The 456,792-nt window shown below is 63.2% G+C and carries 421 protein-coding genes, 2 tRNA genes, 5 pseudogenes and 2 riboswitches (2 of these 430 only partly in view); of the genes and pseudogenes, 235 read left to right on the forward strand and 193 right to left on the reverse strand.

Annotated elements, in window-relative coordinates:
- The 8 genes from FJV80_RS00525 to pcaQ form a co-directional block, all read right to left on the reverse strand.
- Positions 1–948 carry the 5' portion of an aldehyde dehydrogenase gene (locus FJV80_RS00525; protein ID WP_142875275.1) on the reverse strand. 498 nt of this gene lie to the left of the window's left edge, so 948 of the gene's 1,446 nt are visible here — the first part of the coding sequence; its start codon is at positions 946–948; its stop codon lies off the left edge, out of view.
- A 34-nt stretch (positions 949–982) separates the two neighbouring features.
- On the reverse strand, positions 983–1,768 hold the full coding sequence (locus tag FJV80_RS00530; protein ID WP_142875511.1) for a coniferyl-alcohol dehydrogenase: 786 nt from the start codon (positions 1,766–1,768) through the stop codon (positions 983–985).
- Positions 1,769–1,770: 2 nt separating this feature from the next.
- On the reverse strand, positions 1,771–2,838 hold the full coding sequence (locus FJV80_RS00535) for a branched-chain amino acid ABC transporter permease (RefSeq protein WP_142875276.1): 1,068 nt from the start codon (positions 2,836–2,838) through the stop codon (positions 1,771–1,773).
- Positions 2,835–3,731: a branched-chain amino acid ABC transporter permease gene (locus FJV80_RS00540; protein WP_095771232.1), complete on the reverse strand. Its 897-nt coding sequence runs from the start codon at positions 3,729–3,731 to the stop codon at positions 2,835–2,837. Before FJV80_RS00540 ends, FJV80_RS00535 begins: the two co-directional genes overlap by 4 nt.
- On the reverse strand, positions 3,728–4,456 hold the full coding sequence (locus tag FJV80_RS00545; RefSeq protein ID WP_142875277.1) for an ABC transporter ATP-binding protein: 729 nt from the start codon (positions 4,454–4,456) through the stop codon (positions 3,728–3,730). The genes FJV80_RS00540 and FJV80_RS00545 overlap by 4 nt, the downstream gene beginning before the upstream one ends.
- Positions 4,453–5,196 carry an ABC transporter ATP-binding protein gene (locus FJV80_RS00550; RefSeq protein ID WP_095786754.1) on the reverse strand — a complete coding sequence of 248 codons (744 nt, stop codon included), beginning with the start codon at positions 5,194–5,196 and terminating at the stop codon, positions 4,453–4,455. Before FJV80_RS00550 ends, FJV80_RS00545 begins: the two co-directional genes overlap by 4 nt.
- A gap of 15 nt (positions 5,197–5,211) precedes the next feature.
- Entirely contained in the window at positions 5,212–6,528 is a 1,317-nt protein-coding gene (locus FJV80_RS00555) for an ABC transporter substrate-binding protein (RefSeq protein WP_095786753.1), read from the reverse strand.
- 140 nt (positions 6,529–6,668) lie between these two features.
- Entirely contained in the window at positions 6,669–7,586 is a 918-nt protein-coding gene (gene pcaQ / locus FJV80_RS00560) for a pca operon transcription factor PcaQ (protein ID WP_095786752.1), read from the reverse strand.
- 69 nt (positions 7,587–7,655) lie between these two features.
- Between pcaQ and pcaD the strand changes: the two genes are divergently transcribed.
- The 6 genes from pcaD to pobA are packed head-to-tail and all read left to right on the forward strand — an operon-like array spanning position 7,656 to position 12,492.
- Entirely contained in the window at positions 7,656–8,489 is an 834-nt protein-coding gene (gene pcaD, locus FJV80_RS00565; protein WP_185975108.1) for a 3-oxoadipate enol-lactonase, read from the forward strand.
- A complete protein-coding gene (pcaC, locus tag FJV80_RS00570) occupies positions 8,482–8,889 on the forward strand; it encodes a 4-carboxymuconolactone decarboxylase (RefSeq protein ID WP_095771228.1) in 408 nt (135 codons plus the stop codon). Before pcaD ends, pcaC begins: the two co-directional genes overlap by 8 nt.
- Positions 8,879–9,634: a protocatechuate 3,4-dioxygenase subunit beta gene (pcaH, locus tag FJV80_RS00575; protein WP_142875279.1), complete on the forward strand. Its 756-nt coding sequence runs from the start codon at positions 8,879–8,881 to the stop codon at positions 9,632–9,634. Before pcaC ends, pcaH begins: the two co-directional genes overlap by 11 nt.
- Positions 9,634–10,248 (forward strand): protocatechuate 3,4-dioxygenase subunit alpha, encoded by a 615-nt coding sequence (gene pcaG, locus FJV80_RS00580; protein WP_142875280.1) that lies wholly within the window; start codon positions 9,634–9,636, stop codon positions 10,246–10,248. Before pcaH ends, pcaG begins: the two co-directional genes overlap by 1 nt.
- A gap of 19 nt (positions 10,249–10,267) precedes the next feature.
- Positions 10,268–11,320: a 3-carboxy-cis,cis-muconate cycloisomerase gene (locus FJV80_RS00585; RefSeq protein WP_142875281.1), complete on the forward strand. Its 1,053-nt coding sequence runs from the start codon at positions 10,268–10,270 to the stop codon at positions 11,318–11,320.
- Positions 11,320–12,492: a 4-hydroxybenzoate 3-monooxygenase gene (gene pobA / locus FJV80_RS00590; protein WP_142875282.1), complete on the forward strand. Its 1,173-nt coding sequence runs from the start codon at positions 11,320–11,322 to the stop codon at positions 12,490–12,492. Before FJV80_RS00585 ends, pobA begins: the two co-directional genes overlap by 1 nt.
- Before the next feature lie 59 nt (positions 12,493–12,551).
- Here pobA and FJV80_RS00595 read toward each other — a convergent pair whose 3' ends face one another.
- Genes FJV80_RS00595 through FJV80_RS00605 form a run of 3 tightly spaced genes read right to left on the reverse strand, consistent with a single transcriptional unit; the run spans position 12,552 to position 15,594 of the window.
- Positions 12,552–13,415 carry a carbohydrate ABC transporter permease gene (locus FJV80_RS00595; protein ID WP_095771223.1) on the reverse strand — a complete coding sequence of 288 codons (864 nt, stop codon included), beginning with the start codon at positions 13,413–13,415 and terminating at the stop codon, positions 12,552–12,554.
- Positions 13,412–14,302: a sugar ABC transporter permease gene (locus FJV80_RS00600; RefSeq protein ID WP_142875283.1), complete on the reverse strand. Its 891-nt coding sequence runs from the start codon at positions 14,300–14,302 to the stop codon at positions 13,412–13,414. Before FJV80_RS00600 ends, FJV80_RS00595 begins: the two co-directional genes overlap by 4 nt.
- Entirely contained in the window at positions 14,302–15,594 is a 1,293-nt protein-coding gene (locus FJV80_RS00605; protein ID WP_095771221.1) for an extracellular solute-binding protein, read from the reverse strand. Before FJV80_RS00605 ends, FJV80_RS00600 begins: the two co-directional genes overlap by 1 nt.
- Positions 15,595–15,910: 316 nt before the next feature.
- Here FJV80_RS00605 and FJV80_RS00610 point away from each other — a divergent pair, with 316 nt between their 5' ends.
- From FJV80_RS00610 to FJV80_RS00640, 7 genes are read left to right on the forward strand one after another with little or no spacing between them, the layout of a single operon-like run.
- On the forward strand, positions 15,911–17,182 hold the full coding sequence (locus FJV80_RS00610) for an extracellular solute-binding protein (protein WP_142875284.1): 1,272 nt from the start codon (positions 15,911–15,913) through the stop codon (positions 17,180–17,182).
- A gap of 52 nt (positions 17,183–17,234) precedes the next feature.
- Positions 17,235–18,167, forward strand: coding sequence for a sugar ABC transporter permease (locus FJV80_RS00615; protein ID WP_095771219.1), 933 nt, complete (start codon positions 17,235–17,237; stop codon positions 18,165–18,167).
- The gene (locus tag FJV80_RS00620) at positions 18,164–19,018 is read left to right on the forward strand and encodes a carbohydrate ABC transporter permease (protein WP_142875285.1); all 855 of its coding nucleotides are present in this window, start codon (positions 18,164–18,166) and stop codon (positions 19,016–19,018) included. Before FJV80_RS00615 ends, FJV80_RS00620 begins: the two co-directional genes overlap by 4 nt.
- Positions 19,015–19,755, forward strand: coding sequence for a PIG-L family deacetylase (locus tag FJV80_RS00625; protein WP_142875286.1), 741 nt, complete (start codon positions 19,015–19,017; stop codon positions 19,753–19,755). The genes FJV80_RS00620 and FJV80_RS00625 overlap by 4 nt, the downstream gene beginning before the upstream one ends.
- Positions 19,752–20,627 carry an ROK family protein gene (locus FJV80_RS00630; protein WP_142875287.1) on the forward strand — a complete coding sequence of 292 codons (876 nt, stop codon included), beginning with the start codon at positions 19,752–19,754 and terminating at the stop codon, positions 20,625–20,627. Before FJV80_RS00625 ends, FJV80_RS00630 begins: the two co-directional genes overlap by 4 nt.
- Complete coding sequence (locus FJV80_RS00635) at positions 20,624–21,394, forward strand: GntR family transcriptional regulator (RefSeq protein ID WP_032920989.1); 771 nt, start codon at positions 20,624–20,626, stop codon at positions 21,392–21,394. The genes FJV80_RS00630 and FJV80_RS00635 overlap by 4 nt, the downstream gene beginning before the upstream one ends.
- A 36-nt stretch (positions 21,395–21,430) precedes the next feature.
- Positions 21,431–22,222 carry an SIS domain-containing protein gene (locus tag FJV80_RS00640; RefSeq protein WP_095771214.1) on the forward strand — a complete coding sequence of 264 codons (792 nt, stop codon included), beginning with the start codon at positions 21,431–21,433 and terminating at the stop codon, positions 22,220–22,222.
- 104 nt (positions 22,223–22,326) lie between these two features.
- Here FJV80_RS00640 and FJV80_RS00645 read toward each other — a convergent pair whose 3' ends face one another.
- Together FJV80_RS00645 and FJV80_RS00650 are read right to left on the reverse strand one after the other, a co-directional pair.
- A complete protein-coding gene (locus FJV80_RS00645) occupies positions 22,327–23,610 on the reverse strand; it encodes a D-tagatose-bisphosphate aldolase, class II, non-catalytic subunit (protein WP_142875288.1) in 1,284 nt (427 codons plus the stop codon).
- Positions 23,607–24,560 (reverse strand): sugar kinase, encoded by a 954-nt coding sequence (locus FJV80_RS00650; RefSeq protein ID WP_142875289.1) that lies wholly within the window; start codon positions 24,558–24,560, stop codon positions 23,607–23,609. Before FJV80_RS00650 ends, FJV80_RS00645 begins: the two co-directional genes overlap by 4 nt.
- Positions 24,561–24,819: 259 nt before the next feature.
- Here FJV80_RS00650 and FJV80_RS00655 point away from each other — a divergent pair, with 259 nt between their 5' ends.
- Positions 24,820–25,854, forward strand: a complete 1,035-nt coding sequence (locus FJV80_RS00655; RefSeq protein ID WP_095771211.1) for a LacI family DNA-binding transcriptional regulator — start codon at positions 24,820–24,822, stop codon at positions 25,852–25,854.
- Here FJV80_RS00655 and FJV80_RS00660 read toward each other — a convergent pair.
- The 3 genes from FJV80_RS00660 to FJV80_RS00670 form a co-directional block, all read right to left on the reverse strand.
- Positions 25,842–26,792 carry an alpha/beta hydrolase gene (locus tag FJV80_RS00660; RefSeq protein ID WP_142875290.1) on the reverse strand — a complete coding sequence of 317 codons (951 nt, stop codon included), beginning with the start codon at positions 26,790–26,792 and terminating at the stop codon, positions 25,842–25,844. The two genes, FJV80_RS00655 and FJV80_RS00660, sit on opposite strands and share 13 nt — an antisense overlap.
- Before the next feature lie 112 nt (positions 26,793–26,904).
- Positions 26,905–28,053 (reverse strand): Gfo/Idh/MocA family oxidoreductase, encoded by a 1,149-nt coding sequence (locus FJV80_RS00665; RefSeq protein WP_142875291.1) that lies wholly within the window; start codon positions 28,051–28,053, stop codon positions 26,905–26,907.
- Between the two features lie 268 nt (positions 28,054–28,321).
- A complete protein-coding gene (locus tag FJV80_RS00670; RefSeq protein WP_142875512.1) occupies positions 28,322–29,083 on the reverse strand; it encodes a DeoR/GlpR family DNA-binding transcription regulator in 762 nt (253 codons plus the stop codon).
- A 162-nt stretch (positions 29,084–29,245) separates the two neighbouring features.
- Here FJV80_RS00670 and FJV80_RS00675 point away from each other — a divergent pair, with 162 nt between their 5' ends.
- From FJV80_RS00675 to FJV80_RS00730, 12 genes are all read left to right on the forward strand, one after another.
- Entirely contained in the window at positions 29,246–30,049 is an 804-nt protein-coding gene (locus tag FJV80_RS00675) for a class I fructose-bisphosphate aldolase (protein ID WP_142875513.1), read from the forward strand.
- Positions 30,050–30,052: 3 nt separating this feature from the next.
- Positions 30,053–31,003, forward strand: a complete 951-nt coding sequence (locus tag FJV80_RS00680) for a PfkB family carbohydrate kinase (RefSeq protein ID WP_142875292.1) — start codon at positions 30,053–30,055, stop codon at positions 31,001–31,003.
- Between the two features lie 90 nt (positions 31,004–31,093).
- A complete protein-coding gene (locus FJV80_RS00685) occupies positions 31,094–32,239 on the forward strand; it encodes an ABC transporter ATP-binding protein (RefSeq protein WP_095791201.1) in 1,146 nt (381 codons plus the stop codon).
- Between the two features lie 110 nt (positions 32,240–32,349).
- The gene (locus tag FJV80_RS00690) at positions 32,350–33,600 is read left to right on the forward strand and encodes a sugar ABC transporter substrate-binding protein (RefSeq protein ID WP_142875293.1); all 1,251 of its coding nucleotides are present in this window, start codon (positions 32,350–32,352) and stop codon (positions 33,598–33,600) included.
- 133 nt (positions 33,601–33,733) lie between these two features.
- Complete coding sequence (locus FJV80_RS00695; protein ID WP_142875294.1) at positions 33,734–34,630, forward strand: sugar ABC transporter permease; 897 nt, start codon at positions 33,734–33,736, stop codon at positions 34,628–34,630.
- A gap of 4 nt (positions 34,631–34,634) precedes the next feature.
- A complete protein-coding gene (locus FJV80_RS00700; protein WP_095771204.1) occupies positions 34,635–35,477 on the forward strand; it encodes a carbohydrate ABC transporter permease in 843 nt (280 codons plus the stop codon).
- Positions 35,478–35,540: 63 nt separating this feature from the next.
- Positions 35,541–36,362 (forward strand): sugar phosphate isomerase/epimerase, encoded by an 822-nt coding sequence (locus tag FJV80_RS00705; protein ID WP_095771203.1) that lies wholly within the window; start codon positions 35,541–35,543, stop codon positions 36,360–36,362.
- A gap of 11 nt (positions 36,363–36,373) precedes the next feature.
- The gene (locus FJV80_RS00710; RefSeq protein WP_142875295.1) at positions 36,374–37,450 is read left to right on the forward strand and encodes a Gfo/Idh/MocA family oxidoreductase; all 1,077 of its coding nucleotides are present in this window, start codon (positions 36,374–36,376) and stop codon (positions 37,448–37,450) included.
- Positions 37,450–38,268: a sugar phosphate isomerase/epimerase gene (locus FJV80_RS00715; protein WP_095786731.1), complete on the forward strand. Its 819-nt coding sequence runs from the start codon at positions 37,450–37,452 to the stop codon at positions 38,266–38,268. The genes FJV80_RS00710 and FJV80_RS00715 overlap by 1 nt, the downstream gene beginning before the upstream one ends.
- The gene (locus tag FJV80_RS00720) at positions 38,268–39,101 is read left to right on the forward strand and encodes an alpha/beta hydrolase (protein ID WP_142875296.1); all 834 of its coding nucleotides are present in this window, start codon (positions 38,268–38,270) and stop codon (positions 39,099–39,101) included. The genes FJV80_RS00715 and FJV80_RS00720 overlap by 1 nt, the downstream gene beginning before the upstream one ends.
- Positions 39,098–39,820: a ribulose-phosphate 3-epimerase gene (locus FJV80_RS00725; RefSeq protein WP_142875297.1), complete on the forward strand. Its 723-nt coding sequence runs from the start codon at positions 39,098–39,100 to the stop codon at positions 39,818–39,820. The genes FJV80_RS00720 and FJV80_RS00725 overlap by 4 nt, the downstream gene beginning before the upstream one ends.
- The gene (locus FJV80_RS00730; RefSeq protein WP_142875298.1) at positions 39,817–40,836 is read left to right on the forward strand and encodes an ROK family protein; all 1,020 of its coding nucleotides are present in this window, start codon (positions 39,817–39,819) and stop codon (positions 40,834–40,836) included. Before FJV80_RS00725 ends, FJV80_RS00730 begins: the two co-directional genes overlap by 4 nt.
- Before the next feature lie 182 nt (positions 40,837–41,018).
- Here FJV80_RS00730 and FJV80_RS00735 read toward each other — a convergent pair whose 3' ends face one another.
- Positions 41,019–42,347 carry a dicarboxylate/amino acid:cation symporter gene (locus FJV80_RS00735; protein WP_142875299.1) on the reverse strand — a complete coding sequence of 443 codons (1,329 nt, stop codon included), beginning with the start codon at positions 42,345–42,347 and terminating at the stop codon, positions 41,019–41,021.
- Between the two features lie 321 nt (positions 42,348–42,668).
- On the opposite strand from FJV80_RS00735, the gene FJV80_RS00740 reads away from it, so the two are divergent.
- The 3 genes from FJV80_RS00740 (at position 42,669) to FJV80_RS00750 (ending at position 46,362) form a co-directional block, all read left to right on the forward strand.
- The gene (locus tag FJV80_RS00740) at positions 42,669–44,489 is read left to right on the forward strand and encodes a sensor histidine kinase (protein ID WP_142875300.1); all 1,821 of its coding nucleotides are present in this window, start codon (positions 42,669–42,671) and stop codon (positions 44,487–44,489) included.
- Positions 44,486–45,871 (forward strand): sigma-54 dependent transcriptional regulator, encoded by a 1,386-nt coding sequence (locus FJV80_RS00745; RefSeq protein ID WP_142875301.1) that lies wholly within the window; start codon positions 44,486–44,488, stop codon positions 45,869–45,871. The genes FJV80_RS00740 and FJV80_RS00745 overlap by 4 nt, the downstream gene beginning before the upstream one ends.
- Before the next feature lie 68 nt (positions 45,872–45,939).
- The gene (locus FJV80_RS00750) at positions 45,940–46,362 is read left to right on the forward strand and encodes a GNAT family N-acetyltransferase (RefSeq protein WP_142875302.1); all 423 of its coding nucleotides are present in this window, start codon (positions 45,940–45,942) and stop codon (positions 46,360–46,362) included.
- Here FJV80_RS00750 and FJV80_RS00755 read toward each other — a convergent pair.
- From FJV80_RS00755 to murA, 9 genes are all read right to left on the reverse strand, one after another.
- Positions 46,359–47,474 (reverse strand): anhydro-N-acetylmuramic acid kinase, encoded by a 1,116-nt coding sequence (locus tag FJV80_RS00755; protein ID WP_142875303.1) that lies wholly within the window; start codon positions 47,472–47,474, stop codon positions 46,359–46,361. The genes FJV80_RS00750 and FJV80_RS00755 overlap by 4 nt on opposite strands.
- Positions 47,474–48,475, reverse strand: coding sequence for a serine hydrolase (locus tag FJV80_RS00760; protein WP_142875304.1), 1,002 nt, complete (start codon positions 48,473–48,475; stop codon positions 47,474–47,476). Before FJV80_RS00760 ends, FJV80_RS00755 begins: the two co-directional genes overlap by 1 nt.
- A gap of 223 nt (positions 48,476–48,698) precedes the next feature.
- Positions 48,699–50,447: an ABC transporter ATP-binding protein gene (locus FJV80_RS00770; RefSeq protein ID WP_142875306.1), complete on the reverse strand. Its 1,749-nt coding sequence runs from the start codon at positions 50,445–50,447 to the stop codon at positions 48,699–48,701.
- Complete coding sequence (locus tag FJV80_RS00775) at positions 50,444–51,283, reverse strand: ABC transporter permease (protein WP_142875307.1); 840 nt, start codon at positions 51,281–51,283, stop codon at positions 50,444–50,446. The genes FJV80_RS00770 and FJV80_RS00775 overlap by 4 nt, the downstream gene beginning before the upstream one ends.
- Complete coding sequence (locus FJV80_RS00780; protein ID WP_142875308.1) at positions 51,283–52,242, reverse strand: ABC transporter permease; 960 nt, start codon at positions 52,240–52,242, stop codon at positions 51,283–51,285. Before FJV80_RS00780 ends, FJV80_RS00775 begins: the two co-directional genes overlap by 1 nt.
- 34 nt (positions 52,243–52,276) lie before the next feature.
- Entirely contained in the window at positions 52,277–53,794 is a 1,518-nt protein-coding gene (locus tag FJV80_RS00785) for an ABC transporter substrate-binding protein (RefSeq protein WP_095786720.1), read from the reverse strand.
- A gap of 124 nt (positions 53,795–53,918) precedes the next feature.
- Entirely contained in the window at positions 53,919–54,842 is a 924-nt protein-coding gene (gene murQ, locus FJV80_RS00790) for an N-acetylmuramic acid 6-phosphate etherase (RefSeq protein WP_142875309.1), read from the reverse strand.
- A 162-nt stretch (positions 54,843–55,004) separates the two neighbouring features.
- Positions 55,005–55,889 carry an N-acetylglucosamine kinase gene (locus FJV80_RS00795; RefSeq protein ID WP_142875310.1) on the reverse strand — a complete coding sequence of 295 codons (885 nt, stop codon included), beginning with the start codon at positions 55,887–55,889 and terminating at the stop codon, positions 55,005–55,007.
- Entirely contained in the window at positions 55,886–57,142 is a 1,257-nt protein-coding gene (gene murA / locus FJV80_RS00800) for a UDP-N-acetylglucosamine 1-carboxyvinyltransferase (RefSeq protein ID WP_095786717.1), read from the reverse strand. Before murA ends, FJV80_RS00795 begins: the two co-directional genes overlap by 4 nt.
- A 164-nt stretch (positions 57,143–57,306) precedes the next feature.
- Here murA and FJV80_RS00805 point away from each other — a divergent pair, with 164 nt between their 5' ends.
- The 5 genes from FJV80_RS00805 to FJV80_RS00820 all read left to right on the forward strand — a co-directional run bounded on the left by FJV80_RS00805 (position 57,307) and on the right by FJV80_RS00820 (position 61,521).
- A complete protein-coding gene (locus tag FJV80_RS00805; RefSeq protein WP_095786716.1) occupies positions 57,307–58,167 on the forward strand; it encodes a MurR/RpiR family transcriptional regulator in 861 nt (286 codons plus the stop codon).
- A 353-nt stretch (positions 58,168–58,520) separates the two neighbouring features.
- Complete coding sequence (locus tag FJV80_RS00810) at positions 58,521–59,129, forward strand: transporter substrate-binding domain-containing protein (RefSeq protein ID WP_246688871.1); 609 nt, start codon at positions 58,521–58,523, stop codon at positions 59,127–59,129.
- Positions 59,113–59,349: a hypothetical protein gene (locus tag FJV80_RS34875; RefSeq protein WP_246688872.1), complete on the forward strand. Its 237-nt coding sequence runs from the start codon at positions 59,113–59,115 to the stop codon at positions 59,347–59,349. Before FJV80_RS00810 ends, FJV80_RS34875 begins: the two co-directional genes overlap by 17 nt.
- Before the next feature lie 64 nt (positions 59,350–59,413).
- Complete coding sequence (locus FJV80_RS00815; RefSeq protein WP_246688873.1) at positions 59,414–60,712, forward strand: cation:dicarboxylase symporter family transporter; 1,299 nt, start codon at positions 59,414–59,416, stop codon at positions 60,710–60,712.
- On the forward strand, positions 60,709–61,521 hold the full coding sequence (locus FJV80_RS00820; RefSeq protein WP_142875312.1) for an amino acid racemase: 813 nt from the start codon (positions 60,709–60,711) through the stop codon (positions 61,519–61,521). The genes FJV80_RS00815 and FJV80_RS00820 overlap by 4 nt, the downstream gene beginning before the upstream one ends.
- Before the next feature lie 11 nt (positions 61,522–61,532).
- Here FJV80_RS00820 and FJV80_RS00825 read toward each other — a convergent pair whose 3' ends face one another.
- The 3 genes from FJV80_RS00825 to FJV80_RS00835 all read right to left on the reverse strand — a co-directional run bounded on the left by FJV80_RS00825 (position 61,533) and on the right by FJV80_RS00835 (position 64,099).
- On the reverse strand, positions 61,533–61,697 hold the full coding sequence (locus FJV80_RS00825; RefSeq protein WP_179295777.1) for a helix-turn-helix transcriptional regulator: 165 nt from the start codon (positions 61,695–61,697) through the stop codon (positions 61,533–61,535).
- 58 nt (positions 61,698–61,755) lie between these two features.
- Positions 61,756–63,111, reverse strand: a complete 1,356-nt coding sequence (locus FJV80_RS00830) for a glutamine synthetase family protein (protein ID WP_095771183.1) — start codon at positions 63,109–63,111, stop codon at positions 61,756–61,758.
- A gap of 289 nt (positions 63,112–63,400) precedes the next feature.
- The gene (locus FJV80_RS00835; protein ID WP_142875313.1) at positions 63,401–64,099 is read right to left on the reverse strand and encodes a GntR family transcriptional regulator; all 699 of its coding nucleotides are present in this window, start codon (positions 64,097–64,099) and stop codon (positions 63,401–63,403) included.
- A 554-nt stretch (positions 64,100–64,653) separates the two neighbouring features.
- Between FJV80_RS00835 and ftsZ the strand changes: the two genes are divergently transcribed.
- From ftsZ to FJV80_RS00870, 7 genes are all read left to right on the forward strand, one after another.
- Positions 64,654–65,685 carry a cell division protein FtsZ gene (ftsZ, locus tag FJV80_RS00840; protein ID WP_095771181.1) on the forward strand — a complete coding sequence of 344 codons (1,032 nt, stop codon included), beginning with the start codon at positions 64,654–64,656 and terminating at the stop codon, positions 65,683–65,685.
- Positions 65,686–65,860: 175 nt separating this feature from the next.
- Positions 65,861–66,904, forward strand: coding sequence for a substrate-binding domain-containing protein (locus tag FJV80_RS00845; protein WP_095786712.1), 1,044 nt, complete (start codon positions 65,861–65,863; stop codon positions 66,902–66,904).
- A 36-nt stretch (positions 66,905–66,940) separates the two neighbouring features.
- The gene (locus tag FJV80_RS00850) at positions 66,941–68,212 is read left to right on the forward strand and encodes an ABC transporter substrate-binding protein (protein ID WP_142875314.1); all 1,272 of its coding nucleotides are present in this window, start codon (positions 66,941–66,943) and stop codon (positions 68,210–68,212) included.
- Positions 68,213–68,379: 167 nt separating this feature from the next.
- Positions 68,380–69,225, forward strand: a complete 846-nt coding sequence (locus FJV80_RS00855) for a sugar ABC transporter permease (RefSeq protein WP_142875315.1) — start codon at positions 68,380–68,382, stop codon at positions 69,223–69,225.
- A gap of 13 nt (positions 69,226–69,238) precedes the next feature.
- Positions 69,239–70,084 (forward strand): carbohydrate ABC transporter permease, encoded by an 846-nt coding sequence (locus FJV80_RS00860; protein ID WP_142875316.1) that lies wholly within the window; start codon positions 69,239–69,241, stop codon positions 70,082–70,084.
- Positions 70,085–70,105: 21 nt separating this feature from the next.
- Positions 70,106–71,146, forward strand: a complete 1,041-nt coding sequence (locus FJV80_RS00865; protein WP_142875317.1) for an ABC transporter ATP-binding protein — start codon at positions 70,106–70,108, stop codon at positions 71,144–71,146.
- A 22-nt stretch (positions 71,147–71,168) separates the two neighbouring features.
- The gene (locus tag FJV80_RS00870) at positions 71,169–72,446 is read left to right on the forward strand and encodes a trehalase family glycosidase (protein ID WP_095786898.1); all 1,278 of its coding nucleotides are present in this window, start codon (positions 71,169–71,171) and stop codon (positions 72,444–72,446) included.
- Positions 72,447–72,463: 17 nt separating this feature from the next.
- Here the strand turns inward: FJV80_RS00870 and FJV80_RS00875 are convergent.
- Together FJV80_RS00875 and FJV80_RS00880 are read right to left on the reverse strand one after the other, a co-directional pair.
- Positions 72,464–73,189, reverse strand: a pseudogene (locus FJV80_RS00875) (MgtC/SapB family protein).
- A gap of 106 nt (positions 73,190–73,295) precedes the next feature.
- Positions 73,296–73,454, reverse strand: a complete 159-nt coding sequence (locus tag FJV80_RS00880) for a peptide ABC transporter permease (RefSeq protein WP_142875318.1) — start codon at positions 73,452–73,454, stop codon at positions 73,296–73,298.
- Positions 73,455–73,642: 188 nt separating this feature from the next.
- Between FJV80_RS00880 and FJV80_RS00885 the strand changes: the two genes are divergently transcribed.
- From FJV80_RS00885 to FJV80_RS00935, 11 genes are all read left to right on the forward strand, one after another.
- A complete protein-coding gene (locus FJV80_RS00885; protein ID WP_095198847.1) occupies positions 73,643–74,617 on the forward strand; it encodes a sugar-binding transcriptional regulator in 975 nt (324 codons plus the stop codon).
- A 46-nt stretch (positions 74,618–74,663) separates the two neighbouring features.
- Positions 74,664–76,109, forward strand: coding sequence for an extracellular solute-binding protein (locus FJV80_RS00890; RefSeq protein ID WP_095771173.1), 1,446 nt, complete (start codon positions 74,664–74,666; stop codon positions 76,107–76,109).
- Positions 76,110–76,267: 158 nt separating this feature from the next.
- Complete coding sequence (locus FJV80_RS00895; RefSeq protein ID WP_095771172.1) at positions 76,268–77,191, forward strand: sugar ABC transporter permease; 924 nt, start codon at positions 76,268–76,270, stop codon at positions 77,189–77,191.
- 9 nt (positions 77,192–77,200) lie between these two features.
- A complete protein-coding gene (locus FJV80_RS00900; protein WP_095771171.1) occupies positions 77,201–78,058 on the forward strand; it encodes a carbohydrate ABC transporter permease in 858 nt (285 codons plus the stop codon).
- A 2-nt stretch (positions 78,059–78,060) separates the two neighbouring features.
- Positions 78,061–79,179, forward strand: a complete 1,119-nt coding sequence (locus tag FJV80_RS00905; RefSeq protein WP_095771170.1) for an ABC transporter ATP-binding protein — start codon at positions 78,061–78,063, stop codon at positions 79,177–79,179.
- Positions 79,176–80,300: an ABC transporter ATP-binding protein gene (locus FJV80_RS00910; protein WP_142875319.1), complete on the forward strand. Its 1,125-nt coding sequence runs from the start codon at positions 79,176–79,178 to the stop codon at positions 80,298–80,300. Before FJV80_RS00905 ends, FJV80_RS00910 begins: the two co-directional genes overlap by 4 nt.
- Complete coding sequence (locus FJV80_RS00915) at positions 80,300–81,853, forward strand: FGGY-family carbohydrate kinase (protein ID WP_142875320.1); 1,554 nt, start codon at positions 80,300–80,302, stop codon at positions 81,851–81,853. The genes FJV80_RS00910 and FJV80_RS00915 overlap by 1 nt, the downstream gene beginning before the upstream one ends.
- Positions 81,854–81,863: 10 nt before the next feature.
- The gene (locus tag FJV80_RS00920) at positions 81,864–82,904 is read left to right on the forward strand and encodes a 2-hydroxyacid dehydrogenase (RefSeq protein ID WP_095786706.1); all 1,041 of its coding nucleotides are present in this window, start codon (positions 81,864–81,866) and stop codon (positions 82,902–82,904) included.
- A gap of 45 nt (positions 82,905–82,949) precedes the next feature.
- Positions 82,950–84,467, forward strand: coding sequence for a glycerol-3-phosphate dehydrogenase (locus FJV80_RS00925; RefSeq protein ID WP_142875321.1), 1,518 nt, complete (start codon positions 82,950–82,952; stop codon positions 84,465–84,467).
- Positions 84,467–85,525: a class II aldolase gene (locus FJV80_RS00930; protein WP_179300969.1), complete on the forward strand. Its 1,059-nt coding sequence runs from the start codon at positions 84,467–84,469 to the stop codon at positions 85,523–85,525. Before FJV80_RS00925 ends, FJV80_RS00930 begins: the two co-directional genes overlap by 1 nt.
- Positions 85,526–85,574: 49 nt before the next feature.
- Positions 85,575–86,516, forward strand: a complete 942-nt coding sequence (locus tag FJV80_RS00935) for a TIM barrel protein (protein WP_095771164.1) — start codon at positions 85,575–85,577, stop codon at positions 86,514–86,516.
- 61 nt (positions 86,517–86,577) lie between these two features.
- On the opposite strand, the gene fba is transcribed toward FJV80_RS00935, so the two are convergent.
- Positions 86,578–87,642, reverse strand: coding sequence for a class II fructose-bisphosphate aldolase (fba, locus tag FJV80_RS00940; RefSeq protein WP_095771163.1), 1,065 nt, complete (start codon positions 87,640–87,642; stop codon positions 86,578–86,580).
- A gap of 275 nt (positions 87,643–87,917) precedes the next feature.
- On the opposite strand from fba, the gene FJV80_RS00945 reads away from it, so the two are divergent.
- Genes FJV80_RS00945 through FJV80_RS00955 form a run of 3 tightly spaced genes read left to right on the forward strand, consistent with a single transcriptional unit; the run spans position 87,918 to position 89,962 of the window.
- Positions 87,918–88,688 carry a DeoR/GlpR family DNA-binding transcription regulator gene (locus FJV80_RS00945; RefSeq protein ID WP_095791235.1) on the forward strand — a complete coding sequence of 257 codons (771 nt, stop codon included), beginning with the start codon at positions 87,918–87,920 and terminating at the stop codon, positions 88,686–88,688.
- Between the two features lie 47 nt (positions 88,689–88,735).
- The gene (locus FJV80_RS00950; RefSeq protein ID WP_142875322.1) at positions 88,736–89,494 is read left to right on the forward strand and encodes a triose-phosphate isomerase; all 759 of its coding nucleotides are present in this window, start codon (positions 88,736–88,738) and stop codon (positions 89,492–89,494) included.
- Positions 89,495–89,521: 27 nt separating this feature from the next.
- Positions 89,522–89,962 carry an RpiB/LacA/LacB family sugar-phosphate isomerase gene (locus FJV80_RS00955; protein WP_095791237.1) on the forward strand — a complete coding sequence of 147 codons (441 nt, stop codon included), beginning with the start codon at positions 89,522–89,524 and terminating at the stop codon, positions 89,960–89,962.
- Here the strand turns inward: FJV80_RS00955 and dhaL are convergent.
- From dhaL to FJV80_RS00975, 4 genes are all read right to left on the reverse strand, one after another.
- On the reverse strand, positions 89,959–90,594 hold the full coding sequence (gene dhaL, locus FJV80_RS00960) for a dihydroxyacetone kinase subunit DhaL (protein WP_142875323.1): 636 nt from the start codon (positions 90,592–90,594) through the stop codon (positions 89,959–89,961). The genes FJV80_RS00955 and dhaL overlap by 4 nt on opposite strands.
- Before the next feature lie 15 nt (positions 90,595–90,609).
- Positions 90,610–91,623 carry a dihydroxyacetone kinase subunit DhaK gene (locus tag FJV80_RS00965; protein ID WP_185973309.1) on the reverse strand — a complete coding sequence of 338 codons (1,014 nt, stop codon included), beginning with the start codon at positions 91,621–91,623 and terminating at the stop codon, positions 90,610–90,612.
- 69 nt (positions 91,624–91,692) lie between these two features.
- Positions 91,693–92,166, reverse strand: a complete 474-nt coding sequence (locus FJV80_RS00970) for a 6,7-dimethyl-8-ribityllumazine synthase (protein ID WP_142875325.1) — start codon at positions 92,164–92,166, stop codon at positions 91,693–91,695.
- Between the two features lie 77 nt (positions 92,167–92,243).
- Positions 92,244–92,388: riboswitch (FMN riboswitch) on the reverse strand.
- A 100-nt stretch (positions 92,389–92,488) separates the two neighbouring features.
- A complete protein-coding gene (locus tag FJV80_RS00975) occupies positions 92,489–93,664 on the reverse strand; it encodes an MFS transporter (RefSeq protein ID WP_142875326.1) in 1,176 nt (391 codons plus the stop codon).
- A 48-nt stretch (positions 93,665–93,712) separates the two neighbouring features.
- Between FJV80_RS00975 and FJV80_RS00980 the strand changes: the two genes are divergently transcribed.
- Entirely contained in the window at positions 93,713–94,252 is a 540-nt protein-coding gene (locus FJV80_RS00980) for an Lrp/AsnC family transcriptional regulator (protein WP_142875327.1), read from the forward strand.
- A gap of 11 nt (positions 94,253–94,263) precedes the next feature.
- On the opposite strand, the gene mtnA is transcribed toward FJV80_RS00980, so the two are convergent.
- Positions 94,264–95,358, reverse strand: a complete 1,095-nt coding sequence (mtnA, locus tag FJV80_RS00985) for an S-methyl-5-thioribose-1-phosphate isomerase (RefSeq protein ID WP_142875328.1) — start codon at positions 95,356–95,358, stop codon at positions 94,264–94,266.
- On the reverse strand, positions 95,355–96,626 hold the full coding sequence (mtnK, locus tag FJV80_RS00990) for an S-methyl-5-thioribose kinase (protein WP_142875329.1): 1,272 nt from the start codon (positions 96,624–96,626) through the stop codon (positions 95,355–95,357). The genes mtnA and mtnK overlap by 4 nt, the downstream gene beginning before the upstream one ends.
- A 137-nt stretch (positions 96,627–96,763) precedes the next feature.
- Between mtnK and FJV80_RS00995 the strand changes: the two genes are divergently transcribed.
- From FJV80_RS00995 to FJV80_RS01005, 3 genes are all read left to right on the forward strand, one after another.
- Positions 96,764–98,275 (forward strand): sugar ABC transporter ATP-binding protein, encoded by a 1,512-nt coding sequence (locus FJV80_RS00995; protein ID WP_142875330.1) that lies wholly within the window; start codon positions 96,764–96,766, stop codon positions 98,273–98,275.
- A gap of 81 nt (positions 98,276–98,356) precedes the next feature.
- Positions 98,357–99,352, forward strand: a complete 996-nt coding sequence (locus tag FJV80_RS01000) for an ABC transporter permease (RefSeq protein ID WP_095791243.1) — start codon at positions 98,357–98,359, stop codon at positions 99,350–99,352.
- A gap of 45 nt (positions 99,353–99,397) precedes the next feature.
- Positions 99,398–100,450 (forward strand): substrate-binding domain-containing protein, encoded by a 1,053-nt coding sequence (locus FJV80_RS01005; RefSeq protein WP_095786894.1) that lies wholly within the window; start codon positions 99,398–99,400, stop codon positions 100,448–100,450.
- Between the two features lie 66 nt (positions 100,451–100,516).
- Here the strand turns inward: FJV80_RS01005 and FJV80_RS01010 are convergent, their stop codons facing one another.
- Entirely contained in the window at positions 100,517–102,571 is a 2,055-nt protein-coding gene (locus FJV80_RS01010; RefSeq protein ID WP_142875331.1) for a bifunctional aldolase/short-chain dehydrogenase, read from the reverse strand.
- A gap of 87 nt (positions 102,572–102,658) precedes the next feature.
- A complete protein-coding gene (locus tag FJV80_RS01015) occupies positions 102,659–103,624 on the reverse strand; it encodes a sugar-binding transcriptional regulator (protein WP_095771152.1) in 966 nt (321 codons plus the stop codon).
- A 201-nt stretch (positions 103,625–103,825) separates the two neighbouring features.
- Between FJV80_RS01015 and FJV80_RS01020 the strand changes: the two genes are divergently transcribed.
- The 5 genes from FJV80_RS01020 to FJV80_RS01040 all read left to right on the forward strand — a co-directional run bounded on the left by FJV80_RS01020 (position 103,826) and on the right by FJV80_RS01040 (position 112,369).
- Positions 103,826–105,466: an acyl-CoA synthetase gene (locus FJV80_RS01020; RefSeq protein WP_142875332.1), complete on the forward strand. Its 1,641-nt coding sequence runs from the start codon at positions 103,826–103,828 to the stop codon at positions 105,464–105,466.
- Between the two features lie 184 nt (positions 105,467–105,650).
- Complete coding sequence (locus tag FJV80_RS01025) at positions 105,651–106,256, forward strand: TetR family transcriptional regulator (RefSeq protein ID WP_095771150.1); 606 nt, start codon at positions 105,651–105,653, stop codon at positions 106,254–106,256.
- Between the two features lie 48 nt (positions 106,257–106,304).
- Complete coding sequence (locus tag FJV80_RS01030) at positions 106,305–107,447, forward strand: efflux RND transporter periplasmic adaptor subunit (protein WP_095786692.1); 1,143 nt, start codon at positions 106,305–106,307, stop codon at positions 107,445–107,447.
- A 242-nt stretch (positions 107,448–107,689) separates the two neighbouring features.
- Positions 107,690–110,830, forward strand: coding sequence for an efflux RND transporter permease subunit (locus tag FJV80_RS01035; protein WP_142875333.1), 3,141 nt, complete (start codon positions 107,690–107,692; stop codon positions 110,828–110,830).
- A 189-nt stretch (positions 110,831–111,019) separates the two neighbouring features.
- A complete protein-coding gene (locus FJV80_RS01040; RefSeq protein ID WP_095786690.1) occupies positions 111,020–112,369 on the forward strand; it encodes an LLM class flavin-dependent oxidoreductase in 1,350 nt (449 codons plus the stop codon).
- Between the two features lie 52 nt (positions 112,370–112,421).
- Here FJV80_RS01040 and FJV80_RS01045 read toward each other — a convergent pair whose 3' ends face one another.
- The 16 genes from FJV80_RS01045 to FJV80_RS01120 all read right to left on the reverse strand — a co-directional run bounded on the left by FJV80_RS01045 (position 112,422) and on the right by FJV80_RS01120 (position 129,942).
- Positions 112,422–114,131, reverse strand: coding sequence for an APC family permease (locus FJV80_RS01045; RefSeq protein WP_095771146.1), 1,710 nt, complete (start codon positions 114,129–114,131; stop codon positions 112,422–112,424).
- Positions 114,132–114,387: 256 nt separating this feature from the next.
- Complete coding sequence (locus FJV80_RS01050) at positions 114,388–116,757, reverse strand: aminomethyltransferase family protein (RefSeq protein WP_142875334.1); 2,370 nt, start codon at positions 116,755–116,757, stop codon at positions 114,388–114,390.
- A gap of 265 nt (positions 116,758–117,022) precedes the next feature.
- The gene (locus FJV80_RS01055) at positions 117,023–117,649 is read right to left on the reverse strand and encodes a sarcosine oxidase subunit gamma family protein (RefSeq protein WP_142875335.1); all 627 of its coding nucleotides are present in this window, start codon (positions 117,647–117,649) and stop codon (positions 117,023–117,025) included.
- Positions 117,642–120,623, reverse strand: coding sequence for a sarcosine oxidase subunit alpha (locus tag FJV80_RS01060; RefSeq protein WP_142875336.1), 2,982 nt, complete (start codon positions 120,621–120,623; stop codon positions 117,642–117,644). Before FJV80_RS01060 ends, FJV80_RS01055 begins: the two co-directional genes overlap by 8 nt.
- Positions 120,623–120,898 (reverse strand): sarcosine oxidase subunit delta, encoded by a 276-nt coding sequence (locus FJV80_RS01065; protein WP_140887637.1) that lies wholly within the window; start codon positions 120,896–120,898, stop codon positions 120,623–120,625. Before FJV80_RS01065 ends, FJV80_RS01060 begins: the two co-directional genes overlap by 1 nt.
- Positions 120,899–120,914: 16 nt before the next feature.
- Positions 120,915–122,168, reverse strand: coding sequence for a sarcosine oxidase subunit beta family protein (locus FJV80_RS01070; protein WP_142875337.1), 1,254 nt, complete (start codon positions 122,166–122,168; stop codon positions 120,915–120,917).
- 36 nt (positions 122,169–122,204) lie between these two features.
- Positions 122,205–123,512: a type III glutamate--ammonia ligase gene (gene glnT, locus FJV80_RS01075; protein ID WP_095791252.1), complete on the reverse strand. Its 1,308-nt coding sequence runs from the start codon at positions 123,510–123,512 to the stop codon at positions 122,205–122,207.
- A 33-nt stretch (positions 123,513–123,545) separates the two neighbouring features.
- Positions 123,546–124,874, reverse strand: coding sequence for an FMN-binding glutamate synthase family protein (locus FJV80_RS01080; RefSeq protein WP_142875338.1), 1,329 nt, complete (start codon positions 124,872–124,874; stop codon positions 123,546–123,548).
- A gap of 6 nt (positions 124,875–124,880) precedes the next feature.
- Entirely contained in the window at positions 124,881–125,612 is a 732-nt protein-coding gene (locus tag FJV80_RS01085; RefSeq protein ID WP_142875339.1) for a GXGXG domain-containing protein, read from the reverse strand.
- A 4-nt stretch (positions 125,613–125,616) separates the two neighbouring features.
- Positions 125,617–126,513 carry a glutamine amidotransferase family protein gene (locus FJV80_RS01090; protein ID WP_142875340.1) on the reverse strand — a complete coding sequence of 299 codons (897 nt, stop codon included), beginning with the start codon at positions 126,511–126,513 and terminating at the stop codon, positions 125,617–125,619.
- Between the two features lie 85 nt (positions 126,514–126,598).
- Positions 126,599–126,928, reverse strand: a complete 330-nt coding sequence (locus tag FJV80_RS01095; protein ID WP_142875341.1) for a hypothetical protein — start codon at positions 126,926–126,928, stop codon at positions 126,599–126,601.
- On the reverse strand, positions 126,925–127,614 hold the full coding sequence (locus tag FJV80_RS01100; protein WP_185975109.1) for a hypothetical protein: 690 nt from the start codon (positions 127,612–127,614) through the stop codon (positions 126,925–126,927). The genes FJV80_RS01095 and FJV80_RS01100 overlap by 4 nt, the downstream gene beginning before the upstream one ends.
- A 45-nt stretch (positions 127,615–127,659) precedes the next feature.
- Positions 127,660–129,057: an amino acid permease gene (locus tag FJV80_RS01105; RefSeq protein WP_095771136.1), complete on the reverse strand. Its 1,398-nt coding sequence runs from the start codon at positions 129,055–129,057 to the stop codon at positions 127,660–127,662.
- 13 nt (positions 129,058–129,070) lie between these two features.
- Positions 129,071–129,232, reverse strand: coding sequence for a hypothetical protein (locus tag FJV80_RS01110; protein WP_019856863.1), 162 nt, complete (start codon positions 129,230–129,232; stop codon positions 129,071–129,073).
- A gap of 32 nt (positions 129,233–129,264) precedes the next feature.
- Positions 129,265–129,642 carry a hypothetical protein gene (locus FJV80_RS01115; protein WP_095771135.1) on the reverse strand — a complete coding sequence of 126 codons (378 nt, stop codon included), beginning with the start codon at positions 129,640–129,642 and terminating at the stop codon, positions 129,265–129,267.
- 12 nt (positions 129,643–129,654) lie between these two features.
- On the reverse strand, positions 129,655–129,942 hold the full coding sequence (locus FJV80_RS01120) for a hypothetical protein (RefSeq protein WP_095771134.1): 288 nt from the start codon (positions 129,940–129,942) through the stop codon (positions 129,655–129,657).
- 286 nt (positions 129,943–130,228) lie between these two features.
- Between FJV80_RS01120 and FJV80_RS01125 the strand changes: the two genes are divergently transcribed.
- The 4 genes from FJV80_RS01125 to FJV80_RS01140 are packed head-to-tail and all read left to right on the forward strand — an operon-like array spanning position 130,229 to position 134,012.
- Positions 130,229–131,362 (forward strand): aminomethyltransferase family protein, encoded by a 1,134-nt coding sequence (locus tag FJV80_RS01125; protein WP_142875342.1) that lies wholly within the window; start codon positions 130,229–130,231, stop codon positions 131,360–131,362.
- A 41-nt stretch (positions 131,363–131,403) separates the two neighbouring features.
- Positions 131,404–132,000 carry a dimethylamine monooxygenase subunit DmmA family protein gene (locus FJV80_RS01130; protein ID WP_142875343.1) on the forward strand — a complete coding sequence of 199 codons (597 nt, stop codon included), beginning with the start codon at positions 131,404–131,406 and terminating at the stop codon, positions 131,998–132,000.
- Positions 131,997–132,962, forward strand: coding sequence for a PDR/VanB family oxidoreductase (locus FJV80_RS01135; RefSeq protein WP_142875344.1), 966 nt, complete (start codon positions 131,997–131,999; stop codon positions 132,960–132,962). The genes FJV80_RS01130 and FJV80_RS01135 overlap by 4 nt, the downstream gene beginning before the upstream one ends.
- A 9-nt stretch (positions 132,963–132,971) precedes the next feature.
- Positions 132,972–134,012 carry a DUF3445 domain-containing protein gene (locus FJV80_RS01140; RefSeq protein ID WP_095791258.1) on the forward strand — a complete coding sequence of 347 codons (1,041 nt, stop codon included), beginning with the start codon at positions 132,972–132,974 and terminating at the stop codon, positions 134,010–134,012.
- Here FJV80_RS01140 and FJV80_RS01145 read toward each other — a convergent pair.
- Positions 134,009–134,722: an XRE family transcriptional regulator gene (locus FJV80_RS01145; protein ID WP_064983208.1), complete on the reverse strand. Its 714-nt coding sequence runs from the start codon at positions 134,720–134,722 to the stop codon at positions 134,009–134,011. The genes FJV80_RS01140 and FJV80_RS01145 overlap by 4 nt on opposite strands.
- A gap of 260 nt (positions 134,723–134,982) precedes the next feature.
- Between FJV80_RS01145 and FJV80_RS01150 the strand changes: the two genes are divergently transcribed.
- A complete protein-coding gene (locus FJV80_RS01150) occupies positions 134,983–136,341 on the forward strand; it encodes an NAD(P)/FAD-dependent oxidoreductase (RefSeq protein WP_095771128.1) in 1,359 nt (452 codons plus the stop codon).
- Positions 136,342–136,359: 18 nt separating this feature from the next.
- Here the strand turns inward: FJV80_RS01150 and FJV80_RS01155 are convergent, their stop codons facing one another.
- The 6 genes from FJV80_RS01155 to FJV80_RS01180 all read right to left on the reverse strand — a co-directional run bounded on the left by FJV80_RS01155 (position 136,360) and on the right by FJV80_RS01180 (position 144,433).
- Complete coding sequence (locus FJV80_RS01155; protein ID WP_142875345.1) at positions 136,360–138,339, reverse strand: ABC transporter permease subunit; 1,980 nt, start codon at positions 138,337–138,339, stop codon at positions 136,360–136,362.
- The gene (locus FJV80_RS01160; protein ID WP_095791442.1) at positions 138,336–139,409 is read right to left on the reverse strand and encodes a glycine betaine/L-proline ABC transporter ATP-binding protein; all 1,074 of its coding nucleotides are present in this window, start codon (positions 139,407–139,409) and stop codon (positions 138,336–138,338) included. The genes FJV80_RS01155 and FJV80_RS01160 overlap by 4 nt, the downstream gene beginning before the upstream one ends.
- A 77-nt stretch (positions 139,410–139,486) precedes the next feature.
- On the reverse strand, positions 139,487–140,461 hold the full coding sequence (locus FJV80_RS01165) for an ABC transporter substrate-binding protein (protein WP_095791260.1): 975 nt from the start codon (positions 140,459–140,461) through the stop codon (positions 139,487–139,489).
- A gap of 420 nt (positions 140,462–140,881) precedes the next feature.
- Positions 140,882–141,646, reverse strand: a complete 765-nt coding sequence (locus FJV80_RS01170; protein WP_095791261.1) for an SDR family oxidoreductase — start codon at positions 141,644–141,646, stop codon at positions 140,882–140,884.
- Positions 141,647–141,733: 87 nt separating this feature from the next.
- On the reverse strand, positions 141,734–142,531 hold the full coding sequence (locus FJV80_RS01175) for a DUF427 domain-containing protein (RefSeq protein WP_246688874.1): 798 nt from the start codon (positions 142,529–142,531) through the stop codon (positions 141,734–141,736).
- 246 nt (positions 142,532–142,777) lie between these two features.
- On the reverse strand, positions 142,778–144,433 hold the full coding sequence (locus tag FJV80_RS01180; RefSeq protein ID WP_142875347.1) for an ABC transporter substrate-binding protein: 1,656 nt from the start codon (positions 144,431–144,433) through the stop codon (positions 142,778–142,780).
- A 116-nt stretch (positions 144,434–144,549) separates the two neighbouring features.
- Between FJV80_RS01180 and FJV80_RS01185 the strand changes: the two genes are divergently transcribed.
- On the forward strand, positions 144,550–145,452 hold the full coding sequence (locus FJV80_RS01185) for a LysR family transcriptional regulator (RefSeq protein WP_142875348.1): 903 nt from the start codon (positions 144,550–144,552) through the stop codon (positions 145,450–145,452).
- Positions 145,453–145,470: 18 nt separating this feature from the next.
- Here FJV80_RS01185 and FJV80_RS01190 read toward each other — a convergent pair whose 3' ends face one another.
- The 9 genes from FJV80_RS01190 to FJV80_RS01230 form a co-directional block, all read right to left on the reverse strand.
- Positions 145,471–147,513, reverse strand: coding sequence for an ABC transporter ATP-binding protein (locus FJV80_RS01190; protein WP_142875349.1), 2,043 nt, complete (start codon positions 147,511–147,513; stop codon positions 145,471–145,473).
- Entirely contained in the window at positions 147,506–148,384 is an 879-nt protein-coding gene (locus FJV80_RS01195) for an ABC transporter permease (RefSeq protein WP_142875350.1), read from the reverse strand. The genes FJV80_RS01190 and FJV80_RS01195 overlap by 8 nt, the downstream gene beginning before the upstream one ends.
- Positions 148,381–149,334 (reverse strand): ABC transporter permease, encoded by a 954-nt coding sequence (locus FJV80_RS01200; RefSeq protein WP_095771121.1) that lies wholly within the window; start codon positions 149,332–149,334, stop codon positions 148,381–148,383. Before FJV80_RS01200 ends, FJV80_RS01195 begins: the two co-directional genes overlap by 4 nt.
- Before the next feature lie 73 nt (positions 149,335–149,407).
- A complete protein-coding gene (locus FJV80_RS01205; RefSeq protein ID WP_142875351.1) occupies positions 149,408–151,072 on the reverse strand; it encodes an ABC transporter substrate-binding protein in 1,665 nt (554 codons plus the stop codon).
- A gap of 263 nt (positions 151,073–151,335) precedes the next feature.
- Positions 151,336–152,520, reverse strand: a complete 1,185-nt coding sequence (locus FJV80_RS01210; protein ID WP_142875352.1) for a mandelate racemase/muconate lactonizing enzyme family protein — start codon at positions 152,518–152,520, stop codon at positions 151,336–151,338.
- 1 nt (position 152,521) lies between these two features.
- The gene (locus FJV80_RS01215) at positions 152,522–153,625 is read right to left on the reverse strand and encodes a mandelate racemase/muconate lactonizing enzyme family protein (protein WP_142875353.1); all 1,104 of its coding nucleotides are present in this window, start codon (positions 153,623–153,625) and stop codon (positions 152,522–152,524) included.
- A 36-nt stretch (positions 153,626–153,661) separates the two neighbouring features.
- Entirely contained in the window at positions 153,662–154,354 is a 693-nt protein-coding gene (locus tag FJV80_RS01220) for a GntR family transcriptional regulator (protein ID WP_095771117.1), read from the reverse strand.
- Between the two features lie 193 nt (positions 154,355–154,547).
- Positions 154,548–155,702 carry an efflux RND transporter periplasmic adaptor subunit gene (locus FJV80_RS01225; protein WP_142875354.1) on the reverse strand — a complete coding sequence of 385 codons (1,155 nt, stop codon included), beginning with the start codon at positions 155,700–155,702 and terminating at the stop codon, positions 154,548–154,550.
- 15 nt (positions 155,703–155,717) lie between these two features.
- Entirely contained in the window at positions 155,718–158,903 is a 3,186-nt protein-coding gene (locus FJV80_RS01230) for a multidrug efflux RND transporter permease subunit (protein ID WP_179295771.1), read from the reverse strand.
- 480 nt (positions 158,904–159,383) lie between these two features.
- On the opposite strand from FJV80_RS01230, the gene FJV80_RS01240 reads away from it, so the two are divergent.
- Entirely contained in the window at positions 159,384–159,974 is a 591-nt protein-coding gene (locus tag FJV80_RS01240; RefSeq protein ID WP_095771432.1) for a TetR/AcrR family transcriptional regulator, read from the forward strand.
- 336 nt (positions 159,975–160,310) lie between these two features.
- On the opposite strand, the gene FJV80_RS01250 is transcribed toward FJV80_RS01240, so the two are convergent.
- The 12 genes from FJV80_RS01250 to FJV80_RS01305 all read right to left on the reverse strand — a co-directional run bounded on the left by FJV80_RS01250 (position 160,311) and on the right by FJV80_RS01305 (position 172,371).
- The gene (locus FJV80_RS01250; protein ID WP_095786670.1) at positions 160,311–161,333 is read right to left on the reverse strand and encodes a LacI family DNA-binding transcriptional regulator; all 1,023 of its coding nucleotides are present in this window, start codon (positions 161,331–161,333) and stop codon (positions 160,311–160,313) included.
- 136 nt (positions 161,334–161,469) lie between these two features.
- Complete coding sequence (locus FJV80_RS01255) at positions 161,470–162,261, reverse strand: ATP-binding cassette domain-containing protein (protein ID WP_142875355.1); 792 nt, start codon at positions 162,259–162,261, stop codon at positions 161,470–161,472.
- A gap of 3 nt (positions 162,262–162,264) precedes the next feature.
- Entirely contained in the window at positions 162,265–163,251 is a 987-nt protein-coding gene (locus FJV80_RS01260) for an ABC transporter permease (RefSeq protein WP_142875356.1), read from the reverse strand.
- Positions 163,252–163,370: 119 nt separating this feature from the next.
- Complete coding sequence (locus FJV80_RS01265; RefSeq protein ID WP_142875357.1) at positions 163,371–164,306, reverse strand: substrate-binding domain-containing protein; 936 nt, start codon at positions 164,304–164,306, stop codon at positions 163,371–163,373.
- Between the two features lie 375 nt (positions 164,307–164,681).
- Positions 164,682–165,839 carry a fumarylacetoacetate hydrolase family protein gene (locus FJV80_RS01270; RefSeq protein ID WP_095771110.1) on the reverse strand — a complete coding sequence of 386 codons (1,158 nt, stop codon included), beginning with the start codon at positions 165,837–165,839 and terminating at the stop codon, positions 164,682–164,684.
- Positions 165,840–165,999: 160 nt separating this feature from the next.
- Positions 166,000–166,869, reverse strand: a complete 870-nt coding sequence (locus tag FJV80_RS01275) for an aldose 1-epimerase (protein ID WP_245437944.1) — start codon at positions 166,867–166,869, stop codon at positions 166,000–166,002.
- Between the two features lie 16 nt (positions 166,870–166,885).
- Positions 166,886–167,641: an SDR family oxidoreductase gene (locus FJV80_RS01280; RefSeq protein WP_142875358.1), complete on the reverse strand. Its 756-nt coding sequence runs from the start codon at positions 167,639–167,641 to the stop codon at positions 166,886–166,888.
- Between the two features lie 15 nt (positions 167,642–167,656).
- The gene (locus tag FJV80_RS01285; RefSeq protein WP_095771107.1) at positions 167,657–168,388 is read right to left on the reverse strand and encodes an ATP-binding cassette domain-containing protein; all 732 of its coding nucleotides are present in this window, start codon (positions 168,386–168,388) and stop codon (positions 167,657–167,659) included.
- Positions 168,389–168,391: 3 nt separating this feature from the next.
- Complete coding sequence (locus FJV80_RS01290; RefSeq protein WP_095771106.1) at positions 168,392–169,369, reverse strand: ABC transporter permease; 978 nt, start codon at positions 169,367–169,369, stop codon at positions 168,392–168,394.
- 78 nt (positions 169,370–169,447) lie between these two features.
- On the reverse strand, positions 169,448–170,425 hold the full coding sequence (locus tag FJV80_RS01295) for a sugar ABC transporter substrate-binding protein (RefSeq protein WP_095786664.1): 978 nt from the start codon (positions 170,423–170,425) through the stop codon (positions 169,448–169,450).
- 24 nt (positions 170,426–170,449) lie between these two features.
- Positions 170,450–171,652, reverse strand: coding sequence for a mandelate racemase/muconate lactonizing enzyme family protein (locus FJV80_RS01300; RefSeq protein ID WP_095771104.1), 1,203 nt, complete (start codon positions 171,650–171,652; stop codon positions 170,450–170,452).
- Positions 171,649–172,371, reverse strand: a complete 723-nt coding sequence (locus FJV80_RS01305; RefSeq protein WP_095786662.1) for a FadR/GntR family transcriptional regulator — start codon at positions 172,369–172,371, stop codon at positions 171,649–171,651. Before FJV80_RS01305 ends, FJV80_RS01300 begins: the two co-directional genes overlap by 4 nt.
- Positions 172,372–172,474: 103 nt before the next feature.
- Between FJV80_RS01305 and FJV80_RS01310 the strand changes: the two genes are divergently transcribed.
- From FJV80_RS01310 to FJV80_RS01335, 6 genes are all read left to right on the forward strand, one after another.
- Entirely contained in the window at positions 172,475–173,380 is a 906-nt protein-coding gene (locus tag FJV80_RS01310) for an SMP-30/gluconolactonase/LRE family protein (RefSeq protein WP_095771102.1), read from the forward strand.
- Positions 173,381–173,578: 198 nt separating this feature from the next.
- Positions 173,579–174,463: an ABC transporter permease gene (locus tag FJV80_RS01315; protein ID WP_095786660.1), complete on the forward strand. Its 885-nt coding sequence runs from the start codon at positions 173,579–173,581 to the stop codon at positions 174,461–174,463.
- Entirely contained in the window at positions 174,460–175,281 is an 822-nt protein-coding gene (locus FJV80_RS01320) for an ABC transporter permease (protein ID WP_142875359.1), read from the forward strand. The genes FJV80_RS01315 and FJV80_RS01320 overlap by 4 nt, the downstream gene beginning before the upstream one ends.
- 25 nt (positions 175,282–175,306) lie before the next feature.
- The gene (locus FJV80_RS01325) at positions 175,307–176,377 is read left to right on the forward strand and encodes an ABC transporter substrate-binding protein (RefSeq protein ID WP_142875360.1); all 1,071 of its coding nucleotides are present in this window, start codon (positions 175,307–175,309) and stop codon (positions 176,375–176,377) included.
- A 175-nt stretch (positions 176,378–176,552) separates the two neighbouring features.
- Positions 176,553–177,161 (forward strand): cupin domain-containing protein, encoded by a 609-nt coding sequence (locus FJV80_RS01330; protein WP_095771098.1) that lies wholly within the window; start codon positions 176,553–176,555, stop codon positions 177,159–177,161.
- Positions 177,151–178,236 (forward strand): ABC transporter ATP-binding protein, encoded by a 1,086-nt coding sequence (locus tag FJV80_RS01335; RefSeq protein WP_142875361.1) that lies wholly within the window; start codon positions 177,151–177,153, stop codon positions 178,234–178,236. The genes FJV80_RS01330 and FJV80_RS01335 overlap by 11 nt, the downstream gene beginning before the upstream one ends.
- A 166-nt stretch (positions 178,237–178,402) precedes the next feature.
- Here FJV80_RS01335 and FJV80_RS35545 read toward each other — a convergent pair whose 3' ends face one another.
- Together FJV80_RS35545 and FJV80_RS01345 are read right to left on the reverse strand one after the other, a co-directional pair.
- Entirely contained in the window at positions 178,403–178,534 is a 132-nt protein-coding gene (locus tag FJV80_RS35545) for a hypothetical protein (RefSeq protein WP_280951469.1), read from the reverse strand.
- Positions 178,535–178,696: 162 nt separating this feature from the next.
- Positions 178,697–179,401, reverse strand: coding sequence for an SOS response-associated peptidase (locus tag FJV80_RS01345; protein ID WP_142875363.1), 705 nt, complete (start codon positions 179,399–179,401; stop codon positions 178,697–178,699).
- A 187-nt stretch (positions 179,402–179,588) separates the two neighbouring features.
- Here FJV80_RS01345 and FJV80_RS01350 point away from each other — a divergent pair, with 187 nt between their 5' ends.
- Both FJV80_RS01350 and FJV80_RS01360 read left to right on the forward strand, forming a co-directional pair.
- A complete protein-coding gene (locus tag FJV80_RS01350) occupies positions 179,589–179,942 on the forward strand; it encodes a SnoaL-like domain-containing protein (RefSeq protein ID WP_142875364.1) in 354 nt (117 codons plus the stop codon).
- A gap of 275 nt (positions 179,943–180,217) precedes the next feature.
- Positions 180,218–180,565 carry an ArsC family reductase gene (locus tag FJV80_RS01360; protein WP_142875365.1) on the forward strand — a complete coding sequence of 116 codons (348 nt, stop codon included), beginning with the start codon at positions 180,218–180,220 and terminating at the stop codon, positions 180,563–180,565.
- 103 nt (positions 180,566–180,668) lie between these two features.
- Here FJV80_RS01360 and FJV80_RS01365 read toward each other — a convergent pair whose 3' ends face one another.
- From FJV80_RS01365 to FJV80_RS01375, 3 genes are all read right to left on the reverse strand, one after another.
- Entirely contained in the window at positions 180,669–181,025 is a 357-nt protein-coding gene (locus tag FJV80_RS01365) for a DUF488 domain-containing protein (RefSeq protein ID WP_142875366.1), read from the reverse strand.
- 23 nt (positions 181,026–181,048) lie between these two features.
- Entirely contained in the window at positions 181,049–182,305 is a 1,257-nt protein-coding gene (locus tag FJV80_RS01370) for an aminopeptidase (protein ID WP_095771092.1), read from the reverse strand.
- Positions 182,306–182,492: 187 nt separating this feature from the next.
- Entirely contained in the window at positions 182,493–183,407 is a 915-nt protein-coding gene (locus FJV80_RS01375; protein WP_142875367.1) for a LysR substrate-binding domain-containing protein, read from the reverse strand.
- 96 nt (positions 183,408–183,503) lie between these two features.
- On the opposite strand from FJV80_RS01375, the gene FJV80_RS01380 reads away from it, so the two are divergent.
- The 3 genes from FJV80_RS01380 (at position 183,504) to sbmA (ending at position 186,379) form a co-directional block, all read left to right on the forward strand.
- Positions 183,504–183,728 carry a hypothetical protein gene (locus FJV80_RS01380; RefSeq protein WP_095771090.1) on the forward strand — a complete coding sequence of 75 codons (225 nt, stop codon included), beginning with the start codon at positions 183,504–183,506 and terminating at the stop codon, positions 183,726–183,728.
- A 115-nt stretch (positions 183,729–183,843) separates the two neighbouring features.
- Positions 183,844–185,004 carry a YbfB/YjiJ family MFS transporter gene (locus tag FJV80_RS01385; RefSeq protein WP_095771089.1) on the forward strand — a complete coding sequence of 387 codons (1,161 nt, stop codon included), beginning with the start codon at positions 183,844–183,846 and terminating at the stop codon, positions 185,002–185,004.
- Between the two features lie 115 nt (positions 185,005–185,119).
- On the forward strand, positions 185,120–186,379 hold the full coding sequence (gene sbmA / locus FJV80_RS01390; RefSeq protein WP_095771088.1) for a peptide antibiotic transporter SbmA: 1,260 nt from the start codon (positions 185,120–185,122) through the stop codon (positions 186,377–186,379).
- 34 nt (positions 186,380–186,413) lie between these two features.
- On the opposite strand, the gene FJV80_RS01395 is transcribed toward sbmA, so the two are convergent.
- On the reverse strand, positions 186,414–187,421 hold the full coding sequence (locus tag FJV80_RS01395) for a polysaccharide deacetylase (RefSeq protein ID WP_142875368.1): 1,008 nt from the start codon (positions 187,419–187,421) through the stop codon (positions 186,414–186,416).
- Between the two features lie 236 nt (positions 187,422–187,657).
- Here FJV80_RS01395 and FJV80_RS01400 point away from each other — a divergent pair, with 236 nt between their 5' ends.
- Both FJV80_RS01400 and der read left to right on the forward strand, forming a co-directional pair.
- Positions 187,658–188,323, forward strand: coding sequence for a tetratricopeptide repeat protein (locus FJV80_RS01400; RefSeq protein WP_095791280.1), 666 nt, complete (start codon positions 187,658–187,660; stop codon positions 188,321–188,323).
- Between the two features lie 63 nt (positions 188,324–188,386).
- Positions 188,387–189,826, forward strand: a complete 1,440-nt coding sequence (der, locus tag FJV80_RS01405; protein ID WP_142875369.1) for a ribosome biogenesis GTPase Der — start codon at positions 188,387–188,389, stop codon at positions 189,824–189,826.
- Positions 189,827–189,844: 18 nt separating this feature from the next.
- Here der and FJV80_RS01410 read toward each other — a convergent pair whose 3' ends face one another.
- Positions 189,845–190,762 carry a LysR substrate-binding domain-containing protein gene (locus FJV80_RS01410; protein ID WP_095771084.1) on the reverse strand — a complete coding sequence of 306 codons (918 nt, stop codon included), beginning with the start codon at positions 190,760–190,762 and terminating at the stop codon, positions 189,845–189,847.
- 119 nt (positions 190,763–190,881) lie between these two features.
- Here FJV80_RS01410 and FJV80_RS01415 point away from each other — a divergent pair, with 119 nt between their 5' ends.
- From FJV80_RS01415 to FJV80_RS01445, 7 genes are all read left to right on the forward strand, one after another.
- Complete coding sequence (locus FJV80_RS01415) at positions 190,882–192,174, forward strand: MFS transporter (RefSeq protein ID WP_142875370.1); 1,293 nt, start codon at positions 190,882–190,884, stop codon at positions 192,172–192,174.
- Positions 192,175–192,319: 145 nt separating this feature from the next.
- Positions 192,320–193,504: a cell wall hydrolase gene (locus FJV80_RS01420; RefSeq protein WP_142875371.1), complete on the forward strand. Its 1,185-nt coding sequence runs from the start codon at positions 192,320–192,322 to the stop codon at positions 193,502–193,504.
- Between the two features lie 256 nt (positions 193,505–193,760).
- Positions 193,761–194,168: an AtpZ/AtpI family protein gene (locus tag FJV80_RS01425; protein ID WP_010914825.1), complete on the forward strand. Its 408-nt coding sequence runs from the start codon at positions 193,761–193,763 to the stop codon at positions 194,166–194,168.
- 84 nt (positions 194,169–194,252) lie between these two features.
- Positions 194,253–195,011, forward strand: a complete 759-nt coding sequence (locus FJV80_RS01430; protein ID WP_019856924.1) for a F0F1 ATP synthase subunit A — start codon at positions 194,253–194,255, stop codon at positions 195,009–195,011.
- A gap of 76 nt (positions 195,012–195,087) precedes the next feature.
- Entirely contained in the window at positions 195,088–195,312 is a 225-nt protein-coding gene (locus tag FJV80_RS01435; protein ID WP_013896722.1) for a F0F1 ATP synthase subunit C, read from the forward strand.
- A gap of 67 nt (positions 195,313–195,379) precedes the next feature.
- Positions 195,380–195,979 (forward strand): F0F1 ATP synthase subunit B, encoded by a 600-nt coding sequence (locus FJV80_RS01440; protein ID WP_095791285.1) that lies wholly within the window; start codon positions 195,380–195,382, stop codon positions 195,977–195,979.
- A 10-nt stretch (positions 195,980–195,989) separates the two neighbouring features.
- Positions 195,990–196,481, forward strand: coding sequence for a F0F1 ATP synthase subunit B (locus tag FJV80_RS01445; protein WP_019856926.1), 492 nt, complete (start codon positions 195,990–195,992; stop codon positions 196,479–196,481).
- Positions 196,482–196,773: 292 nt separating this feature from the next.
- Here the strand turns inward: FJV80_RS01445 and FJV80_RS01450 are convergent, their stop codons facing one another.
- Together FJV80_RS01450 and FJV80_RS01455 are read right to left on the reverse strand one after the other, a co-directional pair.
- Positions 196,774–197,469 (reverse strand): ribonuclease HII, encoded by a 696-nt coding sequence (locus tag FJV80_RS01450; protein ID WP_142875372.1) that lies wholly within the window; start codon positions 197,467–197,469, stop codon positions 196,774–196,776.
- Between the two features lie 153 nt (positions 197,470–197,622).
- On the reverse strand, positions 197,623–198,777 hold the full coding sequence (locus FJV80_RS01455; protein WP_142875515.1) for a PA0069 family radical SAM protein: 1,155 nt from the start codon (positions 198,775–198,777) through the stop codon (positions 197,623–197,625).
- 150 nt (positions 198,778–198,927) lie between these two features.
- On the opposite strand from FJV80_RS01455, the gene FJV80_RS01460 reads away from it, so the two are divergent.
- Positions 198,928–199,455: a glycosyltransferase gene (locus tag FJV80_RS01460; RefSeq protein WP_095771078.1), complete on the forward strand. Its 528-nt coding sequence runs from the start codon at positions 198,928–198,930 to the stop codon at positions 199,453–199,455.
- Positions 199,456–199,599: 144 nt separating this feature from the next.
- Positions 199,600–200,574 (forward strand): hypothetical protein, encoded by a 975-nt coding sequence (locus FJV80_RS01465; RefSeq protein WP_142875373.1) that lies wholly within the window; start codon positions 199,600–199,602, stop codon positions 200,572–200,574.
- Here the strand turns inward: FJV80_RS01465 and FJV80_RS01470 are convergent.
- From FJV80_RS01470 to FJV80_RS01500, 7 genes are all read right to left on the reverse strand, one after another.
- A complete protein-coding gene (locus FJV80_RS01470; RefSeq protein ID WP_095771076.1) occupies positions 200,564–200,998 on the reverse strand; it encodes an aldehyde-activating protein in 435 nt (144 codons plus the stop codon). The genes FJV80_RS01465 and FJV80_RS01470 overlap by 11 nt on opposite strands.
- A gap of 137 nt (positions 200,999–201,135) precedes the next feature.
- Positions 201,136–201,690 (reverse strand): molybdenum cofactor biosynthesis protein B, encoded by a 555-nt coding sequence (gene moaB / locus FJV80_RS01475; RefSeq protein WP_142875374.1) that lies wholly within the window; start codon positions 201,688–201,690, stop codon positions 201,136–201,138.
- Position 201,691: 1 nt separating this feature from the next.
- Entirely contained in the window at positions 201,692–202,579 is an 888-nt protein-coding gene (locus tag FJV80_RS01480; protein WP_095771074.1) for a 4-(cytidine 5'-diphospho)-2-C-methyl-D-erythritol kinase, read from the reverse strand.
- Positions 202,580–202,605: 26 nt separating this feature from the next.
- Positions 202,606–202,791: a membrane protein gene (locus FJV80_RS01485; RefSeq protein WP_019856933.1), complete on the reverse strand. Its 186-nt coding sequence runs from the start codon at positions 202,789–202,791 to the stop codon at positions 202,606–202,608.
- A gap of 139 nt (positions 202,792–202,930) precedes the next feature.
- Positions 202,931–203,791 (reverse strand): S49 family peptidase, encoded by an 861-nt coding sequence (locus FJV80_RS01490; protein ID WP_142875375.1) that lies wholly within the window; start codon positions 203,789–203,791, stop codon positions 202,931–202,933.
- A 79-nt stretch (positions 203,792–203,870) separates the two neighbouring features.
- The gene (locus FJV80_RS01495) at positions 203,871–204,686 is read right to left on the reverse strand and encodes a tRNA1(Val) (adenine(37)-N6)-methyltransferase (RefSeq protein WP_142875376.1); all 816 of its coding nucleotides are present in this window, start codon (positions 204,684–204,686) and stop codon (positions 203,871–203,873) included.
- Entirely contained in the window at positions 204,686–204,910 is a 225-nt protein-coding gene (locus FJV80_RS01500) for a DUF2007 domain-containing protein (RefSeq protein ID WP_027041409.1), read from the reverse strand. The genes FJV80_RS01495 and FJV80_RS01500 overlap by 1 nt, the downstream gene beginning before the upstream one ends.
- A 204-nt stretch (positions 204,911–205,114) precedes the next feature.
- Between FJV80_RS01500 and FJV80_RS01505 the strand changes: the two genes are divergently transcribed.
- The 5 genes from FJV80_RS01505 (at position 205,115) to FJV80_RS01525 (ending at position 210,083) form a co-directional block, all read left to right on the forward strand.
- Complete coding sequence (locus tag FJV80_RS01505; protein ID WP_142875377.1) at positions 205,115–206,131, forward strand: polyprenyl synthetase family protein; 1,017 nt, start codon at positions 205,115–205,117, stop codon at positions 206,129–206,131.
- Positions 206,132–206,240: 109 nt separating this feature from the next.
- Entirely contained in the window at positions 206,241–206,909 is a 669-nt protein-coding gene (locus FJV80_RS01510) for a GntR family transcriptional regulator (protein WP_095771071.1), read from the forward strand.
- A gap of 187 nt (positions 206,910–207,096) precedes the next feature.
- A complete protein-coding gene (locus FJV80_RS01515) occupies positions 207,097–207,690 on the forward strand; it encodes a biotin transporter BioY (RefSeq protein WP_095771070.1) in 594 nt (197 codons plus the stop codon).
- Positions 207,687–208,124 (forward strand): DUF1284 domain-containing protein, encoded by a 438-nt coding sequence (locus FJV80_RS01520; protein WP_142875378.1) that lies wholly within the window; start codon positions 207,687–207,689, stop codon positions 208,122–208,124. The genes FJV80_RS01515 and FJV80_RS01520 overlap by 4 nt, the downstream gene beginning before the upstream one ends.
- Positions 208,125–208,307: 183 nt before the next feature.
- Complete coding sequence (locus tag FJV80_RS01525; protein ID WP_095791291.1) at positions 208,308–210,083, forward strand: tetratricopeptide repeat protein; 1,776 nt, start codon at positions 208,308–208,310, stop codon at positions 210,081–210,083.
- Positions 210,084–210,152: 69 nt separating this feature from the next.
- On the opposite strand, the gene FJV80_RS01530 is transcribed toward FJV80_RS01525, so the two are convergent.
- Positions 210,153–210,614, reverse strand: a complete 462-nt coding sequence (locus tag FJV80_RS01530; protein WP_142875379.1) for a GNAT family N-acetyltransferase — start codon at positions 210,612–210,614, stop codon at positions 210,153–210,155.
- A gap of 266 nt (positions 210,615–210,880) precedes the next feature.
- Here FJV80_RS01530 and FJV80_RS01535 point away from each other — a divergent pair, with 266 nt between their 5' ends.
- Positions 210,881–211,825 (forward strand): glycine--tRNA ligase subunit alpha, encoded by a 945-nt coding sequence (locus tag FJV80_RS01535; protein WP_038645360.1) that lies wholly within the window; start codon positions 210,881–210,883, stop codon positions 211,823–211,825.
- Between the two features lie 61 nt (positions 211,826–211,886).
- On the opposite strand, the gene FJV80_RS34385 is transcribed toward FJV80_RS01535, so the two are convergent.
- Positions 211,887–212,063 carry a hypothetical protein gene (locus FJV80_RS34385; RefSeq protein WP_179295769.1) on the reverse strand — a complete coding sequence of 59 codons (177 nt, stop codon included), beginning with the start codon at positions 212,061–212,063 and terminating at the stop codon, positions 211,887–211,889.
- A 195-nt stretch (positions 212,064–212,258) separates the two neighbouring features.
- Here FJV80_RS34385 and glyS point away from each other — a divergent pair, with 195 nt between their 5' ends.
- Together glyS and FJV80_RS01545 are read left to right on the forward strand one after the other, a co-directional pair.
- Positions 212,259–214,655: a glycine--tRNA ligase subunit beta gene (gene glyS, locus FJV80_RS01540; RefSeq protein ID WP_142875380.1), complete on the forward strand. Its 2,397-nt coding sequence runs from the start codon at positions 212,259–212,261 to the stop codon at positions 214,653–214,655.
- Between the two features lie 110 nt (positions 214,656–214,765).
- Positions 214,766–215,059, forward strand: a complete 294-nt coding sequence (locus tag FJV80_RS01545; protein ID WP_142875381.1) for an ATPase — start codon at positions 214,766–214,768, stop codon at positions 215,057–215,059.
- A 72-nt stretch (positions 215,060–215,131) separates the two neighbouring features.
- On the opposite strand, the gene FJV80_RS01550 is transcribed toward FJV80_RS01545, so the two are convergent.
- Positions 215,132–215,521, reverse strand: coding sequence for a hypothetical protein (locus tag FJV80_RS01550; RefSeq protein WP_142875382.1), 390 nt, complete (start codon positions 215,519–215,521; stop codon positions 215,132–215,134).
- A 185-nt stretch (positions 215,522–215,706) separates the two neighbouring features.
- Entirely contained in the window at positions 215,707–216,147 is a 441-nt protein-coding gene (locus tag FJV80_RS01555; protein WP_246688875.1) for a hypothetical protein, read from the reverse strand.
- Positions 216,148–216,309: 162 nt separating this feature from the next.
- Here FJV80_RS01555 and FJV80_RS01560 point away from each other — a divergent pair, with 162 nt between their 5' ends.
- From FJV80_RS01560 to FJV80_RS01570, 3 genes are all read left to right on the forward strand, one after another.
- Complete coding sequence (locus FJV80_RS01560; protein WP_185975110.1) at positions 216,310–217,284, forward strand: L-threonylcarbamoyladenylate synthase; 975 nt, start codon at positions 216,310–216,312, stop codon at positions 217,282–217,284.
- Positions 217,285–217,293: 9 nt separating this feature from the next.
- Positions 217,294–218,724, forward strand: a complete 1,431-nt coding sequence (locus FJV80_RS01565) for an FAD-binding oxidoreductase (protein ID WP_142875384.1) — start codon at positions 217,294–217,296, stop codon at positions 218,722–218,724.
- A 184-nt stretch (positions 218,725–218,908) separates the two neighbouring features.
- Positions 218,909–219,475, forward strand: a complete 567-nt coding sequence (locus tag FJV80_RS01570) for a DUF6101 family protein (protein ID WP_095771060.1) — start codon at positions 218,909–218,911, stop codon at positions 219,473–219,475.
- On the opposite strand, the gene ubiA is transcribed toward FJV80_RS01570, so the two are convergent.
- Positions 219,472–220,455, reverse strand: coding sequence for a 4-hydroxybenzoate octaprenyltransferase (gene ubiA / locus FJV80_RS01575; RefSeq protein ID WP_185975119.1), 984 nt, complete (start codon positions 220,453–220,455; stop codon positions 219,472–219,474). The genes FJV80_RS01570 and ubiA overlap by 4 nt on opposite strands.
- A gap of 68 nt (positions 220,456–220,523) precedes the next feature.
- On the reverse strand, positions 220,524–221,435 hold the full coding sequence (locus FJV80_RS01580) for a LysR family transcriptional regulator (protein WP_142875386.1): 912 nt from the start codon (positions 221,433–221,435) through the stop codon (positions 220,524–220,526).
- Positions 221,436–221,525: 90 nt separating this feature from the next.
- Between FJV80_RS01580 and FJV80_RS01585 the strand changes: the two genes are divergently transcribed.
- Both FJV80_RS01585 and purD read left to right on the forward strand, forming a co-directional pair.
- On the forward strand, positions 221,526–222,347 hold the full coding sequence (locus FJV80_RS01585) for a phytanoyl-CoA dioxygenase family protein (RefSeq protein WP_142875387.1): 822 nt from the start codon (positions 221,526–221,528) through the stop codon (positions 222,345–222,347).
- A 153-nt stretch (positions 222,348–222,500) separates the two neighbouring features.
- Positions 222,501–223,778: a phosphoribosylamine--glycine ligase gene (gene purD, locus FJV80_RS01590; RefSeq protein ID WP_095771056.1), complete on the forward strand. Its 1,278-nt coding sequence runs from the start codon at positions 222,501–222,503 to the stop codon at positions 223,776–223,778.
- 17 nt (positions 223,779–223,795) lie between these two features.
- Here purD and FJV80_RS01595 read toward each other — a convergent pair whose 3' ends face one another.
- The gene (locus FJV80_RS01595; RefSeq protein ID WP_142875517.1) at positions 223,796–224,908 is read right to left on the reverse strand and encodes a glycoside hydrolase family 25 protein; all 1,113 of its coding nucleotides are present in this window, start codon (positions 224,906–224,908) and stop codon (positions 223,796–223,798) included.
- A 131-nt stretch (positions 224,909–225,039) separates the two neighbouring features.
- A complete protein-coding gene (locus FJV80_RS01600) occupies positions 225,040–225,276 on the reverse strand; it encodes a hypothetical protein (RefSeq protein WP_064983566.1) in 237 nt (78 codons plus the stop codon).
- Between the two features lie 213 nt (positions 225,277–225,489).
- Here FJV80_RS01600 and FJV80_RS01605 point away from each other — a divergent pair, with 213 nt between their 5' ends.
- Both FJV80_RS01605 and FJV80_RS01610 read left to right on the forward strand, forming a co-directional pair.
- Positions 225,490–227,259 carry an acyl-CoA dehydrogenase gene (locus FJV80_RS01605; RefSeq protein ID WP_142875388.1) on the forward strand — a complete coding sequence of 590 codons (1,770 nt, stop codon included), beginning with the start codon at positions 225,490–225,492 and terminating at the stop codon, positions 227,257–227,259.
- 32 nt (positions 227,260–227,291) lie between these two features.
- Positions 227,292–228,044 carry a crotonase/enoyl-CoA hydratase family protein gene (locus FJV80_RS01610; RefSeq protein ID WP_142875389.1) on the forward strand — a complete coding sequence of 251 codons (753 nt, stop codon included), beginning with the start codon at positions 227,292–227,294 and terminating at the stop codon, positions 228,042–228,044.
- A 12-nt stretch (positions 228,045–228,056) separates the two neighbouring features.
- On the opposite strand, the gene pdxH is transcribed toward FJV80_RS01610, so the two are convergent.
- Positions 228,057–228,674, reverse strand: coding sequence for a pyridoxamine 5'-phosphate oxidase (gene pdxH, locus FJV80_RS01615; protein ID WP_095771052.1), 618 nt, complete (start codon positions 228,672–228,674; stop codon positions 228,057–228,059).
- Between the two features lie 40 nt (positions 228,675–228,714).
- Here pdxH and FJV80_RS01620 point away from each other — a divergent pair, with 40 nt between their 5' ends.
- From FJV80_RS01620 to FJV80_RS01635, 4 genes are all read left to right on the forward strand, one after another.
- Complete coding sequence (locus FJV80_RS01620) at positions 228,715–229,176, forward strand: RT0821/Lpp0805 family surface protein (protein WP_142875390.1); 462 nt, start codon at positions 228,715–228,717, stop codon at positions 229,174–229,176.
- 99 nt (positions 229,177–229,275) lie between these two features.
- A complete protein-coding gene (locus FJV80_RS01625; protein ID WP_095771050.1) occupies positions 229,276–230,205 on the forward strand; it encodes a DnaJ C-terminal domain-containing protein in 930 nt (309 codons plus the stop codon).
- A gap of 105 nt (positions 230,206–230,310) precedes the next feature.
- Positions 230,311–231,129, forward strand: coding sequence for an enoyl-ACP reductase FabI (gene fabI, locus FJV80_RS01630; RefSeq protein WP_095771049.1), 819 nt, complete (start codon positions 230,311–230,313; stop codon positions 231,127–231,129).
- 51 nt (positions 231,130–231,180) lie between these two features.
- Entirely contained in the window at positions 231,181–231,768 is a 588-nt protein-coding gene (locus FJV80_RS01635) for a histidine phosphatase family protein (protein ID WP_095771048.1), read from the forward strand.
- A gap of 10 nt (positions 231,769–231,778) precedes the next feature.
- Here the strand turns inward: FJV80_RS01635 and FJV80_RS01640 are convergent, their stop codons facing one another.
- Positions 231,779–232,039, reverse strand: coding sequence for a DUF1344 domain-containing protein (locus tag FJV80_RS01640; protein ID WP_095771047.1), 261 nt, complete (start codon positions 232,037–232,039; stop codon positions 231,779–231,781).
- Between the two features lie 184 nt (positions 232,040–232,223).
- Here FJV80_RS01640 and aroC point away from each other — a divergent pair, with 184 nt between their 5' ends.
- A complete protein-coding gene (gene aroC, locus FJV80_RS01645; protein WP_095771046.1) occupies positions 232,224–233,339 on the forward strand; it encodes a chorismate synthase in 1,116 nt (371 codons plus the stop codon).
- A 77-nt stretch (positions 233,340–233,416) separates the two neighbouring features.
- Positions 233,417–234,517 (forward strand): 3,4-dihydroxy-2-butanone-4-phosphate synthase, encoded by a 1,101-nt coding sequence (gene ribB, locus FJV80_RS01650; protein ID WP_142875391.1) that lies wholly within the window; start codon positions 233,417–233,419, stop codon positions 234,515–234,517.
- 58 nt (positions 234,518–234,575) lie between these two features.
- Here ribB and FJV80_RS01655 read toward each other — a convergent pair whose 3' ends face one another.
- Positions 234,576–235,799, reverse strand: a complete 1,224-nt coding sequence (locus FJV80_RS01655; protein ID WP_142875392.1) for an MFS transporter — start codon at positions 235,797–235,799, stop codon at positions 234,576–234,578.
- A gap of 119 nt (positions 235,800–235,918) precedes the next feature.
- On the opposite strand from FJV80_RS01655, the gene FJV80_RS01660 reads away from it, so the two are divergent.
- Together FJV80_RS01660 and FJV80_RS01665 are read left to right on the forward strand one after the other, a co-directional pair.
- The gene (locus tag FJV80_RS01660; protein ID WP_095771044.1) at positions 235,919–236,527 is read left to right on the forward strand and encodes a TetR/AcrR family transcriptional regulator; all 609 of its coding nucleotides are present in this window, start codon (positions 235,919–235,921) and stop codon (positions 236,525–236,527) included.
- Positions 236,528–236,619: 92 nt separating this feature from the next.
- Entirely contained in the window at positions 236,620–237,603 is a 984-nt protein-coding gene (locus FJV80_RS01665) for a hypothetical protein (protein ID WP_245318034.1), read from the forward strand.
- 173 nt (positions 237,604–237,776) lie between these two features.
- Here the strand turns inward: FJV80_RS01665 and bluB are convergent.
- Positions 237,777–238,355, reverse strand: a pseudogene (gene bluB / locus FJV80_RS34880) (5,6-dimethylbenzimidazole synthase); the annotation flags it as partial.
- 100 nt (positions 238,356–238,455) lie between these two features.
- Positions 238,456–238,636: riboswitch (cobalamin riboswitch) on the reverse strand.
- A gap of 120 nt (positions 238,637–238,756) precedes the next feature.
- Between bluB and FJV80_RS01675 the strand changes: the two are divergent.
- The 6 genes from FJV80_RS01675 to FJV80_RS01700 all read left to right on the forward strand — a co-directional run bounded on the left by FJV80_RS01675 (position 238,757) and on the right by FJV80_RS01700 (position 243,723).
- Entirely contained in the window at positions 238,757–239,683 is a 927-nt protein-coding gene (locus FJV80_RS01675) for a histone deacetylase family protein (protein ID WP_095786619.1), read from the forward strand.
- Positions 239,684–239,686: 3 nt separating this feature from the next.
- A complete protein-coding gene (locus FJV80_RS01680) occupies positions 239,687–239,938 on the forward strand; it encodes an exodeoxyribonuclease VII small subunit (protein ID WP_027046614.1) in 252 nt (83 codons plus the stop codon).
- A gap of 99 nt (positions 239,939–240,037) precedes the next feature.
- Positions 240,038–240,304, forward strand: coding sequence for a DUF2277 domain-containing protein (locus FJV80_RS01685; protein ID WP_010914875.1), 267 nt, complete (start codon positions 240,038–240,040; stop codon positions 240,302–240,304).
- A gap of 39 nt (positions 240,305–240,343) precedes the next feature.
- A complete protein-coding gene (locus FJV80_RS01690; RefSeq protein ID WP_095786618.1) occupies positions 240,344–241,264 on the forward strand; it encodes a pirin family protein in 921 nt (306 codons plus the stop codon).
- A 101-nt stretch (positions 241,265–241,365) separates the two neighbouring features.
- The gene (dxs, locus tag FJV80_RS01695) at positions 241,366–243,279 is read left to right on the forward strand and encodes a 1-deoxy-D-xylulose-5-phosphate synthase (protein ID WP_095771041.1); all 1,914 of its coding nucleotides are present in this window, start codon (positions 241,366–241,368) and stop codon (positions 243,277–243,279) included.
- A 150-nt stretch (positions 243,280–243,429) separates the two neighbouring features.
- The gene (locus FJV80_RS01700) at positions 243,430–243,723 is read left to right on the forward strand and encodes a hypothetical protein (RefSeq protein WP_095771040.1); all 294 of its coding nucleotides are present in this window, start codon (positions 243,430–243,432) and stop codon (positions 243,721–243,723) included.
- On the opposite strand, the gene FJV80_RS01705 is transcribed toward FJV80_RS01700, so the two are convergent.
- Positions 243,720–244,121, reverse strand: a complete 402-nt coding sequence (locus FJV80_RS01705) for a GFA family protein (protein WP_095771039.1) — start codon at positions 244,119–244,121, stop codon at positions 243,720–243,722. The genes FJV80_RS01700 and FJV80_RS01705 overlap by 4 nt on opposite strands.
- 168 nt (positions 244,122–244,289) lie before the next feature.
- Here FJV80_RS01705 and FJV80_RS01710 point away from each other — a divergent pair, with 168 nt between their 5' ends.
- From FJV80_RS01710 to FJV80_RS01720, 3 genes are all read left to right on the forward strand, one after another.
- Positions 244,290–245,054: a TlyA family RNA methyltransferase gene (locus FJV80_RS01710; RefSeq protein ID WP_142875394.1), complete on the forward strand. Its 765-nt coding sequence runs from the start codon at positions 244,290–244,292 to the stop codon at positions 245,052–245,054.
- Positions 245,051–246,289 carry a class I SAM-dependent RNA methyltransferase gene (locus FJV80_RS01715; protein ID WP_142875395.1) on the forward strand — a complete coding sequence of 413 codons (1,239 nt, stop codon included), beginning with the start codon at positions 245,051–245,053 and terminating at the stop codon, positions 246,287–246,289. Before FJV80_RS01710 ends, FJV80_RS01715 begins: the two co-directional genes overlap by 4 nt.
- A gap of 142 nt (positions 246,290–246,431) precedes the next feature.
- Positions 246,432–249,002 carry a caspase domain-containing protein gene (locus FJV80_RS01720; RefSeq protein WP_142875396.1) on the forward strand — a complete coding sequence of 857 codons (2,571 nt, stop codon included), beginning with the start codon at positions 246,432–246,434 and terminating at the stop codon, positions 249,000–249,002.
- A gap of 253 nt (positions 249,003–249,255) precedes the next feature.
- On the opposite strand, the gene FJV80_RS01725 is transcribed toward FJV80_RS01720, so the two are convergent.
- The 5 genes from FJV80_RS01725 to FJV80_RS01745 form a co-directional block, all read right to left on the reverse strand.
- Positions 249,256–250,017: a transglutaminase-like cysteine peptidase gene (locus tag FJV80_RS01725; protein WP_246688887.1), complete on the reverse strand. Its 762-nt coding sequence runs from the start codon at positions 250,015–250,017 to the stop codon at positions 249,256–249,258.
- Positions 250,018–250,099: 82 nt separating this feature from the next.
- Entirely contained in the window at positions 250,100–250,489 is a 390-nt protein-coding gene (locus FJV80_RS01730; RefSeq protein WP_142875397.1) for a type II toxin-antitoxin system VapC family toxin, read from the reverse strand.
- On the reverse strand, positions 250,476–250,751 hold the full coding sequence (locus FJV80_RS01735) for an AbrB/MazE/SpoVT family DNA-binding domain-containing protein (RefSeq protein ID WP_142875398.1): 276 nt from the start codon (positions 250,749–250,751) through the stop codon (positions 250,476–250,478). The genes FJV80_RS01730 and FJV80_RS01735 overlap by 14 nt, the downstream gene beginning before the upstream one ends.
- Positions 250,752–250,825: 74 nt before the next feature.
- Positions 250,826–252,238, reverse strand: a complete 1,413-nt coding sequence (gene tldD, locus FJV80_RS01740) for a metalloprotease TldD (RefSeq protein ID WP_142875399.1) — start codon at positions 252,236–252,238, stop codon at positions 250,826–250,828.
- Between the two features lie 159 nt (positions 252,239–252,397).
- Positions 252,398–252,958 carry an invasion associated locus B family protein gene (locus FJV80_RS01745; RefSeq protein ID WP_095786609.1) on the reverse strand — a complete coding sequence of 187 codons (561 nt, stop codon included), beginning with the start codon at positions 252,956–252,958 and terminating at the stop codon, positions 252,398–252,400.
- Positions 252,959–253,334: 376 nt separating this feature from the next.
- On the opposite strand from FJV80_RS01745, the gene coxB reads away from it, so the two are divergent.
- The 13 genes and pseudogenes from coxB to FJV80_RS01810 all read left to right on the forward strand — a co-directional run bounded on the left by coxB (position 253,335) and on the right by FJV80_RS01810 (position 263,215).
- Positions 253,335–254,219 (forward strand): cytochrome c oxidase subunit II, encoded by an 885-nt coding sequence (gene coxB, locus FJV80_RS01750; RefSeq protein WP_095786887.1) that lies wholly within the window; start codon positions 253,335–253,337, stop codon positions 254,217–254,219.
- Positions 254,220–254,257: 38 nt separating this feature from the next.
- Positions 254,258–255,910: a cytochrome c oxidase subunit I gene (gene ctaD / locus FJV80_RS01755; RefSeq protein ID WP_142875400.1), complete on the forward strand. Its 1,653-nt coding sequence runs from the start codon at positions 254,258–254,260 to the stop codon at positions 255,908–255,910.
- Positions 255,911–255,985: 75 nt separating this feature from the next.
- A complete protein-coding gene (locus FJV80_RS01760; protein ID WP_142875401.1) occupies positions 255,986–256,930 on the forward strand; it encodes a heme o synthase in 945 nt (314 codons plus the stop codon).
- On the forward strand, positions 256,927–257,091 hold the full coding sequence (locus tag FJV80_RS01765; protein ID WP_179296350.1) for a hypothetical protein: 165 nt from the start codon (positions 256,927–256,929) through the stop codon (positions 257,089–257,091). The genes FJV80_RS01760 and FJV80_RS01765 overlap by 4 nt, the downstream gene beginning before the upstream one ends.
- Positions 257,091–257,723, forward strand: coding sequence for a cytochrome c oxidase assembly protein (locus tag FJV80_RS01770; protein ID WP_095771028.1), 633 nt, complete (start codon positions 257,091–257,093; stop codon positions 257,721–257,723). Before FJV80_RS01765 ends, FJV80_RS01770 begins: the two co-directional genes overlap by 1 nt.
- Position 257,724: 1 nt before the next feature.
- Positions 257,725–258,606 (forward strand): cytochrome c oxidase subunit 3, encoded by an 882-nt coding sequence (locus FJV80_RS01775; protein ID WP_095771027.1) that lies wholly within the window; start codon positions 257,725–257,727, stop codon positions 258,604–258,606.
- A 77-nt stretch (positions 258,607–258,683) separates the two neighbouring features.
- A pseudogene (locus FJV80_RS01780) lies at positions 258,684–258,821 on the forward strand (L,D-transpeptidase family protein); the annotation flags it as partial.
- A 2-nt stretch (positions 258,822–258,823) separates the two neighbouring features.
- Positions 258,824–259,210 carry a DUF983 domain-containing protein gene (locus FJV80_RS01785; protein ID WP_095771026.1) on the forward strand — a complete coding sequence of 129 codons (387 nt, stop codon included), beginning with the start codon at positions 258,824–258,826 and terminating at the stop codon, positions 259,208–259,210.
- Positions 259,207–259,962 carry an SURF1 family protein gene (locus FJV80_RS01790; RefSeq protein WP_185975112.1) on the forward strand — a complete coding sequence of 252 codons (756 nt, stop codon included), beginning with the start codon at positions 259,207–259,209 and terminating at the stop codon, positions 259,960–259,962. The genes FJV80_RS01785 and FJV80_RS01790 overlap by 4 nt, the downstream gene beginning before the upstream one ends.
- A 105-nt stretch (positions 259,963–260,067) precedes the next feature.
- On the forward strand, positions 260,068–261,078 hold the full coding sequence (gene ispH, locus FJV80_RS01795; RefSeq protein ID WP_095786605.1) for a 4-hydroxy-3-methylbut-2-enyl diphosphate reductase: 1,011 nt from the start codon (positions 260,068–260,070) through the stop codon (positions 261,076–261,078).
- Between the two features lie 5 nt (positions 261,079–261,083).
- Positions 261,084–262,046, forward strand: coding sequence for a homoserine kinase (locus tag FJV80_RS01800; RefSeq protein ID WP_142875402.1), 963 nt, complete (start codon positions 261,084–261,086; stop codon positions 262,044–262,046).
- 10 nt (positions 262,047–262,056) lie between these two features.
- The gene (gene rnhA, locus FJV80_RS01805; protein ID WP_095786884.1) at positions 262,057–262,590 is read left to right on the forward strand and encodes a ribonuclease HI; all 534 of its coding nucleotides are present in this window, start codon (positions 262,057–262,059) and stop codon (positions 262,588–262,590) included.
- Positions 262,591–262,630: 40 nt separating this feature from the next.
- Entirely contained in the window at positions 262,631–263,215 is a 585-nt protein-coding gene (locus tag FJV80_RS01810; RefSeq protein WP_095771023.1) for a histidine phosphatase family protein, read from the forward strand.
- Between the two features lie 4 nt (positions 263,216–263,219).
- On the opposite strand, the gene FJV80_RS01815 is transcribed toward FJV80_RS01810, so the two are convergent.
- The 3 genes from FJV80_RS01815 to FJV80_RS01825 form a co-directional block, all read right to left on the reverse strand.
- Entirely contained in the window at positions 263,220–263,696 is a 477-nt protein-coding gene (locus tag FJV80_RS01815) for a DUF2938 domain-containing protein (RefSeq protein ID WP_142875403.1), read from the reverse strand.
- Between the two features lie 93 nt (positions 263,697–263,789).
- Entirely contained in the window at positions 263,790–264,272 is a 483-nt protein-coding gene (locus tag FJV80_RS01820; protein ID WP_142875404.1) for a peroxiredoxin, read from the reverse strand.
- A gap of 83 nt (positions 264,273–264,355) precedes the next feature.
- Positions 264,356–265,162: a protein-disulfide reductase DsbD domain-containing protein gene (locus FJV80_RS01825; protein ID WP_095771021.1), complete on the reverse strand. Its 807-nt coding sequence runs from the start codon at positions 265,160–265,162 to the stop codon at positions 264,356–264,358.
- A gap of 169 nt (positions 265,163–265,331) precedes the next feature.
- Here FJV80_RS01825 and FJV80_RS01830 point away from each other — a divergent pair, with 169 nt between their 5' ends.
- Positions 265,332–265,940: a YqgE/AlgH family protein gene (locus tag FJV80_RS01830; protein ID WP_027046619.1), complete on the forward strand. Its 609-nt coding sequence runs from the start codon at positions 265,332–265,334 to the stop codon at positions 265,938–265,940.
- A 113-nt stretch (positions 265,941–266,053) separates the two neighbouring features.
- Here the strand turns inward: FJV80_RS01830 and FJV80_RS01835 are convergent, their stop codons facing one another.
- The 4 genes from FJV80_RS01835 to thrC are packed head-to-tail and all read right to left on the reverse strand — an operon-like array spanning position 266,054 to position 272,261.
- Positions 266,054–268,942: an EAL domain-containing protein gene (locus FJV80_RS01835; RefSeq protein WP_095771018.1), complete on the reverse strand. Its 2,889-nt coding sequence runs from the start codon at positions 268,940–268,942 to the stop codon at positions 266,054–266,056.
- Between the two features lie 3 nt (positions 268,943–268,945).
- A complete protein-coding gene (locus FJV80_RS01840; RefSeq protein WP_095771017.1) occupies positions 268,946–269,542 on the reverse strand; it encodes a GNAT family protein in 597 nt (198 codons plus the stop codon).
- Between the two features lie 14 nt (positions 269,543–269,556).
- Entirely contained in the window at positions 269,557–270,849 is a 1,293-nt protein-coding gene (locus tag FJV80_RS01845) for a pitrilysin family protein (protein ID WP_095771016.1), read from the reverse strand.
- A gap of 14 nt (positions 270,850–270,863) precedes the next feature.
- Positions 270,864–272,261, reverse strand: coding sequence for a threonine synthase (gene thrC, locus FJV80_RS01850; protein ID WP_142875405.1), 1,398 nt, complete (start codon positions 272,259–272,261; stop codon positions 270,864–270,866).
- Between the two features lie 129 nt (positions 272,262–272,390).
- Here thrC and FJV80_RS01855 point away from each other — a divergent pair, with 129 nt between their 5' ends.
- Positions 272,391–273,119, forward strand: coding sequence for a hypothetical protein (locus FJV80_RS01855; protein ID WP_095771014.1), 729 nt, complete (start codon positions 272,391–272,393; stop codon positions 273,117–273,119).
- 40 nt (positions 273,120–273,159) lie between these two features.
- On the opposite strand, the gene FJV80_RS01860 is transcribed toward FJV80_RS01855, so the two are convergent.
- Positions 273,160–273,849, reverse strand: a complete 690-nt coding sequence (locus tag FJV80_RS01860) for an HAD family phosphatase (RefSeq protein WP_142875406.1) — start codon at positions 273,847–273,849, stop codon at positions 273,160–273,162.
- Positions 273,850–274,025: 176 nt separating this feature from the next.
- Between FJV80_RS01860 and FJV80_RS01865 the strand changes: the two genes are divergently transcribed.
- Positions 274,026–275,159 (forward strand): site-specific DNA-methyltransferase, encoded by a 1,134-nt coding sequence (locus FJV80_RS01865; RefSeq protein ID WP_095771013.1) that lies wholly within the window; start codon positions 274,026–274,028, stop codon positions 275,157–275,159.
- A gap of 40 nt (positions 275,160–275,199) precedes the next feature.
- Here FJV80_RS01865 and FJV80_RS01870 read toward each other — a convergent pair whose 3' ends face one another.
- Entirely contained in the window at positions 275,200–275,838 is a 639-nt protein-coding gene (locus FJV80_RS01870; protein ID WP_142875407.1) for an HAD family phosphatase, read from the reverse strand.
- 10 nt (positions 275,839–275,848) lie between these two features.
- Entirely contained in the window at positions 275,849–276,967 is a 1,119-nt protein-coding gene (mutY, locus tag FJV80_RS01875) for an A/G-specific adenine glycosylase (protein ID WP_185975113.1), read from the reverse strand.
- A 55-nt stretch (positions 276,968–277,022) separates the two neighbouring features.
- Here mutY and FJV80_RS01880 point away from each other — a divergent pair, with 55 nt between their 5' ends.
- The 3 genes from FJV80_RS01880 to smc all read left to right on the forward strand — a co-directional run bounded on the left by FJV80_RS01880 (position 277,023) and on the right by smc (position 282,006).
- Complete coding sequence (locus tag FJV80_RS01880; RefSeq protein ID WP_142875409.1) at positions 277,023–277,532, forward strand: DUF721 domain-containing protein; 510 nt, start codon at positions 277,023–277,025, stop codon at positions 277,530–277,532.
- 154 nt (positions 277,533–277,686) lie between these two features.
- Positions 277,687–278,430, forward strand: coding sequence for a DsbA family protein (locus FJV80_RS01885; protein WP_095786596.1), 744 nt, complete (start codon positions 277,687–277,689; stop codon positions 278,428–278,430).
- 117 nt (positions 278,431–278,547) lie between these two features.
- Positions 278,548–282,006, forward strand: a complete 3,459-nt coding sequence (gene smc, locus FJV80_RS01890; RefSeq protein ID WP_142875410.1) for a chromosome segregation protein SMC — start codon at positions 278,548–278,550, stop codon at positions 282,004–282,006.
- Between the two features lie 109 nt (positions 282,007–282,115).
- Here smc and FJV80_RS01895 read toward each other — a convergent pair whose 3' ends face one another.
- The 3 genes from FJV80_RS01895 to FJV80_RS01905 form a co-directional block, all read right to left on the reverse strand.
- Entirely contained in the window at positions 282,116–284,206 is a 2,091-nt protein-coding gene (locus FJV80_RS01895) for an O-antigen ligase family protein (protein WP_142875411.1), read from the reverse strand.
- 143 nt (positions 284,207–284,349) lie between these two features.
- A tRNA-Gln gene (locus tag FJV80_RS01900) sits at positions 284,350–284,424 on the reverse strand.
- Between the two features lie 127 nt (positions 284,425–284,551).
- Positions 284,552–284,896, reverse strand: a complete 345-nt coding sequence (locus FJV80_RS01905; protein ID WP_032929385.1) for a VOC family protein — start codon at positions 284,894–284,896, stop codon at positions 284,552–284,554.
- A 225-nt stretch (positions 284,897–285,121) separates the two neighbouring features.
- Here FJV80_RS01905 and ppdK point away from each other — a divergent pair, with 225 nt between their 5' ends.
- Positions 285,122–287,800, forward strand: a complete 2,679-nt coding sequence (ppdK, locus tag FJV80_RS01910; RefSeq protein WP_142875412.1) for a pyruvate, phosphate dikinase — start codon at positions 285,122–285,124, stop codon at positions 287,798–287,800.
- 207 nt (positions 287,801–288,007) lie between these two features.
- Positions 288,008–288,748: a polysaccharide deacetylase family protein gene (locus FJV80_RS01915; protein WP_142875413.1), complete on the forward strand. Its 741-nt coding sequence runs from the start codon at positions 288,008–288,010 to the stop codon at positions 288,746–288,748.
- A gap of 31 nt (positions 288,749–288,779) precedes the next feature.
- Here FJV80_RS01915 and FJV80_RS01920 read toward each other — a convergent pair whose 3' ends face one another.
- Together FJV80_RS01920 and FJV80_RS01925 are read right to left on the reverse strand one after the other, a co-directional pair.
- On the reverse strand, positions 288,780–289,169 hold the full coding sequence (locus tag FJV80_RS01920) for a DUF427 domain-containing protein (RefSeq protein WP_095770961.1): 390 nt from the start codon (positions 289,167–289,169) through the stop codon (positions 288,780–288,782).
- A gap of 132 nt (positions 289,170–289,301) precedes the next feature.
- Positions 289,302–289,658 (reverse strand): hypothetical protein, encoded by a 357-nt coding sequence (locus FJV80_RS01925; protein WP_095770960.1) that lies wholly within the window; start codon positions 289,656–289,658, stop codon positions 289,302–289,304.
- Between the two features lie 321 nt (positions 289,659–289,979).
- Here FJV80_RS01925 and FJV80_RS01930 point away from each other — a divergent pair, with 321 nt between their 5' ends.
- Entirely contained in the window at positions 289,980–291,608 is a 1,629-nt protein-coding gene (locus FJV80_RS01930) for a fatty-acid--CoA ligase (protein ID WP_142875414.1), read from the forward strand.
- An 80-nt stretch (positions 291,609–291,688) separates the two neighbouring features.
- Positions 291,689–292,474, forward strand: a complete 786-nt coding sequence (locus tag FJV80_RS01935) for a DUF1499 domain-containing protein (protein WP_095786592.1) — start codon at positions 291,689–291,691, stop codon at positions 292,472–292,474.
- Positions 292,475–292,544: 70 nt separating this feature from the next.
- On the opposite strand, the gene FJV80_RS01940 is transcribed toward FJV80_RS01935, so the two are convergent.
- Entirely contained in the window at positions 292,545–293,501 is a 957-nt protein-coding gene (locus FJV80_RS01940) for a LacI family DNA-binding transcriptional regulator (protein WP_246688876.1), read from the reverse strand.
- A gap of 239 nt (positions 293,502–293,740) precedes the next feature.
- Between FJV80_RS01940 and FJV80_RS01945 the strand changes: the two genes are divergently transcribed.
- The 4 genes from FJV80_RS01945 to FJV80_RS01955 are packed head-to-tail and all read left to right on the forward strand — an operon-like array spanning position 293,741 to position 296,576.
- On the forward strand, positions 293,741–294,781 hold the full coding sequence (locus FJV80_RS01945) for an ABC transporter substrate-binding protein (protein ID WP_142875416.1): 1,041 nt from the start codon (positions 293,741–293,743) through the stop codon (positions 294,779–294,781).
- A 37-nt stretch (positions 294,782–294,818) separates the two neighbouring features.
- The gene (locus FJV80_RS34885; RefSeq protein ID WP_246688877.1) at positions 294,819–295,328 is read left to right on the forward strand and encodes an ABC transporter ATP-binding protein; all 510 of its coding nucleotides are present in this window, start codon (positions 294,819–294,821) and stop codon (positions 295,326–295,328) included.
- Positions 295,279–295,692, forward strand: a complete 414-nt coding sequence (locus tag FJV80_RS34890; RefSeq protein ID WP_246688878.1) for a TOBE domain-containing protein — start codon at positions 295,279–295,281, stop codon at positions 295,690–295,692. Before FJV80_RS34885 ends, FJV80_RS34890 begins: the two co-directional genes overlap by 50 nt.
- Positions 295,689–296,576 carry an ABC transporter permease gene (locus tag FJV80_RS01955; protein ID WP_142875417.1) on the forward strand — a complete coding sequence of 296 codons (888 nt, stop codon included), beginning with the start codon at positions 295,689–295,691 and terminating at the stop codon, positions 296,574–296,576. The genes FJV80_RS34890 and FJV80_RS01955 overlap by 4 nt, the downstream gene beginning before the upstream one ends.
- A gap of 3 nt (positions 296,577–296,579) precedes the next feature.
- Here FJV80_RS01955 and FJV80_RS34895 read toward each other — a convergent pair whose 3' ends face one another.
- Positions 296,580–296,882, reverse strand: coding sequence for a hypothetical protein (locus FJV80_RS34895; protein WP_246688879.1), 303 nt, complete (start codon positions 296,880–296,882; stop codon positions 296,580–296,582).
- Between FJV80_RS34895 and FJV80_RS34900 the strand changes: the two genes are divergently transcribed.
- Both FJV80_RS34900 and FJV80_RS01965 read left to right on the forward strand, forming a co-directional pair.
- Complete coding sequence (locus FJV80_RS34900; RefSeq protein ID WP_246688880.1) at positions 296,875–297,360, forward strand: ABC transporter permease subunit; 486 nt, start codon at positions 296,875–296,877, stop codon at positions 297,358–297,360. The genes FJV80_RS34895 and FJV80_RS34900 overlap by 8 nt on opposite strands.
- Before the next feature lie 74 nt (positions 297,361–297,434).
- A complete protein-coding gene (locus tag FJV80_RS01965; protein WP_246688888.1) occupies positions 297,435–298,295 on the forward strand; it encodes a 5'-methylthioadenosine phosphorylase in 861 nt (286 codons plus the stop codon).
- Positions 298,296–298,331: 36 nt separating this feature from the next.
- On the opposite strand, the gene FJV80_RS01970 is transcribed toward FJV80_RS01965, so the two are convergent.
- Entirely contained in the window at positions 298,332–299,240 is a 909-nt protein-coding gene (locus FJV80_RS01970; protein ID WP_142875420.1) for an MBL fold metallo-hydrolase, read from the reverse strand.
- A 114-nt stretch (positions 299,241–299,354) separates the two neighbouring features.
- Here FJV80_RS01970 and FJV80_RS01975 point away from each other — a divergent pair, with 114 nt between their 5' ends.
- The 20 genes from FJV80_RS01975 (at position 299,355) to FJV80_RS02065 (ending at position 322,266) form a co-directional block, all read left to right on the forward strand.
- Positions 299,355–299,945 carry a biotin transporter BioY gene (locus tag FJV80_RS01975; RefSeq protein ID WP_095786585.1) on the forward strand — a complete coding sequence of 197 codons (591 nt, stop codon included), beginning with the start codon at positions 299,355–299,357 and terminating at the stop codon, positions 299,943–299,945.
- Between the two features lie 64 nt (positions 299,946–300,009).
- Entirely contained in the window at positions 300,010–301,029 is a 1,020-nt protein-coding gene (locus FJV80_RS01980; protein WP_095786584.1) for an NAD-dependent epimerase, read from the forward strand.
- A 133-nt stretch (positions 301,030–301,162) separates the two neighbouring features.
- Entirely contained in the window at positions 301,163–302,044 is an 882-nt protein-coding gene (gene rfbA / locus FJV80_RS01985) for a glucose-1-phosphate thymidylyltransferase RfbA (protein WP_095770852.1), read from the forward strand.
- 3 nt (positions 302,045–302,047) lie between these two features.
- On the forward strand, positions 302,048–302,599 hold the full coding sequence (gene rfbC / locus FJV80_RS01990; RefSeq protein ID WP_142875421.1) for a dTDP-4-dehydrorhamnose 3,5-epimerase: 552 nt from the start codon (positions 302,048–302,050) through the stop codon (positions 302,597–302,599).
- Between the two features lie 20 nt (positions 302,600–302,619).
- Entirely contained in the window at positions 302,620–303,690 is a 1,071-nt protein-coding gene (gene rfbB, locus FJV80_RS01995) for a dTDP-glucose 4,6-dehydratase (protein ID WP_095770953.1), read from the forward strand.
- The gene (gene rfbD / locus FJV80_RS02000; RefSeq protein WP_142875422.1) at positions 303,687–304,571 is read left to right on the forward strand and encodes a dTDP-4-dehydrorhamnose reductase; all 885 of its coding nucleotides are present in this window, start codon (positions 303,687–303,689) and stop codon (positions 304,569–304,571) included. Before rfbB ends, rfbD begins: the two co-directional genes overlap by 4 nt.
- A gap of 131 nt (positions 304,572–304,702) precedes the next feature.
- On the forward strand, positions 304,703–305,803 hold the full coding sequence (locus tag FJV80_RS02005; RefSeq protein WP_245318020.1) for a class I SAM-dependent methyltransferase: 1,101 nt from the start codon (positions 304,703–304,705) through the stop codon (positions 305,801–305,803).
- A 239-nt stretch (positions 305,804–306,042) separates the two neighbouring features.
- On the forward strand, positions 306,043–307,047 hold the full coding sequence (locus FJV80_RS02010; protein ID WP_348628937.1) for a glycosyltransferase family 2 protein: 1,005 nt from the start codon (positions 306,043–306,045) through the stop codon (positions 307,045–307,047).
- 12 nt (positions 307,048–307,059) lie between these two features.
- A complete protein-coding gene (locus FJV80_RS34390) occupies positions 307,060–307,236 on the forward strand; it encodes a hypothetical protein (protein WP_179295762.1) in 177 nt (58 codons plus the stop codon).
- Positions 307,237–307,238: 2 nt separating this feature from the next.
- Positions 307,239–308,363: a glycosyltransferase gene (locus FJV80_RS02015; protein WP_095791333.1), complete on the forward strand. Its 1,125-nt coding sequence runs from the start codon at positions 307,239–307,241 to the stop codon at positions 308,361–308,363.
- A gap of 3 nt (positions 308,364–308,366) precedes the next feature.
- Complete coding sequence (locus FJV80_RS02020; RefSeq protein WP_095770847.1) at positions 308,367–309,161, forward strand: class I SAM-dependent methyltransferase; 795 nt, start codon at positions 308,367–308,369, stop codon at positions 309,159–309,161.
- 37 nt (positions 309,162–309,198) lie between these two features.
- A complete protein-coding gene (locus FJV80_RS02025) occupies positions 309,199–310,089 on the forward strand; it encodes a lysylphosphatidylglycerol synthase domain-containing protein (protein ID WP_142875423.1) in 891 nt (296 codons plus the stop codon).
- 28 nt (positions 310,090–310,117) lie between these two features.
- Positions 310,118–312,631, forward strand: a complete 2,514-nt coding sequence (locus FJV80_RS02030) for a hypothetical protein (protein ID WP_142875424.1) — start codon at positions 310,118–310,120, stop codon at positions 312,629–312,631.
- A 69-nt stretch (positions 312,632–312,700) separates the two neighbouring features.
- Complete coding sequence (locus FJV80_RS02035) at positions 312,701–312,886, forward strand: hypothetical protein (RefSeq protein WP_142875425.1); 186 nt, start codon at positions 312,701–312,703, stop codon at positions 312,884–312,886.
- A gap of 14 nt (positions 312,887–312,900) precedes the next feature.
- Positions 312,901–313,944: an NAD-dependent epimerase/dehydratase family protein gene (locus FJV80_RS02040; protein ID WP_281408724.1), complete on the forward strand. Its 1,044-nt coding sequence runs from the start codon at positions 312,901–312,903 to the stop codon at positions 313,942–313,944.
- Positions 313,945–313,996: 52 nt separating this feature from the next.
- Positions 313,997–315,934: a rhamnan synthesis F family protein gene (locus FJV80_RS02045; protein ID WP_095791337.1), complete on the forward strand. Its 1,938-nt coding sequence runs from the start codon at positions 313,997–313,999 to the stop codon at positions 315,932–315,934.
- Between the two features lie 46 nt (positions 315,935–315,980).
- Positions 315,981–317,909 (forward strand): rhamnan synthesis F family protein, encoded by a 1,929-nt coding sequence (locus tag FJV80_RS02050; RefSeq protein WP_142875427.1) that lies wholly within the window; start codon positions 315,981–315,983, stop codon positions 317,907–317,909.
- Positions 317,910–318,030: 121 nt separating this feature from the next.
- Positions 318,031–318,789, forward strand: a complete 759-nt coding sequence (locus FJV80_RS02055; RefSeq protein ID WP_095786576.1) for a methyltransferase domain-containing protein — start codon at positions 318,031–318,033, stop codon at positions 318,787–318,789.
- Positions 318,790–318,973: 184 nt separating this feature from the next.
- A complete protein-coding gene (locus tag FJV80_RS02060; protein WP_142875428.1) occupies positions 318,974–320,113 on the forward strand; it encodes an acyltransferase in 1,140 nt (379 codons plus the stop codon).
- A 326-nt stretch (positions 320,114–320,439) separates the two neighbouring features.
- Complete coding sequence (locus FJV80_RS02065) at positions 320,440–322,266, forward strand: rhamnan synthesis F family protein (RefSeq protein WP_142875429.1); 1,827 nt, start codon at positions 320,440–320,442, stop codon at positions 322,264–322,266.
- Positions 322,267–322,364: 98 nt separating this feature from the next.
- Here FJV80_RS02065 and FJV80_RS02070 read toward each other — a convergent pair whose 3' ends face one another.
- The 3 genes from FJV80_RS02070 to FJV80_RS02080 form a co-directional block, all read right to left on the reverse strand.
- Complete coding sequence (locus FJV80_RS02070; RefSeq protein ID WP_246688881.1) at positions 322,365–323,543, reverse strand: sulfotransferase family protein; 1,179 nt, start codon at positions 323,541–323,543, stop codon at positions 322,365–322,367.
- 386 nt (positions 323,544–323,929) lie between these two features.
- Entirely contained in the window at positions 323,930–324,631 is a 702-nt protein-coding gene (locus FJV80_RS02075) for an ATP-binding cassette domain-containing protein (protein WP_095770837.1), read from the reverse strand.
- A 5-nt stretch (positions 324,632–324,636) separates the two neighbouring features.
- Positions 324,637–325,428: an ABC transporter permease gene (locus FJV80_RS02080; protein ID WP_095770836.1), complete on the reverse strand. Its 792-nt coding sequence runs from the start codon at positions 325,426–325,428 to the stop codon at positions 324,637–324,639.
- A gap of 497 nt (positions 325,429–325,925) precedes the next feature.
- Here FJV80_RS02080 and FJV80_RS02085 point away from each other — a divergent pair, with 497 nt between their 5' ends.
- The gene (locus FJV80_RS02085; protein ID WP_142875430.1) at positions 325,926–326,858 is read left to right on the forward strand and encodes a glycosyltransferase family 2 protein; all 933 of its coding nucleotides are present in this window, start codon (positions 325,926–325,928) and stop codon (positions 326,856–326,858) included.
- Between the two features lie 186 nt (positions 326,859–327,044).
- Here FJV80_RS02085 and FJV80_RS02090 read toward each other — a convergent pair whose 3' ends face one another.
- Entirely contained in the window at positions 327,045–328,496 is a 1,452-nt protein-coding gene (locus tag FJV80_RS02090; protein ID WP_142875431.1) for a phosphomannomutase, read from the reverse strand.
- 397 nt (positions 328,497–328,893) lie between these two features.
- Here FJV80_RS02090 and FJV80_RS02095 point away from each other — a divergent pair, with 397 nt between their 5' ends.
- Together FJV80_RS02095 and FJV80_RS02100 are read left to right on the forward strand one after the other, a co-directional pair.
- Complete coding sequence (locus tag FJV80_RS02095) at positions 328,894–330,882, forward strand: nucleoside-diphosphate sugar epimerase/dehydratase (RefSeq protein WP_142875432.1); 1,989 nt, start codon at positions 328,894–328,896, stop codon at positions 330,880–330,882.
- 154 nt (positions 330,883–331,036) lie between these two features.
- Positions 331,037–331,582, forward strand: a complete 546-nt coding sequence (locus FJV80_RS02100; RefSeq protein ID WP_185975114.1) for a sugar transferase — start codon at positions 331,037–331,039, stop codon at positions 331,580–331,582.
- On the opposite strand, the gene FJV80_RS02105 is transcribed toward FJV80_RS02100, so the two are convergent.
- The gene (locus tag FJV80_RS02105) at positions 331,570–332,523 is read right to left on the reverse strand and encodes an SDR family oxidoreductase (RefSeq protein ID WP_142875433.1); all 954 of its coding nucleotides are present in this window, start codon (positions 332,521–332,523) and stop codon (positions 331,570–331,572) included. The two genes, FJV80_RS02100 and FJV80_RS02105, sit on opposite strands and share 13 nt — an antisense overlap.
- The gene (locus FJV80_RS02110; protein WP_246688882.1) at positions 332,520–333,893 is read right to left on the reverse strand and encodes an O-antigen ligase; all 1,374 of its coding nucleotides are present in this window, start codon (positions 333,891–333,893) and stop codon (positions 332,520–332,522) included. Before FJV80_RS02110 ends, FJV80_RS02105 begins: the two co-directional genes overlap by 4 nt.
- A 491-nt stretch (positions 333,894–334,384) precedes the next feature.
- On the opposite strand from FJV80_RS02110, the gene cysD reads away from it, so the two are divergent.
- The 3 genes from cysD to cysQ are packed head-to-tail and all read left to right on the forward strand — an operon-like array spanning position 334,385 to position 338,032.
- Complete coding sequence (cysD, locus tag FJV80_RS02115; RefSeq protein ID WP_095786568.1) at positions 334,385–335,290, forward strand: sulfate adenylyltransferase subunit CysD; 906 nt, start codon at positions 334,385–334,387, stop codon at positions 335,288–335,290.
- Positions 335,291–335,292: 2 nt separating this feature from the next.
- The gene (gene cysN / locus FJV80_RS02120; protein ID WP_185975115.1) at positions 335,293–337,230 is read left to right on the forward strand and encodes a sulfate adenylyltransferase subunit CysN; all 1,938 of its coding nucleotides are present in this window, start codon (positions 335,293–335,295) and stop codon (positions 337,228–337,230) included.
- Between the two features lie 10 nt (positions 337,231–337,240).
- Entirely contained in the window at positions 337,241–338,032 is a 792-nt protein-coding gene (gene cysQ / locus FJV80_RS02125) for a 3'(2'),5'-bisphosphate nucleotidase CysQ (protein WP_185973323.1), read from the forward strand.
- Between the two features lie 13 nt (positions 338,033–338,045).
- Here cysQ and FJV80_RS02130 read toward each other — a convergent pair whose 3' ends face one another.
- From FJV80_RS02130 to FJV80_RS02145, 4 genes are all read right to left on the reverse strand, one after another.
- Positions 338,046–339,188, reverse strand: coding sequence for a DegT/DnrJ/EryC1/StrS aminotransferase family protein (locus FJV80_RS02130; protein WP_142875435.1), 1,143 nt, complete (start codon positions 339,186–339,188; stop codon positions 338,046–338,048).
- 263 nt (positions 339,189–339,451) lie between these two features.
- A complete protein-coding gene (locus FJV80_RS02135; RefSeq protein ID WP_095786565.1) occupies positions 339,452–340,375 on the reverse strand; it encodes a carbohydrate kinase in 924 nt (307 codons plus the stop codon).
- Positions 340,372–340,818 carry an RbsD/FucU family protein gene (locus FJV80_RS02140; protein ID WP_095770827.1) on the reverse strand — a complete coding sequence of 149 codons (447 nt, stop codon included), beginning with the start codon at positions 340,816–340,818 and terminating at the stop codon, positions 340,372–340,374. Before FJV80_RS02140 ends, FJV80_RS02135 begins: the two co-directional genes overlap by 4 nt.
- Positions 340,819–342,045 (reverse strand): ROK family transcriptional regulator, encoded by a 1,227-nt coding sequence (locus FJV80_RS02145; RefSeq protein ID WP_142875436.1) that lies wholly within the window; start codon positions 342,043–342,045, stop codon positions 340,819–340,821.
- 227 nt (positions 342,046–342,272) lie between these two features.
- Here FJV80_RS02145 and FJV80_RS02150 point away from each other — a divergent pair, with 227 nt between their 5' ends.
- The 10 genes from FJV80_RS02150 to FJV80_RS02195 all read left to right on the forward strand — a co-directional run bounded on the left by FJV80_RS02150 (position 342,273) and on the right by FJV80_RS02195 (position 358,584).
- Positions 342,273–343,289, forward strand: coding sequence for a sugar ABC transporter substrate-binding protein (locus tag FJV80_RS02150; RefSeq protein WP_179295792.1), 1,017 nt, complete (start codon positions 342,273–342,275; stop codon positions 343,287–343,289).
- A 161-nt stretch (positions 343,290–343,450) separates the two neighbouring features.
- Positions 343,451–344,512, forward strand: a complete 1,062-nt coding sequence (locus tag FJV80_RS02155; RefSeq protein WP_095770825.1) for an ABC transporter permease — start codon at positions 343,451–343,453, stop codon at positions 344,510–344,512.
- Positions 344,488–345,291: an ATP-binding cassette domain-containing protein gene (locus FJV80_RS02160; RefSeq protein ID WP_245318013.1), complete on the forward strand. Its 804-nt coding sequence runs from the start codon at positions 344,488–344,490 to the stop codon at positions 345,289–345,291. Before FJV80_RS02155 ends, FJV80_RS02160 begins: the two co-directional genes overlap by 25 nt.
- Positions 345,292–345,422: 131 nt before the next feature.
- Positions 345,423–347,891 (forward strand): glycogen/starch/alpha-glucan phosphorylase, encoded by a 2,469-nt coding sequence (locus tag FJV80_RS02165; RefSeq protein ID WP_142875437.1) that lies wholly within the window; start codon positions 345,423–345,425, stop codon positions 347,889–347,891.
- A gap of 106 nt (positions 347,892–347,997) precedes the next feature.
- Positions 347,998–350,232, forward strand: coding sequence for a 1,4-alpha-glucan branching protein GlgB (gene glgB, locus FJV80_RS02170; RefSeq protein WP_142875438.1), 2,235 nt, complete (start codon positions 347,998–348,000; stop codon positions 350,230–350,232).
- 19 nt (positions 350,233–350,251) lie between these two features.
- A complete protein-coding gene (gene glgC / locus FJV80_RS02175) occupies positions 350,252–351,517 on the forward strand; it encodes a glucose-1-phosphate adenylyltransferase (RefSeq protein ID WP_142875439.1) in 1,266 nt (421 codons plus the stop codon).
- A gap of 83 nt (positions 351,518–351,600) precedes the next feature.
- A complete protein-coding gene (glgA, locus tag FJV80_RS02180; RefSeq protein WP_142875440.1) occupies positions 351,601–353,046 on the forward strand; it encodes a glycogen synthase GlgA in 1,446 nt (481 codons plus the stop codon).
- A gap of 3 nt (positions 353,047–353,049) precedes the next feature.
- Positions 353,050–354,678, forward strand: a complete 1,629-nt coding sequence (locus FJV80_RS02185; RefSeq protein WP_142875441.1) for an alpha-D-glucose phosphate-specific phosphoglucomutase — start codon at positions 353,050–353,052, stop codon at positions 354,676–354,678.
- Positions 354,679–354,877: 199 nt separating this feature from the next.
- Positions 354,878–356,938 carry a glycogen debranching protein GlgX gene (gene glgX, locus FJV80_RS02190; protein WP_142875442.1) on the forward strand — a complete coding sequence of 687 codons (2,061 nt, stop codon included), beginning with the start codon at positions 354,878–354,880 and terminating at the stop codon, positions 356,936–356,938.
- Positions 356,938–358,584, forward strand: coding sequence for an alpha-glucosidase family protein (locus FJV80_RS02195; protein WP_142875443.1), 1,647 nt, complete (start codon positions 356,938–356,940; stop codon positions 358,582–358,584). The genes glgX and FJV80_RS02195 overlap by 1 nt, the downstream gene beginning before the upstream one ends.
- Before the next feature lie 51 nt (positions 358,585–358,635).
- Here FJV80_RS02195 and FJV80_RS02200 read toward each other — a convergent pair whose 3' ends face one another.
- Positions 358,636–360,405, reverse strand: a complete 1,770-nt coding sequence (locus tag FJV80_RS02200; RefSeq protein ID WP_142875444.1) for a TadG family pilus assembly protein — start codon at positions 360,403–360,405, stop codon at positions 358,636–358,638.
- Entirely contained in the window at positions 360,406–360,852 is a 447-nt protein-coding gene (locus tag FJV80_RS02205) for a TadE/TadG family type IV pilus assembly protein (RefSeq protein WP_142875445.1), read from the reverse strand.
- 283 nt (positions 360,853–361,135) lie between these two features.
- Between FJV80_RS02205 and FJV80_RS02210 the strand changes: the two genes are divergently transcribed.
- From FJV80_RS02210 to FJV80_RS02225, 4 genes are all read left to right on the forward strand, one after another.
- Positions 361,136–362,728, forward strand: coding sequence for a peptide ABC transporter substrate-binding protein (locus FJV80_RS02210; protein WP_095770815.1), 1,593 nt, complete (start codon positions 361,136–361,138; stop codon positions 362,726–362,728).
- Positions 362,729–362,890: 162 nt separating this feature from the next.
- On the forward strand, positions 362,891–363,814 hold the full coding sequence (locus FJV80_RS02215) for an ABC transporter permease subunit (protein WP_095770814.1): 924 nt from the start codon (positions 362,891–362,893) through the stop codon (positions 363,812–363,814).
- Positions 363,807–364,928, forward strand: coding sequence for an ABC transporter permease subunit (locus FJV80_RS02220; RefSeq protein WP_095770813.1), 1,122 nt, complete (start codon positions 363,807–363,809; stop codon positions 364,926–364,928). The genes FJV80_RS02215 and FJV80_RS02220 overlap by 8 nt, the downstream gene beginning before the upstream one ends.
- A 17-nt stretch (positions 364,929–364,945) precedes the next feature.
- Entirely contained in the window at positions 364,946–366,565 is a 1,620-nt protein-coding gene (locus tag FJV80_RS02225; protein ID WP_095770949.1) for an ABC transporter ATP-binding protein, read from the forward strand.
- A gap of 42 nt (positions 366,566–366,607) precedes the next feature.
- On the opposite strand, the gene FJV80_RS02230 is transcribed toward FJV80_RS02225, so the two are convergent.
- The 8 genes and pseudogenes from FJV80_RS02230 to FJV80_RS02260 all read right to left on the reverse strand — a co-directional run.
- Positions 366,608–366,952: a hypothetical protein gene (locus FJV80_RS02230; protein WP_095770812.1), complete on the reverse strand. Its 345-nt coding sequence runs from the start codon at positions 366,950–366,952 to the stop codon at positions 366,608–366,610.
- Positions 366,953–367,275: 323 nt separating this feature from the next.
- Positions 367,276–367,713, reverse strand: coding sequence for a hypothetical protein (locus FJV80_RS34395; RefSeq protein WP_179296332.1), 438 nt, complete (start codon positions 367,711–367,713; stop codon positions 367,276–367,278).
- Between the two features lie 4 nt (positions 367,714–367,717).
- Entirely contained in the window at positions 367,718–367,933 is a 216-nt protein-coding gene (locus FJV80_RS02240; protein ID WP_095770948.1) for a hypothetical protein, read from the reverse strand.
- Between the two features lie 586 nt (positions 367,934–368,519).
- Positions 368,520–368,801, reverse strand: a complete 282-nt coding sequence (locus FJV80_RS02245; protein ID WP_095786553.1) for a hypothetical protein — start codon at positions 368,799–368,801, stop codon at positions 368,520–368,522.
- 121 nt (positions 368,802–368,922) lie between these two features.
- Entirely contained in the window at positions 368,923–369,315 is a 393-nt protein-coding gene (locus FJV80_RS02250; RefSeq protein WP_142875446.1) for a hypothetical protein, read from the reverse strand.
- A gap of 66 nt (positions 369,316–369,381) precedes the next feature.
- The gene (locus FJV80_RS34400) at positions 369,382–369,519 is read right to left on the reverse strand and encodes a hypothetical protein (protein WP_179300978.1); all 138 of its coding nucleotides are present in this window, start codon (positions 369,517–369,519) and stop codon (positions 369,382–369,384) included.
- An 82-nt stretch (positions 369,520–369,601) separates the two neighbouring features.
- A tRNA-Pro gene (locus FJV80_RS02255) sits at positions 369,602–369,678 on the reverse strand.
- A 72-nt stretch (positions 369,679–369,750) separates the two neighbouring features.
- Positions 369,751–369,930: pseudogene (locus FJV80_RS02260) on the reverse strand (NmrA/HSCARG family protein); the annotation flags it as partial.
- Between the two features lie 68 nt (positions 369,931–369,998).
- On the opposite strand from FJV80_RS02260, the gene FJV80_RS02265 reads away from it, so the two are divergent.
- Positions 369,999–370,622, forward strand: a complete 624-nt coding sequence (locus FJV80_RS02265) for a LysR family transcriptional regulator (RefSeq protein WP_142875447.1) — start codon at positions 369,999–370,001, stop codon at positions 370,620–370,622.
- Between the two features lie 42 nt (positions 370,623–370,664).
- Positions 370,665–372,905 (forward strand): mannose-1-phosphate guanylyltransferase/mannose-6-phosphate isomerase, encoded by a 2,241-nt coding sequence (locus FJV80_RS02270; protein WP_142875448.1) that lies wholly within the window; start codon positions 370,665–370,667, stop codon positions 372,903–372,905.
- A 7-nt stretch (positions 372,906–372,912) separates the two neighbouring features.
- On the opposite strand, the gene betB is transcribed toward FJV80_RS02270, so the two are convergent.
- The 5 genes from betB to betI all read right to left on the reverse strand — a co-directional run bounded on the left by betB (position 372,913) and on the right by betI (position 379,218).
- Positions 372,913–374,376 carry a betaine-aldehyde dehydrogenase gene (betB, locus tag FJV80_RS02275; RefSeq protein ID WP_142875449.1) on the reverse strand — a complete coding sequence of 488 codons (1,464 nt, stop codon included), beginning with the start codon at positions 374,374–374,376 and terminating at the stop codon, positions 372,913–372,915.
- 79 nt (positions 374,377–374,455) lie between these two features.
- Entirely contained in the window at positions 374,456–376,108 is a 1,653-nt protein-coding gene (gene betA / locus FJV80_RS02280; RefSeq protein ID WP_142875450.1) for a choline dehydrogenase, read from the reverse strand.
- The gene (locus FJV80_RS02285) at positions 376,101–377,105 is read right to left on the reverse strand and encodes a threonine/serine dehydratase (RefSeq protein WP_185973319.1); all 1,005 of its coding nucleotides are present in this window, start codon (positions 377,103–377,105) and stop codon (positions 376,101–376,103) included. The genes betA and FJV80_RS02285 overlap by 8 nt, the downstream gene beginning before the upstream one ends.
- Positions 377,102–378,631, reverse strand: a complete 1,530-nt coding sequence (gene betC, locus FJV80_RS02290; RefSeq protein ID WP_142875452.1) for a choline-sulfatase — start codon at positions 378,629–378,631, stop codon at positions 377,102–377,104. The genes FJV80_RS02285 and betC overlap by 4 nt, the downstream gene beginning before the upstream one ends.
- Complete coding sequence (gene betI / locus FJV80_RS02295) at positions 378,628–379,218, reverse strand: transcriptional regulator BetI (protein ID WP_095770802.1); 591 nt, start codon at positions 379,216–379,218, stop codon at positions 378,628–378,630. The genes betC and betI overlap by 4 nt, the downstream gene beginning before the upstream one ends.
- A gap of 263 nt (positions 379,219–379,481) precedes the next feature.
- Here betI and FJV80_RS02300 point away from each other — a divergent pair, with 263 nt between their 5' ends.
- A complete protein-coding gene (locus FJV80_RS02300; protein ID WP_095770947.1) occupies positions 379,482–380,648 on the forward strand; it encodes an acetyl-CoA acetyltransferase in 1,167 nt (388 codons plus the stop codon).
- A gap of 125 nt (positions 380,649–380,773) precedes the next feature.
- Positions 380,774–381,778, forward strand: a complete 1,005-nt coding sequence (locus tag FJV80_RS02305; protein ID WP_142875453.1) for an asparaginase — start codon at positions 380,774–380,776, stop codon at positions 381,776–381,778.
- Here FJV80_RS02305 and FJV80_RS02310 read toward each other — a convergent pair.
- Positions 381,771–383,147 (reverse strand): TIGR03808 family TAT-translocated repetitive protein, encoded by a 1,377-nt coding sequence (locus FJV80_RS02310; protein WP_095770800.1) that lies wholly within the window; start codon positions 383,145–383,147, stop codon positions 381,771–381,773. The two genes, FJV80_RS02305 and FJV80_RS02310, sit on opposite strands and share 8 nt — an antisense overlap.
- Before the next feature lie 108 nt (positions 383,148–383,255).
- Between FJV80_RS02310 and greA the strand changes: the two genes are divergently transcribed.
- The gene (gene greA, locus FJV80_RS02315) at positions 383,256–383,729 is read left to right on the forward strand and encodes a transcription elongation factor GreA (RefSeq protein WP_064982947.1); all 474 of its coding nucleotides are present in this window, start codon (positions 383,256–383,258) and stop codon (positions 383,727–383,729) included.
- 11 nt (positions 383,730–383,740) lie between these two features.
- On the opposite strand, the gene scpA is transcribed toward greA, so the two are convergent.
- Together scpA and FJV80_RS02325 are read right to left on the reverse strand one after the other, a co-directional pair.
- A complete protein-coding gene (gene scpA, locus FJV80_RS02320; RefSeq protein WP_142875454.1) occupies positions 383,741–385,864 on the reverse strand; it encodes a methylmalonyl-CoA mutase in 2,124 nt (707 codons plus the stop codon).
- The gene (locus FJV80_RS02325; RefSeq protein WP_095770798.1) at positions 385,861–387,303 is read right to left on the reverse strand and encodes a methylmalonyl-CoA mutase; all 1,443 of its coding nucleotides are present in this window, start codon (positions 387,301–387,303) and stop codon (positions 385,861–385,863) included. Before FJV80_RS02325 ends, scpA begins: the two co-directional genes overlap by 4 nt.
- 307 nt (positions 387,304–387,610) lie before the next feature.
- On the opposite strand from FJV80_RS02325, the gene FJV80_RS02330 reads away from it, so the two are divergent.
- Positions 387,611–389,158 carry a helicase HerA-like C-terminal domain-containing protein gene (locus FJV80_RS02330; RefSeq protein WP_142875455.1) on the forward strand — a complete coding sequence of 516 codons (1,548 nt, stop codon included), beginning with the start codon at positions 387,611–387,613 and terminating at the stop codon, positions 389,156–389,158.
- Between the two features lie 62 nt (positions 389,159–389,220).
- On the opposite strand, the gene FJV80_RS02335 is transcribed toward FJV80_RS02330, so the two are convergent.
- Entirely contained in the window at positions 389,221–390,051 is an 831-nt protein-coding gene (locus FJV80_RS02335) for a L,D-transpeptidase (RefSeq protein ID WP_095770796.1), read from the reverse strand.
- A 174-nt stretch (positions 390,052–390,225) separates the two neighbouring features.
- Positions 390,226–390,885 (reverse strand): haloacid dehalogenase type II, encoded by a 660-nt coding sequence (locus FJV80_RS02340; protein WP_142875456.1) that lies wholly within the window; start codon positions 390,883–390,885, stop codon positions 390,226–390,228.
- 154 nt (positions 390,886–391,039) lie between these two features.
- Here FJV80_RS02340 and FJV80_RS02345 point away from each other — a divergent pair, with 154 nt between their 5' ends.
- From FJV80_RS02345 to FJV80_RS02360, 4 genes are all read left to right on the forward strand, one after another.
- Complete coding sequence (locus FJV80_RS02345; protein WP_095770794.1) at positions 391,040–391,918, forward strand: branched-chain amino acid aminotransferase; 879 nt, start codon at positions 391,040–391,042, stop codon at positions 391,916–391,918.
- Between the two features lie 177 nt (positions 391,919–392,095).
- Entirely contained in the window at positions 392,096–392,695 is a 600-nt protein-coding gene (locus tag FJV80_RS02350; RefSeq protein ID WP_095770793.1) for a superoxide dismutase, read from the forward strand.
- A 161-nt stretch (positions 392,696–392,856) separates the two neighbouring features.
- Positions 392,857–393,294 carry a cytochrome c gene (locus FJV80_RS02355; RefSeq protein WP_095770792.1) on the forward strand — a complete coding sequence of 146 codons (438 nt, stop codon included), beginning with the start codon at positions 392,857–392,859 and terminating at the stop codon, positions 393,292–393,294.
- Positions 393,295–393,303: 9 nt separating this feature from the next.
- Positions 393,304–394,251 (forward strand): cytochrome c, encoded by a 948-nt coding sequence (locus tag FJV80_RS02360; RefSeq protein ID WP_142875522.1) that lies wholly within the window; start codon positions 393,304–393,306, stop codon positions 394,249–394,251.
- Between the two features lie 7 nt (positions 394,252–394,258).
- On the opposite strand, the gene FJV80_RS02365 is transcribed toward FJV80_RS02360, so the two are convergent.
- From FJV80_RS02365 to FJV80_RS02375, 3 genes are all read right to left on the reverse strand, one after another.
- Positions 394,259–394,648 carry an SET domain-containing protein-lysine N-methyltransferase gene (locus tag FJV80_RS02365; RefSeq protein ID WP_095791373.1) on the reverse strand — a complete coding sequence of 130 codons (390 nt, stop codon included), beginning with the start codon at positions 394,646–394,648 and terminating at the stop codon, positions 394,259–394,261.
- A gap of 152 nt (positions 394,649–394,800) precedes the next feature.
- Entirely contained in the window at positions 394,801–395,427 is a 627-nt protein-coding gene (locus tag FJV80_RS02370) for a LysE family translocator (protein WP_142875457.1), read from the reverse strand.
- Positions 395,424–397,547, reverse strand: a complete 2,124-nt coding sequence (locus tag FJV80_RS02375; protein WP_095770789.1) for a S9 family peptidase — start codon at positions 397,545–397,547, stop codon at positions 395,424–395,426. The genes FJV80_RS02370 and FJV80_RS02375 overlap by 4 nt, the downstream gene beginning before the upstream one ends.
- 116 nt (positions 397,548–397,663) lie before the next feature.
- On the opposite strand from FJV80_RS02375, the pseudogene FJV80_RS02380 reads away from it, so the two are divergent.
- Together FJV80_RS02380 and FJV80_RS02385 are read left to right on the forward strand one after the other, a co-directional pair.
- Positions 397,664–398,030: pseudogene (locus FJV80_RS02380) on the forward strand (SH3 domain-containing protein).
- 447 nt (positions 398,031–398,477) lie between these two features.
- Positions 398,478–398,903, forward strand: coding sequence for a MucR family transcriptional regulator (locus FJV80_RS02385; RefSeq protein WP_019857114.1), 426 nt, complete (start codon positions 398,478–398,480; stop codon positions 398,901–398,903).
- 82 nt (positions 398,904–398,985) lie between these two features.
- Here FJV80_RS02385 and FJV80_RS02390 read toward each other — a convergent pair whose 3' ends face one another.
- Complete coding sequence (locus tag FJV80_RS02390) at positions 398,986–399,414, reverse strand: SufE family protein (protein WP_095770788.1); 429 nt, start codon at positions 399,412–399,414, stop codon at positions 398,986–398,988.
- 100 nt (positions 399,415–399,514) lie between these two features.
- Positions 399,515–399,865 carry a DUF5330 domain-containing protein gene (locus FJV80_RS02395; RefSeq protein WP_095791376.1) on the reverse strand — a complete coding sequence of 117 codons (351 nt, stop codon included), beginning with the start codon at positions 399,863–399,865 and terminating at the stop codon, positions 399,515–399,517.
- A gap of 533 nt (positions 399,866–400,398) precedes the next feature.
- Between FJV80_RS02395 and FJV80_RS02400 the strand changes: the two genes are divergently transcribed.
- From FJV80_RS02400 to FJV80_RS02410, 3 genes are all read left to right on the forward strand, one after another.
- Positions 400,399–402,147, forward strand: a complete 1,749-nt coding sequence (locus tag FJV80_RS02400; protein ID WP_142875458.1) for a HAMP domain-containing sensor histidine kinase — start codon at positions 400,399–400,401, stop codon at positions 402,145–402,147.
- Positions 402,122–402,934 (forward strand): peptidoglycan-binding protein, encoded by an 813-nt coding sequence (locus tag FJV80_RS02405; protein ID WP_142875459.1) that lies wholly within the window; start codon positions 402,122–402,124, stop codon positions 402,932–402,934. The genes FJV80_RS02400 and FJV80_RS02405 overlap by 26 nt, the downstream gene beginning before the upstream one ends.
- 83 nt (positions 402,935–403,017) lie before the next feature.
- Positions 403,018–403,365: a DUF1491 family protein gene (locus FJV80_RS02410; RefSeq protein WP_095770784.1), complete on the forward strand. Its 348-nt coding sequence runs from the start codon at positions 403,018–403,020 to the stop codon at positions 403,363–403,365.
- Here the strand turns inward: FJV80_RS02410 and FJV80_RS02415 are convergent.
- Positions 403,343–404,377, reverse strand: a complete 1,035-nt coding sequence (locus tag FJV80_RS02415) for a hypothetical protein (RefSeq protein ID WP_142875460.1) — start codon at positions 404,375–404,377, stop codon at positions 403,343–403,345. The two genes, FJV80_RS02410 and FJV80_RS02415, sit on opposite strands and share 23 nt — an antisense overlap.
- A gap of 210 nt (positions 404,378–404,587) precedes the next feature.
- Here FJV80_RS02415 and FJV80_RS02420 point away from each other — a divergent pair, with 210 nt between their 5' ends.
- The gene (locus FJV80_RS02420) at positions 404,588–404,773 is read left to right on the forward strand and encodes a hypothetical protein (RefSeq protein ID WP_095770782.1); all 186 of its coding nucleotides are present in this window, start codon (positions 404,588–404,590) and stop codon (positions 404,771–404,773) included.
- 131 nt (positions 404,774–404,904) lie between these two features.
- Here FJV80_RS02420 and FJV80_RS02425 read toward each other — a convergent pair whose 3' ends face one another.
- The 14 genes from FJV80_RS02425 to FJV80_RS02490 all read right to left on the reverse strand — a co-directional run bounded on the left by FJV80_RS02425 (position 404,905) and on the right by FJV80_RS02490 (position 419,758).
- A complete protein-coding gene (locus tag FJV80_RS02425; RefSeq protein WP_095786531.1) occupies positions 404,905–405,474 on the reverse strand; it encodes a DUF1254 domain-containing protein in 570 nt (189 codons plus the stop codon).
- The gene (locus FJV80_RS02430) at positions 405,467–406,051 is read right to left on the reverse strand and encodes a DUF1214 domain-containing protein (protein ID WP_095770780.1); all 585 of its coding nucleotides are present in this window, start codon (positions 406,049–406,051) and stop codon (positions 405,467–405,469) included. The genes FJV80_RS02425 and FJV80_RS02430 overlap by 8 nt, the downstream gene beginning before the upstream one ends.
- Before the next feature lie 111 nt (positions 406,052–406,162).
- Positions 406,163–408,313 (reverse strand): penicillin-binding protein 1A, encoded by a 2,151-nt coding sequence (locus FJV80_RS02435; RefSeq protein ID WP_095770779.1) that lies wholly within the window; start codon positions 408,311–408,313, stop codon positions 406,163–406,165.
- 230 nt (positions 408,314–408,543) lie between these two features.
- A complete protein-coding gene (locus tag FJV80_RS02440; protein ID WP_142875461.1) occupies positions 408,544–409,788 on the reverse strand; it encodes a Zn-dependent hydrolase in 1,245 nt (414 codons plus the stop codon).
- A complete protein-coding gene (locus FJV80_RS02445; RefSeq protein ID WP_095770777.1) occupies positions 409,785–410,633 on the reverse strand; it encodes a BtpA/SgcQ family protein in 849 nt (282 codons plus the stop codon). The genes FJV80_RS02440 and FJV80_RS02445 overlap by 4 nt, the downstream gene beginning before the upstream one ends.
- On the reverse strand, positions 410,630–411,541 hold the full coding sequence (locus FJV80_RS02450; RefSeq protein WP_095770776.1) for a ribokinase: 912 nt from the start codon (positions 411,539–411,541) through the stop codon (positions 410,630–410,632). Before FJV80_RS02450 ends, FJV80_RS02445 begins: the two co-directional genes overlap by 4 nt.
- Before the next feature lie 3 nt (positions 411,542–411,544).
- Complete coding sequence (locus FJV80_RS02455; RefSeq protein ID WP_095770775.1) at positions 411,545–412,315, reverse strand: glutamine amidotransferase; 771 nt, start codon at positions 412,313–412,315, stop codon at positions 411,545–411,547.
- Between the two features lie 33 nt (positions 412,316–412,348).
- Positions 412,349–413,437: a phosphotriesterase gene (locus FJV80_RS02460; RefSeq protein WP_142875462.1), complete on the reverse strand. Its 1,089-nt coding sequence runs from the start codon at positions 413,435–413,437 to the stop codon at positions 412,349–412,351.
- A 1-nt stretch (position 413,438) separates the two neighbouring features.
- Positions 413,439–414,452, reverse strand: coding sequence for an ABC transporter permease (locus FJV80_RS02465; RefSeq protein WP_095786524.1), 1,014 nt, complete (start codon positions 414,450–414,452; stop codon positions 413,439–413,441).
- On the reverse strand, positions 414,449–415,246 hold the full coding sequence (locus FJV80_RS02470) for an ATP-binding cassette domain-containing protein (protein WP_095786876.1): 798 nt from the start codon (positions 415,244–415,246) through the stop codon (positions 414,449–414,451). Before FJV80_RS02470 ends, FJV80_RS02465 begins: the two co-directional genes overlap by 4 nt.
- 94 nt (positions 415,247–415,340) lie before the next feature.
- Complete coding sequence (locus tag FJV80_RS02475) at positions 415,341–416,282, reverse strand: substrate-binding domain-containing protein (protein WP_095770772.1); 942 nt, start codon at positions 416,280–416,282, stop codon at positions 415,341–415,343.
- A gap of 140 nt (positions 416,283–416,422) precedes the next feature.
- Complete coding sequence (locus FJV80_RS02480) at positions 416,423–417,040, reverse strand: cupin domain-containing protein (RefSeq protein ID WP_095786523.1); 618 nt, start codon at positions 417,038–417,040, stop codon at positions 416,423–416,425.
- Positions 417,041–417,198: 158 nt separating this feature from the next.
- A complete protein-coding gene (locus FJV80_RS02485) occupies positions 417,199–418,131 on the reverse strand; it encodes a dimethylarginine dimethylaminohydrolase family protein (protein ID WP_095791384.1) in 933 nt (310 codons plus the stop codon).
- A complete protein-coding gene (locus FJV80_RS02490; protein WP_246688883.1) occupies positions 418,118–419,758 on the reverse strand; it encodes an amidohydrolase in 1,641 nt (546 codons plus the stop codon). Before FJV80_RS02490 ends, FJV80_RS02485 begins: the two co-directional genes overlap by 14 nt.
- A 75-nt stretch (positions 419,759–419,833) precedes the next feature.
- On the opposite strand from FJV80_RS02490, the gene FJV80_RS02495 reads away from it, so the two are divergent.
- From FJV80_RS02495 to FJV80_RS02590, 20 genes are all read left to right on the forward strand, one after another.
- Positions 419,834–420,721, forward strand: a complete 888-nt coding sequence (locus FJV80_RS02495; RefSeq protein WP_095770769.1) for a LysR substrate-binding domain-containing protein — start codon at positions 419,834–419,836, stop codon at positions 420,719–420,721.
- Between the two features lie 150 nt (positions 420,722–420,871).
- Complete coding sequence (locus FJV80_RS02500) at positions 420,872–421,966, forward strand: ABC transporter ATP-binding protein (protein ID WP_142875463.1); 1,095 nt, start codon at positions 420,872–420,874, stop codon at positions 421,964–421,966.
- 70 nt (positions 421,967–422,036) lie between these two features.
- Positions 422,037–423,149, forward strand: coding sequence for an ABC transporter substrate-binding protein (locus tag FJV80_RS02505; protein ID WP_095770767.1), 1,113 nt, complete (start codon positions 422,037–422,039; stop codon positions 423,147–423,149).
- 19 nt (positions 423,150–423,168) lie between these two features.
- On the forward strand, positions 423,169–424,002 hold the full coding sequence (locus FJV80_RS02510) for an ABC transporter permease (protein ID WP_095786520.1): 834 nt from the start codon (positions 423,169–423,171) through the stop codon (positions 424,000–424,002).
- Positions 424,002–424,808, forward strand: a complete 807-nt coding sequence (locus FJV80_RS02515) for an ABC transporter permease (RefSeq protein ID WP_095770765.1) — start codon at positions 424,002–424,004, stop codon at positions 424,806–424,808. The genes FJV80_RS02510 and FJV80_RS02515 overlap by 1 nt, the downstream gene beginning before the upstream one ends.
- Before the next feature lie 99 nt (positions 424,809–424,907).
- Complete coding sequence (locus FJV80_RS02520; RefSeq protein ID WP_142875464.1) at positions 424,908–425,630, forward strand: SDR family NAD(P)-dependent oxidoreductase; 723 nt, start codon at positions 424,908–424,910, stop codon at positions 425,628–425,630.
- 169 nt (positions 425,631–425,799) lie between these two features.
- Complete coding sequence (locus FJV80_RS02525) at positions 425,800–426,207, forward strand: DUF3168 domain-containing protein (protein ID WP_142875465.1); 408 nt, start codon at positions 425,800–425,802, stop codon at positions 426,205–426,207.
- 173 nt (positions 426,208–426,380) lie between these two features.
- Positions 426,381–426,680 (forward strand): hypothetical protein, encoded by a 300-nt coding sequence (locus FJV80_RS02530; protein WP_095770762.1) that lies wholly within the window; start codon positions 426,381–426,383, stop codon positions 426,678–426,680.
- A 70-nt stretch (positions 426,681–426,750) separates the two neighbouring features.
- Positions 426,751–427,416: a response regulator transcription factor gene (locus FJV80_RS02535; protein ID WP_019857144.1), complete on the forward strand. Its 666-nt coding sequence runs from the start codon at positions 426,751–426,753 to the stop codon at positions 427,414–427,416.
- 40 nt (positions 427,417–427,456) lie between these two features.
- On the forward strand, positions 427,457–428,827 hold the full coding sequence (locus tag FJV80_RS02540; protein WP_179296344.1) for an ATP-binding protein: 1,371 nt from the start codon (positions 427,457–427,459) through the stop codon (positions 428,825–428,827).
- Between the two features lie 208 nt (positions 428,828–429,035).
- Positions 429,036–429,473 carry a hypothetical protein gene (locus FJV80_RS02545; protein WP_095786875.1) on the forward strand — a complete coding sequence of 146 codons (438 nt, stop codon included), beginning with the start codon at positions 429,036–429,038 and terminating at the stop codon, positions 429,471–429,473.
- Between the two features lie 186 nt (positions 429,474–429,659).
- Positions 429,660–430,799 (forward strand): c-type cytochrome biogenesis protein CcmI, encoded by a 1,140-nt coding sequence (ccmI, locus tag FJV80_RS02550; RefSeq protein ID WP_095770760.1) that lies wholly within the window; start codon positions 429,660–429,662, stop codon positions 430,797–430,799.
- A gap of 7 nt (positions 430,800–430,806) precedes the next feature.
- Positions 430,807–431,250: a cytochrome c maturation protein CcmE gene (ccmE, locus tag FJV80_RS02555; protein ID WP_010915048.1), complete on the forward strand. Its 444-nt coding sequence runs from the start codon at positions 430,807–430,809 to the stop codon at positions 431,248–431,250.
- Positions 431,251–431,255: 5 nt separating this feature from the next.
- Positions 431,256–433,247 carry a heme lyase CcmF/NrfE family subunit gene (locus FJV80_RS02560; protein WP_095770759.1) on the forward strand — a complete coding sequence of 664 codons (1,992 nt, stop codon included), beginning with the start codon at positions 431,256–431,258 and terminating at the stop codon, positions 433,245–433,247.
- On the forward strand, positions 433,244–433,711 hold the full coding sequence (locus tag FJV80_RS02565) for a cytochrome c-type biogenesis protein (RefSeq protein ID WP_095770758.1): 468 nt from the start codon (positions 433,244–433,246) through the stop codon (positions 433,709–433,711). Before FJV80_RS02560 ends, FJV80_RS02565 begins: the two co-directional genes overlap by 4 nt.
- 133 nt (positions 433,712–433,844) lie before the next feature.
- Entirely contained in the window at positions 433,845–435,395 is a 1,551-nt protein-coding gene (locus tag FJV80_RS02570) for a Do family serine endopeptidase (protein ID WP_142875466.1), read from the forward strand.
- A 355-nt stretch (positions 435,396–435,750) separates the two neighbouring features.
- On the forward strand, positions 435,751–436,425 hold the full coding sequence (locus FJV80_RS02575; protein ID WP_027046649.1) for a response regulator transcription factor: 675 nt from the start codon (positions 435,751–435,753) through the stop codon (positions 436,423–436,425).
- A gap of 109 nt (positions 436,426–436,534) precedes the next feature.
- Entirely contained in the window at positions 436,535–438,016 is a 1,482-nt protein-coding gene (locus tag FJV80_RS02580; RefSeq protein ID WP_095770755.1) for a HAMP domain-containing sensor histidine kinase, read from the forward strand.
- On the forward strand, positions 438,016–440,976 hold the full coding sequence (locus tag FJV80_RS02585) for a bifunctional [glutamine synthetase] adenylyltransferase/[glutamine synthetase]-adenylyl-L-tyrosine phosphorylase (RefSeq protein WP_095770754.1): 2,961 nt from the start codon (positions 438,016–438,018) through the stop codon (positions 440,974–440,976). The genes FJV80_RS02580 and FJV80_RS02585 overlap by 1 nt, the downstream gene beginning before the upstream one ends.
- Before the next feature lie 139 nt (positions 440,977–441,115).
- Positions 441,116–441,586, forward strand: coding sequence for a hypothetical protein (locus FJV80_RS02590; protein WP_095770944.1), 471 nt, complete (start codon positions 441,116–441,118; stop codon positions 441,584–441,586).
- Positions 441,587–441,631: 45 nt separating this feature from the next.
- Here FJV80_RS02590 and FJV80_RS02595 read toward each other — a convergent pair whose 3' ends face one another.
- On the reverse strand, positions 441,632–443,953 hold the full coding sequence (locus tag FJV80_RS02595) for a PAS domain-containing sensor histidine kinase (protein ID WP_142875467.1): 2,322 nt from the start codon (positions 443,951–443,953) through the stop codon (positions 441,632–441,634).
- Positions 443,954–444,150: 197 nt separating this feature from the next.
- Positions 444,151–446,793: an aminopeptidase N gene (gene pepN / locus FJV80_RS02600; protein ID WP_142875468.1), complete on the reverse strand. Its 2,643-nt coding sequence runs from the start codon at positions 446,791–446,793 to the stop codon at positions 444,151–444,153.
- A 151-nt stretch (positions 446,794–446,944) separates the two neighbouring features.
- Here pepN and FJV80_RS02605 point away from each other — a divergent pair, with 151 nt between their 5' ends.
- A complete protein-coding gene (locus FJV80_RS02605; RefSeq protein ID WP_142875469.1) occupies positions 446,945–449,251 on the forward strand; it encodes a xanthine dehydrogenase family protein molybdopterin-binding subunit in 2,307 nt (768 codons plus the stop codon).
- Positions 449,248–450,207 (forward strand): DMT family transporter, encoded by a 960-nt coding sequence (locus tag FJV80_RS02610; RefSeq protein ID WP_095786873.1) that lies wholly within the window; start codon positions 449,248–449,250, stop codon positions 450,205–450,207. Before FJV80_RS02605 ends, FJV80_RS02610 begins: the two co-directional genes overlap by 4 nt.
- On the opposite strand, the gene FJV80_RS02615 is transcribed toward FJV80_RS02610, so the two are convergent.
- The 3 genes from FJV80_RS02615 to FJV80_RS02625 are packed head-to-tail and all read right to left on the reverse strand — an operon-like array spanning position 450,208 to position 452,650.
- The gene (locus tag FJV80_RS02615) at positions 450,208–451,020 is read right to left on the reverse strand and encodes a helix-turn-helix transcriptional regulator (protein WP_095791395.1); all 813 of its coding nucleotides are present in this window, start codon (positions 451,018–451,020) and stop codon (positions 450,208–450,210) included. It lies immediately after the preceding gene.
- Positions 451,021–451,078: 58 nt separating this feature from the next.
- Complete coding sequence (locus tag FJV80_RS02620; RefSeq protein WP_179295756.1) at positions 451,079–451,954, reverse strand: uracil-DNA glycosylase; 876 nt, start codon at positions 451,952–451,954, stop codon at positions 451,079–451,081.
- A gap of 51 nt (positions 451,955–452,005) precedes the next feature.
- The gene (locus tag FJV80_RS02625) at positions 452,006–452,650 is read right to left on the reverse strand and encodes a hypothetical protein (RefSeq protein WP_095770750.1); all 645 of its coding nucleotides are present in this window, start codon (positions 452,648–452,650) and stop codon (positions 452,006–452,008) included.
- On the opposite strand from FJV80_RS02625, the gene FJV80_RS34405 reads away from it, so the two are divergent.
- From FJV80_RS34405 to FJV80_RS02635, 3 genes are all read left to right on the forward strand, one after another.
- Positions 452,643–452,807, forward strand: coding sequence for a hypothetical protein (locus FJV80_RS34405; RefSeq protein ID WP_185975116.1), 165 nt, complete (start codon positions 452,643–452,645; stop codon positions 452,805–452,807). The two genes, FJV80_RS02625 and FJV80_RS34405, sit on opposite strands and share 8 nt — an antisense overlap.
- A gap of 63 nt (positions 452,808–452,870) precedes the next feature.
- On the forward strand, positions 452,871–454,550 hold the full coding sequence (locus tag FJV80_RS02630) for an electron transfer flavoprotein-ubiquinone oxidoreductase (protein ID WP_142875470.1): 1,680 nt from the start codon (positions 452,871–452,873) through the stop codon (positions 454,548–454,550).
- A gap of 137 nt (positions 454,551–454,687) precedes the next feature.
- The gene (locus tag FJV80_RS02635; protein ID WP_095786506.1) at positions 454,688–455,284 is read left to right on the forward strand and encodes a DUF922 domain-containing protein; all 597 of its coding nucleotides are present in this window, start codon (positions 454,688–454,690) and stop codon (positions 455,282–455,284) included.
- A 141-nt stretch (positions 455,285–455,425) separates the two neighbouring features.
- On the opposite strand, the gene FJV80_RS02640 is transcribed toward FJV80_RS02635, so the two are convergent.
- Both FJV80_RS02640 and FJV80_RS02645 read right to left on the reverse strand, forming a co-directional pair.
- A complete protein-coding gene (locus tag FJV80_RS02640) occupies positions 455,426–456,502 on the reverse strand; it encodes an endonuclease/exonuclease/phosphatase family protein (RefSeq protein WP_246688884.1) in 1,077 nt (358 codons plus the stop codon).
- 66 nt (positions 456,503–456,568) lie between these two features.
- A protein-coding gene (locus FJV80_RS02645; RefSeq protein ID WP_245318004.1) for an AMP nucleosidase crosses the window boundary here: on the reverse strand, positions 456,569–456,792 show its 3' portion. 1,240 nt of this gene lie beyond the right edge of the window; 224 of the gene's 1,464 nt are visible here — the last part of the coding sequence; its start codon lies beyond the right edge, outside the window; it ends in the stop codon at positions 456,569–456,571.

The following is a 456,792-nucleotide window of genomic DNA, read 5'->3' on the forward strand; positions in this document are numbered from 1 at the left end:
CGGATCGCCGGCCGGCAGGCTCGACGCGCGGGCGGCCAGCTTGGAAACGAATTCGTCGGCGATGCTCTCATCGACGATCAGCCGCTCGGTCGACATGCAGATCTGGCCCTGATGCATGAAGGCGCCGAAGGTTGCCGCATTGACCGCTGCGTCGATGTCGGCGTCGTCAAGAACCAGCAGCGGCGCCTTGCCGCCGAGTTCGAGCAGCGCCGGCTTCAGATGCCGCCCGGCAAGCTCGGCGATGATGCGCCCGACCTTGGTCGAGCCGGTGAAGTTGACGCGCTTGACCGAGGGATGCGCGACCAGCGCCTCGACGATCGCAGCGGCATCCTTGGGGTCGTTGGTGACGATATTGATGACGCCCTTGGGCAGGCCGGCCTCGACCAGCACCTGACCGATCAACCGGTGTGTGCCGGGGCACATTTCGGAGGCCTTCAGCACCACCGTGTTGCCGCAGGCGATCGGCATGGCGATGGCGCGGGTACCGAGGATGACCGGCGCATTCCACGGCGCGATGCCGAGGCACACGCCGGCGGGTTGGCGGATCGCCATGGCGATCGTGTCCGGCTTGTCGGAAGGGATGATCTCGCCCGAAATCTGCGTCGTCATCGCCGCCGCCTCGCGCAGCATGTTGGCCGCCAGCATCACGTTGAAACCGGCCCAGGGGCCGGTAGCGCCGGTCTCTTCCATCATCAATTTGGTGAATTCGCCGACCTTGGAGGCCATGACGTCGGCCGCCTTGGACAGCAAGGCGCGGCGCTCGCCCGGCCCGGTCTTCGACCACGTCGTAAAGGCAGCGGCCGCGGCTTCCACGGCAGCATTGGCGTCGGCAACGCTGGCAGCGGCAGCGCGCGTTGCCAGTTTGCCGGTGAACGGGTCCATGCGCTCGTAGGCGGCCGCGCCGGACGCATCCCTTTTGTCGCCGTCGATCAGAAGTCCGATATCCATGATTGTCTCCCTCGCTCCGTCTGGAGCTTCGCGGTTAGAAGCCGAGCACTTCGGCGTTGATCGATGCTTCGAGGCCGCCGTCGACCGGCACGTTGGCGCCGTTGACCCAGCGCGCGCCGTCCGAGCATAGGAACAGCACGACAGGCGCTATATCGCCCGATGTGCCGGCCCGTCCGACCCTTGCAATGTCGCTGTCGACGCGGGCATCGCCAAGCACGGTGCGGAACTGTTTCAGGATCGGCGTCTCGACCGGTCCCGGGCTCACCGCATTGACGCGGATGCCACGGCGTTTGAACAGATCCTGGTGCGCCGCGCGAAAGGTCCACAGCAGGAGCAGTTCCTTCGAGACGGGATAGCCTTCCTCGTTCCTGACCGCATGATCGGCGACCACCTTGGCGACATCCGGGAAACCCTCGATGCCGACCATCGAGGCCGCTCGGTTGAGATTGGCGCGCCAGCCGCAGCCGGCGATCGAGGCGACATTGACGATGGCGCCGCCTTCGCGAAGTCTGGGCGCGAGCCCTTCCGAAAGCGCCCGCAGCCCGAAGAAGTTGACGGCCAGCGTCGACACCGCGCCGGTGTTGCCGGAGAGGCCGGCGACATTGCAGAGCGCATCGATGCGCTGTGGCAGGCGCGCGACCAACTCGTCGACGCCGGCCTTCGACGAGATATCGGCCTTGACGAAACTGCCCACCGCTGCCGCCGGCTCGCGTACATCGACGCCGATCACGTCCGCGCCAAGCTGGCCGGCGAGTTCCGCCGTGCGAGCGCCGATGCCCGAGGCGACGCCGGTGATGAGGATCGTCTTGCCGAAAAGCATGGTCATGCCTTCTCCTGATCAAGTGTGGTTCGCTCCGGCGAGGGGGCGCTGCCGTCATCGGCCGGAGCATTTTCCGGAAGCCTGACGCGGTAGCCGACCGGGAGCAGGCGCAAGCCGAAGCGCGCCTCGATCGTCCCCCACAGGCCGCGCGGCAAGAACAGCGAGAACAGCACGGCGGTGGCGCCGAGGCCGACGAGGTACCAGACCCCGGTGCCGCCGAACCAGGTCTCGATGAGGAAGAACACCAGCGCGCCAAGGATGGCTCCCTCGAACGTTCCGATGCCGCCGACCAGCACCATGAAGATCATGTAGGCGGTCCATTGGACGTTGAAGTAGGTTTTCGGCTGGAAGGTGATGGAGGTCGCCAGCCACAGCGCACCGGCAACGCCGATGCCGAAGGCGGCAAGCACGAACAAAAGCCGCTTGGTGCCGGTGACGCGCACGCCGACCGAGGCGGCGGCATCCTCATTGTCGCGGATGGCGCGGATGGCGGCACCCGTGCTGCCGCGCAGCAGGCCGAACAGGATGCCGAGCAGGGCGGTCATCGAGGCCAGCGCCAGCCAGTAGATCGCCACCCGCCTGGTGCCGGCATCGTAGACGTTGAGCGAGATCAGCGACGTACCGGTTTCGCCTTGCACCAGCCGGTCGAGATTGACCAGGAGATGCGTCAGCGCCGCGATCACCCACATGCCGATGGCGAACTCGCCGTTCCTCAGCCGCAGCATGAACAACGACAGCGGCCAGGAGACAACGCCGACAACGATCGCCGATACGAAAAGCGAGGCGAAAGGGTTGAGGCCGGCATCGGCCAGCCGGATGGCGAAATAGGCGCCGAGCCCGAAGAACACCTGCTGGCCGACGGAAACCAGGCCGCCGAATCCGGCCAGTGCGTTCCACATCGCCGCCAGGATCACATAGATGAACAATGCCGTCATGCGGTCGACCGCGCCCGCCGAGAGGAACTGCGGCGCGATGGCGAGCAGCGCGATGATGACAGCGACCGCAATCGCCGCGATCCGCGACGTCGTCGTGCCGCGCTCGATGATCGGCGAGGACGAAACGGCGCTCATGACGCGCTCCGCGAAGGCAGGCGCAGCAGGCCGCGCAGGCCAAGGCCCGACGTGGACAGCCGCACGAACAGCACGACGAGGAACACGGCATGGCCGCCGATCAGAAAGCCTTGCGGATGCACTTGCGCGCCGACTGTCTGCGCAAGCGCCAGCACGATGCCGCCGACCAGCGTTCCCCACAGCGAACCGGCGCCGCCGATCACAGCGGCTTCGAAAGCGAACAGCAGTTGCGGCGCGCCGGCATAGGGATCGAAGGTGGCGCGCATGCCCAGAAAGGCGCCGGCAAGGCCGACCGTGACCATGGCGATGGAAGCGGCGATGGCATTGGCGCGACGCGCATCGACGCCGACCAGGCCTGCCGTATCGGGGTCTTCCGAGGTGGCGCGGATCGAGCGGCCAAGCCGGGTGCGGGTGAGGAACAGCTGCAGCCCGCCCAGCAGGATCACGGCGGTGGCGAACATGATCACGGCGAGCTTGCCGACATAGATGTTGCCTGGCCATTCCCAGGAATCATAGGACAGGCTGCCGATATAGGGCGCCAGCGAACGCGTGTCGGCGCCGAACTGCTCGAACAGCATGTTGTCGATGACGATCGCCAGCCCAAACGTGGTCAGGATCGGCAGCAGCGCACCGCCACGCGCGCTGCGTTCGAGCAGGAAACGCTGCAGCGCCCAGCCGATCGCCGCCATCAGCGGCAGCACGATCAGCAGGCCGACAAAGGGCGGGATATGGAACCGCGAGGCGAGCCACCACAGCGCAAAGGCCGCGAACACGGCAAGGCTGCCATGGGCGAGGTTGATGATGCGCATCACCGAGAACATGAAGGACAGGCCACAGGCGATCAGCGCGTAGTAGCCGCCGAGCAGGATGCCCTGGATGATCTGGTTGCTCATGCCGGAACGCTCCCGGGACTTTTCCGGTGCAGGCCGAAATAGGCTTTCGTCACCTCGTCGCGCGACACCGCCTTGCTCGGCCCTTTGAGCGCCACGCGCCCTTCGAGCATGCAGATCACCCTGTCGGAGACCGACAGCGCGCGGCTGAGGTCCTGCTCGACCAGGATGATCGTCGTGCCGGAAGCCATCAGCCCCTGAAGGGCCGCGTAGACACGGTCGACGATCAGCGGCGACAGGCCGAGCGAAACCTCGTCGAGCAAAAGCACTTCCGGGTTGCTCATCAGCGCCCGGCCGATCGCCGTCGCCTGCTGCTCGCCGCCTGAGAGATGGCCCGTCTTGGCATGGCGGCGCGGCTTCAGATTGGGAAACATGTCGAGCACCCTGTCGACGCTCCACTCGCCCGGCCGGCTGGCGGTTCTGCCGAGCAGAAGGTTCTCCTCGACCGTCATCTGCACGAAGAGTTTTCGCCCTTCCGGCACCAGCGCGATGCCCATGCCGACGCGCTTGTGCGACGGCACGTTGGTAAGATCGGCGCCGTCCAGCAGCACGCGGCCGGCCGCCGGCTGGTGCGCGCCGGCAATTGCCCTGAGCAGCGTCGTCTTGCCGGCGCCGTTGGCACCGACCAGCGCCAGCGTCTCGCCGCGTTCGATGCGGAAGCTGACGCCGCGCACCGCCTGCAGCAGGCCGTGGCGGACAACGAGATCCTCAACCGACAGCAGGCTCATTTCGGGCCTCCGCCGAGATAGGCGCGCACGACCTCCGGATCGGCCATGACGGCTTGCGGCTCGCCGTCGGCGATGATTTTTCCCGCATCCATGCAGATCAGCCGTTCGGCCACTTGCAGCAGGATGTGGACGATGTGCTCGATCCAGACGATGCCGATCTTGCGGCGGCGCAATTCCTTGATCGTGCCGACGAGCTCACCGGCTTCGCCGTCGGTCAGGCCGCCCCCGATCTCGTCGAGCAGCAGCAGCGTGGGCCTTGCCGCCAGCGCGCGCGCCAGTTCCAGCCGCTTGCGGTCGAGCAGTCCGAGCGTCTCGGCGCGGCGGTTGGCAATATCAAGCATGCCGCACAGCTTCAGCGAGCCGAGCGCCTCCTCATAGGCCTCGTCCCGCCCGAGCCCGGCGCCGTGCGAGGCCGCGACGAAGACATTCTCGAAAGTGGTCATGCCGCTGAATGGTTTGGGCACCTGATGCGTGCGCACCAGCCCGAGCCGGCAACGTTGCGTCGCCGGCAAGGACGTCACGTCATCGCCTTTGAACCTGACCGTGCCCGCACTCGGCGGAAAGGCGCCGGAAAGCACGCTGAGCAGCGTCGTCTTGCCGGCGCCGTTCGGCCCGACAATGCCGACCGCCTCGTCGGCCGCCATGGCGAAATCGACCGCATCCAGCACCACAAGCGCACCGAAGCGCTTGTGGATGCCGGCGGCAACGAGAACAGCCTGTTGTTGCGGATGGGTCACCACCTCGTCTGCGGTCCATCAGCCGTTGTAAGGCTGGAGCTTGGCTTCGACAGGCACCTTCGGATCGGTGGCGTTTTCGGTCACCACATAGTCGAGCGGGAATTTGCTGCCTTCCTTGGCGGCCACCCACTGCGTGCCGATGATCGGGCCGGGCGAGACATTGGCGACAGGGCCGCTGGTGAAATCGACCTTGCCGATCATAGTCTCGGTCTTCAGCGTGCTCAGCGCCTTGGCCACCGCCGCCTTGTCCTTGGCGTCGGTGCTGGCCTTCAGCGCTTCGAAGCCGGCGTCCAGCAGCGACATCGAGGCGCCGAGCTGCTGCGTCCACTGCTTGCCGCTCGCTGCCTCGTAGCCGTCGGCGAGCTCGGTGCCCGAAACGCCGGTCAGCGGCGACTTGTAGGGGAAAGCCTTGTGCCAATAGGCGGCGCTCGAAATCTTCATGCCGAGGTCGCCGAGCGCCTCGATGTCGGACGGGAACAGGCCGGTCTTGGCGACCTGGGCGATCTTGATCTGCTTGATCAGCCCCTGCTGTGCCGCCTGGCGCCAGAAGGCGGCGAAGTCAGGCGGGATCGGGAAGGAGTTGAAGATCTCGACGCCTTCCTGCTTGAACAGCGCGATCTGCGAGGAATAGTCGGTGGTGCCGGTCTCGTAGGCGCCGGGATCGACGATCGTAAAACCTTGCTTGGCCAGGAGCGGCGCCAGATTGGCGCGGATGGCGTTGCCGTCGGCGTCGTTGGGATACATGACGCCGACCTTCTTGTTGGTCTCGATCAGGTTCCATTGCGAAATATAGGTCTTGAAGAACTCGCCGACGCCGAAGCCGAAATGATAGGTCCATTTGAACGGCGAGGGTGCGCCGGGTTTCGCGCCACGGCCGAAATACCAGGCCTCCCACGGCATGACGGTCGACAGGCAGGGCACCCCCGCGGCCTCGCAGGCATCGGCCACCGGGTTGATCACCTCGGGCGTCGACACCGCCAGCATCAGGTCGATGGCCTGGTTGTTGATCAGGTCCTTGGCGAGCTGGCCGGCGCGGGAGGGATCGGACTGCGTGTCCTGGTCGAGGATTTCAACGCTGTACTTCTTGCCGCCGATCTCAAGGCCGCCGGCGAGCGCCTTGCGGGCAAGGTCGAGCACATAGCCGTCGGTCTGGCCGAAGCCGGCCAGCGGCCCGGTGCGCGGGCTGACGAAGCCGACCTTGAGCGTTTCGCCCGCCTGGGCGAAAGCGCTCTTGCCGCCGAGCGCGAGCGCGGCGCCGCCGGCGATCGAGGTGGCGATGAACTGGCGTCGCGAAATGTCGCTAATGCTGGATTTGCTGCCGATAGAATGGGTCATACGTTCCTCCCTCTGTGGCTCCTCCATCGGCACAGTGCACCAGCGTTTTGGTTCGGTAAAATGATATTTTGCGGTGTTTCATTAACCTCTGGGTTAGGAGATTTCCGGCAAAGACGGAGCGGTCCAAATGATCCGACGCCTCACTTGCCCGGCCTTGCCGCCTCGCGAATGGTCTGCAGCAGGATGGTGAAGGCCGGCGATGGCGCCGTATCGGTGCGCATCGTCAGGCCGACCGGTCCCTTGGTTTCCTCGGTGTCGACCGGCAGGGCGACGAAGGCGCCGCTGGCGATCTCGTTCGCAACCACGCCGGCCGAAATGATCCACACCGCATTGCTCTGCCGCATGAAGGAGCGGCCAAACGAATCCGAGACGGTTTCGATCTCGGTCGCCGGCGCGGTCATGCCGTTGGTGATGAACAGGCGATCGACGAAGGGGCGGATGACGGATTCCCGGGTCGGCATCAGCACCGGGAATTCATCGAGCCTGGCGAAGATATCCGCTCCCGGTTCGAGCAGCGGATGTCCGGCCCGCACCACGAACAGCACCTGTTCGGAATAGAGATGCTCGAAGAAGAAGCCGGTCATGTTTTCGGGCGCTGCCAGCCGACCGACGACAAGATCGAGCGCGCCGGTGCGCAATTGCTCAAGAAGCACCGCGTTTTCGCCGGTGACGATCTTGATCGCCGCGCCGGTATTTTCCCCAAGGAACAGGCTCATGGCCTTGGGCATGACCTTCGCCGACACGGTCGGCAGCGCGCCGATGCGGATCGGATGCCGGTTGATGGCGTCGTCCTGGCGAACCGAATCGACGCCGCGTTTCAACGCCGTGATCGCCGAACCGGCATGGCTGAGGAAGATCTCGCCAAGCCTTGTGACCCGGATACCGCGCCCGTCACGCTCGACAACGGCGACACCGAGCGCCTCTTCCAGCTCACGCAACGTCTTGGTCACCGCCGGCGCGCTGACATGCAGGAAATCGGCGGCGCGGGCAACGCTGCCCTGCCGCGCGACCTCCAGGAAGGCCTGCAGATGACGAAAGCGGATGCGGCTCTCGGCCATGGATTTGATAACCCCCGAGTTAATGAAATGGCGCAAAATATCATTTTACCGAACCAAATGCCTTGTGCAATGTGGAGGTGGAGGATCGAAATCGTGTCATTCGTCACCATTGGCGGCATCACGCTGCATCATCGCCACCTCAAGGCCCCCGGCAATGCGCGCGCGCTCATATTCATCAATTCGCTCGGCACCGACTTTCGCATCTGGGACGATATTGTCTCGGCGCTCGATGGGGAAATGTCCTTGCTGGTCTATGACAAGCGCGGCCACGGGCTGTCCGACATTGGCGAGATCAAGTCGATCGACGATCATGTCGACGATCTCTCGGCGCTCATCGATCATTTCGGCTTGAAGAAGGTCGTGCTGTGCGGCCTTTCGGTCGGCGGCATGATCGCGCAAGGGCTCTACGCCAGGCGCCCAGGCATCGTCGAGGCCATGATCCTGTGCGACACGGCCCACAAGATCGGCACCAACGAGAGCTGGAACACCCGGATCGCGGTCGTCGAACGCAAGGGCATCCAGGCCATTGCCGATGGCGTGCTCAAACTGTGGTTCACTCCCGCCTTCCACACCGCGCGGGTGGCCGAACTGGACGGCTATTGGAACATGATGACCCGGCAGGCTGTCGCCGGTTACGTCGGGACTTGCGCAGCCATCCGCGCCGCCGATTTTACCGATGCAGCACGCCGCATCGCGGTACCGACGCTCTGCGTCGTCGGTGACCAGGACGGCTCGACGCCGCCCTCTCTCGTCCGCTCGCTGGCCGCTCTGATCCCCGGTTCGCGTTTCGAGATCATCCGCGACGCTGGACATATTCCCTGCGTGGAACAGCCTGAAGCGCTCACCGCGCTGATCCGCGATTTTGTCGCATCGCTTGCCCCTGGAGCAGAAAACCATGGATGAAGTCCCCGGCAACGCAGCCAGATATCGCACTGGCCTCGCGGTGCGCCGCGCGGTGCTCGGCGATCGGCATGTCGATCGGGCCGAGGTCGCTGCCACCGATTTCGATCAACCCTTCCAGGAACTGATCACCGAGGCGGCCTGGGGCACTGTGTGGGCCCGTCCGGGCCTCAGCAAGCGCGAGCGCTCGATCGTCACGCTGGCGCTGCTGGCGGCACTCGGCCATGATGAGGAGGTCGCCCTGCATGTGCGCGCCACCGCCAACACCGGTGCGACGCGCGACGATATCTGCGAGGCGTTCCTGCATGTCGCCATCTATGCCGGTGTGCCGGCCGCCAACCGTGCCTTCAGAATAGCCAAGGACGTGTTTTCGGAAATGGACGGAGCCGACAATGCCCGCTGAGTCCGGCTCGAACCGGAAGCCCGAAACCGGCACCTTCTTCCAGCGCGAAAGGACATGGCATCCTCCGGCGCTGACGCCGGGCTATAAGAGTTCGGTGCTGCGCTCGCCGCAAAAGGCGCTTTTGTCCTTCGACAACACGCTGTCGGAAATAGCCGGACCGGCCTTCGGCCACGCCATGCTGGGCGAGCTCGACAACGACCTGATCCATAATTTCGCCAGGCCGGGCGAGAGCGCCATCGGCGAACGCATCATCGTCCATGGGCGTGTGCTCGATGAGCGAGGCGTTGGCGTTCCCGGCGTGCTCATCGAATTCTGGCAGGCCAATGCCGGCGGCCGCTACCGCCACAAGAAGGACGGCTATCTGGCGCCGCTCGACCCGAATTTCGGTGGCTGCGGCCGCACCATTACAGGCGAGGATGGTGGCTATGCCTTCCGCACCGTCAAGCCCGGGCCCTATCCCTGGCCGAATGGTCCCAATGACTGGCGCCCGGCGCACATCCATTTCTCGGTTTTCGGCCACGGCTTCGCGCAGCGGCTGATCACGCAGATGTATTTCCAGGGTGACCCGCTGATCTGGAAGTGCCCGATCGTGCGCGGCATCGCCGACAAGGCGGCCATCGAGGCGCTCACGGCGATCCTCGACACGCAGGCGACCATTCCGATGGATGCGCTCGCCTACAAGTTCGACATCGTGCTGCGCGGCCGCCGCTCGTCGTTGTTCGAAAACCGGCTGGAGGGCAATTGATGGCCCAGTCGCTCGACCGGCTCAGGGAAAGCCCTTCGCAGACCGCGGGACCGTACGTCCATATCGGTCTGACGCCGAACTTCTGCGGCATCAGTGGCGTCTATGCGGCCGATCTTGGCTCGACCATGGTCAACGACAAGACCAAGGGCGAGCGCATCGGTCTCAAAATCCGGGTGCTCGACGGCACCGGCACGCCGCTCAAGGACGCCCTGATCGAGATCTGGCAGGCGGATGCGGACGGGCTCTACAATTCCCCGACCGAGATGCGCGGCGCGGCCGATCCGAACTTCTTCGGCTGGGGCCGCTGCCCGACCGACATGGAAACCGGCGTCTGCGCATTCGAGACGATCAAGCCCGGCCGCGTGCCGTTCCGGGATGGAAGGCTGATGGCGCCGCACCTCACACTGTGGATCGTCGCGCGCGGCATCAATCTCGGCCTGCACACACGGCTCTATTTCTCCGACGAGGAAAAGGCCAATGGCGAGGATCCGATCCTGGCGCGCATCGAGCACCGCGTCCGCGTGCCGACTTTGATCGCCGAGCGCCAGGGCGATGCTTACGTCTTCGATGTCCATCTCCAGGGGGAGAAGGAAACGGTCTTCTTCGACAGTTGAGGGTCAGGAGAAGCAAGACATGACCGTATCGCCCTTCGACCATCCGCTGCTCTCGGCTCTCCTCGGTGATGAGGAAGCATCGCGGCATTTTTCCGTCGAGGCGGAAATCGAGGCGGCGCTGGCGTTCGAGCGTGCGCTGGCGGAAGCGGAAGCCCGAAACGGGATCATCGGCAGGGATGCCGCGGCAGCGATTGTGACGGCGCTTGGCACGTTCCGGCCGGACACCGCCTTGCTCAGGGCGGGTGTCGCCAAGGACGGCGTCATGGTGCCGGAACTGGTGCGCCAGATCAGGGTGGCGGTCGGTGAACCGCATGGCGACAAGGTGCATTTCGGTGCGACCAGCCAGGACGTCATCGACACGAGCCTGGTGCTTCGGCTGAAAGCGATCGTCGAGCATATCGGCCTGCTGCTGACCGAAACCGTTTTGCGCCTCACCTCGCTTGAGCAGCGCTTTGGCGGCAGGGCACTGGCCGGCATGACCCGCATGCAGCCGGCGATCCCGGTCAAAGTGGCGGATCGCATCATGGCGTGGCGGGCGCCGCTGCAAAGGCATCAGGAGAGGCTATCGGAACAGTCCACTCGCCTGCTCGTGGTACAATTCGGCGGCGCCGCCGGCACGCTGGAAAAGCTCGGCGACAAGGGGCCGGCGGTGCGCGCCGCGCTTGCCGCAAAACTCGGCCTTGCCGATGCAGCGCAATGGCAGAGCCAGCGCGACGCGCTCGCCGACTTCGCCGGCTTGCTGTCGCTGCTGACCGGCAGCCTTGGGAAGTTCGGCCAGGACATCGCGCTGATGGCGCAGGGCGGAATCGACATCACGCTCTCCGGCGGCGGCGGCTCGTCGGCCATGCCGCACAAGCAGAACCCGGTGAAGGCCGAGGCGCTGGTGGCGCTGGCCCGCTTCAACGCCATGCAGCTTTCCGGCATGCATCAGGCACTGGTGCATGAACAGGAGCGCTCGGGCGCGGCCTGGATGCTGGAATGGCTGTTGCTGCCACAGATGGTCGTCGCCAGCGCCGCGTCGTTGCGGCTCGCCGCCGAACTGGTCGGACAGATCGAAAGCCTTGGTCACTGATGCGCACGCAGGTCGCCATTATCGGCTCGGGACCCTCCGGCCTGCTGCTTGGCCAGCTTCTGGCCGGCATCGGCGTCGAGACGGTCATTCTGGAACGATCGAGCCGCGAGCATGTGCTTGGCCGCGTGCGGGCAGGGGTGCTCGAACAGGGCACGGTGGAACTGCTGGAAGAGGCTGGTGTTGCCGCAAGGCTGCATGCCGAAGGCCTGCCGCATTCCGGCATTTCGCTGGCTTTCGACGGGCGCCTGCACCGCATCGATCTCGCCGCACTCACCGGCGGCAAGCATGTCACCGTCTATGGCCAGACCGAAGTGACGCATGATTTGATGGACAAGCGCGAGGCGGCCGGGCTGACCACGGTCTACGAGGCGGCCAACGTTGCGCTGTATGGTTTCGATGGCGCCGCACCGTTCGTCACCTATGACAAGGACAGCGTCTCTCATCGCATCGATTGCGATTTCATCGCCGGCTGCGATGGCTATCACGGCGTCAGCCGCAAATCGGCGCCGGAGCGCGCGCTGAAAACCTTCGAGCGGCAGTATCCGTTCGGTTGGCTCGGCGTGCTCGCCGAAGTGCCGCCGGCCGATCACGAACTGGTCTACGCCAATCACGAGCGGGGTTTTGCGCTGTGCTCGATGCGTTCGACGCATCGCAGCCGCTACTACGTGCAGTGCCCGCAAGATGACCGGGTTGAGGCCTGGTCCGACGACCGTTTCTGGGACGAGCTGCGCCGCCGCTTGCCGGAACGGACGGCGGCAAGCGTCACCACCGGGCCATCCTTCGAAAAGTCGATCGCGCCGCTGCGCTCCTTCGTTGCCGAGCCGATGCGCTTTGGCCGCCTTTTCCTGGCAGGCGATGCCGCCCACATCGTGCCGCCGACCGGTGCCAAGGGTCTCAACCTCGCCGCCAGCGATGTACGCTATCTCTTCGCCGGCCTGCGCGAGTTCTACGTTGGAAAGTCCGAAGCTGGCATTGAGGCCTATTCGCAAAAGGCGCTGGCGCGGGTGTGGAAGGCTGTGCGCTTTTCCTGGTGGATGACGACCATGCTGCACCGCTTCCCCGATACAGGCGATTTCGGTCAGCGCATCCAGGAAGCCGAACTCGACTATCTCGTGCACTCACAGGCCGCGTCGACCGCGCTCGCCGAGAACTACGTCGGCTTGCCTTGGTGAAGCTCTTTCTTTGACGCAATCCGGACGGAAAACCGCTCCACGCTTTTCCTGGATTTGCTTTATCCCTTGATCGCCGAGCCGACGATGGAATCGACGAAGAAGCGCTGCAGCAGGACGAACAGTATGAGCGGCGGCAGCACGGCCAGTGTCGCGCCGGCCATCACCAGGCCGGTATTCACCGCGCCTCGATTGTAGCTCAAGAGCCGGCTCAGGCTGATGACGATCGGGTAGGCGTCGGCATTGCCCTGCAGCACGGTCAGCGGCCAGAGATAGCTGTTCCAATGGTAGACGAAGGCGAACAGGGCGAGTGCGGCGATCGCCGGCGCGACGCTGGGCGCCACGATCTTGAACAGGATCAGCAACTCCGAAGCGCCGTCCATGCGCGCGGCGTCGATGAGGTCGTCCGGCACGCCGGCGATGAACTGGCGCATCAGGAAGATGCCGAAGGCATTGGCGAGATTGGGCACGATGATGCCGGCCAGGCTGGCATTGAGCCCGATCGAGCCGACGAGGCGATAGAGCGGGATCAGCGTCACGATCGGCGGCAGGAACATGGTGGCGATCAGCAGCGAAAACAGCAGCGATTTGGCGGGGAAGTGGTATTTGGCGAAGGCATAGCCGGCCATCATGCTGGTGCTCAGGATGCCGGCGGTGGTGATCGTGGCGATGACCAGGGAGTTCCACATCGAGCGGCCGACATTGACCACGCCGGAAACTTTTTCATAGGCGTCGAGGCTCGGTGTGTGCGGTATCCACACCGGCGGCACCTGCATGCTCTCGGCCGGGGTTTTCAGGCTCGACAGCACCATCCACACCAGCGGGAAGGCCGAGGCGACGGCGACCAGCAGCATCAGCGTCGCCAGCAGCGCCTTGCGGCCGGACGGGCGCTTGCGTGACAGCCGGCTCGACGATCCCCCGCTCATTCCTGATCCTTCCGGTTGGCGAGGGCAAACAGCGCGCAGACAACGACGATCAGCGACAGCATCAGCATGACCGCCATCGCCGAACCCAGACCGCCTTGCGCGCGTTCGATGCCGACGCGGCGGATGTGGTAGGTGAGCACATTGGTCGAGCCGACCGGCCCACCCTGCGTGATCAGCGCCACCGGCTCGAACACCTGCACGGCGTTGATGATGGCGATGACGGCACTGAACAAAAGCGTGCGCCGCATCAGCGGCAGTGTGATGAAGCGGAACTGCTCGAAGCGATTGGCGCCGTCGAGCTTGGCCGCCTCGTAGAGGCTGCCCGGGATCTGTGTGAGGCCAGCGATCGCCAGCACGGTGAAATAGCCCACCTGCTGCCAGACATTGAGCAAGACGATCGAGACCAGCGCCGAGCGCGGCGACGACAGAAAGGGCTGCGGGCCGATGCCGATGAGGCCGAGCATCTGGTTGAGCGGCCCCTCGCTCGGCGAATAGAGCTTCGACCAGACCAGCGCCACCGCGATCATCGGCACCATGTAGGTGTAAAACAGCACCGTCCTTAGCGCCGTGCCGCCGGCGACGTCATGCTGGTAAACCATCAGGCCGAAGGCCACCGACAGCGGCAGGATGAGGATGACGGAGAGCGCGGTGTAGATGGCGGTGTTGGTGAGCGCGCCCTTGAAGTCACGCCCGACCGAGGAGGCCCCAAAGATCTCGCGGAAATTGTCGAGGCCGATGAAGCTGGCGCTGGAAAACGGCGTCTGCGTCGACCAGTCCTGAAAGGACAGCCAGACGGTGAGCAGCATCGGCAACAGGATGAAGATGCCGATCAGCGTCACGGCGGGCGCAAGCATGATGCCCGCCGAGGCACGGTACCTCTGGATCATTATTTGGCGGCGCGCTCCAGGATCGAGGTGGCGTCAGCCTGTGCCGTCGCCTGCGCATCCTTGGCCGAGACCTGGCCATACTGCAACGCCTCGAGCGTCTGCTGCAGGGATTCCGAGAATTCCTGTCCGCCCGGCACCACCGGGAACGGCTTGGCATCGGTCAGCACGCTGACATAGCCGGAGAGGAATTCCGAGCCGAGCTTGTCCTTGTGCGCCTCGATGTCGGACAGGCGCGAGGGCAGGATGCCCATCGACATCAGGATGTCGGACATCGCCGAGGCGCCGTTCTTGCCGGATTTCGGATTGTTCAGCCAGGCCAGGAATTCCCACGCCGCCTTTTGCTCGGCCGCGCCGGCATTGGCGTTGACCACGGTCATCCAGGAATAGGAGATCGAATGCGGCTTGTCGCCGCTCGGGCCGACCGGGATCGGCGCGGTGGCGATGTCCGCGAATTTATCGCCCATGCCGGTCTTCAGCGCGCTCTCCCACCAATTGGCCATGATGATCATGCCGGTCTTGCCGGAGACGAAATTGTCGAGGAACGGACCCGTGGTGTTGGCATCCGCCGTCGCCATCGCCGGCACGCTGGCGCTCGACTTGATCAGGTCCTCATAGAGCTGGAAGGTCTGTGCCGCCTGCGGGCTGTCCAGCGCCGGCTTGCCGTCCTTGACCAGCTCGCCGCCGTTGGAAACGAGCAGCGAAGCGAAGGGATGGACGACGCCGGCCGCCCAGCTGTTGATCATACCGAAACCTTGCTGGCCGGCCTCCTTGTTGGTCAGCTTCTTCGCCGCATCCTTGAACTCGTCCCAGGTTTTGGGTGGTGCCGCGATACCCGCCTGCTTAAACAGCGCCTTGTTGTAGTTCAGCGCATAGACGTCGATCTCGTTGGGAATGCCATAGAGCTTGCCGCCGACAGAGGCAGCGCTGGTGACGCCCGCCGGCCACGCGCCCTTGACCTCGCTGGCCACCGCGTCGGGCGCGGGCGCAACCAGCTTGTCGCGGGCGAGTTCCGGCAGCCACAGATCGTAGATGCCGCCGATCGTCGGCCCGTCCGAGCCGCCGCCTTGCGAGCGCAGCGTGGTCAGGAGATCACCGAAGGGCACGGCGCGCACGGTGACGCTGACGTCCGGATTGGCCTTGGCATAATCCTTGGCCGCAGCCTCCAGCAGCGCAACCGTCTCCGGCGACCAGTGCGTCAAATAGGAGATGTTGACCGATTGCGCCCATGCCGTGGCAGGCAGGATGGCCAGGCCCGCGGCCAGCGCCAGTTTCGAAGTCCAGGCAAACGACATTCCTCATCCTCCTATCGATCACCATGACGTTATGACAACTTTAGGCGGTGGCGCAAGAGCCTGTCGGCGAAAAAGCTTTGTATTGACCGGTTTCAGATTCTTCCGCCTTGTCGGTTACGATAGTTTTGTCGTTTGAAAACAAAATGTTGATGGCATCTGGTTGCCCGTTTTTCCTCGCTGGAGCCATCCAGGAGGTGTGCCAGACCTCTTGCGAACGCTGCTATGTCGTTATAATGACTTTGCTGGAGCCAATGACTCTTTCGCGGCGTCGCAGCGCCTCGGGACGCCAAGGACAGAAAACAATGGGAGACTGGCAATGAGCATGCTTTCACTTCACCGGCGCGCCGCCCTTGGCCTGATCGGCGGCCTTGCCGCTGCTTGCGCCGGCGTCCTCATCACCTTGCCGGCGAGGGCCGACAGCACGGTGACACTGTGGAGCTGGCGCACGGAGGACGAGGCCGCGATGCGCCGCATCTTCGACGCCTTCGAGGCCAAGAACCCCGGCATCAAGGTCGACATCCAGTTCACGCCGGACGCCGATTACCAGAACCGGCTGAGCACCGCCCTGCGCGGCGGCCGCGGGCCCGACATCGCCCAGCTCAAGGCCTACGGTGAATTGCAGCCCTTCGTCGACGCCGGCTATCTCGACGCGCTCGACGACAGCGTGCCCGAATTGAAGAACATGGCGGACGCCGCGCTGGGCGGCGCGCGCGGCCGCACCGACGGCAAGCTCTATGGCGTGCCCTATTCGGTGCCGATGATGGGCGTCTTCTATAACCAGGATATCTTCGCCGCCCAGGGCATCGAAATCCCCAAGACCTACAAGGATTTCGTCGCCGCCTGCGAGAAGCTTAAGGCCGCAGGCATCACGCCGATCGCCACCGGCGGCGCCAACGGCTCGGCTTGGGAGCTTGAGATCGGCGTCGGCGTCATCGGCCCGACCGTCTACGGCCCGGGCTTCTACGACGAGATGATGACCGGCAAGGCGACCTTCGAGGATCCGCGCTATGTCGCGGCGCTGAAGCGCTTCGCCGAGCTGAAGCCTTATTTTCCTGATGGCTTCGCCGGCATCGACTACACCACCGCCACGCAACAGTTCATTGGCGGCAAGGCGGCGATGTTCCTCGGCGGCTCGTTCGAGAACGGCAGCTTCAAGGCGCAGAACCCGAAGCTGAAATTCTCGATCTTCCCGTTCCCGGCCGACGATGCCGGGGCAAAGCTCTACACCTCAGCCTTCTCCGACGGCTCCTATGGTCTGGTTTCGGAGAGTCAAAACAAGGAGGCCGCGACCAAAGTGCTGGGCTTCATGGCTTCGGCCGAATTCGCGCAGATGTTCGCCGACGAGCTCGGCTGGCCGCCGGCCCGCACCGATGTCACGGTGAAGGATCCGGTGCTGGCCGAGATGATGGCGATGTCGAAGCACTCCACGCCCTATCTGACGCTGGTCGGCTTTCGCTGGCAGTCGCCGACGGCCTCTTCGGTGCTGCAGTCGGAGATCATCGACATGGTCGAGGGCAACATCGCGCCGGAGAAACTGGCGGCCGACATGCAGGCCGCCGTCGCCACCTGGTTCAAGCCGAAACAGTAAGGAGCCGGCCCGTCGCATCGCGGCCGGCCTCTCGTCCGGACACAAACAGCGCATGACCACCCTTCGCCGCACAAGCAGCCTGAAGCGCACGCAGCAGCGCATGGCCGTGCTGTTCATCCTGCCGGCGCTGGCGGTCTATGCCCTGTTCGTCCTCTATCCCCTGGCGATGTCGCTATGGGGTAGCTTCTTTGTCTGGAAGGGGCTGCGCATGGTGGAATTCGCCGGCCTGTCGAATTTCTCGCGGCTGTTTGTTTTCCCCAGCGGCGCGCGTCTCTACGGCGCGCTCTGGCACAACACCGCCTGGTTCTTCGGCATCATGGCCTTCCAGAACGGCATCGGGCTTTTGTTTGCCTGGCTGCTGTTCCTGCGCGACAAAGGGACCGCCTTCTTTCAGTCGGTCTTTTTCTTCCCGGCGGTGCTGAGCCCGGTCATCGTCGGCGCGCTCTGGCGGCTGCTTTTGGCGCCGGGCGGCGTCGTCGAATGGGCGCTGAACGGGCTCGGCCTGCACCAGGGCAGTCTCACCGTGCTCGGCAACAGCCATACGGCGCTTGGCATGCTGATCGCCGTCGACGCCTGGAACTGGATGGGCCTGCCGGTGCTGATCTACACGGCGGGTCTGCGGCAGATTTCCGGCCAGATTTTCGAGGCGGCGAAGCTCGACGGCGCCGGCAATGCGCGCATGCTGTTCTCGATCGCGCTGCCGCTGTTGATGCCGGCGCTCGGCACGCTGACGACGCTGTCCTTCATCAACACCTTCAACCAGTTCGACATCGTCTATGTCATGCAGGGTGTGCAGGGCAATCCGAGCTATTCGACCGACACGCTGGTGACCTACTTCTACCGGCTCGCCTTCGGCGCGGAGGGGGCTGTCGGCATCACCGATATCGGGCTCGCTTTGGCGCTGGGCACCATGCTGTTCCTCATCCTCAGCCTCGGCACGTTGATGATGCTCCGCTTCTTCGACCGCCGCACGGTGCAGCTATGAACGCGCTGGCGATTTCAGGCAGGCCGGTGCTCTCGCGGCAGCTGGCGCGGCTGCCGGGCTGGACGGTGCTCGCCGTGTGGACGGCGGCCGTGCTGTTGCCGCTCTACATTCTCGTCGTCTCCTGCTTCAAGACCACGGCCGAGATCTACGGCAACCGGCTTGGCCTGCCGCGGAGCTGGGCTCTCGACAATTTCGTCAACGCCTGGACGCGCGCCGATCTGGGCCATAATTTCATCAACAGCCTGATCGTCACCGGCGCTGCGGTGGTGCTCACCATCGTCGTCTCGGCCATGGCCGCCTATCCGCTGAGCCGCTACCGGCTCGGCTGGAACGCCGTCATGCTCGGCCTGTTCCTGTCCGGCATCATGCTGCCGATCCGGCTGGCCTCGGTCGAGCTGTTCACGCTCATGCGCAATCTCGGCCTCCTGGATTCGCTGACCGGATTGATCCTGGTCTATTCGGCGATCCGCATTCCCTTCGCCGTCTTCATCTTCGCCAATTTCATGCGCGTCTTACCCTCCGAACTCGACGAGGCGGCGCGCATGGATGGTGCGGGCGAAGTCCGCATCCTGTTCCAGATCATCCTGCCGATGGTGAAGCCGGCGGTGTCGATCGTCGCCATCTTCACGGCAATCGCCGTGTGGAACGATTTCTTCTTCCCGCTGATCTTCATCTTCGACGATCGCTACAAGACCGTGCCGCTGGCGATCAGCGTCTTCGTCGGCCAGTTTCGCACCGATTGGGGCCTGGTGTTCGCCTCGCTGGCGATCTCCATGGCGCCCATCCTGATCATGTATTGTCTGCTCGCCCGCCAGATTCGCGAAGGCGTCGGCGCCGGGGGGATGAAATGATCGAGGACAGGATCTACGCCGCACACTCCATCCTGGTGATCGGCGCGCATGCCTTCGATGCCGAGGTGATCGCCGGGCCGTTGGCGGCGGCCGCCGTCAAGCGCGGGGCTGCGGTAACCTTCCTGCATCTGAGCATGGGCGAACAGGGGCACCCCTGCCTTATCCCCGAGCATTATTGCGTGCAGAAGGAAGAAGAAGCGGGCAGGGCGGCCGCGCGTCTTGGCGTCACCTCGCGTAGCCTTGGCCTGCGCGATGCCTTCCTGCCTTCCAACGACGAGACGGCGCTAGGAGTGTGCGACGTCATTCGCGAGCTGAGGCCCGAAATCGTCATCACCCATTGGCACGGCAGCTGGCACAAGGACCATCGCGCGGCCGCGCATCTGACGCAGACCGGCATCTTCTTCGCGGCTCTGCCGACCATTGCCAGCGATCATGCGGCGCACACGCCGCAATTGCTCCTGTTCGGCGAGAACTGGGAGGACGATGACGGTTTCCGCCCCGAGCATCTCGTCGATGTCAGCGACGGCTTCGAGGCCTGGAACGAGGCGGTCAAGGAATACGAGCTGGCGCGCGGCCTGAGCAGCTTCCCCTATGTCGACTACTACAGCGCGCTCTACCGGCTGCGTGGCTGCCTGCGCGGCACGCGCTATGCCCAGGCTTTCGCGACGGCGTCGCATTCCTGGAATGCCGGCAGCGGCCTGTTCTCGCCACCGTTCGGCAAAGGGTCGAGCCGATGACGCGGGTTCTGGCCATCGATCTCGGCGGCACCAATCTGCGGGCCGCGATCTCGACCGGCGACATCGCCGCACTGAAGGTGCTGAGCCGTGAGCCGGCACCGGCAAGCCTCGATGCTTTTGTCGCTCGCATTAACGCGCTGCGCGCGGAAGCCGGCCCGGTCGAGGCGCTTGGCATCGCCGTGCCGGGGCTGGTCGAGGGCTCGGCCTGCCGCTGGATTCCGAACCTGCGGTTCCTCGACGGCGTCGATCTCCAGACCCTCTTTCCAGACCTGCGCATCGCGCTTGGCAATGACGCGCAGATCGCGTTGCTGGCGGAAGCCGTCGAAGGCAGCGCGAACGGCATGTCGGACGCGATCCTGCTGGCCATCGGCACCGGCATCGGTTCGGCAGTGCTGGCCAATGGCCGCATCGTTGCCGGCGCGCACGGCGGCGCCTGCTCGTTCGGCTGGGCCTGCGCCGACATCAAGGACGATGGCGCGGAACGCAGCGGCTGGCTGGAGCGTGTCGCTTCCGGCCGGGCGCTCGATGCGCTTGCCGGCCGGATCGGGCTCGCCGACGGCCGCCAGCTGATCGCCGCTGCCCGCGCCGGCGAACTCGCCGCGCAGACCTTGCTTGAAGTGCCGGCACGCCAGCTCGGCACAGCGCTTGCCGGTGCGGTGGCGCTGCTCGATCCGCAGGCGGTGCTGATCTCAGGCGGATTGGCCGAGGCGCTGGACGTGATGCGGCCGCCGCTGCTGACGGCGCTGCGCCGTCAGTTGCCCTCGCATCTGCGCGGCATCGAGATCCAGCCCGGCCAGTTCGGCCCGGGGGCGGGACTGGTCGGCGCGGCGCTGGCCGGCCGTGTGGGGGAAGGGTGGAGGCAGGTGCGATGAGCGAAGCGAGCTTTCAGCAGCCGGACCGCAGAAGGCCGGAGCCGCTCTGGTATCAGGTCGAGGAAGCGATCCGCGCCATCGTCAAGAGCGGCGAATGGGCAACGGGCGACCAGATCCCGGCCGAGGACAGGCTGTGCGCGCTGTTCGGCGTCAGCCGCATTACCTTGCGCCATGCCTTGCGCAATCTCGAGGAGGCTGGGCTGCTGCGGCGCGAACATGGCCGCGGCACCTTCGTGCGCTCGACCACGCTGGTCGCCGGCACGCGAGAACTGACCAGCTTCACCCAGGAGATGGGCAATATGGGCGTGGTCGCCGGCTCGCGCCTGCTCGATTGCAGCCTGACCACGGCCAATGCCGCCGCCGCTGGCGCGCTGGAGATCGAGGAGGGCGATCCGGTGGTGCGCATCCGGCGCCTGCGGCTCGGCAATAATGAGCCGATCGGCATCCAGACGGCGCAGCTGTCGGCCGTGCGCGTGCCGGGCTTCCTCGACGCCGGCCTGCTTCAGGGCTCGCTCTACGAGGCGCTGGAGCGCCATTACGGCATCGTGCCGGTGGCCGCGCGGGAAAATTACCGCGTTGGCGCAGTTGGCGCGGCGGATGCCGAGCTGCTCGATCTTCCGGCCGGCAGCCCCGCCTTCGTCGTCGAGCGCATCACCACCGACGAGCGCGGCCCGTTCGAATTCACCGTCTCGATCATGCGGGGCGACCGCTATGAAATCCGCTCGACGCTGCGCGCCGGCCGTGTCCCGTCAACCCCCAGAAGCTGATCCTTTCCAAGCCTAGATATCAACAGGAGTACCCAAGTGTCCGATCTCTACATCCACCGTCTCACCGCCCTTATCGACCAGGCGGCAAAAGCCAATGAAGAGGCCTTCGGCCAGGCCGCCAGCCGCTTTGCCGACTCGCTTGAAGGCGGCGGGCTGGTCCATCTCTACGGTTCGGGCCATTCGGTGCTGCCGGTTCAGGAAGTGTTCCCGCGCTACGGCAGCTATGTCGGCTTCAACCCGCTGACCGACCCGCGTGTCATGTGGCACAACGTGCTCGGCGCCGGCGGTGTGCGCGAGCTGCTGTGGCTGGAGCGGACGGAGAAATACGCCGAGAAATTCCTCGACCACCAACCACTCAACAAGGGCGATTCGATCATCATCTTCGGCCACAGCGGCCGCAATTCCTCCGGCATCGACACCGCGCTCTATGCCAAGAAACGCGGCATCTTCGTCGTCGCGGTGACCAGCAAGAACAATCTCGACAAGCCGGCGACGCACTCCTCCGGCAAGCGGCTGGCCGATGCGGCGGACCTCGTCATCGACACGTGTTCGCCGATCGAGGACGCCATCGTGCCGGTCGAAGGCTGGAGCCGCCCTGTGTCGGGCTCGTCGACGGTGCTCGCCATGATCCTGGCGCACGAACTCATCGCGCGCACCGCCGAGCAACTCGCCAAGCGCGGCATCGAACTGCCGGTCTTCGCCTCGCCGACGATATCAGGCGTGACGCTGCACGACACCGACGTCATCTACGGCGTCTACCGCGAACGCATGCTGGAAGCGCAGAAGAAGCACCTGCCGACCTTCCAGGCGACAATGCGCGGCGAGTGATATCCCGAGATCGGGGAGGCGGTGCCTCCCCGACGCGCACCGCGATCTGGAACCCTGTAGCATGACTGGGCGCTGGTCGTGCCAACGAAGCCGTAACCGTCGGATCAGCCGGTTGCGCTGCCGTAGATGTCGAGAACCTCTGTCACGCTGGCGATCAGCAACGCCTCGGCTTTTGGCGCGACCGACCCGTTCGCCACCATGCTGTTCAGGCGGCCGAGATGCTGGCTGATGAGGGGCGGGGGGATGTCGCGGTCGCCGATCGCCTGCATCAGCGCGTCGGTGGCCTGCCGGGCTGCCGGGGCGGGCCAATAGTAGCGGATGCGGTCGCTGTAGGAGAAATGGCGTTCGATGCGCTGTTCGGCCTCCGAGCCGTGATAGTAGTTCTTCCAATTGCCCGGCGCCGCCAGCATGACGCGTTCCATCGCTGCCGGCAGTCCTTCGCGCGCCGGGTCGGGAGCCAGAATGTCGGCGATATGGCTCAGGCCATAAAAGGCTTCGCGCAGCGCGAAGGTCAGCCACGGCCCGACCTTGAGGATGGCGAAGCCGTCGTCGACCAGCGCGGTCAGTGCCGAGACCGGCTGGTAGTCGGTCGAATGCGCCTCGAAGACGAATTGCGGCAGATCCCGCAACGTGCCGGCCAATGCACGGGCGCGTTCCGGTTTATAGCTGATCACCTCGGCATTGCCGAATTCGACACCCGGCTGCACGACGACGCCGAGCGCCCGCGAGAAGGCCTGGTCGAGGCCTCGCTGGCTGAAGGCATCGCGGTGGATACGCACCGTCTCTCGTGCCGCCTCGGGCGTCGTCACCGCCAGATGGTCCATCGCCTCCAGCGCGCCGCCTGGCACCGGCACCTCCGTGCCGATGACATAGACAGGCTTGGGGCCGCCCGCTCCTTCGGCCGCGGCCTCCGCCACCTCGGCCAGTTCGGCGGCGCGCGCGGCGATCGTCGCAACGGGCGGTGCGACACCTTCGCCGGCGCAGCCCATGCTGGCGTCGAGATGGATCTTGGTGAAACCAGCCTCGGCATAGGCGTCGACCATGCGCGAAGCCTTGGCCATGGCCTCGGGCGCCGGCAGATGCTTCCACGGATTGGGGCCGAGATGATCGCCGCCGAGCACCAGCCTGTCGAGGGAAAAGCCGATCCTGCCGGCGATCGCCTCCACGAAGCGGCGGAAATCCGCCGGTGTCATGCCGGTGTAGCCGCCTTCGTGGTTCACCTGGTTGCAGGTGGCCTCGATCAGCACGTCGGCGCCGCGCGCCTTGCCGTGGCGCAGCGCCGCTTCGATGACCAGCGGATGGGCCGAGCAGACCGAGGCGATGCCGCAGCGTTCGCCGGCCGCACGGCGCGCCGCGATGGCAGCCAGCCTGTCCGTCGCCTGGCTCATGCCGGTGTTCCGGTCTTGGCGGTCGGGAGGAAGGCCTCGACGGCGGCAAGCGAGGCGATGCCCTCCATCGGTCCCTTCTTGGTCACCGCCAGCGCGCCGCAGCCATTGGCGACGCGCAGTGCCTTTTCGGGCGCCTCTCCGCGCAGCCAGAAGGAAACGAAGGCCGCGGCAAAGCAGTCGCCGGCGCCGGTCGGGTCGATTTCGTCGACGACGAAGCCGGGTGACGCGGTGCGTCCGGTCTTGTCGTAGTGAACGGCGCCTTGCGCGCCTTTCTTGATGACCACGGCGGAGATACCGCGGTCCAGCATTTCGCGCACCGCGCTCTCCTCGTCGGTCGCCCTGGCGAAGATGAACAGTTCCGGCCCGCTCGGCAGGAAGACATCGGTCTTCGACAGCACGAAATGCAAGGCGTCGCGCATGCCCGGCAAATCCAGCATCTCCTTGCGGATGTTGGGGTCGAAGGACACCGTGCCGCCGCGCGCCTTGACCGTCTCGATCCCGCTGCGCGCCACCTCGATCACTTCTGGCGAGAACAGCGACGTGCCCATGACGTGAAAATGGTCGGCGCCGGCCAGCAGCGCGCGCGCCTCGGCGTCGATCTCGATCAGGCCGGCGGCACTGTGCTTGATGTTGTAGACGAAGTGCCGGCTGCCGTCGGTTTCATAGGTGACGAAGGCGGAGCCCGTGGCGGCACCCCGATGGACCTTGATGGCCGAGATGTCGGCCCCGTCGGCGCGCAGGCGCTCGATGTTCAAATGACCGAAATCGTCGTCGCCAACGGCCGCGATCAGGCCAGCCGGCTGGCCGAGCCGAGCCGCCTGGTCGATGAAGATCGCCGGCGCGCCAGATGGAAACGGGCCGACGAGCGGGCCGGGGGCAAGGAAACTCTGACCGATCCGCTCGGCCATGATCTCGACCAGGATCTCGCCGGCGCAAACCAGTTTCTTCATGTCCTCACCATTGCCGGATGGTTGGCGGCCGGTTGCCGAGCGCCTTTCGTCATGTCCGTGCGGTTCAAAACCTAAGTTGCAGCTTTAGGAGCGTCAATAAAGAATTTGACGCGCGCAACTCTTTTGGGTTGTACTGGAAACGCAAAAATTTGACTGAACAAATTCGGTCAAGCAATGCTGCCACACGGCAACGGCCGCAAGACTGATTCTGGCCCGACCGGGAAGGTTGGCGGGCGCGGGCAAGGGGGTGGAAAAATCGATGGCGGAGAAGACCCACCGCACGATGGATGATTTCGCCAGGGCGTCAGGCGTGTCGCGGCCGACCCTGTCGAAGTATTTCGACGATCCGGCCAGCGTTAAGCCGGCGACGCGGGCGCGCATCGAGGCGGCGCTGCGATCCTCGGACTATCAGCCGAACGTTTTCGCGCGCAATCTCAACCGCAAGCGCACCCGCAATGTCGGCATCGTCGTGCCAGCGCTCACCGATCCGTTCTATGCCGAAATGGTCAGCCGCATCGAGTTGCGCTGCCGCGACGAAGGTTTCTGGCCGATCGTCATCTCCTCGCACGGTTCGCCGAAGCTCGAGGCTGAATCGGTCAGCACGCTGATGTCGCTGAAGGTCGCCGGCGCCATCGTCGCTCCGCTGGGGTTGGTCTCCGAACCCGGCGTCTTCGAGCGCATGAGCAAGGACATTCCGATCGTCTATTTCGACACCTATATCGAGGGCGACACGCCTTTCGTCGGCAACGACAACCACCAGAGCACCTCGACCATCGTCGACTATCTCTGCCGGTCCGGCGAACCGCCGGCCTATGTCGACATTCCGCACGTCAACCACAATTCCGGCGAGCGCCTGCAGAGCTATATCGACACGATGCGGTCCGCCGGACTGGAACCCGTCGTGCTTAAGGCGGCGGGCGATTACAGCTGGGATTTTGAGCGCATCGGCCATGAATGGATGGACAGGACGCTCGAGACAGGCGGCCTGCCGGCGCGCACGCTGCTGTGCGCCAATGACCGCCTCGCTTTCGGCGTCATGGCGGCGGCCTTCTCGCGCGGGCTGAAGATTGGCCGCCGGGCCGATTGCGATTTCCGTGTCGCCGCCCATGACGATCATCCGCTGAGCCGTTACACCTGTCCGGCGCTGACCACCATGGCGCAGGATTTCGCCGCCATGGCCGGCCGCAGCGTCGAGATCCTGCTGGCCTTGCTGGATGAGGCCGATTCACCCGGCCAGGGTCCGGCACGCAACGTCAAGCTCGGTGCGACGCTGGTGATGCGTCAGTCTGCCTGAACACGCGTCTGCAATTGCAGCCAGGCGGCCGCCTCGCTCACCGCCTGCCGCGCCGCCAGTATATGGCGGCCCATCGAGACGAAGCCGTGGATCTGACCCGGCCAGGGCCGCAGGATCAGAGGCACGCCTTCGATCCGCAGACGCTCGGCATAGGCCGTGCCTTCGTCGGCAAGAATGTCGTGGCCGGCGATCACGACGAATGCAGGTGCCGCGCCGGCAAGGCTTGATGCCAGCAGCGGCGAGACGCGCCAGTCCGTGATGTCGTCCGGCCTCCGCACATAGTGGTCGCGGAACCAGGCCATGGTGGCGGCGGTGAGCCCGAAGCCGTCGCCGAAACGCCGATAGCTGTCCGCCGTCTGGCGGGCGTCGGTGTTGGGATAGATCAGGACCTGCGCGGCAAGCGGCGGCGCCAGCCCGTCGCGGGCAAGCAACGCCAGAACGGCGGCAAGGTTGCCGCCGGCGCTGTCACCGGCAACGGCGATACGGGCCGGGTCGACGCCGAGCGCGCCGGCATTCTGCGCCATGAAGCGGAGCGCTGCCGTGCAATCCTCGAGCCCGGCGGGAAATTTATGCTCCGGCGCCAGTCGGTAATCGGGGTAGACCACGACGGCGTTGCCCAGATTGGCCAGCCATCGGCAAATCTCGTCATGCGAGGAGAGGTTGCCTATGACCCAGCCGCCGCCATGCAGATAGAGCACGGCGCGCGCCCCGGTGCGCGGCGCGCCGATGCCGCGATGGATGCGGATCGTGACCGGGCCGTTCGGCCCATCGATCTCTTGCCGCAAGGTCGCCGCCACTGGCTCGTGTTCGCCCTGCTGTGTCGGGAACGAAGCGTTATAGGCGGCCCGAGCCGCCGCCACGCTACCGTCTTCGAAAGGCTCGCCGCCGGCCGCACGGCCCATTTCAAGGACGTGCAAAGCATCAGGGTCAAGCGTCATCGCCATCTCCATCGAAAGCAATTCCAGGAAAGTGTACGGCGGTTTTTCCTTGGGAATTGCGTGAATACAAGAGATAGGGCGGTTCGCCGTTTCCGCGAAAAGGCGAACCGTTCTAGGCGAGGAGGCTGCTTGCCTCCTCCTCGGTCAACAGCGCCGGCTGGACGACATCGCCGGTGATGGCGACGGAACTTTTCGTTTCGCCGGAGTGCAGAACGGCCTCCATGATCTCCAGCACATGCAGCGCCAGATTGCCGGACGCACGGGGTGCGGCGCCTGTCTTCAGCGAACGCACCAGATCGGCGACGCCGAGCATGCGGTAATTGGCACGATCAGGCGCCGCATAGGGCCAGTTGCGGGCGCCGTAGAACTCGTTTTCGCTGGCGAAATCCTTCCACTGCGCGCCACGTTCGGACAGCGAGACGGTGCCGCCGAACGTGTCGGGATCGGGCAGGCGCAGCGAGCCTTCCGTGCCGTGCAATTCGATCGGATGGTTGGAATGCTTGAAGACGTCCCATGAGGCGCCGAAGGTAACGGTGGCGCCCGAGCGGAATTCGAGCAGGGACATCACGTTGGTCGGCGTCCCGACCTCGAATGTCGTGTTCTTGAACGGCCCTTCGGCCGTGATCAGGCGTTCCTGCTGGCCGCGTGTCGCCATCGCCATGACGCGCCCGACCGGGCCGAGTAGATTGACCAGCATGGTCAGGTAATAGGGACCCATGTCGAACACCGGGCCGCCGCCCGGCTGATAGTAGAATTGCGGGTTGGGGTGCCAGTGCTCCATGCCACGCCCCATCATGAAGGCAGTGCCGGTGACCGGACGACCGATGGCGCCCTCGTCCATCAGGCGGCGCGCGCGGCGTCCGGCGGCACCGAGGAAGGTATCGGGGGCGGAGCCCAGCAGCACGCCGCGCTTGGCCGCCTCCGCCACCAGCCGGCGCCCGTCGCTGGCCGACGTGGCCAGCGGCTTTTCGGTGAAGACGTGTTTTCCCGCCGAAAGGGCTGAAAACGAAATGTCGAAATGCGCGGCGGGAATGGTCAGGTTCAGGACCAGATCGATCTCGGGGTCGGCCAGCAGCGCATCGACACCGAGTGCCCGGATGCCATATTCCTTGGCCCGCAACGCCGCCATGTCGGCGGAGATATCGGCGCAGGCGCTCAGTTCGATTCCACCGAAAATGGCGGCATTGCGCAGGTAGGTCATCGAGATGTTGCCGCATCCGATGACGCCAATTCCCAGCTTCGCCTTTGATCTTGCCTGCATTTCTGGTCGGTCCTCTCACTAGGCTCATGCTCTCCCGGATCCGCTGCACCGGCAACGGATCGTGGTGGAAGAGCGCTATACAACATTTTAAATATTGACGCGCGTAAAATTTTTATAGATCATGCGAAAATGCTGGCGCAACGTCGGGAGGCTGCCAGCCCGAGGAGGAGAAAATGACAGACCGGAAAAAACGGCCGGGCGCCGATGCGGATTCCGTGGGCCATGAGCGCATTGGATATTTCCGTCGCGGCCAGGGACCGCGACGCGGTCAGGAATAGATCACCTTGGCCCCGGTCCTATCAAGCTGGCTGCGTATCGGGCCGGACAGGCCATCGTCGGTGATCACAACATCGACGCTCGACAGCGAAAATGCCTTGGAGGTCCCGCTGACACCCCATTTGCTTGAATCCGCAAGGAGGACAACGCGCCGGGCCATGCGCACGAGGTTTCGCTTCGTCCGCGCCATGTCTTCGTTCACGTCGACCACATCCAGTGACGAGTCAATCGCATGCGCTCCAACAAAGACCTGATGCGCCACCAAGCCGCCGAGAGCCGTGTCGGCATCGGTGATCAGCGTGCTCACCGTGTCTGGATAGACCCGGCCACCGATCATGTGAACGTCGAGCCCGGGCCGATGCATCAGATGCTGCACGATATTCATCGCCGTGGCCGCGACCACGACATTGCTGAGTGGCGGTAACAGCATGGCAACCTGCATCAGTGTCGAGCCGCCGTCGAAGATGACCGATTGGTTGTCCTCGAACAGTTCCACCGCTGCCCGGGCGATGCGTTTCTTTGCATCGAGGTTCGTTTGCATCCGCCGGGCGAACGCGGCCGTGGTCGAATCTGTGGTCCGGGTCACCGCTCCTCCACGGGTCTTGGTCAGCAGTCCCTTGCGGTCCAGTATCTCGAGGTCGGAGCGCACCGTGACTTCCGACACGCCAAAACCGTCTGACAGGTCCTTGATGCGAACCTGTCCGCTGCGTTGGACTTCACCCAGGATCGATTGGCGTCTCTGCTCTGACAACATTGCCTTGTCCTTGCCTCCATGCGCCATGCGATCGCCCTGGCCTCGGTTCACTCTACCAAAAATACGCGAATTCGAAAGATTTCGAAAGATTGCATTTGTCATTTCTTTCGCAAACACTGGGTCCGGGATTTTGAAATCAATCGATTGGAGAGTTTTGGACTCATGAGCCTCGGAACCAAGGTGCGCCTCGCGCGCCTCTTCTCACATTCATCGGGGAATCTTTTTGGCGGCGCGGTCGACCACTTTGTCGGCTATGGCGACGTGCGCAAAGGCGGCCTTGCCGATCTGCCGGGCGCGCTTGCACGCGTCATGTTGGGCAAACCCGACTACGTCAGCATCCAGCCCGGCACCGCGCGCCATCTGTGGCCGCAATATGCGGGCAAGGCTTCGCTGGTGATCCAGGCCGGCTGCTTCACCCCAGACGATCGCATCAGTGAACTGATTGCAACGCCCGAGGATGCGGTGCGCGCTGGCGCCGATGCGTTGGCCGTGGCCATTCCGGTGCGCGGCGCGACCGAGGGCAAATACATTCGCTGGCTGACCGATTCGGTGAATGCGGCGGCCCGCTATGGTATGCCGGTGGTGGCGCATATTTATCCTCGCGATTTCACCGACGGGGCAAAGATCGTCTTCACCCCCGACGAGATCGCCTATGCGGCGCGCATCGGCTACGAGTCCGGCGTCGACGTGATCAAGATCGGCTACACGGGCGATTTCGAGTCGTTCCAAGAGACCGTGCGAACCTGCCCGGTGCCGGTTGTGATCGCGGGTGGGCCGAAGACCGATACGCTGCTCGGCGCGCTTCAGCAGACGGCGGACGCCATCCGTGCCGGCGCGCGCGGGGCCGTGGTGGGCCGCAATCTCTGGGGGCATGGCGATCCTCAGAAGGCAGCGCTTGCCTTTCGGGGCGTCATCCATGACGGCCTTTCGGCGCAAGACGCCTTGGCGAGAGCGGGGGCGGCCTGAGCGATGCCCACCGTTCCCTCAATCCTCGGCTTCGGTGCTATTGCGATCGACGACATCGTCTATGTCGATCAGCCGTTGTCGGCGGGCAAGGGGAAGGTTCTGCAAAGTGCCCGAACTTTCGGGGGCAATGTCGCGACGGCCCTTGCCACCGTCGCGCGGCTCGGCGGAGCCGCCGGGTTCGTCGGATGGCTGGGCAGTGCCGCGGACGACGCGGTGCTGTGCGATCTCGTTGCGAGCGGCGTTGAAACGGCATTCGCGCCGCGCCACCCGGATGCGCGCCCGGTGCGCTCGCGGATCACCGTCGGCTCGGATGGGGAGCGGTTCATCGCGTATGACGATGAAGCGATGCTGGGCACCGCGCTGGACTTTCCGGATGAAGTCCTCAGCCGCGCGACCGTCCTGATCGTCGATGGTTATGCGATCCGGTCGCTGGATGTCGTGGCCCGGGCTCGCGATCTCGGCCTTGCGATCCTCGGCGATATCGAATGGAGCAGCGGCCCAGCCACGGATCGGCTGATTGCGCTCTGCGACCATCTCATTCTTCCGCTCGGCTTTGCGCGGACTGCCACGGGATGCCGATCGCCTGCCGAGATGCTCGATGCATTATGGTTGCCGTCGCGGGCCGCCGTTGTTCTGACCGATGGCGGCAGGGGCGTGTACTATCGCGGGCGTGAAGAGACACGGCTCTGGCACCTGCCGCCGCACCGGGTTGCCGTCGTCGACTCGACCGGCGCCGGTGACTGCTTTCACGGCGCCTATGCCCATGCATTGACGCGCGGGGCCGACACCGCAGGCCGGGTGGCATTCGCTGCCGCGGCGGCGGCCCTTTCGATAACGGGGCGTGGCGGGCGCGAGGCGCTTCCGACGAATGACCGGGTCACGGAACTCCTGGCATCGGCGAACGCGCCGTCGGCAGTCGAACTGAAATATGCGGAACTCGATACCGGAACATAGCCTGAAACGATCCGAGGAAACATTTTCACAGGTGGAAATAAGCCAAGGAGAATAACAAAATCATCGGCTTAGACTTGTGGAGGGAGGAAGATGGCAGAAGTCATTCTTGAGAATATTTGCAAAACCTACGGGAACAATTTTCGCGCAATCGACCAATTGAACCTGTCGGTCGAGGACGGCGAGTTCCTGATTCTCGTCGGGCCGTCCGGCTGCGGCAAATCCACCGCGTTGCGAATGATCGCGGGATTGGAGGACATCACCAGCGGCAGCCTTCGGATCGGCGGTACCGACGTCGTCGACATGCCGCCCAAGGACCGCGACATCGCGATGGTCTTCCAGAGCTACGCGCTCTACCCGCATATGACCGTGTTCGAAAACATCGCCTTTTCGATGCGGCTGGCAGGCAAGCCCAAGGCCGAACGCAAGAAGCGCGTGGACGAGATCGCCAAGACCCTCCAGCTGACGTCTTTGCTGGACAGCAAACCCGCCAACCTTTCCGGCGGACAGCGTCAAAGGGTTGCCATGGGCCGCGCCATGGTTCGCGAGCCGGCCGCCTTTCTGATGGACGAGCCCCTTTCCAATCTGGACGCGAAACTGCGCGTGCAAATGCGCGCCGAAATCACCAGCCTGCAAAAGCAGCTCGGCGTCACGACCATATACGTGACCCACGACCAGACCGAAGCGATGACGATGGGGGACAGGGTCGCGGTGTTGAAGGGTGGCGTGCTGCAGCAGGTCGACACGCCCAAGAGGCTCTATGAATCACCGGTGAACGCCTTCGTTGCCGGCTTCATCGGCTCTCCTTCGATGAGCCTTTTCGAAGCGACCCTGACGGGCGACGAGCTTATGGCCGGCGCCTTCACCATCCGGCTGCAGGATGCGGCCTTCGTGCGCAGGCCGGGTTTGAGATCATATGCGGGGCGCAAGGTCGTGTTCGGGATTCGACCGGAGCATCTCTATGACAGCAGCCTCGAATCCGGCCGCAAATATCAGACGATACCGGCAAAGGTGACCTCGATCGAAGAACTCGGATCCGAACACATCGTCCATCTCAACATCGACGCGGTCCGGGTGGACTCCGGCGACCCTGACGCGGTGCAGGATTTCGGCCTGGCGTCGAATGCGGTGGCGAAATTCGAACCGGTCAGCACAGTCCGTTCCGGCTCGGAAATCAGGTTGGCCCTGGATGACGCCAAGCTGCATTTCTTCGATCCCGAGACGCATCTGGCGATCTGAATATCCGCGACGAGACCCGCGAGCGAGGGTGAGGCGCCCGCATAAGAAGACTTCTGAATAACCAGACGATCGGCCGCATTGTGCGGTCGATCCTAAAGAAGGAGGAGAAAATGATGTTTCGTATAAAACCCGCGATGCTGAAAATAGCCGCGGCCGCATGGTTGCTTGGCGCAACCGGCGCCATGGCGGCGGACACGACGCTGGAATTCACCCAATGGTGGGAGCCCGAATTGCCGGCTGGCTCGCTCAGGGCAATCATGGATGACTTCGAGGCAGCAAACCCCGGAATCAAGGTGACGCTGGTCAGCGGCCCCTACGCGACCACGCGAGACCAGATCTCGGTTGGTGCTGCAACTGGAACGCTCAGCGACGTCGTCGGTCTCGACGGTGCCTGGGTGAACAATCTGAATGCGCAGAACGCACTCGCCGACATGAACCCGATGATGGATGCGAGCGGTTTCGACAAGAGCCAGGTCGCGGACATCATCAAGGTGGACGGCAAGGCGGTGATGTTTCCCGTGGCTTCCTTCGTCTATCCGGTCTTCGTGAATTTGGACCTCGCCGCCCAGGCGGGCGTGACCAAGCTGCCGTCGACCCGTGCCGAGTTTCTCGAAGCCGCCAAGAAGATGACGCACGCCGACAAGAACCAGTATGGCTGGGTGCTGCCCCTGTCGCTGCAAACGCCATCCGGCGTCCAGAACGACATGATGTCATGGGTTTGGGCTTCGGGTCAGTCGATGATGGCGAACGGCAAGCCAGCCCTTGAGGGCAAACCGGTGGTGGATATGCTCACCTTCGTCAAATCACTCAACGACGCCGGCACCATCTCGCCCGGCATCGCCACCAAGACCGAGCAGGAAAAGGTCGAGGAATTCGTCAACGACCGCGTCGGAATGATGATCGACTCGCTCGCGCATGTGAACCTCATCCGCAAGCGCAATCCCAAGCTGAACTTCGACCTCATCCCGGTCCCGGTCGTGGAAAACTATACCGGCAAGCGCGGCCTTCCCTATGCCTCCTGGGGCATCGGCATCTCTGCTGTTTCGAAACATCAGGAAGAGGCCTGGAAACTCGTCCAATATCTGATGAGTGAAAAGGTGAACGCCAAGCTCGTGTCGCTTGCAAACGCCTTCCCAGGCAACGTCAACGCCAAGCCCGATTTCGTGACCTCGGACAAGGCTTTCGGCAAGGCTTTTGAAATCTTCAAGACCGGCTATCTCGCCAATGAGTTCACGGGTCTGCCGGTCGCTGAAGACCTGATGACCCAGTTCGACGTGCAAGCCCAGAAGATGCTCGCCGGCGAGCAGTCTCCGGAACAAGCCGCTGCCGCCGCTCAGAAGGGCTGGACGGCGAAATTCTGATCGGCCCGTTCCCGTCTGCTGTCTCTACCGGGTGGCCTGACTTCGGGCCACCCGGCAATAACGGATCGGCAATTTTAGATGGACCTATTTCCGAAGCTTACCTTCTCTTGAAGGCGTATCCCAAGGTTGGCACATGACCCGGCAAAAGCGCTCCCACCACAAGCTGAAACGAGCGGTCGCACCCTACCTCTATCTGTCGCCCTCGCTGCTCATAATCGGGCTTCTGATGCTGCTGCCGATGGTGACGGTGATTACCTATTCGTTCCAGAACAGCGCGGTGCTGCGTCGCGACCCATCCTTTGCCGGACTGAAACACTACCAGGCGATCTTCGACGACCCCGTGTTCTGGGCGTCGCTGTGGCACACGCTCTACTTCACATGCATGAGTGTCATTTTCCACATGACCATCGGCATGGTCTTCGCGCTGATGCTGAACAACGACCGCATCAATCCGACACTGCGCAATATTCTGCGCGTGCTTTACATACTGCCCTGGCTGTTCACCGCGGTGATTATCGCCGTGATCTGGCGCCTCCTGCTTGAGCCGAACGGTGTCGTGAACAGCATTCTCATGCAAATCGGCATCATCGGTTCCAAGGTCGAGTGGTTTTCCTCGCCTGAGACCGCGCTGCACGCCGTCACCTTCGCCAATATCTGGGCGGGCTATCCGCTCTTCATGGTCAGCCTGCTCGCGGGTTTGCAGGGCATTCCCAAGGATTTCTACGAGGCCGCCGATATCGACGGGGCGAAAGCCTACCAGAAGCTGATCTTCATCACCATTCCGCAGCTGATGCCGATCATCATCAGCATCTCGCTGCTCGACTTCATCTGGACCATGCAGGTCTTCCCGTTGATCTGGATAACGACGGGCGGCGGCCCGATCTACTCGACCGAGGTCCTCAGCACCTACACGTACAAGCTGGCGTTTTCGAGCTACAACCTGTCGCAGGCTTCGGCGAGCGCTGTGGTCATCTTGTTGATCTCTCTCGGCCTGACGCTGTTCTATATTCGCTATCAAAAGGCTCGGTAGTCCCATGAGGAAAAGGCATACGCCGAAAGACAGGCTGATCACCGCCGCGCTCCATGTAGCGCTTGCAGCGGGGCTCTTTTTCGCGGCATTCCCGATCTACTGGATGCTGAACAGTTCGTTCAAATCGAACACCGAAATCTTTGCCCTGCCACCGACCATTCTGCCAAAGGCATTCACGCTGGAAGCCTATGCAGCCATCCTCGGCGACCCGGTAAAGCTGCGCTTCTTCTTCAACAGCTATTTCGTGGCGGGAGCGGTGACCGTTCTGACGGTGGTGATCGCCTTGCTGGCGGCCTACGGCTTCAGCCGCTTCAACTTCCGCGGCAAGGGCAGCCTGAACACGCTCATCATCAGCACGCAGACCATTCCGCCGATCACACTTTTGATCCCCTTCTTCGGGCTTGTCGTCTCATACGGTATTTTCGATACCTACGTCGCACTGATCCTGACTTACCTGGTGTTTACACTGCCATACGCGATCCTGCTGATGACGGGATATCTGAACACCTTGCCCCGCGATCTAGATGAAGCCGTGGCTGTCGATGGCGGCACCAGTTGGACAGCGCTTTGGCGGGTGATCGTCCCGATTTCACTGCCTGGTATCGTGGCGACGTCGGTCTACACCTTCCTGTTGTGCTGGAACGAATTTCTGTTTGCGCTGACGCTGACGAAGTCAACGTCCATGCGCACCGTCCCGATCGGCATCCAGCTGTTGATGGGCCAGCACGCCTTCGAATGGAACCAGATGATGGCGATGAGCGTGCTCGGCTCGCTACCGCTCTTGCTGATCTACCTCGTTGCCCAGAGGTACTTCCTCGCCGGCATGACCGCGGGCTCGGTCAAATAGGATGTCCTTCCCACGGCGACGCAGCATGGCATCAAGTAATGAGCAGTATCAAGGATTGAAAGGATGAACGTGAAAGACCTCAAAGTCGGCTGCCAGACCTTTACATGGGAAATGCTCGGCGACCGTTTTGTCGGTGGCCCCGACGATCTCCTGAAGGCGATTGCCGACGGCGGTTACTCCGGCATCGAGATCACCGACACCATGATCGGCCGCTACGCCGACCGGCCGTCGGAGTTCGCCGCCGCGCTGAAATCCTCCGGCCTGACGCTCGTTTCCTTCGCCTTCGGCTCGAGGAGCGGTTTCACGCTCAAGGAGGAGATCGGCGCCGACCTCGAGGCGGCGCAGCGCTGGATCGACTTCGCTTCCACCTTTCCCGGCGCGCTGGTGTCGATGGGGTCGGCAACCGTGGTGTCCGACGGGCCGCGCGGCGACAAGTTCGCCATCGCGGCGGAGGTCTACAACAAGGCTGGCGAGCTTGGCCGCAAGGCCGGTGTCCAGGTGGCGGTGCATCCGAGTTCGCACCACAACACGCTGCTGTTCGACCGCGCCGACTACGACAGGATCTTTGCCTTGCTGGACCGCGATCTGGTCGGCTGGGTGCCGGATACCGGTCATATCTTGCGCGGCCACAAGGACATGGCCGATACGCTGCGCACCTATCGCGATCGCATCCGCTACATCCATTTGAAGGACGTCGACGCCAACGGCACTTGGGCGATGCTGGGCAAGGGGGTCTGCGACACGCCGGCGGTTATCGAGATCGCCGGCGCCGCCCCGCGTTTCAACGGCTGGCTGGTGCTCGAAGAGGAATCCGAAACGGCCGCCGCCGATCCCGCCGGCGCGGTCAAGACCAACCGCCAGACGATGCGCAGCTACGGCGCCTGAAGAACGAGACGATGATCAAGAAACAAGACAGACGCCTCAGGGTCGGTGTGCTCGGCTGCGGCCCGATCGCGCAGTTCGCGCATCTGGAATCCTGCGTGAAAGCCGGCAATGCCGATCTCTACGCCATCTGCGACGCGGCCCCCGATCTGCTCGCCCGCATGGGGGCTACCTACGAGCCGCAAAAAATGTATGCCGACTATGACGCCATGCTCGCCGATCCTGAGCTGGAGGCGGTGATCGTCGCCACCTCTGACGCCTATCACGTGCCGATGTCGATCAAGGCGCTCGACGCCGGAAAGCATGTGCTGTGTGAAAAGCCGATCGGCACTTCGGTCGAGGAGGGCGAGGCGCTGGCGGCGGCGGTGAAGCGTTCGGGCAAGGTGCTGCAGGTCGGGCACATGAAGCGCTTCGATCCGGCGCTGGAGGCCGCACGCGACTTCGTCCGTGACGAGATGGGCGAGGTGCTGGCGCTGAAGGCCTGGTATTGCGATTCCACCCATCGCTACACCAACACCGATGCCGTGCAGCCGCTGCCGGTCACCAGCAAGCTGGCCAGGAAACCTTCGGGCAATCCGAAGGCGGACCTGCGGCAATATTTCATGCTGGCGCATGGCTCGCATCTCGTCGACACGGCCCGCTTCCTGTGCGGCGAGATCACCGCCGTGCGCGCCCGCCTCAATGAACGCTTCGGCGCCTATTGCTGGTTCGTCGAAACCGAATTCGCCGGCGGCGCGCTCGGTCATCTCGATCTCACCGTCGCCGTGCGCATGGATTGGCACGAAGGGTTCCAGCTCTATGGCGAGAACGGTTCCGTCATCGCCAAAACCTTTAACCCCTGGTACTTCCGCGCCAGCGAGGTCGATATCTTTCATGAGAAGGATGCGACCTCGCGCAAGCCGCTTGGCGCCGACGGCCACTTCTTCCGCCGCCAGTTGGAAGGTCTTGCCGACACGGTGCTGACAGGAACGCCGATGCGCGGCGCCAATGTAGAGGACGGCATCGCCTCGATCCGCGCCATGGTGGCGATTGCCCGTTCTGTCGAGACAGGCGAGCGGGTCGAACTCGCCTCGGTTTCGGGTGCGGTCTGATGCGCCTCGGCATCTTCGCCAAGACTTTCCCGGGAACAGATCCCGCCGCCGTGCTGGCTGCGGTGAAGCAGACCGGATATGAGACGACGCAGTTCAATCTTGCTTGCGCCGGCCTGCCGTCTATGCCGGATGCCGTCCCGGCGGATGCCAGCGCTTCCATCCGCGCTGCAGTGCAATCATCAGGCGTTTCGCTTGCAGCCCTCTCGGGCACCTACAACATGGCGCATCCCGACAGGGCGGTGCGCGATGATGGTCTTCGCCGCCTTGGCGTCGTCATCAAGACGGCTGCATCCCTCGGCATCCCGCTGGTCACCCTTTGCACCGGATCGCGCAATATCGCCGATCAATGGGCCTATCATCCCGAAAATGCCACGCCTTCCGCCTGGTTCGACATGGCTGCCGAGATGGGCAAGGCGCTGGCGCTGGCGGAGGATGCCGGCGTCGACCTCGGCATCGAGCCCGAGCAGGCCAACATCGTCACCTCGGCCAGCGACGCGACACGTCTGATCGCCGACATGCGCTCGAAGCGACTGAAGATCGTGCTCGATCCGGCCAATCTGTTCGAGTACGCCACGCCGGACGAGGCGCGTGCCATCGTCGCTGCCGCGATCGATGAGGCTGCCGGCCACATCGCCATGGCGCATGCCAAGGACCGGCATGGTGACGGCCGCTTCGCCACGGCAGGGCAAGGCATCGTCGATTTTCCGGATTTCGTCGCGCGGCTGAAGGCTGTGGGTTTCGACGGCGCGCTCGTCACGCACGGACTGCCCGCCGATGAGGCACCCGATGTCGCCGCCTTCCTGCGAGGGCTGCTCTGATGGGCGACGCGGCGACGATCATGCTACGCGACGATGCCGCGCTTCGTGTCTTCGACACGGGGCAGGGCGGGCTATCCGTCGTCTTTCAGCATGGTCTCGGCGGTGATGCCAACCAGGTGGCGCAGAACTTTCCTGACCAACCATCATGCCGCCGGCTGACCGTGGAATGCCGCGCGCAGGGCGGCTCCAGCGCCGGCAGCAAGCGTCCGTTCTCGATCGCCATGTTCGCCGACGATGTGCTGGCCGCCGCCGACGCCGCCGGCCTCGACCGTTTCGTTGCCGGCGGCATTTCAATGGGCGCGGCCATTGCCTTGCGGCTTGCCGCCCGCCATCCGGAACGCGTGCTTGGCTTGGTGCTGGTGCGTCCTGCCTGGGCCTTCGACGTGGCGCCGCAAAATATGCGTCCCTACACGGAAGTGGCGGAACTCATTCGCCGGCTTCCGCTGGCGGAGGCCCGCGGCGCCTTCGAGTCCTCCGCGACATCGGCCCACTTTCGCGCGGAAGCACCGGACAATCTCGCCTCGCTGCTCGGCTTCTTCGCGCGCGAAAACGCAACCGTCTTTGCCGAAGTGATGCAGGCGATCGCCAATGACGGGCCTGGCGTGACGCAGGCGGCGGCCGCTCGCCTGGCAATTCCCTCGCTGGTCATCGGCAGCGGCATCGATCTCGTCCATCCCCTGGCGACCGCCCGCGAGCTTGCTGAGACCATCCCCAATGCCGCCTTCGTCGAGGTGACGCCGAAAGCGGCCGACAAGGATCGCCATTTCGCCGAAATCCGCGCGGCTATCGGCGGCTTTCTCGACAGACATTTCAACAATCAGGACCAATCATGACTTCAAAGCCCCTATCAAGCCCGGCGGCAATAGCCGCGTTGCCGCGCGATCGCTTGATCGCCGAATTCTCGCTCTGGTCGGCCAATCTCGCCAATTTCGAGAGCGACCTCAGGCGCATCGAACCCCATGTCGATCTGCATCACATCGATGTGGCCGACGGCCATTTCGCGCCGTCCTTCCTGTTCTTCCCCGATCTCGTCGCCCGCATCGCCGGACTGACGGCCAAACCCATCCATGTCCATTTGATGGTCGATGCCGCAATCGTCGAGGCGCAGACGCGCCAGTTCATCGAGGCCGGCGCCGACATGATCAGCGTCCATGCCGAGAACGGCGAGGCAGGATTGCGCGCCGTGCGGCTGGCGCGCGAACTCGGCGCCGAAGCGGGCGTCGTGTTGCGGCTTGAGACGCCGGTCGAGGCAGTGAAGCCTTTCGTCTCCGAGGTCGCCTTCGTCACGCTGCTCGGCACCGCGATCGGCGTGAAGGGTCAGAGCCTGTCGGACAAGGCATGCGAAAGGCTGGGCGCTGCCCGTGCCATCTTGCGAGGAGCCGGCCGTGAGGCAGAAGTGGTGCTTGCCGCTGACGGCGGCATCCGCCACGAGACCGTGCCCTTGCTGCGTGCCGCCGGTGCGGAGACCGTGGTTCTCGGTTCGCTCGCCTTCGGCGACAAGGATCTCGCCGGCCGCATCGGCTGGCTGCATGGGCTGAAGGTTGCGGCATGACCACTGAAGCCGCGCTCGCGATCGATCTTGGCGGCACCGAGCTTCGTGCCGCGCTGGTCGACCGTGACGGCAAGATCCTGGCCTTCGCCGCCGTGCCGACGCAGGCACAGGCCGGACCCGACGTGGTGATCAGCCAGATCGAGGCGCTGGCCGCGACCGTACATGCCGAGGCGCCGGGCCTCGCCATTGTCGGCGTCGGCGTCGGTGCGCCGGGGCCGCTCGACCCGCTGGCCGGCATCGCCGTCGGACCGCCGACGCTGGCCGGCTGGCAGGATGTGCCGCTGGCAGACATCCTCGAGCGTAGGCTCGGCCTGCCGGTGCGGCTGGAAAACGATGCCAACGCGGCAGCACTTGGCGAATGGCGCTTCGGTGCCGGCCATGGCGCCCGCTCGCTGGTCTTCGTCACGGTTTCCACCGGCATTGGCGGCGGTGTCGTTGCCGACGGGCGCATCTTGCATGGCCGCCGTGGGCTGGCCGCGGAGATCGGTCATATGACCATCACCAACGAGGGCGAGCGCTGCGTGTGCGGCGTCGTCGGCTGCTTCGAGGCCATCGCCTCGGGCACGGCACTTGGCCGCCGCGCCAACGCCGCGACATCGGCCTTTGACGGCTCGACGCTGCGCCGCCTCTCGGCCAATGCCGAGGTCACCGGCCGCCACGTGGTCGAGGCGGCGCGGCTGCAGGACGGCCTCGCTCTGGCCCTGCTCGAGGAAGAAGCACGCTGGCTGGGCGTCGGCTTCACCAATTTGCTGCACCTCTATTCGCCCGACGTGCTGGTCGTCGGCGGCGGCATCGCCAATGGGCTAGACCTGATGCATCCGGTCATCGAGGCGACCATCCGGCAGCGCGCCATGCGCGCTTACCGTGATGTGCCGGTCGTCCAGGCCCAGCTCGGCCGCCACGCCGGGCTGGTCGGCGCCGCCAGCCTTGTCCTGTTCGACGATGGCAGCCTGGCAGCCCGCATGCCCGTCGGTCCAAGCACGTTTCCCGAAGCGAGGAGGGACTTCAACGGCTGAGCTCATGCTCGACGGCGCGTGCATCAATCAGGTCGACCCGTCCCACTGCCATCTCTTCGCTGCCGATGCAGAGCGCTGGCGCCGCTCGGCAAGACCCGTTCCGCGTGACATCGTCGCCCACATGAAAATGGCCGGAGGCATCGCTGCCTCCGGCCATTCGTATCGCTAAACGACCGCGCGAATTACTCGGCGGGAACGATATCCGCCGGCAGGCTGTCGTCGGCCGTGCCGGCCAAAGCCCTGGCGAGCTTGGCCTCGTCGAGCTCGCCTTCCCAGCGCGCGACGACCAGTGTGGCGACGGCATTGCCGATGAAGTTGGTCAGCGCCCGGCATTCCGACATGAAGCGGTCGACGCCGAGGATCAGCGCCATGCCGGCGACCGGCACCGAAGGCACCACCGAAAGCGTCGCGGCAAGGGTGATGAAGCCGGCGCCGGTGATGCCGGCGGCACCTTTCGAGGACAGCATCGCCACCAGCAGCAGCAGGATCTGGTCGCCCATCGACAGATGGATGTTCGTCGCCTGCGCGATGAACAGTGCGGCCAGCGTCATGTAGATGTTGGTGCCGTCGAGGTTGAAGGAATAGCCGGTCGGGATGACCAGGCCGACCACCGAGCGCTTGGCGCCGGCCTTCTCCATCTTCTCCATCAGCGAGGGCAGGGCCGCTTCCGACGAGGAGGTGCCCAGCACCAGCAGCAGCTCTTCCTTGATGTAGCGCAGCAGCGACAGGATGGAAAAGCCGTTGTAGCGGCAGACCGCGCCCAAGACGAAGAACACGAACAGCAGAGACGTCGCGTAGAAGGTGCCGACCAGCATGGCGAGGTTGATGACCGAACCGATGCCATATTTGCCGATGGTGAAGGCCATGGCGCCGAACGCGCCGATGGGGGCGGCCTTCATCAGCACGCTGACCAGCTTGAACATCGGCGCCATCAGCGCCTGCAGGAAGTTGAGCACCGGCGCGCCCTTGTCGCCGACCAGCGCCAGCGCGATGCCGAACAGCACCGAGAAGAACAGCACCTGCAAGATGTCGCCGTCGGCGAAGGCGCCGACGATCGTGCCGGGGATGATGTTCATCAGGAAGCCGGTGACCGACTGGTCATGCGCCTTGGCGGCGTAGGTGTTGACGGTCGAGGCATCGAGCGTCGCCGGGTCGATGTTGAAGCCGGCGCCCGGCTGCACGACATTGGCGACGACGAGGCCGATGATAAGCGCCAGCGTCGAGAAGGTGAGGAAGTAGAGCATCGCCTTGCCGGCAACGCGGCCGACCTTCTGCAGGTCGCTCATGCCGGCGATGCCGGTCGCCACCGTCAGGAAGATGACCGGGGCGATGATCATCTTGACCAGCTTGATGAAGGCGTCGCCGAGCGGCTTCATGCTCTCGCCGATCGACGGATAGAAGTGACCGAGCAGGATGCCGACGGTGATCGCGACGAGCACCTGCACGTAGAGTTGGGCATAGAAAGGCTTGCGCTGCGCGGCAGCCGCGCCTGATTGGTCTGCGATGTGCATCGAACTCTCCCTGGCCGGATGGACGGAACCCGCCCTGCGTGACTTCTCCCATCGCGGCGATCCGGTCGCCCGCCGCTGGCAAGGAGTTTGCAAGCGATGTGCCAGATCGGGGGAAGCCGTGAATCCCGGGATTTCTGCGGTTGTCCGGTGCTTTGCGGCAAATGCCTGTGCGGATTTCCGCACAGGCACCGTTTGCCTGGGCGGAATTACGCATTACACTGGCCGCCAAGCCGCGAAGAAACGGGGCCGCGAAAAAAAGGGAGAGGGCAGACGCCGCAAGCAGGCACCGATAGCGGGTTCGCAGGGTTTCCGGGCCGTGAATTGCTGCGCGAGGCGGTGGCCCGGCTGCGCGATGGCCGCTGGCTTGTTATCGTCGTCGCCCTCGCGATCCTGGCGGGCGCGATCGCCGTTGCCGGACGCATTGCCACCGGCCAGGCGACCAATGGCCTGCGTGATGGCGCGCTCGCCGCCCTGCCGCTGGCGGCGGGAACGCTGACAGGCGAAATCGAGAAACAACGCCTGGTGCCGCTGGTGCTGGCTCGCGACGATGCGGTGCGTGGGGCGCTGCGCCGGGCCGGAAAGATGCAGGAAGCGGCCCTCAACGAAAAGCTCAAGGCGATCGCCGGCGATGCCTCCGCGTCCGCCATCTATGTCATCGACACGGCGGGCATCGCCATATCGGCCAGCAATGCCGGCGAGCCGACGAGCTTCGTCGGCATCGACTATAATTTTCGCCACTATTTCAACGAGGCGATGTCAAAGGGGTCGGCCAGCCAATATGGCCTCGGCACGATCAGCGGCCGGCCGGGCCTCTACCTTGCCAGCCGCGTCGACGACAATGGCAAGCCGCTGGGCGTCGCGGTGCTGAAGGTCGAACTCGACGGCGTCGAAGCCAATTGGCGCTCCAGCGGGTTTCTCGTTTTCGTCACCGACGAACGCGGCGTCGTGCTGGCCACCAGCCAGCCTGAGTGGCGGTTTCACGCGCTGGCGCCGCTCTCCGCCGAAGACGCCGCAGCTGCCCACGAGCAACTGCAACTGGACGATGCCGCCTTCGAACCCCTGCCGATACGGCGCGGTGCCGGCGACGGCCTTGCCACCATCGACGGCCCCGGCAAGCCACGTCAATTTGTCGAGGTGGTGCAGGACCTGCCCGGCGCGGTTCCCGGCTGGCGCCTTTGGGTGCTGACGCCGGCGGATGCCGCTCTCTCGTCGGCGGCCAACACGGCGCGGCTGACGACGCTGCTCGGGTTGCTGCTGACCGGCCTGCTTGCCTACGTATTCACAAGGCGCCGCCGCACACGCCGGCTGCGGCAGGAGGCGCTGGCGCGCATGAATGCCGAGCTGGAAAGCCGGGTCAGCACACGGACCGCCGAGCTGACACTCTCCAACACCGCGCTCGCCGGCGAGATCGCCGAGCGCGAAAATGCCGAGGCCAAGGTTCGCCGGCTGCGCGACGATCTCGCCCAGGCCAACCGGCTCTCCATCCTCGGCCAGATCGCCGCCGGCGTGGCGCATGAGATCAACCAGCCGGTCGCCGCCATCCGCACCTATGCCGAGAATGCCGGACGTTTTCTCGACAACGGCAAGACCCAACCGGCGAGCGGTAATCTGACCTCGATCGTCTCGATGACCGAGCGCATCGGCGCCATCACCAGCACCTTGCGCACCTTTGCCCGCCGGCCCGGTGTCGCCGCTTCGCCGTTGCTGGTGCGCGAGGCGATCGACGGCGCGCTGTCGCTGCTTTCCGGTCGCATCCGCGATTCCGGCGTCACCATCGTCAAGCCGCGCGGTACCGCCTCGCCGGTGGTGATGGCAAGCCGCATCCGGCTGGAACAGATCCTCGTCAACCTGTTGCAGAACGCGCTGGACGCCATGAAGGACCAGCCCGATCCCCGCATCGAGATTGACCTCGCCGAGCGCGACGATCGCGTGCTGATTTCGGTGCGCGACAATGGTCCCGGCCTCGGGCCGGAAGCAGCCGGCAATCTGTTCATGCCGTTCCAGACCACCAAGGAGAAGGGGCTCGGCCTCGGGCTGGTGATCTCGCAGGAGATCGCCCAGGAATTGGGCGGCACGCTGCGGCTCGACCCCGACAGCGCCAACGGCGCGTCCTTCACCATCGATTTGAGGCGAATTGAATGAATGAGGGATCAGGGCTGGTGGCGCTCGTCGAGGACGATGCCGATCTGCTGCACGCCACCACGCAATTGCTCGAACTCGCCGGTTTCACTGTGGTCGCGCGCGAGGCCGCCGAGCCCGCACTTGCCGTCGTCGACAGGGACTTTGACGGGGTGGTTGTCAGCGACATCCGCATGCCGGGCATGAATGGGCTGCAGCTGTTCGACCGCATCAAGGCGATCGACCCTGACATACCGGTGATCCTGGTCACCGGGCATGGCGATGTCGATCTTGCGGTGGCCGCCCTCAAGGACGGTGTCTACGACTTCATCCCAAAGCCCTATGCCGGCGATCGCCTGGTCGAGGCGCTGAGACGGGCATCGGAGAAGCGGCGGCTGGTGATGGAGAACCGGCGGCTGCGCGAAGCCGCGGCGCTCGCTGCCGACGGCCTGCCGCTGATCGGCGAGGCGCCGGCCATCCGGCGCCTGCGCGAGACCTTGCGGCAGATCGCCGACATGGATGTCGACGTGCTGGTGGAGGGCGAGACCGGAACCGGCAAGGAAGTGGTGGCCGACCTCTTGCACCGGTGGGGCCGGCGGCGTTCCAAACCCTTCGTGGCGCTGAATTGCGGCGCCTTGCCGGAGACCGTCATCGAAAGCGAACTGTTCGGCCACGTGGCCGGCGCCTTCACCGGCGCGCAGCGGCGGCGGATCGGCCGCGTCGAGCATTCCAGCGGCGGTACGCTGTTCCTCGACGAGATCGAATCCATGCCGCCGGCCCTGCAGGTCAAGCTGCTGCGGGTGCTGGAGACGCGCAGCCTCACGCCGCTCGGCTCGAACGAGGTCCGGCGCCTCGATCTGAGGGTCGTCGCGGCAACCAAGGTCGATCTCGGCCGGCCCGACCAGCGCGGCGATTTTCGCGAGGATCTCTATTTCCGCCTCAACGTGGTGACGCTGCGCATCCCGCCGCTGCGCGAGCGGCGCGGCGACATCCCGATGCTGTTCGGTCATTTCCTCGGCAAGGCGGCTGAACGGTTCGGCCGGCCGGTCGCCAAGGTCAATGCCGCGGTCAGCGATCATCTCCAGTCGCATGCCTGGCCGGGCAATGTGCGCGAGCTCGCCCATTTTGCCGATCGCGTAGCACTTGGCCTCGGCCCGGACGACGAGGTGAAGGGGGTTTCCCCGAAATCGACGGAACCTGCCGCCTCGCTGCCCGAGCGCGTGGGCCACTACGAAGCGCAACTCATCCGTGACGCACTGCGCGACCACGGCGGCGACGTGCGTGGCGCGATCGACGCGCTCGGCGTGCCACGCAAGACTTTTTACGACAAGCTCAAGCGCTACGGCATTGCCGCATCCGAATTCCGCAATGGCGGCGACCCGCCCCCCGTTCGAGAGCAGACATAGAAATTGCGCGAGAGCCTCGTGCTCCGCAACCCTTCATCCCATCCAGCCGAGCTTTGCGGAAAGAGCCCATGAACACGACACTCGAAACAACGGCAAACCCCTTGCCGGAAGACCTTGCCTTTCTCGCCGAACGGCTGACGGCATTCAATGACGGCGATGTCGGCGCGTCCGAAAGAGAGGCGCTCGCCGTGTTCGTGCGCGACGAGGATGGCGCGGTCGTCGCCGGCATTTCGGGCTATACCGCCTGGGGCTGGCTCTACGTGCAATGGCTGTGGGTCGATGAAAGGCTGCGCGGCCAGCACATGGCAGGCCGGATGCTGGACGCGGCCGAACAGGAAGCCGTGGCGCGCGGCTGCAACAACGCCTGGATCGACACCTTCAATCCAAACGCCGCCAAGGTCTACCAGCGCCAGGGCTATCAGCCCTTCGGCAGGTTGGCCGATTTCCCGGTCGGTCGCAGCCGCATCTTCCTGCAGAAGAAACTGGTTTAACCGGCAAGCTTTCCGCCGCGCATCGGCTGCGGCGCGCCGGTGGTGCTTGGAAAACTGATCGGCAGGCCGCGCAGCACGCGTACCGCCAGGAAGGCAAAACATTCTGCCTCCACCGCGTCGCCGCTCCAGCCGAGGCTTTCCGCCTGCACCACCTCGACGCCGGCGCGGCTGGCGAGCATTGCCATCATCGTCGGATTGTGGCGCCCGCCGCCGCTGACCACCAATTTTCTGGGCCGGCTCGGCAACAGGTCGAGTGCCTTGCCGACGGCGCCGGCCGTGAAGGCGGTGAGCAGGGCCGCGCCATCCTCGGCATTGAGGCCGTCGGCCATGGCTGCACCGAAATCGAAACGGTCCAGCGATTTGGGATAGGGCTTGGTCAGATAGGGATGCTGCAACAGCTTGGCGAGCCGGGCCTCGTCGACCTTGCCCGCGCGGCCGAGCGCGCCGTCGCGGTCCATGTCGCCGAGCCCCTTCGATTTGATGAAATCGTTGAGCGGCGCATTGGCCGGTCCGGTGTCGAAGGCGACGACATTGTCGGCGCCGTCCCACCAGGTGATGTTGGCGACCCCGCCGAGATTGAGCACGGCCACCTCGCCACTGGCGCCGGCGCTGCGCATCAGAGCAGTGTGATAGGCGGCGGCCAGTGGCGCGCCTTGCCCGCCGGCGCGCATGTCGGCCGAGCGGAAATCGTAGGCGACCTTGGTGCCCAACAGGGAATGCATCAGCTCGCCGTCACCCAATTGCCGCGTCTGGCCGAGCCGCCCGACCTGCGGTGCGCGATGCAGCACCGTCTGGCCGTGAAAGCCGACGACGCCGATATCGGCCATCGTCATGCCGTAGCCCTCGACCAATTCGTTGACCGCCGCCGACTGGGCACGCGTCAGCGCTTCCTCGGCCTTGCGGAAGATCGCCGGTTCCGGCCCGACAAAATTCCAGGCCCGCGCCGCCGTCAGCGTCTCTTCCAGCAGCGAGCGGATCGATGGGGGATAAGGCATCAGCCGGTAGGTGCCGAAATCATCGATGCGCTCGCCATCGGTCTTGATCAGCGCGACGTCGATATTGCCGTCAAGCACGGTGCCGGTCATCAGGCCGACGGCCCAGATTGGTCCCATCATTGAACTCCATTCATCAGATCGCCGACCGCTTGCCGAAGCTGAACGATTCCGCTGTCGAAATGACGTGTCGGATGGATCCGGTTGGTGAGCAAGGTCCAGGCCTTGCCCTTGTCGAAATCGATCCACAAGCCGGTGCCGGCAAAGCCGGTGTGGCCGATCGTTCCCGGGCTGCACAAGGCCCCGCCGGACCAGCCGTCATAGGTGCGCTCCCAGCCATGGGTGCGGGTGGCGGACAAGGGCGTGCGCATCAGCGCGGTCGAATTCTTGGAAGCACCGGACAGCAGCCCTTGCGCGAAATCAAGCACCGAAGCCGCCGTGCCGAACAGCCCGGCATGACCGGCGCCTTGCAGCGCCGAGCAATTGTCGTCGTGGACCTCGCCGGACAGCACACGATGGCGCCAGGTGCAGTCCTCGGTCGCCGCGGCGGCATCCGGCTCCGTGGACCAGGCAAATCCGGTGCCGGGATCCATGTCGCGGATGGTCTTGCCCGACAGCCGCTCCAGCGCAAAGCCGAGCAGGATGAAATTGATGTCGGAATAGACGGGGTCACGGGCTCGCCATTCGCGCTGCAGGATGAAGGCGCGCAGCAATTCGGGATCGCGCCCGTAAGTGTAGATCGGTTCGACAGCCGGGAAGGGGGTCTGGTGGCCGAGGCACTGGCGAAACGTCACCTTCCGCTCCCAGGCGTTCGCGTCATACTGGCGAAGGTCGGGCAGCACCGAGGTCAGCGGCGCATCGAGATCGATGACGCCGGTTTCCGCCAGCGCCAGGATGCGCGGCGTGGTGAAGATGACCTTGGTCAGCGATGCCAGGTCGAACCAGGTTTCGACGGTCATTGGACGCTGCTTGGGCACGAGTTGTGCCGAGCCGATTGCCCTGACGATGCGATGGCCATTGCTGTCGACAATGCCGAGCACGCCGCCGGGAATGCGCTTGGCGGACACCGCTGTTGCAAGTGGTTGGAAAGCGCGATCGAAGAGCTGGGCGAGGGCGCTCAACGCCACCCTCCTCTTGAATGGCCGAGATCCTTCGCGCCCCCCTCTGTCCTGCCGGACATCTCCCCCACGAGGGGGGAGATCAGCAGCGTTGATGTTCCGCCAACCTTCCAACGTTGGAGATTGGCGAAAGCCGCGACGACATCCGATCTCCCCCCATGTGGGGGAGATGCCCGGCTGGACAGAGGGGGGCGCTGTCCCGCCAACCTGAGATATTCCTGGGCCATCACGCCTCGACCCTCGCCATATGATCCCTGCCGAACTGCTCCCACTTCGCCGGCGCCGGCTCGAACCCTTGCGGGCGCACCAGCGAGGGCACCTGGCGTGTGTCGATCTCGAAATGCTCGCGCCGCCGCTCGATGGTCGGAACGGCGGCGATCAGTTTCTTCGTATAGGAATGCTTCGGTTTCGACAGCACCGAGGCCGCGTCGCCGATCTCGACGATCTGCCCGGCATAGATGACGGCGATGCGGTGCGCGATCCGCTCGACGACGGCCATGTCGTGCGAGATGAAGAGATAGGCCAGACCGAACTCGCGCTGCAATTCGACCAGCAACTCCAGCACCTTGGCCTGCACCGAGACGTCCAGTGCCGACACCGCCTCATCGAGAACGACCACCGACGGGTTGAGCATCAGCGCGCGGGCAATGCACAGCCTCTGCCGCTGGCCGCCCGAGAATTCATGCGGATAGCGCTGCAGGCTATTTCGGGGCAAGCCGACGCGTTCCAGCAGGCTCGCCATTCTGGCGCGTGTCTCGGTGTCCACACGACCACCGTTGGCGATCACCGGTTCGGCCAGGATGCTCTCGATGGCCAGCCTCGGATTGAGCGAGGCGTAGGGGTTCTGAAACACCATCTGCACGGGCTTGGCGCGGCGCTCCGCGGAAGCCGCTCGAGCGCCGACCGAGAAGCTGCCGCGCGTCGAGCGCACCAGTCCGAGCACCGCCTTCGCGGTTGTCGATTTGCCGGAGCCGCTCTCGCCGACGATGGCCAGCGTCTCGCCCGGCATCAGGTCGAAGTCGACGCCGTCGACGGCATGCACGGCGCCGGTGGCGCGGCTGATGAAATTGCTCTTGAGGGGGAACCGCACCACCAGTCCGTCGACCTTCAAGGCCGGCTCCGTGTTTTCACCCTTGTCGCGCTGGCCGTCCGCGCGCGTCGCGCTTCCATTGGCGAAATGCGGCACGTCCTGCAGCAGATGCTGGGTGTAGGGGTGCCGCGGCCTGTCGAGGATCTGGTTCAGCTCGCCTTGCTCCACGGCCTGCCCGTTCTGCATCACCATCACCTTGTCGGCGATGCCGGCAACCAGGCCGATATCGTGGGTGATGAAGATGACGGACATGCCTGTTTCGCGCTTCAACTCGGCCAGCAGCGCCATGATCTGCGCCTGCACGGTGACGTCGAGCGCGGTGGTCGGCTCGTCGGCGATCAGCAGGCGTGGGTTGCAGGCGAGCGCAATGGCGATCATCACCCTTTGCAGCATGCCGCCCGACAGCTGGTTTGGCGTGTATTTCAGCCGCCGCGCGGCATCGGGAATACGCACGCGGTCGAGCGCATCCTTGGCCGCCGCCGTGGCTTGCCGGCCGGTAAGGCCGCGATGCAGCCGGAACGATTCCTCGATCTGTGTGCCGATGGTCAGCACCGGATTGAGCGAGGTCATTGGCTCCTGGAAGATCATGCCGATCTCGGCACCGCGAATGCCGGTCAGATGCGGTTCGGTGGCAGCTATCAGGTCGAAGAGGCTGCCGTCGGCCCGCTTCAACATCATCGCGCCGCCGGTAATGCGGCCGCCGCCAAAATCGATCAGCCGGTTGATCGACAGCGCGGTGACGGATTTGCCCGAGCCGCTTTCGCCGACAATGGCCAGTGTTTCGCCATCGGCGAGGTCGAAGCTGACGCCGCGCACCACCTCGTTGGTGTGCGGATCGCGGCCGAAGCCGACGCGCAGATCGCGGACCGACAGCAGCGGCGTCATGCCGGCGCCCCCCGCATCCTGGGGTCAAGGATATCGCGCAAGGCATCACCCAGCAGGTTGAAACCGAGGATGCTGATCATTATGGTCAGTCCCGGAAAGATCATCAGCCAGGGCGCGGTCTCCATCAGATTGCGGCTGTCGCTCAGCATCAGGCCGAGCGAGGCGGCGGGCGGCTGTGTGCCCAGCCCAAGGAAGCTCAACCCGGCTTCCGTCAGCAGCGCCCAGGCCAGCGCCAGCGTCACCTGCACGGTCAGCGGCGCCACCAGATTGAGCAGCAGGTGCCGCGTGACGATGTAGCTGGGACTGCTGCCGAAAGTGCGCGCGGCGTCGACGAATTCACGTGCCTTGAGCGACAGGGCAGGGCCGCGCACCACGCGCGTGAAGATCGGCGTGTAGACGATGCCGATGGCAACGACGCTGGTCCATGTGCCTGGCCCGGCGACGGTGACGATGAGCAGTGCCAGAAGGATGGCGGGGAAGGCCAGCAGCACATCCATGATGCGCATCACTACGCCATCCCAGCGGCGTCCGAGCCAGGCTGCGGCCAGCCCGAGCACGGTGCCGGCAAGGGTCGCGAAGGCCACCGAGAAGAAGGCGACGGTGAAGGATTGGCCGGTGCCGGCCATCAATCGGCTGGCGACGTCGCGGCCGAAAAGGTCGGTGCCCATCCAGTAGGCGCCGTTCGGTGCGTGCAGCCGGTCGACGCGGAACTGCGTGATCGGATTGTGCGGCGTCAGCCCGAGCAGGCCGAGGACGGCTATCATGAGATAGATGCCGACGATGACGCCGCCGATGCGGCCGCTGCCATGGCCGAAGATGGCGCGCAGGATGCGCATCATTGCTCTCCCAGCCGGATGCGCGGATCGAGCGCGACATAGGCGAGGTCGACCAGGAGATTGACGATCATGAAGTTGAAGGCGATGAACAGCACGGCTCCCTGCACCAGCGCGTAGTCGCGCTGCAGGATGGCGTCCAGCACCATGCGACCGAGGCCGGGCAAGGCATAAATCTGCTCGACGATGACGGCGCCGCCCAGGAGATAGCCGAATTCGATGCCGCTCAGCGTCACCACCGGGATCAGCGCATTGGGGAGCGCATGCCGCCAGATGACGCTGCGGGCCGACGCCCCCTTGCTGCGCGCGGTGCGTACATAGTCGTCGCTCAAAACGTCGAGCATGGCCGAACGCGATATGCGCGTGACCGACGCGGCGAAGGCAAAGCCGAGCGTGATGGCGGGCAGGATCAGCTGGCTGAGATTGCGCAAGGGATCCTGCCAGAGCGGCGCGAATTCGCCCATCGCCGGCAGCACGCCGAAGCCGGCCGACAGCGTGTAGATGATCAAGAGACCGAGCACGAAGCTCGGCGTCGACTGGCCGATCATGGCGACGACGCGGACCCCGAGATCGGACGGTTTGTCGCTATGCGTGGCGGCATAGATGCCGGCCGGCATGCCGACGGCAAGCGCGATGACCATCGACAGCAGAGCCAATTCCAGCGTCAGCGGGAAGCGTTCGAGGATGACATCGAGCACCGGCCTGCCATAGGTGACCGAAATGCCGAAATTGCCGTGCAGGATGCCGCCGATCCAGCGCCAGTACTGGACGAACCAGGGCTGGTCGATGCCGAAATAGGCGGCGAGCGAATCCCGCTGTGCCGGCGTCAGCAGCCCCGCCTCCGTCCCCAGCATCGCCGTGATCGAATCGCCCGGCACCATCCGGATCGCCACGAAGACAAGGATGGACACTCCAAGCAGGACGAGAGGAAACGTCGCCAGTCGTCGCATCAGATAGTTCACGCGAAGGATACCTCTCGTCCTATGCCTGCTGCGGCTACTTCTGGATGGTAACCTTGCTCAGGCTGAACAGCGTGCCTGTCGGCGTCGGCACGAAGCCGGCGATGTTCTTCTGCTGGGCCGTGTAGCTGTAGGAGGTGTAGAGCCAGATCCACGGCGACATCTCGGCGAGGTGCTTCTCGAATGCGGCGAAGATCGCCTTGCGTTTGGCCGGTTCGGTCTCGGCGCGGCCCTGCTGCATCTGGCTGTCCAGCGTGTCGTCGATGTAGTTGGCCACCTTCTGCAGATTGCCTGCCTTGGTCCAGTAGCGGTTGTACATCGTGTACGGGTCGGCGCGGCCGCCATTGAGCGCGATCGCCATGTCGAAATCGCCCTTCAGCCAGGCGTCGACATAGACGTTGAGCTCCATCATCTTGATGTCGAGCTTGACGCCGATTTCAGCCAGCTGCGACTGGATGACCTGGGCTTCCGCGGCCGCCGTCGGCGGCTCGCCGGTGGCGCCGATCACGGTCGCCGAAAAGCCGTCGGCAAAGCCGGCCTCGGCCATCAGCTTCTTGGCCTTTTCGACATCGCGCTTGTAGCAGAACAGCTGGCTCGGATCGGTCGCCAGCGCTGGGATGGTCAGCGGTCCGGTGACCTTGCCTTCGCCCAGCGAAGCCGTGTCCAGCACCTCCTGCCGGTCGATGGCGCAGGAGATCGCCTGGCGCACCTTGAGCTCGGTCATCGGCTTGCGCGACGGGTTGAGCTGCAGCACGTGATAGGCAAGCACCGGCACGCGGTTCAGCTGCAGGCTGGCCTCCTTCGGCACCAGTGTCGCGACCAGCGGATCGTTGAGCAGGGCGAAATCGATCTGCTTGGTGCGCATGGCGGCCAGGATCGCCGCTTCGTCCGGCAGCACGCTGATCTCGATGCCGTCGACGCCGGTCGCGCCGCCGGCCCAGTCCTTGTTGGCGCTGAGCACCTCCTTGGCGTTGGGGTCCCATTTGTCGAGCTTGAACGGGCCGGAACCAAGCGCCTTGGTGCCGATCGACCCGGCCTTGATTTCACTGGCTGGGACGATCGCCGCGTTGACATCGCTCATCGCCGTCAGGATCGGCACGTCGGGTTGCGATAAATGGAAGACGACGGTGGCCGCATCAGGCGTGTCGATGCCGGCGATCGACAGGAAATTGGCGCGCGCGGCCGCGCCGGTCTTCTCGTCGAGGATGCGCTCGAACGAGGCCTTGACGTCGGCGGAGGTGACGGCCGTGCCGTCCTGGAATTTCGCCTTGGGATCGAGCTTGAAGGTCAGCTCCTTGCCGTCCTTGGAGAATTCCCAGGAAGTGGCGATTGCCGGGATGATCTGCAGGCTGGCATCGACGCGCACCAGCGGCTCATAGATCAGTTCCAGGAGCCGCAGCGACGAAAAGGCCGTCTGTTTATGCGGGTCAAGTCCCGTGGCGTCCTGCGACCACGCCATGTGCAGCGTCGCGGCCTGTGTCGAAACCACAGCCACGCCGAGCATCGCGGCAACCGTGATGGCCGACAGGAGTGTTCTTGTGAGATGCCTTGCCATTTTCGTCTCCCATTATGATTTGAACTTGAGGCCTTGCAGTTTCTACGGACCGCTTCCAAGACACACATGCTTTGGAGTATCGGCCCAGTCTATGCGGCTTCGCGCCGTCTTGTCTAAAGCGGCTTCATGCCGTCCTGTCGCTGATCGCCTTTCGCAGGAAACCTCCGGCCTTGCCGAGCGCCGCGCGCGCCGCCTCGACATCGAAGCCTGTGATCGCCACCAGGATCGCCAGCTTCACATCATTGCCGGTCTGGGCGAGCACCTGTTTGGCACGCTGCGCCGTGCAGCCGCTGGTCTGCATGACGATCCTGATGGCTCTCGCGACCAGCTTTTTGTTGGACGGGTTGAGGTCGACCATCAGATTCTCATAGCTCTTGCCGATGCGGATCATCGAGGCCGTGGTCAGCATGTTGAGCACCAGCTTCTGCGCCGTTCCCGACTTCAGCCGGGTCGATCCGGTGAGAACCTCAGGCCCGACGACCGGCGAGATGGCGATGTCGGCGATGCCGGCAATGGTCGATGCCGGATTGCAGGACAGGGCAACCGTGGTCGCGCCGACCTGCTTCGCATAGTTCAATCCGCCGATGACGTAAGGCGTGCGCCCGCTGACGGCGATGCCCACCACGACATCGTCCGGTGTGAGCCCGATCTCCTGCAGGGCCTGCGCGCCCATTTTCGGGTCATCCTCGGCACCTTCCGTCGACCGCACCAAAGCGTCCGGGCCGCCGGCGATCAGGCCGATCACCATGTCCTCGGGCACGCCGAAGGTGGGCGGGCATTCCGACGCATCGAGGACGCCGAGCCGGCCGCTGGTGCCGGCGCCGACATAGATAAGCCGCGCGCCTTTCTGGAAGGCAAGCACGATCCGGTCGACCGCGGCGGCGATTTCCGGCAGCACCTTTTCGACAGCCACAGGCACAATCCTGTCCTCGTCATTGATCTTGCGCAGCACATCGATGGTCGGCAGCAGGTCGATATCCATCGTCCGCGGATTGCGGCCTTCGGAAACCAGCAGGTCCAGCTCAGACATCAACCCTTGCTCGGTCATTCCAGTGCTTTCAAAAAATTCTGCTGCCGGCGTCCGACATGGCTCAACGGGCCCCAGGCACACGGACCTTGGGTCCGTCATCACAGGTTTTTCTTTGTTAACTTTTTAGAATTGGATATTCGTATCGTCAACAGGAAATTGGAATATTATATTCCTATGTCGCTAAGCCTGCCCTACGCAGAATGATCTCTTGGCAAGGATGATCGCACCGGACACGGCGTCGCCGTCGGCGGGCTTCAGGCGGCGCCTTACATCGGGCGAAAGCCAGGGTTCGAGCGGGCTGGCGAGGCCGCCCAGCAGGGTCACACGCGGCGCGCCTTTTTCGAACAGCACCCGCACCAGCGTGTCGATCTGCTCGGCGGCACTTTGCACGATGCGTCGTCCGGCCGGATCGCCCTGGTCGGCATGGCGCATCACCATCGGCGCCCGCGCGGCGTAATCCGTGGCGCTGGCGCCGTCCATCCAGGCGACCGCTTCCATGGGATCGCCCTCGAAGCGCTGCATCACTTCCGCCAGCAGCGCCGTCCGCTCGTGCCGCCCGTCATGGGCGCGCAACGCCATTTGCACGGCTTTCAGGCCGAGATCGGCGCCGCTGCCTTCGTCGGAGATCGGAAAGCCGTAGCCGCCGACGCGCAGGTCGCGCCCTTCGACGAAGCCGAGGCCGATCGAGCCGGTCCCGGCAATTACGATGGCGCCATCCCTGCCGGAATGGGCGCCCAGGCAGGCGCCGACACCGTCGCTGACGTAATCGATGCTCGCAAAGGGGTGCGCGATCGCCCGCAGCACTTCCAACGCGCCCTTCCGGCCGATACCGGCAAGCCCGATGCCGGCGCGGATCCGGGAGGTCTCGCTCGGCCCAAAGCCAGCCTCCTCGATCGCCGCACCAAAGGCTTTGGCTATGGAGGCCCAGGCCGCGTCGATGCCGAGCCGCGTCGTCGCCGGGCCGGACAGGCCCTGTCCAAGCACGTAGCCTTCCGCATCTTCGATACGAGCCCTGCAGCCGGTGCCGCCACCATCGACGCCGAGAAAATAGTCAGCGCCGCTCATGTGCTCAGCCGCTCGATGTCGGCACCGCAAAGCCGCAGCTTGCGGTCCAACTGCTCATAGCCGCGGTCGAGATGATAGACGCGGTTGATGATCGTCTCGCCTTCGCTGACCAGCGCTGCCAGAACCAGCGACACCGAGGCGCGCAGGTCGGTGGCCATCACCTGCGCGCCATGCAGTTTCTCGCCGCCGCGCACCAAAGCCATGGTGCCTTGCAGCTTGATGTTGGCGCCGAGGCGCATCAGTTCGGGCACATGCATGAAACGGTTCTCGAAGATGGTTTCACGCAGCAGCGACGCACCCTCGGCGCAACACATCAGCGCCATGAACTGTGCCTGCAGGTCGGTCGGAAACCCCGGATAGGGTTCCGTCGTGAGATCGGCGGCCTTGAGCGGCCGGTCGCGCGACACGATGAGCCCGCGATCGCCGGGCCAGACGCTGACGCCGGTGGTTTCCAGCAATTGCACCACCGAGGCCATATGCTCGAGCCGGGCATGGGTGAGCTCGAGCTGGCCGCCGGTGATTGCCGCGGCGATGGCATAGGTCCCGGCCTCGATCCGGTCCGGGATAATGTCGTGTCGGGCCGCGTGCCAGCCTGTCTCGCCGGCGATCAGGATGCGGTGCGTGCCGGCGCCCTCGATGCGCGCTCCCATGGCGTTGAGGCAAGCGGCGAGATCGGCCACTTCCGGCTCGCGCGCCGCGTTGAGGATCTCGGTTTCGCCCCTGGCCGTGGTCGCCGCCATCATGGCGGTTTCCGTTGCCCCGACGGACGGCGAGCTGAGCACGATGCGCGTCCCGGTCAGCCCGCTCGGCGCCGAAGCGACGATCAAGCCATTCTCGATGGCGATCTTGGCGCCGAGCGCGGCGAGGGCGGCGACATGCATGTCGACCGGCCGCGCGCCGATCGCGCAGCCGCCCGGCAGCGAAACACGGGCATGGCCGAAACGGGCCAGCAGCGGCGCCAGAACCAGCACCGTCGCGCGCATTTTTCGTACCGTGTCGTAGGATGTCTCCTTGGAAACGGCGGCACTTGTGTCGATCATCGCGGCATGCGCCGATCGCGTCACTTCGGCGCCGTGAAGCCGCACCACGCCCAGCATGTTCTCGACGTCGGTCACATCAGGCAAATTGGTCAGCTCGAGCGGGTAGGGGCTGAGCAGGGCGGCCGCGATCTGTGGCAAGGCAGCGTTCTTGGCGCCGGAAATGGTGACCGCGCCTTCCAGTCTTGGTCCGCCGACGATCCGCAATCTGTCCATGGCTGAACCCTTTCGTGGCGAAAGCCCGGTCAGAGGCGGGTCTCTCCGGGAGAGCCATTCGATTCTCGAACCTGGCAGGTTCGAGATTTAATTCTGCGTTCTTGGCTGTCAATCGAAATTGGAATATTTTATTCCTCCGAGCATCGAAGCGCTCCTGAGGGTCCATGTCCGTTCTCAAGAAGATCAATGCGAAGCTCGACGGCATGGCGCCCGGCGACCGCGAGATCGGCCAGTACATCGTCGACAATCCCGACCAGATGCTGCGCCTGTCGACGGCAGCGCTGGCAGCCGAGATCGGCCGTAGTCAGTCGAGTGTCGTCAAGTTCAGCCAGAAGCTCGGCTATGCCAGCTACCAGGAGCTCAAGCTCGCCGTCAGCGAGGCCAAGGCACAGGACTGGCAGGTGCCGGCCGGCGTCATCCACGGCTCGATCGAGGTTGGAGACACCTATCCGGTCATCCTCAAGAAACTGATCGGCAGCAAGCTTCTATCGATGCAGCAGACCGTCGCCGCCAACAGCGAGCGCATCATCTCCCGGACGCTGGAGCTGCTCGATGGCGCGCGCCGCATCCATCTGGTCGGCGTAGGCGCCTCCTCGTTGGTGGCGCGCGATTTCTCCTACAAGCTGATGAAGCTCGGCCGCAACGTGCTGCACGACAGCGACAGCCACATCCAGATGGCCAATGCCGCGACGCTCGGGCCTGGCGACGTGTTGTTCGCGCTGTCCTATTCCGGCGCCAGCATCGAAACCTTGCGCATCGCCGAGCTCGCCGCCAAGCGCGGCACGACAGTGATCGCCGTCACCGGCCTGCACGACAATCCGCTGAGCCGGGTCGCCGACATCCGCCTCTACACCATCGCCGACGAGGAGCGCGCGCGCTCTTCCTCAATCACCGCACGCGACGCGCAGCTGACGCTGACCGATCTGTTGTTCATCCTTTTTCTGCAGAAGCAGCCGGACGCCAACGACTATGTCCACAACAGCGAGGCGGCGGTCTCGGTGCTGAAGGCCGAGCGGTCCTCGTAGGCGTAGGCCGCCTGGTCGGCGGATGGGTTATCGCTGGCGGGGTCAGCAAAGCGCTACCAGGTCGTGTGCACCCTCAGCTTGAACGAACGGCCTTCGGCCAGGCGCGCCCGGTGCCGATCCAACCACCGGCTTGAGCCGGCAGGTCGGCCCGCGATTGCCCTCAAACGTGCAGCAACGCGCCCATTTCCGCGATCTTATCTATCAGGAAATACTTATATTTTGAGATGCTGTGCCGCTTCGCTCACTATCCAGAAAGAGCGCAATGTAAAATATACGCTTACTTAACCTCCGCGTGCATACTGCGGAGTGGGCAGACCTGCTTGCTTGCTCTCCCGCACGAATTGAGAATGCGCATGTCGGTTACGCGTCGTACGCTGCTTATGGCCGGAAGCGGTGGGTTGCTGATCTCGCAGGCTCAGGCGGCCAGCACTCAGGCGCAGGACGCCCCAAAGCCCGTCGCAGGCGGCGATGTGTTGCGTATCGCAATGCCGGCTTTTGCTTCCAATCCGTTCTTCCCGGCCGATGGGCTGGGCGACAATGGCATAGACATGGAACTGGCGCACGGCATCGCTGCGCAGCTTGGCGTGGAGCCGGTGTTCGACCGCTCCGCCGCAACATTCGACGGCATGGTGAACCTGGTGAGTTCCGGCCAAGCGGATCTGGCGATCGGCAAGCTCAGCCGGACCCTTCAGCGCGGTCGGTCGATCGTCTATTCCCGGCCCTACGCCATGCTGCGCCAAGGGCTGATCGCCAACCGGCTCAACCTGGCGCGTATTGCGCAAGGCAAGCCGCCCGAGCAGATCATCCGCGAATTCACGGGCGATCTCGGCGTGATCGAGGGCTCTTCATTCGCCACCTATGCGCCGACAACCTTCCCGCACGCGCAGATCCGCCGCTTCGCCAGCTGGGATTTGATCATCGATGCGATCCGCAACGGGACGCGACATGGCCTACCGCGATGATTTCGAGATCAAGAAGCTGATGGTCGACGATCCGTCGATGACGGTCGTCGCGCGCTCGATCACGCTGACCGACAAGGTCGACACCATCGCCGTCGGCGTGCGGCCGGACAATCCGCACCTCGCGGCCTTTGTCGACCTCTATCTCGATCTCGCCCGGGGGCAGCAGGTCCTCAACACGGACGAGATCATCGCCCGCTATCGCCAGGGGAGCAAAGCCTGACATGGCCATCTCCGACGTAGCCGGTCCCGTGCCTTTCGATTGGCGCCTCGCGGCAAGGCGCATCTTGCGCTCGCCGGTGACGACGCTCGCGATGATCGGGGCAGGGATCCTGTGCGGTCTCTACTATCCGGCCTTTGCCCATGCGATCAGCCCTGTCGCGCAGCTCTACCTGAATTTCCTCAAGATGGTCGTCCTGCCTTACCTGGTCTCGTCGGTCATCTTCTCCATCACGGCGATGGTCCAGGACCCCAAATCGGTGCGTTACCTCGGCAAGGTGGGTATGGCCGTTCTGGTCGTGTCGTTCCTGGGCGTACTGGTGAGCGGCAGCTTGTCGCTGATCCTCCAGCCGGGCCAGATCGAGAACCCCCAGTCGCGGATCGAGCTTGGCGAGTTCATCAATTCGCAGGGCAGCGTCTCCACCGATCTCGCCTTCCCGTTCCAGCCGCCATCCAATGAAGGCGCCGACAGCGGGCATTCGATCCTGCTCGACCTGGTGCCGAACAATGTCTTCAACGCGCTGGCCTCGGGCCAGACCATCCAGGTCTTGCTGTTCTGCCTGCTTTTCGGGCTCGCCATGGGCAAGATCCCCCAACCTTCATCCATGAGCCTGACTCAGGCGCTCAACGCGGTCTACCGGGCCTGTACGGTCCTCACCAACTGGTTCATCTGGGGATTGCCATTCGCAACCTTCATCCTGATCGCGGACCAGACTGCGACGACCGGGACCAAGCCGCTCATGCTGATGGGCGGTTACCTGCTGGTGATGGGGCTTTCCTGCCTCATATTCGTCGCCGGCGCCTTTGCCATTATCGCCATCCGGTCGCGGCGCAGCTACTGGACGACGATCAAGACCTGCCAGCCCCTGCTCATGGTGGCCATCACCACGCGCTCCACCGTCGCTTCGTTGCCGTGGGTCATCAACCTGTTGAGCGAGCGCCTGCGGTTCAACCTGGTGGTCGTCGAACTGCTGGTGCCGCTGCAGGCGGCATTGCTGCGCACCGGCCCGGCGCTGCTCTACACCTCGGGCACCCTGTTCATCGCCCAGCTCTACGGCCATCCGCTCGGCGTGTCTAACCTCGTGCTCGTCGGCATCGCTTCCGCGCTTCTCGCGCTCACGACCGGCGGCATGGGCAGCCTGCTCATCCTGTCCCAGATGTCCATCGTGTGCGGCTACCTGAAGCTCCCCTTTGAAGCGGCGTTTGCCCTGTTCGTCGCGGTGGATGCGGCCGTGGACACGTTCATGACGCTGGCCAGCGTTTGCACGGTCGCGGCGAGCACGGCAATGATCGCGCCCAGCCACAGGGAGGCGACGCAGCCTGTCGAAACCGTCTCGGAACAGCTCGAAGCCGAGCCGGTCCGATGATCGACGACAGCATCCGTCCCCAACTCGGCATTATCGGCGGCCTCGGGCCGCTTGCATCGGCCGACTTCTACTTCAAGCTGACCCGAATGACCCAGGCATTCCGGGACAACGACCATGTGCCTGCCGTCATCCTCAGTGTGCCACAGCTGCCCGACAGGACCGAGGCGATCCTTGGCAACCATGACGGACCGCTGGCGCCTCTGAAAGCCGCGGTCTCGACGCTCAATGTGCTCGGTGTTACCTGTATTGCCATGCCTTGCAACACCGCCCATCATTGGTACGACCAACTGGCGGCGAATTCGCAAGCGCAGATCATCCATATCGGCGACGCAGCCGTGTCCGAAACGCGTCGTGGCCTGGACCGGGGCCGGGTTGCGATTCTCGCCACCCAGGGCACGCTGGTCTCCGGCTTCTATCAGGACAAGATGTCGGCGGCGGGATTTGGGCTCTGCCTTCCCGCGAACACCGAGTTCCAGGAGCGCGTGGACAACGCGATCAGTCTCGTCAAGGCCGGTTCGACGATGGAGGCGGCGATCGAGACCGAGCGCGCGCTTGATATCGCGCAAACGGCCGGCGCCGATGCCGCCCTTCTTGGCTGCACCGAACTGTCGGTGGTGGCCGCCAGCCTCAACGATGTCAGTGGATTGGTCGTCATCGACAGCAATGCGGCCCTGGCGCGAGCCTGTCTGACACGATTGGGTTTCGGTGCGCAAGACGCTCGGGGCCTGCAGGCCCTACCGCAGCTGCCGGGACATGACCGATCGCTGCACGCCAGTTCTGTCATACTGGCTAGATGCTCGGTTCCATGAAGGTGGAAATGTCACGGGCTGCCGGCGCTCTTCATCCAGGCGCCGGGCGTCACTCCGACCACGGACTTGAACACGCGCGTCAGATGCGCCTGGCCGAAGAAGCCGGTCGCTTCCGCGGCAAGCGCGGCGGCGTCATGTGCCATCATCGCCTTCGGCCTGCCGATCCGCGTCTGCATCTGCCAGCAATGCGGCTGCTGGAAAGTCGTCCGCGCCGATGCTTATGGTCAGTTGAGCCTAAACGCTTTCGAGATAGGTCTCGATCTCGAAATCGCTGACGTTGAGAGCAAACGTATTCAACTCCTGGCGTTTGCAGGCGACGAAGGAGTCGCGCAGGATCGCCGGGAAGATCTCCGCCACATGCGTACCGCTTTCGAAGGTGGCGATCGCCGAGGCCCAGTCCGGCGGCAGCTTGGCTGGTGCCGCGCCTTGTCCGTCGCTCCCGGTCGGCTCGCCCGGCGACATCTGCCTTTCGATGCCGATCAGGGCCGCGCCCAATATGGCGGCAAGCACCAGATAGGGATTGGCGTCCGCCCCCGACACGCGATGCTCGATGCGGCGCGCTCCGGTCGGGCCGCCGGGAATGCGGATCGCGACCATGCGGTTCTCGTAACCCCAGGCGACCGCGGTCGGCGCATAGGAACGCGGGCGGAGCCTGCGGTAGGAATTGAAGTGCGGTGCGAACACCAGCGTGCTCTCGGCCATCGCCGCCAACAGCCCGCCGACCGCGTGGCGCATGGTTTCCGAGCCCTGGTCGGTGCCGTCGTCGAACACATTGCGCCCTTCGGCGTCGACCAGGCTGAAATGGACGTGAAAGCCGTTGCCGGCGCGGTCGCCATAGGGTTTGGCCATGAAGCAGGCGGCAAAGCCGTGCTTGCGGGCAATGCCCTTCACCGTGCGCTTGAACAGCACGGCGTCGTCGGCCGCCCGCAGCGCGTCGGCGACATGGTTCAGATTGATCTCGAACTGGCCGACGCCATTTTCGGCAATCGCCGTGTCGACGGGAATGCCTTGCGCCCGGCAGGCTTCGTAGACGTCGTGGATGAAGGCTTCGAAATCGTCGATCTCGTCGATCGACAGCGCCGCGTCGGAATCGAGGCGCCGCCCGGTGACCGGCGAGACAGGGCCGACCGGCCGCTGCGATTGCGGATCAACCAGATAGAATTCAAGTTCCGTTGCCGCGACCGGGGTCAGGCCGAGCGCCCTGTAGCGGTCGAGGATACGGGCCAGCGCCCGCCGCGGATCGCCGAGATACGGCGCGCCGCTTTCATCGGCGAGCCAGAGCGGGACAAGCGCGGTCGGATGCGCCGTCCAGTCCACCGGCAGGATGCCGCGTCCCGTCCATTGGCAGAGTCCATCGGCATCGCCGGTGGAGAAGACCAGCGTGTTGCCTTCGATATCCTCGCCCCAGATGTCGAGCCCGATCAGCGAATAGGGCATGCGCAGCTTGCCTTCCAGCGCCTTGCGGGCCTGCTCCACCGGTATGCGTTTTCCCCGCATGACGCCGTTGAGGTCGCACACCGCCGCCCTCAGGCTCTGTATGTCGCTTCTGCTTTCAAGCCAGCTCAGAACGTCCGCAATTGCATCGCTCAATTTTAAAACCTCTGGTTTTCGAAGGTGCCCAAGCCCTGCCGGCTGCGCTATCCCTGGTAAAAAATGCTTGTGAGTTTTCGGAAAGCCTATCCAGCCACTGCGGGATATTTTTCCTTATTTTTTCAAGTCACTAGCTGGGATATCGGGAGGCATTTCAAAACCAATTGCGCGATCTGCGATCGCAACATAAGGGCTAGAAGGCGGAAAGCCAAGGGGCATTCGGCATGCCTGCTTCGCCGCCGGGCTGGCACGATCGGCCTTTGGGGCGAGCGACTATCGTCGTCCAATCCTAGCCTCTGGCGCCCGGAAATCTGGCCTGGCGCAGGATGTGCGCCGCGCCTTCGTCGATGTCGCGAGCGATGGCCGCGCGAGCACGCGCCGCGTCCTGCGCCTCGATCGCGGCGACGACTTCCTCGTGATAGTCGATGTCGAGGATGGAGGCGAGATCGTCCTCGAACCCCATGGCGAGGTTCCTGAGGAAGGGGCCGACCTGCATCCACACGGTCTCGATCAGGAAGATCATCTGCTCGTTACCACAATGGCGATAGATCGAGAATTTGAAGGCGTAATTCTTCCTGAGATAGTCGTCGATATCGCCCTCGCGCGCAGCCAGGGTCAATTCGGTGCTGTGGCGTCGGATCGTCCGCAGATTGTTGCCGTTGATGCGCTTTGTCGCGAGTTCGGTCGCCGAGCCTTCCAGAATCGTGCGCACGGCGGTCAATTGCGAAAACCGTTCGGCCGAAATGACCGGCACTTCGACTCTGCCGTTCGGCATTGGGCTTAGCGCGCGCAGCGCCTGCAGCCGCATGAAGGCGCTGCGCACTGGCATGTCGCTGGTGCCGAGTTCCTTGGCGAGCTTGCGCGACGTCAGCTTCTGGCCGGGCGTGAACTGGCCCGACATCAGTGCCCGCACAAGCTCCAGATAGACCTTCTCATGCAGAGGTACGCTGTCGATGGCGCTCAGCCCGAATCGTGTTCTGTCGGCCATTGGCGGGCGCTACTTCGTTCGTTCTGAAATCTGGCCTGACGACGGCAGCCGCAGGTGATCCTGATTGGGCCGAGCACGGCGGACGCCGAAGTCAGCGATATATCGGTGCATGATAGACGCCTCAATCGTTACGCGGCAAGCCGTTGGCAATGCGGCCAAGGGCAGGTCGCGCGACACGATGCCGGCGCAGGCGGGAGATTGTCCTGCAGCCGGTTTCGCGCAGCTCGGACAACGCAGCCGGCTTTGTCTGTGATTGGCATGCATGATCAGCGTCGGCGCCATGTATCGCGTTCGCCTCGGCGCAACGTTCGCTGGGCACCGTAATTGCTGGCCTTTCGGCCTGGTTTGCAGGCACGCGGCATCCGCGTGGCGGTTTGCAATATCGCGCTCACAAATCTTGACCTTGCGCGCACTTGCACGTCCGGCCGCTCTCTGGCTTTTTGGGGCACCCATCCGAACGGACTGATTCGCGTCATGCCGCTCGATTGCAGTGTCTTGCAGACAGTCTGCTCGTGGGTCGTGAAGCGCGCGCAATTGGCGAAGGAGAAGCAGGCATGGCCGAGTTCAAGAAGCCGGAAATCTCCGAGATGAGGCCCAAGATCACCGTTATCGGCGTCGGCGGCGGCGGCGGCAATGCCATCAACAACATGATCGTGGAGCAGCTTCAGGGAACCGAATTCATCGCCGCCAACACAGATGCCCAGGCGCTGACCATGTCGAAGGCGACGCGGCTGATCCAGCTTGGCGCGCATGTCACCGAAGGTCTGGGCGCCGGCTCGCTGCCCGAGATCGGTCGCGCCGCGGCCGAGGAATCGCTCGACGAGATCATGGATCATCTGGCCGGCACGCATATGTGCTTCGTCACTGCCGGCATGGGTGGCGGCACCGGCACCGGCGCTGCCCCGATCATCGCGCAAGCGGCGCGCAAGGCCGGCATACTGACGGTGGGCGTCGTCACCAAGCCCTTCACTTTCGAGGGCCGGCGCCGCATGCAGATGGCCGAGGAGGGCATCGAGCGGCTGCGCGAAGCCGCCGACACCGTGATCGTCATCCCGAACCAGAACCTGTTCCGCATCGCCGATGCCAAGACCACCTTCGCCGATGCGTTCGTCATTGCCGACCGGGTGCTTTATTCCGGCGTCAGCTGCATCACCGATCTCATCGTCAAGGAAGGCCTGATCAATCTCGACTTCGCCGACGTCAAATCGGTCATGCGGGGCATGGGCCGCGCCATGATGGGAACCGGCGAGGCATCAGGCGAAAGCCGGGCGATGAAGGCGGCGGAAGCCGCGATCGCCAACCCACTGCTCGACGAAGTGTCGATGAAGGGCGCCAAGGGCGTGCTGGTCTCGATATCGGGCGGCCGCGACATGACCCTGTTCGAGGTCGACGAGGCCGCCACCCGCATCCGCGAAGAGGTCTACGAGGATGCCGATATCATCGTCGGCGCCATCTTCGACAAGAGCATGGAAGGCCGTTTCAGGGTTTCCGTGGTAGCAACCGGTCTCGATAGGGCGATCGGCGACGCCGATGCCGGCATCGCGCATGACCATTCCATGCCATCCGCCGCGCGGATCTTGCAGTAGACTTTTCTCTTCGAATTGACGGGGCCTCGGAGAGGCGGCCTGCGGAATGACGCAGGCGCGCCGCATTTGCTTGCGTTCCCTTGGACAAAGCGGCGACTTCCGATTGAAATTTAAAACGTTTGCATTTTTGCAAAAGGCAATTACAAACGTTTCAAACTCGCCTGAGGGAGGATCGATGACCACCCGCGTCATCACGCTGAAGGAGCTTGCGGCAAGCCTCGACCTGTCGATCACGACGGTTTCGCGGGCGCTTGCCGGCCATGAGCAGATCGCGCTGAAGACGCGTGAGCGCGTCGCGCAGGCGGCGCGCCAGGCCGGCTATGTGCCCAACACCGCGGCGCGTACGCTCGTCTCGGGTCGCAGCGGTTTCGTCGGCCTCGTCCTGCCGATACGCGGCCCCAATCTTGTCGATTCCTTCCTGGGCGAATTCGTCACCGGGCTCGGCGAAGGGCTGGTCTCGCATGGCGCCGACCTCATTTTGGCCACGGCCGCACTTGGCCATTCCGAACTGTCGGTGCTGCGCCACGTCGTCGAATCGGGGCGCGCCGATGGCGTCGTCGTCACCCGCATTGCCGAGACCGACGAGCGCCTTGCCTATCTGCGCGAGCGTGGCTTCCCGTTCGTCGCTCACGGCCGGCTGCTCGACAGCGACTTTGGCTACAACTGGCTCGACACGGATGGCGCGCACGCCTTCGGCGAAGCCTTTGACATGCTCTATGATCTCGGCCACCGCCATTTCGGCCTGGTGACGATCTCGGAAGCGATGACCTTTCGCCATCTCAGGCAAGATGGCCTTGCCGCGGCCATCGCCCGGCGGGGCGACCCCTCGGTGCGGCTCGACGTGGTCACGGCGCCGCGCTTCGACCAAGAGGCGCGCATCGAGGCCGTCAACCGGATGCTGCGAGGCCCCGACAGGCCGACGGCCATTGTCGCTTTGTTCGACGAACTGGCGCTGACCGTGATGGAGGAGGCCGCCCGTGCGGGGCTCGGTGTGCCGCGCGACCTGTCCGTTATCGGCTTCGACAACATCGCCGCCTCCGCCTATGCGCCGCCGGGCCTCACCACATTCGACGCCTCGATCCGCCACTGCGCGCGCGAGATCGCCGACATGCTGCTCACTGTCATTGCCGAGAAACCCGGCAAGCCGCTGACGCGGCTGATCCGGCCGACACTGGTAGCGCGGGCAAGCCATGGGCCGGCGCCACGGACAAGAAGCTGACGCCGCAATGCCGGCGCATATCCAGGGAGGAAGACCATGATGAGAGCATTGAAGACACTGGCTTGTGCCGCGCTGGCGCTGTCGATCGCCGTCGGTGGCGCCCAGGCTCAGCAGGTGCTGTTCTGGTCGACACAGGCGCGCCCGGTCGAGGAGACGCAGAAGATGCGCGACGAGGTGCTGAAAGGCTTCGAAGGCGGGGTCGACTATCAGGTTGCCGAGGACGGTCCCTGGCTCACCCGCCTGCAGGCGGAATTGCAGGCCGGCTCCGGCACGATCGGCCTGCTTGGCGGCCTGCACGGCGATTTCTCCACCGTCGGCGCCAATCTTGTCGACCTGTCGGCTGTCGATGTCGGCGGGGTCAAGGTCAACGAGGCCTACAAGAAGCTCGGCATGCTCGGCACCGGCGAGCAGAAATACCTGCCCTGGATGCAGGCCACCTACCTGATGGCGGCCAACAAGCAGGCGCTGCAATATCTGCCGGCGGGCACCGATCTCAACACCATCACCTATGACCAGCTGATCGAATGGTCGAAGAACATCGCCAAGAAGACCGGCTCGCCGAAATTCGGTTTTCCGGCTGGCCCCAAGGGACTGAAGCATCGCTTCTTCGAAGGCTTTCTCTATCCGTCCTACACCGGTTCGATGGTCACGAAATTCCGTTCGGCCGAGGCCGAGACGGCGTGGAACAAGTTCAAGGAATTGTGGCAGTACACCAACCCGAACTCGACCAACTATGCCTTCATGCAGGAGCCGCTGCTTTCGGGCGAAGTCTGGGTGGCGTTCGACCATGTCGCGCGGCTCGCCGATGCCTTCAACAAGAAGCCGGATCAGTTTGTCGCTTTTCCCGCGCCGGCCGGGCCCGCCGGTCGCGGCTTCATGCCTGTCGTGGCCGGCATTGCCATTCCGAAGACCTCGCCGGACCAGGAGAAGGCCAAGGCGCTGGCCGCCTATATGCTGAAGCCGGAAACACAGATCGCGACGCTCAAAGCGACCAATTTCTTCCCCGTCGTCGACGTCAAGCTGCCCGACGACATGCCGGCCTCGGTCAAGGCGTTCGGCCCTGCCATCGCCACCATGACCGGTGCTCCCGATGCAGTGCCGGCGCTGTTGCCGATGGGGCTCGGCGACCTCGGCGGCAAGTTCAACCAGGTCTACACCGACTCCTTCGAGCGCATCGTGCTCGGCGGTGAGGACGTGCACGGCGTGCTCGAACAGCAGGCGGCCGCCCTGAAGGCGATCATTGACCAGGCGAAGGCGCCATGCTGGGCGCCCGACAAGCCATCCCAGGGCGCTTGCCCGGTGGAATAGGCGGACCATGATCCCGAACCGAAGGACCGCGTCAGCGAAAAGTGGAAGCCGGTTTTCGCAAAAGATCATGGTCAAACGATAAGACATCCTCCCGAGGGGGCGTCCGGGGTTTGTTGCACTCCGGGCGCCCAGGCCGCGGCACGGCGGCATCGCAAAGGACAAACACCATGCACGGCAAGGCTCTGCCCTATCTGCTGCTGATGCCGGCGACGCTGTTCCTGTGCATCTTCTTCCTCTATCCATTCGCGCTCGTCGCCTTCGAGGCGGTGACCCGCGACGGCGCCTTCACCCTCGACAATTTCCGCACCATGGCGGGCAGCTGGAAATTCCCCGCCACGGTGCGCAACACCTTGCTGCTTGCCGCGATCGTCGTGCCGATCCAACTGACCATGGCGTTGCTGATGGCCAGCGTCGTGTCGCGGCTGGAGACCGGGCGCAGCGCAGCCCTTTACGTCTTCGCCATTCCGCTCGGCATTTCCGACCTCGCCGCCGGCCTGATCTGGCTCGCCATCTTCGACCAGTCCGGCTTCCTCAACACGCTGCTTTCCAGCCTGGGGGTCGTCGACAGGCCGGTCATGTTCCTCGGCTACCAGAGCAAGCTGACCATCTTCATCGCCGTGGCGCTGGCGGAGATCTGGCGGGCCACGGCAATCATGATGGTCATCCTCGTCGCCGGCATGGGCCTGATCCCCAAGGAATATTACGAGGCGGCCGAGGTGTTCGGGGCAAGCCCGTGGCAGCGCTTTGTGCGCATCACGCTGCCGTTGCTGCGCCCCAGCCTGCAGACGGCGATCATCCTGCGCGTCATCCTCGCCTTCGAGGTCTTCGCCGTGGTCGCGGCACTCGGCGGTACCAATCTGCCGGTGCTGATGGGCGAAACCTACAACTGGCAGTTCACGCTGCAGGACCGCAATGTCGCCGCCGCCTCGGCGCTGCTCATCCTCGCCATCTCGATCGGCTTCACGCTGTTTTTCCTCAGGGTGCTGCGTGTGCCCAAGGAGGCACGGATATGAAGGAGGCCCGGATATGAGCGCCGTTGCGGAGACGCCGGTCGCAGCCGTCGCCGACGCACGCAAGGCCGGCGACTGGCTGCTGATCGCCACCGCCATCCTGCTTGGCGTCTGGGTGCTGTTGCCGATCTATCTGCTGATCGTCAACGCGCTGTCGTCGCCCGATCAGGTGACGGCTTTCCCAAAGCGCTTCTTCCCGTCCTTCGATCTCGGCAGCCTCTCGTTCTTCATCAATTTCGCCGGCGTTGCCAGGGCGCTGTGGAATTCGGTGCTTGTCGCCACGCTGACGATGATCCTGGCCATCGGTTTCGGCGCGCCGGCCGGTTACGCGCTGTCGCGCTTCGATTTTCCGGGGAAGGGCAGCTTCCGCTTCCTGGTGCTGATGACCAGGGCCTTCCCGCTGCCGCTTCTGGCGCTGCCGCTGGCGGTGATGTTCATCCGCACCGGCCTCGACGACACCGCCATCGGGCTGGCGCTGGTGCACACCACACTGGCGCTGCCGTTCGCCGTGCTGATCACCTTCTCGCTGTTTTCGGGCATTCCCGTTGATCTGGAGGAAGCAGCCTGGACGCTCGGCTGCACGCGCTGGCAGGCCTTCCGCAAGGTGATCCTGCCGCTGGCGCTGCCGGGCATAGCCGCATCGGCGGTATTTGCCTTCACCATCTCCTGGAACGAGGTGTTCGCGGCTGCCGTGCTCACCATCGAAAACCGTACGCTGACCGCCTTCCTGCTGCAGAGCCTTGGCGAGTCGCCGCTCTATCTCAAATTCGCCGGCGGGGCGGCGCTGGTCGTGCCGGCGCTGATCTTCATCTTCGCCGTCCGCAAATACCTTTTCGCCATGTGGGGGATCGCCAACCGATGATGCGTTACACGGAGACGGCCCATGGCTGAAATCGCGATCAAGGGCGTGGCCAAGCGCTTCGGCGGCTTCACCGCGCTGCATCAGGTCGACCTCACAATATCTGACCAGGAATTCATGGTGCTGCTCGGCGCGTCGGGCTGCGGCAAAACCACGTTGCTCAGGATTGTCGCCGGGCTGGAACGCCCAAGCCAGGGCGAGGTGTGGATCGGCGGCCGCCGCGTCGACCATCTGCCGCCACGTGAGCGCGGCATCGCCATGGTGTTCCAGAACTATGCCGTCTTTCCGCATCTGACCGTGTTCGAGAACATCGCCTTCGGCCTGCGCATGAAGAAATTACCGCAGCGGGAGGTCGAGCGCCGCGTCAACCGCACCGCCGAACTCATGCACATCGAGCAATTGCTGAAGCGCTATTCCGGCCAATTGTCCGGCGGCCAGCGCCAGCGTGTCGCGGTCGCCCGCGCGCTCGCCATGGAGCCCGACGTCATCCTGATGGACGAGCCGCTGTCGAACCTCGACGCGCTGCTGCGGCTGGAAATGCGCGCCGAACTCAAGGGCGTGCTGGCGGCATCGAAGACCACCACCATCTATGTCACCCACGACCAGGTCGAGGCGATGAGCCTCGCCGACCGCATCGCCGTCATGCATCAGGGCCGCATCGTCCAGGCGGCCTCGCCGGTCGAGGTCTACCGCAATCCGGCCGCGCGTTTCGTCGGCTCCTTCATCGGCAATCCGCCGATGAATTTTATCCCGGCGACCAAGGCCGCGAACGGCAGCTGGACCGTTGCCGGGCTGACGCTGCCAGGTCCCAGCTCGGACAGGCCGAAGCTCGAATTCGCCATCCGTCCCGAGGATGTCGACGCGGGCGGCGAGGGTTTGCACGCCACGGTGCGCGTCATCGAGCCGCTCGGGCCGCACACGCTGGTCACCTGCGATGTCGAGGGCGGCCTGTTCCGCGCCATCCTGGACTCCAACGCCAGCGTTCAGGTCGGCGACGATCTGCGCCTGGCGCCCAAACCCGACCGCATCCGCTGGTTCGATCCCGAAACCACCAATGCCCTTTGACACCGAAAGCCCTGAAACGCCCATGACTTCTTCTGCCAATGCCGACATCATCGCCCGCGCCGTCGAGGTGCTCAGGGAGAACGACCATGGCGCCTACACCATCCCGACAAAGGATCTCTACCCGTTCCAGTGGAATTGGGATTCCTGCCTGACCGCGCTCGGCCTTGCCCATTACGACGAGGCGCGGGCCTGGACCGAGATGGAGACCTTGTTCGCGCATCAGTGGCCGGACGGCATGGTGCCGCACATCGTCTTTCACGTCTGGAACGACGGCTATTTTCCCGGCCCCGAAGTCTGGCGGACTGGCCGTCCGACAGCGACATCCGGCATCACCCAGCCGGCGGTCGCCGGCTTTGCCGCGCGCCGGCTGTTCGACCGGGCGAACGACAAGAAACTGGCGGCGGAGCGGGCTCGCGCATTGCTGCCGAAGATCGATGCCTGGCACCGCTGGTTCTATGAGAACCGCGACCCCAAGGGGGAGGGGCTGGTCGCCATCATCCATCCCTGGGAGTCCGGCCGCGACAATTCCATTGACTGGGACGATGCCTTCGAGCGCGTGCCGACCGACGGCGTCGAGCCCTATACGCGCCGCGACACCTTGCATGCCGACCCGGCGCATCGGCCAACGCGCGAGCAGTATGACCGCTACATCTGGCTGGTGCAGCATTTTCGCGGGCTTGGCTGGAACAATGCCAGGCTGCATGACGCCTCGCCCTTCCAGGTCGTCGATCCCGGCTTCAACGCCATCCTGATCCGTGCCGCGACCGATCTTGCCGATCTCGCCGAGGCACTCGGCGAGACCGAAATTGCCGCCGCCAACCGTGCCCGCGCGCAAAAGGGCCTGGCGGCCATGGAACGGCTGTGGAGCGAGGCGCGTGGCCAATACCTCTGCCTCGACCGCGTCACCGGCGATTTGATCGACAGCGCGTCGGTGGGCGGCCTCCTGCCGGCCTTCGCGGCCATCCCCAAGCCTCGTGCCGCCGCAATCGCCGCAACCGTCGAACGGCTTGCCGGCAAGGCACGCTATGTCGTGCCGTCGCATGATCCAGGCGATCCGCGCTTCGACGCCAAGCGCTATTGGCGCGGTCCGGTCTGGCTGGTGGTCAACTACATGATATCAGATGGGCTTACCGCCGCCGGCCACGGCCAAGTGGCGCGGCGCATCACTCAGTCCAGCCTCGATCTCATCCGGGAAAGCGGCTTTGCCGAATACTACGATCCGCTGACCGGCGAGCCGCTCGGCGGCGGCCGTTTCACATGGACGGCGGCGATGGTGATCGAGTTCCTGCGTGGTGCGTAAGTGCGCTGGCCGCCTCTTCAGGACGCTTTCTCGCCGATCAGCTCAAACCGTTCGATCTCGCATTGCCGGGCGACCAGCGCCAGGATTTCCGTCGACGGTTCGATCGCGTCGGGCTGCTTCCATTCGAGATTGAACGAGTAGATGAAGCGGTCGCGGTCGGCGTCGTGCTCCATCATCGAAAGGCGCGCGTCATAGCCAAGCGGGCGCACCATCTCCTGAAGGTCGGGCGGGGATTCCTTCGCCCAGGAGACAGACAGGACCGCATGGTGGTCGCGCGGGATCCGGAGGTCGACCCATTTCAGCGCCTGAAGCGTCACCAGGGTCAGCAGCGTCGTGATTGCGGCAAGGCCGAACTGGCCGCCGCCAAACGCAAGCCCGATCATCGTCATGATCCACATCGTGGCGGCGGTGGTGACGCCGGTCACGAGATCGCCGCGCCGGAGGATGGCGCCGCCGCCGATGAAGCCGACGCCGGTCAGCACGCCAAGCGGAAAACGCAACACATCCATGCGAGCGAAGGAGTCCGCTCCCTTGCCCATCGTATCGAGCAGCTAGTTGGCCTGGATCATGGCAACCGCGGCGGCAAGCCCGACCAGGATGGTCGTCCGAAGCCCTGCGGTGTGGCCGCGCGCTTCCCTGTTCAGACCGATCAGGAAACCTGCCGCCAGCACAAGCAGGAGGCGTGCGACGAGATCGGGCCAGGTCGGATGAAGCGGCATATCGCAGCAAAGCGGTTCGAACATCGTTCCGTGCTCCGCCCCCCATTCCCGGGATTTTCAACACCGCCCGGCACCGATGGTTCCTCGCGGCGCTATGCTTCACGCCCTCGGGGCGAGCCTGGCGTGTCGGTCACCGGACGGCGAAACCCAGCACCAGTGCCAGGACAACGATACCGACCAGGCCGGCGATGAAGATGATTCGCTGCGCGCGGGTGCGCAGGATGATTTCGCCCTGCCTTGCGTCCTGTCCGGAAAAAACCGGTCCCTGCCTGCCGCGATCCTTGCCCATGACGTGCTCCTTCCGGCCGGCGCTGCGACCCTGAACCTCAACTGAAGAACCGTTTTGCCCCCTCGAGGTTCCAGCCGAACGCGCGGCCCATCGACCACGCCGCCGCGCGATTTGAACGGCGGCGCTTGACTCCGGCGAAGCCTTGTGAAAAATTTTGCAGCAACTGATAAAAATATCATAGGGTGGAAATGGTAGGGTTCGGCAACGGCCTCCTGCGCGACGACGAAACCAGCATGGCGACGCGTGCCGCGTGGCTTCACTATGCCGGCGGCCTGACCCAGTCCGAGGTCGCCAAGCGGCTGGGGCTGACCAGCCTCAAGGCCCATCGCCTCATCACCAAGGCCAACCAGGAAGGGCTGGTGAAGGTCTATATCGACGGCGAAGTGTCGGAATGCGTCGAGCTCGAGGACGAACTGTCCCGCCGCTACGGCCTCGATTATTGCGAGGTGGTTCCGGACTTCGATTCCGAGGATCTGCCGCTCAAGGCGCTCGGCATTGCCGGCGCGCAGTTCCTCAAGCGCGAGATCGAGCGCGGCGAGGAAGCGCTGATCGGCGTCGGCCATGGCCGCACGCTTGCCGCCTGCGTGGAATATCTGCCGCGCACCTCGACCGACAAGATCCGCTTCGTCTCGCTGCTGGGCGGCCTTACGCGCAAATTCTCGGCCAACCCGCATGACGTCATCCACCGCCTGGCCGAACGCACGGGCGCCGAAGCCTATGTCATGCCGGTGCCGATGTTCGCCAACACGGCCGAGGACCGCACCGTCCTGCTCGGGCAGAAGGGCATCAGCGAGGTCTTCGATCTCGCGCGCTCCGCCGACCTGTTGTTCGCCGGCATCGGCACCGCCGAACGCGAGGCGTCGCTGGTTGCCACCGGCATGATCGAAAAGGGCGAGATGGAGGAGATCCGCCGCAATGGCGGCGTCGGCGAATTGCTCGGCCATTTCTTCGATGAGGCCGGCAAGGCGGTGGCGACGACCGTTTCCGACCGGGCGCTGGCCTTGACGCGCGAGGACATTGCCAGCCGCCGGATCGTCGCTGTCGCCGGCGGCAAGATCAAGGTTCGCGCCATCAAGTCGGTGCTCGAAGGCCGCTATCTCAAGGGCTTGATAACAGACGAGCGGACGGCGCGATCGCTCGTGGAAGAGACGCCGGTCGGGTAGCCGGCATCAGTTTCAGTTGAAACTACCCTGTGGAGGAGAAGACGAAATGCATGAGAAAGAGAAAGACCTCATTGATGCCTTCCTGCGCGGACAAGTCGACCGTCGCGGGCTGATCAAGGGCCTCGGTGCCATGGGCCTTGCCGCCGGCACCGCCGGCACGCTGCTCAATCTTGGGCAGACCCGCGCGCTTGCCGCCGACTTCGACTGGCAGGCGCATAAGGGCAAGACCATCAAGCTCCTGCTCAACAAGCATCCCTATGCCGATGCGATGATCGCCGATCTCGAAAACTTCAAGAAGCTGACCGGCATGAACGTTGTCTATGACGTGTTCCCGGAAGACGTCTATTTCGACAAGGTCACGGCAGCTCTTTCGGCAAGCTCGCCCGAATACGATGCCTTCATGACCGGCGCCTACATGACCTGGACCTATGGCCCTGCCGGCTGGATCACCGACCTCAATGAATGGATCAAGGATCCGGCCAAGACCAACCCGAACTATGCCTGGGACGACTTCCTGCCCGGCGTCAAGAACTCCTGTGCCTGGAATGGCAAGCCGGGCGGCGCGCTGGGTTCGGATGATGCAAAGCAGTGGTGCATTCCGTGGGGCTTCGAACAGAACAACATCACCTACAACAAGGCGATGTTCGACAAGGCCGGCGTCACCATTCCCGGCAACATGGACGAGATGGTTGCCGCGGCGGCCAAGCTCACCAAGGATGTCGGTGGCGGCGTCTATGGCATCGGCGTGCGTGGCTCGCGTTCCTGGGCGACGATCCATCCGGGCTTCCTGTCGGCCTACGCCAATTTTGACCAGAAGGACCTCAACGTTTCGGCGGACGGCAAATTGTCGGCCGCTATGAACACCACCCAGTCCAAGGCTTTCCACAAGCAGTGGGTTCAGATGATCCAGGAGAGCGGCCCCAAGGACTGGTCGACCTACACCTGGTATCAGGTCGGCACCGATCTCGGTGCCGGCGCCTCGGCGATGATCTTCGACGCCGATATCCTCGGTTACTTCATGAACGGCGGCGACAACAAGATGGCCGGCAAGCTCGCCTTCGCAAGCTTCAAGGCCAACCCGGCAGCCAAGGCGGCGACACCCAACATCTGGATCTGGTCGCTGGCGATGTCCAATTTCTCGAAGGACAAGGACGCCACCTGGTATTTCATGCAATGGGCCTCCGGGCCGGAGCATGGGCTTTTCGGCGCGACCAAGATGGACTTCGTCAATCCGGTCCGCCAGTCGGTCTGGAAGGACGAGATGTTCCGCGAAAAGCTGAACAAGAGCTATCCCGGTTATGTCGAGATGTTCGACGCCTCGGCGCCGGGCGCCTCGATCAAGTTCACCGCCCAGCCGCTGTTCTTCGATCTCACCACCGAATGGGCGGCGACGCTGCAGAAGATGGTGGCCAAGGAAGTGCCGGTCGACGAGGGCCTCGACAAGCTCGCCGAAAGCATCAACGGCCAGCTCAAGGAAGCCGGGCTCGGCTAAGTCGCAACGAGGGCCGGCCTGCCTGGCCGGCCGGCCCTCATCACGCCTTTTCACGTTTGCGATGCGGTGCCGGAAGGTGGCCGCCATTCGCCCCACCGGTCGCCTTGCTCCCTTGGGCGGCCGGCAGGGCGAAGCGACAGCAACAACGGAGCAACTCGATGACTGCGGTGGTATCGCAAAGGCCCAAGCCATCCGGCTTCAGGATCAGCAAGCGGGTGCTGCCCTATGTGCTCAGCCTGCCGGCGTTGCTCGTCTGCATCGGCATCCTGATCCCGTTCCTCACCTCGGTCGTCTATTCCTTCCAGCGCTATCGGCTGAGCCAGCCTTGGGCGCGGCAGTTCAACTGGGGCGACAACTACATCTCCTTCTTCACCGACCCGAAATTCTGGAACACGCTCAAGGTGTCGCTGCTCTATGCCGGCACCACAGTCGTGCTGGAACTGCTTCTCGGCCTCGCCATCGCCTTGCTGCTGCAGAAGCGCTCGACGCTGAACAACTTCATCTCGATCATGCTGTTGATGCCGCTGATGACGGCGCCCGCACTTGCCGCGCTGATGTGGAAGCTGATGACCAATCCCGGCTTCGGCGTGCTCAGCTATGTCGCTAGCCTCATCGGCCTGCAGGATTTCCGCTGGGCGTCGTCGCCGTCGACGGCGCTGTTCACGGTGGTGCTGGTCGATATCTGGGTCTACACGCCCTTCATCATGATCCTGCTGCTCGCGGGCCTGCGCAGCCTGCCGACGCAGCCCTTCGAAGCGGCCGCGCTCGATGGCGTGCCGCGAAGCTTCGTCTTCTTCCGCATCACACTGCCGATGCTGACGCCCTACATCCTGACGGCGACTTTGTTCCGGCTGCTCGATTCCATCCAGCAGTTCGATATCATCTATGCGATGACACAAGGCGGGCCGGGCGACACGCTGACCGTCTTCCAGGTCGAGGCCTATCTCAACTTCTTCCAGTCGACCAATGTCGGCCGCTCTGCGGCGCTGATGATCATCCTGTGGGCGATCACCTATTTCCTCTCCAACATCTTCATCAAGAACTGGCTCAGGCTGCGCGAACGCGCCCGTGGCCAGGCATAGGAGGCCGGGATGGAACACACCTCGCTTCTCGAGCGCATCCTGCGCGGCATAGCCCTGACGCTGGTCGTGATCTTCTTCATGTTCCCGATCGTCTGGATCTTCATGATGTCGTTCCAGACCAACGAGACGATCCTGCGCATCCCGCCGCAGCTGATCTTCGAGCCGACGCTCGCCAACTACACCGCGCTGGTCACCGGCAAGCTGATGACCGCCGCCGGCACGCTCGACATCGCCTTCATGCGCAACCTCTGGAATTCGGTGTTCCTGTCGGTGACCTCGGTCGCGGTCTCGCTGCTTCTCGGCGTGCCGGCGGCCTATGCCTTCGCGCGCCACAAATTCCGAGGCTCGGAGGACATCGCCTTCACACTGCTGTCGTTCAAATTCGCGCCGGCGCTGCTGGTGCTGCTGCCGCTCACCCTCTATTTCCAGAAGCTCGGGCTCGCCAACACCTATGTCGGCCTGATCTGGGTCTACCAGCTGATCTGCCTGCCGCTAATCCTGTGGATCGTGCGCGGCTATTTCGAGGATATTCCGGCCGACATCGAATATGCCTACCGCATCGGCGGCCATTCCTGGTTCGCCACCTTCCGCAAGATCGCGCTGCCGCTCGCCGGTCCCGGCATCGCCGCCGCCGGCCTGCTCGCCTTCATCTTCGCCTGGAACAATTTCGTCTTCGCGCTGGTGCTGGCCTCGGCCGACAAGCAGCCGGTGACGGTCGGCGCGCTTGCCTTCATCACCTCCTCCGGCATCCAGTACGGCCAGATCTCGGCGGCCATCGTGCTCTCGATCACACCGACGCTGGCGCTCGCCCTCTATGCGCAGCGCTATCTCGTCGAAGGCCTCTCGCTTGGCGCGGTGAAAGGATAGACATGGCCAGCCTCGAACTCAAAAACATCGTCAAGCGCTACAAGAGCCAGACCGTCCTCGACAATCTGTCGCTGACGGTTGCCGACGGCGAGACCCTTGTCCTGTTCGGCCCGTCCGGCGCCGGCAAGACGGTGCTGCTGCGCCTGGTCGCCGGCGTCATCGATCCGGATGAGGGCAAGATCTTCATCGGCGGCGACGACATGACCGATGTCGACGCGGAATTCCGTGGCGTCGGCATGGCGTTCCAGAATTTCGCGCTGTTTCCGCATATGAGTGCGTTCGACAACATCGCAACGCCTCTGGAGGCCAAGCGGTCCTCGCCAGGCGCCATAAAGGCCGGCGTCGAAAGCGTCGCCAAGCTGTTGAAGATCGCCCATGTGCTCTCGCACAAGCCGCGCGCGCTCTCCAATGGCCAGAAGCAGCGCACGGCACTTGCCCGCGCTTTGGTCGGTTCGCCGCCGCTGCTGTTGCTCGACGACCCCTTGCGCAATGTCGACGCCAAGCTGCGTTTCGAGATGCGGCTCGAACTGCCGCGCCTGCTTGCCGATCGCGGCGCCACCGTCGTCTACGTCACCCAGGATTACAAGGAAGCCATGGCACTCGGCGATCGCATTGCCGTCATGTCACAGGGCGTCATCCGGCAGCTCGGCACGCCCGAGCAGATCTATCGCGAACCGGCCAATATCGAGATCGCGCGGCTGTTCGGCGACCCCACCATCAATCTGCTCGACGTGAAGCCCGCGCGGGATACCAGGGGGATCTATGTCGGCCTGTCCAACGTCCAGGTCCATCTGGCCGGCGCTTACGACGCGGCGGTCGGCCGCGATTGCGTCATCGGTTTGCGGCCGGAAGCGCTGAGCTTCGTCGAGGAGGGTATCCCGGGCGCCATCCCGGTGACGGTCGAGGCCGAGACGCCGCTCAACGAAAAGATCGTCACGCTTGTGCGCACCGTGCGCGGCCGCGAGATCCTGGTCTCGCGCCCGGCCGGAACGCCGGGCCGCAGCGAGGGCAAGGTCCATATCGCCGTCGACGGCAAGAGCGCCTTGCTGTTCGATCACGCCAGCGGCGACCGCCTCGGTTCGAAGAACGTCGTCACCTTGCGCAATGGAGAAGCCGCATGAGCCAGAGCGCGCTCACCATTTCAGGTGTCGACAAATTTTACGGCCCGATCGATCGCGGCGTGCATGCGGTCAAGAACCTGACGATGGAAATCGGCAAGGGCGAGATCGTCGCCCTGCTTGGCTCGTCCGGCTGCGGCAAGACGTCGACGCTGCGCATGATTGCCGGTTTCGAGGAGGTGTCGCGCGGCGCCATCTCGGTCGGTGGCCGTCGGGTGCACACCTTGCCGCCGGTCAAGCGCAATGTGGCGATGGCCTTCGAAGGCTATTCGCTCTATCCACCGCTGACCGTGCGCGAGAATATGGCCTTTGCGCTCAAGGCTGCCCGGCTGCCGAAAAGCGAGGTCGACGCCAAGGTCGCCAGCATCGCCAAATTGCTCGAGATCGAGGACATATTGGAGCGCTATCCGAGTTCGATTTCCGGCGGCCAGCAGCAACGCGCCAGCCTTGGACGGGCACTGATCCGCGAGGCCGACCTGCATCTGCTGGACGAGCCGATGGGACAGCTCGAACCGCAGCTTCGCGCCGTGCTGCGCGGCCGTATCAAGCACTTCATCAAGGAGCGCGGCCTGACCGCGATCCTGGTCACTCACGATCAGACCGAAGCCAATGCGCTTGCCGACCGCATCGCGGTGATGGAAGGCGGCGTGCTGCAGCAGTTCGACACGCCGGACCAGATCAAGGAACGCCCGGCGAACCTGTTCACCGGCACCTTCGTCGGCGAGCCGCCGATGAACGTCTTCGAGGCCTATGTCGCAACCGCCGCCGGCCGCATCAATCTCAAGCTGCCCGACGGCCTGTCGCTCGACTACGACAAGGACGCCTTCAGCGCTGCGGTTCGCGATCAATTGCTCAGTCGCGAGCGGGTGGTTATCGGCATCAGGCCTTACGCGGTCCGACGCTCGAAGGAGGGTGTTCCCGCCAGGGTCTCGGCCAACCAATGGCTCGGCGACCAGACCCACATCGCCGCCGACTTCGCCGGCGGTTCGCTGGTCCTGGTCGAACACGACCGCACCCGCCTCGATCTGGGTGCGCCGATCAATGTCACCATCGATCCGAAAAACCTGCATGTCTTCGACCAGGCGAGCGGCAAGGCGATCTCGCACGGCATGGAGCTTGCCTGATGCGCGACATCCTGATCGGCATCGACGCCGGCACCTCCGTCATCAAATCCATCGCCTTCGACACGTCGGGCCGGCAGATTGCCGCCGCCGCGTTGCCCAACCACTATGAAACGCTGCCGGGCGGCGGCGCCGAACAGGATCTGGCGCGCACATGGGGCGATGCCGCCACGACCTTGCGACAGCTCGCCGACAAAGTGCCCAATCTGGCCAACCGGACGGTGGCGATAGCAGTCACTGGACAGGGCGACGGCACCTGGCTGATCGACGACAAGGGCGAGCCGGTCGCCAAAGGCTGGCTCTGGCTCGACGCGCGCGCCGCGGCCATCGTCGAGGAAATCCGCGCGCGGCCCGAGGACCGGCTTCGCTTCGAGAAGACCGGCAGCGGGCTCGCCGCCTGCCAGCAGGGTTCGCAATTCGTCTTCATGAAGCGCGCCATGCCCGAAATGCTTGGTAAGGCGGCAACGGCATTCCATTGCAAGGACTGGCTCTATTTCAAGCTGACCGGTGAACGCGCCACCGATCCGTCCGAGGGCACCTTCACTTTCGGCGATTTCCACACCCGCGACTACAGCGACGATGTGCTCGACGTGCTCGGCGTCACCGATCTGAGACATCTGCTGCCGCCGATCGTCGATGGCACCAGGCACAGCACCGCTCTGTCGCAGGCAGCAGCCGATGCCACCGGCATGGTGGCTGGCACGCCGGTCGTGCTCGGCTATGTCGACGTCGTCTGCACCGCGCTCGGCGCCGGCCTGCTCGACCGCGAGCGCAAGCCCGGCTGCTCGATCATCGGTTCCACCGGCATGCATATGCGGCTGGCCGCAACCCCTGACGACGTGCAACTGAACGAAGCGGCGACCGGTTATACGATGGCGATGCCGGCGCCCGGCGTGTTCGCGCAGATGCAATCCAACATGGCGGCGACGCTCAACATTGATTGGGTGCTTGGGCTTGCATCCGGTATTCTCGCCTCGCAAGGCATTTCGCGCAGCAATGGCGAGATGATCGCGCTGGTCGATGCCTGGATCGCGGCCGCGCAGCCGGCCTCGCTGCTCTATCAGCCCTATGTGTCGGAAGCCGGTGAGCGGGGGCCATTCGTCGATGCCAATGCCAGGGCCGGCTTCGTCGGCATTTCCTCGCGGCACGGCTATGCCGACCTTGTCCGCGCCGTCTTCGAGGGCTTGGCGTTCGCGGCACGCGACTGCTACGCGGCCATGGGGCCGCTGCCGCGCGAAGTCCGCCTCACCGGCGGCGCCGCCAGAAGCCCGGCGCTGCGCAAGATCCTGGGGGCGGCGGTGGGGGCCGATATCCGCACCAGCGCGCGCGAGGAGGCGGGCGCCGCGGGCGCGGCGATGATCGCCGCGGTCTGCGTGGGTCTCTACCCGTCCATGGACGCGTGCGTCGGCGAATGGGTGACGCCGCTGCTGGGCGAGGCCGAGCCGAGCGACCGGAACCTTGCCGCGATCTACGACAAGATGACCCCGTCCTACATGTTGGCGCATCAGGCGTTGCGGCCTGTCTGGCGCGCGATGGCTTCAGTGCAGGCAAATTGAGAAGTCGAGTATGCGTAAGAAAATAGCGATCATTGGCGACAACTTCATGCTTCCGCAGGTGTTTCGCGCCGAAATCGAGAAGGTCGCGCGTGGCGACCTGGATATCAGGACATTGCAGACGGCCTGGCCCGATGAACCGATGGAATTCGGCGATCCGGCGCTCGGCCTCGACAAGGTCAAGGAGTATTTCGGCCATCCCGACGAGGTCGTTGATTTCATCGGCGATGCCGAGATCCTCGTCACCCAGCTGGCGCCCCTGTCGGAGGCCATGATGCGGCGCTTGCCGACGCTTAGACTGGTCGCGGTCTCGCGCGGCGGACCGATCAACATCGACATGGCGGCGGCCAAGGCGCAAGGCATCACCGTGGTCAATGTGCCCGGCCGCAACGCGAGTGCCGTGGCCGAGTTCACCCTTGGCGCCATCCTGGCCGAGACACGGCTGATCCGGGTCGGCCACGAGGCCTTGCGCAAGGGCGAATGGCGCGGCGACCTATACCGCGCCGACCGCACCGGCCGCGAGCTCAGTGAGATGACCGTCGGCGTCATCGGCTACGGCAACATCGGCACCAAGGTCGTTCGGCTGCTGCGCGCCTTCGGCTGCCGCGTCCTGGTTTGCGACCCCTATGTGCAGTTGAGCGCCGACGACCGCAATGCCGGTGTCGAACTCGTCGCTCTGGACAATCTGCTCGTCCGCTCCGACGTGGTCACGCTGCATCCCCGGGTGACCGAGGAGACGCGCGGCCTCATCGGCAAGGACACCATCGCGCTGATGAAACCGGGCGTGATTCTCATCAACACCGCGCGCGGGCCGCTGGTCGACTATGACGCGCTCTACGAGGCGCTGGTTTCAGGGCAGATCGCCAGCGCCATGCTGGAGACGTTCGCCGTCGAGCCGGTGCCGTCGGACTGGCCCTTGCTGCTGCTTCCCAACGTGACGCTGACGCCGCACATCGCCGGCGCTTCGGTGCGCACCGTCACCTATGCCGCCGAACAGGCCGCCGAAGAGGTGCGCCGCTACCTCGCCGGCCTGCCTCCGGTCAATCCGTGCTGAGGCAGTGGCCATGACGCATGAAACCGGCATCGAGGCTACGGCGACATGAACGGCGGCCTTGAAATCGTCGACCTCTTCGTTGTCGGCGGCGGCGTCAATGGCGCCGGCATCGCCCGCGACGCAGCGGGCCGCGGCCTTTCCGTCATCCTGTGCGAAAAGGACGATCTCGCCGAAGGCACCAGTTCGCGCTCGGGCAAGCTCGTCCATGGCGGCCTGCGCTATCTCGAATATTACGAGTTCCGCCTAGTGCGGGAGGCGCTGATCGAGCGTGAGGTGCTGCTGGAATCGGCGCCGCACATCATCTGGCCGATGCGCTTCGTGCTGCCGCACAGCCCCGACGACAGGCCGGCCTGGCTGGTGCGGCTCGGCCTGTTCCTCTACGACCATCTCGGCGGCCGCAAGCGGCTGCCGGCGACTCGAACGCTCAACCTGCGCACCGCGCCCGAGGGCGCGCCGATCAAGGATGCCTTCCGGCGCGGCTTCGAATATTCTGACTGCTGGGTCGACGATGCCCGCCTCGTCGTCATCAATGCGCTCGACGCCGCGGAGCGGGGCGCCAGGGTTTTCACGCGCACCGCCTGCACCGCCGTCCGCCGCGAGAACGGCCTGTGGGTTGTCGAGATGCAGGAGGGCAGGACGGGTATCAGGACGGTGGTTCGGGCGCGCGCGCTGATCAATGCCGCCGGCCCCTGGGTCAACGACATCGTCAACCGCGTTGCCGGCCAGAACTCCAGGCGCAACGTACGCCTGGTCAAGGGCAGCCACATCGTCGTGCCGAAATTCTGGGAGGGGCGGCAAGCCTATCTCATCCAGAACAGCGACAAGCGCGTGATCTTCATCAACCCCTATCAGAACGATCTCGCTCTGATCGGCACCACCGACATTCCCTATGAGGGCCGGCCCGAGGACGTGGCGGCGGATGAGAGCGAGATCGATTACCTGATCAAGGTGGTCAACCGCTATTTCAAGCGCGGCCTTGGGCGCGGCGATGTCGTCTATTCGTTCTCCGGCGTCAGGCCGCTCTATGACGACAATGCCGACAACCCAAGTGCCGTGACCCGCGACTATATTTTCGAGCTCGACGCGCCGGACGCACAGGCGCCGCTGCTCTCCGTCTTCGGCGGCAAGATCACCACCTTCCGCAAACTGGCCGAGCATGCGCTGGACAGGATCGCGCCGTTCTTTCCCAAAATGGGCAAGCCCTGGACCGCGAAGGCGCATCTGCCCGGCGGCGATATCGCCAATGCCGATTTCGAACAGTTCCTCGGCGATCTCGGAGGCGAATATCCCTGGATGCCGGCATCTCTGCTGAAGCATTACGGCCGGCTCTACGGCACCAGGACACGGGCTTTGGTTGGCGCGGCGCGTTCGCTCGATGAGCTCGGGCGCTGCTTCGGCAAGGATTTCTTCGAGCGCGAGGCCGCCTATCTCTTCGACCGGGAATGGGCCGTGACGTCAGCCGATATTCTCGAGCGTCGCACCAAGCACGGCCTGCATCTGTCCGCCGAGGAAAGGGTGGCCTTCGAGCATTGGTGCGCGAACCGGTTGGCGAGGGCAGGCTGATGGTCCATTCCGTCGATACTGGCACCACGGAATTCCGCATGCTGCGCTCCTTGTCGGCCAGCATCGGCGCCGACCCGTTGCTGGTTCAGGGTGCCGGCGGCAACACCTCCATCAAGCAGGCCGGTGTGCTGTGGATAAAGGCGTCGGGCACGTGGCTGAAGAACGCGCGCGACGACGAGATCATGGTGCCGGTCGCGCTGGCGCCGTTGCTCGATGCCGTGGCGCATCGCAGCCCGGCGGCGGAGACCGCGGGGCAGTTCACGCTGGCGGACCTCAACCCTCGTCAGCTGCGGCCCTCCATCGAGACGACGGTGCATGCGCTGCTGCCGCAGAAGATCGTGGTCCACGTCCATTGCGTCGAGACGATCTCGATCGCCGTGCAGGCCAATGCCGAAGCCTTGCTGGAGGGGCGCCTGCGCGGCCTCGACTGGGCCTTCGTGCCCTATCGCCGACCCGGCCTGCCGCTGGCGCAGGCGATCGCCGAGCGGCTGAAGCCCGCGGCCAACGTGCTCGTGCTTGGCAATCACGGCCTGGTGGTCGCTGCCGATACGGTCACCGAGGCAGCCTTGCTGCTGCAACGGGTGACCGGGCTGCTCGCACGGCAGCCGCGCCCGGCTCCGCCCCCCGATCTCGATGCGCTGCTGAGGCTCGCCGCAGGCAGCGACTACCGGCTGCCGGCCTCGACCGCCGCGCATGCCGTTGCGACCGACCTCGCCAGTTGCCGCATCGCCGCCTCCGGCAGCCTCTACCCGGATCATGTGATCTTCCTTGGCGTCGGCTCGGTGATCGCCGGCCCTGGCGAGGACGCGGCGGCGGTCGTTGCCCGCACTGGAGCCGCGCCGACGTCCATCCTCTTTCCCGGCAAGGGTGTGCTCATGCGCCGGGATGCCAATGCCGGCGCCGAAGCGATGGCGCGTTGCCTGGCCGACGTCGTCGCGCGCGTCGATGGCGCTGCGCGCGTCAACTATCTCAGTCCGAAGGAGAACGCCGAACTGCTGAACTGGGACGCCGAGAAATACCGCCAGCAACTCAACCGCGAAGGGGTGACGCTGCAATGACGGCATTCCGCTCCAATGTCTTGCTTTGCGTCGGGGAGGGATAGCGACCTTGGCCTTCACGCTCTCCCTCAACACCAATCCGCTGGTCAATCGCTTCGCCGATCCGGACGACCTGATCGACACCATCGCCTATGACATCGGCATAAGGGACGTGCAGCTCACGCATGAATTCATCAATCCCGGCTGGCCCGCCGCGACGATCGTCAAATTCGTCCGCCTGTTTCGCGGCGCACTCGCCCGCACCGGCGTGCGTGTCACGTCCGGCATGACCGGTCCTTACGGCAGGCTCAATCATTTCGGTCACCCCGACGCCGATGTGCGCCGCTACTATGTTGACTGGTTCAAGACCTTTGCCGACCTCTCGGCCGAGCTTGGCGCCGGTGGCATGGGCACGCAATTCGCCATCTTCACCCATCGCGACTTTGACGACCCCCAGCGCCGCGTGCGGTTGTTCGACATCGCGCTGGACTGCTGGCGCGAGGTCGCCGAGCACGCCCGTGCGGCCGGCCTGACCTATCTGTTCTGGGAACCGATGTCGGTTGGCCGCGAGTTCGGCCACACCATCGAGAATTGCCGGCTGCTGCAGCGTACGATCGACGCCGCAGGTATGGCGATCCCGCTGGAGATGATGGTCGACATCGACCATGGCGACGTCACCTCGAGCAATCCGGCTGACATCGATCCGTACGCCTGGGCCGAAGCCTTTCCCACGAAATCGCCGATCATCCACATCAAACAGTCGTCGATGAACAAGGGCGGCCATTGGCCGTTCACATCAGCCTACAACAGGGACGGCCGCATCACGCCTGAAAAACTGCTGCAGACGGTGCGGCGCGGCGGCGGCACCGACAACGAGATCTGCCTCGAACTGTCGTTTCGTGAGCGCGAGCCGGTCGACCATCAGGTGGTCGCCATGATCCGCGAGTCCGTCGACTACTGGGCGCCGTTCATCGAGACAGGCAGGTCCGATCTTCTGCCAAAGGCCGGTTAGAAAACGGGCAGGGGCCGATGGGGCTCCTGCCCGTTGAATTCAGCAGATAATCGCCCGGAACTCAGCCGAATTTGGGGTCGAGGCTGCCCGACTTGTAGCGCTTGGCCATTTCCGAGACCGGCAGCGGCTTGATCTTCGGTGCGTTGCCGGCGGTGCCGAACTGCTCGAAGCGCTCCTTGCAGAGCTTGCGCATCGCGGCCATTGCCGGCGTCAGATATTTGCGCGGATCGAACTCGCTGGGGTTTTCCGTCAGCACCTTGCGGATCGCTCCGGTCAGCGCCATGCGGTTGTCGGTGTCGATGTTGATCTTGCGCACGCCATGCTTGATGCCGCGCTGGATTTCCTCCACCGGCACGCCCCAGGTCGGCTTCATCTGGCCGCCATATTTGTTGATGATCTCCTGCAGGTCCTCCGGTACCGAAGACGAACCGTGCATGACCAGATGCATGTTCGGCAGGCGGCGATGGATCTCCTCGATGACGTTCATCGCCAGCACCGCGCCGTCCGGCTTGCGCGAGAATTTGTAGGCGCCGTGGCTGGTGCCCATGGCAACCGCCAGCGCGTCGACATGGGTGTCGCGCACGAACTGTTCGGCCTGCACCGGATCGGTGAGCAATTGGTCGTGGCTGATCGCGCCTTCGACGCCGTGGCCGTCTTCCTGCTCGCCGCCGCCGCTCTCCAGCGATCCCAGCACGCCGATCTCGCCTTCGACAGACACGCCACCCCAGTGCGCCATGTCGACGACGCGCTTGGTGATGCCGGAATTATAGGCGTAGTCGGCCGGCGACTTGCCGTCTTCCTTGAGCGAACCGTCCATCATCACCGAGGTGAAGCCGTACTGGATCGCGGTGACGCAGGTGGCTTCGTTGTTGCCGTGGTCGAGATGCATGCAGACCGGGATGTCGGGATGGATCTCGACCAGCGCGTCGATCAGCTTGGCCAGCACCACGTCATTGGCATAGGCACGCGCACCGCGGCTTGCCTGCAGGATGACAGGCGATTTGGTCTCTTCCGCCGCCTCCATGATGGCGAGGCCCTGTTCCATGTTGTTCATGTTGAAGGCCGGCACGCCATAGCCGTATTCGGCGGCGTGATCGAGCAATTGTCTCAGTGTGATGCGAGCCAACGAATAGTCTCCCGTATCTGGTTTCAAACCTGGTGGTTGCGGACTGTCCGCGCATCGTCCAGCCCACCGATGCTTCTGGCCGGATTTCCGCGCAACCGCAACCGTCACCGGCCGTCCCGGCAGCAATTCTTGTTACAGCGCCGCGATCGGGGCAAGCGGAATATCCCAAGAATCCATCTCATTATCACAGAAAACTTGATACTTTTGCGACGATAGCTGTTATATCTCTGAACTCCGATCAAGCAGCCGCGCTTCGGCGTTGGCGGTCAGCGGCAATGAAGAGCGACATCAGACGGCAAGGCATTATGGAGTTTCTGATGGACGCCGGTCAGGCCGGCGTCGACGATCTCGCCTTGCGCTTTGGCGTCTCGAAGATGACCGTGCATCGCGACCTCGACGAGCTCGAGGAAAGCGGTTTCCTGCGCAAGGTGCGCGGCGGCGCTTCGATCCAGCCGAGCAGCCTGTTCGAAAGCGACTTCCGCTACCGGCAGAAGCAGGCGACCGAGGAAAAGCAGCGTCTGGCGGTGGCTGCCGTGGCCATGATCGAACCTGGCCAGACGGTGATCATCGATGACGGCTCGACGGCAGGAGGCATTGCGCGCCATCTCACCGATCTGCGGCCGCTGACGGTGATCTCCAACAATCTGGCCGTCATCCAGGAACTGGCCGGCGCCGGGGGGATCAACCTGATCGCGCTCGGCGGCCAATACAGCAAGAAGTTCCACGGCTTCTTCGGCCTGCTGGCCGAGGCTTCGCTCAAATCGCTGCGCGCCGACGTCGCCTTCCTGTCGTCTTCGGCCATCCATGGCGCTTCCGCCTTCCACCAGGATCAGGAGGTGGTGCAGGCCAAGCGGCTGATGATGGCGGCGGCGACCCGCAAATATCTGCTGGTCGACCACGGCAAGTTCGGCCGCACGGCGCTGCATTTCCTGACTGATCTCAGCGCATTCGACGCGGTCTTCACCGGCCGCGCGCCGGAGCCGGGCGTGCGCGCGGTGCTGGATGCCGGCGGCGTCTCGCTGACGGTCATCGACAAGGGATCATGATCCCGGCATCGGGAGATCGTGATCAGCAAAATTAAGGAGCAGTACGCGTGGTCTACTGGGTCGGTACAAGCTGGAAGATGAACAAGACGCTCGCCGAGGCGCTGGATTTCGCGCAGCGCCTGGCCGGCTTCATTCCCGGTTTCGATGACCGCATCCAGCCCTTCGTCATACCGCCCTTCACGGCGGTGCGCGAGGTCAAGCAGGCGCTGTCGTCGACGCATATCAAGGTCGGTGCCCAGAATATGCATTGGGCCGACGCCGGCGCCTGGACCGGCGAGATCTCGCCGCTGATGCTGAGGGATTGCGGGCTCGATCTGGTCGAACTCGGCCATAGCGAACGGCGCGAGCATTTTGGCGAGACCGATCGCACGGTTGGCCTGAAAACGGCGGCGGCTGTGAAGCACGGGTTGATCCCGTTGATCTGTGTCGGCGAGACGCTGGCCGAGCGCGAAAGCGGGCAGGCCGATGCCGTGCTGGGCGCCCAGGTCGAGGGCGCGCTGCAATTCCTTGAAGGCGAGGCGAAGGGCGCGAAAATCCTCTTCGCCTACGAGCCGGTCTGGGCGATCGGCGACAAGGGCATTCCGGCCAGCGCGGACTATGCCGACAAGCAGCAGGCATTGATCAAGACAGTGGCCGGCGCCGTGCTGCCGTCGGTGCCGCCGGTGCTTTATGGCGGCAGCGTCAATCCAGGCAATGCCGCCGAGCTGGTCGGCCAGCCCAATATAGACGGCCTCTTCATCGGCCGCTCCGCCTGGCAGGCGGACGGTTACATCGACATTCTCGGCCGCGCCTCGGCGGCGATCTGAAACCATCCGAACCGCAAAGGGAAAACCATGAAAATAGCCATTGGAGCCGACAGCGCCGGCAAACCGCTGCTCGACGTCATCGCCGCCCACCTTGCCACCAAATCCGGCCTGACGGTCAGCGATCTCAGCCAGGCCGGCTACTATGCCGACCTGTCGCAAAAACTCGCCCAGACCATCGTCGACGGCGAGAACGATCGCGGCATCCTGTTCTGCGGCACCGGCATCGGCGTCTCCATCTCGGCCAACAAGGTGCCGGGCATCCGCGCCGCGCTCACCCACGACACCTATTCGGCCGAGCGCGCGGCGAAATCCAACAACGCGCAGATCATCACCATGGGCGCCCGCGTCATCGGCCCCGAACTGGCCAAGGCGATCGTCGATACGTGGCTCGCCTCCGAGTTCGACGAACAAGGTCCCTCGGCCGGCAATGTCCAGGCGATCGACAGGCTCGATGCGGCGAAGCGCTAGCTCAAGCTCTTGCGCATCGCGCCGATCACGGTGACGGCCGACGCCGCGCCGGGGTCGATATGCCCGAGCGATCGCTCGCCGAGCCGCGAGGAGCGGCCCTTGGCGGCAATCATGTCCTTGGTTGCTTCCGCCCCACGCGCGGCGGCGGCAAGGGCCGCCTCGAGACACTGAGCCAAGGTCTTGCCGGCTACACTGGCCGCGGCGGCCGCTTCGGCCGCCGGTTGCCAGGCATCGACCATCGTCTTTTCGCCCGGTTCGGCCTTGCCGCGATCCTTGATGCCTTGTGCCATGGCCTGGAACAGGGCGGTGAAGTCCGCGTCCGCCAGCGTCGCCTTGCCCTTGACGGCAGCACCGGCGCGCATGAAGGCCGTCGCATAGAGCGGGCCAGAGGACGCGCCGACGGCGTTGAGGAACGATTTCGCCGCCGTGTTGAGCAACGCCGTCGGCTCGGTCGCCGCGAGGTCGAGCGAGGCCAGCGCATCGCGCACGGCATTGAAGCCGAGCGCCATGGCAATGCCGTGATCGGCGTCGCCAATGACGCCGTCGAGCTGGCAGAGCCGGTCCTTGTCGGCCTCGATCGCCACCGCGATCGTATCGAACATTCTTTTCAGGTCAGCGGTGTCGATGGTCACGGGAACGCTCTTTCGTCAGCCGGCACGGAACATGGCGCAGTCGCAGGGGTGGTCGAGCATGGTCTGCAAATCCTCGTCGAGATGAAAAAGCGTCACCGAGGCGCCGGCCATTTCCAGTGACGTGCAGTAATTGCCGACCCAGGTCGCGTGGATGGAAACGCCGATGTCGTCGAGCCGCTGCTTGACCCGCCGGTTCATGACGTAGAGCTCCATCAGCGGCGTCGAGCCGAGCGAATTGACCAGCACCGCGACCTTGTCGCCGCGCTTCGGCGCCATCTCGGCGAAAATCTTGTCCAGCATCTCGTCGGTGATCGCGTCGGCGGTCCCGAGCTTGCCGCGGGCGATGCCGGGTTCGCCATGGATGCCCATGCCGATCTCCATTTCGTCCGCGCCGATCTCGAAATTCGGCCGCCTTGTCTGCGGCAGCGAGCAGGGCGACAGCGCCACGCCCATGGTGAAGGTGTGGTCGTTGGCCTTGCGGGCGACGCGCTCCACCTCGTCCAGGGAGAACATCCGGTCGCAGGCCGCACCGGCGGCCTTGAAGATGAAGAAATTGCCGGCGACGCCGCGGCGCTTCTGCCGCTGGTCGCGCGGCGCCGAGGCGACGTCATCGGTGGTCAGCACTGTACGCACCTCGATGTCGTCCATCGCTGCCATCTCGGCCGCCATGTCGAAATTCATCACGTCGCCGGCATAGTTGCCATACATGAACAAGACGCCGGCGCCGCCGCTGACCGCCTTGGCGCATTCGAGGATCGGATCGGGCGGCGGCGAGGCAAAGACATTGCCGATGGCCGCCGCATCCGCCAGTCCCTTGCCGACAAAGCCGAGAAAGGTCGGCTCATGGCCGGAACCGCCGCCGATCACCAGCCCGACCTTGCCGGGGCGTGGCCCGTCGCGGGCGATGATCGAGCGCGGGCTGCCGTCCGCGCTCCTGAGGTGGCGAGGATGCGCGGCGAGGATCCCTTCGAGCATTTCGTCGACGGCGCGGTTGCCGTCATTGATGATCTTCTTGGTCTGCACCGGCATCCTCCCCGAACTCGGTATTTCGCAAATACTACCGGGTGTTATCGCGATTTCCACCCGGCCGGGAAGATTTCATGCCGCGATCTTTTCCCGCGCGGCGAGAATTTCCACGCAGGCCCTGGCCGCTTCCTTGCCCTTGACGGTGAAGTGCTCGAAGAAGAAGCGATGGTGGTCGGCGCTGTCGTGATAATTGTGCGGCGTCAGCACCGCCGAAAGCACCGGAACGCCGGCTGACAGCTGCACGTTCATCATGCCGTCGATAACGGCGCTGGCGACGAACTCATGCCTGTAGATGCCGCCATTGACGACGAAAGCCGTGCCGAGGATCGCGCCATAGCGGCCGGTCTCAGCCAAGGTCTTGGCGTGCAGCGGGATTTCGTAGGCGCCGGGCACATCGAAGACATCGACGGCGAACCGGTCGCCTCCGATGCCGGCCAGTTCCGCTACGAAGGCGTTGACGCACTGATCGACGATATCCGCATGCCAGCGCGCGCGGATGACGGCGATGCGAACAGTTTCATAGTCTTTGTGGGAATGCTGATTCATGGGTCCATCCTTCCGTTTCGAACCAGAATCAGGACGCACGATACGCAATCCGGCCCGCCGGAGCGGTCCGTTTTCCGTTTCGTTCTCTTTCATCCGGACTGTAACCGTCGGCTCCGGAATCACACCGGATCTGCTGACCTTTCCGATTTCGGAAAGCGCTCGCGGGCTTTGGCCGAAACCATTACCGCCGGTGGGGATTTTCACCCCGCCCTGAGAACATTAACGCCTCTGTATGGAAGGGCAGGGGTGCCGCTGTCAACCAGGCGACAGGCCGGTGGCCAATCACGTTCTGTCGACTGGCGCAATTCTGTGAAGAGCCGCTCTATCGCGTGCGCCACGCCGCAGCCGCTGCTGCAACCAGCATCAGCAGCGCCGCAACCATCGCGCAGACGGCAAAGCCGAAGCCGGAATAGATCGGCCCGAAGCCGGTGGTGCCGATAAAGACCGCGAGATAGGTCACGGCGCTGTTCAGGCCCATGATCGTACCGCGCTGTGAGGGATCGAGCGCCGCCAGCCGCATCACCAGAACATTCAATCCGAAATGATTGGCAAGCCCCCAGATAGCCACCATGGCGAGCGTCAGGCCGAAACTGTTGCTCGTCGCGGCAATGGCGACATAGACGGCCGCGACAAGAAGATAGGCGAACGGCATGACGCGGCGGGCGCCCAGGCGATCGATCGCGCCATCGAGGAGAGCAGCCGTGCCGAAGCCAATGCCGTAAGCGAGCGCGGCCCAGCCATTGGCGCTCACCGGCTTGCCCAGTCCGCTGTGCAGGTGGTCGCCGAGATAGCCATAGACACCGTAGAAGGCGGTCATGAAGGCTGCGCAGGCGATGAGAAGCGGCACAATGCCGGGAATGCCGAGCGCCGCCAGCGGCGTTGGTGCCGGGCCGCTCTTCCTGATGTCGCTCAGCGACGTCATGCTGAGGCTGGTCAGCGCCAGCACTGCCAGCACCGCGACGGCGGCGAACACGGCGCGCCAATGCACGAGATCAGCAAGCACGGCCGAGAGCGAAACGCCGGCCACCATGCTGAGCGTCCATCCGGTCAGCACCACGCCGATGGTGCCGCTTTCGCGGCCGGGCGGCGCGATCGCCGCCGAACTCGCATAGATCGCCGGCATGGCGACGCCGGCGGCGATGCCGGCGATGAATTGCGCCGCGACAAGCATGATCAGTACCGGTGCGGCCGCGCTGGCGACGAGAGCAATGGCCAGCAACAGCAATGCCCCTTGCAGCATCCGGCGGGCGCCGAGCCGGTCGATGTAACGGGCGAGGAACAGGGCGCTCGCCGAGGTGCCGAGGCCAAAGGCGGCCGCCGCGATCATCACGGTCGGGACGCTGCTCGAGAAGGACGATGCCACGGCCGGGGCTATGGGCCCCAGGACCAGCGAATTCGAGCCGATCACGGCGATGCATCCGGTCAACAGATAGGCGAGGGCCGGGATCGCCGGCCTGGCGTCTGCTGCTAGGGCGGTGGCTTGATTGCTGTTCGACATATCGTCATAATGGCCGTATTAAATTCCGTGGCAATCAGGATTATCGACATGGATGAAGAAACAGATGGCATTCTGCAGAACAGGCCGGCGCCCCGCGATGTCGATGCAATTGACCGAAAAATATTAAGCGTTCTCGTTGACGACGCGACGGTCAGCTACGCCGAACTCGGCGATCAGGTCGGGCTTTCACCGCCAGCAGCGCATGAGCGGGTCAAGCGTCTTCGGCGCAGCGGCGCCATTCGCGGCACGGCAGCGATCATCGACCCCAAGGCGGTGAAGAAGCCGCTGCTCGCCTTCGTGCATATCGACACCAGGGGCTGGGGCAAGACCCCGGAGCTGATGGCGGTTTCGCAATATCCGGAAGTCGAGGAGATCCATACCGTCGCAGGCGATACCTGCATGCTGCTGAAGGTCCGCACGGAAGACACGAGGGCGCTGGAAGGGCTGCTTGCTCGCCTCTACGAAACGCCCGGCGTTACCTCGACGCGCAGCTATGTGGTGCTGTCGACCTATCTCGAGCGGCCGGTGCAGCCCGGCATCACCGACAAGTGGCCGACACCGGGGCACATGAGCAAGCCGCTGTACTAGCCGGCGTCGGGCTATGCTCGTTCGGGGAACATCGCCTTCAGGCCGTCGCGCGAGGCCTTGGCGATGCCGCGTTCGGTGATCAGCCCGGTCACCAGTCGCGCAGGGGTCACGTCGAAGGCCGGGTTCGCGGCCGGCGTCGCGTCGGGCGAGATGCGCACCTGGGCGATCTCGCCGCTGTCGGTCTTACCCCAGACAAGCGAGACCTCGTCGGCTGAGCGCTGCTCGATCGGGATCTCCTCGAGCCCGTCATGCACCGTCCAGTCGATGGTCGGCGAGGGCAGCGCGACATAGAACGGTACGTCATTGTCGGCGGCGGCGAGCGCCTTCAGATAGGTGCCGATCTTGTTGCAGACATCGCCATCGGCGGTTGTGCGGTCGGTGCCGACGATGACCATGTCGATCGCGCCGCGCTGCATCAGATGGCCGCCGGCATTGTCGACGATCAGCGTGTGCGGCACGCCGTGGCCGGCCATCTCCCAGGCGGTAAGCTGGGCGCCCTGGTTGCGCGGCCGCGTTTCGTCGACATAGACATGGACCGAGATGCCGGCTTCGGTTGCCAGATAGATCGGCGCGGTGGCGGTGCCGTAGTCGACGGTCGCCAGCCAGCCGGCATTGCAATGGGTCAGGATATTGACCGTCTCGCCCGGCTGCTTGCGCGCCGCGATCGCCTGGATGACGGCAAGTCCGTTCTCGCCAATGGCGCGGTTCAGTCCGACATCCTCGTCGGCGATCTCGGCGGCGCGACGATAGGCGGCTGCGGCGCGTTGTTCCGTTGGCAGCGGCTTGAGGAAGCGCCGCATCTCGTCCAGCGCCCAGCGCAAATTGATCGCCGTCGGGCGCGTCTCGTGCAGCGTCTCCCACACGGCATCGAGCGCTGCGTCGGACGGATCATCCGCCATCTGCATGGCGACGCCGTAGGCCGCGGTGACGCCGATCAGCGGCGCGCCGCGCACCCACATGTCGCGGATGGCGGTGGCGATGCCGGCAACCGTGCCGATCGTTTCGATGCGGAAATCATGCGGCAGCCAGCGCTGGTCGATGATCTCGACCGAACGCCCGTCATCGCTCAGCCAGATGGTGCGGTAGTGGCGGTCGCCGACGTTCAAATGCTGCTCTCCTGTTCAATCAGCGCGGCCAGGGTGTTGACCTCGTCGATGCTGTGTATCTGGCGCCGGTTGACGGCGATGTGACGGCCGAATTTTAGCGCCTTTGCCTCACAACTGGCGCGAAGCTCTTCATCGGCAATGGTCTCGAAATCGGCATTGTGGGCGAGGCCGAGGATACGCCTGTGCACCTCGATGCCGGCAAAGCCGAGCAGGTCGGTCCAGATCTGGTGCAGCACATGGTCGAGCGCCTGTTCCGCACCCAGCCTGTCGCCCTGATCCTCGAACAGGCTTTTTTGATAGAGCATGCCGCTGCGCTCGGTGCGCCACAGATGCGAGAATTCGGCGCGGAACACCGCCCATGTCTCTGCGGTAACCCCGAGCAGATAGGCGCGCATGGCATCGCGCTTGCCCTTCTCCTCATGTCCACGCTGCGAGAAGAAGGACATCCAGAAATTGGCGAGCAGCATGCCGACATCGAAGGCCATCGGTCCGTAGAAGGCGAACTCCGGATCGATCATCCGGGTCTCCGTGTCGGTGACCATGATCGAGCCGGAATGCAGATCGCCATGCAGCAATGTCTCGGCATTGGCGGCGAAAATGTGCTTTAGCCGCTGCGCCTCGACCTTGAGGTCGCGATCGGCGCGCAGTTCGGCAACGACTCCGTCGAGCTGCGGCGTATGCCGATTCATCTTGGCGTCGAAATAGGGATCGGAGAACACCAGGTTCTCGGTGATGTCGCAGAGCTCGACATTGTCGGCGAACAGCGCCAGATCGGCCTTGCGATCCTTGGCCACCATCGACAGGTCGGAACCGCGAAACAGCGTGCGGGCCATGAACAGGCCGATATCCCTGGCAATGTTGGGAAGCTGGCGCCCGTCGATCAGGGCACGCCTGAGAATGACGTGTGGCGGCGCCAGATACTCCATGATGATCAGCGCCTGGCCTTCATCGAAATGATAGATCGCCGGCACCGAGCCCGGCGCGCGCGCCTCTTGCCTTGTCAGCGCGTGATACTCGAAGAAGGAACGTTTCAGCGGCAGCGGCCAGCTGTCGCCGACCAGGCGGACATAGGGCAGGGCCTGCTTGACCACGGCCGCGCCGCCGGCGCCCTCGACGATGAAGACGAGGTTGAGATTGCCGTCGCCGACCTCGCGTACCTTCCAGTGTATCGTGTCCCTGCCGATCTTGGCGCACAGCGCCGCGTTCGTGCCGAGGCGCGTTGCAAGCGTCTCCACCGACAGTGCTTCGAACGGCAATTTCCCGGTCATTCGTGTCCCTCCCGCCTGTGCGCTCCGATCATAAGGGAGCCTTGACGGCGGGGCCAAGCTAGGAAGCGACCTGGCAATTGTCAATCGTGTTGACAATTGCCGATGTAGCCCATAGCGTCATGGTCAGGGAGGAACGCATGGTCGGCAATGCCGTGTTCCGTGTAGAGGGACTGAGGAAATCCTTTGGCCGCAACGAGGTGCTTGGCGGCATCTCGCTCGAGCTGCGTTCCGGCGAGGTCACTGTGCTGATGGGCGCCAATGGCGCCGGCAAATCCACCCTCGTCAAGATCATCAGCGGCGTCTACGAGTGCGGCGGCGGTACGATGACCCTCGCGGACCAGGATTTTGCGCCGAACACGCCGGCGGAGGCGATCCGCGCCGGCGTCGTCACCGTGCACCAGAACATCAATGACGGTGTGGTCGCCGACCTCGACGTCGCCACAAACCTCACACTCGACAGGTTGAGCGGCAGGGGCGTGCCGACGCTGTTCAATCCGACCCGCGTGCGCCGCGAGGCCAAGGCCGTCGCCGACCGCATGGGGTTGGCCATCGATCTCAAGGCCCGCGTCAACGACCTTTCGCTGGCCGATCGCCAGATGGTGGCGATCGCGCGCGCCTTGGCGCATCAGCCGAAAGTGCTGATCCTCGACGAGCCGACGTCCTCGCTCTCCAGCGCCGAGGCCGACCGGCTGTTCGCGCTGGTCGACAGGCTGCGCGAGCAAGGCGTGGCGATCCTCTATATCTCGCACCGCATGTCCGACATCAGGCGGCTTGCCGATCGCATCGTCTCGATGCGTGACGGCATTATTTCGGGTGTCTTTGACACCAAGCCGCTCGACTATGAAGGCGCGGTCAATGCCATGCTCGGCCGCAAGATCCATCTCGACCAGATCGTTGCCAGGAGTTCCGCCAAACCGGTCCTGACGGTCGAAGGCCTGCGCTTCGGGCATGGGGCCAGGCCGATTTCGCTGACGCTTGGCGATGGCGAGGTCGTTGCCATCACCGGCCTCGTCGGCGTCGGCAAGACCGCGCTTGCCGAGACGCTGTTCGGCGTGCGCAAGCCGCTGGCCGGCACGATGACGATGAACGGCAAGCCCTATGCGCCGCGATCGGCGGGTGACGCGATCGCGGCCGGCGTGTTCCTCGTCGCCAAGGATCGCGCGACCAGCGGCATCGTCGGCGGCTTCAACATCGAGCGCAATGTCAGCCTGCCGTTCCTCAAGCGCATGTCGAATCTTGGTGTGCTCAAGCGCCGCCTCGAACGCGCCACCGCGCGCCGGCAGATCGAGGAACTCAGCATCGTCTGCCGTTCCGAGAAGGACGAGATGTCGGCATTGTCCGGCGGTAACCAGCAGAAGGTCATGGTCGCCCGCTGGATGGCGCAGAATGCAGCGCTGTTCATCCTCGACGAGCCCTTTCAGGGCGTCGACATCTCGGCCAGGCGCGACATCGCCGCCAAACTGAGGGCAAGCGCCAATGGCCGCGCGACGCTGTTGTTCGTCACCGAACTCGACGAGGCGCTGGAGACGGCCGACCGCATCCTGGTGATGTCGGAACACACGATCGTCGGTGAACACCGCAACGCCGAGGTCGATCTCGATCGCCTGCTGGCCGAGGTCGCCGGCGGGCCGCTGCATAGCGCCGCCTAAGCCGCGCGGCGGGTAGAATTGGAATGGAGAGACTATGGGTCCGAGTTGGATAAGAATGGCTGCGTCGCGCGGGTGGGCTGAATGACGCTGCGCGACTACGCCATCCGCTATGGGTTCATCGTCCTCTTGTTCGGGCTGGTCGCCTATTTCGCGATCGCCGCCGACGGGTTCGTCTCGCCGCAAAGTGCCGTCTTCATCTTCCAGTCGGTGGCCATCACCGGCGTGCTGGCGCTCGGCGTCACCGCCACGCTGGTCGTCGGCGGCTTCGACCTGTCGATCGGCTCGGTCGCCACATCGGCTATGATGGCGGCTGCCTATGTCATGGTGGTGCTCGAGCAGAACGCCGTCGTGGCGGTCGTCGTCTGCCTGCTGATCGGCGCCATTGTCGGCCTGATCAATGGCTGGCTGATCGTCTATATGCGCGTGCCCGATCTCTTGGCGACGCTCGGCATGATGTTCCTGCTGGTCGGCCTACAGCGCATCCCGACCGAAGGCCGCTCGATCGCCACCGGCATGACCATGCCAGACGGTTCGGTAGCCAATGGCAAGTTCGGCGACGCCTTCCTGGCGCTCGGCCGCCACCGCTTCGATTTCTTTATCCCGAACCTCATTCCGGTGTCGGTGGTGGTGCTGCTGGTTCTGGCCGTGCTGATCTGGTTCTTCCTCGAATACACCCGCTTCGGCCGCATGATGTATGCGGTCGGCTCCAATGAGCGCGCGGCCGAACTCGCTGGTGCGCCTGTCAAGGCATACAAGATCTGGGCCTACGTTATTTCAGGAGTTTTTGCCTCGATCGGCGGCATTTTGCTCGCCGCACGGCTTGGACGCGGCGACATCGCCTCGGGTAATAATCTGCTGCTCGATGCGGTTGCCGCGGCGCTGATCGGCTACGCGGTGCTCGGTGCCGCCAAGCCGAACGCCTTCGGCACCGCTGTTGGTGCGCTGTTCGTCGGCATCTTGCTGCAAGGCCTGACGATGATGAACGCGCCTTACTACACGCAGGATTTCGTCAAGGGCGTGGTTCTGGTCGTCGCCCTTGTCTTCACCTTTGCCCTCTCGGGCAGGGGCAGGGGGTAGTCTCGACCGGACAGGATTGGGTTCAACAAGAGTGGAGGAAAACAAGTGAACATCACGAGAAGACTTCTGGGGAAGGTGGCGCTCGGGCTGGCCGGCGCAACCATGCTGATGCAGGTCCCGGCTTTTGCCGCGGACAAGCCGGCCCCGTTCGACAAGCCCGGCGTCAAGATCGCGCTGGTGCGCTATCTCTCGACCGGTGACTTTTTCCAGGCCTATCTCTCGGGCGTCGAGGCGCAGTCCAAGGCGCTTGGCATCGACCTGCGCGTGCTCGACAGCCGCCAGGATGCCGCCCTTCAGTCCGACATGGTCGACCAGGCCATCGCGCTCGGCGTGCAGGGCATCATCATCCAGCACGGCCTGACGGAATCGATGAAGGATGCGGCCCAGCGCGCGGTCGACGCCGGCATCAAGGTCGTGGCCTTCGACGTCAATGTCGAAAACCCGAAGATCCCGCAGATCGAGCAGTCGGACAAAGACCTTGCCCGCCTCGCGCTCGAACAGGCGGTGAAGGACAATGGCGAGAGCTGGAATGCCGGCTATGTCTACGTCGCCGGTATCGCGCCGCTCGACCGCCGCAACGAGACCTGGGTCGACGTCAAGAAGAAATATGCGGGCGTCAAGGAAGTCGCGATGTTCGGCACGCTCGACAACCCGATCGCCAACTCGGTCGCCAACCAGGCGCGTTCGGTGCTGTCGGCTCATCCCGACATCAAGGTGATGTTCGCCCCCTATGACGAGTTCGCCAAGGGCGTGAAGATCGCCGTCGACGAAGCCGGCCTGAACAAGGGCATCAAGATCTATTCGGCCGATATCTCGACATCGGACATATCGGCGATGCGCGAGCCCGACAGCGCCTGGGCGGCGACCGCCGCCACCAACCCGGCCGTCGTCGGCCAAGTCTCGGTGCGCGCTCTGGCGCAGCTGCTCGCCGGTGAAGACCCTGGCCACAACGTCATCGTGCCGCCGACGCTGATCACCCAGAAAGAGCTGATCGACAAGGACATCAAGAACATGGAAGACCTGTCGGCCAAGCTGCCGCAGTTCGCCCATGCAGATGTCGCTATGCCGGCCTGGATGCCGAACCCGAACGCGAAGTAGGGGTCGTCGTAGCACATATGAAAAGGGCGGCCTGCGAGCCGCCCTTTTTGTTATCTGCCGGAAACCCTACCGCAGCGCCGCCGCGATGTTGCCCCCATCCACCGTCGTCACGTCGGCGGTGGTGCGTTCGGCCAGCGCGTGATGCAGGAAGGCCTGCGCCACATCCTGCGCCGTCACTTCCTGGCCAAGCAGATTGCCGGACATGTATTCCTTTTCCGATACGCCGCGCGCGCCGGAGCGGCTGGCGATCATGGCGTCGGTCAAAAGGCCGGAGCGGATGCGGTCGGCGTTGACGGCGTTCGAGCGGATGCCATGGGCGCCGTAGTCGAGCGCATATTGCCTGGACAGGAACAAAGTCGCCGCCTTCGGCACGCCATAGGCGCCGAATTTCGGACCGGGATTGACCGCCTGCTTGGAGGTGTTGAACAACAGCACACCGCCGGTGCCCTGTTCCAGCATGATGCGCACGGCGTTCTGCGCCACCGACTGGTGGGCGAAGAAATTGAGCTCGAAGCTCTTGCGCAGCAGCGCATCGTCGAGCTCGCCGATCCGGCCTTCCCAGGCCGCGCCCGCGTTGGAGACAAGGATGTCGACGCCGCCGAACACGGCCACAGCTTTGTCGAAGGCGGCGCGCACCTGGGCCGGGTCGGTGATGTCGGCGGCGACGCCGATCGAATTGTTGCCGGCTTTCTTGGCGGCATCGGCGGCCTTCTCGGCATCGAGATCGACGACGACGGCATGGGCGCCATTATCGGCGAACAGCTTTGCCGTCGCGGCGCCGATCGCGCCGGCGCCGCCGGTGATCAGCACCACCTGGCCGGTCAGCGGCTTCGGCTTGTTGGAGGCAAGCTTGGCCTGTTCGAGCGACCAGTATTCGAGCGGGAACAAATCGGCCTTGGACAGCGGATGGAAACGGCCGACGGCTTCGGCGCCGCGCACCGCCTCGATCCACATCTCGCCGACATCGGAGGCGATCCTGGCATCCTTCAGCGTGCGGCCGTGGCCGAACATGCCGAGCCCCGGCACCAGCGTCAGCCGCGGCATCGGGTCGAGCATGGTGCGCTTGACGTCGTCGAGTGCGTCATTGGTCTCGAAATAGGCCCGGTACTCCTTGGCGAAGGCGTCGACATGGCTCTTGATGACGGCCTTGTAGTCGCCGACCTTGTCGGCATCGGGCGCCGGCACCGCCATCGGCCCGGTCTTGATGCGGATCGACAGATCCGGTGTCGACACGCCGCGTCCGGCATAGTCGGCGATGGCGGCCGAATTGATGAAATCGACGATCCCGTCGGAGGTGCGGAAGTCAGAGATCATGCGGTCGAAGCGGCCTTCGCCGCGCGCCACCGCAACGGCGCCGCGCAGCATCGGCGCGATGGACGCCGGCGTCGCGAGCCTTGCCGGCAACGCCGCCTTGGCAGCCTTCGGCTTGGCGTTCCTGGCGACGTACTCCTCGGCGACGTTCACATAGTGGATCATCCGGTCATAGGCCTGTTTGGCATCGTTACCAAAGGTGAAGATGCCGTGCTTGTCGAGGATCAGTCCTTCCACCGTCGGGTCGGCATCGAAGACGTCGGCCGCCGCCTTGGCAAGGTCGAAGCCCGGCATGATGTAGGGCACGTAGCCCATCTTCTCGCCGAAGACCGTCTTTACCAGCGGCTTCGAGTCTTCCTGGTCGACGATGGCCAGGATAGCGGTCGAATGGGTGTGGTCGACGAATTTATGCGGCAGGAAGGCATGCAGCAGCGTCTCGACCGAGGGATTGGGCGAGGACGGATCGATGAGGTTTGCCCGCTGCAGCGCCACCATGTCCTCGTCCGCGAGCTTGTCCAGCGCGCGCGCCTTGAGCAGGGCGCCCATCTTGACCGCCGGCAGTCCCTGCGGCTCGATGACGGCCATGTCCCAGCCGCTGCCCTTGACGCACAGCACATCCCATTCATCGCCGACGAGGTCGGTCGCCTTGATCTTGCAGGACGTGTTGCCGCCGCCATGCAGGACCAGCTGCGGCACGCCGCCCAGCAGCCGCGTCGTGTAGACGCGCAGCGCGAGGTCGCGGCCGACGCCCTTCTTGGCATAGTCGGCGACGAGTTTCTCGGCCGTGTCGTCGTTCCACAAATTCTTCATGTTCGCTTCGTCCAGTTGCTGACTTGGGTGGTGAAACAGGAATGCCGCGACGCCTTGATGACAATGCGCCGGCGAAGGGTGCCTTTTTCAGGATGCTTTATGTGGTGTCGCTCCGGCATGATCGAGCAGCCGTTGCGCCATATGCGCGCCGACCACGAGATGCGTGCAAAGCCCGCCCGCAAGCGCCGCGAGCAATGGCTCGAACTTGCTGTCCTCCTGCACCACCATCAAGCGTTTTTCGATGGCGCGCAGCGAGCCGAGTTCAGCCGAAATGACCCGGCGGTTGTAGCTGCAGTCGAGTGCCTCGCCCCTGGCGTCGATGATCTGTCCGGCAATCACCCCGGCGGCGCCGATGCCGCGCAGCGCGGCCATTTCGTCCGGGTTGAGCGCGCCGCATTTGACGACATGGCTGTCTGCATCGACGGTGCCGACGGAGAAAAGCGCGAGATTGCAATCGCTGATGCCGGCCAGCTGTTCGCGGATCACCGGCTCGGCGCGCAACGCACGCGCCAGCTCTTCCGTCGACAGCACCAGCGGCGCATAGAAATTTAGCCCCTTGGCGTTGAGCCGGCGCGCGATTTCCATGGTGCACTGGTCGGGCCGATAGGAGTAGGGCGCGCCGAGATTGCCGCAGAGCTGCACCACCGTGACATCCTGCAGGTCGGCATAGGACATGATGTCGGCGATCGTATAGACGGTGCGGCCCCAGGCGACGCCGATGCGGTCGCCCTTCTTGACCAGTTCGAGAAAGACGCTCGCCGCCAGCACGGCGATATCAGTCGACGGGTCCGGGATATAGCCGTTCTCCGGCGCGATCCAGACCGCGTCGAGCTTCAAGGCATCCTCGAGCCTGCGCGCCATCACGTCATCGGTGAACAGCTGCGTCGAGGTCGAGATGTTGACGATGCCGGTCTCGCGCGCCTTGCGCAGATACATGGCCACCGAAGCACGCGAAATGTTAAGCTGGCTCGCAACCTGGTCCTGCCGCAGGCCATGCGCGTAGTAGAGCCAGGCGGCTTTGTGAATGAGTTGTTCTGCCGGTCGGATCGCCATGCCGTCTCCTCGGCTGACATTAGTCACGGCTCTCGACAAAAGTCAAATTGGCATGCGTGAGTGCGATCGCCTCTAAACAAAACGCATCCGGGATGGTCGTTCTACAAAGTCCGGACAGCATAGCATTTTCGACCATTCAGGGGGATGGCCTGACGAGAGCCCTAAGGTTAGAAAGCTCGAAAAGGACTTGGGGAGGACGGGATGGGCAATTCCTACGAACAGGATCTGGACAGGAACGCGGCCAACCACCAGCCTCTGACGCCGCTCACCTATCTGGAGCGCGCGGCAAAGACCTATCCCGACCACATCGCCATCATCCACGGCCGCCAGCGCATCAGCTACCGCGATTTCTGGCACCGCTCGCTGAAGCTCGCATCGGCGCTGCAAAAGCGCGGCATCGGCAAGGGCGACACGGTCACCGTGATGCTGTCCAACACGCCGCCGATGCTGGAGGCGCATTTCGGCGTGCCGATGACCAAGGCGGTGCTGCATTCGCTCAACACCCGCCTCGACGCCGCGGTCATCGCCTTCCAGCTCGACCATGCCGAGACCAAGGTGCTCATCGTCGACCGCGAATTCTCCGGCGTCGTCCGGCAGGCGCTCGATCTGGCCAAGGTCAAGCCGCTGGTCATCGACTATGACGATCCCGACTACGCCGCCGACGCCCCCTATCCGAAGGGCGAACGGATTGGCGGGCTCGACTATGAGGATTTTGTCACCGGCGGCGACGAGGATTTCGCCTGGTCGATGCCCGACGATGAATGGGACGCCATCTCGCTCAACTACACCTCGGGCACGACGGGCAATCCGAAGGGCGTCGTCTATCACCATCGCGGTGCCGCCCTGATGGCCTACACCAACACCATCCATGCCGGCATGGCCAAGCACGCCGTCTATCTCTGGACGCTGCCGATGTTCCACTGCAATGGCTGGTGCTTTCCGTGGACTCTGGCCGTCCAGGCCGGCACCCATGTCTGCCTGCGCTGGGTGCGGCCGAAGCCGATCTACGACGCCATCGCCGATCACGGCGTCACCCATCTCTGCGGCGCGCCGGTCGTCATGTCGGTGCTGATCAACGCCCGGGATGAGGACAAGCGCACGTTCGCGCAGACGGTGACCTTCAACACCGCGGCCGCGCCGCCGCCGGAAGCCGTGCTGTCGGGGATGGCCGATGCCGGCTTTGCCGTCACCCATCTCTATGGCCTGACCGAGACCTATGGCCCGGCCGTGGTCAACGAATGGCACGGCGAATGGGACGATCTCGCAAAGGGCGAGCGCAGCGCCAAGAAGGCAAGGCAGGGCGTGCGCTACGCCGCGCTCGAAGGCCTGACCGTCATGGACCCCGAAACGATGCAGGCGACGCCGGCCGACGGCGAGACCATCGGCGAGGTCATGTTCCGTGGCAACATCGTCATGAAGGGCTATCTCAAGAACCGCAAGGCCAGCGACGAGGCCTTCGCCGGCGGCTGGTTCCATTCCGGCGATCTCGGCGTCATGCATCCCGACGGCTACATCCAGCTCAAGGACCGCTCCAAGGACATCATCATCTCGGGCGGCGAGAACATTTCCTCGATCGAGGTCGAGGATGCGCTCTACAAACACCCGTCCGTCGCCTCCTGCGGCGTTGTGGCGCGCCATGACGACAAATGGGGCGAGGTGCCGGTCGCCTATGTCGAGCTGAAGCCCGGCAAGACGGCGAGCGAGGCCGAGATCATTGAGCACTGCCGTGCGCTGCTTGCCCGCTTCAAAGTGCCGAAAGCCGTGATTTTCGCCGAGATTCCAAAGACCTCGACCGGCAAGATCCAGAAATTCCGGCTCCGGGAAATGGCCAAACTCGCCTGAAAAGCGACTGCCTCTCAAAAAATATTTCGAGTTGCCCGCATCCTTGGGCCGCTTGGTGACGTCTGTTGGATGTCACCATCTGTCACGATCTTGAACGCGTACGTCGATTTCGCGTTGACATCCCACCTCCTTCAATTTACGACTGACGAAAATTGAAATTCGTCACTTGTCAAACGAAAGAACCATGTCCGAAGCCGCCAACATCATGGTCGATACCGCCAGACAGGAGAATGTGACCCGCATTCTCGACTGCGCCGAGCGCCTGTTCCGGCACTATGGCTACGGCAAGACCAATGTAGCCGACATTGCCCGCGAGCTTGGCATGTCGCCGGCCAACATCTACCGTTTCTTTGCCTCCAAGGTCGAAATCCACCAGGCGGTGTGCGGCCGGATGCTCGGCGCCAGCTACAAGATGGCTTACGAGATCATGCACCTGCCGATCGGCGCCGAGGAGCGGCTGCGGCGCTACATTCACGCCCAGTACAAGATGACGCTGGAGACCATGCTCGATGCGCAGAAGGTCCATGAGATGGTCATCGTCGCGCTTGAGCGCGATTGGGGCGTCATCGACAAGCACGTCGACAGCATCCACGATCTCTTCGCGGAAGTGATCCGCGAGGGTATCGAGGCCGGCGAGTTCGCCAAGCAGGACCCGGTGACCGCGTCACGCTGCTTCGGCGCCGCTACAATCATCCTTTGCCACCCGCAGATGGTGGCGCAGTGCCTTGCCAAGACCAACCGGGCAATGCCCGACGAACTTATCGACTACGCCATCAGAGCCTTGAAATAGCCGCCGGTCGCCGGTGTCGGCAGTCCGCCTCCAGTCGGGAGTATTACTATGTCCTTGTCCCATTCCATCATCCGCGGGTTGCCGGTCGCGGGCCTTGTCGTCGCGGCGCTCGCGCTTGCCGGCTGCAGCCAGGAGAAGGCCGAGGTCAAGGAAATCATCCGCCCGGTCAAGGTCGTCGAGATCGCCCAGGCGCATGACTCCCGCACGCTCTCCTATTCGGGGTCGGTGCGGGCCCGCACCGAAAGCGCCCTGGCTTTCCGCGTCAACGGCAAGATCACCGAACGTCTGGTCGACATCGGCCAGCATGTGGTGCCGGGCGATGTGCTCGCCCGCATCGATCCCACCGACTACGATCTGTCGGTCAAGAGCGCGCAGGCAGCGCTCGATGCCGCCGAACGGCAGGTCGAGACGACAGAGCTTGCGCGCAAGCGCGCCGAGCAGCTTTTCGCCAAAAACTTCGCGCCGAAATCGCAGCTCGAACAGGCGACGCTGACCCATGACCAGGCGGTCGCCACGCGCGACTCCGCCCGTTCCTCGCTCGACCAGGCCAAGAACCAGGTCGGCTATACCGACCTCAAGGCCGACAGGGACGGCATCGTCACGGCTGTCAACGCCGATGTCGGCCAGGTGGTCGGCTCCGGCACGCCTGTGGTCACTGTCGCGGTCGACGGCGAAAAGGAAGTTCTGATCGCGGTGCCGGAAATGGAGATCGCCGAGTTCAAGCCCGGCAAGTCGGTCAAGGCCGGGTTCTGGTCCGACAGCGCGCTGGCGCTGGACGGCAAGGTCCGCGAGGTTGCCGGCAGCGCAGATCCACAGTCGCGCACTTTCGCCGTCCGTGTCAGCCTGCCCAATGATCCACGTGTGCTTCTCGGCATGACCGCCAATATCGAGGCCTCGGCCGCCAACGAAAAGCAGCTGGTTTCGATCCCCTTGAGCGCGTTGGCGGAGAAAGACAGCCAGTCGATCGTCTGGACCGTCGATCGTGACGCCGACACCGTTCATGCCCGTCCGGTGAAGGTTGCCAAGTTCGCCGCCGATGGCGTGCGTGTGGCCGAAGGATTGAAACCCGGCGATGTCGTGGTCGCCGCCGGCACCCAGTTCATGACCGAGAATCTGAAGGTCAAGCTCGCCGGCGGCGTGGCGCAGCAATCCGCGTCCGCCGAGGGCGACGACGCCAGCCGGCTGCGCTGAGGACAGATAGGTCGGCCGCGCGTTGCCGCGGCCGCAGGTTTCCGGGCGGCGTGCGCCCGAAGGTTGAGACGTCACGGCCGATGTACCCCCGCATCGACCTAGCGTCCCACCGCGATGAGTGTCTCTCCGCTCGGAAAGCCTCGCCGCCCGGAAGCCAGATTGAACACGGATGATTTCGTTTCGCGCGCCCTGCTTCTTCGAAGCGCCAGGCGCCGGCAAACAAGCAAAGTGGACCTGCAACGATGACGACCTCCACTGAAGAAAAGCGGCCCTTCAACCTGTCGCGCTGGGCCATCGGTCATCCCTCCATCGCGCGCTTCCTGTTCGGGCTGATCATCATCGCCGGTGCGCTCGGCCTGATGCGCATGGGCCAGAAGGAAGACCCCGATTTCACCTTCCGGGTGATGGTCGTCCAGGCGATCTGGCCGGGTTCCTCTATCCAGGAGATGGAGGACCAGGTCGTCAACAAGATCGAGCGCAAGCTGCAGGAAACGCCGCATCTCGACTTCGTGCGCTCCTTCACGCGCGCCGGCAGCGCCATCATCACCGTGCAGATCAAGGGCGACACCAACGCCGCCGAGGTGACGGACGCCTTCTATCAGGTGCGCAAGAAGGTCGGCGACATTTCCGGCGACCTGCCGCAAGGCCTGCTCGGCCCCTATTTCAACGACGAGTTCGGCGACACCTTCATCACCCTGCATTCGATCAGCGGTGACGGCTTCTCCTATCCAGAGTTGAAGAAGTTCGCCATCCAGGCGCGCGACATGCTGTTGACCACGCCAGGCGTCGAGAAGGCCGTCATCATCGGCGACCAGCCGGAAAAGCTCTATATCGATGTCTCGTCCAAGGCGCTGGCCGAGCGCGGCCTGACGCTGACCGACCTGCAGAACGCCATCAAGGGCCAGAACAATGTCGATCCGGCCGGTGCCGTCGACACCGGCGTCAATTCGGTGCGCATCTCCGTCGAAGGCGACGTCACCAAGGCCGCCGACATCAGGGAATTGCGCCTGCGTGCCGGTGGGCAGGTAACCCGTCTCGGCGACATCGCCACCGTGACCTCCGGGATCGAGGATCCCTTCCAGCGCAAATACCGCTTCAACGGTCATGACAGCGTGCAGCTTGGTGTCGTCATGGCGAAGGGTTTCAAGGTCACCGATGTCGGCAAGGACGTCGAGGCGACCTACAAGCGCTTTGAAGAAGCGCTGCCTTATGGCGTGTCGGTCGACCAGATTTCCGACCAGCCGGGCGTCGTCACCGATGCAGTGGCCGAATTCATGCATGCGCTCGGCGAGGCGCTGCTGATCGTGCTTGTCGTCTCGTTCCTGTCGATCGGCTGGCGTTCAGGGCTGGTCATCGCCATCGCCATCCCGCTGGTTCTGGCCGCTACCTTCGCCATCATGTACGAGCTCGGCATCGACCTGCAGCGCATTTCGCTGGGCGCCCTGATCATCGCGCTCGGCCTGCTCGTCGACGACGCCATGATCGTCGTCGAGATGATGGAGCGCAAGCTTGAGGAGGGGCTGGTCAAGATCGAGGCGGCTAGCTTCGCCTATACATCGACCGCTTTCCCGATGCTGACCGGCACGCTCATCACCACCGCCGGCTTCATCCCGGTCGGCTTCGCCGCTTCCACGGCTGGCGAATATGTGCGCACGCTGTTTTATGTCGTCGGCATCGCGCTGATCGTCTCGTGGTTCGTCGCGGTCTATTTCACGCCGTGGCTCGGCAACATGATCCTCAAGCAGCGCAAGCATGCCGGCAGCCATCACGATGTCTTCGACACGCGCTTCTACCGCCGGCTGCGCTCGACCGTCGGCTGGGCCGTGCGCCACCGCATCATCGTTCTCGTCATGACGCTGGTGACTTTCGGCACCAGCCTGTGGGCGTTCCAGTTCATCCCGCAGAACTTCTTCCCGCAATCGTCGCGGCCGGAAATCCTCGTCGACCTCTGGCTGCCGGAAGGCACCAGCATCAAGGAGGTCGAGACGCAGGCCAAGGCGCTGGAAGCCAAGATGATGGACGACAAGGACAAGCGCTTCATCGCCACCTATATCGGCGAGGGCGCGCCGCGCTTCTTCCTGCCGCTCGACCAGCAGCTGCGCAACCCGAACTTCGCCCAGATGCTTGTCATGGCCAATGACGAGCCTGCGCGCGAGCGGCTGATCGTCAAGCTGCGCACGGTTCTGGCCGAGGATTTCCCCTCGATCCGCGCCAAGGTCGATCGCCTGTTCCTCGGACCGCCGACCGGCTGGCCGGTGCAGATGCGCGTCATGGGTCCCGATCGCCAGGAGGTGCGCCGCATCGCCGACCAGGTGAAGGCGAAATTCCGCGAGGATCCGCTGCTGGGCGCGGTGCATGACGATTGGCTCGAGCCGGTGCCGGCAATGAAGCTGGTCATCGACCAGGATCGTGCCCGGGCGCTCGGCGTTACCTCGCAGCGCATCCGCCAGATGCTGCAGGCGACCATGGCCGGTGCGCCGCTCGACGACTTCCGCGACGGCGAGGAGACGGTCTCCATCGTTGCCCGCGAGCCGGATGCCAGCCGCAGCCTGCTGTCCTCGGTCGATTCGGTCTACATCCCGACCGATTTCGGCGGTTTCGTGCCGCTGTCGCAGGTGGCCAAGGTGGTGCCGGTGCTGGAGCAAGGCATCGAGTGGCGCCGCGACCGCCTGCCGACGATCAGCGTGCGTGCAACGCTTCCCGATGGCGTGCAGTCCAACGACGTCGTCACCAAGATGTACAAGGACATGCAGGGCCTGCGCGACGGCCTGGCGCCCGGCTACAAGATCGAGATCCAGGGCGGTGCCGAGGATTCGGCCGAAAGCCAGGCGTCGATCGCCGCCAAGGCGCCGGTCATGCTGGCCATCATCGTCGTGCTCCTGATGATCCAGCTGCAGAACTTCGGCAAGGCGATGCTGGTGCTGGCCACCGGTCCGCTCGGCATCATCGGGGCTGCCGCCGCGCTTTTGATCAGCGGCGCGCCGTTCGGCTTCGTCGCCATTCTCGGCGTCATCGCGCTGCTCGGCATCATCATGCGCAACTCGATCATCCTGGTCGACCAGATCGACCAGGACATCGCCAGAGGCATGGAACGTTCGGAGGCCATCATCGGCTCGGCCGTGCGTCGTTTCCGGCCGATCGTGCTGACGGCGATGACGGCGGTGCTGGCGCTCATCCCGATCTCGCGCGCCGTGTTCTGGGGGCCGCTCGCCTACGCCATGATGGGCGGCATCGTGGTTGCCACCGTGCTGACCATCCTGGTGCTGCCGGCTGGCTACGCCCTGTTCTTTGGCCGCGAGCCGAAGAAGGTGGTGAACAATGAGCAGGCGCCCGAGCCAGAGTTGGCGACCGAGCGGCCGCAACTGGCCCTGGCCGCGGAATAAGGAGGTTTCATCGCATCATCCGCCGTCAGCTATGCCGGATGATGCGGTGTGACGGCTGGTCCGTCGCACCGATGAAAATGCTCCCCGCTGCCGATTTTGCAAAACAGAATTCCTTCCCAGGGCCGCAATGCGGTTCCATGTTGAGCGACACCGGAGCGGCAACGCTCGTCCTCATCAGGATGTCTTCCCATGGCAGAAAAACGGCAATTGCGGCTTGGCGCCTTCATGCGCCCGGTCAGCTTGCACACCGGCGCCTGGCGCTACCCCGGCGCCTATCCTGACGCCAATTTCAACTTCGCGCATCTGAAGCGCTTCGCCCAGACGCTGGAGGCGGCGAAGTTCGACGCCTTCTTCATGGCCGACCATCTGGCCGTGCTCAACATGCCGATCGAGGCGCTGCGCCGCAGCCACACCGTGACCTCGTTCGAGCCGTTCACGCTGCTGTCGGCGCTGGCCGCCGTCACCGATCACATCGGGCTGGTCGCCACTGCGTCGACGACCTTCGACGCGCCCTATCACATTGCTAGGCGCTTCGCGTCGCTCGACCATATCAGCGGCGGACGCGCCGGCTGGAACATCGTCACCACGTCCAACCCCGATGCGGCGCTCAACTTCGGGCTGGACGAACATGTCGAGCATGACGAGCGCTATCACCGGGCGCGGGAATTCTACGATGTCGTGACCGGCCTGTGGGACAGTTTTGCCGACGACGCCTTCATCCGCGACGCCGAAAGCGGGCTCTATTTCGATCCCGCCAAATTGCACGTGCTGGACCATAAGAGCGAACACCTCTCCGTGCGTGGCCCGCTCAACATTGCGCGGCCGGTGCAGGGCTGGCCGGTCATCGTCCAGGCCGGCGCCTCGGAAGCCGGGCGGCAACTGGCCGCCGAGACGGCCGAGGTGATTTTCGCCGCCCATGGCGATCTTGCCGCCGGGCAGCGCTTTTTTGCCGACGTCAAGGGCAGGGCACAGAAGTTCGGCCGCTCCCGCGACGACATCAAGATCCTGCCTGGCGCATTCGTCATCGTCGGCGACAGCGTCGAGGATGCGCGGGCCAAGCGGGCGAAGCTCGACAGCCTGGTCTATTACGAGAGCGGCATTGCCTCACTGTCGATCGCGCTTGGGCATGACGCGTCGGCCTTTGATCCCGATGCAACGCTGCCGGACATACCCGAGACCAATGCCTCGAAGAGCAGCCGCGAGCGCGTCATCGAGCTTGCCCGGAACGAAAACCTGACCATTCGCCAGCTTGCCCAGCGGCTGGGCGGTTATTCCGGGCTCGCCTTCGTCGGCACGCCGCAAACCATTGCCGACGAGATGGAGGAATGGCTGGTCACCGAGGGATCGGACGGCTTCAACATCATGTTTCCCTATCTGCCCGCCGGGCTCGACGATTTCGTCGAGAAGGTGGTGCCCGAGCTGCAGCGGCGCGGCATCTTCAGGCGGCAGTATGAGGGCTCCACGCTGCGCGAGAATCTCGGCCTGAAGCGGCCGCCCAACCGGTTCTTCGAGAAGACGACGATCCGCAAGGCCGGTTGACGAAAAGCATCGGGCGCGCCGAAGCGCCCCCGATGCTTCATAAGTCGGCCTGTCAGATGACGAATACCCAGTTTGCGATCAGCATCACCGCCACACCGGCGATCAGCGTCAGATAGGGCAGCATGCCCGCTTTCTTAACCGCGAGGTCAGCTCCCGTCATGCCGAGATCGGCCAGCATGTGGTCGGGGAATTTGCCCTTGTCCTGGATGTAGTGGCGGTAGCAGAACACTGGGATAATCAGTGCCGCGGTGATCAGCCCGGCCCACAGCGCCATCGGGTTCCATACCTTGGCGCCGGCGCCCATGAAGATCGCGTTGACATAGGCGAAGATCGCCCCGATCCCGAGAAGCCAGGTCGGCGCTTTCCACGGCCGCGCGATATGGCCGTTGTCGATGCGATGGATCCAGCCGGCATTGAGGTTGAGGAAGTTGAAGATGATGTAGCCGCAATTCGACACGGCGAGGATGAAGAAGAAGCTCGTCGCGTCGGCCGAGGCGATGGCCAGCACGATCAGGTTGAAGCAGAGGTCGGTCCACATCGCGCGCGTCGGCGCGCCATGTTCGTTGACGTGGCTGAGATAGCGCGGCAACCAGCCGTCGACCGAGCCCTGGTAGAGTGTGCGCGAGGAGCCGGCCATCGCCGTCATGATGCACAGCACCAGCGCCAGGATCATCAGCATCACCAGCAGGCTGTGGATAATCTTGCCGCCGCCGACCATGCCGGCCAGCGCATCCGCCACACCCGAGCCGTCGACGATCGGTGTCGCCAGCATGCCGTTCAAGCCCAGCACACCCTGGAAGGTGAAGGGCACCAGGATGAACAGAAGCATGCAGAGCAGGCCGGAATAGAAGATGGCCTTGAACGTGTCGGTGCCGGGGTTCTTGAACTCGGAGGTGTAGCAGACGGCGGTTTCAAAACCGTAGGTCGACCAGGCGGCGATGAACATGCCACCGAGCACCAGCGTCCAGCCGGCGATGTTCCAGGCGCCCGGGTCCGGCGCATAGGCGGCCGCCAGCGGCACCAGCGGCGAGAAATTGGCCCAGTTGATCTGTCCGGTGAAGATCGGCACGACGCCGACGATCAGCATCGGGATGATGACCAGCAGGCCAATATATTTCTGCACATTGGCCGTGCCGAGGATGCCGCGATGCTGGATCGAGAAGATGATCAGCATCAGCACCGCGCCGATGAAGAAGGTGGCGTTGAGCGTGAAGGAGACCGGACCCAGCGTGTGGCTGTACAGCGTCCAGTTGCGGATCGCCGGTGTCGCGGCCGCGGTCACCGCCGTGATGGCGTCCGCGGGCGCTGTTCCGGCATGCGCCGCTATATAGGCGACGACATCAGGCGAGGTCTCGGTGAACAGCGGCACCGGCGCCAGCGCGTTGAGGATATAGGCGGCGGCGATCGAGCAGCCGAGAGACAGCACCGGCGACCAGGCGAACCAGTTGCACCACACCGACAGCGGCGCGATGAACTTGGAATAGCGCAGCCAGGCGGTGGCGCCGTAGATAGAAGCGCCGCCAGACTTGTTTGGGAACAGGCCGGCGATCTCGGCATAGGTGAAGGATTGCAGGAAGCCCATGATCATGGACACCGTCCAGATCAGGAAGGCCAGCGTCCCGGTCGTGCCGGCGATGCCGCCGATCGAAAACAGGACCAGTGCCGGAACGCCGCTCGCCACCCAGAAGGCGCCGCGCCAGTCGATATGCCTGAGCAGCTTGCTTTCGGCAGGCTGCTCGAGGGCCGTGCTTATGGTGCTCATGTCAGTGACTTCCCCTTTTTCTCGTGTTCCCCGCCAGCGATGCCTCGGCTTTGCGAAGCTTGCTCCCCGGCACATGACCTGACGACTCCGGTGTTTCCACTCAGTCGTATTTTTTTCTTAGGAGTGAAGATTGATCCAGCGCGCTTTCACGTCAAGCGTTTTGTGACTCCGTGCACATCACGCTTGCGCGCGCAGGCGGCGATACGTCTCGCGGCACCTCTGACGCGCGCGGTTTTGCCTGTCCGGAGGGCAGCAATCAGGAGCGCGGCCGGGTCTTCTGCGGATCGTAATGGGCGAAGGCGACGACACGCGCCGGCAGCCGTTTGGCGTGGCCGTCGAGCTTGCCGATCTCGACCTCGGTACCAACAGCCGCGTGGGTGACGTCGAGCTTGGCCAGCGCGATGTTCTTGCCAAGCACCGGCGACCGCATGCCCGAGGTGACGACGCCGATCTGGGCGCGGCCGACATGCACGCAATCGCCATGGCCGACCGCGACATTGCTGTCGATGTCGAGCCCGACCAGTTTGTTCTGCGGGTTCTCTTTGCGGCGGATCAGCGCCTCGCGGCCGATGAAATCGTCGGTCTTGCTTTTCAGCGGCACGGTGAAGCCGATGCCGGCCTCGAACGGATCGGTCTGGTCGGAGAATTCGTAGCCCGCGAAGATCAGCCCGGCCTCGATGCGCACCATGTCGAGCGCTTGCAGGCCCATCGGCTTCAGCCCATGCGGCTGGCCGGCTTCCCAGATGGCGTCGAACACTTTTTCGGCGTCGCGCGGATGGCACCAGATCTCATAGCCGAGCTCACCGGTATAGCCGGTGCGCGAGACGACGACCGGAATGCCGTTGCCGCCGCCGATGCGGGCGACCGCGAAGCGGAACCATTCGAGCTCATCGATCGAAGGCTGCAGCGGCGAAGTCCAGATCACTTCTCTGAGGATATCGCGGCTTTTTGGGCCCTGTACGGCGACATTGTGCATCTGGTCCGTGGAGGAGCGCACCAGGACATTAAGCCCAAGCTTCTTGGCGGTCTCTCGCAGCCATTCGCCGGACAGATCGTCGCCGCCGACCCAGCGGAAATTATCCTTGCCGAGCCGCAGCAGCGTGCCGTCGTCGATCATGCCGCCATGCTCGTAGCACATGGCGGAGTAGACTACCTGGCCGACGCCGAGTTTTTTCACGTCGCGGGTCAGCGTGTATTGCAGCAGCGCTTCGGAATCCGGGCCGGTGACCTCGAATTTTCTGAGCGGCGACAGGTCCATGATCACGGCGTCCTGCCGGCAGGCCCAGTACTCGGCGATGGGCCCCTCCTTGGCGAAGGAGTTGGCCAGCCAGTAGCCCCTGTATTCCGAGAAATTGCGGGTGTGCTTGGCAAAGGACGAATGGAAGGAGGTCTCGCGGGTCATTTTCGGTTCCGAATCGGGCGTCATGCGTCTGGCGATCGCTCGCGAGAATTTGTGCTGGCCGGAATAGGTCCGCACATGGATGTCGGTGAGATCCCAGCCATTGGCCGGCGTCGTGTCGTCGGGGCAGGCGGAGGAGACGCAGACGATGTCGGTCAGCGCCCTGAGCAGCACATAGTCGCCCGGCCGCGACCATGGTTCGTCGGACACCATCACGCCATGCGCGTCGATGGCGGTGTTGAAGAAGAAGTTGATCGCCATCCACCCGGTGCGGGGATTGATGCCCTTGCCGGCCAGGGCGCCATTGAAATTCTCCGAGCAGTTGGTGTGGCCGGGATAGCCGATGTCGTCGTAATATTTCGCCGCACAGGCCAGCGCGAAGGCATCATGCCGGCCGCATGTGTCCTGCACCACCTCGACCAGCGGCTCCATGTCCTGGTCGTAATATTTGGAATGCAGGCCAGGCATCGGATAACTCGACCCCATCAGCGTGCGCGTCGTCGTCACGTCGAGCGGATGGTCGAGGCCCTTGTCCAGCTTGCGCGCCGAAAAGCACTGGAAGTCGGTGCATTGCCGGCCGTCGACATCGATGATCTGCAGATAGTCGCCGGCCTTGACGAAGTAGGATTCCGCCGTTGCCGAATGGACGCGCAGGTCGAGCACCGGATCGGCGAGGGGATCGGCTACCTGCGATTTTGTCTTCAGGCGGATCGTGGCGCGGCGCACGATGACGGTGAGCGGCGTTGCCGTGTCATGGCTGTCGACCAGCATCGGTCCGCCGGGCGCGGCGATGACCATCGAGCCGTCGCGCGTGACGGTGAAAGCCTGTTCGGTCCCGGCGGGCGTTGTGCTGCCGAACACGCGCAGCGCCTTTGCCTGATCGAGCACCACCTGCCGGCGCGCCAGCCCGCGGCGCAAGGATGCGAGACTGTCATCGCCTTCGGCGAGAAGCGCCTTGATGCCGGCGGCATTGCTGTTGGACTTTTCGCCGAAGATGCCGGGGTCGGTGGTGCCTGTGGTGTCCCAGGCCAGAACTTCGCAGGCCTGGCCGCCTTCGACATTGCGTACGGTGATGATATCGCCGGCCTCGACCTCGATCAGCAAAGCCCCGTTGCCCTGGATCGTGTAGCGCTCCATGCCCGGCGGCAGCGCGATCTGACCGGGCCTCAGGATGAGGCTCGGGCGCGGCGGTCCGGCTATGACGGTTGGGTAGGGCGACTGGCTCATCTCAGCCTTGCGGTTCGAGAAACAAGTTTGCCTGTGTGTGAAATTATTTTAGCAGCAAGAATAGCAGCGCGATTGCGTTTGGCAAGGCAGACCACCCCTTCTTCCTTCTCCCCTTGTGGGAGAAGGTGGATCGGCGCGCAGCGCCGAGACGGTTGAGGGGTGGGTGACGGAGTGCCGCCGGTGCCAAGCTGGAGCACCCCTCATCCGACCTCGCTTCGCGAGGCCACCTTCTCCCGCAAGGGGAGAAGGGAAAAGCGCGCAAGGGCTACGCCAGTTGCTCTGAATGCGCGATCGCCAGGCCGTACTCCGCAGCCGAGTCCAGCATCGTGTGCCAAAGGCTCTCGGCGAAGGTCGCGAACACCAGAATATTGAACACCGCCTGCCCATCCCCCAGGTCATTCCCACGCCAGAGCGTGACGCTGGTGTGATCCATCGACGTGGCCGCCGCCGCGCCGACGGCGAACACACCCGAATGCAGATCGATCGACGACAGCTTGGCCAACATCGCCCGCGCCTTGACGCCAGAAACGCTGATCAGCACACGGGCATGCGACTGGTCGGAGAGCGAAGCCGATTGCGCGAACGCTTGGCCAAGCGCCCCAATCGCGTGCTTGCCGCCCTTCGACAGGACAAAAAACTGATCAGGTCCCGACCAGATCAGCGTGGCATCCGAGCCTTGCACCGCCTGCGGTGTTTTCGGAGCCGCACTGCCGAAGCGTGCCTTCGCGGCCTTGGCCATCTCCGCCGCCTTGCCGCGCCGCGCCATCACCTGGACGAGGTCGAAATTGCGGATCTCGGTCAGCGTCACGCCGGCATCGCCACGCGCACCATACCGCCCCACCGCGAGCGCGCGATCGAGCGGACTGCGAACGTCCCAGGAAAACTCAGCCACGCTGGCGCCCTCCATCTGGATCATAGAAGACGGGATTGCAGAGCTCGACGTCATAGTCCTCGCCGCGTATCGGGTCATGCGCATGGACGATCTCGCCGATGCGCTCGCGTCCGCGCTCGACAAGCGCGAGCCCAATCCACTGGTCTGATGTCGGCGAGAAGCAGACCGAGGTGACATAGCCCTGGTCGTTGCCTGGCCCGGGCGTCTGCCCCTTCGGGATGATGTGCGCGCCCGAGCGCAGGCGGCGCGCTCTGTCCGTCGGCTTGATGCCGACGACGACCTGCCGGTCAGGCGCGACAAGCGCCTCGCGGCCGGCCATGACGCGGCCGATGAAATCTTTCTTGGTCGACGTCATCTTGCCGAGGCCAAGATCGGCCGCCGTCGTCGTACCGTTCAGTTCCGGTCCGGCTACGTGGCCCTTTTCGATGCGCATCACGCCGAGCGCCTCGGTGCCGTAAGGCGTGACGCCGAACGGCTCGCCGGCCAGCATCAGATTGCGCGCCATCGCCTCGCCGTAGCGTGCCGGCACGGAAATCTCGAACGCCATCTCACCGGAGAAGGAGATGCGGAACAGCCTTGCCTTGATGCCGCCGCGCAATGCGACTTCCCGCGCGCCCATGAAGGGAAAACCTTCATTGGAAAGGTCCTCCGCCGGGTCGACGATCTCCTTCAGCAGGCCGCGGGTTTTAGGGCCGGCGATCGAGAATTGCGCCCACTGGTCGGAGACGGAGGTCAGCTGCACGTCGAGTTCGGGAAACAGCACCTGCCGGCAGAATTCGAGGTGCTGCATCACCAAACCGGCCTTGGCGGTCGTGGTGGTCAGGAAATAGTGGTCCTCGGCCAGCCGCGACGTCGTGCCGTCATCATAGACGATGCCATCCTCGCGCAGCATCAGCCCGTAGCGCGCCTTGCCGACGGCGAGGTTGGAGAAGGTGTTGATGTAAACGCGGTCGAGGAAGGCGCCGGCATCGAGACCGTGCACGTCGATCTTGCCGAGCGTCGAGACATCGCAAAAGCCGACGCCGCTTCGCACGGCCTTGACCTCACGGGTCACCGATTCCAGCCAGTCCTTCTCGCCAGCGCGCGGATACCATTGCGCGCGTTTCCATAGGCCGGTGTCGACGAAGACAGCACCCTGTTCGGCGGCCCAGTGATGCGACGGCGTCAGCCGCGTCGCGTGGAACGTCTCGTCGCGATGATGGCCGGCAAAGGCGCCGATGGCGACCGGCACGTAAGGCGGCCGGTAGATGGTCGTGCCAGTCTCTGGAATGGATTTTCCGGTCACCGCTGCCATGATGGCTAGGCCGGCGACATTGGACGTCTTGCCCTGGTCGGTCGCCATGCCGAGCGTCGTATAACGCTTCAGATGCTCGACCGATTCAAAACCCTCGCGCTGCGCCAGTTCGATGTCGGAGGCGGTGACATCGTGCTGGTAGTCGACGAAGGCCTTGCCCTTGCCGGCGACGTGCCAGAGCGGCGTCAGCGAGAATGCCTCGTCGTTGGCAACAGGCGCGGTGCCTGCCTTGCCACTATGTCCGGCACCATGTGCCGCTGCCACGCCGGCGGCAAACCCTTTGGCGAGGCAGGCGCCAAGTCCGAAGTCGCCGTTGGCCGCACCGGCTGCGACCATGCCGGGAGGCGCGCCGTCGGGCACGAAGGCAGCAATGTCGTCGCGCCATTTCGGTCGGCCGCGATGATAGGAGGTGAGCCCGACCGCCGGATTCCAGCCGCCGGAAACCGCGAGCCCGTCGGCCTCGACTTCGGCGCGCGCGCCGCCGGTGAGCGACACTGCGATTTTCCGAACACCGTCCTTGCCGCCGTCAACGCCGCTGACGGAGCCGTGCAGCACCGTGAAGCCATTCCTGGAGGCCAGCGATCGATGTGACGGCGAAACGTCCGGCCGCGCGTCGATCACCGCCGCGATCTGCAGCCCGGCACCAAGCGCGGTCTCGACCGTGCGCCAGCCATCCTCATTGTTGGTGAACAGCGCGATGCGCTTTGCTGGAACAGCGGCATAGCGTCCGACATAGGTTCGCATCGCCGAAGCCATCATCACGCCGGGCGTGTCGTTGCCGGCGAAAACGATCGGCCGCTCAAGGGCGCCGGCCGCGACCACACAGCGCTTGGCCACGATGCGCCACATCCGCTGGCGCACCTGATGTTCGGGCGGCGAGGGCATATGGTCGTTGACCCGCTCCAGCGCGCCGTAGGTGCCGCCGTCATAGACGCCGAACAGCGTCGTGCGGGTCAGGATGCGGACATCGGGCATTGCCGCCAGTTCAGCCAGCGCCCGCGACAACCATTCGGCGGCCGGCAGGCCATCGATCGTGCCGCCATCCGACAGCAACCGGCCACCGAACGCAAAATCCTCTTCGCACAGGATGACGCGGGCGCCGCTGCGGCCGGCGGCCAATGCTGCCGCCAGACCGGCCGGACCGGAGCCGGCGATCAGCACATCGCAATGCGCCCAGGCCTTGTCGTAGTGGTCCGGGTCGGCAACACCGGCGGCACGGCCAAGACCGGCGGCGCGGCGGATCGCCGGCTCGTAGATGGCTTCCCAGAATTTCGCCGGCCACATGAAGGTCTTGTAGTAGAAGCCGGCGACGAAGATCGGTGCGAACAGCTGGTTCACCGACATCACGTCGAAGCGCAGCGACGGCCAGCGATTCTGGCTGGCGGCCTCGAGGCCTTCGTAAAGCTCGGCCGTCGTCGCCTTGGTGTTCGGCTCGCGCCGGGCACCGGTGCGCAGTTCGACCAGCGCGTTGGGTTCTTCCGAGCCCGCGGTCAGGATGCCGCGCGGGCGATGATACTTGAACGAGCGCCCGACCAGCTTGACGCCATTGGCAACCAGCGCCGACGCCAGCGTGTCGCCCTCGAAGCCGGAAAAGCTCTTGCCGTCGAAGCGGAAGTTCAGCGGCGCCGAGCGGTCGATGAGGCCGCCATTGTTCAGCCGGTTTGTCTGCCCACCGGCCATCACGCGCCAACCTTCGCCGCACCGGCACCCGCTGCCGGTTCGATCGCCGAAATCTCATGCGTCAGCGTGTTGCGGGTGACCTTCAGCCACGCCCGGCAGCCGCCGCCGTGATACCAGTTCTCGCTCATCACGCCGGCGATGTTGTCGCGCAGATAAACATAATCGTAGACAGCATCTTCACCGGCACCCGCCGCCGGCCGCACCGGTTTGGCGTCGCCGAGATAGGTGAACTCGCCGAGTTCGCGTTCGCCGCAGAAGGGACAGACAATGCGCATGATTTTCCGGCCGTCCTCAGTGCAGGTTCGGTTGGGCGCCCTGGCCCTTTTCGTCGATCATGGCGCCAGTCCGGAACCGGTCGAGGCGGAACCGTGCAGCTTCCTCGTGCGGCGTGTCGCGGGCCAGCAGGTGGGCGAAGACGAAGCCTGAGCCGGGCGTCGCCTTGAAGCCGCCATAGCACCAGCCCGCGTTGAGATAGAGGCCGTCGACCGGCGTCTTGTCGATGATCGGCGAGCCGTCCATCGACATATCCATGATGCCGCCCCACTGGCGCAAAAGCCGCACGCGTCCGATCATCGGCATCAGCGCCATGCCGCCCTCGCAGACATCCTCCATCACAGGCAGATTGCCGCGCTGGGCGTAGGAATTGTAGCCGTCAATGTCGCCGCCGAAGACAAGGCCGCCCTTGTCCGACTGGCTGACATAGAAATGGCCGGCGCCGAAGGTCATGACATTGGGGATCAACGGCTTGATCGCCTCGGAGACGAAAGCCTGCAGCACATGGCTTTCGATCGGCAGGCGCAGGCCCGCCATTTCAGCGACGCGTGACGAGGAGCCGGCGACCGCCATGCCGACCTTGCCGGCGCCGATCCTGCCTCGCGAGGTTTCGACACCAGTCACCTTGCCGTTGGCGTCCTTGACAAAGCCGGTCACCTCGCAATTCTGGATGATGTCGACGCCAAGCCCGCTCGCCGCATGGGCATAACCCCAGACCACGGCATCGTGCCGCGCCGTGCCGCCGCGCCGCTGCAGCAATCCGCCTTGCACGGGAAAGCGCGCATTGTCGAAGTTCAGGAACGGCATCATCTTCTTGACCGCAGCGAGGTCGAGCAGTTCGGCGTCGATGCCGTTGATGCGCATGGTGTTGCCGCGCCGCGCATAGGCGTCGCGCTGCGCGTCGGAATGGTAGAGGTTGATGACGCCGCGCTGGCTGACCATCGCATTGTAGTTGAGGTCCTGCTCCATCCGCTCCCACAGCTTCATCGACAATTCGTAGAAGCCGGTGTTGCCGGGCAGGCCGTAATTGGAGCGGATGATGGTGGTGTTGCGGCCGGCATTGCCCGAACCGATCCAGCCTTTTTCCAGGACCGCGACGTTCTTGATGCCGTATTCGCTGGCGAGGAACCAGGCGGTGGCCAGGCCGTGGCCGCCACCGCCGATGATCACCACGTCGTAGCGATCCTTCGGCGTGGCGTCGCGCCAGGTGCGCTGCCAGTTCTTGTGGCCGGAAAGGGCGGCACGGGCGAGCGAGAAGATCGAGTATTTCATACGTTCATTCCGAGGTCGCTCGCACCGGCAGGACGGCTATATGTCCAGCGTGTGGTCGCGCTCCCATTGCGTGAAGTGCGAAGCATAAGAATTCCATTCCTGGTGCTTCAGCTTTAGGTATGCCGACGAGAATTCCTCACCCAGCGCCGCCTTGAGTGATTTGTCCTTGTCGAACTCGCGCAGTGCGTCGAGCAGGTTCAGCGGCAGTTTCGGAGCGCCCTTCACCGTGTGGCCGTGCTGGTACATGTCGATGTCGTAGCGCTTGCCGGGATCGGCCTTCGAGCGGATGCCGTCGAGGCCAGCGGCAATGATCACAGCCTGCAAGAGATAGGGGTTTGCAGCACCGTCGGGCAGGCGCAGTTCGAAGCGGCCGGGGCCCGGCACGCGCACCATGTGGGTGCGGTTGTTGCCGGTCCAGGTCACCGTGTTCGGCGCCCAGGTCGCGCCCGAAATCGTGCGCGGGGCGTTGATGCGCTTGTAGGAATTGACCGTCGGGTTGGTGATCGCGGCAAGCGCGGAGGCATGCTTCATGATGCCGCCGAGGAAGTTCTTGCCCTTGGCCGACAGGCCAAGCTCCATCGAATTGTCGGCGAAGACATTGGTCTTGCCCGCCTTGTCCCACACCGAGATGTGGGCATGGCAGCCATTGCCGGTCAGGCCCTGGAAGGGTTTCGGCATGAAGGTGGCCCGCAGGCCGTGCTTCTCTGCCACCGACCTGACCATGAACTTGAAGAAGGAGTGCTTGTCGGCGGTGGCGAGCACGTCGTCGAAGGCCCAGTTCATCTCGAACTGGCCGTTCGCGTCCTCATGGTCGTTCTGGTAGGGCCCCCAGCCGAGCGCCAGCATGTGATCGCAGATCTCCGCGATGACGTCGTAGCGGCGCATCACCGCCTGCTGGTCGTAGCAGGGCTTTGACGCAGTGTCGTATTGGTCAGAGATGACGCCGCCGTCCGGCGAGATCAGGAAGAACTCGGCCTCGACGCCGGTCTTGACATGCATGCCGTCGCCGGCGGCCTCCGCGATCAGCCGCCTCAACGTATTGCGCGGCGTCTGGTCGACCTCCTTGTCGTCCATGACGCAATTGGCGGCGACCCAGGCCACCTCCTTTTTCCACGGCAACTGGATGACCGAGTCTGGATCCGGCACTGCCAGCATGTCGGGATGCGCCGGCGTCAGGTCCAGCCAGGTGGCGAAACCGGCAAAGCCGGCGCCATCCTTCTGCATGTCTGATATCGCCTGCGCCGGCACCAGCTTGGCGCGCTGGCCACCGAACAGGTCGGTGTAGGAAATCATGAAATATTTGACGCCGTTCTTTTTGGCGAAAGCGGCGAGATCGTTCCCCATTATAATTCCTCGCTTATGTCTTTGGATGCTGTCTTAGAAGCCGTTCTTCCCCGGTATCCAGTTGGTGCCGGCCAGCGGCACGCCGGCCATGGCGGCTGCCTCGATCGTCAATGCGACGAGGTCCTCGGGTTCGAGATTGTGCAGGCTGTTCTTGCCGCAGGCGCGGGCGATCGTCTGCGCCTCCAGCGTCATCACCTTCAGATAGTTGGCCAGCCGCCGTCCAGCAGCCACAGGATCGATCCGCTTCATCAGCTCCGGGTCCTGTGTGGTGATGCCGGCAGGGTCGCGGCCTTCATGCCAGTCATCATAGGCGCCTGATGTGGTGCCGAGCTCGTTATACTCCGCCTCCCAGCGGGGATCATTGTCGCCGAGCGCGACCAGCGCCGCCGTTCCGATGGAGACCGCGTCGACGCCGAGTGCCAGCGCCTTGGCGACATCGGCGCCATTGCGGATGCCGCCCGAGACGATCAGCTGCACCTTGCGGTGCATGCCGAGATCCTGCAATGCCTGCACTGCCGGCCGGATGCAGGCGAGCGTCGGCTGGCCGACATTTTCGATGAACACTTCCTGCGTGGCGGCCGTGCCGCCCTGCATGCCATCGACGACGACGACATCCGCGCCGGCCTTCACAGCAAGCGCGGTATCGTAATAGGGGCGGGCGCCGCCGACCTTGACGTAGATCGGCTTTTCCCAGTCGGTGATCTCGCGCAGCTCGAGGATCTTGATCTCGAGATCGTCCGGGCCGGTCCAGTCGGGATGGCGCGAGGCGGAGCGCTGGTCGATGCCTTTCGGCAGGGTACGCATCTCGGCGACGCGGTCGGAAATCTTCTGGCCAAGCAGCATGCCGCCGCCACCCGGCTTGGCGCCCTGGCCGACGACGACTTCGATGGCATCGGCACGGCGCAGGTCGCGCAAATTCATGCCGTAGCGCGACGGCAGATATTGATAGACCAGTTGCTTGGAATGGCCGCGCTCTTCCTCGGTCATGCCGCCATCGCCCGTCGTGGTCGACGTGCCCGACAGCGTCGCGCCACGGCCGAGCGCCTCCTTGGCCGGACCGGAGAGCGAACCGAAGCTCATGCCGGCAATGGTGATCGGGATCTTCAGCTCTATCGGCTTCTTGGCATGGCGCGAGCCGAGCACGACACTGGTGTCGCAGCGTTCGCGATAGCCTTCGAGCGGATAGCGCGAGATCGAGGCGCCGAGGAACAAAAGGTCGTCGAAATGCGGCAGCTTGCGCTTGGCGCCGGCGCCCCTGATGTCATAGATGCCGGTCGCCGCGGCGCGGCGGATTTCGGAAAGCGTGTAGTCGTCGAAGGTCGCGGATTTGCGCGGCGTCGTCGGCGGGTTGCGATAGGTCATGCTGCCTCAATACGCGTCGGCGTTGTCGATATTGAAATTGTAGAGGGTGCGCGCCGAGCCGTAGCGCTTGAACTCCGATGGCTTGACGCCGGTGACGCCGGCGCGGTCGAGCAAGTCCTGCAGCAGTTCCAGATGCTCGGGCCGCATCTCCTTGGCGATGCAGTCGGCGCCGAGGCTGTCGACCTTGCCGCGCACGAACAGCCGCGCCTCGTAGATGGAATCGCCCAGCGCATCGCCGGCATCGCCCAGCACCACCAGATTGCCGGACTGCGCCATGAAGGCCGACATGTGGCCGATATTGCCGTGCACGACGATGTCGATGCCTTTCATCGAGATGCCGCAGCGCGACGACGCATTGCCTTCGATGACCAGCAATCCGCCCTTGCCGGTGGCGCCGGCATATTGGCTGGCATCGCCTTTCACGATGATCGAGCCCGACATCATATTCTCGCCGACGCCGGGCCCGGCCGAGCCGTGCACGGTGATGGTGCTGCCGGAATTCATGCCGCCGCAATAATAGCCGACGCTGCCGCGCACATCGATGGTCACGGGCTGGTCGACGCCGACGGCAACCGAATGGCTGCCCTTCGGGTGCAGCACTTCCCACGCCGTTTCGTTCGAGCCGGGCGTCAGATTGTGCAGCGCCTGGTTGAGCTCGCGCAGCGAAGACACATCAAGATCGAAGATCCGCGAGGCGTGGTCGTGGGCCGCCGCCTTTGAAAGTTTGGTTGCCGTCATGAACTCAATGCTCCCAGAAATAGACGGTTGCGGGTTCCGGTTCCCAGACCCTCGCATTGTCTATGCCGGGCAGTTTGGTCAGCGCGCGATATTCCGAGCCGAAGGCGACATACTGGTCGGTTTCGGCCATGACGGCGGGCTTGCAGGCGATCGGGTCGCGCACCACGCCAAAACCGTTCTTGGTGCCGACGACGAAGGTGAAGAAGCCGTCGAGATCCGAGAGCGTGCCTTCCAAGGCTTCGCCGAGGTTCTTGCCATGCGCCATCTGGGACGAGAGATAGGCGGCGGCGACCTCGGTATCGTTCTCGGTCTCGAATTTCATGCCTTCGCGGATCAGCTCACGGCGGACATTGTTGTGGTTCGACAGCGAGCCATTGTGCACCAGGCACTGGTCGGCGCCGGTCGAGAAGGGATGAGCGCCCATCGTCGTCACCGCCGATTCCGTTGCCATGCGGGTGTGCCCGATGCCATGCGTGCCGGCCATCTTGCGGACGTCGAAGCGATCGACCACCGCTTCCGGCAGGCCGACTTCCTTGTAGATCTCGACGACGTCGCCGGCGCCCATGATGCGGATGTCGGGGCGAAGTGCCTGGATGGTCTCGCGCGCTTCGTCGATCTTGGCCGGCGTCGTCCGCACGACGGCGTGCGTCGACTTGACCGCAATGCTCACCGGCGCACCGATGGCCTTGGCAAGCTCGCTATCGAGGTCGCGAAAATCGCGCCCGGGCTTCGCCGACTGGATGGTGATCTTGGCTTCATTCCTGGAAGGCGCGCCATAGATGGCAATGCCCGCACTGTCGGGCCCGCGATCGCTGAGCGATACCAGCATCTCCGACAGCATCGCGCCGAGCTTGGGCTCCAGCGACTTGTCTTTCAAAAACAGTCCGACAATTCCACACATGTCAGCCTCCCGGCGTTTGTAGCTAGAAGATGATGTATCGAATGAGTCCCGCAAATTCAATCATATGAAAAAAATTTTCCTCTAGTTACGTATGGGGCGTAATGCCGCCATGCGAATTATCGCTGCCCTGCGTGGCATTGTGAACCCACCGGGCATGGCGGATACGGGCGAGCTTGTAGGCGTCCAGGATGGATAGCGCATAGATCAGGAAGCCGCCGGCGTGACGGCCGATGAAGCTGGCGTCGGGCGGCGCGATCTTGGCGGTCACCCATGCCAGGATCACCATGAAGAAAAGGAACTGCAGCCCGCGCACCGGCACGCCCAGAATGACATGGCCGCTCGCCGGCAGCACGATTGACGCGCCGAGGACGAGATAAGGGCTCACCGGCGCCGGCTGCGTGTTCGAACCGGTCATGCGGCTTGCCGTTCGCTTCGGTTGATGGCGTCGCGCAGCGCCGAGAGCGAGGTGAGCAGCCGCTCGATCAGCCCTGGATCGATCTGTGCCCCACCGAACGCGGCCTGCCGGAAAACGCCGTAGCGCGCCCGTTCGGCCTCGGCCAGCAGCCACACGATGCGCACCCCGTTTGGCGTGATCAGCAGCTCCTTGGCGCGCCCTTCCGAAAAGGGTTGCAGATGATCGGCAATGATGCCTTGCGGGAACCGCGTGCCGCGGCGGTCGGTCCGCAGCACCGCCTCGAGGGGAAATCCCGGAGCCTTCGGCAGCGTATGCTGTAGATGGTCGAAATTGGAGAAGGTCGTCGGCGAGCCCGGCCGCATCATCATGTCGAAGGTCGCTGGGACCGCGACCTTTTCGGTGATCGAAACGCTGAGCCAACGCGCCGGCAGTTTTCGTGTCGCCAGCGTGTCGACGATGGTGCGCAACTGAACGCGCCGGCCGTTCCACGACCCTTCCCAGGTGACAACACCGGCGGTGCCGTCCGAAACATCAGCGGCGTCGGCGACAATGGTGCGTATGCGTGCTTCGTCGGCGGCGAGCGCCGCCAAGGCCCTGTTGCGGCTGCGCCGTGCCAGCCACGCAAGATGGAGGGCGAGAGCCAGGACAATGGCCCCGGCGAGCAGTGCTGATGTCACTCCGGACATTTTGTCATGTCCGGCCCGCCAAGGATCGGGGCAGGCCGTCTCCCATCAATAGCCCTGCGGTTTCGGCCACGGCATGGTGAACTGGTCGCCGCGCCGCACGAATTTGTAGCGGTAGAAATGGAACCACAGCGAGATCAGGAAATAGAAGATGGTCATCGCGATCAGCTGTGAGCCGAAACCGAGGAAGATGGCGAAGAAGGTCACCACGCAAAGGCAGAACAACACGATCGCCGGCAGCGGATGGAAGGGATGCGTGTAGCCGCGGCGGATCGTGCCGAGCGGCCACTTCTTGCGGAACATCATGATGTTGATGCTCATGAAGGTGTATTGCAGCACGCCCGACAGGATCGAGAACGTGATCGCCTGGTTGAGGTCGGCAATGAAGGCGAAGGCGAGCGCGATCGGCAGCAGGAACAGGATCGAGCGGTAGGGCGTGCGATATTTCGGGTGCACGGCCGAGAACCAGCTCGGCAGATAACGGTCGCGGCCGAGCGAGAACCATGCGCGCGCCGCATCGTTGATGCAGCCATTGGCGGAAGCCAGCGCAGCCAGCAGCGTCGCGATGAACAAGAGGTTTTCCAGCAGCGGACTGCCGGTGAGCTTGCCGGCGTCCCACAGCGGATAATAGGTGATGCCGAGATATTCCCAAGGCATCAGCGAGGCGCAGACATACCAGGTCATGGCGGCGGCGATCAAAAGCGTGATCATGCCGGCCATCGTGCCGTAGGGCAGCGAGCGGGCCGGCGAACGCACTTCCTCGGCCGCCTGCGTGGTGCCTTCGATGCCGAGATAATACCAGATGCCAAACTGGAAGGCGGCGATGACGCCGATCCAGCCATAGGGCAGCGCATTGCCCGGCGTCACCAGCTCGTTGAGCTTCAGCACCGCGCCTTGCGTCCACGGGCTGACCGAGAAGAACAGGATGACGATCGAGATATAGGCAATTGCGGTGATGACGAAGTTGACGTTGAGCGTCATCAGCACGCCGCGATAGTTGAGCCAGGCCAGCACGACGATGGTGGCGGCGATGAATGAATTGTGGGTGAGCCCTTCGACGCCGGCCTTGGCGACGATGGTGTCGCCGAGCAGGATGGCGTCGGAGACCTCCAGCATCGTGTACGCGAAGACCAGGAACAGCGCGACGTTGAAGGCCATCAGCGGCCCGACAATATGCTTGGCCTGCGCATACTGGCCACCGGCAGCCGCCACCGTCGACGTCACTTCGGAATCGATCATGGCGACCGAGGTGTAGAGCAATCCTACGATCCAGCAGACGATCAGCGCGGCGAGCGCGCCGCCCTTGTCGGCCGAAAAATTCCAGCCGGTGAATTCACCGACCAGAACGATGCCGACGCCGAGTGCCCAGACATGGGCCGGGCCGAGCACCCGCAGCAGTGAAACCCTGTCGCCGTGAATTGCCGGTTCAAGTACGGTCGTCGTCATTGTTCGTCCCCACTCAAATCCGGTGTTTCTCGGAAACGGCTTCAAGCTCGCCTTCGCGTGACGAGGTCAGAACGTCTTCGGAATAGGTCGTGTCGACCTTGAACCAGTCGTAGAGCATCCACAGGGCGAGCACGATCGAGATGCCCCAGCATGCGTAAGAGAGTGAAATCCACATGGTGCGTCCCCGATTGCTTGTCTTCGGAACTCTTACTTGTCGTTGAATTTTTCGTTGATGACGTCGCGATATTCGCGGTCGGAGGCTCGGAACAGGAAGACGAAATAACCGATCAGCACCGCCGCCATGATGATCAGCGTCGGCCAGTCGATGACATAGTGGAAGCGATTCTGGATGATGTCATGCGCAGTCTCGGGTGTGTAGCCGAGCTTCTCCCAGATGGCTGCCATGGTCGGGTTCTGGCCAAGCGCTTCCCAGGTCTTGGCATCGAGCGCGTCGATGGATTTGGCGGCTCCGGCAAGGCCGAGCTTCAGCGGCAGCCACAACGCCACGAAGATGGCGACAACCACGACGACGATATCGAAAACCTGGCCGGCCTTGCTCTGCTCCGGCGGCGTATAGCGGGACATTTCTTGTACCCCTCAGGACTGGCGGTTGCGGGATGCGTCGGCGTTCTTGATGTCGAGGCCGTAGATGAAGTCCTTGTCTTCCTTGTAGTGTTTGACCATCGCCAGGATCGCGGCCGTGTTGAAGATCAGCACGGCGGCGGCGGCGATCGCGACGACGGCCTTGATGCCGGCGTGCGGGATGTACGGCCATGTCATGAACAGGACGAAGAGGATCGTCGCCCACAGGCAGACGATCAGCAACGCGGATCCGCGCAAATCGGAACGGTACAGCGCCTCGATGCGCTGCTGCAGGTCTGACATCGGTTTGTCCCCTTTTTTCGACGCCCGGTTCCGAATCCACCTTGCGTCGCTCTCTTTCAAGAGAGTGAAATTTTTTTCATAAATTCAGACCGTTTACCGCAATTGTCAAGACGAATTTACGCTGAGTTAACTGTTTGCTTGGGGCGGTCAATTTTGCCTGACAATGAAATTATTTGCATTCAGGGGATTGCGGCTCTCCCGCGTTTGCGGTCAATATTCGCTCCAAAGCTCCGGCCACCGCGCCAAGGAGCGGGGAACAGTGGATTTTTGAACGGAGGACGAGCGGATGACGGCATCCTGGAGATTTTCGACCCTGGCGGATCGCCATCGCGCGCTGGGTTCGAAGCTCGAAGACTGGAGCGGCATGGGCACCGCCTGGACCTACGACAAGGATGCCGACGAGGAGTACATCGCCATCCGCACCAAGGCCGGGCTGATGGATGTGTCGGGCTTGAAGAAGGTGCACATCGCAGGGCCGCACGCCTCGCATCTCATCGATCTCGCGACCACCCGCGACGTGGAAAAGATCTACCCCGGCAAATCGGCCTATGCCTGCATGCTGAACGAGGCGGGAAAATTCACCGACGACTGCATCCTCTACCGCACCGGCCCGAACAGCTGGATGGTCGTGCATGGCTCGGGCACCGGCCATGAGGAATTGCAGCGCGCCGCGATGGGCCGCGATGTCTCGCTACGCTTCGACGACAATCTGCACGATCTGTCGCTGCAGGGACCGACCGCGGTCGACTATCTGGCCAAGCATGTGCCGGGGATTCGCGACCTGAACTATTTCCATCACATGCAGACGCAGCTGTTCGGCTTGCCCGTCATGATCTCGCGCACCGGCTACACCGGCGAGCGCGGCTACGAGATCTTCTGCCGTGGCCAGGATGCTGGCACGATCTGGGACAGGATCCTCGAAGAGGGCAAGAGCGCCGGCATCATTCCGTGCCGTTTCACCACGCTCGACATGCTGCGGGTCGAAAGTTATCTGCTGTTCTATCCCTACGACAATTCGCAAAAATATCCGTTCGAGAATGAAGGCCCCGGCGATACGCTGTGGGAACTCGGCCTCGACTTTACCGTCAGTCCCGGCAAGACCGGCTTTCGCGGAGCCGAGGAACACTACCGTTTGAAGGGCAAGGAGCGCTTCAAGATTTTTGGCGTGCTGCTCGACGGCAAGGAGCCGGCCGACGAAGGCGCGCCGGTCTATCGCGACGGCAAGAAGGTCGGCGTGGTGACCTGCGCGATGTATTCGCCGCTGGTCAAGAAATCGATGGGCATCGCCCGCCTCGACGTCGACTGCGCGGTCAAGGACACCAAGCTCGAAATCCGCAACAAGAGCGGGTCGATCAAGGCGACGGCGCAGCCATTGCCGTTCGACGATCCCAAGAAGACCAAGCGCACGGCGAAAGGCTGAGGCATAATCAACAGCGAGGGGTTCGAGGCACGAAGATTTAAATGGCAGCAAAAAGCATCATCAGCCGGCCGGTCTACGGAACGCTCTGTCCGCAGCCCGGCAAACACCATCTTTTCATCGCCGATGCCGAAGGTGCGCTCGCTATTTCAGACATGGCCGCAAAAGCGCCTGCCGGGTTTTTCGATGGCGCCGAAATCGACTTTATTCCGGGGCCGGACAACAAACACGTCGCCGCCCTCGAAGCGCTGAAGCCGGCGCAGTTTCATCAGGCACCATCCTTTGCCAGCCTGCTGCCGAGGCTGAAGCAGACGCTGGGCAATGCCCATATGGGCCTGCGCCTCTACCTCGCCGGCACCGAGGGACTGATCGGCCAGGCCATGCAGGTGGCGCTCGAAGCCGGCATCGACCACACCTCCATGCAGACGGAGCATCGTGGCTCGCTGGCCAGGCGCATGCAGTGCGTTCACTGCAAGGGCATCACCGAAAACGTCACGACACAGCCAGCGACCTGTTCGCATTGCGGCTTGCTGCTTCTGGTGCGCGATCACTATTCGCGGCGGCTGGCGGCTTTCCAGGGCGTCTGCATCAATGCCGAGGATCGCTCGGAGATTCCTCCAATGGAGGAGGCCTTCCCATGAGCACCGGCACCACAAAACTCGATGTCGTCGTCAGCGACGTCGTTCCGGTCAACGAACTGGTCACCCGCTTCCATTTCCGCAGGCGCGACGGCGAGCTGTTGCCGACCTTTTCTGGCGGCGCCCATGTCGTGGTCGAGATGCGCGACGGCGATCGCACCCGGCTCAATCCCTATTCGCTGATGGGTTCGCCGCTCGACACGCGCGAATACACGATCTCGGTCCGCCGCGACGATGTCGGGCGTGGCGGCTCGCTGTTCATGCACCGGTCCGTCAAGCCGGGCCTGGAGATGGTGATCAGCTATCCCGTCAATCTGTTCTCGCTCGACTTGCGTGCCAGGAAACACCTGATGCTGGCCGGCGGCATCGGCATCACGCCCTTCATGGCGCAGACCGCGCAACTGGCGGGCGAGGGCGGCAATTTCGAACTGCACTACACCTGCCGGACCGCCTCTCTGGGCACTTATGCCGACGTGCTGCGGGAGCGCTACGACAGGCGCATCAGGCTCTACCATGACGACCGTGACGAGCGCATCGATCTTGATCGATTGCTGTCGACGCAGCCGCTCGGCACGCATCTCTATGTCTGCGGCCCGGCCGGCATGATCAACTGGGTGCGCGACCGCGCGGCCGCGTTGGGCTGGCCATCGGAGGCCGTGCATTTCGAGCATTTCGCGGCACCCCAGCCCGGACTGCCTTTCGATGTGACGCTGGCCGTCAGCGGCAAGTCGATCCGCGTCGATGAACAGCAGAGCCTGCTGGAAGCCATCGAGGCGGCCGGGGTCGATCCGCCCTATCTCTGCCGCGGCGGCGTCTGCGGCCAATGCGAAACCAATGTCATCTCTTACGATGGCAAGTTCATCCACAACGACCACTGGCTGAGCGAGGAAGACCACCGCTCGGGCTGCAAGATCATGCCGTGCGTGTCGCGCTTCGAGGGCCGGTCGCTGGTGCTGGAAAGATAGGAGGCGAGCTTGGGCATCACCTTTCGCAAGGAAACCTTCCGCGACGACTTCACCTTCAGGAACAGCCCGGAGCACATCAGGCGGTTCCCGTTCCCGTTCCATGAAGACGCCTACATGTATGCGGTCAACATCGAGCCGCATGTCGTCGGGCCGAGGGGCAGCGTGCTGGAGAATCTGATCGATGTCGACGAGCACTACGTCGCCGAGATGCAGGACCGCGCTTTGGTGCTGGCCGAGGATCCGCTGCGCTGCCAGTCGCTGCCGCATATGACGCTGGCCGGCTGGGATCTGCTCGAACTGCTGATGGAACAGCAGGCGCTGGGCTATCCCGAGCATTTCACGCTGACGCGGGACGGCGACCGCTGGCGCTGGATCAACCGGCCGCTCGGCATCGACGACACCTTCACCTTCGGCGACACCTCGACCCTGCCTTACGGTCCGATGGAATACATCACCCGCCAGAGCCAGGGCGATTTCTGCATCCTCGACCAGCGCGACGGCAATCTGTGGATGGATGCCGGCATGGTCACCACCCAGGCCGACTGGTCGCTCGATTTCGACATCGGCATGAATTTTTTCGAGTGGCACGCACCGGTGCCGCTGGCGCATGAGAAGGGCATTTTCACCAGGGCGCTGAAATTCCTCACCAACATCCAGCAGGGTAAGCCGGCGCGGCGCCTCAACTGGACGATGACCATCAATCCGCGCCTCGATACCAGCCCGGAAAATTACCACAAATGGGGTCCGGACCGGACAACCGTGACGCCCGAAAATGTCGGCGACAAGGTGCATCTGCGCGTCGAGCTGCAAAGCTTCTGGCGGCTGCCGCGCTCCAACGGCATCGTCTTCCCGATCCGCTGCTACCTGATCAAGATGGACGAACTCGTGACGCAGCCGAAATGGGCGCGACGCCTGCACCGCGTCATCCGCGACCTGCCCGAGGAACTCGCCACCTACAAGGGCCTCACGCGCTATCGGCCGACGCTGGTCGAATGGCTGTCGAAGCTGGACGACGGGAGCGCGACCAGCCCGGGCTTTGGGCCTGATTAGCCCGCGCTGTTCTGCGGATAGCAGATGATCGACAAATACCGCATTGGCAGTTTCGTCAGTTGCTCCGGCCCGTGCGGCGCGTCGGCATCGAAGAACAGGCTGTCGCCGGGCTTCATCGGGTAGAGGTTGCTGCCGTGCCGGTAAACGACTTCGCCCTCCAGCATATAGAGGAACTCCATGCCCTCATGCTGGAAAGTCGGGAACACGTCCGAATCTTCGGTCAGGGTGATCAGGTAGGGTTCGACGACGACGCCGCTGGTGTTCGACCCGATATGGCCGAGCAGATTGTATTGATGGCCGGCGCGCGTGCCGCGGCGCTCGACATCCAGCCCTTCGCCGGCCTTGACGAAGACGGCGCTGCGCTCCTCCTCGAAGCGGCGGAAGAAGGCGGTGACCGGAACGCCGAGCGCCCGCGACAGCGCCTGCAGCGTGGTCAGCGACGGCGAGGTGATGCCGTTCTCGATCTTCGACAGCATACCCAGTGAAATGTCGGTCGCGACGGCGAGATCGGCGACGGTGATGCCGAGCTTCTTGCGGAACGCCCGCACCTCGCGGCCGATGGCCACCTCCAGCACCTTCTCGCGTGTGTCGCGGATGGCGTGCGGGTTCTGCGTCAGTGGTGCGCGGATGGTCTTGCCGTCCGCCGAGACCTTTGGCTGGGGCTTCGGCTTGGCGCCGGCAAGCCCGGCCTTGGAACTGTCTTTCGCCATGTCGCCCCCGGACTTCGCGGATCTATTTCACTCAAGGTGAACATGTCAGGTGGCGATACAGCAGCGCGGCTGTGTCGGCAAGCTGTCTTAAGTCCATCGGACGATCCCATGATTCTGTCCGCGAAGGTTTTTCGCCAGGAATCCTTTGCGGGCAAACGCCGTTCCCGCAGATGTCTGTTGACAGCACCGAAGGGCCAATTAGTGTCACTGTCAGTGAAATTTGTTTCGCTGGGGAAATCAAAAATGAGGAGGCCCTGGAAATGAAAACTCGTGTTGCCGTCATCGGCGCCGGACCGTCCGGCCTGGCACAGCTCAGGGCCTTCAAGTCGGCTGAAGACAAGGGCGCCGACATCCCCGAAATCGTCTGCTTCGAAAAGCAGTCGGACTGGGGTGGCCTGTGGAACTACACCTGGCGCACCGGCCTCGACGAGCATGGCGATCCCGTGCATGGCTCGATGTACCGCTACCTCTGGTCGAACGGCCCGAAGGAATGCCTGGAATTCGCCGACTACACTTTCGAGGAGCATTTCGGTCGGCCGATCGGCTCTTATCCGCCGCGCGCAGTGCTGTGGGATTACATCAAGGGCCGCGTCGAAAAATCGGGCCTGCGCAAATGGGTGCGCTTCAACAGCCCGGTGCGCATGGTGACCTTCTCGGACGAAACCAAGAAATTCACCGTCACCGCGCATGACCGCGCCAACGACGTCACCTATTCCGAAGAGTTCGACAACGTCGTCGTCGCCTCAGGGCATTTCTCGGTGCCCAACGTTCCCTATTTCGAGGGTTTCGCCACCTTCAACGGCCGCATCCTGCACAGCCATGATTTCCGCGACGCCATGGAATTCAAGGGCAAGGATATCCTGATCATTGGCCGCTCCTATTCGGCCGAGGACATCGGCTCGCAATGCTACAAATATGGCGCCAAGTCGATCACCTCCAGCTATCGCTCCAAGCCGATGGGCTTCAGATGGCCGGAGAATTGGAAGGAAGTGCCGCTCCTGCAGAAGGTCGTCGGCAAGACCGCCCACTTCAAGGACGGCACGTCAAAGGATGTCGACGCCATCATCCTGTGCACCGGCTATCTCCATTCCTTCCCCTTCCTCACCGACGACCTCAAGCTCAAGACCGCCAACCGCATGTGGCCGCTGGATCTCTATGAAGGCGTGGTGTGGGAAAAGAATCCGAAGCTGTTCTATATCGGCATGCAGGACCAGTTCTATACCTTCAACATGTTCGACGCGCAGGCCTGGTTCGCCCGCGACGTCATCATGGGCCGCATCAAATTGCCGTCGGCCGAGGCGATGGCAGCGCACGGCGCCAAGTGGCGCGCCCGCGAGGAAACGCTGGAAGACGCCGAGCAGATGATCTGGTTCCAGGGCGACTATACCAAGGAACTGATGGACCAGACCGACTATCCCGGCTTCGACGTCGAGGCGGTCAACAAGACCTTCATGGAGTGGGAACATCACAAGGCGGAAGACATCATGGGCTTCCGCGACCACGCCTACCGCTCGCTGATGACCGGCACCATGGCGCCGTTGCATCATACCCCCTGGCTGCAGGCGCTGGACGATTCGATGGAGAGTTATCTCGAGGTAAAGGGCGTGGCGGCGGAGTAGCCGCGGCGCATCTTCTGCCTATCCCAGCCTTGCCCGAGCCTTCGCCGTCCAGGCGTTGAACAGCCGGTCGGCGACGATGCCGATGAAGGCGATGGCGAGGCCCGCGACGATGCCGCGGCCGGAATCGGCCTTGGACAGCGCGATGAACACCTCCTGGCCGAGATCGCGCGTGCCGACCATGGCGCAGATGATGATCATCGCCAGCGCCATCAGGATGGTCTGGTTGACGCCGAGCATGATCTCCGGCAGCGCCAGCGGCAATTGCACGCGAAAGAAGGTCTGGCGCGGCGTGCAGCCCGACACCTTGGCCGCCTCGATCAGAGCCGGCGGCACCTGTCTTATGCCGTGATCGGTGTAGCGGATCGCCGGCACCACGGCGAAGGCTATCGTTGCAATCATGGCGGTCACGTCGCCAACTCTGAACAGCATCACCACCGGGATGATGAAGCAGAAGGACGGCAGTACCTGCAGCGTGTCGATGATGGGCGTGACGATCTTCTCGAAGCGGTCGCTGCGCGCCGCCATCAGCCCGATCGGGATGCCGATCAGGCAGGCGATGAAGGCCGAGATGCCGCAAAGATAGACCGTCGCCATGGTCTTTTCCCAGAGCCCGGTGACCGCGCAGAAAGCGGTCAGCGCTGCGACCAGGGCCGCCAGGCGCAGGCCCGAGAGCTGATAGCCGGCAAGGCCGAGCAGGAACACCGCGCCCAGCCACGGAAAGCCTTCGCAGAAGGCGCGCACCGGGTTGAGCACGTTGAGGATCAGCGCAACGCGAAAGGCTTCGATGGCATCGAAGAAGTTGATCGTCACCCAGTTCACCGCCGCCTTCCACAGCGGCGCGGTGGTGAAGGTGATCGCCTTCGGCACCGCCGCGAAGGCCGGCACGAACAGGCCGAGCAGCGTGATGACGGCAAGGATGGCGATGGCCAGCGACAGATTGGGATAGCGCCGCCAGAAGCTCGGGCTCACCGCCTGATGAACATAGCCCTTCGCCTGCTTGTGCGCGATGGCCTGGCTCAGCCGGTCGAGCGCGATCGCCAGCGCCACAATGGCGAGACCAGCTTCCATCGCCTCGCCAACCTTCAGCGCGCGCAGCGCCAGAAGCACGTCGTAGCCGAGGCCGCCGGCGCCGATCATCGAGGCGATGATGACCATGTTGAGCGCCAGCATGATCACCTGGTTGACGCCGACCATCAGCGTCGGCCGCGCCGAGGGCAGCAGCACCCGCCACAGTTTCTGCCGCGCCGTGCAGCCGGCCATGTCGCTGAATTCGCCGATCTCCAGCGGCACGCGGGTGAGGCCGAGCATCGTCGCCCGCACCATCGGCGGCGTGGCGAAGATGGCGGTGGCGATCATCGCCGACACCGGACTGTTGCCGAACAGGAGCAGCATCGGGATGAGATAGGCGAAGGTCGGGATCGTCTGCATCAGGTCGAGGGCAGGGGAGACGATAAGCCTCTCCGCCCAAGGCTTGCGCCAGGCCCAGATGCCGGCGAACAGGCCGGTGACGATGCAGAACGGCACGGCGATGGAGATCAGCGCCAGCGTCAGCATGGCGCTGGTCCATTGGCCGAACAGCGCGATGTAGAGGAAACAGCCGCCGACCAGCAGGCTGAGTTTCCGGCCGCCCACGGCATGCCCGGCGAGGAAGGCGACAGCGCAGACGCCAACCCAGGACAGGCGCGGCAGGACATAGGCATCCGCGCCGTGGCCGATTTTGAAGTTCTTCGCCAAGAGATTGAGCGCGAAATCGAGCGGCACGCCGAGGACCGCGGTGATCGAGCGGGTCAACCATGACAGGTTCGACTTGATCCAGCCCATCAGCGCGCTGACCCAGTCGGCGACGGGCACGACGGCGTTGGCCGGATAGTCGACAGCCCAAGGGACGCTGTCCTGCAACAGGAACACCAACAGCACGGCGGCAAGGGCCGCCGCCCAGACCAGCAGCCAGCGCTGAAGCGGCGGCCTCGGCTCGCTGGCGCTTGCCGTCACCGTCATGCGTCGGCTCTTGCGTGCTCGATGCCGGCCAGCAGGTCGATGACCGCTTGCGGCGTCACTTCGCCGATCGGCTTGCCGGTGCCGTTGACCACGGCGAACGGCTTGCCGGCTGAAACGATGCTTGCCGAGAAACTGGCGATCTTGGCATCCGGCGAAACCGTGCCACCATGCTCCGAACCATCGCAGGCACGCATCAGGCTGTACGCGGAAATCACCTTGGCGCGGTCGACGTCGCGGGTGAATTCTGCGACATAGTCGGTCGCCGGATTGACCACCAGCTCCTCCGGCGTGCCGATCTGGATGACCTCGCCATCCTTCATGATGGCGATACGATCGGCCAGCCGGATGGCCTCGTCGAAATCATGGGTGATGAAGACGATGGTCTTGTGCAGCATGGTCTGCAGCCGCATCAGCTCGTCCTGCATTTCGCGGCGGATCAGCGGATCGAGGGCGGAGAACGGCTCGTCGAGGAACCAGATCTCCGGTTTGGTCGCCAGGCTGCGGGCGATGCCGACGCGCTGCTGCTGGCCGCCGGACAATTCGCGTGGGTAGAAATGCTCGCGGCCGCGCAAGCCGACCAGATCGATGACCTCGCGGGCGCGCGCCTCGCGCGTTGCCCGGTCCTGCCCCTGGATGCTGAGCGGAAAGGCGATGTTGTCCAGCACATTGAGATGCGGCAGCAGCGCGAAATTCTGGAACACCATGCCCATGCGGTGGCGGCGCAATTCGATGAGCGCCGCATCGGAAATCTTGAGCAGGTCCTTGCCCTCGAATTCAATCTTGCCATGGCTCGGCTCGACCAGTCGCGACATGCAGCGCACCAATGTCGATTTGCCGGAGCCCGACAGCCCCATGATGATGAAGATCTCGCCCTGGCGGATTTCGAGATCGACCGCGCGCACGGCGCCGACCAGTCCGGCAGCAGTGACATCGGCCATGCTGGCCTTGCCGTCGCGCTCGCGGATGAAGCTGGCTGCGTTCACTCCGAACAGCTTCCACACATTGCGGCAGGCAAGCTTTACCGGGCGATCGTTGGTGCCTGGTTGTGTCGATCCCTGTTCAGTCGTCATCCAATCATCCTTCTGGAACATCAAGACCTGAGACCCGGCCGATCAACGGCCAGGCCCCATTTTTCCAGTCGGAACGATCACTGCGCCCAGGCTTTCCAGTCTGCCTCATGCGCGGCGATCCAGGCGGCGGCGACATCTTCCGGCGTCTTGCCGCCGAGATCGATATCGCCGCTCATCTTGTTGAGCTCGTCGGTGTCGATCGTGAAGGCCTTGGCCACCTTATAGGCGACCGGCCATTTGTCCTTCATGCCGGACCAGGAGTATTTCCAGATCTCGCCGTGCGGCTTGCCGCAATCATATTTGGCGTCGGGGTTCACGCCCCACTTCGGATCATTATAGCATTCGGGCGTGTATTCCGGGAATTGCACCCACTCGCCCTTGTACTTGGCCGGCGCCCAATGCGGCGAATAGATCCACAGCATGATCGGCGCCTTGCGCTGATAGGCGGAATCGAGTTCGGCGAACATTGCCGCATCGGTGCCGGCGTGGATCACGGTGAAGGGCAGTTTCAGCGCCGCGACACGCTCGTCGTCAAAGCCTTCCCAGGTCACCGGGCCGCCGAGATAGCGCCCTTTCGGTGCGGTCTCCGCCGTCGAGAACGACGCCGCGCATGTCGGGTCGAGCAAGGCATGCCAGTCCGGCAGTGTCGGGCATTTCTCCTTCATATATTCGGGAAACCACCACTCTTCCTTGGCCTTGGGTCCAAGCTTGCCGAGGCGCTCCGTCTGGCCAGTCGCATCGGAGGCCTTCATCGCCTCGCCGGCAGTCGTGTCCCAGAATTCCAGACCGACATCGAGGTCGCCATTGGTGAGGCCTGTGGTCAGGCTGGAGAGATAGTCGGCGGTCGGGTATTCAACGGTATAGCCGAGCTTTTCCAGGATGCCGCCGAGGATCTTGGCGTTGAGATTGACGCTGGTCCAGTCGAACAGCGCGATCTTTATCGGGTCATTGGATTCCGGTGCGGCGGCCCGGGCGGAAGGTGTGAGCAGGCTTAACGTTGCGAGCGCGACGGCGCCAATCGATAGTTTTGAAACTCGACTGCGAAATGACATGCTTGTTCTCCTTCAAGCTGTGACGGTTATCGGTCGTTCCCTTCTTGCGGCTTTTCTTGATTGTGTTGGAAAGGCGGTTCGCTGCGCAAGGCCGTCGGCGCCAAAATTGTCGCCCTGGCTTGGCCAGCGCAGGCAAGATGGTGCTCAATTCTCGTGATGATGGAATATGGCGTCCGCGTCATGGCTGCCGACGGACCGCTGGTGGAGCGACCATCCGCGGATCAATTGCCAGTCTTGCGGCGCCCTGCAAGGTGCAAGCCATCAAGGTCCCATGATCTCGGCTGTCGGCATGGCAAGCCCCATCTCGCCAAGCCCTTTCATGGGATGAAATTATATATACCAACGTTCATCTTACGCAACGACTAACGCTTCGCAGATGCACAAATTGAGACTGCAGGCGAAGTTCGGCGAGATGCGGCCCTACCAGCAGACGTAGCCGCCATCGACGATCAGGTCGAGGCCGGTGACGAAGCTCGACGCGCGGCTGGCCAGGAACACCGTCGGCCCGACCATTTCCTCAGGCGCTGCCATGCGTCCCATCGGCGTGTCGCGCTTGAAGATCTTGATCTCCTCCGCCACTTCCGGCCGCTTGTTCATCGGTGTCAGCGTATAGCCGGGGCTGATGACATTGACGCGCAAGCCCCGGTCCGCCCATTCCATTGCAAGGCTCTTCGACATGTGGATGACGGCGGCTTTCGACGAATTGTAGTGCGCCTGCGTCAATCCCCGATTGACGATGGTGCCGGACATCGAGGCGATGTTGATGATCGAGCCTTTGCGGCGCGCCAGCATCTTGCGGGCTTCGGCCTGGCAGGACAGGAAAACGCCGGCGACGTTGACCTCGTGCACCTTCTGCCACTTATCGAGCGACAAGGTCTCGGCCGGTTCCGAACCGGCGATGCCGGCATTGTTGACGGCAACGGTCAATGCACCGAGTTCGACCTCGACGCGATCGATTGCCGCCGCCAGATCGCTCTCCGAAGTGACCGTGCCGGTCAGCACCAAAGCCTTGCGCCCGAGTGCCGTGATTTGGTGCGCGGTTTCTTCCAGCCCGCCTTTCGATGCATGACCGAAACACGCGACGTTGGCTCCTGCCTCGGCCAATCCAATTGCGATTGCCTGGCCAATGCCGCTGCCGGCACCGGTAACCAGCGCGACATCGCCGTCCAGCTTGAAAAGATCCATCGATAGCCCTCCCGTTTCAGGGAAGGTATGCGCTGCGCCATGTTTCGATCAAGCGCTCAATGCGCAAGCCGGCAGGGGCAGCGATGCCTAGAAATAGCCGTCCGACGCAGCGGTGGCTTCCTTCGGGATCTCGACGCCGTCGACCAGGATCTTGTCGACCAGTTCGTGGTGGAAGCAGACCAGTCCCTTGATGCGCTCGGCCTCATGCACCGGCTCGGGATAGTACCAGACGAGATTCTCGTGCCGCTTCTTGGGCGTCGTCACGTGATAGTAGTTGGAGATGCCCTTGTAGGGGCAGCGCGAAATGTAGCGGCTGGGCGCGAACATATCGAGCCGCGTGTCCGAGATCGGCAGATAGTGGCGCACCGGATGGCCGGTTTCGAACAGGAACATGCCGCGGCGTGAATCGGCGACCTGTTCGCCGTCTAGGATGACCTGCACCCGTCGCGAGGAGGGCAGGCAGTCGACCCGGCGGAACGGATCGCGGGCGTGGACGAAGATCTCTTCGTCTTCCTCATACCAGTGCGTCATCTTGGGCCAATAGAAGGACATGTGGTCCGAAAGCAGGGGCGATCCCTTGACCGGATCCAGATAACGCCAGGCGGCATCCTCGACCAGCGTGATGCCGGTGTTCAGCGAATAATGCGTGGCGACGCCCTTGAACGGGCTCTCTGTCGTCGTCCTGCTCGGCAGCAGGAACTCCTCGCGCACGTCACTCACCGGAAAGTAGTAAACCGGCAGATGATCGGATTCGTAGAGCACCAGCGCCTTGGTCGTATCGGCGACGATCATCGATCCCACCTGCACACGCAGCCGCTTCTGCATCGGCATGGTGAAGGCGACATAGCCCGGCTCGAACTCATACTGCACGATATTGTCGAGCAAGGGGAAATGCGGTCCGCGACCGCGCAAATGAGGCTTGCGAATGGTAGTCTCCCGTTTCTTGTCTTTTGTCATCGAGCGTTGGCGCACAGCGAGATGAACCTGCATTGAGCCATGGTGCCGCTGAGGGTTTCCGGGCGGCGGGTTTTCCGTGCATCGAGCCGCTCGAACGATGGCCCCCCATCGCTCTTCGCAGCCTTGCCAGCGGATAGCCTCGCCGCCCAAAAGCGGAATTGTCCAATCCAGTCTCTATCCCAGCGACACGCGATCGAGCAGCAGGCCGGCGGCGATCGGCGGCAGGCCGCTGACATTCTTGCGCACCGGCACCAGCAGATCCGGGAAATAGCTGAAAATGACCGGCGTCTCGTCGAGCAGCAGCTTCTGGATGTCGGAGGCCGCCGCGCGCTGTGCGCCGATATCGAGTGCCTTGAGGTAGGAGGCGACCATGCCGTCATAGGCAGTGTTTTTGAAATGCGCCGCGTTCCACGGGCCATCGCCAACCAGCGGGCTCTTGAGGAAGACGTTCGGCACACTGCGATGGGCGTAGTCGGTGATCCCCAACGGGCTGTCCAGCCAGTCCGACTGGCCGAACACCGCCTTGCCGTAATATTTGTCCTGGTCCTCGATGTTGAGCGCGATGCGGGCACCGATCTCCTTGGCGAAATTCTGGAACAGCTGCGCGTAGCCTGGAATGTCGGAATAGCGCAGCGTCGTCAGGGTGATGTCGAAGCCGCTGGCGAGGCCGGCCGCCTCCATCAGCTGCTTCGCCTTGGCGATGTCCTTGACGCGCTGCGGCACGGACTTGTCGGTCGCGGGGAAGGCCGGTGCGAACGGGCTGTCATTGCCGGTGGCCGCCATGCCGCGGCAGAGGCCGTCGACAAGCTTGGAGCGGTCGATGCTGAGCGCCAGCGCTTGGCGCACACGCTTGTCGGTGAAGGGACCGGTGTCGCAGCGCATGTGCAGCTGGCGGTGCGCGGTCGAGGCGACACGCAGCACCGTGATGTCGGGGCTGTTCAGCACCACTTGGCTGACGTCGAGTGGCACGGCGTCGAGGAGGTCGACCTCGCCGGCCTGCAGCGCCAGGATGCGCGGCTGCACGTCGCCGTAGAATTTGAACTCGAGCCGGTCAGGCAGCGCCTTGTCGCCCCAATAGTCGGGGTTGCGCACGAAGGTCGCGCCGACCTTCGGCGTATAGCTCTCCAGCCGGAACGGCCCGGTGCCCTCAAAGGTCTTTTCGTAATCGCCCTTGTAGCTCACCGGCAGGATGACGGCGTTGTAATTGTCGATCGACACCGAATAGGGAAAGCTGCCGTTCGGCGCGTCGAGATGGAAGGCGACGGTGTGGTCGTCAACTTTCTGCGTGCCGCCCTTCGACAGCAGGCCCTTGAATACCGAAAGCGCGTTCGAGGCGCCGTTGGGATCGGCGAGGCGGTCGAAGGTCGCCACCACGTCGTCGGCTTTGAAGTCCTCGCCATTGTGGAATTTCACGCCCTTGCGCAGCTTGAAGGTCCACACACTGCCGTCCGCGTTCGGCGACCAGCTTTCCGCCAGCACCGGCTTCAAGGTGAGATCCGGCTGCGTGATGCAAAGGAATTCGGCGGTCTGGAAAACCAGCTGGTAGCTGCCGCTGTCATAGTAGGTGACCGGGTCGATGGCGCCGCCCGGTGTCGCCACGCCCGCGCGCACCGTGCCGCCCGGCTTGCCCTCGGCGCGGACTTGTTGCGTGCCGAGGCCGGCGGCCGCGACAAGGCTGCCCAGGAACGGCAGGGAAAGGCCGAGCACGCTTCCGTGGCGCAGGAAATCGCGGCGGTCGAGCCTGCCGGCCAGCAAGTCGTCGACAGCGGAATTTTCGATTGCGGTCAGGTTCTTGCGAGCAGTGTCGATCGTCATGAAATGCCTTGGCATGGCTGCATTCCTCGCTTGCTCTTCGGGGATCGGCCATTTAGGTCATTGTTGACCGCGACCGGAAAGCGATATTTTTTGATAGGGTCCATCGAAATTTTCGATGCAAGGTGTAAGCCATGGATACCGAGAACCTGCGCAGTTTCCTGGAGGTCGCCGAACATGGCAGCTTCACCGTCGCGGCCAGCCGGCTCAACCTTGCGCAGTCCACCGTCAGCGCGCGGATCAGGGGGCTGGAGGAACAGTTGGGGCGCCGGCTTTTCGTGCGCGACCGCGACGGCGTCACGCTGACGCCGGCCGGCCGGCAGTTCCTGCCGCACGCCTCTTCCATCACCCGCACCTGGGAGCAATCGAGGCAGGACATCGCCGTTCCAGACGGCTATGACAGCCTGCTGCGGCTGACCGCTCCCGCCTATCTGTGGGAGCGCATCACCTCGCCATGGGTCGAGTGGATGCGGGCCAGGCGGCCGAACGTGGCCCTTCGGCTCGAAGGCAGTTTTCCGGACCTGGCCATCGACCAGCTGGCGGAAGGCCTGCTCGACATCTGCATCCTCTATCTGCCGCGCCCGCATCCCGGCATCGTTTATGAGACGCTGGCCGTGGATCAGGTCGTGCTCGTCCAGCATGCGGTGCAGACCAAGCCGTGGACTGAAAACTACATACTGATGGACTGGGGGCTCGAATTCCGCATCGAACACGACCGCGCCTTTGCCGGCATGGTCAAGCCGGCGATTTCCGCCGGCCTGGTCTTCATCGGGCTGCAGCATGTGCTGTCGCGTCAAGCGGCGGCCTATCTGCCGCTCAGCGCCGTCAGCGGCCATATCGAGCGCGGCGAGATGCGGCGTATCGACAACACACCGGTGTTTCAGCGGCCGATCTATCTCGCCTATCCATCGAATCCCGTCTCGTCGGATGTTCTGGATGTCGCGCTGACGGGCTTGCGCTCGCTGGCCAGGGACTGGACCAGCGAACAGGGTTTTTCGGAAGGCGACCGTTCCCTGGGCATGGCCGGCCTGAGCTAACCGGCCGGCGATGCCTTGCTATGCCGGTTCAGTCACGGCTGCCTTCTGCAGCCTGGCAAGTTCCGGGTAGGGGATGTGGCAGCGGATCGAGTGGCCGGGCTGTGCCTCGGCCAGCGGCGGCTCCTGCTGCTCGCAGATCGGACCGATCTTGCGCGGGCAGCGCGTGTGGAAGACGCAACCCGGGGGCGGGTTGGTGGCGCTGGGGATCTCGCCGTCGAGCCGGATGCGCGCCGTCTCGGTCTGGTCGAGCTTGGGCACCGCCGACAGCAGCGCCTCGGTATAGGGATGATGCGGCCCGGAGAAGACTTCCTCCGATGGGCCGATCTCCATGATGCGGCCGAGATAGAGCACGGCGATCTTGTCGGAGAGGTAACGCACCACGCCAAGGTCGTGCGAAATGAAGATGTAGCTGACGTCTTCCTTGGATTGCAGGTCGGCGAGCAGGTTGAGGATCGCCGCCTGGACGGAGACGTCGAGCGCGGAGGTCGGCTCGTCGCAGACGACGATACGCGGATCACCGGCGAAGGCGCGCGCAATGGCGACGCGCTGCTTGAGGCCGCCTGACAGCTGGCGCGGCTTGACGGCGAGATGCCGGTCGGTGAGGCGCACCGAGCGGACGAGGTCGTCGAGGCGCGCCTCCTGGGCCTTGCCGGAGAGGCCGGCCAGCCGCTTCAAGGCGCGGCCGAGAATGTGGCGGATCGAATGCGAGCGGTTGAGCGCGGAGTCCGGGTTCTGGAAGACGATCTGCATCGCCTTGACCTGGTCGTCGCCACGGTTCTCCAGCTTCGGCGCCAGCGCCTTGCCCTCGAGTTCGATGGTGCCGCCGTCATCGGGCGGCACAAGGCCGAGCAGCAGCCTGGCGAAGGTGGTCTTGCCGCTGCCGGATTCGCCGACCAGCCCCAGCGTCTCGCCGGGCCTGAGATCGAGCGAGACATCCTTGACGGCGCGCAAGGGATGGCCGTGGCTGGCATAGGTCTTGTTCAGCCCGGCGACGCGCAGCACCGGTGCGGTTGTCGGCTTGGGCGCTGTCGCAACATCGCTCGGTGTGGCGCGCGGCAGGGCTTGCGCCTTGTCGTGGTGAAAGCAGCGCGACAGCCGCTTGCCGCGCTCGTCACTCAGATCATAGAGCGGCGGCAATTCGGTGCGGCAGCGATTGTCGGCGAGCGCACAGCGGTCGGCAAAGGCACAGCCCTTGATGTCGGCGCCTATGCCGGGCAGGAAGCCCGGAATGGTGTCGAGCCGGCCCTGGTCCTTGCGCTGGCCGCCGCGTGGCAGGCAGCGCAGGAGCGCGACCGTATAGGGATGGCGCGGATCGTTGAAGACGACATCCGTCGGCCCTTCCTCGACCAGCATGCCGGCATAGAGCACGCCGACGCGGTCGCACATGTTGGAGACGACGGCGAGGTTGTGGCTGATGAACAGGATCGAGGCCGACAGCTCTTGCCTGAGCTGCGCGATGAGGTCGAGCACCTCGGCCTCGACCGTCGCGTCGAGGCCGGTGGTCGGTTCGTCGAGGATCAGCATCGAGGGATCGTTGGCCAGCGCCATGGCGATCGCCACCCGCTGCTGCATGCCGCCGGAGAGCTGGTGCGGATAGCGCTGCATGACGCTTGGCGGATCGGAGATGCGCACGCGGTTGAGCATGGCGATGGCGCGGTCGGTCGCTGCCTGTCCCGTGATCCCGCCAAGCTCGAAGATCTCGGTCAGTTGCCGGCCGATGCGGATCGACGGGTTCAGCGCCTTGCCGGGATCCTGATAGACCATCGAGACGCTTTCGGCGCGGGCGCGCCGCAAGGCCTCGGCATCGAGCTTCATGACGTCCTGACCGTCGAGCGAGATCGCGCCGCCCGATATCGAGCCGTTTCTTGGCAAATAGCGCACGACGGTGAGCGCCACGGTGGATTTGCCGCAGCCGGACTCGCCGACCAGCCCATAGGCCTCGCCTTGCCTGATGTTGAGGCTGAGATTGCGCAGCACGGCGCGGTTGCGCCCGGCCACCCGGTAGGCGACCGACAGATCGCGCAGCTCGAGGGCGTTTTCAGCCTTTGAGGAGTTAGTCATTGAGCGCTCCATGAACGCCGTCGGCCACAAGGTTGACACCGATCACCAGCGAGGCGATGGCGAGTGCGTCGAACAGCACCGTCCACCAGAAGCCGCCGCCGATCATGCCGTAATTGCTGGAGATCGACAGCCCCCAGTCGGGCGAGGGCGGCTGGATGCCAAAACCCATGAAGGAGAGCGTGGCGACCGCGAAAATGGCGTAGCCCAGCCGCACGGTGGTCTCGACCAGGATCGGCGGGATGACATTGGGCAGGATCTCGACGAACATCGTGTGGAAGGCGCTCTCGTGCCTCAGCTGCGCGGCGGCGACATAATCGAGTTCGCGCTCGGCCAGCACCGCCGAGCGCACGGTGCGCGCAATGATCGGCGCGAAGCTCAAGCCGATGACGACGATGACGGTGGCCTTGGACGTGCCGAGCGCGACGATGGCGAGCAGCGCGACAATGACCACGGGGATGGCCATGAAGGCTTCCAGGATACGGCTGACGACATCGTCGACGATGCCGCGGAAATAGCCGGTGAGCAGGCCGAGTGCCGTGCCGGCGATCGTCGCCAGCAAGGTCGCCAGCGGGGCGACGGTGAGGATGTCGCGCGAACCGACGATGACGCGCGAGAAGACGTCGCGGCCGATTTGGTCGGTGCCGAACCAGTGTTCGGACGACGGCGGCGCCAGCGCGTTGATGATGTCGTCGGCGAGCGGGTCGTAAGGCGCGAAGTGTTCGCCGAACAGCGCGCAGGCGACCCAGAACAACACGATGGCAAGACCGGCAAGGAAGGTTCGCGAGCGCATGAGCGAGAAGAAGACTTCCGCCATGGGGCCGCGCCGGCGCGTGTCGTCTTGCGGGGAAGAGGTGGTCTGGATGGCGCTCATTGGTCTGACCCCAGCCGGATGCGTGGATTGAGCACGGAATAGAGGAAGTCGGCGATCAATGTCGCCACCGCATAGACGATGCCGATGGTGAGGATGCCGGATTCCAGCATCGGGAAATCCTTGCCGCGCGCGGCGGTGAAAATCAGTGAGCCGATGCCCTGGTAGCGGAACAGCGTCTCGATCACCACCAGGCCGCCGATGAGATAGCCGGTCTGGGTGGCGATGACGGTGATGGTCGGCAGCAGCGCATTGCGCAGCACATGCCGCCAGATCACCGTGCGCCAGGGCAGGCCCTTGAGCACGGCCGTTCGCGTATAGTCGGAATCGAGCGCCTCGATCATGCCGGAGCGCGCCATGCGCGCGATATAGCCGAACAGGACCAGGAACAGCGGCAGCGACGGCAGGATCAGATAGTGGAGCTGGGTGAAGAAGCCGGCGTTCTTCGGCCATGCCGCCGAGATCGGCAGCCAGCGCAGCCACACGCCGAAGATCAGGATCAGGATGATGCCGGTTACGAACTCCGGCAGCACCGTCACCGACAGACCGCCCAGGCTGATGATGCGGTCGAGCGGGCGGTTGAGGTTGAGTGCCGCCACCACCCCGCCCAAAATGCCGATCGGCACCACCAGGACAAAGGCGACCGCGGCCAGCTTCATCGAATTGCCCAAGGCATCGATGACGAACGGCGCCACCGGCGAGCGGAAGATGTAGGACGTGCCCATGTCGCCCCGGATAAAATTCCAGATCCAGGTCGCATATTGGGTGAGCAGCGGCCGATCGACGCCCAGCGTATGATTGAGCGCATCGACCGCGCGCTGGTCGGCAAACGGCCCCAGGATCGCGCGCCCGACATTGCCGGGCAGCACCTGGCCGCCCAGGAACACCATGATGCTGAGCAGGAACAATGTAACCAGCGACAGCGATACACGCCGTGCAAAGAAGGAGAGAATGGCTAAGACTCCTTGTGGAGCCAGCCCCCGCGCGGGAGCTGGCTGTTAGAGGATTGGCTTTCCCTTTTTCGTTTTAGGCCTTCGATGCCTTTTCGAGGAACAGCTGCGACATGGCGGTCGGCTGCACGCCGGCCACGCCTTTCGCCGTTGCCGTCAGGTAGTCGTAGAAATAGCCGAAGATGACGGGCGTTTCCTCGAGCAGCAGCTTCTGGATCTTGCCCGCCGTCGCCTTTTGCGCCTCGAGATCGAGCGCCGCGATATAGCTGGTCGCCAGCGTGTCATAGTCCTTGTTCTTGAAGTGCGCGGCGTTCCAGGTGCCGTCGCTCTTCAGCGGTGCGGCAAGGTACACGTTCGGCACGCCGCGGTGACCATAGTCGGTGATGCCCATCACCGAATCCAGCCAGTTTGATTTGCCGAACACGGCGTCGCCGTAATACGCGCCCTGGTCCAGGATGTTGAGCTCCAGCTCGATGCCGATTTCCTTGACCCAGTTCTGGATCAGCTGGGCGTATTCGGGAATTTCCAGGTAGCGCTCGGTGGTCAGCGTCACCTTGAAACCCTTGCCGGCGCCGGCCGCTTCCATCAGCTGCTTGGCCTGCGCGATGTCCTGCTTGCGCTGCGGTATGCTCGTATCGGTCGAGGGGTAGACGGCCGCGAACGGGCTGTCATTGCCGAGCGCCGAGCGACCCTTCATCAGGCCTGCGGCCAGCTTGTCGCGGTCGAGGCAGAGCGCGATGGCACGGCGCACGCGCGCGTCCTTCAGCGGGCCGTCGTCGCAGCGCATATGCAGTTGCTGGTGGGCCGACGACTTCAGGCTGATGATGTCGACGCTCGGATCGTTGAGCAGGGCGACGCCGGCCAGCACCGGCATCTGGTTGATGATGTCGATCTGTCCGCCCTGCAGCGCCAGGATCTGCGGCTGCATGTCGGCGAAGAAGGTGAATTCGGTCCGCTCCGGCAGCGCCTTTTCGCCCCAATAGTCCTCGTTGCGGACGAAGGACGCACCGACCTTGGCCGTGTATTTCTCGACCTTGAACGGGCCGGTGCCGTCGAAGCTTTTCTCGTAGTCGCCCTTGTAGCTCGCCGGGATGATGACGGCGTTATAGTTGTCCGACGACACCATGTAGGGGAAATTGCCGTTCGGCGCGTCGAGATGGAATTCCACCGTGTAGTCGTCGACCTTCTTGGTGGCGCCCTTCTGCAGGATGCCGGTGAACACCGACAGGGCGTTGGACGAGTTTGCCGGGTCGGCGAGGCGGTCGATGCTGGCCACGACGTCGTCGGCCTTCATCTCGCCGCCGGAGTGGAATTTGACGCCCTTGCGCAGCTTGAAGGTCCACACCGTGCCGTTGTCGTTCGGCTTCCAGCTTTCGGCCAGCGCCGGCTTGAGCATCAGGTCGGGGCCGTCGACGCAGAGGAATTCGGCAACCTGCTGCAGGATCAGCAGGCCGCCGGCATCGGCGATGGTGATCGGGTCGATGGTTGCCGCCGGCACGCTGCTGCCGACACGGATGGTCGCGCCAGGCGCGCCCTGCGCGCGGGCGAGCGACGGCATGCCACTGAAGCCGGCAGCGGTGGTGATGCCGCCCAGAAGCGGCAGCGACAGGCCGAGCAGGCTGCCGTGGCGAATGAAGTCGCGGCGGCTGACACGGCCGTCGACGAGACCGTCGATGAGATGGTTTTCGAGCGGCGAGCGATTGCGTCGGATCAGGTCGAGAATGCGGTAGTTCTTGCTCATGGGTTTAACCCTTTCCCCTTGTTTCTTATGGCTGAAGAAAGCACTTCCGGTTGACGAAATTCCGTGGAGTTCTCCTTGCCCCGGCCGTCAACGAAGTCGGTCGACCGGGACTGTAGCATGCGGCTTTATCCGGTCCATCCGATCGTTGCGGCGAAGCGGTCAGATTTTCTTGAGGATGTTTCCACCCATCCGGTCCTGCCGTCGCGACCCAATCGCGGCGGCGGCTTGTTTCTCGACGACGTCTCCTTTCCCTTCTCGTTCTCCTAGTTCAGCGGCAGGCGGCGATATGTGCCGGGCTTCGCCGGGTCGTGATATTTGTTGCACGGGCCGTTCTCGGCGAAATCGCGATGGCAGGCCGCGAGGTTTTTCCGCGACAAGGTGACGCCGAGACCGGGACCTTCCGGGACGTGCACGACATTGTTCCTCGGCGAAAATGGCCCTTCCTCGGTGATGTCCATGGGCTGCATGCGAAACAGCGACTGGTTGGGCTCCCGGATCCAGCCGAGCGCCGCGCACAGGTGCAGGTAGGCGGCGCTGCCGATGCCGCTGTCGCCGCTGTAGCACCAGAAATCGACGCCGGCATGCTCGCAGGCGCCGACGAAACGCAGCAGGCGGCCGATGCCGCCATGCGCCGTCGGATTGCCGACGAAGGCATCCGGAACCTTGAGGTCCATGGCACGCGCAATGTCGATGTTGTGGGTGGAGAACGGGATCGAGCAATGTTGCCGCAGCTGCCGCATCTCCTCGAGCGTCGCCACCGGATCCTCCCAGTTGCGCACGCCGAGCTCTTCGAGCGGCCGCGCCAGCCGCCGCGCCGTCGCCAGCGAATAGGCCTGGTTGGAATCGATGCGGATCATCGCCTCGTCGCCGATTTTTTCGCGGATCAGCTCGACCATTCTCAGCGAGACTTTCGGGTCTTCGGTCGAGAACTTGCCTTCGAAGAAGGTCGTACCATGCGTCTCGTGCAGTTCGACGCAATAATCGGCGACTTCTTCCGGCGTCGTCTCGCCTTTCACATCGGGCCCGTCGCCGCGCAGCGAGAAATAGTCGGTGAACGGGATGTCCTTGCGCACGGCGCCGCCGAGCAGCTGGTAGAGCGGCTGGTTCCACGCCTTGCCGCGCAGATCCCACAGTGCCATCTCGATCGCGCCGAAAGCCATGATGCGGGTGCGGTCGTTGATCGACTGCACACCGGTCCAGTAGGGCAGGCAGACATGCTCGGCGCCGGCGATGTCGAAGGCATCGCGGCCAACCAGGCGCTCGGCCAGAACATCATTGATGATTGCGGCGGCCGCCGGCGTCGGCGCCTCGCCGAGGCCGACCAGCCCATCCTCGGTCTCGACCTCGACAATGGTCTGCGAAAAACCGTCGAGCTCGCCGAACACCCAGCCATAGGGTGCTTCGAGACGAAGATTGATCGGTGTGGCCGTGATGCCTCGGATCTTCATCTCATCCGACCTCGAAGAAAGGCTTGCCGAGCAGGCTCGGATCCACATCGATGCCGAGGCCGGGGCCGTCCGGAATGCCCATATGGCTGCCGGTGACCGGCGGGGCGTTGAAGGCCGTGCGCACCGTCACCCATTCATGGAAGGCAATGGCATGCAGCCGGCGCTCCTCAGGCGTCGACAGCGACAGATGCGCCATCGCTGCCGTGTCGATCTCGGCGCCGCCTGTGTCCTCGACAGTGATCATGAAGCCGAGGTCGACGGCAACGTCGCGGATCTGGCGCGTCTTCGTCACACCACCCAGCCGCGAGATCTTCAGCGTCAGCCCGTCGGCCGCGCCCAGGCGGTGAATCTCCAGCATCTCCTCCAGCGAGGTGACGGATTCGTCGAGCACCATCGGCTTGTCGAGCATGCGGCGCACCGACATGTTCTCCTCGATCGTCGTGCAGGGCTGCTCGAACGTGTAGTCGATGCCACGCGTGGCATCGGCGAACTGCCGGGCCTGGTAGGGTGTCCAGCCGGCATTGGCGTCGCAGAAAATCACCGTACCTTTCGGCACCGCCGAGGCGACTGTCGTCACTCGCTCGATGTCGTCGTGCACGTTGCCGCCAACCTTGACCTGCAGACGGCGACAGCCCTCGGCGATGATCCTTTTTGCCAGTGCCGCCATCTGATCGAGCGTGCCGTGGGTGACGACCCGGTAGGTCTCCGCCATATCGCTCTCCTTGCCGCCGAGCAGCGTCACCAGCGGCACATCGGCGGCGCGCGCGGCGAGATCCCAGCACGCCATGTCGAGCGCCGATTTGATATAGGGGTGGCCCTTGAACACCGTGTCCATCAGCCGGCCGATCCTGGCCAGCCCGCGCGGGTCGTGGCCGATGAGATGCGGCGCGATTTCCGGCACGCCCGCGCGTGTTCCCGCCGGAAACGCGGCCGAGTAGAAATTGCCGAGCGGCGCCATCTCGCCCCAGCCGGTCAGGCCGCTGTCGGCGGTGACGGCGACGATCACCGCGTCGAAGGCGTCGGCCTGGCGCCCCTTGGACATGCGGTAGGGGCCGTCCACGAAGGGCTGCACGACACGGTAGGCTTTGATGGATTTGATCTGCACTCTGTCTGTCCGCTGGCTGCGATGTCTGGGAATTGGTCAGGCGCCCTTCGACAGGCGCTGTTCGAGGCTGCGCGCATAAGAGAGCAACTGCTCGAAGTCGAGATTGATATGTTCTCGCGCGTGACGCTGGGCAGCGCGCATATCGGCGCCCTTCATCAGGTGCACGTAGGTTTCATGGACGTCTTCGGCCGGCACCGGCTCGTTGCGCGCATGCTGGTGCAGCGCGAAATACATTTGCAGCCGGCTGGTCAGCCGCTGCCAGGTTTCCAGAAGCACCGAATTGTCGGCCCACTCATAGATCAGGCCATGCAGTTGCAGCGCCGTTTCGATCTGCCTTGTGGTGTCGAGGTTGCGGGTCGCCTGTTTCACCGCTTCGTGGCGCCGGTCAAGTTCGTCGAAGAAACGCTGGTCGCGCTGTGGCCATGTCCGTTCGATGGCGAACTCGTCGAGCACCTGGTTGAGCGAATAGGCATCGTCGATGTCCTTGGCGGTGACGTCGATGACGAAGGTGCCGGCATAGGGGATGCTGGTCAGGATGCCTTCCTGCACCAGCTCGCGCATCGCCTCGCGCAATGGCGCGCGGCTGACCCGCATCTGTTCGGAGATTCTGAGCTCGTTGAGCTTCTGGCCGGGTTGCAGTTGCCCGGTCAGGATGGCGCGCCGCAGCAGCGCGACGATTTCGGCGCGACGCGTCGTATCGGCAATCGGGCTGAAATCCGTCTTCACCATCCGGCCCACTCCAGCGAGTACAGCGGCAAGACAATCAGATTGTCGACAATCTAACAAGAGACTATTTATGCATTCACGCTGCCAAGGCCGACCGCGCCGATGTGGCCGCTCTTGTCGGCCTGCTTGTAAATGCGGCGCCCACGACCCGTGGGAAGGTCGCGGGCGCCGCGCGGAAACCGGGCCTGCGGGGGAGTCAGGTAGCCGGTTTCTGTGGCAGTGGCGAGATCGGCATTCCGGGCCCGATCTTCTGCAGATTGCCAGTGATCACCTGGTCGCCTTCCGAGACGCCGCTCAAGATCGCTACAAGGTCACCGCTGGTCGGGCCGAGCGAGACCAGCCGCTGGTCGACCGTGTTGCCCTTGCCGACGACGTAGAGATATTTGCCGAGCTGGCTCGAGCCCAGCGCCGTCTGCGGCACCATCAGCGCGTCCGGCTGTTGCCTGATGTGCAGCCGCACGCGGACGTACTGGCCAGGCATGAGCGTGAACTTCGCATTGCCGATGGTGGCGCGCGCGGTGATGGTGCCGGTCGAGTGGTCGACCGTGTTGTCGACGAAGGTGAGTTCGCCCTTCTGGCTGGTCTCGGTCTGACCCGGCAGCAGGACTTCGACATCGACCGGGCCGGCCGCGCGGGCCTGCTCGATCTCGGCCAGATCCGTCTCGCTCGGATTGAAGGTGACATAGATCGGGTCGAGCTGCACCAGCGTGTTCAGCACCGTGCCGGCGACGCTGACCAGCGTTCCGACCGAAGCCTGGTTGCGGCCCAGGCGCCCCGTGAACGGCGCATGGATCTCGGCGTAGCTCAGATTGAGCTCCGCCGTGCGCACGGCCGCTTGGTTAAGCGCCAGCGACGCCTGCGCTTCGCGCAAGGTGCTGGTGCGCTGGTCGAAGCTGTCCTTGTCCAGATAACCGCTCTTGGCGAGCTCGGTGCCGCGGCCGAGATTGGACCGCGCATAGTCGAGCGTCGCCGTATCGCGCTGGACCTGGGCTTTCGCCTGGTCGAGCGCGGCCTGGAAGTCGTCGGGCGAGACCCTGTAGAGAAGGTCGCCTTGCCGCACATCCGCACCGTCCTGCGCCGTCTGTTCCTGCAAATAGCCCGGCACGCGCGCCTGCAGCGTGATGCTGCGGATAGGCTCGATGCGGGCGGCATAGTCGAGATAGATCGGGATCGTCTTCTTGACCACGCTCGCCACCGGCACCGGCATGACGAATGCCGCCGGACCGGGCGTTGCCGCACCGGCCGTGCCGGTGCTCAGCCTGAGATTGCCCATATCGAGCAGGTGGACGCTGGCCACGGAGATCGCGCCCACCGCGACGGCCGCTCCCAAAGCGATTTTCCATTTACGCATAATATTTCTCCAATCTTATTCGGCCGCTTCCGCCAGGGGAGGGAAGGCGGGTTCGGCAGTTGGTTCAGTATGCCTGGAGGCGGGTTCGCCGCTTTCGCGGCGCTCCCGCAACTGTTCGATGACCGCGTAGAAGACCGGCACGAACACCAGCGACAGGATGGTCGCGGCGACCATGCCGCCAAACACCGTGGTGCCGATCGACTGGCGGCTTGCGGCACCGGCGCCGGTGGCGAACATTAGCGGCAGCACGCCGAGGATGAAGGCGAAGGCCGTCATCAGGATCGGCCGCAGCCTGAGCCGGGCGGCTTCCATCGCCGCCTCGACGATGCTGAGGCCCTCCTCGCGTCGCCGCCTGGCGAACTCGACGATCAGGATCGCGTTCTTGGCCGCCAGGCCGATCAGCATGACGAAGCCGATCTGCGAGTAGACGTCGATCTGCATGCCGCGCACCGATAGCGCCGCGAAGGCACCGAACAAGGCCAATGGCACCGCCAGCAGCACCATGAACGGCATCGCCCAGCTCTCATATTGCGCCGCCAGGATCAGGAAGACGAAGACGATGGCGAGGCCGAAGACGACGGACGCGATGGATCCTGCCTTGAGCTCCTGGAAGGTGATGCCGGTCCATTCGAAACCGAAATCCCTGGGGAGCGCGGTGGCCGCCGCCCGTTCCATGGCAGCGACAGCCTGGCCCGAGGAGAAGCCCGGCGCGGCACCGCCATTGATCGAGGCCGAGGCGTTGTTGTTGTAGTGCGGCACGGTTTCCGGCCCGACGAACGGCACCAGCTTGCCCAGCGTGCTGAGCGGCACCATGCCGCCCGAGGCGTTGCGTACATAGAGCCGCGAAATGTCGGCGGCGCCCGCACGTGCATCCTTGTCGGCCTGGATGGTCACCCGGAAGGTGCGGCCGAACAGGTTGAAGTCATTCACGTAGAGCGAGCCGAGATAGATCTGCAGCGTGTTGAAGACATCGGGCAGGTTGAGGCCGAGAAGCTTGGCCTTGCTACGGTCGAGGTCGTAGTTGAACTGCGGCGTCGAGGTCGAGAATGGCGAGAACAACTGCTGCGGATTGATTTCCGGCTGCTTGCGCGCCTCGGCGATCACGGCTTGCGTCGCGTCATTGAGGGCCGTGCTGCCGCGACCGGTGAGATCCTCGACGACGAATTCGAAGCCGCCCGTGGTGCCGATGCCCGGGATCGAAGGCGGATCGAAGGAGAGCGCGAAAGCTTCCGGAATCTGCATCAGCTTGCCGCGCACGTCGGCGACGAGCTTCGATGCGCTCTGGTCGGGGCCACGCTCTTCCCATGGTTTTAGGATGGCGAACTCGACAGCCGAGTTCGACTGCGCCGCACTGGTCAGGAAGTTCAGGCCGCTGATCGAGCCGACAATGTCGACGCCGGGCGTTGCCTGCAGGATGTCACGCGCCTTCTGGGCCACCGCGTCGGTGCGCTCGAGCGAGGCACCGTCGGGCAACTGGATGACGACGAAGAAATAGCCCTGGTCCTCGACCGGAAGGAAGGTCGACGGCAGTTTCTGCCAGACGAAATAGGTGGCGACCAACCCGGCGGCGAACAGGCCGAGCATGATCCAGCGCAGGCGGATCAGGAAGCGCACACCATGGGCGTAGGCATGCGACAGCCTGTCGAAGCCGGTGTTGAACCAGCGGAACAGGAAGAACTGCGGCCCATGGCGATGACGCAGGAAAGCGGCACTGAGCGCAGGGCTCAGCGTCAGCGAATTGAAGGCCGAGATGCCGACCGAAATCGCCACCGTCAGCGCGAACTGGTTGTACAGCCGCCCCGACACGCCCGGAATGAAGGCAACCGGCACGAAGACGGCCATCAGCACCGCGGTGGTGGCGATGATCGGACCTGTGACTTCGGCCATGGCGGCCTTGGTCGCCGCCAATGGTTTCAGCCCGGCCTCGAGTTGTCGTTCGACATTCTCGACCACCACGATGGCGTCGTCGACGACAAGGCCGATCGCCAGCACCATGCCGAGCAAGGAGAGCATGTTGAGCGAGAAGCCCAGCATCTCCATGACGACCAGCGTCGCCACCAGCGACACCGGAATGGCGATGGTCGGGATGATGGTCGTGCGCCAGCTCTGCAGGAAGATGAACACCACGGCGACGACCAGCACCAGCGCTTCGCCGAGCGTGATCAGCACGTCATGCATCGACGCCGAGACGAAGCGCGTCGTGTCGTAGTGCATGGCATAGGACACGCCCTTCGGGAAACGCGCCGACAGTTCCTGCATCTTGTCCTTGACGCGCTGCTGAAGGTCGAGCGCGTTGGAGCCGGGCATCTGGTAGACAGCGAGAACCACCGTCGGATCCTTGCCGAAGAACGCCGAGGACGAATATTGCAGCGCGCCGAGCTCGATACGCGCGACGTCGCGCAGCCGCACCAGCGAGCCGGAGTCGGTGTTGGCGCGCACGACGATGTCGCCGAATTCCTTCGGGTCGCTCAGGCGCCCGACGGCGTTGACCTGCATCTCGAAGGCGGTGCCGGCGGGCGCCGGCGATTGGCCGATCTTGCCGGCCGCCACCTGGACGTTCTGCTCGGCGATGGCATTCTGCACGTCGACGGCGGTAATGCCGAGATTGGCAAGCTTGTCCGGATCGAGCCAGACGCGCATCGAATAGCGCCGCTCGCCGAAGATCTGCACGTCGCCGACGCCTTGCAGCCGCTTCAGCGGATCGACGACCTGCAGATAGGCGAGGTTCGACAGCGCCACCGGATCGACCGACTTGTCGGGCGAGGTGAGGTTGACGATGAGCACGAAGTTCGGGTTCTGCTTCTTGATCGTCACGCCGCCCTGATTGACGATCGCCGGCAGCGAGGAGGCCGCCTGCGAGACGCGGTTCTGGACGTCGACGGCAGCGGTGCTCAGGGAGTAGCCGACATCGAAGGTGATGGTGATGGTCGAGGAGCCGTCATTGGAGCTCGTCGACGACATGTAGGTCATGCCCTGCACGCCGTTGATCTGCTGCTCCAGCGGCGTCGTCACCGTGTCGGCCACGACTTGCGCGCTGGCGCCCGGATAATGGGCGCTGACCACGACCTGGGGCGGCGTGATGTCTGGAAACTGCGAGACCGGCAGCAGGAAATAACAAATCGTCCCGGCGAGCACCATGATGATGGCGATCGCCGACGCGAAGATCGGACGGTGAATGAAGAAATTTACCACGACACACATGCCTCGCCGGCTGCTCTTGCCCGCCCGAAGGCGCTGGCAACTCTGGATAACTGGCCGTGCCCGTCACGGGAGGCTTCCCGTGAACGCAGCAACGGCACTTCGCGACGCTGCCCATCGGCAAGCGAACGAAGCATCTTCTCGAGGGCGCGGGGGTCGACCCCATCTGCCTTCATGACCAGCCGGATCATCGGATCCCGGACGGCCTCATCTATGGTAAGATCGCGGCGCTGTGGCATTGGCCGGCTCCTTGTCTGTCGATTCGCAGCCCATGCTCGCGAACCGTTTTCCATTTCCTCACCGGCCGGAGCCGCATGATTGGCAGTTTCTCGTCCGTCTCACCTGGCAGGACCAGTTCACGGCCTTGTTATTGACGACGGACGACGTAGGTGTTACCAGTAAGTAACATTCTGGAAGTTACAGACCGGTAACACCCTAGTCAAGAGGTGGCCGAGGGTTTTTTGGAAACGAAAGGAGATCATGATGACAGACGGCGTCGTGGAGCGCTCTCGTCCCAGGGATCGGATTCTGGAGACGGCACGCGACATGTTCCACAAGCATGGCATCAAGGGCGTCGGCGTCGACGCCATCACCGAAGCTGCCGGCACGAACAAGATGACGCTCTATCGTCACTTTGAATCCAAGGACGAACTGATCGTCGAGTGCCTGCGCGCCAATGCGGCCAAGGCCGGCGCGATGTGGGATGCTTTCGAGGCCGAGTTCCCCGGCGACAAGCTCGCGCAGCTGCATGCCTGGGTTCGCAAGGCGGCTGCCATGCTCAATGCCGACGGCCGCGGCTGCGACATGGCCAATGCCGCCGCTGAGCTGACTGAGCCGGACCATCCGGCGAGACTGGTGATCAAGGAGCTCAAGGAAGCCCAGCGCGAACGCCTGGTGGCGCTCTGCCGGGGTGCGGGCATCGGTCAGGCCGAACTGCTTGCCGATACGCTGTCGCTGCTGTTCGAGGGCGCCCGTGTCAGCGTGCAGACCGTGGGCGCCGAAGGCCCGAGCACGCAGTTCGTGCGCATGGCCGAAGGGTTGATCGTTTCCTTCCGGGGCACCGCCGCCGGTTGAAATCCGCCGCGGCTGTTGGCGATTTGCCGGTCGTATGACCGAGGCGATGCTCGGCGCCCTTTGGCGCGGACGGCACAGGAATTTCCGATGCTGAATAAAAAAAAGCCCGCTGCCGGGAGGAGGTGGCAGCGGGCTCGATTTTCGAATGTGGCGCGGGAGGAGGTGCACCCCATTCAGCGTCGGCATCGCATCTGGGAGGAGTAGATGGCCGACGACCAGAAGCTACGAGTTGCCCAATGATTCGGCAACAATGAATTGTGCATAGCAGCTGTGCAGATTTGCCGTGTCAATTATCAGACAAATCCAGGAAGCCGGGCATTGCCAGGCGGTCTCGCTTCACTGCACCGGCACGTTTTCCCTGAAAATCAGGCGCGGCTCGATGAATTTCCGGGTGAGATAGGGCGCCGATGAGGCGATGGAGCCGAGCAGGCGGATGACCGACTGCTCGGCGATCAGCCTGGCGTTCTGGTCGATGACGACGTCGGCGAGGTCGTCGACGAGGTAGCCGCGCGTCTCCTTTGTAAGGTCGTGGCAGATGAACACCGGCTTGCGGTTGGGCCTGGCTTCCCGGATGGCTCTGGCAACGCCGGAGCGTCCGGCCCCGACGCAATAGATGCCGAGCAGTTCCGGTTCGTTGTGCAGTGCCTTCATGGTCTCGGCGTAGCTGGCATCCGGTTCGTCGTTGATCTCGACGGCGCTGGTCACGGCGAGGTTGGGAAACTCCTCGCCAAGCACGGAGCGAAAGCCCATTTCGCGCTCCTCATGACCGCGGTAGGAGCGTGAACCGACGACCATCGCCAGATGGCCTTCGCGGCCGCCGAGGAAGCGACCCATCAGAAGTGCCGCCGTTCGGCCCGCCACCCGGTTGTCGATGCCGACATAGGCCGAGCGGGGAGCGGCCGGAATATCGGACACCAGCGTCACCAGGCGGATGCCGGTTTCGACGATGTCGCGCAGGATGTTGCGGGTTCGCGGATGGTCGATGGCGATGACACCGACGCCATTGGCCCTCAGCGACAGGTTTTCCACGGCGCTCTGCAGCGCGTTCGGCGAGATGCCGGCGAGGTTGTGGATCCGGCACGAAGCGACCAGCGGCAGGCGCGATGCATAGTCTTCGATGTGCCTTGCCAGATCCTGCATGAAGGCGTTGCTGCCGATCGGCAGGAAGAACTCGAGGTTTGCCGGTCTGGAGGGAAGCGTCACCTGATCGGCGACCGGCAGATAGCCGAGCTGCTTGGCGGCTTCCATCACGCGTTGCCGGTTGGCGGCGCTGGCGCCCGGCCGGTTGTTGAGCACCCTGTCGACCGTCGCGGTCGACAGCCCGCAATTCCTGGCGATGTCGGAGACGGTGGCCTTCATGCCGTAACCCTACGCGCCGATGCGATGACGCGCCAGATAAGTGATTTCGCAGCCGATGCGATCCGACGGACGGGTGATTGACACCCATCGCCGCCATGCGCACTGAGCCGCTTCGGCAAGACGGATCCGCCCGTCCTCAGTGCGACAGCCTGCCGTCGGCGACGGCGTCGCGGATTTCCTTGTCCGACATGCCGGTGATGATCCGTTCGACCTCCGTCACGGTTGTCTTCTTCGGGTCGATGTCGTCGGCGACCACCTTGCCCCGGCGCATGACGACGATGCGGTCGACCACCTGGAAGACGTGATGGATGTTGTGCGCGATGAAAATGCAGGAATGGCCGGAATCGCGGGCGCTGCGCACGAAGCTAAGCACCCCTTGTGTTTCGGCGACGCCGAGATTGTTGGTCGGCTCGTCGAGGATGATGAGGTCGCTGTCGAAATGCATGGCGCGCGCGATCGCCACCGCCTGGCGCTCGCCGCCGGAGAGCGAGCCGATCGGCGTCGTCGGTGGAATGTTCTTCGAAATGCCGACCTGTTTGAGCAGGTCGCGGGCGACGTTGTTCATCGCCTCCTGGTCCATGCGGTTGAGGAAACGCGGCGGCTTGATCGGCTCGCGCCCGAGGAACAGATTGCGGGCGATCGACAGTTGCGTGACCAGCGCGGAATCCTGGTAGATCGTTTCGATGCCCTGCGCGATGGCATCGCTGGTGCTGCGCAAGGTGACCTTCTTGCCACGGATGAAGATGTCGCCGCTGGTCAGCGGCACCGCGCCCGACAAGACCTTGATCAGCGTCGACTTGCCGGCGCCATTGTCGCCGAGCAGGCCGACGATCTCCCGCTCGTTGACATGGAAATTAGCGTCCACAAGCGCCTGCACGCGGCCGTAGGACTTGCGGATGTTCTGCATGCGGATCAATGGCTCGGCCATGGTTCAAGTCCCTGCCTGGTGCCGGCGTTCCAGCCATGAGTGGAGCGCCATCATGCCAAGGATGATCGCGCCGATGAAGATATTGTAGGCAAGACCGGGCACGCCGATCAGCACGATGCCGTTGCGCATCACGCGCAGGATCAGGATGCCGAGCACGGTGCCGATGATGGTCCCGCGTCCGCCGGTCAGCGCCGTGCCGCCGATCACCACCATGGCGATGACTTCGAGTTCGTAGCCGGTGCCGCTGTTGGGATTGGCGGCCGACGTGCGCAGCGAGGAGATGACGCCGGCCAGCGAGGCCATGAGCGACGACAGCACGAACAGGCCGATCTTGACGCGGTTGACATTGACGCCGCGGGCACGCGCCGCGTTGGGATTGCCGCCCGCCGCCTGGATCCAGTTGCCGGTCCGGCTTTGCGTCAGCACATAGCCGAGCGCGATCGCCGCGGCGATGAACCAGAACAGCGACATGTAGATGCGGAACGGCCCGATGAAGAAGTCGCCGACCAGTGCCTCCGCCAGCCAGCTGCCCTCGGCGCTCCAGGTGCGCTGCGGAAAACCGTCGGTGATGAAAAGCGCGCTGCCGCGCACCACCAGCAGCATGCCGAGCGTCACCAGGAAGGACGGGATCTTGAGCTGCGTGACGAACCAGCCATTGACCAGGCCGATCAAGGCGGCAACCACCAGCGCGACGACGAAGCCCATATCGAGCGATGTGACGCCGCCGTTGAACAGCGTCCACATCAGCACTGGCGAGAAGCCGAACAGGGATCCGACGGACAGGTCGAATTCGCCTGATGTCATCAGCAAGGTCATCGCCAGCGCGATCAGGCCGAGCTCGACCGTGAAGGCCAGGGTGTTGGAGATGTTCTGCGGCGACAGGAAGTCGTGGTTGAAGCCCCAGAAAACGCCGATCTCGACGATGAGCAGCACGAAGGGACCGAATTCGGGCCGCGCAATCAGGCGTTGGACAAGCGAATGATTTTCCACTGGGAACCCGCGACATGGTTGGAACGGGCCGCGATCTCCACCGCCTTGGATGGATAGTCGCGGCACAAGCAGATATCTGGCGCCGCGTGCCAGATGGGCGCGGCGCCAGGGATCGCGGTTTATTTGCCGGACAGGATCTTGTCGTAGATGCCGGCGGTGTCCTTCTCGTAAAGCGCGCCGGTGATGACGTTGAAGCCCGGGGGAATGCCTGACGCCGCCATGTTGGCGAGCGACAGCGCGACATAGCTGGTCGCCTGCGGGTCCTGCCACTGGCCGGCATTGACGTAGCCGTTCAGAACCTCCTGGGTGGTGTCGAGCGAGTTGCCCCAGCCGACAACAGGGATTTCACCCGGCTTGACGCCGACCTGGTCGAACACCCGCTTGATCGAGCCGGTGACGAGGTCGCCCAGCCCGATAACGGCCTTGACCTTGCCCTTGTGGGCGGTGAGGTAGTCGACCATGCGATTGATCACCTCGGCCTGGTCGAGCGTCGCTTCGGTCACTTCATAGGTGATGCCGAGCGGTCCGAAGACGCTCTTGATGCCTTCCTCTTCCTGGACGCCATAGGTGGCGCCGGGGACCTCGACCGGCATCCAGACGAAGTCGCCCTTCTTCACCAGGCCCTTGTCGACCAGATACTGCGCCCAATGCTTTCCGAAGGTGACGTTGTCGCCGCCGACATAGGCATTGAAGTTGGCTTTTGGATCGGGCGTATTGAAGTTGATGATCGGGACGTTGGCCGCGCGGGCTTCCTTGACGATCTCGACGAGGCTGCCCGGATCGGGGCTGGTGGTGACGATGCCGTCGGCCTTGGCCGAGAGGGCGGCGCGAACCGCTTCCTGCTGGGAGGCAACATCGCCATTGTGGAACGAGGTGTTGACGGTGTTGCCGGTGTCCTTGGCCCATTGCTTGGCCCCGGCCAGGAAGTAGGTCCAGACCGGGTCGGCGGGGCCGCCATGCGAAATCCAGTAGAAGGTCTTGGCCTGCGCGGCTGCCGGAATGACCGTCAGCGCGACCAGAAGGCCGTAGAGCACAAATCTCAGTCTTGTCAGCATTTGATTTCCTCCCGGTTGAAGATGATCCGTCCCTGTTCCGGCGTCGGCCGGATTGCGTCTTTTGCCAGCGCCGCTCGGATGCCTCAGAGCATTCCCTTTTTCGACGGATGGCAAGCCTCCATCTGCAGATGTAGTTGGCGCCTGACGCGACGCCATCAACGGTCCCATCAGATTGCATCAGTCGGGGTGATTTTTCAGGAGCGGTCGGATGATTGGCGGCGAGGCTCAGCCGGGCGGATTGTCCGCGCTGTGTCCGGCGCGCCAGCGGCGTCGCAGCCGGTCGATCGCCAAGGCAAGCACGACCGGAGCACCGGTGGTGAAGGCGGGCCCAGATGGCATCCACGCCAAGCAAGGTCATGGCGTTTTGGATTGAGTCTAGATCAGATCAGCCTTTGCCAGGTCGCGCATGAGATGGCTGGCGCCGTAGGTCCAGTGCGGGCAGTCGGGCGACAGCCGCACCCGGTTGACCAGCGCGCCGAATTTTTCCGATGAGATGGTGACGATGTCGCCGACCTTGTGGGTAAACCCCTTGCCCTTCTCGCCGCGGTCCTTCGACGGCACGAACATGGTGCCGAGATAGAGCGCCAGCCCGTCCGGATACTGGTGGTGCGGACCCATCGCGGCGGCAACGAGCTCTTCGGGCGAACGGCTGATCTCGGCCATCGAGCTTGCGCCCTCCAGCGAAAAGCCATCCTCGCCCTCGACCTTGAGGCGCACGACCGCCTTCTTCACGTCGTCGATCGAGAAGGTGTCGTCGAACAGGCGGATGAAGGGGCCAAGCGAGGCCGAAGCATTGTTGTCCTTGGCCTTGCCGAGCAGCAATGCGGAACGCCCTTCGACGTCGCGCAGATTGACATCGTTGCCGATGGTGGCGCCGACGATGCTGCCGCTCGAGGCGGCGACCATGGCGATCTCCGGCTCCGGATTGTTCCAGGTCGACACCGGGTGCAGGCCGACATCGGCGCCGAAGCCGACCGACGCCATTGGCTGGCACTTGGTGAAGATCTCAGCATCGGGGCCGATGCCGACTTCCAGATATTGCGACCAGGCGCCGCGCGCGATCAGCTTGGCCTTGATCTCCATGGCTTCCGGCGAACCGGGCTTGAGCTTCGACAAATCGTGGCCGATCAGCCCGGCAATGTCGGCGCGGATGGCGTCGGCCTTTTCCGCCGAGCCGCGCGCCTGTTCCTCGATCACCCGCTCCAGCAGGCTGACGACGAAGGTGACGCCCGACGCCTTGACCGCCTGCAGGTCGACCGGGGAGAGGAGATAGGGTTTGGCCTGATCGCGCCCGGCTGCAAAACTATTGGCCGCGATGTCGTCGAGCGAGCCGATCGGCTTGCCCTTGGCCGAGCGCACATGCCCTGCCGGATCGGCCATCTCGCAGATGTCCCGCACGGTCGGCGCCTCGCTCGACGTAATGTCGAAGACGGTGCCGTCACGCACCGTGACCACCAGGGGATGGGGCACAGCCGGTGATCGAGCGCGGCCGAGAAAGACGCCATCGTCAGGCAGAAACGTCATGTTTGTCATTGCACTCTCGTTATTGCGCAGGATGGTTCGATGTTATGAGGTGCGCATAGCCTCTTCAAGCCGACACGCCCTGAAGCAGCATGTGCCAAGCGACGGACGATCAACGGAAATGGCCTTTGCCACCATGCCACTGCACCGCTTCGCGACTTCCGATCTGGCGCTATAGCTCACCCCAGCGTAACCGCAAATGCGCGCTTGTCGATCCGCCTTTTTCCAGCGTCGTCAGGCCGCTGCCGTGATGGGCGTCCACCACATGTGAAACGGGTTCGAAGCAGAAGAAATCAGCGTCTCGTGCCGGCGAATAGAGGACGAAGACATTCAGCGAGGGCGATGCCTCGACCGTGAGGGCGATGGCGTCGTCCGGCTGGATGATCGAGGCGTGCCCGTTCCAGCCTTCGAAGGCATTGTTGACCCAGGCGTCGGGAAGCGGCGAGGCTTGCGAAAAGTCCCAGTCCGGCCGGGAGGCCAGCGGCACCACCCCCGTCGGCAGGTGTCGTTCGTCTTCCAACCAGACACTGTGCGCCGATGCTTGCAGCAGAGTGCGCGGGCGGCGCGGAAACCAGGGGTGGAAGCCCAGCCCGTAGGGCAGGCGGATGGCGGCTCGGTTTTCGACAGCCAGCACGGCGGACAGCGCGCCTTCCTCCAATGCATAGCGGACGCTTGCATGGTAGCGGTAGGGTCCGATCGCCCCATCCTCCAGAGCCAGCTCGATTTCAGTGCCGGTTCGCCTCGTCAACCGCCACGGTCTTTGAAATGCGTCGCCGTGGAGTGGGAACCGCTCGCCTTCGACATTGGGCTCTATCGCATGGAAGCGCCCGTCAAACTCGAAGCCTCCACCGGAAATGCGGTTTGACCAGGGAATCAGCAGTTGAGACCCGAACTTCAGCAGACCTCTCGATGGCTCAAGCAGAGGCGTAGGTGCTCGGCCGGGACGGAGCGCGTCGTAGCGCAGGATGGCGGCGCCCTCGCGGGGACACACCACAAGGCTTGCACGCCCGTCGGCAAGTTCGATCTCATCGCCATTTGTCATTGAAGGGCCGCTATGGCTACCATCCGCCATCGATGTTGATGTTCTGACCGCTGATCATGTCCGAGGCCGGGGAGACGAGGAACAGCACGAGATCGGCGATATGCTGCGGCTCGATGCGTCGCTTCAGGCATTGGTTGGTAAGGATCCAGTCATTGTATTCCTTGAGCCGTTCTCCGAAGACGCGCTCCTCTGCCTCGGAAACGACGGCGCCTGGCGACACCGCGTTCACGGTGATGCCGTGTGGTCCCAATTCCCGCGCCAGCGACTTGGTGAGTCCCAGCATGGCTCCCTTCGAGGCCACATAGGGCACGTAGCCGTCCCAGCGGCCGTTCAGCGTCACCGAGCAGAAATTGACGATCCTGCCCTGGCCCTTCCTCTTCATGCCAGGCGCGCAGGCGCGCGCCAGCGCGAAGGCGGCTGACGAATTCACACGGATCTGGTCCTCGTACTCGCCAAGTGAGAATTCCTCGAACGGACGGTTTATGATGAGCGCCGCGTTGTTGATCAGAATATCGATCGTGCCTTCTTCGTCGGCGAGCGCCTTGACCGCTGCCTCGGCTTCGGCCAGCTGGTTCAAGTCGCAACCGACATAGACGATCGTACCTTTGTTTGTCGCCGCCAATTCCGCCGCGATCTTAGGCCCTTCCGCATTCTCCGGTCGGTCAAGCAGAAGCACGCGCGCGCCAGCGCGGGCAAGCGCGGCAGCCTGGGCGCGGCCGAGCGAACCCAGACCACCCGTCAGGAGCACGACTTTACCGGAAAGGTTCGTCATCACCGTTCCCGCTCCTCAAAGCACGTTGTGAACTTCATCGATGGAGGTTTCCTCGATGCGCTTGTCGAGAACGACCTCGCCGCGCGCCATCGCGACCACACGATCACAGCAATCAAAAACGTGATGCATGTTGTGGCTGATGAAAACGCCGGTCACCCCTTGCGCCTTCAATCCACGCACAAAGCCGATGACCTTGCTGGTCTCCTTGACCGAAAGGTGATTGGTCGGCTCGTCGAGGATCATCACCTTCGACTTGAAATGCATGGCCCGCGCGATGGCGACGCCCTGCCGCTGGCCGCCTGACAATTCACCGACCAGCGCGTCGGGCGAGCGCAGATGCAGGTCGACATTGGCGATCGCCTTGATGCTCTCGCTGGCCATCTGCTTTTGATCCAGGATGCCGACGCCGAATACGGAAAACAGCGTCGGTTCGCGGCCGATAAACAGGTTCCTGGCGATCGACATGGTGGGGACCATCGAATTGTACTGGTAGATGGTCTCGATACCGAGATTCATCGCGTCGCGCGGCCTGGCGATTCGCACTGGTCTGCCTTCGACCAGGATCTCGCCCTCGTCGGCGGTGTGGACGCCTGACAGAATGTTGATGAGCGTCGATTTGCCGGCACCGTTGTCGCCGACCAGCCCAAGTGCCTCGCCTCGCTTCAGGTCGAGGCTCACGCCCTTCAACGCATGGACGCCGGAATACCATTTGTGAAGATTGCGGACGGAGATGATTGCGTCTTCCATGGCTCAGCCCTCCATCTTGATCGCCTTGGCGCGCTTGCGCATCCAGGCGTTGGCGACGACGGCGAAAATGGTCAGGAAGCCGATCGCGAATTTGAACCAGTTCGCGTCGACATTGGAGAGCACCAGCCCGTTGTCGATGATGCGGATGAGGATTGTGCCGATGATGCCGCCGGCGACGGTACCGATGCCGCCTGCGAGCGACGCCCCGCCGATGACCGCCGAGGCCACCGCCTGGAGCTCCAGGCCTTCGCCGATGGAAGGCAAGGGAGAGCCCAGCCTCAGCACTTGCAACATGCCGGCGAAGCCCGACAGCATCGAGCAAAGCACGAAGCATGCGAGTTTTACTCTCGCGGTCGGGATGCCCATGGAGGCGGCAGCCGGGTGGAAGCCGCCGGTGGCCTTTATCCAATTGCCGAAATTGGTTCTGGAAAGCATCAGTGACGTCAGCAGGGCAATTCCCGCAAACCACAGGAACGACATGCGGAACATGTTGCCGGGGCCGACGAACGAAGTGAACAGCCAGTTCGGAAGATCGGCGGGAAGCAAGGGTGGAAACCCGCCCGAGACGACGATCGTCAGCGACCGGGCGATGAAAAGCATGCCGAGCGTGGTGATGAAGCTCGGGATCTCGAACCAGATCGTCACATAGCCGTTGATAAATCCGATCACCGCGCAAACGACAAGCCCGGCCAGCAAAGCAAGCGGGAAAGGCACCCCTTCGACCATGAGGACCGCCATGCACATCGGCATCAGGGCAAACACCGATCCAACCGAAAGGTCGAACTCGCCGCTGATCATCAAGATGGTGACGCCGATGGCGACGAGGCCCGTTTCCGGCAGAATGCCGAGCATGCCGCGAAGGTTATCCTGGTTGAGGAACACGCCATTCGAGCGGATCTCAAAAATCACCACCAGAAGCACCAGCAGGATCAGTCCCGCCAGTTCCGGCTTTTCCAGATAGGTCTTGAAGAGGCGTTTCAAGGCAGGCTCCAGGAATTCGAGGCAAGGGACCACCCGGCGGTGCGAACACCGCCGGGTGAACACATGGCGCGCGTGGGCTTAACGCAGGCCTTGCGATGAAAGTGTCATGATCGCGTCGGCCTGATTCGGGCGCACGATGCCTTGACCCGTATCGATGTCGGAGGGCGCCAGACCTACCTTCTTGTTCAGGTAGGCTTCCATGACCGGCATGAAGCCCTGCATGTAGGGCTGTTGGTCCACCAAAGCCTGTACGTAGCCCTTCTGCATCTGCTGCAGCACTTCCGGCACCAGATCGAACCCGCCAAGGAGGACCTTGCCCGGCGCGACGCCGCGATCCTGCAGCGACCGCGCTACGCCCGCGCACCAGAAGCCGGTGTCGAAATAGGCTGTGGTGTCGGGATGCGCATTGAGATAGGCGCCGACACGATCGGACGTGATCGCGAGGTCCGTTCCGCTGTCGATCCGCTCCCATGAGACCTGGCGGTCGGGGTGGGCCGCCTTGTACTCTTCCAGGAACTGCATCACGCCTGCGCCGCGGCTTTCGGACCAGTTCTGGCCGGGTGCGGAAATGCCGACCAGAACCTTGATTGCCCCCTCTTTCGGGAAGCTCTCGGAAATCGCCTTGCCGAGCGAATAGCCCGCCGGCTTGAAACCCTGCCCTATGAAGGCCTGCCGCGCATTGCCCTTGGCGCCCTCGGTGTCATCCACATTGACGGCAATCACCAACACACCGGCATCTCGCGCTTCCTTGATGACGTCGTCGAACGCCTTGTTGTCGACAATCGAGGTCAGCAGCGCATCCGGCTTTGCCGCAAGCGCGGCGCGCATGTTGGCGAGTTGCTGCTCGACCGAGCCTTCGGTCTGGGTGAAAATCATGTTGCACTTGGCCTCGACCTTGCCGCAGGCATCGTCAAAGCCCTTTTTCACCGCCTGCCAGAAGGTGTTCGAGGCCGACGAATGGTGCGTGAAGACGATGTTGAGCCCGTCGGCGCTGGCGACGGAAGGCCCGGCGAACAGTGTCGTCGCGAGCAAAAGCGTTGCAGTCAGTCGTTTCATTACTAATCCTCCCGTTGGTGTTCTTCAGATGTCCGCCTTGTCGGAGACGCGGCGATGGACGGTGTAGGCCCGACCGAGGTCGGGATTGAGTTCCAGCCCGAGGCCGGGGCCAGGCGGCACGGTGATCATGCCGTCCTTGACTTCCGGTAGCGCGGTCACGAGGTCGCGATACCAGGTCCTGTAAAATGCCCGCACACTCTCCTGTACGAGTGCGTTGGGCGCGTTGAGGGACAAATGCGTGGACGCCGCCAGAACCACCGGCCCGGTGCAGTCGTGCGGCGCGACCGGCAAATGCCAGGCCTCAGCCATCGCCGCGATCTTGCGTGCTTCGGAAAGCCCGCCGCACCAGGAAATGTCCAGCATGACGATGCCTGCGGCGCCGGTCTCCAGAAGGTCGCGGAATGCCCAGCGACTGCCCAAGGTTTCCGACGCCGAGATCGGTGCCGGGCTCGCGGCCTCATAGCGCTTGAGATCGGCGAGGCTGTCCATGCGGATGGGATCCTCATGCCAGTACGTGCCGTAAGGCCCGAGCGCCTTGGCAATCTTGATCGCGGGCAAGAGCTGCCACATGGAGTGGAACTCGACCATGATGTCGATCTTGTCACCGACAGCTTTGCGGATCTTCTCGAAGGGTTGCAGCGCGGCTTTCAGGTCGCCGGCGTTGATGTCTTGCCCTCGGCTTTTCTCGGCGGCATGGTCGAAAGGCCAGATCTTCATGGCCGTGATGCCGTCCTCGAGCAGCTCCGCTGCCAATTCGTCGGCGCGGTGGAGAAACCCGTTCAGGTCGTCGTAGCCTTGCCTTGTGCCGAGACCATAATTCGCGGTGGTCTGCCCCTTGCCGTCCTTGATGTATTCGGTGCCGGCGCAGGTGTTGTAGGTACGGATGGACTGCCGCGAAAAGCCTCCCAGGAGTTGCGCGATCGGCTGGTTCATGGCCTTGCCGAAAATATCCCAGAGCGCGATGTCGAAGGCGGAATTGCCGCGGACTTCGACCCCGCTTGAGCGGAAACCGAGATAGCCGACCAGGTCCGCGGAAAGCAGATCGATCTGCAGTGGATCGCGGCCGATCACGCGCGGCGCGACATATTCATGGACATATTCCTCGACCGTGCGGGCCAAGAAAAAGGTTTCGCCAAGGCCGGTGATGCCCTCGTCGGTATGCACCTCGATCCAGAGCAGATTGGGCCGCTCTTCGATACGAATGGTCTCAAGCGAGCGGATTTTCATGCGATCCCCGCGTCGATCAATGCCTTGACGCTTTTGTCGAAATGCGCGGCCATATGTTCGGCGGCGAGTTGCGGGTTCCCCGCGATGATCGCCCGAGCAATATCCGCGTGCCCCTCGATCATCTTGATCTGCTCTTCCTCGGTTGCACGCGTACGCCAGCCGATCACCCAGGTGCGTCGCGTGACGCCGCTGAAGGCGTTGATGATCAACGAAAACACCGGGTTGTGAGAGGCCCGCGCGATCGCTTCATGGAATGCGATGTCGTGTTCCATGACGATCTCCGGCGCACGGTAATTCTCGCGCATCAGCTGCGCGCATTTCTGAACGTCAGCCGCCTCCGCGTCGGTCCGCCGGAGCGCGGCCAGCGCCACCGTGCGCATTTCGATGGTGCGGCGCACATCATAGACCTGCTGGATACTGATCTGTTCGGTCGTGACGCCGTGCTCGATCACCATCGACATCGCGCCAATGTCGAGCTTGGCAACGCTGGCGCGCCGCCCGGCGCTCATGTCGATCAGGCGCATCGCCGACAGCGACCGAAACGCCTCCCGCACCACCGTGCGCGAGACACTGAGCTTGCGGGTCATGTCGGCTTCACTGGGCAAGAGGTCGCCAGGGCCAAGGCCTTCAACGCGGATGTGTTGGGTGATGGCCTGAATGGCGGCGCTCACCAGCCCGGGATTTGTCTCGTCAGGCCCTATGCTGCGATCGCTTACCATTTGCCCAAAACCTGTATGACATGTTTTCTCGAAATGTGTATATCTTTGTGAAATCTTGTCTGTCAATAGCGGTTGACTACGCGACAGTTGGAGGGGAAGGGCAGTGGATAGCGGAGAAAAACGGCCAGGCTTGGCGTTCGATGCCCAGGATATCGTCGGTGAGAGCCTGCTCTGGGACGAGAACAGGAAGACACTGATCTGGGTGGATATAGTCGGGCGACGCATCCACCAGCTCGATCCGGTTACTCGCGATCATCAGAGTTGGCAGACACCGGACCTCGCAACCTCGATTGGCCTGCGCGGGGACGGTGGCGCGATCGTCGGGCTGCGAAAGGATGTGGCTCTGTGGGATTTCGGAGAAGCCTTCAGGACGATCGCGACGATCGAACCGGACAGCCCTGACACACGGTTGAATGAGGGCGTGGTCGCCCCGGATGGCTCGTTCTGGGTCGGCACCATGGAAAACAACATCGACGACGATGATCTTGCGCGCGATATTTCGCGAGATGCGGGGCGGATCTATCGCGTCGACACAGCCGGCATTGTCGAGGCGCTCAGTGCCGATCGCTTCGGCATCACCAACACGATGATCTGGACAGCGGATAATGCCTTCATCACGGCGGACACGACGAAGAACCAGGTCTTTCGTTATCGCTGGGACAGGGTGCGGTCGCGAATAACCGATAGGCGTCCCTTCTTCTCGGACTTTCCACGCGGTCTGCCGGACGGGTCGTGCATGGATGCGGAAGGCTATGTCTGGAACTGTCGCGTTGCGGGGGGCGGGTGCCTGGTTCGCATTTCACCTGACGGGGTCCTGGACAAGGTGGTGGACCTGCCGTGCAGCTGGCCCACGAGCTGCACCTTCGGCGGCGAGAATTTCGATACCCTCTTCGTCACTTCGGCGCGGTTTACCATGAGCGAGAGACACTTGCAGGCAAACCCGCAGGAGGGCGGGCTGTTCGCGGTGCGCGCAGGCGTTCGAGGCACACCGGCCAAACGGTTCGGATGAGATTAGCTGACGAACGCGGCCGAGAACGGCAGGCTTACCAGGTCGGCTACGGCTTTTTGACCATACCGGGCAAAGCCCCAAGCGTTCCGGCATTCGCTGGAGCGTTGATGACGACCAATTCAGGAAAGCCGGATTCTGCTTGACAGTTTCACGAATATGAAAAACTGTTAGCCAATTTCAAATTTGGTGGGCAGGTCGATGTCGGCCTTAGTTGCAGCACAAGCGCCAGGGGCCCGGTCTTCATCGGGCTTCCGGCTCGCCATGCTTTTGCCAGGGGCGCTGGTCACTTTCCTGCTGATCCTGTTCGCGCTTGGCCTGGTGCTGTTCCTCGCCTTCCGCGGCAATGACGGCTCGCTCCTCGGCGTCGGGCTGACCGTCGAGAACTTCGTCACCGTGGCCACCGATCCGCTCTACTGGACGGTGACGCTGCGCTCGCTGGTCATCGCCGGCCTGGTGACGCTGGCAACCGTCGCCACCGCCTATCCCGTCGCCTATTATCTTGCCTTCCATGCCGGGCGCCGGCGCGGCCTGCTCTTGTTCCTGGTGACGCTGCCATTCTGGACCAGCTATCTCCTGCGCGTCTTCGCCTGGAAGATCGTGCTCGCCTATAACGGCGTCCTGAACTCGGCGCTGATCGAAAGCGGCATCTGGTCGGAGCCGACACTGGCCTTTCTCAACACGCCGGCCGCTGTGGTCGTCACGCTGGCTCACGCCTATGCGCCCTTCGCCATCCTGCCGATCTATGTGGCGCTCGACACCATCCCGAAATCGCTGCTCGAGGCTGCCTCCGACCTCGGCGCGCGGCCGTTTACCGCGTTCCGCCGCGTCGTGCTGCCGAACTCCATGCCGGGCGTGCTGGCGGCCGCGCTCGTCGTCTTCGTGCCGACGGTCGGCGACTATGTCACGCCGGCCATGGTCGGCGGCCCGGCCAGCACCATGATCGGCACGCTGATCCAGTCGCAATTCGGCAAGGCCAATGATTGGCCGTTCGGCGCCGCGCTTTCGGTCTGCGTCATGCTGGTCATCCTCGTCGTGGTGCTGGTCGCGCGCGGTGCCGACCGCAGATTTGGCAGCCGCACATGAAAGCCGAACGCGCCGGCACGAAACCGGATGGCCGCTGGCTCGGCCTCTACGTGCTTGCCTATCTGGTGTTTCTCTATCTGCCGGTCCTGCTGATTCCGCTGTTTTCCTTCAACGATTCCATCCAGGCGGCGTTTCCGCTGCAGGGTTTTACGTCGCAATGGTATGCGACGCTCTACGGCAATCCGGCGCTGTCCGGCGCGCTCCTGAACAGCCTCGTCATCGGCACCATCGCCGCTTCCGGTGCCACGCTGTGCGGCATCACCGTGTCCTATATGGACCTCTATGGCCGCTCGCCGCTTGCCGCCACCATAAGCGCCATAGCTCGCCTGCCGATCCTCATCCCCGGCGTCATCGTCGGCATATCGTTGCTGATCCTGATCAATCTCATCGGCCTTGGGCCGTCGCGCATCGCCATCGTGCTCGGCCACATACTGGTGGCATTGCCGACGACCGTGGTCGTCATGCGCAGCCGTTTCGCCGCCATCCCCAGGACGGTTCGCGAGGCGGCGCTCGACCTCGGCGCCTCCGACTGGACGACATTCCGGCGCGTCATGCTGCCGCTCAGCCTGCCCGCCGTGCTGTCGGCCTTCATGCTGGCCTTCCTGATCTCCTTCGACGAGTTCATCGTCGTCTTCTTCCTTGCCGGAACCGAGCCGACCCTGCCGCTCTATATCTGGAGCCAACTGCGCTTTCCCCGCTCGCTGCCGACCGTCATGGCGCTGGGGACGGTGATCCTGGCCACATCCTTCATCATCGCCGGCACTGCCGAGATCCTGCGCCATCGCGGGCTCGGTGCCGCGCGCCGCGATCCAGCCTGACCATAACAATGAGAGGAGAACGAAAATGACATTCCACCTGACATCGATAACCGGATACAAGGCGCGCGCCGGCCTCGCCGCGCTGGCGCTAGCACTGTCTTCGACCGTAGCGCCGGCCGCCGAAAAGCTGCAATATTTCACCTGGTCGGGTTACGAACTGCCCGATTTCAACAAGAGCTTCCTCGCCGCCCATCCCGATGGCGTCGAGGCCTCGATCTTCGGCGACGACGACGATGCCTTCACCAAGGTCAAGGCCGGCTTCCGGCCCGACATCGCGCATCCCTGCTACGACAAGGTGGCGCGCTGGAACAAGGAAGGCCTGCTGCAGCCGATCGACACCAAGCGCATCAAGAACTGGGATTCGATCTTCCCGGTGTTCAAGAACCTGCCCGACCTGCAGGCCGGCGACGGCAAGGTGTGGATGGTAACGTGGGACTGGGGCAACACCTCCATCCTCTACCGCACCGATCTGGTGAAGAACCCCGAGGCAAGCTGGAACCTGCTGTGGGACAAGCAATATGCCGGACGCATGGCGACGATCGACGCCGTGCATGACACGCCGATCGTCGCCGCGCTTCTGGCCGGCGTCAATCCGTTCGACATGACGCCCGCTGAGATGGACAAGGTCGCGGCAAAGCTGCGCGAACAACGCCCGCTGCTGTCGAGCTACACCACGGACATGACGTCGGTCGAACAAGCGCTGGCCAGCGGCCAGCTTGTCGCCGCCATGACCTGGAATGCGTCGGCCACCTCGCTGAAGAAGCAGGGCGTGCCGGTCGAGTTCATGAAGCCGAAGGAAGGCATGCTGACCTGGGCCTGCGGCTTTGTCATGTTGAAGGACGCCAAGAATGTCGATCTCGCCTATGATTTCATCAACAGCCGGCTGGATGCCGATTCGGGCAAATATCTCATTCAGTCCTATGGCTATGGCAGTTCTCTGAGCACCGCCTTCGCCGGCGTGGCGAAGGAGGAACTGGAGAAACTGCAGCTGCCGTCCGATCCCGAGGTGATGCTGAAGAACACCATCTTCACCGGGCCGATGAAGCAGAATGACGATATGGCCAAGATGTTCGAGAAGGTGAAGGCTGGCGGGTGAGCACTCTTGCCTTCTCCCCTTGCGGGAGAAGGTGGCCGCGAAGCGGCCGGATGAGGGGTGTTCCGGGGAACGCCAGCGTCTCACTCCGCTGGAACACCCCTCATCCGTCTCGGCGCTGCGCGCCGATCCACCTTCTCCCACAAGGGGAGAAGGGAAAGACAACGAGGACGAATGCATGGACATGCTGGACGACGCCGCCGAAAAACCCAGGGACGATGCCGATGTTCGCGTCGGGCGCCGTGTGCGGGCGCTGCGGCTGGAGCGGCGCCTGTCACTGGCCGAACTGGCGGCCAGGGCAGGCGTGTCGATCGGCGCGCTGAGCCAGATCGAGCGCGGCATGTCCTCGCTGCGCGTCAAGGTGATCTGGCCGCTCGCCGCCGCCCTCGACATCGAGCCCTCGGCGCTGATCGCCGATGGCGACGAGGCCGTCAACGATCTCTATTGCGTGCGCGCCGACAAGCGGCGCTCCATTCCCGTCAAGTCGGAAGGCATTGCCAAGGCGCTGCTGTCGCCGCCCGGTGCGACGCTGACCGGCATGCTGGTGACGGTGGAGGCCGGTGGCGGCACGGCGGAAGCCTATGCCCATGCCGGTCATGAATTCGGCTATGTGCTTTCGGGCGAGGCCGAACTGGTGGTGGACTCGACAAAATACGGGCTGAAGACCGGCGACAGCTTTGCCTTCAAGAGCACGCTGTTGCATGCCTTCCGCAATCCCGGCGCTGAGCAATGCCAGATCCTGTGGGTCAACACCACGAAGCCTTCCGAGGTTCGCGATGGCGCCTGATCCACTCGTCCGGTTGCAGGCGGTCTCCAAGGTTTTCCCGGGCGGCATCGTTGGGCTCGATGCCGTCGATCTCGACATTATCAGCGGCGAGTTCATCACGCTGCTCGGGCCGTCAGGCTGTGGCAAGACCACCAGCCTGCGCGTCATCGCCGGCTTCGAAAGCCCGTCGAGCGGCAAGGTCTTGCTTGACGGCCGCGACATCACGGCGCTTCGGCCTTTCGACCGGCCGGTCAATACGGTGTTCCAGGATTACGCGCTGTTTCCGCATATGGATGTCGCCGACAATGTCGGCTTCGGCCTGTCATTGCGCAGATTGTCGGGAATCGAGCAGGCAAAGCGGGTCGGCGAAGCGCTGGACATGGTCGGTCTCGCCGACAAGCTTCGCGCCCGTGTTTCCGAATTGTCGGGCGGCCAGCGCCAGCGCGTGGCACTTGCTCGCGCCATCGTCTGCGAGCCGCGCGTGCTCTTGCTCGACGAGCCGCTGTCGGCGCTGGACGCGCATCTGCGCGAACAGATGCAGGTCGAACTGAAGCGGCTGCAGTCGCGGCTCGGCACGACCTTCGTCATGGTCACCCATGACCAGACCGAGGCTCTGTCGATCTCCGATCGCATCGTCGTCATGAACAAGGGCCGCATCGAGCAGATCGCGCCGCCGGCGACGCTCTATGACCGGCCTGCGACGAAGTTCGTGGCGAGCTTCATCGGCACCATGAACCTGCTGCAGTCGCGCTTTGTCGGCCGCGACGGCGATCGTTTGCGCTTCACTGCCGGCGCTCTGCCGCTGGAGGCTACCTCCGAAACCGGCCAGGCACCCGGCGAAGGTGAGATGCGCACCATCGGCGTGCGTCCGGAGGACTTGCTGGCCGCCACCGAGGCGACCGAAGGAACCGCGCCGGCGCGGGTGAACAGCATCGTCTTCCACGGCCGTACCTTGCGGCTGCATGCTGAACTTGGGCAGGGGTTGCCGGTGGTGATCGATGCGCCGCGCCAGGCCGAGGGGTTTCAATTCAGCATTGGCGATGTGGCGCATGTCAGCCTGCGCCGTGGCGCCAACTGCCCCATGCTGCCGGGCTAGCCTCTTCCGCCTTCGCATGGTCGCCCGCAACCGCGGGCTGGGCTGGTCTGATCGACATGTGAACAAACGACCATGGAATTAAGTAGGAATTGACTAATCTAGGAAGAAATTCCTAAATTAGTTGATGCCGGAATTGAGCACCCGACCGCGCCGAAATGTACAAACCCTATGCCTCGCGCACGAAGTGGGGCAACTCATTCGTGTCCGATGCCGGCACTGCAACATCACCCGGCACTATCTGCCCGGCGATCTCGCCAAGCTTGTCGGTGACATTGCCTTTTGGGATGTCGAACGGCATATGCGGTGCGAGCGCTGCAAGCTTCGCGAGCTTGATGCCGACATAATTTTGCCGAGCGCTGCTGAGCGCTTGAAAATTCGTGTGAGACGCCTTGTCGAAATCCGCATGGTTCGCCGTGTCATATGGCGAGACGAGGATGAGGAATGCGGCTAGCCCTTCAGCCTAGAACAGAGACCCTTGGGCCGGTGCCTGCTGCGGAAACTTGATTTGTGTGGCTGGCTTCTCAACGATGACCAACGCGTTGTCTGGCGCTGTTCGCTGCAAATGCCGTGCTTCTGCCCAGGGTGCCGTCAGCCAGGCCTCGGTCTCCTCCGAAGTGGTCAGGATTACTGGCATGGCCTTCTCATGGATCGGCACGATGAGGGCGTTAGGCTTGGTTGTCATGAAGGCAAATAACTCGAAGTCGCCCGGTCCGTCCTTGACCTTTCGAACACCCTGCCAACGGGTCCAGAAGCCGGCGAAGAAGAACAGCGGCCGGCATTCGTCACGGGCAAACCAGTAATTGCGCTGGATGCCTGTTTCTGGGTCCTTGTCGCTCGGTGTCGGGCTGGGTTCGGCAAAACTGGTGACCGGCACGACGCATCTATGCTCGACCCCGACAAACTGTTGCCAGTGCGAATATTGTGGATTGCGAACGTTGGTCGTGCCGTAGTCGGCCTTACCCTTCATGCGCTCTGGTGGCGTCGGCAACCCCCAAAGCAGTTTCGCCAGCTCACGCTTCCCGTCTGCCGTGTTGCGGACGACCGGGCCAGGCTGATTGGGGTAGATGTCAACGGAAGGTTCAAGGTTGCCGCTGATATCGCGCAGCGCGCGCGTCCATTGGCGGACCGCCTCTTGCGTCGTGGTGATGTTGTAGAGGTTGCACATCCATCCAGCATTGCGGAATTGGCTTGCGTCTGCAACCGAGGCCGCTGCCCGCGCTCCTGCAATTCATCGTCACAGAGCCGGGCTATATCGATCGTCCTGACACACTTTGTCAGCTGTCATGTGGGCACAGGTGGCAGACGGGCAGGCTCTTCCCTAATTGCAGTGCGTCTGAACAGGAGGAATACACATGACCAACGCGGAAATTGCCAAGGATTTCACCGAGCTCCTCAAGCAGGGCGATCACAATGGCGCTGCTGAAAAATACAATGCCGACGATATCGCCAGTTACGAAGCCATGGAGGGGCCGATGGCCGTCAGCCACGGCAAGGAGGCCCTCAGGCAGAAAAGCCAATGGTGGCAGGAAAACCACGAAGTCCACGGTGGTTCGGTCGAAGGCCCTTATGTCAACGGCGACCAGTTCGCGCTGCGCTTCACGTTCGACATTACGCCCAAGGCCACCGGCCAGCGCGTCACGATGGATGAGGTTGGCCTCTACACGGTCAAGAACGGCAAGATCACCGAAGAGCGCTTCTACTACTGAGGCCGAAAGCTCCGACATCGGAGGCTTCTCTTCGCTACAGGATCGAGAAACAAGCATGGCGGCCCGGGACGGCGTCCTGGCCGCCATGCGAGAGTTCAAATCGTCTTCACATACTCGGCGAGCTGATCGGCCACCGTACCCCAGCCATCGAAGAAACCCATCTCATCATGGTTGTTGCCCGAATATTCCGCAGTTACGGGCCTGGGTGCTGGCAAAGCGGGAAGGGCGGTTTTAGGCTGTGGGACGGATTCGACTGTCAGCTTGAGGGACGCGCTTTGACGATTACGATCTACGGCATCACCACCTGCGACACGGTCAAGAAGGCGCGCGTCTGGCTGGAGAGCCATGACGTGGCCTATCGCTTCCACGATTTTCGTGCGGAGGGGCTGGGCGCGAAGCGGCTGGATGGCTGGGTCGGCAAGGTCGGCTGGGAAAAGCTGCTCAACAAGGGCAGCACCACATTCCGCGAACTGGCGGATAAGGACAAGCAAGGCCTCGATGAAAACAAGGCGAAGGCGCTGATGCTGGCCAAGCCGACGATGGTCAAGCGGCCGGTGCTGGAAATCGGCGATCGGGTTCTGGTTGGGTTCAAGCCGGATGTTTATGAGCAGGCGGTGAAGTAGGTAGCGAAGCCGTTGAAGCTGCCGATCTCCCCCCTTGTGGGGGAGATGTCCGGCAGGACAGAGGGGGGCGCTGTCCCGCCGGCCCCAGAAAGTTATGGCCGCCTCAGCCTCTCCCGCGCAAATACTCCGCCAGCGCCACCGCATTGTTGTGCGCCCCGTCATGGGCGCCGTAGAGCAGCGTTACCTTGCCCTCCCGAAGCAGGTCGCGCAGTTGCGTCACCGCTTCTTCATTCCGATCCAACTCGACGCGATAGCGTTTCTGGAACTCCGCCCAGCGTACGGGCTCATGCCCGAACCACTTCCGCAACTCGTCGCTCGGCGCGATCTCCTTCAGCCACAGCGCCAGCGCGGCATGCTCCTTGCTGACGCCGCGCGGCCAGATGCGATCGACCAGCACCCGCTGCCCGTCATCGGCAGCGGCCGGCTCGTAGATCCGCTTGACCATCAGGTCGAACGCCATTCGACCTCCCTACGCCGAACCCCTCAGGCCCACTCGCCCTTGCGCATCACCGGCACGCGGCTGCCGTCCTTGTGGACGCCGTCAATGTCGATCTTGTCCGAGCCGATCATCCAGTCGATGTGGATGAAACTCTTGTTGCCGCCGCGCGCGGCGATCTCGTCCTGGCTGAGCGAGGCACCGTCGACAAAGCACTTGGAATAGCACTGGCCGAGCGCGATGTGGCAGGCGGCGTTTTCGTCGAAAAGCGTGTTGAAGAACAACAGGCCGCTGGCCGAGATCGGCGAGGAATGCGGCACCAGCGCCACCTCGCCGAGACGCCGTGCGCCCTCGTCGGTGTCGAGCACCTTCTTCAGCACATCCTCGCCCTTCGACGCCTTGGCCTCGACGATCCTGCCTTCCTCGAAACGCACCGAAATCTCGTCGATCAACGTTCCCTGGTAGGACAGCGGCTTGGTCGAGGAGACATGGCCCTCGACGCGCCTGGCATGCGGCGTGGTGAAGACCTCCTCGGTCGGGATGTTGGGATTGCAGGTGATGCCGTTCTTGGCGGTCGAGGCGCCGCCCATCCATTCATGGCCGTCCGCCAGCCCGACTGTCAGGTCGGTACCTGGTCCGGTGAAGTGCAGCGCATGGAAATTATGGCCGTTCAGCCATTCGGTTCGGCCGCGCAGCGCGGCGTTGTGCGCCTTCCAATTGCCGATCGGGTCTTCCACATCGACCCGCGACGCCGCGAAGATCGCGTCGGCGAGCTTCGCCACCGCGACGTCGTCGGCGTCATCGGGAAACACCTGCTTGGCCCAGGCGAGGTCCGGATAGGCGACGATGTTCCAGTTGATGTCGAAGCCGGTGATCTTTTCCAGCGCCGGCTGGTAGGCCATGGAATTGGCCTTGTTGGCGCGCGCCACTTTTGCCGGGTCCTGCGCCGACAGGAGCGACGGATCCTCGCCGCGCACGGCAAGCCTGGCGGCATTGTTGGAAAAAGCCTTCGCCATGCCTTCATAGAGCCAGCCGGCGGCGCGATCGAAGCTGGCGTCGGCGCCGAAGCGATAGCGCGCCAGTGTCATCTCGTCATCGTTGAAGATCGGTGTCACCAGACCGGCACCGGCCTTGTAGGCATGCTCGACGATGCGCCTGGTCAGCGGCAATGCCGCGATCGACGAGGTCAGTACGAGATCCTGGCCGGGCTGCAATTGCAGGCCGACCTTGATGGCGACTTCCGCCAGCCTGTCGAGCTTCACCGTGTCGATCGTTGCGGAAACGCCGCGCGAATGTGTGGTCATGATCCTGCCTGCCGTGATGTGAGGTCCGATACCTTACATAGACCGGCGCCACCCGCCTTTCCACCGCGATTGCGCTGGGCCAGTTCAGGCCATGGCCCCCAAAAGCGGGCACCGGTTTTCGAAAAAAGATCATGGTCGGCCAAAAGCGACAGAGCCTCATCCCGATTCCATCGGGATGGGACAGGCTTTATGCCGCGCTTTCGAGTGATCCGAACTGCGCCATCGTCGCCTCGATCTCTTCCTTGATCCAGGCCTTGAAATCCCGGACCTTGCGGCTCTCCGTCTTGGCCGACGCGGTCACCAGCCAGTAGCCGAGTCCGCTCTGGGCGCGGATGCCGAACGGCGCCATCAGCCGCCCGTCGGCCAGCGCATCCGCCGTCAGCAACTGCCAGCCCAGCATCACGCCATGGCCGGCAATCGCCGATTCCAGGCACAGCATCGGGTCCGTGAAGCGCGCGCCTTTCTGGAAGGTGACGGGCGCAACACCGGCCGCCGCGAACCAACTCTCCCAGTTGATCATCGCCCGCTCGTCGGTGATGGCGCAGGTCTGCGCAAGGTCCTCGATCGATTTCAGTTTTCGGGCGATGTCGGGTGCGCAGACCGGGAACACTTCCTGCGCCAGGAGCAGTTCGGCCCGCCCGCCGGACCATTTGCCGTCGCCAAGCCGGATGGCGATGTCGACGTCGGAATGGTCGAGATTGGCCAGCCGCACCGAAGCGTCGATGCGCAACAGCACGTTGGGATGGCGGTCGAAGTGGCGCGACAGTCTGGGCAGCAGCCATTTCGAAGCGAAGGCTGGCGCTGCCGAGACGACCAATGTGCATTGGCTCGCTTCGTCGGCCAGCGCCACGGCCTGGGCAAGCTCGCGAAATCCAGCCCCGAGGCGGGTCGCGAAGACGGCGCCGAACTCGGTCAGCACCAGACCGCTCGCCGTGCGCTCGAACAGCGCCTGGCCGAGCTGCTTTTCGGTGCGGCTTATCTGCTGGCTGACGGCGCCGACGGAAACGTTGAGCTCACCGGCGGCCGCCGCCAGCGAGCCGAGACGGGCAACGGTTTCGACGGCACGAAGGCCGTTGAGATGAACGCGGTTGAGCATGGCCATTTGAGATTTTCTAAACTGGTCCGGCTGAAATCTCAATTGAAAGACGCGAGGGAACGGCAGACTTTGTCGATGGGAGCCAGATCCGAGGAGGCTCAAATGTTAAGGCTGTTGTCGTCACTGAAGGTTCTGTTTGCTGCGGGCACGCCGTCCGGGTCGCGCGCGCAAAGCGACACGCAGACCTGGCTGACCGATCCGCTGTCGCATCCTGTGCTGAACACCATGTCGGAGCGTGAATTGGGCGACGTGCCGTTCAGGCTGACGGCGCGGCGAACGGTGCACGAGACCGCTTCATTGCACGCCGGTTTGGGTGGGCGCTGCTGAGCCGACGACGCGCCTTCGGCTTGACTGGAAGTCGAACCCGTCGCGCCTCTGCGCGCGCACTGGCCCAACGGATGGCGGATTGTTTCAACGATCCCTGCATTTATTGTGCGCTGCAATGAGATCGGCCACCTCAACAGCACTGCGCTTCACCCTCGCCGGCATGATCGCGATGGCGGTGGCCATGGGCATCGGCCGCTTCGTCTACACGCCGATCCTGCCCGGCATGATGGAGGAGCTGCATCTGTCGCCGGCCAACGCCGGGTGGATCGCGTCCGCCAACTATCTCGGCTACCTCGTCGGCGCGTTTGTGGCGGCGGGCGGCTGGGCGCATGGGCGCGAGCGTGTGCTGATGCTGGGCGGTCTTGGCGCCAGCACCATCCTTGCCGCGTTGATGGGGCTGACCGACGCCATGGCCGCCTTTCTCCTCATCCGCTTTCTGGCCGGTCTGGCCAGCGCCTTCGTCATGGTCTTCATGGCCAGCATCGTTTTCAGCCATATCAATGCCGCCGGTCGCGGCGACCTGCAGGCCTGGCATTTTGGCGGCGTCGGCCTCGGCATCGCGATCTCCGCGGTGATGATGGCGGGGCTGGTGACCGAGCATGCCGGCTGGGCCGCGGGCTGGTTGTGGTCGGCGGCAATTTCGGCTTGTGGCTTCGTGGTCGTGGCGCTGCTGGCGAACGAAGGCCCGCTCACAAACGGCCAAGCCGTCCGTGAACCGGCGCTGCCGAAAGACCGGTCGCTGATGAAAATCATCATCGCCTACGGCCTGTTTGGCTTTGGCTATGTGGTGACGGCGACGTTCCTGGTCGCCATCGTCCGCCAGGGCGGCGGCGGCCGGGTCTTCGAGGCCATGGTTTGGCTGGTCGCCGGTCTTGCCGGTTTTCCCTCGGCCTGGCTGTGGCAGAAGATAGCCGGGCGGGTCGGGCTGAACGCCGCCTATGCGCTGGCATGTCTCATAGAAGTGATCGGCGTCACCGCCAGCGTGGCGCTTGGCGGATATTTAGGACCACTGCTTGGCGGTTTGCTGCTCGGCGGCACCTTCATCGCCATCACCGCGCTTGGCCTGCAGGCCGCGCGGCAGCAGGCGCCGCAGGCGCCCCGGCGCATCTTTGCCTTGATGACGGCGTCGTTCGGCCTTGGCCAGATCATCGGCCCGATCGCCGCCGGCCTGTTGGCGCAGATGTCAGGCGATTTCTTCCTCGCTTCGATCGTCGCCGCGGCCATGCTGGTGGTCTCCGGCGCCATCACATGGTCGGCCGTGCCAAAATCGCCATGATTTGTGGTCTTGCTCTGCGCCGGGCATCGGGGCAGGCATTTTCTTTCCCCCTAATGTGTGACCTTATGCCCGCCGAAGTCAGCTGATTTGCCCACCAAGCAAGGAATTCGCCACAGTGTTCGTATCCTTCTTCCCGCAGCCGAAGCTCTTTTTCTCTTCGGCCGCCATTTGGAGCCTTGCGGCAATCCTGTTCTGGTTTTTCGGCGGTGAGCAATTGGGCGCCGTTTTCGGCCTGCCAGCCGCCGCCGCCGATGCGCCGCCCATCATCGGCATCGCTGTTCTCGTGTCGAAGCCGTTCCTCTGGTTCTACATCTATTTCGTGGCCTGCGTGGCCATCTTCTACGCATTCTGGAGTTGGTATTCGCCGCATCCGTGGCAGCGCTGGTCGATCCTGATGACGGCGGTCATCCTGTTCTTCATCTATTTCAATGTGCAGGTAAGTGTCGCCGTCAACGCCTGGTACGGGCCTTTCTTCGACTATGTGCAGGGGCTGATGTCAGGGACCGGAAAATCGACCAACGGTGAATTTTATACCGGGCTGGCCGACTTTTCCTGGCTCGCGCTGGTCGGCATGAATGTGCAGGTGGTCAATGCCTTTATCGTTAGCCATTGGATATTCCGCTGGCGCACGGCGATGAACAACTACTTCATCGAGAACTGGACCAGGCTGCGCCATATTGAGGGTGCTTCGCAGCGCATCCAGGAAGACACGATGCGGTTTTCGCAGATCATGGAAGATCTCGGCTCCAGCTTCGTCCAGTCGATCATGACCTTGATCGCTTTCCTGCCAGTGATGATCCAGCTGCAGGCCCATATCAGCGAATTGCCGATCGTCGGCGCGATCCCGCAGCCCCTGGTGGTCGCGGCGCTGGCCTGGTGTCTGTTCGGAACGATCTCCGTGATGATTGCCGGCCTGAAACTTCCGGGGTTGCAGTTCCGCAACCAGCGCGTCGAAGCCGCTTACCGTAAGGAACTGGTATACGGTGAGGATCATGCCGACCGTGCACAGCCTGCCACCACCGCCGAACTGTTCGCCAATGTCCGGCACAATTATTTCAGGCTCTATTTCCACTACATCTATTTCAACGTCGTCCGGTACACCTACCTGCAGGCCGACAACATCTTCTCGCTGCTGATCCTGGGTCCGTCGCTGGTCGCGCACAAGATAACGTTCGGCGCGCTGAACCAGATCTCGAACGCCTTCGGCAAGGTGACGGGTTCGCTGCAATTCCTGCTCACCTCGTGGTCGACCATTGTCGAGCTGCAATCGGTCCATAAGCGCCTGCGCGCCTTCGAGGCGACGCTGCTGGGCGAGCCTTTGCCCGATATCGATCGGCGCTATCTGGCAAGGCAGGGCGCCGAAGATCCCGCCTGAGGAGATTTGGGTTGATGCCAAACAGGTTGGCGGCTCAGCCGCCAACCGAAGCCTGCTTCTGGCTGGCAGACTGCCGCGAAACGTAGTCGCGAAAGCTGATGCATTCGACATCGGCCTTGACGCAGACCTCGCCGGCAAAGCGCTCCAGCGCGTTCCAGTAGGCGCCGTCATTCATCAGCGTGAAGTGGAAGCCGAGTTCCAGCGGAATGCGCTTGCCCTGATACTGCGCGTCGAAGGCGGCGCGAAAGGCCTGATAGGTCCGGTTAGCGAACTCGTCCGCCATGCTCGGCCGCTCGAAACCGCCGGAATGCCTGACATAGAGATTGTAATCCATGGCGATTACCGGCCTGGATTTCGGTCCTTCCGGGATCTGCGGCAGTGAAAAGCGGGTGATGCCGCCGACGGTCGGCGGCTGGGCAGGACCTTGCGAGACGCCGCTGGCGTCGAACTCGTAGCCGGCGGCGGGCAAGGCCTCGTAAAGCGCCTTGCTGGCCGACAGATACGGCGCGCGGAAACCGATCACGGCATGCCGTGCGAAGTCGCGCCAGCCAGCGGGCTCAGGCGCGATGCCGTTGATTGCATAGGCATTCTCTAAAATGTGTTCGAACGAGGCGAATTCTTTCAGCCAGTCGGCCTTGCTCCAGTCCTTGCCGTCGAAATGGCCGCAGGCATGGCTGGCGATATCGTGGCCTTCATGCGTGGCAAGGCCGATCTGCTCGAGCCGCTCGGCCACTTCCTGCTTGGAAGCGGCAAAGCCGATGTTGGATTTGCCGGCCGTTTTGCCTGGTGCGGTGTATTCCTGGCGTGTCTCCTGCGACAGCAGGAAGACGCAGGAGAGAAAATAGGTGAAATGCGCGCCGGTGCGCTGCGCCAGCGCCCGGCTGCGCTTCCACTGCGAGATGTCGCGGGCGCTGTCGAAGGAGATGATCACCACCTGCTTCGGCTTTGCCGGCATTGGCGGCGCGGGCGGATCGGCCAGGGCCACGCCGGCGGTGGCGAGGGAGACAAGCGAAAACGCGGCAACGCGGGACAAACAAGGCATCGGCAAACTTACAGGCTCCGGGCGGTCAGCAAGCCGGCTATCCCCGAAATGTGGCATGGGTGCGATTGGGCTTTCTGCCGGTTTGCCTGGGCAAACATCCGTTTGCCCTGGGTAAACATCCGTTTGCCCGGTGGGAATAGGCGATTTTCAGGCCGAACCCCTTCCATGCCGACAAAATTTCGCTAAAACGCGGGCTCATGAACCGCCCCGGCCCGGGGCAGGAATGGTTTTGATTGATGTCCGACGACAGTTTTATCCGTGAAGTCAACGACGAGATGCGTCGCGAGCAGGCGCAGAAGCTGTGGGACCGTTTCGGCCCGGCCTTGCTCGTCATCGCCATCCTCGTGGTGCTCGGCACCGCCGCCTTCGTCGGCTATCGCTATTGGGACGAGACGCGCGCCAACCGCTCCGGCGATGCCTTCTCGCAGGCGCTGAAGCTGGCCAATGACGGCAAGAACGACGAGGCGCTGGCCGCGCTCGATCAGCTGGAAAAGGATGGCTACGGCGCCTATCCGCTGCTTGCCCGCATGCGTGCCGCCACGGTCAAGGCGAGCAAGGGCGACGCTGCTGCCGCCGTCAAGGATTTCGACGATGTCGCCGCCGACACCGCCATCCCCCAGGGCATTCGCGACATGGCACGGCTCAGGGCAGCGCTGCTGCTCGTCGACCACGGCTCCTTCGCCGACGTGTCCAGCCGCGTCGAGGCGCTTACATCGGACACCAACACGCTGCGCCACACGGCGCGCGAGGCGCTCGGCCTTGCCGCCTGGAAGGAAGGCAAGACCCAGGACGCGTTGAAGCTGTTCGACCAGATCGCCGCCGATGACGGCGCCCCGCGCAACACCCGCGAGCGGGCAACGCTGATGTCCGAGCTGATCCGCGGCTCGGGCAATGCCTCGTAAATGCATGTCGCCCAAAAGTGCGCAGCGGTTTTGGGACAACGACATGCATGATTGTAGGACCGCATGACCTTCAAAGTCGCCATCATCGGCAGACCTAACGTCGGCAAATCGACCCTTTTCAATCGGCTGGTGGGAAGGAAGCTGGCGCTTGTCGACGACACACCGGGCGTCACCCGCGACCGTCGCGTCCATGCCGCCAAGCTTTACGATCTGCATTTCGACGTCATCGACACAGCCGGTTTCGAGGACGCCGGCGCATCGACCTTGCCCGGCCGCATGCGCGCGCAGACCGAGATCGCCATCCACGAAGCCGACCTGATCTTCTTCACCATCGACGCCAAGTCCGGCCTGCTGCCGGATGACAGGACCTTCGCCGAGATCGTGCGCAAGTCCGGCAAGCCGGTCGTGCTGGTCGCCAACAAGGCCGAGGCCAAGGGCGCGCAGGGCGGCATGCTGGAAGCCTGGGAGCTTGGACTTGGCGAGCCGATCCCGGTTTCCGCCGAACATGGCCAGGGCATGCCCGATCTGCGCGATGCCGTGATCGCGGCGCTCGGCGAGGCGCGCGCTTTCGGTGAGGACGAAGGGGGCGAAGACGACGAGATCGCCGCCACCGAGGTGCTGATCGGCGAGGATATTGCCGACCCCGACGCCGAGGATGTGCACGCTTACGACGACACCAAGCCGATGCGCATCGCCGTCGTCGGCCGCCCGAACGCCGGCAAGTCGACGCTGATCAATGCGCTGATCGGCGAGGAGCGGCTGCTGACCGGACCGGAAGCCGGCATCACCCGCGATTCGATCTCGGTCGACTGGGATTGGCACGGCCGCCGGCTGAAGCTGTTCGACACGGCCGGCATGCGCCGCAAGGCGAGGATCCACGAAAAGCTGGAAGTGATGTCGGTGCAGGACGGCTTGCGCGCCATCCGCTTCGCCGAGATCGTCATCATCGTGCTCGATGCCACCATTCCCTTCGAGAAGCAGGATCTGCAGATCGCCGACCTGATCATCCGCGAGGGAAGGGCGCCGGTGATCGCCTTCAACAAATGGGACCTGATCGATCATCCGCAGGAACTGCTGGCGGAACTGCGCGAGAAGACCGAGCGGCTGCTGCCGCAGGTGCGCGGCATCCAGGCGGTGCCGGTCTCGGCCGAAACCGGGCGAGGCCTCGACAAGCTGATGGACTCGGTTCTCAGAACCCACAAGGTCTGGAACAGCCGCGTCTCGACCGGCAAGCTCAACCGCTGGCTCGAAGCCATACTGGCGCATCATCCGCCGCCCGCCGTTGCCGGGCGCCGGCTCAAGGTCAAGTACCTCACCCAGGCCAAGACCCGGCCGCCGGGCTTCGTGGTCCAGTGCTCGCGTCCGGATGCGATGCCGCAATCCTATGTGCGCTATCTCTCCAACAGCCTGCGCGAAGCCTTCGACATGCCGGGCGTGCCGATCCGCATTGCGCTGCGCACCTCCGACAATCCGTTCGCCGGCCGGGCCAAGAAACGCGGCTGAGCCTCAGTGCTCGTCCGATCAGGCGACCGCACGCAGGCCGGTAGTCCCCGCATTGCCCGGCAAGGCCTGCCGCGCCGCCTCCAGCAATATGGCGGCGAGGCGGGCCGCCACCGGCTCGGGTTCGGCATCCCGGCGGTGCAGAAAGAGCGCCATCTTGGGCAGTGCCGGCAGACCGGCAATCTCCGGCGTCATCGCGCTGACGCTGGCCGGCAGGCCGACATCGGTGCGGATCGTCAGCCCCAGGCCAGCCGCCACGGCCGCCCAGATGCCGCCGAGGCTCGGGCTGGAGAAGGCCATGCGCCAGGGCAGCCCGGCGCGATCGAGCGTCTCGGTCGCAACCGTGCGCAACAGGCATGGCGCCTCGAGCGCCACCAGGGGCAGCGGTTCGCCGTCGCGCAGGCTGGTCTCGATGCGCCTTGCCGGGCCGATCCAGCGCATGGGAACATCGGCGACATGCTCGCTGTAGGGCAGCGTCTGGCCGCTATGCCAGGCGAGCGCGATGTCGAGGCTGCCTGACATCACCCTTTCGGCAAGCTCGTGGCTGCGCGCGATCCTGGCCTCGATCTTGACCTTGGGGTGGGCACGGGCGAAGCGACCGAGCACATCCGGTAGCACCGCTTCGCCAAAATCCTCCTGCAGGCCGAGCCGCACCCAGCCTTCCAGTTCGACATCATGGATCGCCGCCGCCGCCTCGTCATTCAGCTCGAGCAGCCGGCGCGCATAGCCGAGCATGGTCTCGCCGGCCTCCGTCAAGGCCAGCCCACGCCCCGATTTGCGGAAGATCGGCGTCGCTGCCTGCTCCTCCAGTTTCTTCAATTGCGCGCTGACCGCCGAGGTCGACCGGCCAAGCCGGTCGGCGGCCTTGGCAAAGCTGCCCAGCTCCATGCCGGTGACGAAACTGCGGAGAACGTCGAGGTCGAAGGTCACGCGTCGCATGGAAACGTCCTGTTTTTCAGGATCAATAATCAAAAACTTCCTGATTTTAAGGATGAACTTATGGCGCTAGGGAAATTCCGTCAAGATCCACGCGACTGGACCACCACGGGAATGAAACCATGTCCTCCATTGTCGACTGCACCGACCAAGACACGCAAAAACCCCTGGGAGGCAGTGCTGCCGGCCCTACCGGAAGGGTATTCAGCCCTGGCCACCGCTGGAAGGTCCTGGGCATCGGTGTCGCCGCGAACGCCAGCTTCTCGGCCACCTTCTCCGGCATACCGGCAACGGCGGTCGTGCTTCGTCAGGGCTATCACCTGAGCAATGCCGAACTTGGCCTGGCACTCGGCCTTCTCGGCCTGGGGGTTGCGCTGAGCGAATTGCCCTGGGGCTTGCTCACCGATCGCTGGGGCGACCGCCGCGTGCTGCTGATCGGGCTTGGCGCGACGGCGGCCTGGCTCCTTGCCATGGCCATGCTCGTCGTGCCGACAAGGTCAGGCGTTCCCGATGTCATGCTCCTGTCGGCAAGCCTGCTCCTCACCGGCCTGCTCGGCGGCAGCGTCAATGGCTCGAGCGGCCGAGCCATTATGGGCTGGTTCCGGGAAAGCGAGCGCGGTTTCGCCATGAGCATAAGGCAGACGGCGGTGCCACTTGGCGGCGGCCTAGGCGCGCTTGTCCTGCCTTCGCTCGCCTTAGCTTTCGGCTTTGCCGCGGTGTTCGCGCTGCTGGCCGGCGTCTCCGCTCTCTCGGCGCTGTTTGCCTGGCGCTGGCTGCATGAGCCGCCGACGGCGGGGCACGTCGTCGCGTCGGCTGTGGCCGGACCGGCGCCGCTACGCAACATCGAGGTCTGGCGCATCGCCACCGCCATCGGCCTGCTCTGCTTCCCGCAGGTGGCCGTGCTCACCTTCGCATCGGTCTTCCTGCACGACTTCGTCGGGCTGGGGACGGCGGCGATCAGCGCGAGCCTCGCCGCCGTGCAGATCGGCGCCATGGTCATGCGCGTCTGGAGCGGCCGCTTCACCGACCGCCATGGCAACCGCCGCCAGCTTCTGCGCGCATGCAGTGCGCTCAGCGGGTTGGCCTTCTCTGTGCTTTGGCTGATGGTCATGGCCAGCCCCACATTGCCGGGCGGCCAGTCCTTGCTGATTGCCGTCCTTCCCTTGGTGCTGATTGTCGCGGGTATCTCGGTTTCCGCCTGGCACGGCGTCGCCTATACCGAACTTGCCACGCTGGCCGGCGCCGGCCATGTCGGAACCGCGCTCAGCTTGGCCAACACCTTCGTCTTCGTCGGCTTCTTCCTGGTGCCGGTGGCCATCCCCGGACTGCTGCACCTCTGGTCATGGTCAGGCGTATGGTTGTCGGCCGCCATCTGCGCGCTGGTCGCCTGGCCCGTCTTCCTGCGGCCGGCCTGAACGTCCCGGCCGCAAAACCGCCCGACTTCCAAACCACGACCTTGAGCCGACTGAGAAAACCCGATCGATCCCGTTAACGTCCCATCAAGGTTAATGCATCATTTTGCTCTCCAGTGGGGTCAGTAGCGTTCCTGGAGAGAGTTCCGTGCATCGACGCGTCTTGAAGCGGCTTGCTGCCGCCGCCGGTGAGAAGAAACGCAATTTTGTGTCTCCTTTCATCATCGGCCTCGGCATCTGGATCGGCTTCCCGACCGTCGCCGCCTACCAGGACATGACGAGCCTCGTTTCCGGCCTCGAATCGCCGACTGCGCGCTGGAATTCCTATGTCGAGAGATCCGTCGCTGGTTCGACCCATGCTGCCGAGATGCCCTTCGTCGATTCCGACGTCACCGGCTCGATCTCCGGATCGGGTATTCACCTGGCTGGCGTCGGCAACGTGGCGTTTCGCGGCAAGGGCGGCAAGGTCAGCGGCTCGCCCGACGAGGACCGCGTGGTGCGGGCCGACAAGAAGGATCGCATCGTCCAGGTGTCGCCCGTTGCGCCGCCGAAGAACTTCAACGCCGGTTCGATCTTCCAGCGGACCTCCTCCTTGATGCGGCCGAGCATGGACGGCGGCCTGAAAATGGCCTTTGCCAAGCCGCAGATCAAAGGCAAGGAAATCCAGATCGCCGCGGAATTCCATGCGCGTGAGGACAAGAAGCCGGATCCCGGCGTGCCGGCCATGCTTGCCGCCCTGGTCAACAACGAACATCCCGATGTTCTGGCGACGGCCTATGCGCAATCCGAGCCAGACTATGCCAAGGCCTCGCCCTTCGAAGCCCTGCTGCAGGATGAACAGCCCAACAGCGGCCGCTTCATTCCGCCGATGGCCAAGGGCGACCATTGGTGGATCCAGAACCCGCTGCCGGCCAGCGTCTTCTCCAAGCCTGAGCAAAAGTGCCTGGCCAACGGCATCTATTTCGAGGCGCGCAGCGAATCCGTTCGCGGCCAGGCCGCCGTTGCCCAGGTCATCCTCAACCGCGTGCGCAATCCGGCCTATCCCAATTCGATCTGCGGCGTCGTCTATCAGAACGACAGCTGGTTCAACCGCTGCCAGTTCTCCTTCGCCTGCGACGGCAGGAGGAAGCGCATCGACAGCCCGGCCGCCTACAAGACCGCGCAGGATATCGCCATGGCCGTCACCGCCGGCAAGATATTCATTCCCGAGGTCGGATCGTCGACGCATTACTATGCCCAATATGTCCATCCGGGCTGGGCGCGCACCATGCAGAAGATGACGAAGATCGGCCTGCACATCTTCTACCGCACCTATGGCGGCGGCTGGAGTTGAGAGCTCGCCGGCCGATGGTCTTTTCCATCGGCCGCAGGCTCGACCAGGCAGCCATTGCCGGGAGGATTCGCGCAGCGCATCCCCATCATCGCGGCGGGCACGATGTCGCACCTCGCTAATTAATTGATTTTATTGCTTAAAATACATGGCAATGATCTTCCGCCCGTGGCTTGACGGGCGCAAACCCTCTAACTATGTTGCCGGCGACTTTAGAAGCGGACGGACGGTGACGGTCTGACCGGGCAGGGGGGTTGCGATGGCCGATAAAAGCAGGCCAGACGGAACCGGAGAAACCGGCCGCGGCAAGCAGCATGAACCTGACATCCGCGACGACGATCTTGAGCGACGTCGGCGTGAACTTGAAGCATCGCTTGCGACAAGGCTGCCGAACCGGCTTGAGGGGAAAGACGACGCGAAAGCGGGCAGTGCGGCCGGATATGGCCAGGCGGTCAAACTCTCCAGTGAATTTATCGCTGGCGTGGTGGTGGGCGCCGGCATCGGCTGGATCATCGACCGTATGGCGGGGACATCGCCGTGGGGTCTGATCGTTTTCCTGCTGCTTGGTTTTGGCGCCGGCGTGCTCAATGTCATGCGTTCGGCAGGCGTTGTGGCGGAATTCGGACAGGGCGACAAATCACGCTCTGGCCGGGACGACAGCAAATGACCGCCTTTCAGGCGGCATTCGGAAATAGCCGCCCTCACGCGGCAATGGTAATTTGGCCGTACGCGGCATTGACGGGGTTAGAACGTGGCAGCTGACAAGGTCGATCCGATCCACCAGTTCCATATCATCAAGCTGGTTCCGATTAACATCGGCGGCTACGACCTGTCCTTTACGAATTCGGCACTGTTCATGGTCGCGACCGTGGTCGTCGCAGCCGCGTTCCTGTTCCTCACGACATCGAGCCGCAGCCTGGTTCCCGGCCGGCTGCAGTCGATCTCCGAGATGGCCTATGAATTCGTCGGCAACATGTTGCGCGATGCCGCCGGCACGCAGGGCATGAAGTTCTTCCCCTTCGTGTTCTCGCTGTTCATGTTCGTGCTGGTCGCCAATCTGCTGGGCCTGTTTCCTTATTTCTTCACCGTCACCAGCCACATCATCGTCACCTTCGGCCTCGCCGCCTTGGTGATCGGAACCGTGGTGGTCTACGGCTTCATGAAGCACGGCCTCGGCTTTCTGAAACTGTTCGTGCCGCATGGCGTGCCGGTGTTCCTGCTGCCGCTGGTGGTACTGATCGAAGTCATCTCCTTTGTCTCGCGCCCGGTCAGCCTCTCGGTTCGTCTGTTTGCCAACATGCTTGCCGGTCACATCACCCTGAAGGTGTTTTCAGGCTTCGTCGTCAGCCTCTCCGCGCTCGGCGCGGTCGGCGTCGCGGGCTCGGTCCTGCCGCTGGCCATGGCGGTGGCGCTAACGGCGCTTGAATTGCTGGTCGCCTTCCTGCAGGCCTACGTCTTCGCGGTGTTGACCTGCATGTATCTCAACGACGCCCTGCATCCCGGGCATTGAGGAAGAGTTTCCGGCCCAAGGACATTGGCGCCGGATGGAAACGCAACGGAATTTCAGATCCAAAGGAGTTGAACAAATGGACGCAGAAGCAGCAAAGTACATCGGCGCCGGCATCGCTTGCCTGGGCATGGGTGGCGCGGGCATTGGCCTGGGCAACATCTTCGGCAGCTACCTGTCGGGCGCGCTACGCAACCCGTCGGCTGCTGATGGCCAGTTCGGCCGCCTGATCTTCGGCTTCGCCGTGACCGAAGCTCTGGGCATCTTCTCGCTTCTCATCGCGCTGCTGGCCCTGTTCGGCTGAGCCAGGCTTTGGGAAGATTGGACAGGCCGGCCGCGCAAGCGGCGGGCCTGATATCTGGGGATAGTCCATGTTCGTGACATCTGCCTTCGCGCAAGAGTCCGCGCCATCAGCCGATACCAGCCATGCCGCGACCGGAGCCGATACGAACTCCGGTACCAGCGTGCCTGCCGAAGCGCATGGCGCATTTCCGCCCTTCGATCCTGCGACCTTCCCGTCGCAGCTTCTATGGCTGGCAATCACTTTTGGGCTGTTCTACCTCTTCCTGAAGCGGGTCGTGGTGCCGCGCGTCGGCGGCATCATCGATGTCCGTAACGATCGCATCAGCCAGGACCTCGATCAGGCATCGAAGTTGAAGGGCGAGGCCGACGCCGCCGTTGCTGCCTACGAGCAGGAACTGGCCGAAGCCAAGAAGAACGCCAACTCGATCGGCCAGCAGGCCGCGGATGCGGCCAAGGCGGAAGCCGAGACCGCGCGCAAGAAGATCGAGGCCGCGCTCGACGAGAAGCTTGGCGAGGCCGAGGCGCGCATTTCATCCATCAAGGCCAACGCCATGAAGGAAGTCGGCAGCATCGCCGAGGACACTGCCTCGGCGATCGTCGAGGCCCTGGTCGGCGGCAAGGCCAGCAAGGCCGAGATCGCGGCCGCGGTCAAATCCGTGGCCCGGTGAGGAGCGCATCATGGACGCTACATCTCTCGCGACGCTTTGGGCCACGATTGCCCTGATCATCTTCCTGGGCGTCGCCATCTACATCAAGGTGCCCGGTCTTATCGCCAAGGCGCTCGACGCCCGCGCTGCCAGGATCAGCAGCGAACTCGACGAGGCACGCAAGCTGCGCGACGAGGCCCAGCAACTGCTCGGCCAGTACAAGAAGAAGCGCAAGGAAGCCGAGCAGGAGGCAGCCGACATTGTCGCGGCCGCCAAGCGCGAAGCCGAAATGCTCGCCACCGAAGCGCACAAGAAGACCGAAGACTATGTTGCCCGGCGCACGGCACTTGCCGAGCAGAAGATCGGTCAGGCCGAGCGTGACGCGGTCGCCGAGGTGCGCGCCAGCGCCGTCGACATCGCCGTCGAAGCCGCCCGCGCGCTGCTCGCCGCCAAGGTCGACGTCAAGGCCGGAGCCGACCTGTTCAAGGCTTCGCTGGCGGATGTGAAGGCCAAGCTGAACTGAGCTGACATTTGGATATCAAAAGGCCGCCCGGGCAACCTGGCGGCCTTTTCTATTGGGTGCTGACGTCAACGCCGCCGACCTCGCCCCTCGTGGGGGAGATGCCCGGCAGGGCAGAGGGGGGCGCCAAAGAATGCCGGCCTTGGTTGCCTCTGGCCAACTTTGAATCCGCCTTAGGCTGGAGATGTTCAGGAAGCCGAGTAGGATCGATCGATATCCCGGCGGGACAGCGCCCCCCTCTGTCCTGCCGGACATCTCTCCCACAAGGGGGGAGATCAGCTATGTCGCTGTCGGCTCAATCCAGCCCGGCCAGGCTCTCTTCCTCAACCACCTCAGCCCCGCCCAGCCTGAACGGCGCGAACGAAATGCGGTGCAGCCGTGCCACCGGGCCATGCGTCTCGATCGCCGTGCGGTGCCGGGCCGTGGCGTAGCCCATATGGACCTCGAAGCCGTAGCGGTCGTGGTGGCTGCCGCAGCCGCACATCATGCGGTCGCGCATCACCTTGGCGACGATGGAGGCGGCGGCGATCGACTGCGAGCGCTGGTCGCCCCTGATCAGCGCGCGTCCATCGCATGGCAGTCCGGGCGGCACGTCGCGGCCGTCTGCAAGCGCGAGCTTCGGGCGAACCGACAGCCCGACCAAAGCGCGGCGCATCGCTTCGAGGCTGGCCTTGAGGATGTTGCTGCCGTCGATGCCCTCGGCGCTGATCGACGCCATCGAAACCGCCTGCGCGGAGCCGAGAATGCGCAGGAACAGCGCCTCGCGCTGCAAATGGCTGAGACGTTTGGAATCGTCGAGGCCTTCAGGGATGTTGGCGGGATCGAGCACCACCGCTGCCGCGACCACCGGTCCGGCCAAAGGACCGCGGCCGGCCTCGTCCATCCCGGCGACCGGCCACAACCCGTCGGCCATTGCCTTCGTTTCGAAGGAGAAATCGGGTTTCTCGACGATTTCGAAGAGAAGCGGAGAATCGGAACGCGCGCGAGCCATGTTGCGGCGAGGTTCGCATCGGCTCCGATTCTCCGCAAGTCCCTCCGGGTCGGGTGGGGCGCCGGACCGGGAGGGCACCGTCTGCAGGCCGGGGCAGGCCGGACGGGATTTTGTGCGCCGTGGCAGCTCAAACCGCCGCCGCGAATTGCAGTCTCACAGCAGCATCAACTGCTCCTGGTCCTTTCCGGCGGCGATGAACTGGTCGGTGCGCAACGTGCGCCGTTCGGTATTGAGGCCGAGCCGCTTGGCGGTAATTTCGAAGCGGCGGCCGATCTGCCAGGCGTAGGGTCCGGCGCCCTTCATGCGCTTGCCCCATTCCGAATCGTAATCCTTGCCGTCGCGCATCGACCGGATCAGCGACATCACGTGGCGATAGCGGTCGGGATAGTGGCGCAGCAGCCAGTCCTTGAAGATCGGGCTGACCTCCAGCGGCAGGCGCAGCACGACGTAACCCGCCTCGCGCGCGCCGGCGGCGTAGGCCGAATCGAGGATCCGCTCCATCTCCTGGTCGGTGAGGCCGGGGATGATCGGCGCCACCATGACCGAAGTCGGAATGCCGGCATCAGAGAGTTGCCGGATCGCTTCGAGCCGCTTGGTCGGCGTCGACGCGCGGGGCTCCATCGTCCTGGCCAGCATGCGGTCCATGGTCGTCACCGACAGCGCCACCTTGGCCAGTCCGCGTTCGGCCATGCGCGACAATATGTCGATGTCGCGCGTCACCAGGGCGGATTTGGTGACGATGCCGACCGGATGGCCGCGCGCTTCCAGCACTTCGAGGATCTCGCGCATGATCCGGTACTGTTTCTCGATCGGCTGGTAGGGATCGGTGTTGGTGCCGATGGCGATGGTGCGCGGCTGGTAGCCGTCCTTGGATAGTTCCTTGTCGAGCAGCCGCGCCGCATCGGGCTTGGCGAACAGCTTGGATTCGAAATCCAGTCCCGGCGACAGGCCCATGAAGGCGTGCGTCGGCCGCGCGAAACAATAGACACAGCCATGTTCGCAGCCGCGATAGGGGTTGATCGACCGGTCGAAGGAGATGTCGGGCGATTCGTTGCGGGTGATGATGGTGCGCGGCTTTTCCACCTGCACTTCGGTCTTGAACGGCGGCAGTTCCTCCAGCGAACTCCAGCCATCGTCGAAGACATGCCGGCTGATCGGTTCGAAGCGGCCGGACGGATTGATGCCCGCCGACCGTCCGCGATTGCGGTCCGGACGGATGCGCATGCCACTCTGCTCGATCATCGCATTGGCCATTTCGGCTCGTCCTGCCCCGAAGGCTGCAATGTCGGCACGCACGATCGGTTCCATCTTGGCCCGCTCCCAGGGACTGTCCATGTTGTGTCGAATCGCTCTGTTCATGAAATTATTCCTATTTTGCCAACGAGAACAAAGCAAGAACTTTTTATGCTGCGCCGCAAAAACTGGCGCTGTGCGCGGCTTTCCGCTATTCGGCTAAATATGCTCAGTGTTCTCATCGAAACCCGCAATGACGAGGAGGCTCTCGCCCGCACGCTTGGCTCGCTGATTGGCGGCGCGGTCGAGGGCGTGGTGCGCGAAGTTGTCGTCTGCGACACCGGCTCCAACGACCAGACGCATCATGTCGCCGACCATGCCGGCTGCCACTATGTGGCAAGCGGCGGTATCGCCGCCGGGATAAGGCAGGCCAAGGGTGATTGGCTGTTGCTGCTGGAGCCGGGCGCGCGGCTGGTGGAGGGCTGGACCGACGCGGTCGTCGCCCACACGGCGAGGCAAACCATGGCGGCGCGGTTTTCGCGCGCGCGGGGCAGCCGCACGCCTTTCCTGGCCAGGGTCTTTTCGGGAAACCGTGCGCTCGCCGACGGGCTGGTGATCAGCAAGCGCCAGGCCGCATCGCTGTCAAAGAGTGCCAGCAGCGCCGAGGCGCTGGCGCGGGGCCTTGCGACGAAGAAGCTCGAGGCCGAGATCTGGGTGGCGCCGCCGAAGCAGCAACACCGCGCGCCGAAGTGATTTTTTGCACCTGCTCTGCTCATTGTGCATTGCACAAAATCTGACGCACGGTTAGCCTTTCCCGAGGTGGGTGAATTGGGTTTGGGTCATGCGAGTGGTGGGCACCGATGCGGCATCGGTGTCACCCTCAAAGAAGAGGACCCGATGACGCTTTCAACCCCTGACAATTCCGGTGCTGACAGTCTCGAAGCCATTGCGCGCAATGGCAGCCTGCTGCGGCGTATTGCCGTGCGCATTCCGACCTATCTCACGGACCTGCGCGAAAACCCGGCCTGGCTGCCGATGTTCATGCTGGCGCGCACCATGCCCGGGCGCCGGATGCATTGGCTGGCCTCAAAACGCGCCCGTCCTGCCGACAATGTCGGGGATACGATGTTTTCCGGTGTCGAGCGGGCGGCGGTGGTCGATGCGCTGCGTTCCGACGGCCTGTTTTCAGGCCTCGTCCTGCCGCCGGAGATCCATGAAGAGATCGCGGATTTCGCGGGGCGCAAGCCTTGCTTCGGCAATTTCGACCGCCGTCTCGAATTCATGCCGGGCGACCATGCGCAGGCCGAGAAACGCCTGGGCCGCTCTCTGCTCAGCGGGCACTATTTCGAGCGCATCCTCGACTGCCCGGCGGCACTCGCTATACAGCGCGATCCGCTGCTTCTCGACATTGCAGCGCACTATCTCGGCGCACAGGCGAAACTGATCACGACGCGCGTCTGGTGGAGCTTTCCGACCGGCAAGGCCTCGGACGCCGACAAGAACCTTGCCTCGCTCGGCAAGTATCATTTCGACCTCGACGACTGGCGCATGCTGAAGTTCTTCTTCTACCTCAAGCCGGTCGATGCCGACACCGGTCCGCATGTCTATGTCAGGGGCAGCCACAGGCGCCGCGCCATCAAGCATCAGTTGACCCTGCTGGTCGGCCATCCCGCCCAGGAGGTGCTGGACGTCTATGGCGAGCACAGCCCGGTGACGCTGACCGGCGAAGCCGGCCTCGGCTTCGTCGAGGATCCGTTCGGCTTTCACATGGGCACCGTGCCGACGCGCACGCCGCGGCTGATGATGGAAGTCGGCTTCGGCGTCTCACGCCCCTCGCGCCGGCGCTTTCATGGCGAACCGGTTATTCGGTAAAGGCGAACCGGATCTCCACCTGCATCCACCGCACCTGTCGCCGGGCAATGCGGCTTTCCCTGCTCTCGGCATCATAGTCCACGGCGACTGGTTCGCGGCTGAACTTCAACCGGTCGTCCAGGGCATTGACGATGGCGATCGCCCTTGAATCACCGTCATCGGTGGTGATCGCCGCGACGTAGACACCGCAGTCCCGGCAGATCAAATAGTCGGCTGTACGCAGGCCGAACCGATATCTGTGCAATTGGGCTTCGTCCTTGATCAAGACGGTCAGCCTGCCGTCCGGATCGGCGACGGCGCGCGAGCCATGTTTGGTGCAGAACGAACATTGGCAGGCGCGGACCTCGATTTGCGAGGGGTCGATATTGGTTGAAAATCGAAGTCGTATGTTGCCGCAATGGCACCCGCCGGCATGCTCGTTCATCGTATCTTCCTGGGTCGTGATCGGCCTTCCACGAGAAGGTACTTTCTCCGGCATCCGGTTTGGAATGGCTTTTGGAAGGCACTGACGCCGTTCTGCCTTCCAAGCGCGGCGTGAAACCCGGGCTTTGCCCTCAGCTCTTACGGAGCCGACTTCCCGCGCCGCAGATGTTCGTCCAGGCGCGGCATGATCTCGACGAAGTTGCAGGGCATGTGGCGGTAGTCGAGCTGCCCCTTGAGGATGGCATCCCAGGCATCCTTGCAGGCGCCGGGCGAGCCCGGCAGCACGAAGACGAAGGTGGCGTTGACGACGCCGCCGGTCGCCCGGCTCTGGATCGTCGAGGTGCCGATCTTGTCGTAGGAAATGCGGTGGAACACTTCCGAAAAGCCGTCCATCCGCTTTTCGAAGATTGGCTCCAGCGCCTCCGGTGTCACGTCGCGCCCGGTAAAGCCGGTGCCGCCGGTGGTGATGACGACATCGATGGCCTTGTCCCGCGACCATGCCAGCACCGTGTCGCGGATCTTGTCGCGGTCGTCGGTGACGATGTCGCGAGCGGCCAGGATGTGACCGGCCTCGGTGATGCGGTCGGCCAGCGTCTGTCCGGATTTGTCGTCTGCAAGGCCGCGCGTGTCCGAAACCGTCAGCACCGCGATACGCACCGGAATGAAGGAACGGCTCTCGTTGATACCAGCCATGTCACTCAGCCTCCGATGGCATGCTGCGCGTCGCCGCGACGAACCAGTCGGGCTGGCGGCCGCGGATCTCGGCAGCCGCGCGCTTGGCGACATTGCCGGTCTCGAACAGGCCGAAACATGTCGCGCCCGATCCCGACATGCGTGAAAACCCCGACCCGGCCTTGTTGAGCCATGACAGGGCCCTGCCTATGGCGGGCTGCAGTGCAAGGGCTGCCGGCTCCAGATCGTTGCGGGTAATCTCCAGCCAGTTGCGCAGGCTGTGAAAATCGATGCTGCGCGGCAGTGGCGGCAGGGGCTCGTTGTCGCGGCGAGACAGGGTCGCGAAGACATCCGCCGTCGACACCGGCGTGCCTGGATTGACCAGCACCAGTCCCAGCGCCGAAAAGTCCGGTACCATCGACAGCTCGTCACCGATGCCGCGCGCCACCAGTGGCTTTGCCGCCAGGCACATCGGTACGTCGGCGCCAAGCGAAAGGCCGATCCGCGCCAAGCCGGCGTCGTCCAGATCCAAGGCCCATGCCTGCGCCAGTCCGCGCAACACGGCCGCCGCATCGCTCGACCCGCCGCCGACGCCGGAGGCAACCGGCAGGTTCTTTTCGAGTTTTATGGAGATGGGCGGGGTCCGTGAGGGGCCAGCCTCCCGTCGCAAGGCATCGCGCGCCTTTAGCACAAGATTGCTGGCGTCGAGCGGAACCGCCGGCGCATAACGGCCCGACACGGTGAAATCATCGTTATCGGCGAGCGCGATCTCGACCCGGTCGCCAAAGCGTGTGAACACCGCCAGACTGTCGATCAGATGGTAGCCGTCAGCACGCCTGCCGGTGACGTGCAGCGCCAGATTGATCTTGGCATGCGCGTGCCAGATGCACGAACCGATCTCGGTGTCCACGGCGTCAGTCGTATAGGGGATGATGCTCAGTCCTTGGCCAGCCGGTATTCGCCGGTCTTCGGGTCCTTGACCAGCGTTCCCATCGCGCCATTGGCCGCCTGCTTTTCGGTGCGCCGCACCTTGGCCGTCACGCGCTCGGCTTCCCGGATGAAAGTGCGGTAGCCAAAATAGGCGGCGGCGCCAACGACGGCGAAGAAGATGATCTGCGGCATGTCACAACTCCTACCACGCTGGGCCGGCGAAGGCGGCCGGTCGGGTCGGTTGATGCATGTCGCCCAAAACTGTGTCCGGTTTTGGAAAAACGGCATGCATGGACTTCAAGCCTTCATGCTAGACGGTTTTGCGCGGTTTTCAAAGCCCGAAGCGGGCCCACAATGCGCGCTCTTCCGCCGCATCGATGACGCCGCTGGCGGCGGCGGCGGCAATATCGGGCGCTGAAAAGCCCTTGCTTGAGCCGAACAGGCCGAAACGACCGAGGAAACCGCGCGGCGCGGTGATCAGCCTGAGCTGGGTCTTCGCGCCAAACCGAGTCTTCAGCACCGTGCGCATGTCGCCGAGTGCATCGACGAGGCCGAGCTCCACGCCTTTCTTGCCGGTCCAGAACAGGCCGGTGAACAGATCCGGATCGTCCTTCAGCTTCGTGCCGCGCCGCTCCTTGACCAGATCGATGAAGGTTTCGTGCACCTCAAGCTGCAGCGCCTTCAGCCGTTCCACGTCTTCTTTTTTTTCGGGCTTGAACGGATCGAGCACCGCCTTGTTCTGGCCTGCGGTGTGGACGCGGCGTTCGACGCCGATCTTCTTCATCAGTTCGGGAAAGCCGAACGAGGCCGAGACCACACCGATGGAGCCAACGATGGAGGAGGGATCGGCAAAAATCTCGTCGCCGGCGGCCGCGATCATGTAGCCGCCCGAGGCCGCGACATCTTCGACGAAGACCAGCACCTTTTTGTTCTTTTCGACAGCCAGGTCGCGGATGCGCCTGAAGATCAGGCGCGACTGCACCGGCGAGCCGCCAGGCGAATTGATCGAGATGGCAACCGCCGGCGCATCGAAGGAAAATGCCTTCTCGATAAGGCCGGCTGTCGAGGCCAGCGACAGATTCTGCCGGAACTGGCCGCCGGCCATGATCGTGCCGTGCAGCCGGATGACCGGAATGGTGACGACGGTGGAGCGCCAGGATTTCGGCAGCAGGCGGTTGAAAAAGCGTTTCACGAGGGCGCGGTCTCCGGTCGATAGGTTGCAGGCATGTAGGGATTTCCCGGCCAACGGCAATGCGGCGGCGAGGAATAGCTCAATCTCCAAACAGCGAGGCGAGACCGTTGGCTATCATTTCGCTGCGCTCGTCGGGGCCATTGCCCGATTGCGCGTGAAGCATCAAAGGCGGACGGATGGCAAGTTTTCCGCGCGCGCCGAGCGCTGCCCGCACAATGATACGGATCGCCGCTGCGTCGGGGCGAGGGTGCACGGCGAGCAGCTCGGCATCGCCGAAGCGACCTGACATCGCGTCGAGAATGGCGCCGAGCTGTTCGGGCCGCGCGATGACCGCAAGCCCGCCGCGCGGCCTGACCACCGCTGCCGCGCTGCGGATCCAGCTTTCGAACAGCCCGTCCTCCGTGACATGGGCTTCCTTTCGCAGCCGGTCAGGCGTGGCGCGGTCCCTGGCTGCGTTGAAGGGCGGGTTCATGATGACATAGTCGAAGTCGTTGTCGGCCAGACCTGCCGCCACCCGGGCCTGGCCTGAAACCGTGACGTCGGCGACGAGCACGGATGCGCGATCGCTGAGATGCGCATTGCCGGGGTGAGCAAGGGTAGCCGATGCGAAGGCGGCCATTTCCGGTGCGCGTTCGACCAGAACGGCCCGGGCAGCCGGGCAGCGCGACAGCACCGCCAGGCCGGCAGCGCCGGCGCCGGCGCCGAAATCGGCGAGACGTCCGCCAAAGACGGACGGCACGGACGCCGCCAGCATCATCGCATCCATGCCGGCGCGGTGGCCGCCATGCTTGGGCTGGACGAGCCAGAACCGGCCGCGATGGAAGGCATCGACCGTATGGGCCGGCGTGTCCGAGCCGAGGGTGTCAAGGGCAGGGGCGGCTGGCGCGGTCGACATTATTTTGTGCGGATCTCGTTGGCGATGCCGGCATCCCTGAGGATGCGACGAGCGGCATCGGCCTGGTCGGCGTCGACCATGACGCGCTTCTGCAAAAGCCCGATCGACCCTTCGAGAATGCTCATATTCTGATCGGCGACAAAGCAGGCGATACCGGCGTCGCGCATCAGCGATTCGACGAAGGAGATGATCACGGCATCGTTGGTGCGGACAAGCTCTATCATCCTATGAAACTCGCAGTTTGCGCCATTGATGTAAACGGGCAGGGGATTCGGCGGCAGAGCCTTGGCTCCATCCAGGATCGTTAACAGGCTGTCACCGCCGCCGCGCCAATTCGCCACTTGCCGTGGCCGTGTCCGCCGCCCTAGAGTCCGTATCGGGACTAAGGGTGCCGTCGCACGCGTTGTAACAAGACGGGAGTTATTGTCGTGGGTGTCGTTCTCAACATCGAAAACGGGAAGCGGGAGCCCGCCTCCATCAAGGATCTGATCGATCTGACGGCGGCCGACATGGGACGCGTCAACGAATTGATCCTGTCCAAGGCCGGCTCCGACGTCGAGATGATTCCGGAGGTCGCCAACCATCTGATCTCGTCGGGCGGCAAGCGGCTCAGGCCGATGCTGACGCTCGCCGCCGCGCAGATGTTCGCCTATGCCGGCGAAGGCCATGTCAAGCTGGCCACCTCAGTCGAGTTCATGCATACCGCGACTTTGCTGCACGACGACGTCGTCGACGAGAGCGGCATGCGCCGTGGCAAGAAGACCGCCCGCATGATCTGGGGCAACCAGGCAAGCGTGCTGGTCGGCGATTTCCTGCTTGGCCAGGCCTTCCGCATGATGGTCGATGTCGGCTCGCTCGAAGCGCTCGACATCCTGTCGAGCGCCGCCTCGATCATCGCCGAGGGCGAGGTCATGCAACTCGCAGCCGCCAAGAACCTTGAAACCACCGAGGACGAGCACTTCGCCGTCATCAAGGCCAAGACAGCCGCACTGTTTTCGGCCGCCGCCGAAGTTGGACCGGTCATCGCCCAGGCGACCCGCAATGATCGCGCGGCACTACGCTCCTACGGCATGAATCTCGGGCTTGCCTTCCAACTCATCGACGATGCGCTGGATTATGGCGGCACCAGCAAGGACCTGGGCAAGAATGTCGGCGACGATTTCCGCGAGGGCAAGGTGACCTTGCCGGTCATCCTCGCCTACCGGCGCGGCACCAAGGCCGAGCGCACCTTCTGGAAGCGCGCCATCGAGGACAATGTCGTCGACGACGCGGGCCTGGAAAAGGCGATCGGCCTGATGACCCGTCACGGCGCCATCGCCGACACGATCGGCCGCGCCCGCCATTTCGGCGAGATCGCCCGCGACGCGCTGGCGCCGCTGGAAGAAACGCCGCAGAAATCGGCGCTGATCGACGTCATCGATTTCTGCATCAGCCGGGTGAACTGAGAAGGCCGTCTTTTCTCCGAATTTCCGGTCGCTTTGTACTGGGGAGAACGATGGCGAACACGGCCTCGTCGTCTCGACAAGCGGCCTTGCGGCAAATTATCTATAAAACATGGCAAAGGGCACGGACGACACCATCGCGGTGCGCATCAGCAAGGCGCTGGCGGACCGCATCATCTCGGGCGCGATCGAGCCTGGAGCGCGGCTGCGCCAGGATCATGTCGCCGAGGAATTCAACACAAGTCATGTTCCGGTGCGCGAGGCCTTCCGCCGTCTGGAGGCGCAAGGCCTGGCCGTCAGCGAACCGCGCCGTGGCGTGCGCGTCGCGGCTTTTGATCTCGGCGAGGTCAAGGAGGTCGCCGAAATGCGGGCCGCGCTCGAAGTGCTGGCGCTGCGCCACGCCGCGCCGCATCTGACGTCGGCCATTCTCGATCTTGCCGAGGAGGCGACCAAGGCTGGCGACAAATCGCGCGATGTCCGATCCTGGGAGGAAGCCAACCGCGCCTTTCACCGGCTGATCCTGGCGCCATGCGGCATGCCGCGCCTGCTCGCCACCATCGACGATCTGCATGCCGCCAGCGCCCGCTTCCTGTTCGCGGCATGGCGCTCGGAGTGGGAGGCGCGCACCGACCAGGACCATAGGGCGATCCTGACCGCCTTGCGGCAGGGGAACACCGAATCGGCCGCGGCGACGCTGGGGCGGCATGTCCAATGGATCGGCCGCAAGCCGGTCAGGACAGCGTCCGGCGCGACGCGCGAAGCCTTCGCGATCGTGGGTTGATGCCCCTCACCCAAAAGTGGCCCTCAATTTGGGGCGCCATCCATAAAGCAATGACCTGAAGCGCATCGCGACGCAGTTCAGACGCTCTTTGTCGTGGGAAGGCTTGCTATGTTGCGAGAAATGTGGATTCGATAATAGATCGAAAACAGAAATTATCTATAATTTCAAATCGACCGAAGGGACCCTCATGACAGACATCGCATTCACGTCCAGCAAGCCGTCCTTCAGCCCGCTCCGGCTTCAAGACCGCTCGCTCGCCTGGCAGGTCGGAGCCGTGGTGCTCGGCACGCTGTTCCTGGCGCTGTCCTCCTACATCGAGGTGCCGATGGTGCCGGTTCCCGTGACCATGCAGACCTTCGCGGTGACGCTGATCGGCGCGCTCTATGGCTGGCGGCTTGGCGCGGTCACCATCGCGGCATGGCTGGTCGAGGGTGCTGCCGGCTTTCCGGTGCTGGCCGGGGGCGCTGCCGGCGTCGCGCATTTCGTCGGGCCGACCGGTGGCTATCTCTTCGCTTTCCCGATCACCGGCGCGCTTGTCGGCTGGCTGGCCGAACGCGGCTGGAACGGCAACAGGGTGGTGCTTGCCTTCGCCGCCATGCTGCTCGGCAATCTTGCCTGCCTGGTGCTCGGCACGGCATGGCTCGCCGTCATGATCGGCACTGAGAAGGCCATTACCTTCGGCTTCCTGCCGTTCATTGTCGGCGGCTTGCTGAAGTCGGCGCTTGGTGCCGCGACACTCATGGCGCTCCCCCGTGGCAAGGCGAAGCCGGCCAATCCGTGACGATCAGGCTGCGCGCTCATCATCTCCTTTGCCTGCTCACCTATGTGGGCAAGGGATACAGCCCCGCCTTCACCGTCAATTATGACGCGATCGCGGAGCGCCTGAGCCGGGGCGAGGACATCCTCCTTGTTTCCGGCCCGGATGATGTCTGCGCGCCTTTGCTCGAAGGGCCGGACCCGCATTGCCGCAACGAGAGCGTCATCGAGCGGGACCGGCTTGCCGCACGCGATGTCGGGGATCTTCTGGCCCGACCAATCCAGCCCGGCGTCCGCCTCGATCTCGACGCGGCAATCCTGGCGCGGCTGCGACAGGCGTTCTCCGTTAATGGCGTGCGCAAGGCTTGCGGCGGTTGCGAATGGAACGAACTGTGCGGCGCGATTGCGGCCGGCGGCTTTCCCGAGACGAAAGTGCAGCGATCCGTCGTGCAGCGCTGACCTTGACGCCGGCCTTTCCGCGGCCGAAAATCTCCTCCAGCCATGGTTTGTTAATCGGCTGACCCGATTGTGAATTTCAGGCGGATTGAAGCGCGACCCCAAAAAGGCCATGCTTTGCCCGGAAAGATCGAGTCTACGTCGATCCCGCTGAAGCGGAGATGGCGCCTGGCTGAAAGGGATACGATGCAGCAAGGACGTGCGCGCTGGCTGACAAGGCTGGCAATTGTGACGGGCATGGCGATTTCGGCTTTGCCGGCCTATGCCAAGCAATCCACCGAACCGGTCAAGATCTCGTCGTTCTCGGGCGCCTATCTGGCAGCGCGGATCGCCGAAGGCGACAACGACCTCGACAGCGCCATCGCCTACTACAAGCAGGCCCTGGCCTTCGATCCGAGCGACACCGGCCTGCAGCAGAGCCTGATGCTGTCGCTGATCGCGCAAGGTCGCTTCGACGAATCCCTGGTCTATGCCGACAAGCTCAAGGAAGTGCCCGATGTCGAGCGCTTCTCGCGCCTGGCGCTGGCCGTCGATTCTTTCCACAAGAAGGATTTCACCAAGGCCCAGTACTGGCTGAAGCTGTCACTGGAGTCCGACCTTGACCGGCTGATTTCCGGCGTGATGTCCGGCTGGGCCGAACAGGGTGCTGGCCAAGCCGGCGACGCGATGGCTTCGATCGACAAGCTTCAGGGCCCGGACTGGTTCGGCCTGTTCAAATCCTTCCACCGCGCCCTGGTCGCCGATGCCTCGAACATGCCCGAAAAGGCCGAGGCGATCTACGCCGCGACGATGCAGGATACCGCCGCCGGCGGAGCCGCGCCCGAAACCTGGATGCGCAACGCGCAGGCCTATGCCTCGTTCCTGGCCCGCAAGGGCGACAAGGCCAAGGCGATCTCGGTGCTCGACCAGGCCGAGGCGTTTTCGCCGGGTAAGCTCGAAATCGTCGCCTTGCGCGACAGGATCAGCAAGGGCGACAAGATCGCGCCCTTCGTGTCCGGTCCGTCCGACGGTGCTTCCGAAATCCTGCTCGACCTCGCCACCGCGCTCAACCGGGGCGGCGGCGAGCCGTTCGTTCGCCTTTACCTGCAATATGCGCTCGCCCTGCGGCCCGACAGCGACGCGGCTCTCGTGCAACTCGCCGCCGTCGCCGAGCAGCTGAAGGACGGCGAGGGCGCCATCGCGCTCTATCGGCGGATTCCCGATTCTTCGCCGCTGAAGGAGCTTTCTGACCTGCAGCTTGGCCTCAACCTTGCCGATCTCGACCGCCATGACGAGGCGATCACCCATCTGAAGGCCTTCGTCGAGGCTCATCCCAACGACATGCGCGCCTATCTGGCGCTTGGCGGGGTCTATTCCTCCAAGGACGATTTCCGCTCGGCCGCCAACCTCTACGACAAGGCCGTCGAGGCGCTGAAGACGCCGACCGCTGCCAACTGGAACATCTTCTACCAGCGTGGCATCGCCTACGAGCGGCTGAAGGAATGGCCTAAGGCCGAACCGAATTTCCGCAAGGCGCTGGAACTGCAGCCGGACCAGCCGCAGGTGCTGAACTATCTCGGCTATTCCTGGGTCGACATGAACACCAACCTCAAGGAAGGCCTGGCGATGATCCAGAAGGCCGTCGACCTCAGGCCGAGCGACGGTTACATCGTGGATTCGCTGGGCTGGGCCTATTTCCGCCTCGGCCGCTTCGATGACGCGGTGCGCGAGATGGAACGCGCCGTATCGCTGAAGCCCGAAGATCCGGTTCTCAACGACCATCTCGGCGACGCCTACTGGCGCGTCGGCCGCAAGCTGGAAGCCACCTTCCAGTGGAATCAGGCGCGTGACCTGAAGCCCGATCCCGACGTGCTGGCCACCTTGCAGCAGAAGCTGATGAAGGGCCTGCCGCCGATCGAATCCAACACGGCGCAGGAAACGCCCAAGGTCAAGCCCGAGCCGGTGCCTGTCCCGAAGGGGTGAGATCGGCTACTTTTGAATGCGAACGGGGCTTCTTTGGGAGCCCCGTTTTCGTTTGGAGGCGCGCAGCCCTCAAAACAGCTTCCGGTAGACGACGAAACCGGAGCGTTCGCCGACCTTGTCATAGAGTCTCATCGCGGTCTGATTGGTTTCGTGCGTCAGCCAATACACCCGTCCGGAGCCGGCGGCCTGCGCGCGCTCATAGACGCCTTCGATCAGCGCCCGGGCGATGCCTTTGCCACGCGAAGCCTGCGTGGTGAAAAGATCCTGCAGATAGCAGTTCGGTGCGATCGCCGTCGTGCTGCGGTGGAACAGATAGTGCACGAGGCCGAGGAACTGTCCCTGGCTTTCAGCCACCAGCGCATGGACCGGTTCATAGGCGTCGAAGAAGCGCGACCACGTCATCGCGGTGATCTCGCTTGCCAGCGCTGTCTCGCCGGCGCGGCCATAAAATGCGTTGTAGCCGTCCCACAGCGGCAGCCATTGCTCGTAATCCTGTCGCGTGACCGGGCGGACGATGATGAAGCTGGGCATGGCTGGACCTGTGGTCGTTGATGTGGGCTGTAGGGACGAAACAGACCGCAGGCTCCCGAGCCCGGCAATGGGCCAGTCCCCGGCAAAGTCTTCAACACCGCCCGGCATACTCATGGCGGCTCGCATCCGGCGCGCCCCTTGCTTGACGCTTCGCCGCCGTGTCTCTAGGACGGGCCGGCAAGAGCACGATCCCGAAAAGTGGATACCGGTTTTCGGAAAAGATCATGCTCGAGGACAGGCTCCAGCCTTTGATGTCGAGGCCACCCGTGACGATTGAAATCCCTGCCCATATGCACCCCAGCCGCTCGTTCCAGGGGCTGATCCTGACCTTGCACAATTACTGGGCGGCTTATGGTTGCGTCATCCTGCAGCCCTACGACATGGAGGTCGGCGCCGGCACGTTTCATCCGGCAACGACGCTGCGCGCGCTCGGGCCGAAGCGCTGGAACGCCGCCTATGTCCAGCCCTCGCGCCGCCCCAAGGATGGCCGCTATGGCGAGAACCCGAACCGGCTGCAGCATTATTACCAGTACCAGGTGATCCTTAAGCCGAATCCGCCGAACCTGCAGGAGCTCTATCTCGGCTCGCTGGCGGCGATCGGCGTCGATCCGCTGCTGCATGACATCCGCTTCGTCGAGGACGACTGGGAAAGCCCGACGCTCGGCGCCTGGGGGCTTGGCTGGGAATGCTGGTGCGACGGCATGGAAGTCTCGCAGTTCACCTATTTCCAGCAGGTCTGCGGCATCGAATGCGCGCCGGTGGCGGGCGAACTGACCTACGGGCTGGAGCGGCTCGCCATGTATGTGCAGGGCGTCGACAATGTCTACGACCTCAACTTCAACGGCCGCGAAGGCGCCGACAAGGTGACCTATGGCGATGTCTTCCTGCAGGCCGAGCAGGAATATTCGCGCCACAATTTCGAATACGCCAACACGGCGATGCTGCTCAGGCATTTCGAAGACGCCGAGGCCGAGTGCAAGGCGCTGCTCGAGGCCGGCGCGCCGGCGTCGAACGACAATCTGCCGATGCACAAGATGGTCTTTCCGGCCTACGACCAGTGCATCAAGGCCAGCCATGTCTTCAACCTGCTCGACGCGCGCGGCGTGATCTCGGTTACCGAGCGGCAGAGCTACATCCTGCGCGTGCGCAATCTGGCGAAGGCCTGCGGCGAGGCGTTTTTGAAGACACAGGCGGGTGGATTGGCGGCCTGAGCAATTCCAGGAAAAGCGCGTAGCTTTTTCCCGGGGGAGTTGCGCCAAACAAAGCTCTGCTTCAGGCAGACCTCATCGTCTCGAGGGTAGCGTTGATCGGTGACAGGATCTGGCCGCTCGAGCCAGCCATTGTCCGCAATGCCTGCCGAACACCCGGCATCGAGAAAGCGCCATGGACCTGCGCGGTGAAGCAGGCGCTGAGCGCGAGGATCTGCAGAAGTCTGGATGCCGTTTTCATGGTCGTTCAGCCAATAGTTCCCTGCCTGAGCGTGGGTCGCTTCAGCGCTGCGTTCGGTTCATGGAAATCTTTGATCCAAGGACGGACTGGGGCGCCGCGTCCCGACAGGGCAGCCAAAATTTCTGGAAAGGGTGACAGCGGCCAGCCGAGTTGCTATGCCCCGCCCGGACCACTCTCTCGCATGAGCTGACCCCAATGCCTGACCTGCTTCTAGAACTTCGCTCCGAGGAAATCCCCGCGCGCATGCAGCGCAAGGCGGCGGGTGATCTCAAGAAGATGCTGACCGACGGTCTGGTCGAAGCCGGTCTGACCTATGAGGCGGCGCGCGAATACTGGACGCCGCGGCGCCTGACGCTCGACATCAGGGGCCTGACGGCGCGCTCGAAGGATATCCGCGAAGAGATCAAGGGACCATCGACGACGGCACCCGAGCAGGCGGTCCAGGGGTTCCTGCGCAAGGCAGGGCTGTCCTCGGTCGCCGAGGCGCATGTCCATTCCGACCCGAAGAAGGGCGACTTCTACGTCGCCCACATTTCGAAGCCGGGCAGGGCGGCCGAAGAGATCATCGCGGAACTGGTGCCGGGCATTATCCGCAATTTCCCCTGGCCGAAATCGATGCGCTGGGGACCGGCCTCGGCCAAGCCAGGCTCGCTGCGCTGGGTGCGGCCGCTGCAATCGATCCTGTGCACCTTCGGCCCGGAAACCGAGGAGCCTGTCGTGGTCGATTTCGAGATCGACGGCATCCGCTCCGGCAACGTCACATATGGCCACCGTTTCCTCGCCCCGGGCGAAATCACCGTGCGCCGCTTCGAGGATTATGTGAGCAAGCTGGAAGCGGCAAAGGTCGTGCTCGACGCCGACCGGCGCAAGGAGATCATCCTTGCCGACGCCCGCAACCTCGCTTTCGCCAACGGGCTCGACCTGGTCGAGGACGAAGGGCTGCTGGAGGAAGTGTCCGGTCTCGTCGAATGGCCTGTCGTGCTGATGGGCGAGTTCGAGCAGGATTTCCTCGCCATTCCGGCCGAAGTGATCCGGCTGACCATCCGCGCCAACCAGAAGTGCTTCGTCACGCGACCGCAAGGTGAAGGCGAGGCGCTGTCCAGCCGCTTCATTCTCACCGCCAACATCGAGGCCAGGGACGGCGGCAAGGAGATCGCCCACGGCAACGGCAAGGTGGTGCGCGCCCGCCTCTCCGATGCGCTTTATTTCTGGACCACGGACCAGGGCGATCTGCCGGACCTCGGCCAACTCGAAGCCTCGGCGAAAAAGTTTGGCCTCGATCTGAAAAGGCCGCTCGACCAACGCATGGCCCGCCTCGACCATCTCGGCGTCACCTTCCACGCCAAGCTCGGCACCCAGGGCGAGCGGGTGGAGCGGATTGCCCAGCTGGCTGAAGACCTGGCACCGACCGTCGGTGCTGACCCGGCGCTCGCCGCACGCGCGGCGGTTCTCGCCAAGGCCGATCTCACCACTGAAGTCGTCGGCGAGTTCCCCGAATTGCAGGGCGCCATGGGCCGCAAATATGCGTTGCTCCAGGGCGAGCACCCATCCGTTGCAGCAGCCATCGAGGAACATTACAAGCCGCAGGGCCCGTCCGACTATGTGCCGAGCGACCCGGTGTCGGTCGCCGTCGCGCTTGCCGACAAGCTCGATACGCTGGTCGGCTTCTGGGCCATCGATGAAAAGCCGACAGGGTCGAAGGACCCGTATGCGCTGCGGAGGGCTGCGCTGGGGGCGATCAGGATTGTGGTCGAGAATTCTCTGAACGTTGAGCTTACCGACGTCTTCTACGCACAGCGCGACTTCGAAATATCAAAAGAAGCTGACGCGATACGTGGGCGAATTGTTGCTGGCGTGTTGTCTTCCCGTGAGGCTGCTGCGGAACATTTGGCCGAAACCGAAATCTTGACGCATTTGGGGAAAGACGAATACCTGCACCTCTACACGCTCTTAGAGACTGCAGAGAAAGCCAACCGGATTTCCCCTCTCGAAGAAGCAGATGCCCTCAAGATCGCTGATGCATATGTCAGCAGATACACGGCCGTCGAATACCAGGCCAACATGTCTTTGTTTGATGATTTACGGTCGTTCTTCCATGACCGCCTGAAAGTCTACCTCCGCGATCGAGGCGCCCGCCACGATCTCATCGATGCCGTCATCACCCCGCGGTCCGACGACCTGCTGCAAATCGTGCGCCGCGTCGAGGCGCTTGGTTCCTTCCTCGACACCGAGGACGGCAAGAACCTGCTCGCCGGCACCAAGCGTGCGGCCAACATCCTGGCCGCCGAGGAGAAGAAGAAAACGACGGTCGCAGAGACTGTCGAGCCGGCACTGTTCAGGGAAGATGCCGAGAAGTCGCTGTTTGCGGCGGTGAATCAGGCCGAGAAGCAAGCCGGCGAAGCGATTCAAAACGAAGACTTTTCCGCCGCCATGCTGGCGCTTAGCGCGTTGCGCGAATCGGTTGATTCATTCTTTGAAGGTGTTCTCGTGAATGATGAAGACCTGGCGGTGCGAGCCAACCGCCTGGCGCTGCTCACGCGCATCCGCGCGGCCACCGGTCAGGTCGCTGATTTCTCGAAAATCGCGGGTTGAGAGCTTAACAAAAATATCTTCCAGCCGGCCGTTCGAGCCGGCTTACAGTCATATGACGATGATCTCTGCGTGGCAAAAGGGACATGTTCCCCAACCCAACGGAGGCTTCCATGAATTCCGATCACGACATCGAAGTGACTGAAGAAACCTCGGCCGCCGAGGCGCTTGAATCCGCTTCCGAAACCGCCCTCGACCATGCTGCCGCCACGGCGGTCGAAGCCGCCGATCACTCTGAGGACGAGGATGGCGACGTAGAAGAAGGCGACGACGAAGACGGCGAACGGTCTGACGAGAACGACGCCGATGACGCCGTGAAGGCGGAAGGCGATGACGCCGAAGACGAAGAAGAATCCGAAGACGGCGAGTCCGAAGAAGACGAGGACGACAAGGAAGAAGCGGCCTGAGATTTCAATCCGGCTTTGTCGAGAAGCGGGCGGCGCATCGGCGCCGCCCTTTGTCATCTTCCCGGACGCTTGTCAGTTCTCCAGGATGCGGACGCGCACGCTGTCCTCGTAGACGTCGACCTGGATCAGCGGTTCGCCATTGACGATGGCGCGCTTGGTCGACGAGCTCATCGCGCCGGGACGCTCCAGCATGCGCTGCAGGTCGGCGCGCTGGTCGTTGGTCCTGAACCAGGCATCACCCTCATCGTCGCTGTCGCGGCGATGGAATTTGTGCCAATTGGCGCGGTCCTGCCGCACCATCTGCGCGGCGCTGTCCAGCGCATAGCCGTCGCTCGCCTGATGATCCCGATCGGAAATACGCGCGACATAGGATCCCAGCATGTCATCGGCTTGCGCTGCACGGACGCCCAGCAACGATGCCAGCAGAAGTCCGGCCACGGTAACGATCTTGCATAGTCTCATGATCAACCCCCTTTTGAAACGACGAACTCGTTTGCCACAGCCGCCCCATTCCCTGAATCGCTCGACCAAATTCAGGCGGCGGCTTCGAGCGGCAAGATATGCCGGCACGAACTCGCGCGGCAATGGTGCGCAGGGCCCCATCAAGCTGTCAACGAGCTGGCCCAGTCCAGCAGTTTGCCGGCTGGCTACTTGACCTTGCCGACCTTGGAAGCGGGCGCCGATGCGGCTGCCGGTGCGGCCGGCTTCTTCTGCGTGCCCGACGCCGGAGCCGCCGAGGCGGTCGCCTGGGCCGGAGCAGGAGCCGCGGCGGTGGTGGCGGCCGGTGCCTTGGTTTGTGTCGGTGTCGAGAAATCGCCGCCGACGATGCCGCCGCGAATGATCATCGGGCTTGGCATGAAGCCGTGCTGTGCCTCGGGCGCGTTGGGGATCGCCGCCACCTTCTCATAGGTGACGTCGGGCTCGCCGAGCGCGACGACGGACACCACATCGCTTGCCTTGATATCGGCCGCCTTCAGGGTCAGGATGGAGGGCGTCGCGGCCGGCGGGCCGGGAAAGACCAGGGACGAGGCCTGAACTCCGCTGGCCATCGTGGCCAGAGTTATTCCCAGCAGTACGCGCACAAACACTGATATAGCTCCCCTTTGCCCCGAAGCTGCTCAATAGCAGGCCAGAATTGATGCCGGCTTTCGCACAAATATAGCATTTTAGGGATTGATAAATCGCCAAGACCCTCTCTTGCCCAACAGCCGCCATCGTACTACGCAGCCGGCATCTGCGAGGTGACGAGAGTGGCTGAGATACTTGCCGTCGGCGAGGCGCTGGAGCGGGCGCTGGCTTTGCTTCAGGGCGGCGACGTCGTCGCCATTCCGACGGAAACCGTCTACGGGCTTGCCGGCGATGCCACCAACGGCATCGGCGTGGCGCGCATCTTCGAGGCCAAGGGGCGGCCGCGCTTCAATCCGCTGATCGCCCATGTCGCCGACATGGCCATGGCCGAGCGCATCGCCGTGTTCGATCCGCTGTCGAAGAAACTCGCACAGGCCTTCTGGCCGGGTCCGCTGACGCTGGTGCTGTCGCAGCGGCCCGGCAACGGCATCCATCCACTGGTCACAGCCGGGCTCGACACGATCGCCTTGCGCATGCCGAGGGGCTTTGGCGGCGACCTCATCGCAAAGCTCGGCCGGCCGCTGGCCGCGCCCAGCGCCAATTCCTCCGGCAAGATCAGCGCGACGACGGCGCAAGCGGTGGCGGCCGATCTCGGCGCCCGCATCAAGCTGGTGGTCGATGGCGGCGCGACGCCGGTCGGACTGGAATCGACCATCGTCAAGGCCGAAGGGGCAGGAGTGCGTCTGCTCCGGCCTGGCGGCATCGCCGCCGGGGAGATCGAGGCGGCCATCGGCATGGAACTGTTGCGCGGCGGTGCAGTCGGCGTCGAGGCGCCAGGCATGCTTGCCTCGCACTATGCGCCGGGTGCTGAGATGCGGCTCAATGCCGGAATGGTCGTCGAGGGCGAGGCGCTGCTTGCCTTCGGCGATCGGCGAGCCGAAGGCTGGCGCAATGCTGCCGCGTTCCTCAACCTGTCCGCGTCTGGTGACCTGCGTGAAGCGGCGAGCAATCTTTTCGCCTATATGCAGGAACTCGATCGCAGCGGCGCGCGCACCATCGCGGTGGAGACGATTCCGTTCGACGGGCTCGGAGAGGCCATCAATGACCGGCTCGCTCGCGCGGCCGCCCCTCGTGACAATGCACAGCCCACAACATAGTTTTGCCGCATGACCGAAATCGCAAAGACACTCGATCCCGCCCTCATCGACCGCTTTGCGGCGATCGTGGGTGACAAATACGCGCTGCGCGACGAGCAGGACATTGCGCCTTATCTCGTCGAGCGGCGCGGGCTCTGGCATGGTGCGACGTCGCTGGTGCTGCGGCCGGGTGGCGTCGACGAGGTCAGCCGCATCATGCGGCTGGCGACCGAGACGGCAACGCCGATCGTGCCGCAAAGCGGCAACACCGGGCTGGTCGGCGCCCAGGTGCCGGACAAATCCGGTCGCGAGATCATCCTGTCCTTGTCGCGGCTGAACCGCATCCGCGAGATCGACGTCCTGTCCAACACGGTGACGGCGGAGGCCGGCGTCATCCTGCAGACGCTGCAGGAGGCGGCCGACGCCGCCGACCGGCTGTTTCCGCTGTCGCTCGCCGCGCAAGGCTCCTGCCAGATCGGCGGCAATCTTTCTTCCAATGCCGGTGGCACCGGCGTGCTGGCCTACGGCAATGCCCGCGAACTCTGTCTCGGTGTCGAAGTGGTACTGCCGACGGGCGAGGTCTTCGACGATCTGCGCAAGCTGAAGAAGGACAACACCGGCTACGATTTGAAGGATTTGTTCGTGGGTGCCGAAGGCACGCTCGGCGTCATCACCGCCGCCGTGCTGAAGCTGTTCCCGAAGCCGAAGGGGCGTGAGGTCGCATTCGCCGGCCTGTCGTCGCCCGAGGCGGCGCTATCTTTGTTCAGCCTGGCGATGGACCGCGCCGGCGCTTCGCTCACCGCCTTCGAATTGATCGGCAAGAGGCCCTACGATTTCACGCTCAGGCATGGTCAAGGTGTCGTGCGGCCGCTGGCCGACGACTGGCCCTGGTATGTCTTGATGCAGGTTTCCTCCGGCCGCTCGGAAGCCGATGGCCGGGCGCTGATCGAGGAGGTGCTGGCGGATGGCCTCGAGCAAGGCATCGTTGGCGATGCGGTGGTCGCGGCCAGCCTTGCCCAGGGCGACGCTTTCTGGAATTTCCGCGAGACGCTGCCCGAATGCCAGAAGCCGGAGGGCGCCTCGATCAAGCACGATATTTCGGTGCCGATCGCCTCGATCCCGCGCTTCATCGCAGAGGCCGCCGGCGCGGTGGCGTCGGTCAGTGCCGGCGCCCGCGTGGTCTGCTTCGGCCATATGGGCGACGGCAACCTCCACTATAACATCTCGCGGCCCGTCGATGGCGACGATGAGGCGTTTCTCGCCCTCTACCATCCCATGAACAAGGCCGTGCACGATGTCGTGCGCGCCTTCCACGGTTCGATCTCGGCCGAGCACGGCATCGGCCAGTTGAAGCGCGACGAACTGATCGCCACGGCACCGCCGATGGCCATCGATCTGATGCGCCGGGTGAAAGCCGCCTTCGATCCGGCCGGCATCATGAATCCCGGTAAGGTTATCTGATCCTTTCAACGTCTAGTGGCCGGTGGCATTCCGATAACCATCCCTGAGATCAGCAAAATTTAACCGACTTTCTTAAGCGCGGCGGTAAGGAGCCCGCGCTACTGTTTCCCCATAACGAGGCCGGGAAAACTGGCCCGGAGAGAACCGGACACCGGCTCTCAGGAGACAGACAGGAAGGCACTCTATGAACACCGGACTGAAGCCAGTCTGGGCGGGACGCAACATGCGCCTCGACCCATTCCGACTGCCCCAGATGGTCAGCTACGCCACCCGCGACGATTATGGCGACGTGACGTTCACCATCGACCACCGTGGCGCCGTGATCCGCCGCATGCTCGAGATGAGCGGCGTGCCGGCGATCATCGCCCTGCCGGCCAATGCGTTCCGCGGCGTTGCCGCCCGCGCGATGGAGGATCCGGAAGGCAACGTCACGGTGACCCTGGAACTCCTGCACAATGATCCGATGCTGTCGGTGCCCCTGCTGGTCGCCGACGATCTCGATGATGTCGCCGCCGACTGGCGCGCCTGGGCCGATGCCTACCGCCTGCCGATGCTGCTGATCGAATCGGACGGCGTCGCCCGCACCCTGGAGGAATCGCTCGGCGCCGCCATCAAGACGCTGCCGCCGCAGGATCGCCGCAAGGGTCGCGTTTCCAACACGCGCCGCCCTCGCTTCCTTGCCCGCCGCAGAGCCGGCAACCTCGGTCTCAGGCTGGTCATCGGCGGCCAGGAGATCATTTCACGCGACTAAACCAGCGGCTTCAGCGCCACCCACAATGCGCCGCCGATCAGGCCGAGGAAGATCAGCCAGCCGACCTGGTTGTTCGACCGGAACAGCCGCAGGCATTGGTCCGGATCGTTGATGTCCAGAACCGCGATCTGCCGCGCCATATGGGCGCCGGCGGCGATCAGTCCGGCGAGCGCCACCACGGGCGCCTGCGCCGAGGCGAAGGCGATGGCGAAGCAGACCAGTGTGCCGCCGTAAAGTCCGGCCAGCCACGATTTGGTGTTGTCGCCGAACAGGCGCGCCGTCGAGCGCACGCCGACAATGGCATCGTCTTCCTTGTCCTGGTGCGCATAGATCGTGTCGTAGCCGATCACCCACAGGATCGAACCGATATAGAGCATGATGGCGGGGCCATCGAGATCGCCGAACTCGACCGCCCATCCCATCAGCGCGCCCCAGGAAAAGGCGAGGCCGAGAAACAATTGCGGCCAGTTGGTTATCCGCTTCATGAATGGATAGATGGCGACGATCAACAGCGAGCAGATGCCGAGCAGAATGGCGAAGCTGTTGAATTGCAGGAGCACGACAAGGCCGACCAGAGCCTGCAGGACAAGAAACAGCCAGGCCCGACGGCGCGTGGTCTGGCCCGATGGCAGCGGACGCGAGCGGGTGCGTTCGACCTGGTTGTCGATGTTCTCGTCGACGATGTCGTTATAGGTGCAGCCGGCGCCGCGCATGGCGATGGCGCCGACCAGGAACAGCACGAGATACAACGGCGCCGGCAGCAGTGAGAGCAGCGGGTCGCCGGGGCGCGGATAGGCGCTTGCCGCGAGCGCCGCCGACCACCAGCATGGCCACAAAAGCAATTGCCAGCCGATCGGCCTGTCCCATCGCGCAAGCTGCGCATAGGGCCAAACCGCGCGCGGCAGCACACGATAGACCCAATGGCCGTTCGGCGCATCGGCAACACGGCCCTGGGCCGCTCTCGACTGGATAGGTTCCATGTCCATGGAGTGGCAGCAGCCGTGGAGACCGTCAAGCGCCAAGCGGATGAGCAGCGACCGTCAGCCTGTCAGGAGGTGAAGATGTCGCGCGTGGAAAACCAGTCTTTCGCCGTCTCGATGAATGCCAAAGCCGCATTCGACACGCGCTGATGCGTGTCATAGGTGAGGATGATGCGTTGCATCGGCAGCGGATCCGACAGCGGCTTGCAGATCAGGGGCAGTCCATCATAGCTGCGGTCGCCATGCGGGCGGGTGTAGCTGACGGCGACGCCAAAACCGTTCGCCACCATGCTGCGCTGGAGTTCGAACGAGCTTGTCGCCCTGTCGGCCACCGGCGAGAGGCCACGGCCACGGAACAGGTCGAGCATGTGCTGCCAGCTGTGCGGCTGGTCCGTCGTGATCAGTGGATAGGCCGCCAGATCCGCCAGGCTGACCTCGGGATAGTCCACCAGCGCATGACCTGCCGGCAGCAATGCGTGCGGCCGCAGCTCGTGCAGCAGGATGCGGGCGAAATGCGCGGGCAGGCCAAGATCGTAGCTGAGGCCGAGATCGATGGCGGCATCCGCCAGACGCCGCCCGAGCGTTTCGAAGGTTTCGTCGCGAACGATCACCGTGACGTCTGGATGGCGTTCGGAAAAGGCGCGGATCAGACCTGGCGCGAAATAGGGCGCCAGATCCTCGAAACATCCAAGCACCAGCTCGCCGCCGACGGCGGAATTGCCCGAACCCAGGCTCATGAGTTCGTCGGTCTCGGCAAGAACCTGTTTTGCCTTGGCCACGACGACGCGGCCGAAGGAGGTCAGCGAAACGCCGCTGCCGCGCTGGCGCACGAACAGCTTCTGGCCAAAATCCTTTTCGACCGCGTCGATTGCCACCGAAATCGAGGGCTGGGAAATGTTCAGTACTCTGGCCGCGCCGGTGACGCTGCCGAGGCGGGCGACAGCGACCAGATAACGCAATTGGGTGAGGCTGAGGCCCATAGTCCTGTTCTATGTGTCAGATGAGAAGTTATTATTTTACTGAATGAATCCGGGTTGCAATAGTCGTCCCGATCCTGAAAGGAGGACACCATGGCTTCCCAGACTGCTGCCCGCTCCATCGACACCGGCCTGATCGATGCGGAGACGATTGCCGACTACCAGCGTGACGGCGCGGCCTGCATCCGCGGCGCTTTCAAAGGCTGGGTCGACACGATTGCCGCCGGCATCGAGCGCAACATGCAGAACCGCAGCGCCACCGCGTCCGACATCGCCAATGGCCGCGGCAGTTTCTTCGACGATTACTGCAACTGGGAGCGCATTCCCGAATTCGTCGAGGTGGTGCGGAAATCGCCGGCCGCCGAACTGGCGGCGGCGGTGATGCAGTCGCGCACCGCGCAGTTCTTCCACGATCACGTTCTGGTCAAGGAACCCGGCACGCAGAAGCCGACACCCTGGCACCAGGACATCCCCTATTATTTCGTCGATGGCCGGCAGACGGTGAGCTTCTGGATCCCCATCGACCCGGTGAAGGAGGCGACGCTGCGCCTGATCGCCGGCTCGCACAAATGGGACAAGATGATCCTGCCGGTGCGCTGGCTCGACGACAGCAATTTCTATGCCGGCGAGGGCGACTACCTGCCGGTGCCCGATCCCGACAACGACCCGTCGATGAAGGTGCTCGAATGGGAGATGGAGCCAGGCGACGCCATTCTGTTCGACTTCCGCACCGCGCATGGCGCGCGAGGCAATTTGACTGCGGCGCGGCGCCGGGCGCTGTCGCTGCGCTGGGTCGGCGACGATGCCCACTATGTCGAGCGGCCGGGCCGTACCTCGCCGCCCTATTACGGCCATGGCATGCAGCCCGGCCAGAAATTGCGCGAGGACTGGTTCCCGGTGCTCTTTCCCGGCTGAAGCGGGCCAGAATAGGGGCGCCGGAATTCGCCGCCCATATTCGGCTGGGATAACGTTCCCGTGCGCAATTCGGATCAAAACACCCTGATGCCTTGACCCGTCGCCCGGAGAGCAATAGCGGGTGCTCTCCAGGGTTTGCATCGAGAGGTGGCCATGAACGTTCTTCTTCTGGGCTCCGGCGGCCGCGAACACGCGCTTGCCTGGAAGATTGCCGCCTCGCCGCTGCTGACCAAGCTCTACGCGGCCCCCGGCAATCCGGGCATCGGTGCTGAGGCTGAACTGGTGAAACTTGACATCACCGACCACGCCGCCGTGACCGCCTTCTGCCGGGAGAAGAAAATCGACCTCGTCGTCGTCGGACCGGAAGGGCCGCTTGTCGCCGGTATCGCTGACGATTTGCGCGCCGAAAACATCCGCGTCTTCGGGCCTTCGAAGGCCGCCGCGCGGTTGGAAGGCTCTAAGGGTTTCACCAAGGACCTCTGCGCCCGATACGATATCCCCACCGCCGCCTATGGCCGTTTCAACGATCTGGCCTCGGCCAAGGCCTATGTCGAAAAGACCGGTGCGCCGATCGTCATCAAGGCCGATGGGCTCGCCGCCGGCAAGGGTGTCACCGTCGCCATGACGCTGGACGAGGCACGGGCGGCGCTCGATGCCTGTTTCGAGGGCTCCTTCGGCGTTGCCGGAGCGGAGGTGGTGATAGAGGAATTCATGACCGGCGAGGAGGCGAGCTTCTTCTGCCTCTGCGACGGAACCACGGCACTTCCTTTCGGCACGGCACAGGACCACAAGCGTGTCGGCGACGGCGATGTCGGCCCCAACACCGGCGGCATGGGCGCCTATTCGCCGGCGCCGGTGATGACGCCTGAGATGGTCGAACGCACCATGCGCGAGATCATCGAGCCGACCATGCGCGGCATGGCCGAGCTTGGCGCGCCCTTCGCCGGCATTCTCTTTGCCGGGCTGATGATCACTGACAAGGGACCGAAGCTGATCGAATACAACACCCGCTTCGGCGATCCCGAGTGTCAGGTGCTGATGATGCGGCTGAAGGACGACCTGCTGGTGCTGCTCAATGCCGCCGTCGACGGTCAGCTGGCGCACACGTCCATACGCTGGCGCGATGAGACGGCACTCACCGTGGTGATGGCGGCGCGGGGTTATCCCGGCACGCCGGAAAAGGGGTCGGTCATCCGCGGCGTCGAGCAGGCGGCGGGCGAAGGAGTCCAGATCTTCCACGCCGGCACCGCCATCAATGGCGGCGCGCTGGTCGCCAATGGCGGCCGCGTCCTCAATGTCACCGCGACCGGCGCCACGGTCGGCGAGGCGCAGGCGCGAGCCTATGCCGCGCTCGGCCGGATCGACTGGCCGGACGGATTCTGCCGTCGCGACATCGGCTGGCAGGCCGTGGCGCGCGAGCGGGCGAGCTGAGATTTGGGAGCGGCGGCCTACGGCTGGCCGCGATCGATTTCGGTCGAACCGGTGCTGACCGGGTCGGCCGCGGCAAGGGCGGCGTCCAACTGCTCGGCTGGGCGTTGCCCGGTCCGCTTCCAGGCGACATATTGAACGATGCCGAAGCCCTGCCTTTGCGGCACCGTCTTCACCACCGGCATGCGGAACCCGTCGCGGAATTTGGACCAGCGCGAACCGAGCACCGCGACCATTTCCTCGAAGGTCGGCGGCGTTGCCACATCCGCATAGATGAGGGTGGTCTTGCCGGCGAGCGCTGCTTGGCGCGAGAGCGGCACCGGCACGCTGGCAAGGTAGTCGGATGGCACGTCGATGAGCCCGCCAAAGGGCCATTGCTGGCGCAGCGTGGCGGCATCCGCCGGCACGACGTTGACGTCGATATTATCGGGCGTGCCGGCCACCCTGTAGGGGCAGCGGAAGCGGCCGCAATTGGCTTGCGCGGAAAATTGCCAGAGCGCGTAGCCTTGCCAGTTGCCCATCGGGAAATGCACGTCGATATCAGGCTTGTAGCGTGCGTACCAAAGCGGCAGCCGCGACAAGAGCCGGTATTTGTAGCGGTTGTCGGCGATGTACTGCGCGGTCTTGCCGTTGGTGTAGAGCACCGGGAAGCGGCCGATGCGCCGATGCACCTGGCGCACGAACTCCTCGGCATCGTCGAGCGACATCCATTGCGAGGGATCGATGCCCTCGATGTCGAGCGCCATGAGATCGTCCGGCGCGGGATCGGCGAAATCGAGGAAATTATTGGCCTGCTCGATCGGATTGCCAGGGCGGGCGAGGTGATAGGCGCCCCATTTCATGCCGAGCGCCTTGGCGACGACCCGTCGCGTCTGAAACAGTTCGCGCGTCACCGCATGGCGCTTCCACAGCGCCTTGCACAGCTTCACGTCGGCGTCGCTGCCGAAACAGAAATAGGGCGGCGGCATGCCGTCGGAGGCCTTGTTGATGAAGGCGACGATGCGCTTGTCGGTGGCGAGCTGCGCCCAGTCGATCGAATTGTACTCGTAGGCGTCGACGACCAGCGCGCGGTCGGCGTTCTTCCACGGCTCGGAGAAATCCGAGGCCTTTGCCGCCGATATCAGCGCCATCATCGCCGCAAGAGCGATCGCTGAGCGGCGAAGAAGGTGCGCCGGCGTTTTCAAACAGGGGATCCCCGTTGATCAAACACCGATGGTGAACCGCTATGGTTAAGGAATGCTTCTCGAAGCAGGGCCGTGGGGAGCTAGCGCCGGCTGAACGGCTGGAATTCAAATGGATCGGGCGCAGGCTCCTGCTGCAGCGTGCCTTCGGCGGCGCGCTTGCGGTGGTGGGCAAGAGAACATTGCGGCGAGCACAATATGCCGCGATCCGACCAGTAGGCGGCGCCATGCTCCAACTGGCCGCCATGATGCCAGAACCCCGTTGCGCGATAGGGCAAGCCACATTCGATGCAGCGATAGGCGTCGGGTCTGGCGAGCATGGGCTTGTTCCGGTCGGCTGCTTCTGGTCCGTCGCCGGTCGGCTTGATGCGGCGCCTATTGAATTTAATACGGGCCGGCGCGATTGCAAAATCCGCGTGACAAAGTTTGACGTTTACGTAAAAGAAATGGGGAGACCGCCCAAAGGCGGATGGTTTTGCGGCCGCGCCGGCTCTAGGGTTGGCGAGGCTGGTGCATCAGGAGGATCGAGCGGCATGTATCGGGCACCGGTCGAGGATATCGCGTTCACGCTGAAGCATGTTGCCGGCATGAAATCCGCCCTCGACGCCGGTAGGTTCGGCGATCTCGGCGAGGACCTGGTCGACGCCGTCCTTGGCGAGGCCGGCCGTTTCGCCACAGAGGAGGTGGCACCGCTCTACAAGATCGGAGACGAGCAGGGTGCGGTGCTCAAGGATGCCGCCGTCACCATGCCGCCCGGCTGGAAGGAGCTTTATCGCCGCTGGATCGATGGCGGCTGGAACGCGCTGTCGGGGCCTGAAGACCATGGCGGCCAGGCGCTGCCCACCATGCTGGGCGTCGCGGCGCTCGAAATGTGGAACTCCGCCGCCATGGCCTTCGGCATCGGCCCGACGCTGACCATGGGCGCGGTCGAAGCGCTCGACAAGCACGCTTCCGAAGCGCTCAAGGCGACGTATCTCGCCAAGCTCGTGTCGGGCGAATGGATGGGCACGATGAACCTGACCGAGCCGCAGGCCGGCTCCGATCTCGCCGCCTTGCGCTCCCGCGCCGAGCCCGCCGGCGACGGCACCTACCGCATCTTCGGCCAGAAGATCTTCATCACCTATGGCGAGCACGATTTCACCGACAACATCATCCATCTGGTGCTGGCACGGTTGCCGGACGCGCCCGCCGGCACGCGCGGCATCTCGCTGTTCCTGGTGCCGAAATTTTTCGTCAACGACGATGGCTCGCTCGGCGCCCGCAACGACGTCTTCTGTTCCGGCCTCGAGCACAAGCTCGGCATCCATGCTTCGCCGACCTGCACCATGATTTATGGCGACGGTTTCCAGGGCGCCAGACCCGGCGCCGTCGGCTGGCTGATCGGCGAGGAGAACAAGGGTCTCGCCTGCATGTTCACAATGATGAACAATGCCCGCCTGGCCGTCGGCATGCAGGGTGTCGCGGTCGCGGAAGCCGCCACCCAGAAGGCGATCGCCTACGCCAATGAGCGCCGCCAGGGCAAGGCGGCGGATTATGCCGGCGCCGGCATGGCGCCGATCGTCCATCACCCCGACGTGCAACGCAATCTCCTGACCATGAAGGCGCTGACGCAGACGGCGCGGGCGATCAGCTATTCCTGCGCCCACGCCATCGACATGGCGCGGGTCTCGGATGGCGATCAGGCGTCACGCTGGCGCGACCGCGCCAATCTTTTGACACCGCTTGCCAAGGCGTTTTCGACCGATGTCGGCGTCGAAGTTGCTTCGCTCGGCGTGCAGGTGCATGGCGGCATGGGCTTCATCGAGGAAACCGGTGCTGCAGCCTTCTACCGCGACGCCCGCATCGCGCCGATCTACGAGGGTACCAACGGCATCCAGGCGATCGATCTGGTCACCCGCAAGCTGCCGCTCGGCGGCGGCGAACACGTGCATGGCTTCATCGGCGAACTGGCCGCCGTCGCCAATGCCGTGCGTACTTCCAACCTGCAGGGTTTCGGCCGAACAGCCGATGCGCTCGACGCAGCCCTTGGCGACCTGACGCAAGCGACGCGCTTCCTGCAGAAACTGTCGGCCGACGGCCGGTCAGACGAGGCGCTGGCGGGAGCGACGCCGTATCTCAGGTTGATCTCGCTTGCCGCTGGCGGCGCCTATCTGGCGCGCGGCGCGCTTGCCGATCAGGACCGCATCGCCCTGTGCCGCTTCTTCGCCGAAAACCTGCTCGGCGAGGCACACGCCTTGAAGGAACGCGTCATCGACGGCGCGGAGAGCCTCGCTGCCGCCGGCAAGGCGCTGATATCAGCTTGAATTCTCATAGCGCTCCATCAGGGAAGAAGACCGTGACAGACCATATCCTCGTCGAGCGCCAGGGCGCCATCCAGATCATCCGCATGAACCGTCCGGACAAGAAGAACGCGCTGACGCGTGCCATGTACGCAAAGATGTCGGCGGCGCTTGCCGAAGGCGATGCCGATCCGGCGATCCGCGTCCATGTCTTCCTCGGCGTGCCCGGTGCCTTCTCCTCCGGCAACGATCTTGCCGATTTCATGGTTGTCGCCACCGGCGGTGACGGCGGCACGGAAGTCTGGGATTTCCTGATGGCGCTGGCCAGGGTCGAAAAACCCATCGTCTCCGGGGTCGACGGCATCGCGGTCGGCATCGGTACCACGATCAACCTGCATTGCGACCTGACCTTCGCCACGCGGCGCACCGTGTTCAGGACGCCTTTCGTCGATCTTGGCCTGGTGCCCGAGGCCGGCTCCAGTCTGCTGGCGCCGCGCATCCTGGGTCAGCAAGGCGCCTTCGCGCTGCTCGGCCTTGGCGAAGGTTTTTCCGCCGAGCGCGCGAAGGCCTCCGGCCTGATCTACGACGTGGTCGAGGAGGGCGCGCTGGAGGCCTCGGTGCTGGCGGCCGCCGGCCAGATCGCCGCCAAGCCACCGCAGGCGCTGAAGATCGCGCGCGACCTCATGCGTGGCTCGCGCGACGATCTCGTCGCCCGCATCGGCGAGGAAAGCCAGCATTTTCGCGAGCGGCTGAAGTCGGACGAGGCCCGCGCCGCGCTCACCGCGTTCATGACCAGGAAGAAGAGCTGAGGCCTTGCCCTCTCAAGGATAAAGCCGCGTCTTGTCCCAATCGCCTTTGGCATTGCGGGTAAAGACCACCCGGTCATGCAGCCGGAACGGACGGTCGTGCCAGAACTCGATCGTCTTCGGCACGATGCGGAAACCCGACCAGTGCTTCGGGCGTGGAATCTCGCCGATGGCGTAGCGCGCCGTGTATTCGGCGACAGCTTTCTCCAGCGCGAAGCGGCTTTCCAGCGGCCGTGACTGCTTCGACGCCCAGGCGCCGATGCGGCTGCCGCGTGGGCGCGTCGCGTAATAGGCGTCGGCCTCGGCATCGCTGACGATCTCCACCGGGCCGCGAATGCGCACCTGCCGGCGCAGCGATTTCCAATGGAAACACATCGCCGCCTTCATGCTGCCTAGAATCTCCTGGCCCTTCGCGCTCTCGAAATTCGTGTAGAAAACAAAGCCGCCTTCATCGAACCCCTTTAGCAGCACCATCCGCACATCCGGCATGCCTTCGGAATCGACGGTCGCCAGCGCCACGCCGTTGGCATCGTTGATTTCGTTCTTGGTGGCGTCGTCCAGCCATGCGGCAAAGAGGCGAAATGGCTCGGCCGCTTCGGTAAAGTCACTGGTTGTTAACTCTGTGTCGCTCATAGTTTTTCTCAAATTGTCACGAAATCAGGGAGGTTGCCGATTGTCGCGTATCGCGCAAGCTTTTGACAGCAGGCAATGGGGCGTTATCGCTTCGGCCAGCGCGAAAGCGGCGATCGTGGCGGCGGCCTTGCCGCTTGCCGCCTGCGGCGCGGGTGGCTTCAGCCTGGAAAAGGCCGAAGTCGACCGCTCGATCCTGACCAGCAGCACGCAGGCTTCACCGGCGCCTGCCGATTCGGATCGCGACTCCGACCAGACGACGATCGGCAATGCGGTGTCCTCCGCCGACATCGAACAGCTCGGCGGCCAGGCCGTGCCGTGGGCCAATGCCGGCACCGGCTCGCGCGGCTCCATCACCGAACTGGTGGAATTGAAGGACAGGGGCCAGACCTGCCGCCGCTTCAAGGCCTCGCGCGAAAGCTTTGACGGCGTTGCCATGTTCGAAGGCGAACTCTGCCTGGCCAGTGCCGGCGGCTGGCGCATGCAGGGCTTCAAGGCGCTCTGATTTCCGCTTTCAATATGGCCATCAGCTACTGGAATTTCTTCCTATCCGAGCGCATATAGGAGGCAAGTATGGACTCAACTCATTTCCAGGGCAGGAAGCATGCGCGACCCGTATGAGGTCCTGGGCGTTGCAAAGAACGCATCGGCCAAGGACATAAAATCGGCGTACCGGAAACTCGCCAAGAAACATCATCCGGACCAGAATCCGAATGATCCCAAGGCGAAGGACCGTTTTGCCGCGGCCAATCAGGCCTATGAGATCGTCGGCGACGAGAAGAATCGTGCCGCTTTCGATCGCGGCGAGATCGACGCCGACGGCAAGCCGCGCTTCCAGGGGTTTGAAGGCGCCGCCGGTGGCGGCGACCCCTTTGCCGGGTTTCGCCGCCAGCAAGGCGCTGGCGGTTCGCGATTCGAATTCCGTTCGGGGCGCCCGGGCGGGGATCCGTTCGACGGCAACAGCGATATTTTCAGCCAGATTTTCGGCGACGCCTTTTCCGGCGCGCGCGGTGCCGGCATGGGCGACCGCCGCCAGCCCGCGACGGCGGCCGATCTGAACGTCACGCTCGACGTCACCATCGAGGAAGCGGCGACCGCCGAAAAGGTGACGGCGATGTTCCCGGATGGCCGCAAGGTGGCGGTCAAACTGCCGGCCTTTGTCGAGGATGGCCAGACCATCCGGCTGAAGGGGCAGGGCGAGCAGGGGCCGGGCCAGCCCGGCGACGCGCTGGTCAAGATCCATATCCGCCGGCATCCGCGCTACCGCATCGAGGGCCGCGACCTGCATGCCGATCTGCCGGTGTCGCTGGCGGATGCGGTGCTGGGCGCCAAGGTGCCGGTCGAGACGCCGACAGGCAGGCTGGCGGTCAACGTTCCCGCCTGGTCGAGCTCGGACAAGGTCCTGCGGCTCAAGGGCAGGGGCCTGCCGGAAAAGGCCGGCGGCCATGGCGACCTCTACGCGCATGTCCGCATCATGCTGCCGGAAGGCGGCGACGGCGCGCTCGAAGCGTTGCTGCGTGGTCAAAAAGGCTGATCCATCGTTCTTGTCCCCCGAACTGTCCGGTTTGAGCGCTTGAAGGGGCTGTGTGCCTGTGCGATAGGCACTCCACAAAGAACAAACCTTGCGGAGAGCGCTCACATGGCGGGTGGACAGGGCCTGATGGCCGGCAAGCGCGGCCTTATTCTTGGCGTCGCGAACAACAGGTCGATTGCCTACGGCATCGCCAAGGCATGCGTCGACCATGGCGCAGAGATCGCGCTGACCTATCAGGGCGAGGCGTTCAAGAAGCGCGTCGAGCCGTTGGCGGCGGAACTGGGCGCCTTTGTCGCCGGCCATTGCGACGTCACCGATCCGGCTAGCCTCGATGAGGTTTTCGCCAATGTCGCCAGGCATTGGGGCAAAATCGACTTCCTCGTCCATGCCATCGCCTTCTCCGACAAGGATGAGCTGACCGGCCGCTATGTCGAGACGACGCGCGACAACTTCCTGCGCACCATGGACATTTCGGTGTTTTCCTTCACCACCATCGCCAAGCGCGCCGAGGCGCTGATGACCGAGGGCGGTTCACTGCTCACGCTAACCTACTACGGCGCCGAGAAGGTGATGCCGCACTACAACGTCATGGGTGTCGCCAAGGCCGCGCTCGAAGCCAGCGTGCGTTACCTCGCCGTCGATCTCGGCGGCAAGAAGATCCGCGTCAACGCGATCTCGGCCGGCCCGATCAAGACACTGGCCGCCTCGGGCATCGGCGATTTCCGGTACATACTGAAGTGGAACGAATACAATTCGCCGCTGAAGCAGACGGTCACGCAGGAGGAGGTCGGCGATTCCGGCGTCTATTTCCTGTCCGACCTGTCGCGTGGCGTCACCGGTGAGGTGCACCATGTCGATTCCGGCTATCACGTGGTCGGCATGAAGGCGGTCGACGCGCCTGATATTTCGACGGTCAAGGATTAATTCCGTCCCCTATCCTCAGTCCAGGCCCTTGCCCGACCTTCGGAAGACTTGATGTACCCGCTGGTTTATATCGTGCGCCACGGCGAGACCGCGTGGAACGCCGAGGCCCGGCTTCAGGGCCAGGCCGACACCGATCTCAATGAGCTCGGCCGCCAACAGGCAACCGGAAACGGGAATCGGCTGGCCGGCCTCGTCAACAAGCCGGAGGATTTCGATTTCATCGCCAGCCCGATGAAGCGGACGCGCGAAACGATGGAGCGCATCCGCGTCGCGATGAAGCTCGATCCGCTCGTCTATCGAACCGATCCCGATCTCGTTGAAGTCAATTTCGGCGATTGGCAGGGGTTCACGTTTGCCGAACTTGAGACACGCTATCCTCGTGCGAAGAGGACTCGCGCTTTGGATAAATGGAACTTCCGGCCGCCCGGCGAAGGTGCCGAGAGCTACCAGATACTGCTCGAACGGGTGAAGCCCCGGTTCGACGAGATTGACCGCAAGACGGTCTGCGTGACGCATGGCGGCGTCATGCGCACCCTGTTCCGTTTCGTGCTCGATATGGCGGAGGACGAGGCCGCGAACCTGGAAATACCGCACGATCGCGTGCTCAAACTTGAAGGCCGGAGCCTGGAGTGGGTTTAAGCCGCCTGACCTAGTTCGTGTCGCTGTCCGGCAACTGCATATCGGTCACGACATTCTCGCCATTGGTCACGTCGTAAGCGATGACGATGTCCATGCCCGGCTTCAGCGAGTCGAGATCGGTTTCGGCGTTCAGCTTGTAGGATTTGCCGTCATCCAGCGTCAGGGTCAGCGCGTCCTTGTCGATCTTCTTGATCAGGCCTTCGGTCTGTCCGGCGAAGGCGGCGGTGGAATAGAGCAGGGCGGCGGCAACAGCGCCAATCAGGGTACGCATGGTCGTCCTCTTTGGTCATTGCGCCGGCACTGCGGCGGCGGGTCCTCAACGGCGGATGGAAGAAAGCAGAAACCAGCCGAATGTGTCAAAACTTAAACGGCAGGGATGACAGTTTGACCACCGCAAGAAACGCCAATAGAAGGCAGGCTTCAACCGGCTCCGCTGCCGGCAGGGCACTTTATCAATGTCTCATAACACGTTCGGCCACCTTTTCCGCGTCACCACCTGGGGCGAAAGCCATGGCGCAGCACTTGGCTGCGTGGTCGACGGCTGCCCGCCCGGCATCCGCTTCACGCGTGATGAAATCCAGGCCGAACTCGACAAGCGCCGGCCGGGCCAGTCGCGCTTCGTCACCCAGCGCCGCGAACCCGACGAGGTGAAGGTGCTGTCTGGTTTCGTCCTCGACGAGGACGGCCAGACGATGATCACCACCGGCACGCCGGTCTCCATGCTGATCGAGAATGTCGACCAGCGTTCCAAGGACTATGGCGAGATCGCCCGCCAATACCGGCCGGGCCATGCCGACTACACCTATGACGTCAAATACGGCATACGCGACCATCGCGGCGGCGGCCGCTCCTCGGCCCGCGAGACCGCGGCCAGGGTCGCCGCCGGCGCGCTCGCCCGCAAGGTGGTGCCCGGCATGGTGGTGCGCGGCGCCCTGGTTTCGATGGGTGAAAAGTCGATCGACCGCGCCAACTGGAACTGGAATTTCATCGGCGACGCGCAGAATCCGTTCTTCACACCCGATCCCGCTTCGGTTCCCGTCTTCACGCAGTATCTCGACGGTATCCGCAAGGCCGGATCCTCGGTCGGCGCCGTGATCGAGATCGTCGCCGACGGCGTGCCGCCAGGGCTTGGCGCGCCGATCTATGCCAAGCTCGACCAGGACATTGCGTCGGGCCTGATGTCGATCAACGCCGTCAAGGGCGTCGAGATTGGCAACGGCTTCGAGGCCGCCCAGATCACCGGCGAGCAGAATGCCGACGAGATGCGCATCGGCAATGACGGCAAGCCGGTGTTCCTGTCCAACAATGCCGGCGGCATCCTTGGCGGCATCTCGACCGGCCAGGCGATCGTGGCCCGTTTCGCCGTCAAGCCGACCTCATCGATCCTGACGCCGCGAAAGTCGATCGACAAGGACGGCAACGACGTCGAGGTGATGACCAAGGGCCGGCACGACCCCTGCGTCGGCATCCGCGCCGTGCCGATCGGCGAGGCAATGGTTGCCTGCGCCATTGCCGATCACTATCTGCGGCACAGGGGACAGACGGGGAAGGGAATAGGCAGTAGGGAATAGGCATTTGGCCGCCCGACACAGCCTTTTCATTTCCCTACTGCCTATTCACTAATCCCTGCGAGCGAAGCGAGCACCCCATGCCTTACGATCAGAAGAAGATTGTCGAAGCCATTCGCGCTTTCGAACGCGGCGAGATCGTCGTCGTCATGGACGATGACGGGCGCGAGAACGAGGGCGACCTGATCGTCGCCGCCGTTCACTGCACGCCGGAAAAGATGGCCTTCATCGTGCGCAACACCTCGGGCATCGTCTGCACGCCGATGCCGCGCGAGGAAGCCAAGCGGCTCAACCTGCAGCCGATGGTCGCCGACAATGATTCCGCCCACACCACCGCCTTCACCGTCAGCGTCGATTTCAAGCATGGCACGACGACGGGCATTTCGGCTGACGACCGAACGCTGACCGTGCGCAACCTCGCCAACGGCAATGTCGGCGCCTCCGATTTCGTCCGCCCCGGCCACATCTTCCCGCTGATCGCCCGCGAAGGCGGCGTGCTGATGCGTTCGGGCCATACCGAAGCGGCGGTCGATCTCTGCAAGCTCGCCGGCCTGCCGCCGATCGGCGTCATTTCCGAACTGGTCAACGACGACGGCACCGTCAAGCGCGGTCCGCAGGTGCAGGCTTTCGCCGAAGCGCATGGCCTGAAGCAGGTGTCGGTCGCCGACCTCATCGCTTACCGCCAACGCAAGGAAACGCTGGTCGAGCGCGTCGCTTGCTCCGATATCGACACGCTTGGCGGCAAGGCGCAGGTCTTCACCTACACGCTGCCCTGGGACACGATGCATCACGTCGCAGTCGTGTTCGGCGATATACGCGATGGCGAGGAAGTGCCGGTGCGTCTGCATTCCGAGGATGTGGTGACCGACGTCTTCGGCACCAGCCATCGCCTGGACGGCATCATGAAGGCGATGGGCGAGCGCAAACGCGGCGTCATCGTCTATCTCAGAGAGGGCTCCGTCGGCGTCGCGCACCAGGAGCGCAAGCGCCCGCTGAGCGGTGACCGCGAGGATCACGAAGAGGCCCGCCGCCGTGAGAATGAATGGCGCGAAATCGGCCTCGGCGCACAGATCCTGAAGGATCTCGGCATTTCCTCGATCAACCTGATCGCCTCGCGCGAGCGTCATTATGTCGGCCTCGAAGGGTTTGGCATCCACATCGCCAAGACCGAGATCCTCTAAGATATGTTCGAGATTCAGGTCAGGCCGGCCTGACCTGAATCTCGACATATGCTGGCTGTCACTCGGCCGGAACGGCGGCTGCTTCGCATCCGTCCAACTCGCATTTATGCGTGGCCAGGATGCGCTGGCCGAGCAGCACGGTGGCGAGCGCAATCGTGCCCGATGCCACCGAGACCCAGAACCCGTTCTGGGCGCCGAACGCATCCACCACGGCGCCGGCGGCGAAGGAGCCAAGCGCCATGCCGATGCCGATCCCGGTGGTCACCCAGGTGATGCCTTCGGTCAGCATCGCTTCGGGGACATGCCGCTCAATCAGGCCAAAGGCCGTGATGAAGGTCGGCGAGATCGCCACGCCGCTGATGAAGACGGTCAGCGCCAGAAGCGGCACGCTGTTGGCGGTGAGCGGCAGCAAGGTGCCGAGCGCGACCAGGGCGACCGCGATGGCGAGCTGGCGTTGCAGTGGTGCCTTCAGGTTGAGCGCGCCGACAATGATGCCGAGCACGAACGACCCCAGCGCGTAGACGCCGATGACGAGGCTGGCGGCGCCGGGCTGGCCGAGCTCCTTGGTGATGGCCACCGTGCTCACTTCCGTCGTCGCGAAGGTCGCACCGACGAAGATCAGGGCAAAGGTGATGACCTGTACCGGCCGCAGGCGGATCGCCGAGCCGCTCGAGCCATGGTCCACCGGGCGCACCTGCGGCTCGGTCGATCGCTGCAGGATGAACGCGGTCGAGCCCAAGGCGAGGAACAGAGTGCTCGCCAGCATGCCCGCTTCCGGAAACAGGGCGGCGCTGAGGCCGACCGACAGCGATGCGCCGGCGATATAGACCAGTTCATCCGCCGCCGATTCGAAGGCGAAGGCGGTGTTCATCTCGGGCCGACCCCGGAAAAGCTCGGTCCAGCGCGCGCGCACCATGGCCGGCATGCTGGGCATGGCCGCCGCCAGCAGCGCCGACACGAACAGCGTCCAGACCGGCCAGTCCTGATTCGCGGCCGCGACCAGCGTGATGAAGGCGAGCACGGAGATGACTGTCGTGGGCACGACGATCCGCGTCTGGCCAAGGCGGTCGACCAGTCTTGATATTTGCGGCGCCAGGAATGCGTTGGCCAGCGCGAATGTCGCCGAGACAGCACCCGCCAGCCAGTATTCGCCACGCGTCTGCGACAGCATCGCCACGATGCCGATCGGCGCCATGGCGATCGGCAGGCGCGCCATGAAGCCGGCGGCCGCAAAGCCCCTCGCTCCAGGGGCGCGGAAGATTTCCGAATAGGGGTTTTGCATGGGGTTCCTCGACAAAGGGCGGTTCGACAATTACATACGAAGCGTATGATCATTAGATAGAGCATACGCGACGTATGTCAATTGGCATACGGAACGTATGGGAATAGGACCAGACGGAAATGCACAGACCCCGCAAGGAAATGATCGCCGAGACGCGCGCCAAGCTGATCGCCGCGGCCCGCCAGGCCTTTGGCACGATCGGATATGCCGAAGCGTCGATGGATGATTTCACGGCATCGGCCGGGCTGACGCGCGGCGCCCTCTACCACCATTTCGGCGACAAAAAGGGACTGCTGGAGGCGGTTATCGCCGAAATCGACGGCGAGATGGCTGCTCGGGTCAATGAGGTCGCGTCGAGAGCGCCGACCCGCTGGCAGCATTTCGTCGACGAGTGCACGACCTATATCGAAATGGCGCTGGAGCCGGAAATCCAGCGCATTATGTTCCGCGACGGTCCGGCCGTACTGGGCGATCCCGCGCAATGGTCGAATGCCAATGCCTGCGTCGGTTCAATGACCGATCATCTGACCGCGCTGCAGGGGGAAGGGGTGGTCGTCCCGGGCGTCGACCCCGAGACCGCCGCGCGGCTGATCAACGGGGCGAGCAGCCAGGCGGCGCAGCGGATCGCCAATTCGAACGACCCCGAAGCGACGTCGAAGATCGTGGTTGCGGCGTTCAAGCAATTGCTCGAAGGACTGCTCAGAAAACCAGCGTCGAAACAGAGCTAAATCCCCGTTGCGCACCGCTGTCCACCGCTCATGATTGACAATCCTCGGGGTGAGCGCATCCTTCCCAGCCATCTCTGAGGGGAGATTCGGGCATGTGGGATTTCGATATCGGCAGGTCGGTGTCCATCATGATGCGGACCTGGCCTTTCATTGTCTTTCGCATGATCGTCTATTTCGGCATCACGCTTGCCTATATCGTGGCGACCGGCACGGGAGCGTCGGTCGGCTATGGCGTCGGCCATATCTCCACGGATCCCGACGGGCCGATGTCCTTTGCCCTGTGGGGCGGCGTGGTCGGCTTCGGCGTGGTTTCGATCGCCGTCTATTGGATCCGCGAATATATCCTCTACGTCGTCAAGGCCGGCCATATCGCCGTGATGGTCCATCTGATCGACGGCCGGGATGTCCCCGACGGCCAGAACCAGATCGCCTATGCCAGGCAGGTCGTGACCGAGCGTTTCGCCGAGGCCAACATCCTTTTCGTCGTCGACCAGCTGGTCAAGGGCGCCATCCGCGCCATCACCGGCCTGCTCGGCGGCATCGCTGCTTTCCTGCCCATTCCGGGCCTGAGCGGTCTGGTCTCCTTCATCAACACGGTGATCCGCCTGTCGCTCACCTATGTCGACGAGATCATCCTCGGCTACAACATCCGCATCAACTCGTCCTCACCCTTCGAGACGGCGCGGCAAGGCGTCGTGCTCTACGCCCAGAACGGCAAGACCATGGTCAAGAACGCCGTCTGGCTGGCGGTCATCATGTGGGGCGTGTCTTTCGTCATCTTCCTGCTGATGCTGGCTCCGGCCAGCGCCGTTCTCTTCATCATGCCCGGACAACTCGCCGGCTGGGCCTTCGTGCTTGCCATCGTCTTTGCCTGGGCCTTCAAGGCGGCCTTCATCGAGCCCTTCGCCATCGCTTGCCTGATGCAGGTCTATTTCAAGACCATCGCCGGCCAGGTGCCCGATCCGGCCTGGGATATCAGGCTGGCCGAGGCGTCGTCGAAGTTCAGGGAGCTGAAGGACAAGGCGCTGGCCTCCTTTGGTGGCTCGCGCTGGGGCACGGCCGGCGCGACGAACTGATCGGCTGGGCAGGTCGTCGCCGGCGCGACATCGGAGGCGTTGAGGCGGGCCACGGTCGATTTCAGTGGCGCCTCGCCTTGCCCGCAAAAAGTCTCGCTCATGATCAGGTCGGGCAGCGGCAGCCGCCGGCCCCAGCCATGCGTTTCCAGGTCTGGTTTGGATGCGAACTCGGAAACCCGGCCGACGCAGAGATAGGCGACGGGCGTCACATGCTCGGGAATGGCCAGCAGGCTCTTCAACGCTTGCGGCTCGATGATGCTGACCCAGCCGACGCCGACGCCTTCGGCACGCGCGGCCAGCCAGAAATTCTGCACCGCGCAGACCGTGCTGTAGAGATCCATTTCCGGATTGTGCCAGCGGCCCAGTGGCGAGCCTTGCGAGCGCCGACGGTCACAGGTGATGCAGATGTTGAGGGCGCTTTCGCAGATACCTTCGAGCTTCAGCTTGCGGTAGAGCGCCTGTCGTTCCTCCTCGATTTCAGGCAGTTCCTGTTCGCGCGCGGCCAGGAACAGGTCGCGCACCTCTGCCCGTCGCGCGGCGTCGCGGATGACGATGAAATTCCATGGCTGCATAAAGCCGACCGATGGCGCGTGATGGGCGGCAAGCAGAAGCCGCGCCAACACCTCGTCGTCGAGCGCGTCGGGCAGGAAATGGCTGCGCACGTCGCGCCGCGTGAACATGGCGCGATAGACCGCGTCGCGCGCCATCTGGTCAAATCCGTCGCCCCCAGGAGCGGTCATGTGTTCCGGCATCGCTCGTCCCCTTGCGATTGCAATAGTTCCACACCGTCAGAGCGCACTTTGTGCATCCAACTGGACGCAGTTTGCTCTGATGCCAGCCGCCTGACCATGCGGATGACGATGCCTGCCAGGCCGGTCTTCTGGCTCGGGATCAACCCGCGTCCGGTGCCTTCCCGTCATCGACAGTGGCAGTTACCGGCGCGGTCCCCCTCACAGCGTTGGGCACGCCACGGAATTCAACCGTGTTCCCGATTCTCCCGCTCGCGGCGGGCACCAGGCAGTGGCGCGACCTTACGCCGAAGCCTCGGCCGCGCCAATCCCCGCAGCGGCGCCAATGGACGCAGGCGCGATTTTCCCCAGTGATCGAGCCGCAATGCATGGCCATCGCGGCGCCGCGGCACTAGATAGGGAGCATGACAACCCGTCTCTACACGCACCCGATCTTCCTCGAACACATCACGCCGCCCGGCCACCCCGAGCGGCCGGACCGCTTGCGCGCCATCGAGCGCGTGCTCGACGACGAGGCTTTTGCCGCGCTCGATCGTGCCAAGGCGCCGGAGGGCGACGAGGCCACCATCCTCTACGCGCACCCCGCCGATTTCGTCGCCCGTGTGCGTGCCGCCATTCCCGAGGAGGGTATTGCCCGCATCGATGCCGACACCACCGCCAGCCCGAAGAGCTGGCAGGCGGTGATCGCCGCGATCGGCGCCGCCAACGCCGCCGTCGACGACGTCTTTGCAGGCCGCGCCGACAATGTCTTCGTCGCCGCAAGGCCGCCCGGCCACCATGCCGAAAAGACCACCGCGATGGGCTTCTGCTTCTTCAACACGGCGGCGATCGCCGCGCGCTATGCGCAGAAGAAGCATGGCGCCGAGCGCGTCGCCGTCGTCGACTGGGATGTGCATCACGGCAACGGCACGCAGGACATTTTCTGGGACGATCCCTCGGTTCTCTATTGCTCGACGCACCAGATGCCGCTTTATCCCGGCACTGGCGCGAAGACCGAGACCGGCGCCGGCAACATCGTCAACGCGCCCTTGGCGCCGCAGACCGGCAGCGAGGTGTTTCGCGATGCCTTCCTGTCGCGGGTGCTGCCGTCGCTCGACAATTTCGCGCCTGACCTGATCATCATCTCGGCCGGTTTCGACGCGCATCACCGCGATCCGCTGGCCGAGATCAACCTGACCGAGGACGATTTCGACTGGGCGACCGGCCAGCTGATGCAGCGCGCCGCGCGCCACAGCGGCAACCGGCTCGTCAGCCTGCTTGAGGGCGGTTACGATCTGCAGGGACTGGCATTTTCGGTCGCCGCCCATGTCGGGCGACTGATGAAAGGATGAATGATGGCTGGTGAAACCAACGAAGACGTCAAGGCGATGAGCTTCGAGCAGGCACTCGACGCGCTGGAGAAGATCGTCGATGATCTGGAGCGTGGCGACGTGCCGCTCGACCAGTCGATCAAGATCTACGAGCGCGGCGAGGCGCTGAAGGCGCATTGCGACCGGCTGCTGAAGGCCGCCGAGGACAAGGTCGAGAAGATCAGGCTGTCGCGCGACGGCAAGCCGGTCGGAACAGAACCGCTCGACGCGGACTGAGGCACGGAGCAGCCTTTCCGGTTTTTGGACACGATCATGGTTGAGAATTAAGCTCGTCCCGATTGAAACGGCTCCAGGACAAGAGGAGATACGGAAGCGATGTGCAGAAACATCAAGACCCTGTTCAATTTTGACCCGCCCGCAACCAATGACGAAGTGCGCGACGCAGCCCTTCAGTTCGTCCGCAAGCTGAGCGGAACGACACGGCCGTCGAAACAGAACCAGCATGCGTTCGATCATGCGGTCGAAGCCATCGCGGCATCGGCGCGTGAACTCCTCGATTCGCTTGAAACCAACCAGCATCCGCGCAATCGCGAAGAGGTGGCGGCCAAACTGCGGGCAAAGGCGGCGATCCGCTTTGCCTGATGCCGCCAAGTGGCCCTCGACCGCTGACAAGGAGAGTCCATGAGCTTCTTTCCCGGGAAAGACCCTGAAGCCGGCGACGCCTTTGCCAGCGACCAGATCGAGTTGATGGTCATCCCGAACGCCAAGGACATTGGCGGCTTCGAGGTGCGTCGCGCGCTGCCGACCGCCAGGCGGCGGCTGGTCGGGCCGTTCATTTTCTTCGATCGCATGGGTCCGGCGATCCTGCGGGCAGGCCAGGCTCTCGATGTCCGTCCTCACCCGCATATCGGCCTGTCGACGGTGACGTATCTGTTCGACGGCAGGATCAGGCATCGGGATTCGCTGGGCACCGAAATGGTGATCCAGCCCGGCGACGTGAATTTGATGACCGCCGGCCGCGGCATCGTGCATTCCGAGCGCACGCCGGAGGAATTGCGCGGCGCGCCGATGTCGATCTCAGGCCTGCAGACATGGCTCGCCTTGCCCGATGGCAAGGAGGAAGTGGCGCCGGTGTTTGAGAACACCGCTGCCTTGCGGCTGCCCGAGATCGATGCCGAAGGCGTCCGCGGCCGCATCGTCATCGGCGATTTCCAGGGGCAGCGCTCCCCGGTAAGGGCCGATTCCGAGACACTTTACGCCGACCTTAGGCTGGCTCCGGGCGCCAGCATAAAGATTCCGGCCGACGCGGAAGAGCGCGCCATCTACACGCTGGAAGGCGAGGTCGCGATTTCGGGCGACGTCTTTCCGGCAGAGCGGCTCCTGGTGTTCCGGCCCGGTGACGAGATCATCATATCGTCGCAAACCGGTGCGCATTTCATGCTTTTCGGCGGCGCCTCGCTCGGCTCGCAGCGCTACATCTGGTGGAATTTCGTCTCCTCGTCGAAGGAGCGCATCGAACAGGCCAAGCAGGAATGGAAGACGGGACGCTTCGATATCGTTCCTGGAGATGAGAAAGAGTTCATCCCGCTGCCGGAAAGCTGAGGAAATCGGCGAGGGGACCTGATAGATCCGCGTCACCGACACGCATTTACTTTCGCCGGCCGGCGGCTTATCCCGCCGTTGAACAGAAAGCCTGAGCTCCCGTGAACGCAACGCCGCATACGCCGCTTCTCGACAAGGTCCGCATCCCGGCGGATCTGCGCGCGCTTGACGAGAGCGAGCTGCCGCAACTGGCATCCGAGCTTCGCCTCGAACTGGTCGACGCCGTGTCGCGCACCGGCGGCCATCTCGGCGCCGGCCTCGGCGTGGTCGAACTGACGGTGGCGCTGCATTATGTCTTCAACACCCCGGACGATCGCCTGATCTGGGATGTCGGCCACCAGGCCTATCCGCACAAGATCCTGACCGGCCGCCGCGACCGCATCCGCACGCTGCGCCAGGAAGGCGGCCTGTCCGGCTTCACCCGCCGCGCAGAGAGCGAATACGATCCCTTCGGCGCCGCGCATTCCTCGACATCGATATCGGCCGGCCTCGGCATGGCAGCCGCCCGCGACCTCTCCGGCGGCCGCAACAACGTCATCGCCGTCATCGGCGACGGCGCCATGTCGGCCGGCATGGCCTATGAGGCGATGAACAATGCCGGCGCGCTCGATGCCCGGCTCATCGTCATCCTCAACGACAATGACATGTCGATCGCGCCGCCCACCGGCGCCATGAGCGCCTATCTGGCGCGTCTCGCCTCGGGCAAGGCTTATGCCGGCCTTCGCGACTTCGGCAAGAAGCTGACATCCTATCTCGGCAAGCGCGCCGATCGTGCGATCACGAGGGCTGTCGAGCATGCGCGCGGATACGTCACCGGCGGCACGCTGTTCGAGGAGCTCGGCTTCTACCATATCGGCCCGATCGACGGCCACAATCTCGAACATCTGATCCCGGTGCTCAAAAACGTCCGCGACAATGGCGAAGGCCCGGTGCTGATCCATATCGTCACCCAGAAGGGCAAGGGCTACGCGCCGGCGGAGGCCGCCGCCGACAAGTACCACGGCGTCAACAAGTTCGACGTCATCACCGGCGCGCAGGCCAAGGCGCCGGCCAACGCACCGGCCTACACCAAGGTGTTCGCCGAAAGCCTGATTGGGGAAGCCCGCGAGGACGACCGCATCGTCGCCGTCACCGCCGCCATGCCGAGCGGCACGGGGCTTGATCTGTTCGGCGAAGTGTTCCCGTCACGGACCTTCGATGTCGGCATTGCCGAACAGCATGCGGTGACCTTTGCCGCCGGTCTCGCGACCGAAGGCTACAAGCCGTTCGCGGCGATCTATTCGACCTTCCTGCAGCGCGCCTACGACCAGGTCGTCCATGACGTCGCCATCCAGAAGCTGCCGGTGCGTTTCCCGATCGACCGCGCCGGCTTCGTTGGCGCCGATGGCGCCACCCATTGCGGCGCGTTCGACACCACCTTCCTGGCAAGCCTGCCGGGCTTTGTCGTGATGGCGGCCGCCGACGAGGCGGAGCTGCGCCACATGGTGCGCACCGCCGCGAGTTACGATGATGGCCCGATCGCCTTCCGCTATCCGCGCGGCAACGGCGTCGGCGTCGACATGCCGGAGCGCGGCTCGGTGCTCGAACTCGGCAAGGGCCGCATCGTCAGGGAAGGCACAAAGGTGGCGCTGCTGTCGTTCGGGACGCGCCTCCAGGATTGCCTGATCGCTGCTGAGGAACTCGGTGCGGCCGGGCTTTCAACCACAGTTGCCGATGCCCGCTTCGCCAAGCCGCTCGACGAGGATCTGATCCGCCGGCTCGCCCGCTCGCACGAGGTTCTGGTCACGGTGGAGGAGGGCGCCATCGGCGGCTTTGCCAGCCATGTGCTGCAGTTCCTTGCCCATGAAGGACTGCTGGAAGGCGGCCTGAAGGTGCGCCCGCTGGTGCTGCCCGACATTTTCACCGACCACGCCAAGCCGGAGAAGATGTATGCCGATGCCGGTCTCGATGCGGCCGGCATCGTGCGCACAGTATTTGTCGCCCTCGGCCATACAGCCCGCGCCCAGCGCGCCTGAATCAAAGTCTCAGCGGCTTCAATCAGTTTGCCGGCTTGACGTCTTAACGCATTGTTAACGCTGCCGTTTGGCATTCTGCTTACCGTGTCCCTTGGCCGTTTTTCAACGGCGCCCTGCTAGATCGGTGATCAGGCAGGGAGACAAACAACAATGAGAACGCTTCTGTGCGGCGTGGCGCTTTCAGCGGTCATCGTCGCGCCGGCCGTCGCCGAAACGCGCTATGATCGCAGCCTTGAAAAGGCGGCGATGGGCATCATCGCCGGCAAGATGGGCGATATCCGCGGCGGCTTTTCCTACAAGCAGGTGCCGCAACTGGTCGTCCTGCCGGATCCTGTTCCGCCGCCCGCCACCGCCACCGAGCATCCTGCCGTGCAAGCCTCAGGGGATCGCGACGAGGGTTTGTCCCCGGCCATCGAGCGCCAGGTTCCGCGCACCATCTTCTAGAACCACATATCGCGCACGCAACGGCCGTCGCGGGGCAGGTCGTCATATGTGTCGAGGCCATCGAAATGGTCGATCGGCAGATCGGCGACCGCCTCGGGTGGCGCCAGCCTTACATTGACGGCGATGCGCGTTTGGCCAGACGCCTCTGCGCGCAAACCACGCCAGGCGAGCACGCAGGCGCAGGTCGGGCAGAACAGGATTTCGAGCGACGGGCTGTCCTTTCCGGCGCGCGTGTAGCTGCCCATCGGTCCCGCAACGCGGATGCGTTCGTCGACATAGTCATAAGCCCAGAGCACGCCATAGCGACGGCAAAGCGTGCAGCTGCAGGCGGTGATCGGCCCGGGATCGCCCTCCAGGGTCCAGTGGGCTGCACCACAGTGGCAGGTTCCTGTTAGCATCCGTGCCCTCGCATTTGGATAAACGGCGCCCCTCCTCAACATTGTGCCGGGTTGATGCGATACCCGCAAGCGGTGCGGCGGCTTGGTGCGTTCGCTCGCTTTTCGACGATGTTCCTGATCCCGCCCCAATGTCCTTGCCTTCGCTGCCGGCTTTCGCCATGAAGGCCGATGAACTCGCCTCCGCCAGCCAGCACCCGCCAGCGGCTCGACGACTTGCTCGTCCAGCGCGGGCTGTTTGCCAGCCGCTCGCGTGCCCGCGACGCGGTCGAGCGTGGCACGGTGATGGTTGACGGCGTCCTTGCCCGCAAACCCGGCCAGAACGTTTCGCCGCAATGCCTTGTTGCCATCGATGATCCGGCGCAAGGCTATGTCTCGCGCGCGGCGCTGAAGCTCCTCGGCGGGCTCGATCACTTCAGCCTCGATCCGGCCGGCCGCGAGGCCCTCGACATCGGCGCCTCGACCGGCGGCTTCACCCAGGTGCTGCTGGAGCGTGGTGCCTCCCACGTCACCGCCATCGACGTCGGGCACGGCCAGATGCATCCCGATGTCGGCAAGGACCCGCGCGTGACGGTCATCGAGGGACTGAATGCCCGTGACCTCACCGCCGCGGATCTTGCCGGCCGCATTCCGGATTTCATCGTCTCCGACGTCAGCTTCATCTCGCTGAAACTGGCGCTGCCGCCGGCGCTCGCCGTCGCGAAGCCTGGTGCTGCCGCGGTCTTTCTGGTCAAGCCGCAATTCGAGGCGGGTCGCGAGTCAATCGGCAAGGGCGGCCTGTTGAAAGACCCCTTCGATGCCGCCCGTGTCGCCGGCCTGTTGCAGGATTGGCTGGACGCCGTTCCGGGCTGGCGTTCGCTCGGCCTGCATCTGTCGCCGATCGAAGGCGGCGACGGCAATCGCGAATTCCTGCTTGGTGGGATCAAGGATCGATGAGCGCGCGCTTCACCATAAAAAAGCTTGGCGCCCAGGGCGACGGCATTGCCGAAACCGAAAGCGGCGACCTGTTCATCCCCTTCACGCTGCCCGGCGAGACCGTCACCGCCGCGCGCGAACGGGATCGTGCCGCGCTGATGGCGGTGCTGGAGGCCTCGCCGCTGCGCATCGAACCCGCCTGCCGCCATTTCACCGAATGCGGCGGCTGCGCCCTCCAGCATTTCGAGGCCGAAGCCTATCGCCAGTGGAAACGCGACAAGGTGGTGCACGCCCTGAAGGGCATCGATTGCAGCATCGACGAATTGGTCGCCTGTGCGCCGCGCACGCGCCGCCGTGTCGTGCTCGCCGCCCGGCGCGCCGAGACGGGCATGCTGCTCGGCTTCAACCGTCACCTCTCGCCGGAAATCATTGCCATATCGGGATGCCCGATCTCGCTGCCCGAGATCGTCGCAGCACTCGACCGGTTGAGGGCGCTCGCCGACTTGATATGCGCGACCACCAAATCGTTCCGGATGGCGGTCACCGTGACGGGTTCGGGCCTCGACGTCGCTGTGCATGAGTCCGGCAAGCTTGGCGAGCACCAGCGCCGCATCGCTTCCAACTTTGTCCTGGCGCAAGGCTTTGCCAGGCTGTCCATCGATGACGAGATCATCATCGAACCGAGGAAGCCCGTGGTCATGTTCGGCAGCGTCGCTGTCGCCGTGCCGCCCGGCGCCTTCCTGCAGGCGACCGAGGCCGCCGAGCAGGCCATGGCCGAGATCGTCGGCTCACATCTGAAGCGCGCCAAGAAGGTCGCCGATCTTTTCGCCGGTTGCGGCAGCTTTGCCTTGCGGTTGGCCGCGAAGTCGGAAGTTCATGCGGTGGAGGGCGATGCGGCGGCCCTTTCGGCGCTCGACCGGGGGGCACGATTCGCGACCGGCCTGAAGCGGGTGACGGCCGAGCGCCGCGACCTGTTCCGCCGGCCGCTGACGTTCAAGGAGTTGAACGCCTTCGACGGCCTTGTCTTCGATCCGCCGCGTGCCGGCGCCGAGGACCAGTCGAAGCAGATCGCCCGCTCGGATGTTCCCTACGTTGCCGCGGTGTCCTGCAATCCCGTGACGCTGGCTCGCGACCTGCGCATCCTCATCGACGGCGGCTACACCCTGAAAAGCGTGACGCCGATCGACCAGTTCCTGTGGTCGTCCCATGTCGAGGCTGTCGCCCTGCTGGAAAAGCCCAGGAAAAGGCGCGGCTGACGTCGGCCCGTGATCACGTTTCGTTGAGACCAGCCACTTCAGCCGCTCCCGGCCCAAAGCGGACGGATTGACGCCGCAAAGCCGCCTTCTTGTACCAGCCTAGTCTGGCTGGGGCGGAAGCATAGGCACACTCACCTGACGGATGATCGTAATGCGGACGGTCTCGAAACTTCTCGCTTTCTTCCTTGCCCTCTCCATTTTCGCGTTCGGGTCGACGGCAGCGGCGCTGGCGCAAAGCCAAAAGCGCCTTGCCTTCGTCATCGGCAACGCCGCCTATCCGGCGGGCGCGCTGACGACGCCGGCCAACGATGCCGGCCTGATTGCCCAGACTTTGCAAGCGGCGGGGTTCGACGTGGTCGGCGCGCGCGACGTCGACCAGGAATCGCTGCGCGGCGCCTATCGCGATTTCCTCGCCAAGGTGACGGCAGCCGGTCCCGACGCGGTGGTGTTTGTCTATCTGGCCGGCCAGGGCCTGCAGTTCGAGGGCGAGAACTACTTCGCGCCCGTCGATGCTCAGATCGCCAATGCTGCGGACGTGCCAATGGCCGCGGTGCGGATCTCCGACCTCACCAAGCCGCTTGCAGCGCTGCCGACCAAGGTCAACATCGTCGTGCTCGACGCGGCGCGGCCAAACTCCTTCGCCAAGTCGAACCAGCCGCTGGCTGGCGGCCTTGCACTGGTCGATCCCGACCCGAACATGCTGATCGCCTTCAACGCCGCTCCGGGCACGGTCGCGCCGGAAGGCAAAGGGCCTTACGGCGCCTATGCGCAGGCGCTTGCCGAGATGATCAGGGATGGCGGCCTGCAGCTCGGTGATGTCTTCGACCGCACGCGCCTGCGCGTGAACGAGGTGACGCAGGGTGCGGAATTGCCCTGGAACGCCTCCAAGATCACGGAGCCTTTCGTCTTCTTCGACCGCGGGCCGGATGCCCCGCCGCAGCAGATGTCGTCAGCCGAGGTGGGCGCCATGCGGACCAAGGAAATCCGCGACTTCGATGCGCATGATGCCTATATCGCGGCTCTCGATCGCGACACGATGCGTGGCTACGAGGATTTTCTGGTCGCCTATCCCCACGATCCGATGGCCAGGCGGGTGCGCGCGATCCTGGCGGCGCGGCGCGAGGCGATCACCTGGCGCCAGACCTGGCTGAGGGACACGCCCGAAGCCTATTGGTCCTATCTCGATCGCTATCCGCACGGTCCGCACGCCTGGGACGCAAGGCGCAGGCTTGAGCATTTCGATGCCGCGCTCGAACCGCCGCAGGGTTTTGCCGTCTACGCCTACGACGTGCCGCCGCCACCGCCCGATGAGATCGTCTATGTCGACCGGCCCGTGCTCTATTTCGACGACCCGGAATTCGATTTCGCGCCACCGCCACCCGTGGCGGTCATCTTCCTGCCGCCGCGGCCGCGCGACTTCATTGAACTGGCACCACCGCCGCCGCCGGTCGGAATCTTCCTTCTGCCGACGCCTGTTTTCGTGCCGGTGCCCGCCTGGGTGAACCCGCCGCGTGACATCTCCCCGCCGCCGAACGACGTCATCTTCAACAACATCCACAACACCACCATCATCAACAACACGATGATCAACGAGAACAACAACCAGGGTGGTGGCCTCACCACCGGCCAGAAACTGACTGCTGGCGCCGTGGGCCTGGGTGCGGCGGCGCTGGCAACGAAGGTGGCGTTGCCGGCTTTCCTGCAGAAAAAGGAAACCGTGCTGTCCAAGCAGAACCCGGGCGGCCTCCCGCTGAAGCCGCGGCAGGGTGGCCAGCAGCCGGGCGGTGTCACGCCGCTGTCGAAGACATTGCCCGCCAACAAGCTGACGGGTCATGCCTTGCCCGGCGCCGACGGCAAGACGCTGCCGCTCGTCAATGGCAAGCCGATGCTGAATGGACAGAACCTGCCCAACAACCCGAATCTGCCTAAGCAGAACCCGGGCGGCATCCCGCTGAAGCCGGGGCAGGGCGGCCAGCAGCCGGGCGGTGTCACGCCGCTGTCGAAGACATTGCCTGCCAAGAAGCTGACGGGTCATGCCTTGCCCGGCGCCGACGGCAAGATGCTGCCACTCGTCAATGGCAAGCCGGTGCTCAATGGACAGAACCTGCCCAACAACCCGAACCTGCCCAAGAACAAGTCCGGCAAGCTCCTGAACAAGCAGGCCACGGCCGGTGGAAGCGCCGTGACCGGCAACCCGGTGGCGAATGGGCAAAACGGCGCCAACGGCCAGGGCAACGGGCAAGGCCAGAACGGTACCGGCAAGAATGCCAAGTTGCGCAAGATTCCGGGCGCCAACGGCACGTCTGCGGCGAATGGGATGAACAGCCCATCGGCGTTCAATGGCCAGAATTCAGGCCAGAACCCACCCAACGGCAAGTTCAAGAAGCTTCACAATCAAGGCGGCGGCCAGCTGAACGGCCAGGCCAATGGGCAAGGCAATGGTGGGGCCCAGGTCAATGGCAATGGGCCGAAATTCCACAGTTTGCCTGCCAACGGAAACAGTGGTGGCAGTGTCCAGCAGAAATTCAAGGTCAACAACGGCAACACGCAGCTGAAGGTGCAGGCTCAGCCTAAGGCGCAGAGACCGGAGTTCCACGCCCAGCCTAAGCAGCAAATGCAGCAGCAGCGGCCGGCACAGCCAAGGCCGCCCCAGCCGCCGGCCGGCAAGCAGCCGTCTTGCGGGCACCCCAATGAGCCCGCTTGCAAGAAATAGCACATGTCGGCCAGAGGTGGTTCGGCTTGGGTCGGGACATGCATGAGACAAAGGCTTGAAACGCGTCGCTGGTCGCGGCGTCTGCCATCACGCCGGAGAAGACCGCGATCTCCAAGCAATGTTCCGCACTCGCGCACGCCAAGAAGCTGCACGGCAAGACGCGCGAGCCCGGACGGTCGCGGAATCCACCATCCCGAGCGCTGAAAACGCGTCGACAGTCCGTGGCGCTTGGACCGCTGCGGTGAAAGGTTGCTCAGTCTACGAGCTTGGCAACGTTCGTGAGGATCTGCGGCGTGCCGCCTCGCCGGTTGATCGACACCCAGATATTCGGGTTCTGCTGCGACTGGCGTTTCACGAAGTAGTAGCCGGTCACGTTCCAGGGCCTGATTTCGTCGATCAGATTGTCGAGGACCAGATCGCCCTTGTCGGTTTTCACCGTCAGGATGGTGTGGCCTTCATTGTCGAGGTCGTGCACCACGGTCATCAGCAGCGCCTGCCGGGGAAATCCCGCCTCCATGAGAAGCTTGCGCTTGTAGAGCGCGTAGATCTTGCAGTCGCCCTTGCCGTCCACCGGATAGTCCCAGTGGTCCATCATCGTGCCCCAGTGATCGAAATTGCTGACCGGTTTGATGGAACTGTTCGCCTTCTGATTTATCCGCTTGAGGATGCGCAGGGTCTGCGCGGTCAGCTTGACGTTCGTGGCCGGCAGTGCGGGCACCTTGCACTCTTTTGGTCGGCGATGGCAGAAATCGACCCACCCGTAGGGGACGCTGGTGGGGCCGCCAACCGCGGCGGAGAGTGAGGCGCCCGAGGATGATTGCGTCTTCCCGAACAATGTCGACTGCTTGGGCACGGTGGATTGCGCTGACGCCGAACCGACATTCAGCGACGTTGCGCCAAACAGCGAAACACAGCCAAGAAGGAAGGAGGAAGTCAGGACGCCGAGGGAACGCAGCACTGGCAACACCACCGCACGAGAGCACCGATCAAAAGTAGTGTGGCGATCGTGCGCGATCAATTAAACATTTAAGAAGGTGTTAACATGTTCGTGTTCGCGGCCCGCAACGCAGCGCGGCGCCACTCCGCCATGCATCGCGCTATGCTTCTTGCACGTCCCCGAGCCCCGCTGCCTGCGCGGCCCTGATCAATTTGCGGTCGAAGGTCGCAATTTCCGTGCAATGCGCGGACTTGCGGAGGTGCAGCGCATCTGCGAAATCCACTCCGGTCTCGACCAGATCGAGCGCGGAAGAGACAATTGCCGCGTCTTCGATTTCAACCGTGGGAAGACCGCCGAACGCCCGCAAAGCTCTGACGATAGCGGCCTGATCATAGCCGTAAGCGCTTCGCAGCACCCATTCGGCTTCCAGCATGACCGTCACGGCGACAAATACGGGTCGGTCATCGATCACGCGGCGGGCGCGCGGGGATTGCTCGGGATGGTCGTTCGTCAGGTACCGAACGACGACATTGGTATCAATCGCGAGCATGCCACCGCCGTGCTTCGGCGAGAACGCCCGCATCCATGTCTTCAAGCGTCCTCGGCCTGCCGTTATGAGGCAGCAAACCAAAGACGTCTTGAGGCCGGGTAGCGGCGAAGGCAGGTACCGACTTCAAGAGAACGCCTTCAGGCGTGTCTTCGACCGCCAGCCGAGTGCCGGCGCCCCACTCCTTGCGTTTGCGGATGGCGCTCGGCAGGATCACTTGCCCCTTGGTTGAGACGGTGGTGGTGAGCTTTCCGGAGCCGGCCATTGTCGCTTGCCTCAATGTAAGACAAACGTAAGATAGTCGGAAGTGACGCTGATTTCACGGCTATAAGGTCCCCATCAAACCCTGGTGCCGCCCACCGTCATCTGGTTCATCCTCAGATGCGGCTGGCCGACGCCAACCGGCACGCCCTGTCCGGCCTTGCCGCACATGCCGATGCCATTGTCGAGCTTCATGTCGTTGCCGACCATCGAGACGCGGTGCATGGCGTCAGGCCCATTGCCGATCAGCATCGCGCCCTTGATCGGCTGCGTCACCTTGCCGTTCTCGATCATGTAGGCCTCGGTGCAGCCGAACACGAATTTGCCCGACGTGATGTCGACCTGGCCGCCGCCGAAGGAGACGGCGTAGATGCCGTTCTTGACCGAGGCGATGATCTCGTCCGGTTCCATGTCGCCCGACGTCATGTAGGTGTTGGTCATGCGCGGCATCGGCTGGTGCGCATAACCTTCGCGCCGGCCGTTGCCGGTGGCCTTCATGCCCATCAGCCGGGCGTTCTGCCGGTCCTGCATGTAGCCGACCAGTTTGCCGTCCTCGATCAGCACATTGCGGGCCGAAGGCGTGCCCTCATCGTCGACGGTGAGCGAGCCGCGCCGCTCCGGGATGGTGCCGTCGTCGACGACGGTAACGCCCTTGGCGGCGACCTGCTGGCCCAGCAGCCCGGCGAAGGCCGACGTCTTCTTGCGGTTGAAATCGCCTTCCAGCCCGTGCCCGACAGCCTCGTGCAGCATGACGCCCGGCCAGCCGCTGGACAGCACGATGTCGAAGGTGCCGGCCGGGGCGGGGATGGCCTCGAGATTGACCAGCGCCTGCCTCAGCGCCTCCTTGGCGGCATGCTTCCAGCTGTCCTCGATCAGGAAGTCGCCGAATGCCTTGCGTCCGCCCATGCCGTAGGAGCCGCTTTCCTGGCGGTCGCCGTCGCCGACCACGACCGAGACGTTGATACGGACCAGCGGCCTGATATCGCGCACCACCTGGCCGTCGGCGCGCACGATCTCGACATGCTGCCAGGATGCGGCGAGCGAGGCCGTCACCTGGCGCACGCGTGGGTCCTCGGCGCGCAGCCAGGCGTCGATTTCCTGCAGCAGCTTTGCCTTGGCCTCGAAGGAGGGCGAGGGGATCGGGTTCTCGTCGCCGTAGAGATGGCGGTTGGTGCGGGCGGGCGCGGCGGCAAGCGTACCGGAGTAACCACCCTTGACCGTCGAGACGGCAGCGGCCGCGCGCAGCAGCGAGGCTTCGGAGAGGTCGCTCGAATGTGCGTAGCCGCTGGCTTCACCCGCGACCGCACGCAGGCCAAAACCCTGGTCGGTGTTGAAATTGGCGGTCTTCAGCCGGCCATTGTCGAACATCAGCGCCTCGCTCTCGCTGTATTCAAGAAACAGTTCGCCGTCATCGGCGCCCTTGATGGTGTCGGCGACGATCTGCTTGATGCGATCGTCGGAAATATCGAATTGGCCGATCAGGCTGTTCATGGCGCGTCCGTCCGTGGGAAGATTGCTTTCCCCCGATGTAGGCGCGAAGCCGCGCCCGCACAATCGGCAATGAGGATCAGCGTCGACGAATGGCAACGGCCGGCCCATGCGGCATTCACGAAAGCTGAGTCAGAACCCGGTTCCGCGCAAAGCAAGGGATCAGGGGAGGGCGGCGAAGCCGTCGGCAAAACCCTTGAGGTCGACAGGGATGCCGATGCCTTCTTCAGGCGTCTGGAAGACGATGAACGTCGCCGACGTACCGGTCTTCAACGTGTCGAGCAGCGGCTTTTCGAGGATGACCTCGGCATAGCAGCCGTCCTGGAAGCAGCGCACGAAATAGGCGCGGCCGATGTCCTTGCCGTCGACATTGAGGCCGAGCCCGTTCGGCAAAAGCACGCCGAGCGGCGCCAGCACGCGCAGGATCTCGGCCTTGTTGTCGGCGGTGCGCAGCACGACCACCGACAGCCCCATCTCCGGACGGTCCTCGGCGACGACATTCTGCATCATCACGCATTGTTCGGAGGTGGCGCCGGCAGGCGTGTCGCAGATGATCGACCATGCGCCATGCGTCGAGCGCACCGTGCCGCTCGGCTGGGCGGCATTGGCCTGACCGGCGACGAACAGGCTGGCCGCGGACAGGGCGGCAAGAAACATGGCCTTGACCAAGATGCTCGAAAGCCCCGGTCTCGTATGCCCCAGTCTCGAAAGCCAAGAGTTCATGACGGCTCCATTGCGAATCACGGCACTTTAAGCCGCGCCAATGCCAAGTAAAGGACGAGACCGCTGCCGAACTGTCCCGAAACAGGCACTCCAGCGCTTTTCCCTGCCAAATTCGCCTGAATTACGACGCATCGCGCACCTTGCCAACATGAGCCGGGCAACCGGCCGAACATACGCGATTCGCCGCCTTCGCCGCTGCCCCGGAAGAGCCGTCTCGGCTTGCGCGCAAAAATGCCGCACAGTTTCCTCCGCTCCTTTCTTGCAGAGGGAAAAAGAGTATGGTTTGAACCAGCTTGAGACTGTCGGGATTCCCGTCCCGGCATTGTTCGTTATTCTCGTTGGCGCCGCCGCGAGGGACTGGGAGACGAAGAGGGCGATGAGAAATTTCCTAGCAGACGCCAAGTTTCTAGCCAGTGCTGGGGCTGCCACCGCGCTTTTCGCCGGTACGTCCGCCCATGCCGATCAGCCCGTGGCGTGGGAGACGACCTTCCAGGCGCCGGCGACCGACATGATGCGGCAGATCGAATGGTTCGGAAATTATACGATGTGGTTCATCGTCCCGATCACCATTCTGGTGCTGCTTCTCCTCGCCTACTGCATCGTCAGGTTCCGCGCGAGCGCAAACCCGGTTCCCTCCAAGACCAGCCACAACACGCTGATCGAGGTGATCTGGACCGTCGGCCCGGTCGTGGTCTTGCTCTGCCTCGCCATTCCCTCGTTCCAGCTCCTGACCGCGCAGTACACTCCGCCGGAAGAAGCCAAGCTCACCGTCAAGGCGACCGGCAACCAGTGGAACTGGGATTACGAATACCAGACCGACAACACGCTCTCCTTCAATTCGGCCATCCTCCAGGATGGCGATCGCGCCAAGGCCGGCAAGGAGGATCGCAAGGTTTATCCGCGCCTGCTCGCCGTCGACAATGAGCTGGTGGTGCCGGTCAACACGATGACGCGCGTTCTCGTCACCGCGACTGACGTGATCCACTCCTTCGCCATGCCGTCCTTCGGCATCAAGATCGACGCCATTCCGGGGCGCACCAACGAGACCTGGTTCAAGGCGGAGAAGGAAGGTCTTTATTACGGCCAGTGCTCGCAGCTTTGCGGCAAGGACCACGCCTTCATGCCGATCGCCATCCGCGTCGTCTCCGACGCGCAGTTCAAGACCTGGCTGGCTGCGGCCAAGACCGATCTGCCCGGCGCCAACAAGACGCTGATGGCCGAGGTCGATGGCCAGAACAAGGTAGCGGCCGCCGGCAATTGATGCCGCGGGTTAGCAAGATTTAGGGAACGGAGCGGAACATGGCAGACGCTGCAGCTCACGACAGCCACGACCACAAGCCTTATCATGGCTGGGTGGGCTGGGTCTATTCGACCAACCACAAGGACATCGGCACGCTCTACCTGATCTTCGCGATCATGGCCGGCATCATCGGCGGCGCGCTATCGGTCGCCATCCGCATGGAGCTGCAGGAGCCTGGCATCCAGATCTTCAGCGGTCTGGCGCAGATGGTCTACGGCATGAATGGCGACGCCGCGGTCGACGGCGGCAAGAGCATGTACAATGCCTTTGCCACCGCGCATGCGCTGATCATGATCTTCTTCATGGTTATGCCGGCGCTGATCGGCGGCTTCGCCAACTGGATGGTGCCGATCATGATCGGCGCGCCCGACATGGCGTTCCCGCGCATGAACAACATCTCCTTCTGGCTGCTGCCGCCGGCCTTCATCCTGCTGCTCACCTCGATGTTCGTGCCGAGCGCGCCGGGCGCCTTCGGCGTCGGCGGCGGCTGGACGCTCTATCCGCCGTTGTCGACCTCGGGTCAGCCCGGACCGGCCATGGATCTGGCGATCCTGTCGATCCACATCGCCGGTGCCTCGTCGATCCTCGGCGCCATCAACTTCATCACAACCATCTTCAACATGCGCGCTCCGGGCATGACGCTGCACAAGATGCCGCTGTTCGCCTGGTCGGTACTGGTCACCGCCTTCCTGCTGCTGTTGTCCCTGCCGGTCCTGGCCGGCGGCATCACCATGCTGCTCACCGACCGCAATTTCGGCACCACCTTCTTTGCGCCCGATGGCGGCGGCGATCCGCTGCTGTTCCAGCACCTGTTCTGGTTCTTCGGTCACCCGGAAGTGTACATCCTGATCCTGCCGGGCTTCGGCATCATCAGCCACATCGTCTCGACTTTCTCGAAGAAGCCGGTGTTCGGTTATCTCGGCATGGCCTACGCCATGGTCGCGATCGGCGCCGTCGGCTTCATCGTCTGGGCGCACCACATGTATACGACCGGCCTGTCGCTGGACACGCAGCGCTATTTCGTCTTCGCCACCATGGTCATCGCGGTGCCGACGGGCGTTAAGATCTTCTCCTGGATCGCCACGATGTGGGGCGGGTCGATCTCGTTCAAGACGCCGATGCTGTGGGCGCTGGGCTTCATCTTCCTGTTCACCATCGGTGGCGTCACCGGCGTTCAGCTGGCCAATGCCGGCCTCGACCGCTCGCTGCACGACACCTATTTCGTCATCGCCCACTTCCACTACGTGCTGTCGCTGGGCGCGGTGTTCGCCATCTTCGCCGGCTGGTACTACTGGTTCCCCAAGATGACCGGCTACATGTATTCGCCCGTCATCGCCAACACCCACTTCTGGGTCACCTTCGTCGGCGTCAACCTGATCTTTTTCCCGCAGCATTTCCTTGGCCTGGCCGGCATGCCGCGCCGCACCATCGACTATCCGGACGCGTTTGCCGGCTGGAACTATGTCTCGTCGATCGGCTCCTACATCTCGGCCGTCGGTGTGGTGATCTTCCTCTACTGCGTGTTCGAAGCCTTCCAGAAGAAGCGGATCGCCGGTGCCAACCCATGGGGCGAGGGCGCCACCACGCTGGAATGGCAGCTGCCTTCGCCGCCGCCGTTCCACCAGTGGGAGCAGTTGCCGAAGATCAAGTAAGGCGGCTCCCGCCCCGAATACGAAACCGCCGGCACGCCGGCGGTTTCGGCCAACGGAATGATGGACTGAGTACGCATGGCCCTAGTCGACGAAACCAGCATTGACGAAGCGGGCTTCCGCATGTCGGAAGCGACGGCGGGCGATTTCTTCGCCCTGCTGAAGCCGCGCGTCATGTCGCTGGTGGTGTTCACCGCCTTTGTCGGGCTGGTCGCCGCCCCGGTGACCATCAACCCGCTGCTGGCGGTGATCGCCATCCTGTCCATCGCCATTGGGGCCGGCGCCTCGGGCGCGCTCAACATGTGGTACGACGCCGACATCGACGCGATGATGACCAGGACCGCAAGCCGTCCAGTGCCGTCCGGCCGCATCCAGCCGCACGAGGCGCTCAGCTTCGGCCTGGTGCTGTCGGTGCTGTCGGTGATGACGCTCGGCGTGCTGGTCAACTGGCTGTCAGCGACGCTGCTGGCCTTCACCATCTTCTTCTATGCCGTCGTCTACACGATGTGGCTGAAGCGCTGGACCCCGCAGAACATCGTCATCGGCGGCGCGGCCGGCGCCATTCCGCCGGTCATCGGCTGGGCGGCGGTGACCGGATCGGTCAGCCTGGAGAGCATCGTCCTGTTCCTGATCATCTTCCTTTGGACGCCGCCGCATTTCTGGGCGCTCGCGCTGTTCAAGTCCGGGGATTATGAGCGTGCCGGCGTCCCGATGATGCCCAATGTCGCTGGCCACGCTTCGACCCGCCGTCAGATCTTCGCCTATGCGCTGGTGCTGGCCCCGGTCGGCGTGGCGCCGTGGCTGCTCGGCTATACGACGCCTTTCTATGGCATAGCCGCCATCCTGCTTGGTATTGGCTTCGTCTGGTACGCCTGGAAAGTGCTCGGCATGACCGATGACGACCGCATCATGAAGCCGGCCAAGGCGCTGTTTGCCTATTCGCTCCTTTATCTCTTCGCCATCTTCGCTGCCTATCTGGCCGACTGCGTTGTCGAACGCGCGCTTGCCATGGGTGGGGCATGATCATGGTCGAGGAAAAGCTCGAGACGGTCACCTTGACCGAGCGTCAGAGGAAGGCCCAGCGCAGCCGGTCCATCGCCATAGGCGTGGCGCTGGCGGTGCTGGTCGTCATTTTCTACATCGCCACGATCGTCAAGTTCGGCCACAATCTGGGCACGATGTGATGAGCGTCGAGACGTCCAAAAAGCCGGCCGGCAAGAACAGCAACCGCATCGTCGCGGCTGTCTGCCTTGCCTTCTTCACCGGCATGATCGGCATGGCCTATGCCGCCGTACCGCTCTACAAGATGTTCTGCCAGGCGACCGGCTATGGCGGCACGACGCAACGTGTCGAGAAGCAATATGCCGGCCGTGTGCTCGATCGTGAGATCACCGTGCGCTTCGATGCCAACATTGCCGGCGTGCCGTGGGAATTCCAGCCGGTCCAGCGCTCGATGACGATGAAGATCGGCGAGACCGTGCAGGCGCATTATCAGGCGACCAACAAGTTCGATCGCGCGGTAACCGGCCGCGCCACCTTCAACGTGCAGCCGGAACTGGCGGGCCCGTATTTCAACAAGGTCGAGTGTTTCTGCTTCACCGATACGTCGCTGAAGCCGGGCGAGACGCTGGACATGCCGGTCCTGTTCTACGTGGACCCCGATATCGTGAATGTGCCGGAACTGAAGGACGTGAAGACGATCACGCTGTCCTATACGATGTTCCCGGTCGAGAAGAACAAGCCGGTTGCCTCTTCGGAGCCGGTCCAAGGCACCAGCAAGACAATTTCAGATACCGAAGCAAATCTCGGGGGTTGATATGGCAGACGCGCACGCAAAACCACAGCATGACTATCATCTCGTCAACCCGAGCCCATGGCCTTTCCTGGGCTCGATCGGGGCGCTCGTCATGGCCTTCGGCGGTGTCTGCCTCATGGAGTATTTGAAGGGCGGCTCCTTCCCGATCTTCGGCCACAACATCGCCAATCCGTGGCTGTTCTTCATCGGCCTGGTGATCGTGCTCTACACCATGTTCGCCTGGTGGTCGGACACGATCAAGGAAGCGCATGAGGGTCATCACACGCGCGTCGTGTCGCTGCATCTGCGCTACGGCATGATCATGTTCATCGCCTCGGAGGTGATGTTCTTCGTTGCCTGGTTCTGGGCCTATTTCGATGCCAGCCTTTTTGCAGGCGAGGTGCAGAACTATGCGCGCCACACATTTACCGGTGGTGTCTGGCCGCCGAAGGGCATGGAGGTTCTCGATCCCTTCCACCTGCCGCTCTACAACACCATCATCCTGCTCCTGTCGGGCACCACGGTCACCTGGGCGCACCATTCGCTGATCCATGGCGATCGCAAGGGCCTTGTCAACGGCCTGGTGCTGACCGTCGGCCTCGGCATGCTGTTCACGATGGTGCAGGCCTATGAGTACATACACGCTCCGTTCGGCTTCAAGGATTCCATCTACGGCGCTACCTTCTTCATGGCGACCGGCTTCCACGGCTTCCATGTCATCATCGGCACCATCTTCCTGCTGGTTTGCCTGATCCGCGCGATGAAGGGCGATTTCACCCCCAAGCAGCATTTCGGCTTCGAGGCGGCAGCCTGGTACTGGCACTTCGTCGACGTGGTCTGGCTGTTCCTGTTCTCGGCGATCTATGTCTGGGGATCGGCTGGTGCGGTGATCGAAGGCCACTAATCCGGCCTTTGCGATTGGATTTCAGGGAGGGCGGCCGCGGCGACGTGGCCGCCTTCTTCTTTTCGGCGCAATGATTGCCGAATGGTTTAGGCTGGTGGGGCTGGCTGCTTCAATTGGTCGACTGGACTGATGGCTGCATTGCCGTTACGGACTCCGACATGGACGAAATCTGGGCATTGGTGGCCGATGGGACACCGATAGAGATCGAGCGGTAGCGATGAGTGAAGACAAGGCGATCTGGCCTCCGATCGAACCGATTTCGGCCGGCTTGCACGGTCGCTGCCCGCGCTGCGGCGAAGGGCGCCTGTTTTCCGGCTTCCTCACCGTCGGCAAACGCTGCGTCAATTGCGGCCTCGATTATTCCTTCGCCGATGCGGGCGATGGACCGGCGGTCTTCGTCATCCTGATCATCGGGTTCATCATCGTCGGCCTTGCGCTCTGGGTCGAGGTGACGCTGAGCCCGCCGCTGTGGCTGCATCTGCTGGTCTGGATCCCGCTGGCCCTGGTGCTGTGCCTGACGGCGCTGCGGCTGATCAAGGGCGTGCTGCTCACTCTCCAATATGCCAACAAGGCGGCCGAAGGCAGGCTGGACCGCGGGGAATGAGCGAAGCAACCATCAAAGGTGCCGGCCGTTCGCGGCCACGATCGGCATTGCTGCTCGGCCTTGGTCTGGTGCTGCTTTTGATCTTGCTGGCGCTCGGCACATGGCAAGTCAAGCGCCTGCACTGGAAGGAAGGTCTCCTGCAGACCATCGACCAGCGCACGCATTCGGCGCCGCTGCCGCTGGCCGAAGTCGAGAAGGAATTCGCCTCGACCGGCGACGTCGACTACACGCCGGTCACGGTCTCCGGCACGTTCCTGCATTCGGGCGAACGGCATTTCTACGCGACCTGGGAAGGTGACGCCGGCTTCAACGTCTACACGCCGCTTGCCCTCGACGATGGCCGCTTCGTGCTGATCAATCGTGGTTTCATACCCTATGATCTGAAAGACCCGGCCAAGCGTGCCGAGGGGCAGATCCCAGGCAAGGTGACCATCACCGGGCTTGCCCGCAATCCGCTGCCGGCAAAGCCGTCGATGATGCTTCCCGACAATGACGTGGCGAAGAACATCTTCTATTGGAAGGACCGCGATGCCATGGCGGCGAGCGCCGGCCTGCCGGCCGGGTTCACGCTGGTGCCGATCTTCATCGATGCCGACAAGACGCCGAATCCCGGCGGTCTGCCGATCGGCGGCGTCACCATCATCGACCTGCCGAACAGCCATCTGCAATATGCCGTCACCTGGTATGGGCTTGCCGCGGCACTTGCCGCAGTGCTCATCCTGCGGCTTCGCCTTCCCGCGAAAGAAGAATGACCACGCGCGATGCCCCCCTTTCTACCGACGCCCCCTTCTACCGACGCCCTTGACAGGGCAGGGCTAGGCACCTCATTTCGGCGATGACGAACCGGCCAGGATTTAATGCATAAGACAACCAACAAGCCTCCGCTGACGATCCGGCTCTGCCAGCCGCGCGGTTTCTGTGCCGGCGTTGACCGTGCCATCCAGATCGTTGTGCTGGCGCTGAAGAAATACGGCGCACCGGTCTATGTCCGCCACGAGATCGTGCACAACCGTTACGTTGTCGAAGGGCTGCAGAGCCTTGGCGCCGTCTTCATCGAAGAACTCTCCGAGATCCCGGCCGAACACCGGCAGTCGCCGGTCGTCTTCTCGGCGCATGGCGTGCCGAAATCGGTGCCGGCGGACGCGCAGGCGCGCAATCTGTTCTATCTCGACGCTACCTGCCCGCTGGTCTCCAAGGTCCACAAACAGGCGATGCGCCATCAGCGGCTTGGCCGCCATGTGCTGTTGATCGGTCACGCCGGGCACCCCGAGGTGATCGGCACGATGGGGCAATTGCCGGACGGCGCTGTCACGCTGGTCGAGACCGAGGCCGATGCCGCCAGGCTCGTGCCCGCCGATCCGAAGGCGCTTGGCTTCGTCACCCAGACCACGCTGTCGGTCGAGGACACCGCCGGCATCATCCGTGCGTTGCGGGAGCGCTTTCCCGATCTGCAGGCGCCGGCGGCGGAATCGATCTGCTACGCCACCACCAACCGCCAGGAGGCGGTCAAGGACACCGCCCCGGGCGCTGATCTCTATCTGATCGTCGGCGCTCCCAATTCCTCCAATTCGCGGCGCCTTGTCGAAGTGGCCGAGCGTGCCGGCGCCACAATGTCGCTTCTCGTGCAGCGCGCCGCCGAAATTCCGTGGAATGACATCGGCACCATTTCAACGCTTGGCCTGTCGGCCGGGGCATCGGCGCCGGAGATCATCGTCGACGAGATCGTCGACGCGTTCCGCCAGCGTTTCGATGTCACCATCGACCTGGCCATCACGGCCACCGAAACAGAGGATTTTCCGGTCATGCGGGTATTGCGCGATGTCGAACTGACGCCGGCCGACATGGCCTTCGTCAATGGGGCCGCGTAAGGCAGATGGCGGTCTATACCGACGTTGCGGAGGGCGAACTCGGCGCTTTCCTGAAGCACTATCCGGTCGGCGATCTGCTGTCCTACAAGGGCATCGCCGAAGGCACTGAAAACTCCAACTTCCTGCTGCACACCTCCAGCGGCTCCTACATACTGACGCTCTATGAGAAGCGGGTCGACAAGGCGGATCTGCCGTTTTTCCTCGGGCTTATGGGCCATCTCGCCCACAAGGGCGTGTCCTGCCCGCTGCCGGTGACCGCGCATGACGGCAGCGTCATCGGCACGCTGGCTGGCCGGCCGGCGGTCATCATCACCTTTCTCGAAGGCCTCTCACTGCGGCGGCCGACGGCGACGCACTGCGCCGAGGTCGGCAAGGCGCTGGCCGCCTTGCACCTGGCCGGTGCCGATTTTCCGATGACCCGCCCGAATGCGCTCGCCATCGACGGTTGGCGCAAGCTGTGGAACGCGGCCCGCGACCGGGCCGACGAGGTCGAGCCAGGCCTGGCGGCCGAGGTCGACGCCGACTTCGCCGACTTCGCGCGCAACTGGCCCAAAGGCCTTCCGGCAGGTATCATCCATGCCGATCTTTTTCCGGACAACGTCTTCTTCCTGGGCGAAAAACTGTCCGGCCTGATCGACTTCTATTTCGCCTGTGACGACCTCTACGCCTACGACGTCGCCACCTGCCTCAACGCCTGGTGTTTCGAGAAGGATTTCTCCTTCAATCTCACCAAGGGCAAGGCACTGCTCGCCGGCTATCAGAGCGTGCGCCCGCTGAGCGAAGAGGAGAAGGCGGCACTGCCCATGCTGGCTCGCGGTTCGGCGCTGCGTTTCATGCTGACCCGGCTCTACGACTGGCTGACCGTTCCCGATGGCGGCCTGGTCATGAAACGCGACCCGACCGAATATATCAGGCGGATGCGGTTCCATCGGGCGATCAAATCTGCTTCGGAATATGGATTGGCCTGATATGGGTGTCATGAGCAAACAGGTTGAAATCTTCACCGACGGCGCCTGTTCGGGCAATCCCGGCCCTGGTGGCTGGGGTGCCATCCTGCGCTTCAACGGCACCACCAAGGAGCTTTCCGGTGGCGAGGCCGAAACGACTAACAACCGCATGGAGTTGTTGGCGGCCATATCGGCGCTGAATGCGCTGAAGGAACCCTGCACGGTCGAGCTTCACACCGACAGCAAATATGTCATGGACGGCATTTCCAAATGGATCCATGGCTGGAAGAAGAACGGCTGGAAGACCGCCGACAAGAAGCCGGTCAAGAACGGTGAGCTGTGGCAGGCGCTGGATGAAGCGAACCGACGCCACAAGGTCACCTGGAACTGGGTGAAGGGCCATGCCGGCCACACCGAGAACGAGCGCGCCGACGAGCTCGCGCGGGAAGGCATGGCGCCGTTCAAGAAGGGCTCCTTCAAGCCGGCGGTATCAGCGCCGAAGCCGGATGCCCAGCCGAAGCAGCCGATGGCCGCGAGGGCGCGTCGGTCGACCCAGAGCTATTGAGTTCCGGCAGCCGGTCCACTTTCAGGCAGGAACCTCGATCGTGCCGATCCTCTACTATGTCACGCATCCCCAGGTTCAGATTGATGCCGCCATTCCCGTGCCGGAATGGGGGCTGTCCGACGTCGGGCGGGCGAGAGCCGTTGCCATGCTCGATCAGCCATGGGTCGGTGCAGTCCGGCGCATCGTGTCGTCGGGCGAACGCAAGGCAATAGAAACGGCCGAAATCCTGGCAAGCCATCGCCGCCTTGCGGTCGAGGTCAGGGAGCGGACGCATGAGAATGACCGGTCCGCGACCGGCTTCCTGCCGCCGCCGGAGTTCGAAGCGGTCGCCGACCAGTTCTTCGCCCACCCGCGCGAAAGCATTCGCGGGTGGGAGCGGGCCATCGATGCTCAGAACCGTATCGTGAGCGAGGTCGCGGTCGTGCTCGACGGCAATGACGCCGATGACATTGCGTTTGTGGGCCATGGAGGCGTTGGAACGCTCCTGCTGCTGTCTCTTAGCGGGCGGGAGATCAGCCGCGAGGCGGACCAACCGGCCGGCGGCGGCAACTATTTTGCCTACGATATCGGCGCCCGCCGCGTCATCCATGGATGGCGGCCGATCGACAGACTGGAACAGCCCTAGACTCTCAGCGTATCAGCAGCGCCGTTCCCCAAAGTCCGAGCGCGAAGACCGTGTGCGCCACCAGGTTCAGCGCCCGGATCCGCATCGGATTGGGCCGCCTCGAGGCTGCCCATCCGGCACCCATGCCAGGCGCCAGCAGGAACCAGCCGGCGCCGACGGTGACGATCCCAAGGATAAAGGCCGGCAGGAAGGTCGGCGCGGTAAGCCAGTCCGTTCCAGCCAGCACTACCAGGATGATGGCGTAGACGATGCCGACGAAATAGTGAAACGCCCAGCCCAGCGCCACTTCGTGCGCGTAGGCTGCCGCGTCGCCGATATCATCGTGAAAGACCTTGTCGGTGAGATGCCAGACCCAGCGACCGACCGGTCCCCAGTTCGGCCGTGGCTGGCCAAACGCCTTGTGGAGCAGGATGGCCCAGAGATCCATCAGCACCGTGGCGCCGATGCCGATCACGACGGCGCGCCAGAAGACGTCAAACATCCTTGGGATCCCCCCGAAAGCCGGCAGTTCTGGGGTGCAAGCGGTCCTCGGGCCAGGTCAGCCTTGCGGCCCGCCCGACGCGACCGTTGAAGCCTAGAGCTGTCCGAGAATATGAGCCGCGCCCGACTCGTCGACGCCGGGCTTGGTCTCGACATTGATCGCGGTGACCTTGCCGTCGTCGACGATCATCGAAAACCGCTTCGAGCGCAGGCCCATGCCGGCGGCGGAAAGGTCGTTGTCGAGGCCGACCGCCTTGGCGAAATCGCCGCTGCCGTCGGCGAGGAACAGGATCTTGCCCTCACCGCCGGTGAAGCGCGCCCAGGCGCCCATGACATGGGCGTCGTTGACTGACACGACGGCGATGGTGTCGACGCCGCGGGCCAGGATGGCGTCATGGTTTTCGAGATAGCCGGGCAGATGGTTGTTGCTGCAGGTCGGCGTGAAGGCGCCGGGAACACCGAACAGGACCACTTTCTTGCCCGGAAAAATCTCGGCTGAGGTGATCGTCTTGGCGCCGTCGTCGGTCATCGTCTTGAACGTTACCTCGGGCAGCTTGTCGCCGACGGAAATGGTCATGAGTTCCTCGCTTGGGGAATGGGAAGGATGCATGCTTGCGTAGCGAACTCGGCGGCGTCCTGCAACCGTTCGGGCAAGCTGGATCAAGGGAAAGGCAGCAGCCCTTCGACGGCACCGGCCGAGCTCGTCAGCGTGTAGTGAAGTCCGCCATCCGTTGGCGTTGCCGAGGGGCGGTCGAGGATCGGCACGGTGAAGATCAGCTTGCCGTCCTTTTCGCTGCGGGAAGGAGCGCCGAACATGTAATCCTGCTCGCCGGCGACGAAGAAATCCGCCGCGTCGGGGTCACCGGGAAAACTCGCCTCGACAACCAGCGTCTCATGATCGCCCGGCAGGACATTGATGCCGAAATCCGATCTCGCGGGCGCCGGCAACGCCGCGAAACTGGCCTTCACCAGCGCTGCATCGTCCGCATTGTCGGGGTCGGAACCAGGGTCGACCGTCAGCCGCGTCTGCACCGGTATGCAGATCGTTTCGCAAATGCCGAGGAAGACGTCGGCGTCGATGACGGCCGAATCCTTCGCTGCCGACAATTTGAACACCACCGGCAGCGAAACCGGATAGTTGTAGCCTGCCCATTTGCCATAACCATCGTCGTGGCGTTGCGGTGCCGGAAACGAGAGTGTGGCATCGGCAATATTGGTGCTGGCCGAAACATTGAGCTGCGGCGGCACGCCGGCGTCGCCCGGATCACGCCAATAGGTCTTCCAGCCCGGCTTGAGCGCAATGTCGAGAACGCCCTGGATGCGGCCGGCCTCGTCGGGTTTGCCTGATGTCACCAGCCGCACCTTGCCGCCTTCGCTGTTGTACCAGGCGGACGAGGAGGCGGTGGCGGGGAGAACGCTCGCCGACCCGATGGCGGTGCCGAGCAGCAGGATTTTCAAGCTTTGCATGGCGGTGATTTGATCGTCCGTTCGTGGCGGTGCAATGATTTCGTGGCCCTGCCGCCATCATATTTGCGTGACTCGTGGTGGCAAGCCATGGCGGCCTGGCACCATGGGCTTGGTCGAATCCGGCGCTGCGCATCTTTTCGGCGCCCGGGAAACACGGTACCCTCCTGCCATGGATTTGTTGCGCCACAAAAAGACGGCTGCTGGACGCGGCTTTCTCGACGATCAGTTCCTGATTGCCATGCCTGGCATGAAGGACGACCGTTTCACGCGCTCGGTCATCTACATCTGCGCGCACAGCGACGAAGGCGCGATGGGCCTGATCATCAACCAGACACAGCAGATGCTGTTTCCGGATCTGTTGGTGCAGCTCGGCATCATGAACGAGCAGGAGGCGATCCGCCTGCCGGCGCAGGCGCGCGATTTCGTCGTGCGCAATGGCGGGCCTGTCGATCGCAGCCGGGGGTTCGTCCTGCATTCTGGCGACTACCGCGTGGAATCGTCGCTGACCGTTTCCGACGACATCTGCCTGACCGCGACGGTCGATATATTGCGCGCCATATCCTCGGGCCGCGGCCCGCGTCACGCGCTGATGGCGCTCGGCTATTCCGGATGGGGCGCCGGCCAACTGGAAACCGAGATCGCCGAGAATGGCTGGCTGACCTGTCCGGCCAGTCCCGAACTTCTCTTCGACGCCGACATCGAGCGCAAATACGATCGCATCCTCGCCTCGATCGGCATCGACCTCGCCCATCTCAGCCTAGCCGCCGGACACGCCTAGCCTATCACGCGGACCCCAGAGGCCGTTTCGAAACTCGCTCATGTGAGTCATTTGACGGTGATTTCGAGAACCGGAGCGGAGCGTACTTAACGTATGTGAGCATCGGAGGCGCTCTAAGCTTGAGTCAGCGGATACTGTTCCTTCAACGTCTTCAGCACCTGGTCGCCCGGCATCGGCGCGCCGAACATGAAGCTCTGCACATATTCGCAGCCCATCTGGCGCAGTTCCAGCGCATCGCGTTCGTCCGAGATGCCCTCCGCGACCACCGACAGGCCGAGCTCATGCGCCATGTTGACCATGGATTTGAGCAGCACGGCGCGCTTCGGCGTGCTGTCGTCGACAAAGCTCTTGTCGATCTTGATCGTGTCGAACGGGAACCGTGTCAGATAGGCGAGCGATGAATAGCCCGTGCCGAAATCGTCCAGCGACAGGCCGATGCCGAGCTGTTTCAGCTTGGTCAGCACATGGGCGGTCTGCTCGGGATTGTCCATCACCAGCGACTCGGTGAGCTCGAGCCGGAAGCAACGCGGCTTCAGATTGGCCCGTGCGATGACCGAGCGGACATCGCTGACAAGGTCGCGGCGGATCAGCTGGCGGCTGGACAAATTGACCGAGACCGACAGTGGTGCGTCGCCGATCTGCTTCTGCCATCCGGCGAGGTCTTCCGCCGCCTGCTGCATGGCGAACAGGCCGAGCTGCACGATCAGCCCGCAGCTTTCGGCGACCGGAATGAAATCCGCCGGCGGGATCATGCCGCGGCGCGGATGGTCCCAGCGCAGCAAGGCCTCGAAGCCGGCGACGCTGCCGTCCTCCAGCCGCACGATCGGCTGGTAAGCCAGCGTGAATTCGCGCCGCTCGATGGCGCGCCGCAGGTCGGATTCGAACTGCAGCCGGTCGGTGCCGACGGTACGGAAGGCCGGGCGGAACGGCTCGATCCTGTCGCCACCAAAACGCTTGGCCTGGTGCATGGCAAGCTCGGCGTCCTTGACCATGTCCTCGGCCGAAGTCTGCGCCGAGGTCCATGTGATCAGGCCGATCGAGGCGGTCAGCACGATCTCGCGCTTGGCGAAGGTGATCGGGTTGTTGATCGCATGCTTGATGGCGTCCGCCACGCCGGCAATGCGGGCAGGGTCCTGTTCGGACAAAAGCATCAGCGCGAACTGGTCGCCGGCAAAGCGCGACAGCGAATCCTTCGGCTTCAACAGCCGGTGCAGGCGGCGCGCTATGGTGAGCAGGATGGTGTCGCCCGCCGAGATGCCGAGCCCGTCATTAACCTGCTTGAAGCGGTCGATGTCGATCACGAAGACGGTCGGACGCACCTTCTCTTCGGTGCGGGCGATCGAGATGATCGCTTCCAGCCGGTTCATGAACAATTCGCGGTTCGGCAGGCCGGTCAGATTGTCGTGCACGGCGTCGTGCAGCAGCCGCTCCTCTGACTTCTTCTGCTCGGTGACGTCGACCATGGTGCCGACGCAGCGGATGACCTCGCCGTCCGATCCGATGACCGGCCGTGCCCGCAAGGCGAACCAGTGATAATGCCCGTCGGCGCCGCGCAGGCGGAAATTCTGCGCCACCCGGCCGCGGCGGTGCTCCAGCACCACGTCGAGCGTCGTGCGGAACGTGTCGCGGTCGTCGGCATGCAGCACCGGCAGCCAGTTGCGCGCCGCACCACCAAGGCTGTTGGGCGCCAGGCCGAGCTGGATGCTCACGTCGGGTTTGGTGACGACGCGGTCGCGCAGCACGTCCCAGTCCCACACCGTGTCGCCCGACCCGGCAACGGCCAGCGCCTGGCGTTCGAGGTCGGAGAACAGCCCCTGATGCAGTGCACCGCCGGCAAAGGCGTGCTGCATGACGGTGAAGCCGATCAGCAGGATGATCAGGATCAGCCCGCCGCCGAGCGCCGGCTGGGCGATGTCGTTGTCGAGCATGCCGGTGATCGCCATCCACGACCCGCATAGCCACAACAGCACCATGACCCAACTGGGCACCAGCATGATGGCGCGGTCATAACCACGAATGCCGAGGAAGATGATCAGGCCGAGCCCGGTCAACGCGGTGGCGGCAAAGGAGATGCGGGCGATGCCGGCGGCGACCGCCGGATCGACGATGGCCACGCCTGCAATCAGCACCAGCCCGAGTATCCAGACCAGCGCGCCATAGCTGAAATGGCCGTGCCAGCGGTTGAGGTTGAGATAGGCGAACAGGAAGACCACGAAGGTCGCAGCAAGCGCCACCTCCGTTCCCGCCCGCCACATCTGCTCGTTGCCGGGCGAGATCTCGATGACCTTGTTGAGGAAGCCGAAATCGACGCAGATATAGGCAAGCACCGCCCAGGCGAGGGCCGCGGTCGCCGGGAACATCGAGGTTCCCTTGACCACGAACAGGATGGTCAGGAACAGTGCCAGAAGGCCTGCAATGCCGATGACGATGCCGCGAAACAGCGTGTAGGAGTTGACCGAGTCCTTGTAGGCCTCGGGCTCCCACAGATAGACCTGCGGCAGCTTGGGCGAGGCGAGTTCGGCGATGAAGGTGATCACCGTTCCCGGGTTCAGCGTCACCCGGAACACATCGGCGTCGGGGCTGGTCTGGCGGTCGAGCGCGAAGCCCTCGCTGGGCGTGATCGCCGCAATGCGGGTGGCGCCGAGATCGGGCCAGAAGATGCCGGAATTGACCAGCCGGAAATGCGGCGCCACGATCAGCCTGTCGAGCTGCTGGTCCGTGGTGTTGGCCAGCGCGAACACCGCCCAGTCGCCGGTCGAGCGCGCGTCATTGGCCTCGACCTCGATGCGCCGCACGATGCCGTCAGGCCCGGGCGCGGTCGATACCTGGAAGTTCTCACCCTGGTTGCGGTAGATCTCGAAGGCGCGCGACAGGTCGAGCGCGACGTCGTCGCGGGCAATCTTGATCGGTTCGACGGCAAGGGCCGACGAAGCCGCGCACAGCGTCAGGATTGCCGCGAGGACAAAGGCGAACAGCGGCCCGTTTCGCAGGAAATTCGTCAAAAATCAGTCCTTCGTTCCTGCGTCCAGCGGATCGTCCGCGATCCGGGCGTAGAGGTAATGGTCCTGCCAGATGCCGTTGATCCTGAGATAGGATCTTAACAATCCTTCGCGCCGGAATCCGGCTTTTTCAAGCACGCGGATCGACCGGATGTTGTCGGGAATACAGGCCGCCTCGATCCGGTGCAACCTCAGCGTATCGAAGGCGAAGCGGGCCACGACCTTGACCGCGTCGGTCATCAGGCCACGCCCGCCGAAGCGCTCGCCGATCCAGTAGCCGACATGGCCGCTTTGCGAGACACCGTGGCGTATGTTGCCGAGCGTGATGCCGCCGGCCAGCTTGCCGCTCGACTTCTCGAAGATGAAGAAGGCGATCGCGGTTCCCTGCGCATAGTCTTCGCGATAGCGGCTGATGCGCAGCCGCCATGCCGTGCGGTCGAGCTCGTCGGGGGTCCAGCGCGGCTCCCACGGCTCCAGGAAGGCCCGGCTTTCGCCGCGCAATGTCGACCATTCCCGATAGTCGTTGGTGTATGGCACGCGCAGCGTGACGAGATTGCCCTTCAGCGCCGGCAGATCACGGCGAAAGAAAGCGAGCGCGAACACGGCGCTTTGGGGACTTAGACGGCGAGTCTGCGGGCCGTGGTCTGCGTGCCCGGAAGCGAATCGAGGATCGCCTCATATGGTGCCAGCGTACCCACGGGCCCGACAGCGGTAAGCGTCGGCTTGGTCGAGAACATCCGCGACGACAGGTCGGTCAGCCGCTCCACCGTCAGCGCCGACAGGCGCTCCATCAATTCCTCCTTGGCGATCGGCCTGCCGAACAAAAGCAGTTGCCTTGCGATCTGCGAGGCGCGGCTGGCCGGGCTTTCGGCGGACATGATCAGCCCGGCGCGATACTGGGCGCGGGCGCGGTCGAGTTCTTCCTGCAGGATGTTCTCGCCCGCCTTCTGCAACTCGTCGATGATGACAGGCACGAGTTCGGCGATGTCGCTCTGGCCGGTCGCGGCATGGACGCCGAAGACGCCGGTGTCGGAAAAGCCCCAGTGGAAGGCATAGACCGAATAACACAGGCCGCGTTTCTCGCGGACTTCCTGGAACAGGCGCGACGACATGCCGCCGCCGAGGATCATCGACAGCACCTGCGAAGCGTAGAAGTCGCGCACATGGTAGGCGCGGCCTTCGAAGCCCAGCACGATCTGTGCATCCATCAGGTCGCGGTCCTCGCGAAAATCGCCGCCGACATATTGTGCATATTGCGGGATGGTGCTGTCGGCCTTGCTGCGGAAGCCGCCAAGCTGCTTCTCCACCTCGCGCACGAAATTGTCGTGCTTGATGTCGCCGGCGGCCACGATCACCATCCGCTCGGCGCCATATTGGCGTTCGATGAAATCGTGCAACTGCTTGGAAGTAAAGGATTTGACGGTTTCCGGCGTGCCCAGGATCGAGCGGCCGATGGTCTGGTGGCGAAAGGCCGTCTCGGTGAAACGGTCGAAGACGATATCGTCTGGCGTATCGTGCGCGGCGCCGATCTCCTGCAGGATGACGTGCTGCTCGCGCTCGAGCTCCTGCGGGTCGAATTCGGACTCCTGCAGGATGTCGGCGAGGATGTCGACGGCCAGCGGCACGTCGTCGGACAGCACCCTGGCGTAGTAGGAGGTGGTCTCGACACTGGTGGCGGCGTTGATCTCACCGCCGACATCCTCGATTTCCGAGGCGATTTCGAAGGCCGTCCGCCGCTTCGTGCCCTTGAACGCCATGTGCTCGAGCAGATGGGCCATGCCATGCTCTTCATCACGCTCATTGCGGGCACCGGACTTGACCCAGGCACCCAAGGCAACCGATTCGATACTTGGAAGGGTTTCGGTGGCGACTGTCAGGCCGTTCGACAGACGGCTTACCTCAACACCCATATGGCTCGTACTCCCTAACGCGCCGCTCGCGCACGGCGGCTGACGTAATCTTCCACCATTTTCTGGTCGGATGGAAGTACCGTGTATTTTTCCTCAAATGTCATCAATCCACCTAGCCATGCGGGCAGGGCCGGCGAGACACCGCTGGCGGCCTCGACGGCGGCCGGAAATTTTGCCGGATGGGCGGTGCCCAGCACCACCATCGGCACGGCGCCCGATGCCTTGCCGGCCGCGACATGCATGGCCGCCGCGGTATGCGGATCCAGAAGATAATTGCTGGCCGCGAGCGTCGAACGGATGGTGGCGGCGACTTCGTCCATGGTGGCGCGGCCGGCGTCGAATTCGGACCGCATCCCATTGATTTCGCTGGCTTCTATGGTGAAGGCCCCGGACTGTTTCAGGCCGTCCATGTAGCGTCGCACGGTCGCCGCGTCGCGGTTGGAGGCTTCGAACAGCAGGCGTTCGAAATTCGACGAAACCTGGATGTCCATCGACGGTGAGGTGGTCGCAAAGACACCCTTGGTGCGGTACTCGCCGGTGGCGAAGGTGCGCGCCAATATGTCGTTGTCGTTGGTGGCGATGACCAGCCGTTCGATCGGCAGGCCCATCTTCTTGGCGGCATAGCCGGCGAAGATATCGCCGAAATTGCCCGTCGGCACGGTGAACGACACCGGCCTGTCCGGCGCGCCGAGCGACAGGGCCGAGGAGAAATAGTAGACGATCTGGGCCATGATGCGCGCCCAGTTGATCGAATTGACCCCCGACAGCGCCACCCGGTCGCGGAAAGCGTGGTCGTTGAACATGTCCTTGAGCAGGCCCTGGCAGTCGTCGAAATTGCCTTCGATCGCCAGCGCGTGGACGTTTTTGGCCTTCGACGTCGTCATCTGGCGCTGCTGCACCGGTGAAACGCGGCCATGCGGGAACAGGATGAAGATGTCGGTGCGGCTGCGCCCGGCAAAGGCGTCGATCGCCGCGCCGCCGGTGTCGCCTGACGTGGCGCCGACGATGGTGGCATGCTGGTCGCGTTCGGCAAGCACATGGTCCATCAGCCGGGCGAGCAGCTGCATCGCCACATCCTTGAATGCCAGCGTCGGCCCATGGAAGAGTTCGAGGACAAACGTGTTGGGGCCGGTCTGGACAAGCGGGCAGACCGCCTCGTGGCGGAACGTGGCATAGGCTTCGCGCACCAGGCGCTCGAAAACCGGCGCCGGAATTTCGCCGTCAAGGAACGGCGACAGCACGCGGATCGCGAGATCGGGATAGGCAAGGCCACGCATGGCGCGGATCTCGGAAGCTGAAAACTGCGGCCACTCGCGCGGCACGTAAAGCCCGCCATCGCGCGCCAGCCCTGCCAGCACGGCATCGGAAAATCCAAGCGCGGGTGCTTCCCCGCGCGTACTCACATATTGCATGTCTCAGTCCCGTTGCCGCTTGGCTTTTGCGTTCACCACAAGGTGGTTAATTTCTGTGCCGGCTCCAGTCGCATTTTTGCCGCGCCGTTGATATACGTCACCAGCTTTACGAGAGGGAAGTGCAGTTTCATGGCGTTTCGTACATCACGTGGCCGCTTTTTGGCGGGTCTTGCGCTCACCGGCTTTATGCTCGCCGCCGCCGGCTGCCAATCGGGCGACAATGGCATCCTCAACCTCGGTTTCGGCAAGAAGGACCCGACGGCGCCTCCGCCTCCGCAGGATCCCAAGATTCTGGCCAGCCAGCTGAACGCCTATTGCCCGCGGGTGACGGTGCGCGACGGCACGGCCTTTTTCAACACCTATGCCAACGAGGTCAAGAAGGCCAAGCCGAAGCTCAAAAAGACCGGCGATGCCGCTGCAGATGCCGCAGCCCAGGCTGCGGCTGACGCCGCCGCCGCCACGCCGCCCGATGATTCCGCGAGGATCATCTACCAGGCGTCGATTTCCGACGTGACCCGCGATTGCAGCCGCGCCGACGGACAGCTGACGATGAAGATCGCGGTTGCCGGCAAGATCGTGCCGGGAGCGAAGTTTACGCCCGGCACCATCACCATGCCGATCCGCACCGCGGTGATGCACGGCACCGACGTGCTTTACTCGCAGATTCACCAGTACCAGGTCCAGGTAACCGATCCGTCGGTCGCCACCCAGTTCGTCTTCACCGATTCCAATGTCGTCGTGCCAGCACCGACGGCGCAGGATTATCAGGTCTATGCCGGCTATGACGAAACCGCGCCGAAGGCGACGACGGACAAGCCGAAGAAGACTCGCAGGAAGAAGGCCGCTGCGACGAACTGAGCGGTCATCGATACAGCGTGCGCCCGGCCGGGCGCGCGTCTCAGGCGTCGGCCGACCATTCCGACAGCGCCGCGATCACGCTTTTCAGCTCTGCCCAGCGGCGGATCACCGTTTCGGCGCCGGCCTCGGTCAGCGCGTCGGCATGGCCGGGATAGGTGTGACTGGCGCCGGTGAAGCCGATCACCCGCATGCCGGCTGCCCTGGCGCCAGCGACGCCGTGCACGGAATCCTCGATGACGAAAGTGTTGGCCGGGTTCGCGCCGAGTCTTTCCGCCGCGAACAGGAACACGTCCGGCGCAGGTTTGGTCTTTTTGCTCGGCATTTCCAGTGCCGAGAAGATGCGGCCGGCGAAGAACGGCAGCAGATGCACTTTCTCCAGCATGAATTCTATCCGCTCCGAGCGTGAGTTGGAGCAAATACAGCGTTGCGCAGTGACCGATACGACCGCTTCGCGCACGCCCTCGATGGCACGCACATCGCTGCGCAGTTTGCGGTCGACGAGTTCTTCGGCGCGGTCGATCAGCGACGCCTGGAACGGAATCTTGGACTTCTCCTCGATCCGCATCAGTATGTCCTTGAACGTCAGGCCCGCATAACTTTCGGCAATCTCCTCGGCCGAGATTTCATATCCGGCGAGCGTTATCAGCTCGGCCTCGACCCGCGCGGCGATGATTTCGGAATCGACGAGCACGCCGTCGCAATCGAAGATGACAAGGTCTGGCTGGGGCATGGTGATCCGGACAAGGAAAGGATGAAGCGGCCGTGAGGGCCTCGGGCGGCGCGGCATACACCAATGGCCCGGCCTTCGCAAACCTGGCAGGCCTATCCGCGAGCCTTCACCGAATATTTACGCTGATCGGTAACCATAACGGGGAGTAAACAGTAACGCGTGCCTTGGGTGTAAAAATGTCTGCCGTGCGTCTTCTCCACGAGTTGTCCCACGCTCCCCAGCAATCCGAATGGCTGGACACGATCCTCAAGGGCGACTGCGTGGCGGCCCTCGACCGGCTGCCGGAAAAGTCGGTCGACGTCATCTTCGCCGATCCCCCCTACAATCTGCAACTCGACGGCGATCTGCACCGGCCCGACCAGTCCAAGGTCGACGCGGTCGACGATCACTGGGACCAGTTCGAGAATTTCGAGGCCTACGATGCCTTCACCCGCGCCTGGCTTTTGGCGGCGCGCCGCGTGCTGAAGCCCAACGGCACGATCTGGGTCATCGGCTCCTATCACAACATCTTCCGGGTCGGCGCCAAGATGCAGGATCTGGGCTTCTGGATCCTCAACGACGTGGTCTGGCGCAAGACCAACCCGATGCCGAATTTCCGTGGTCGCCGTTTCCAGAATGCGCATGAAACGATGATCTGGGCTTCCCGGGACCAGAAGGGCAAGGGCTACACCTTCAACTACGAGGCGCTGAAGGCGTCCAACGACGATATCCAGATGCGTTCGGACTGGCTGTTCCCGATCTGCACCGGCGGCGAGCGGCTGAAGAACGACAATGGCGACAAATTGCACCCGACGCAGAAGCCTGAGGCGCTGCTCGCCCGCATCATGATGGCCTCGACCAAGCCGGGCGACATCGTGCTCGACCCTTTCTTCGGCTCCGGCACGACGGGTGCGGTCGCCAAACGCCTCGGTCGCCATTTCGTCGGCATCGAGCGCGAGCAGGCCTATATCGATGCCGCCAACGAACGCATCGATGCGGTGCGGCCGCTGGAGGATGCCGATTTGACGGTATTGACCGGCAAGCGCGCCGAGCCGCGCGTTGCCTTCGTCAGCCTCATCGATACCGGGCTGATGACGCCGGGCGCCACGCTTTACGACGCCAAGAAGCGCTGGGCGGCCAAGGTGCGCGCCGACGGCACGGTGGCGATCGGCGACAGCGCCGGCTCGATCCACAAGATCGGCGCCGAAGTGCAAGGCCTGGACGCCTGCAATGGCTGGACCTTCTGGCATTATGAGCGCAGCGGCGGACTGACCCCGATCGACGAACTGCGCCGCATCGCCCGTCTCGGCATGGAGCGGGCAGGGGGCTGACCCCCTGCCGAATTATCGCGTATCGCGTTGAATCAAAATCTCAGCGGATCGCCGCAAGCGATTCAGATCGCGCCTTGATTCCCAAGCGTTCAAGATCTGCTTGAAGTGTCCTGGCATCGGTGAACAGCACGGCTTGCCAGCCCGCGGCCTTGGCGCCGTCGACATTCTTCTGGCTGTCGTCGATGAACAGCGTCGCGGAGGGCTCGAGCCCGAACGCGGCCACGTGATGTTCGTAAATGTCACGATCCGGCTTGATCTTGCCGATCTCGCCGGAGATGGTCACGCCGCGCGGACGATTGAGGAAATCGAAGCGTTCGCGGGCTTCCGCCAAAGTGTCGGAGGCAAAATTGGTCAGCATGGTCACGTCGTGGCCGCTTTCGATCAGGCCAAGCATGATGGCGACGCTGTCGTCATAGGCGTGCGGCACCATGTCGTGCCAGTGGCGGCGGAAATTGCGGATGTTTTCCGTGTGATCGGGATGCTCAGCGATCAAAAGCGCCTCGGCCTCTTCCCAGCTCCGCCCGCGATCCTGCTCGATGTTCCAGTCATGCGTGCAGACATTGTCGAAGAACCACTTTCTCTCTTCGGCATCGGGGATGAGGCGGCTGAACGGAATGTTCGGATCGTAGTGGATCAGCACGCGGCCGATGTCGAACACGATGTGGCGGATCTCGGTCATGAAGCCTCTTTCAATGCGGGCGTTGCTTTTTCGTCGCGCCGGGTATCGCAGCCTCGATTGCCTTTTTCATGACAGTGGGCAGTGCCTCGCCGGAAATCTCGTGGGCGTGCGACCAGAAATGCCCTGCCGGCGCATCACCTTTGATGTGGGCGTGAAAGACTTCGAGCTCGAGCGCGAAATGGGTGAAGACATGCGTGATCGTCCCGGCGCGCAGCCAGTCGCCGGGAAAGGGCGCCGCCGCCTGCGTGGTGGCTCCGTCCACCCGCGCGGTCCAGCCCGTTGTCGGCACCTCGGTCATGCCGCCAAGCAAACCTTTCTCCGGCCGTTTGCGCAGAAGAATGGCACCATCCTCACGCATGGCGACGAAAGCAGCGCCGCGTCGCTGCGGTTTGTCGGCTTTGGGCAGCCGCACCGGGAAGTTTTCAGGGTCGCCCGAAACGACGGCACTACAGCTCTCGCGCAGCGGGCACAGCATGCAGCGCGGCCGGCGCGGGGTGCAGATCGTGGCGCCGAGATCCATCATCGCCTGGGCGAAATCGCCCGGCCTCGCCGTCGGCACCATGGCCTCGACATGGGCGCGTATCTCGGTCTTGGCTTCGCTGAGCAGCGTGGTGATCGAAAACAGCCTCGATATGACGCGTTCGACATTGCCGTCGACTACGGCGGCGGGGCAGTCGAAAGCGATCGCCATGATCGCCGCCGAGGTGTAGGCGCCGATGCCGGGCAGGTCTCTCAAACCGGCCTCGGTGTCGGGAAACTGGCCGCCACGCGCCGCCACCAGATCGGCGCAGGACTTGAGGTTGCGGGCGCGGGAGTAATAGCCGAGCCCCGCCCAGGCCTTCATGACGTCCTCGGTCGGTGCCGCAGCCAGTGCCTCGACATCGGGCCATTTCTCGACAAAGACGCGGAAATAGGATTTCACCGCCTCGACCGTGGTCTGCTGCAGCATGACTTCGGACAGCCAGATGCGGTAGGGGTCGGGCCGCACGCCGCGTGCATGCTCGCGCGGGCTCACCCGCCACGGCAATTCACGATGATGCACGTCGTACCAGGCAAGCAGGCGCGACGCGGTATCATCCGGCATTGCCTTGCGTGTCTGGGCCTTGCGGGTCTGGTCTGCTGGTGCCATTGATCGTGTATTGGCCTGGCCGGTAATCTGCTGGGGTCGTGGCTGGAGAACGTACATGGCAGGGAGAACGCCCTACGGCAATCCCGTCCCGGTGAGCGATCTTGCCACCAAAATCCTCGACCCGGTGCTGCGCAAGCGGGCAGGCATCTCGATTGGTCTCGTTCAGTCCTGGGAAGAGATCGCTGGGCCACGCCTCGCCAGCCGCTCGCGGCCGGAGAAAATTCAATGGCCACGCCGCCTGCATGAGGACGATCCGTTCGAGCCGGCGGTATTGGTCATTGCCTGCGAAGGCATGGCGGCACTTCATCTGCAGCACGAGACCGGCGAGATCATCAACCGGGTCAACGCCTTCCTCGGCTTTACGGCGATAGGCCGCATCAGGATCGTGCAAAAACCGGTGACGACGGACAAGGGACGGCCTAAACCGACCTTCAGGCCGTTGACGGTGGCGGAGCAGACCAGATTGTCCAATACGGTCGAGCTGATCGAGGATGACGGCCTGCGTGCCTCGCTGGAAAGGCTTGGCGCAACCATTTTGGGTGAAAGGAAGTCAAAAACCCCTTGAAGACAGTCATGGATTTGTCGTCAACATCTCGCATTCGTGATCGCCTTTGTCAGGTTTCGCGATTGGATTGGGGATGGAGATGCCTTAATTCGCGCCAACTCTCGCCTTTTCGTGCCTTTGCATTGCAAAATCCAACCCTTGTCAGGTGATTCGTATGAACCGTCCTCCGTTCGGCAAAAGTCTGTCTCGCAGAAACGTCCTGTCTTCGCTGGCCGCCATTCCGGCGGTGGCCCTGCTCGCCGCCTGCAGCGACTCCGGCGAACAGGCCAAGGCGGCGGATGTGAAGCCCGCGGATCCGGCCGCCCCCGCAAAGCCGGCCACGCCGGCTGCCGCTCAGGTTCCCGAGTCCCAGGGCAATGTCGACATGGCGGAACTGCTGAAGCCGGGCGCACTGCCCGACAAGCAGCTTGGCAAGGATGACGCCAAGGTCACCATCGTCGAATACGCCTCGATGACCTGCCCGCATTGCGCGCATTTCGCCGAAACCACCTTCCCGGACCTGAAGACGAAGTACATCGACACCGGCAAGGCGCGCTATATCCTGCGCGAATTCCCGTTCGATCCGAGCGCGGAAGCCGGTTTCATGCTGGCGCGCTGCGCCAAGGATAACTATTTCCCGATGGTGGACGTGCTGTTCAGGCAGCAGGCGAACTGGGTTGGCGTGTCGAACACCAAGGATGCGCTGCTGCAAATCTCGAAGCTCGCCGGTTTTACACAGGAGTCCTTCGAGGCCTGCTTGACGGACCAGAAACTTCTGGACGATGTGAGATCGGTCCAGAAGCGCGGCGCCAATGAATTCAAGGTCGACTCGACACCGACCTTCTTCATCAACGGTAAGACCTACAAAGGGGCGATGTCGATTGAGGAAATGTCGGCCATCATCGACCCTCTGCTCTGACATCAGTTCAGCGCTGAAGCGGCAGTGCTCCGGCGCTGCCCTGCCTTTTGTCTTGCCGCGGGTTCTCTCCGCAAAGCCGCGGAACACTTTTGCTGAACACGCCTATGAGGCGCGCGAATGAGGTTTTCGCGCCTTCGCCTCCTCGGTTTCAAGTCCTTCGTCGAGCCCGGCGAGTTCGTCATCGAACGCGGCCTGACGGGTATTGTCGGGCCAAACGGCTGCGGCAAGTCGAACCTTGTCGAGGCGCTGCGCTGGGTGATGGGTGAAAGCTCCTACAAGAACATGCGCGCGTCCGGCATGGACGATGTCATCTTTTCCGGTTCAGGCACACGGCCCGCCCGCAACACCGCCGAAGTCACGCTTTTCCTCGACAACAGTGATCGTTCGGCGCCCGCTGCCTTCAACGACGCCGACGAGTTGCAGGTGTCGCGCCGCATCGAGCGCGAGGCGGGCTCGCTCTACCGTATCAACGGCAAGGAAGCGCGCGCCAAGGATGTGCAGCTTCTGTTCGCCGACCAGTCGACCGGCGCGCGCTCGCCCTCGATGGTCGGGCAGGGCCGTATCGGCGAACTGATCCAGGCCAAGCCGCAGGCGCGCCGCGCCCTGCTCGAAGAGGCGGCCGGCATTTCCGGCCTGCACACCCGCCGCCACGAGGCGGAACTTCGGCTGAAGGCGGCCGAACAGAATCTGGAACGCCTGGACGACGTCGTCGGTGAACTGGAAAGCCAGATCGAAAGCCTGAAGCGCCAGGCGCGCCAGGCCTCGCGCTTCAAGAACCTGTCGGCCGATATCCGCAAGGCCGAAGCGACGTTGCTGCATCTGCGCTGGACGCTGGCCAAGACGCAGGAAGGCGAGGCACGTTCTGCGCTGGCTGTTGCCACGGCACTGGTCGGCGACCGCGCCGCCGCGCAGATGAACGCGGCCAAGGAACAGGGCATCAGCGCTCATCGCCTGCCCGATCTGCGCGATGCGGAAGCCGCCGCCGCCGCCGCCTTCCAGCGCCTGTCGATCGCCAGGTCGCAGATCGAGGAGGAGGCCGGCCGCATTCGCAACCGCCAGGCTGAAATCGAGCGCCGCCTGCAGCAGCTCGACGGAGACATCGCCCGCGAAGAGCGGATGGTGCGCGACAATGCCGATGTCCTCGAACGGTTGCGCACCGAGGAAGCCACGCTGAATTCCGAAAACGCTGGTGCGGCCGAGCGCGAGGCCACCACCCGCGCGGTGTTCGAACAGGCGGCGTCGACGCTGGCGCAAAGCGAAGCCAGGCTCGCCACGCTGACCGCCGAACGCGCCGAGGCCGCCGCTTCGCGCCATCAGATCGAGCGCATGCTGCGCGAGACCGCCGAGCGCCGCGATCGCTTCGCCCGCCAGCTCGCCGAGGTCGACCGCGAATTGTCGGATATCCTCTCCAAGGTCGCCGGCCTGCCGAATCCGGCCGAAAAGCGCGTCCTGGTCGAGCAGGCCATGGCACTGCTAGAAGAATCCGAGGCCGCCGTGGCGCAGGCCGAACAATCGGTCATCGATGCCCGCGCCGCCGAAAGTGCTGCCCGCCCGCCGCTTCAGGATGCAAGGGCCGAACTGGCGCGGATCGAGACCGAAGCACGCACGCTGGCCAAGATACTCAATGCCGCCAGTGGCGATCTCTTCCCTTCGGTGCTGGAGCAGATCAGCGTCGAGCGCGGCTTCGAGACGGCGCTGGGTGCTGCCCTTGGCGAAGACCTCGACGTGCCGCTCGACCGCAGCGCGCCGGCGCATTGGGGCGAAAGCCAGATCCAACCCGGCGACGCGGCCCTACCGGAAGGCGTCAAGAGCCTCGCCAGCGTGGTTCGTGCCCCGGCGCAGCTTGCCCGCCGCCTGGCGCAGATCGGCATTGTCGAGGCCGCGGACGGCCGCCGGCTGCAGGCGCTGCTTGCGCCTGGCCAGAGGCTGGTCAGCCGCGAAGGCGCGCTGTGGCGCTGGGATGGCCTGACCGCCAGCGCCGATGCGCCGACGGCCGCCGCACAAAGGCTGGCGCAGAAGAACCGGCTTGCCGAACTTGACGCCGAAGCGGTGCAGGCGACGCTTGTCCTGCGCCAGGCCGAGGAAGCGCTGGCACGGGCCGAGCAGGCGCTTCGCCAGGCGAGCGAGGCCGAACGCAACACGCGCCAGGCCGGACGCGATGCCCAGCACCGGCTGGACGCGGCCCGCAATGCGCTGGCCGAGGCCGAAAAGGCCGGTGGCGAGCTGGCGAGCCGGCGCGCGGCGCTGGATGAGGGGCGCGCGCGCATCGTCGACAGCCATGAGGAAACCTCGGCGGCTTTCGTCGAGGCCGAAATGCTGCTGCAGGACGCGCCGGATCTGGGCGACCTGCAATTGCAGCTCGAACAGTCCTCGGCCAATGTCTCCCGCGACCGCGCCACGCTTGCCGATGCGCGGGCCGTCCATGAAGGGCTGCGGCGCGAGGCCGAGGCGCGGACGCGCCGGCTCGATGCCATCGGCGCCGAGCGCAGCAACTGGCTGGTGCGCGCCGAAAACGCCTCGACCCAGATCACCTCGCTCGGTGAACGCAAGGCCGAGGCCGAGGCCGAGCGCGAACGGCTGGCCGACGCGCCCGATGAGATCGATGCCAAGCGGCGCGCGCTGCTGTCGCAATTGACCGAGGCCGAGACCTTGCGCAAGGCGGCCGCCGACCGGCTGCAGGAAGCGGAAAACAGGCAGGCCGAACTGGACAAGCTGGCCACATCAGCCATCCAGTCACTGGCCGAGGCGCGCGAGACCCGTGCCCGTGCCGAGGAAAGGCTGACGGCGGCCGACGAGCGCCGGCTGGAGGTCGAGGCGCGTATCCAGGAAACGCTGAACACGCCGCCGCATCTGGTCATCCGCCACACCGGCCTGGAAGCCGACGACCCAATACCCGAAATGGCCGAAATCGAACGCCAGCTCGACCGGCTGAAGATCGAGCGCGAACGGCTCGGCGCCGTCAATCTGCGCGCCGAGGAAGAGCAGAAGGAGCTCTCCGACCGGCTCGAAGCGATCGTTACCGAGCGCGAGGACATCATCGAGGCGATCCGCAAGCTTCGGCAGGCGATCCAGAGCCTCAATCGCGAAGGCCGCGAGCGGCTTCTGGCCGCCTTCGACGTCGTCAACAGCCACTTCCAGCGTCTGTTCTCGCATCTGTTCGGCGGCGGCACGGCGGAATTGCAACTGATCGAATCCGACGATCCGCTCGAGGCAGGCCTCGAAATCCTTGCCCGCCCGCCCGGCAAGAAGCCGCAGACCATGACGCTGCTGTCCGGCGGCGAGCAGGCGCTGACGGCGATGTCGCTGATCTTCGCCGTCTTCCTGACCAACCCGGCGCCGATCTGCGTGCTCGACGAAGTCGACGCGCCGCTGGACGATCACAATGTCGAGCGCTTCTGCAATCTCATGGACGAGATGGCCAAGACCACCGAGACGCGATTCGTCATCATCACCCACAACCCGATCACCATGGCGCGCATGGACCGGCTGTTCGGCGTGACCATGGCCGAGCAGGGCGTCAGTCAACTCGTTTCGGTCGACCTGCAGGCCGCCGAGGCGATGCGCGAGGCGAGCTGATCCATCCGGGCTGCCGGATCGCCGCTGGCAGGATTCGTCCGGCGACAAAAAAATCTCATCCTGCCCCAACGACAATCTGGAACCGCCGCACACGCGGCATGCCGGCCGCCTAGAAATAGGTTCTCGGCGCGACAAGGTTGTTCTGCTGGCGCAGATAGAAACAATAGAAGCCGAATGCGGCAGCAAACCACATGAAGGCCTCGCCCATCGCCAGCCGGTTGTTCGAATTGCTGAGGACGGTGAGGGCAAAGAAGACCAGCGTCGAGATATAGCAGGGCCAGGCGGCCGGCGCGATGAGCCTGGCCCGCGCGGCCAGCAGGACCTGCCTGGCCGACCAGATGTAGAGAAAGGCAAAGAAGGCCAGCCCGACCACGCCATAGCGCACGGCTATCTCCAGATAACCGTTGTGGAAGACGTTAAAGATCATCGGATGATAGGTTCTGTTCTGCCATTCGGTGAGCCAGCTGGAACTGGCTCCGAAGATCGGGTGGCGTTTCCAGACCTCGATCGCGTCGTACCACAGCATGAGCCTTTCCCTGGCCGCGAGCGGGACCGTACTGCTTGCGATGGCGCGGTCGAAGGCCGGCAAGACGCCATGGCTCAAAACATCCGAAACCAGCCCCCTGACGAAGATCATGGTGTCGCCGGCCGTGGACCAGAAGATGTCGTGTGCGGCGACAACACCGGCTGCCACGATTGCCAGCACACCGCCCCCGACCATCAGCTCGCGGCGATGGCCTCTCGCCAGCGTCATGACTGCCAACACGAGCAGGGCGAGCGCCAACGCGAGCCAGACCCCCTTTGATCGCAGCGCAATGATGTTGACGAGAGCAAACACAAGGACGGCTGTCGACAGCGCCCAGTGCAGGCTCCTGGTCACTTTGTCCAGGTCGGTTCTTTGGGCCGTGTAAGCCATGAACTGCAGCGTGCACAAGAAGATGAAACCAGCCGACACCGACGCATGGATGGGATTGTTGAAAAGCCACGGCTCCGGTCTGGTGCCGTGAAGCATGTCCGAATAGCCGGTGTCAGCCGCCAGGAAGACAAGGCTGAGGATCATGAACCAGAGGACGAGCCGCGCCGGCCGCCTGACAAACAGCAGGAGGGCGAAGCCGGTCGTCGCATAAAACAGCGGAAACAGATAGATGCCTTCGGCGCTGCCCAACTGGTGGGTGCCTAAATAGACGATCGCCAGTCGGATGAAGGCATAGAGCGACCAACCCATGCACAGACCGCCGACCCAACCGATCAGTGGCTTGCTGTAGGTCCACAAATCCACCCTGAACCAGCGGATGAGCGCGACCAAGGCCAGGGCCAGGCCCGCATAGCGATAGGTGTGGGCTTCGCGCCAGACCGCCGAGACCAAAGCCAGAATGGCGAGTGCCGCAAGCAACAGAAGCAGGGTGTTGCGCGGCGTGTCCTCCCTGGCGTAGTCCACGGTTTCCCGCGGCAAGGGCGGCCGCAGCAGCACGTGGTGCAGGCGGCGCAGCTCGTCGATGGCTCGCAATGCCCCGGCACTTAGGCGACTCGGCCCGCGAAGCCTTGCGGATTTATAGCTGCCCGAAGGACCGGCTATGTCGGAAATCGCGCTGCTCCTGGCAAAGCCAAGCACGTTTTGGCGAACCGAATAGACTTTCAGGCCGGTATCCCAAAATCGTTCGAGTGCGACGTCCCACGGCATTTTCATCCCCGCGAGCGCCGACAACAGCCCCTGTGCCCCCTCCCGTGTCACCAGATAGGCGGCGGCCGAGCCTTGTGGGCCATGCAGCGCTCGACCGATCTCGTCGCCTTGCGTCGTCGCCACGGCACGCATGAAGAAGCTCATGCGATGGTTGGTCAGCTTTATGACGTCGAAATCCGGCACCGCGGCAATGATGGCCTCGATGCGCCGTATGGTGTTTTCGCCGAAGAAGACGTCGTCCTCGACAATCAGGCCATGGGCGCCGCCGCCGGCCAGGAACGTTTCCAGCGCTTGGATATGGCTGCGATAACAGGCATATTCGCCGGGCAGGATGTCGCGCCCGCTCAGCTTGCGCGCCGTTGGAAGATCGATCTCCGTCCAGTCCTCCTTGGCGAGCGCCCGGCCGTCGATGGCGGCAACGCGCTGCAAGGTCAGCCCGGCCGCCTCAGCGCTGGCGCACAATTCGCTCCAGCGACCGGTTTGGCGATCGAGGTTGATGGCGAAGATAGGAAGGTTCATTGAAATTCCACGTTGGACCGCCACCCCTTCGATGACCTTGTATGGAAAGGGGGAGATGTTCAAGGCGATACTGTTCAGGCCATGTGCAACATGGCGGCCCCGATTTGCCGGCCCTCATCTGTCCAGAACGGACCTTGTGCGCTTGGCTGGGGCGCCAGGATTCGAACCTGGGAATGTCGGTACCAAAAACCGATGCCTTACCACTTGGCGACGCCCCAATAGCCGTCAGAGTCGCTTGTGCGGCGCGTTATTAGCAGAGCAGCCGAAAAGCACAATGCTTATGAGCGAGGGCAGGAACGCCCCGATCGAGCAATCCACAAGGCAGCCGGATCCCATTCGGGTGGGCTATTGCCCCCAGACAGCCAGCTCATTGCCGGCCGGATCGACGAAGTGGAAGCGCCGGCCGCCGGGAAACGGGAAGATCGGCTTGATGATCGTGCCGCCTGCACTTTCGACGGCGCCGAGGGTTTCCTCGAGGTCGTCGCTATAGAGCACGGGCAGCGGCTTGGCTGGTGCTTCCGCGGCATCGGCCTGAAAACCGCCATCCAGGCCCTCGGCAAAGGCCGAATAGGTTGGCCCGTAATCGGTGAACGACCAGGCAAAGGCGGCACTGTAGAAAGCCTTCAACCGGTCCAGCGTGCCGCCGGTCGCCGGCATTTCCAGATAGTCGAGTTTTCCGGTCAGCTTCATGGGGCACCTTTTTGTTCCCTTTATGTTCTAGTCATCAAGTCGTGAGGTGGCAAGTCTTTTTGACGCATGCCCAAGCGAGGCTTTTTCTTAATCGATTGTAGCGGCGGGACGGCTCTGCCGGCGCTTGCCTTTCGCACTGCAGCATCATATCGCTCCAAAGTCGGACCAGGGTGGAACCTTCCGTTTCGCCAATCTTTCCAATCTCCTGCAACCGGAGAGCAAAGCATGACCAAATGGGTTTTCACCTTTGGCGATGGTGCGGCGGAAGGCCGTGCCAGCGACAAGAATCTGCTGGGCGGCAAGGGCGCCAACCTGGCCGAGATGTGCAGCCTGGGCCTGCCGGTGCCGCCAGGCTTCACCATCACCACCGAGGTCTGCAATGCCTACTATGCCAATGGGCGCGCCTATCCGGCGGGGCTGGAAGGCGACGTCGCGGTCGCGCTCGATCACATCGGCCGGCTGAGCGGGCGCCGGTTCGGCGATCCGTCGAAGCTGCTGCTGGTGTCGGTGCGCTCCGGGGCTCGCGCCTCGATGCCGGGCATGATGGACACTGTGCTCAATCTTGGCCTCAACGACGAAACGGTCGAGGCGCTGGCCACCGATTCCGGCGATGCGCGCTTTGCCTATGACAGCTACCGCCGCTTCATCCAGATGTATTCCGATGTCGTCATGGGCCTCGATCACGAGGTGTTCGAGGAAATCCTCGAAGACCAGAAGGCAAGCCTCGGCCATGAGCTCGACACCGAGCTGACGGCCATCGAATGGCAAGGCGTGATCGCGCTCTACAAGGCCAAGGTCGAGGAAGAGCTCGGCAGGCCGTTCCCGCAGGATCCGCAGGAGCAGCTCTGGGGCGCCATCGGCGCGGTGTTCTCGAGCTGGATGAACAACCGCGCCATCACCTACCGGCGCCTGCACGACATCCCCGAAAGCTGGGGCACGGCGGTCAACGTCCAGGCCATGGTGTTCGGCAATATGGGCGAGACTTCGGCCACCGGAGTCGCCTTCACCCGCAACCCATCGACCGGCGAAAAGCAGCTCTATGGCGAATTCCTGGTGAACGCGCAGGGTGAGGATGTCGTCGCCGGCATCCGCACGCCGCAGAACATCACCGAGGCCGCCCGCATCGCCGCCGGCTCCGACAAGCCGTCGCTGCAGAAGCTGATGCCGGATGCCTTCCAGTCCTTCGTCACCATCTCCGACAGCCTGGAAAAGCACTATCGCGACATGCAGGACCTCGAATTCACCATCGAGCGCGGCAAGTTGTGGATGTTGCAGACCCGCTCGGGCAAGCGCACCGCCAAGGCGGCACTGAAGATTGCCGTCGAAATGGCAAGGGACGGCCTGATCACGAAGGAGGAAGCCGTCGCGCGCATCGACCCGGCCTCGCTCGACCAATTGCTGCACCCGACCATCGACCCGAAGGCCGCGCGCGACGTCATCGGCGTCGGCCTGCCGGCATCGCCGGGCGCTGCCACCGGCGAGATCGTCTTTTCCTCCGGCGATGCGGAGGACCTGAAGGCACAGGGCCGCAAGGCGATCCTGGTGCGCATCGAGACCAGCCCCGAGGATATCCACGGCATGCATGCGGCCGAGGGCATCCTGACCACGCGCGGCGGCATGACAAGCCACGCCGCCGTCGTCGCGCGCGGCATGGGCAAGCCTTGCGTCTCGGGCGCCGGGTCCTTGCGCGTCGACTACAAGGGCGGCACGCTGCTCTCGATGGGACAGACCTTCCGCAAGGGCGACATCATCACCATCGACGGCGGCAACGGCCAGGTGTTGAAGGGCGCCGTGGCGATGCTGCAGCCGGAACTGTCGGGCGATTTCGCCGCGATCATGGAATGGGCCGACGCGGTGCGGCGCATGAAGGTGCGCACCAACGCCGAAACGCCGCTCGATGCCCGCATGGCGCGTTCCTTCGGCGCCGAGGGCATCGGACTTTGCCGCACCGAGCACATGTTCTTCGACGGTGCCCGCATCGTCGCCATGCGCGAGATGATCCTGGCCGACACCGAGAAGGACCGGCGTGCCGCCCTTGCCAAGCTTCTGCCCATGCAGCGCTCGGATTTCCTGGAACTGTTCGAGATCATGGCCGGCCTGCCGGTGACGATCCGCCTGCTCGATCCGCCGCTGCACGAATTCCTGCCCAAGACCGAGGCCGAAATCGCCGAGGTCGCGGCCGTCATGAATGTGTCGCCCGACAAGCTCAGGCAGCGCACCGAGGCCTTGCACGAATTCAATCCGATGCTTGGCCATCGCGGCTGCAGGCTGGCCGTCTCCTATCCCGAGATCGCCGAGATGCAGGCACGCGCCATTTTCGAGGCTGCAGTCGAGGCCGGCCAGAAGGCCGGCGCGCTGGTTGTGCCCGAGATCATGGTGCCGCTGGTCGGCCTGGTGAAGGAACTCGACTACGTCAAGGCGCGCATCGATGCGGTCGCCAAGAGCGTCATGGATGAGAGCGGCGTCAAGATCGATTACCTGACCGGCACCATGATTGAGCTGCCGCGCGCGGCGATCCGTGCCCATGTCATTGCCACTACCGCCGAGTTCTTCTCCTTCGGCACCAACGACCTCACGCAGACCACGTTCGGCATCTCTCGCGACGATGCGGCCTCGTTCCTGGAGACCTACCGCCAGAAAGGCATCATCGAGCAGGATCCGTTCGTCTCCCTCGACATCGATGGCGTCGGCGAACTGGTGCGCATGGCCGCGCAAAAGGGCAGGGCGACACGCCCCGACATCAAGCTCGGCATCTGCGGCGAACATGGCGGCGACCCGGCATCGATCCGCTTCTGCGAGGAGGTCGGGCTCGACTATGTGTCGTGCTCACCCTATCGCGTGCCGATCGCCAGGCTGGCGGCCGCGCAGGCCGCGGTACAGGTGGCGAAAGCGGAGCGCGGATAGGGAGATCAAGGCATTGCGCAATCGCACCGAGATGAAGCGGGAGCGTGCTGTCTGAAGGACGACTGATCATCAGGCTGCCGAATGGCGCTTGCACCAGTGCGGTCAAATTGCCGCGCCATGCATTTTTCTGCTATCCATCGTCCGATTTCCGCCTTCATGCGGGTCTTTGGATGCCGGCTTGAAATCGCCAATCAGGAATTCGGTTTGATGCGTCTGCTGCAAAGACATCTCTGCACGATCGCCATGTCGTTGGTGGCTGTATGCAGCGCCCATGCCGCGACGCTGGTCGAGCCCACGCTGCACATCAAGCCCGCGGCAAGCGGAGCGGGCCGCGTTGCGCTCACGCTCGACGCCTGCGACGGACAGACCGACACGCGCATTCTCTCGGTGCTGGTGGAAAACAAGATCCCCGCCACCATTTTCGTCACCGGAATCTGGCTGAAGCGCAATGCGGCGGCCGTCGAGATCATGCGGGCGCATCCTGACCTTTTCGAACTGGAAAATCACGGCGGCCACCACATTCCGGCGGTCGACTCGCCGCAAAAAATCTATGGCATAAAGAGCGCCGGAAGCCCGGATGCCGTGCTGGCCGAGGTCGAGTCAGGGGCCGCGGCGCTTGCCAGGACCGGTGAGCCGGCGCCCAAATGGTTCCGCGGTGCAACCGCCGAATACAGCCCCTCGGCGATCGCCATGATCCGCAAGCTCGGCTTCAAGATTGCCGGCTTCTCGATCAATGGCGATGGCGGTTCGCTGCTCGGCGCCAAGGAAACCGCCAGGCGCATCGCCGCGGCCAAGGACGGCGACGTCATCATCTCACACATCAACCAGCCGACCCACGCCGCCGGCGAGGGCGTGGTGCAGGGTCTGCTGGCGCTGAAGGCCAAAGGCGTGACCTTCGTGCGCCTCGACGACGCCGACGGCACGGGCAATCACGGTACCACGGACTGATCCCGCAGCACCTGCTGGAGCTGACTCTTGCTCAACCCGGCTTGGCTTCGATCGTGACCTTGCTGGCGTAGAACGCACCGTGGTCGCGGATTTCGGTCATTTCGTCGAAAGGCCGCTCGTAAGCCCACATCGCATTCTGACCGGTTTCGCCGGCAGGCAGCACGCTCCAATAGCTGGCATCGCCCTTGTAGGGGCAATGGGTCGAGTGTTCGGTGCCGCTCAGCCTGTCGAAATCGATGTCGGCGAACGGAATGTAGAAGACGGCGGGATAGGGCGCTTCGGTCAGCACCTTGGCCTTGGTGGACGACGCGATGACCGTATCGCCGGCGCGCACCGTGACGGTGCCGATATAGGGCTCGATGGTGATGATCTTGTCGGGGTTGCGCTGGAAGCCGGGGGCCGGATTGGCGATCTTGTCCATGCTGGTTCTCCTTGCGTGGCCCCTTAAAGTGTGGCGGGCACAGCTGTTGCGCAAGGTGGGTTCGGATCACGAAAACAGGCGCGCCAATCGCCGAGGCGTGGCACGACAGGGCTTTCGAGCGTCAGCCGAGGCTCAGGCGGCGGTCTTGAATGCGTCCATCAGTCCGGCATAGGCGGCCGCGATGCCCGCAACCGGGTTGCTGCTTCTGGAAACGGTCTCGACTTTCAGCGAGCCGCCGCCGGTCGGCAAGGTGAGCAGCAGGAACTGGCGATTGCCTCCAGCGCCGACGGATGCGGCCGCGACGTGCTGGCCTTCCCCTTCGTTCTGGACGCACATCTTGAACAGCAGCGTGCCGCCGACCGCTTCAAGCGCGCCGCCGACAACTTCAACAAATTCGTCTTCGGAAACAGTCTTTTCGTCCGGCACCAGATCGGCCAGGCTTTCGGCAAGTGTGCTCTCAAGGGCTTTTTCGTCGAGCTGCGTGTCCATGCGAACCTCTTTCAGTCGCCAATCGCCCCCTTTACCCGTTAACGAAGCTTAACGCCGACGATGGCCGGATTGTGGCGGATTTCCCGGTCATTTCGTGGGATAGGACACCGTCGCGGCTGACATGTTTTTGACCCTCCTGCCATCGCGGTGGCACGAATGCCCAGCAGTCCAAAATCCAAAACATGTCAAAATTCAACTGCTTGCCGTTGCGGCACGGGTCCCGAAATTCGTGTCCCGCGCGAGCGGGTGACTGGACAATCCGCCGGTTCGCTTCACAATGCGCCAAAGCTACGACGCAAAATGCGCGAGGGAGGAAACCGGATGCTGGGGCTGATGCAGGAATGGCCGCTGCTGTGCCACAAGCTTATCGACAACGCCGAACGGCAGCATGGAGTGCGCGAGATCGTGTCGCGCTCGATCGAGGGGCCGATCGTGCGCACCACCTACGCCGACCTCCATCGTCGTTCTCTCAAGGTCGCCCAGCGGCTGGAGCGGGACGGTTACGGGTTGGGCGACCGCATCGCCACGCTGGCCTGGAACACGGCGCGCCACCTCGAGGCCTGGTACGGCATCACGGGGGTCGGCGCGATCTATCACACGCTCAATCCGCGCCTGTTTCCCGAGCAGATCGTCTGGATCATGAACCATGCCGAGGACAAGGCCGTCTTCGTCGACCTCACCTTCATACCGCTGCTGGAGAAGATCGCCGGTGCCGTCAAATCGCTGAAGAAGGTGATCGTGCTGACCGACAAGGCGCACATGCCGCAGACGACCTTGCCCAATGCCGTCGCCTATGAGGACTGGCTTGACGAGGTCGATGGCGACTTCGCCTGGAAGACTTTCGACGAAGGCACCGCAGCCGGCATGTGCTATACATCAGGCACCACAGGCGATCCCAAGGGCGTCGTCTACAGCCACCGCTCGAACGTGCTGCACGCCATGATCGCCGCCATGCCCGACGCGATGGGCCTGTCGTCGCGCGACACGATCCTGCCGGTTGTGCCGATGTTCCACGCCAATGCCTGGGGCCTTGGCCAGAGCGGGCCGATGATCGGCGCCAAGCTGGTCATGCCCGGCTGCAAGATGGACGGCGCCTCGATCTATGAATTGCTCGACACCGAGAAGGTGACCTTCAGCGCCGCCGTGCCGACCGTCTGGATGATGCTGCTGCAATATCTGGAGGAGACCGGCAAGAAGCTTCCCTATCTGAACAAGGTCGTCATCGGCGGTTCTGCCTGTCCACGCGCGATCATGACCAAGTTTCAGGAGAACTACGACGTCCAGGTCATCCACGCCTGGGGCATGACCGAAATGTCGCCGCTCGGCACATTGTGTACCTTGAAGCCGGACTATGCCGGTCTCCAGGGTGAAGCCCGGCTCGATGTGCAGCAGAAACAGGGCTACCCGCCCTTCGGCGTCGAAATGAAGGTGACCGACGACGACGGCAACGCGCAGCCCTGGGATGGAAAGACATTTGGCCGTTTGAAAGTGCGCGGACCGGCCGTTGCCCGCGCCTACTATGGCGGTGTTGGCTCCGAGCAGTTCGACGAGGACGGGTGGTTCGACACTGGCGACGTCGCTCACATCGACGCCGGCGGCTACATGCAGATCACCGATCGCGCCAAGGACGTCATCAAATCCGGCGGCGAATGGATTTCGACCATCGAGCTCGAGAACCTGGCCGTCGGCCACCCGGACGTCGCGGAAGCCGCGGCCATCGGCGTCCATCATTCGAAATGGGGCGAGCGGCCCTTGCTGGTCGTCGTCGCCAAGCCGGGCAAGGAGCCGACCAAGGCGGATATTCTCGGCTTCATGGACGGCAAGGTGGCCAAGTGGTGGATGCCCGACGATGTCGCTTTCGTCGGCGAAATACCGCATACCGCGACCGGCAAGATCCAGAAGATCACCTTGCGCCAGCAGTTCAGGGACTACCGCCTGCCGACGGATTGAGGGGATGTTGCGTGTTTCGGCTTCAAGCCGCCGCGAAAAGGCACTAAACCTCCGTCCGGGTTGGGGCAACGCAGAGAACCATGGTTAGCATTCCCGAACGGCGAACGTCGAAGGCTGCCGGCTGGTCGCGCCGCACGGCCGCGTTTTCAGCGGTGCTTTTGCTGACCGACTTCGTCGGCCACCGCTTCGATCTCGTCGAAACGCCGGTGTTCCTGTGGGTGCTCGGCATCGTCGCGTTGCTGGCGGCGCTGGCGCTGCTGTTCGCCGCCTTCGCCTTTTCGAGACTATGGAAATTCGGGGATCGCGGCGGCCGCGACCTGACCGTCGGCGCCTTGCTGGCAATGCTGGTGCTGGTTCCCTATGGCGTTGCCGCCTACTGGGCGACGATCTACCCGCCGCTCAGGGACATTTCGACTGATTTCGATGAGCCGCCCGCGCTCGACGTCAGCGAGCGGACCAAGGACATGAATGTGCTGTCCCCATCGACGCCGGGCGAACAGAGGCTGCAGGCCGACAGCTATCCGCTGGTCACCGCGCGCAGCTACGACCTGCCATTCGAGACCATCGTCAATGCCGTCGAAACCGTGCTCGACCGGCGCAGCTGGGATCTTTCCGAACCCTATCCCGACCTTGCCGGGCAAAGCGACGTGACCATTACCGCTGTCGCCAAGGGCTTCGTGCTCGGACTTCCGGCCGATGTGGCGATCCGCGTGACGGACAATGGCGATAGCGTGATCGTCGATATGCGGTCGGCTTCGCGTTACGGCCGCTACGACCTCGGCGACAATGCCTCGCGCATCACCGATTTCCTGGCGGAACTGGATCAGGAAGTCGCCGGCCAGGTCGGGGCGGCGCCTGCCGAGTGAAGTCCAGAACATCTTGGGCCAGGCGGATTTGCGCCGTGCCGCACAAATGTGGCTTCAGTCTGCGAATGGACTATTCGGCCGGCTCGAACCTGCCTTGCACCAAGATTGCCGCGACCGGCCCAAGTGGATTGGCGATCCGGCTCGCCAGGACCTCGATGAGTTTGTGCCCGACATTTGCCATGTCTACGGAATGAACGCCGATCTTCGCCGGCAGGAAGCGCGAGAGACGCGTGTTGTCGCGCGTAACGATGTGAACGTCGCGGCCCGGCGTAAGACCCCGCCTGCCGAGAGCGTGCAACGCTCCCAGAAGGCCCAGTTCGTTGGCGCATGCCAGGCCGGTCGGCGGATCTGACGACGCCAGCAGGCGATCGAACCATGCAGCGCTCGATTCCATCGTGAGCGTGCCATGACCGATCAGCGATGGGTCGAGCGGAATACCGGCCTCGGCCATCGCCCTTCCATAGCCTGCAAGACGCATGACACTCGCCTGATCCTCCGGAACGAGAAGCTGCAGCGCAATGCGTTGACAGTCCTTGTCCATGAGCCGTCGGGTGGCCTCGTAGGCAATCTGTTCATTGTCGATATCGACGTAGGGATACGCGATGTCCAGGTCGGTTCTTCCAAACGCCACGAACGGGATGCGTTCATCCAGCAGTAGCTTGACGCGCGGATCGTCCGAGACCATGCGCGTGATGATCAGGCCGTCCGCGCTGCGCGCCTGAAGCAGACGCTGCACGCTTTCGACGGGATCATCGTGGGGCGTGGTGGAATAGATGGATAGACTATAGCCCGCTTGCCGCGCCGCCAGCGTCATGCCTTCGATCAAGGGAAGCTTCGCCAGATCCGACAGGTAGTCGCGCGTTTCCATCGGCAGCACCGCCGTCAGCGTCAGGGTTCGTCCGGTTTTCAGCGCGCGACCGTGATGATTTGGGACATAGCCGACCCGCCTTGCCACCTCCTTGACGCGCGCCATGGTCGAGGGATGCACTTCCGGCCCGTCCTTCAACGCGCGCGACACCGTGGTCACCGAAAGGGAAAGTTCCGCCGCGAGCTGTTTTAGATTGGCCATTGTCGCCTGACTTCATTTGCGAATGCGCCGGCTGATTTTGCTGACCGTCGCAACGTTACCGGATTCCACCTCACGGTCAATCCAAGCTCTTGCTAAAGCGCCTTGACTCTGGCGCCTTTGGATGCAATCGTAACGTTACGATTAAAAGAAAACAGCTCTTTTGAGCGACATTTCGATGAATCCTAGGAGGAGAACCTATGTCCTGGCTACGCATTTCCTTGGCCGCAATCGCAGTCACCGCTGCCTTGCCCGTCTGTGCTCAGACGGTAACCATCACGACCGCGGGCGGCGATTATGGCAACGCCGTGAAAACGGCTATGTGGGGCCCCGCTGCAAAGGAGCTTGGCTACGACGTCCGCGAGGAGACGCAGAGCGACGGCCTGGCTGCCCTGAAGATGCAGGTCACCTCGGGTGCGGTCTCGACAGACATCATTCACCTGGGCTCACCGGAAGGCGCGCAGGCAGCGGCACAGTCTCTGCTGGAGCCGCTCGACTACAAGATCATCGATCCAAAGTCCGTGCCGGACGGCGCAAAGTCCGACTACTGCTATCCGTTCGACTCCTATGGCACCGTCATGTCGTGGAACACCAAGACCTATGGCCAGAACCCGCCGAAGACCTGGGCTGAGTTCTGGGACGTCGCCAAATTCCCGGGCCGTCGCGCCCTGCGCGCCAATGCGCAGGATCTGATAGAGATCGCGCTTCTCTCCGACGGCGTGGCGCCGGCGGACGTCTATCCCACGCTCAGCACGCCAGAGGGCCTGGATCGCGCCATCAAGCGGCTTGAAGCGATCAAGCCGAATGTCTCCGTGTGGTGGACCTCCGGAGCGCAGTCCGCGCAATTGCTGAAAGACGGCGAGGCGGATCTGGTCGTTACCTGGAATGGGCGAGCCCAGACGGTGAAGGCGGATGGCGGCGCGGTCGACTACACGTTCAAAGGTTCCGTCATCGGCACGGACTGCCTTGGGGTGGCGAAGGGAGCGCCGAACAAGGAAGCGGCCATGAAGCTCATCGCGGCGATGACGCAGCCCGCACGGGTGGCGAAGCTGACCGACTTCATCGCCTATGGACCGGTCAATCCTGCAGGGTATGAGGGTGGCCTCATTCCTCAGGACCGCCTGAAGACCCTGGCGACCGCGCCTGAGAACGCGGGCACGTCCGTGTTTTCGAACGCTGACTGGTGGGTCAAGAACGGCGAGGCCGCTCAAAAAGCCTTTGATGAAATGATGAGTCGCTGAGTCTATGGTGCATCAGCCCTAGACGTTCGAGCCCATCATGAAGTCGCTCCCGATCACCATCGACAGCGTGTCCAAGGCCTATGGGTCCTACGTCGCGCTGGATGATGTTTCGCTCGAAATTCAGGCTGGCGAATTCCTCACATTGCTGGGGCCATCCGGGTCGGGCAAGACCACTTTGCTCATGGCTCTGGCCGGGTTTGTCCGGCCCGATTCCGGCAAGCTTCTGTTGGGGGATCGGGACATCACCCGCCTGGCTCCCAACAAGCGCGACATCGGCATAGTCTTTCAGAACTATGCCCTGTTTCCACACATGAACGTCCTGGCGAATGTCGAGTATCCGTTGGCACTGCGCAGGACACCGAAAGCGGAGGCGCGTCGGCGAGCGCTTGACGCCTTGGCCCGCGTCAAGCTGGACGGTCTGGCGGAGCGCGACATTGCCGCATTGTCCGGCGGACAGCGCCAGCGGGTAGCGTTGGCGTTCAGACCGGGTTGCGGTGATGAACTCCGGCCGCATTCAGCAGATCGATACGCCACAGCAGATCTATGATCGTCCATCGACCCGCTTCGTCGCGGAGTTCATGGGCGAGGCCAACATTGTGGCCCCAGGAGCAGCACGCAGAATCGACGGCGCCGATGCGTCACGCGAGACCCTGATGATCCGCGCGGAAAGCTTCCATCTTGATGCGAAAATCGTCGGACGAGACGGTGTGGCGCTTGAGGGAACGCTGCGCTCCAAGGCGTTTCGCGGCGAGAACTGGCTTTTGACGCTGGCGCTTGATGGCGGCCAGGAGATCCTGGTCTGCATACCGTCCGCACTTGCCGGCGGCTGCGCCGAACTCGCCACCGGTCAGCGGGTGACCGCCTATGCGCCAGCAGCGAAAGTTCACGCGATACCGGGAGCGGTAGCGTGACCGTCCTTGCCGATCCTGCGCTGGCGGCAGACGCTCGACGCGAGCGGCGGTTCTTCCTCTCGCTTTCGCTACCGGCGCTTCTCATCGTCGGCCTGGCGGCGATACTGCCCATCCTCTGGATTATCCGGCAATCCTTCCTGACCACAGGGGGCGAATACAGCGTCGGCAATTACGAGAAGGTGCTGTCGAGCGGGTTGACATGGTCGGCACTCGTGACAACCGTTGAGCTGTCCTTTGGCACGCTGGCGTTCTGCATTCTTCTCGGCACCCCCCTGGCGCTCGCTCTGGCCAGCGCCAGGCCAAGGGTGGCCAATTTGCTGATGGCCTTCGTCATGCTGCCGCTGTGGACCTCCATTCTGGTGCGCACCTATGGCTGGCTGGTGCTGTTGCGGCGCGAAGGCCTGATCAACACGGCCTTGACAGGTTCGGGCCTGACAGCGGAGCCATTGCCGCTGGTCTACAATTTCACCGGAACGCTGATCGGCATGGTTCACTACATGCTGCCGCTCTTTCTGCTTCCCGTTTATGCCGCGATGCGCGATATCGACGCCAACCTTGTTCGCGCGTCGGCGAGCATGGGAGCCACACTTGCGCAAACGATCCGCACCGTCATCCTGCCTCTTTCGACCGGCGGCATCTTCTCGGGTTCGATGATCGTTTTCATCTACACCATAGGCTTCTTCATCACGCCGGCGGTGCTCGGCGGCGGCAAGGTAAATCCTCTCTCCATCCGCATCGAGCGCACGCTGTCGACCTTTCAGGACTGGGGGTCGGCGAGCGTCCTGGGCATTCTGCTCCTCGTTCTTATGGCGCTGATCGGCGTGATGTTCCTGGTGGCGCGCCGACTGATGGCGCGCAACAAATTCGGTACGGCCCATGCTTGAAGCCTATCCAGACAACAGGCTGGCCCGCATTCTCCTATGGAGCTTTTGCGCGCTCGTATTGGCGTTCTTGATGCTGCCGACGCTGGTGGTAGTGCCGCTCTCCTTTTCAGCGTCCGATCTCCTCGAATTTCCGCCGCGCGCATACTCGTTGCGCTGGTACGAGAATTTCTTCGGTTCGGCGACATGGATGGCCGGGCTCAGGACGAGCCTGATCCTTGGGACGTTGACGGCGATGGTCGCGGTGCCCCTGGCGCTGCTGGCCTGCATCTCGATCAACCGGCTCGGAGGAAGGACCGCCTTGGCCATTCAGGGCGCTCTGCTCATCCCGTCCATCGTGCCGGGCATCCTGCTCGCGATCGGTCTCTTCTTTGTTCTGGCTGCGCAACATCTGGTCGGAACGCTGTTCGGCGTGCTGGTCGGACATGCGGTGCTGGCCATTCCGGTCGCCTGCATTGTGTTGTTGCCCGCTCTGGCCCGCTTTGACTGGAACCAGGTTCAGGCGGCGCGCAGCCTCGGCGCAAACTGGGCGAGAGCTATTGGCGGGATAATCGTCCCGCAACTCCAGATCAGCCTGTTGTCGGCGACACTGATGGCCTTCCTGACGTCGCTCGACGAGTCCGTCATTTCGATCTTCGTCGCCAGCGGTCAAAACAGCACGCTGCCGAAGCTCATGTTCCTGTCGCTGCGCGACCAGATCGATCCGACCATTGCGGCGATCTCGACCTTGTGGACCGCCATCGTCGTGGTCGCCGTCCTGATCGTGAGCCTTCGCCAAAAATCCTGACAGAGACTGGAAACATGCCTACAGATCGTCAAGCAGCCGGTGCTGCTGCGGATCAATCAACGGACATACCCCAGGTGGGGTTGGCGATCATCACCGGGTCGGCAAACTGGGGGCTTGCCTTCCCTGAAGATGTCCAGGTCGATGGCGTGCGCACCTTGCAGCGCGACATGAGTTTTGAAACGCCTTTCGGCCGCACCGACAACTGGAAGCTGCTCGAGTTCGATGCGTCGATTACAGCCGAAGGTGAAGCAAAACGTGCCTTGTGCATGTATTCGCACGGCAATCCGCGCGACCACATCGACCATTCCTGCCATCGCCGCGCGTTCTGGGTCTTGATGGAAGCGGGTGTAAGGCAAGTCCTGTCCTGTTCGACCATTGGCGCCGTCAACAAGGCGATCCAGCCCGGAGACATGGTGGTGAATGCCGATATCATCGAACTGACGCAGACCCCGTTTTCGCTGCTTCCCGGCCGACAGAGCTTCGACTGTTCGGGCAAGCAGATCGTTTGCCCGAGATGCGCGGCGGTTCTGGTCGAAACCGCCCGCCGTCATTGGCCAGCCGAATGCCGGGTGCATGGCATCGAACAGCAACTGGTTGCTGGCCACTGTTACGGGCCACGACTTACGACCCCTGCCGAAGCATTGGCGTTTCGCGGCATGGGGGCGGACGTGCTCAACCATTCGATAGCGCCTGAGGCAACCTTGTCGCGCGAGATTGGTGCGTGTTTCGTGCCTCTTGCATTCGTGACGGCAGGTTTCAACGACTATATGGACCGCAATCGCCAGAAATTGCTGCAGGAGGACGTGTTGCCGAGCCTGTCCATGACGGCCTCGCGGGTCGCGCTGGAGACCGCGGCACGACTTCCGGTCAATCCGGAATGCTCTTGCCAAGGTTTGAAGTCGCCTCAGCCAGAAGAACGGTCCAGCCGGTTCTGAGGCAGGGCAATCGCAAGGTCGTGGAGAGGTCTTGGATTAGCCAGCCGGCATGAAAATGCCGTCAATGGCAGGAGCGGCCTCCGTCGACACCATGCCGCGCGCCACCAGGTCCTCGAGATGGGCAAGCACCGACAGTCCTGCGGCGCCATGCAACCGGGGATCTGTATCCCTGTAGATCGCCTTGACCATGTCGGGAACCGTCCGGTCCCCGGCTCTGACCCGCTCCAATATGGCCCGCTCGCGCATTTTGCGATGCGTCTTCAATCCCCGCATGAAAGCGCGCGGCTTGGCGACCGGCCCGCCGTGCCCAGGCAGCAGCAGGCGGTCGTCGCGCTCGATCAGGCGGTCCAGCGATGCCATGTAGTCGGCCATGGCCCCGTCCGGCGGCGCGACAATCGATGTCGCCCACGCCATGACATGATCGGCCGAAAACAGGATGCCGGTTTCTTCCAGCGCGAACACCGCGTGATTGGCGGTGTGGCCGGGGGTCAGAACCGTACGGATCGCCCACCCGTCGCCGGCCACCAACGCGCCGTCCGGCAGTGCGATGTCGGGAATGAAAGCGGTGTCGGCGCTGGCGTCTAGCGCATTGGTCTCGCCGATATGCAGTGGCCTCGCCGGCCGGTGCGGCCCTTCCGCCATCACCAAGGCGCCGGTGCGCTCCTTCAGTCGGGCCGCCAGCGGGGAATGGTCGCGATGCGTGTGGCTGACGAAGATATGGCTGACCGGCCTGCCGGCGATCACGCCGAGCAAGGTCTGAAGATGCGCCTCGTCATCTGGCCCGGGATCGATTACCGCCAGCGTGTCGCGCCCGACGACATAGCTGTTGGTGCCATGAAAGGTGAAGGGGCTGGGGTTCCGGACCGTGACGCGCTGCACGTCCGGGCCGACGTTCACGCCCTGGCCGTAGTGCGGATCGAAGCTGGTATCGAATTTGAGAGCCATGTCGGCACATTGTTCCCGGAACGGCAAAACCGATTGCCGCATAGCACGCAAGCCAATATAGGAAAACGCAGGATCGCGATTATCGGATCGCGCTGGACCGGATTGGGGAAGACCATGGCAACTGCAACCACGATGCGCCCGCTTGTTTCTCTGGCTTTGCCGCAGGAAGGCGCAGCGCGGCTGGCAACACAGCTTTTCCTGGCGATCGCCGGAACGCTACTGCTGACCCTGTCGGCCAAGACCAAGGTTGTGCTGGGGCCGGTCGACATCTCGATGCAGACGCTGGCCGTCTTGCTGATCGCCGCCACCTTCGGCCTGCGCCTCGGCGTCGCCACGCTGCTGCTCTATATGGCGGAGGGCGCGATGGGCTTCCCGGTCTTCCAGGGCACACCGGAGAAGGGCATTGGCCTTGCCTACATGGTTGGTCCGACGGGTGGCTATCTCGCGGGCTTTGTCGTCATGGCGGCGATTGTCGGCTGGGCCGCGGATCGCGGCTGGGATCGCCACCCGATCAAGCTTTTCAACGCTATGCTGGTCGCCGAAGTGGTGATGATGGCGATGGGCTTTGCCTGGCTGGCGCTGCTGATCGGCCCGGAAAAATCCTGGCAGTTCGGCGTCGTGCCGTTCATCGTTGGTGATCTGATCAAGGTTGCGCTGGCGGCAAGCCTTGTGCCGGCCGTCTGGTCGCTGCTGAAGCGCTCCTGAGGCCTGTAGGAAGATTGGCGTGCCATAGACGTCAGGGATCCATTCCCGAGGATGGGCGCTTCCGATGAAGGTTCTGGTCACCGGCGCCGCCGGCTTCATAGGCTATCATGTCGCCAGGCGGCTCCTGGAGCGTGGCGACGAGGTTGTCGGCATCGACAGCGTCAACGACTATTATGATCCGCGGATCAAGCAGGCGCGGCTGCGGCTGCTGGCCGAAGCCAGCCAAGGCACCAATGCCGGCTATCATTTCATCCATGGCAATCTTGCCGACAGAGAAATCGTGGACGGCTGCTTTGCCGATCATGGCTTCGACCGGGTGATCCATCTCGCCGCCCAGGCGGGAGTGCGATACAGCCTGGAAAACCCGCGCGCCTATGTCGAAAGCAACATCGTTGCTTTCACCAACATGCTGGAGGCCTGCCGCAATGCCGGCATTGCGCACCTGACCTATGCCAGCACCTCGAGCGTTTACGGCGCCAACACCGACATGCCGTTTTCCGAGCACCGCCCGGCCGATCATCCGCTGCAGTTCTACGCCGCGACCAAGCGCGCCAACGAGCTGATGGCGCACAGTTACAGCCATCTGTTCGGGTTGCCGACGACCGGGCTGCGGTTCTTCACCGTGTACGGGCCTTGGGGGCGCCCCGACATGGCGCTGTTCCTGTTCACCAGGAGCATCCTGGCCGGCGAGCCGATCAAGCTGTTCAACAATGGCAACCACACGCGCGACTTCACCTATATCGACGACATCGCCGAAGGCGTGGTCCGGACCAGCGACAGCCCTGCAGCCAGCAATCCCGCCTGGGATTCCGGCCATCCGGATCCGGCAACGAGCACCGCGCCCTGGCGTATCTTCAACATCGGCAACAACAATCCGGTGAGGCTGACCGCCTATGTCGAGGCGCTGGAAAGCGCGCTTGGCCGCAAGGCCGTCATCGAGCTCTTGCCGCTGCAGGCCGGCGACGTACCGGACACCTTCGCCGACACTTCCGCGCTGCAGGAGGCTGTTGGCTACCGCCCCGGCACGTCCGTATCAGACGGGGTAGGGCGGTTCGTCGAGTGGTACCAGGCGTATTTTGGGTAAGGGTGGCTGAGGTCATGTCCTTGCGTGCGGAACAGGCCTCTGCTGTGTCGCGTGCCGCATTGACAAGCCATTGAATGAAACCTAAGCACGGTCGATCAGGGCTGGGGGGCTTCGGCATGTCAAGGAGAGCTTCTTGAAAGGAATTATCCTTGCTGGAGGCAGTGGAACGCGTCTTTATCCACTGACATTAGCAGTCTCTAAGCAAATCCTTCCGATATACGACAAGCCGATGATTTATTATCCGCTGAGCGTACTGATGCTCGCGGGAATCCGTGAGATTCTGATTGTTTCGACACCGCGCGATCTGCCGGCTTTTCGTGATTTACTCGGCGACGGATCGGAGTTCGGGCTGGCGTTCTCCTACGCCGAGCAGCCGCAGCCCAATGGTCTTGCGGAAGCTTTCATTATCGGCCGGGATTTCATCGGCAAAGACAGCGTCGCGATGATTCTTGGCGACAACATCTATTTCGGTGACGGCCTGTCGCAGCTTTGCCGCGCCGCCGCTGCGCGCGAGGCGGGTGCTTCGGTGTTCGCCTACCATGTAGAGGATCCCGAGCGCTATGGTGTCGTGTCCTTCGATAAGGCGACCGGAACCGCGCTGACGATTGAGGAAAAGCCGCAGAAGCCGAAGTCGAACTGGGCTGTCACCGGTCTCTATTTCTACGACAATGACGTGGTCGACATCGCCCCGACGATCCGCCCGTCGGCGCGTGGCGAGCTCGAGATCACGGCGGTCAACAATGTCTATCTCGAGCGCGGCAAGCTGCATGTGCACCGTTTGGGGCGTGGCTATGCCTGGCTCGACACCGGCACGCATGACAGTTTGCACGAAGCCTCTTCTTTCGTGCGCACGATCGAACATCGGCAGGGCATCAAGGTTGCTTGCCCTGAGGAGATCGCCTTCGAGCAGGGCTGGCTGACGGCAGAGCAAGTGCTGCAACGCGCAACCCGGTTGGGCAAAAATGAATATGCCGCCTATCTGCGGCGGCGCGTCGCCGATCTGTTGGAGGGCTAAGCTTTGGAGATCAGGTCCCTCGGCATCGATGGCGTGCTGGAAATCGTCCCCAAGCGACATGGCGATGCACGCGGCTTCTTCATGGAAACCTACAATGCCGAGCGGTTTTCGCAGGCAGGCATCGACTTGGTTTTCGTGCAGGACAACCACTCCTATTCCGCGACGGCAGGCGTGTTGCGAGGGCTTCACTACCAGCTCGAGCCGCGGGCCCAGGACAAGCTGCTGCGCGTCATCAGGGGCGCGCTGCTGGACGTCGCGGTCGACATTCGCCGCAGCTCGCCGACTTTCGGAAAATGGGTTGCGCTCGAAATTACCGCCGAAAAGGGCAATCAGATCCTGGTGCCCAAGGGTTTCGCCCATGGCTTTGTGACGCTCGTGCCCGACACCGAGGTTCTCTATAAGGTTACCGACACCTATTCGCCCGAGCACGATCGGTCTGTCCGCTTCGACGATGCCGTCATCGGCATCGAATGGCCTTCGATGGCTGGCGGATACCAGCTTTCGGACAAGGACCTCAAGGCGCCGGTGCTCGCCGAGGCCGAAGTGTTTGCCTGATGGGCATGAAGGATGGCGGCATGAATTTTCTGGTGACAGGCGGGGCTGGCTTCATCGGTTCGGCGGTGTGTCGGCATCTGTGCGCCAATCCGGCCTACAGGGTGACCAATCTCGACAAGCTCACCTATGCCGGCAACCTGGCCTCGCTGCGGCAAATCGAGAACGCGCACAATTATCGCTTCGCACAGGCCGATATATGCGACGAGAAAGCGGTGCTCGACATAATGCGCCGTGACGATATCGACATCGTCATGAACCTTGCCGCCGAGAGCCATGTCGACCGCTCGATCGATGGGCCTGGCGCCTTCATCGAGACCAACATCGTCGGCACCTACCGCATCCTCAATGCGGCGCTCGAATACTGGCGCGGCCTTGCCGACGACAGGAAAGGCCGGTTCCGCTTCCATCACGTGTCGACCGATGAAGTGTTCGGCGACCTGCCTTTCGATGGCGGCATGTTCGTCGAGGAGACGCCCTACGCGCCGTCCTCGCCCTATTCGGCTTCGAAGGCGGCCTCGGACCATCTGGTCCGCGCCTGGCACGAGACCTACGGCCTGCCGGTCGTGCTCTCCAACTGTTCGAACAATTACGGCCCCTATCATTTTCCCGAAAAACTGATCCCGCTCGTCATCCTCAACGCGCTCGACGAAAAGCCGCTGCCGGTCTATGGCGCCGGCGCCAATGTGCGCGACTGGCTGTTCGTCGAGGACCATGCGCGCGCGCTGGAGCTGGTTGCAACCAAAGGCACGCCGGGCGAGAGCTACAATGTCGGCGGCAATTCGGAGCGGACAAACCTCAGCGTCGTCGAGACGATCTGCGACCTGCTCGACAGCAGGCGCCCCCGGGCCGGAGGCAAGAGCTACCGCGACCTGATTTCCTTCGTCACCGACCGCCCCGGCCATGACCGCCGCTATGCCATCGACGCATCGAAGATAAGCCGGGACCTCGGCTGGGCGCCCAACGAGAATTTCGACAGCGGCCTGGCCAGAACCGTGGACTGGTACCTCGACAACAAATGGTGGTGGGGGCCGATCCGCGAGCAGAACTATGCCGGCGAAAGACTGGGCGAAGCCCGCAAGGGGGCCGCGTGAGGCTCGTCGTCACCGGACGCGAAGGCCAGGTTGTTTCGAGCCTTCTGGAGGCCGGCCAGCTTGCCGGCGTGGACGTCATCGCCATTGGCCGTCCGCAGCTCGACCTGGCAAACCCCGACACCGTGATCGAAGCCATTGCTGCGGCCAAGCCTGACATCGTCGTGTCGGCTGCCGCCTACACGGCCGTGGATCAGGCCGAGGATGAGCCCGATCTGGCATTCAGGGTGAATGCCGTCGGCGCCGGCAAGGTGGCGGAGGCCGCGGGCCGGCTTGGCGTTCCCGTAATCCACCTTTCGACCGACTATGTCTTCGACGGCAGCGCTTCCGGTGACTATGTCGAAACCGATGCAACCGCGCCGGGCAGCGTATACGGCGCCTCCAAGCTCGCCGGTGAACAGGCGGTGGCATCAGCCAATCCGCGCCACCTGATCCTCCGCACCGCCTGGGTCTACAGTCCGTTCGGCAAGAATTTCGTCAAAACCATGCTTCGGCTTGCGGCCGACCGCGACGAGATTGCAGTGGTGGCCGATCAATGGGGAAACCCCACCTCAGCGCTGGATATCGCCGACGCTGTCCTGCATGCCGCGGCACAGCTGCATGGCAACAAGAGCTTTGCCGCTTTCGGTGTCTATCATCTGGCCGGCACCGGCGAGGCCAACTGGAGCGGCTTTGCCCGCCATATCCTGGACACAAGCCTGGCGTTTGGTGGTCCCTGGGCGCGGGTGAGGGACATTGCTACGATGGACTATCCGACCAAGGCACGCCGTCCGGCCAATTCCCGGCTATCGAGCGCGAAATTCGCCTCCGCCTTCGGCTGGAACGCGCCGGACTGGCGGCAATCGACGGAAGCGGTGGTGCGATCTCTTACTCGGCACCCTTGATGACGTCCTTGGCTTTCGTGAACCCCGCGTTTGCCTGGACCTGAGGGACGGCGATGGTTCCTTTTACTTCGACGGCGTTCCGATCCCCTGATCTGGAAGCTCCGTCCGCATGGATCGAACATGTTCCTTTCATGTTCTGGCTGATCGATTCGCTGCGGCCGCACCGGTTTGTCGAGCTTGGCACGCACACTGGAGTTTCCTATTGTGCCGCCTGCCAAGCCATTGAACTGCTGGGTCTCTCCTGCAGTTGCTACGCGATCGACACTTGGAAGGGTGATGAGCACGCGGGTTTTTACGATGAGGGCGTCTATGCCGGCCTTGCCACCTATCACGATGCAAAGTATTCGGCCTTTTCGCGTCTAGTACGGTCGACTTTCGACGAGGCAGTTGGCCATTTCGAGGATGAGAGCATCGACCTGCTGCATATTGACGGTATGCACACCTATGATGCCGTTCGCCATGACTTCGAGACGTGGCGACCGAAGTTGACGAAGAATGCAATTGTACTCTTTCACGACACGAATGTACGTGAGCGCGATTTCGGAGTCTTTCGCCTTTGGAGCGAGGTCTCGGCCGGCCGGCCGCATTTCGAGTTCCTTCATGGGCATGGCCTGGGCGTTCTAGCGATGGGCAACAGCTACCCGAAAGCGGTCGAGGCGCTTTTCACCAGCGGCGAACAAGATCATGGCCAGGAAGCTGTACGAACCATTTTCGCCCATCTTGGACAAGCAGTCGCCCAGCGTGGGAATACAGCCAATGCGATAAGGCAGGCGGAAGCGCGGTTTGCGCTGAGCCTTGAGGACTGGCGGCGACAGGTCGAGCAGCGCAACAGCGAGATCGAGGCACTGACAGCTAAGGGCGAACAGGCGGAAGCGCGGTTTGCACAGAGCCTTGAAGAACAGCGGCAACAGCACGAAAGCGAGATTGCAGCGCTTGAGAGCGAGCGTGCCGAGAAAGCAGAAGAATTCCGGGGGTTGCAGGGAGAAATATCGGCTGCCAACGCAACCGCGAGCGCACTGCGGACCGAGCGCGACAAAGAGATCGCACGAGCGCGAGCGCAGACGGCCGCGCTCCAGGCAAAAATAGAGCAAGGTCAGCGCGCTGTTCAAGAGTTCAAGGACTCAACAAGCTGGCGGATAACCAGTCCCCTGCGAGCGCTGTTGAATGGCAGGCGGTTACTGAAAAGGGTCGCCGCAAGGTTTCAACGGGTCGTCGCCGCAAAGTTTCGTTGAGAGCGAAATTGAATTGGGCATGGGCAGCCCTGCTCTTGTCCTCTCCATCAGATATCCGCTTCCCTGAGCGAATTCGCCTGAACGCCATGAACTCGGCGCCGCCCGGAGCCTCCTCGCGCCGTTGTTGGCAGCCACAAAAACAGCTTATTTTGCCGAAGCAGGTAGCGCGCGGAAGCAAAGTTCTTTAGGTCCATATGGAACACGGCAGCCGATCAGCCTTGCGGAAAGAAGAGGGTGGATTGTCAAAGCTTATTATTCAAATCCCATGCCTGAATGAGGAGGGGACGCTCGCCGTTACGCTGGCCGATCTGCCGCGTCAGGTCGCGGGTTTCAGCACGGTGGAATGGCTCGTAGTCGATGATGGCTCCACCGACCGAACAGTCGAGGTTGCCCGGGAAAACGGCGTCGATCACGTGGTCTCGCTGCCCCACAATCAGGGGCTTGCCAAAGCGTTCATGACCGGCATCGAAACCGCGCTGAAACTGGGCGCGGACGTCGTCGTCAACACCGATGCGGACAACCAGTACGATGCCTCCTGCATTCCCGATCTCGTCCGGCCCATACTGGAGAAAAAGGCTCAGATCGTCATCGGCGCAAGGCCGATCAGCGAGATAGAGCATTTTTCACCGGTCAAGAAATTTCTGCAGAAGCTTGGCAGCTTCGTCGTCAAGCTTGCCAGTGGCACGACGGTCCCTGACGCCCCGAGCGGTTTCCGGGCCATTCATCGCGACGCGGCGATACAGCTCAATGTCTTCAATCGCTATACCTATACGCTGGAAACGATCATCCAGGCGGGACGCAGGAACATCCCGATCACCTCGGTGCCGATCCGTGTCAACGGCGATCTTCGACCCTCGCGGCTGGTCAAGAGCATACCAAGCTATGTTCGGCGCTCGTTGATAACGGTCGTGAGGATTTTTGTCGTCTATAGCCCGCTGCGCTTCTTCTCGACATGTGCGGCAATCGTCGCCGCGCCGGGGTTGGTCGGGGTTGTCCGGTTCCTTGTCCACTATTTGTTGGGCGAAGGCAGTGGCAACATCCAGTCACTCGTTCTGTCCAGCGCCTTGCTCGCGCTTGCCGGCATTCTTGCGATGAGCGGCATCATTTCCGAGCTCATAGCGGTCAACAGGCAATTGCTTGAAGAAATAAGGATCAGGCAATTGCAGCAAGAGTATGGTGCAAGGGCCAGGATCCGGTCGTTTGCGATGGAGAGCAAAGAGTCAAAAATTGAGAAAATAGTGTAGGCGGCGGCAGTCATGTCAACCTGCGGCGCCCGCATCGACAATCTGCCAATAGATATTTTGGTGAATCCGGTCTCGCATATCCAGATGAACGGCGAGTTATTTTTATCCGCCATTGTTCTCTTTGGCGTTGCCGCCGAGTGTGCAGGTGGGAAGGTGGCAAGATTGCATTTCAAAGAACACCAAGATTGAGCATGGGGCGAACGCTGAAGGTTCTTTTGTGGGGCACCTATGATACCGGCAAGCCCAGAATCCGGATTTTGCGGAAAGGTCTTCGAGAGGCGGGAGTCAACGTCGACGAACTGCATTTCCACGTTTGGCGCGGCATCGAGGACAAGAGCCAAGTTTCCTCGGTGTGGTCTGCTTTTCGTCTGATAGGCACAGCTGCGATTTGGTACCCCATACTTCTGTTTCGGTACGTCTTCTCCGCTCGTCATGACTTTGTTGTCTGCGGCTACTTTGCTTATCTCGATTCCTTGCTTATCTGGCCGCTGGCGAAGCTGAGGCGTGAAAAGGTAGTCGTGGATGCGTTCCTTCCGATCTTCAACACGGTTGTTGAAGATCGGAAGTTGTTTAAGGTTGGCTCCCTCCCGTCGCGCCTCATTCATTGGTTGGAGAGAATATCGCTTAGATCGGCAGACGTTGTGCTGGTCGATACGGATGCACATGGCAGATACTACGCCGACACGTTTTTGGTTGATCCGAGGAAAATAGTTAGGGCCTTTGTTGGAGTGGAGAGCGAGAATTTTAGCCCAAAGGATGCAGTCGACTCCGGACCTATAGCCACCGTTTTGTTTTATGGGCAATTCATTCCACTTCATGGTATTGAAACCATAGTGGAAGCGGCTCGTTTGTTGTCTGATACGGCGATCAATTTTCGAATCGTCGGAACGGGTCAAGAGGCATCGAAAATTCGCGATATGATTGCAGAACGCAATCCTGGAAACCTGGATTGGACCGAGTGGGTCGAGTATGAAAAGCTCCAGATTGAAATCGAGAAAGCGACTGTCTGCCTTGGGATATTCGGGACGTCTGATAAATCGGGCAGGGTAATTCCAAACAAAGTCTTTCAGATAGTCAGTGCGGGCAAACCCCTTATCACTCGTGATTCTCCTGCCATTCGAGAGCTGTTTGGAGACAACCCGCCAAGAGGTGTAACTCTGATCGAGGCGGGCAAGCCGCAAGCGCTCGCGCAAGCCATCGTTCAAGCGATCGGCGCGACCGACACCGGGTATTCGGACAGGATCATTGCCGAAATTGCGCCTTCCAAAATCGGTCAGCGGTTGCGCGACGACCTATTGCAACGGATAGGAGTTTGAAACGTGTTCAAGCATTTTCTTTACGGGACCGCGGCCCCCGAACTGGGCTGGGTGCCGGCGCCAAGATACATATTGCGCCGGTCACGAGTCCTTCATCATTTGAAGATCGGTAAAGGTCGGCGTTCCCTGGATATCGGGTGCGGCGCCGGTGCGCTGCTGGTTGATCTTTATGACCGAGGATTCGAAGCTAGCGGTCTTGAATCTGGGCCAGACGCCGTGTCGGTTGCGAAGGCGCTGACTGTTCAAACAAGCGTCAATATCCTTTCTGATCCTGACCCTCAGTGGCGCAGCACTTTCGACGTGATTTCCGCCTTCGAGGTCCTGGAGCACATCAAAGAGGATCATGAGGCGCTCGGCCTCTGGGTCTCATGGCTAAAACCGGGCGGTCTGTTTCTCGCATCCGTGCCGTGTCTTATGAAGCGCTGGACTGTTTCCGACGACTGGGCTGGCCATGTGCGCCGCTACGAACGACAAGAACTAGAGGACCTTTTCGACAAGGCGGGCCTCGATATTGTTGCATTCGAATCCTACGGGTTTCCACTTGCAAATCTATTGTCTAGCCAGCGTATCAAGTACTATCAGGCGGAAATGGACAAGCGAAGCGCAGTCAAGGGCCTCGATCAAAGCACGGCATCTAGCGGCATCGATAGGAGTGGTCTTATTAGCGTATTCAACAAGATGTGCACTTGGCCGGGTCTCTTGGCCATGTGGCTATCAATCCAGTTGCAACGACCGTTCCTGCGCACGAACCTAGGCGATGGATATTTCGTGGTAGGGCGCTTTCGCGGTGACAAGTAGTTCGTGGGTCGCAATTGGAAAACGCGCTGCAGGTTACGTGGGTGCGGTACTCACGGTTGCGGCAATCGTTTACGTAGGCAGAGCCTTCTGGATCAACAGAAGCGTAGTTCTTTCGCAGCCGCCGTCATTCTATTTTGAACCGTCATTTCTAACGGCATTACTGATGTACATGCTGAGTGTGATGTCCGGTGCTCTGGCCTTTGGAATGTTTTCAAAGGCTTTTGGTGTGCGTCTTCCACCGTCTCGTCTCTTGTATATTTTCCTTGTCTCTCAAATCGGCAAGTATATCCCGGGCAATGTAGGTCAATATGTTGGCAGATTTTATCTGTCTGGGAAGCATGGCGTATTACATAGAGCGACGGCGTCCATAATAATAATGGAGATAATATCCATTGTCGTATCATCTCTAGGAATAATTACCTATTCATCACGGACCATTGACTTCACATTGCTGCCCGCGTGGATCAGAAATGACGAGGCCGCTGCAATTTATGAATACAGAATGCCTATCATGGCTGCCGTTCTGATAATTTTCGTCGGCGCAGGCTTGGCTTTCGGGGGATTAAGAGGGAAATTAGCTGCATTTTTTGCATCAATATTATCTGGAGTTCCTTGTTTTATTTTTCTTGCACTTAGCTTGAGTTATTTGCTCCAGGCCCTCGGTGCGGATGCAGATTTTTCGAGCCTGGTTGTTTGGACATCGATCAGTTGGTTGCTGGGATTTGTTACCCCCGGCTCGCCCGCAGGCGTAGGCATTCGGGAGTATCTGCTTATACAGTTCCTGTCACCGGTATACGGGGCCGGTTCAGCTACTGCGGCAGCCTTGCTTTTTCGGATCATCTCTTGTGCCGGCGATTGCCTGTTGGCGTTGCTCGGCCTCTTGTTTGGCAGGTATGCCGCCACCCGCCATGCAGAAGATAAAAGTTAGCGCGTAGGTCACCAAAAGGGAAAAGTGTATGGACACGCAGATGACGGGAACGTCCGTGCAGGACAACCATGTACCGGAGCAGGCGCCATTTTTGCGGCACGTCATTTCGCTGGTGCTTCTTTTCGTTCTCGTCCTGGGGATTGTGGGCGTCAATCCTTTTCGGCAAACGCTGGCACCGATGGATCTGCTGTTGGCCTATCCGGGATGGGACAATGCCGGGATCGACACTCCACTTGTCAACATGGAGCGTTCCGACATATTGGATAGCCGGCTGCCAAACTGGCGGGAGTTCAGGCGAGAGTTGCGGGAAGGGCACATCCCGCTATGGAACCCACTCAATCAGCTGGGTACGGCCGGCATCCAGGCGCCGATTTACGAAGGCCTGTCGATACCCTTCCTGGTTTATGCCCTCACGCCCAATGAGGCCATGGGCTACACGTTCGCAATTTTATCAAATTATCTGCTGGCGGCTTTCGGTACCTATTGCCTGCTGTTTTTCATGTTTAGAAATCATGTGGCCGCGGTTTTCGGCGCCATTACATTTGCATTTTGCGGCTTCAACATCGCTTGGGCGCATTGGCCTCATCTGACCACGAGCGCTCTTATTCCATGGGTTCTGGCTACTCAGCTTCGTTATTGGCAGACAGGCCGTCTCGGTTGGGCTTTTGGGCTCATTTTCAGCGTCGCCCTGATGGGGCTGGGCGGATTTCCATTTGTCGCCCTGCTTGGGGCTATCGCGTCCCTTATGCTAGGGGCCGTACTGCTTTTTGTCGAGTTCCGGAGCGCGGGCATCAATCAGCTCGCGGTCAGGCGAACCATCGCGCTGGGCTGCGCCGGCGCTGCAGGGGCGCTGCTGGCTCTTCCAGGTCTTTTGCAGGTTAAAGACATTCTCGATTCAACCGATTTGTCGATTCGAGACGGTAGGGCGATCTTCACGCCCTATGACATCGTCAACATGTTCGGTTCGGACTTTGTGAATCATCTCGGCGTCGAGCGGACCTTTTCCGCTGGCGTACCCGCGGCCGTCCTGGCCCTTCTTGCGTTAATTTTCGTTTTTAAAGCACCCAACCGGTTTGCCGCTTTTGGGTTGCTGCTGGCAGCGTTCACGCTGGCGACTGCGTTTGGCGCGGCTCCCGCCGACATCGTGAAAATGATTCCGGGATTTGGCATCAATGGATGGGGCAGGGTTGTAATATTATTTGGATTGTCCCTGGCGATATTGTCGGCCTATTCTATAAATTTTATATTGTCATTGAAATTTAAATCGGTAACGTCGCTGCATTCAATGTCAGATTACAAATTCTATATCGTTATATTTCTATGCGTATTGCAAACAATTAATCTTGGGTATTGGTTTAGGCAGTTCAATGCGCGTCCAGATATTGAAACTTTTTTTCCAAAAACGCCATCGATATCCTATGTATTATCTGAAATTCTGCCTGGGCAAAGTATTATTGCCGGAGATATATTCAACTTCTCGGGCGTATTGTCAAACTATAGGTTGCCTGAGTTGTTTGCTCATGGATTTCGCACCGATGCTCAAAAGAAGATAGTCGATGACATAGCGCCTTCTCATGAGGTGTCCTATACGGCCTCTCTCATCCAATGCTCGGATATCAATTTCTCCAGCCCGGGGATTGTCTACGCTGCCGTCCGCTTCTTCATTGTCAGGGACTTTTGCATTGCTTACGAGACCGACGGCGTTGGCCAGCGGCCGACGGCTGCTCTTAATGGTGGTGCCCTCCAGGGTGGGCTGTCAATCGACAAGCCCATGGACGCCACGAACGTGCAGGTGCTGTTCGGAACCTATGATGAGGATTACGCCCCTTCGGCATTGACCATCGATCTCTACCAAAATGAACGCCTCGTGGCTCACGCGGAATTGCCGCCGGAGGCGATACGCAACAACCTGTACGCTACCTTTGCTTTCAATCGGAACGTTCCACTCGATGCCGGCACGTATCGGTATGTCATTGCAATGACCAAGCCCGACAGCAAGAAGGCGATCAGTGCATGGGCCTTCGAAACCGCTGGTGGTGCGACCTATCAGATCGGGTCGAGGACATTTCCCGGCATGCCAAAGATGAAGATTGGGGCAAAGCCCCGGCTTCCGCAGAATTTCTCGGTCGCGTCGGTAGAGCCGGGCATCGACGTGATCGAAAATAACGCGGTTTCGGGGTCCGGCTATTATGTGAATGGGCTGAGCGGGCAACCGGAGGCGGATTATGGTCCGGTGCGCCTTGCGTCTTATCTTCCGGATGACCTGACGGTGGGCTATTCGGGCGCGACCCATGGATGGGTCGTTTTGCCTATCCGCGTCAATAAATACTGGCGAGCCACACTGGATGGAAAACCAGTGAAACTAGACAAGTTTCTGGATTTCTTCCCTGCCGTAGAGGTGACCGGACCGAGCGAGATTCATTTCTACTACGACAGCAGTCACTTGTTGAAGACGCTGGAATTCTGCCTTGTCGGTTTCGCGGCGGCAACCATTCTCCTGATCGTGGCCAATGGCAGACGCCCGCGAACGGCCGCTGTCTGACGGGAAGGAACAGGATTTCTGCCGGCTTGCGGCCTTAGGTATAAGGGCGAAAAAGGGGCGGATATCGGCATGGGTTCAATGCCCGTAAATCAGAAATGCTGCGGCATCGCCGATTTGCCGCCACTTGTGCAGATGCAAGCTGGCTCGGGTGCCGAAGATCGCATCGGACCCGAAACCGAGCCCATTTATACCTATTCAAACGAGATTGACGCTGGTAACGAACAGCCAGCTGATGAAATGCAAATGGCTGCTTGATGTCCAAAACATGTATGGTGACTGGCGGAGCCGGATTCATTGGGTGCGCGTTGTCTCCCAGGCTGGCAAACCGCTTCGAGCGGGTCATTGTCATTGACAATTTGCATCCGCAGATTCATGCCGGGCAAAAGCGTCCTGCCGAACTTGATCCTCGCGTTGAGCTCATGGTTGCGGATGTTGCCGAGCCTTCCACCTGGACGCAGTTGTTGGAAACCGCTCGACCTGAAGTCGTGATTCACCTGGCGGCCGAGACGGGAACGGGTCAATCGCTCACGGAAGGTTCCCGCCATGCGATGGCAAATGTCCTTGGTACGACCCGGATGTTGGATGCCTTCGCCACCGTATCGCATGTTCCCGACCGTTTTGTCCTGTCTTCGAGCCGCGCCGTCTACGGCGAAGGCGCATGGCGGTCGACGAACGCAGGAGAGGTCATATATCCGGGCCAGAGATCGAAGCAGCAGCTTGAACGCGCCGAGTGGAGTTTTCCCGGTTTAGAGCCTCTGCCGATGGACGCGGAAAAAACGATACCGAATCCAACCAGCATCTACGGCGCAACGAAGCTGACCCAGGAGCAGATATTGCGTGCCTGGGCTCTTTCGTTCGGAACCTCCGTCAACGTCCTTCGCCTTCAGAATGTCTACGGTCCCGGCCAGTCGCTGACGAACAGCTATACGGGTATCGTGTCACTGTTCATCAGGATGGCCAAGGAAGGCAAAAGTATCCCGATCTACGAGGATGGAGACATCGGCAGGGACTTCGTTTTCATCGACGACGTGGCTTCGGCGATCGACACGGCAACGCGAATAAATTTGTCGCAGTCGATCGCCTATGATGTCGGTACAGGGTCCAGAACAACGGTTCTTGAACTGGCGAGGATCGTTGCAAAAAGATACGAGGCATCGGAACCAAGCATCAACGGCATGTTCCGCAACGGCGACGTGCGCTCCGCGGTTGCCAGCATTGACAGGACGGTGCGCGATCTGGGATGGCGACCGCAGGTCGATGTCGAGCAGGGAATCGAGAAGCTTTGCAACTGGATCGACTCACGCCTTGGTTAGGACGACGAAGACAGTTTTTCAGCGAACTTGATATTTTAGTCAGGAGCACGAGGTGCATCGTATTGCGGTGTTTTCTTTCTACAACGAGCGTGGGATTGCGGATGACTATGTCATCTTTCTGCTCGAAAAACTGCGAGAGGTCGTCGACAAGGTCATTGTCGTTTCCAACGGTGATCTGTCCAAGCATTCGGAAATAGCGGTCAAGGCCAGTTGCGATCAGCTGCTGGTGCGGGAGAACAAGGGGTTCGACATCTGGGGTTATAAAGCCGGAATTGAAGCGATCGGCTATGATGCTCTGTCCGAGTACGACGAACTGATCCTGCTGAATGACACCTGTTACGGCCCGCTTTTTCCTTTCTCCGAAATGTTTTCTGAGATGGAAGGTCGCGAAAATGATTTCTGGGGCGCTGCCGCCCACAAGGAAATGACGCCAAATCCATTCACCGGAACGGGTCATCTGCCTTGGCATCTCCAGACGTATTTCATCGCTATCCGAAAGGACATACTGAAATCGGCTGACTTCAAGAAATATTGGGTGAATTTGCCGGAAATAAAAACGTATACGGATGCCGTTCTGCTTCATGAATCGCAGTTCACGAGGTATTTTACGGATCTCGGCTATTCGGCGGAAGCCTATATCGATCCAGAGAAATATGGTTCCCACTATCCAGCGTTTATCAATATCGATGAAGCTATAATCAACCGCTTTCCGTTGCTGAAGAGGCGGCTATTTTTTCATGACCCAACATTCCTTGAGCATAATGCTATCGATTTACCACGCGCTTTGCGTGTTCTGGAGGAAACATCCGATTACGATATGAATTTGATTTGGCGCAATGTTCTGCGCGTTTCGGAATTGCGCAGTCTCAACAGCAATGCGGCACTCATGAGTGTGCTGCCGGACAAGCGGATCAAGGGCGCTGGCGCCCCTGCCGACTACGGCAATGTCGCCGTTTGTGCGCATATCTACTACACCGATATGCTCGACGAGATGCTGGATCTGACCGGGAACATTCCCGTACCATATGATTTCATTGCCACCACGGATACGCCGGAAAAGAAGGCTGACATTGAAGCCGCCTTGGCGAAACGCGCTGGCATAAACAAGGCCATCGTCCGCGTCGTGGAGCAGAACCGCGGCCGGGACATGTCGGCGTTTTTCATATCCACGCGCGATCTGTTGGTTGACGATCGTTATGACCTTGTCTGCCGCGTTCACAGCAAAAAGACGCCTCAGGTGCAGGCATCGAAGGGTAACCTGTTCAAGCGCCACATGTTTGAGAACCTGCTGAACAGCCGTGGTTATGTTCACAACGTGCTGGACATGTTCCACGACAATCCTTCGATCGGGTTCGCCATCCCGCCGATGATTCATATCGCCTTTCCAACCATGGGGCACTCATGGTTTGGCAACAAGCCGAGGGTTGCGGAAACCGCGCGCCTGTTGAACATCGACGTCAAGTTCGACGACACCACTCCGGTGGCTGCCTATGGCGGCATGTTCTGGTTCCGGCCCCGCGCCCTTCGCAAAATATTCGCACACACTTGGAAGTGGGAAGAGTTCGATCCCGAACCGTACTTTGACGATGGCGATTTGGCTCATGCGCTCGAGCGGTTGATGGCCTACGCGGCCCAGGATGCTGGATACACCACACGGCATATTGCGTGCTCGCACCAGGCTGCGCACGCCTACGCCATGTTGGAATTCAAGATGCAAAAGCTTGCAAGCGTGATGCCGTCGGGCGACTTTCTCTGGCACGGCCATGTATTGTCCGAGTGGAAAAAGGCCGGCTATCCACTGGAGGCGCCGCCACCCCCAGCGCCACCACCGCCATCGGTAAAGCGTTCTTTGGCTGACCTCAATCTGGCGATCAAAAGCTCTTTGAAATTTAGAGTGCCAATCCTGTTTACGATATTGAGGCCGTTTTATCGAGGCACGAGGGCAGTTTTGCAGCCGGTTTCTCGGCGCAATGAACAGCGCACATCATGATTGCAGAAGCAGCGATGTTCACGGTCTAGTTAGCAGGAGCATCCAAGTGCGTCGTATTGCTGTGTTTTTTCTCATCAACGAGCGTGGCGTTGCGGATGACTATGTCATCTTTCTGCTCGAAAAGCTGCGAGAGGTCGTTGACAAGATTGTTGTCGTTTCCAATGGCGATCTGTCGAAGCCGTCGGAAAAAGCGGTCAAGGCAAGCTGTGATCAACTGCTAGTGCGCGAGAGAGAGGGATTGGACCTCTGGGGATATAAGGCTGGAATTGAAGCGATCGGCCATGACGCTCTTTCCCAGTACGACGAACTGATCCTGCTGAATGACACCTGTTACGGCCCGCTTTTTCCTTTCTCCGAAATGTTTTCAGAGATGGAAGGTCGCGAAAGTGATTTCTGGGGCGCCGCCGCCCACAAGGAAATCGCGGCAAATCCATTTACTGGAGCAGGTTATCTGCCTTGGCATCTCCAGACATGCTTTATCGCCATCCGGAACGACATGCTGAGATCGGAAACCTTCAAGAGATACTGGGCAAAATTGCCGGAAACAAAGAGTGACCCAGATGCCTTTCTGATTCACGCGTCGCAATTCACAAAACATTTTACAGGTCTGGGCTATTCGGCGGAAGCGTATATCGACCCGGAGAAATACGGCTCGCACGATCCCGCGTTCATCAATGTTGATGAAGCAGTCATCAATCGTTTTCCACTGCTGAAGCGAAGCTTGTTGTTGAACGAACCAACTGTCCTTGAGCACAATCCTGTCGATTTACCGCGCGCTTTGCGCGTTATCGAGGAAACGTCCGACTACGATATGAATTTGATTTGGCGCGATGTTCTGCGCGATTCCGAATTGCGCAATCTCAGCACCAACGCGGCTCTGACGAGTGTGCTGCCGAATGAGCGCATCAAGGACGATGATGCTCCTACCGACTACGGCAAAGTGGCGGTTTGCGCACATATTTACTACATCGATATGCTCGACGAGATGCTGGATCTGACCGAGAACATCCCTGTTCCCTATGATTTCATTGCCACGACGGACACGTCGGAAAAGCAGGCCAAGATCGAAGCCCTCTTGGCAAAGCGCCCCGGCATTAACAAGGCGATTGTCAGGATCGTGGAGCAGAACCGCGGTCGGGACATGTCTTCGCTGTTCATCTCCTTGCGTGACCTGCTGGTCGACGATCGTTATGACCTTGTCTGCCGCCTGCACACGAAAAAGTCACCTCAGGTGCAGTCATCGAGGAGCAACCTGTTCAAGCGGCATCTGCTCGAGAACCTGCTGAATACCCGTGGTTACGTTCACAACGTATTGGACCTGTTCCAGGACAACGCTTCGATCGGTCTCGTCATTCCACCGCTTATTCACATCTCCTATCCAACCATGGGGCGCGTCTGGTTCTCCAACAGGCCCAAGGTTGAGGAAACCGCGCGCCTATTGAACATTGATGTCAAATTCGATGACACCACTCCGGTGGCTCCCTATGGCACCATGTTCTGGTTCCGGCCCCGCGCCTTACGAAAATTATTCGAACATCGGTGGAAGTGGGAAGACTTTAATGCCGAACCACATCATGTCGATGGCGGCCTGGCTCATGCGCTTGAGCGCCTGACGGCCTACGCGGCCCAGGATGTGGGCTATATCACCCAGCACATCATGTGCGCTCATCAAGCGGCGCACAACTACGCCATGCTGGAATTCAAGATGCAAAAGCTTGTCGGCATGCTGCCGATGAACGACTTTCCATTGCACTATCAGATGCTGTCTACGTGGAAAAAAGCTGATTTTCCCCTGTATGCACCAGCGTATGCACCAGCGCCGCCACTGTCGGTGAAGCGCTCTCTGGCTGAACTCAATTTTGCCACTAAAAGCTCCCTGAAGTTCAGGGTACCTATCCTGTTCAAGATTCTAAGGCCGTTCTATCGCTGCGTCAGGGCGGTCTTAAAACCAAATTCTCGGCGTAATAGCGCATAGCCTGGAATGACTCGTCTGAGGTCCCAACCCACTCATCCATCAGTGGAATTTTCAGCCTTAAGCGGCCGCTGCTGCAATGCCAAGCGCGCCACATGAAGCCGAACCAACCGAGGATTTTTACATGGATGCCGCTCCGCCAGAATTCAGCAGAAATGAGCTTGCCGCTCTTGTCGGTCGCAAATCAACCCTCGAACTGGGGCCTTTCACGAATCCAACCCTGCGTGGCCGAAATATTAAATATTTCGACGTCATGGACAAACACGGACTGATCAAGAGGGCGGATGCGATCGGCTATGCCTACTCCAGCCCCGTCGATATTCATTATGTCTCCAGCAATGGCGACTTGAGTATCGTCGACGAAAAGTTTGATTTTTGCCTGAGCAGTCACTGCATCGAGCATCAACCGGATCTGATCTATCATCTGAACCAGGTGGCGAGAATTCTCGTGCCGACGGGCAGATACCTCCTGATTATCCCGGACAAGCGCTACTGCTTCGATCATTTCATTCCAGAGAGCTCAATTGCGGATTTCATCGGCGCTCGGGGCAACAAGGTTCACACCGCAACGAGCGTTATCGAACACATAGCTCTAACCACGCATAATGACGCGGCACGCCATTGGGCTGGAGATCACGGGGTCGCAAAATTTCGGCAAGATATGACGACTGTCTCGCAGGCAATGAGCGGGTACGACAATTCCGGCGGGGCCTACATCGATGTGCACGCCTGGCAATTCACCCCGCAGAGTTTCCGCTCCGGAATAGAGGTACTTGCCAATCTCGGCCTCATTGGGCTTGACGTGGAGCAAGTCTATGCCACGCCGCACAACACTTTTGAATTCTGCGCGATTTTGAAGCGACGGCTGGGGACTAAAAGCTGACTGGATGTACCGCCGGGACAGATTTAACTGCTGCCAATCTGCTGCTAATCATAGCCCCCGCAGGGTCGATGGTGGTGCCAGCCTAAAGGTGGCGCCGTGCCGGAATGATGCCCTTTCAAAGCCGACAGGTTGCGTAACCGCGGTGTTCGAAGTAGGTGCTGTTAGAATTCCGTGAGGTACCAAATTGGCCGGCAGCTACAACGCAAGTCTGAACCGAGTGCCCTTCTTGGATGCCTTGCGTGGGCTGGCGGCCATTTGGGTCGTCGTTGTGCACGTGGCGATGCTTCCATCTCCGCGTCTTCCAGTTGCACCGTTTCTCGATCTGTTCGTCGTAAACGGCACCATGGGGGTGGATCTGTTTTTCGTGGTGAGTGCGTTTTCACTCTGCCTCAGCATGCCGGTTCATGATCGGGAAGTTCGCCCGATATTAGGGTTCGCACTGCGGAGATTTTTCAGGATAGCTCCGCTATTTTACCTAATTATCCTGGTCATGTGCATTCACAATTTCAGCGGTGTAAAGATCGATGGAAAATCGATCCTGTTGAATATGACATTTCTGTTTAATCTGGTTCCAGGTTACCAGACGTCCATCGTTCCGGCGGGTTGGACGGTTGGCGTGGAAATGGTATTTTACATGATATTCCCCTTTTTGTATCGATTTTCTAAAGGTGTAATTCTGTCGGTTTCGGTATTTTTTGCCTCTATATGCATAGCTACCCTTTTCTTTATGAATATAAATTTATTTGTTGCTGATCCATTCAATTACTACCTGTATTCAATTCTTTATCGAGCTCCGATTTTTACGTTCGGCCTTATCGCTTTCTATTTGTTGCCGATATTGGAAAAGCATCCGGAAGGAAAGCGGATAGGTTTGGCTCTTCTGACGTTTGTGCCTGTGATGTTTTTTGCCATCACGGCAAATAAGGTTGCGATATTCGACAAATATTATTGGGAAGGGGTGATGTTTGGTGCGTTGGTGGTCGGGCTCGGCCTTCTCCCCGTTGCCGTGATCGTCAATCCTGTTTCGGCGTGGCTGGGGAGAATCAGTTACTCGGTCTATCTGCTTCACAGCCTTTTTATCGTCGTGCTCATTCCGACCATGAGGTCGATCCAGGGGATGGTCGAGAGTCCAACGATTGCTTTCATGCTCAGCCTGACGATGACTCTAGCCTTGGTGATCCCGTCTGCCTTCCTGCTCAATTATTTCGTTGAAGATCCAGTCAACAAATGGGGCAAGCGCTTTTCGTCTCGGGTCGCCGGCCGCAAAAACGTCGGCGCGCTTGCGACGGGGGAACCGGTTCTCGCTGAGTCTTCAATGGGTTAGGCCGCTTGTTCATTCCCAAGGCTTCTTTCGGGGTAACTCTGGTTACCTTCTGCATGGCCAATGTGAGGGGTCAGTTGGCACGCCGCATGTCGGCACGGAACAGGATCGCGTCCCTCCGGCCTTTTTTATCGGCATCGAATGGTCTAATGCGTGCACCTGATGTGCTCTGCAGGATAGTGCCGATATCACGGACTTTGACGAGACGACCCGGAGACATCATCCCTCGATGACGTCTGGGTGGCAGGATGCGGCCAACGTCTCTTTCGATCCCGTATCGGGGCGCGCGCCAATTTTAAGTTCCATATGCACCAGAGAGAGATAGGCCGATGAGGCGCCTGGCAATCGCATTTTATTACGATCAAGATGGCAAGATAGATGAGTATTATTTTCACCTGATCGCATCGATAAGGCCTTTTGTTGAAAAACTGCTGGTGGTTTGCAACGGTCCGGTGGACGAAGCGGCCGAATCTCGCCTTTCCGAGGCCGCCGCCGACTTCCTGGTCAGGGAAAACAAGGGGTTCGATGTCTGGGCCTATCGGGCTGCCCTCGAACATATCGGGTGGGATGAACTTTCACACTTCGACGAGATATTGTTTTTCAACCACACTTTCTATGGGCCGATTTTCCCCTTCTCGGAAATGTTCTCGGAGATGGACCGGCGTCACTGCGACTTTTGGGGAATCTCCGCCCACAGGGCGTTAAGACCCCATCCGATCGACGTCACAAAATCCGAACTGCCTTTCCATCTCAACTCCCATTTCATCGCAGTGCGGCGGTCCTTGCATCAGTCGAAGGCGTTTCGTGACTATTGGACCCGGATGGTGTCCATCAACTCGTATATGGAGTCAGTTGCGAAGCACGAGATGGTGTTCACAGCGCATTTTCAGGCTTTGGGCTACACCTGTTCGGTATTGCTCGATCCGGAGCGATACAAGACGCCATACCCGGTTTTCATGGAGCCGGACAAAACGCTAGAGGACCGGAGCCCGATCCTGAAGCGTCGCCTCTTCTTTCATGACTCGCTGTTTCTCGAGCGCGAGGCGATCAATCTGCCGCGTGCCTTGGAGATAATCGAAGAGCGATCGGACTACGATTTGTCGCTGATATGGAGAAGCGTCGGTCGCCTAGGCCCACCCCGAACGCTCAATAGCAACGCCGCGCTGCTCTCCGTCCTGCCAGATGTGCATACTGGTGCTCGAAGAACCCGGTTTCGGATCGCTGTTCTTGCCCATGTCTATCACGCCGACATGATCGATGAGATTCTGGGCTACACCGAAAACATCCCGAAGGGTTATGACCTCATCATTACGACCGACAATACCAACAAGCAGGCGTTGATCCAGCAGGCAATCACCAAAGCACCGAACTGCAGAAAGGCCGTGGTTCTGGTCGTCCAGTCGAATGACGGCCGGGATACTTCAGCCCTTCTCATCGGGTGCCGTGACTATGTGCTCGAGGACCGCTACGATTTGATATGCCGGATACATTCCAAGCGATCTTCCCAAGACGGCACAAAGGGAGATTTGTTCAAGCTTCACATGTTCGAGAACCTTCTCCACAGCCCTGATTATGTTCTAAATTTGCTTGATCTTTTCGCCAAGAACCCCGCACTTGGTCTCGTTATTCCGCCGATCATCCATATTGGATATCCGACCATGGGAAACTCATGGTTCGGCAACAAGCCCAATGTTGCAAAATTGGCCAAAAAACTGGGTCTGAATGCCCATCTGGATCACAGTACACCTGTCGCGCCTTACGGTGGGATGTACTGGTTTCGCCCTGCAGCTCTAAGGAAGCTTTTCGAAGAAGAGTGGGGCTGGAACGATTTTGCCAATATGGATTATCGGGATGGGAGTTTGGTCCATGCCATAGAGCGGCTCATAGCCTATGTCGCAATCGACGCCGGCTATAGCTTCCGGCACGTGATGACCACAAGGAATGCTGCTCACAACTACGTAATGTTGGAAACCAAATTGATATCATTGCTGGAGAATGCATCGCCGGCGGAATTCGGAAACCTCGGCGTGAAAAGATCCTTTCACGGCCTCCTCTTCTCGATCAAGAGGTCGATCGTGTTCAGATCGCCACTAGCGTTCAGGATTCTCAGGCCACTCTATCGCGGCCTGCGAAGAATAATCGCGTTTGGGGATTAGCCAGATGGCGATGCAACAAACAGAGCACTCTCACGTGGGCAAGTCGCTCGTGAGGGCGCCAACTGCCTCTCGCCGCGCGTTTGCTGTCCGCGCATGCATCAGCCACGGGCGAACAAGCGACGTATCAGCCGCAAAGGTGCGGTCAGCCGCCAACTGCGCGACGTGAGCAGCGCGTCGCGCTCATTGGCGATGCAGTTCATGTCCCGTAGGAGCGCATCGCGTTCGGCGATTAAGCTAGCTTGGGCATCTACGAGGGCATCCCGTTCAGCGATTGAGCTGGCTTGGGTATCTACGAGGGCATCCCGTTCAGCGATTAAGCTCGCTTGGGTATTTACGAGCGCATCCCGTTCAGCGATCAGAGTGTCGCGAAATCCGACGAGGGCATCACGTTCGTCAGCCAAGCCGCGGACTTGAACGGATTGCTGTTCCAAGAAGCTCGCAAGCTTCGAATTCTCTTGACGGACCCACTTTATCTCGGTGCTGCGCGCGCCAAGCTCACCATGCAATTGCGCAACCGCCAATTCCTCCGTCGCCATGGCCGCCGAAAATGTTTCGCAGGCTTCGTCGAATCTCGTCCGCATCATATCCAGCTGAGCAAGCAAGCCATCGTCTTCATCGCCGGCGGCGATTGCGGTCAGAATTTGATAGGTCTCACGGACCAGCGCCGTAACATCCGGATGATTACGCACATCTTCCAGCGTGGACCTTTCATGATAGAGGTCTGTCGTCAGAAACTGCTCGATCTTGACGTCCGAGTGGTCGGGCTGAGCTGGCCAGGCGACACCGGTTTTTTCAGCTGCGCGGTCCATATGCTTTCGCCAGTCGGCTAGGAACCCTTCATATGACAAAATATATCGCGGCATGTGTCGTGAATGATATTCAGCTTCGAGCACATGCCTGAGCCACAACAGCAGGGACGCTGGCAGCGCTAAATTATGTCGCCGGCGCAGCGAATATGCGACCTCAAGAGGATTGCGTACGGGCAGAAGGGCGACAGGGCTGACATTCATTTCGTCCAAGATCGACGACATGAACGGAACAAATCTGCATGTCCGCGGGTCTTTGATAACGATCAATGGTTCGTCGCCGAACTCATCGATGAGCAGCTGTTTTATTTTCTGACGACACGGCTCTGTTGCCTTTGAGTTCATCCTTTGCTGATCGAGTTGACGCCAGTCAAGCCAGGACGAGCCTGCCAATGCGAGCAGTTCGTCGTGGGCAAGGGCAAGGGGCGCACTCTCGAAGAATCCGCGCGGATTGGCTGCGTGCGACGGCATCGGGGTCTTCGGGCCGGCTGCTCCCAATGCATTGATTACGCCCCCAAGCGCCGAGGTTCCGCTCCTGTGCATTCCCAGGATTAAGATGGCTTGACGCCTCGGTGCCTGTGGCAATCCGGCTGTTGGGGTTATCAAATTGAGGTGCTTTTCGGTCCGGTTGGTCAACGTTCAGTACGCTTAGACCAGCCTCTATCAAAACGTCAATCTATGAAGATCGCGACGGACGCAGCTCTTGGTCGGGTTGCGGGGCTGACAGGGCGGGCCGATTTCTGTCGTTCGGCCGTGGCTTCGCGAGTGGTTTTGGACCGTTGACGGCCTGCGGAAAAGGATGATGCTACGACTATCGAGCCCTTGCTCGATCTCGATATCGAATATCGCGAGACGCTTTAAGCCAGCGACTCCACCCGGCCACCTCTAAGTGTGAGTTTCTTCGTGCAAACGCGCTGGATGAGCGCATCGTCGTGGCTGGCCAGCACGATGATGCCGGCCTTTTCCGCCAGTTCGTCCATGCGTCGTTTGGCTTTTTCCTGGAACGACGCGTCGCCGGCGCCAATCCATTCATCCATCAGCAGAATTTCAGGCTCGAGAGTGGTCGCTGCTGCAAACGCCAAACGTGCCGCCATGCCTTGGCTGTACGCCTTGAACGGCAGGTCGATGAAGTCGCCCAGTTCGCTGAAATCGATTATTTCTTCCATCTTCTCTTCGATCTCGGCCGCCGTCCAACCGCTGATCAACCCTCTCAGCACGATGTTTCTGCGCCCGGTGGCCTCGGGACGAAACCCTATGTGGATGTTGAACAGGGCATCGACCTTGCCGGCGATCGATATCGTGCCACCCGATGGCTGGTAGATTCCGTATAGAACCTTGAGCAGGGTGGTCTTGCCGGCGCCATTCGGGCCGACAAGCCCTAACCGGTCGCCCGCCTTGAGCTCGAAGCTGACACCGTCGAGCGCCTGCACGACCTGTTTGGTGCCCGACTTGGCTATATTGCCGCCGAGAGCGCTCCGACGCCGGCCGGGCGCCGAAAGCGTCAACTTTTCAAACAGGCGATAGACGAGGCTGACATTGTTCAGGGTGATGGAGGTCATGGAACTCAGATCAGGAAAACGATGCGCTTGCGATAAAGGCCCAGCAGCAGCAGCGCAATAGCCCAGAGGCCGAGGCAGAAATAGCCTGTCACCGCCAAGGAATGCCCCGGAAATATGCCCGCCGTGATCGGCTCGCGCACGCCCTCCAGGAAATAGGTGAACGGGTTCCAATGATAGGCATATTCTTGAACGCCCTCTTGCCCACTATAGACCCAGAAGACCGGCGTGAAGAACATGCCCACCCGCATCAGGTTGCCGACGATGAATTCGCTGTCGGGAAAGAATGCGCCCAGGAACGCAAAAACCACCACAAATGCAGGGGTTGCCAGGATGAGGAGCAACAATCCCAACAAGGACAGCAGCCAGTTCGTGTTGATGCCGTAACCGCTCAAAAGCAGAATGAGAACGCAACCCGCCAGCGAATAACCAGCCCGAATGATGCATTGCATCGTCAATCGCATCACATACACGAACAACGGCAGCGTCGTGCCCTGAATGAAGCTCGCTTCGCGCTGGAAGAGAGACACGCTCATGGTGATGGTCTCGGTAAGGTAGAACCACACCAGCATGCCGATGGCCACATAGGCTATATAGCTGGGGTTGCTTGCGTCCTTGGTCACGAAAACAAAGGCAAATGTGCCGACGAAAGCGAAATAGTTGACCAGCATCCAAAGCGGGCCGAGCGTCGTGCGTCTGTGCTGGTCGCCGATGTCCTCATGGGCAAGCGCGATCCAGACCCGGTGTAATCTCATGGCTTTTGAGATGTCGTCAAAAGCGCCGTTTAGTGCCGCAATCATAGCTGGGAGTATCGCAATCCGTTGTTCTGGCGCATTGTCCTTCGCTGGCCATGGCGAACCACCACACCCATCTCTAATAGCCATTTCGACAGGCATATGGCAACGCATTGCGTCGTAACGAGGTCAAGAGCAGAGTCAACTGCGGCAAAACTGGACACGGGCTGATGCCATGCGGCTTTCTTCGTTAGCCGAGACTAATGTCAGGCTCGCGGCAATCTCCCAAGGATGATGCGCCACGCTTCTCTATTGACCGTCGGCTCTTCCCGAAAAAACCTCTGGCTATGACTTCGAGCCCACAGTATGCGATACAACGCGACGGGCCGGAAATCGCCCTTTGAGGAAAGAACGGCCATGAGCGATTTTCGTGTTCGCACTGTGCTGGTGTTCACGTCCACGAACCTGGAGCTGGTGCCATCCGATGAAGCTGGAATCTGTATTCGGACTTCGGCCACAGATGCACCTCGCCTTCATGAACTCAAGTAAGGTGTTCGACATTCGTGGATAGGGCAGATCTGCGCATAGCGGTGCTGATGGGCACGAAAGACGGCGCCGCGTTCATTGATGAGCAGTTGCAATCCCTGCTCGCACAGTCGCATCCGCTCATCGACCTCTGGATCTCCGACGATGGCTCCGTCGACGGCACGGTTCCCATCATCGAAGCCTGGAAGTCCCGCTGGACAAAGGGTCGAGTGACGTTGGTCGAGGGGCCGCACCGAGGGTTCGCGGCCAATTTCCGTTCGATGATACTCGACCGGCATATCGATGCCGACTTCTATGCCTTCAGCGATCAGGACGATGTCTGGGAGCCGGACAGGCTGGAAAGTGCCATCCAATGGATGCAGGCGTTCGGCGCGGAAACGCCGTTGATGTTCTGCTCGCGAACCGCGACCATGACCGAAACGGGAAGCCTTGTCGGCCAGTCGCCATTGTTTCGGCGGCCGCCGTCCTTCCGCAACGCGCTCGTGCAAAGCATCGCCGGCGGCAACACCATCCTGCTCAACCGCGCGGCACGCGACCTGTTGGCAAGGGCTTCGGCACGCACGGGCTTCGTCAGCCACGACTGGTGGGCCTATCTGATTGTCACCGGCGCCGGCGGCGTTGTCCACTACGACCCGCGGCCCCTGGTGCACTACCGGCAGCACGCGGCGAACCTTGTCGGCGCCAACGTGTCGTGGCGGGCAAGGTTCTCGCGGCTTGGGCGCCTGTTCAAGGGCGAGTTTGCCGACTGGACCGATGTCAACCTTGCCGGTCTGGCGGTCAATCGCGACCTCCTTACGCCGGATGCCGCGGCGTGCCTCGACCTGTTCGCAAGCGGTCGGCAGGGCAGTCTTTTCCAGCGTTTGCGCACTCTGGCCGCAAGCGGCGTCTATCGGCAGACCCTTGCCGGAACCTTGGGGCTCTATCTCGCATTCATCCTGGGTCGCATCTGAAATCGAATCGCTTCAAGGCGCGTGGTCGAGCGGTGCACCCGTGCTCGATCGGCGGAGCGTTTCTTCGCCGGCACAATTTGACGGCGATACGTCGGGGAGTTCCCGCATGAGGCCAGCGAACGCAGTGACCCCGTCGGAAGGGGTCTTGCGCCAGTGCGAGAACCATCTTCATGAGACGGCCGCTGTTCAATCCGCGGACGTGATCGCCCGCGCCCTTTCAAGCGTCAATGCCACGATCGCGGCCGCTCTGTCCGGGTTTGCAGCCTCCGAATAGCAGCGAAGTTCAGGTGCGTTGCCGGAGGGCCGCAAATGGATGATCTCACCAGTCTGCATTCGCATCCTGAAGCCGTCGGTCTCGTCGACTTCGGCAACGGTCCCGAAAGGCGCCAGGAATTGCTGCAACGCATCCCGATCCGCGAGGCGGTGCATCAGGCTGTGCGAGCTTTCCATCGGGAAGTTTTCAAGTCGCTCGCTTGCGCAAACCGGAAGCTTCCAAACCGCGCGCAGCTGCGACAGCGTTTTTCCTGTCGATGCAACCAGACCCAGGACGGCGAGGATCGGGAGTAGGGAATCCCGTGTCGGCAATGCCGCCAGTGTCTTTCCGCGCGGGGAACAATCCGATCCCAGGAGAACGCCGCCATTGGCCTCGAAGCCGACGACGATGCGGCCGGCATGGTATGATGCTTCCATCCCTTCGATGACAAAGGGAGATCCGACTTTCGTTCTCACGACCTCGAAACCGAAAGCTTTCGAAATGCCCGAATTGGAAGTCACCGGCGTCACGACGACGTCTGCCCGCAAGAACAAGGCGGTGGCGAGGCCGATCAGGTCGCCGCGAAAAAGATCGCCATTCTCGTCGGCGATAAGCGGACGATCGGCATCGGCATCTGTCGACACGATGGCATCGAGGTTGAATTCCCCAGCCCAACGTTTGAATTTGGCAAGTGTGGTCGGGCTGACGGCTTCGGTGTCAACGGGCACAAAGGTACCGGATTTCCCGACAGGCGTCACATGAGCGCCAAGGGATTGGAGAATCTCGACCAACAGATCCGCCGCCACCGAGCTGTGCTGATAAACGCCGACCCTCATGCCGGAAAGGGAATTGGGCTGCAATATGATCTCGGCGCGCGCGCGATAGGCGGCGATCGCCTGATCATGGCGTGTTGGCAAGGCCGTTCCTGGCGGAGGCGGAGGGCGATAGGCTCCCGATCTTCCGGCGGCGTATTGTGCCATGGCGGCTTCATCCGCCTTGCTGATCTCGCCGTGCGGGCCGTAAAATTTGATACCGTTGCGGTCAGCGGGAATATGCGAACCCGTCACCATAAGTGCCGCTGCGCCATGCTGCTGGCCGTACAGCGCCAAAGCCGGTGTTGGAATGGCGCCGCAATCGACCGGTTGAAGCCCGCTTGCCGCCAGGGCTGCCATGCAGTTGGCGGCAATGGTGGGGCTGCTGTCGCGTAAGTCACGACCCACCAGCACCATGGCATTCGGCTGAATCCCGCCGGCAGCCAGGCGCCAGGCGAAAGCCTCAGTATAAAGCCCACTCGGGTTCCCGACCAATTCCGAAGCCAGGCCTCTGAGGCCACTCGATCCAAATTTCATCACTTCGCTTTGGCTGATGAGAGGGAAGGCTGTCATATCGAGGTAGGTTCCCCTGTTAACCGAAAAGCGCTTCGCCGCCCACCCGAGGTTTTCCCCGAGAGCTTGAAAAATAGTGCGTCGCGATGAACGAACGGGTAACGGCAGCGCTGTGGAAAGTGCGTCAGACGCCAGCCAATCGCACCGCCCGACCTGCTCCTGGCAACAGCGTGAACCTTAAACCTCTCCGCCGGTTGCGCGATATCTGGTCGGCACTTGATCGCAATCGAACTGTCTGTGAAAAAATCTCTGGCGATGACCTCACGTCCACGCTATGCGGTAGCGATGGCGGGGGCCGAGGATTTGACGCTGAGAACAGGTGGCCGGTGACGGATGGTATTCGATCTGACGCCGCATTAGTGTTGAAGTTCTCACGCCTGGAGTTCAATACTCGCCAATGACTTCCTTTGCAGAAGCCGTGTTCGGATTTCGACCGAAGATACGGCGCGTCATCATCATGGTCCAGGACCTGCTCATGGTCCTGGTTGCGGTGGCGCTTAGTCTCGTCCTCTCCCGGTCAGACCTTTCGTTCGATGCATTCTCCTACCAAGGCCTGGTCGCCTGGGCCGGGATCGTTCTCATCAGCCACCTGCTGTTCAGATATTGTGGTCTCTACACCACGATCTGGCGCTTTGCCTCGACCCCGGACTTTTTCAACATTCTGAAGAGCTGTGCGATTCTGACGGTCGTGCTTTATGCTGTTTCGCGGATGTTTCGTCTCATCCAGCCCGTGGCTGGCCTCAACGAACGCCAATTCATCGTCTTTTTCCTCGTTTCCTTCACCATCATATCGGCGCCGAGGCTGTTCTACCGATTTCTTCGCGACGGCGCGAGCTGGGGCATCCTCACCCTCAGGGTCGATAAAGTGCAGGCCAGGCGGGCGCTGTTCGTCGGTCGGCTTGGTGAGGCCGACCTGATCATTCGCTTCACGCGCACGGCAGAGCCGACCGGCTATTCCATTGCCGGCATCATGGCGACCGAGCGCGGCGCACCGTTGGGCACACGGATTCAAGGTGTTCCCGTGGTGGCGTCCCGGCCACGCCTGATCGATGTCCTGGAGGACTACGCCGCCGGCACCAGGAGCATCGACCTGCTTATTTTCGGCAGCGGCGTCGAGCATGAGATCGAGGAATATTCCGAGCTTGTGCGTGTCGCCCGGCATGGCGGCATAACCGTTTTGCAGTTCTCCAGCCTTTCGCAGCTTGGGCAGGAGGGAAAGATCGTTCTCGATGAAGTCGAGATGGAGACGATCCTGCGCCGCCCGACCGTGCCATCCGATATCGCGCGTATTGGCGCCTTCGTTGGCGGCAAGCGCGTTCTGGTGACGGGAGGCGCCGGATCTATCGGCCGCACGTTGGTCAAGCGGTCGCTGGAGCTGGGAGCAGGAGCGGTGCTGGTCGCCGACAATTCCGAGTTCGGCATCTTCCAGTTGAGCCAGTATGTCGACGAAAAGCACCATGATCGCCTGAAGGTGCGCATTGTCGATGTCGCGGACCGGCGTCAGATGACTCGTGTCGTCACGGAATTCAAACCGGACATCATCTTTCATGCCGCGGCGCTGAAGCACGTTCCGCTGCTCGAGGAGAACTGGGAATCAGCTATCCAGACCAATGTTTTCGGTACGCTTGTCTGCGCTGAGGTTGCCGCCAAATGCGGTGTTCCGCAATTCCTGCTCATATCGAGCGACAAGGCCGTGGATCCGACCTCGGTGCTTGGCATCACAAAGAGAGCCGCCGAGCAACTCGTCAGTTCCTTGCACGAAAGCCACGCAATCGCGCCGGACGGGCGCCGTACGGGCACCAAATTCATAGCCGTGCGGTTCGGCAACGTGTTTGGCTCCAATGGTTCGGTGGCGACCATCTTCCAGGCACAGATCGAAGCCGGCGGCCCGGTCACGATTACCGATCGACGCATGACCCGCTATTTCATGACGGTGGCGGAAGCCGTCGATCTCGTCATCATGGCGGCCGCCGACGCCCAGTCGCGTAACGGCAAGGACGACTATGCCATCTATATGCTGGACATGGGCAAACCCGTGCCGATTCTCGAGGTCGCGGAGACCATGATCCGCATGGCCGGCAAGACGCCCTATGCGGATATCCCGATCCGCTTCACCGGCATCAGGCCCGGCGAGAAGCTGCATGAGACGCTACAGGGCGCCAACGAAGAGATCATCACGCTCGACATCGCCAAGATCTTCGGTCTCAGGACCGATGTGGTGGCGTGGCCTACGGTTCAGGCTGCGCTGGCCGCGTTGCAGGCGGCAATGACGAGCCAGGACAAGGCTTCCGCCCTTGCCGTGTTGGCGCAACTCCATCTGCCGGAGACGCCGGCGCCCGACACGCAGCAGGAAACTGGCCCGAGAAGGGTCGGGCAAGCAGGTTAGATACGTTGCGGCTGACGGTTGAATGGCGGGATTTTGCCTGGATATCGATTCCGCGGCCGGCGGTGTCGGAGCAATTTCCGCCGGGAGAGCGCTCCTGGCCTTTGCCGGGAAAACCGTTTCACACTCTTCCTGGAATGGCGCTAGTGATGAGGGGATGGCCGTGAAGGGACTGAAGCGTGCCTTCGATCTCGTCGCGGCGGTGTTGCTGTTGTTGGTGACATCCCCTGTTCTATTGCTCTGCATGCTTGCGGTGCGGGCATCGTCGCCTGGTCCGGTGATTTTTTCCCAGACGCGGGTCGGCCGCGATGGTGTGTTGTTTCGCTGCCACAAATTGCGGACGATGTATCAGGGCACGCCGTCCTTGCCCTCGCACGAGGCGCCAGCAAATGCCGTGACCGCGGTCGGAAGGACCTTGCGGAAGTTCAAGCTCGATGAGCTGCCGCAATTCTGGAATGTTCTTCGGGGCGAGATGAGCCTGGTCGGGCCGCGCCCTTGCCTGCCGACACAGACGGAACTGATCGAGCGTCGCCGGCAGCTGGGGGTTTTGGCGGCACGTCCGGGCATTACCGGCATGGCCCAGATCAGGGGCATCGACATGTCCAACCCGCGGCTTCTGGCCGAAACGGATGCCGCCTATCTCAGGACGGCGTCGTTCTGGCTCGACCTTCGCATCCTGTTTGGAACGCTCTATCGCAACTGAGGCGATTGAGCGTCTCCGAGCCGCGCTATTTCGGCCAACCGCTCCAGCGTCCCGGTCTCCGGCAGCCAGCCTTCGGATACGAGCAGGGAAGGGTCGCATATCTGTGTCGCGGTCAGACTGTCCCAGGACGCCCGCTTGCCCAACAGGATCGCGGCCGCCCGCAACGGCCTGGCCGGCACGTCCACAAGGCGCCTCGGCCGTCCGAAACCGTCGCGAAAGGCGCCGACAATGTCGGCGATCGAAACCGGCGGCACATCGCTGGCGACATAGATCGATCGCAGCCGCCCCGAAAGGCTGAGCAGATGCCATACCGCACCTGCCGTCGATTGCGATGACAGCAGCGAGCGGGTTCCCGTCAGGGCACCTGTCGGCAGCGGCAGGCCCGTATCGGCCAGGCGCATCAGCGCCGCCAGGTTTCCTTTCATACCGGCTCCGTAGACTGGCGGCAGCCGCAGCACGGTGGCGTCGGAACGGCCATGCGACGCATAGGCATCCAGCACCCTGATCTCTGCTTCGCGCTTCGAGCGCCCATAGGCGCATTGCGGATCGGGAATCGTGTCCTCGTCGATCGTTGCACTGACGCGCGCGCCGATCACGGCCCGGATCGAGGAGAGCTGGATGAACCGTCCGCTTGCCTGTTCGGCCGCCGCCTGCGCCAGCCTTGCGCTCAATTCCGCATTGGCCGCCCGAAAATCGGCTTCGGCGGCGTTGCCTTCATCATTGTTCAGACCCGCGCAATGAACGACATCGGTAACACCCCCGGCAAGCGCCAGGAAGGCAGCCGCCGGCGCATCGACATCGGGCATCTGCATGGCCTCATGCCCCCGACCAAGCCTCTCCGGGTAGCGGGACGCGAGGCGAAGCTCGGCGCCCGCCTCATGAAGCCGATGCACCACTTGACGGCCGATGAAGCCTGTCGCGCCTGTGACCAGGACTTTCATTGGTCTTGCCCTGAACCGCTATTGAGTGAATCGAAGCGCCCGATCTTCATCCCTGGACGAAGGGCGTCTTCCGTCACCGGCGGAAGCACTCGCTCTTGCGTCTCGGGCGGAAACGCCTGGTCTTGCGGCAACGGAGCCTGGCGGCCCGAGGCGAGATACGTTCCCGACACCAGGAAGACCATCAGCACCGAGTCCAGAATGTCGTGGCCAATCAGGATGCCTGTCATCCCGGACGTGAGATAGGTGATCACCACGATGACAATCATGGTAGCGCCAAAACGCTCGATCGGATCGGTGCTATTTCGCAAAACCACGGCTGCGTGCCTGGCGGCAACGACGAAGATCGCGGCCAGCGTCAAGGCGCCCAGGAGTCCTGCCTGCACCAGGGCGGTCAGGAAGCCGTTGTGGAAATGATTGAAGCCTGCATCCATCCCGAACTGATCGTGGAAGCCCTGTTTTATCAGGGCCTGGGTGGCACCCACTCCATGTCCGAACAGCGGCATCCCACGAAACGCCTTCAGGCCAATATCCCACACGGCCAATCGCAATCCTGTAGCCGTCGTGTGGTCACCGTTGAGGGCGAGCGCGTCCAAGTCGGAACGCAGAAAGTCGACACGCCCGGATATTGTCTGGAAGCCGACAGCCGCGATGACGGCGCCGGCCGCCAGCAACAGCACCAGCAGGCGAATGGCGTTCCTTCCCTTGAGCCTGTGCTGGTTGATCAGCAGAACGGCGATACCGGCAATCAGCAGTGCCAGCCAGACAATGCGGGTGCCGGAGTAGATGATGGCGATCGTCCCGCCAAGTGCCGCGCAAATGAGGGCGATCCTGTGTCGCTCGACATCCGACAGGGCGCCGGCCACGCAGACCGCCACGGCAAGGCAGAGGACCTCCGCGAACACAATTGCATTCCCGGCCCCACCCTCGGCGCGGATACCAAGCCAATGTTGTTGGAAGACCGCCAGAAGCAGCGCGACAAAACAGGTCGCCATGCTGCTCAGCACGATGATACGGACAAGCGTCGTCTTCCGCGTAATGCTCCAGGTCGAATAGGAGATGGGGAAAAACAGGAAGGTGACTAGCGGGATCAGGTGCAATGCGTCCCTGGCGATCGCATGGTTGACGATGGACGCCACCAGATTGGCCGCGCAATAGGCATAGATCGCGATCGTCATCGCCATCATCGCCGGGTCGGTATTGAAGCGCCTTTTCTTGAGGGCGATCAACAGGACGGACGACAGAGCGCCGCCGTTGAATACGAAGCTGACCACCGATCCCAAAACCGGCGGAAAAAAGAAGCAAAGAATGGAGAAGTAGATATTGATCCGCGACGGTGTGAGTTGCTGACTTGCAGACGAAAGCCGGGTCAAGTTTCGGGCTCGCTATTCTCGAGTAGCTCTATGCGGCACATCCTGTTCGGCCGACCGAGTGTGCTCGCGTTGAAATTTGCCCGTGCCTGATGACGCATCTTGCCCGCTTCCGGGGGTTGTATAGCGGCTGGGCTGTCTTTTCGATAGTGCGGTGGAGCTTGTCGTCACCTAAAATCGGCGGCCGGTGCCCGACGATTGGGAATGGGCTCAAGGGGCGTCCGTCGACATGGTCTGCCGAGTAATTTTTTCCTAGCCTTTTCCCGGTTGCAAGCCTTGCGAACAGAAATTTCCGGGTTTTGGCGAAAGCATGGAAAAATCATTCCCGAACTGACTGCTGCCGGGCTCGTCTTGCATTGTTTTGCCGTGCGCCGATCTGCTAGAACGCCCGCACGAAACACTTTGTCCAGAAGCGACGCTTGAACCGGGCACAAAAGCTCGATGATTTGACGCAAGGTCTTCTGTCGCAAGGCACGAGAGAACGCTCACAGTCTATGACAATCGCGCTTACGCATCTGCAGCGGCTTGAAGCCGAGTCCATCCACATTTTCCGCGAGGTTGCGGCCGCCTTTGCCAAGCCGGTCATGCTCTATTCGGTCGGCAAGGATTCATCCGTGCTGATGCATCTGGCGATGAAGGCGTTTTATCCCGCCAAGCCGCCTTTCCCGTTCCTGCATGTCGACACGACCTGGAAGTTCCGCGAGATGATCGCTTTCCGCGACCAGATGGCGCAGAAACTGGGCTTCGACCTTTTGGTTCATGTCAATGAAGACGGCGTGCGAGACAACATCAATCCGTTCGACCACGGCTCGAACACCCACACCCATGTCATGAAGACCGTGGCGCTGCGCCAGGCGCTCGACAAGTACGGTTTCGATGCCGCCTTTGGCGGCGCCCGCCGCGACGAGGAAAAGTCGCGCGCAAAGGAGCGCATATTCTCGTTCCGCAATGCCCAACATGTCTGGGATCCGAAGAACCAGCGCCCCGAAATGTGGAAGATCTTCAACACTCGCATCGCATCGGGTGAATCGATCCGCGTCTTCCCGCTGTCGAACTGGACCGAGCTCGATATCTGGCAGTACATCCTGCAGGAGAACATCCCGATCGTGCCGCTCTATTTCGCCAAGGAACGGCCGGTGGTGGAGCGTGACGGGATGCTGATCCTCAAGGACGACGACCGCATGAAACTGCGCCCCGGCGAGACAGTGGAGAACCGCGTGGTGCGGTTCCGCACTTTGGGCTGCTATCCGCTCACCGGCGCCATCGAATCCGATGCCGACACGCTCGAAGCCATCGTCGGCGAGATGCTGACTGCGCGTACATCCGAGCGGCAGGGCCGCCTGATCGACCGTGACGAAGCCGGCTCGATGGAAAAGAAGAAGCGCGAGGGGTATTTCTGACCATGCGTCACATCATGGCAAAAAGCCTCGCCCCCACCGACAGCATCCGCGACTACCTGGCAGCGCAGGAGAAGAAGTCGCTGCTGCGCTTCCTGACCTGCGGTTCGGTCGACGACGGCAAGTCGACGCTGATCGGGCGCCTCCTGTCCGACACCAAGCAGATTTTCGAGGATCAGCTTGCGGCGCTCGAACGCGACTCGCGCAAGCATGGCACCACGGGCGATGACATCGATTTCGCGCTGCTGGTCGACGGTCTCGAGGCAGAGCGCGAGCAAGGCATCACCATCGACGTCGCCTACCGCTTCTTCGCCACGCCGAAGCGCAAATTCATCGTCGCCGACACGCCCGGCCACGAGCAATACACCCGCAACATGGCGACAGGCGCCTCGACCGCCGATCTGGCGATCGTGCTGATCGACGCAAGGCAAGGGGTGCTGCGCCAGACAAGGCGCCATTCGATCATCGTCTCGCTGCTCGGCATCCGTCACATCGTGCTGGCCGTCAACAAGATCGATCTCGTCGATTTCGACCAGGCGGTCTTCGACCGGATCGTCCAAGACTATGCACAATTCTCGCGCGATCTCGGCTTCCAGACCATCGTGCCGATCCCGATGTCGGCCCGCTACGGCGACAATGTCAGCGGCCGCTCCGACAACATGCTATGGTATTCCGGTCCGACGCTGATCGAGCACCTTGAGACCGTGTCGGTCGAAGAAGCCGCCGTCGAGCAGCCGTTCCGTTTTCCGGTGCAGTACGTCAACCGCCCCAATCTCGATTTCCGCGGCTTTGCCGGCACGATCGCTTCCGGCGCCATCGCGCAGGGCGACGAAGTCGTCGTCGCCAAATCCGGCAAGTCCTCGCATGTCAAACGCATTGTCGCTCATGGCGGCGATCTCAAACAGGCGGTGGCCGGCCAGGCCATCACGCTTGTTCTCGACGACGAGGTCGAAGTCTCCAGGGGCAATATGCTGGTTTCGCCGGCCGCCAGGCCGCAGGTCGCCGATCAATTCGCCGCCAACATCGTCTGGTTTGACGAGCATGCGCTGCTGCCGGGCCGCTCCTACATCCTGCGCACCGAAACCGACCAGACCAGCGCCACCGTCACCGACCTGAAATACCGCATCAACGTCAACGACTTCGCCCATGAGGCGGCCAAGTCGCTTGAAATGAATGAAGTCGGCATCTGCAACATCTCGACACGGGCGCCGATCGCCTTCGATCCCTTCGCCGAAAACCGGACCACCGGCGCCTTCATCCTGATCGACCGCATATCGAACGCCACCGTCGGCGCGGGCATGATCGTGCACTCGCTGCGTCGTGCCGAGAACATCCATTGGCAATCGCTCGATGTCGGCAAGCGCGTGCGCGCCGACATGAAGAACCAGCGCCCTGCTGTGTTCTGGTTCACCGGGCTTTCCGGCTCCGGCAAGTCGACCATCGCCAACCTGTTCGAGAAGAAGCTGTTCGCCACCGGCCGTCACACCTATATTCTGGACGGCGACAATGTCCGTCACGGTCTCAACCGCGATCTCGGCTTCACCGATGCCGACCGCGTCGAGAACATCCGCCGGGTCGCCGAAGTCGCCAAGCTGATGGCCGATGCCGGGTTGATCGTCATTGTCTCGTTCATTTCGCCGTTCAGCGCCGAACGGCGCGTGGCGCGCGAGTTGATGGCTGATGGCGAGTTCATCGAGGTGTTTGTCGACACGCCTTTCGAGGAGTGCGCCAGGCGCGATCCGAAGGGCCTCTATGCCCGCGCGCTGAATGGCGAGATCAAGAATTTCACCGGCGTGGATTCACCTTACGAAGCGCCGGAAAACCCGGAGATCCATCTGAAGACGCTCGGCAAATCGGCGGAAGAGATGGTAGATGCCCTGGAACATTGGCTGAATGAGCGCGACATTGCTGAAGACCAATATGAAAGTGGCGGCGGTATCTGACGACAGATCGATGCTCGACATCTTCGAGCGGCTGGCCCTGGCGGCTGGACGCGAGGTGATGCGCGTCTTCCACGCCGGCTGCGCCGTCGACCGGAAATCAGACGCCTCGCCGGTGACCGAGGCGGACCGCGAGAGCGAGAAGATCATTCTCTCCGGCCTGCGCGCCGCATTTCCCGAGATTCCCTGCGTGGCCGAAGAGGAAGCGGCGTCTGGAATCATGCCGACCGATCTTGGTGAGGCCTTTTTCCTTGTCGATCCGCTCGACGGCACCAAGGAATTCGTCAATCGCCGCACCGACTTCACCGTCAACATCGCGCTTGTCCGCCATGGTGTGCCGGAAGTCGGCGTCGTTTTCGCGCCTTGCACCGGCCGCTTCTTTTCGGGACGGCCGGGCCGCGCGGAAGCCCTGGAAATCAATGACGACTATCAGATCGTCGGCCGCCGGCCGATTTCGGTGAGAGCGGCGACATCACCACTTGCCGTGGTTGCCAGCCGCTCCCACAACACGCCTGAAACCGAAGCCTATATTCGCGACCTCGGCGCAGCCGAGATCGTTTCCGTTGGCTCTTCCTTGAAATTCTGTCTTCTCGCCAGCGCCGAGGCGGATGTCTATCCTCGCTTTGGACGAACCATGGAATGGGACACCGCCGCGGGGGACGCGGTGCTGCGCGCGGCGGGCGGTACGACACGAACGCTTGATGGCAAGCCCTTGGCTTACGGCAAACGCGATCAGGCCGATGACGAGGATTTCGCCAACCCGCATTTCATTGCCAGCGGCAGGGCAGGGGCGAGCCCCGCCTGAGAGCTGCTGCCGATTACTCGGCTGCGGCCTGCGCCGAGTTCGAGCCGATATAGTTGCGGATCGTCTCGATGATCCGGTCCTGGTCAGCTTCGCTGAGATAGGGGTGCATCGGCAGGCACAGGATGCGCTTCGGCAGTTCCTCCGAGACGGCAAGACCGGTCGGCGTGCGCGGGTAGTCGCTATAGGCGACCTGCGCATGTAGCGGCTTGACGTAGTAGATGACGGACGGAATGCCCTTTTCGCTCAGATGCACCTTCAGGCCGTCGCGCTTGGTCGTCTCGATGGCGTACTGCGCCCAGGCCGAACGGCTGCTGTCGAGGTTGCGGGCTGCGGTGATGATGTCGCCCAGCCCTTCGGCATAGCGGTTTGCCACCAACTGGCGCGCCACCATCTCGTCTTCGAGAATGGCGAGCTTTTCAATGAGGATCGCCGCCTGCAGCGTGTCGAGCCGCGAATTGATGCCGACGCGGATGTTGTCGTACTGCGTCTCGCCCTTGCCGTGGAAGGCAAAGGAACGCAGCTTGTCGGCCATCTCGTCGTCGTTGGTGAACATCGCGCCGCCGTCGCCATAGCAGCCAAGCGGCTTGGCGGGATAGAAGCTGGTCGAGCCGACATGGCCGAACGCACCGCACATCTTGCCATCGAGCGACCCGCCCATCGACTGGGCGGCGTCCTCGATCACCAACAGCCCTTCGCGGTTGGCGATCGCCATGATCGCATCGTAGTCGGCGGCGAGGCCGAACAGGTCGACCGGGATGATCGCCTTCGGCTGCAGCCGGCCTTCTTTCTTGATCATGGCGATGGCCGCCTCGAGGCTGGCGATGTCGATGTTGTAGGTCACCGGATCGACATCGACGAACACAGGTTCCGCCTTGGCCAGCGCCACCACTTCGGCGGTGGCGGCAAAGGTGAAGCTCGGCACGAACACCGCGTCGCCCGGGCCGATCCCGGCGGCGAACAGCGGCAGCAGCAGCGCATCGGTGCCGTTGGCGCAGGCCACGACATGTTTGGTGCCGATATAGGCCGCAAGCTTCTTCTCGAACTCCGCGACCTGCGGGCCAAGGATATAACGGCCGTCCTCGACGACATGGTCGATCGCGGCCTTCAGCCGGTCGCGGATGCGTTCGCGCTGTGCGCCAAGATCGATGAACTGCATGTCAGCCTCAAAAACGATTTTTAACCAGGCGGTTTAGCCAAAGAACGGCCCGCTGGTACCAGAGTTGTGCTTGCCGAGAAAGCCGGACAGCCAGAGCCGCCAATTGCCTGGATGTCGCAGTCTGTTACCTCCGATTTTCGGCGTATCTTCACAAGATGCCGGAAATCCGGGCTTCGTCAGGCGCGCTTGCGTCTTTATAGTCCCGCTGGGCGGCCCCGCGAAACATAAAGTGATCGGCTGGCTCAACTTAAATTGAGCGTTACTCAGGCGATTTCATGCCGCCATGGCGGATTGGCGCCCGCGCGCGACACGGTCACTGCCGCTGCCTTGGCACCAAGCGCCAATGCCTTGCGAATGGCGTCTTGCGGAAGGCCGCCGATGGCCGCCTTCGTCAGCAGGCCCTGTTCATGCAGCGAGGCGAGAATGCCGGCGTTGAACGTATCGCCCGCGCCGACCGTATCGACCACCTCGACCTTTTCCGGCATCACGGTGACGGTGTGGTCCTTGGTGTAACCGACGGCACCTTCGCTGCCATGGGTCACGACGATCAGCTTGGGTCCTCGATCGAGCCAGTTGCGGATGACATCCTCATGCGAGCCGGCTTCGCCGAACCAATGGAGGTCTTCGTCCGACAGTTTCACGATGTCGGCCATCGCCATCATCTCGCGGATGCGCTTGAGGTGCTTGGCCTTGTCCGGGATGAAGTTCGGCCTGATGTTGGGGTCGAGCATCATGACGCGGCTTGCATGCTCGCGCCGCATGAACTCTTCATAGGCGCCGCCGGCTGGCTCCGAGATCAGGCTGATGGCGCCGAACAGCATGGCCTCGATCTCGTTGCCGAGCGACGGCAGGTCGTCGATCGTCAGCATGCGCCCCGCGGTGTTCTCGTCGTAGAACGTGTAGGTCGCCTGGCCATTGGTGAGCCGCACGAAGGCGAGCGTGGTCGGCCTGGGCGAGGTGTGGGCATAGGTGGAACTGACCTTGCTCGCGCCCAGCGCATCCCTGAACTGGCCGCCGAAAAGATCCGACGACAGGCCCGAAAAGAAGCCGGCCGGCGCACCCAATCGGCCAAGCGCGATCGCCGTGTTGAACACCGCGCCGCCGACATAAGGGGCAAAGGCCGGCTCGCCCTGCGTCGTGATGCGCGGCAGCATGTCGATCAGGGCTTCGCCGCAGCAGAGGATCATGGCGTCTTGGTCTCCGGCGGATAGATCACGCCCTTGCGGATGATGATGTTGGCGTAAAGCCTGGGCTCGCTTGTCGCGACAATGGCATGCGCCGACTTGACCCGTGCATAGAAGTCGGCGCCGGCCAGTGCAACCACCTTGCGGCCCGGCGCGTGCTTGGCGCAGATCGCCTCGATCTCGTGATGGACTGGATCGGCAATCGAGGGATTGCCTTTGACGGAGGCGCGAAACAGGGCTTCCGGAACGGCGTCGTCGACCGGCAGCACGCTCAAGATCGCATCGAGCACCGGAATGAGGTGATGACCATCGGCCCGGATCAGGCGCTTTGCCTGCTCCTCGGCCGGATAGTTTCCGTCGACCAGGGCGATCTCATCGCCATGGCCCATGGCGCGCAGCGTCGCCAGAAGGTCCGGACCGAGCAGCGCCGGGATTCCGATAAGCATTCAGGCGCTCCTGGAAATCGTCGTCGAGCCGATCAGGAAGCGCTCGGAAAGCGGCAGGCTGGCGCCGCCGAGCGCCCGGGCATGAATGCCGACGGTTCCCTCGCGAACGGCGGGAAGTTTCAGACCTTCGCCGTCGATTGTCGCAATGGCCGCGATGATGGCATCGACCAGCCTGCGGCGCACCGCCCGCGGCATCCAGCCGTCGACCACCGCCGCCTCGAAATCGATGACCGAGGACGCCGCGACGATGGCATAGGCGAGCGCCTGTGAAGCGCTGGCGATCCAGTCGTCGAGTTCGGAACCGATCTCGCCCCAATCCTCGGGCGACGTCCATAGGTGCGAGGCCTCGACGCCGCGGGCATTGAGCGTCTTTTCCAGCATGGCGATCGACGCCACGTCGATCAGCTGGGTCGGCTTGCCGTCCGGCCCGGGCACCGGCATGGAGCCGAGCGCGCCGGCATTGCCGGTTGGGCCTCCGAACAGCCGGCCGTTGAGCACGATGCCGCCGCCGGCGAAGGCGCCGATATAGAAATAGACGAAGTCACGCGCGCCGCCCGCCTGGCCGAAGACGAGCTCGGCGCCGCAGGCCGACGTGGCGTCGTTCTGCAGATAGACCGGAAAATCGCATTGCGACTGGATATCGGCCCTGATGTCGCGGTGGCGCCATTCGTCCATGACATCGCGCGGCGCACCGGCGGTGTCGGCCCAGTTCCACAGTTCGAACGGCATGGCGATGCCGAGCCCGGCGATGCGCTTGTCCTGCGCCGGTGTCAGTTCGCCGCGCATCTTCTTCATCCCTGAAGTGACGAATTCAACCGTCTCGCGCGGTGCCGGATAGCGATAGGAGTGCTGCAGCATCGAGCGCACGTGCCCAAGAAAATCGATCAGCACCAGTTCCGCGCTGCGGCGGCCGATCTTGAGGCCGATGAAGAAGGCGCCCTCCGGATTGAGCGCCATGGGTATTGAAGGCTGGCCGATCTTGCCGCGCAGCGGCGCCTGGCGCACGAGCAGGCCTTCTTCCTCGAGTTCGCGCATGATGACCGAAACCGTCTGCGCCGAAAGTCCGGTCATGCGGGCGATGTCGGATTTCGCCAGGCTGCCTTGCTGGCGCACCAGCGAGAGCACTAGCCGCTCGTTGTGATCGCGCATGCCGCTCTGGTTGGTGCCGCGGTGAATCAGGCTGTCATTCGCTTCGGGCGAACCGTGCCTCGCAGTGGCGGTCTCCACCCTGTTCCTCCCATCGTTTCCCCTCAACGCTTTTGGGCCAGAATGAGTGAACGACGCAAGGCTGTCAATAATAAATAAGAGTGATTTAATTATTGACAGCGGCCGCGGTCTGGTGTCTGTTGAGGCGGCGTCCACGCTGGGAGAATTCGTAGGATGCGCCGTAGATGCCGGTGGCCGGCATCCGGAATGGTTCCACTGGGAGGAAGATCGTGACCAATACAAAATTGTTGAAATCGACCGTGTTTGCCGCGGCTGCCCTGGGTCTGATGGCGTTTGCGTCGTCCGCCTCCGCAGCCGGCGTCGGCGCTTGCCTGATCACCAAGACCGACACCAATCCCTTCTTCGTCAAGATGAAGGAAGGCGCGACCGCAAAGGCCAAGGAACTCGGCGTCGACCTCAAGACCTATGCCGGCAAGATCGACGGCGACAGCGAAAGCCAGGTGGCGGCGATCGAAAGCTGCATTGCCGACGGCGCCAAGGGCATCCTGATCACCGCATCCGACACCAAGGGCATCGTGCCGACCGTGAAGAAGGCGCGTGACGCCGGCCTGCTGGTGATCGCGCTCGACACGCCGCTCGACCCGATCGACGCGGCCGATGCGACCTTCGCCACCGACAATCTGGAGGCCGGCAAGCTGATCGGCGCCTGGGCCGCCGCGACCCTCGGCGACAAGGCCAAGGACGCCAAGATCGGCTTCCTCGACCTGACGCCGTCGCAGCCGACCGTGGACGTGCTGCGCGACCAGGGCTTCATGATGGGCTACGGCATCGACGTGAAGGATCCCAACAAGATCGGCGACGAAACCGATCCGCGCATCGTCGGCCACGACGTCACCAACGGCAATGAGGAGGGCGGCCGCAAGGCGATGGAGAACCTTCTGCAGAAGGACAACACCATCAACGTCATCCACACCATCAACGAGCCCGCAGCAGTCGGCGCCTACCAGGCGCTCAAGGCTGTCGGCCTTGAAAAGCAGGTGCTGATCGTCTCCGTCGACGGCGGCTGCCCCGGCGTAAAGTCGGTGACGGAAGGTGTCATCGGCGCGACGTCGCAGCAGTACCCGCTGCAGATGGCGGCGCTCGGCATCGAGGCGATCGCCGCCTTCGCCAAGGATGGAACCAAGCCGAAGCCGACCGAAGGCAAGAATTTCTTCGACACCGGCGTCAACCTGGTGACCGACAAGCCGGCCAACGGCGTGAAGTCCATCGACACCAAGGAAGGCCTCGCCAAGTGCTGGGGCTGATGCCGGTCTGACCGGCAATTACCGAACTCGTGCGGTCGGGGGCTTGATCCCCGGCCGCTTCGGGTGGACGATGGGTCGCGTGACCGCGAACAATCCCGGCGACAGACCGGAAAGACGTGGACGGGCGTCGGCGCTAGGCTGATCCCTCACGGGGAGGAAACATGGCTCAAACTCAGGAATTCGAGAAGGTTCTCTCGGGCAGCGACACCAGCGTTGCCGCGTTCGACGAACACAAATCGGCAGTCAGGCGCGTCCAGCATTTCCTGCATTCGACGCCGGCGGCGGTGCCGCTGATCGTGCTGGTCCTGTCGATCATCATCTTCGGCATCACCATTGGCGGGCGCTTCTTCTCGTCCTACACGCTGACGCTGATCCTGCAGCAGATCGCCATCGTCGGCATTCTGGGCGCTGCGCAGACACTGGTCATCCTGACCGCCGGCATCGACCTGTCGATTGGCGTCATCATGGTGATTTCAGCCGTGATCATGGGCAATTGCGCCGTCAGTTACGGCTTGCCGAGCGTAGTGGCCGTGGCGCTCGGACTTGCCGCCGGTGCTGCCTGCGGGCTGCTCAACGGGTTGCTGGTCGCTTACATGAAGCTGCCGCCTTTCATCGTGACCCTTGGCACGTGGAACATCGTCATGGCCACGAACTTCATCTATTCGGCCAATGAAACGATCCGCGACACCGACGTCGACACCCAGGCGCCGCTGCTGCATCTGTTCGCCCTGAGCTTCAAGGTCGGTACCGCGGTGCTGACGCTCGGCGTCATCGCCATGGTCGCGCTGGTGATGCTGCTCTGGTACGTCCTCAACCACACCGCCTGGGGCCGCCATGTCTACGCTGTCGGCGACGACCAGGAGGCGGCCAAGCTGTCGGGCATCCAGACCAAGAAGGTGCTGGTGACGGTCTACACCCTTGCCGGGCTCATCGCTGCTTTCGCCGCCTGGGTCTCGATCGGCCGCAACGGTTCGATCTCGCCGTCGGCGGCCGTCACCGACTACAATCTGCAGGCGATCACCGCGACGGTGATCGGCGGTATTTCCCTTTTCGGCGGGCGCGGCTCGATCCTGGGCACGCTGTTCGGCGCGATGATCGTCGGCGTCGTCTCCATGGGCCTCAACATGCTTGGCGCCGACCCGCAGTGGAAAGTGCTGCTCACCGGTGTGTTGATCATCGGCGCCGTGGCGGTCGACCAATGGATCAGAAAGGTTTCGGCATGACCCAGGACCCCATTCTCACCGCGCGCGGCCTGGTCAAGCGCTATGGCCGCGTCACCGCCCTCGACAATGCCGACTTCGACCTCTATCCCGGCGAAATCCTCGCCGTCATCGGCGACAACGGCGCCGGCAAGTCGTCGCTCATCAAGGCGATTTCAGGCGCTGTCGTGCCCGACGAAGGCGAAATCCGGCTTGAAGGCAAAACCGTTGCCTTCAAGTCGCCGATGGAAGCCCGCGAGGCCGGTATCGAGACCGTCTACCAGAACCTCGCGCTGTCGCCGGCACTGTCGATCGCCGACAACATGTTCCTCGGCCGCGAGATCCGCAAACCCGGCTTCCTCGGGCAATGGCTGCGCATGCTCGACCGTCCGGCGATGGAAAAGCGCGCCCGCGACAAACTCACCGAACTCGGCCTGATGACCATCCAGAACATCGGCCAGGCGGTGGAAACGCTCTCGGGCGGCCAGCGCCAGGGTGTCGCGGTGGCGCGCGCCGCTGCCTTCGGCAGCCGCGTGGTGATCATGGACGAGCCGACGGCGGCCCTTGGTGTCAAGGAGAGCCGCCGTGTGCTCGAACTGATCCTGGACGTCAAGAAGCGCGGCCTGCCGATCGTGCTGATCTCGCACAACATGCCGCATGTCTTCGAGGTGGCCGACCGCGTCCACATTCATCGCCTCGGCCGTCGCCTCGCCGTCATCGATCCCAAGCAATATACGATGTCCGACGCCGTCGCCTTCATGACCGGTGCCAAGGCGCCTCCGGAGGCTGCGCTGGCCGCCTGATTGTCAAATTGCCGCAGGGTAAGCTGGCGGGCGTTCATCTAAATCGATTGAATATATGTTGCAATGCGGTAACATGGGCTGGGATGAATGGTGAAAGCCGGTATGATCGTTGCAACCGCACGAGAGGCAGCATGACGCGCGCAATGACATCCGAAACCCTTCCGCCCCTGCTCGAAAATCCTGATCCGAAGACGCTCGCAAGGGAAGTCTTGGTGGCCCTCAAATACCGGGTCGGCAAGGACACCACCGTCGCGACCCAGTACGACTGGCTGACGGCCTCGATCAAGGTCGTGCGCGACCGCATCGTCGATCGCTGGATGCAGGCAACCAAAGAGGCCTATGACCAGCAGGAAAAGCGCGTCTACTATTTGTCGCTGGAGTTCCTCATCGGCCGCCTGATGCGCGACTCCTTCTCCAATCTTGGCCTGATGGCCAATATGCGCGAGGCGCTGTCGTCGCTCGGCGTCGACCTCGATCTCATCGCGGCGCTGGAACCCGACGCGGCGCTCGGCAATGGCGGCCTTGGCCGGCTTGCCGCCTGCTTCATGGAAAGCATGGCGACCGTCGACATTCCCGCGCATGGCTACGGCATCCGCTACGCCAACGGCATGTTCCGTCAGGAGATCCACGACGGCTGGCAGGTGGAACTGCCCGAGACATGGCTCGATCACGGCAACCCCTGGGAGTTCGAACGGCGCGAACGCTCCTTCGAAGTCGGCTTCGGCGGTTCGGTGGAGTCCATCACGTCGAAGGACGGCCGGCTCGAGCGCCACGTCTGGAAGCCGACCGAACATGTCCTGGCTGTCGCCTACGACACGCCTGTCGTCGGCTGGCGGGGCAACCGCGTCAACACGCTGCGGCTGTGGTCGGGCATGCCGGTCGATCCGATCCTGCTCGACAAGTTCAATGCCGGCGACCACATCGGCGCGCTCGCCGAAAGCAACAAGGCGGACGCGCTGTCGCGCGTGCTTTACCCCGCCGATTCCCACATGGCCGGGCAGGAGCTCAGGCTGCGGCAAGAGTATTTCTTCTCGACCGCCTCGCTGCAGGACATCGTGCAGCGCCATCTCAGCCAGTATGGCGACCTGAAGTCGCTGCCCGACAAGGCGGCGATCCACTTGAACGACACCCACCCGGCGATCGCCGTGCCGGAGCTGATGCGGCTCTTGATGGATGTCCACGGCATGGACTTCGACCTCGCCTGGGACATCACCAAACGCACCTTCGGCTACACAAACCACACGCTTCTTCCCGAAGCCCTGGAAAGCTGGCCGGTGCCGCTGTTCGAGCGGCTTCTGCCGCGCCATATGCAGATCGTCTACGCCATCAACGCGCAGGTGCTTCTGGAGGCACGCGCCACCGACCAGTTCTCGGGCGAGCAGATCAGCCGCATTTCGCTGATCCAGGAAAATGGCGACCGCCGCGTGCGCATGGGCAATCTGGCCTTTGTCGGCTCGCATTCGATCAACGGTGTGTCGGCGCTGCATACCGAGCTGATGAAGGAAACGGTGTTTGCCGACCTGCACAAGCTCTATCCCGATCGCATCAACAACAAGACCAACGGCATCACGCCGCGGCGCTGGCTGATCCAGTGCAACCCCGGCCTGACCTCGCTCTCCCGCGAGGCGATTGGTGACCGTTTTCTCGACGATATCGACGCCATCAAAGGGCTCGACGGCTTTGCCGATGACAGCGCGTTCCGGGAGAAATTCGCGGGCGTCAAGCGCCAGAACAAGGCGCGGCTGGCCAATCTCGTCGCCGACCGGCTCGGCATCAAGGTCGACCCGTCGGCGCTGTTCGACATCCAGGTCAAGCGCATCCACGAATACAAGCGCCAACTCCTCAACATCCTCGAGGCGATCGCGCTCTACGACCAGATCCGCTCGCATCCCGAGCGCGACTGGATGCCGCGCGTAAAATTCTTCGGCGGCAAGGCGGCGCCCAGCTACCACAACGCCAAGCTGATCATCAAACTCGCCAATGACGTCGCCAGGGTCATCAACCGCGATCCGGCGGTGCGCGGCTTGCTGAAGGTGGTGTTCGTGCCGAACTACAATGTCAGCCTGGCCGAAGTCTTGATGCCGGCCGCCGACCTGTCCGAGCAGATTTCGACCGCCGGCATGGAGGCGTCGGGAACCGGCAACATGAAGTTCGCGCTCAACGGCGCCCTGACCATCGGCACGCTCGACGGCGCCAATGTCGAGATCAAGGAATGCGTCGGCGACGACAACATCTTCATCTTCGGCCTGACCACGGCCGAGGTCGCTGAACGGCGCAGCAATGGCTACAACCCGCGTGCCGTGATCGAGGGCTCGCCCGAACTGTCGCAGGCGGTCGCTGCCGTTTCCTCGGGCGTCTTTTCGCCGGACGATCCGGACCGTTACCGCGACCTCATCAACGGCCTCTACACCGGCGACTGGTTCATGGTCGCCGCCGATTTCGACGCCTACGCCGCCGCCCAGCGTGATGTCGACGCTGTCTGGCGCAACAGCCCGGACTGGTATGCCAGAGCAATCCGCAACGTCGCGCGCGTCGGCTGGTTCTCGTCCGATCGCACCATCCGCCAATACGCGAAAGAAATCTGGAACGTGCCTGCCTGATGTGATTGCATGAGGCCACGAACAATGTGGTCCCGGTGATTTGGGTTGAATGCGAACTCACATCACCAGAAATAGACACCTGGTGCCCTGGGAGGGACACTGCCTGATGAGGAAGCCGCGCGTGACCGCTGCGACAAGCGGGCCGGACGGACTGGCGCCAGCCAGCGATGTTGCGGCGATTGTCGCCGGCACGCACGGAGATCCGTTCGCGGTCCTCGGTGTCCATGAGGTCGGCAAAAGCCTGTTTGCCCGTTGCTTCGTTCCACATGCCGAGGCCGTCATTGCCTATACGCTGACGGGCATCGAGGCCGGTGCGTTGTCCAGGCGAGACGATGCCGGCTTCTTTGAAGGCAGGCTGTCGATCAAGAAGCGGCAGCCGCTGCGCTATCACGCGCGCAATGCCGGCGGTGACTGGTGGCTGACCGATCCTTATTCATTCGGCCCGGTGCTCGGGCCGATGGACGACTACTATATCGCCGAAGGGTCGCATCTCAGGCTGTTCGACAAGCTTGGCGCGCACGTCATCGAGCACGAAGGCGCCACCGGCGTGCATTTCGCCGTCTGGGCTCCCAACGCAAGACGCGTCTCGGTGGTCGGCGATTTCAACGACTGGGATGGCCGCCGCCACACGATGCGCGATCGCCGCGACACCGGCATATGGGAGGTGTTCATCCCGGACATCGGTGCCGGGCGACCCTACAAATACGAGATCATTGGACCCGATGGCGTCAGGCTGCCGCTGAAGGCCGATCCGTTTGCGTTCAAATCCGAACTGCGTCCCGCCACCGCTTCGGTTGTTGCCGTGCCGCCGGCGCATGAGTGGGGCGACGAGGCGCATCGCAACTACTGGCGCAATGCCGATCCCCGGCGCGAGGCCGTCTCGATCTACGAAGTCCACGCCGGATCCTGGCAGCTTCACGACGACGGCACGTTCCTGTCATGGGACGAAATGGCCGACCGGCTGATCCCCTATGTGGTCGAGACCGGCTTCACCCACATCGAGTTCATGCCGATTTCCGAGCATCCCTATGACCCGTCCTGGGGCTATCAGACGACCGGGCTCTACGCGCCGTCGGCCCGCTTCGGCGATCCGGACGGCTTTGCCCGTTTCGTCGATGGCGCGCATCGCGCCGGCGTCGGCGTCATCCTCGACTGGGTGCCGGCGCATTTCCCGGTCGACGCGCATGGCCTGGCCCATTTCGACGGCACCGCGCTCTACGAACATGCCGATCCGCGCAAGGGTTTTCATCCCGACTGGAACACAGCGATCTACAATTTCGGCCGCCGCGAGGTGGTGTCGTTTCTGGTCAACAATGCGCTGTTCTGGGCCGAGAAATATCATGTCGACGGTTTGCGCGTCGATGCGGTCGCCTCGATGCTCTACCTCGACTATTCGCGCAAGGCCGGCGAGTGGATCCCCAACGAGAAGGGCGGCCGCGAGAACCTCGAGGCGGTCTCTTTCCTGCAGAAGATGAACAAGGAGGTCTACGGCCACCATCCCGGCGTCATGACCATCGCCGAGGAATCGACCTCATGGCCGAAGGTTTCGGCGCCGGTGCATGAAGGCGGGCTGGGCTTCGGCTTCAAGTGGAACATGGGCTTCATGCATGACACGTTGGAGTATTTCTCCAAGGAGCCGATTTTCCGCAAGCACCACCACAACGACCTGACCTTCGGCCTGACCTACGCCTTCTCGGAGAATTTCGTGCTGCCGCTCTCGCATGATGAGGTCGTGCACGGCAAAGGCACGCTGCTGGGCAAGATGGCCGGCGACGACTGGCAGAAATTCGCGACCTTGCGCGCCTATTACGGTTTCATGTGGGGCTACCCCGGCAAGAAGCTCTTGTTCATGGGACAGGAATTCGCGCAGCGCCGCGAATGGAGCGAGGCGCGCGCTCTTGACTGGAATCTGCTCGATTTCCGCCCGCATCGCGGCGTCTGGCAGACCGTGCGCGATCTCAACTATCTCTATCGGTCGCGCCCGGCGCTGCACGGCCGCGACTGCGAACCGGAAGGGTTTTCCTGGCTAATCGTCGACGACAGCCAGAATTCGGTTTTCGCCTGGGTGCGCAACGCGCCGGGCGGCAGCCCGGTGGCCGTCATCTCCAACTTCACGCCGGTGCCGCGCGACAATTATCGCGTGCCGCTGCCGAAGGCCGGCAAGTGGCGCGAGATCATCAACACCGACGGATCCGAATATGGCGGGTCCGGCATGGGCAATGGGGGCATGGTCGAGGCAAGGGCGGAAGGCAAGAGCATCTCGGCGACGATGCTTCTGCCGCCGCTGTCGACAATCATGCTCGAACTCGTGGCCGAGGCCGACGAACAGGGCGAGACTTGAGTAAATTGGGAGGGTAGAAATGGCAGACTTGAAACGGACCCAGCCGCTGGCGCGCGATGCCATGGCCTATGTACTGGCCGGCGGCCGTGGCAGCCGCCTCAAGGAACTGACCGACCGTCGCGCCAAGCCGGCGGTCTATTTCGGCGGCAAGACGCGCATCATCGACTTCGCGCTCTCCAATGCGCTCAACTCCGGCATTCGCCGCCTCGGCGTCGCCACCCAGTACAAGGCGCATTCGCTGATCCGCCACCTGCAGCGCGGCTGGAACTTCCTGCGGCCGGAACGAAACGAAAGCTTCGACATCCTGCCGGCCAGCCAGCGCGTCTCGGAAACGCAGTGGTATGAAGGTACGGCTGACGCCGTCTACCAGAACATCGACATCATCGAGGCCTACGGCCCCGAATACATGGTCATCCTGGCTGGCGACCACATCTACAAGATGGACTACGAGATGATGCTGCGTCAGCATGTCGACGCCAATGCCGACGTCACCGTTGGCTGTCTCGAAGTGCCGCGCATGGAGGCGACGGGCTTTGGCGTCATGCATGTCGATGCCAAGGACAACATCATCGCCTTCGTCGAAAAGCCGGCCGATCCGCCCGGCATTCCGGGCAATCCGGACTTCGCCCTGGCCTCGATGGGCATCTACGTCTTCAGGACCAAGTTCCTGATGGAGCAGTTGCGCCGCGACGCCGCCGAGCCGGGCTCAAGCCGCGATTTCGGCAAGGACATCATCCCCTATATCGTCGAGCACGGTAAGGCGATCGCGCACCGTTTCACCAAATCTTGCGTGCGTTCGACCGCCGAGAACGAAGCCTATTGGCGCGATGTCGGAACGGTCGACGCCTATTGGGAAGCCAATATCGACCTGACCGACGTGACGCCGGAGCTAGACCTTTACGACCGTGACTGGCCGATCTGGACCTACGCCGAGTTGAAGCCACCGGCAAAATTCGTCCATGACGAGGATGGCCGGCGCGGCTCGGCCGTTTCCTCGCTGGTCTCGGGCGATTGCATCGTCTCCGGCGCGACGCTGAAGAAGAGCCTGATCTTCACCGGCGCGCGCATCAATTCCTATTCGAAGCTGGAAGAGGTGGTCATGCTGCCCGACGTTCATGTCGGCCGGAACGCAAAGTTGAAGCGCGTCGTCATTGACCATGGTGTTAGGATACCGGAGGGGTTGGTCGTCGGCGAGGATCCCGTGCTCGACGCCAAGCGCTTCCGCGTTTCGGAGAAGGGCATCTGCCTGGTCACGCAGGACATGATCAACAAACTCGGGCTCTAGAGCAATTCCGCGAAAAGTGCGAAACGGGTTTCCGTGCGGGAATTGCCTGGAAACAAAGAATTGGACAGGATCGGGATAGACGCATGCAGGTTCTGTCGGTCACGCCCGAGATCTTCCCGCTGATCAAGACCGGCGGGCTTGCCGACGTGACCGGTGCGCTGCCCGTCGCGCTGGCGGCCAAGGGTGTGACCATGCGCACGCTCATTCCAGGCTTTCCCGCGGTGATGGAGGGCTTCAAGAAACGCAAGGCCGTCTACCAATATCCGCTGTTGCAAGGCGGCAAGGCCTCTATCCATGCCGTCGAGCTTGCCGGGCTCGACCTTTTCGTGCTCGACGCGCCGCATCTGTTCGACCGTCCCGGCGGTCCCTACGGCAATGCTTCGGGCGCCGACTGGCCGGACAATTGGCGGCGTTTCGCGGCCCTGAGCCAGGCCGGCGCCGATATCGCCGGCGGCGCCATCTCGGGCTACCTGCCCGACATCGTCCATGCCCATGACTGGCAGTCGGCGATGACGCTGGCCTATATGCGCTACGGCAAGGCGGTCGGCACGCCGTCGATGATGACCGTCCACAATCTCGCCTTCCAGGGACAGTTCGGCGCCGGCATCTTCGGCGAACTCGGCCTGCCGGCAGTGGCGATGGCGCTTGACGGCGTCGAATATTATGGTGGCGTCGGCTTCCTCAAGGCTGGCCTGCAGGCGGCCTGGGCGATCACCACGGTGAGCCCGACCTATGCGCAGGAGATCCGTTCGCCGGAATTCGGCATGGGACTCGACGGCCTGATCAACATGCGCTCCAGCGATCTCTATGGCATCGTCAATGGCATCGACACCGCCATCTGGGATCCGGAGACGGACAAGCATCTGGTGTCGAACTATACGGCCGCAACGCTCAGGGCACGGGCGCCGAACAGGGCGGCCGTGGAGGAGCGTTTCGGCCTCGACCGCGACGACAGCCCGATCGTCTGCGTCATCAGCCGGCTGACCTGGCAGAAGGGCATGGACATATTGGCGACGGTGATCGATGGCATCGTCGCGACTGGGGCGCGGCTGGCCATACTGGGCTCCGGTGACGCGGGCCTCGAAGGCGCGCTGCTTGCCGCCGCCGCACGCCACCGTGGCCGCATTGGCGTGGTCATCGGCTATGACGAAGGGCTGTCACACACCATGCAGGGCGGCTGCGACGCCATCATCATCCCGTCCCGCTTCGAACCCTGTGGACTGACGCAGCTCTACGGCCTGCGCTACGGCTGCGTGCCGGTGGTCGCCCGCACCGGCGGCCTTGCCGACACCATCATCGACGCCAACGAAGCGGCTATGGCGGCCAGCGTGGCGACAGGGTTCCAATTCGCTCCCAACAATGGCGGCGCGATGCTGCACGCCATACGCCGCCTGGTCGATGCCTACGCCGATCCCGCGGCCTTCGAGACCATCCAGCGCCAAGGCATGAAGGCCGATGTGTCATGGGACAAGAGCGCGGAAAAATATCTTGAACTCTATCGCCTGCTGCTTTCGAAAAGGGTTGCCTGAAGCATGATACGGACCGTCCCCACCAAGCCCTATTCAGACCAGAAGCCCGGCACGTCGGGCCTGCGCAAGAAGGTGCCCGTGTTCCAGCAGGAGCACTATGCCGAGAACTTCATCCAGTCGATCTTCGACGCGCTTGACGGCTTCAAGGGCAAGACGCTGGTGATCGGCGGCGACGGCCGCTTCTACAACCGCGAGGTCATCCAGAAGGCAATCGCCATGGCGGCCGCCAACGGCTTCGGCAAGGTGATGGTCGGGCAGGGCGGCATATTGTCGACACCGGCCGCCTCGCATGTCATCCGCAAATACAAGACCTTCGGCGGCATCATCCTGTCGGCCAGCCACAATCCCGGCGGCCCGCATGAGGATTTCGGCATCAAGTACAATGCCGGCAATGGCGGCCCGGCGCCGGAAAAGCTGACCGATGCGATCTTTGCCAAGACCAAGGCGATTGCGAGCTTCAAGATATCGGACATCGATCCGATCGACATCGATACGATCGGCACCGTCACGGCCGCCGGCATGACGGTCGAGATCATCGATCCGGTCGCCGATTATGCCGAGCTGATGGAAAGCCTGTTCGATTTCGACGCGCTGCGCAGACTGTTCAAATCGGGCTTCCGCATGCGCTTCGACGCCATGCATGCGGTGACAGGTCCCTATGGCAAGGAAATCCTCGAGAACCGGCTTGGCGCGCCCAGCGGCACCTGCCGCAACTTCAAGCCGCTGCCGGATTTCGGCGGCCATCATCCGGATCCGAACCTGGTGCACGCCAAGCATCTCTATGACGAGATGATGGGGCCGGACGCGCCGGATTTTGGTGCCGCTTCCGACGGTGACGGCGACCGAAATCTGATCATCGGCAAGGGCATTTTCGTCACCCCGTCGGATTCGGTGGCGATGCTTGCCGCCAATGCTCGTCTGGCGCCCGGCTACAAGGACGGGCTGAAGGGCATCGCCCGCTCGATGCCGACCAGTGGCGCCGCCGACCGTGTCGCCGAAAAACTCGGCATCGCTATCTACGAGACGCCGACCGGCTGGAAGTTCTTCGGCAATCTGCTCGATGCCGGCATGGCGACGATCTGCGGCGAGGAGAGCGCCGGCACCGGCTCCAACCATGTGCGCGAAAAAGACGGCCTGTGGGCGGTGCTGCTCTGGCTCAATATCCTCGCCGCGCGGGGCGAAAGCTGCAAGCAGGTCGTCACCGAGCACTGGGCGGCCTATGGGCGCAACTACTATTCCCGCCACGACTATGAGGAGGTCGAGAGCGACCGCGCCAACGCTCTGGTCGATGAACTGCGTGGCAAGCTCGGCTCGCTGCCCGGCACCAGCGTGCGCGGCCTGAAGATCGCCAAGGCCGACGATTTCGCCTATCACGACCCGGTCGACGGTTCGACCAGCGAGCATCAGGGTATCAGAATCCTGTTCGAAGGTGGCTCGCGCGTCGTCTTCCGGCTTTCCGGCACCGGCACGTCCGGCGCGACTTTGCGCGTCTACATCGAGCGCTACGAGCCGGACAAGGCCAGGCACGATCTCGACACGCAGGCAGCCCTTGCCGACCTCATCGCGGCCGCCGACGACATTGCCGGGATCAAGAGCCACACCGGCCGCAACAAGCCGAGCGTGATTACTTGAGGGTGGAGGCGGAGGCTCCCCCTTCTCCCCTTGTGGAAGAAGGTGGCCGAGCGAAGCTCGGACGGATGTGGGGTGCTCCAGCTTGGCGCAAACCGACGCCCAGAACACCGGCGCCTTATTCCTTCCAACACCCCTCATCCGTCTCGGCGCTGCGTGCCGATCCACCTTCTCCCACAAGGGGAGAAGGTGAGGCGCTCCCATGACCCAACTCGGCGCCACTGTCACCCGCGAGGGCATCCGCTTCGCAGCCTGGTCCTCGTCGGCGCGCCGCCTCTGGGTGTCGATCTTCGACGGGCAGGGAAACCGCGAACTCGACCGGTTGGAGTTGCAGCCGGAAGGCGAGGGGGTGCATGCGCTCTTCGTTCCCGGCCTTGCCGCGGGCACGCGGTATGGCTTCCGCGCCGACGGCGACTATGCCCCCGAGCGCGGGTTGTGGTTCGACCCCGACAAGCTGCTTACCGATCCCTACGCCGTCGAAATCGACCGGCCATACGCCTATCACTGGCGGCTCGCCGCGCGGCGCAACGAGGGCGCAGACACCGCGCCGCTGATGCCCAAGACCCTGGCGAGAGCCTTGCCCGAAGCGGTGCCTGTGTTGCCGCCGCTGTTTCGACCGGGCGGCCTGATCTACGAGGTGCCTGTGCGCGCGTTCACCAAGCTGCATCCCGACATTCCGCCAGCGCGGCGCGGTACGATCGCGGCACTTGCTCATCCTGTCGTCATCGAGCATCTGCAAAGGCTCGGCGTGTCGGCCGTCGAACTGATGCCGGTGACGGCGTCGATCGACGAGCGGCACCTGCCGCCGCTGGGCCTGAGCAATGCCTGGGGCTACAATCCCGTCACCTTCATGGCGCTCGACCCGCGTCTTGCGCCCGGCGGCCTCGGGGAATTGCGCGACACCGTGGCGGCGCTGCGCAAGGCCGGCATCGGCGCCATCCTCGACCTCGTCTTCAACCACACGGGCGAAAGCGACCGGCTGGGGCCGACGCTGTCGCTGCGCGGCCTCGACAACCAGGCCTACTATCGGCACCAGCCGGATGGCAGGCTGGTCAATGACACCGGCACAGGCAACACCGTCGCCTGCGATCATCCGGCGGTGCGGGACATGGTGCTCGACACCCTCCGGCATTTTGTCTGCAATGCCGGCGTCGACGGCTTCCGCTTCGATCTGGCGCCGGTGCTGGGCCGCGTCGACGGCGTGTTCGATCCCGCGGCGCCCTTGCTCGCGGCGATCGCCGGCGATCCCGTCCTTGCCGATCGCGTGTTGGTCGCCGAGCCCTGGGATATCGGCCCTGACGGCTACCAGCTCGGCAACTTCCCGCCGCGCTTCCTCCAATGGAACGACCGCTATCGCGACGACGCCAGGCGCTTCTGGCGAGGCGATGCCGGCGCGGTAGGAGCGCTGGCGACGCGGCTTGCCGGTTCGTCCGATGTTTTTGGCAAGGCCGGCCAGCCGGCCAGCCGCACGATCAATTTCATCGCCGCCCATGACGGCATGACGCTGGCCGACATCGTCGCCTATGAGCGCAAGCACAACGCGGCCAATGGCGAGCAGAACCGCGACGGCCACAACGACAATTTGTCCTGGAACAATGGCGCCGAGGGCGAGACGGACAGTACGGCGATCACCAGGGCGCGCTTCGACGACCAGTGCGCGCTGCTCGCCACGCTGTTTGCCTCGCGCGGCACCATCATGCTGACGGCGGGCGACGAGTTCGGCCGCTCCCAGAAGGGCAACAACAACGCCTATGCGCAGGACAATGCCATCACCTGGCTCGACTGGGCCGGCCGCGACCAGGCGCTGGAGCGCTACGCATCGGCGCTCGGCATGCTTCGCCGTACCGTCCCCGCTTTGTCGGATACCGATTTCCTGACAGGACAACCGGCCGATGCGACAGGCATCCCCGACGTCGCCTGGTTGACCGAGACCGGTATGCCGCTTGCCGAGACGGACTGGAACGACCCCGCGCGACACCGCCTCGTCATGCTATTGGGTGATGCAGGCGGCGACCGCCTTGCCGTCATGATCAATGGCGATCGTCGCCAATGCGTCTTCACCTTGCCCGTGCGGGAAGGCTTCCGATGGCAGCCGGCGATCGAGACGCAGGCGATCGACCTTGTGCGGCCGCTGCCGGCCCGCAGCGTCCATTTCATGGCAGAGCATCGGACCGAAAAGTGGCAGCCGGGCTTCGGGCAATCCGATGCGAAAAAAACCAGTTCGCGCTGGACCGCCAAGGGTCGCGCCAGGAAGGGTTCGTGATGGCCAACAACAATGCCGACCCTTGGGCGGGGCAGGGGGCCGAATGGTGGCGCGGCTGCGTTATCTACCAGGTCTATCCGCGCTCCTTCCAGGACACGACCGGCGACGGCAGCGGCGATCTCAGGGGTATCACCGCGCGACTTGCCCACATCGCCTCGCTCGGCGTCGATGCCGTCTGGCTATCGCCCTTCTTCAAGTCGCCGATGGCCGACATGGGCTATGACGTGTCGGACTATCGCGACGTCGATCCGATGTTCGGTTCGCTGGAGGATTTCGACGCTCTGGTCGCCGAGGCGCACCGGCTGGGCCTGAAGGTCGTCATCGACCAGGTCTTGTCGCACTCATCCGACAAACACGAATGGTTCATCGAGAGCCGCGCCAGCCGCGACAATCCCAAGGCCGACTGGTACGTCTGGGCCGATACGAAACCCGACGGCAATGCGCCCAACAACTGGCTGTCCGTCTTCGGCGGCCCGGCCTGGGAGTGGGATTCGACCCGCCGGCAATATTACATGCACAATTTCCTTGCCTCGCAGCCCGATCTGAATTTCCACAATCCGGAGGTCCAGGACGCGCTGCTGGACACGGTGCGCTTCTGGCTGGAGCGCGGCGTCGACGGCTTCCGGCTCGACACCGTCAACTATTATTTCCACGACCGCTGGCTGCGCAGCAATCCGCCCCTGGCGTCGAGCGTCGCCGGCACCAATGGCGAGACCAACACCTACCTTTACCAGGAGCATTTGTTCGACAAAACGCAGCCGGAGAATCGGGCTTTCCTCAGGCGTTTCCGGGCGCTGCTCGACGAATATCCAGACCGCGCCGCCGTCGGCGAAATCGGCGATGAGGGCCGCTCGCTGCAGACGCTGGCCGCCTACACCTCCGGCGGCGACAAGCTGCAGATGTGCTACACCTTCGACCTGCTCGGTCCGCAATTCTCGGCGGCGCATGTGCGCGGCTGCGTCGAGGCCTTCGAACATGCGGTTGCCGACGGCTGGGTCTGCTGGGCGTTTTCCAACCATGACGTGGTGCGCCATGTCAGCCGCTGGACAGCGCCGGATGGCGATGCCGACGCGGTGGCCAGATTCTCGATCATGCTGCTCGCCTGCCTGCGCGGTTCGATCTGCCTCTATCAGGGTGAGGAACTCGGCCTGGAGGAGGCGGAGCTTGCCTATGAGGATCTGCGCGATCCCGTCGGGATCCGTTTCTGGCCCGGTGTGAAGGGCAGGGATGGCTGCCGCACGCCGATGGTTTGGGAAGCCGGCGCCGACAATGCGGGTTTCTCGACGGGCAAACCCTGGCTGCCGGTCCCCGCCAGCCATCGCGCCCGCGCCGCCGATGTGCAGAACGGCAGCGACCAATCGGTGTTGTCCGCCTACCGTTCGACGCTCGCCTTGCGCAGGCGCCATCCGGCGCTGGTCAGCGGTTCGATCCGCTTTCTCGACGCCGAAGGCGACGTGCTGGCCTTCATCCGCGAAGGCGGCGGGCAGAGACTGCTCTGCGTCTTCAATTTCGCTGGAGAGCCGGCGAATTGGCCCTTGCCGCCGGATATTGGCGCTGTCGCTGCTGTCCTGGCTGGCAACGCTGCCGGCGAGGAAGAAGCGCTTTCGCTGCCGGCTGTCGGTTGCTTCCTTGGCCGGCTCGACTGACTGGCCGTTCGACCGCGCCTTGGCCAGGCGACCCGCTTGGCCACGAAAACCTTACTGAACGAGCACCGCCCGACCGCAGGTCGCTCCGGTGACGCGTATGTCGGCCTGGCCGACGCCGACACCCAGCGCGGACAGCACATTGTAGAGCAAGTCGTCGACGGGCGCCGTTACGGTGTTGAGCAGGGTCACCACTGCCGGTTTGACCGTTCCGAGCAGGGAGCTGAGATCGATACCGAGACCAAGCACATTGGCCGAAAGCGACAAGTTGTTGACCAGCGACGTGGTGAGCGACTGCGAGATGTTGCGCGTCGAAACGGTTTTGACCGTCTTGTTGGCGATGTCGGTTGCGTTGAAGGTCAAGGTCTGTGGGCTGTTGTTGGTGATCGCGGTCGCTGCCGACCCCATCACCTGGATCAGCGGGATGTTGATCAGCAGCAGATGGAGGCTCACATCCGCGATGTCGGCGTCGGAGAAGGTCTGTGGCTGGCTGAAATCGGCGAAGCCGGAGGGATTGTTGCTGTTGGCCAGGTTAAGCTGGGCAACGCCCGGGTGCGCGGCGATCGAAACGCTGATGCTGGAAGGCCCTGTCGGACAGCTGATGTCGGTCAGCTTGGCTTCGGCATAGGCGACTTCGACATTGAGCGGCAGGTTGACGGCGAGCAGGCTGATGCCGCCGCCGAGCCCCGGCGTGCCGACACCGACGGAGGCCGTCAGTTTGATGCGCGTCTGGGCGGTGCGCACGACAGTGCCGATGCCGTCGACCGCGAGCCAGGGCGAGGATTGCGGCGGCTGCCCGATGGCGATGTTGAGCTTGGTCGAGAGCAATCCCGGAATGGTGGCGCCGAGATCGACCGCGGCCTGGTTGGTGCCGTTGGCGAGCACGGCGGCGGCGGTCAGCATTCCCATGGCGCTTGCATCGACGCCGAAGCCGGACGGCTGTTGCCCGAGGCCCAGGCTGCCGACGGAGCCGAGATCGACAAGGCTGCTGAGCGGGATCTTGACCGTGCTGGTCGACTTGGAGGCGATGGTCTGCAGGGCGACCTTGGCCGTGTTGCCGAGGCCGGGGACGTTGGCGATGGCGGTGGCGATCTGGCCGACAGTCGCTTTCGAGGCCAGTACGTCCGAATAGGTACCGGCCGTGATGTTCAATTGTATGGCGAGCGCACTGATGAAGGACAAGACGCTGACATCGGCCGAGATCAGCCCGTTATAGTCCATGACACTGAGCGAAATGTTGCCGCCGAGGAGCCCGCTCAGCAAAGCATTGAGGATGCCGCCATTGACGCCGAGCAGTCTCGACCCCACCGAGAATGCCGCCTGCGGCGTCATGCTGGCCGTGGCTTGGGTGCCGATGACCGGAGTGGGGATGAGCGAACTTGCAAAATAGCGGGTGGGGACTTTCGCCAGCGTGACACGTACCGCATTGTAGGGTGTCACGCCCGCCTGGAAGCGTTGGGTGACGTTGGTGGTCGTCGAGGCATATCGGCCCTGCGTGACCGTCACCACGGTCTTGCCGAGGGCCGGGGCAATGGTCTGGCCCGAGGCTTGAACGACGACACCCGGCATGCCGTTGTCGGTGAGCGTGGTGACGACCGCCGTGTTGACATTGTTGAAGTTCGAGGCTGCGGTGATCGCCGCCAGATCGACCATCGCCTGGGCCTGCCGGCGCTCGGAGTAGATGGAGGCTTCATCGATGGCCACCGCGGCCAGCGCCAGGGCGACCGGCGCGCTCAGCGCGGTCATGACGGCGAAATTCGCCTTCCTGTCCTCCATCATAGACCGTGCAAGCCGGCCGATGCCCTTGCCCGCACGCTGCAGCATTCAGATACCCCCAACCCTGATCGTTGACTGACGCTTGATGGTGGTCCCTGGCATGGCTATGCCCGGGAAGAGATTCCAGATCGGCAGGTTGTGCGCATCGTACGAGACCGACACCACGAACTGGCTGCCGTCGGCCATGCTGTCATTGGCCTGGTAGGTCAGTTTGCTGGCGTCCACGAAGGGGTAACCACCGGCATTGTTGGCGAGGAAGGCGGCAACGAGCGTCTGCCGCTCGGTCTGATTCAACCCGGCTATAGCCGTCCGGGCGGCATCCGCCGCGATCTGCTGGATCGAGTTGGCAGCACCAAAATAGATACCGTACGCAACCATTCCGAGCAGAAGAAGGATAAAAATCGGCGACAGCAGGGCGAACTCGACCGCCGACGTTCCCGAATTGTCTGTTCGGAACGCACGTCTTCGGAGCCTGGAAATGAGGTTCTGTACCATGATACCAGCTTGCCAAAGTTCGCATGCAGAAAGCGAAAACTCTGGGTGCAACCTGGGGATGCGCGCGATTGAAAATGCCGTTCTAATTTAGCTGTTGCTTCTTCGTTTTTGAGGATTGACTTAGGGTCAATCAGTACTCGGTTGAAAAGAGCTTACCTCCTGTCTAGTCTCCTGCCACCAGCTGCCGGGGGGAACCGGCGGCACGCTCAAAGGAACCAGGCATCGGTTCCGGGGCGTCAACACTCAAAGGCGCGCCGCGGGCAGCGCCGACAGGGAGAACTTCATGCTGAAAAACATGCTGAAGGCGACGGTATTCGCCACCACCATGGCGGTAGCCGCCGGCGCATTCTACTCGCCGGCGTTCGCCGAGAGCGTCTATAACAGGGGCACCGCCGCCGAATCGGAGTCGGTCGACCCGCACAAGACCTCGACGGTGTATGAAGCCAACGTGCTGCGCGACCTGTTCCAGGGACTGGTCATGCAGGACGAGAAGGCAAACCTCATTCCGGGCGCCGCCGAAAGCTGGACGGTGTCGGATGACGGCACCGTCTACACCTTCAAGCTGCGCAAGGACGGCATGTGGTCGGACGGCAGCCCGGTGACGGCTGACGACTTTGTCTACGCCTTCCACCGGCTGGAAGATCCGGCGACCGGGGCCGAATACGCCTCGATGCTGTATCCGGTGAAGGGCGCCGAGGACGTCAACACCAAGAAAGGCAAGCCCGAGGACATGGGCGTCAAGGCCATCGACGCCAACACCCTGGAAGTGACCCTGAAGGCGCCGACGCCCTACTTCCTGGAGATGCTGACCCACCAGGCGACCTATCCGGTCAGCAAGGCTTCGATTGAGAAACTCGGCGCCGACTGGATCAAGCCCGGCAAGCTCGTCTCGAACGGCGCCTACACGCTGGCCGAATGGGTTCCCAACGACCACATGAAGCTGGTCAAAAATCCGAAATTCTGGGACGCCGCGACCGTCAAGTTCGACGTGGTCAACTATATCCCGACCGAAGACCGCTCATCGGCGATGAAGCGCTTCGAGGCAGGCGAACTCGACAGCTATGACGATCTGCCGACCGAACAGCTTGCCGACCTCAAGACCAAGTTCGGCGACCAGATCCATGTCGGCCCCTATCTCGGCACCTATTATTACGCCATCAAGACCGACAAGGCGCCGTGGAACAACCCTGAACTGCGCAACGCCATCTCGATGGCGATCGACCGCGACTTCATCGCCGAAAAGGTCTGGCAGAACTCGATGCTGCCCGGCTATTCGATGGTGCCTCCCGGCATCGAGGGCTACACGCCCGCAATGGCCAAATATGCCGAGATGCCGCAGATAGACCGCGAGGACGCGGCCAAGAAAATCCTCGAGAAACTCGGCTACACGCCCGAACATCCGCTGAAGATGGAAATCCGCTACAACACCTCGGAAAATCACAAGAACACCGCGGTCGCCATCCAGGAGCAGCTGAAGCCGCTTGGCGTCGACGTCACGCTGCTCAACACCGACACCAAGACGCACTACTCCTTCCTCGAGCAGAAGGGCGACTATGACGTGGCGCGTGCCGCCTGGATCGCCGACTACAAGGATCCGGAAACCTTCCTTGGCATCTCGCGCAAGGCGAGCGGCAACAACTACTCGAACTACAACAGCCCGGCCTATGAAGCAGCGATGGACAAGGCAGCCGCCGCCGGAGGCAAGCCCGAGGAGCGCATGAAGGAGCTCTCCGAGGCCGAACGCATTCTCGTCGACGATGTCGGCCAGATCCCGCTGCTCTACTACAGCTACCACGACATCGTGTCCTCGAAGCTGCATGGCTTCGTCGACAATGTGATGGATGTCCATCCGTCGCGTTTCGTCAGCAAGGACTGATCCCTGGCCAAGCCGCCGCGCACTTCGTGCGCGGCGGTGCTGGTTTGCCATCGCATCGGCCGGGACGCGCAATCGATTTTCGGAAAATCCGGTGCGAAGATTTGAAGGCTGGAGCACAATGGTCCAATCGGACAGGCGTGTTCCGGATCAAGTGGGGCACCGATGCTGCGATACGTATTCCGGCGGCTTTTGACCGCCATACCGACGCTGTTCGTCATTGTGACGATGGCGTTCTTCCTGATGCGCGTCGCGCCAGGCGGGCCATTCAACCAGGAGCGGGGGCTGAGCCCCGAGATCAAAGCCAACCTTGAAGCCCAGTTCGGCCTCAACGATCCGCTCTGGCTGCAATATGTCCACTATCTCGGCAATCTCTTACGCGGCAATTTCGGCCCGAGCTACAACATGCCGGATTTCACCGTCACCGAACTGTTCGCCAAGGGCCTGCCCATTTCGGTGCAACTCGGCGCCTCGGCCCTGATCCTGGCGCTGCTGCTCGGTTCCGTGCTCGGCTCCATCGCCGCGCTCAACCAGAACAAGCTTGGCGACTATACGGTGATTGCGCTGGCCACGGCCGGCAGTACCATCCCCACCTTTGTCATCGCGCCGGTGATCCAGCTTCTCTTCGGCCTGACCTGGAAACTTCTGCCGATCGGCGGCTGGGGCGATGGCGCCTTCATCAACAAGGTCGGCCCGGTGCTGACGCTTGCCTTGCCGCAGATCGCCATCGTCGCCCGCCTGATGCGCGGCTCGATGATCGAATCGCTGCGATCCCATCACATCCGCACCGCCCGCGCGCTCGGCCTTTCCGACTGGTCGGTTGTGGTCAAACACGCCTTGCGCGGCGCCATCCTGCCGATCGTTTCCTTCACCGGCCCGGCGGCGGCGGCCCTTTTGACCGGCTCCGTCATAGTCGAGACGATCTTCTCCATTCCCGGCGTCGGCCGCTACTTCGTCGATGCCGCGCTCAACCGCGATTACACGCTGGTGATGGGAACGGTGGTGGTGATCGCCATCTTCACCATCGTCTTCAACCTGATCGTCGACGTCATGTACGCGGTCGTCGACCCGAGGGTGCGCTATGACTGACATCGCAGCCACTGCTCCCGCTATCGTCGGCCGCTCGCTGTGGGGCGATGCCTGGGCGCGTCTCAAGGCCAACCGCGCCGCCATGTTCAGCCTCTACTACCTCGCCTTGATCGGGCTCGTCAGCGTGTTTGGCCCCTGGTTCGTGCCGCATCAGTACACGACCATCTATGCCGACTATGTGCGCATGCCGCCAAGCCTGACAGCCTATCCGAAGCCCGACATGATCGAGTCCGCGCTCAATGATGCGATCAAGCGCATGCGGGTCGATATCAAGGAATGGCACCAGGAGGGCAATCAGGTCTTCGTCACGGTCAAGTCGACCAAGCCGATCGATGACCGCAACATCCGCTACCTCGACCGCTCCGATGCCTTTGACGACACCAAGATCGAGAGCAAGTCGCCCGACGGTCTGGAAGTGACGATGAGCGCGTCGGTCAAGCAGCAATATTTTCTGTTCGGCACCGACAACACCGGCCGCGATCTGCTCTCGCGCACGCTGATGGCCGGTCGCATCTCACTGGCCATCGGCCTGCTCGCCGGCGTCGTCGCGGTGGTGATCGGGGTGGTCTATGGCGCCGCCGCGGGTTTCTCCGGCGGCAGGATCGACGAGGTGATGATGCGCATCGTCGATGTGCTCTATTCCTTGCCGTTCATCTTCTTCGTCATCATGCTGGTGGTGTTCTTCGGCCGCAACTTCGTGCTGATGTTCCTGGCGGTTGGCGCGGTGCTGTGGCTCGACATGGCGCGCATCGTGCGCGGCCAGGCGCTGTCGATCCGCCGCCAGGAATATGTCCAGGCGGCGGAAGCCATGGGCGTCGGCCAGCGCGGCATCCTGCTGCGCCACGTCATCCCCAATCTGCTCGGCCCGGTCGTCATCTACATGACCTTGCTGGTGCCGCAGGTCATCATCCTGGAGAGTTTCCTGTCGTTCCTCGGCCTTGGCGTGCAGGAGCCGATGACCAGCTGGGGCGTGCTGATTTCGGTCGGCGCCAAGAACATCGGCACCGCCAACTGGCTGCTCCTGTTTCCTGCTTTCTTCCTCGTCTCGACGCTGTTTGCGCTGAACTTCGTCGGCGATGGCCTGCGCGACGCGCTCGACCCGAGAGATCGATAAAGATGGGCACCGCTGACATGGCCACTCCCGAAACGATCCTCAGCGTCAAGGACCTGCGTGTCCGCTTCCGCACGCTCGACGGCGCGGTCGAAGCGGTGAAGGGCATCAACATCCACGTCAATGCCGGCGAGACCGTCGCCGTGGTCGGCGAGTCCGGCTCCGGCAAGAGCCAGACCATGATGGCGGCGATGAGCCTGCTCGCCTCGAACGGCGAGGCCACGGGCAGCGTCGACTATCGCGGCCGCAACCTGCTGACGCTGAGTAAATCCGACCTGAACAAGGTGCGTGGCGCCAAGATCAGCATGATCTTCCAGGAGCCGATGACCTCGCTCGATCCGCTCTATTCGATCGGCAATCAGCTGATCGAACCGATCCGCCGGCATCGCGGCCTGAATGCCGCCGAGGCGCGCGAAGAGGCGCTCAAGCTCTTGCGGCTGGTGCACATTCCCGATCCCGAACGGCGGATGAAATCCTACCCGCACGAAATGTCCGGCGGCCAGCGCCAGCGTGTGATGATCGCCATGGCGCTCGCCAACGATCCCGACATCCTGATCGCCGACGAGCCGACCACGGCGCTCGACGTGACCATCCAGGCGCAGATCCTGATGCTGCTCGCCGAATTGCAGCGCAAGCTCGGCATGGCCATCGTCTTCATCACCCACGATCTCGGCATCGTCCGGCGCTTCGCCGATCGGGTCTATGTCATGCGCCAGGGCGAGGTGGTCGAGGAGGGCGAGGCGGGAGCGATCTTCGCCAACCCGCAGCACGCCTATACCAAGATGCTGCTGGCGGCAGAGCCGACGGGAAGCAAGGCGCCCCCGCCCGCCAATGCACCCGTGGTGCTCGAAGGCAGGCATGTCGAGGTCACATTCAGGATCGGCGGCGGGTTTCTGGCCGGCGAGCCGCTGATGCTGCGCGCCGTCGACGACATTTCGATCCGGCTGCAGCGTAACCAGACCATCGGCATTGTCGGCGAGTCCGGCTCGGGAAAATCGACGCTTGGCCGCGCTCTGCTGCGGCTGCTGCCGAGCGATGGCTTGATTCGTTTTGGCGATCGCGACATTTCGACAGCCGACCGCCAGGCGATGCGGCCGCTGCGGCGCCAGATGCAACTCGTCTTCCAGGATCCTTTCGGCTCGCTGTCGCCGCGCATGACCGTCGGCCAGGTCATCACCGAAGGGCTGCTGGTGCATGAGCCCAATCTTTCGGGCAAGCAGCGCGACCAGCGCGCGGTCGAGGCCTTGCGTGAAGTCGGCCTCGATCCCAACGCCCGCAACCGCTACCCGCACGAATTCTCCGGCGGCCAGCGGCAGCGGATCGCCATTGCCCGCGCCATGATCCTGAAACCAAAGATGGTCGTGCTGGACGAACCGACCTCGGCGCTCGACCGCTCGGTGCAGAAACAGATCGTCGAACTCCTGCGCAAGCTGCAGGCGGACCATGAACTGTCCTACCTGTTCATCAGCCACGACCTCGCCGTGGTGCGCGCCATGGCCGACTACATCATCGTCATGAAACAGGGCAAGATCGTCGAGGAGGGGCCTACAGAGGCAATCTTCAGCAACCCGCAGCACGTCTACACGCAGACGCTGATGGCGGCGGCGATCGATGTCACCCGATTCCGGCTAAGCGCCTGAGACGTTTCAGGTAAGGCAATCATCTTGGCGGCGTCCGTTCGCTCAGCCCGCTGACTTGGGACAATTGCGCGCGCGCGCAGCGGCGATGGCGTCCTGCTGCTGTTTCAGCCGGTCGATCCGGGCAGTCTCACGGTTGGCGACAGCGGTCTTCACGCGCGAAACACCAAGCAGCCAACGCGGAACACTGGTGTTGACGACCTTGCCCCGGGTGATGGCGGTCTGTGAGATTTCGGTGGCCTTTTCGCCTAGCGCGCTGTTGAGTTCGGTGCAGCTCATTCTATCGTACGTCGCCGGATCGGCGGTCCTGCCGATCGACGAGCAGCCGGTAACGAGAAGCGCCGCAATCACAAGAACCGGTGTCGAGGTCGTCGTCGCGATCAAATTCATGTCCACACCGGCTCACCGTTTCACTGGCTTCATCATATCCACCGAACTATCTGGAGCCGACGATTATTTCGTCAAAGATTGGGCTCGCGAAAGAGCCCTACGGGCATGGACCACAGAGGCCAGCCGATATGGGAACGTTCCCGGTCCCTCGAAGTTGGTGTCCGTCGCGTGTCTTGATGCAATCACTGGAAACGAAGAGGGGCCGCCTCGGCTGATGCCGGGGCGGCCTTCCGTCGATTCTTGGCCGACGGTGCGACCTCGGCGGCTCGCGCTGGTTGTGGCGCCCAGCCTTCGTGCCGCCGTTCGTTCAGCCTGCCTGAAATTCAGGCTGCTTCGGCGATGAATGCGGTGGGAGCGCAACCGTCCAGCACTGCCTGGGCGATGCCGGTCTCATTTTCATCGACATGCGCCGTCACCAAGACGATGCCCTCGGCAACGCTGCGATCATCCGACCTTGCCGCTGTGGTCATGAAGGCACCGAGCAGCCTGCCGGCACCGCCGCCACAGACCGCGCAAACCAGTGCTGTTGCCGGCAGTCCGGCCGGAGGAGAACTGACGCCGTAGACCGCGAGGGCGCTCACGCAAGCCAATGCCGCACCGACGGCACAAAGGATGACGCTTGGAGACCTTAGGACTGTTAGTTCGTCCTGGTAGGGCCCGATAATGGCAATCTGAACGCGCGGAACACCGACCGCCACCAGCTCTCCAGCAACCCGGGCGGCTTCGGCGTGGGAATCAAAAAGCTTGCTGATTGTCCGCATGGTTTCAGAGCGTTTTCTCGTCCAGGAATGTGTCCGCAACGAAGGACGCGGCGATCAAATCGTCGCCATCAATGCTGCCTCGTCCGCCGACCATCATGGCCGCGACTTTTTGGAAGGTCTTCATTTCGCTCATGGTAATCCGGGCCTGCCGCATTCTGGCCTCGAGGTCAGCTACGCGCACCCCCAAGACATCGGATTGTATGGCCTCGCTGTTAGACATGGTGACGTTCATCCAGTTTCGCTTCCTCGTTTGATCGTCCCCGCGCCCAACCACTCGAAACTGAGCCGCAGCGAAAACGTTCCCTGGCTGGGCTTCGGTCCGGCGGAGCGCCGGACCTTGGTCTGGCCGCAAAATGCAATGGTCCTGCCTGTGGTGCTGCTCGGAACGGCCACCGTTCGTAGCCGTTGTCGCCTACACGTTCGGGAGGAAGCTGATGGACAACAGTGTTCGCCAGGCACGCTGGTTGCTTGCAGTGATCTTCGCCATGCCCATCACCTTCATGGCGATTGGAATAGCCTTTGGCTGACCATCCGACGAGTACGAATATTTGGCAGATTGGCGCAGCTACGTCCCTTCCTGCGCCGATAGGGTTCGTCCGCTGCGCTGGCGTGGTGGGCGAACCCAAATATCTGCAGGCGCCGTAGCCGGCATTCCAGCCTACAAGGCGAGATTTCGCGAGGCCGAATGGCATTCTAATCGCGCGGCCGTTCGTCGATGATGCCTTGTGCCGGCACGCAGATCGCCCAGCGGCATTTCAGATTTCATGCAGAAGGCCCGGCTGTAACGAGCCGGGCCTTAGGGCCGATCAATAGTCGTTGTTTTGGATCACCACGGGGCGACGGTGATGGTGCTTGGAGACCGAGCTCGTGACAATGACGGCATCTGGACGATGGTGCCGGCGGCCATGATCGTAGAACGCTACCGTACCGTGGTGGCGGTGATGCAGGCGCTGGCCGTACTCGTTGATGATCTTGACGTTGCTGTGGTGGCGATGGTGAGTCCTGACGATGACGTCGGCTTCGGCCGCCGAAGCGACAGCCGGCAATCCGATGGAAAGCGCCAAGGCGCACATGATAATTGATTTCATTGCAATTTCTCCATTGCCTTGATTAGCCCTTCGTTGGATAACTGCCGCTAGGCCCTTTGGTTCCGGGGTGTCCCAGGACAGTCGGACCGCCTCCGGCAAACCGGATGCACGAGCCGTAGGGCTAAGGCTGAGAAGGGGCCGCCTCTCGCTGGCGATACTTGCAAAGAACGAAGTGGCTCGATGCATCGGACGCGCTCGCGACGGGCAGCACGACGATCTGTGCCCAAAAATCGCAATACCTGGCTATCGCTTCCGGCACCTCTTTGGCGGTGACGCCGGCGATGGTGGCGATGTCGCCGTCTCTGCAGTTGGTCTTCCCGGAAAGCAGGGTTGCGGCTGCCATGATCTGGCATGACCGCTCATCGTCCGCCTGAGAGGGCGCGCAATGGCAGGCAAATGCAAATACCACCGCTGCGAAAACCAGTCTTTTCATATTGGCTCCGATGCCACCGGCATTCTGGCATTCCTCGGGAAAACATGCCGACGAGCCGTGAGCTTTCAGGAGGTTGTCCATTCGGACCGGACCGAGGAGACTGGAGTTACCAGGCTTCAGCACTCATCGGAGGGTCCGAATGAACATTCACAAGAATGCCCGTCTCACGCCGCTGCGTCGAGAGGAGATGGCGATTCGGACATGCGTTCCATCGAGCACGATCGTGTCGCCGTCCAGAACGACCGGCCAATTGGCGAGCAGCATCGCAGGAAGCAGGAAGGACATAGGGCTACGCTCCCGCTGCGCGTAAAACGCGATCCCAAACCGTGGGCATCGGGAGAACAGATATTTAAGTATCTGTTTTTTCTGGTCGGAGTGGCAGGATTTGAACCTGCGACCCCCTCGTCCCGAACGAGGTGCGCTACCAGGCTGCGCTACACTCCGTGACCAGACGGCGGGCTTATAGCCGCCACACTTCATTCCTGCAAGCGGCAATGGCAGCGCTTCTGTCGCATTTCAGCAGCTTTCGCCGCGCAGGCCGCTGGCGCCCCAGTCGAACGCGTGCGCCCAGTCGACAAAACCACGCCACCGCACCACGGGAAATTGCCTGCGCAAGGCCGCGATATCGACAGCGTAGCCGACCCGGTCGAACCATTCGAACATCAGTACCGCGTCCTCGCTCTGCTGTTGTCTGGAGCAAAATTAGGCTCTATCTCGTTGATAATTGCCTATAATTGGAAAAAATTGTCCCACAAATAAATACAATGATCGATCTCAACGATGTCGTCGTGTTTGCCCGCGTCGTCGAAGCCGGCAGCTTCACCGCTGCCGCGCGCCTGCTGGCTATGCCCAAGACGACTGTCAGCCGTCGTGTCGACAAGCTCTACCTGATCGAGGACGGCGTCGACCTTGCCTTCCGCACCGGAAGGCTCGAGGATTCGACGCTCATCGCCCGCAAGCTGGGTTCCACCCACAGGCTGCTCTGCGCCAGCCATGACTATCTCGCACGCTACGGGATGCCGGAACGCCCGGCCGATCTTGCCCGCCATCGATGCGTCATCGCGGGCCTGTCGGCCTCAGGCGCACATTGGGTGCTGGATGGACCACAAGGCCAGGAAACTGTCGTGGTCGCCGGGCGCTTCGCCGCCAATGAGATGCAAGCGGTGGTGGAGGCCGCGCTCGCGGGTTTCGGCATCGCCCAATTGCCCCAGCCGATGGCCGACGGGCTGATCAACGAGGGGCGGTTGCGGCGCGTTCTGGACGGCTACACGACGCCGGCCGGCGGCCTGCACGTTCTCTATCCCAGCAGCCGGCACCTTTCACCCCTGGTTAAGGCCTTCATCGACCTGGCGGTCGAGCGGATTTCCAATCGGGCAAACACGGCTTAAGGCATGTCTGCTACCTCCGACCAACTTCTCAGCGAGACCCGAATGAGTCAGCGCATCGTCAGTTTTGTCATGAGCGGCGGCGTCGGCTCGCGGCTCTGGCCGTTGTCGCGCGAGGACAATCCGAAGCAGTTTCACGATTTCTCGGGTGATGGCTCCATGCTGGCCAAGACCTTGCGCCGCCTGGCGGCAAGGCCCGACGGTCAAACTCCGATCTTCCTGATCGCTTCGGAGCGCCACGCCGAACGCGTTCATGCCGATCTCGCCGGCCTCGATCTTGCCGGTGGCGGTCCGCTGTTCGAACCCACAGGGCGCAACACCGCCGCGGCGGTGGCCCTTGCAACGCTGCGCACCTTGTCCGAATTCGGCGACAGCCTGATGCTGGTGGTGCCGTCGGACCACGAAATATCGACGGCAGGGCAATTCTGGCAGAGCGTCGAGGCAGGCGCCGAGGCGGCGCGCGCCGGCCGGCTCGTTGTGTTCGGCATCAAGCCGACACAGCCCGAAACCGGCTATGGCTATATCGAGGTCTCCGCCGAGAAGGGCGGAGTGTTCGACGTTTCGCGCTTCGTCGAAAAGCCGGACCTGGCGACCGCGCAGGGCTATCTCGAAGCCGGAAATTTCTATTGGAACACCGGCATCTTTCTGTTTCGCGCCGGTGCCATGCGCGACGCTTTCGCTATGTTCCAGCCGGACATCTGGCAGTCGACCGAAGCGGCCTACACAGCGGCGACATCGGATCTGTCCGGCCTCTATATGCCGCTCGAGCTCTACGCGGCCATCCCGTCGAATTCGATCGACTATGCCATCATGGAGCGGGCGAGGGACATCGCGATGGTGCCGGCGGGCTTCCGCTGGAACGATCTCGGCTCCTGGCAGTCCCTGCTCGATGTCGGCCCTGCCGATGACCTGGGCAATGTCATTGTCGGCGATGTCGTCGCCATCGATTGCGAGAACTCCTACATCCGCAGCGACGGCCGCCTTTTGTCGGCGATCGGCATGAAGGATGTTGCCATCGTCTCGACATCGGACGCAACTTTCGTCGCTCCGGTAAGCCACAGCCAGCACGTCAAGAAGGTGGTCGAGCAGCTCGAGAAATCGGGCCGGCTGGAAACCAGATTCACCCCGGCGCATGATCGCGTCATCGAAAGCGGCGCCTGGCGGCGGCGCGTGCACCACTGGCTGTTCCAGGAAACCTTGCCGCTGTGGTCGACATCGGGCGTCGACGAGCGCCATGGCGGCTTCCATGAAGCGCTTGGCTTCGACGGCTCACCGCTGATAAAGCCGAAGCGCATGCGCACGCAGGCCCGCCAAGTCTATGCCTTCGCGGTTGCCAAGGAGCGCGGCTGGACTGGCCCGGCCGAGCGGCTGATCTCGCATGGCATCGACTTCATGGCAGGAAAGGGTCGCACCCAACGCGGCGGTTGGGTGCGCACGCTGAATGTCGACGGCGCTGTCGCCGACGCCACGGAAGACGCCTACGATCATTCCTGCGTGCTCTTGGCGCTGGCGCATGCGCATATGTCAGGCAATCCCGATGCCTTGCGGCTCGGTGAGGAAACCTTCGCCTTCCTCGACGCCCATCTCGAGGATCATCGCATGACTGGCTTCCTCGAGACATCGGACGGAGAGGGCGAGCGTCGCTCAAATCCGCATATGCATTTGCTGGAAGCCTTTCTCGCCTGGTATCAGGCGACCGGCGAGCGCGCCCATCTGCGCCGCGCGGCGCGCATCATCGACCTCTTCCGCAGCCATTTCTTCGATGCCGAGAGCTGGACGCTCGGCGAATATTTCGATGCCGAATGGAAGCCGGCTGCAGGCGAAAAAGGCGGCTGGACCGAGCCAGGCCATCACTTCGAATGGGCTTCGCTCCTGGTCGATTTCGCCGGACGCAGCGGCCAGGCCGAACTGAGCGGCTTCGCCAGGAAACTCTACGCCTCGGCCATCGCCAACGGCCTCAACCGGGCCACCGGCCTTGCCTATGGCGCCGTCTCCAGGCAAGGCCTGCCGCTCGACCTGATCTCGCGCAGCTGGCCGCAGGCCGAAGCCATCAAGGCGGCGATCGCGTTGGACGGCTCAGGCGGCCCCGACCTGAAGCCCGAGATCGAGGCCCGTGTCGGCCGGCTGTTCCGCTGGCACATCGACCCGGCCCCGCTCGGCCTGTGGATCGATCGCATCGACGAACGCGGCCGCTCGCTGGCGTCAGATGTTCCGGCCAGCATTTTTTATCATCTGGTCTGCGCACTGACGCAGTATCTGGATGGGACGGCGGCGGAGGCGGTCTAGGCTCGGCTCAATACGGGCTCGCCACGTCCCCGGTCTCGACATAGATCGACTTCAGTTGCGAGTAGAGCGCCAATGCCGCCAGAGAATTCTCGCGGCCGATGCCGGACTGCTTGAAGCCGCCGAAGGGGATTTCCACCGGCGTCAGATTGTAGGCGTTGATCCAGCAGGTGCCGGCCTGCAGCTCGGCGATGACACGGTGGGCGCGCGGCAGGTCGCGGGTGAAGACGCCGGCGGCAAGGCCGAATTCGGTGTCGTTGGCGCGGTCGATCACCTCGTCCTCGCCGTCGAATTTCAGCACGCTCATGACCGGTCCGAAAATCTCCTCGCGGGCGATGCGCATGGTGTCGGTGACACCGGTGAACACCGTCGGTTCGACGAAGAAGCCGCCCTGGAAACCCTGCAGCGAAGGCACGTTGCCGCCACAGGCCAGAACAGCGCCATCCTGCTTGCCGACTGCGATATAGCCGACGACCTTGTCGTGCTGCGCCTTGGAGACCAATGGTCCCATCTGCGTTTCGGGATCGAGCGGGTCGCCGACGCGGATTTTCTTCGTCCGCTCGACCAGCCGCTCGACGAAGCGGTCATGAATGCCGCTCTGCACGAAGACCCGCGTGCCGTTCGAGCAGATCTGGCCGGTGGAGTAGAAATTGCCGAGCATGGCGCCGCCAATGGCGTTTTCGATGTCGGCGTCGTCGAAGACGATCAGCGGCGACTTGCCGCCGAGCTCCATCGTCGCGTGCTTCATCTTCGAACCGGCAAGCGACAGCACCTTGCGCCCGGTCGGCACCGAGCCGGTGACCGAAACCTTGGCGACGACATCGTGGCCGACAAGGCCCGCGCCAACATCGCCATAGCCCTGAACGACGTTGAACAGCCCGTCGGGCAGGCCGGCCTCGCTGTAGATTTCGGCGAGCGCCAGTGCCGAAAGCGGCGTGTTTTCCGACGGCTTGAACACCATGGCATTGCCCATGGCGAGCGCCGGCGCGGATTTCCAGCCGGCGATCTGGATCGGATAATTCCAGGCGCCGATGCCGACGCAGACGCCAAGCGCCTCGCGCCGCGTGTAGGCGAAGGGCCCGCCGAGATCGACGGCCTCGCCATTGTAGGCGGCGACCGCGCCGCCGAAATATTCAAGGCAGTCAGCGGCGGAAGGCGCATCCGCCACCAGCGTCTCCTGGATCGCCTTACCGGTGTCGAGCGTCTCGATGCGGGCGAGGTCGGCATTGCGGGCACGCAGAATGTCGGCGGCGCGGCGCAGGATGCGGCCGCGCTCGACCGGCTTCAGCCGCGCCCAGGCCGGCTGCGCGGTGCGTGCGGCCTCGATGGCGAGTTCCAGCACATTCGGCGTCGCCGAGCGCAGCATGGCGATGGTCTCGCCGGTTGCCGGATAGATGACCGGCAGCGGCGCTCCTTGCTCGTCGTCGATATAGCGTCCGTTGACATAGTGCGATGCCGTGGGCTGGGCGCGCATGGGTAGTCTCCGAATGTCTGCGCCCCAAGAATGGGCGGCTCGATCTAGGGACGGCTCAATCTGTCGGGTGGATCATGCTCTATCTGTCCGACTGCTGCCAGCGCGGATTGATCCAGGGTTCCTGGTTGGACGGCGCCAGCGGCGTGCGGCCGAGAATGTGGTCGGACGCCTTCTCGCCGGTCATGATCGACGGCGCGTTGAGATTGCCGTTGGTGACGCGCGGGAAGATCGAGGAATCAGCGACCCGCAGCCCGTCGACGCCGATGACCCGGCATTCCGGATCGACAACACTCATCAGATCATCGGCGCGACCCATCTTGCAGGTGCCGCACGGGTGGTAGGCGCTCTCGGCATGGTCGCGAATGAAGACATCGAGATCGTCGTCCGACTGCACATGGCTGCCCGGCGAGATTTCCTGGCCGCGAAAGGCGTCGAACGCCGGCTGGCCGAAGATCTCGCGGGTCAGCCGGATGCAGTGGCGGAACTCCGCCCAGTCGTCCGGATGCGACATGTAGTTGAAGCGGATCACCGGCTTCGCTTTCGGGTCCGGCGAACGCAGGGTCACAGAGCCGCGCGACTTCGACCGCATCGGCCCGACATGCGCCTGGAAGCCGTGTGACTTCGCCGCCGCCTTGCCGTCATAGCGCACCGCCGCCGGGATGAAGTGGTACTGGATGTCGGGATAATCGACGCCGGCGCGCGAGCGTACGAAGGCGGCGGCTTCGAAATGGTTTGTGGCGCCGAGACCGGATTTGAAGAACAGCCACTGCGCGCCGATCAGTGCCTTGGAGAACGGGTTCAGCACGGAATTCAGCGTGATCGGCTTGGTCGATTCCTGCTGGATATAAAGCTCCATATGGTCCTGCAGATTGCGGCCGACGCCGGGCCGGTCGGCGACCACGGCAATGCCGTTTTCGCGCAAATGCTCGGCCGGCCCGATGCCGGACAGCATCAGGATTTTGGGTGAGTTGATCGAAGAGGCGGCGACGATCACCTCACGTCGCGCCTTAACGACCTGAATCTGTTTGTGAGCCTCGATCTCGACGCCGACGGCCCGTTGATTCTCGATGATCACCCGACGGGCAAAGCCCTTGACCAGACTCACGTTTTTCCGGTTGAGCGCCGGCTTCAGATAGGCTGATGCCGCCGACCAGCGGCGGCCGCCGCGGATGGTCTGTTCCATCGGCCCGAAACCTTCCTGCTTCGAGCCGTTGTAGTCGTCGGTCAGTTCGAACCCGGCCTGGCGGCCCGCTTCGACGAAGGCGCCGTAGAGCGGATTTTTACGCGAACCGCGCTGCACATGCAGCGGCCCGCCGTGTCCGCGCCAGCCGTCCTCGCCGCCGTCATTGTCCTCCATGCGCTTGAAGTAGGGGAGCACGTCGGCAAAGCCCCAACCCGTTGCACCTTCTTCGGCCCAGTGGTCGAAGTCGCGGGCATGGCCGCGCACATAGACCATGCCGTTGATCGAGGACGAACCGCCGATCACCTTGCCGCGCGGCGTCGCCAGCACGCGGCCGCCGAGATGCGGTTCCGGCTCGCTGGCAAAACCCCAGTCGTAAAGGCTCATATTGAGCGGGATCGACAGCGCCGACGGCATCTGGATCAGCGGTCCGATATCGCTGCCGCCGAATTCGATGACGATGACCGAATGCTTGCCGTCTTCCGACAGGCGGTAGGCCATGGCCGAGCCGGCGGAGCCGGAGCCGATGATAACGAAATCCGCTTCAAGCATGGTTCATATGCGCCATAAAATCGGCGAGCGAGACATTGCCGCCGGTAGCCACAACAAGGACGGTTTTACCCGCCACATCCACCTTGCCGCCGAGCAGCGCCGCCAGCGACGCAGCCCCGGACGGCTCCAGCACCAGCTTCATCCTCTCGAAGGCGATCCGCATGGCACGCCGCACCGATTGGTCGTCGACGGTGATGCCGCGAACACCCGCGGTCCTGACCGCCGCGAACGGCGCGTCGCCCGGCCGCCGCGACATCAGCCCGTCGCAGATCGACTTCGGGCCGATCGGCATGGTCTCGATGCTGCCATGCGCCAGCGACGAGCCCATGCCATCAAAACCTTCCGGCTCGACGCCGATGATCTCTGTCGCCGGCGACAGATAGTGGAAGGCCAGCGAAACGCCGCCGATCAGCCCGCCGCCGCCGACCGCGCAGAACAACAGGTCGGCGCTGGCACCCTTGGCCTCAAGCTGGTCGAGCGCTTCGAGGCCGGCGCCAGCTTGGCCGGCGACGATCTCCGGATCGTCGAAGGGATGCAGCAGGGCCAGCCCTTCCGTCTCGGCGATCTCGCGCGCCTTGGCCGCGGCGACCTCTTCACGCGCGCGCTCGCCATGGTCGGTCAGCACCACGCGCGCACCATAGCCCGCGGTCGCGTCACGCTTGGCGGCCGGCGCATCGATCGGCATGACGATGGTGACGGGAATACCGAGCGCCTGGCCGGCGGCCGCCAGGCCTTGCGCGAAATTGCCGGAGGAATAGGCGACGACGCCCTTCCTCGCCTCGTCGGCCGACAGCCGCTTCAGCCGCCAATAGGCGCCGCGTATCTTGAAGGATCCGGCCCATTGCAGCGATTCCGGCTTGATGAAGACGCGCGCCGCACCGGTCTCCCGGGCCAGTGCGGTCGATTCCAGCAGCGGCGTGATCTGCGTCGCCCTGGAGGTGACGGCATAGGCCCGCTTGAGATGATCGAGGGAAGGGACGAGAAGGTCTGCCATCATTCGCCTCGCGGAAAGCGTTTCTGCTCTTCGAGCACGTTGAGATCCATGTGGTTGCGCATGTAGCGTTCCGAGGCCTTCTGCAGCGGCTGGAACTCCCAGGGGTAGTGCGTGCCGTTGCGCAGCGCCGGATAGACCACCCAGCGCCGCGCCTGGCTGGCCCGCACTGCCGCGTCGAAGGCCGCCATGTCCCAGCGTGCGCGCACCTTTTCAGTGAAAGCCGCCACCAGATCGGCATGCGCCGGATCGGCGGCGAGATTGCTCAATTCATGTGGGTCGGCTTCGATATCATAGAGTTGCGGCGGATCGATCTCGCAATGGACGAACTTGTAGCGGCCGTCGCGGATCGCCACCAACGGTGCGTTGGACCCCTCGGCCGCGTATTCCATCAGCACCGGTGCGGTGCGTGGCTTCCCATTCAGCAGCGGCAGCAGCGACTGGCCGTCGGTCCATGGCGCGATCGCACTCATGTCGATGCCGGCGAGATCGCACAGCGTCGGCGTCACGTCGAGATTGGAGACCGGCGCTTCGATCACGCCGGCGGGAATGTCCTTGCCGGCGATCATCAGCGGCACCCGCGCCGAGCCCTCGAAGAAGCACATCTTGAACCACAGGCCACGCTCGCCGAGCATGTCGCCATGGTCCGAGCAGAACAGGATGATCGTGTCGTCGAGCATGCGTGTGCGCTCGAGCACGGACAGCAGCTCGCCGACCTTGTCGTCGAGATAGGAGATGTTGGCGAAATAGCCGCGCCGCGAGCGGCGGATTTGCTCTGCCGTGATGTCGAAACTGTCGTAGTCGGAAGCCTTGTAGAGCCGCTGCGAGTGCGGATCCTGGCCGTCGTAGGGGATGAAGCCCACTTCCGGTTCGAGCGCCGGGCAATCCTCATAGAGATCCCAGTACTGCCGCCGCGCCACATAGGGGTCGTGCGGATGGGTGAAGGAAACCGTCAGGCACCAGGGCCGGTGCGCCGCATCGTCGGAGATGCGCGCGAAGTCGTAGAGTTTTTGCACCGCGTGGAAGGCGACTTCGTCGTCATATTCCATCTGGTTCGAGGTTTCGGCGACGCCGGCGCCGGTCACCGAGCCCAGATTGTGATACCACCAGTCGATGCGCTCGCCGGGCTTGCGGTAGTCCGGCGTCCAGCCGAAATCGGCGGGATAGATGTCGGTGGTCAGCCGCTCCTCGAAGCCGTGCAACTGGTCCGGCCCGACGAAATGCATCTTGCCCGACAGCACGGTGTGATAGCCGTCGGCGCGCAGGTGATGGGCAAAGGTCGGGATCGACGAGGCGAATTCGGCGGCGTTGTCATAGACCTCGGTGCGCGACGGCAACTGGCCGCTCATGAACGAGGCGCGGCCCGGCGCGCAGAGCGGCGAGGCCGTGTAGTTATTCTTGAAACGGGCCGAACGCGCCGCGAGCGCCTTCAAATGCGGCGCATGCAGGAAGCCTGCCGGGCCGTCGGCGAAAAAAGTGCCGTTGAGCTGATCGACCATGACGATCAGGAAATTGGGTCGCTTCGCCGTCACTGTTTTTGCCGCTCGCCGAGTTTGGTTTCGAGATAGTCCTCGACCAGCGCGATCGCGGTCGCGGCGTTGGGCACGCCGTCCTTCAGCGCGCGCCTGATGTAGAGCCCGTCGATCATCGCCGCTGTCGCTTCGGCGGCGCGGTCGGCCTCGGCCCTGGGCAGGATGCCGGTCAGTCCGCTCATCAGGTTCGAATGCAGCCGCCGCGCGTATATCTTGAGCAATCGGCGCAACGCCGATGATTTCTGCGCCTCGACATAGAAGGCAAGCCAGGCCGCGATGGTTTCGGCCTGGAACTGGATGTCGGAGAAGTTGACGGCGACCACTGCGGCGACGCGTTCGCGCGGGGACTTGGCGGATTGCAGGGCGCGGCGCATGTCGATGGTCAGTTCGGCGAGGATGTGCCGCATCGTTGCAAACAGCAGTTCGTCCTTGGCGCCGAAATAATGATGGGCAAGGGCCGAGGATACGCCGGCGCGCCCGGCGATCTCGGACATGGTTACGTCAAGCGAGCCGCGCTCGCCGATCGCCGAGATCGCAGCGTCGATGAGCGCCTTGCGGCGCAGTGGCTCCATTCCGACTTTTGGCATGCTGTTCCCGATTTTTGCCGGAGGTTATTTTTTATTGACGCGTCAATCAACAAAAAATCGACGTGAGCACGACCTGTACCAAGCGATTGTCCTGTTCCGGCCCTTCACGGTATGGGCGAGAATGTTTATCTTTGAACAATAAAGGCGAAGTGCGCCATGAGCCCGGTATGCTAAGGTGTGTTGAGCTGCAGGGGAGGCCATTTGCAGGCCGGCATCATCTGAATCCCAATACACCTTGCATGGCGCCAAGGATGGAGATTGCAATGACCGTATGCATCGTTGGCTGGGCGCATTCGCGCTTCGGCAAGCTCGAGGGCGAGACGCTCGAAAACCTCATCGTCAAGGTCGCGACGGATGCGCTCGACCATGCCGGCATCGGCCCGGAGGAGGTCGACGAGATCGTGCTTGGCCATTTCAACGCCGGCTTCTCGGCGCAGGATTTCACCGCGAGCCTGGTGCTTCAGGCCGACGACCGGCTGCGCTTCAAGCCGGCAACGCGTGTCGAGAACGCTTGCGCCACGGGATCGGCGGCGGTCCGGCAAGGCATCCGTGCCATCGACGCCAACGCTGCCCGCATCGTGCTGGTGGTCGGTGCCGAGCAGATGACGACGACGCCGGGACCCGAGATTGGCAAGAACCTGCTGAAAGCGTCCTATCTACCAGAGGATGGTGAGACACCGGCGGGCTTTGCCGGCGTCTTCGGCAAGATCGCGCAGGCCTATTTCCAGCGCTATGGCGACCAGTCGGACGCGCTGGCGATGATCGCTGCCAAGAACCACAAGAACGGCGTCGACAATCCCTATGCACAGATGCGCAAGGATTTCGGCTATGAATTCTGCCGGCAGGAGAGCGAGAAGAACCCCTTCGTCGCCGGTCCTCTCAAGCGCACCGACTGCTCGCTGGTCTCGGACGGCGCTGCCGCCCTTATCCTTGCCGACACGGCGACCGCCCTGAAGATGCGCCGCGCCGTCGCCTTCCGCGCCAACGAGCATGTGCAGGATTTCCTGCCAATGTCGAAGCGCGACATCCTGGCTTTCGAGGGCTGCGAACAGGCCTGGACCCGTGCGCTGAAGAACGCCGGCGTGACACTCGACGACCTGTCCTTTGTCGAGACGCACGACTGCTTCACCATTGCCGAACTGATCGAATACGAGGCGATGGGCCTCGCCAAGCCCGGCGAGGGCGCGAAGCTGGCGCTCGATGGTACGACGGCCAAGGACGGCCGCCTGCCGGTCAATCCCTCCGGCGGGCTGAAGGCCAAGGGCCACCCGATCGGCGCCACCGGTGTCTCCATGCACGTCTTGACCGCCATGCAGCTTGTCGGCGAAGCCGGCGGCATCCAGGTGCCCGGCGCGAAGCTTGGCGGCATCTTCAACATGGGTGGCGCTGCGGTCGCCAACTACGTTTCCATTCTCGACCGGATCAGGTAAACCGCCCCGACATTACAGCGCCACGCGCCTTTTTGGGGCGCGCAAAGGACGCTGTAACACTTTGGTTTTGCGCATGACCCCGCGATCGATTTCGATTTTCGAGGTCATGCGCCGCGGGAGGTGGCATGGCAAATCCGGTTCTGATCGAGGTCCTGCGCGGCGCGATCGTCGAGAGCGCGCATCGCGGTGCAGTCGCGGTTTTCGACGCCGACGGCAAACCGGTGTTGGAGATCGGCGACACCTCGAAACCAGTGTTCCCGCGTTCGGCGGTCAAGGCCATCCAGGCCTTGCCGCTGGTCGAAACCGGTGCCGCCGATGCCTATGGCTTTGGCAACCGCGAGCTGGCGCTGGCCTGCGCCTCGCATTCGGGCGAACCGGAGCATATCGAACTGGCGCGATCGATGCTGGCCAGGGCCGGGCTCGACGGGTCCGCGCTCGAATGCGGCGCGCACTGGCCCTCGAGCCATGCCGCCGAGATTGCACTCGCGCGAGCCGGCGGTTCTCCAAATGCGCTGCACAACAATTGCTCCGGCAAACATTCCGGCTTTCTCTGCACCTGCGTGCATTCCGGCATTGCGCACAGTGGCTACGTCAAGGCGGGCCATGCCTTGCAGGAAATGGTGCGCGACGCGATGCAGTCGGTCACGGGTGCTATCCATGGCGCCGATGAGCGGGCGACCGACGGCTGCTCGATCCCGACCTATGCGGTGCCGCTCAGGAGCTTCGCGCGCGGCTTTGCCCGCATGGCCACGGCAAATGGTTTCGGCCCCGAGCGGGCCAAGGCGGCAAAGCGGCTGCTGGCTGCCTGCATGGCGGAGCCTTTCTTTGTCGCCGGCACAGGCCGCGAGGACGTCGCGCTGATGGAGGCAGCACCTGGGCGGATTTTTGCGAAAGGCGGCGCCGAAGGTGTCCACTGTGCCGCAATTCCGGAACTAGGCCTCGGTATCGCGCTCAAATGCGATGATGGCGCCCACCGCGCCAGTGAAGCCATGGTCGCCGCCGTCCTCGCCAAGCTGCTGCGTTCGGACGAGGCCCTGGCGGCGAAACTCATCGAACTGGCAAATGCGCCGATCCAAAGCCGGATCGGAGCCAAGGTAGGCGCGGTGAGGCCGACTGCCGCCCTCAACTGACGCGGTTGCGCTCAACGGTCAAATGCGCAAAGCCGCTGCTGCTTAGCTGGGTGAGGTCTGACGTCACCGGCTCGGCCCAGCGCTGGCCGATCACGGCGCCGTTCAACGCGCCGTCGATGACGTTGTCGGAGATGACGGCAGTGCCCGCACCCTCTACCACGCTGACGACGATGCCTGTCCCGGCCTTGCGGATGATGTTGCCCGTCGCCACGACATTGCGCAGATACGGTCCCCAGCCGATCGACATGCCATAGAGCGGCGCGTTCTCGATGACGTTGTTGGAAGCGATGGTGTCTGCCTCGACGCCGATGCCGACGCCGAAGCCGGGCGGATCGGCGGTGTAGGGCCCGCTGGTCGACAGATTGCGCACGATGTTGCCTGAGCAGACACCCATGCGGCCGCCTTCGTTGAAGTTGACGATCGAGATGCCGTTGGCCGCGCCGTCGACGATGTTGTTGCTGATGACCGCACCCTCGAACGAGAATTCGGAATAGACCGCGGTCTCGCCCGAGCGCGAGCAGGTATTGCCGGAAATCTGCAGATTGCTGGAACTGTTGGCGCGGATCGCCGAGAAAGCGCAATCCGAGACGACATTGCCCGAGATGATGACGTTGCCGGCACGGAAGGCGTTGATGCCATTGCCGTTCTGGCCGGTCCCGCCGCTGCGCGCGCCGATGCGTTCGACACGGTTGCCCGTGACCATCGTGCCGTCTTCGGCCGCCTGCCAGCGATGCACGAGGATGCCGCCATTGGCACAGTCGGAGACCGTGTTGGCTGATATCGTCAGTCCAGCCGCCTCGACCGAATAGATGCCGGCGTCCGCCGCGCCCGATATGGCGGAGCGCTCGATGCGGCCTGTCGCATGTTCCAGCGCCAGCCCGTTCTTGCCGCTGCCGGTTATCTGGCAATTGTCGAAAACGAGATGGCCGACCCGTCGAAGATCGAGTAGCCCTTGCGCATAGTCGCCCATCGAGCGGTTCGAACCGTCGAAGACCAGCCCGCTCAGTTCGATATGGTCGGCCTGTTCGGCCATGAAGAGATGACCGTCGCCGCCATAGACGATCCGCGTCGCGCCCGGCACGCCGGAAAGGCGAACGCGGCTGGGCAGCGAGAGATTGGATACCACATAGGTGCCCGCCGGCAGGAACACCGGCATGTCCCGGCTGTTCGCGTCGCGCAGCAGCTTGGCGAAGGCCTTGCTCTGGTCGTCGAACGTGCCGGGCTGCACGCCCAGTTCGGTGGCATTGATGGAACCGCGCATCGAGGCTTTTTCGATACCGGTCAGGCCGGCGGCCGCCGCCTTGCCGAGCGCGAGGCCCACAACGGCAAAGCCGGCGGTTCCGGTTAGCAGCGTTCGTCTGTTCAACATCGGCACAGAATCCCAGCGTTCAACCTGACGTCGCAGGAATCGTGCCAAACGTTCTGTTCGTTTTCACAATGACTTGTAGAGCAGGCGCTCAAGGCCTAGGTTCAGCCAATGAGCAGAGCTTTTACCCGCGAAGAAGACAGCGAGAATGCCATCGCCGGCGTCGGCGAGCGGCCGATCAGCACGCATCGCAATCTTGTGACGGAACGCGGCCTGGCGCAGATCGAGGAGAATCTGGCCGATCTGCGCGACGTTCTGGCGAAAGCCGAGAAGAAAGCCGATCGCGAGCGCATCGCGGTGGTGTCACGCGATCTACGCTACTGGACGGCGCGGCGCGAAAACGCCGAGCTTTCCGTGCCGGAGCCCGGCAGCGACGTCGTCCGCTTCGGCATGGGCGTCACGCTGGAAGGCGACGATGGCAAGAAAGTGCATTGGAAGATTGTCGGCGAGGACGAGGCCGATCCTACCAAGGGAAGCATTTCGCATGTTTCGCCCATGGCCGTCGCGCTGTTCGGCAAGAAGGTCGGCGACGTGGCCGCGGTCAACGGCAAGGAATGGGAAATCGTCAAGCTTTCGGACAGTTAGGGCAGCATAGCCTAGTTGGCTGCCAGCAGCCTATCCATCAGCCGATCCGCTGCTTCCGGAATAACGGTTCCCGGCGGGAAGATTTCCGCGGCACCCGCCTGCAGCACCGCGTCATAGTCCTGCGGCGGGATGACGCCGCCGGCGACGATCAGCATGTCGCCGTGGCCGAGTTTCTTCAGCGCATCGCGCAATTGAGGGATCAGTGTCAGGTGTCCCGCCGCCAGCGATGAGGCGCCGATGATATGGACGTCATGCTGGACCGCCAGTTTGGCGATCTCTTCCGGTGTCTGGAACATCGCGCCGACGGTGACGTCGAAGCCGAGATCGGCGAAAGCGGTGGCGATCACCTTTTGCCCACGATCGTGGCCATCCTGCCCCATCTTGGCAACGAGGATGCGCGGCTTGCCGCCGTTTTTCTTCTCGAAAGCGCTAATCTTGTCCTGCAGCCCGTCGACCACGGGATTGTCGCCAAGCGCCTTGCGATAGACGCCGGAAATGGTCTGCACCGTTGCAACGTGGCGGCCAAAGGCCCGTTCCAGCGCAAGCGAGATTTCGCCGACCGTGGCATTGGCCCGCGCGGCGCGGACGGCGAACTCCAGGAGGTTCTCATTGCCTTGCGCGGCGCGGGTCAGCGCATCGAGCGCGCTTTCCACCGCAGCGACATCGCGCGTGCCCTTCAGCCGTTGCAGCTTCGACAGTTGCCGGGCCCTGACCTCGGCATTGTCGATCTTGAGCACATCGACCTCGATGTCGTTCTCGGGGCGATGCGCGTTGACGCCGACCAGCATCTGCTCGCCCGAGTCGATGCGGGCCTGCGTGCGCGCCGCCGCTTCCTCGATGCGCAGCTTCGGAATGCCTTGTTCGGTCGCGGCGGCCATGCCACCGAGAGCCTCGACTTCCTCGATATGGCTCAGTGCGCGCGCTGCCAGATCATGCGTCAGCCGTTCCAGATAGGCCGAGCCGCCCCACGGATCGATGATGCGCGTGGTGCCGGACTCCTTTTGCAGGATGAGCTGCGTGTTGCGGGCGATGCGCGCCGAATGGTCGGTCGGCAGCGCCATCGCCTCGTCGAAGGAGTTGGTGTGCAGCGACTGGGTATGCCCCTGGGTCGCCGCCATCGCCTCGATCATGGTGCGGATGATGTTGTTGTAGGGGTCCTGCGCCGTCAGCGACCAGCCGGACGTCTGGCAATGGGTGCGCAGCGACAGCGAGCGCTCGTCCTTCGGCGCGAAATTCTTCTTCATCAGCGTCGCCCACAGCAGGCGCGCGGCCCTGAGCTTGGCCACTTCCATGAAGAAGTTCATGCCGATCGCCCAAAAAAATGACAGGCGCGGCGCGAAGCGGTCGATGTCGAGGCCCGCCGCGACACCGGCGCGGGCATATTCGATGCCGTCGGCGATCGTATAGGCGAGCTCCAGGTCGGCTGTCGCACCGGCTTCCTGCATGTGATAGCCGGAGATCGATATCGAATTGAACTTCGGCATGTTCTTCGACGTGTAGGAGAAGATGTCCGACACGATCCGCATCGAGGGTTTTGGCGGATAGATGTAGGTGTTGCGGACCATGAACTCCTTCAGAATGTCGTTCTGAATGGTGCCTGCCAGATCCTTCTGCGCAACGCCCTGTTCTTCCGCCGCGACGATGTAAAGCGCCATGATTGGCAGCACAGCGCCGTTCATCGTCATCGACACCGTCATGTCGCCGAGCGGAATGCCGTCGAACAGCTGCCGCATGTCGAGGATGGAATCGATGGCGACGCCCGCCATGCCGACATCGCCGGCAACGCGCGGATGGTCGCTGTCATAGCCGCGATGCGTGGCGAGATCGAAGGCGACCGACAATCCTTTCTGGCCGGCGGCGAGATTGCGCCGGTAAAAGGCATTGGACTCTTCGGCCGTGGAGAAGCCGGCATATTGCCGGATCGTCCAGGGCTGCTGGACATACATGGTCGGGTAGGGGCCGCGAACGAAGGGCGGCAGGCCCGGATAGGTGTCGAGATGCGGCAGGCCCTTGAGGTCGCCCTGATTGTACAGATGCTTGACGACAAGCCCTTCCGGCGTCGTCCGCTGGCCCTTGACCTCGACAGGCGCGCGGCGCGGCGGCGCCCAGCCGATTTGACTGAAATCCGGAATCAAGAGGCGGCCCCGATGGATTGGTCGATGCGGACCGGAAACAGCGGTTCGCACAGCACGACGCCTTCGGTGAAGGCAGGCCGCTGCTTTGCATCCAGCGTCTCGACCGGGCGCTCGCTCTTCTGCGGATAAAGTGTGGTGCCGATGATGGCCCGCTCACCCGCCTTGAAGGCGGCGTCGCGCCGGGCGGCCGCGGCGTGAACGCGCTGTTGGATGTGTCCGTCCCTCAGGCTCGACAATACGCCTCCTTCGGCCTCGATCGCCTGCAGCTCCGCCCAGGCGGCTTCGCAAAGGTCTGCCGTAAGCGCGTCGACCGCGCCGGACCCATAGGCGGGATCGGCGACGTGATCGACATGGCTTTCATTGGCTATGATCAACTGGGCGTTGCGCGCGACGCGGCGGGCAAAAGGCGCCGGCAGGCCGTGCGCCATCGTGTGCGGCAGGATGGAGATCGAATCGGCTCCTCCAGCCGCCGCCGCGAAGCAGCTGATCGTCGTGCGCAGGATGTTGGTTTCGGGATCCAGCGCCGTCATCATGCGGAATGATGTCTCCGCATGGATGTTGGCCGTGGAGTTGGGGATCGAGCAGGTCTCCTGCACACGTGCCCACAGAACGCGCAAGGCCCGCACTTTGGCCATCGAGAGGAACTGGTCCTGGTCGACGCTGAGCGCGAAGCCGATATGCGGCGCGGCATAGACCAGCGGTTGCCGTGCCTTCTCGAACATTCTGAGATATGAGACCGCCGAAGCCAGCATGATGCCGAGTTCCTGCGCTTCCGTGGCGCCGGCATTGTGGAAGACGCGGCCGTCCGCTTCCAGCAGCACGCCGGGAACGCCCATCGAGAAGAAATGCGCCAGCGACTGGGGCATCGATTCCTGCAGCGCCTCGATCGACATGCGCAGCCGGCCGGTGCCGGCAAGGATCGCCGCCGGATCGATGCCGAAGGACAGGTTGAGCTTTGCCGGATCGGAGCGGCGCTTGCTGAGGAACGCCACCAGCCAGTCGGCCATGGGGCGGCTCCACGGGTGCGTGTCGATGCGGATCTGGATCCGAGTGAGAGGCACGCCCTCCAGCACTGTTTCCAGCGCCTGAGCAGTCCTCGGCAGGCCGTAGCCGAATGCGTTCGGGGCGCCTTCGAAGACGAGCGACAGTCCTGTCGCGCCCTGCGCGATATCGTCCAGAACCTGGGCCTTGGCGCGATCGACGTTGGGATCGTCGACGCGTTGGCTGACAATCCAGGGCGATCGGGGATTCGTGCGCACGAGCGGTTCGGCCCCGGTCGCGCGGTCATAAAGGGGCTCGATGCGGATGGCGTCGTCGGTGTGCGAAACCAGCTTTTCCTCGAAGGACGCGCCTGCCAGTGCCTTTTCCGCCAGGGCCAGCCATCGCTGGCGCTCGGCGCCAACTGGTTCAACATCCTTGGTCAAGGCTCCGGCGCCCATCCATCTTCCTCGTTCATATGGCCGCACCAGCCGGGCGGTTCAGTCTACGGTTCCCGGTCGGTTATCGCAATGCGCATCCCGAGCCTGAATTCGATCCACCTGATATAGGTCGGCTTGCATGGACGAACCATGAACGATTGCCAAACACCAGCAAAATCCGCAAGTTCCAAAATCCGATTTCGACGATAGGCCTGATCGGGACGGTTGGCCCCGCTCTGGACAATTGGCATTGTCGCTGTGCAACAGCCTCACTATACCTTCGGGCAAAGGCTGGCTTTTGACACATCAGTTTGCGGAGACCCGACATATGGCTGACGACACCAGTATTTTCATCGGCGCCAGCCGCAAGCCCGACGACAGCTATCAGCGCCCGGAGCAACTGCTGCTGCAATATGGGAATCGCCACGGCCTGGTGACCGGTGCCACCGGCACCGGCAAGACCGTCACCTTGCAGATCCTGGCCGAAGGTTTTTCGAATGCCGGCGTGCCGGTGTTTTGCGCTGACATCAAGGGCGACCTGTCCGGTATCGCGATGATGGGCACGGCGCAGGATTTCCTGGTCAAGCGGGCCGCGCAGGTCAAGCTCGACCCTTACGACTTCCAGGAATTCCCCGTCATCTTCTGGGACCTGTTCGGCGAGCAGGGCCACCCCATCCGCGCCACCATTTCGGAAATGGGACCGCTTCTCCTGTCGCGGCTGATGAACCTGACCGACGCGCAGGAGGGCATCATGAACATTGCCTTCCGCATTGCCGATGAAGAAGGCCTGCTGCTTCTCGATCTCAAGGACCTGCAGGCGTTGCTTGCCAACATCGCCGAGCGCGCCGAGGAGATCAGCGCGCGCTACGGCAACGTCACCAAGCCATCGGTGGGTGCCATCCAGCGCACGCTGCTGGTGCTGGAGCAACAGGGCGCGGCCAACTTCTTCGGCGAGCCGGCCCTGCGCATCTCCGACATCATGCGCACCACGCGTGACGGCAGGGGCGCCGTCAGCGTGCTGGCCGCCGACAAGCTGATGATGAACCCGCGCCTCTACGCGACCTTCCTGCTCTGGCTGATGTCGGAGCTGTTCGAGGAACTGCCCGAAGTGGGAGATCCCGACCAGCCGAAGCTGGTGTTCTTCTTCGACGAGGCGCATCTGCTGTTTGACGAGGCGCCGAAGGTGCTGATCGACCGCGTCGAGCAGGTGGTCCGCCTGATCCGCTCGAAAGGCGTCGGCGTCTATTTCGTCACGCAGAACCCCCTGGATATCCCGGAAAAGGTGTTGGCCCAGCTCGGCAACCGCGTCCAGCACGCGCTGCGCGCCTATACGCCGCGTGAGCAGCAGGCGGTTCGGACGGCGGCGGAAACGTTCCGCCCCAATCCGGATTTCGACTGTGCCATCACCATCACCCAGCTCGCCACCGGCGAGGCGCTGGTCTCGACGCTGGAGGCCAAGGGCGTGCCGTCCATGGTCCAGCGCACGCTGATCCGGCCGCCGTCGTCGCGGCTTGGACCCATAACCCCCGCCGAGCGGCAAAAGCTGATCGCGGAAAGTCCGGTCACTGGCCAGTATGATCAGGTCATCGACCGCGAATCGGCCTTCGAGATCCTGCAGAAAAAGGCCAACGACGCGCAGGACGCCGAGCAGCAGGCGCAGCAGGCAGGCACAGGCGGCTCGCGCTGGACCATACCGGGTTTCGGCAATGACGATCCCGCGCCGCAGTCCGGCGGCCGCCGCGCGCCGGCGCCGCGCCCCTCCAATCGCCAGACCGTGGCGGAGGCAGCGATCAAGTCGGTGGTGCGCTCGGTCGGCTCGTCGGTCGGACGCGCGATCGTGCGCGGGATTTTGGGAAGCCTATCGAGAGGCCGTTAGACCTTAGCGCCGCGCGTTCTCTTGAACGCGGGGCCCTAAGCATCTGTATAGGCGCTGTCGGATCAGAAGATCGCGTCCGTCACCGCCTTGACCGGGCCGAGCAGCACCGATCCGTCCGGCACGCCGGCGTCGATCGGGATCGCCTTGTGGTTCGCCGTTGCCGCCGCCGCCATTGGCTGGCTGGCATCGCTGGTCACGATCACAGGGGTTTTCGAGGGCACGCGGTCATAGAGGTCGATGATGTCCTGGTTTATCAGGCGCACGCAGCCCGACGACACCGACTTGCCGATCGACTTCCATTCCGGCGAGCCGTGTAGGCGGTAAAGCGTGTCCACATTGCCCTGGAAGAGATAGAGCGCGCGCGCGCCGAGCGGGTTCTTCAACCCGCCAGGCATGCCGCCATTGTCGGCGCTGTATGGCTTCAATTCCGGCTGCCGGGCGATCATCTCATCCGGCGGCGTCCATTTCGGCCATTTCTGCTTCCACTGGACGACGGCGTCGCCCGACCATTCGAAGCCGGCACGGCCGAGACCGACGCCGTAGCGGATGGCCTGGCCGCCCGGACGAACCAGATAGAGGAAATGGCCCGTCGTATCGACGACGATGGTTCCCGGCTTCTGCCCGGTCGGGTCGGGAACGATCTGGCGCAGGAACTGCGGATCGATCCTGTCGAAGGGGATGGCCGGCAGGTCGAAGCCGCCATCGCTGACGGCCGCGTACATCGACGCATAGTCGGCGAGCGGCGGCTCGACATAGGTCGGCGGCGGAGGCTCGACCGGTCCCGGCCCGGTGGTGGCGCATGCAGAAACCGCGATCGATGCGGCGCCCAATGCTGCGGCGTTGAGAAAGCCGCGACGGCTCAGGCGATAGGATTCGATTTCGGTTATGGACATGGCTGCCTTCTTTAGGACTCAAATTGCAACAAAGCGTGAATACGCTTGCCGCCACGCGGGTGCCTGACAACACCTGAGGCGATAGGCGGTTCCGATTCTGGCCCGAACGTGGACAAACAAAGGCGAAGCTGTGACTGCGCCGCCACTGTGGCACCTGGGTCACAGCTCGACAGCTCAGGCGTTGACCAACGCCTCGAGGGTCGGCAGGATCAGGGCCGGCGGAAAATCCCGGTATTCCTCGGGCTGATTGGAGCGGTTGATCCATACGGTACGGAAGCCGAATTTGGTGGCGCCGGCAATGTCCCAGCGATTGGAGGACTGGAAGGACACCGCGCCGGGATAGAGGCGCCAGCCGGTGGCAACCATGTCATAGACCGCCGGGTCGGTCTTGAAGCGCCGCACCGTATCGACCGAATAGATGTCGTCCAGAACCTGATCGAGCGCGGCCGATTTGACCGCCGCTTCCAGCATTTCGGGCGAGCCGTTCGAGAGGATCGCCAGTCTGGCTCCGGAGGCCTTGAGTGCCTTCAGCACGGCCGGTACCTCCGGGTAGCAGTCCAGCCGCCAGTAGGCTTCCAGCAGTTTTGTCCTGAGGCCGGGATCGGCGGAGGGAACCTTGCGCAAGGCGAAGTCGAGCGCCTGCTCGGTCAGCTGCCAGAAATCGGCATAGGCGCCCATCAGCGAGCGCACCCAGGAATATTCGAGCTGTTTGGCGCGCCAGATTTCGGACAGCAATTGGCCGTCCGGGCCGATCCGGTCGGCATGCCGGCGCACGGCGGCATGCACGTCGAACAACGTGCCGTAGGCGTCGAAAACATAGGCGGCGTATTGCATGGCGACAGTTTTGAGGCGAGGCGAGGCAAGGTGCAAGCCTTGATTGCACCGCTGCGCCGCTGGCATCAACAAAACTCCCCAATGCCCGTTGACGGCGACGGCCAAAGCATCATCCAATGTTGTCACACAAGATTGATCGGAACGGGATAACGCGATGACACTGGCGGCAGCGGCGCAATCCGCGACATGGACTTTCGTCGACGGCGACTGGTACGAGGGCAATGTCGCCATTCTAGGCCCGCGCAGCCACGCCATGTGGCTCGGCACCAGCGTGTTCGACGGGGCACGCTGGTTCGAGGGCGTGGCGCCCGACCTCGACCTCCATGCCAGGCGGGTGAACGCCTCGGCGATCGCGCTCGGCCTCAAGCCGAACATGTCGCCCGAACAGATCGTCGGGCTGACCTGGGACGGATTGAAGAAGTTCGATGGCAAGACGGCGGTCTATATCAGGCCGATGTATTGGGCCGAGCATGGCGGCTACATGGGCGTGCCGGCCGATCCCGCTTCGACCCGTTTTTGCCTCTGCCTCTATGAATCGCCGATGATCTCGCCGACCGGGTTTTCGGTGACGGTGTCGCCGTTCCGGCGCCCGACGATCGAAACCATGCCGACCAACGCCAAGGCCGGGTGCCTCTATCCCAACAATGGCCGCGCCATCCTCGAAGCCAAGATGCGCGGCTTCGACAATGCTTTGGTGTTGGACATGCTGGGCAACGTCGCCGAGACCGGAAGCTCCAACATCTTCCTGGTCAAGGATGGACACGTGCTGACGCCGGCGCCGAACGGCACGTTCCTGTCCGGCATCACACGCTCGCGCACGATGACGCTGCTGGGCGAGTACGGATTCAAGACGACGGAAAAGACGCTGTCGGTGCGCGATTTCCTCGAAGCGGACGAAATCTTTTCGACTGGCAACCACTCCAAGGTGGTGCCGATCACCCGCATCGAGGATCGCAATCTGCAACCCGGCCCGGTGGCCAAGAAGGCGCGCGAGCTTTATTGGGATTGGGCGCATTCGCCGTCGGCCGGCTGACGCGCTGGTTCGGCCTTTTGTGGCTGCGCGCTTCGCCGCAGGAAAACCGTGTGACAGTTTTCCGGAACCCGCCTAGAAAGGGAACCGGCGCTTCACTTCCGGAGTTGTTCCAGCTCAATCCAGTCCTATCTTAATCCGGTATCCACACCGGATTTTTTCCACGAGGGAGTACTACCCATGGCTTTTGAATTGCCCGCTCTGCCCTACGACTATGAGGCCTTGCAGCCTTACATGTCGAAAGAGACGCTGGAATATCACCACGACAAGCATCACAAAGCCTATGTCGACAATGGCAACAAGCTGGCTGCCGAGGCCGGAATGGGCGATCTGTCGGTCGAAGAGGTGGTCAAGCAGTCGTTCGGCAAGAATGCCGGTCTCTTCAACAATGCCGCGCAGCACTACAATCACATCCATTTCTGGAAGTGGATGAAGAAGGGCGGCGGCGGCAACAAGCTGCCGGGCGCGCTGCAGAAGGCTTTCGACAGCGATCTCGGCGGCTACGACAAATTCAAGGCTGATTTCATCGCAGCCGGCACGACGCAGTTCGGTTCGGGCTGGGCCTGGGTTTCGGTCAAGGACGGCAAGCTGGCGATCTCGAAGACCCCGAACGGCGAAAACCCGCTCGTCCATGGCGCGTCGCCGATCCTCGGCGTCGACGTCTGGGAACACTCCTATTACATCGACTACCGCAACGCCCGCCCGAAATATCTCGAGGCATTCGTCGACAGCCTGATCAACTGGGATCATGTGCTGGAGCTCTACGACAAGGCGAAGTAATCGACAATCAGAAAGGCCCCGGCAATCCCGGGGCTTTTCTTTTTCTGTGCCGATATCAGTGGCTGCGAAGGCCCGGAAAAACCATCCAAGCAGAGGGAATATTCCCTCCGCCGCATCCGTTAACGTCGTGTCCCAAATACCTTCATCACGGAGCCAAATGAATGAGAAAGCTTGTCATCGCCATCTCAATGCTCGCCTTCGCCGGTTCGGCGGCCTTTGCCGATCCGATCATCGACCGGCAGGCTCTGATGAAGGAACGCGGAAAGATCGTCGGCGGCTTGGCGAAGGTCGCCAAGGGCGAGGACTCCTTTGATGCCGGCGCCGTGCTGACGCAGCTGCAGGCGTTGCAGGCGAATGCCGAGAAGTTCGACGTCGATGCGTTGTTCCCGAAAGGCAGCGATGCCGGCGACACCACGGCGGGGCCGAAAATCTGGGAAGACACGGCCGGCTTCAAGGCCGCCGAGGACAAGTATCTGTCCAACGTCAAGGCCGCGGTCGCGGCGGCTCCCGCCGATGTCGACGCGCTGAAGGCGCAAGTCGGCGCCATCGGTTCGGATTGCGGCACCTGCCATCAGGGCTACAGGGTCAAGAAGGGCTGATTGCCTGATATGGCATGGCTGAAGAAGCTCGTCGGCACGGCCATCATTCTGGGCGGCGTCGGCGCGGTCGGCGGTTGGCTGCTGTCGGCGCCGGTCAAGCTCGATGCCGCGGCCCTGGCGCAACTCGGGCCGGGCGACGCGATCAAGGGCAAGCGCATTTTCTATGCCGGCGGCTGCACCTCCTGCCATGCGAAGCCGGGCTCGCAGGGCGATGGCCGGCTTCAGCTGGTCGGCGGCCTCCAACTCAAGACGCCGTTCGGCACCTTTGTCCCGCCCAACATTTCGCAAGACCCAAAGGACGGCATTGGTGCGTGGTCGGTCGACGATCTCGCCAACGCCATGCTCAAGGGCGTTTCGCCGTCCGGCGAGCATTTCTATCCGGCCTTTCCCTACGCGTCCTATACCCGCATGAAACCGTCGGACATTGCCGATCTCTATGCCTTCCTGAAGACGCTGCCCGCCGTCGCCGGCAAGGCGCCGGACAATTCGCTCGGTTTCCCCTTCAACATCCGTCGCGGCATCGGCCTGTGGAAACGGCTTTATCTCAACAACCAGCCTGTTGTTGCCTTGGCCAGTAGCGCACCTGACCCGGTGGTAGCCGGCCGCTATCTGGTCGAGGGGCCGGGTCATTGCGGCGAATGCCACACGCCACGTGACTTCGCAGGCGGGACGAAGAAAGGCGACTGGCTGGCGGGTGCCGTGGCGGCCGAGGGCTCAGGCATCGTGCCCAACATCACATCGGGCAAGGGCGGCCTCGCCAATTGGTCGGAAGCCGACATCGCCAACTACCTCGAAACCGGCTTCACGCCCGATTTCGATTCCGTCGGCGGCGCGATGGTTGACGTCCAGCGCAACATGGCCGAGCTGACAGCAGGGGACCGGGCCGCGATCGCCGCCTATCTCAAGGCTGTGCCGCCGCATCCGAACGGTTATCCCGCGCGCAAGCCGGCGAGCTGATTGTCGACTAGAGGTGCCGATCGCCGAGGAAATCGAATCCTGTCTCGAAGAAGTGGTTGTAGTTGCAGGTCAGTTCCTCGCCGGGTGCGATGTCGCGCAAGGCATAGGTCTCCTCGGGTGAGGAGACATCGCAATTCGGCTCGTCGTCATGGTTCATGTAGCGGGCGTCGTCGGCTTCGAAGACGATATAGGCCGGATCGCGCCGGTCCGGGTAGGAATAGCGGTCGAGATAGTTCTTCACCGGCCCGCTCTCGCCCTCATAGGTTTCGACGTCGATGATCCGGTCGAAGCGGGGGTCGAGCTTCCAGATCAGCGTGCCCTTGGGGATGGGGTGCTTGGCAAAGACGCCGATGCCCTGGATCGGCGATTTGTCGAGATAGACGTCGACGAGCAGCATAATGGACCCTTGTGCGAGTGCGGGCTTCGGCGCCCGGGAAAGTCGTACCTTGGGTTAACGCGCGACCATCGCAATTGCGAGTGGAAATGAGCAATGCGGAATTCAAAAAGTCATGATTGCCAAATCCAAAAGTGAACGTGCTATCCGGAGCCTCAGCGTTGCTGCAAGGCCAGGCGGACGCCCAAGGCACAGTATATGCCGCCGACAACCTTGCCCTGCCATTTCAGCACGGTCGGATTTCGACGCAGGAAGGAGCCGAGGCGACCGGCGCTCACGGCAAAGACGACCGTGCTGAAAAGACCGAGCACGACAAAGATAATTCCCAATACGGCCAATTGAAGCATCACCGTTCCGTTTTCGGGCCGCACGAACTGAGGCAGGAATGCCAGGAAAAACAGCGCAGTCTTGGGGTTGAGCACTTCGGTCAGGACAGCCTGCCGAAACGCCTTGCCGGCCGAGATCGCGAGCGCGCCGGCGGAGGGGTCGGTCGGCGTTTTCTCGATGATGGCGCGAATGCCGAGGTAAACGAGGTAGGCCGCGCCGATGTATTTTACGATGCTGAAAAGCGTCGCCGACGTGGCGATGATCGCCGAAATGCCGACCATCGCCATGACAGTGTGAAATATGTCGCCAGCGGCGATCCCGGCGCCGGTCGCGATCCCGACCTTCGTTCCCGAACTCGTCGCCCGGGCGATCGTCAACAGCGTGGCCGGACCCGGGATAAAGACAAAGCCGAGCACGACGGCGATATAGGCAATCAACGTGGACAGATCGATCATTTGAGCGTCTCCTCGGCAAGCCGCGCCTTTCCCGTCACCTTCAGCGCGAAGGAATAGGTATAGGCGATTTCTTCCAGGCGTGAGAACCGGCCGGACGCGCCGGCATGGCCGGAATCCATGTTGATCTTGAACAGCACCGGATTGTTGCCGCTCTTGCGGTCGCGCAGCCGCGCCACCCATTTGGCCGGTTCCCAATAGGTGACGCGCGGATCGGTGAGGCCGGCGAGCGCCAGGATCGGCGGATAGTCGAGGGCCGCGACATTGTCGTAGGGCGAGTAGGCGGCGATGGTGCGGTAGTCATCGGCCGACGCGATCGGATTGCCCCATTCCGGCCATTCCGGCGGCGTCAGCGGCAAGGTCGCGTCGAGCATGGTGGTGAGCACGTCGACGAAGGGAACTTCGGCGACGATGCCGCCAAAACAGTCCGGCGCCATATTGGCGATGGCACCCATCAGCATGCCGCCGGCCGAGCCGCCTTGCGCGACCATGCGGTCATGCGCGGTATAGCGCTCGGCAACGAGATGGCGCGCGCAGGCGATGAAATCCGTAAACGTGTTCATCTTGTGCGCCCGCTTGCCGTCATCATACCAGCCGTAACCCTTGTCCTTGCCGCCGCGCACATGAGCGATGGCGTAGACGAAGCCGCGGTCGACCAGCGACAGGCAGTTGGTGTTGAAGGCGGCCGGCACGGTGATGCCGTAGGAGCCGTAGCCGTAAAGCAGGCAAGGTGCCGATCCATCGAGCGGCGTGTCGCGATGATGCAGAAGCGAGATCGGCACCAACTCGCCATCGGCGGCGGGCGCCATCAGCCGCCTGGTGACATAATGGTCCGCATCATGGCCGGATGGGACTTCCTGGGTCTTGAGCAAGGCCCGTTCGCGGGTGCGCATATTGTAGTCGAACACCTGCGCCGGCGTCGTCATCGACGAATAGGAAAAGCGCATGATCTCGGTGTCGTATTCATAGGAGCCCGACAGGCCGAGCGAGAAAGCCTCCTCATCGAGAGACAGAAGATGCTCTTCGCCACTGGTGCGGTCGCGTACGACAATGCGCGGCAGTCCCTCCTTGCGCTCGAGCCGGACCATATGGTCCTTGAAGCCGATCACCGACAGGATCAGCCGGCCCGGTTCATGCGGCACCAGCTCCCGCCAGTTGGCGCGGACCGGATCGCTTGCCGGCGCCGTCATGATCTTGAAGTCCTTGGCGCCGTCCGCATTGGTCAGGATGAAGAAGATGTCGCCGCCTTCCTCCATCTCATATTGAAGGCCGGTCTCACGCGCCGCAACCAGTCTGGGTTCGGCAAACGGATCGCTGGCGCTCAACAGGCGATATTCCGAGGTCTCGTGATCGTTGATGCCGATCATGATCCATTGGTTGTCGCGGGTGCCGTCAACATTCATGAAGAAGCCCGGATCGGTTTCCTCATAGATCAGGCGGTCGGCTTCAGGGTCTTGTCCAAGCGCGTGGAACAGCACCTTCGAGGGCCGGTGGTTGGGGTCGAGGCGCGTATAGAAGAACCCGTCATTGCCAGCGTCCCACACGCCCGAGCCGCCTGTCGCGGGAATCCGGTCCGCCAGGTCCTTGCCATCGGCAAGGTCGCGCACGCGCAGCGTGTAGAACTCGGAACCCTTGTCGTCGAAGGCCCACAACAGCCTGCGGTGATCGGCCGAATGGTCAACACCGCCGAGCCGGAAATAGGGCTTGCCTTGCGCCTCGAGGTCGCCGTCGAGCAGGATCTGCTCGGTTCCGCCCGCGCGCGGCATGCGGAAATAGCGCGGCTGCTCGCCGCCGAGCTTGAAGGAAGACCCATAGGCATAGGCCCCGTCCTTCATCGGAACGGAAGAATCGTCTTCCTTGATGCGGCCCTTCATCTCCTTGAAAAGCTGCTTCTGCAGGTCTGAAGTATCGGCCATCAACTTTGACTGGTAGGCATTCTCGGCTTCGAGTTCGGCGCGGATGCCGGCATCGAGCAGGGAAGGGTCCCGAAACATCTCCTGCCAGTTGTCGGCCCGCAGCCAGGCATATTCATCGGTTCGCGTGATGCCGTGATGCGTGTCGTAAACCGGCCGCTTCTGCGGTGTCGGCGGGCTGACGATCGGAAATCGGGAAGTCTCGGTCATTGCGTCTCGCTTGGGAGCTATCTTGAATGATGAATGAACACGCCGATCAGCGTGGGTTCAAGGGTCCGTAACGTGGAGGTGTGTCGGCTCCATGAGGTGGGCCGGGAGGAAGGATGATGACTATTCGATCTCGGATCGCTGCGACTTTCGCCGTTGCTTCGCTGACTCTGGTCTTTGCCGGCCAGTCTCATGCGACCGTATTCGCGGCTTGGCAAGTGGCCAATGTGCCGTTCGGCGACACGCTCAACGTGCGCAAATATCCCTCCGGCATCTCCCAGAAGCAGGCCGCATACCCGAACGGGGTCATCCTGCAGATGACCGGGCGATGCACCGGCGGCGTAAACCTGCTCGACATCGCCAATCAACCGGCATGGAAGCCACCAGACGGTTCGCTATCGCTGGTGCGAGGTCTGGCACGACCCGGCCAAGAACGGCGCTTTCGTCATCGGCTGGGCCTATGGCAAGTACATCGCCCCGTATTGATCGACGGTCGTCGATTGATCGTGATGCGGCCGGCGGGACATGTCGCCTGGTTGTCCGCGAAAAAGATGAGAGGCAACCTATGGTTTTGTGGACAGATGTGAACAACCAAGATTGACGGCGCCCTGGCAAAGCAAACCAGAGCATTGAAAATTGCTTTGTGAGTTATCGCGAATGTAACGCTCAGCTGACGTATCGTCACGCGGAACCGGTTTGGCGGACGAAATATCGAAAAATTACATGATGCACGAAAGATTGAAGCTGACTGGCGAATAGTTGATCAACTTTCCTAAATATAATGCAAAGGGAGAATTGACTTACTTGCTCCATGGTCGCATTGATGTGCCCACGACACGAATCGTAGAAACACTACCTGCTCAAAATTCGTGCGATGCCCTGCCTGTAAAAAAGGGCGCATACCGACGTAACTCTTGTTGGGGCCTGAAGACCATGGATATTGTCGAAACACCTTCCAGAAACAACGATGCGCTGATCGAGCTGACCGCCGATGTGGTGGCCGCTTATGTCAGCAACAACCCCGTGCCGGTCGGCGAATTGCCGAACCTCATATCCGATGTCCATGCCGCTCTCGGGCGTGTGGGCGGAACCGCCGAACAGCCCCCTGCCGACAAGCAGAAGCCGGCTGTCAACCCGAAGCGCTCGGTTCATGACGATTACATTGTCTGCCTTGAAGACGGCAAGAAATTCAAGTCGCTCAAGCGTCACCTGATGACCCACTATGATCTGACGCCGGAGCAGTATCGCGAAAAGTGGAACCTCGACCCGAGCTATCCGATGGTTGCTCCGAACTATGCGGCAGCCCGCTCGCAGCTCGCCAAGAAGATGGGCCTTGGCCGCAAGCGCAAGGCGCGGTAGTCGCTGTTCCCTCAGGTCGAACCGACATCGACGGCGCCTTCGGGCGCCGTTTGATTTTGCGGAACAGGCTGGCCGGAGGGCGTCAGGCGGTCTGCTTGAGTGCCATCTCGGCATCGCGCTTGATGCGCTTGACCATCGAGCGAAGGCCATTGGCGCGCTGCGGCGACAGGTGCTCGTCCAGGCCAAGTGCCTTCAGCGTCGCTTCCGCATCGGTTTTCTGGATTTCGCTGGCGGTCCGTCCGGAAAACAGCGCCAGCATGATGGCGACCAGACCGCGCACGATATGAGCGTCCGAATCCCCCGTGAAGGTGATGACCGGATCACTGCCCGGTCCCTGTTCGGTGGTCAACCAGACCTGGCTGACGCAACCCGGGACCTTGTTGGCGGCATTGCGCTCCTCATCGGGAAAGGGAGGCAGCGCCTCGCCGAGCTCGATGACGTAGCGATAGCGGTCCTCCCACTCGTCAAGGAAGGAGAAGTCGTCGCGGATCGTCTGGATCGTGGTCGTCATAACCCGGATATAGTCACGCGGCGGCCCCGCGTCACGGAAAAAACAAGGACACCGCGGGCGTCGAGAGGGCAGACGGCCCGCGGTGCGCCGCCGAGACGGCTTAATTCTTGACCGGCAGGTTGACGGTCTCGGGCAGGACGATTTCTTCCGCCACGCTGCCCGTCATTGTCGAGGTATCGGGGCCGGTGGACTTGTCGTCCAGCATGGCTGCCGCGATCTTGGCGGTTTCCTTGGCACGCGCGGTGATGGTGTGCATCGCCGACTTGCCCGTCTCACAGACATCGGGCTTGCGCTCGCAGATGCCGGCAATGTCGCCCACCGCGTCGCGTGCCGCGAACAGGGCCTGGATCGGCCCGACGCTTTCCTGCCCCGGCTCGTCGGAACCGACACTCAGCGGCAGCGCCAGCAGCACCAGTGAAAACCAGAAAGCCATTCTTATCAGGAAGAACATGCCTTGCCTCTCGTCGTGACCGGATCATGCATCATATGGCATGACCTCTTTTATGGGCAGGATGTTGGCACACAGGCGCAAAGGACGGCTTGCGCGCACAGCGACAATTTTCCTCAAATTTTAGGCAAATTCGAAACGAAGCGTTTTGCCATGGATTTGTTTCATATCGGGACGATTTTGGTTACCTCTTGATAACTATGTATCCTGCTGTTTCCATTGGATTCTTTTGGAATTCGGCCGGTTCTCTTCTAGTCCATGATCCGGTGACGGCAGGCGTTCGCAGATAACCCTCCATTTACTATGGCGGCATTTGCCCGGGTTTTCGGCCGCCGCGATCCCGATATTTGCCACGGGCCGGGCTTTGGTCGGCCCTGCCTTATCCATTCCTTAAACGCTGGATGAGAGTTTCGGAGCCAATCAAAACAATCTGCATAAGCAGAGCTGTTCACGACGAGTGCGAGTGCGTTGAGTTGATGCCGATCAAGGCCAGATACGCTGAATTGCCTGGCGCGATTGCCGCCGGTTGCGAACGTATGGTCCATCCCTCCATTCTCGGGCAGAGCGGCCGCGAGCGCCAACGCCGTTTCATCGGTGTCATGCTGGCAGCGCCATTCTTCGCCGCCGGTGCCGCTGTCACGCTGGTCACATCAGGCATGGGCGCCGCTGTGACCATGGCCGCCATCTTCGCCGCCTTCGGTCTGTGCTGGTTCGTCGCCTTGCTGGTGGCGGCTACCGGCAAGATGCCCGTGGCGGCACCGATTGTCCTGGCGATGGCGGCTGTTGCCCTTGGCGGTCTGATCGCGGCCGCCGGCGGGTTGAGTTCTCCCGTCGCCGTGCTTGCCGTGGCGCTGCCCTTCGAAGCTTGGTGGATCGGCGCTTCGCGGCGTGCGGCCCTGTGGGGAGCGGTCTCGGCCATTCCCGCCATTGCCCTTCAGCCTCTGGCTGCGGCCTTCTTGCCCTTCGCGGGCGCGCAGATCGCGGCCTGGCACTGGCTGGTGCCGCTGGCCTGGGCGCTGACGCTGATCCCGCGCCTGTCGCCGTTTCGCGGTGGCGCCGGTGCGGCCGATACACTCGATACCGGCGATCGGCTGGAAGACATCATCGATGCGGTGATCCTGCGGGTCGCCCGCCATGGCGAGGTGCTCGATGCGTCCGCCAAGGCACGCACGCTTTTGAAACTGCCGCCGGAACTGCTTTCCGGAACCGGCTTCTTCGACCGTGTCCATCTGTCGGACCGTGTCTCCTATCTCAGCGCCCTGGCCGACATGCGCGATGGTGCTGCTGCGCGCCGCCTCGAATTGCGCGTCAGGCTGCCCCAGAACGGCAATGGCCAGAATGACACGCGCTCGATGGCCGACAATTACCGGCCATTCCTGCTCGAACTGCTGCGTGGCGAGGAGCAGAGCGACGTCTTCACGCTGGTGCTGCGCGAGAATGGCGAGACTGCCCGGCTTCGTGAGGAACTGGCGCAGGCCAATGAGGCGGCGGCCGCCGCGGAAGTGGCCAAGGGCCGGTTCCTGGCGGTGGTCAGCCATGAGTTGCGCACGCCGCTGAACGCCATCATAGGCTTCTCGGACATGCTGCTGCATGAGATGTTCGGCGCCTTCAAGGATCCGCGCCAGAAGGAATATGTCACCCTGGTGCGGGATTCAGGGCAGCATCTTCTGGCCGTCGTGACATCCATACTCGATGTCTCGAGGATCGAATCGGGCGCCTACACGGCGGACCCGGAGCCGTTCCGGTTCATGGAAGCCGTCGACATGTGCCAGTCGATGATGCGGCTGCAGGCGCAGGCCAAGAACATCGACCTGCAGACGCAGATCGCTCCCGACGCCGGCGACATCAATGCCGATCGCCGCGCCGTGCAGCAGATGCTGATCAATCTCGTCTCCAATGCGATCAAGTTCACGCCCGACGGCGGCAATGTCGTCGTTGGCGCCAAGCGGATCGGTTCGCGCCTGCATTTCTGGGTCAGGGACACCGGCATCGGCATTGCCGAGGAGGATTTCGCCAATCTCGGCAAGCCCTTCACGCAGATCCAGAACGACTATACGCGCCGTTTCGAGGGGACCGGGCTTGGCCTTTCACTGGTGAAGGGGCTGGTGGCGCTGCACGAAGGCACCATGTCGATCGAAAGCATGCCGGGCGAGGGCACCACGGTCACCATCAGCCTGCCGGTCAACGGGCCGAAGGGTCGCCCGGCGAACGAGGCAGGGGTTCTGACGATGCCGGTGACGAGGGCGAAAGGGGACAGAAATGGCTCGCTCCGCAAAACAGCCTAAAGCGGTCAAACGCCGCAGCAACGCCTTCCAGGACGGCGCCATAGCCGTCGGCGGGATGATTTCGCGCAACCCCGTCCTGGTGGGCGGATCGACGGCATTCCTGGTGACGCTGTTCTATGTCTCGGCGAATGCGCTGTGGTATCAGCCTTTCCCGCATGCCGGGGCGTTCTTCGTCACCCGCAATTTCCAGGGGTTTCCGCACACTGCCTCCGACGAGCCGGAGACGACGATCAACATCGTGCGGCCCAATGCGGCGCCCGCACCGATGAAGGGCGATCCGGTGGTCGAGCAGGTGCAAGGCATATTGAAGGACCTCGACTTCTATTCCGGCACGGTCGACGGCATTTCCGGCCCCAACACGCGCAAGGCCATACAGGCCTACCAGCAGAAGGTCGGTCTCAACGCTTCGGGCGAGATCGATGCCCTGTTGCTCGATCAGCTTGGTGCAACGCCGAAGACCGCCTCCGTGCCCAAACCGCAGCCGCGCCCCGATACGCAGGCCGCCGTTCCGGTGTCCCTGCAGACAAATTCTGGACAAACGAATTCCGGGCAGGCGAATGCCGGGCAGACGGATGCCGCCCAGGCCCAGGGACCCGACCCCCGCATCGTCAAGATCCAGGCCGGGCTCAAGGCGTTCGGAAATGACGACATGCGGCTGGATGGTGTCGTCGGCGCGCGCACCAAGGCGGCGATCAAGGAATTCCAGTCGCTGTTCGGCCTGCCGCAGACCGGCGAGCCCGACGAGATCGTCTACGTCAAGATGCGCGAGATCGGTCTGACCAATTGAGGTCCGACCGACGAGGCCGAAACGACGGCTCGCCGAGCGGCGGAATTATCGCTAGATAGCCCGCACGCTTTCGGAGCTTTCTCATGCGCGTCACATCGGATCTGTGGGTTTCTGCCTTGCTGCGCCGCGTTTTCGGCGCCGGCGGATTTGCCGCCGTGGTCAACCGCGGCGCGACCGAGGCCGGTGCTGTTTTCGTGCTGACGCGGGGTAGGCTGGGTGACGTCGCCCTCTACGGGCCGGCGCCGCAGACAAGCTACGATTCGGCCAAGCCCGACGACCGTTTCTTCAGCCTTCTCACCGCCGGCGATGATCCGGCCGTGCTCGATGCCCGGCTTGAAAGGGAAAAGAAATTCGATCCCGATATCTGGGTGGTGGAGATCGAGGCCGGCACCGTTCCCGTCGAGGAGCTTATTTCCGTGAAGACGCCCTGAGGGCGGGAGCGGTGGCATCGTCGCTGTACGACGTCTGGCGGCTGTCGCTGTTTGCGGGCGACGCATCACGAACCATTCTGGAGAGGGCCTCGGCCTTCCATCCCCGTACCCGGTCCAGAGCCACATCGCGATGTAGCAGGCGATAGCGGTCGAGATAGGTACGGATGGCCTGGGGATGCGGGAACAGGCTGGGATAGATGGCGACCGTGATCAGGAAGGCCCTGTCTTCGCTGAAGTCGAGCGAGCGCAGCGCCGCGAGCAATGATGCATAGTTCTGGCCGGCAGTCAGCGAGCGCGCGGTCGCGAAATCAATGTCGAGCGCGTCCGCAAGCGCGGTCTGGAAAAACGCGGCGTTTCCCGTCAGCGCCGTCTCGCGCAGTTTGACATAGGTATCCGAGCCGGGAAACGCATCGACCCTCGCCGCCGATGCTTCGTCGCCGGTGCGCATCATCGAGCGCAGCCTGCGCCGCGCATTCTCGGCGGCAATGCCGGGAGACTGTTGGCTTGAAGCATTGTCCTCGGCAGTTTCAGCATTCGCGGCTGCGGCGGTTGGCGCCGTGGAGGCTTGCACGTCCGGTTCCCGCACCCGCACCAGTGTCGGCCGTTCGAGCGCCCTGATCAGGTCGGCAATGGTCGGGTTCAGGCCCTTGCGGCGCGCTATGGCGCGCGCATGCGGCAGGCCGTGCCTGCCGATCAGCGCGATGAGGTCGATATCGCTGACGGCGCGTGAGCGGATCAGCAGCGGCGCGGCAATGTCGACCGGTTCCTCGCAGAGGCGCCGCACGAGTGCTGCGGGCGCATATTCGCATTCGGAAAGGGCGGCGGCGACGTACCGTCGCGATTCGACGGACACATCGTCGAACAGCGGCAGCGTCAGGTCTTCGAGCTGGCCGATCTCGCGCCGTGACGGGCGGGTCAGCGAGCAGAACGCCGACACCGCGGCGCGGAACAGCCTCTCGGCCTTGCCCGATTCCGTCCGTATCGCGATTTGCCTGAAGTCCGAAGATGACACGAAGGATACCCGATACTCGATACACAGCCTTGGCCACGCTCAACCGGGACCGTGTCGGTTTCGCGATTGCTCCGGTCAGAACCGCCTGACCTCAAGACAAAGTTCAAGTTAGCGGTGATCCGTTAGCGCTCCGTTAACCCTCTGCCGGCCTTAATGATATTTGGAGGCGTTGCGTTGTGCTCCGGGGAAACCGAGAGGAATGCGCGAATCATGGGCATGGTACTGTCTTTCGTGCCGCGTGCGGCACCGACCAATCGAGCCAAGCAAACCACCGAAATACCGGCGGCGGTGATTATCTTTCCCGGCATCCGTTATGAGCGGTCCAGCACCGGCGAAGTTCGACCCGCCGGCCCCGACAAGCCGGGATCGCCACGGACGCCGGTGCCGCACCACTGAAGCCGCGGCCTAGTCCGTCAGGCCGTCAGTTCTGCGCCTCTGGCCAGAGCAATTCCAGGAAAAGTGTGAAGCGGCTTTCCCGGGAAAAGCGCGCAGTGCTTCCTTGGGGAATTGCGCCAAAGTCAAAGGGTCTAGAAATCCTGCAGCTCGCAGGAACTCTGGTCGAGAAAGCGTGACACGATCGGCTTCCAGCTGTCGTCCGGAACGAAGCTTCGGATGACGAAGATGCCCTCGTCGATCGGCGCTTCGACGAAGATCGCTCCCTGTAGGTCCTCGGGCAAATCCTTGCGCACATCGATCATCTGCGCCGGCGTCAGCACCACGGCATCAAGCTTGCCGTCGCTCGCCGTATGATCGTTGAAGGAATAGATGTTGTGGCCGTTGCGGTCATAGACCGACACCGACCAGAAGGGGACGTTCCCCGGCGCCTTGATCCGGACCATGCCTTCCTCGAGATCGAACCGGCAGGCCGCGGCGTAGAACAGCGGGTCGACCGATTTCACCACCGGCGCGCCGCCCGCCTCGGCATCGAGCCGGTTCATCCGGTAGAGGTCGGATGCCATGGACAGTCGCGACCAGGCATCGCGTTCCGAAAATTCCGGCACCAGAAGCAGCACCACGATGTGGACGATGCCGGCACCGACCAGACCGAGCAGGACGGCGTGAAAAAGACGGCGTAGCGCGGCCAGGACATTACGCATCGCAGCCGGCCTTCACGATCCTGGGCAGCGAGACGTCCGACAGGCCGGTGCTGCTGGCGATCGGCGTGTCGTAGAAGGTCAGGACGAAATACATCCGTCCGGAACCATTGGTCAGAAGCCAGTTGCCGGGCATGGGGTGATGGCCGACCGAGATGGTCACCGAATTGTCGGCCTGGCGCAGTACCTCGTAGGATTGAAGCGCGGCAAGCCGCGGCTTGCCGGTTTCGACGACGCCGAGCGATTGATCGGCGGCATAGAGCGTCCAGAAGCGGGCGGTCGGGAATCCACCCTCTATCCTGTAGCTGCATTCCCGCTTGAGCTGGTCGCCGGCAGCGTCATTTTCCGCGACGAAGGACAGGCCTTCGGCGCGGCCGAGCGCAAGCACGCCCTCGCGCGCCACGCGAGCCTTCGAATAGGGATCGGCTGCTGGCGTGCCGATGTCGGGGAAGGCCGTCCATTGGCCGATGCGGATGGCGCCGACACCGTCCTGGATCTTCAGCGCATACCAGACGCTGGCGCCGCCGCCGCCAATGGCTATGGCAAGCGAAAGCAGCATCAGGAAGGCGTTCTTGAGCATGAAGGGCCGCGTGCGCGAAGGATTGCCGTTCGGGGATATCGCGGCGCGGGGCCTCGTGGCAAGCGGGCGCGATGGATTTGCCTGTTGGCTTGCTCTGCGCCGAGGCCGAAGTCACAGCGCCGAGAGCGTTTCGGGCGAGGCGGCGTCGAGTTTGGGCGCGGATTGGAACAACTGCGTCATGTCCCTCAGCGTCTGCGTGGTCCGGCTGGACAGCACCGCCGGGCGTTCGGCGGCCGCGTCGGCCGCGGCCTGTTCCTCGCCCTTCTTCTGCGCTTCGGCCGCCTTGGCCGCGATCTCCTCGTCGATGAACGGCTTGTCGATGCCGGGGATCGGCTTCAGGTCGATGTTCTGGTGCGCGTAGACCATCAGGCGCTGCCACACCATCGCCGGCAGCGAGCCGCCCGTCATGTTCTTGGTCGGGGTGAAATCGTCGTTGCCCAGCCACACGGCCGCCGTGTAGTTGCCGGTGAAGCCGACGAACCAGGCATCACGATAGGATTGCGTCGTGCCGGTCTTGCCGGCGACGACGATGTTGGGAATTTGCGCGCGCCGCGCCGTGCCCATCACCGGCACGGCCGCCAGCATGGTGTTCATGGATTTCAGCGCCTGCTCGGACAGCACCCGGTGCGGGGGCGGCGCATCCTTGGTCCAATCATACACCACGTCGCCGGTGCGGGTGACAAGCTGGGTGATGCCATGCCTGGAACCGACGAAGCCGTTCTGGGCGAACACGCTGTAGCCCGTCGCCTGGTCCATCACGGTCATGCCCGAAGTGCCGAGCACCATCGTCTTGTGCGCCTCGAGCGGCGATTCCACGCCCATCGCCTCGGCCATCGCCTTGATCGGCGCGATGCCGAGATGGTCCTTGGCCAGCCGCACCGGTACGGTGTTGATCGACTTGGCCATCGCCATGATCAGCGTGATGTTGCCGGCCGATTCGCCGCTGTAATTGTGCGGTGACCAGTTGCCCCAGCTGATTGGCCCGCCTGAAATGATCGAATTGGGCGTAAAGCCGTGTTCCATCGCCGTGGCGTAGACATAGGGTTTGAAGGACGAGCCGGTCTGACGCAGCGCCTTGGTGGCGCGGTTGAACTGGCTGGCGCCGTAGTCGCGGCCGCCGACGATGGCGCGGACCGCGCCATTGGTCTCGATGACCACCACGGCACCTTCGGTGACGTTGTACTCCTTGCCGAACTGGCGCAGGTGGAACTCGACGGACTCTTCCGCGGCCTTCTGGATGTTGGCGTCGAAGGTGGTGTGGGCAACCAGCGAATGCTGGCCGGGCTTGGCGATCTTCTTGACCTCGTCGAAGGCCCAGTCGAGGAAATAGTCGGGGCTTTTCTGTTCGCCGCGGTCGACGACGTCGGCCGGATGCAGCCTTGCCTGCAGCACCTGGCCTTCGGTCATGAAGCCGGAATCGACGAGGTTCGACAGCACCACATTGGCGCGTGCGCGCGCCGCCGGCAGGTTGATGTGTGGCGCGTATTTGGTCGGCGCCTTGAACAGGCCGGCCAGCATCGCCGCCTCGGCGAGATTAAGATCCTTGACGCTCTTGCCGAAATAGAAGTCCGCCGCCGCCTCGATGCCGAACGTGCCGCCGCCCATATAGGCGCGGTCGAGATAGAGCTGCAGGATTTCCTTTTTCGACAGATTGGCTTCGAGCCACAGCGACAGGAAGGCTTCCTTGATCTTGCGCTCGAAGGTGCGCTCATTGGTCAGGAACAGGTTCTTGGCCAGCTGCTGGGTGATACTTGAGCCACCCTGGACGACCGAATTCGCCCGCACATTCTCGAAGATCGCGCGTGACAGGCCGAGTACGTCGATGCCGTAGTGGTCGAAGAAGCGCCGGTCCTCGGTGGCCAGCACCGCCTTGATGACATGGTCCGGCATCTCGTCGACCGGCACGGAATCGCGCTGGATGATGCCGCGCTGGCCGATCTCGTTGCCATAGCGGTCGAGGAAGGTGACGGCGAAGTCGCCTTGGGCGCGCCAGTCGCCGGCCGTGTCCTGGAACGCCGGAATGGCCAGCGCCAGCATCACCACCACGCCGCCGGCGCCGAGCGTGAAACCCTCGCTCAAAATCTCGATGATGCCGCGCCGCCAGCCCTTGAGACGGAAGCGCCGCGAGAAGATCGTCGCCGCTTCCCAGAACTGCCGCGCCTTGAACCCGATCTCGTAGAGCGAGGAATCGATCCAGGCGTCCAGCGCCAGAAGGCGCGACGCGATCGGACCTCTTCTCTTGCGCGGTTCAGGGCTGACCATTCAAAAACCCGGCTCGGCTGTGGCGTGACCTGAAAACCGCAAGCCGGCAATTTCAGGGCAGCGCCCTGTCCCGACTATTCATCCATTTTGTGGGTGCCACAAGGGCTGCGAGGACACAGCTGCAAGGTTTGTCGACGAGAGGGCAGGGGCAGCCATGATTGGCGCCACCTCGAAACCGCGCTTCGTCGACTGACTGCGATCAGCCTGTCATAGACGGGTGCTATGAATGGTCATCGCGGCGAGGCGGCCATGATGGCCGTCCGCAGCAGGACGTGCGCGCCGATCACTGCGTCGCCAGGTTCCACATACTCCGCCTCGTTGTGGCTAAGCCCGTCACGGCACGGCACGAATATCATTGCGGCAGGCGCGACGCGGGCGAGGAACAGCGCATCATGGAAAGCGCCCGATATCATCTGCTTGTACTGAAGCTGCAGGGAACTGGCGGCCTCCTCGACGGTGTTGACCATATCCGGCGAGAAGGCCGCCCCGGGCATATCGAACGATCGCTTGATCACTGCCGTGCAATGCTGGGCCTCTGCTTCCGCCGCGCAGACCTGGCGGACCTCGGCTTCTATGACATTGAGCTGCTCTGCCCGCGGATGCCTGATATCGACGGTGAAGGCCACCGATTGCGGTATGGCGTTGATCGATCCCGGCCTGGCGGCGATCCGGCCCACCGTCAGCCGCGCGCTGCTGTCGAGCGGCATGATTGTCGTTTGCAGCCTGTGTATCGCGGCAATCGCGGCGACCATCGGATCCCTGCGGTAGGCAAGGTCTGTCGTGCCCGCATGACCGGCAGTGCCCTGGATGGAGACTTCCAGCCAGCGCGTACCCTGGACGGCGGTCACGACACCGATCGGCAACTGCTCCTTTTCCAGTGATGGGCCCTGTTCGATATGCAGCTCGACATAGCCTGATATCGGCATGCCGGTTGGACGAAGGGCAGCCTCCGGCAAGGCGGTGATCGTCGCCTCCAGCTCAGCTGCGAGGAGTGCACCGTCGGCGCCGACAATGGATTTCCACGCGGCGGTATCCGCACCGGTGAAGGCCATGGAGCCCATGACGCCCGGCGCGAAGCGGCTGCCTTCTTCATTGGCCCAGGCGACGACCTCGACCGGCATTCGGGTTTCAGCCCGTGAGTCCTCCAGCGCCTCGAGCACCTCGAAGGCGGAAAGCGTGCCGAGCGCACCGTCGAAGCGCCCACCTGTCGGCTGGCTGTCGAGATGGCTGCCGATCAGGAACGGTGGCAGCGTGGCATCCGTACCCTCGCGGCGAATGAAGAGGTTCGCGATATCGTCCTGAAAGACCGTGAAGCCACGCTCCAGGGCCAGCTCAGCCAGGAGGCGCCGGGCCCTGCGATCCTCGACGCTGAACGCCTGCCGGTTGACACCGCCGGCTGGTGTCGCCCCGATCCTGGCGAAAGCGTCAAGCCGCCCGAGCAGTCTGTCGCCGTCAATCCGAGGCGTCAAACTCATCGCTTGAGGCCGCTGATGAAGGCCTTCACCCGCAGCGGATCGACTTGGTTCCACCAGACGCCATCATGTTTCAGCGAGCTGGCGACGATGACGCCGTCGACAATGTCGAGAATGTCGTTGGCATTTTCGGGCGTCACGCCGCTGCCGACAAGCGTCGGCAGCCCGGCCGCGTCCTTGATCATCCTGATGTAGCCGAGGTCGGCGGCGTGGCCCGTGCGCTGGCCGGTGGCGATCACCGCATCGGCATCGAAGAACACCAGGTCCTTGACCTGTTCCTCGACCGGCCGGTCGCCGACGATCGCATGGGCGCCATGCTTGACATGCGCATCGGCGAAGATGCGGATGCCGTTGGCGCGAAGCCTGGCACGGAAGCGCATGGCGCGCGCCGCCTCGCCTTCGATAAAGCCCTCATTGGCGACATAGGCATTCGCCCACTGATTGACGCGCACGAAGGAGGCACCCGAGGCGCTGGCGATCGACAGCGCGGGGATGGAGGCATTGGCGAGCACATTGATGCCGATCGGCCGGCCGAGTTCCCTGCGGATGCGGTCGGACACGACGGACATGTAAGCGGAGGTCTCGGGGCCGATATCGTCCGGCTTGGCGAAGGGCACGTCGCCATGGTTCTCGACGATCACGCCATCGCAACCGCCATCGAGATAGGCTTTGGCATCGTCGAGGCCGCGCTGGTAGATGGCCTCGACCGCCTCGCCATCGTAGCGCGGCGCGCCCGGCAGGGGCGCCAGATGCACGACGCCGATCACCACTTTCTTTCGACCGAAGATCGATTGCAGCGCGTCATCGGCGACCTGCTTGGAGCCGATGGAGTTGGGGGATTTTGTCATGCGGTTTCCGCTTCCGTCGTTTCCATGAGTATCTTCATCTCTTGCCTGTCGGGGCAGGAGCCGAGCGTGCCGGGGCGACCGACCGAAATGGCCGCGGCTCGTACCGCGATCCGCGCTGCCGCGGCGAGGCCGATCCCGGCCGCAAGGCAGCCTGAGAGGCAGCCGCAAAAGACATCGCCCGCGCCGCTGGTGTCCACCACGTCCACCTTGGGCGCCGCGAACCGGTCGATCCGTCCTTCACGGTCGGCAACCAGGCAGCCGGCCGCGCCAAGTGTCACGATCGCGCTGTCGGCGCCTTGACGGATCAATTCGCGGGCCGCCGCGGCTGCATCGCCGGTTCCGGTCAGTTGCTCTGCTTCGCCTGCGTTGACGACAGCGAGGCTGACGGCACCCAGGCACGGTGTCGAACCGACCGCAAGCGGACTCGGATTGAGGATTGTCATGGCGCCCGCGCTGCGCGCCGCTTGCAGGCAGGCTGTCGTTATATCGGGAAGAAGATTGCCTTGCATCACCGCGATGTCGCCGCGTTCGATCGACGTCGCGAAACCGCTGTCGGCCAGCGGATCGAAGGCGGCGGCGCAGCTGGCGCCGGTGACGATGAGGTTTTCGCCCCGCTCATCGACGATGATCGTCGACCGGTCGCTGGGCAGCGCCAGCATTGTCAGATGGCTGGCGTCGAGGTCGCGGCTCAGCTGTTCCCGTATCCAAAGGCCGGCGGCATCGTCGCCGATCGCCGCATGGAAACGGACATCGGCTCCGGTGCGGGCGGCGGCCACTGCCTGGTTCGCCCCTTTGCCGCCAAGTCCGTCAACATGACTGGACGCGTTCAGCGTCTCGCCAGGCCGCGGAAAGCGGCCCAGCTGAAACGTCGTATCGACGCAGACATTGCCGACGACGTGGACGCGCATGGGCTAATCCCTGGCTGTCGCCCAGCCCAGCATCTGTTCGAACAGCGTCTTGTAGCCATTCCAGGCGATGAAGCCCGGCGGCAGCCAGTGCGGCCCGACATCCGATGTCCAGGCGACGGTGCGGCCCTTGCCATATTTGCCGGTCACCAGCAGGGGCATGGAACGGTAGTCGGAAGACACGGTGGCAAGGATTTCGGCGCCCTCCTTGACAGTGACCTCGTTGAAGCCGAGCAGGATCGGCCAATCCTTGCCCAGGCCCTTCAGGATCGGATGGCTTTGAGGGCCGACAACGACCGGCGCATAGCCCTCGGGCACCTCGACGCGATCGTCCACCGGCAGGCAAGTCACCGGCAGGACGTCCTCGACCGGCGTCTTGTGGTAGCGTGCGCCGCCGTTGATGCCCTGGAAGCTGTAATAGCCGCCGAACATCAGGAGGCCGCCGCCATTGCCGACATAGTCGCGCAGCAACCGCAGCCGGTTCGGCGTCGGCTTGGAGTGGACCCAGGTGTCGGGGTGAAGCAACAGCGTATTGGCGCCAAGGTCGGAAAGCACCACGGCGTCATAGGCCGAAAGCGTCTCCATGGTCTGGGGAAAATTCCGCTGCGCTTCGTGCGCCGGCATGAAGGTGACGTCGAACGGACCATCCTTCAGCGCCGCCAGCAATTCATCGGCGCCGGTGTGATAGGTCACGGTCGGGAACTGGTCGAAGCCCTTGATGTGGGTCGCGGTCGAGACCCAGGACTCGCCGGCGAGAAGAACTTTCTTCCTGGACATGTATACTCCCTGTTTTTTGCTGTGGCCGGCAGCTCAGAGGCTCGCGGCGAACACGGTCTTTGGGTTGTCGATGAGCATGCGGTCGATTGCCGATTGCTCGACACCATGGCGTTTCAGCCTTGGCACGAAATGCTTGAGGATGAAGCCGTAGCCGAAGCCGCCGAAGCGCGTCAGCATGATCTTCAGGAAGACGTCCTGCGACAGCAGGATCCTGTCGACCAGCCCCATGTCGATCAACGAACGGATCGCCTGCGCATTCTGCTCGTCGGAAGGCGATTGCGCATCCTGGTCGGCATAATAGAAATCCATGCCGATCATGTCGTATTCCAGGAAGGCGCCACGCGCGGCGAGGCTTCTCTGGTAGGCAAGATCATTGTGGCTCGGATTCATATGGCAAAGGATCGTATGTCTCAGATCCGCGCCTTCGGCCTCGACCACGTCGAGCACGTCATGCGCCAGCCGTTCCCAGCCGGGCAGATGGATGGTCAGCGGTACGCCGGTGATCCTGGCCGCGCGCGCTGAAGCCCGCAGCGACTTGCGTTCCTCTTCGGTGAAATCCTTGCTGACGCCGACTTCGCCGATGATGCCGGCCATGATTTCGGGCTGCGTCGAGCCGCCGCCGACATCGTTGACGAGAAATTCCGTGACGGCATCGATGTCCATCGCCTTCAGCCAGTCGGGATGGGTGTGCTGCAGGTAGAAGCCTGTGCCCATGACGATGCGCAATCCGGACGCGCGGGCAATACGCGCCAGTTTCACCGGATCGCGGCCGATGCCGATATTGGTCGCGTCGACAACCGTGTGGCCGCCCAGCGCCCGGTACCTGGCGAGCTCGGAAAGCGCCAGGTCGCTGTCGTCGAGCGAGACATTGTCGCGGTTCATGTAGGGGTTCATCCGCAACTCGCCGATGATCTCCATGCTGACCGGCTGCTCGGCGATCTTCCTGTCGTCGGGATGGCAGGGGCATTTCCAGGATGTCGAGCCATCGAGCAGGATATGCTCGTGCATCAGCGTCACGCCCATGTCGGCGATCGCGACCGGGCCGGTAACGGTCATCACGGTCCCGGAGCGAACACCGATCGGCACCCTTTGCCTTGGCGTGTTGTCGAACAAATGATCCATGTCAGCGGCTCCGCGTCGCGCCCTTGAACAGGCGGAAATTCAGCCAGATGGCAACGAGGATGATAGTGCCGGTGACAATCGGCGTCAGGAAGGGCGACATGTGCGCCAGGATCAGGCCGTTGCCGATGACCGCGACGGTCAATGCACCGAGCACGGTGCCGATGATCGTACCGCGCCCGCCGAACAGGCTGGTGCCGCCAAGCACCACGGCGGCGATGACATCGAGCTCGAAACCCTGGCCGGAATTGGACGAGCCGGAGCCCAGCCGCGCGGCCAGAATGACGCCGGCCGACGCTGCCGCCATGCCCGATAGGACATAGACGAAGAGCGTCATGAAGCGCGTATCGACGCCGGCGCGGCGCACAGCCTCGGCGTTGGCCCCGATGCCGGTCACATAGCGGCCGAACGGCGTCTGGTTGAAGGCGAGATAGGCGATGGCCAGGACGACAAGGGCGAGCAAGGCGGGTACCGGCACACCGAGGAACCAGGCCCTGCCGATGTTGACGAAGAAGCTCGTCGGCTCGACCGGGATCGAATAGCCGCCGGTGATCAGCAGCGCCACGCCACGGATGACCGAGAGCCCGGCAAGCGTGACGATGAAGGCCGGGATGCGCTCATAGGCGATGAAGAAACCATGCAAGGCGCCGATCGCCGCGCCAAGCGCCAGCATGCCGACAACGACCAGCGGCCATGGCAGGCCGGCCTGCAGCGCAACGGCCGAAAGTGTCGCCGTCAGCGCCAGCACGGACCCAACCGAAAGATCGATGCCTCCGGTGGTGATGACGAAGGTCATCGCCGCCGCAACGATCAGCAGCGGCGCCGATTGGCGCACGATGTTGAGCAGATTGGGCGTGGTCAGGAAGGATCCGGTGACCAGCGAGAAGACCACGCAGACGACGATGAAGAACAGCGCGATGGAAACGACGCTGCCATTGGCTGCCGCCACATCCTTCCAGGTGCTGTTGTGGGCGCGTTTGGGCGGCGAGGCGCCAACACCGGCGGAGGTGACGTTCATGGCTGTACCCCCTCGTCGCGGCTGGCACGCGCCGATCGTGCGGTGAATTTCCGGCCGACGATCAGGTTGACGACCTCCTCGATGCTGGTGTCGCCGATCCTGCGTTCGGCGACGTTGCGGCCCTCATACATGACCTGGATGCGGTCGCAGACCAGGAACAGGTCTTGCAACCGGTGCGTGATGAGGATGACGCTGACGCCGCGGGCGCTGACGGCGCGGATGAGGTCCAGCACCGCCTCGACTTCCGCCACCGCGAGGGCGGCTGTCGGTTCGTCCATGATCAGCACCGATGGATCGAAGGAGGCGGCGCGGCCGATGGCGATCGACTGGCGCTGGCCGCCGGACAGGTTCTCGACCTTGAGCCTGGTATCGGCGATGACGATGCCGAGCCGGTCGAGCATCTCGCGCGTCTGTTCATGCATGCGCCTGTTGTCGAGAAAGGGGACGCCGAGCACGTGGCGGCGAGGCTCGCGGCCGAGGAAGAGATTGCCGGCCACATCCACCGTGTCGCAGAGCGAAAGGTCCTGGTAGACCATCTCCACCCGTGCCGCGCGGGCATCGGCCGGCGAGGAAAAGGACACGGCCTTGCCATCGATCTCGATCGTGCCGGAATCCGGAATGACCGCGCCGGACAGAACCTTGCTCAAGGTGGATTTGCCGGCGCCATTGTCGCCGACCAGGCCGAGCACCTCGCCAGGTTTTAGGTTCAGCGAAACATCATCCAGCGTCTGGATCGGGCCGTATCGTTTGGAAATACCGGTCATCCTGACGCGGCAGGTTTCGCCATCGCTCATCATGGTTCCAGTTCTCATGCGGCATGTTCAATCGGTCGCCGGGCTGCGCGACGACCACAAAGTCGATGCGCGGCCCGGCGGTCTGGGGAGGATCTTACTTGAACATGTCCTTGAACTGGCCGACATTTTCCTTGGTTACGATGGTGATCGGAACGTTAATGATCGGATCGATCTTCTCGCCCTTCTTGAGTTTGCCGAAGGCTTCGATGGCAGCCTTGCCTTCACCGGCCGGATCCTGCTGGACGACGGCGATTACCCAGCCCTCTTCGAGGCCTTGCACCGCGGATTTGGTCAGGTCCCAGCCGAACACCTTGACGTCGCCGGTACGGCCCTGGCTGGTGACGGCCGAAACGGCGCCGAGCAAGGCCGGCTCGCCGGTCGCATAAAGCGTCGTCATGTCGGCATTGGCCGTCATCAGGTTTTCGGAGGCCGACAGCGCCACGTCCTGCACGTTCTGGCCATCGACCGTGTCGAGGAAAGTCACCTTCTGGCCGCTCTCGGTGACAGCCTTCTTGAAGCCGTCCAGGCGCTGGTTCTGGATGAACGAATTGAGCGCGCCGACAACGCCGATCTTGGCGGTTCCGTTCAGCTTGGTCTTGACGTATTCGGCGTAGAACTTGCCGATATCCTCGCCGGCCTTGGTGTTGTCGACGCCGACGAAGGCGACATTGTCGCCATTCGGGATCTGCGCGTCGATGGCAATCACTGGAATACCGGCGGCCTTGGCCGCGGTGATCGCGGGCTTCACGCCGTTGACATCGATGGCGACGAGAATGATGCCGTCGACCTTCTGGGTAATGTAGTTCTCGATCGCGTCGTTTTGCGCGCTCGGCACATTGTTGGCGTTGAAGATGACGAGGTCGACGCCGGCGGCCTTTGCCGCGGCCTTGGCACCGTCATTGATCTGGTTGAAGAACAGGGCCTGCTGGTTGATGGTGACCAGCGCATAGGTTTCGGCCATGGCCGAGGCGGAGCCAAGCGCGAGGGTCATGGCGATGGCTGCGGCGCAGCCTGAAAGGATCTTGGTAAGACGCATTCCGGTTCCCCTTGGTTTTGCGGAAAAGGCCCTTGATCGGGCTCATCTGGCGCTGGGCGCAGACGCATAATTCAAGATACTTGATTTCTTGTCAAGTGACTTGAATTGGCGCTGCCGAAAGGAGATGGGGGCCGGCGAGATCAGAATGTCGCCGGCGTATTTACCCAGAAAATGCTGGCGCGTTCGTCGCCGACATTGCGGTACCAGTGCGGCAGTTCGGAGTTGAAAACGAAGGAATCGCCGGCGGACAGGCGAAACGTCTTTTCACCGACCATCAGTTCGATGGCGCCTTCCAGGAGATAGCCGACTTCCTCGCCGGCGTGCTGGATCGGGCCGGCGCTTTCACCGCCCACCTCGATATGATGGATATTGCACTGCAGAAGGTGGCCCGGCGAATAGGGAATGACGCGCTCCAGCGATATGCCTTCGCCGCGCCTGAGCGGATCGAGCGCGATCAGCGGCCGTGCTCCGGCGCGAAAGACGATGCCTTCCTCGCCATCGGCTTCCTCGAACATCCAGCCGATGTTGGTGCCGAGCACCTCGACCAGCCGGTGAAGCATGGGCAGCGAGGGTGAGACCTTGCCGTTCTCGACCTTGGAAAGCAGGCTTTCAGAGCAGTTGGCGGCAGCCGCGAGCGCCTTCAGGGTCAGGCCACGCGTCTGCCGGGAGAGCTTCAACCTTGTGCCGAGCCGCAGCAGGCTGGTTGCGGTAGAGCGCTCGTCGGCGCCCTTGCTGTTGTGGCTATCGATCTTGTTCATTGGGGGGCGCGAACATCTCCGCTGGTTGGGCTGACTCGTAAAACCGATCCCGGGCGTTGTCCATCCTGTGAAAACGGACGATGCATCGGATCGAGCCTAGAACCCGTCCAGGGCAGTCTCCGCGCCCCGCCGTATAACACCGGCGGGGCAGTGATCTCTTACGCTGCTTCGCGCTTCAAGGCCTGCGCCATGCAGTGGATGCCGCCGCCGGTCTTGGAGATCTCGCTCATGTCGACGGCCGCGACCTCGAAGCCGCGCGCCTTGAGCTGGCCGATCAGCGTCTGGCTGGAGGTCGGCGCGATCACCCGGTCCTTGCCGAGCGACATGAAGTTGCAGCCGAGCGCCATCGTGTCCTGGAAGGGAACATCGATGATCTCGTGGCCCTTGCCCTTCAGCCAGTCGACGATGCCGGGCTCTGTGCAGGCGAGGCACACTGCAGTGAGCTTTTCGGCGATCGGCACCACCATCAGGTCGATATGGACATAATATTCGTCGATGAAGGCGATGCGGGTTTCCCAGCCCTCCTTCTCGAACCAGGCCTGCACCTGGCGGGCGCCTTCTTCCTGGGTGCGGGCGCCGCCGCAGCCGATCAACACCACGCCGTCCTCGATGACGTTGAAGTCGCCGCCCTCGAATGTGCCTGCCGTGACCATGTCGTAGATCGGGATGCCGAGCTTCTCGTAGGTGCGGATGGCGGCATAATTTTCGCCGCGCCGCCACCAATTGGCCATGGCGGTAATGATCGCACCGTAGGGCGTCATGACGCTGGAATCGCGGGAATAGACCTGCATCGGCAGTTCCGGCGTCGGCTCGTGCCAGTGGATGTTGACGCCGAAATGCTCGTAGGCGGCGACCAGGTCCTTATGCTGCGCCTGCGCGATCTGGATGTTGCAGGGCGCCTCGCGCAGGTGCTTGCGCGACAGCGAGCTGGTCGACAGATGCCGCAGGAAATTCGGCGATCCCAGCAGCACGTCGGTCAACATGTCGGTTTCGTTGGCGAAGCCCCACGATGTCAGCGGCTTGGTGCCGCCGGCCGGATTGCGGCGCTGCAGCGAAAACGGCTCGGCGACGATGCGATCATGAACGGTCATGCGGTTCTCCTCGTGGGCTTGTTCTCAAGAGTTGGTCGGGACCTGTCTTGCTTGGGATCCACCAGTCGCGGCCGCGCGCCGTGGTGACATATTCCGGCCAGCGGAAGTTGATCGGCGGTTCGTAGTCGCAGAGCGGCGCGATCCAGTTTGTGCCGCCAATTCCGCCGCCGGTGCGAGTGACGAACTCGTCCATCGCCGCATCGCGGGCCTTTCCGTCCTCGAGCAGGCGCAGCGCCGCCAGCGCGACCGTCTTGGCCGCACAGGCAACCATCGGATCGATCGTCGCTGAAATGCCGCCCAGCGCATTCATCACCCAGGAGGGATAGGCATGGCCTTTGGCCGAACGCAGCGCCGGACGGGCGACGTAAAAGCGTGCGGTCGGCGCATGCCAGCTCATGTCGGTGTAGTCGTCGGAGGTCGAATTCAGCTGCGAAGGCGGCAGGTCGCGGCGCAGGATCGCTTCCGCCTCCTGTGGTGCGATCAGCCGCTCCAGCTCGTCGATGAACGGGTTCTCGGTCGCGGTACCACCGGCATTGACCTGGATTTCGCGCCCGATCGCCCTGGCGGCCTCGTCCCAGCGTGGCGGCCCGACCGTCGACAGCGCTTCATAGGCGATCTCGGCCATGGCGTGATTGGCCAGCCCGGGCCGCGACTTCGATACCCAGTGGCGCTCATAACGGCAGCTGCCGATCGCGGCCGCCGCCGCCGCATTTCGGTCCAGCACGGCGGTGACCTGCTCGGCCATCCGAAGCGTCGGCACGCGGATCATGTACTGGATCTCGGCCAGCCCTGCCGGCAGATTGTCGGCCGTGGCCTGGCCCGCCGTCAGGATCGCCTCGCTGATCGACCAGCCGCCCTGATGCGGCAGCATGGAATCGCGCAGCGCCTTGGACGCCATGTACATCGTCATCAGCGCGTCGTTGGCGCCCGGCGCGCGGACCGCCGAATGCGCCTGCGGGATCGGTGCGCCATCGCCTGCGCGAACCCAGTTTTCGGGTTCGTCGCAAACAAAGCGGTAGATCATGGCGTAGGCTGCTCCACAATGCGTGTCCCAGCGCGCGGTGTTGCAGAGCGGCAGCATGTAGAAGGGATGGAAGGAGATCATGCCGGCAAGGCCGTCATAATAACCCTTGGCCGCATGGATAGGTTTCGAGCCGCGCACCTTTTCGGCCGGCTCGCCGGTAAAGCGCAACGTGCCTGGAATGCCATGGTGCTGCATCGCCGCCTTGGTGGCCAGCAGGCCGCCGAGGCTTGCCATGCCGAGCCCCGAATGCGGGTCGGTGTGGCCGCCGGCCTCGACGCCAAGGCCGGGCCGCGGCTGCTTGACCGTGACCGCGTCCTGGCAGTTGCCGGGAACCGCGTCATATTCGGCATACAGGCCGACCGTCGGCCCGGCGCCATTCGTCCAGTGGGCGCAGAAGGCGGTCGGCATGCCGCCGGAACCTTCCTCGACGGCAAAGCCTTCTCGCTTCAGTCGCTCCACATACCACGCGGCGGACTGATACTCGCGCCAGGCGGTCTCGCCGAAATCGAAGATGGTGCGCGTCCACGCCGACAGCAGCGGCTGGATGCCGTCGAGGCAGGCAAGGGCGGTCTCTTGCGCCGATGTCGTCACCGGTTTGTCCATGCATCAAAGAAAGCAGTGAAGCGGCTCGCCAAAAAGTGATATGTTTTCCCGGTTCATGCAAATTCGGTTCACCTCTTGAGAATTCCATCCACACAGGCGCTGCGCGCCCTCGACAGTTTCGCCCGCCACGGCAGCGTCTGGCGTGCCGCCGACGAACTGCACCTTACCCGCAGCGCGGTAAGCCACCAGCTGCGGCTTTTGGAACGCGATCTCGGCTTCGATCTGCTGCAGCGCATCGGCAAGGGGGTAGCGCTGACGCCGCGTGGCCAGCGCTACGCAGCCGATGTCAGAAAGGCGCTGACCGTGCTCGGCGACGCGGGAGCGCAGACGAACGGCGCCGGCGTCGGCGGCTCCTTTGCCATCTCCTGTCCGCCCGGCTTCGCCTCCATGTTCCTGTGCACCCATATCGGCGAGTTCCAGCAGATGTACCCTGACGTGGCGCTCTCGGTGCTGACGCCGCGCCGGCTCGATGACGTCTCGAACCCGGACGCCGACGCCTTCATCGCCTTCGGCGTCGGCAACTGGCCGAACCGGGTGGTGGAGCTGCTCTGCGAAGTCCACTTCACGCCGCTCTGCAGCCCGACATTGCTCAACAAGGTCGGCGGCTTTTCCAAACCGGCGGACGTCCTGCGCGCCAACCTGCTGCATCTCTCCGACACCGAGGACTGGGCGCGCTGGCTGGCGCTGTCCAAGGTGGAAAACCCGGATACCGAAGGCGGTATCTTCTTTTCCGACATGAACCTCGTCTTCTCGGCGGCGGTCGCCGGCCAGGGAATTGCCATGGGCGACGAGCTGACCGGCCGCCGGGCGCTGAGCGAAGGCCGGCTGGTCAAGCCGTTTGAAGCGTCAGTGCCCTCGCCACGCTCCTATTTCCTTGTTTTCGAGCACGCCAAGGCCGGTCATCCCGTGCTCAACGCCTTCAGCGACTGGCTCAGGGCGAAGCTGTCGGAGAACAGACTCTGATCTGTCCCTCTTAAGGGACCCTCGATGCGGAGATTTGGCGCGTCCCGACTGCCAGACGTGAATCAAATTTGCCGATCAGGCGAAAACTATTCGGTTGCGGTGAGCCGCCAGCCTGCCTACGATTTCACCTGGGACTGAGGAAGAGGCAGGATGCAGCAACCCGGCCGGGCCGCAGAGATCAAGGCAATTGGAATCGGCAAGAGCTTCGGCTCGTTCCGTGCGTTGGACAATCTGTCGCTCAATATCGGCCGCGGCGAATTCCTGACGCTGCTCGGCCCTTCCGGTTCGGGCAAGACCACCTTCCTGATGATCCTGGCCGGCTTCGTGCAGCCGACAGACGGCAAGCTTTTCAGCGACGGCACCGACATCACCGACCGCCCGGCCGAGCAGCGCACCGCCGGCATGGTGTTCCAGGGCTATGCGCTGTTCCCGCATATGAGCGTCGAGGCCAACATCGCCTTCCCGCTCAAAGTGCGCAAGAAATCGGCCGCAGACATCAAGAAGCGCGTCGGCGAGATGATCGAGCGCGTCGGCCTGATCGGCCATGAGAAGAAACTGCCCTCGCAGCTCTCCGGTGGCCAGCAGCAACGCGTGGCGCTCGCGCGCGCACTGGTGTTCGAGCCGGGGGTGCTTCTGCTCGACGAGCCGTTCTCGGCGCTGGACAAGAGCCTGCGCGGCCAGATGCAGGCCGAGATGAAGCGCCTGCACCAGGAAACCGGCACCACTTTCGTCTTCGTCACCCACGACCAGAGCGAGGCGCTGGCGCTGTCTTCCCGCGTCGCCATCTTCAACCACGGCAAATTGCTGCAGGTCGGGGCGCCGGATGAAGTCTACGACCGGCCGGACAACCGCTTCGTCGCCGAATTCCTTGGCGAGATCAACATGCTGCCGCTGAAGGGGGTCAAGCCTGCCGACAATGGCTCGACGGGCCTTTGCGAAGACCGCGCGGTCAATATGCACTGCAAGGCCGAGAAGGTCCGTGGCGACGCCATCCTGGCGATCCGGCCCGAGCATATGTCGATCGCGCGCGAAGCGGCCGCCGGCGAAAACGGCATCGCGGCGACCGCCATTGCCTCGACTTATCTGGGCGCCGCCACAAAGCTCGATCTGACCACGCGCCAAGGCGCGAAGGTGACCGTCTCGGTGCCGAACGAGGTTGCCGCTGCGGCACTGAGCAAAGGCAATTCCGTCTGGCTGACCTGGCCGGCGGAAAAGGGTTTCCTCCTTCCGGACGGAGGACAATGAGCACCGGCGCGGCCTGATCCGCCGCACCGGCTTCCTGACTGAAATCAACGAAAAACAAAGGGGAACTGACATGAACGACACCAAGAAACACGCCATCGAGACGCTGTCCGAAAGGACCAGACGCGGCGAGATCTCGCGCCGCCAGTTCACGCAGCTGGCAGCCCTCGTGCTTGCCGGCACGCCGATGCTGCTGCGCTCGACCGGAGCCTTTGCCGCGGCCAAGGAACTGGTGCTGGTCAATTGGGGTGGCGACGCCATCACCGCCTATGATGCGGCCTATGGTCAGGCTTTCACCAAGGACACCGGCATCACCGTCAAGATGGACGGCTCGGGCCCGACCGAAGGCGCCATTTCGGCGCAGTTCAAGAGCGGCGCGCCGACCTGGGACCTGGTCGACGTCGATCCGTTCTCGGCAATCACCCTCGGCGCCCAGGGTGCGCTCGAGCCGATCGACTACAACATTGTCGACAAGAAGAAGATGCGCCCCGGCTTCGGCTGGGAATATGCCGCCTCGACCTATTTCTTCTCCTACGTCATCGCCTATGATTCCGAGAAATACGGCAAGGACGCCCCGACCGGCATGGCCGATTTCTTCGACGTGAAGAAGTTCCCCGGCAAGCGCTCGCTCTACAAATGGGGCGTGTCGAGCTGGGAAGCGGCGCTTTTGGCCGACGGCATCGCGCCGGCTTCGCTCTACCCGCTCGACCTCAAGCGGGCGCATGACAAGATCGCCGCCTTCAAGGAAAACGTCGTCGCCTACTGGGGTGGCGGCGCCGAGAGCCAGAGCGTGCTGCTCAACGGCGAAGCTTCGATGGCCATCGTCTGGTCAACCCGCGCGTCGCTGATCGAGCAGGATTCCGGCGGCAAGATCAAGTTCATCTGGGACCAGGGCCTGATCTCGCCCGGTGCGCTGGCCGTGCTCAAGAACAATCCCGGCGGCAAGGACGCGGCGATGAAGTTCATCGCCAGCGCGCAGGATCCGCAAAAGCAGCTCGTCATGTTCGACAAGCTCGGCCAGGGCCCGGCCAACCCGGCGGCCGACGCGCTGATCCCCGCCGACAAGAAGCGCATCAACCCCGTCGATCCCGAAAACATGAAGAAGCAGATCGCGCTCGACATGGACTGGTACGCCAAGAACTACGGCGCGGCGCTCGACGAATACACCAAGATCATCTCCGCCTGATCGGCAGCGATGATCTGAGATGAGAGGCGTTCTCTCCGACAGGATGGGCGCGGCGCTGTTGATGGCGCCGCTGCTCCTGTTCCTCGTCCTGGCCTATGCCTGGCCATTTCTCGGCGTGGTGAAGTGGAGCTTTACCCTGCCGACGCCGGGGCTTGGCCAGTATGATGCCTTGCTTACCGACGATCTGGTGCAGTCGGTGTTCATCCGCACGCTGCGCATCGCGGCGATCGTCACGGTTGTGTCGGTCGCCGCCGCCTACGCCATCACAGTCGTCTGGGTGCGCGGCAGCCCGGCGCAGCGTCTCATCGCCGAATTCTGCATCCTGGTCCCGTTCTGGATCTCCGTGCTGACGCGCGCCTTCGGCTGGGTGGCGCTTTTGTCCAATCGCGGCCTGATCAACACCTGGCTGCAGTCGATCGGTTTCATTTCCGAACCGCTGACCCTGGTGCGCAATGAGTTCGGCGTCGTCGTCGGCATGACGCATTTCCTCATTCCTTTCGCGGTCTTTCCGCTGGCGTCCGCCATGCGCAGTCTCGACGACCGCGTGCTGCTTGCGGCGCGTGGGCTTGGCTCCAGCCGCACGCGCACATTCTGGACGGTGTTCGTGCCGATGACACGCTCCGGCATCATCGGTTCGGCGCTGATCGTGTTCGTCTTCTCGCTCGGCTTCTTCGTCACGCCGGCGATCCTTGGCGGCGGCCGCAGCGTGATGATCGCCGAACTGATCTATCTCAGGATCTTCCAGAGCCCGGACTGGGGGCTGGGAGCTGCGATCAGCGTCGTGCTGGTGGTGTTCGTCGGCGCGCTGATGGGGCTGCTGTTCCGCTATGTCAGACCCAAGCAGTTGATCTGATGCCGACCTATCGCCCCGGACCCGTCTCGCTGATCCTCGCCGCCCTTGTGGCGCTTTTCCTGCTGATGCCGCTGCTTGCGGTCATCCCGGTGTCGCTGACGCCGAGCCGCATGCTGGCGATGCCGACAGGCGAACTGTCGCTGCGCCACTATCGCTCGCTGATCGAGGATCCTCGCTGGCTCCAGTCGATCCTGTTGTCGATCCGCATCGGTATCGTCAGCAGCGCGATTTCCACGGTGCTGGCGCTTTGCTTCAGCCTCGGTGTCTGGATGTTCCAACCGCGCTTTACCGCAGCACTGGTCGGTTTCGTGCTGTTGCCGATGGTTGTGCCGCCGGTGGTCTCGGCGATCACGCTTTACTTCCTGCTGACCTCGATCTCCGGCTTCAGCTCGTTCTTCGGCTACGACACCTGGCTCGGCGTCGCCATGGCGCATTCGGTGATGACGGTACCTTTCGCCACGGTGCTGATCCTGGTCTCGCTCAGCCAGCTCGACCGCCGCATCGACCTTGCCGCGCGCGGCCTTGGCGCAACTGTCTGGGAGCGCGCCACCCGCATCATCATGCCCAACATCAAGTTCGGCATCATCACAGCAGCGCTTTTGTCCTTCGTGCTGTCATGGGAAGAAATCGGCGTCACCCTGTTCATCACCTCGGTCAACGCCATCACGCTGCCCCGCCTGATGTGGATGGGCCTGCGCGACAATATCGACCCGGCGATCGCCGCCCTCTCGGTGATCCTGATCATCATCACGGTGCTGGTGCTGGCGGTGCGCAGTGTGATGACCAGGCAGAGTGCAGGGCACTAGACAAACCGCACTGAGGCGCAGCCGAGCCTGGCTCGTCTCCTCGACTTCATTCACGATGCGGCGCTAAATATACAAAGCACTGGCGTTTCATGGGAGGTGATGATGTCGGTGACGTATGATTTTGCGGGCCGAACAGCAATCGTCACAGGCGGCGCCCGTGGTATCGGCCGAGCGATAGCCCACAAGCTCACTTTGAGTGGAGCGGACGTCTGGATCTGGGATATTGAGCCCGTCGAGCTTGAAGGCACACGCTCTCTTTCAGTGGACGTGACGAAACGCGAGAGCATCATCCAAGCGCTGACCATCATGGGTGAAGTCGGGGTCGACATTCTCGTCAACAATGCGGGGTGGCTGGGTGGCTATAAGCCGTTCGAGGAATTCGAACCGGCGGAATGGCAGAGAATCCTGCAGGTCAACCTTCTTGGTACGTTCGAGGTAACGCATCGCGTGCTCCCCCTTATGCGACGAGCGGGCAAGGGTCGTATCGTCAACATGGGATCCCTTGCCGGGAAAGAGGGACTGCCGAGCCTTGCGGCCTATTCCGCGGCCAGCGCCGGTGTCATCGCTTTTACCAAAGCACTGTCGCGTGAGGTCAGCGATACCGAAATTCGCGTGAACTGCATCGCCCCGGGTCCGATCGATACGCGCCTTATCCGGGACCTCGGCAATGAGACCGTCGACGCGATGATATCGGCAAGTCCGCTGAAGCGGCTCGGCGATCCGAACGAGGTAGCGGCGCTCGTGGTGTGGCTTTGCTCGGATGCCTGTGTGTTCAACACCGGCGCTGTTTTCGATATGTCGGGCGGCCGAGCTCGATACTGACAGAGATTGCGGAAATCAAAGTCTTATTTTCGAGATCATCGGCGTTCATCATCGCGCCGGGGCGAATCATGCGATATGGCGCAGGCTTGACGAGCGGGTACGCCTCGCGTGAATTTGCCAGTATGACGAAACGCTTGCACAAGGCATGACAGGCGAGGGGGGACGATAAATGACCGCGCCCGGCGATTTGCTGCAGGCACTTTTTCTAAGGCTCAAAAGCGATAAGGCGCTGTCTGCGCTGCTTGGTGGCGCCGGGCTGCTCGAACGGGCGACGGAAAATGCCGCTTTTCCCTACGTGACATTTGGTCAGACCACCGCCTTCGACTGGGACACCGGCGCCGAGAACGACGACGATCAGTTGATTACGCTGCATGTCTGGTCGAAAGCCCATGGTGACGACCAAACCCTTGCCATCATGGCCGCCATCAAGGCCCGCCTTGCGAACGCCGCACTGGTGGTCGGCCGGCGCGGCAAGACGCGGCTGTCGCTTGAATTCACCGAGGCCCGGTACGACGAGGAACTCCTCGTGCATCACGGGCTGCTGCGGTTTCGCGCGCTGACGCAGGAAAATGCCTGACACGCTTCCAATCCGGCCGAAACGGAGTCTAGACTGGCGTCTGCGGGATTTCGTCGCGTCGGGGCGTCGAAATCACGGTCGGTCGTTTCGCGTTCATGGGGTGTAGCGGGCATGGTTTTCGCATCGATCACCGTTCATTTCACGTTCAGCACCGATGCGTTACAACGCGGACCATGAAAACGCTTCGCTCCCACTTTCGAACCGCGACCCTGGCGCTCTGTGCCGCCGGGCTGTTTGCGTCGCAGGCGACGGCGATGTCGGTGATCGCGCCCGAACAGTCCAGCCCGATCGTCCTGGCCGCATCCGACTGCTACGCGATCGGCCAGCAGGTGGCCGAGCAGAATGGCGGGACGTTGGCCAAGGCCTCGCAGTCGACACGCGGTGGCCAGCCGGTCTGCGTCATCGTCGTGCTGGTGCCTGGCAAGGACGGGCAGCGTCCGCGCCGTTCCGAAATCGTCGTTCCGCAGAACTGACCCACCGTTTCCCAGGCTGCCGGAATCGGCCTATATCTGAACAAGTCCTTCAAAAGGTATCGATCTCCGCATGCGCGTACTCGTCGTCGAGGATGACAAGGATCTCAACCGGCAGATAGCGGACGCGCTGGTCGACGCCGGTTATGTCGTCGACCGTGCCTTCGACGGCGAGGAAGGCCATTTCCTCGGCGACACCGAACCCTACGACGCCGTCGTGCTCGATATCGGCCTGCCGCAGATGGACGGCATCAGCGTGGTCGAGCGCTGGCGCCGCGGTGGCCGCAAGATGCCGGTGCTGATCCTGACGGCGCGCGACCGCTGGAGCGACAAGGTCTCCGGCATCGATGCCGGCGCCGACGACTATGTCACCAAGCCGTTCCACATCGAGGAAGTGCTGGCGCGGCTCAGGGCGCTGATCCGCCGCGCCGCCGGCCATGCCTCGTCGGAACTCACCTGCGGGCCGCTGCGCCTCGACACCAAGGCCTCGAAGGCCGATGTCGACGGCGTGCCGCTGAAGCTGACGTCACACGAATTCCGCCTGCTTGCCTATCTGATGCACCATATGGGCGAGGTGGTCTCGCGCACCGAACTGGTCGAGCATCTCTACGATCAGGATTTCGACCGCGATTCCAACACCATCGAGGTCTTTGTCGGGCGGCTGCGCAAGAAGATGGGCATCGACATGATCGAAACCGTACGTGGCATGGGCTACCGCATGCGCGAGCCGGAGGCGTAACTCGGAACCGCTCAAACCAACCGCAAGGGCGCCGCTTTCGCTGCGTTTGTGGCCGCGTTCGCTGACGTTCCGCGTGATCGCTTTTTCCACTGTGTGGGCGATCCTGACCCTTGTCGTCATTTTCACCCTGATCACCACGCTCTACCGCCAGGCCAGCGAGCGCGGCTTCGACAGCCTGCTTTCAGCGCATCTGTTCAACCTGATCGGGTCCGTTGGCATTTCCGACACGGGTGCGCTTACCGGCGCCCCGGACCTTGGCGACCTCCGCTTCTCCGAGCCGAATTCCGGTTGGTACTGGTCGGTCGAGCCTGCCTCGGAGGGCGTGCATGGTGACCTTCATTCGTCGTCGATGACGAGCAAAATTCCGTCGCCAAGCGTCGCCGAGGTGCCCTTCAATGCCAGCTTCCAGCGCAGCTATTCGGCCGAAGGCATAGACGGCGAGCAGCTCGAAGTGTTCGAGAGCGAATTCGTGCTCGATGCCAAGAACCGCGCCGCGCGTTTTCGGGTGATGGGCAACCAGAGCGAACTCGAACAGGAAATCGCCACCTTCCAGCGCCGCCTGCTGACTTATCTCAGCCTGTTCGGCGTCGGCATGATCGCCATCAACGCCATTGCCATCCTGCTCGGCCTGCAGCCGCTGCGCCGGGTGCGCAACGCCCTTGCCATGGTGCGCGAAGGCACCGCGCAGCGGCTCGACGGCCGCTTTCCTGCCGAGATCGAGCCGTTAGCCAACGAAACCAACGCCTTGATCGAAAACAACAAACGCATCGTCGAGCGCTCGCGGACCCAGGTCGGCAATCTCGCCCATTCGCTGAAGACGCCGCTTGCGGTGCTGCTCAACGAAGGCAGGGCGCTTGGCGGCGCCAAGGGACAATTGATCGCCGAGCAGGCCGCCTCGATGCAGAAGCAGGTCGACCATTATTTGCAGCGCGCCCGCGTCGCGGCGCAGCGCGACAGCGTCGTCTACCGTACGCCGGTGGCGCCGCTGGTGCAGCGCATGGTGCGGGTCCTGCAGAAGCTCAATCCGCAGACCAGCCTGTCGCTGTCCCTGCCGGCCACCGAGATCGTCTTTGCCGGAGAGCGCGAGGACCTCGAGGAACTGCTCGGCAATCTTCTCGAAAATGCGATGAAATGGGCAAAAAGCGCGGTCTCGGTCTCGGTGGCCCCCCTGGCCGGCAAGGACGACAATCTTTTCGAGATCAGCATCGACGACGACGGTCCCGGCATTCCCGAGGACAAGGCGCGCGACGCGCTGAAGCGTGGAAGGCGCCTGGACGAGACAAAACCGGGAACAGGTCTGGGACTTGCCATTGTCGCCGACCTCGTCAACGAGTATGGAGGCGTTCTCGCGCTCGAACGGTCCGGCCTGGGTGGATTGAAGGCAGTGGTGCGCTTGCGGAGCCTTCAGTGACGCTTCCCCGGACCAACCGACAGCGATGGAAGGCGTTTGTTATGGCGGCATATGGATTGATCCCGGAGCAACGCCGATTGCTCTCGAACTTGCCGGCAGCGGCCAAATTTCCGACAAATATCAATACTATGGCCACGCCTACTTCTCCGATGACGCGGCCCCCGGCGCATCCATGGCAGGCTCCAACTCAAGAAAACCGGTTGTTGGCATGAAGATTCGCGTCGCGCTCGTTTCCGCATTGCTGGCCGTCTCCGGCTGCACCACCTTGAGCGGCAAAGGTCCCACCGTGACGCCGACACCGGCCTCGACGCCTCCGACAAGCGGTAAGGTCACTAAGTCGATCATTTCGGCAATGGACGGCGGCCTCATCGGCGGCTCGATCGGCAATGGCCTCAGCGACGCCGAGAAGCACAGCGCGCTCGAGGCTGAATACAAGGCGCTCGAATATACGACGAGCGGTCAGAAGGTGGCGTGGAAGGGCGATCAGGCTTCGCACTATGGCGAGGTGGTTCCGGCCCAGCCTTATCGCGTCGGTTCGCAGGACTGCCGCCAGTACACGCAGACGGTGTTCACCGGCGGCGCCGGGGTGACGGCGCGCGGAACCGCTTGCCGCAATGCCGATGGCAGCTGGACGCCGCTGACCTGACAGCTCGCATGTCGCCCAAACTGCGCAGCGGTTTTGGGACAACGACATGCACAAACAAAGACCGAACCGGCTTCGATTGGAATCCGGCCGGTTGATGTCGATCAAGGACGTCAGGCGCGCTGACCGTCAAAGCGTCGCAGGATGCCTGTGTTGGCAGGGCAGGGCTCTGTCGTTATTGGAAGAACCATGCTGTTCTGGGTCATAGCCGCGATACTGACGCTCGGCGCGAGCCTGGCGGTGCTGCTGCCGCTGGCCGCGGGAGCCAAGGGCGCGTCATCGAGTGGCGATCACGATCTGGAAGTCTATCGCGACCAGTTGTCCGAGCTTGACCGCGACGCCGGGCGCGGCTTGATCCAGCCGGCCGAAGCAGCCGAGGCGCGCGCTGAAATCGCGCGCCGCATCCTGCGCCTCGACAATGCCGATACGGCCGGCAAGGCATCGGCGCGGCAGGCGTCGGTCACAGCGCGGCTTGTCGCGACCGTGGCCGTGCTGGCGGTGCCGCTGGTCAGCTGGGGTGTTTACAGCCAGATTGGCTCGCCTGACTTGCCGGCGCAGCCGCTCAGCCAACGGCTGGCCAAGAACCCGGCCGACAGTTCGGTCGACGAATTGGTTGCGCGGGCCGAGGCTCATCTTGCCGCCAACCCGTCCGACGGCAGGGGATGGGACGTGCTGGCCCCGGTCTATCTGCGCATGCAGCGCTTCTCCGACGCGGTCGCCGCGTACCGCAATGCCATCCGCCTCGACGGCGACAGCGCTGTTCGCCAGGCCGGCCTCGGCGAGGCGATTGCCGGTGCGGCGGGCGGCATTGTCTCCGCCGATGCGCAGGATGCCTTCGAGGCGGCGCTGAAGCTCGATCCCGCCAACGCAAAAGCCAGCTTCTACCTGGCCATGGCCTTGGCGCAGGAGGGACGCAACAAAGACGCGACCACGGCCTGGCAGGCGATGCTGGGCACTTTGCCGCCGGATTCGCCATGGCGCAGCGCCGTCGAGCAGGCACTGGCCAAATCCGCCAATCCCGAAGTCGCTTCCGGTGCGGCCGCGAAGGGCCCCGATGCCGCGGATATCGACGCCGCATCCTCCATGTCGCCGCAGGATCGCGAAGCCATGATCAACACCATGGTCGCGGCTCTCGACGAAAAACTGCGGCAAAATCCGCGCGACGCGGAAGGATGGATGCGGCTCGTTCGTTCCTATGTCGTGCTGGGCAAGGCCGATCAGGCGCGCGAGGCGCTCGGTCGCGCCATTGCCGTCTTTGGCCCGGGCAGCGACGAAGCCAAGAAATTCACCGCCCTTGCCGCCTCGCTCGGCCTGACGGCGACGGAGTAAACGTGTCATGACACGCAAGCAGAAGCGATTGTCGGTCATCGTGGGCGGATTGGCCTTCCTGGGTGCCGCCACCGGGCTGACCTTCTACGCGCTTGGCCAGAAGGCTTCCTATTTCTACATGCCGGCCGACCTCACCACGGCGAGTGTCCAGCCCGGCCAGCGCATCAGGCTCGGCGGTTTGGTCGAGAAAGGCACCATCCAGCGCGGGCAGGGCGCGACGGTCGCCTTTTCGGTCACCGACACGCACAAATCGGTCAAGGTCACCTACACCGGCATCCTGCCCGACCTCTTTCGCGAGGAGCAGGGCGTCATCACCGAAGGCAGTTTCGGTCCGGACGGCGTCTTTGTTGCCGACAGCGTGCTTGCCAAGCATGATGAGCGCTACATGCCCAAGGAAGTGGCCGACGGGCTGAAGGCCAAAGGTGTCTGGCAGGAGAGCAAAAGTGAGTGAGGGGCATGGTTGAAACTGGACATTTCGCCCTAGTCCTGGCGTTCGCGCTTTCGCTGGTGCAGACGATCGTGCCGCTGTTCGGCGCGCGCCTCGACAACCAGCGCCTGATGGCTGTCGGCGGTCCTGTCGCCGTGACTGGTTTCGCCTTGACGGCGCTGTCCTTTGTCGCTTTGGCGAGCGCCTATGCGAACTCCGATTTCTCCGTGGCGAGCGTCTGGGAAAACTCGCATTCGCTGCAGCCGATGATCTACAAGATCACCGGAACCTGGGGCAATCACGAAGGCTCGATGCTGCTCTGGGTGCTGATCCTGACCTTCTTTGGCGCGCTTGTCGCCGCTTTCGGCTCCAATCTGCCGGCGACCCTGCGCGCCAATGTGCTGGCCGTGCAGGGCGCCATCGGCGCTGCCTTCTTTCTGTTCATCCTGGCGACGTCCAATCCTTTCATCCGGCTCAACCCGGCGCCGATCGAGGGCCGCGACCTCAATCCGGTCCTGCAGGATCTCGGCCTCGCCATTCATCCGCCGCTGCTCTATCTCGGCTATGTCGGCTTCTCGATCTGTTTTTCCTTCTCGGTCGCCGCCCTTATCGAGGGGCGCATCGACGCCTCCTGGGCGCGCTGGGTGCGGCCATGGACGCTGGTCGCCTGGATGTTTCTGACTGGCGGCATCGCCATGGGGTCGTACTGGGCCTATTACGAACTCGGCTGGGGTGGCTTCTGGTTCTGGGATCCGGTCGAGAACGCCTCCTTCATGCCGTGGCTGGCGGGCACCGCGCTGCTGCATTCGGCGATCGTCATGGAAAAGCGCTCGGCGCTGAAGATCTGGACGCTGCTGCTCGCCATCCTCACCTTTTCGCTGTCGCTGCTCGGCACCTTCCTGGTCCGCTCGGGCGTGCTCACCTCGGTGCATGCCTTCGCCACCGACCCGGCGCGGGGCGTCTTCATCCTGTGCATCCTGACGCTGTTCATCGGCGGCTCGCTGGCGCTGTTTGCGCTGCGCGCCTCGCGACTGACGGCCGGCGGCCTGTTCCATCCAATCTCGCGCGAAGGTGCGCTCGTTCTCAACAATCTGTTCCTGACCACGGCGACCGCCACGGTGCTCGTCGGCACGCTCTATCCGCTGGCGCTGGAGGCGCTCACCGGCGACAAGATCTCGGTCGGGGCGCCGTTCTTCGACCTGACCTTCGGCCCGTTGATGCTGCCGCTTCTGGTCCTCGTGCCGTTCGGCCCGCTGCTGGCCTGGAAGCGCGGCGACGTCATCGCCGCGTCGCAGCGCCTGATGGCGGCCTTTGCCACGGCGCTGGCGGCAATGCTTGTCACCGGCCTGTTTATCGACGGCGCGTCGGTGTTCGCGGCCCTCGGTATCGGCCTGGCTGTCTGGCTGGTCGCCGGTGCGCTGACCGACCTTGCCGTCAAGTCCGGCGTCGGATCGGTCGCGCCTTCCGTCATGCTCAGGCGCTTCGCCGGACTGCCGCGCTCGGTCTTCGGCACGGCCCTGGCCCATCTCGGCCTTGGCCTGACCTTGCTCGGCATCGTCGCCACGCTCTCTTTCGGTACCGAGAAGATCCTCACCATGCGCGCCGGCGAGACGGTGGAATTGTCTGGCCATACGCTGCGTTTCGTCGGGCTCTATCCGGCGCAGGGGCCAAACTACAGCGAGGACCGTGGCCGCTTCGAGCTGATCGGTGTCAGCGGCAGTCCTGTCGGCGAAATCAGTTCCGCCAAGCGTTTCTATCCAGTGCGGCAGACGACGACGACGGAGTCCGGCATCAAGACCCTTGGTCTTTCCCAACTCTACATCTCGCTTGGCGACGAAGCCAAGGACGGCTCGGTCGTGGTGCGCTTGTGGTGGAAACCGCTGGTGACACTGATCTGGGGCGGCGGTCTGGTGATGATGGCGGGTGCGGCCATGTCGCTGATGGACAGGCGTCTGCGTGTCGGCGCGCCGTCGCGTCGGCGCAAGCAGGCGAGCGCAGAGGCGCCCGCGGTCCTGCCATGAAGGCCAGGTTCTCCGCCGCGTTGCTCGTCCTGATGCTGGCGCTCGGCTTTGCCGGCACGGCACTGGCGGTGAAGCCTGACGAGATGCTGGCCGATCCGGCGCTCGAGGCGCGGGCGCGGGCGCTGTCGGAAGGCCTGCGCTGCATGGTCTGCCAGAACCAGTCGATCGACGAATCCGACGCCGACCTTGCCCGCGACCTGCGCATCCTGGTGCGCCAGCGCCTCGTCGCCGGCGATACCGACCAGCAGGTCATGGACTATGTGGTTTCGCGCTACGGCGAATTCGTGCTGCTGAGGCCGCGCTTCGACCTGCGCAACGCGCTGCTTTGGGGCACGCCTGTGCTGTTGCTGCTGGTCGGAGGCGTGTTCATCGTGCTGACCGCGCGCTCGCGCCGGACCCTGGCGACAAAGACCCTGTCGGCCGACGAGCAGGCGGCATTGGACGCTATCCTGCACCGCGACTGACGGCTGCCGTCGCCCGCCAACATTACCAAAGTTTCATGTGTCGGAAATGGCGCGGTAATGTGCGTCGCTCTAATTCTCCTTGCCTGAGGATGCCGATCAAGGCGCGTCCCTTTGAAAGAGGATACGAGACCCCATGAATATTGCCCCCAATTCATATTTCCGCACCCGCAAGCGTCTCCTGGCTGCCGCCGCTTCCGTCGCCGTTGCCGGCGTGATCGGCGTTGGCGCGCTGACCAGCGGAACCAGCCCCGTTCTGGCCGATGCCGTACGCGTCGAGGCGCCGCAGGTGCAGGGTTTCGCCGATGTCGTCGAGCGCGTTTCGCCCGCCGTGGTCAGCGTCAAGGTGAAGGCCAAGATCCAGCCGACCGCCGATGATGGCTCCGATGGCCAGGACGGCTTCGACAATCTGCCCAACAATCCGCAACTGCGCCGCTTCTTCAAGGAATTCCGCGGCTTTGGCGACCAGGGCGGCCAGGATGACGAAGGCCATCGCCGCTTCGGTCACCGCGACCGCGGCAATGACCAGCCGCGCCCGGTGGCGCAGGGCTCCGGCTTCTTCATTTCCGAGGACGGCTACCTCGTCACCAACAACCACGTCGTCGAAGAAGGCACCGCCTTCACCGTGGTGACCAATGACGGCAAGGAACTCGACGCCAAGCTGGTCGGCACCGACCCGCGCACCGATCTCGCCGTCCTCAAGGTCGAAGGCGGTGGCAAGTTCACCTATGTCGACTTCGCCGATGATTCCAAGGTCCGCGTCGGCGACTGGGTCGTTGCCGTCGGCAATCCGTTCGGCCTCGGCGGCACCGTCACCGCCGGCATCGTGTCGGCGCGCGGCCGTGATATCGGCGCCGGCCCCTACGACGATTTCCTGCAGATCGACGCCTCGGTCAACCGCGGCAATTCGGGTGGCCCGACCTTCAACCTCAATGGCCAGGTCGTCGGCATCAACACGGCGATCTTCTCGCCCTCGGGCGGCAGTGTCGGCATCGCCTTCGACATCCCTGCCTCGACCGCCAAGCAGGTTGTCGAGGACCTGATGAAGAGCGGCGCGGTGCAGCGCGGCTGGCTCGGCGTCGAAATCCAGCCGGTCACCTCCGACATCGCCGAATCGCTCGGGCTGAAGTCCAACAATGGTGCGTTGGTGTCGAGCGCCCAGGACGATGGCCCCGGCAAGAGAGCCGGCATCACGGCTGGCGACGTCATCACCCAGGTCGACGGCAAGGATGTTGCCTCGCCGAAGGAACTCGCCCGCCTGATCGGCGCCTATTCGCCCGGCAAGTCGGTTGATGTCACCGTCTGGCGCGACGGCAAGAGCCAGGCGATCAAGGTCGATCTCGGCAAGCTGCCGGCCAGCGACAAGCAGGCCTCGAACGACCAGCAGCAACAGCCTGCCGCTCCGGCCAAGCCTGACACGCTGGCCGATCTCGGCCTCACCGTCACCAAGTCCGAAAACGGCAAGGGTCTTGTGGTGACCGATGTCGATCCCGACAGCGCTGCCGCCGATCGCGGCATCCAGCCGGGAGACATCATCACCGCGGTCAATTCGAACGAAGTGAATGGCACCGAGGATGTCACCAAGGCGATGACCGACGCGGTGAAATCCGGCCGCAAGGCGGTGCTGATGCAGGTCACCCGCGACAACAACAACCGTTTCGTCGCGCTGCCCGTCGCCAAGGGCTGACAACGACTTTTCCGGTGCGGCGGTATCAAACACCCCCGAGCCGCCGCATGGGAAAGCATGGAGCGGGGTACGTTAGTCAGTCATCGTGCTCTCCTCCAGCGGCAGCGGGCCTCCCATCGCCCGCTGCCGCACATTTTGAAAGCCGCCGGAAAACGCTGCCTCGGGCATGGGCCGTGAGAATGTGATGATTTGCCCGATCATGCCCCGAAGCAGGCATGTTCGGGATGAAGACAACCAGAGAACAAGATTTTATCGCGCGAGACCTCGATCATCTTGATCGCGGCGCGCTTTGGCAAAGGCTAAAATGCAGATGCCGGCTACTCAACCTTCCAGCGAAATCGCGTATAACGGCCCCATGAAGATTCTCGTCATAGAAGACGATCGCGAGGCTGCCGATTATCTGCAGAAAGCCTTCACCGAGGCTGGTCATACCGCTCATGTCGCTGGTGACGGCGAGACCGGTTTCGCGCTTGCGGATGCCGGCGACTATGATGTGATGGTCATCGACCGGATGATGCCGCGCCGCGACGGTTTGTCTGTGATTGCCGGTCTTCGCTCACGGGGCAACACCACGCCCGTGCTGATCCTGTCGGCGCTGGGCGAGGTGGATGACCGGGTCACCGGCCTGCGCGCCGGCGGCGACGACTATCTGACCAAGCCCTATGCGTTTTCCGAACTTCTGGCTCGCGTCGAGGTGTTGAACCGCCGCGCTAGTGCCAAGGAGGCCGAAACCGTCTACCGGGTTGGCGATCTTGAACTCGACAGGCTGTCGCATTCGGTGCGCCGGGCGGCGCGCGAGATCACCCTGCAGCCGCGCGAGTTCCGCTTGCTCGAATATCTGATGCGCCATGCCGGCCAGGTGGTGACGCGCACCATGCTGCTTGAAAATGTCTGGGATTATCATTTCGACCCGCAGACCAATGTCATCGACGTCCACGTCTCGCGGTTGCGCGGCAAGATCGAAAAGGGCTTCGACAAGCCGATCCTGCATACGGTTCGCGGCGCGGGCTACATGTTGAAGGGCGGCTAGAGCATGATCCCGAAAAGTGGGAACCGGTGTTCGGAAAAGATCATGCTCCAACAAAGAGCTAGATCAGCATGACGATTCGACCAATCGTCACGCTGATCTAGGCGACAGCATGGCTCTTTCCGTGCCGGCCATCATGAAGACGACGGCAGCGCGACTTTCGGCGCTCTACCTTCTGCTCTTCGCGCTCTGCGCCGTGCTGCTTGTCTTCTATATGACCTCGCTGTCGGCGCGCATGCTGACGGCGCAGACGCAGGAGACCATCAACGACGAAGTGCTGGGCCTCGCCCGCGCCTATCAGCGCGGCGGCCTGCCCGTGCTGGTGCGCGTGGTCGAAAACCGCTCCCGCCAGCCCGGTGCCAACCTCTATCTTATCGCCGATGCCAACGGCCAGATCCTGACCGGCAACGTGCAGAGCCTCGAACCGGGGGTGATCGACACGGAGGGCTGGACGACAGAGCCGTTCTCCTACAAGCGCTTCGGAGAAGGCGAGCTTGACCGCCTGCGCAGCGGAACGTCCGACCAGACGACAGCTCCTGCAACTGGCGACAACGCGGCACGGCAATCCGAAGGCGAGCAAGGCCACAACGCCATTGCGCTGGTGCTGCGGCTGCCCAACCAGATGATCATGCTGGTCGGCCGCGATCTTGGCGAACCGGAGCGCTTTCGTGCCGTCATCCGCCGTGCGCTGACGCTGGCGCTCGGCATGATGGGGCTCGGCGGACTGCTAATCTGGTTCTTTGTCGGCCGCGCCGCGCTGAAGCGCATCGACAGCGTGTCGGAGGCCAGCCGCCGCATCATGGGCGGCGATCTCTCGGGCCGGCTGCCGGTGACCGGAGCCGGCGACGAATTCGACCGGCTTTCGGAAAATCTCAACTCCATGCTGGCCAGGATCGCCACGCTCAACGAAGGCCTGAAGCAGGTTTCCGACAACATCGCGCATGATCTGAAGACGCCGCTGACCCGGCTGCGCAACCGCGCCGAAGCGACACTTTCGGGCAAGCACAAGCCCGTCGATTACCGCCAGGCACTGGAAGGCACCATCGCCGAGTCCGACCAGCTCATAAAGACCTTCAACGCCATCCTGATGATCTCCAGGCTCGAGGCTGGATATTCGTCAGAGCACACCAACCGCGTCGATCTGGCGGCGGCCGTGCGTGATGTCGCCGAGCTCTACGACCCGGTGGCGGAAGAGGCCGGCGTTTCGCTCCAAGCCGAAGTGAATGGTGCTTTTCTCGTCGACGGCAACCGCGAGCTGATCGGCCAGGCGCTGTCCAACATCGTCGACAACGCGATCAAATATTCGACGGACTCCACGTCCAAGCCGGCCGTTCGCGTGACGCTCGAGCGGACCCATGGCGAGATCAGGCTTTGTGTCGCCGACAACGGCCAGGGCATTCCGGACGATGCCGACCGGGCCCGGGCGACCGAACGTTTCGTTCGACTGGAGAAAAGCCGTTCTCAGCCGGGCTCCGGCCTTGGCCTCAGCCTCGCCAAGGCAGTCATGACTTTCCACTATGGGCGGCTTGATCTCCTGCCTGGCAATCCGGGACTATCCGTGGTCATGAGTTTCCCCGCACGGGAGGATCACTGATGGCTGCGGTTGCGAAACGGACGGTCACGGACTGGTTATTGAAGCCGGTGGTTGGGCTCGCCCCTCTCGACGAAGGCCGGTCGCGGCGGGAACTGGCCGAAATCGCCGCGGCGGCACGCGAAGAAGAGTTGACGCGGCTGGCCAAATTCCTGGCCGGCAAGGGGGAGGGGCAGGATTTCCTGGCCGCCGTCTTCGACCTCTCGCCGTTTTTGCGCGACACGGCGCGCCGCAGGCCTCGTATCCTGGATGCTCTTTTCGAACAACCGGTCGAGGCGCGCCTGGAGGCGATCACCGCCGCGATCGAACAGGCGCCGTTGGCCGACACGGTCTCCGAATCCAGCGTGATGATGGAGCTGCGCCAGTGCAAGGCCGAGGCACATTTCCTGATCGCGCTGGCCGATCTCGCCGGTGAAGCGGAAACGTCGCTGACCGTGCGGCGGCTGAGCGATCTTGCCGATGCCTGCACGCGTGCGGCCGTCGACTTCCTGCTGCGCGACTCGCATGGCCAGGGCAAGCTCAAACTGCGGGATCTCGACAACCCGTCGCTGCAATCGGGCTGGATCCTGCTCGGCATGGGCAAGCTTGGCGCGCATGAGCTGAATTTCTCCTCCGACATCGATCTTGTCGTCTTCTTCGATCCGGATGCGCCCGCCGTGGTCGACCCCCTCGACGCCACGGAGCTGTTCTCGCGGCTGACGCGCCGTTTGGTGCGCATCCTGCAGGACCGCACCGAGCACGGCTATGTCTTCCGCACCGATCTCCGGCTGCGTCCCGATCCCGGTTCGACGCCGCTGGCGATCCCGGTTGAAGCGGCTCTGCGCTATTACGAAGCGCGCGGCCAGAACTGGGAACGCGCGGCGATGATCAAGGCGCGTCCGGTGGCCGGCGATCTCGCCGCGGGCGCCGCCTTTCTCAAGGAATTGCAGCCCTATATCTGGCGAAAATACATGGACTACGCGGCGATTGCCGACGTCCATTCGATCAAGCGCCAGATCCACGCCCACAAGGGCCATGGCGAGATCGCCGTGAAGGGCCACAACGTCAAGCTCGGCCGTGGCGGCATCCGCGAAATCGAGTTCTTCGTCCAGACCCAGCAGCTCATCGCCGGCGGCCGCTTCCCCGAACTGCGCGGCCGCGAGACCGTGCCGATGCTCGGCCAGCTCGCCGCGCGCGGCTGGATCACCGCCGATGCGCGTGACGCACTCGCCCGCCAATATTGGTTCCTGCGCCGCGTCGAGCATGCCGTTCAGATGGTGGCGGACGAGCAGACGCACACGCTGCCGGAAGACGATGAAGGGCTGGAGCGGATCGCCCGCATGCTTGGCTTTGCCGATGCGGCGGCGCTTTCCCTGGCATTCCGCGCCTCGCTGCAGCAGGTCGAGCGCCATTATGCAGCGCTGTTCGAAACGGCCCCGGAGCTTTCGGCGGGCATCGGCAATCTGGTCTTCACCGGCGATGTCGATGACCCCAACACGCTGCAGACCTTGCACGGCCTCGGCTTCCAGCGGCCGAGCGACATCTGCCGCGTCATCCGCGGCTGGCATTTCGGCCGCTATCGCGTCACCCAGTCGGCGGAGGCGCGTGAGCGGCTGACGGAGTTGACGCCGGCGCTGCTCAAGGCCTTCGGCCAGACGCGCCGGGCGGACGAAGCCTTGATCCGTTTCGACGAATTCCTTGCTGGCCTGCCTGCCGGCATCCAGCTGTTCTCGCTGCTGCAGTCCAACCCGGCGCTGCTCAAGCTGATGGCGACGATCATGGGCGCCGCGCCCCGGCTGGCGGCGATCATCACGCGCCGGCCGCATGTTTTCGACGGCCTGCTCGACCCGGCCTTGCTGACTGAACTCCCCGACCGCGCCTATCTCTCGGCACGGCTTTCCGCCTTCCTGGAAGGCGACAGGGCCTATGAGGAGGTGCTCGACCGGCTGCGCATCTTTGCCTCTGAGCAAAAGTTTCTGATCGGCGTGCGGCTGCTTGCCGGTTCGATCGATCCGGCCCGCGCCGGCCGCGCCTTTTCCGATCTCGCCGATCTCACCATCGAGGCGGCGCTGCAAGCCGTGACCGCCGAATTCGCGGCGCGCCACGGCATGATCGCCGGCGGCGTGGTTTCGCTGCTCGGCATGGGCAAGCTCGGCAGCCGCGAATTGACCGCGGGGTCGGACGTCGATCTCATCCTGCTTTACGACCATGACGCGGACGCCGAAGACTCCGACGGCGACAAGCCGCTGGCGCCTTCCCACTACTACACCCGCATGACGCAGCGGCTGATCTCGGCCGTATCGGCGCCGACGGCGGAGGGAGTGCTCTACGAACTCGACCTGCGGCTTAGGCCGTCCGGCAACAAGGGGCCGGTGGCCACCCACATCGATGCCTTCAAGAAATACCAGCGCCAGGAGGCCTGGACCTGGGAACACATGGCGCTGTCGCGGGCGCGCGCCATTGGCGGCGATGCCGGCCTGTGCGCCGAGGTCGAAGCGGAAGTCGCAGCCGTGCTTGGCCAGCCGCGCGACGCGGCAAAGGTCAAGACCGAGGCTTCGGACATGCGCGCCATGGTCGAGAAGGAAAAGCCGCCGCGCGATCTCTGGGACATCAAGCTGATCCCCGGCGGGCTGATCGACCTTGAGTTCATCGCCCAGGTGGCTGTCATCACCGGGCAGGCCGAGGCCGGGCCGCGTGTCACCGGTACGGCCGAGATTTTGTCCCGCCTCGCGCCTGGCTTCGCTGGTGCCGACGTCAGGCAGGAGCTTGGTGCCGCCTTCGCACTCTATCTGGCGCTGACCCAGATGACCCGGCTGTGCCTCACCGGCCCGTTCGAGCGCGACGACGTTCCGCCTGGGCTTTCGGATTTACTTCTGGCGGTCACCGACCTGCCGGATTTCGGTGTACTGGAAGCACATCTCAAGGAGACGTCGCAAAAGGTCAGGAAGGACTTTGATCTTTTGCTTCGTGCCGGACGACCATGAAACAGCTGTCGAAGCATCGGACCCAAAAGTGGAAGCCGGTTTTGGGAAAATCCGATCCTCGAACAAAGAGATAGAGCGGCAACAGGATCGAAGATCCGCCGCTCTCGCATCGGGGGTGACGATGCAACAGGAGAAGACCATGAGAAAGTCAACCAAGCTTGCCCTTGCCTTCGCAGCACTTGCCGGCGCCGTCGGCACCACCGCCTATGCCGAAAACAATGCCAGCGCGAAAATGCGCGACGGCATGATGGCCCGCCTCGACAAGGCAATGACCGCGTCAGACGGCGCCATCACCTTCGACCAGTTTTCCGACGCCATGAACGCGCGGCTGAAGAAGCTCGTTGCCGACAATGGCGGCAAGCTGACCGTCGCCCAACTCGCCGACGCACTGGAGAAGGCGCGCTTCGAGCGGATGGCCAGGCGCATCATCGCCCGCTATGACACCAAGGGCGACGGCACGCTGACCACGGATGACATCACCGGTCGCGAGAAGAAGGTGTTCGCCATGCTCGACAAGAACAATGACGGCAAGATCGAGAAGAGCGAACTGCCGAAGGGCCATCGCTTTGGCCATCACCGCCAACCGGATGATGACGACAGCGTCCAATAAGATTGTTTGATCCAGGCTCCGGCGATATCGCTCGGGGCCTGCCGCTCAAGCGGCCGCCTTGACCGCCGGCGGCGCCTTCTTCACCGGAATGCGCACCGACACGATCGTGCCGACACCTTCGGTCGAACGGATCTTCAGCGCGCCGCCCTGGAGCTCGGCCAGCGAGCGTGAGATGGCAAGGCCGAGGCCTGATCCGGCATGGTTCTTGGAGAACTGGTTCTGAACCTGTTCGAAGGGTCGGCCGAGCTTGCCCAGCGCCTCTTTCGGGATGCCGCAGCCATTGTCCTCAATGGTCAGCACCAGCGCGCCGGACGTGTTGCGGGCCCTGACCGATATATGGCCGCCCTGGCCGGTGAACTTCACCGCATTGGACAGGAGGTTGATGACGATCTGCTTGATCGCCCGGCGATCGGCGAACAGACTCAGCGCGTCGGCGATGCGCGTTTCCACGATGATCGCCTTTTGCGCGGCCTGCAGCGAGACGACGCGCACCGTCTCGCTGATCAGCGGACCGAGGTCGATCTGCTCCTGGTCCAGCGAGAATTGGCCGGCCTCGATCTTGGACATGTCGAGAATATCGTTGATGACGCCGAGCAGGTATTTGCCGCTGCTGTTGATATCCGTGGCGTACTCCTCGTAGCGCGACGAGCCCAGCGGGCCGAACAACCCCTGTTCCATCAGCTCGGAAAAGCCGATGATGGCGTTCAATGGCGTGCGTAGTTCATGCGACATGTTGGCCAGGAATTCGGATTTGGCCCGGTTCGCCGCCTCGGCGCGCTCGGTTTCCTTCATGTATTTGCGATTGAGATCGACCAGTTCGCGCGACCGTTCCTCTTCGGCCCGCCGCGCGAGGCTGAGATCATGGATCGTCGCCATCAGCCGGCGCTCGCTGTCGACCAGCTTCTCCTGGTGCAGCTTGATCTGGGTGATGTCGGAGCCGACCGAGACGATGCCACCATCCCTTGTCTTGAGTTCATTGACCTGCAGCCAGCGGCCGTCGGACAGCTGCCGCTCGAAAGTGGCGCCGCCTTGCGGACCATTGGTGTTGGCAAGCCGGCGTTCGGACGCAAAGGCCAGCATCCGCCCTTCCAGCGAAGCGCGTGTCATACCCGGCATCACGTCGCGATCCGACAGCCCGTTGTCCTGCTGGTATTTGGAGTTGCACATGATCAGCCGCTGCGCCGAATCCCACAGCACGAAGGACTCGTTGATGTTCTCGATCGCCGTCCTGAGGCGAAGGTCGGCAGCTTCGGACCGCAGCGCCAGATGGCGCTGCTCGGTGACGTCGACGGCGATGCCGATCAGCTGGATTTCCGGCGCCTCCGGATCCATGACCTGCGCGCGAGCACGCATCCACACCCATTGGCCATCGGCATGCCGCATCCGGAACACCTGGTCGATGTGGTCGATTTCGCGGGCGACAATTCTGTTGGCGAGCTCGAACAGGTCGCCGTCTTCGGGATGGATGATCTCGTCGACCTCGCCGAAGGACAGCATCGTATCGCAGGGCTCGTAGCCCAGCATATCGTACATGGAACGCGACCAGTACATCTTGCCGCGCACCATATCCCAGTCCCACAGGCCGCAGCGGCCGCGCACCAGCGCCATATCGATGCGCTGATGCGCCTCGAGGTAGATGCGGTCGGCGGCCTGGGCGCGCGCCGCCTGTCCGAAATAGGCGTAGAGGATGATGATCAGCACGCCCGCCGTCAGCACGAACAGGGTGACGTTGAGCGAGACAGTCTTGCGCCACGTGTCGAACACCGCCTCCTGCGGCACCAGCGCCGCCGCGGCTCCCTTCCGATCCTTGGCCACGCTGACCGCGGCGTACCAGTCCCGGCCGCCGATGTTGACCTCCATGACGCCGGCGCGGTCGCCGAACATGAACAGCGGCTGGCCGCCCTGGACGAGGCCGTCGAGCGAATGGCCTTGCCAGGGCATCGAGCGCGGCGTCACCGCGGTGATCCTGAAAGCGCTGTCGGTGATGACGAGCACATGGCTGCGGCCCATCGCGCCCTGGCGGCTGGTGGTCTCCAGCAGATCCTGGACGGCGCCGGGCACGGTGTCCGAGGTGGTGGCCAACGAACTGGCCAGTTGACCCGCCGCCAGCGTCAGGATCGCCTTGGCGTCGCGTTCGACATCGTCACGCTCATTCATGAGCGACAGCACGCGCAGCGCCGCGATGACGAGCAGGAAGATGATGATCAGGGCCGGTATCGACCGGCGCAGCAGCGGTTCGGCGGCCAGAAGCCGCTTGTAGGCCGGTTCGGCAATGAGCCGCGTGTTCCCGGCAAGGCCGTCGCTGCGCGCCTCGCGACGCGCAAAAACCATCCCACCGGGCGCGCCCCACGCGTCCGCCTTTGCCATAAATGGCACTCCCCGAATTTGCCTATGCTGCTTTGTGATCCGGCAAACGCCGCACTTCCGAATCGTCAGTAAAGAATCAAACGTGATTCGCCTTGTCCAGTGGCCCGGCGAAAAAAGATTAAAAATCGACTAAAATAATGCGCGTCTGGAGGTGCGGCGGCTGTACCTTCTCCGACACGGGAGAAGGTAAGGCGCGTTTAGGCCAGCGTACGCTCGACAATATCGCGCAGGTCCGCCGACAGGTTTTCGGCATTGGCGATCGAAAGCAGCGCTTCCCTGGCCTTGGCCTGCCGGCCCGGTTCGAGCGAACGCCACGACCGCAATGCCGTCGCCAGCCTTGCCGCCACTTGCGGATTGCGCTTCTCGACCTCGAGCACCGTCTGCGCGAAGAACCTATAACCCTCGCCGTCGGCGCGGTGGAAGCCGGTCTGGTTGGCGCTGGAGAATGTGCCGATCAGCGAACGCACCCGGTTCGGATTGGCCATCGAGAAGGCAGGATGGGCGGTTAGCGCGCGGACCGTGTCCACAGCCTGCGGCCCTGGCACGCTGGCCTGGATCTGGAACCATTTGTCCATGACCAGCGGGTCGGACGCATAGGTCTTTTCAAAAGCCGCCAGCGCCTTGTTTGCCTCCGGCGAAGCATGGTGGCGATGCGCGAGCACGGCAAGGGCGGCCGCGCGGTCGGTCATGTTGGTCGCGGACTGGAAATGCCTGGCCGCCAACGCCGCTCCGCCTTGCAGCAGCGAGAGATAGTCCAGCAAAATGTTGCGCAGGGCGCGTCGTCCCGCGCTCGCCGCGTCGGGACTGAAGGCCGCCTTGTCGGCGAGCCTGTGGTAGAGGCTGGAAAATGCCTCGGCATTGGTCGTGGCGATCGCCAGCGCAAAGCCCTGCCGGGCTGCATGAATGGCATCGGGGTCGATGTTCTTGCCGATGTCGCGGGCGATGTCGGCATCGCCCGGCAGTGCCAGCGCAAGCGCCCGGTAGGCAGGCTCCAGCGTCTCGTCGCCGGCGATGCTGCCGGCGAGTTCGGTCAGCCGTGTGGCGAAGACCGGCTGCCTGCCGCCAAGGAACTCGCGGAAGGCAGCGATCAGCGCATCGGTGAGCAGCGTGTTGAAGGCTTGCCAGCGCGAGAAGGCATCGCTGTCATGGCGGGCAAGGAAGAACTGGTCGTCGGCCTTCTGCTCGACCGACAGCGTCACCGGCGCCGAAAAGCCGCGGTTGAGCGACACCGCCGGACGCTCAATCACACCCGAAAAGCGCACCATATGGCGGCGCTTGCGCAGATGGATGACGCCGTCCTCGACGCTGGCGCCCTCGACGCCGCTATAAGCGACAGGCTTGCCGCCGGCGCCGATCAGCCCGAAGGCGAGCGGAATATGCATCAGCCGCTTGCGGCTTTCGGAGGGTGTCGGCGGCACCGACTGCTCGATTTCGAGCGTGAATTCCTGCGTGGACTGATTGTGCGTCGAACTGACCGTCAGATTGGGCGTGCCAGCCTGATGATACCAGAGCGCGAACTGCGACAGGTCGCGGCCCGAGGCATCCTCGAACACTTTGATGAAATCCTCGATGGTCGCCGCTTCGCCGTCATGCCGTTCGAAATAGAGGTCCATGCCGGCGCGGAAGGCATCTGCCCCCAGGATGGTGCGGATCATGCGCACCACTTCGGAGCCCTTTTCGTAGACCGTCGCCGTGTAGAAATTGTTGATCTCGCGGTAGCGGCGCGGCCGCACCGGATGCGCCAGCGGACCCTGGTCCTCGGGAAACTGGTGGGCGCGCAGCGTGCGCACCTCGGCAATGCGCTTGACCGCGCGCGAGCGTTGGTCGGCGGAGAATTCATGGTCGCGGAACACAGTCAGGCCTTCCTTCAGGCAAAGCTGGAACCAGTCGCGGCAAGTGATTCTGTTGCCTGTCCAATTGTGGAAATACTCATGCGCGATGATCGCCTCGATATTGGCGAAATCGGCGTCCGTCGCCGTCTCCTCGTCGGCCAGCACATATTTGTCGTTGAAGATATTGAGGCCCTTGTTCTCCATCGCGCCCATGTTGAAGTCGGACACGGCGACGATGTTGAAGACGTCGAGGTCGTATTCGCGGCCAAACGCCTCCTCGTCCCATCGCATCGACCGCTTCAGCGCGTCCATGGCGTAGCCGGCCAGCTTCTCCTTGCCGCGCTCGACATAGATGCCGAGTTCGACCTTGCGGCCGGACATTGTGACGAAACTGTCGGCGACCCGACCGAGATTGCCGGCCACCAGCGCGAACAGGTAGGATGGCTTGGGGAAGGGGTCATGCCAGACGGCATAGTGCCAGCCGTCCCCGATATTGCCTTTGTCCCCCGGATTGCCATTGGACAGGAGCAGCGGCGCCTCGTCGCGCAGCGCCTCGATCCGCACGGTGTAGACGGACAGGATGTCCGGGCGATCGAGGAAATAGGTGATGCGGCGGAAGCCCTCGGCCTCGCATTGCGTGCAATAGACATTGTTCGAGCGATAGAGACCCATCAGGGCCTCGTTGCCCGCCGGGGCCAGTTCGGTCTCGATCAGCAGTTGGAAGCGGCGCGCGGGCGGCTTGAGAATGGTGAGCTGGTCAGGTGTCACCAGCAGGTCCGCCGATTTTGCCTTCTTGCCGTCGATCTCGACGCGCTTGAGCGTCAGCCCGTCGCCGTCGAGCACCAATGGCGCCGCCGCGGCTACGCCGTCGCGACGCTCGACAGTCAGTGTCGCGGTGACGATCGTGGCCTCGGGCGAAAGGCGGAAGGTGAGGTTGGTCCGCGGAATGAGATAATCGTTGGGGCGATAGTCTTCGAGCTTGAAGACCTGGCCGGTGTCCGTGCGCATTCCGTTGTTTTTCCTGTCGATTGCGTTGGACGCGGAGTTCCCGCTGGTCCAAGAAATTTGAAGTCCGCGCTCTTTACACGAAATGGTCCCTCGACAAAACTCGGCCGATGCCTATTTCAGGCATTCGTTCTCCATATCCCGCGAGGCAGCCATGACCGTCGTCACACCGAAATTCGGCATGGGCGCTTCCGTGCTGCGGGGCGAGGATACCGCCTTCATCCAGGGCCAGGGCCGCTACACCGACGATATCCAGCCAGACGGCGTCCTACACGGCTATGTCCTGCGCTCGCCGATCGCCAAGGCGAGCTTCACCATTGGTTCGACCGCGGCGGCGAAGGCGGCACCTGGCGTCCATCTGGTGCTGACCGGCAAGGATCTCACCCATCTGCGCGATCTAAAGTCCGGCGTCATGCAGGCACAACCGGACGGCACCAAAGCGCCGACGCGCGACATTCCGATCCTGTGCCGGGATCGAGTCAATTATGTCGGCGATGCGGTTGCCTTTGTCGTCGCCGACAGCCGCGCCTTGGCGCAGGATGCCGCCGAACTGATCGAGGTCGATTATGACGGCGAGGACGCTGCCTCCGGCACCGCGACGGCGCTTGCCGAGGGCACGCCGCTGGTCTGGCCGGAACTCGGCTCCAACCGTGCCTTCACCTATCATATCGGCGACAAGAAGAAGACGGACGCGGCTTTCTCTGGAGCCGCTCACGTCACGCGCATCGAATTCGTCAACAATCGGCTGGTCTGCAACTACATGGAGCCGCGCTCGGCGATCGGCGAATGGAATGTCGGGGAAAACCGCTTCGTGCTGACCACAGGGTCGCAGGGCGTGCATTCCATGCAGTACATCCTGGCCAGCGTGTTCAAGATCAAAAAGGACCAGCTGCGCGTCATCACGCCCGATGTTGGCGGCGGTTTCGGGCCGAAGAGCTTCGTCTACCGCGAATATCCGCTGGTGCTCGAGGCGGCGAAGCGGCTCGGCCGTCCGGTGAAATGGGCCGGCGACCGCACGGAACATTTCCTCACCGACGCCCAAGGCCGCGACAATGCGGTGACGGCCGAGATGGCGCTCGACAACGATGGCCGATTCCTCGGCATGCGGGTCGACCTGCTTGCCAATATCGGCGCCTATGTCTCGCAATATGGCCCTTTCATCCCCTATATCGGCGTCACCATGTCGACCGGCGTCTATGATATCAGGGCGCTCGAGGTCTCGGTGACCGGCCTCTACACCAACACCTGCCCGGTCGACGCCTATCGCGGCGCCGGGCGACCCGAGGCTGCGTTCCTGTTGGAAAAGCTGGTCGATGCCTGCGCGCATGATCTTGGCCTGCCCGTCGAAGAGATCCGCCGCCGCAATTTCATCCGGCCCGAGCAGTTTCCTTATCGCACGCAGACAGGCCGGCTCTACGACAATGGCGAATTCGAAGGGCATATGGACCGCGCCATCGAACGGTCGCAGTGGAAGGCGTTTCCGCAGCGGCTGGAACAGTCCAAAGCCGGTGGCAAGATCCGCGGCATCGGCATGGCGACCTATATCGAGGCCTGCGCCTTTCCGGGCTCCGAACCGGCCTTTGTCGAGCTCAATGGCGACGGCACGGTGACGCTGAAGATCGGCACCCAGACCAACGGCCAGGGGCATGCTACCGCCTATGCGCAGTTCCTGTCGGAAAAACTCAATCTCGACATCGACAAGATCCATGTCCGCCAGGGCGACACCGACGAATTGAAGGCGGGCGGCGGCACCGGCGGCTCGCGGTCCATTCCGCTGGGAGGTGTGTCAGCTTCCCGCGCGGGCGAGGATCTGGCCAACAAGATCAAGCGCATCGCCGCCGACGAGCTTGAGGCCTCGGCCGGCGATATCGAATTGTCCGATGGCGTTGCGCGCATCGTCGGCACAGACCGGAGCATCGATTTCTCGAGCATCGCCAAGGCCGCGAAGACGCCGGATGACCTTAAGGGGTTCGGCGAGTTCGTGCAGGACGAGTGCACCTATCCGAACGGCACCCACATCTGCGAGGTCGAGATCGATCCCGACACCGGCGCGACCGAGATCGTCCGCTACACCATCGTCGACGATTTCGGCGTCACCGTTAATCCGATCCTGCTCGCCGGCCAGGTCCATGGCGGCGTCGTGCAAGGCATCGGCCAGGCGCTGACTGAGAACACCATCCATGGCGAGGATGGGCAGCTCTTGACGGCGAGCTTCATGGACTACGCAATGCCGCGCGCCGACAATTTTCCGTTCTTTCATTTCGAGACCCGCAACGTGCCTTCGACCACCAATGCGCTGGGCATCAAGGGCGCGGGCGAGGCCGGCACGATCGGCTCGACACCGGCGGCGCTCAATGCCGTCACCGATGCGCTGTGGCGCGCCTATGGCATCAGGCATATCGAGATGCCGGCGACGCCGGCGCGGATCTGGGCCGCGATCAGGGGCGCATCGCCGACGTGACATCAGGGGCGGAACCAGGAACGACGGCAGGCCACGGCACGCTGAGGGGCATCGCGCTGAAGATCGTGTCCGTCGCGGTCTTTGTCGGCATGCAAACCTGCATCAAGGCGGCCGGCGACGTGCCGGCAGGGCAGATCGTCTTCTTCCGCTCCTTCTTCGCCATCTTCCCGATCATCGCCTTCCTGGCGGTGAAGGGACAGCTGCCGACGGCATTCGTCACCAAACGCCCCTTCAACCACGTCGCGCGCGGCGTCGTCGGCGTTGGCGCCATGGGGCTGGGCTTCTTCGCGCTCACCAGGCTGCCGTTGCCGGAGGCGATCACTCTGAACTATGCGCAGCCGCTGCTGGTCGTGGTGTTCTCCTCGGTCTTCCTTGGCGAGTCGATCCGCGTCTATCGCTGGAGCGCGGTCGCCGTTGGTCTTGTCGGCGTGCTCATCATTTCCTGGCCGGAGCTGACGCTGCTCAACTCGGATGAAGGGCTCGACGACCAGGAGGTCCTGGGCGTCATGGCCGCGCTGGTGGCCGCGGCGATCTCGGCGGTCGCCATGCTGCTCGTGCGCAATCTCGTGCAGACGGAGAAGACGGCGACCATCGTCCTGTGGTTCTCGTCGACCGCCAGCGTGCTCTCGCTGCTGACACTGCCTTTCGGCTGGCAAGCTCTGACGCCGACGCAAGCCGCGCTGCTCGTCATGGCCGGCTTCTGCGGCGGCCTCGGCCAGATCCTGATGACCTCCGCCTATCGCCATGCCGAGGCCTCGGTGGTTGCGCCCTTCGAATACACCTCGATGATCCTCGGCGTCGTCGTCGGCTATTTCATTTTCGGCGACGTGACCTCGCTCAACACGCTGGTCGGCGGCGTGATCGTGGTCGCCGCCGGCATCTTCATCATCTGGCGCGAGCGGCAGCTCGGCCTGGAGCGCACGCGCACCAGAACGGCCGCGCCGCCGCAGGGGTGATCAGGACCGTTCCAACCGCTCCCTCGCCAGCCGCACCAGTACCGCACGAGTCTGCTCGTCGGCGGGGAAGAAGGACTCGATCGCCAGTTCCGACAAGGTCACGTCGAGCGGCGTGCCGAAAACGGTGATTGTGCTGATGAACGACAGCACCTGATCGCCATGCGCGAGGCGCAGCGGATGCACGATGGCATTCGGCTCGACGGGCGTTGGCCTGCTGCCCTTCAGCCCGGACGGATAGGCGCGCAGCTCGCCCTCCAGTTCGACCAGCACCGGATCGCCGCTGGCATCGTTCTGGTGCTTGAGACGCTCAAGCAGGTGCGTGCGCCATTCCGCGAGATTGACGATGCGCGGTGCGATGCCGCCGGGATGCAGGGAAAGGCGAAGCACGTTGACCGGTGGCGCCAGCAGCGAAGCCTCGGTGACATCGGCGAGGAAGGGAGCAATCGCGGCATTCGCCGAAACCAGGTTCCAGTGCCGGTCCACGGCCAGCGCCGGGAAGGGCTCATGTCCCTTGAGCACGATCTCCACCGCCGCCATCGCTGGCGCCAGCGTCGTGTCGCTGAGCGGCCGTTCGCTGAAGCTCGGTGCAAAGCCAGCAGCGAGCAGCAGCTGGTTGCGCTGCCTTAGCGGGATCGAAAGCTGCTCTGCAAGATGCAGCACCATGTCGCGCGAGGGCGCGGCGCGCCCGCTCTCGACAAAACTCAGATGCCGCTGGGAGATTTCGGCCTCCATGGCGAGGTCGAGCTGGCTCATGCGGCGGCGCGTGCGCCATTCGCGGATCAGACTGCCGGCGGAGGTTTGGGCGGATGTCATGGCAGGATGGTTAGGCTGACAGGGGCGGCATTTCAATTACCTGCGGGGTTATGGCGATCTACGAGAGTGCCCGCAGCTTCGCCTTCACCTCGAGAAAATCCCGCCATGCCAGCTTCTTGTGCGCCGGCGTGCGCAGGAGATAGGCCGGATGCAGCGTCGGCATGGCCGGGATGGCGATGCCGGAGGCCGTGGTGTGGACGCGCCAGTTGCCGCGCAGCCGCAAAATGCCTTCCGAGGTGTTGAGCAAGGTCTTGGCCGACGGGCCGCCGAGGTTGACCAGCACCTTGGGATTGACCAGTTCGATCTGCCGCTCGATGAACGGCCGGCAGATCTCGGTCTCGTGCGGCGTCGGCGTGCGGTTGCCCGGCGGCCGCCACGGGATGACATTGGCAATGTAGACCGAAGTGCGGTCGAGCCCGATTGCGGCCAGCATGCGGTCGAGCAGCCGGCCCGAGCGGCCGACGAAGGGCAGCCCCTCGATGTCCTCGTCGCGGCCCGGCGCTTCGCCCACCAGCATCACCTCGGCGTCCGGGTTTCCGTCGGCGAAGACCAGGTTCTTGGCGGTGGCCTTGAGATTGCAGCCGTCGAAGGCAGCCATGTGCTGGCGCAACTCCTCCAGGGTCGTTGCCGTTGTCGCCAACTGGCGCGCAAGCGCCGCCTGGGCTTCGTCTGGCACCGCGGCGACCGATGAACGCGCCGGGGGCGCATCAGGCACCTTGCTTGCATCCAGTCCCGGCGGTGCCGCTGGCCGCTCCGGCGCCTTCTCTTCGGGAGGTGGCGCCACCAGCGCCGGCGCGCGCTCGACAGGTCTCGGCGCCGCCTCGGCGAAGCGATTTACCGGGGCGTCTTCCAGCGCCTCGTCGACACCGGCGCTGGCATAGAAGGCCAGGATGTCGGCAATATCGGTCGGGCTGTTGGGGGACGCGGCAGTCATGGCGCGCACATTCGTCCGCATGACTGCATTTTGCAAGACCGGCCGCTTGCCCTATCCGGTCGGGATGCGCGGATCCTGCACCAGATAGAAGGTCCATCGCGGCGTGTAATCGGTCATCAGGAACTCGAAGCTGACGGTCTTCAGCGGGTCGACCTTGCCGTCCTTGAACAGCAGCCGGTCGTAAGGCTCGAACTCCCGGTCGAAATCGGCGAAATTGCTCGACCAGATATTGTCCGGCGTCTTGTTGCGTTGGTCGAAGGAAAGCCCGTCTCCAAACACGCTCGGCTGATCCAATACCTCCTGGAGCTCGAACTGGAATTCGATCCAGGCCTGGCCGCTGTTGTTGAGCACGTTGATGCGCATATACATGATGCCATTGGCGAATTCGCCCGCCTTGCCGAATGTCTGGATCGGCTTTGTCGTGCGGATGGTCAGCGTCACCGGTGTTGCCGAATTCAGCTCTTCGGTGATGACCAGCGGATCGTCCTTGGTTCCGATGCCGGAAGCTCCGGTGATGCGGAAGCCGCCGAGCTCGTCGGAGAAGGAATAGGCGCCTGTCGCCCAGACCTTCACCTCGTTCGCGGCGGCGTGACCCGGTGCCGCCACCAGAAGGGCCAGAAGAATCGCCCGGCGGACCCGGCCGGGCGGGAAAAGAAAGCGCGTCGAAGAAAAGCCCGCTGGCCCAGGAATGCGCATGGCCGGAAGTATGGCCGATAAGCAAGCCGCCGAACAATCAAAAAACGCAGGCGTGGCCGGTCTCGCCGGGCGCAAATGGCTGCCCTGCCGCAAGATGCGCGACTTTTTGGCCAAATCCGCATTGTCACGTCTGCGCCGGTTTCCTGTCGCCAATTGATGCGCTATGCAGCGCAAGAGCCAGCAAGATACGCGACAGCGGCAAGCCAGTGCGGAGGGGTTGATGAGCGATATCGAACGCGAAAGCATGGAATTCGACGTGGTCATCGTCGGTGCCGGTCCGGCCGGCCTTGCCGCGGCCATCCGCCTCAAGCAGGTCAATCCCGAGCTTTCCGTCGTCGTGCTGGAAAAGGGCGGCGAGGTCGGCGCCCATATCCTCTCCGGCGCCGTCGTCGATCCGATCGGCATCGACCGGCTGCTGCCCGGTTGGCGCGAGGAAGAAGGTCACCCGTTCAAGACGCCGGTCACTGCGGATCATTTCCTGGTGCTCGGCCCTGCCGGCTCGTTCCGCCTGCCCAACATATTGATGCCGCCGCTGATGAACAATCACGGCAACTACATCGTCTCGCTCGGCAATGTCTGCCGCTGGCTGGCTGGCAAGGCCGAGGCGCTCGGCGTCGAGATCTATCCGGGCTTTGCCGCTGCCGGCCTGCTCTACAATGAGGAGGGCGCCGTCACCGGCGTCGTCACCGGCGACATGGGCGTCGAGAAGGACGGCACGCATGGCCCGGGCTTCGCGCCGGGCATGGCGCTGATGGGCAAGTACGTGCTGATCGGCGAAGGCGCGCGCGGCTCGCTCGCCAAGCAGTTGATCGCCAAGTACAAGCTTTCCGACGGCCGCGAGCCAGGCAAATACGGCATCGGTCTCAAGGAACTCTGGCAGGTCAAGCCGGAGAACCATCGGCCGGGCCTGGTCCAGCATTCCTTCGGCTGGCCGCTCGACATGAAGACCGGCGGTGGCTCCTTCCTCTACCATATCGAGGACAACCAGGTGGCGGTCGGCTTCGTCCTCCACCTCAACTACAAGAACCCGTACCTGTCGCCCTTCGAGGAATTCCAGCGTTTCAAGACCCATCCGGCGATCGCGGGCACGTTCGAGGGCGCCAAGCGGATCGGCTATGGCGCGCGCGCCATCACCGAGGGCGGCTGGCAGTCGGTGCCGAAACTGTCCTTCCCGGGCGGCGCGCTGATGGGTTGCGCTGCCGGTTTCGTCAACGTGCCGCGCATCAAGGGCTCCCACAATGCAGTCCTGTCGGGCATGCTGGCGGCCGATCATGTCGCCGAGGCGATCGGCGCCGGCCGTGCCAATGACGAGCTCACTTCCTACGAGCAAGCCTGGCGCGCGACCGATATCGGCAAGGATTTGAAGAAGGTTCGCAACGTCAAGCCGCTGTGGTCGCGCTTCGGCACCATCGTCGGCGTCGGTCTTGGCGGCCTCGACATGTGGCTGAACACGCTGTTCGGCATCTCGCCCTTCGGCACGCTGAAGCACGGCAAGGCCGACTATGCCACGCTCGAGCCCGCCGCCCAGCACAAGAAGATCGCCTATCCGAAGCCCGACGGCGTGCTGACCTTCGACCGCTTGTCCTCGGTGTTCCTGTCCAACACCAATCACGAAGAGAACGAGCCGGTCCATCTGCTGGTCGGCGATATGGAACTGCAGAAGCGGTCCGAGCACGATGTCTTCGCCGGGCCTTCGACACGCTATTGCCCGGCCGGCGTCTATGAATGGGTCGACAAGGACGGCAACGCCGTCGCCGATCCGGCGGCGAAAGACGTCCGCTTCGTCATCAACGCGCAGAACTGCGTCCACTGCAAGACTTGCGATATCAAGGATCCGAACCAGAACATCAACTGGGTGCCGCCGCAAGGCGGCGAGGGTCCGGTCTACCAGGGCATGTGACGTCGCGCGGCCGGCGGTTTCGGCCTCGGCGGCAGAAAATGTGGGTGGGGGGCCGGCTGCGAGGGCATGCAGGTCAGCAGACCGTTGAAACGGCCGCCGGTCTATGGTTCCCTTCTCCGGGGATAGGGAGAAGGCCGATGCGCCGCATAGTTCTGACATGCCTCGTCGCCATTGGGACGCTGTGTGCGCCTCAGGCCTCGGCCGGCACCAGGGCAGTCATCCAGACGCGGACCTACGACGTCACGGGAGGCTCGGGCGCCGCCCTCATCGACGCGATGGACAGACAAGGCCCCCGGCACGGCTTCATGACGCACGCCATCGCCACAACCTCCTATACCGTCGACTGGGATCTCGACGCCGGCCAGGGCAACGGCTTCTGTCGGATGCGAGGGGGCAATGGCACGCTGAATCTTTCCTACACCTTCCCGCGCCTTGCCTCACCCGCGACGCCGGCCCTGAGGAGGCGCTGGAACAGGTTTTTCGCAGGTGTTCGCGCCCATGAGGAAACACATGGGCGCATCGCCAGGGAGATGATGCGCGCTACGGAAAGGTCGATAACCGGCCTGCGGGTCGCCAACGACCCGTCCTGCCACAAGACGCGCCGCGAGGCGCGGCTGCGCATCCAGGCGATCTATGCCGAATATGAGGCCAAACAAAACGCCTTCGATCGGCGTGAACACCGCAATGGCGGCCATGTCGAGCATCTGATCGCTGCCTTGACCGGAAAACCTTGAACCAGGGCAATTCCAGGAAAAGTGTAAAGCGGTTTTCCCGGGAAAGCGCCGCAGCGGTTTCCCTTCGGAATTGCGTTGGAACAAGGGACCAGAGCCCTCGCCATCGCGGGACCTTGCCGCCAGCCCCGCTCGATTGGCGTGTCAGCTTTGCGGCTTCACCGACAAGTCGCTCGCCGCGAGCGCGGTGGCGTGGTCATTCTCAGGCTGCTTGTCGTCTGGCCTTAGCGTGAACTCGACAAGCACCGGCAGATGATCGGAGCCGGTGTCCTCCAGCCGCTTCGAAGACAGGATCGTCAAGCCGCCCTTGCTGAACACCTGGTCGATCGGCAGGCCCGCATAGCGGCGCAGGACGTCGGGCAGTGTCCGGTGGATCCAGGTCGGCCCGGCCGAAGGCATAAGAGTCAGCCCGCCGAAAGCCGCGACCCGCCGCACCGCCGCACTCCACGGCACGGCGTTGCAATCGCCGGCCATGATCGCGGTCTCGCCCAACCCGGCCAATGTCTGCGCCAGTTCGCCGATCTGCCAGTATTGCTCCTTCGGCCACGGCCAGCTCAAATGGATCGCGGCGACATCGACGTCGATCCCGCCGAAGTCGATGGTGGCGGTTGCCATCGCGCCGCGCGGCTCGCAGCGCGGTGTGGTGCCGGCCACGACCGGCGGGCGCGACAGCAACGCCACCCCGAACATGCCGTTCGGGTAGGGGCACAGGATACGGTAGGGATAGGCGCTGGCGATGTAGCCAAGCTCGGTCGTCCACATCTGCGACACCTCATCGAGGGTGATCACGTCCGGGTTGGCGCGGCCGATCAGGGAGAGCACTTTCTTCGGCGTCGGGTTGTTGAAGCGCAAATTCATCTGCAGCAGGCTGTAGACAGCCTGATCGGCGGGCTTGGCAACCGCCGGCTGCGGCCAGAGCCTCGGCAGGGCGCTTGCCGTCGTGGCCAGGCAGGCGATGGCAAACAGCAGCCCCGCTGCCGCTTGCAGCCGAAACGAGCTGGCAAGCAGCGGCAGTGCCAGAAGCGCCATGAGCACGCTGAAGTGAATGCGGAAATGCGAGAAGGAATCGAAGGCCGGATGCAGCGTGCCGAAGAATCCGGCCAACAGCGCGGCCGATAGCGCGGTCATCGCCAGGAATGCCAACCCAGCCATCATTTTCAAGCGCGCGCCTGTCATCATCGAGGTCGTGTCTGCCGAATGCCGCCTGACGATCCGTTCCATCTGCTTATCGGCCCAATTGTCGCCCGGGCAAGACGACGAAATGCATCGCCCAGGCGCTGCGGCGGCCTATTGGAACGCTGTCTCCGAAAAGCTCCGGAGCTTGCGCGAATGCAGCCGCTCCATCGGCATCTCGGCCAGCTTCTCCATCGCCCTGATGCCGATGGTAAGGTGCTGCGCCACCTGGCGCTTGTAGAACTCGGTCGCCATGCCAGGCAGCTTCAACTCGCCATGCAGCGGTTTGTCGGAAACGCACAGCAGCGTGCCATAGGGGACGCGGAAGCGGAAGCCAT

Origin of the sequence: Mesorhizobium sp. WSM4310 (assembly GCF_007003935.1) — a bacterium.
In the GTDB taxonomy this organism is placed as follows: domain Bacteria; phylum Pseudomonadota; class Alphaproteobacteria; order Rhizobiales; family Rhizobiaceae; genus Mesorhizobium.

Excerpts from the sequence above, each read along its gene's own strand:
- FJV80_RS00530 (WP_142875511.1), bottom strand. The coding sequence starts at position 1,768 with ATGCTTTTCGGCAAGACGATCCTCATCACCGGCGTCGCCTCGGGCATC.
- FJV80_RS00535 (WP_142875276.1), bottom strand. The coding sequence starts at position 2,838 with ATGAGCGCCGTTTCGTCCTCGCCGATCATCGAGCGCGGCACGACGACG.
- FJV80_RS00540 (WP_095771232.1), bottom strand. The coding sequence starts at position 3,731 with ATGAGCAACCAGATCATCCAGGGCATCCTGCTCGGCGGCTACTACGCG.
- FJV80_RS00545 (WP_142875277.1), bottom strand. The coding sequence starts at position 4,456 with ATGAGCCTGCTGTCGGTTGAGGATCTCGTTGTCCGCCACGGCCTGCTG.
- FJV80_RS00555 (WP_095786753.1), bottom strand. The coding sequence starts at position 6,528 with ATGACCCATTCTATCGGCAGCAAATCCAGCATTAGCGACATTTCGCGA.
- pcaQ (WP_095786752.1), bottom strand. The coding sequence starts at position 7,586 with ATGGCCGAGAGCCGCATCCGCTTTCGTCATCTGCAGGCCTTCCTGGAG.
- pcaD (WP_185975108.1), top strand. The coding sequence starts at position 7,656 with ATGTGGAGGTGGAGGATCGAAATCGTGTCATTCGTCACCATTGGCGGC.
- pcaC (WP_095771228.1), top strand. The coding sequence starts at position 8,482 with ATGGATGAAGTCCCCGGCAACGCAGCCAGATATCGCACTGGCCTCGCG.
- pcaH (WP_142875279.1), top strand. The coding sequence starts at position 8,879 with ATGCCCGCTGAGTCCGGCTCGAACCGGAAGCCCGAAACCGGCACCTTC.
- pcaG (WP_142875280.1), top strand. The coding sequence starts at position 9,634 with ATGGCCCAGTCGCTCGACCGGCTCAGGGAAAGCCCTTCGCAGACCGCG.
- FJV80_RS00585 (WP_142875281.1), top strand. The coding sequence starts at position 10,268 with ATGACCGTATCGCCCTTCGACCATCCGCTGCTCTCGGCTCTCCTCGGT.
- pobA (WP_142875282.1), top strand. The coding sequence starts at position 11,320 with ATGCGCACGCAGGTCGCCATTATCGGCTCGGGACCCTCCGGCCTGCTG.
- FJV80_RS00595 (WP_095771223.1), bottom strand. The coding sequence starts at position 13,415 with ATGAGCGGGGGATCGTCGAGCCGGCTGTCACGCAAGCGCCCGTCCGGC.
- FJV80_RS00600 (WP_142875283.1), bottom strand. The coding sequence starts at position 14,302 with ATGATCCAGAGGTACCGTGCCTCGGCGGGCATCATGCTTGCGCCCGCC.
- FJV80_RS00605 (WP_095771221.1), bottom strand. The coding sequence starts at position 15,594 with ATGTCGTTTGCCTGGACTTCGAAACTGGCGCTGGCCGCGGGCCTGGCC.
- FJV80_RS00610 (WP_142875284.1), top strand. The coding sequence starts at position 15,911 with ATGAGCATGCTTTCACTTCACCGGCGCGCCGCCCTTGGCCTGATCGGC.
- FJV80_RS00615 (WP_095771219.1), top strand. The coding sequence starts at position 17,235 with ATGACCACCCTTCGCCGCACAAGCAGCCTGAAGCGCACGCAGCAGCGC.
- FJV80_RS00620 (WP_142875285.1), top strand. The coding sequence starts at position 18,164 with ATGAACGCGCTGGCGATTTCAGGCAGGCCGGTGCTCTCGCGGCAGCTG.
- FJV80_RS00625 (WP_142875286.1), top strand. The coding sequence starts at position 19,015 with ATGATCGAGGACAGGATCTACGCCGCACACTCCATCCTGGTGATCGGC.
- FJV80_RS00630 (WP_142875287.1), top strand. The coding sequence starts at position 19,752 with ATGACGCGGGTTCTGGCCATCGATCTCGGCGGCACCAATCTGCGGGCC.
- FJV80_RS00635 (WP_032920989.1), top strand. The coding sequence starts at position 20,624 with ATGAGCGAAGCGAGCTTTCAGCAGCCGGACCGCAGAAGGCCGGAGCCG.
- FJV80_RS00645 (WP_142875288.1), bottom strand. The coding sequence starts at position 23,610 with ATGAGCCAGGCGACGGACAGGCTGGCTGCCATCGCGGCGCGCCGTGCG.
- FJV80_RS00650 (WP_142875289.1), bottom strand. The coding sequence starts at position 24,560 with ATGAAGAAACTGGTTTGCGCCGGCGAGATCCTGGTCGAGATCATGGCC.
- FJV80_RS00655 (WP_095771211.1), top strand. The coding sequence starts at position 24,820 with ATGGCGGAGAAGACCCACCGCACGATGGATGATTTCGCCAGGGCGTCA.
- FJV80_RS00660 (WP_142875290.1), bottom strand. The coding sequence starts at position 26,792 with ATGACGCTTGACCCTGATGCTTTGCACGTCCTTGAAATGGGCCGTGCG.
- FJV80_RS00665 (WP_142875291.1), bottom strand. The coding sequence starts at position 28,053 with ATGCAGGCAAGATCAAAGGCGAAGCTGGGAATTGGCGTCATCGGATGC.
- FJV80_RS00670 (WP_142875512.1), bottom strand. The coding sequence starts at position 29,083 with ATGTTGTCAGAGCAGAGACGCCAATCGATCCTGGGTGAAGTCCAACGC.
- FJV80_RS00675 (WP_142875513.1), top strand. The coding sequence starts at position 29,246 with ATGAGCCTCGGAACCAAGGTGCGCCTCGCGCGCCTCTTCTCACATTCA.
- FJV80_RS00680 (WP_142875292.1), top strand. The coding sequence starts at position 30,053 with ATGCCCACCGTTCCCTCAATCCTCGGCTTCGGTGCTATTGCGATCGAC.
- FJV80_RS00685 (WP_095791201.1), top strand. The coding sequence starts at position 31,094 with ATGGCAGAAGTCATTCTTGAGAATATTTGCAAAACCTACGGGAACAAT.
- FJV80_RS00690 (WP_142875293.1), top strand. The coding sequence starts at position 32,350 with ATGATGTTTCGTATAAAACCCGCGATGCTGAAAATAGCCGCGGCCGCA.
- FJV80_RS00695 (WP_142875294.1), top strand. The coding sequence starts at position 33,734 with ATGACCCGGCAAAAGCGCTCCCACCACAAGCTGAAACGAGCGGTCGCA.
- FJV80_RS00700 (WP_095771204.1), top strand. The coding sequence starts at position 34,635 with ATGAGGAAAAGGCATACGCCGAAAGACAGGCTGATCACCGCCGCGCTC.
- FJV80_RS00705 (WP_095771203.1), top strand. The coding sequence starts at position 35,541 with ATGAACGTGAAAGACCTCAAAGTCGGCTGCCAGACCTTTACATGGGAA.
- FJV80_RS00710 (WP_142875295.1), top strand. The coding sequence starts at position 36,374 with ATGATCAAGAAACAAGACAGACGCCTCAGGGTCGGTGTGCTCGGCTGC.
- FJV80_RS00715 (WP_095786731.1), top strand. The coding sequence starts at position 37,450 with ATGCGCCTCGGCATCTTCGCCAAGACTTTCCCGGGAACAGATCCCGCC.
- FJV80_RS00720 (WP_142875296.1), top strand. The coding sequence starts at position 38,268 with ATGGGCGACGCGGCGACGATCATGCTACGCGACGATGCCGCGCTTCGT.
- FJV80_RS00725 (WP_142875297.1), top strand. The coding sequence starts at position 39,098 with ATGACTTCAAAGCCCCTATCAAGCCCGGCGGCAATAGCCGCGTTGCCG.
- FJV80_RS00730 (WP_142875298.1), top strand. The coding sequence starts at position 39,817 with ATGACCACTGAAGCCGCGCTCGCGATCGATCTTGGCGGCACCGAGCTT.
- FJV80_RS00735 (WP_142875299.1), bottom strand. The coding sequence starts at position 42,347 with ATGCACATCGCAGACCAATCAGGCGCGGCTGCCGCGCAGCGCAAGCCT.
- FJV80_RS00745 (WP_142875301.1), top strand. The coding sequence starts at position 44,486 with ATGAATGAGGGATCAGGGCTGGTGGCGCTCGTCGAGGACGATGCCGAT.
- FJV80_RS00750 (WP_142875302.1), top strand. The coding sequence starts at position 45,940 with ATGAACACGACACTCGAAACAACGGCAAACCCCTTGCCGGAAGACCTT.
- FJV80_RS00755 (WP_142875303.1), bottom strand. The coding sequence starts at position 47,474 with ATGGGACCAATCTGGGCCGTCGGCCTGATGACCGGCACCGTGCTTGAC.
- FJV80_RS00770 (WP_142875306.1), bottom strand. The coding sequence starts at position 50,447 with ATGACGCCGCTGCTGTCGGTCCGCGATCTGCGCGTCGGCTTCGGCCGC.
- FJV80_RS00775 (WP_142875307.1), bottom strand. The coding sequence starts at position 51,283 with ATGCGCATCCTGCGCGCCATCTTCGGCCATGGCAGCGGCCGCATCGGC.
- FJV80_RS00785 (WP_095786720.1), bottom strand. The coding sequence starts at position 53,794 with ATGGCAAGGCATCTCACAAGAACACTCCTGTCGGCCATCACGGTTGCC.
- murQ (WP_142875309.1), bottom strand. The coding sequence starts at position 54,842 with ATGACCGAGCAAGGGTTGATGTCTGAGCTGGACCTGCTGGTTTCCGAA.
- FJV80_RS00795 (WP_142875310.1), bottom strand. The coding sequence starts at position 55,889 with ATGAGCGGCGCTGACTATTTTCTCGGCGTCGATGGTGGCGGCACCGGC.
- murA (WP_095786717.1), bottom strand. The coding sequence starts at position 57,142 with ATGGACAGATTGCGGATCGTCGGCGGACCAAGACTGGAAGGCGCGGTC.
- FJV80_RS00805 (WP_095786716.1), top strand. The coding sequence starts at position 57,307 with ATGTCCGTTCTCAAGAAGATCAATGCGAAGCTCGACGGCATGGCGCCC.
- FJV80_RS00810 (WP_246688871.1), top strand. The coding sequence starts at position 58,521 with ATGTCGGTTACGCGTCGTACGCTGCTTATGGCCGGAAGCGGTGGGTTG.
- FJV80_RS34875 (WP_246688872.1), top strand. The coding sequence starts at position 59,113 with ATGGCCTACCGCGATGATTTCGAGATCAAGAAGCTGATGGTCGACGAT.
- FJV80_RS00820 (WP_142875312.1), top strand. The coding sequence starts at position 60,709 with ATGATCGACGACAGCATCCGTCCCCAACTCGGCATTATCGGCGGCCTC.
- FJV80_RS00825 (WP_179295777.1), bottom strand. The coding sequence starts at position 61,697 with ATGCAGACGCGGATCGGCAGGCCGAAGGCGATGATGGCACATGACGCC.
- FJV80_RS00835 (WP_142875313.1), bottom strand. The coding sequence starts at position 64,099 with ATGGCCGACAGAACACGATTCGGGCTGAGCGCCATCGACAGCGTACCT.
- ftsZ (WP_095771181.1), top strand. The coding sequence starts at position 64,654 with ATGGCCGAGTTCAAGAAGCCGGAAATCTCCGAGATGAGGCCCAAGATC.
- FJV80_RS00845 (WP_095786712.1), top strand. The coding sequence starts at position 65,861 with ATGACCACCCGCGTCATCACGCTGAAGGAGCTTGCGGCAAGCCTCGAC.
- FJV80_RS00850 (WP_142875314.1), top strand. The coding sequence starts at position 66,941 with ATGATGAGAGCATTGAAGACACTGGCTTGTGCCGCGCTGGCGCTGTCG.
- FJV80_RS00855 (WP_142875315.1), top strand. The coding sequence starts at position 68,380 with ATGCACGGCAAGGCTCTGCCCTATCTGCTGCTGATGCCGGCGACGCTG.
- FJV80_RS00860 (WP_142875316.1), top strand. The coding sequence starts at position 69,239 with ATGAGCGCCGTTGCGGAGACGCCGGTCGCAGCCGTCGCCGACGCACGC.
- FJV80_RS00865 (WP_142875317.1), top strand. The coding sequence starts at position 70,106 with ATGGCTGAAATCGCGATCAAGGGCGTGGCCAAGCGCTTCGGCGGCTTC.
- FJV80_RS00870 (WP_095786898.1), top strand. The coding sequence starts at position 71,169 with ATGACTTCTTCTGCCAATGCCGACATCATCGCCCGCGCCGTCGAGGTG.
- FJV80_RS00880 (WP_142875318.1), bottom strand. The coding sequence starts at position 73,454 with ATGGGCAAGGATCGCGGCAGGCAGGGACCGGTTTTTTCCGGACAGGAC.
- FJV80_RS00885 (WP_095198847.1), top strand. The coding sequence starts at position 73,643 with ATGGTAGGGTTCGGCAACGGCCTCCTGCGCGACGACGAAACCAGCATG.
- FJV80_RS00890 (WP_095771173.1), top strand. The coding sequence starts at position 74,664 with ATGCATGAGAAAGAGAAAGACCTCATTGATGCCTTCCTGCGCGGACAA.
- FJV80_RS00895 (WP_095771172.1), top strand. The coding sequence starts at position 76,268 with ATGACTGCGGTGGTATCGCAAAGGCCCAAGCCATCCGGCTTCAGGATC.
- FJV80_RS00900 (WP_095771171.1), top strand. The coding sequence starts at position 77,201 with ATGGAACACACCTCGCTTCTCGAGCGCATCCTGCGCGGCATAGCCCTG.
- FJV80_RS00905 (WP_095771170.1), top strand. The coding sequence starts at position 78,061 with ATGGCCAGCCTCGAACTCAAAAACATCGTCAAGCGCTACAAGAGCCAG.
- FJV80_RS00910 (WP_142875319.1), top strand. The coding sequence starts at position 79,176 with ATGAGCCAGAGCGCGCTCACCATTTCAGGTGTCGACAAATTTTACGGC.
- FJV80_RS00915 (WP_142875320.1), top strand. The coding sequence starts at position 80,300 with ATGCGCGACATCCTGATCGGCATCGACGCCGGCACCTCCGTCATCAAA.
- FJV80_RS00920 (WP_095786706.1), top strand. The coding sequence starts at position 81,864 with ATGCGTAAGAAAATAGCGATCATTGGCGACAACTTCATGCTTCCGCAG.
- FJV80_RS00925 (WP_142875321.1), top strand. The coding sequence starts at position 82,950 with ATGAACGGCGGCCTTGAAATCGTCGACCTCTTCGTTGTCGGCGGCGGC.
- FJV80_RS00930 (WP_179300969.1), top strand. The coding sequence starts at position 84,467 with ATGGTCCATTCCGTCGATACTGGCACCACGGAATTCCGCATGCTGCGC.
- FJV80_RS00945 (WP_095791235.1), top strand. The coding sequence starts at position 87,918 with ATGAAGAGCGACATCAGACGGCAAGGCATTATGGAGTTTCTGATGGAC.
- FJV80_RS00955 (WP_095791237.1), top strand. The coding sequence starts at position 89,522 with ATGAAAATAGCCATTGGAGCCGACAGCGCCGGCAAACCGCTGCTCGAC.
- FJV80_RS00965 (WP_185973309.1), bottom strand. The coding sequence starts at position 91,623 with ATGCCGGTGCAGACCAAGAAGATCATCAATGACGGCAACCGCGCCGTC.
- FJV80_RS00970 (WP_142875325.1), bottom strand. The coding sequence starts at position 92,166 with ATGAATCAGCATTCCCACAAAGACTATGAAACTGTTCGCATCGCCGTC.
- FJV80_RS00975 (WP_142875326.1), bottom strand. The coding sequence starts at position 93,664 with ATGTCGAACAGCAATCAAGCCACCGCCCTAGCAGCAGACGCCAGGCCG.
- FJV80_RS00980 (WP_142875327.1), top strand. The coding sequence starts at position 93,713 with ATGGATGAAGAAACAGATGGCATTCTGCAGAACAGGCCGGCGCCCCGC.
- mtnK (WP_142875329.1), bottom strand. The coding sequence starts at position 96,626 with ATGACCGGGAAATTGCCGTTCGAAGCACTGTCGGTGGAGACGCTTGCA.
- FJV80_RS00995 (WP_142875330.1), top strand. The coding sequence starts at position 96,764 with ATGGTCGGCAATGCCGTGTTCCGTGTAGAGGGACTGAGGAAATCCTTT.
- FJV80_RS01000 (WP_095791243.1), top strand. The coding sequence starts at position 98,357 with ATGACGCTGCGCGACTACGCCATCCGCTATGGGTTCATCGTCCTCTTG.
- FJV80_RS01010 (WP_142875331.1), bottom strand. The coding sequence starts at position 102,571 with ATGAAGAATTTGTGGAACGACGACACGGCCGAGAAACTCGTCGCCGAC.
- FJV80_RS01015 (WP_095771152.1), bottom strand. The coding sequence starts at position 103,624 with ATGGCGATCCGACCGGCAGAACAACTCATTCACAAAGCCGCCTGGCTC.
- FJV80_RS01020 (WP_142875332.1), top strand. The coding sequence starts at position 103,826 with ATGGGCAATTCCTACGAACAGGATCTGGACAGGAACGCGGCCAACCAC.
- FJV80_RS01025 (WP_095771150.1), top strand. The coding sequence starts at position 105,651 with ATGTCCGAAGCCGCCAACATCATGGTCGATACCGCCAGACAGGAGAAT.
- FJV80_RS01030 (WP_095786692.1), top strand. The coding sequence starts at position 106,305 with ATGTCCTTGTCCCATTCCATCATCCGCGGGTTGCCGGTCGCGGGCCTT.
- FJV80_RS01035 (WP_142875333.1), top strand. The coding sequence starts at position 107,690 with ATGACGACCTCCACTGAAGAAAAGCGGCCCTTCAACCTGTCGCGCTGG.
- FJV80_RS01040 (WP_095786690.1), top strand. The coding sequence starts at position 111,020 with ATGGCAGAAAAACGGCAATTGCGGCTTGGCGCCTTCATGCGCCCGGTC.
- FJV80_RS01045 (WP_095771146.1), bottom strand. The coding sequence starts at position 114,131 with ATGAGCACCATAAGCACGGCCCTCGAGCAGCCTGCCGAAAGCAAGCTG.
- FJV80_RS01050 (WP_142875334.1), bottom strand. The coding sequence starts at position 116,757 with ATGAGCCAGTCGCCCTACCCAACCGTCATAGCCGGACCGCCGCGCCCG.
- FJV80_RS01060 (WP_142875336.1), bottom strand. The coding sequence starts at position 120,623 with ATGGCCGGTGGGCAGACAAACCGGCTGAACAATGGCGGCCTCATCGAC.
- FJV80_RS01065 (WP_140887637.1), bottom strand. The coding sequence starts at position 120,898 with ATGCGCATTGTCTGTCCCTTCTGCGGCGAACGCGAACTCGGCGAGTTC.
- FJV80_RS01070 (WP_142875337.1), bottom strand. The coding sequence starts at position 122,168 with ATGAAATACTCGATCTTCTCGCTCGCCCGTGCCGCCCTTTCCGGCCAC.
- glnT (WP_095791252.1), bottom strand. The coding sequence starts at position 123,512 with ATGGGGAACGATCTCGCCGCTTTCGCCAAAAAGAACGGCGTCAAATAT.
- FJV80_RS01080 (WP_142875338.1), bottom strand. The coding sequence starts at position 124,874 with ATGACCTATCGCAACCCGCCGACGACGCCGCGCAAATCCGCGACCTTC.
- FJV80_RS01085 (WP_142875339.1), bottom strand. The coding sequence starts at position 125,612 with ATGACGGCAACCAAACTTTCAAAGGCGGCGGCCCACGACCACGCCTCG.
- FJV80_RS01090 (WP_142875340.1), bottom strand. The coding sequence starts at position 126,513 with ATGTGTGGAATTGTCGGACTGTTTTTGAAAGACAAGTCGCTGGAGCCC.
- FJV80_RS01095 (WP_142875341.1), bottom strand. The coding sequence starts at position 126,928 with ATGACCGGTTCGAACACGCAGCCGGCGCCGGTGAGCCCTTATCTCGTC.
- FJV80_RS01100 (WP_185975109.1), bottom strand. The coding sequence starts at position 127,614 with ATGTCCGGAGTGACATCAGCACTGCTCGCCGGGGCCATTGTCCTGGCT.
- FJV80_RS01105 (WP_095771136.1), bottom strand. The coding sequence starts at position 129,057 with ATGACGACGACCGTACTTGAACCGGCAATTCACGGCGACAGGGTTTCA.
- FJV80_RS01110 (WP_019856863.1), bottom strand. The coding sequence starts at position 129,232 with ATGTGGATTTCACTCTCTTACGCATGCTGGGGCATCTCGATCGTGCTC.
- FJV80_RS01115 (WP_095771135.1), bottom strand. The coding sequence starts at position 129,642 with ATGTCCCGCTATACGCCGCCGGAGCAGAGCAAGGCCGGCCAGGTTTTC.
- FJV80_RS01120 (WP_095771134.1), bottom strand. The coding sequence starts at position 129,942 with ATGTCAGACCTGCAGCAGCGCATCGAGGCGCTGTACCGTTCCGATTTG.
- FJV80_RS01125 (WP_142875342.1), top strand. The coding sequence starts at position 130,229 with ATGACGGCATCCTGGAGATTTTCGACCCTGGCGGATCGCCATCGCGCG.
- FJV80_RS01130 (WP_142875343.1), top strand. The coding sequence starts at position 131,404 with ATGGCAGCAAAAAGCATCATCAGCCGGCCGGTCTACGGAACGCTCTGT.
- FJV80_RS01135 (WP_142875344.1), top strand. The coding sequence starts at position 131,997 with ATGAGCACCGGCACCACAAAACTCGATGTCGTCGTCAGCGACGTCGTT.
- FJV80_RS01145 (WP_064983208.1), bottom strand. The coding sequence starts at position 134,722 with ATGGCGAAAGACAGTTCCAAGGCCGGGCTTGCCGGCGCCAAGCCGAAG.
- FJV80_RS01150 (WP_095771128.1), top strand. The coding sequence starts at position 134,983 with ATGAAAACTCGTGTTGCCGTCATCGGCGCCGGACCGTCCGGCCTGGCA.
- FJV80_RS01155 (WP_142875345.1), bottom strand. The coding sequence starts at position 138,339 with ATGACGGTGACGGCAAGCGCCAGCGAGCCGAGGCCGCCGCTTCAGCGC.
- FJV80_RS01160 (WP_095791442.1), bottom strand. The coding sequence starts at position 139,409 with ATGACGACTGAACAGGGATCGACACAACCAGGCACCAACGATCGCCCG.
- FJV80_RS01165 (WP_095791260.1), bottom strand. The coding sequence starts at position 140,461 with ATGTCATTTCGCAGTCGAGTTTCAAAACTATCGATTGGCGCCGTCGCG.
- FJV80_RS01170 (WP_095791261.1), bottom strand. The coding sequence starts at position 141,646 with ATGGATCTTTTCAAGCTGGACGGCGATGTCGCGCTGGTTACCGGTGCC.
- FJV80_RS01180 (WP_142875347.1), bottom strand. The coding sequence starts at position 144,433 with ATGCCAAGGCATTTCATGACGATCGACACTGCTCGCAAGAACCTGACC.
- FJV80_RS01185 (WP_142875348.1), top strand. The coding sequence starts at position 144,550 with ATGGATACCGAGAACCTGCGCAGTTTCCTGGAGGTCGCCGAACATGGC.
- FJV80_RS01190 (WP_142875349.1), bottom strand. The coding sequence starts at position 147,513 with ATGACTAACTCCTCAAAGGCTGAAAACGCCCTCGAGCTGCGCGATCTG.
- FJV80_RS01195 (WP_142875350.1), bottom strand. The coding sequence starts at position 148,384 with ATGAGCGCCATCCAGACCACCTCTTCCCCGCAAGACGACACGCGCCGG.
- FJV80_RS01205 (WP_142875351.1), bottom strand. The coding sequence starts at position 151,072 with ATGAGCAAGAACTACCGCATTCTCGACCTGATCCGACGCAATCGCTCG.
- FJV80_RS01210 (WP_142875352.1), bottom strand. The coding sequence starts at position 152,520 with ATGAAGATCCGAGGCATCACGGCCACACCGATCAATCTTCGTCTCGAA.
- FJV80_RS01220 (WP_095771117.1), bottom strand. The coding sequence starts at position 154,354 with ATGGTGAAGACGGATTTCAGCCCGATTGCCGATACGACGCGTCGCGCC.
- FJV80_RS01225 (WP_142875354.1), bottom strand. The coding sequence starts at position 155,702 with ATGCGTAAATGGAAAATCGCTTTGGGAGCGGCCGTCGCGGTGGGCGCG.
- FJV80_RS01230 (WP_179295771.1), bottom strand. The coding sequence starts at position 158,903 with ATGTGTGTCGTGGTAAATTTCTTCATTCACCGTCCGATCTTCGCGTCG.
- FJV80_RS01240 (WP_095771432.1), top strand. The coding sequence starts at position 159,384 with ATGACAGACGGCGTCGTGGAGCGCTCTCGTCCCAGGGATCGGATTCTG.
- FJV80_RS01250 (WP_095786670.1), bottom strand. The coding sequence starts at position 161,333 with ATGAAGGCCACCGTCTCCGACATCGCCAGGAATTGCGGGCTGTCGACC.
- FJV80_RS01255 (WP_142875355.1), bottom strand. The coding sequence starts at position 162,261 with ATGGCCGAGCCATTGATCCGCATGCAGAACATCCGCAAGTCCTACGGC.
- FJV80_RS01265 (WP_142875357.1), bottom strand. The coding sequence starts at position 164,306 with ATGCTGACAAGACTGAGATTTGTGCTCTACGGCCTTCTGGTCGCGCTG.
- FJV80_RS01270 (WP_095771110.1), bottom strand. The coding sequence starts at position 165,839 with ATGACAAACATGACGTTTCTGCCTGACGATGGCGTCTTTCTCGGCCGC.
- FJV80_RS01275 (WP_245437944.1), bottom strand. The coding sequence starts at position 166,869 with ATGACAAATGGCGATGAGATCGAACTTGCCGACGGGCGTGCAAGCCTT.
- FJV80_RS01280 (WP_142875358.1), bottom strand. The coding sequence starts at position 167,641 with ATGACGAACCTTTCCGGTAAAGTCGTGCTCCTGACGGGTGGTCTGGGT.
- FJV80_RS01285 (WP_095771107.1), bottom strand. The coding sequence starts at position 168,388 with ATGGAAGACGCAATCATCTCCGTCCGCAATCTTCACAAATGGTATTCC.
- FJV80_RS01295 (WP_095786664.1), bottom strand. The coding sequence starts at position 170,425 with ATGAAACGACTGACTGCAACGCTTTTGCTCGCGACGACACTGTTCGCC.
- FJV80_RS01300 (WP_095771104.1), bottom strand. The coding sequence starts at position 171,652 with ATGAAAATCCGCTCGCTTGAGACCATTCGTATCGAAGAGCGGCCCAAT.
- FJV80_RS01305 (WP_095786662.1), bottom strand. The coding sequence starts at position 172,371 with ATGGTAAGCGATCGCAGCATAGGGCCTGACGAGACAAATCCCGGGCTG.
- FJV80_RS01315 (WP_095786660.1), top strand. The coding sequence starts at position 173,579 with ATGTCGGCCTTAGTTGCAGCACAAGCGCCAGGGGCCCGGTCTTCATCG.
- FJV80_RS01320 (WP_142875359.1), top strand. The coding sequence starts at position 174,460 with ATGAAAGCCGAACGCGCCGGCACGAAACCGGATGGCCGCTGGCTCGGC.
- FJV80_RS01325 (WP_142875360.1), top strand. The coding sequence starts at position 175,307 with ATGACATTCCACCTGACATCGATAACCGGATACAAGGCGCGCGCCGGC.
- FJV80_RS01330 (WP_095771098.1), top strand. The coding sequence starts at position 176,553 with ATGGACATGCTGGACGACGCCGCCGAAAAACCCAGGGACGATGCCGAT.
- FJV80_RS01335 (WP_142875361.1), top strand. The coding sequence starts at position 177,151 with ATGGCGCCTGATCCACTCGTCCGGTTGCAGGCGGTCTCCAAGGTTTTC.
- FJV80_RS35545 (WP_280951469.1), bottom strand. The coding sequence starts at position 178,534 with ATGCCGTTCGACATCCCAAAAGGCAATGTCACCGACAAGCTTGGCGAG.
- FJV80_RS01345 (WP_142875363.1), bottom strand. The coding sequence starts at position 179,401 with ATGTGCAACCTCTACAACATCACCACGACGCAAGAGGCGGTCCGCCAA.
- FJV80_RS01350 (WP_142875364.1), top strand. The coding sequence starts at position 179,589 with ATGACCAACGCGGAAATTGCCAAGGATTTCACCGAGCTCCTCAAGCAG.
- FJV80_RS01365 (WP_142875366.1), bottom strand. The coding sequence starts at position 181,025 with ATGGCGTTCGACCTGATGGTCAAGCGGATCTACGAGCCGGCCGCTGCC.
- FJV80_RS01370 (WP_095771092.1), bottom strand. The coding sequence starts at position 182,305 with ATGACCACACATTCGCGCGGCGTTTCCGCAACGATCGACACGGTGAAG.
- FJV80_RS01375 (WP_142875367.1), bottom strand. The coding sequence starts at position 183,407 with ATGGCCATGCTCAACCGCGTTCATCTCAACGGCCTTCGTGCCGTCGAA.
- FJV80_RS01380 (WP_095771090.1), top strand. The coding sequence starts at position 183,504 with ATGTTAAGGCTGTTGTCGTCACTGAAGGTTCTGTTTGCTGCGGGCACG.
- FJV80_RS01385 (WP_095771089.1), top strand. The coding sequence starts at position 183,844 with ATGAGATCGGCCACCTCAACAGCACTGCGCTTCACCCTCGCCGGCATG.
- FJV80_RS01395 (WP_142875368.1), bottom strand. The coding sequence starts at position 187,421 with ATGCCTTGTTTGTCCCGCGTTGCCGCGTTTTCGCTTGTCTCCCTCGCC.
- FJV80_RS01400 (WP_095791280.1), top strand. The coding sequence starts at position 187,658 with ATGTCCGACGACAGTTTTATCCGTGAAGTCAACGACGAGATGCGTCGC.
- der (WP_142875369.1), top strand. The coding sequence starts at position 188,387 with ATGACCTTCAAAGTCGCCATCATCGGCAGACCTAACGTCGGCAAATCG.
- FJV80_RS01410 (WP_095771084.1), bottom strand. The coding sequence starts at position 190,762 with ATGCGACGCGTGACCTTCGACCTCGACGTTCTCCGCAGTTTCGTCACC.
- FJV80_RS01415 (WP_142875370.1), top strand. The coding sequence starts at position 190,882 with ATGTCCTCCATTGTCGACTGCACCGACCAAGACACGCAAAAACCCCTG.
- FJV80_RS01425 (WP_010914825.1), top strand. The coding sequence starts at position 193,761 with ATGGCCGATAAAAGCAGGCCAGACGGAACCGGAGAAACCGGCCGCGGC.
- FJV80_RS01435 (WP_013896722.1), top strand. The coding sequence starts at position 195,088 with ATGGACGCAGAAGCAGCAAAGTACATCGGCGCCGGCATCGCTTGCCTG.
- FJV80_RS01440 (WP_095791285.1), top strand. The coding sequence starts at position 195,380 with ATGTTCGTGACATCTGCCTTCGCGCAAGAGTCCGCGCCATCAGCCGAT.
- FJV80_RS01445 (WP_019856926.1), top strand. The coding sequence starts at position 195,990 with ATGGACGCTACATCTCTCGCGACGCTTTGGGCCACGATTGCCCTGATC.
- FJV80_RS01450 (WP_142875372.1), bottom strand. The coding sequence starts at position 197,469 with ATGGCTCGCGCGCGTTCCGATTCTCCGCTTCTCTTCGAAATCGTCGAG.
- FJV80_RS01455 (WP_142875515.1), bottom strand. The coding sequence starts at position 198,777 with ATGGAACCGATCGTGCGTGCCGACATTGCAGCCTTCGGGGCAGGACGA.
- FJV80_RS01460 (WP_095771078.1), top strand. The coding sequence starts at position 198,928 with ATGCTCAGTGTTCTCATCGAAACCCGCAATGACGAGGAGGCTCTCGCC.
- FJV80_RS01465 (WP_142875373.1), top strand. The coding sequence starts at position 199,600 with ATGACGCTTTCAACCCCTGACAATTCCGGTGCTGACAGTCTCGAAGCC.
- FJV80_RS01470 (WP_095771076.1), bottom strand. The coding sequence starts at position 200,998 with ATGAACGAGCATGCCGGCGGGTGCCATTGCGGCAACATACGACTTCGA.
- moaB (WP_142875374.1), bottom strand. The coding sequence starts at position 201,690 with ATGGCTGGTATCAACGAGAGCCGTTCCTTCATTCCGGTGCGTATCGCG.
- FJV80_RS01485 (WP_019856933.1), bottom strand. The coding sequence starts at position 202,791 with ATGCCGCAGATCATCTTCTTCGCCGTCGTTGGCGCCGCCGCCTATTTT.
- FJV80_RS01495 (WP_142875376.1), bottom strand. The coding sequence starts at position 204,686 with ATGTCGACCGCGCCAGCCGCCCCTGCCCTTGACACCCTCGGCTCGGAC.
- FJV80_RS01500 (WP_027041409.1), bottom strand. The coding sequence starts at position 204,910 with ATGATAGAGCTTGTCCGCACCAACGATGCCGTGATCATCTCCTTCGTC.
- FJV80_RS01510 (WP_095771071.1), top strand. The coding sequence starts at position 206,241 with ATGGCAAAGGGCACGGACGACACCATCGCGGTGCGCATCAGCAAGGCG.
- FJV80_RS01515 (WP_095771070.1), top strand. The coding sequence starts at position 207,097 with ATGACAGACATCGCATTCACGTCCAGCAAGCCGTCCTTCAGCCCGCTC.
- FJV80_RS01525 (WP_095791291.1), top strand. The coding sequence starts at position 208,308 with ATGCAGCAAGGACGTGCGCGCTGGCTGACAAGGCTGGCAATTGTGACG.
- FJV80_RS01530 (WP_142875379.1), bottom strand. The coding sequence starts at position 210,614 with ATGCCCAGCTTCATCATCGTCCGCCCGGTCACGCGACAGGATTACGAG.
- FJV80_RS34385 (WP_179295769.1), bottom strand. The coding sequence starts at position 212,063 with ATGAAAACGGCATCCAGACTTCTGCAGATCCTCGCGCTCAGCGCCTGC.
- glyS (WP_142875380.1), top strand. The coding sequence starts at position 212,259 with ATGCCTGACCTGCTTCTAGAACTTCGCTCCGAGGAAATCCCCGCGCGC.
- FJV80_RS01545 (WP_142875381.1), top strand. The coding sequence starts at position 214,766 with ATGAATTCCGATCACGACATCGAAGTGACTGAAGAAACCTCGGCCGCC.
- FJV80_RS01550 (WP_142875382.1), bottom strand. The coding sequence starts at position 215,521 with ATGAGACTATGCAAGATCGTTACCGTGGCCGGACTTCTGCTGGCATCG.
- FJV80_RS01565 (WP_142875384.1), top strand. The coding sequence starts at position 217,294 with ATGACCGAAATCGCAAAGACACTCGATCCCGCCCTCATCGACCGCTTT.
- FJV80_RS01570 (WP_095771060.1), top strand. The coding sequence starts at position 218,909 with ATGAACACCGGACTGAAGCCAGTCTGGGCGGGACGCAACATGCGCCTC.
- ubiA (WP_185975119.1), bottom strand. The coding sequence starts at position 220,455 with ATGGAACCTATCCAGTCGAGAGCGGCCCAGGGCCGTGTTGCCGATGCG.
- FJV80_RS01580 (WP_142875386.1), bottom strand. The coding sequence starts at position 221,435 with ATGGGCCTCAGCCTCACCCAATTGCGTTATCTGGTCGCTGTCGCCCGC.
- FJV80_RS01585 (WP_142875387.1), top strand. The coding sequence starts at position 221,526 with ATGGCTTCCCAGACTGCTGCCCGCTCCATCGACACCGGCCTGATCGAT.
- purD (WP_095771056.1), top strand. The coding sequence starts at position 222,501 with ATGAACGTTCTTCTTCTGGGCTCCGGCGGCCGCGAACACGCGCTTGCC.
- FJV80_RS01595 (WP_142875517.1), bottom strand. The coding sequence starts at position 224,908 with ATGATGGCGCTGATATCGGCGGCAAAGGCCTCGGATTTCTCCGAGCCG.
- FJV80_RS01600 (WP_064983566.1), bottom strand. The coding sequence starts at position 225,276 with ATGCTCGCCAGACCCGACGCCTATCGCTGCATCGAATGTGGCTTGCCC.
- FJV80_RS01605 (WP_142875388.1), top strand. The coding sequence starts at position 225,490 with ATGTATCGGGCACCGGTCGAGGATATCGCGTTCACGCTGAAGCATGTT.
- pdxH (WP_095771052.1), bottom strand. The coding sequence starts at position 228,674 with ATGAGCGACACAGAGTTAACAACCAGTGACTTTACCGAAGCGGCCGAG.
- FJV80_RS01625 (WP_095771050.1), top strand. The coding sequence starts at position 229,276 with ATGCGCGACCCGTATGAGGTCCTGGGCGTTGCAAAGAACGCATCGGCC.
- fabI (WP_095771049.1), top strand. The coding sequence starts at position 230,311 with ATGGCGGGTGGACAGGGCCTGATGGCCGGCAAGCGCGGCCTTATTCTT.
- FJV80_RS01635 (WP_095771048.1), top strand. The coding sequence starts at position 231,181 with ATGTACCCGCTGGTTTATATCGTGCGCCACGGCGAGACCGCGTGGAAC.
- FJV80_RS01640 (WP_095771047.1), bottom strand. The coding sequence starts at position 232,039 with ATGCGTACCCTGATTGGCGCTGTTGCCGCCGCCCTGCTCTATTCCACC.
- aroC (WP_095771046.1), top strand. The coding sequence starts at position 232,224 with ATGTCTCATAACACGTTCGGCCACCTTTTCCGCGTCACCACCTGGGGC.
- ribB (WP_142875391.1), top strand. The coding sequence starts at position 233,417 with ATGCCTTACGATCAGAAGAAGATTGTCGAAGCCATTCGCGCTTTCGAA.
- FJV80_RS01655 (WP_142875392.1), bottom strand. The coding sequence starts at position 235,799 with ATGCAAAACCCCTATTCGGAAATCTTCCGCGCCCCTGGAGCGAGGGGC.
- FJV80_RS01660 (WP_095771044.1), top strand. The coding sequence starts at position 235,919 with ATGCACAGACCCCGCAAGGAAATGATCGCCGAGACGCGCGCCAAGCTG.
- FJV80_RS01665 (WP_245318034.1), top strand. The coding sequence starts at position 236,620 with ATGTGGGATTTCGATATCGGCAGGTCGGTGTCCATCATGATGCGGACC.
- FJV80_RS01675 (WP_095786619.1), top strand. The coding sequence starts at position 238,757 with ATGACAACCCGTCTCTACACGCACCCGATCTTCCTCGAACACATCACG.
- FJV80_RS01680 (WP_027046614.1), top strand. The coding sequence starts at position 239,687 with ATGGCTGGTGAAACCAACGAAGACGTCAAGGCGATGAGCTTCGAGCAG.
- FJV80_RS01685 (WP_010914875.1), top strand. The coding sequence starts at position 240,038 with ATGTGCAGAAACATCAAGACCCTGTTCAATTTTGACCCGCCCGCAACC.
- FJV80_RS01690 (WP_095786618.1), top strand. The coding sequence starts at position 240,344 with ATGAGCTTCTTTCCCGGGAAAGACCCTGAAGCCGGCGACGCCTTTGCC.
- FJV80_RS01700 (WP_095771040.1), top strand. The coding sequence starts at position 243,430 with ATGAGAACGCTTCTGTGCGGCGTGGCGCTTTCAGCGGTCATCGTCGCG.
- FJV80_RS01705 (WP_095771039.1), bottom strand. The coding sequence starts at position 244,121 with ATGCTAACAGGAACCTGCCACTGTGGTGCAGCCCACTGGACCCTGGAG.
- FJV80_RS01710 (WP_142875394.1), top strand. The coding sequence starts at position 244,290 with ATGAACTCGCCTCCGCCAGCCAGCACCCGCCAGCGGCTCGACGACTTG.
- FJV80_RS01715 (WP_142875395.1), top strand. The coding sequence starts at position 245,051 with ATGAGCGCGCGCTTCACCATAAAAAAGCTTGGCGCCCAGGGCGACGGC.
- FJV80_RS01720 (WP_142875396.1), top strand. The coding sequence starts at position 246,432 with ATGATCGTAATGCGGACGGTCTCGAAACTTCTCGCTTTCTTCCTTGCC.
- FJV80_RS01730 (WP_142875397.1), bottom strand. The coding sequence starts at position 250,489 with ATGCTCGCGATTGATACCAATGTCGTCGTTCGGTACCTGACGAACGAC.
- FJV80_RS01735 (WP_142875398.1), bottom strand. The coding sequence starts at position 250,751 with ATGGCCGGCTCCGGAAAGCTCACCACCACCGTCTCAACCAAGGGGCAA.
- tldD (WP_142875399.1), bottom strand. The coding sequence starts at position 252,238 with ATGAACAGCCTGATCGGCCAATTCGATATTTCCGACGATCGCATCAAG.
- FJV80_RS01745 (WP_095786609.1), bottom strand. The coding sequence starts at position 252,958 with ATGAACTCTTGGCTTTCGAGACTGGGGCATACGAGACCGGGGCTTTCG.
- coxB (WP_095786887.1), top strand. The coding sequence starts at position 253,335 with ATGAGAAATTTCCTAGCAGACGCCAAGTTTCTAGCCAGTGCTGGGGCT.
- ctaD (WP_142875400.1), top strand. The coding sequence starts at position 254,258 with ATGGCAGACGCTGCAGCTCACGACAGCCACGACCACAAGCCTTATCAT.
- FJV80_RS01760 (WP_142875401.1), top strand. The coding sequence starts at position 255,986 with ATGGCCCTAGTCGACGAAACCAGCATTGACGAAGCGGGCTTCCGCATG.
- FJV80_RS01765 (WP_179296350.1), top strand. The coding sequence starts at position 256,927 with ATGATCATGGTCGAGGAAAAGCTCGAGACGGTCACCTTGACCGAGCGT.
- FJV80_RS01770 (WP_095771028.1), top strand. The coding sequence starts at position 257,091 with ATGAGCGTCGAGACGTCCAAAAAGCCGGCCGGCAAGAACAGCAACCGC.
- FJV80_RS01775 (WP_095771027.1), top strand. The coding sequence starts at position 257,725 with ATGGCAGACGCGCACGCAAAACCACAGCATGACTATCATCTCGTCAAC.
- FJV80_RS01785 (WP_095771026.1), top strand. The coding sequence starts at position 258,824 with ATGAGTGAAGACAAGGCGATCTGGCCTCCGATCGAACCGATTTCGGCC.
- FJV80_RS01790 (WP_185975112.1), top strand. The coding sequence starts at position 259,207 with ATGAGCGAAGCAACCATCAAAGGTGCCGGCCGTTCGCGGCCACGATCG.
- ispH (WP_095786605.1), top strand. The coding sequence starts at position 260,068 with ATGCATAAGACAACCAACAAGCCTCCGCTGACGATCCGGCTCTGCCAG.
- FJV80_RS01800 (WP_142875402.1), top strand. The coding sequence starts at position 261,084 with ATGGCGGTCTATACCGACGTTGCGGAGGGCGAACTCGGCGCTTTCCTG.
- rnhA (WP_095786884.1), top strand. The coding sequence starts at position 262,057 with ATGAGCAAACAGGTTGAAATCTTCACCGACGGCGCCTGTTCGGGCAAT.
- FJV80_RS01815 (WP_142875403.1), bottom strand. The coding sequence starts at position 263,696 with ATGTTTGACGTCTTCTGGCGCGCCGTCGTGATCGGCATCGGCGCCACG.
- FJV80_RS01820 (WP_142875404.1), bottom strand. The coding sequence starts at position 264,272 with ATGACCATTTCCGTCGGCGACAAGCTGCCCGAGGTAACGTTCAAGACG.
- FJV80_RS01825 (WP_095771021.1), bottom strand. The coding sequence starts at position 265,162 with ATGCAAAGCTTGAAAATCCTGCTGCTCGGCACCGCCATCGGGTCGGCG.
- FJV80_RS01830 (WP_027046619.1), top strand. The coding sequence starts at position 265,332 with ATGGATTTGTTGCGCCACAAAAAGACGGCTGCTGGACGCGGCTTTCTC.
- FJV80_RS01845 (WP_095771016.1), bottom strand. The coding sequence starts at position 270,849 with ATGGGTGTTGAGGTAAGCCGTCTGTCGAACGGCCTGACAGTCGCCACC.
- thrC (WP_142875405.1), bottom strand. The coding sequence starts at position 272,261 with ATGCAATATGTGAGTACGCGCGGGGAAGCACCCGCGCTTGGATTTTCC.
- FJV80_RS01855 (WP_095771014.1), top strand. The coding sequence starts at position 272,391 with ATGGCGTTTCGTACATCACGTGGCCGCTTTTTGGCGGGTCTTGCGCTC.
- FJV80_RS01860 (WP_142875406.1), bottom strand. The coding sequence starts at position 273,849 with ATGCCCCAGCCAGACCTTGTCATCTTCGATTGCGACGGCGTGCTCGTC.
- FJV80_RS01865 (WP_095771013.1), top strand. The coding sequence starts at position 274,026 with ATGTCTGCCGTGCGTCTTCTCCACGAGTTGTCCCACGCTCCCCAGCAA.
- FJV80_RS01870 (WP_142875407.1), bottom strand. The coding sequence starts at position 275,838 with ATGACCGAGATCCGCCACATCGTGTTCGACATCGGCCGCGTGCTGATC.
- mutY (WP_185975113.1), bottom strand. The coding sequence starts at position 276,967 with ATGGCACCAGCAGACCAGACCCGCAAGGCCCAGACACGCAAGGCAATG.
- FJV80_RS01880 (WP_142875409.1), top strand. The coding sequence starts at position 277,023 with ATGGCAGGGAGAACGCCCTACGGCAATCCCGTCCCGGTGAGCGATCTT.
- FJV80_RS01885 (WP_095786596.1), top strand. The coding sequence starts at position 277,687 with ATGAACCGTCCTCCGTTCGGCAAAAGTCTGTCTCGCAGAAACGTCCTG.
- smc (WP_142875410.1), top strand. The coding sequence starts at position 278,548 with ATGAGGTTTTCGCGCCTTCGCCTCCTCGGTTTCAAGTCCTTCGTCGAG.
- FJV80_RS01895 (WP_142875411.1), bottom strand. The coding sequence starts at position 284,206 with ATGAACCTTCCTATCTTCGCCATCAACCTCGATCGCCAAACCGGTCGC.
- FJV80_RS01905 (WP_032929385.1), bottom strand. The coding sequence starts at position 284,896 with ATGAAGCTGACCGGAAAACTCGACTATCTGGAAATGCCGGCGACCGGC.
- ppdK (WP_142875412.1), top strand. The coding sequence starts at position 285,122 with ATGACCAAATGGGTTTTCACCTTTGGCGATGGTGCGGCGGAAGGCCGT.
- FJV80_RS01915 (WP_142875413.1), top strand. The coding sequence starts at position 288,008 with ATGCGTCTGCTGCAAAGACATCTCTGCACGATCGCCATGTCGTTGGTG.
- FJV80_RS01920 (WP_095770961.1), bottom strand. The coding sequence starts at position 289,169 with ATGGACAAGATCGCCAATCCGGCCCCCGGCTTCCAGCGCAACCCCGAC.
- FJV80_RS01925 (WP_095770960.1), bottom strand. The coding sequence starts at position 289,658 with ATGGACACGCAGCTCGACGAAAAAGCCCTTGAGAGCACACTTGCCGAA.
- FJV80_RS01930 (WP_142875414.1), top strand. The coding sequence starts at position 289,980 with ATGCTGGGGCTGATGCAGGAATGGCCGCTGCTGTGCCACAAGCTTATC.
- FJV80_RS01935 (WP_095786592.1), top strand. The coding sequence starts at position 291,689 with ATGGTTAGCATTCCCGAACGGCGAACGTCGAAGGCTGCCGGCTGGTCG.
- FJV80_RS01945 (WP_142875416.1), top strand. The coding sequence starts at position 293,741 with ATGTCCTGGCTACGCATTTCCTTGGCCGCAATCGCAGTCACCGCTGCC.
- FJV80_RS34885 (WP_246688877.1), top strand. The coding sequence starts at position 294,819 with ATGAAGTCGCTCCCGATCACCATCGACAGCGTGTCCAAGGCCTATGGG.
- FJV80_RS34890 (WP_246688878.1), top strand. The coding sequence starts at position 295,279 with ATGAACTCCGGCCGCATTCAGCAGATCGATACGCCACAGCAGATCTAT.
- FJV80_RS34895 (WP_246688879.1), bottom strand. The coding sequence starts at position 296,882 with ATGGCCAAGGCGGTCCTTCCTCCGAGCCGGTTGATCGAGATGCAGGCC.
- FJV80_RS01970 (WP_142875420.1), bottom strand. The coding sequence starts at position 299,240 with ATGGCTCTCAAATTCGATACCAGCTTCGATCCGCACTACGGCCAGGGC.
- FJV80_RS01975 (WP_095786585.1), top strand. The coding sequence starts at position 299,355 with ATGGCAACTGCAACCACGATGCGCCCGCTTGTTTCTCTGGCTTTGCCG.
- FJV80_RS01980 (WP_095786584.1), top strand. The coding sequence starts at position 300,010 with ATGAAGGTTCTGGTCACCGGCGCCGCCGGCTTCATAGGCTATCATGTC.
- rfbB (WP_095770953.1), top strand. The coding sequence starts at position 302,620 with ATGAATTTTCTGGTGACAGGCGGGGCTGGCTTCATCGGTTCGGCGGTG.
- FJV80_RS02005 (WP_245318020.1), top strand. The coding sequence starts at position 304,703 with ATGTTCTGGCTGATCGATTCGCTGCGGCCGCACCGGTTTGTCGAGCTT.
- FJV80_RS34390 (WP_179295762.1), top strand. The coding sequence starts at position 307,060 with ATGTCAACCTGCGGCGCCCGCATCGACAATCTGCCAATAGATATTTTG.
- FJV80_RS02015 (WP_095791333.1), top strand. The coding sequence starts at position 307,239 with ATGGGGCGAACGCTGAAGGTTCTTTTGTGGGGCACCTATGATACCGGC.
- FJV80_RS02030 (WP_142875424.1), top strand. The coding sequence starts at position 310,118 with ATGGACACGCAGATGACGGGAACGTCCGTGCAGGACAACCATGTACCG.
- FJV80_RS02035 (WP_142875425.1), top strand. The coding sequence starts at position 312,701 with ATGGGTTCAATGCCCGTAAATCAGAAATGCTGCGGCATCGCCGATTTG.
- FJV80_RS02040 (WP_281408724.1), top strand. The coding sequence starts at position 312,901 with ATGGTGACTGGCGGAGCCGGATTCATTGGGTGCGCGTTGTCTCCCAGG.
- FJV80_RS02055 (WP_095786576.1), top strand. The coding sequence starts at position 318,031 with ATGGATGCCGCTCCGCCAGAATTCAGCAGAAATGAGCTTGCCGCTCTT.
- FJV80_RS02065 (WP_142875429.1), top strand. The coding sequence starts at position 320,440 with ATGAGGCGCCTGGCAATCGCATTTTATTACGATCAAGATGGCAAGATA.
- FJV80_RS02070 (WP_246688881.1), bottom strand. The coding sequence starts at position 323,543 with ATGCCGTCGCACGCAGCCAATCCGCGCGGATTCTTCGAGAGTGCGCCC.
- FJV80_RS02075 (WP_095770837.1), bottom strand. The coding sequence starts at position 324,631 with ATGACCTCCATCACCCTGAACAATGTCAGCCTCGTCTATCGCCTGTTT.
- FJV80_RS02080 (WP_095770836.1), bottom strand. The coding sequence starts at position 325,428 with ATGATTGCGGCACTAAACGGCGCTTTTGACGACATCTCAAAAGCCATG.
- FJV80_RS02090 (WP_142875431.1), bottom strand. The coding sequence starts at position 328,496 with ATGACAGCCTTCCCTCTCATCAGCCAAAGCGAAGTGATGAAATTTGGA.
- FJV80_RS02095 (WP_142875432.1), top strand. The coding sequence starts at position 328,894 with ATGACTTCCTTTGCAGAAGCCGTGTTCGGATTTCGACCGAAGATACGG.
- FJV80_RS02100 (WP_185975114.1), top strand. The coding sequence starts at position 331,037 with ATGGCCGTGAAGGGACTGAAGCGTGCCTTCGATCTCGTCGCGGCGGTG.
- FJV80_RS02105 (WP_142875433.1), bottom strand. The coding sequence starts at position 332,523 with ATGAAAGTCCTGGTCACAGGCGCGACAGGCTTCATCGGCCGTCAAGTG.
- cysD (WP_095786568.1), top strand. The coding sequence starts at position 334,385 with ATGACAATCGCGCTTACGCATCTGCAGCGGCTTGAAGCCGAGTCCATC.
- cysN (WP_185975115.1), top strand. The coding sequence starts at position 335,293 with ATGCGTCACATCATGGCAAAAAGCCTCGCCCCCACCGACAGCATCCGC.
- cysQ (WP_185973323.1), top strand. The coding sequence starts at position 337,241 with ATGCTCGACATCTTCGAGCGGCTGGCCCTGGCGGCTGGACGCGAGGTG.
- FJV80_RS02130 (WP_142875435.1), bottom strand. The coding sequence starts at position 339,188 with ATGCAGTTCATCGATCTTGGCGCACAGCGCGAACGCATCCGCGACCGG.
- FJV80_RS02135 (WP_095786565.1), bottom strand. The coding sequence starts at position 340,375 with ATGATCCTCTGCTGCGGCGAAGCCCTGATCGACATGCTGCCGCGCATC.
- FJV80_RS02140 (WP_095770827.1), bottom strand. The coding sequence starts at position 340,818 with ATGCTTATCGGAATCCCGGCGCTGCTCGGTCCGGACCTTCTGGCGACG.
- FJV80_RS02155 (WP_095770825.1), top strand. The coding sequence starts at position 343,451 with ATGGCTCAAACTCAGGAATTCGAGAAGGTTCTCTCGGGCAGCGACACC.
- FJV80_RS02160 (WP_245318013.1), top strand. The coding sequence starts at position 344,488 with ATGGATCAGAAAGGTTTCGGCATGACCCAGGACCCCATTCTCACCGCG.
- FJV80_RS02165 (WP_142875437.1), top strand. The coding sequence starts at position 345,423 with ATGACGCGCGCAATGACATCCGAAACCCTTCCGCCCCTGCTCGAAAAT.
- glgB (WP_142875438.1), top strand. The coding sequence starts at position 347,998 with ATGAGGAAGCCGCGCGTGACCGCTGCGACAAGCGGGCCGGACGGACTG.
- glgC (WP_142875439.1), top strand. The coding sequence starts at position 350,252 with ATGGCAGACTTGAAACGGACCCAGCCGCTGGCGCGCGATGCCATGGCC.
- glgA (WP_142875440.1), top strand. The coding sequence starts at position 351,601 with ATGCAGGTTCTGTCGGTCACGCCCGAGATCTTCCCGCTGATCAAGACC.
- FJV80_RS02185 (WP_142875441.1), top strand. The coding sequence starts at position 353,050 with ATGATACGGACCGTCCCCACCAAGCCCTATTCAGACCAGAAGCCCGGC.
- glgX (WP_142875442.1), top strand. The coding sequence starts at position 354,878 with ATGACCCAACTCGGCGCCACTGTCACCCGCGAGGGCATCCGCTTCGCA.
- FJV80_RS02195 (WP_142875443.1), top strand. The coding sequence starts at position 356,938 with ATGGCCAACAACAATGCCGACCCTTGGGCGGGGCAGGGGGCCGAATGG.
- FJV80_RS02200 (WP_142875444.1), bottom strand. The coding sequence starts at position 360,405 with ATGCTGCAGCGTGCGGGCAAGGGCATCGGCCGGCTTGCACGGTCTATG.
- FJV80_RS02205 (WP_142875445.1), bottom strand. The coding sequence starts at position 360,852 with ATGGTACAGAACCTCATTTCCAGGCTCCGAAGACGTGCGTTCCGAACA.
- FJV80_RS02210 (WP_095770815.1), top strand. The coding sequence starts at position 361,136 with ATGCTGAAAAACATGCTGAAGGCGACGGTATTCGCCACCACCATGGCG.
- FJV80_RS02215 (WP_095770814.1), top strand. The coding sequence starts at position 362,891 with ATGCTGCGATACGTATTCCGGCGGCTTTTGACCGCCATACCGACGCTG.
- FJV80_RS02220 (WP_095770813.1), top strand. The coding sequence starts at position 363,807 with ATGACTGACATCGCAGCCACTGCTCCCGCTATCGTCGGCCGCTCGCTG.
- FJV80_RS02225 (WP_095770949.1), top strand. The coding sequence starts at position 364,946 with ATGGCCACTCCCGAAACGATCCTCAGCGTCAAGGACCTGCGTGTCCGC.
- FJV80_RS02230 (WP_095770812.1), bottom strand. The coding sequence starts at position 366,952 with ATGAATTTGATCGCGACGACGACCTCGACACCGGTTCTTGTGATTGCG.
- FJV80_RS34395 (WP_179296332.1), bottom strand. The coding sequence starts at position 367,713 with ATGCGGACAATCAGCAAGCTTTTTGATTCCCACGCCGAAGCCGCCCGG.
- FJV80_RS02240 (WP_095770948.1), bottom strand. The coding sequence starts at position 367,933 with ATGTCTAACAGCGAGGCCATACAATCCGATGTCTTGGGGGTGCGCGTA.
- FJV80_RS02245 (WP_095786553.1), bottom strand. The coding sequence starts at position 368,801 with ATGAAATCAATTATCATGTGCGCCTTGGCGCTTTCCATCGGATTGCCG.
- FJV80_RS02250 (WP_142875446.1), bottom strand. The coding sequence starts at position 369,315 with ATGGACAACCTCCTGAAAGCTCACGGCTCGTCGGCATGTTTTCCCGAG.
- FJV80_RS34400 (WP_179300978.1), bottom strand. The coding sequence starts at position 369,519 with ATGTCCTTCCTGCTTCCTGCGATGCTGCTCGCCAATTGGCCGGTCGTT.
- FJV80_RS02265 (WP_142875447.1), top strand. The coding sequence starts at position 369,999 with ATGATCGATCTCAACGATGTCGTCGTGTTTGCCCGCGTCGTCGAAGCC.
- FJV80_RS02270 (WP_142875448.1), top strand. The coding sequence starts at position 370,665 with ATGAGTCAGCGCATCGTCAGTTTTGTCATGAGCGGCGGCGTCGGCTCG.
- betB (WP_142875449.1), bottom strand. The coding sequence starts at position 374,376 with ATGCGCGCCCAGCCCACGGCATCGCACTATGTCAACGGACGCTATATC.
- betA (WP_142875450.1), bottom strand. The coding sequence starts at position 376,108 with ATGCTTGAAGCGGATTTCGTTATCATCGGCTCCGGCTCCGCCGGCTCG.
- FJV80_RS02285 (WP_185973319.1), bottom strand. The coding sequence starts at position 377,105 with ATGATGGCAGACCTTCTCGTCCCTTCCCTCGATCATCTCAAGCGGGCC.
- betI (WP_095770802.1), bottom strand. The coding sequence starts at position 379,218 with ATGCCAAAAGTCGGAATGGAGCCACTGCGCCGCAAGGCGCTCATCGAC.
- FJV80_RS02300 (WP_095770947.1), top strand. The coding sequence starts at position 379,482 with ATGACCGTATGCATCGTTGGCTGGGCGCATTCGCGCTTCGGCAAGCTC.
- FJV80_RS02305 (WP_142875453.1), top strand. The coding sequence starts at position 380,774 with ATGGCAAATCCGGTTCTGATCGAGGTCCTGCGCGGCGCGATCGTCGAG.
- FJV80_RS02310 (WP_095770800.1), bottom strand. The coding sequence starts at position 383,147 with ATGTTGAACAGACGAACGCTGCTAACCGGAACCGCCGGCTTTGCCGTT.
- greA (WP_064982947.1), top strand. The coding sequence starts at position 383,256 with ATGAGCAGAGCTTTTACCCGCGAAGAAGACAGCGAGAATGCCATCGCC.
- FJV80_RS02325 (WP_095770798.1), bottom strand. The coding sequence starts at position 387,303 with ATGGGCGCCGGAGCCTTGACCAAGGATGTTGAACCAGTTGGCGCCGAG.
- FJV80_RS02330 (WP_142875455.1), top strand. The coding sequence starts at position 387,611 with ATGGCTGACGACACCAGTATTTTCATCGGCGCCAGCCGCAAGCCCGAC.
- FJV80_RS02335 (WP_095770796.1), bottom strand. The coding sequence starts at position 390,051 with ATGTCCATAACCGAAATCGAATCCTATCGCCTGAGCCGTCGCGGCTTT.
- FJV80_RS02340 (WP_142875456.1), bottom strand. The coding sequence starts at position 390,885 with ATGCAATACGCCGCCTATGTTTTCGACGCCTACGGCACGTTGTTCGAC.
- FJV80_RS02345 (WP_095770794.1), top strand. The coding sequence starts at position 391,040 with ATGACACTGGCGGCAGCGGCGCAATCCGCGACATGGACTTTCGTCGAC.
- FJV80_RS02350 (WP_095770793.1), top strand. The coding sequence starts at position 392,096 with ATGGCTTTTGAATTGCCCGCTCTGCCCTACGACTATGAGGCCTTGCAG.
- FJV80_RS02355 (WP_095770792.1), top strand. The coding sequence starts at position 392,857 with ATGAGAAAGCTTGTCATCGCCATCTCAATGCTCGCCTTCGCCGGTTCG.
- FJV80_RS02360 (WP_142875522.1), top strand. The coding sequence starts at position 393,304 with ATGGCATGGCTGAAGAAGCTCGTCGGCACGGCCATCATTCTGGGCGGC.
- FJV80_RS02365 (WP_095791373.1), bottom strand. The coding sequence starts at position 394,648 with ATGCTGCTCGTCGACGTCTATCTCGACAAATCGCCGATCCAGGGCATC.
- FJV80_RS02370 (WP_142875457.1), bottom strand. The coding sequence starts at position 395,427 with ATGATCGATCTGTCCACGTTGATTGCCTATATCGCCGTCGTGCTCGGC.
- FJV80_RS02375 (WP_095770789.1), bottom strand. The coding sequence starts at position 397,547 with ATGACCGAGACTTCCCGATTTCCGATCGTCAGCCCGCCGACACCGCAG.
- FJV80_RS02385 (WP_019857114.1), top strand. The coding sequence starts at position 398,478 with ATGGATATTGTCGAAACACCTTCCAGAAACAACGATGCGCTGATCGAG.
- FJV80_RS02390 (WP_095770788.1), bottom strand. The coding sequence starts at position 399,414 with ATGACGACCACGATCCAGACGATCCGCGACGACTTCTCCTTCCTTGAC.
- FJV80_RS02395 (WP_095791376.1), bottom strand. The coding sequence starts at position 399,865 with ATGTTCTTCCTGATAAGAATGGCTTTCTGGTTTTCACTGGTGCTGCTG.
- FJV80_RS02400 (WP_142875458.1), top strand. The coding sequence starts at position 400,399 with ATGGTCCATCCCTCCATTCTCGGGCAGAGCGGCCGCGAGCGCCAACGC.
- FJV80_RS02405 (WP_142875459.1), top strand. The coding sequence starts at position 402,122 with ATGGCTCGCTCCGCAAAACAGCCTAAAGCGGTCAAACGCCGCAGCAAC.
- FJV80_RS02410 (WP_095770784.1), top strand. The coding sequence starts at position 403,018 with ATGCGCGTCACATCGGATCTGTGGGTTTCTGCCTTGCTGCGCCGCGTT.
- FJV80_RS02420 (WP_095770782.1), top strand. The coding sequence starts at position 404,588 with ATGGGCATGGTACTGTCTTTCGTGCCGCGTGCGGCACCGACCAATCGA.
- FJV80_RS02425 (WP_095786531.1), bottom strand. The coding sequence starts at position 405,474 with ATGCGTAATGTCCTGGCCGCGCTACGCCGTCTTTTTCACGCCGTCCTG.
- FJV80_RS02430 (WP_095770780.1), bottom strand. The coding sequence starts at position 406,051 with ATGCTCAAGAACGCCTTCCTGATGCTGCTTTCGCTTGCCATAGCCATT.
- FJV80_RS02435 (WP_095770779.1), bottom strand. The coding sequence starts at position 408,313 with ATGGTCAGCCCTGAACCGCGCAAGAGAAGAGGTCCGATCGCGTCGCGC.
- FJV80_RS02440 (WP_142875461.1), bottom strand. The coding sequence starts at position 409,788 with ATGAGTTTGACGCCTCGGATTGACGGCGACAGACTGCTCGGGCGGCTT.
- FJV80_RS02445 (WP_095770777.1), bottom strand. The coding sequence starts at position 410,633 with ATGACAAAATCCCCCAACTCCATCGGCTCCAAGCAGGTCGCCGATGAC.
- FJV80_RS02450 (WP_095770776.1), bottom strand. The coding sequence starts at position 411,541 with ATGCGCGTCCACGTCGTCGGCAATGTCTGCGTCGATACGACGTTTCAG.
- FJV80_RS02455 (WP_095770775.1), bottom strand. The coding sequence starts at position 412,315 with ATGTCCAGGAAGAAAGTTCTTCTCGCCGGCGAGTCCTGGGTCTCGACC.
- FJV80_RS02460 (WP_142875462.1), bottom strand. The coding sequence starts at position 413,437 with ATGGATCATTTGTTCGACAACACGCCAAGGCAAAGGGTGCCGATCGGT.
- FJV80_RS02465 (WP_095786524.1), bottom strand. The coding sequence starts at position 414,452 with ATGAACGTCACCTCCGCCGGTGTTGGCGCCTCGCCGCCCAAACGCGCC.
- FJV80_RS02470 (WP_095786876.1), bottom strand. The coding sequence starts at position 415,246 with ATGAGCGATGGCGAAACCTGCCGCGTCAGGATGACCGGTATTTCCAAA.
- FJV80_RS02475 (WP_095770772.1), bottom strand. The coding sequence starts at position 416,282 with ATGCGTCTTACCAAGATCCTTTCAGGCTGCGCCGCAGCCATCGCCATG.
- FJV80_RS02480 (WP_095786523.1), bottom strand. The coding sequence starts at position 417,040 with ATGAACAAGATCGATAGCCACAACAGCAAGGGCGCCGACGAGCGCTCT.
- FJV80_RS02485 (WP_095791384.1), bottom strand. The coding sequence starts at position 418,131 with ATGACCGTTCATGATCGCATCGTCGCCGAGCCGTTTTCGCTGCAGCGC.
- FJV80_RS02490 (WP_246688883.1), bottom strand. The coding sequence starts at position 419,758 with ATGGACAAACCGGTGACGACATCGGCGCAAGAGACCGCCCTTGCCTGC.
- FJV80_RS02500 (WP_142875463.1), top strand. The coding sequence starts at position 420,872 with ATGCAGCAACCCGGCCGGGCCGCAGAGATCAAGGCAATTGGAATCGGC.
- FJV80_RS02505 (WP_095770767.1), top strand. The coding sequence starts at position 422,037 with ATGAACGACACCAAGAAACACGCCATCGAGACGCTGTCCGAAAGGACC.
- FJV80_RS02510 (WP_095786520.1), top strand. The coding sequence starts at position 423,169 with ATGAGAGGCGTTCTCTCCGACAGGATGGGCGCGGCGCTGTTGATGGCG.
- FJV80_RS02515 (WP_095770765.1), top strand. The coding sequence starts at position 424,002 with ATGCCGACCTATCGCCCCGGACCCGTCTCGCTGATCCTCGCCGCCCTT.
- FJV80_RS02520 (WP_142875464.1), top strand. The coding sequence starts at position 424,908 with ATGATGTCGGTGACGTATGATTTTGCGGGCCGAACAGCAATCGTCACA.
- FJV80_RS02525 (WP_142875465.1), top strand. The coding sequence starts at position 425,800 with ATGACCGCGCCCGGCGATTTGCTGCAGGCACTTTTTCTAAGGCTCAAA.
- FJV80_RS02530 (WP_095770762.1), top strand. The coding sequence starts at position 426,381 with ATGAAAACGCTTCGCTCCCACTTTCGAACCGCGACCCTGGCGCTCTGT.
- FJV80_RS02535 (WP_019857144.1), top strand. The coding sequence starts at position 426,751 with ATGCGCGTACTCGTCGTCGAGGATGACAAGGATCTCAACCGGCAGATA.
- FJV80_RS02545 (WP_095786875.1), top strand. The coding sequence starts at position 429,036 with ATGAAGATTCGCGTCGCGCTCGTTTCCGCATTGCTGGCCGTCTCCGGC.
- ccmI (WP_095770760.1), top strand. The coding sequence starts at position 429,660 with ATGCTGTTCTGGGTCATAGCCGCGATACTGACGCTCGGCGCGAGCCTG.
- ccmE (WP_010915048.1), top strand. The coding sequence starts at position 430,807 with ATGACACGCAAGCAGAAGCGATTGTCGGTCATCGTGGGCGGATTGGCC.
- FJV80_RS02560 (WP_095770759.1), top strand. The coding sequence starts at position 431,256 with ATGGTTGAAACTGGACATTTCGCCCTAGTCCTGGCGTTCGCGCTTTCG.
- FJV80_RS02565 (WP_095770758.1), top strand. The coding sequence starts at position 433,244 with ATGAAGGCCAGGTTCTCCGCCGCGTTGCTCGTCCTGATGCTGGCGCTC.
- FJV80_RS02570 (WP_142875466.1), top strand. The coding sequence starts at position 433,845 with ATGAATATTGCCCCCAATTCATATTTCCGCACCCGCAAGCGTCTCCTG.
- FJV80_RS02575 (WP_027046649.1), top strand. The coding sequence starts at position 435,751 with ATGAAGATTCTCGTCATAGAAGACGATCGCGAGGCTGCCGATTATCTG.
- FJV80_RS02580 (WP_095770755.1), top strand. The coding sequence starts at position 436,535 with ATGGCTCTTTCCGTGCCGGCCATCATGAAGACGACGGCAGCGCGACTT.
- FJV80_RS02585 (WP_095770754.1), top strand. The coding sequence starts at position 438,016 with ATGGCTGCGGTTGCGAAACGGACGGTCACGGACTGGTTATTGAAGCCG.
- FJV80_RS02590 (WP_095770944.1), top strand. The coding sequence starts at position 441,116 with ATGAGAAAGTCAACCAAGCTTGCCCTTGCCTTCGCAGCACTTGCCGGC.
- FJV80_RS02595 (WP_142875467.1), bottom strand. The coding sequence starts at position 443,953 with ATGGCAAAGGCGGACGCGTGGGGCGCGCCCGGTGGGATGGTTTTTGCG.
- pepN (WP_142875468.1), bottom strand. The coding sequence starts at position 446,793 with ATGCGCACGGACACCGGCCAGGTCTTCAAGCTCGAAGACTATCGCCCC.
- FJV80_RS02605 (WP_142875469.1), top strand. The coding sequence starts at position 446,945 with ATGACCGTCGTCACACCGAAATTCGGCATGGGCGCTTCCGTGCTGCGG.
- FJV80_RS02615 (WP_095791395.1), bottom strand. The coding sequence starts at position 451,020 with ATGACATCCGCCCAAACCTCCGCCGGCAGTCTGATCCGCGAATGGCGC.
- FJV80_RS02620 (WP_179295756.1), bottom strand. The coding sequence starts at position 451,954 with ATGACTGCCGCGTCCCCCAACAGCCCGACCGATATTGCCGACATCCTG.
- FJV80_RS34405 (WP_185975116.1), top strand. The coding sequence starts at position 452,643 with ATGCGCATGGCCGGAAGTATGGCCGATAAGCAAGCCGCCGAACAATCA.
- FJV80_RS02625 (WP_095770750.1), bottom strand. The coding sequence starts at position 452,650 with ATGCGCATTCCTGGGCCAGCGGGCTTTTCTTCGACGCGCTTTCTTTTC.
- FJV80_RS02630 (WP_142875470.1), top strand. The coding sequence starts at position 452,871 with ATGAGCGATATCGAACGCGAAAGCATGGAATTCGACGTGGTCATCGTC.
- FJV80_RS02635 (WP_095786506.1), top strand. The coding sequence starts at position 454,688 with ATGCGCCGCATAGTTCTGACATGCCTCGTCGCCATTGGGACGCTGTGT.
- FJV80_RS02640 (WP_246688884.1), bottom strand. The coding sequence starts at position 456,502 with ATGGAACGGATCGTCAGGCGGCATTCGGCAGACACGACCTCGATGATG.